Origin of the sequence: Wolbachia endosymbiont (group A) of Apoderus coryli (assembly GCF_947251615.1) — a bacterium.
In the GTDB taxonomy this organism is placed as follows: domain Bacteria; phylum Pseudomonadota; class Alphaproteobacteria; order Rickettsiales; family Anaplasmataceae; genus Wolbachia.
The window spans coordinates 173,014-634,386 of the sequence record NZ_OX366367.1 but is presented as its reverse complement, the minus strand read 5'-3'; the positions used below and the strand labels follow the sequence as shown (position 1 = coordinate 634,386).

Below are 461,373 nucleotides of genomic sequence, written 5' to 3'. Positions count from 1 at the left end.
TGCACCAGCAATCTGAGGATTAATGATAATACTAGAAACTAATCCTACCATATAACTAATCATTGCTATTGATTGAAAATAACCCATAGCACCACTCATTTGCAATATATGACCAGCAGATATATGAGCAATTTCATGTGCTAATATACCAAGCAGAACATAAGGTTTAGCCGAATATTGTAAAAGCCCTAAATGAATGAAAATACTATTATTGTTAATTACGAAAGCGTTAATCGAATTATCATTAATTATAAAAACCTTCATTCGGTCACTATCAACATCCGCAGCAGAAAATAAAGGTTGCGCTAGCTCTTTCACTATTGCTTCCACTTCACTATCTCTAATAATGTTAATAGAGTAAGCATTATTATAATATGCAAAAAAGAACAATAAAGTCAAAAACTTAGCAATTTTAAACATGAAAATTCTGTATTTGTACAACTTACAGGAATTTTATATTTTAACACTTAAATTATACAAATTTATAAACGCTAGTTTGATTTTTTGACGTAACTGATAAGTTTGTCGATGGTGGTTAACTTAATTTTATGATGTTCAGCAAATTCAAGCAGCTCAGGTAAGCGCATCATAGAGCCATCATCATTCACTAATTCACACCCTACAGCTGCATGATTAAAGCCAACTAACTTTGCTATTTCAACACTTGCTTCAGTATGACCATTGCGTGCTAAAACCCCACCATCATTTGCAATAATAGGAAAAACATGCCCAGGAGTAATAATATCATCTTTAGTACTCTTTTCATCAATAGCGGTAAGTATCGTATGCGTTCTATCATGAGCAGAAACACCTGTTGTAATGCCATAACGTGCATCAATTGACGTAGTAAATGCAGTATGAGGAGTAAGCTTTTCATCCACATTACTTCTTCTCATAAACTCAAGATTTAGTTTATTCATATGAAGCTTTGTCATAGCTAAAAACACAATGCCAGTACCGTACCTAACCATAAAAGCCATATGTTCTGGTTTTACTTTTTCAGCTAAGACAACCAAATCACCTTCATTCTCTCTATTTTCATCATCAACTAAAATGAATAATTTACCGGAACGAGCATCCTCTAATACATCTTCCACAGAAGAAATGCCGGGTAGACTCATTGAAGCATAAGTGGCCTGTACCATAATAATTTACTTAAATTCAATCTTAACTATTTTATACAATTTCTCTCCATTTGGCACTGTCACTTCCACATATTCACCGACTTTTTTGCCGATTAAGGCACTCCCGAGTGGTGAACTAGTAGATATTAACTGCTTTGAAACATCAGCTTCATATTCGCCTACAACCTTATAAACATATTCCACTTCACCGTTATTATCACTTAACATGCTTAATGTCACAGTTGCACCAAACATTACTGAATCACCAGACAAATTTTTTACTTCTATTACTTCCGCATGTGAGAGCTTACTTTCTATCTCCATTATACGGCCTTCAATAAAACCTAACCTTTCCCGTGCTGCATGATACTCTGCGTTTTCAGACAAATCACCTTGATCACGAGCATCAGAAATAGCCTGTATCACAGAAGGTTTTTCTTCCTTTAATTTTTCAAGTTCGGCTTGCATATTCTCAAAACCTTTACTCGTTATAGGAAATTTATTAATAATGGATGAAGCCATAATCACCACCTAAACGCAATTAAATTGAGTAACGAAATTACTCACAATGTTAAAAATATCACCTTTTATATCATCACTCATGTCATTTGACAACTTTTTTAAAACCCCAGGATGCACAGTATGAAAATAATTAATAAGATCATGTTCAAATTTATTAATGTAACTTATTTGTATTTTACTTAACTGATTATACAGGTTAGAAAAAATATACATCAGCACTACTTGCTCTTCTATTGACATAGGTAAATGTTGTTTTTGCTTTAATAACTCGACAAGATATTTACCCTTATTCAAGGATAATTGAACACTAGCATCAAGATCAGAACCAAATTTTGCGAAATCTTCCAATTCTCTATACTGAGCTAAGCTTAGCTTAATAGAACCAGCAACTTTCTTCACAGACTTTAGTTGTGCAGCAGAACCAACCCGTGAAACTGACAAACCTATATTTACTGCAGGTCGAAATCCTTTATAAAATAATTCAGACTCAAGAAAGATCTGCCCATCGGTAATTGAAATAACATTTGTTGGCACATATGCAGATACATCACCAGCTTGAGTTTCGACAATTGGCAAAGCAGTTAAAGACCCCTGCCCTTTTTTATCAGACATTTTAGCAGCTCTTTCAAGCAAGCGAGAATGTACATAGAATATATCTCCAGGGTAAGCTTCACGACCAGGAGGACGTCTGAGCAATAAAGACATCTGCCTATATGCCACAGCATGCTTAGATAAATCATCATATACAATCAAACAATGCATTCCATTGTCACGGAAAAATTCCCCAATAGTGCAACCAGCATAAGGTGCTAAAAATTGCATAGGCGCGCAGTCAGATGCACTAGCCACAACTACAGTTGTATACTCTAATGCTCCGCTTTCTTTCAGCTTATTTACCACTTTTGCTACTGTTGAAATTTTTTGTCCAATAGCAACATAAACACAGTAAACTTTTTGATTTTCGTTTACCTCATCGTTAATCTTTTTCTGATTGATAATAGTATCAAGCGCAATAGTAGTTTTACCAATTTGTCTATCACCAATAATTAATTCACGCTGCCCTCTACCTATTGGAATTAGCAAATCTATAATTTTAATTCCTGTTTGCAGTGGCTCATGCACAGACTTACGATCAATAATGCCTGGCGCTTTAGATTCTATATCCATTCTGTTTTTGGCTCTAATTTCCCCACCGTCGTCTATAGGATGGCCCAACGCATTTACAACTCTCCCTAACAATTCATGCCCTATAGGCACCTGCACAACATCACCACTACATTTTACAACGTCCCCTTCTTTCACATCACGGTCATTACCAAGTACAACTATTCCAGCCGTATCATGATCTAAATCAAGAACTATTCCTTCTACACCGCTTGCAAAAAATACCTTTTCACCGAATTTTGCTTTTTCCAGTCCATAAACCAATGCGATACCATCTGTTACTGAAATTACTTCACCTATATTTTCCCGCTTTATAGGATTATCAAACGTCTCAACCTTTTCTCTTATTATACTTGCTATCTCAGAGACATTCATACTGTTCTTCATACAAAATTCCTTACTTTTAATATTTCCATTTTACTTAATTCAACTAACCTATCCAAGCAACTTTTTAGCGAAGCATCGATCAAATTAAAACCATACCTAACTACGAAGCCACCTAGTATAGAAGGGTCAACCACATTGCTTACTTTTATTATTTTACCAAGAAAGCTCAAAGATTCAGTAATTATTTTTATATCAGATTCCTTTAAAGTTTCTGCTGACTTTATAGTAATCTCGAATTCATTTTCATTTTCTCTTGCAAGACTTAAGAATTTTTCTAATATAAGGATCAATAAACTAGAGCGTTTATTTGCAAATATAACCATAATAAATTTTACTAAATTCTCACTCAAGTGCTCATTTATAGAAAGCATCACTTCTTTTTTGTGTGCAAAAGAAATCATAGGATGAGATAGGTACACAAAAACATCACGTTGATCCTTAAAAAAAGCCAACAAAAATTCTACTTCTTTCCTTATAATACCTAACCTGCTTCCTGAGACATGAAACAGCACTCTAGCGTAAGATGAAACTAAATTATTGTATTGGGTCTTTTTCATATTAAATCCAGTAAATCTAAATTAATTCAGCTACAAATCTTTCATTCTTCAATCCAAGCATTTTTTATATAAACAGGTCTTCTCTTTAAGGAAAGAAAATATAAATCATATCTGACTGAATAATCTAAAAAACTAAGGTTTTTACTTAAGAAATACTTAGAAGAATTTATAATAGAATGACATTGAAGATGAGATATCGGTATTTCTTTTCCAAGTAAACTTGTTTTAACTTCTATAAAAATCAGCTCCTTTTTTTTAGATACAATTAAGTCAATTTCACCGAACTTACAACGGTAACGGCGTTTTATAACATTATACCATTTCAGTTTTAAATATACTAAAACTAATAACTCGCCAAAGTAACCTACAAAGTAGCGTAACCTACTTACCATAAGAAGAACAATTATGATAACAATTAACTTTGTGTAACTACTTTGCCTCCTTCTTTATTTTTACTATAAACCTTACCTCTTGCTGCAATATCCCTATCAACCAGTTCTATCACTGCCATTGAAGCGCAATCACCCTTTCGAGTGCTAAATTTTATTATTCTAGAATACCCACCTTTACGATCTTGATAACGGCTGGCTAAGACGTTTAATAACTTATCAACTGCTAACTTACTATTATGAAGGCGTGAAAGCAAAAGTCTTCTACCATGTAAAGTATTCTTATTCTTAGCAATTGTAATAAACTTTTCGACATATGGACGAAGTTCCTTAGCTTTTGGTAAAGTAGTTACAATCTGCTCATGGTTAATTAATGAGATAGATAGATTCTTTAACGTCGATAATCTATGTTCAGTGCAACGAGATAGTTTACGTTTTTTTATTCCATGTTTCATATATCACCTAATCTTCATCAGTATGTTGTTTAGCCAACTCATCTATATCCTTAGGCGGCCAATTTAGCACATTCATACCCAAAGACAAGCCAAAATTAGCCAAAACTGCCTTAATCTCATTCAAAGACTTTCTGCCAAAATTAGCAGTTCTTAACATTTCACCTTCTGTCTTTTGCACAAGATCACCTATATAAGTGATATTTTCGTTTTTCAGACAGTTATGAGATCTGACAGATAATTCCATTTCATCTACCTTACGCAATAAGACAGGGTCATAACCCAAATCTTTAGCACCACTAGACGAAGAAACCTGCGATTTTTTATAACTTACATCAGAACTAATAAAGGGCTGAAGTTGCTCCTGCAATATTCTTGCAGCAGAGTCAACAGCTTGACTCGGAGAGATTGTACCATCAGTTTCAATTGACAATATCAGCTTATCCTTATCAGTCACTTGGCCAACACGACTGTTCTCTACCCTGTACGAAACCCTGTTGACAGGGCTATACAAAGCATTAACTGGAATAAAGCCAATTAAATCCTGTTCACTCATAAGCTTCAAAAGTTCATTTTCTTTATACTTAATTACAGGAAGATAACCTTTTCCGCTAGCCACATATATGGTCATGTTAAGCTCTACATTTTGCCCCAGCGTACATATTAATAAATCTTTATTAACAATAGAGCATTGATCATCAGTTTCTATCATCCCAGCTAATACCTGGCAAGGCCCTTTAGCGTTTAAATTTAAGCATTTATTAGAAGCACCATTTAATTTACACCTCAACATGCCCATATTTAATACTATATCAGTTACGTCTTCTCTCACCCCTTGAACTGAAGTAAACTCATGAGTTACACCTTCAATTTTTATTCCATAAACAGCACTACCTTTAAGAGAAGATAACATTACACGTCTTAATGCATTACCTAATGTTAAAGCAAAACCACTTTCCAACGGTTCTAGCACTATATCACTTTTTTCACTGGAATCATCTGATATTACCTTAACTGAACTAGGTTTAATCAATTTATCTAAATTGCTACAGAGAGAAACATCATTATTATAATACATAAAACAACCTTTTCAAATATCCTATACTCTTCTTTTTTTTCTTAACCTGCACCCATTATGAGGAATTGCGGTTTTATCTGCAATTGAAGTCACAGTCAACCCACAGCTCTGAAGTGCTTTAACCGCAGCTTCGGTACCAAAGCCAGGACCACGAATTATTACAGAGACAACCTTCATACCAAATCTCTCCATTGCCTTCTTCGCAGCAGCCTCCGCAGCCTTACCTGCAGCATAAGGTGTGGATTTTCTCGAACCTGAAAAACCACATGCACCCACAGAAGTTTGACATAGCGTATTACCATGAACATCAGTTACATTTACAAAAGTATTATTAAAAGTTGCACGAATATGAACAACACCAGTAATAAACTCTTTTGTACTCTTACCAACCGTTTTGACTTTTTTCATTAAAACTCACAATAATAATAAATTTTATTTTTTCCCAGCAATAGGCAACCGAGATCTACCTTTACGAGTCTTAGCATTAGTATGAGTCCTTTGCCCTCTCACAGGTAAACCTTTTCTATGTCTCACTCCTCTATAGCATCCCATTTCCACTAAAGATTTTATGTTCATAGCCACTTCTTTTCTGAGCTCACCTTCTATAACATAATTTTGTCTAATGAAACTGCTGATCTTTTCTATATCTTCATCTCGTAATTCTGAAACACGTTTGCGCTTATCAACTTCGCAAGCGTGACAAATTACATTCGCAGTAGCAATACCTATACCATATATATAAGTTAATGCAAAAGGAACACATTTCCTCACTGGAATATTTATGCCTGCAATACGTGCCACTGGTACCTCGATACTTTATTAATAACAACTCTTAATTTATACCATAAAACAACTCAGAGTCAAACCAAATTACAAGAAATTTTACTTTCAATCTCTTGCGTTACCTCATCAACACTCAAATTAGCGTCAATTGTTAATAATTTGCCTTTATAATACTCGCGTAAACCTTTCATTTGAAGGTGATATTCACTTATTCTCTTATTAATTGCAGACATATCAGCATCATCAATTCTTTTCTCTAACTTCGTACTTTTACACTTAGCACAAGTAGTACTCTTAAAAGAAGATATACTATATATACTTTTACAGTCCAAACACGCAAGACGATTTTTTAATCTATCGATTGCAATATTATCGTCAAGCTGCAGCTCAATTACAATATCAACATCTGTACTATATTTCTCCTGCAAAATTTGAGTCAAGAAATGAGCTTGGTTTAAATTTCTCGGAAACCCGTCTAACAAGCAATTACCATCCATTGATGCAAGCTGGTCACGCAATAATCCACATATAATTTCATCTTGAATTAAATTACCAGATTCTACGGTACCCTTTATTTTTTCACCTAACTCACTACTGCTAGATATAATATTCCTTAATAAATCCCCTACTGAAATTAATTTTAAATTATATTTTGCTATTAACAAGCTTGACTGAGTACCTTTACCAGAACCTGGAGGACCAAAAATCGTAATGATCATCTTACTTTCCTCGTTTTAGACTCATATTTCTTTATCCAGCTGTCGTACCTATTCGAAAAAATATAAGATTGTATTTGCACAATAGTATCAGTAATAACGTTCACTATAATCAGCAAGCTCGTTCCACCAAAAATAAATGGTATATCATAATAATATCTCATAACTTCAGGTACGGTACATATAACTACCAAATACGCAGAGCCAATGAATGTCAACTTAAAAACTATATCTTGAAGGTAATCAGAAGTATGTTTCCCAGGCCTTCTACCAGGTATAAAACCACCATTTTTTTTAAGAAAATCTGCGTTTTCCTCTGGATTAAATATAAAATTGGTATAGAAAAAATTAAAAAATACTATCAGCACCAAATAGGCTACAATATATACTACTTTATTTGCCATAAAGTAATTCAAAATAAAATCGGAAAAAGCGTGCCCCTTATAGAAATTTGCAATTGAAATAGGTGTCAATAAAATTGCATTAGCAAAAATGGTTGGTACTACACCAGATAAATTAATCTTCAATGGAATATAAGTAAAATCGTCATTATGTAATCTTTTAAATTGCTTTTTAGGATGTTGAACAATAACCTTTCTATAAGAAGACTCTACAAAAATGACTAAGAGTAGCAGTAAAAAAAACAATATCAAAACAAAAAGGATAATAAATAACGATACGCTACCGTTTTTATTTAACGTTAACAAAGATGACAAAGCGCTGTGTAACTCTGATATTATGCCCGTGAAAATGATTAATGAGATACCATTGCCTATACCGCTAGCGCTGATTCGTTCACCAAGCCATATTAAAAGCATAGTTCCACCTAAAAGGCTAAAAACACCTATTGTACGAAACATAACACCAGGTTCGATTACAACCAATACCCCTTCCCTATTCATCCCTTCCAATCCAACCAAAATTGGAATTGATTGAAATACACAAATTACTATGGTCAGGTAGCGTATATAAGAATTCATCTTTCTACGGCCTGACTCTCCATCATTCTTAACTTCCTTCATTCCTTTAATCGCAGAAGAAAGCAACTGAATAATGATAGAAGCCATTATATATGGCATAACGTTCAATGCTAGAATTGTCATTCTAGCCAATGCACCACCAGAAAATAAATTAAATACTCCAAAAACGCCTGAGCCCTCTTTGGGAAATATATCATTAATTACATCAAGATTAATTCCAGGGATAGGCACATAAGTACCCAAGCGATAGCAAATTAAAGCTATTAGCGTAAAAAATATACGTTTTAATAAATCGCCTTTATATAACAACGTAGGATCCAAGCTATTAAATGCGGATTTATTGCCCATGATTTACGATAGTATTTCCACACTACCACCAACTGAAGCTACAGATTTTTTTGCAGCTTCTGACGCAAAATCAACATGAAACACAAATTTTTCGCTCAACTTACCTTTATTAAGAAGTTTAATTTTATTCTTAATAGACTTTATAAAACCTAATTTATACAGCCTCTCCTTATCTATAACAGAGTCTTTCACTATTTTTTTAGCTTCCATTAAGCGCTGTATATCGCCAACATTAATTATAGAGTATATGTTCCTACGTATAGGCTTAAAACCTCTTTTAGGCAAACGAGTATATATAGACTGTTGTCCACCCTCAAAACCATTTATGGAAACTCCACTTCTAGCCTTTTGCCCTTTATGCCCTCTACCGGATGTTTTACCTTTACCACAACCGATACCTCTACCCAGCAACTTAGGCTTCTTTTTCTTAGATAATTTAGTAAATATAGAGTTTAATTTTACAGCATTATTCATACTTTACCTGTTTCCAACTATCTCGCTAATCTTTTTGCCTCTTTTGCTTGCCACCTGACGAGGAGACAACATACTATCAAAAGCCTTAAACACCGCACATATAACGTTATGAGGATTATTTGATCTAGTAGATTTAGCTACCACATCCTTTATACCTAACACCTCAAAAACTGACCTAACCGCTCCACCAGCAATAATACCTGTTCCGGCTCTTGCGGTTCTTAAAACTATCTCACCAGAACAAAATTTAGCTTTAATATCATGATGCAAAGTTCTACCTTCACGCAAGTACACTCTAATCATCGATTTCTTTGCAGCATTTACAGCTTTGACTCTTGCTTCAGCAACTTCTGCGTGCTTACCTATTCCACATCCTACCCTACCCTTCTCATCGCCAACAACAACCAAAATTGAAAATGAAAATCTTCTACCACCTTTGGTAACCGTTGTTACTCTTCGTACCGAAACTAAAAGCTCTGATAAATCATTATTATTTTGTAAATTCTTTATAGCCATATTCAAACCCTTCTAAAATTCAAATCCAGAACTTCTTAAAGCCTCAGCAAATTGAGAAACTAATCCTGTATATTTATACGCTCCACGATCAAACACTAGCTCTTGTTCTAATTTCAGACCAGATAAGCGCTCAATCATTAAAGAAGAAACCTGTTTTATAGTTTCAGCGTTGACTTTCCCTTTACATACATCCTTAATTTTAGCATCCAAAGTAGAAGCTGAAGTGAGAGTTACTCCTTTTACATCATTAATTAACTGGACATAAAAATGCCTATTAGATTTAAATATGGATATACGCAAACGTTCAGCGCTCTTGTCAAGCTTCGCTCTATTACGCAACTTCCTTTTTTCAGCATTACTTAAAAAATTATATAACCTTCTCATCTTAATTACTTCTTTTTACTTACAACTTTACGCAACATAAATTTACCCTTTATTACAACACCCTTACCTTTATAAGGATCATATTTTCTAATTTTGCATATATCAGACGCCACCATATAGACCTTCTGCTTATCCATACCACTAACTACTAAGTGAGTTGGCTTTATACACTTAATCTCAACATCTTTAGGCACTTTATATTTAACATTATGGCTATAACCAAGATACAAAGTCAAATACTTACCATCACACTCTGCCTTATATCCAACACCGTTAATCTCAAGATTAACAGAAAAACCATCAATCATGCCGTTAATGATATTATTAATATTACTCCTATAAGTGCCCCACATAGGCTTTATTTCATCATAATCATCTTTATCTTGATCAACAGAAAGCAATAGCTGATTATCAACAATCCGGCACACAACATCACTGATTAAGCTAACTTCTTTTTCAGCCTTAGCGCTCTTTATTAACACACTACCATTATTATATTCAACTGAAACACCAGCAGGAATATTGATAGGAGCAGCACCTATACGAGACATGAATTTCTCCTATTATTTAAAACACACGACACAAAACTTCTCCACCAACCTTTAACTTATGTGCATTATAATCAGTCATCACTCCTTTGGGTGTCGATATAATAAAAATACCAAGACCATTATATGCTTTAGAAATGTCCTTATACTTAGAATAACGACGACAACCAGGCTTTGACACCCTAACTATGTCACTAATTACAGGTGACTTCTCATAATACTTCAATTTTACAATGAAAGAAGGTAAATTATCTACAACTTGCTTTTCATAATCAAGGATATACCCTTCATCTTTTAAAATCTTCAGTATAGAAGAATTCACTTTAGAAAACAACACTCTTGTTGTTCTATGCATTGCTAATTGAGCATTACGTATCCTTGTTAAAAAATCACCAATACTATCAGATAACGCCACAATATACTCCTTATATTATATTCACCAACTAGACTTTGTAACTCCTGGAACTTGCCCAAAAGAACATAAATCACGCAAAACAATTCTACATAAACCAAATTTTCTATATACTCCTCTTGGTCTCCCAGTTAAAGCACACCTATTTCTAATTTTGGTTTTAGAAGAATTTCTAGGCAATTTTTTAATTAATTTATTTTGAGCTGTAAACCTTTCTACAATAGACAAATTCTTATCATTTATTATAGATTTCAATTTTTCTCTTTTTTCTTTATATTGATCGCACAGCTTTATTCTGCGAAGATTTCTTTCTATCATAGATTTTTTTGCCATATATTTCTCCTCTCAATTAATCAAAAAAAGGAAATTTAAGAGCCAGTAATAATTCCTTTGCTTCCTTATCACTAACTGCACTTGTTATAATATTAATATCCATACCTCTAATTTTACTTATTTTATCATAGTCTATTTCTAAAAACGAGATATGTTCCTTTATACCAAAGGAAAAATTACCATTACCGTCAAATTGCTTCACACTAAATCCTCTAAAATCTTTTTCCCTTGGCAAAGCAATATATATCAATCTTTCTAAAAACTCATACATTTTATCTCTACGCAAAGTAACTTTGCAACCTACTGTAGCACCTTTTCTGATCTTGAAGCCAGAAATAGATTTTTTTGCAAAAGTTGATAAAGGCTTCTGCCCAGCAATCAAATATAGGCTATCAAGTGGTTCATTTATTGCTTTACTATCTGTAGCAGCATCTCCAACGCCCATATTGATACACACCTTGACAAGTTTAGGCACTTGCATTATATTGCCGTAATTAAACTTATCCTTTAAGGACTTTACTATGCTATCTTTATATAATTCTTTAAACATATCAACCTAATCTATCACTTCTCCAGAAATTTTTGCAAAACGCACTTTTCTACCGTCTATAACCTTAAACCCCACTCTAGTTGGAGTTTTATATTTAGGGTCCAATGTTGCAACGTTGGATATATCAATAGCTGACTCTTTATTTAATATACCACCACTACTACCAGCTTTTGGTTTAGTGTGTCTCTTATGTACATTTACCCCAGAAACAATTACCTTTCTTTTAGCATCACATGCCACAACTTTAATCACTTTACCAATTTTTCCCTTATCTCTACCAGTTAAAACTATAACGTCGTCACCACTTTTTATTTTAGCACTCATTATAAAACCTCAACAGCTAATGACATTATCTTCATAAAAGAACCAGATGATAACTTTTTTACCGGACCAAATACCCGAGTGCCAAGTGGTTCACCTTGATCGTTAATCAAAACTACAGCATTGCTAGAAAAACGAATTACAGAACCATCAGATTTTCTAATAGGGCTTTTCACCCTCACCACAACTGCTCTATATACTTTTCCCTTCTCAACCTTCCCTCTTGGAGTAATAGATTTAGTAGATACAATAACTGTGTCACCTATAGATGCAGACTTTCTACCACCCAATAAACCAATACAAAGCACTGCACGCGCACCAGAATTATCAGCTACTTCCAACAATGTATTTTTTTGAATCATATAAATATCCTATTCAATGTGAGCTATTAACAACAACCCATTTTTTAGTAATAGAAATAGGCTTGTGTTCTTGTATTAAAACCTTGTCCCCTTCTTTACAACTATTATTCTCATCATGTGCTGTATACTTCTTGTATTTTTTTATAACCTTTTTATACAGCTCATCCTTATACACTTGTAATACCGAAACCTTTACAGTTTTATCACATTTAGTCTTAATTACAGTACCACAAAAAACCTTCTTAGGCATTCTTTTCCTCTCCTTTTCTTTCATTTAATGCAGTTAGAATACGAGCTATGCTCTTTTTTATCAAACCAAAACGCGAAATATTGTTGCACTGGCCTAACTTTTTTTGAAAAACCAAATTAACAAACTCTTTTCTCAAATTTACAAGAATTTCATGCAATTCTTGTGAGGATTTTGACCTAATGTCAGCTATATCCATTGCAACTCCATTTAATTATGATTAGATACAAATTTACACTTCATAGGAAGCTTAGCGGTTGCCTTTTCAAGCGCCAATTTTGCTAAATGCATGGGAACATCACTGCTAATTTCAAACAACATTCTACCGGGCTTAGCTTTAAATACCCAAAATTCAACACTACCTTTCCCTTTACCCATACGCACATCTGCCGGCTTTTTACTAACAGGGGTATCAGGAAAAATTCTTATCCACACTTTACCAGAGCGTTTTAATGTTCTAGATATTACACGCCTTGCAGTTTCAATATGCTTAGACTGAACCCTACCAGCTTCCATAGCCTTTAGACCATAATCTCCAAAAGATAGCGTACTACCACCTTTCGTGTTACCCTTAATTCGTCCTTTAAATACTTTTTTATATTTACTTTTTTTGGGAACAAACATTTCAATATACCTAATTAGTTACCAATATAAACCCAGACCTTAACTCCTATGATGCCATATATAGTTTTTGCTTCACAAAAAGCATAATCTATATTAGCACGTAAAGTATGCAAAGGCAAACGACCTTCTTTATACCATTCAGTACGAGCTATCTCAGCTCCGCCAAGGCGCCCAGAACAACTTACTTTAATACCTCTAGCACCCATCCTCAAACAACTTTGAATAGCTTTTTTCATCGCTCTTCTAAATGAAACCCTTTTTTCTAACTGTTGTGCAATGCTGCTTGATATTAAAACTGCATCTATTTCAGACCTTTTAACCCCTACTACATTCACTTCTACATTATTTTTTACTTTTTCAGCTATTTTTTGCTTTATCTTCTCAATATCTGAGCCTTTCTTACCTATTATCACTCCAGGTCTAGAAGAATGTATTATTACAGACACCAAATCGATCGTACGCTCTATAATTACTTTAGAAACACCAGCATGCTTAAAAGATTCATTTATATAACTGCGAATAGATAAATCTTGATGCAACCCTTGTTTATAACCCTTCTCAGCATACCAAATAGATGACCAAGTATTAATTATTTTTAACCTAAATCCTTTAGGATTAACGTTTCCCATACTTTTGCACTTTCCTTATTAATTTTCTATTTTTATGAATCATATAATTTCCCCCAATTTTACAGTTATATTACTATAACGTTTACTAACTCTATTAGCTCTACCCATAGCTTTTGGACATACCCTACGCAAAGTAAGAGACTTACCTATTAAAATTTCTTTTATATATAAATTATCGATATCCAATCCATAATTATATTGAGCATTAGCAATCGCAGAATTTAATACCTTCCTTATAAGACCCGCAGCTTTCTTTTCACAAAATCTTAATTGCACAGTGGCAAAAGAAACTTTTTTATTACGTACTAAACCAGCAACCAAATTCAATTTACGAGGAGTTGATTTTAAAACCCTAGAACCAGCTTTAACTATTACATCTCTGTTTTTCATATCAATTACCTTCTTGTCGCCTTTTTATCACCACTATGCCCAGTAAATTTACGAGTGGGCGAAAATTCACCAAATTTATGACCTATCATATTCTGATCATTAACATTAACAGGAATGTAATCCTTACCATTATAAACAGCAAACTTTAAACCTAAACAATTAGGAAGAATTACAGAAGCCCTGGAATGAACTTTTATAGCCATGTTAACAAACCCCTTGTTTAAAGCATTATTCACCGACTTTAATATAGAAGGATGACAAAAAGGAGGCTTCCACGCAGATCTACTCATAAACTAACCTTTCAATTGTTTTATATACTTATCACTAGATTTATTTTTCCTCCGAGTTTTCTTTCCTTTTGTTGCAACACCCCAAGGAGTAACAGGATGACGACCACCAGAGGTTTTTCCTTCCCCACCTCCATGAGGATGGTCAACCGGATTCATCGCAACCCCACGCACAGTAGGTCTAATTCCAAGCCACCTACTTCTTCCAGCTTTACCCAGCTTTCTATTCTTATGGTCAGGGTTAGATACTACACCAATAGTAGCCTTGCAAGAAGATAAAATCAACCTAATTTGACCAGACCTGAGTCGTAATAAAACATATTGGCCATCACGACCAACGATTTGCGCATAACAACCAGCAGCTCTAGCAATCGCAGCACCATTACCTGGTTTCAGCTCAACATTATGAACGAAAGAACCAACAGGTATATACTTGAGTAGCAAACAATTCCCTGGTAAAATATCAGCATCATTTCCAGCTGTAACAACATCACCAGGCTTCATACCTTGAGGAGCTAATATATAAGACTTAATATCATCTTCCTTATATGATATTAACGCTAAAAACCCACTTCTATTTGGATCATACTCTATTTTTTCAACTATACCCTGACCACTTCTATTACGCTTAAAATCTATAACTCTATACTTCTTTTTGTGACCACCACCCCTATGACGAGTTGTAATTCTACCATAATTATTTCTTCCACCACTGGACTTTTTACCGGATGTAAGAGACTTTTCTGGCTCATCTTTTGATAAACCAACTTTACTTACTAACACAGTCCCACGAGAAGACGGAGTAACAGGATTAAAAAATTTCATACCCATATTAAACGCTCATTATATCTAATTTTTGACCATCTATCAAAGAAAAATAAACTTTCTTTTTCTGTTTTTCACAACCAATCACACCCCTGAAACGCCTATATTTAGGCTTAATTCTAACAACATTTATAGAAGAAATTTTAACATCAAATAGAGACTCTATTGCCAACTTTATTTGACGCTTATTTACATTTACAAAAACATACAAAGAATATTTATTAAACTTCTCCCTCAAAAAAGAGGCCTTTTCTGTAATTATAGGAGATTTTATTATATCATTATATTTGATCATAACAATCTACCTTCAAGATGCTTTAAAGTATCCTTTGTCAACATCACGCATTCGTGATTCAATATATCAAAGACATTTAACCCAATAGGTTTGATTAAGTCTACATAATGCAAGTTTCTAACAGCACGCAACAAATCATCTCCATAATCACCAACTATCAAAAAGGAAGAAAATTTAAAATTTTTAATACATTTACACATTTCAGACGTTTTCTTCACATCAATATTTAAATTATCCAGAATAATCACTTGATTATTTAAATACTTTAGAGATAAAGCAATTTTTAAACCAAATTTGCGTACCTTCTTATTAAGAGAATAACTATGACTCCTCACAACAGGGCCGAAAATAATCCCACCACCTCTAAATTGAGGAGATCGCAAGCTCCCTTGTCTTGCCCTACCGGTACGTTTTTGACCATAAGGTTTAGCTGTTGTACCAGAGACATCACTGATACCTTTTGTTTTATGAGTACCAGCTCTTCTCTTCGCTAATTGCCATCTCACTATATCATGCAAAATACTCAATTTTTGCTTAGCAGAAAATATCAAAGGATTGAGCTGAGCAGTACCTACATTATTATTAGATAGATTAACTAAATTACATTCCATAACTAACTCACCAAATTACTAGCATCATCATTTACATCTAACAGTAGACCTATCGGAAAAGGAACATCTTTATGTAAAGATTTTTTAACTGCATCTCTTACAAAAACATAGGAATTTTTAAACCCAGGAACATTATTACCCTTCACAGCAATTATACTATTTTCATGATCAATGGATAATATCTTCATATTTTGTGCAGTTATTCTGCTGTTACCTAAATGACCAGCCATTTTCTTTCCTTTAAATACTCTACCAGGATCCTGACATTGACCAGTAGAACCTTGTGATCTGTGAGCAATAGAAACACCATGAGATGCCCTAAGCCCACTGAAGTTATGCCGCTTCATCACACCAGCAAATCCTTTACCTATAGAATAACCCGTAATATCAAGATATTGACCAACCACAAAATGATTGATTCCCACTTTTTTACCACATTCTATTCCCGACAGGTCATTTAATCTACTTTCGTATAACTTACATTTATTATTTATACCCTTTTTCTTTAAATATTCCAACTGAGGTTTTGCTATATTTTTAAAATCTCCTGTGCCTAAAATGACTGAATTATAGCCACATTTATCTTGTCCTTTTATATCAATAATATAAGTTTCGCTGAGATGCAATAAAGTTACAGCCATGCGACTATTGTCAGAATACATAGCAGTATGACCAATATTCATCATTAGTAAACCAATTCTCCTCAGCGAATTTATTCTCTTCATTTCCTTCTCCTAAACCTTAACTTCCTTGACTTTTAAATCCACTTCTACGCCAGCAGAAAAAGATAAACCTGTAAGCATCTGCATCATAGTAGGAGTAAGATCATGTAAAACAATCAAACGCCTAGAAGTTCTTATTTCAAACTGTTCACGAGATTTTTTATCAACATGAGGAGATCTATTAACAATAAATTTAGAATCTTTTCTTGGCAACGCAATCGGACCAGATAATTTTGCACTGGACCGCTTTAATTCATCAACAAATTTTCGAACACACTCCTCCAATAAAGAACAATCGAAAGCCTTAATGTTAATATATATATCTTGCTTCATCTTAGTTACTACACTCACTCCAAAATCTCAGAAACAACACCAGAACCAACAGTTCTACCGCCTTCTCTTATCGCAAAACGCAATCCCTTATCCATTGCTATCGGTACTTGCAATTCTACTTCTACACTCACATTATCTCCTGGCATTACCATCTCCTTCCCATCTAGCAATTTTATGCTCCCAGTTACATCCGTTGTCCTTAAATAAAACTGTGGCTGGTAATTCGCAAAAAATGGTGTATGCCTTCCTCCTTCCTCTTTCTTTAATATATAAACCTCCGCCTTAAACTTTCTATGCGGCGTTATCGTCCCCGGTTTTGCTAATACTTGCCCTCTCTCCACTTCTTCTCTTTTTGTTCCTCTTAACAATATTCCTACATTGAGTCCTGCACTTCCCTTATCCAGCAACTTCTTAAACATTTCTACACCTGTGCATATCGTCTTTTGCGTCTCCTTCAGACCTATTATCTCTATCTCTTCTCCCGTCTTTATCTCTCCCTTCTCTATTCTTCCTGTTACCACCGTCCCTCGCCCCGATATCGAAAATACATCTTCGATTGGCAATAAAAATGGTAAATCCACAGGCCTTGGTGGAACCGCCACATATTCATCTAACTTTTCCATCAATTTGTCTATTGATTTCTTTCCATATTCGCCGCTGTCATCCTCCAGCGCCTTGAGTGCTGACCCAACTACCACAGGCACTTCATCCCCTGGAAATCCGTATTTACTCAGCAATTCCCTCACTTCCATTTCTACTAAATCTATCATATCAGCATCAGCAACATCAGCTTTATTTATATACACCACGATATATCCAACACCCACCTGCTTCGCCAGCAATATATGCTCTCTCGTTTGTGGCATTGGCCCATCAACTCCCGACACTACCAATATCGCTGCATCCATCTGTGCTGCACCTACTATCATATTCTTTACATAGTCAGCATGTCCAGGACAATCAACGTGTGCATAATGCCTTTTTTCCGTCTGATACTCAACATGCGCTGTTGCTATCGTTATCCCCCTCTTCCTTTCTTCTGGCGCTTTATCTATCTGATCGTACGCTACAAAATTTCCATAATGCTTTGTTATCGCCGCTGTTAACGTTGTCTTCCCATGATCCACATGTCCTATTGTTCCCACATTTACATGCGGCTTTCCAAATGCTTCCACTACTGCTGTCATAATTTAAACTTTTCTACCTAAAATACAAATACATCAATAAATAATATGTTGATTTTATAAAAATACAACAAAAAAAAGAGCGGATAGTGGGAATCGAACCCACGTCACTAGCTTGGAAGGCTAGAGCTCTACCATTGAGCTATACCCGCACAATGGAGGAGGTAGGATTCGAACCTACGTACGCAATGCGGACAGATTTACAGTCTGTTACCTTTAACCACTCGGTCACTCCTCCACAAAAATTTGTTAAGAGAACGCTATTTTAGTACCTTAACTCAAGCTTTTATTGTATTTAATACTAAACGCCTAAAATTAAAAAATCAAGCAATAAAACCTACCCTGATTAAAATCATGCAGATTTCATTTTATACAACACAATATTGTCAATAAAACGTCTAAACAAATAATGCGAATCATGCGTACCTGGCGCTTCTTCTGGATGATATTGCACAGAAAAGACTAGGTAATCCTTCATCATTATTCCCTCTACACTATTATCAAATAGAGAAATGTGAGTAATTTTAACATTACTTGGAAGAGAAGCTGAATCAACAACGAAACCATGATTTTGGCTAGTGATCTCAACTTTTCCACTACTTACATCATAAACTGGATGGTTACTCCCTCGGTGACCAATATCCATCTTGATGGTCTTTGCCCCCAAAGTAATCGCAAGTAATTGATGGCCCATGCATATGCCAAAAATTGGTATTTTAGATTTTATAATAATGTCTATTTCTGAAACTACACTTTCTCCTATTTCTTGCGGATCACCAGGACCATTTGAAAGCACTATACCATCTGGATTCATACTCAACACTTTTTGAGCAAAACCTGTGCTTGGTCTGATTAATTCAACTGTACAACCAAGTTCTATTAAGCGTGAAACTATACTGATTTTTACGCCAAAATCAACGATTACAACCCTATATTTTGCATTAAGGTCACTTTTAAAATTACTATGCAAGCTAACTTTATTGGTTATTTCCATCCCATTTACAGGTTTGTATTTCTTCAATTCATCCAACACATACGTCTCGCTTGACGGGCATATCATTCCATTTTGAGATCCATGTTCTCTCAAATGTCTCGTTAAAGCTCTAGTATCAACTCCTGATATCCCAATCACGTTATTTTTCTCTAACCAATCATTTAAACTGATATATGAAGAAGGGTGGGACATAGAAGAAAGTTCACGCATAACCACACCACTTGCAAAAATTTTCTTTCCTTCATTATCTTTATGGTTTATTCCAATGTTACCAATATGAGGAAAAGTGAACGTTATAATTTGATCAGCAAAAGAAGGATCAGTTATAGTATGCTGATAACCGGTCATACCAGTGGTAAAACAGACCTCACCTATGCACTTGCCTTTTTTACCTACTGATTTTCCCCAAAAGCACTTGCCATCTTGTAAAATTAAAACTGCGTCCTGCACTTCATTATCTATTTAACTGATTCAAAACAGTATACAAGAATTTTAAATAATACGTAACTCTTTCTAAAATTCCAAATTTAACCACGAGGCGGCGAAGAACAATATGAAAAAAATTTTTAACGCGCCCTTTCATAAAATATGTTGACTATCTCCGTATTTTATATTAGGTATACTCCGGCAGTTATGAAATGGAGGTTTATTATGTCAAATGAAATCCAACCTAAAAATAAGTTACTAATTGTAGGAGCTGGCTTACTATTCTTTGCAATGGTGTTCCCATCATTTTTTCTCTTAGCAAAAATAGCCATAGGATTAGCTATGATCGCAATTGCAACAATCGTGGTAAAAATTTTCTCAAAAACAATATCAAACGTTCTTGAAAAAGAAAAAGTAGATCAGAATCAGGCAGCACAACAAACAACACAAAGTAAAATTATAAACCTAGCTATTGGATTAACATTTATATTTGCAGGAGGATTATCAATGCTCATTATAGCAAAAACTGGCTTAATTGCAGCATGTGCAGCTATAACTGCTTTAGCTCTACACGAATATGTTAAAAATGAAGAAATAGGAAAAAAGATAAATGATAAATTCGATAAGGTAGCTGACGATACAATCAATTTTATTGTTAGCAGTGTTGAAAAACTTATTCCAACAAAGCCGCCAGGCATAACAGCCTAAACTGTCTCCGTTCAGCAGAGTGGTTTAAGAAACAATAGATAGAAGGTTTTGAAAAGGGGCTAGCTTCCTTTTTATGTCCATCTTGAGGAACTTCTTGTACAATTAATTTTCTTGCGAAATATTCTGTGATGAATCTAACATTATACCCCCTTTAATTTTTAGATAAAAATAACATATTTTAATATCAGTGTATTGTAAAGCTAAAATTTAGGTGTATTGAAAAATAATTAACCTAACTTATAACTTGCACCTTTATCAGCTTGTTAGGTAGAATTATTAAAGAACTAGTTGAACAGACGTTATCAACTCCATCCACAAGTTCTCCGTTTGTTACTCCAGTTGCAATGAACACTGATTCACCTCTTGCCATATCTTTTATGGTGTAGATTTTTTCTGGATCGTGAATGTTCAAATTTTTTGCTCTTTCTCTTAACTGATCCGTGTCAAGTACTAATCTTCCCTCCATCTGTCCGCCGATTGAGCTTAGCGCTGCAGCCGCAAGCACCCCTTCTGGTGCTCCTCCTATACCGATATACATATCGTGATTGCCATTTACTAGTGAAACTACGGCCGCAACATCACCATCATCTATTAGTTTAACTTTTGCTCCTAACTTCCTGATTTTCAATATTAATTCATCATGCCTTTCACGTTTAAGTACAGTTACCACGAGATCATTTACTTTGCATTTTTTTGCCTTGGCTAAATTGTCTAGATTCTTTTCAATGCTATTTTTTAGTGAGACTACACCCTCTGGAAGATTTTTTCCTACTGCTATCTTTTCCATATAAACATCAGGTGCATGTAAAAAATTACCTTTTTTCGTTGCAGCAAGAACGGACATTGCCCCCTGTTTGTAGTGAGCGCAAATTGTGGTACCCTCAAGTGGGTCAACAGCAATGTCGATTTCAGGACCATTTCCAGTGCCAACCTTCTCGCCAATATATAGCATCGGCGCTTCATCTCTCTCACCTTCACCAATTACGATAGTACCATTTATTTCCATTGAATTTAACACTGTTCGCATTGCATCAACTGCAACCTGATCAGCCTTTTTTTCATCCCCAAAGCCTGCTAGTTTATATGCAGCAAGCGCCGCAGCTTCGGTCACTTTAACTAATTTACAGGCTAAATCTTCCATCATTTGCTTCAAGAACTATAAATAAAGCATTCAATATATATCATGCTGCTTAAAACTGCAATATGTCTTGACTGATTTTGATGGAATTGGTATAATAAGTTATATTTATAGTAGTGGGATTGTAGTTATGTCATACAGTAAGGAAGGTATCAGGGAATTGTGTCTAGATGTAGATAGGATTTTGATAGATGGTGATAAGTACAACGATAAAGTTACCAGCATTGAAGATTTGCAAAATAGATTAAGAAGAAAAGCTAAATTTAAAGAAATTGATTTTCAAAGTAAGTGCGAAGGGGACAACTCGTTAGGAGATCTACTTCTAAAACATGCAACCGAAAATAACAACCCACGCGTTAAGGATTTTCTCCTCCAAAATGGGTATGAACCCCTTCAACAGGAGCAAATAACCGCAGCAATAAACAAGGAAGAAGAGGGGCAAAACACACCTGATGTGGAAGAGAATAGAGCAGACAGTAATGAAGTAGATTCTAGTAACTTCATAAACCTTGGTATGACTGCTGAAATGCGTTACGAACAGCTAATACAAGGAAAAGAAACAAGTCGGGCAATTTTTGACTCGTTTGCAAATGCTGTAAGAGAGTCCAATATTACTGGCGATCGTGGCGTATTTCTAGATGTTGTAAAATTGTTTACAGATTTAGATGCTGTAATCCATCTTACAGATACTGCTTCCAGAACTATATTGGGCATAGCTGCAATAACAAAACAAGCTGACGTTGTTAAGGTACTTTTGGGTAGTGGTAAGTTTAGTGAAGAAGAAAAATTTAACGCTCTGCGTTCTGCTATTGTTCAAGGTAATGTTCAAGAAGTTGAAGCATTTTTAGGTTATGTAAATGATGAAAGCAGACAAGCAGCTTTAGAGTTGGCTATGGATAATGCACAAGAAGAAATTACTCAGGTACTTTTAAACTTTATTACACCAGAAACACCCAATGCAGAAGAAAATATAGTACCAGCACCTCCTATAGTAACAGAAGCAAATGCTAACCAACCTGTGTCAAGTAGTGTTAATGGCCAATCAAATCATAATAACAAAAATAAAACGCCTGTAATACCAGAGACTAAGCAAACTGCCACACCAAATAATGATAATAAAGCTAACGGCTTTGTAGATGCTCAATTTTCTATGCCAAATGAAAAAGAAACTAAATATAAGGAAAATTTTCACAACTCATTAAAGAGAGATGTTGTTGGAGTTGTTGTTACAGGATTATTCATTGCTGCTGCTGTGATGGTTCCATCTGTGGCTGGTGCGGTGGTTTGCGGTATTGTAGCTGCTTTAGTTGCAATAGTTACCGGGTAGCATATAAAAAGTTCTACGTTACCAAGTTATAGAGAAATGGAAGAAAATAAAGTTGAACACGTGAGTTCACAAGTTGTAAAAATATAGGATGTCATGCCAGTGCGTGACACTGGCATCCAGAAATTTTATTGTAAGAAGCACACTGAACTGGTGAGCGTAAAAGTAGTTGTCTTATACTCAAACAAATGTCTTTGCGAGATTGCATGGAAAACTGGATCCCAGTGTCTGGGCACGTATCCGTTCAGGATAGCGGCAAGGTAGTATAACCATAGAGTAAAAGTGAGTTTACAACAAATGGGTGTCATCCCAGTGTCTGGGCACTGGGATGACACCTTTGTGTTTGAGGCAAAATCGGCTATAACACTTAACATACTGCCTTTGCAAACAAATGTTCGTACAGCTGTGTGTCACGCACTTTGCTTCAATATTTGCACATTAGCCACTCCCCTGAACAGATACCTGGGCACTGGGATGACATCCTCCCTTATGAAGATTGCTCTCAAATCACGATGTTCGTACAATTGTGATCTGGGCACTTGAATGACAGAGCTCCGCAAGGCGGTCCAATGTTTTTCGCTTACCTAACACACTTAGATTTTATGCTAAATTGTGCTGCTACTAACTTTGCAACCGGTACTCTATAGGGTGAGCATGAAACATAATCCACCCCTGATTCGATGAGAAACTCTATAGATTTTGGGTCTGCACCATGTTCTCCACATATACCCAGTTTTATTTCTTTTCGGGTTTTTTTGCCTCTTTCAATGGCTATCTTGATTAACTCCCCTACCCCTTCGATGTCCAGCACTTCAAACGGGTCGTTTTCGAATATGTTGCTTTCCTTATAAGAATCGAGGAAATTAACTGAATCATCTCTTGAAAGTCCCATGGTTGTTTGCGTTAAATCATTAGTGCCAAAACTAAAAAACTCTGCATGTTTTGCTAACTTATCAGCAATCAGTGCCGCTCGTGGCAGTTCTATCATAGTGCCGATTGAATAAGCCTTGTCTGATGTCATTCCAGCGCGTGACGCTGGAATCTGCATCTGGATCCCAGCTGAGATGACAGAGGATTCTTTCTTTGCTAGCTCGCATATCAGAACAAACTCTTTCTCACTCATGATAAAAGGAATCATGATTTCAGGCTCCACTTCTATCTTCTTTTCTTTCTTTAATTCACTTGCAGCACTAAGTATTGCCCTAATCTGCATGCTATATATTTCAGGATGAGAAATGGCAAGTCTACAACCTCGATGGCCAAGCATTGGGTTCTTTTCTGATAACTGTGCTATTTTATTTTTTACTGACTCAACTGACTTACTAAGTGATTTGGCGATTTTTTCTATAGTAGACTGATTATTGGGTAAAAATTCATGCAAAGGCGGATCAAGCAACCGTATAGTGACCTCCCTGCCCTCCATAATAGAAAATATTTCTTTGAAATCAGACTTTTGCATTCCTTCCAGTTTAATGAGCGCATCTGCCCTTTCATTTTCATCGTCAGCTATTATCAACTTTTGAATGAATTCGATTCTATCACTAGCGAAAAACATATGTTCTGTGCGACATAAGCCTATACCTTCTGCACCGAATTCTTTTGCAATTTTTGCATCTTTTGGAGTATCAGCGTTCGCTCTCACTTTGATCGTTTTGATTTCATCTATCCAGTTAATTATCGTTTTGAATTCTTGCGATAATTCAGGTAAAATTGTAGGGAGAATGCCAAGCATAACCTCCCCTGTTCCTCCGTTGATGGTAATTGGTTCACCTTTATTTACTTTTGTATCCCCTACAGAAAAGAAAATTCCATCTTTATCGATATAAAGTCCACTCACACTGCAAATGCATGGCTTACCCATTCCACGGGTTACAACAGCAGCATGCGAGGTCATCCCTCCCCGTGCTGTTACTATGCCACTTGCAGCATTCATTCCATTAATATCTTCAGGACTCGTTTCTGACCTTACTAAAATCACTTTTTTGCCCTGCTCTGCAGCTTTTTCAGCATCACTTGCACTAAACACTACATATCCAGAAGCAACCCCTGGAGAAGCCGGCAGTCCCTTCCCTATTACTTTTTGGTCACTCTTAACGTCAAGAACTGGATGCAATAAATTGTCAAAAGTTTTTGGATCAATTCTCAATATTCCTTCTTCTTTTGTAATCGTTCCTTCGTTTACCATATCAACTATTATGCGAATAGCAGCTTCAGCCGTGCGCTTGCCAGACCTAGTCTGCAAAATCCATAACTTACCGTCCTGTACAGTAAATTCGATATCCTGCATGTCTTTATAATGCCTTTCAAGTTTTTCACATACCACGCATAATTCTCGGTAGACACTTGGCAGCAACTTCTCCATGGTGTTTTTTTGCTCTCCGTCAATTGGCATAGGAGTATAAACACCAGAAACCACATCCTCACCCTGAGCATTAACCAAAAACTCACCAAAAAGCTTTTTTTCTCCAGTTGAAGGGTTTCGTGTAAATATCACACCAGTTGCAGAATTATCATTTAAATTACCAAAAACCATTGCTTGCACGTTGACTGCTGTTCCAAGGTTTTCAGAAATATTATGTATTCTTCTATAGGAAACAGCCCTATCATTTTTCCAAGAGGCAAATACTGCATTAACTGAGTTTAACAATTGCTCTTCAACGTTCTGCGGAAAATGTTTTCCTGTTTTTTCATGTACTATCCTTTTGAAATTGCTAACAATTCTCTTTAAAACATCAACATCAAGATCAGCTAAGCTTTTTGCTCCACTCTTTTGCTGTTCATTATCAACAACATCTTGAAATAGGTAATGGTCAAGCTGTAGTACAACATTGGAGTACATCATAATGAAACGGCAGTAGCTATCGTAAGCAAAACGTTCGCCACTTTTTTTTGCAAGCCCAACAACGGTTTCATCATTTAGACCAACATTTAAAATAGTATCAAGCATGCCCGGCATTGAGTTGACACTACCAGAGCGTATGGAAACTAATAAGGGGTTATTTAAATCCCCGAATTTACAACCGATGTCATTTTCGAGCATCGTCATGTAGTTTTTGATCTCGTTACGTAGGTCGTTAGACAATTCATTATCCTGACAGTAGGCCTGACAAACAGAGGTGGAAATTGTGAAACCAGGTGGAACAGGAATGCCAACATTGCACATTTCTGCTAAATTTGCTCCCTTCCCTCCCAGCAGATTTTTCATTTCTGCATTGCCTTCGCACTTGTTCTGGCTGAAGTAATGTATTAACTTTTCCCCCATCATTTTCTCCGGATTTTCACTGATAAACACATTGTACATATAGTTCCAATAAACCTGTGAGGACTTGAAACCTTAGGATAATAAATTTTACAAAATTTGGCAACAACGTTCCTTCTGGCAACATCAGTAAAGTTAACAAAAAAGATGACAAATTATTATCAATAAGAATATATAATATAAAGATACATTTAAAAATTTTTTTATGGCTCTTTATTTAAGAGATAGGGTCAATTTTTCTATGAGTAGCTACAATTTAAAGACCTTGCTTCATCAATGTAATGGAACAAAACCTTTTTAGTAAGTTCAAAACCTTCTAAAGTCTCTCCTTCGCATCTTGCTGTAATGCAGTTTTGCGTATTTGATACCCTAAGAAGCCACCAACCTTTATTATCGGTTACCTTAACACCATCAAGATCTGAAAATACAATATTTTGCTGCTCCAGTGTTTTCTTTATTGATTCAATTATTTGAAATTTTTTCTCATCTTTCACTATAATCTTTACTTCATGAGTGATATATAACTTCGGTAAATCCTCAATTACTTGAGATAGGCTTTGGTTTTTCTTAAGCAAAATGTCAACTGCTTTAACAGCAGAATATAGCCCATCATCAAAACCTAGCTCAGAAAAGAAGAAGTGCCCGCTTAATTCACCAGCAAACTTTGCCTCTTCCTCTACCATCTTCTTCTTAACTAGTGAGTGTCCAGTAGCGCAGGTAATAACTTGCCCTCCTAACTTACTAACAAAATCATGCACTTTCATACTCATTTTTACGTTGGCAATAACTTTGCTTTCTGGATATTCCTCCAACACTTCACGTGCAAAAATTATAAATAAATGGTCATTGGAAACAACGTTGCCTTTATTATCAATTAAGCGCACCCTATCGCTATCGCCATCTAGCGCAATGCCAAGATCACATCCATATTCCTTCACAATGTCAATTAATTGAGCGAGATTTTTTTCCTCTATGGGATCTGGATCATGCAGTGGAAATGCCCCATCTATAGAGTTATTGGTTACGATATGCGTATGACCAGGCAAGATCTTTTCAATATACCTTATAATTCCACTTGCTGGACTATTTCCACAATCCCAGGCTATTTTTAATTTCTGTGTAGCATTATTCTTCACTGCACCTTTTAATATGCGAATGTACTCACCATATATATTTATGTTAATTAAGCTTCCAATTCTTGTACTGTTTTTAATTGGACTGCTTATAATTTCCTTCATTTCTTGATCTGAGAAGACTTTTTTATTACTAAAAAATTTAAAGCCATTATATTCGCTGGGGTTATGAGAGGCAGTTATTATGATACCAAGATCCGCCTGCGTGATTTGTGTTGCAGCGTAGAGCATAGGTGAAGAGCATAGTCCAACGCGTATAACATTTGCACCGGATAAAGTTAAGCCCCTAATTAATTCTCTTTCTATACCTGGTGAATCTATTCTGCTGTCGTAGCCGACACAAACACTAGCTACGGTTTGGCCAAACTTTCTACCTATCTCGTACCCATCATTAATCTGCAAATCTTTGCCTACTATACCTCTAATATCGTATTTTCTTATAATGGTATTGTCCATACTGCACTGCTTAAGGAGTAACTACTATATAACATAATGGACAAGTGTTCAAATTTCTTCTTTATTTACCCACATAATTAGTTGATTTTTTAATTAAAATTGTTAGTATTATAGTATATTTTCTAAAAATGTAAAATTATGCCATGGGAGAACGAAAATGTATTTATAGCTGAGGGTCAAAGTTTAAATGTAGATGAACAGCAGAAAAAGGATATTTTAGATGTGATTGAATCTTGTAGCAGCTTTCAAGAGACTATAAAACAATTGGAGGAAAAAAATTTAATCTGGTATTTTATTGGCCCTTTACGCAAAGATGAGAACATTACAGGACAGATAAATTTAAAGTGGGAAAAGGAGTTCCAAAAATTTGAGCAATCAATAAATGAAACACATAGAGAATTTGAAGCATCTTTACCAAATCAAAATTTCTTAGTGTATTCAACAAAAGATAATGACTTCAAAATTAGATTTGAAAATGAAGAAAAACCAATAGAAATTAGCAATATTTTAAGGGCCAGCAGTGAAGGTAAGGTTTATAACATATCTTTGGGGGAAGGTAGTCAAATAACCGCAAGCAAGAAAAATGGCAATGAGAGGCACTATGATTTTACTGGTTCAAGCTCATGTGAAATGACCATTAATTGGCAGGCTAAGGATTCTGAAGGTAACAGCATAGACTGTAGCATGACCGTAAAATTGGATTCTGGTGGTATACAGAGTGTTATTGGTAAGCCAAAATTTGGTGATTTAAAGTTCACACCAGAGGAAACAAAAGATAAAATATTAAAATTAGTTGAGCAGAATAAAGAAGTTTTTATCAATGGAAAAACTCTGCATCAAGCTTTTACTAAGAGTGTGGACGATCAGCAAATACCTGAGAAAGAAACATTTACAAAAGATCCACATATATCACCACAGTCACCTACACCAAGCAGCAGTGGGTATTCCTCTCCTAGAACACCTTCTTCACGTAGAAGTTCTATATCCACTAGCAGTGAATTTAGTGATGAAGATGAAATATTTGAGGATGATATGTCTGGTGATGAAGAAGAGTATGAGCAAGAAGGATTAAAAGATAAAGTAGATGAAATTATAAACGAAATTGAGGAATTAAAGGAAGGAAAAGAAACATTTGCTCAATATTTTGCAGCGCAGGCAAAGCAGTTTGAGGATCTAAGATTAGAACGTGACTCCTTAAAATCCACACTTGCGGAATTTGAAGAGAGTTATAAAGAAAAGGAAGACATGTTACAAGAAGAGTTGAAGTCTGTTAAAGAGAGTCTAGAGCAACTACAGAACATATTACAGCAGGAAAAAGGTCAGGCAACTCAAACTGAAGTTGAATATGAAAGTAGAGGAACAAGCATGCAGCAGCAAGACCAAGGTATACAAGCTGTAAACAACAACTCAAGCAGAACAGCTAGTGGGTTAAGACAAGAAAACAAAAAATTGACTAGAGACAAACTAACTATATCTGAACAATTAAAACAAAAAATAAGAGAGATTGACGAGTTAAAGAAAAATTTAAAGCAATTACAAGAAGAAAATAAACAACTAAAACAAGAAGTTACTAAAAATGCAGGAGTTGATGCATCATCTTCAACAGACCAAAGAGAGGCTAAAGAAGCAGAAGCTATACCGCAAAACATTATGGATTGGCCTGTTCCAATTCCAGACGATAAACCGGAAGAGCAGAAAACTCCATTAGAGCCAATCAAGGTAAATACAGAATTATCAGATCCAAAATCAATCCCTGCTGAGGTTTCGGAAAAATCTCCTCCTCTTCCAAAAGGATGAGTTTTTGCTTCTATTGTTAACTATAGCTAAGACGTCATACCGCCGCAGCCACTAACGAGTAGCGGAATGACGGTTGTCAGCCAAGTGACCTTACCCAGAAAAAGTGGAGAGAAAGTTGAGAATGTTTTTTTATAAAAAGAATGATGAATCAAAAAGTTCAGGAATGCAATAGTTATAGCTCTTTTCATAGAAGTCCGGATGTGATAAGATAAGGATAGATGATGATAAGGAGGTTGAGTGCCAGCAGCATATAGTTATGACTTAAGGAAAAAAGCAATGGAAGCGCTAGACGAGGGAGAAAGCAGAGAAACAGTGGCAGCAAGATTTAAAATTGGACGAACTACTTTATGGGAGTGGCAGCAAAGAAGAAAAGAAACAGGAGACTTTCAATCAAAAAAACTTGGAAATGGAGGTTACAATCACAAAATTACCGACTGGGATGCCTTTGCTAAATTTGCTAGAGAAAACGGAGGAAAGACTCTGTCGGAAATGGCTAGACTTTGGGGCAACGTTAGTATCCAAACGATCCACCGAGCTCTCAGAAAAATTGGATTTACGCGCAAAAAAAGACATATGGATACAAGGAAAGGAACGAAGAAAAACGTGCTGAATTCTTAAAAATTATAGCAACAAAAGAACCAGAAAACTTAGTTTATATAGATGAGTCTGGCATTGATAACACAGAGGACTATCCATATCCAGAAAGGACAGCGGTTTTATGCCCTAAAATCTGGAAAGAAAACTCAACGAATCAGTATGGTTGCAACCTTAAGTAGAAGAAAGATAGTTAACCTTTGAAGGCCACTGTAATATGGATGTTTTTAATGGATGGTTTGAGCAATTTTTGACACCGATCTTGGAACCTGGACAGACTGTCACTCTTGACAATGCTACTTTTCATAAGTCTGGTAAGATTATCGAGCTTGCTAGAGGAGTTGGTGCAGAAATTCTGTATCTGCCGCCGTATTCTCCAGATTTCAACAAAATTGAGCATCATTGGTTTGCTATAAAAAACAGAGCTAGGAAAAACATTCCTCTATTCAAATCTTTTCGTCATGCTGTTGATTCTGCTTTCCTATGATACGTTCGGACTATTATGAGATATGCTATAAGAGGTTGTCCGGAAACTAGTAAACTTAGGCATATTCCCTCCGTAACATAACCCTACTCATAGCCAGATATATGAAACTTTCAGTAGATGTTGTAAGTAAATCGTACTCTTTTGATAGTCTTCTATTCCTATTGATCCAAGCAAAAGTCCTTTCTACCACCCACCTTCTCGGCTGTACTAAAAATCCAGGATCCCGTTGTGGCAATAGTTCTAGTGGTGTATCTTTATGCACCCAAAACCTACATGGAGGCCTTTTCACAATTTCAATATCTATGCCATATTCTTCCTCTATATGGGTTTTTAAATCTTTTCCTTGGTACCCCATATCAGCCCACATTTTTTTTACTTTAGTATATTTTGTTCTCATATTGTTTAATGCTATTTTAATACCATCTCTATCATTTTCATTAGCAGCTCCTACGTAACAACTTAGTATAAAACCCTGAGTATCTGTAATTATATGTCTTTTTCTCCCCTTTACCTTTTTCGCACCATCATAACCTTTGACCCCCCTTTTTCCGTGGTTTTTACCGACTGACTGTCCACTATGCATGCGCTCGGCTCTTCATTTCTTCCCATTTTTGACCTACTATATTTAGTGATATCATAGTTCATTTTCTCAAAAATCCTCTGTTTCTTCCATTGCCTAAACTGCTCATATACAGTCTTCCATAGCGGAAAATCATTTGGTAAATACCGCCATTGGCACCCTGTACGCAATACATAGAAAATTCCCTCTAACATTTTTCTTTTACTATATTTTGGCGGTCTTCCTCCTTTTTTGTATGATACTCTGAAGTACTTCTCTATTTGTGCCCATTCCCTTTCACTTAGATCTGTTGGATACTTTTTTCTCATCTTTACCCCATACTAAAATTTCAAATATCATAGCCTTTTACCTGTTTCCGGACAACCTCTAAGAGGTTGTCCGGAAACTAGTAAACTTAGGCATATTCCCTCCGTAACATAACCCTACTCATAGCCAGATATATGAAACTTTCAGTAGATGTTGTAAGTAAATCGTACTCTTTTGATAGTCTTCTATTCCTATTGATCCAAGCAAAAGTCCTTTCTACCACCCACCTTCTCGGCTGTACTAAAAATCCAGGATCCCGTTGTGGCAATAGTTCTAGTGGTGTATCTTTATGCACCCAAAACCTACATGGAGGCCTTTTCACAATTTCAATATCTATGCCATATTCTTCCTCTATATGGGTTTTTAAATCTTTTCCTTGGTACCCCATATCAGCCCACATTTTTTTTACTTTAGTATATTTTGTTCTCATATTGTTTAATGCTATTTTAATACCATCTCTATCATTTTCATTAGCAGCTCCTACGTAACAACTTAGTATAAAACCCTGAGTATCTGTAATTATATGTCTTTTTCTCCCCTTTACCTTTTTCGCACCATCATAACCTTTGACCCCCCTTTTTCCGTGGTTTTTACCGACTGACTGTCCACTATGCATGCGCTCGGCTCTTCATTTCTTCCCATTTTTGACCTACTATATTTAGTGATATCATAGTTCATTTTCTCAAAAATCCTCTGTTTCTTCCATTGCCTAAACTGCTCATATACAGTCTTCCATAGCGGAAAATCATTTGGTAAATACCGCCATTGGCACCCTGTACGCAATACATAGAAAATTCCCTCTAACATTTTTCTTTTACTATATTTTGGCGGTCTTCCTCCTTTTTTGTATGATACTCTGAAGTACTTCTCTATTTGTGCCCATTCCCTTTCACTTAGATCTGTTGGATACTTTTTTCTCATCTTTACCCCATACTAAAATTTCAAATATCATAGCCTTTTACCTGTTTCCGGACAACCTCTAACTTTAAAATCATAGAAAATACTGTCGTAAAAGGAAGTTTTCTTGTTCGTGTGAAACTCAACACAATGGATTCTCTGAAAAGCTTTCGAGTATATTATATTTTTAATTTGTAGAATAAGATTTTTTCCTTTCTGCATGTTTCGTCTAAAAAGGACACATTTTAAACTTTTTTATAGAAACAACAGCGTTTTTTTTCACTCTTTAGATAATTTAATGCGAAAAAATTTAGAGAGAAATTTTACACACTATCGCTTATATTTTTCCTTAAGTTGACGCCATTGCGTGAACGGTTACGTTTTAACAGAGTAGCTTCTCAATGAAGAGATTCTGAGGAAAAGTGTATGAATATCTGCTTTAACAATAAAACGGGTTTGGTGTCATTCCAGTACTCCTCTCTTATAATTCACGTATTTAAGAATGACTTCTGCTAAACCTTTACTAATTCCATGTACGTTTTGAATTTCAGCCAGAGAAGCTTTGCTTATATTTTTCACTGAACCAAAATAAGACATCAACGCTTTTTTTCTTTTGTTGCCAATGCCGGGTATTTTGCTTAATTGTGAAACTATAAACTGTTTATCGCGTTTTTTTCTATGTGAAGTTATCGCAAAGCGGTGGGCTTCATTACGCAGCGATTGTAAGTAAAGCATGACTTTGCTGTCATTTACCAGACTGAATTCTTCCCTGCCCAGCATATAAAATCTTTCATTCCCTGCGTTACGATCAGGACCTTTTGCCATACAAGCAAAAGGAACGTTTATATTCAATACTTCCAGTACATTCTGTACTATGGAAACATGTCCTGGTCCACCATCAATCAGTAAAAAATCAGGTATTATGCCTTTTATATTGCCGGAGAAACGTCTGGTTAGCACTTCCCTCATCATTTTATAGTCATCACCTGAAAATTTTTCCTTTATAGTAAATTTTCTGTACTCACTCTTTAAAAAACCCTCCTGCCCTGCAACAATCATCACACCAATTTGCTGGCTTCCAGAAATATGGCTATTATCATAAACCTCGATACGCTTTGGAATACTTGGTAACAAGAAAACTTTGCTAAGCTCCTCAAGCTTTTCTAGGTTATTTCTATAATCGATAAGCTTCTGCTCTAAGCTATGCTGAGAGTTATCATAAACAAATTTCAATAAATCACGCTCTTTTTTATTCTTTGCATGCAGAACTTTTACTGGCTTTTGAGCAACCTTATATAGTGCTTGTTCTATAATTTCCTTATCCACAATAGAATCTGGAACGTAAATTTGTATTGGAGGTATGTTAGCTGAATTATAAAAATTGACCAAAAAGGTGGATAAAATTTCATCATTTGAGTGATCACCACAGTTCTCGGCAAAGTAAGGAGTGCTGCCGTAGTTGTCTTTATTTCTGAACGATAACACACTAATACATGCTAGATCCTCTTCACGTACAATACTGAAGAAATCTGCATCTTTTTCAAAAGAAAAATCCGTGTGCTGTATTTGAATTTGCTCAAGAAACTTTACCCGATCTCTATATATAGCAGCAAGCTCATAGTTTTCTTCACTGCTGCACTTTCTCATTGTGAAAAGTAACTGTTCTTTCACTTCCTTATTTCTTCCAAGCAATGTATTTCGTGCCTGTTTTACTGATTGGCAGTAGTCGTCTTTTGTGATTTTGTTTATGCATGGTGCTGAGCAGCGCTTAATTTGATACTCAATACATGGTCTTTTTGTTGAGGAAAAGTATTGATCTGAACATACTCTCAAGAGAAAAGCTCTTTGCAATGATAATATAGTTTGCTTAACAGCAGCGGCAGATGTAAAGGGACCATAATAATGAAACTCATTCTTCTTAAATTTGCCTCTATATTTCGCTATTCTTGGATAATCGTGCTTGGAAATTGTTATATAAGGATAATATTTTCCATCCTTAAGCACAATATTATAAGGTGGCTTCAACGATTTTATTAACTGTGCTTCAAGAAGCAGTGCTTCGATTTCATTCTCAGTGATGAATATTTCAACCTTAATAACCTGTGAGAGCATAACTCTAATTCGTTCAGAAAGGTTTTCGAATTGAAGGTAGTCGGATAACCTCGACTTCAAGTTTTTTGCTTTACCAATGTATAAAATCTTATTCTTATCTCCAACCATCTTATACACGCCACAGGACTGTGGAGATGATTTGATTTGTTCTTTATATTGCCTGAGCATTTATCCATTGCTTAACCTGTATGAGGTTAAAATCTGCTACTAAATGAAAGACGGAAACTACATTTTCAAGCAAAGATAATCTGTTTCTTCTCAGCTTATCAGAATCACAGTTAATCTTTACACTGTCCATAAACTGATTGATAAACGGAGCAAAACCAGCAAGTTCATCAAGCGCTGCATTAAAGTGGTTATTTTTTATTGCTTGTTTTATGTTTTTACAAGCAGTTATAGCACAATTTGATAGCGCAATTTCTTCATTTTCAATCAAAAATCTCTTACCGTAAGATGCACTATAAGTAGTGCCATCACTTTTCCTTACTTTGCTCATCATGTTACTGACTCTTTTGTAAGTGCTTAGAATCTGTTCACCTTCTGGCGTACTAAGATAACGATCCAATATAACAGTTTGCTTTTCTGCTGTCAGCAGATCATTAATATCGATTTTATATAGTATTGAATCTACGACATCTTGCCTTATATCTCTATTTTTTAAAATAACCTTGAATCTTTCTAAGCAGAATCTAAATACTAGTTCTGAAATTTGTTTTCTATTTGGCTTATCAACTGACGTTGTATTTTTATTAAATAGAAGCCTTGAATATAAAGATACTGACTTGTCTATCATTAGCCTAATTGGAATATGCAAATTATTTTCAAGTATTGTCCTAATTATACCAATTGTCATTCTCCGCAAACCAAACTGATCATACGAACCAGAGATTTTCTCACCTGCTGCAATTAAACCAACTAAGCTATCCACTTTGTCTGCAATTGACACAGCAATTGCTGAAGGGGATTTAGGACATTCCTGCTCTGGCCCGATTGGCTTATAGTGTTCAGTTATAGCTTCCACTATTTCTTTATCTTCGTGAAAATAAGAAGCATAATATCCACCCATTACTCCTTGTAATTCTGGAAACTCTCTTACTATCGATGTTGCCAAATCAGCTTTTGCCAAATATGCAGCACGTTCAACTTTTATCAGCGAAGCATGTGGAATAAATATAGCTATATACTTTGACAGAGCCGTAATACGCTTTACCTTTTCCCCCACGCTGCCAAGTGAAGCATGAAATAATATCGAACCTAATTTTTTGACATAATAATCTAGATTTTCCTTTTTATCTTGAGATATTAAAAATTGGGCATCAGCAAGACGTGCTTCTAATATTCTTTCGTGCCCTTTAACAACTTCACCATTGTTGACGTTGACAACAGTGACAAAGTGTGAAATTCTCTTTCCATTACTTAAAGCAAGGTATTTTTGCTGCGTATTAATTATACTAAGAATTACTTCCTTCGGTAATCCAAATGACTTTTCTTGATTCACTTCACCAAACAGTACGATTGGCCACTCTATAAGCCCTGTCAATTCATTTAGTAAATAATCATTTTTCTCAAGTTGTAAATTCTGCTCTTTTGTGAATTTATTAATCTGATCTAGTATAAATTGCTTTCTTTTGTCCATTTGGAGAATTACACTGTTTTTTTCTAGCAATTCAAAATAGTCTTTAGGTGCTTTAACAGTTAACGCTGTACCACTTGAGAGAAATCGATGGCCATATGTTGTGTTAGATGCTGTGATCCCTGCAAAAGACACAGGTATTATTTCATCATTTAAAATGCATAAAATGTTTTTAATTGGCCTAACCCACCTTTCTTTTCCTTCGCCCCATCTCATACTTTTTGGCCAAGAGAAATTTTTTAATATTTCTCCTAGTTGATTTTTAAGAAACTCTTGAATGTTAAATGAGCAGCTTTCTCTTTTAATGAAGTAAAAATCCTCATTATTTACTTTTCGAACGAGCAAATCTTCTTCATTTTTCTGATATTTTCTTAAAAAACCTTCGATAGCACTTTTTGGTGCGTTAATGTTTGGTCCCTTAACTTCGTTATTGGAATCCTTTAGCTCCAAAGCATTTATGTTGTCGACAAATAGGGTAATGCGACGTGCCGTTACAAAAACCTCTATAGATGCAAATCTTAAATTGTTTTTATTAAAAGCACTGGTAATATAACTCTTAACTTGAACTGCAGCTGAATTCTGCATTCTCGGTGGTATTTCTTCTGAAAGGCACTCAAATAACAACTGCAACGACATACGCTATTTACTCATGTACAATTCGCAACATTTTTTTGTCAGCTCTCTAACTCTACCAATATGCGCTGTACGTTCATTTACACCAAGCACACCTCTTGCATCAAGCAGATTAAGTAGGTGACTAGTTTTAATACATTGGTCATAAGCTGCCATTGGTAGCTCCTTTTCAATAAGGAACTTACACAATTTTTCCGTATCTTCGAATTGCTGCTGTACCACTTTAGTATCATAATAATCTAACGCTAGATAAGAAAATTCATATTCTCTTTGTTTAAAAATATCTCCGTAAGTTACACCATTATCGTTCCAAATTATATCGTAAACATTATCTACACCTTGTATGCACATTGCTAAACGTTCCAACCCATATGCCACCTCACCAGGAATCATCTTGCAGTCAATCCCTCCAACTTGCTGTATATAAGTAAGCTGTGTTACTTCCATTCCATTGCATGTAACTTCCCATCCAAGTCCTGATGCACCAACACTTGGATTTTCCCAATCATCTTCAACAAACTTAATATCATATTTTTCTGTAGATATGCCAAGAGCTTTTAAGCTATCTAAATAGACGTCTTGTAAATTATTACCAGACGGTTTTATTATAACTTGGTATTGATGATGTTGATACAAGCGATTAGGGTTATCGCCATAGCGACCATCTGCTGGCCTAATTACTGGTTGTAGATATGCAATTTTTGTCGGTTTTGTATCAATTGCAGACATAATTGTTGCAGGATGTAATGTGCCAGCACCAACTTCAGATGTGTATGAGTGAAGTATAACACATCCTTCACTAGCCCAAAAATCTTGTAACTCTTTTATTATACTTTGTAAGTTCACACAAATTGCACACTTTTTATACTAAATATATAAATAAATAAGTACTATTCAATATTTATTTTTTTTGCAGCACTATGTAAATAATCACCTAAAACTGCTGAACTTTCCCTCACATACTGAATTATGCTTTTATTTAGGACAATTGCATCATGCATAGTTAAATCGCAGAATATAAATGCTGTTAAATACAGTAAGATCACCGCATAAAATGTGTGAAAAATCCCCTCAAATGTAATTGACATTGCATTATTATAGCTGAGCTGTATTGAACTTATTGGCCATGGTTTTATCACTTCTACGACATTAAAAAATACGTAAGGTATCATAAGAAAAAAGAAAAAGTGCATAAAATCATTAAACCAAAATGGGCATTGAAACATCTGCTTACATATACTCCCATAGAGTTTACTTACAGCATAATAAATTGACATTATTGCTGGCATTGAAAGTGCTACAGTCAGTACTTGCCCTGACGCTATTTGTATTACTATGTCTTCACCACTGTTTGCTGAAGGGTCCTGAGCATGAAAAATAAATATTCCAATTAATTGCATTACTAACATAACTATTGCCAATTTTGTAAAAATAGCAGCTACAACTATTCCTGAATTTGGCATTTTATATAGTAAATATTCGCCTCCATATGTAAAAATCAATATAACATCGACAATAAATAATATTAAAAAAGAAGACCAATAGTTCTGCCAACCTGGTAAATATCCTATTCCCAAAAAAGAGCTTACTGTTTTGGCAGGAAAAACCTTGCCCAGCATCTTTCCCAAAAATTCAAAAAAAATCCCCATGCCCTAAGTAACACTTGGTTTATATCATTTATAATACTGTATTGTAACGGACTTATCAATAACTTAAAACATGTATTGGAAAATTTTAAGTAATATGCAGCAACAGTAGAAGAACATGCGCCAAAAATCTAGTAATTTTATAGGGCTTGTGCACTTAAATTTTTTGCAATATCAAGTGCAGCGTAAGTGAATATTGCACTTGCACCCGCACGTTTGAAACCAATCAAAGACTCATAAATCACCTTGTCATAATCTAGCCAGCCATTATTTGCAGCAACTTTTATCATTGCGTACTCACCGCTTACTTGGTAAGCAAAAATCGGAAAATTAAACTTATCACTTGCTGTTTTGATAATATCTAAATATGGCATACCTGGTTTAATCATAATAAAATCTGCACCTTCATTTATATCCATTTCAATTTCGCACATTGCTTCGCGCGCATTTTTATAATCCATTTGATAACCACTTTTGTCTATAGAATGTGATAGCCCACATGAACCAACGACTTGCCTGAATGGAGCATAGAAGCTAGAGCAGTATTTCACCGCATAAGATAATATTAATACGTCTTGAAAGTTGTTATCATCTAATGATTTTCTGATTCTTCCTATTCTACCATCCATCATGTCAGAAGGAGCAACTATATCACATCCTGCCTTCGCTAAAGCAAGTGCTTGCTTACACAGTACTGATATAGTTTCATCGTTTTCTACATCCACCTGATTATCTTTTAAAATGCCGTCATGGCCATGAATAGTGTATGGATCCAGTGCAACATCTGCAATAACACCAATTTCCGGTACCTTTAATTTTACAGCACAAATTGCTTTGCAGATTAAATTGTCAGAATTATACGCTTCCTCAGCGTTTTCAGATTTTAGTTTACTACCAACTACAGGAAAAATTGCAACAGCATTAATTCCTAAATCTTTAGCTTCCTTAACTATGGACACTAATCCATCTATTGAATAACACTTTACGCCTGGTAAGCCAGAAATTGGTTCAGTTGTTTCTTCTCTGTTATGAACAAACAGAGGAAGAACCAGATCATTTACTGATAAACTATTTTCACTTGTTAAATTGCGAACCCATTTGCTCGAGCGCCTGCGCCTTAACCGTGTGTTTGGAAAATTAAACATTGGATCCAGGCAAATTCCCAGTAAAGAGCAACACCCCTGAAATGAGTATCACCCAAAGCACCGATATTGGTAAAAACACTTTCCAACCAAGGCGCATTAGCTGATCATATCGGTAACGAGGTATTGTTGCTCTAATCCAAATAAATATAAACAAAAGTATAACTATTTTCAAAATGAACCAAATTAAACCTGGAATTTTATAAAGCAAACCAAGTTCTAATGGAGGATACCACCCTCCTAGAAAGAATATCGTCATCATAGCACTTGCTAGAATCATATTTGCATATTCTCCAAGAAAAAAGAGGGCAAAAGGCATGGATGAATATTCAACGTTATATCCAGAGACAAGCTCTGCTTCAGCTTCTGGTAAATCAAATGGGTGACGATTAGTTTCTGCAAGCAAAGAAATAAAAAATATTATTCCTATAGGCATTAGTAGTAAATCAACCCAAAATGGCATATTATGTTTTGCCACTACCATTTCTCCAAGATTTAATGTTCCAGTGGTAATAACGACTGTAGCAACTATTAAGCCTATTGAAACTTCATATGAAATCATCTGAGCAGCCGACCGTATAGCGCCAAGAAATGCATAATTAGAATTGCTTGACCAGCCTGCAATAATTACGCCGTATACTCCCAGCGACGATATAGCTAGCACATAAAGCACTCCAACATTAATATTTGCTATAACCTTAGGAATAACTACTTGCTGGCCATTTTCTACAATTACTTCAGCACCAAACGGTATAACTGCCCAGGCAATTAATGCCAAAATAAAGGTAAGCATTGGAGCCATAATGAACAGTATAGTGCTCGCTCTAAATGGTATTATCGGCTCTTTAATTATCAATTTGATAGCATCTGCGAACGGCTGCAATAACCCAAATGGCCCGACTACACTTGGGCCGTGCCTTAGTTGAATTGCAGCAATAACCTTACGCTCAAAGTATACCAAGTATGCAACTGAAAGTAGTAGCGGTACTAAAACAAATAAAATATTAACTAGCGTGTTCATAAAAAGCCTTAGTACAATCCGCCATTATTTTTGAAGCGCGACTTATTGAATCCGTCATATAAAAATTACACTCCTTTAAAGTAAAAGGTGTATTACTTAAGCTTATTTCACCGCTGCTGATTGGAATCCATTTATTTTTTATCACTTGATCAGCATTTCTAAACTGTGGACCGATAGTATCTAATTTTTTTCTCACGTCAAATAAACTATCATATGGTAAGGAGAGATCCAAATATTGCGAGAGATTTTTAATAATTAACCAATCCTCCTTTGCTTCACCTGGAGGAAATACAGCTAAATTTGTTCTTTGCGCTCGACCTTCAGTGTTTACATAAGTTGCATATTTTTCTGTATATGCAGCACCAGGCAAGATAACATCTGCTACATGTGCACTTTTATCACCATGATGACCTTGATAAATTACAAATGTATTTTCTAATTTTGATGTATCAATTTCATCTGCACCAAGAAGATAAACCACTTCTATTTCACCACTTTCTGCATGTTCCAATATTTGATTAATATCCCTTTCGCCTTTTTTAGAAGCAAACCCAATATCTAGCCCACCAACTCTTGCTGCAGCTTTATGCAGCACATTAAAGCCATTCCAGTCGTCTCTGACCATGTTAAATTTTTCTGCAATTTTGCCAGCTAGAACTAGAACTGATTCAGAATCGTCTCTTATCAACGCATCTTGACCGATAATCAGCATAGGGTTTTGAGCAGCTACCAGCAGCTCACAGAACTTATGATTTCCATTTGCTATTTCACTCAAAATATCAGGATTATCGCCCAATTTCTCAACATGATATAAATATTCAATGTTAGGACCAACACTTGCAACAGGAAAGTTGCCCTGTAAATATCTCTTTCTCAATCTTACGTTAATGATCGGTGCTTCTATCCTTGGATTTGTATTTATAAGCAGACATAAATCTGCATTTTCTATACCTTCAATAGTGGTATTGAACACATATGACCCACGATTACTTGGTATAAGCTTTGCACCATCTTGCCTGCAGTCTATATTTCCCGAGCCGAGCTTCTGCATCACTTCTTTGAGTAGAAGCATAGACTCACAATCTGCTAAATCACCTGCAATTGCAGCTATTTTATTTGATTTTGTATTCTTTAATTTTTTTGCAGCAATAGTCAATGCTTCATTCCAATCAACTGGGGCTAATTTACCATCTTTTTTTACATAAGGTCGATCAAGACGCTGAACTTTTAGTCCATCATAGGCAAAGCGGGTTTTATCTGATATCCATTCTTCATTTACCTCTTCGCTCAGTCTTGGTAATATTCGCATAACTTCCAGGCCACGATAATCAACTCTAATGCTACTTCCCACAGCATCTAGCACATCTATAGTCTCACAATGTGATAGCTCCCATGGACGCGCTGTAAAGGAGTAAGGCTTTGAAGTTAAAGCCCCTACCGGGCAGAGATCTATGATATTTCCAGATAATTCAGAACTAATATGCCTTTTTATGTAAGTGCTAATCTCTACATTTTCTCCCCTTCCGATTCCTCCAAGTTCATTTGTACCTGCAACATCAGACAAAAATCTAACACACCGAGTGCAATGAATGCATCGATTCATCGCAGTCTCAATCAGTGGTCCGAAGTGTTTTTTTGGCACAGCCCTCTTATGCTCATCAAGTCTGCTGTTTCCTTTCCCATAAGCCATCGTGATATCTTGCAAATCGCATTCACCACCTTGATCGCAAATTGGGCAATCAAGCGGGTGGTTGATTAGCAAAAACTCAAGCACACCTTCACGTGCTTTTTTAACCTTAGGGGTATCAGTGTGAATAACCATCCCTTCTGCAACTGGCATTGCACAAGAGGCTACTGGTTTTGGAGGTCCACCCTCCACTTCAACCAAACACATTCTGCAGTTACCAGCAATTGCTAAACGCTCATGATAACAAAAACGTGGAATTTCAACGCCCACAATTTCACAAGCTTGAATTATAGTGAGCCCATGCTCTACTTCACATTCCTTAGAATTAATAGTAACTTTAACCACAACTATTGTACAGCTTCCCACTTTATAGGATTGCCGCTTACCTCATCTTCAACCAGATTGCCGTTGTCATATTGAGCAGACATATAATTCATGCGCGAGTCACGATCTATATATCTAACAGGTTTTACCGGTTTATCTTTATACATTTTTTGCTCGGCTTTCTTACGCTGAGTAGGGTTGTTTTTACTAGCTGTCTTTGCTTTCCCACCTACTGCCATATAAACTCCTAAAAACTTTTCATTCTATTTTAACACTTAAGTATATAGCGTCAATATTTAATAACTTTAAAATTTCAATAGATCTCTTATTATAATCATTGTTTAAATAAAAAGTTACTCCTTGATATCATTCCAGTGCTTGACCAGAAAAAAAGAAATATGTATCAGCTACTTTCATTTGCTGCGCCTCGAAAATAAATGTTCATGTAGCTAAGCCATAAATCCAGTATAAAGACCTTTAATCATTGGCTTCGTAGTACTTTTTAACCAACTTATTAAGTAACCTTACACCAAAACCTACTGCTCCTCTTGGACAAATGTCAGTACCTTTTTCGTGCCAAGCAGTGCCTGCGATATCTAAATGTGCCCAGCAAGTTTCATTCACAAAACGCTGTAAAAACTGTGCAGCCATTATGCTATCTCCACCAGAGCCTGCAGGAGCGATGTTTTGAACATCAGCAATCGGTGAATCAATAATTTTGTCATAAGTTTCATTCATAGGAAAACGCCATAACTTCTCATTTACTTCATTTCCTGCATCAATCAGACGGTTTGCTAATTCATCATTATTTGCAAAAAGACCAGCATATTCGTTATTTCCAAGTGCAACCACTATAGCACCAGTTAAAGTTGCAAGATCAATCATAAATTTTGGTGAGAATCTGTCTTGCGTATACCATAAAGCATCTGCAAGTATGAGCCTTCCTTCTGCATCGGTGTTCAACACTTCTATTGTCTGTCCAGACATTGAAGTTACTACATCACTCGGTCTTTGAGCATTACCACCCACTGCATTTTCTGCAAGTGCGACCACGCCGATTGCATTTACTTTTGCTTTTCGTCCTGCTAAAGCATGCATCACCCCAACCACAGTAGCAGAGCCTGCCATGTCATATTTCATTGACTCCATACCACGTGAAGGTTTGAGTGATACTCCACCAGTGTCAAACGTTATACCTTTACCAACAAAAGCTATTGGCTTTTGTTCTTTAGCAGCCCCATTCCATTTTATCACTACTAATTTTGGTTCTTTACTACTTCCTTGTGCGACTCCAAGCAAGGCTCCCATTTTTTTCTCTTCCATCTGCTTTTTATCAAGCACTTCGATTTCAAGGCCAAGCTTAGTAAGTTCTTTTTTTATATGATCAGCATAGGATTCTGGATATAGAATGTTAGGAGGCTCTGTTATAAAAGAGCGCGCAAGGAATATACTCTCACCTTCTTGCCTTAAGTGCTCAAATGATCTTTCAGCATTACTTAATTGCTCATCTTTTACTAATACGGTAATTTCCTCTACCTCTGTAATTTTCTCATCCTTTTTAGTTTTATACTTATCAAACTTAAAACTACGCAGAAACGCACCATATGCAACATTTGCTGCACTACCTTCGATTAAAATCGCTGCTTTCTTAATTTTTAATCTGCTTAGCTCACAATATATTTTACCACCAATATTTAATTCTTTATTTTCATTCCATTCATCCTTCTTACCAAGTCCAACAACTATGACATTTTTTTCTTCTGGCAAAGTAGTAGAGAAAAATTCACCAAAACTTCCATTGAAATCGCTAAATTGCTTTATATTATCTATGATCTGTTTTCTTTGCAAAACTCCGCCATCATTTACGGTTTCGTTGTCCTCAAATAAACCCGTTACTATTGTTTTAAAATCGGGCGAAATTTTAGAAATTGTTATTTTCATTGCTGGCATCTCCGTTGCAAATAATTGTAAACTGTACATAAAACATAGCAAAAACATCAGTAAGATATTTTTCATATACATCCTAAGTACAATAACACTTAAGTTTACTATGGACTACCTTACATGCAAGGGTTTTTATCTTTTATTAGAGAACTTATTATATCCGCCCAAGGTAATGTTAAACGTATAGGTTTTTATGACCTGATCACTGTAAGTAAATGGTGTTATGAGAAGGCTTGCAAGCCCATTACTAACAAAATCTCCAAGAACAGGATCAGCACAATTATCGCAATTATGGTCAGCAAAAAACATTTGCGTTGTGAATTCTGGAAAATCTGGATGTTGAACTAGAAAGTTGATATGTGGAGCTCTATCACCAATTTTGCCAGGTGCTATCGTAATAAAATTATAATAGCCAAGGTTATTCACTACAAACCTTCCTGATCCAGCAAAATTCGGATCATCCTCTATATTCTTATCGTAATGGTTCACGCCGCGTGAATTCGCGTGCCATATAGAAACTACAGCATTTTGTATTGGTAAACAGTTTATATCAGTAATTCTACCCACTATGTGTATTAATTCTCCCGTTGCACTATTTGGAGAACCAGGTTTCCTTCTTAAATTGTTTGAAGAGCTAAAATTTTTTGGCCTTGCATCAAGGTCATAAATCTCTGGAGTTTCAATGCAGTTAAGCAAAACAGGATCAGCTGCAAATAGCGGCAAACTGAATACCGTTTGTACTAAAAACGCTAATAAGATATTTTTCACATTCATTTCATTCACAATAGACTTCTTGCATAACCATATAACAAACTTTTATTGGGAATAGAAACGAAAAAATTACTTTACAAGCTTCGCCAGTCCCCTTATCATGAAACTGAAGCTATTTATTTATCTTCGCAATCTGTGCAGGTTAATGACAAAAAACTTAGGGTATTTGGCGTCTCATGTTTAATTTTTTGCACTATGTGCACCTTATGTCTTTATCAAATTTCTGGGTTTTTACCTACACAAGCTGAAATACGCTTATAAAGCATTTAAAACATCAAAAAACGCCAACTTAAAAAATGGATAGTGAATAACTAGCTACCCTAGGGTTTCTTTTGCCTTTTTTTCTGTTTAGTAAATTTCTTAACGTTTATAATTTAGATTAGTTGCGGTTTAAAAGCAGCTGAATCGCGGTTATTAAGCGTTTAGAATAAAAAAACGCCATACTTGAAAGTATAATGTAAGTAATTAGCCAACCACGGGGCTTCTTTTGCCTTTTTTTTCATTTGGTAAATTTCTTAATGTTTATAGCTAAACGACAACCGTCATTCCAGTACCTTCTCTTGTCATCCCAGTGCCCAGACACTGGGATCCAGTTCTTATTACCTGGTATAAAGTTAAGTTTTCTGGATTCCAGTGTCTGGGCACTGGAATGACACCGTCTTGGATGGAAGGGCTGGATGACAGGAGAAGGAGGCTACTTTCATGACATTATCATAAAGTAAAATGAGATCCCAGTGTCTGGACACTGGGATGACAAGAGGGGGGTATTGGGATGACAAAAAAAGGAGGCTACTGGGATGACGAGAAAGGAGCACTGGAATGACATCATAGGGGCTACTTTCATGACATCATTCTTTTTCCTGGATCCAAGTAGTCAGGGCACTGGGATGACATCATAGAGGCACTGAGATGAAACCGAAGGGGCTACTCGGATGACACCTTTTTTCTGCTTAGTTTAGGTTATGCAAGAAGTCTAGTGCATGAACTGGTCCTTTTCGGATTTTAGCGCTGTCTGCACGAACGTCTAGTTTAGGGGTAAGATAGGAGAAAAATTAGGGCCCGCAAATTAATCCAAACACATAAGTGTAGTGTTACCACCGAATGCTGTAGTGTTAACACTTACAACTTTTTCTGTAGAAAAACGCTGTAAATAATGAGGACCACCAGCTTTTGGCCCAGTGCCAGATAGTCCTCTACCACCAAATGGTTGTATCCCAACTGCTGCACCTATCTGGTTACGGTTGATGTAGACATTTCCAACTGATATTTTTTTACTTATAGTGTCAATTTGACTTTGTATCCGACTCTGCAAAGAAAACGTGAGCCCATATCCTGTATTGTTTATATCATTTATAACTTCATTCAAATTTGACTTATTAAAACGTATGATATGTAAAACAGGACCAAATACTTCTTGCTTTAATTGCGAAATTTTTTGTATCTCATAAATATATGGAGGAAAGAAATAACCATTATGAGAATTTGTATCCATGGGTACTTTAAATAACAGATTTGAATCTTTATCCTCTGACATTTTTTGCGTATGTTGAGTGAGCATATCGATAGATGCTTTATCAATTATTGGACCAATATCAGTACTAAGTTGTATTGGGTCACCAATCTTTAGTTCTTGCGCTGCACCACATATCATTCTTATCTGTTTTTCTGCTATATCTTCTTGAATAAATAGCACTCTAAGCGCAGAACAGCGTTGGCCAGCGCTGCGAAACGCAGAAAGCAAAACATCCGTAGTCACTTGCTCTAAGAGAGCAGAGCTATCAACAATCATAGCATTTAATCCGCCAGTTTCAGCAATAAATGGCACAATAGGACCATCCCTATTTGCAAGCATTTTATTGATTATTTGAGCGGTTTGCGTTGAGCCAGTAAAAGCTACTCCGGCAATTCTATTATCTGGAACTAATATTTTGCCTAAATATCCACCATCCCCAGGAATGAGGTGTAACACATTCTTTGGTATCCCAGCTTCATGTAGTATCTTAACAGCTTCGTAGGCAATAATCGGCGTTTGCTCTGCCGGTTTTGCCAGCACTGCATTACCTGCTGCAAGTGCAGCTGAGACCTGCCCGAGAAAAATAGCAAGTGGAAAATTCCATGGTGATATACACAGGAAAACTCCCCTGCCTTCAAAAAAGATGAAGTTATCTTCACCTGTTGGACCTGGCAATTTTTTCCAGTCGCTCAGTTCATTCTTTGCTATCATTGCATAATAACGCAGAAAGTCGACTGCTTCTCGTACTTCTGCTATTGCATCAGATAAAATTTTTCCTGCTTCCACAATCAGAATGTAAATTAACTCTTTCATTCTTTCTTCAAGTAAGTCAGCAGCTTTTTTCAAGTGTTTAGCACGTTCTTCCGCTGGAGTGCTCTGCCATGCAGAAAACGCATTATGGGCTACTTCAAGAGCATTTAAAGCTTGATCACTTGTTGCGTTCGACACTTCTCCTATTACATGCTCCAAATGTGCAGGATTCACCACTTCAGTAAATTTGGCATCATCAAAAAGTGACTGTCCGTCAATTATTGGTCCAACTTGCCATTTCTTTTCACTAAAACCCTTTATATCATCTGCAAATTGTGAGACTATCACAGAATCACTAATATCCATTCCTAAGGAATTTTTTCTTTCTTCTTTCAAAATATCTTGTGGCAATGGAATATTTGGATGAGGTTCATGCTCCAAGCTTTTAGCTTTTTCTGATGGATCCGAAACTAATTCTTCAATTTTAACGTTAGGATCATTTATTTGATTGACGAACGAACTATTAGCTCCATTTTCAAGAAGACGTCTAACAAGGTATGGTAATAAATCACTACGTTTACCAACTGGTGCATATATACGGCAACTGATGCTTGTTGCAAGTTCTGACATTGCATAATCATATAAGTCTTTTGCCATTCCATGTAAGCGTTGAAATTCAAATCCAGGGTGGTTTTTATCAGCAAGTTCCATGATAGAAGCAAAAGTATAGGCGTTATGAGTTCCAAAGCATGGGTAAAAGCTGTTTGGTTTACTCAAAAGTTTCTGTGCGCACGCGAGGTAAGATACGTCAGTATAGCTTTTTCTTGTAAATACTGAGTAATCATTTAATCCCAATTCTTGCGTACGCTTGATCTCTGAATCCCAATATGCACCTTTTACAAGCCTCACCATAATTTTGTGCTTTGATCGGATAGCAACATCTTCAACAAAGTCAAGAACAGATAAAGCGCGCTTTTGATATGCTTGTACAGCCAAGCCGAGCCCTTCCCACTCAGAGAGTGAGTCATCAAGACGCAATTGCTCGAATAAAACTAATGACATCTCAAGTCTTTCTGATTCTTCTGCATCTATGCATAATGAAATATTGTACTTTTTTGCTTCATGACAAAGCTCTAGCAGTTTAGCTCTCAACTCTTCAGCTATATTATCGAATTGGCTGAATTCATAACGTGGGTGTAAAGCAGAAAGTTTGATTGAAATTCCATGCGATTTAAAACAATCATTTATTTCAGTGGATTCACCTATAGCTTTTATTGAGTGCATGTATGAATCAAAATACTCTTCTGCATCTTCAGCTGTGTGAGCAGCTTCGCCAAGCATATCAAAAGAGCATAAGAACTTGCTATTATCATTTAGTTTTACATTTTCCAGTGCTTTCTCTATAGTCTCTCCAATAACAAAATGCTTACCAAGCATAGACATTGCTTGTTTTACTGTTTTGCGAATAATCGGCTCTCCTAAATTTTTAAGTAATTTAGAAATTGCGTAATAGAACTTCGAATCGCCTTCATTATCTCTCAATATACTACTTCCTATCATTAAACTCCATGTGGAAGCATTGACAAACAATGAGGAAGAATGTCCTAAATATTTACTCCATTCTTGATTGGCAATTTTATCTTTGATTAGCTCGTCTATTGTATAATCATCTGGTATTCTAAGTAGTGACTCAGCAAGACACATAAGCGCTATTCCTTCGTCATTGGAAAGCGAGTATTGCTGCATGAAAGAATCTATGACATCTAATTTGTTGCCTTTAATCTTTTCAATAACTTGTTTTGCTATATTATAAATTCTATTTTTTGAATCAGCCGAAAGCTCTGTTTTTTCTACAAGGCGGCGTACATAACTTTTCTCATCAGTACGATAAAACCCTTGTAAACGTTTTCTCAACTCGTTAGGTTCTTGTATAGGACTAATCATATATAATTATCTGCAAAACACTCTGTTACCATATGTAAGGTAAAATTATATCATAACTTTGCATAGAACAAATCATTATTTAAAAAGGGATCAGGGCTGGCTAGAAGAAGTCCATGCAATAACTTTAAAAGGATTGTGCAAGTATGTAGCTTAACACTCCGCCATGCATTAAGTATTTAATCTCAGTTGCGGTTTGTACACAGCATTTGAGTTGAATTGATTGCTTTGAATTATCCTTTCTTTTGATGATACATTCTAGATTTCCACCTGGCACTATTTCACCTTTTATGCTTATTACCTCACTACCATCAAATATCTTTCTGGTTATTCCATTTTGGAATATAAGTGGAAGAACACCCATGCCGACCAAGTTGGACCTATGTATACGCTCAAAGCTTTCTGCAATTACAACTTTAATCCCCAACAATAAAGTACCCTTTGCTGCCCAATCCCTACTTGAACCTGTGCCATACTCCTTTCCTGCCACAATGATGAGAGCTTCCTTGTAGCGCATTGCTGCATCAAAAATCGACATAGTTTCTTGAGAAGGAATATATTTTGTATAGCCGCCTTCGATGCTTACCATTTCATTTTTTATTCTAATGTTAGCAAAAGTCCCACGCATCATTACATTGTGGTTACCACGACGAGACCCATACGAATTAAAGTCCTGTGGCTCAATTCCAAGATTTTTTAAATATATACCTGCAGGACTACTTGAGGCAATATTTCCAGCAGGGGAAATGTGATCAGTGGTTATGCTATCGCCAAACATTGCCAATATTTGTGCACCTTTTATATCGATTTTATTATTTTTAGGTGATAAATTATCAAAATAAGGCGGATTTTGTATGTAAGTGCTGTTTGCATCCCAATTATAGATTTCACTTTTTTCACACTTTATCTTTCGCCAATGTTCATCACCAGAAAAAACATCCTTATACTTTTGTATGAACATCTCACGTGTTACCACACTTTTAACACAATCTTCGATTTCATTGTTTGTTGGCCATATATCTTTGAGATAGACATCATTTCCATTCTTATCTTTGCATATTGAATCTTTTGTCAAATCAATTTGCACAGTGCCTGCAAGTGCATATGCAACAATAAGTGGCGGAGATGCCAAGTAATTAGCTTTGACTAACGGATGAATTCTTCCTTCAAAGTTACGATTGCCAGATAAAACTGCAGCAACGGTTAAGTTTTTGTTTTTAATGCCATCTTCTATATCTTTATTAAGTGGACCAGAATTCCCAATGCAAGTTGTGCAACCATATCCAACTAAATTAAAGCCCAAAGCATTCAGATCTACCTGCAACCCTGACTTTTCTAAATATTCTGTTACAACTTGTGACCCTGGAGCAAGAGAAGTTTTAACCCAAGGCTTTGATTTTAATCCAAGTTTAATTGCATTACGAGCTACAAGACCTGCAGCAATCATCACACTTGGATTTGAGGTGTTAGTGCAGCTTGTTATTGCTGCACTAACTACACTTCCATCTTGGAGTTTATCGCTTTCCTTTGACTCATTAACTGAAAATGATTTAGAAAAAGACTCTGCCACTTGTGAAAGAAAAACCTTATCTTGTGGTCTTTTGGGACCAGCCATTACTGGCTTCACGCTTGATAAATCAAGCTCTAGTGTGTCAAAAAACGCTAACTCGTCACTGCTACGCCACAGTCCTTGCTCTTTCGCATAAGCCTCAACTAATTTAATCAGCTCTTTTGGCCTTCCGGTCAAGTTTAAATAATCTAGCGTTTTCTGATCAATTGGAAAAAATCCACAAGTTGCACCATACTCTGGGGCCATGTTTGCTATAGTGGCTCTATCTGCCAAAGATAAATAATCTAAACCATCACCATAAAACTCTACAAATTTACCAACAACACCTTTCGTTCTTAGGATATTGGTAACCGTCAGCACTAAATCAGTCGCAGTTACTCCTTCCGGCAGTCTGCCAATTAATTTAAATCCAACTACTTCTGGAATCACCATACTAATTGGTTGACCAAGCATCACAGACTCAGCTTCTATACCTCCAACACCCCAACCAAGGACTGATAACCCGTTAACCATTGTAGTATGGCTGTCAGTACCAACTAAAGTGTCAGGATACAAAACCCCATCCTTATTACATACAACTTGCGCTAAATATTCAAGATTCACTTGGTGGCAAATTCCAGTACCTGGCGGTACTACTCTAAAATTTGTGAAGGACGATTCCCCCCACTTTAAGAATTGATATCTCTCCAAATTTCTTTTTACTTCTAGCTCAACATTCTTACTGAATGCGGAAACACTCCCATAACTATCTACTTGAACAGAATGGTCAATCACAAGATCAACCGGTACAGATGGATTTATGTTGCTCGGGTTTCCTCCATTTTTCTTAACATAGTCCCGCATTGAAGCTAGATCAACAACAGCAGGAACCCCTGTAAAATCTTGCATCAACACCCTTGCTGGTTTGTAGCTAATCTCATGATTAGTGTGTTTATTGACGCAGTCTGCTAGTACTCTTATGTCATCTAGCTTTACGTTTACTCCATCTTCATTGCGCAATAAATTTTCAAGCAGAACCTTAAGTGAGCAAGGCAATTTAGTCACATCTATTCCTAAAAATTCACTAGCACTACTTAGGCTAAAATAGTTGTATGACTTCCCGTCAATGTTTAAAGTCGTTTTTGCGTTTAAAGAATTATTCATTCTGCATAACCATTTTTAAGTGAAAAATCAACTAATGATGTCATTCCAGTGCATGACACACAACTGTACGAACGTCCCGTGTTGCAGTAGAGTAAGCATAACTACCAATGTCATCCCAGTGCCCAGACACTGGGATCCAGAAAATTTGACTGCAAATAAGCACGCTATACAACACTTTTGATGAAATTGAACAACGAAACTGGATCCACAACTGTACGAACATTGTGATTTGAGAATAATCTCCGCCAGGAAGGGTGTCATCCCAGTGCTTTGGCACTGAGATCCAGAAAACTTAATTTTAAATAAGTACACCAGATAGCTGTATAATAAGAACTGGATTCCAGTGTCACGCACTGGAATGACATCATTTATTATGCAACATCGTGTCACATTGCAACGTTCGTACAGTTGTGAACTAGATCCCAGTGTCACGCACTGGGATGACAAGAATAATTTGCACCTGGATGACAAGGATGAAGTACATTTGGATGACAACTGGATATATAGATCACATTCAAAATCATTACGCATATTCTGCTTCATTTCAGATATTTCCTCCTTTGGTACCTCAGTAGCACAGCTATTTTCAGCTATATATTATACTATATTAGTTAAAATTGGAATTACTACCGTTACTTTTTTGTTGTTGACTTTGCTGCTCGTACATAGTTTCGAAATCTATAGGATCTAGCATCAGTGGGGGAAATCCACCACTACTTGTAACTCTTGCAATTATTTCTCTTGCAAAAGGGAAAAGAAAAGTAGGTCCGCCAATAAACAAAGCTTGTCTTACCTCTTCCTCACTCAACTCTTTTAAATTTTCTATTGAAAAAATGCCACAATATTTCGTCTCACAAATGAAAGCTACGCCATCTTTTATATCTGCATCTTTTATCGTTGCTCTGACTTCTATATGCAAAGTAACTTCATGGAAAGATTTTTCTTCATTTACTCCTTCTTTGTTTTCCATCCCTTCTAATTTTGCTGAATTGATATTAACCATTACATTAATATCTGGAGCTTTACTAGAAGAAAGGAATGGCGAATTCGGATTCTCAAATGATAGATCTTTAACATATTGACCGTGAATTCTCATTTTTTGTTGTGGCATTTCTTACGTCTCCTTTAATTAAGTTGAGATATTTAATACTTTCTTATATAATATATTCATTTACAAATGAATAGCAAACCTGATTATAAGTTGATATGAAAAACATATTTTCATTAATAATTAATAATGTTCGGATACTTTATATGCCAAGGAGTTGAGTTACTATGATAGAGCTTGTAATATATGCTTTATTAGCGGCGTTCATTTTTTCACGTTTGTATAATTCTTTAGGAAGGTCAGCCAATCTCAACCTAAAAAAGCTAACTAATGTATTGGATGTAAGTCGAAGTAAAGAAGATGTAGTAGAAAACATTGAGGATTACATTGATAGCAATGATAAAAATTCAATAAAAGTTACTTATGAACAAATATTAAAAAAAAACAAAGATTTTTCTATTTCCCACTTTATAGAAGGTTCAAGCATAGCTTTTGAATTAATAATAAAGTATTTCAATCAAGGAAATCTGTCCCAGTTAGAATCTCTCTTGGATAAAGATTTATATAACAACTTCGCAAAAAAGATTAAACATCGTAAAGAGATGCACGAGTCTATAATTGTTTCTATCGTTTCACAAAAGATTTTAGAAATAAAGCTAATAAAAAATGTAGTGTTTATTGCAGTATATTTCCTTTCAGAGCAAATTAACTTCGTTAAGAACAATGAAGGGGATATCATATCAGGTAGTACATCCACCATTAATAAAGTTGAGGATGTATGGCAATTCAAAAAAAATGTTAATTCATCAGACCCAAGCTGGTTGCTTGTTTCTATTCACTATAATAAAGATAAGTAACGATAAGAGAAATGACAAGTAAGATTAGTTTTATTTAGAGTTAACCATGGAAAGCAAGCTACGCGAAATAGTACTTGACACTGAAACGACAGGTCTTGACACTAAATCTGGTCATCGAATTATCGAAATAGGGTGTGTGGAATTAATTAACCGCATTCCAACAGGTAAAGTATTCCATCGGTACCTTAACCCAGAAAGAGATATACCTTATCACTCGTTTAAGATTCACGGTGTTAGTGAAGAATTTTTAGAAGATAAACCATTATTTTTAGATGTTGCACTTGAATTTCTTGACTTTATATCTAATGATATTTTGGTAATTCACAACGCTGAATTCGATGTTAAGTTCCTTAACATGGAGTTAAGCAAGCTGAATGCTGGGTTAATTTCCTCAGATAGAGTGCTAGATACATTACCTCTTGCGAGGAAAAAATTCGCAGGATCACCTGCTTCTTTGAATGCATTATGTAAGCGTTTTGATATATCGCTAGAGAATAGAGAATTGCACGGAGCACTAGTTGATGCTCAATTGCTTGCAAAGGTATATGTTGAACTTACAGGAGGGTTACAAACCTTTCTGTTTGATAATGAATGCAATCAGGACAGTAACTCTACATTCGTTCAGCATAAAGTGCGTAATCTAACTCCCAGAGAACATTCACCAAATAGTGAAGAAATTGATGAACATAAGAAACAGTTAGACAAAATTAACAATACACTTTGGAATAAATATATTGAATAGGTCAACTAATAAAGATACAATTTAATTTTACTGAGAGCACCCTAATGGTAAGGTTTATAAGATTGTTATCTAATATGCTAGTAGCATTAGCAGTTGTTTTTTTAGGTTATTGTTATTTCACCAAAAAAGGCATATTTGCCCCAGTAGCGATTCACAACGCAGAAGTTAAGATAGGCGGAGATTTTTCTTTAATTAATCAGGACGGACAGATCTTACGCAGTAGTGATTTTAAAGATAAATACATGATGATTTTCTTTGGGTTTTCCTCATGCAAAAGAATTTGCCCTATGAACCTTGGGATAATTTCAGAAACACTTGCAAAGTTAGATGAGAAAACTAACAACAAGCTAAAAACATTTTTTATTACAGTTGATCCTGAGCGCGATAGCACGGAAAGACTTAAAGAATTTCAGCAGCAATTTGACCATAGAATACAAATGTTAACTGGTGAAAGAGAAAAAATAGACGAAGTAGTTGCAAAATATAAAGTATATGCAAGCAAAGTAGACGGAGAAGAAGAAATCAACCATTCTTCGATAATATATCTTATTGGCCCTGGAGGAAAATATGTTACACACTTTGCAGCTGATTTAAATTCAGACGAAAGTCAATCTGATAAGATTTTGGCTGAGATAAAAAAATACGTAAACTGAATTATAGATTTTTCTGTTGCACAGTAAATTAATCGAGCACGCAACTGCATGAGCATTATAATTTTGAGAGCAATCTCCATGGGAAGACACACACAACTGTACGAACGTTGTAGTTTGGGCCACCAGTGGGCCAGTGCCCAGACACTGGGATCCAGCCTTTCCATAATCATTAAAACGTTGTGTTTTAACATAAAACAGCTATTTTTATGCTTGCCAACTTAATAAAATTCCTGGATCCCAGTGTCAAGCACTGGGATGACACCCTCCTGATGGGCCAAAATCACAATGTTCGTACAGTTGTGTGTCAAGCACTGGAATGACATCATCTGTTGTGCAATTTACCTTCAAAAATGAATGTTCGTACAGTTATGGAAGACACATTGGAATGACACTATTTGCTGTCTTCAAAAATAAACATTCGTAAAGGTATCTGTTCAGCAGAGTGGCAAAATAAGGTAGGCGAGAAAAGACAACTATAGGAACAAATGGGTGTCATGCCAGTGCGTGACACTGGCATCCAGTCCTTTTGCACAGTTTCATCAAAAACGTTGTAAAGGATTAACCGCTTTCGTGTTTACCAACTTAGTGCCCAATCTGGATCCCAGTGTCAAGCACTGGGATGACAAGAAAGGGAGCACTGGAATTTTTGTTTCAGCATTAGCCATGCGTCTGAACAGATACTCGTAAAGTTGTGCTTTTAATATGGATTATCAGTTTAAAAATGTTGCTAACTAGTATATCTGAATGTAACATCAATTAACGTGTATAAATGAAGCAATCTAATGGAAAATAGTTATAATGCCGATGCAATAAAAATCTTAAGGGGTCTTGATGCTGTAAGGAAACGTCCAGGTATGTACATTGGTGACACTGACGATGGATCTGGCTTGCACCACATGGTATATGAGGTTATTGACAACGCAATAGATGAATCTTTAGCTGGATATTGTGATAAAATTGAAGTTAGCATAAATAAAGATGGTTCAGTATCTGTAACTGATAATGGTCGTGGCATTCCAACTGACATTCATGAAGAAGAAGGAATATCAGCAGCAGAAGTAATAATGACTCAACTCCATGCTGGTGGTAAATTTGACAATAATACCTATAAAGTTTCTGGGGGATTACATGGTGTTGGAATCTCAGTTGTGAATGCATTATCAAGCTGGTTGGAATTAATTATTTGGCGCAATAAGAAAGAACACTTTATGCGTTTTGAAGATGGTGAGTCTATTGAACCTTTAAAGGTAGTCAACGAAAATACAAACAAAAGAGGAACTAAAGTCACGTTCATGCCATCAACAGAGACTTTTAATGGCATTAATTTCAGTTACTCAACGCTTGAAAGTCGTATAAGAGAATTAGCATTTTTAAATTCAAATATCGACATTACTTTACGTGATTTGCGCAATGAACCATATACAGAATCTCATTTCAATCAGAGCAATCAATCTAAAGACAATTTTGGTACAGCAAATTTTGTGCAGTATTTAGATAAGAATAAGACACATGTAACTAAAATTGCCAGTATGAAAGGAGATGCAGAAGATCTTGGCATCAGCTTGGAAATATCGATGGAATGGAATGATTCCTACTATGAACATATGTTATGCTTCACGAATAATATAAGGCAACGAGATGGTGGTACGCATTTGGCAGGGTTTAGGTCCGCCTTAACTAGGTGCATCAATACCTATGCAACTAATGAAGGGTTCTTAAAGAAAGCAAAAGTAAATTTAACTGGAGAGGACGTTAGAGAAGGTTTAACTTGTGTTTTATCTCTTAAGATGCCTGATCCTAAATTTTCTTCACAAACAAAAGACAAGCTAGTTAGTTCTGAAGCACGTGCAGTTGTAGAAAGTATAGTTTCTGATAAATTGAGCACAATCCTTGAAACTGATCCCAAATTGGCGGCAAGCATAGTAGAAAGAGCAATTAGGTCAGCAAAAGGAAGAGAAGCTGCTCGAAAGGCACGTGAACTAGTTAAGAATAAGAACAGTATTGATATTGCAACTCTGCCAGGAAAACTTGCTGATTGCCAGGAAAAAGCTCCCGAATTGTCAGAATTATTTATAGTAGAAGGTAATTCAGCAGGTGGTTCTGCAAAACAAGGTCGTAATCGAAAAACACAAGCTGTACTTGCTTTAAAAGGAAAAATCCTGAATGTGGAACGTGTAAGTTTAGATCGTATTTTTTCATCTGCAGAAATAGGCTCTTTAATTACTGCAATTGGTGCTGGAATAGGAAGTGAGCATTTTAATGTTGAGAAAGTTAGATATCATAAGATTATCATTATGACAGATGCAGACGTTGATGGATCACATATCAGGACTTTGATTCTAACCTTTTTCTTTCGACATATGCGTGAAGTAATTGATAAGGGATATTTATATATAGCACAGCCACCCCTCTATAAAGTTACAAAGAATGCTAAAGACACTTATATTAAAGATGACGAAACTTTTGAAGAGTATATAATAAACTCAGCAGTTAAAAGATTAACACTAAGTGGTACAACTACAGAATTTAACGACTTGCGCCTTATTTTGAATAAATGTGTTAGCATTTCTAATATTAGCAAAAATTATGATAGAGAAATACCACAAAATCTCTTAGAGTCATTGCTAATTTTAAGCAAAAAGAATGCTCTATCATCGGCTGATGAGATATTAAAGTATTTAAAATTAATGTACAGCGAATACACTTGGGAAGTAGAAATAAAAGATGAAGAAAAAGAAATTCACATCTCTAAATTATTTCAAGGATTGGCAGACAAATATATATTTGCACTTAGTATGCTTGAAGGCAAAGATATGCAAAACATATTAAGTTTGCTTGATGGTATAAGTAACTTATTTAATGGCGATTCATTTTTAAAATCACAAGAAACTGAAATAAGAATCACTTCTCCAAGTGCACTTGCAAAAATAATAATGGACTATGGTAAAAAGGGTTTAACTCTGCAGAGATTTAAAGGTCTTGGTGAAATGAATGCTGATCAGCTATGGGATACTACGTTAAATCCTGAGGCTAGAACTTTATTGAAGGTTGAAATAAAAGATTGTGAAGAAGCTGATTCCATATTTTCAATACTAATGGGTGATATAGTTGAACCACGCCGTGACTTTATTAATAGCAATGCACTCAACGTGCATGATGTTGATATTTAAACTTTTAGCAAAATGTACGAACGTTACGGGTTTAAGCAAAAACTGTGTCATTCAAGTAGCTGACACTGATTCCTTTATGACGGTGTCATTTCAGTGCCCCTTTTTGTCATCCGAGTAGCTCTTCGTTGTCATCCGAGTAGCCCCTTCTCCTGTCATCCCAGTGCTCCTTTTTTTGTCATCCCAGTGCTCCTTTCTTGTCATCCCAGTGCTCCTTTCTTGTCATCCCAGTGCCCAGACACTGGGATCCAGGAAAAAGAATGATGTCATGCAAGTAGCTGACACTGGTTCCTTTATGACGGTGTCATCCGAGTAGCCCCTTTTTTGTCATCCCAGTGCTCCTTTCTTGTCATCCCAGTGCCCAGACACTGGGATCCAGCTTCTTTTTTTCTAGATCCCAGTGTCACGCACTGGGATGACACCCTACTAGCGGAAGTTACTCTCAAATGTTTGTTCATGTTGCTATAAATATTAAGAAATTTACCAAATGAAAAAAAAGGCAAAAGAAGCCCCGTGGTTATTATCCGCTTTAAAATATTGGCGTTTTTTATGTTTTAAACGCTTGACAAGCAAGATTTAGCTGCTTTTAATTGCAACTAACTTACGCTGCAAATGTTTAAGAAATTTACTAAGCAGAAAAAAAGACAAAGAATCCCCGAGTTAGCTAGTCTTTTACTATCTCTGTCGAGTATTGGCATTTTTTGATGTCTTGTAACGCTTTATAAGCGCGTTCAGCTTATTTAGATAAAAATCTAGATGTAGATGAAGTTTTGTAAAGACATACAGTATCTATATACTGCAAAAAATTGAACATAAGACGCCGATACATTAAGTAATCCTTACCTTTTAATCTGCAGATTGGCGAAAGCAAATACAATAGCTTCAGTCTCATGATAAGGGGGCTGGCGGAGTTTGTCAAGTAAGTTTTTTCGTTTCTATGTTGTCAGCTACCTGAATATTGATCATACGGGTTCCATCTGTTATATATAATCTTTTTGAATACGAAGAAAACTGATGAATGAGTATGATATTACGGTTATAGGTAGCGGTCCTGGTGGTTATATAGCAGCAATTAGAGCGGCACAGCTTGGATTTAAAACTGCAATTGTGGAAAAAGAAAAAAATTTAGGCGGTATATGCTTAAATTGGGGATGTATACCAACAAAATCACTGCTTAGAGCATCTGAGGTTTATAGGCTAATAAAAAGATCAAAAGAGTTTGGTATAGAAGTAAAAGGAGCGAGTTTTGATATACAATCAATAGTGAAATATTCAAGAAGCGTTGTTGATAAATTATCAAGTGGCGTTGCATATTTGATGAAAAAAAATAACATCAAAGTTCATCAAGGCTTTGGTAAACTTGCAGGCAATAGTACTATAAAAGTTGTTAGCGATAAGGAAGAACAAGAAATTGTTTCCAAGCATATTATTTTAGCAACAGGCGTGAGGGCACGGAATCTGCCTGGAATAGAGGCAGATGGAGATTTAATATGGAATGCGCAGCATGCTATGATGCCGGGCAAATTACCAAAATCACTACTAATTATAGGGTCTGGCGCAATTGGAATAGAATTTGCAAGTTTTTATAGTACTTTGGGAGTTGATGTAACAATCATAGAGATAAAGAGCACTATTTTGCCGCTGGAGGATAAAGACATTTCAGATTTAGCACAAGAAATATTCACAAAACAGGGGATAAAAATATATACAAATAGTAGCGTAAAAGCTCTTACTAAAAGTAAAGACTCTGCTCAAGTGCAACTGAGTAATGGTGAAAGCAAAGAATTTGATAAGGTGATTGTTGCGGTTGGAATTCAAGCAAATATTGAAAATATAGGTTTAGAAAATACAAAAATTAAATTAAGCCCTTCTGGTTTTATTGAAATGAATGAATGGTATGAAACTAGTGAATCAAATGTGTATGCAATAGGTGATGTAGCTGGCCCACCATGTTTAGCACATAAAGCGAGCCATGAAGCTGTGATCTGCGTTGAAAAGATTGCTGGTAAAAGTGCTCATGCGTTAAAAAAAGAATGCATACCAAATTGCATTTATTCTCATCCACAAATAGCGAGCATCGGCCTTACTGAGGAACAGGCAATAAAAGGTGGGTATGATGTAAAAATAGGAAAATTTCACTCTAACTTTAATGGTAAGTCTATTGCACTCAGTGAAACTGAAGGGTTAGTGAAAACAATTATAGACAAAAAGACAGGCGAACTTCTGGGTAGCCACATGATAGGTGCAGAAGTAACGGAGTTAATTAGCAATTTTGCTCTTGCAAAGCAACTAGAAGGAACAGACTTCGACATAAAATCTACGATTTTTCCTCATCCAACCATTTCAGAGATGATACACGAATCAGTGCTTGCTGCAGATGATGAGTCGTTAAATAGTTGAACTAACGTTCCATCGTTTTAGAGTTGTCAATGTCTTGAGTAGTAGTTTGATTAGGCACTTTAGTTTCAATAGATTGATTACCACCAGCATCAGAATTCTGTAACTCTTCTTTCAATCCCTTAGCTGCTTCTTTAACTTTAAGCTTTGCCTTTGGATGAAGATCTTCTGGGCCTTTTCCTTTAGTATCCAAACCTTGTTGTAGATTAGTGCTTTTCATTTTATTATGCTGCTCGTGCTCAGGTAGGTCAACAACCGAATTGAAAAGAATTTTTATTATATTTTTTAGCAGTTCTAAAAAACCTCCGCTTCTGCCTTCTCTTTGTTCTTGAGGCTTATTTTTCACGTTAGATTCTTTTTTACTGTTACTACTTTTAGGCATTTTTAACTCAACTATCATAAAGCTTAATAAAATTCTACGTGCAAATTATTAAATAACAGTTAACAATCTAGGATTCATTATTTACAGATGGATATTATTTTAGCAACAGGTGGCACAGGCGGACACATTTTTCCAGCTATAACTTTAGCAAGAGCACTAAAGGCACAAGGATACAATTGCATATTATTCACTGATAAAAAAACAAATAAAAATACCGACATAGAAAACTACACCTTACCATTACGTAAACCGAGCGGCAACAAATTTAAGTTTTTCCTTTTATTAATGTATAGTTGTGTGCTAGCAATATATAAAATCAGAAAATTGAAGCCAAGATTAGTAATTGGGTTTGGTAGCTACGCTTCTTTTCCAACTCTTCTTGCAGCAAGAGTTCTTTCTATACCTATAATTTTACATGAACAAAACACAGTTTTAGGGAGAGTAAATAGATTCTTTTTCAAGAGTGCAAAATTAATTGCAACCAGCTTTCCGGAGACTAAATATGCAGAAGGCAATAAATGTATTTTTACAGGAAATTTTGTTGATATAAAAGCACAGAGCCATTCTAGCACTGAGAAAGTCCTAAACATATTGGTCATAGCAGGCAGCCAAGGTGCAAATTTTTTTGATGATGTGGTAAGCAGCGTAATTTGTAATTTGCCTATTAAAATGAAAAAGAAAATTAGAGTGATGCAGCAATGTACGAAGAAAAATGTAAACAAGGTCAAGAGTCTATACAAAAGTGAAAAGATCGATTGTGAATTAAGTGAATTTTTTGATGATATGGGAAATAGACTAGCCAATGCTCACTTGGTAATTAGCAGAGCAGGAGCAACTTCAATAGCAGAGATCACTCTTGCTAGGCGTTCCACTATATATATTCCTTACCCTTACTCAAAAGATAATCACCAATTTTATAACGCAAAATATATTGAAGATTCGGGAGCAGCTGTAATAGTTGAGCAGAATAGTGAAGCAAAAAAAAATCTAACAGAGTTACTATTTGATCTACTCAGTAATTCTCAAAAATTGCGTGATATGACCAGTAATACAAAAAAAACAGGGATAAAGAATGGGACTACTGAGTTTGTTAAAATAATTGTTCACAGGTTTAGTTGATGGCTGCTTGCTTTTTCTTCAAACACATCCCAAAGATCTTTTTCTAGCGATATATTATACAATTTATTGATATGAACTACTCCCGTGGGTGAAGTTGTGTTAATTTCGAGCAGGAAGTCATCTATAATATCAATACCAACAAATATTAGCCCTCTTTTCTTTAATTCAGGACCAATTTTGTTACATATTTCATTGTCCCTATCGTTCATTTGAGCGGGCTCAAAACTTGCTCCGAGCCGCACATTTGTCCTAATCTCTCCACTAATCTTTGGAACTCGTTTCATTACACCAATTGGTTGACCATAAAGTAGCAATATTCTTTTATCTTTATCTATGTTTTTACAAAATGATTGCGCAATTACAGGACATTCATATTTTGCTATCATGAGATCCACTACTACTTGAATACTATTCTCGTCTTGTATTCTTATCACATCGTTTCCTCCATAACTATACAATGGCTTCAGAATAATATCTTTATAGTTGCGGTAAAAATCTCTAATCATTGATATATTTTCAGTAATCAAAGTCGGCGGAATTAACTCTGGAAATAATGAAGTTATCAATTTTTCAGGACAATTTCTTATTTCTGTTGGATTGTTAATTACCAATGCGCTAGTTTTTTCTAAGATATATGTTGTTGTAATATAACGCATATCAAAGGGTGGATCCTGTCTGATAAATATGATGTCCATTTCATTCAAGTTGATAGCTACATCCTCTTTAGAGATAAAACTAAAATCATCAACACTGACTTTCTGAGCCAGAGCAATTGGATGGTTTAGCTTTAGTGCTAAATTGTTAGGAGCATAGACAAAAACTTCGTGCTTCCTCCTTTGTGCTTCCTTTATTAGCACGAATGTAGTGTCAGTTTCAAAATTTATATTTTCATCCATCTGAAAGGCAACTTTCATTTATGTTCTCTACCTATTGTCACAATTGTACAAATGTTATAATTTGAAGGCGATTTTTGCCTAATGGCGTAACTTACTGTACCTATATCGTACATAACTTACAACTTGTTTTACTCCCTTTACTTTTCTTGCAATTGCTATTACAGCTTTTAATTCCGCTTTATTTTGGGCTATACCTATCAAATAAACAACTCTATCAACCGTATTAACGCTATAATTAATTGACTTAATATTTCTTTTTCCCAGGAGTCTTGTTCTTATTTCCGCTGTTATCATGCCATCTACAGTGGTGTCTAGCATGGAAGCCATTTGAATTGGTATTACTCTTATTTCATTTATCACTTCTTTAATTTCTTTTTGCTGCCAAGCTATTTTTTCTGCTGTAAGTTGTTTTTCAGGAGTGTCAACACTTCCAATGAGCAATACTCTTCCTTCACTTACTTTAACCTTTATGGATGAAAATAGTCCATGCTTTAAGAGTCCCTTATTAATTCTGATGACCATAGTCGTATCATCAATGATATTTCCCAAGGATTTATCCTGCATTGTTATTGCTGTTGCTGTCGCTGTAGCCACCACACCACCTATTATAAGGGTTGTGCAACCACTTTGTGTAATCAAAAAAATTGCGAGTAAGAAGCTTGTTATTAATCTCATTATTGATTTTCAGGGTTTAGAGCTTTCATTAAGAAATGTTAATAAGCTTTTTTGATTGTGTAAACACCATAAATTAAGTAAGACTTTAAACCTTGAATATTTTTAATGGAATACCTATAATAGGGTACTGAAAATTTCTTGCGGATATGGCGGAATTGGTAGACGTGCCAGGTTTAGGTCCTGGTGAGCTTGCTCGTGGGGGTTCAAGTCCCTCTATCCGCACTTTAAAGTCATGTAACTTAGGTTTTAAGGGAAAATTTATAATCACTAAATACACTTTTATTTGTATAAAAACCTGTTCTTAAGGATTGTGTTTAACTTAAATTCTGGTAAAATGACTCTATTAAGATATGAATTAAAATATTAATAAATGAATTATGATGTCTAATAATATACCTCAAAATACAGTCGAAGTAAGTAGCGTATATACCTACAAAGAGCTTAGTATAGATAAACTAAAGCATGAGTATGAAATCACAGTTAGTAGTGATTATATAAAACAAAAGGTAGATTCCAGGTTGCAGGAGATAGCAGAAAATGCAAAATTACCTGGATTTAGGGCTGGAAAGATGCCCTATGACCTTGTTGTTGCAAATTATAAAAACGAAGCTTTGGAATATGTGATAAATAATACAATTGATTATTGCTCAAGTGATTTGATGAAAAAAATTGAAGTCAAGTCTCACATTTATCCTAAGGTTGATGTTATATCATTACCAGATCTGGGCAAAGAAAATGAGGAGGGCAATTTTGTATACAAGCTATCTTTTGAGTCGATGCCTGAAGTACCGGCGATAGATCTTGACAAAATAAACTTAAAGAAAATTGAGGCAAAGATTGAAGAGGAAGATATAAAAGAATTTATTGATTCTATCAAAACAAAATTCCCCAATTTTGCCTCTGTTGATGATGCTTCTTATCAAGCGAAAGATGGGGATAAATTGATAATTGATTTTGAAGGGCGGATTAGGAATAAGCTCTTTCAAGGTGGAAGTAGCAAAAATTTTGCCGTTAATTTAGGGTCTGGCACATTTATTAATGGTTTTGAAGATCAATTAACTGGTATGAAAAAGGGAGAAACAAAGGACTTTAAGTTGAAATTTCCTGAAAATTACCAAGCCATTTCCCTTGCAGGACAGGAAGCTGATTTTTCTGTGCGAGTTAATGAGATTCAAATTGCCAAAGATTTTGAAAATGATGATGAAATAGCTAAGAGTATTGGTTTTAAAGATTATTCTTTGCTAATAAATCATGCAAAAAAAATGATTGGTGATCAGTGTACCGAAATGAGAAATCTCTTAATTAAAAAGGAGCTGTTTGATTATTTGGATGCTAATTATAGTTTTGATTTACCCACAGACATAGTAAAACAGGAGCAACAAAGAATGGAAGGAGAACTGGGTGCTCAAAATGATTCTCGTAAAGAAGCTGAAAAACGTGTAAAGCTTGCTATGTTATTTATGAAATTTAGTGCAGAACATAAAATATCATTAACTCAAAATGATGTTTTGAATGTTATTGTAAATCAATATGTCAGTAAGGATGTACCGTTTGACAGAGTACTTAAGCATTTTGAATCAAATAAACAATTTCAAGAATTAGTTAGAGGGCAAGCGCTTGAGTATAAAGTGACAGATTATATAATAGAAAAAGTTAGTAAAGAAGAGCAGATTATTTCTGTGAAAGAATTAAAGGAATTGTTTGGTAATATTTAATAGGAAAAGGTATGACTCTTATACCAATTGTAGTTGAACAAACTAGTCGCGGTGAGCGCGCTTATGACATATATTCAAGACTAGTGAAAGAAAGAATAATTTTCGTAACAGGTCCTATTGAGGACAACATGGCTAGCGTAATAGTAGCACAGCTTTTATTTTTAGAATCGGAAAATCCCGATAAAGACATTTGTATGTACATCAACTCACCAGGTGGTGTTGTAACTGCTGGTTTGTCGATCTACGATACAATGCAGTATATAAACCCAGACGTTTCAACTTTATGTATAGGTCAAGCTGCATCTATGGGTTCTTTATTGCTTGCAGCTGGTACAAAAGGTAAGCGCTACTCTCTACCTCATTCAAGAATTATGATACATCAGCCATCTGGTGGTTATCATGGTCAAGCAACTGATATAGAAATACATGCTAATGAGATTTTGCGAGTTAAGAAAAAACTAAATCAAATTTATGAAAAACATACTGGAAATTCACTGAAGAAAATTGAAGGAATGATGGAAAGAGATAAGTTCATGGATCCTGAAGAAGCAAGGAAAATTGGCTTAATTGACAAGGTGATAGCTGAGCGTACAGATATTGAAATTGAAAATACTAAAGTTAAACAAAAGGTGGGTTAATGGATAACAATAATGATTTACACTACTGTTCTTTTTGCAACAAGGCGCAAGATGAAGTAGATAAATTGATTACTAACTCTTCGGATGGTTTAAAGGTGTTTATTTGTAATGAGTGCATAGAATTATCCCATAAAGCAATAAGTCAAAAGAAAGATAGATCTTTTAATTCAGATCGTATATCTGATATGAAGCTATTACTAAAGAAACCTGAGGATATAAAAAATTTTCTTAGCAAGCATGTTGTAGGTCAAGAACATGCGCAACATGTCTTATCTGTAGCTATGTATAACCATTGTCAATCCATGGCACAATTTCATGCTATAAGTGATATCGAAATCGAGAAGTCAAATATAATGCTTATTGGTCCCACTGGTTCTGGTAAGACTTTGCTGGCCAAAACACTTGCTAAAGTTTCAGATGTGCCATTTGCTATGGCTGATGCGACAACTTTAACTGAGGCAGGTTATGTGGGTGATGATGTAGAAAGCGTGTTGTCGCGTTTATTACAAGCTGCAAATTATGACGTTGCAAAAGCACAGCGTGGTATAGTGTTTATAGATGAAATAGACAAGATCACAAGAAAATCTGAAAGCACTTCAATAACCCGTGACGTTTCAGGTGAGGGGGTCCAGCAAGCTCTGCTTAAGATTATGGAGGGTACAGTTGCTTATGTTCCGCCACAAGGAGGGCGAAAACATCCACAACAAGAGTTTATACAAGTGGATACTAGTAACATACTGTTTATTTGTGGAGGAGCTTTTGAAGGCCTCGATAAAATTATTGAAGCGAGAAAAAAGGGAACATCAGTTGGCTTTGGAGCAGATATAAGTCAGTCTAAAGAGCAAAAGAAAAAAAATGCTTTACATGATGTTCAACCTGAAGATTTAATCAAATTCGGTTTAATACCCGAATTTGTAGGGCGGGTTCCAATAACTGCTGTTTTAGATGAGCTGGATCATGAAGATTTAATACATGTTTTGACAGAACCAAGAAATGCGCTAATAAAACAGTACAAAGCATTGCTTGCGTTTAGCAAAGTAAACCTTGAGTTTTCAGATGAAGCAATATCAGCTATTGCTAAAAAGGCTATAAGTTATAAAACAGGTGCAAGAATGTTACGTGCTATTTTAGAGTCACTTTTGCTTGACATTATGTATACATCTGGAAACGGAGGCTTTGAAGGTAGCACTATAGTAATCACTAAGAAAATGGTAGAGTTAGGAAAAGCAACGGTTAATCATAATAATAATGGCAATGTTATAACGGTTAATGATTAATTTGAGGCATATATTATGAACATTGAACGTGCTGTGAGCTCTGGTTTTGCTGCATTGTCAGTATTACCTTTAAGAGATGTAGTAATTTTTCCAAATATAATGGTGCCTTTATTCATAGGCAGAGAAAAATCTGTTAATGCACTAGAGTATGCAATAAGTAGTAGTAGTCACCAAAATGAGATTTTTCTTGTAGCACAGAAAGATGGCTCTGTTGATAATCCAGAGCCAGAAGATCTTTATGAAGTAGGTGTGTTAGCAAACATTATACAACCATTAATAAAATTGCCTGACAATGCAGTAAAAGTTATAATCCGGGGGATAAGAAGGGGAAGAGTTGTAGAATATATTAGCTCTCATACTTTATTACAAGCCAGGGTAGAGTTAGACAATCATTATAAAGAAGATGAAGACAATATTGACTTAGAAGCTTTAAGGCGATCTGTTATAGACGCGTTCGATAGCTGGTGTAAGCTAAACAAGAAAAATCAGCCTGAAGTTGCCATTAACCCCATTGATCAAATCAAAGAAGTTGATCAACTTGTAGACACGGTAGCTTCACATTTAAATATAAAAGTATCGGATAAACAAAGCATACTTGAGGCTTATGACCCAAAAGAGCGTTTAAAAAAAGCTTTTGTTTTTATTGAGAGAGAAATAAGTATTTTGAACGCACAAAACCGTTTATATAAGACAATTAAATCGCAAGTTGAAAGCACTCAGAAAGTTTACTACCTTAACGAACAATTGAAAGCTATACAGAAAGAATTAGGTGAATTTGAGAATGGTGATGAAGGGAATATACTCAATGAATTTGAAAAAAAGATAAATGAAACAAAGCTTTCTCAGGAAGCAAGAGAGAAAGCTATAACTGATTTGAAGAGATACAAGAAAATGAATCCCATTTCTCCTGAAGCTACAGTTATATCTAGTTACTTGCATTGGTTACTTGATTTGCCGTGGGGAAAGTACAAAGATGCAAAAATTAACTTAAATGCAGCTAAAAAAATCTTAGATGAAAATCATTATGGCATAGAGAAAGTAAAAGATAGAATAATAGAATTTTTAGCAGTATTAAAAAGAGTAAAAGAGATAAAAGGTCCTATACTTTGCTTAGTTGGACCGCCAGGTGTTGGTAAAACTTCTTTAGCTAAGTCTATGGCAAGAGCAGTAGGAAGAGATTTTGTTCGCATAGCTCTTGGTGGTGTGCGTGATGAGTCCGAGATACGAGGGCATAGGAAAACTTATATTGGCTCAATGCCTGGTAAAATCATTCAACACATGAAAAAAGCTAATTCATGCAACCCGCTTTTTCTGCTTGATGAAATAGATAAGATGGGTTCTGATTCGCGTGGCGATCCTGCATCTGCATTACTTGAGGTTTTAGATACTGAGCACAATAAACACTTTACGGATCATTACTTGGAAGTTGAGTTTGATCTTTCAAGTGTAATGTTTGTAGCTACGGCAAACAGCTTAAATTTGCCACATCCTTTGCGTGATAGGATGGAAATTATACAATTGTCCGGGTATACTGAAGATGAAAAAATCAGTATTGCTACACACCACCTTATTCCGAAGTTAAAGAAGGAGCATGGTTTGTATCAGAAGGAATGGGACATAACTAATGAGGCGTTATACGAGTTGATACGTTTATATACACGTGAAAGTGGTGTGCGGAGTATGGAAAGGGAGCTTGCAAAGCTCATGAGAAAGGCAGTTAAAGAAATATTGACTGATAAAAATAAGAAAATATCCGTAGGAGTTGACAATTTACAAGATTATTTAGGGGTACGTAAATATACCTTTGGTATTGCAGAAAATGAGAGTTTGGTGGGAATAGTAACTGGGCTTGCCTATACTGAAACAGGTGGTGATATTTTGATGATAGAATCAGTCCTAATTCCGGGCAAGGGAGAAATAAAATACACAGGAAAGCTTGGAGAGGTTATGCAAGAATCTATAAAAGCTGCGTATAGTTATATTCGATCAAATTGTTTATTTTTTGGTATAAAGCCCGAAAAATTCCAAAATAATGATATACATTTGCATGTACCTGAGGGTGCTGTACCAAAAGATGGCCCTTCTGCTGGCGGCGCAGTATGTACGTCTATTGTTTCTCTTATGACAAATATACCAGTTAACAAAAATGTTGCTATGACAGGCGAAGTGACATTGCGTGGTAGAGTTTTAGCTATCGGGGGCTTGAGAGAAAAATTGCTTGCAGCGCTCAGAGGATCAATCAAAACTGTGATTATACCAAGTGAAAATGAGAAAGATATGCAAGAGATTCCTGCAAGCATCAAAGAGGGGATCAACGTAGTTTTTGCTAAGAATATTGATGAAGTTATGAAAGTTGCTTTAATGCACCCTACTACTCCAATTGATGGTGATGATAATCAAAATAGTGTGCCTTCCTCTATAGAAAATAAAGATGATACTTTTCCTATGTCGGAAACATTGAAGCATTAGATTAAGAAGATATTATACAATCTCCATTTCTCTTTTATCCGGCAAAAATCCACCAACTTGCGCATTCCATAGGGTCTTATACATTCCGTTTTTATCAAGAAGTTCCTGATGCATGCCATCTTCCACAATCTTGCCTTGATCAAGAACCAAAATACGATCCATATGCAAAAGCGTAGATAGGCGGTGGGCTATTACTATTGTAGTTTTATCTTGCATTAACTCCCATAGAGATTCTTGAATATTACTTTCAGTCACAGAATCAAGTTGTGAAGTTGCTTCATCCAGAATTAATATAGGAGCATTTTTTAAAATAGCTCTTGCGATTGCAATACGCTGCCTCTGTCCTCCTGAAAGTTTTACACCTCTTTCTCCAACAAGTGACTCATAACCTTGGGGTAATTTTGAAATAAACTCATGAGCATGTGCTTTTTTTGCCGCTTCAATTACTTCATCATCGCTAGCATCTGTTTTTCCATAGCGAATATTCTCCATCAAAGTCCTATGAAAAAGCGATGGATCCTGCGGAATCATGCCAATATTTTTGTGTAAAGAATCCTGGGTTACATTGCGAATATCTTGCCCGTCAATTGAAATTTTTCCAGATTGTACGTCATAAAGCCTAAGAATCAGGTTTACAAATGTTGATTTACCAGCACCTGAATAACCAACGAGTCCTACTTTTTGACCAGATTCAATTGTTATGGATTTGTTTTCAAATATTGGTTCTGCATCTTTATAATGAAAATGAACTTTATCAAAACTCATTTTCCCCTTTTTAACGACCAGATCTGCTGCGTTTGGCTGATCTTGGATTTCAGGGATTGAAGTAATTGTTCTCAAAGCCTGAGTAATCTTTCCCCATGATTTAGAGAATTGTGAGAAGTCTTTGGCTATCATCCAAAGAAAATTAGCTATTGCTATATTAATAGTCATAACAAAAGCAAAATCTCCAGCAGTAATTAATTCTTGTTCTCTTCCTTTAACTAAGAAATATAAATTAAGCATTTGCATGATTACAAATGAGAAACCATAGAAAGTGAAAATCCATGTATATACCCACTGAAGTTTTTGCTCTGCTTTAACAGCTTCACTATGAGTGGATTGCAAAGATAATTTCTCCTGGTATTGGCTTGCAAATAACCTTACAGACATGATGTTTGAGAATATATCTACCATTTTACCAGTAATGCTTGAACCAAGCTCTGACCATACACCTGCAAGATGTGTTATCTTTTTTGCAAGAAACAAGGAAGACAAAACAAATAATGCCGACCAAGTTAACATCAACAAGGCAAAGTAAATATTCACTTGCCATAAAAAATAAATCCCAATACCAAGCGCTAATGAGCGGCTTATGAACCTATCAACCGTAATTTGTACAATATCCGGAATATAATTTGTCAAATCATTAACCTTGTTGGCAAGGCTGCCGGAGAAGTTATTTTGGTAATAGCTATTATCCTGATTTAATAACATGGCAAGGCTTGATTCGGCAATATTTTTACGAAGATTGGGCAATCATTTTTATTTCAACGAAGTAGTTGTATAACCTGGCAATACACTCAAGTAAAAGTAATATTAGTACATAGGATATGGCAGGATTTGCTATATCTTGAGAAGATTGTTTGTGGCTGATACGATCTATAATGACTTTTATTAAATATGGACTAAAGGAAACATCAATAGCCCAGACTAATGCTGCTAATAACACTATAATAATGGGAAATGGGAATGGACGTAGCGTTTTCAGGATGAAGGATATGACTTGCTTTGTTGTTATGTCATTCATATTTTTTACTTATTCTATCTCCCAGTTTAATTCAAGTAGATGATAACAATCATATTATAATAGTCCTTTTCATGGAAACCTTTTCTGGTAGATTGCTTTCTAGAAAAACATTGGTCAAGGTGCCAACTGTGGTTTATAATAATATAAATCATGTCACAGTTAATTTGTGCTTATCAGAGCTGGAATAGAAGTATGTTTTATTTTATAAATTTTTTGCCTATTTTACTGTTCCTATTTCTTTTTGTAGGGAGTGGTATATATTTTACTGTTCTTGGCGTGTCAAATGCTTTTTATCAGTTATCTCCACTGGTAGCCATTGCTCCTGCCATAGCTCTGGGCTGGGTTTTATACAAGGGCAATACTGAAGAAAAAATGTATGCCTTTCTAGATGGGGTAAGAGATCGTAATATTATCACTATGTGCATCATTTTTTTACTTGCAGGTGCATTCAGTGAAGTAACTAAAGCAATCGGTAGTGCTGATGCCACAGTTAATTTGGCTCTTTCATTTATACCAACACAATTTTTACTCATAGGATTATTTTTTGTAGCAGCTTTCATCTCCACTGCTATTGGTACATCGATGGGTACCATTGCAACAATTGCTCCTATTGCAGTTGAACTGACACAAGCTGGGATTTCTCCTTCCTTAGGAGTTGCAACTGTTGTAGGAGGAGCAATGTTTGGCGACAATTTATCTATTATCTCTGATACTACAATTGCATCTGTGATGTCTCAAAAGGCTGATATAAAGAAAAAATTAAAACTGAATGCAAAAGTGGCACTAATTGCTTCTATATTCACAATAATTATATTATTTTATAGCTCAAGCAATAGTGCTGCTATTTCAGTTAAGGAGTATTCTTTATTGCTTGTGGCTCCTTACATCATACTTATATTGCTTGCAAACTTTGGAATCAATGTATTTACGGCATTGGTTTTAAGCATAACTTTTGCTGGAATTATTGGATTTATAAATAACAACAATCATGGTTTATTGTTTTTAAGCCAAAACATCACCAAAGGGTTTATGAGTATGCATGAAATTATGCTACTGTCATTGATGGTTGGCGGACTTTCAGGACTAGTAGGTAAAAATTCTAAGGAGCTTGCAGATAAACTTTCATCTTGGGTTATGATACAACGTGGTGGACAAAAAACTGCGCAATTATTTATTGCAAAAATAGTCAGCATATTTGATATTTTACTTGCAAATAACACCATCGCTATAATTTTTAGTGGTGAAATTGCTAGAGATATTGCTAAGAAATATGAAATACCGCCTCACTATAGTGCAGCATGGCTAGGCATATTTTCTTGTGTATTTCAAGGATTAATACCGTATGGCGCTCAATTGCTTTTGGCTAGCACTATTGCTGGAGTTTCACCTTTGGCAGTCATGCCACACGTATACTATTGCTATGTTTTAGGTATTATTGCAGTGTTATATATTGTATTGAACAAAATTGAGAAAAAAGATTGTGCTTAACATACAAGACAACGCTCCGCTCTGTAGAAAATGGATGTTCTTGGCAGTATGTGCCCTTGCTTGCTCTGGGTTACTGTCAATAATTGTTATTTTTTTACGACTGCCTTTTATCTCCTCTCTCATTCCTTCTGCACAATATATTTTTGATAATGCGCTGGTGATACACGTAAACCTGTCAATTTTGGTGTGGATGTGCTCTATAATATCTCTACTTCTTATCATAAACCTACAAAATACCAATAGTTGGTTTAACTTTTCATGGGTTCTATCAACCCTTTCGATGCTGCTGATGTTTATATCCGCATTCGTTCCAAATACTGAAGTTATTAAAAGCAATTATATTCCCGTATTACAAAACAAATTATTCTTATTTGGTCTTGGTTTGTTTACCACCAGTATATTAGTAAATGCAATGCTAGCATACACATCAAAAAAAGAGGTTTCATTTCTCTCTGTTGGGCAAATTGGACTGGTTATTATACTTGTTTCATCATTTCTTTGCTTTGTTTTAGCGTATCAAAATATGCCTCCAGGTCTATATCACTCGGATAAGAATTTGTTTTACGAATATCTCTTTTGGGGAGGCGGACATTTGCTGCAATTTGCTTTTGCTCAAGCAATGTTTTTAGTGTATTTAATGATGCTGAGTTTCAGTGATGTTAGTTTAGCTTCAAACAGTAAAATTACTATTTTACCACTATTTATAAACACAATTTTGGCTATGGGTGCACTGTTTGTATATTTTGTTTATCCAGTTGATAGTGCCAAGTTAATACAGTTTTTTACTTGGCATATGAGGATTGCTGGAGCAGTTTTGCCGTGCTTTTTGATAATATTAGTGTGCTGCAACATCAGAACTTTTATTAATGATAAAAGCAACTATTTATTACATTCATTTTTGTTGTTCACTTATGGAGATGTGCTTGGAGTGCTGACTATTGAAGGAAATGTCACGATTCCCGCTCATTATCATGGTTCTGTAGTTGGGATCACTATAGCTTTTATGAATTTCATTTATTGGCTGTTACCTAAATTAAACTTTAAAGAGGTAAAAAACTCTATCGTAAAATTGCAGATTTATGCGTACAGTGTGGGACATTTTCTCCATATTACTGGACTTGTATGGCTTGGTGGATATGGTGCCTTAAGAAAAGTTGCAGATCTGCCAAGTATTTCATCAATGTTAGCACGCACGTGCTTCATTATAGGTGGCGCTATATCAGTTATTGGTGGAATGTTGTTCGTAATAATTGTGCTTTCACATCTGTTAAAAGGCAAAGCGCGTACCAACTGACCCATAGAAACGAAAAACTTACTTGACACCCTTTGCCAGCCCCCTTATCATGAAACTGAAGGTATTCAGTTATCTTCATCTGTGCAGATTAAACAGCAAGAAAACAACGTAGTTGGCGTCTTATTTTTAATTTTTTGCACTATGTGCACCTTATGTCTTCACAATATTTCTAGGTTTTTACCTATATAAGCTGAAACGCGCTTATAAGTCGTTTAAGACAGTATAGTACGCCAATTTGCAGGATTAGAGAGTGAACACTAATTACCACGGGGTTTCTTTGCCTTTTTTTCTGCTTAGTAAATTTCTTAAACATTTAAACAAAGGTGAGTTGCATTTAAAAGCAGCTAAATTGCAGTGTTTAAGACTTAAAAAACGCCAATACTGAAAATAGACAATGACTAGGGCTTCTTTTGCCTTTTTTTTCATTTGGTAAATTTCTTAATGTTTATAGCTAAAAGAGCCCAAGAGAGGTGTCATTCCAGTGCCCCTGTGATGTCATTCCAGTGCTTGACACTGGAATCCAGTTTTCCATATAATCTCATCGAAAACGTTGTAACCACTTTCTATGCTAGTTTTCTTGTTTACAAGCAAACTTTCCTGGATCCCAGTGTCTGGGCACTGGGATGACACCCATTCTTTTTCCTGGATTCCAAACTGGGATGACAGCTAGCCTGACAATCGTCATCCCGCTACTTGTTAGCGGGATCTAGAGATACCGTGACGGTATGACGGTTCGCGGCGGTATAGTAATTCGTCATCCCGCTGCTTATTAGCGGGATCTAGAGATACCGTGACGGTATGACGGTTCGTGGCGGTATAGTAATTCGTCATTCCGCTACCCGTTAGCGCCGCGGCGGTATAGCTATAGAATGACAAAAAAAGGGCACTGTGACGGACTTAAATCACAATTATCAGTTAATGCTAATCGCGGGTATCCGTTCAGCCAATGGCGTCAACTTAAGAGCTTTCATTAGCAAACTCTCCTAAAGACATGATGGCGTTTGGGCTTATCTACCTTGTTGCGGCTATATAATCGCCCTGGTCGGATCTTAACTTTAGCACGTATACTTGCTCTATCAAAAAGGGCTTGAAAGTTTTTTGGCGAACAATTTCCAACAAGCACTTGATAAAGTTTCTGTCTCATCACACCAAATAAAACTGAAAAATTTAAACGATACTCAGCAATTTGATCTGGGTTCCAAGGCCCTTGTGATATGAAGCGATAATATATTGCACATGACCAAGTTTGCCCAAAATTCTTGTAATACAGCCTCTAAATTTACCCCAGAAAAATTCTCTAACTCTGCTCCTACTTTGAGTCGTTTATAGCACTCCTCTATGTGCCACCTTAATACATAAGCTTTACTGATATCTTCCAAAGTAAATTTTTCTCGATCAAAAAGTGAAGTCCTCTGTTTCTCCGTTGGCTAATGTCAGCACTATAACTCTTACTTTCTGTCCTTTCATTTTATTTTTTAGCTTTTCATTTTCTAATATAAAATCGAAATCTAATTCGCCAGCGTTCCCATAGCTTGCTATAATTTCTTTTTTGCAAGCGAAAAATAAAATCTACTTCCAAATCATAATGCTGCTGAATGAATTTTACTGAAGGATAACCACGATCATAGATAAATAATAATTTCTTTTGATTTAATGAACGCATTTGAGTGATAACTTCGGGTAATTGCTCTTCCGCCAACGTTTGTTCGCCTATATTCCAAGCCGCAAGGCGAGCACTGCAAATCAGTGAAGTACATAAATCAACAAACAAATTGCCAATGGTGGCATTGTGCCTGTTGTTCCATTTGGTTTAAAACGGCCAAACTCGGATACAATTTCCTCAGAGCTGGGTAATCTCATACCAGAACCATCTGCTGCAATAAGTCTATAGCCTCTCCAGCTTAGGTTCATCTTGATAGGCTGTTTGGATGCTTAGCTCCAATAACTCTTTAAAACCTGTATGATAAATCTTATATCTTGCTTTAGAAAAAGCTTGCTTTGAGGGTGGAACTTTACAAGTTAGTGGATCCATAAGTTCACATTCTATTCCCAAACTTTTTTTAACTAACTTTAAAATCATAGAAAATACTGTCGTAAAAGGGAGTTTTCTTGTTCGCGTGAAACTGTTCTTTCCAACACAATGGATTCTCTGAAAAGCTTTCGAGTATATTATATTTTTAATTTGTAGAATAAAATTTTTTCCTTTTTGCATGTTTCACCTAAAAAGGACACATTTTAAACTTCTTTGTTGAAATAAAATAGAAACAAAAGTGCTGTTTCCTGCGGCTTCTGGATAATTTAATGGTAAAAAATTTAGAGAGAAATTTTACACACTATCGCTTATATTTTTCCTTAAGTTGACGCCATTGGCTGAACGGATACGTTCTGTCGTATAGCTCTAACTGTTTTTAGGGGATAGAAAGGCTATATGGTTGCTAATATATTTTATTGCAAAATAAGCATTCTACATTATTTGCCAGCAAACAAAACTGCTCAATAGTTAAGTTTTCTGGACGTTCGTTTCCACTCAATTTAGCGTTTTCAAGGACAGTTTCAGCGTGGTTCGTTATATTTTGCAAGCTATTTCTCAGCATCTTTCTTCTTTGAGAAAAAACGACACGTGTTAATCTTGTTAAGGTTTCCAAATTTACTGCAAACTTTGGGGTAGGCAAAGGATTTACTGTAATTACTGAAGAATGTATTTTTGGTCTTGGAAAAAACTCTTTAGGTTCAATATCAAATTCCTTTTTTATATCACATAGCAACTGGCTTAGCACTGATAAGGAACCATAATCTTTAGAATTGGGTCTTGCCGTAATGCGATCTGCTACCTCTTTTTGAAACATTAATGTCAAACTCGTAAAAAATTTTATATTATTTAACCACTTTAAAAATAACACTACCGAGATATTGTAAGGCAAGTTAGCAATAACTTTGACTGGGCGCTCTATCAGCTCTTCTTCTATAACATGCAGTGCATCCGCTTCTATAATTCTATACTTTCCTTGATGCTCATTTAGCAGTTGGTCATGGTGTTTTACTAAATCTCTATCTTTTTCTATAGAAAGTAGAGACTTTGGATTATGCACCAATATTTCTCTTGTTAATGCACCATATCCAGGACCAATTTCAATGACATTAAAATTTTCCAGACTATCAGCTAAAGCGACGATTTTTTTTGTTATCTCACTCGATAAAATAAAATTTTGCCCTAGACTCTTTTTTGGCTTCAGTAAAAATTTTCTCATATTATTTTCATTATACAGTATTTTAAAAATCAGTTGACTAAAATCCATTGATAATTGTATATTATTAATGTGTTTAACGCCGGCTTAGCTCAATTGGTAGAGCAACTGACTTGTAATCAGTAGGTTGTCAGTTCAAGTCCGACAGCCGGCACTCTCGCCCATATAAGTAAAGTTGATGTCCTTTTTAATAGTAGCAAATTGGAAAATGAATGGAATGCGTTCTTCATTTGTTGACTTTATAGGCAAACTTAACAACAAGAGCAACGAAATTACCTCTAAATTAGTAATTTGCCCTCCTTTTACATCATTTCCAAGCAGTATAGAGTTGAACAATAATATTAATATAGGAGCACAGAATTGCCATCATAAAAAGTTCGGTTCTTACACAGGTGAAATTAGCGCAGAAATGTTAAAAGAACTAGGGTGTACTTACGTAATACTTGGGCATTCTGAAAGGGCCAATGAAAAAGATAGTGAAATAAAACTTAAGTCAGAAATAGCAATAGAATCAGGCTTACACCCAATTATCTGTGTAGGTGAAAATTCAGAAGATTATAAGAATGAAAAAACAAAAGAAGTAATAGAATATCAATGCAAAAACCGTTTGCCAACACACGGTGAATATACCGTAGCATATGAGCCAATATGGGCAATAGGTACAGGATGTGTACCAAGCAATGACGCAATTGCTGAGGTGATAGAGGTAATAAAATTGTGTACTGGTAAAAAACACATTATATATGGTGGTTCAGTCAGCTCAGAAAATATAGAAAACTTGCTCAGTATCTCAAATTTATCAGGAGTTTTAATTGGCAGTGCAAGCTTAGATTTCAATCACTTTTATAAAATTATACAACAAGTTGAAAAAAAGTTTTCTCTTATTAATTCTAAAAGTAGATAAGAGGGAATTACTCACTATAGAAATAGGGCTATCACGGGCGTCTCAGTAGATTCCGCTAACGCGTACTCCCTAGTCATACTGTCACGGTATCCGCTAACACGTAGCGAGATGAAGGTTGTCATAGTGACACTGGTTTCCATACAAAAGTGGTGTCATCTAAGTAGCTGATACTGATTTCCATCCAAGACGGTGTCATCCCAGTGCCCTGACTACTTGGATCCAGAAGACTTAATTTCAACCAATTGGCTGCATAATAAAGTCTGGATTCCAGCGTCACGCGCTGGAATGACATCTTTCTTGGTGAACTCAAATCATAATGTTCGTACGGTTGTGGGCTTATAGCTAAAGTAATCTAGAAAATTAACGATATTTTATTCCCCGGTGAACGCTCTATTCTGTTTTCCAACTCTAGTTCTAAAAGAGCCATTAGAGCTATGTTGGTAGAAAGTCCGCTTGCTAATATAAGTTCATCTATATCAACAGGTACAGAGTTAATATGATCAACTATAACAGATTTTGCCTGCTGTAATTTTTCTTGTTTTTGGTTAACAGAATAGTGCTCAACATCAAATAGGTTTTTTTGCTGCGGAGGTAAACTAAACCTAATACTCTCTATTATGTCATCAGCGGATTCGATAAGCTTAGCACCGTTTTTAATTAAATAATTACTACCACTACAGCGTGAATCTAAAGGGAAACCAGAAACTGCAAACACCTCTCTCCCTTGATTTAAAGCAAAATCTGCTGTTATTAGAGAGCCAGAACGTTTCGATGCTTCAATCACTACAACACCCAGCGATAGACCAGATATAATTCGATTCCTCTGAGGAAAATATTGAGGCTTTGGTTTAGTAGCAAATGGAAGCTCAGTAATTACTAAACCACCATTCCCAGTGATTTTTTTGTATAGATCAAAATTCTCTTTTGGATACACCACATCAATTCCGCTTGCTGTAACAGCAATAGTGGGATGATTTTTGTATATTACACTGTTTGCTGCAGTATCGATTCCTTTTGCAAGTCCAGAAACAATAACAAAACCAGCTTCGCTTAAATCAAGTGCCAACTTATTGGCAAAATTTCTTCCATTCATTGAAGAGTTACGCCCACCGATTATTGCAATTATCTCACGGCTTAATAATGATATATCACCAAACGCAGTTATTACAGGAGGACAACTAGAGATATTTCTTAAAAGATCAGGGTAATCTGGGTCACATGCGGGTATAATTTTAGCTCCAATTCTTTCTGCATTATTGATTTCTTCTCGTGCATCTTGAATGCCATACACCCTATTATTAGCCACCCTATTGAGATATTTCAACACCTCATCTAGCGATCTATGTGTTCTTAGTATACTAAAAAACTTTATTGGTCCTATAGTTCTAGCCAAGCTTAACCATACTTCTAATTCTTTGTTGTTCAATTTATTTATCTTCATAAAAGGCTTGAATTTCTTATCAATTTAGTGTACCCAAGATAATGCAAATATACAGTATTTTATGACGCATTTTGTTACAGATAAATGCATAAAATGTAAATATACGGACTGTGTGGAAGTATGTCCCGTTGACTGCTTCTATGAAGGTAAAAACATGCTCGTGATTAACCCAGATGAATGTATTGATTGCGGAGTGTGCATACCTGAGTGTCCAGTAGATGCAATTGTAACTGATGATTCCATAAAAGATATTTTAGAACTAGATGAAGAGTTACTGAACAGTGAACAAAAAACTTTCAAGTTATTTTACGATATAAATGTAGAATACTCACAAAAATGGCCAAATATCACAGCTAAGAAGCAACCCCTCTATACCGCAGAAGAGTATAAGGAAAAAAAGGATAAAACAGCTTATTTTGACGAAAATTTAGAATAATACTGCTGAAGAGGAAGAAATTTCTTTTATATCTTATGCTGCTTGTCTTTGGTTATTGAAAATGGTTGCATTATTTAGGTTTTTAATAATATTTAATATTAGATTAATAATAATCTACTTGGAAACAACGAAAGATTATGTTAAATATAGAATTAACGAATTATTATATAACTTTTAGTAGGATGACAGTATTATAAAATTTAGAGGCATCAAAATGGAAGATCACGCTAAAGAGAGTATAAACCCAACAAAGCATAAAGTAGTGTTACCAAATTCAAAAACAATCAATATTGAAGGAACAAACTTCAAGTATGAAATACATTACGATCAATTAGATGATAAAGATCTTCTTAGAATTGAAAAATACGCTAATCATATTTTTCATGCCTACCAAGAGAGATATGGTTTAGATATGAACACAGATCATACTGTTAAAGGCTTTATATATAACAGCTTAACAGATTTGCGTAATGCACATCTAAGGTCTAACATAGCTCATGCAAGCGCATCTTTTCACCACTACCCTCATAAAAGTGGGTCTGTAGCTCATGATTTGACAGAAATGATTTATTTTACTCTAAGTTTGTATAATAAGGAAAAGCACGGTATTCCTCCCAACGAAAACCACTTTATAGGAAATGTAACAAAAGAATTGAAAGCCATTAAATTAGATGATAATCAAGGAGAGTCAAAAAAAGTGGAACCTTCAGGCCCAGAAGAGGAAGGAAAAATCAAGCTAGATGAGGAAAAAAGTAGCCAAGAAGAAATCAGTCCAAAAACAGTGTTGCCAGATTTGAATAACTCGGACAATAATCAAGAAGAGTCAACTACAGAGGAGAAATCTAAAACAATAATTAATCAGGAAAAACAAGAAGAGTCAAAGAAAGTGGAATCTTCAGGCTCAGAAGAAGAAGAAAAAATCAAGCTAGATGAGGAAAAAAGTAGCCAAGAAGAAATCAGTCCAAAAACAGTGTTGCCACATTCAAAAACAATCAATATTGAGGGAACAAACTTTAAGTATGAAATACATTACGACCAACTAGACGAGAAAGATCTCCTTACGATTGAAAAATACGCTAATTATATTTTTCATGCCTACCAAGAGAGATATGGTTTAGATATCAACACAGATCATACTTTTAAAGGCTTTACATATAACAACTTAGCAAATTTGTCTGACGATGATTATGATTCTATTACCGCGGATTATCACGAATACCATTATCACAGTGAGTCTATAGCTAATGATTTGACAACAATGATTTATGTTACTCTAAATTTGTATAATGAGAAAAATTACGGCACTTCTTCCCCAAGAGGCGAATTTATAAGAGATGTAGCAGAAGAATTAAAAAACATTGGATTAGACGATAATCAAGGAGAGTTAAATACAGAAGAGAGACCTAAAACAACAATTAATCAGGAGAAACAGGAAAAAGAATTAAAGGAATCTGATCAACAAGATGTTATAACAACTACTGATCACCCGCTAGATGATTATAATCATGATTATCACTTAATAGGCTAGCAAGTAGCGCTAGCAAAAATTAATCAGGAAAAAGGGTTAGAGAGAGCAAGATGTTATCTGATCACCCGCCAGATGAATTATAGTCGTGAGAACCTGTTTATAATCTTTTGAGGAGTAAAGGCTAGGTATACAGATTCCAAAATGAACGGTTCTCACAACCTTTAGTTTTTATTGCTGAAAATAATCATATTATCAAGTTTTTAACATTATTTAATACTAAGTTAATATTAATTCATTGATAAATTTTTAGCTATAGAAGCAGGTTTTTATTGAAGATAAAAGTATCTTCTATATGCTATATAGCAAAACATAGAATGCTCATGATTCCAACTATAGCAATTTTAAGTGGTGGATTTTCTTGTGAGAGAGAAGTGTCGCTTATGAGCGGAAAAGCAGTAAAGAAGGCGCTTGATAGCCTTTCATATAATGCAATAGAAATAGATGTTGACAGCAACATTGCTGAAAAGCTTAGAAAAATTAATTCGGGCCTTGCTTTTATCGCTCTGCATGGACCTTATGGTGAAGATGGCTGCATTCAAGGTTTATTGGAGATTTTAGGTATAAAATATACACACTCAGGAGTTATGGCTTCTGCTGTTGCTATGAATAAAGTGATGTCAAAGCATATATTTCGGTCCCTTAGTATCGACACTCCAAAAGGTTATGTAATTAGCCGAGAAGATCTACTAAAAAATAATATTAAAATCGATTATCCGTACGTCTTAAAGCCAATTAATGAAGGCTCTAGTATCGGAGTACACATAATTTTCTCGCATGAGGATCATTCAAAACTAAAAAACATGCTCCCAGCGCGTGACCAGGCAGTGTCTAGCTACTTGGATAACAAGAAAGGAGCTACTTGGATGACAAGAGACTTGATGATCGTAGAAGAATACATACCGGGCATAGAGTTACATACTGCTGTATTGCTGGATGAAGCAATTGGCACTATGGAAATACGACCAAAAAATAAATTCTATGATTATGAAGCAAAGTATACAGATGGATCTGCAGAACATATATTTCCTGCTGAAGTTCCTGACAATATATATAAAATGACCTTGGAACACGCATTGAAAGTTCATCAATTTTTAGGATGCAAAACTATTTCCCGCTCAGATTTCCGTTATAATCCCAAAAATAACACTTTAAAAATGCTTGAGATTAATACACATCCTGGCTTTACTGAGTTATCATTAGTGCCAGAAATTGCAAAATTGACAAAAGGAATCGATTTTAATGAATTAGTTAAAATTATTGTTGAAGCAGCACAAAAATGTTAGAGATTAAGTAAATGTTGAGCAATGTTACTAGAGGCCAAAGGAGTTTTTTGCGTAAGTGTGCCTTGGTTATTATCACAGCACTTTTTCTTACGCTAATACTCTACAGCTCACTTGATAAAATAATAAATCGATTTAATTACTACTTTACTTGGTATAATGACTGCCTATCCAGTTTATTACTCAGTAGTGGATTTTCAATCGACGAAGTAGTCGTGAGCGGCAATAAATTTACAAATAAAAAGGATATTCTAAGTTTGACAGATAGAATGCAACCTATCCTGTATATATCACTTTCAAAACTTGCCGGTAACATACAATCCGTAAGCAGATGGATAAAATACGTAAGAGTTCACAGAATTTTGCCCAATACTCTACACATTAATATAGATGAGCATAAACCGTTCGCTCTCTGGAAAGATAATAACAAAACTTCGGTAATTGATTTCGAAGGCAAAGTGATCATAGATGACTATCCAATAGATGATCTTGTTGTAATTACAGGACAAAACTCGTTATCAAACCTAGAATTTGTTAAAGATGTGTTAGAGAGTAAAGCTCAATTAAGTGACCACATTTCTTCTTTTGCTTATATAGGGAATAGAAGATGGAATATCATACTTGATAACGATTCCACAGTGAAACTGCCTGAAGATAACCCTTATAGTGCATGGGACTATTTAAACCACTTGCAAAATACAACTGATTTTACTTTCAGCAATTGGAGTATTATTGATATGCGTATTACTGATAAAATTTTTGTGAAGAGGTGATCTGCTGTCATCCAAGTAGCCCCTCTCCCTGTCATTCCAGTAGCCTCCTTCTCCTGTCATCCCAGTGCCCAGACTACTTGGATCCAGAAAAAAGAATGGTGTCATGAAAGTAGCTGACACTGGTTCCTTTATGACGGTGTCATTCCAGTGCTTGACACTGGAATGACAACTTAAGGTATCACCTATAATTACTAATCTAAAGCTGTAGCTAATTTTGCAAAAGCCCTATTGCAATTTAATTAATTGGCGTATAAGCTTTAAATAAAGCCTATGAAAAAAATGGAAGCTTGTTATTCGTTTGACGATATACTTCTTTTGCCAGCCTATTCTGATATATTACCTTACGATGCAGATACAAAAACTTATTTAACAAATAGTATAGAACTAAATATCCCTCTCATATCCTCTGCAATGGATACTGTTACTGAATCGGGCTTTGCAATAGCTATTGCCCAACATGGAGGGATAGGTTGCATACATAAGAATTTATCAATAGATGAACAAGTTTTAGAAGTGAGAAAGGTGAAAAAATATGAAAGTTGGATCGTATATAACCCAATTACGATTTCACCGGATAAAACAGTTGCGGAAGCAATTTCATTAATGAGAGAGCACAACTATTCTGGCATTCCTGTAGTCGATCAACGCAAGTTAGTTGGAATTTTAACTAACCGAGATGTGAGGTTTATTGAAGACCAGAACATGAATGTAAAAGTTTCCGAAGTGATGACAAAAGATAAGTTAGTGACAGTGCGGGAGCAGGGAGTAAATAGTGCCTCAGCAATGAAATTGTTGCATGAAAATAGAATAGAAAAGCTTTTGGTCGTAGATGAAAATTCTTGTTGTATAGGTTTAATTACGGTTAAAGACATTGAAAAATACAATAGATACCCAAATTCATGTAAAGACAGTAAAAGGCGGCTCAGAGTTGCCGCTGCAATTGGCACTGGTAAAAAAGATGGTATAGAAAGATGTGAAGCTTTGATCGGAGAAGAAGTTGATGTAGTAGTTGTGGATACTGCTCACGGTCATTCCGAAAACGTTATCAATACCATTAGGGAAATAAAAAAGATGTATCCTAATACGCAATTAATTGGCGGAAACATTGCAACAAAGGAGGCTGCTGAAGCGTTGATTGATGCGGGTGTTGATGCAGTGAAGGTTGGAATAGGACCAGGATCAATCTGTACAACCAGAATAGTTACAGGTGTTGGTGTGCCACAATTCTCTGCAATCAAGAATGTTGCAGAGGCGTGTAGAGCAAGAAACGTCAGACTAATTGCTGATGGTGGGGTAAAATACTCAGGAGATGTTGCAAAAGCTATTGCAGTTGGTGCTGACTCTGTGATGATTGGTTCGATTTTTGCTGGCACTGACGAAAGCCCAGGTGAGATTATCATGTATAAGGGCAGAGCATATAAAGGCTATCGAGGAATGGGATCTATTAGTGCAATGAAACGAGGTTCAGCTAGCCGTTATTTTCAAGATAAAGATTCAAAACTCAAATTAGTTCCACAAGGAGTGGAAGGAAGAGTTCCATTCAAAGGTCCGGCTTCAGGAGTAATCCATCAGTTGATTGGCGGATTGCAAGCTGCAATGGGATATACCGGTAACAGGAATATAGAAGAAATGAAGAAAAACTGCAAATTTGTGACTATTACTGCATCAGGATTAAGAGAGAGTCATGCTCATGATGTAGTCATTACACAAGAAGCTCCAAATTACGCTTATCAAACGTCCAATTTGTCAACCGATTCAGAGTAGTGACCGTTTATTATTTTGCACCCCAGTCTTTTTCAAATATTGCTAGCCCTTGGTCAGTAAGTGGGTGATTAATTAATTGTCTAAGTACTTTTGCTGGCACAGTAATTGAATCAGCACCAAGCCTTGCAGCTTCTATTACATGTGCTGGGCTTCTCACTGATGCAACAAGAACTTTAGTATCAAAACCGTAATTAGAATATATAGTACATATATCTTCTATTAGCGATAAGCCATCATAGCTTATATCATCAAGGCGACCAACAAAGGGAGAAATAAAACAAGCACCGGCCTTAGCGGCAAGCAGTGCTTGCCCAGGAGAAAAACATAATGTGATGTTAACAGGTATTTTATGCTCTGTCCACAATTTTTTACAAGAAATTAATCCTTCATATGTAAGGGGCAATTTTACCACAACATTATCAGCTATTTTAGCTAAGTTAAGACCTTCTTTGATCATCTCTTCATGCTTGTCAGCGACAACTTCAACACTAACAGGCCCTTTTATAATAGAGCATATTTCACGCACTAAATCCTCGTATTTATCTTTACGCCCGGACTTTGCTATTAAAGAAGGATTAGTTGTTATGCCGTCAATGAACTCCTTTAGTTCTTTAATTTCATTTAAATCAACGCTATCAAGAAAAATTTCCATATTAATATCCTATTAAAAAACTATCTTTACAAAACATTGTCATCTTTGAAGGCAAAAGTACAAAAATGGTGTTATCCCAGTGTCCGCTACAGAACTGCACGAACGTTCAGTAAGGCAAGGTGTCATTCCAGTGCGTGACACTGGAATCCAGCCTATTTCATCATAGAAATTGTTTTTGACATATGTTCCTAGAATCCCCTGCCAATTGCATGATTTGCAAATATTTTTATATCTGGATTCCAGTGTCACGCACTGGGATGACAAAGGTGAGCACTGGAATGACAGGGAAGAGAATACTGGATGACAGAAAAAAAAGCACTTGGATGACAAAAGTTGGGCTACTTGGATGACAAGAAAGTGATAACCGACTTTTTGCCTAAAACAACTAAGAAAGAAACTTCTCATCAAGATAACTTAAATATATACTAATTCTCTTATTTTTAAACGATTTCTCATCATGAATTGCACGATCAAAAACCTGAATTTGACTTGTTATAATGCTACAATTATTATTTGCAACTTCTAATACGCCACTATCAATTACAACCTTCTTTCCTGTTTGGTTACTCATTTTAACAGTAATCATACCAGGCAATAAATAAATTAAGTAAGGAGCATGGTGAGCTAAAATCATAAGCTCCCCTTCGAGCCCAGTTACTGAAAGAGAAACCACTCCACTGAATGAAATTTGATCGTCAGGAGAGAAAAATTGCACTTTAAAAGTATTCATAATCTTTAACTTTTATTTAGCTTCAGCTTGTATTAATTCAGCCTTTTTTATTGCTTCATCTACATTCCCCACCATATAAAAAGCAGCCTCTGGTAAGTGATCATATTTACCTTCAACAATCTCTTTAAAACTGGAAACAGTATCAGAAAGTGAAACAAATTTACCAGGCATACCAGTAAATATTTCTGCAACGTGAAAAGGTTGAGAAAGAAATTTCTGAATCTTACGAGCCCTATCAACAATAATTTTATCTTCATCAGATAGCTCATCCATACCAAGTATTGCGATAATATCTTGCAGTGATTTATAAGTTTGCAATATACGTTTCACCTCAGAAGCTACCTTATAATGTTCTTCACCAATGATTTCAGCAGATAAAGACTGAGAAGTTGAATCAAGTGGATCAACAGCAGGGTATATTCCCATTTCAGCTATTTGCCTTGACAACACTGTGGTGGCATCAAGATGAGAGAATGTAGTTGCTGGAGCTGGATCAGTTAAATCGTCCGCAGGAACATATATAGCTTGCACAGAAGTAATAGAGCCAGAAGTTGTTGAAGCTATTCTTTCTTGCATTGCACCCATATCAGTTGCAAGGGTTGGCTGATAACCAACAGCTGACGGTATTCTTCCAAGTAAAGCAGAAATTTCAGAACCAGCTTGTGTAAAACGGAAGATATTATCCACAAAAAACAGAACATCTTGGTTTTCACGGTCACGAAAATACTCTGCCATAGTAAGTGCTGTTAAAGCAACTCTAGCCCTTGCTCCAGGAGGCTCATTCATCTGACCATAAACCAAAACAGCTTGAGATTTTTCATGCTCATTTATATTTATTACATTTGAAGTGATCATCTCGTGATAAAGATCGTTACCTTCACGTGTTCTCTCCCCTACCCCGGCAAACACAGAAAATCCTTTATGAGCTTTTGCTATATTATTAATTAATTCCATTATCAGGACTGTTTTACCAACACCGGCTCCACCAAATAAGCCAATTTTTCCTCCTTTAAGATAAGGTGCAAGAAGATCTATAACTTTTATTCCCGTAACTAAAACTTCTTCCTGTATTCTCTGTTCAGTAAAACTTGGAGGTGCTCTGTGTATAGACTCTAAGTTATATTTTCCCTTCAGTGGACCACACTCATCTATAAGCTCTCCAACAACATTAAAAATCCTTCCTAAAGTTGAACGCCCAATTGGCACAGATATTGGTGCACCTGTATCAAAAAATTCATCCCCCCTTGACATGCCATCTGTGCTATCCATAGCAATACAACGAACTATATTGTCACCTATATGCTGCGAAACTTCTAAAACCAGCTCCTTATCCTTATATTTTAGTTTGCTTTTTAAAGCATTAAATATTTTAGGCAATTCACCTTCAAATTTTATATCAACAACTGCTTGAGTTACCTTAATCGCTCTACCTATATTCATCTCTTTACTTTTATCACCTAACACTATAATTCCATAAAAGAACTTCTAAAGAAAATAAATCTTATATTATTAATAGAAATTTTGCAACATTAAAACGCTTACTAGTTACGCTTCATTACAAACAATGCAAATGCATTTAATAGCCAAGTAATAATAAACAATACTAAGCTAAGCGCATAAGCAGCAAGAGTTTGTACACTATTGAAATCCTGATCTCCGGTAAGTAATGTAGCGATCTGCACGGTAATGGTAGTAACTGAATTAAGAGGGTTAAAAGTCAAATTTGCGTTGATTCCCACAGCCATTAGCACAATCATTGTTTCACCTATCACTCTTGAAATTGACAATAAAATTGCACTTAAAATTGTAGGCATTGCATAAGGTATTGTTATATGCCATATAGTTTCCGCTGGAGTTGCGCCAAGTGCCATGAAGCCATAACGCAAGCTTTTTGGAACAGATCTTATGGCATCTTCGAGTAAAGAAATAATAAAAGGAAGAATCATTATCCCAATCGATAAACCGGCAACTAAGGCACTTTCTGAGTGTATACTTAAACCAAAAAAATTTGCTACCTGCTTTATAAAGAAAGACAAAAACACAACCGCGAAATATCCATATACAACCGTAGGAATAGCAGACAAAACTTGCAAAGTTGTATTAACAATATAACGCACTTTCTCACTCGCATATTCACTAATATATATTGCAGAAAATAAACCAAGCGGAACGACAACTAACATTGCTATAATAGTTATAAGTAATGTACCCACTAAAAGCGGCGCTATACCAAAACATCCTACCTTCTCTTCATTGATAGTGACTACATTGTGGCCCCATTTCAAGCAAAACAAGAATTCTGAAATAGCTACTTTATTAAAAAAATTAATGGATTGAATAAAAATAGATAGCATTATAAATAAAGTGATAAAAAATGATATGGCCAAAGCCACAAATAACGAAAGTTTTATTATCTTATTTCTTTTATTTTTAAAGATAAAAGCAAGCATGAAAAAAAGTAACGCTATAGAAATAAAAGTTACAAAACAATTATTATAGAGTACTAACAACCAAGTTAGCATCCATACACAACTAAGATATAGATAAGATTTAACCTTATTTACCTCTTGAAACCTACTAAGACAAAATAAAAGGATTAGTAGGACAGGTATGACTATCACCGAATTCATTTTCCCATGCATCAAATTTTATTCTACAAAAATGTCATACAAGTTCACCATCATTTGACAATAAAGTAAAACAATTTAAAATAAATAATTATATTAATATAAAAACAATGAAGAGAACATTTCAACCAAAAAATTTGATAAGAAAGCGCAGACATGGATTTCGTTCACGTATGGCAACAAGAGCTGGAAGAAAAATCCTTAATAGGCGCCGTTCATTAGGGTGTAACAAATTATGCGCATAGTAAGTATAAAAAAAAAGATTTTTCCTTTGCTTTCAAAAATAAGTTAGCACTCAGCAGTCTTTTTTATCGTGGGCTTTATATATCACTGTATGCTATAAAAGAAAGAGAACCTGAAAAATACATTCATACTATTAGAGTAGGTCTGGCTATCAGTAAAAAAGCCGGAAAAGCAGCAAAAAGAAATAAAATAAAAAGGCAACTACGAATACTTGCTAAAATTAGCATTTTAAATATAAGCAATATAGGGCACTACTACATAATACTAACTCATAGAAACATTATGCAAGCAAGTTATAAAAACTTACAAAAAGATCTAACTATTTGCTTAAAAAAGATAAAATAAAAAAAAAATTCAATTAAGGTATTTACAACTATATTTTTTATGATAACATAAGTAAAATTTTTAAAATAAATTAATGGGTGTGGGTGTTTAATGGTAGAAAGTAGAAAAGAACAAGATAAAAATCTCAATATAAATACAAATAATGTTAAAGAAGATTTTTATGAATATAAAGAATCTAGTTATCGTACACAATGGGAATTAGCATTTGAGCAAAGTCAATACTTAGAGCAGAATAAGAATAAGCCTAGACCGCAATTATTAGATTTGAACATAGAAGCGACTTCTCGTAATAAAAGAATTATTAAAAGGCGGTAAAAAGAAATTTTTATAAACTTGGCGGCGACCTACTCTCCCTTTTCAAGTACCATCAGCGCTAAAAAGTTTCACTTCCGAGTTCGGGATGAGATCGGGTGGTTCATTTTTGCTATAGCCACCAAGTCAATAAAAATTTCTAACTTAACAATTTTAACTTAATATTTAACACTGCATACACACATATAGAAAGCAAATAAATCAATCAGGCTATTAGTACTAGTTAGCTTCACATGTTACCATGCTTCCACACCTAGCCTATCAACGTGGTAGTCTTCCACGGCCTTAATTGGGAAATCTTTTTGAAGAGGGTTTCTTGCTTATATGCTTTCAGCAATTATCCCATCTATACATAGCCACCCAGCGATGCTATTGGCATAACAGCTGGTACACCAGAGGTATATCCATCTCGGTCCTCTCGTACTAGAGTCAGACCTTCTCAAATTTCCTTCACCCACGGCAGATAGAAACCGAACTGTCTCACGACGTTCTAAACCCAACTCACGTATCACTTTAATCGGCGAACAGCCGAACCCTTGGGACCTTCTTCAGCCCCAGGATGTGATGAGTCGACATCGAGGTGCCAAACGGTGTCGTCGCTATGAACGCTCGAACACCATCAGCCTGTTATCCCCGGCGTACCTTTTATCCGTTGAGCGATGACCCTTCCATACAGAATCACCGGATCACTATGACCGACTTTCGTCTCTGCTTGGCTTGTCAGCCTCGCAGTCAGGCAAGCTTATGCCATTATACTATCAAGCTGATTTCCGACCAGCTCTAGCTTACCTTCGCACGCCTCCGTTACTTTTTAGGAGGCGACCGCCCCAGTCAAACTACCCACCATACAATGTCCTAGTTCCAGATAATGAAACATAGTTAGATATCAAAAGTGTAAAGGGTGGTATCTCAAGGTTGACTCCATTATAGCTAGCGCCATAACTTCAAAGTCTCCCACCTATCCTGCACATCACACTTTTAATAGCAATGTAAAGCTATAGTAAAGGTGCACGGGGTCTCTTCGTCTAACCGCGGGTACCCCGCATCTGCACGGGGAATTCAATTTCGCTGAAGTGATGTTGGAGACAGTGGAGAAATCGTTACGCCATTCGTGCGGGTCGGAACTTACCCGACAAGGAATTTCGCTACCTTAGGACCGTCAGTGTTACGGCCGCCGTTTACTGGGGCTTCAATTCGGAGCTTGCACCCTTCCTATTAACCTTCCAGCACCGGGCAGGCGTCAGACCCTATACTTCCACTTACGTGTTTGCAGAGTCCTGTGTTTTTAGTAAACAGTCGCTACTCCCTATTTTGTGCCACCTACTCATAGTTACCTAAAAGCAGGTTACCCTTCTTCCGAAGTTACAGGTATAATTTGCCGAGTTCCTTCAACATCATTCTTTCAACACCTTAGTATACTCTACTCATCCACCAGTGTCGGTTTGCGGTACGGCCTCATAAATATAAGTGCTATTTCCTGGAGCTTCTTTTAAGCATAGATCAATCCAATAAGATCTATACAAATACGAAACCCGTCACACTTAAGAGGTTTAGGAATATTAACCTAATTGCCATCGACTACTCCTTTACGGACTCGCCTTAGGAACCGACTAACCCTACGCAGATTAACTTAACGTAGGAACCCTTAGATTTTTGGTGAGAGTGTTTTTCACACTCTTTTACGCTACTTATGTCAGCATTCTCACTTCCGATATCTCCAGCAGTTTTCACAAACCACCTTCACAGACTTACGGAACGCTCCGCTACCGCGCCTATTGATCGAAATCAATAAGCACTCACATCTTCGGTATACAGCTTTAGCCCCGGTACATTTTCGGCGCAGAAAAACTTATTTAGACAAGTGAGCTGTTACGCTTTCTTTAAAGGATGGCTGCTTCCAAGCCAACCTCCTAGCTGTAATGGTTTTTCTACTTCCTTCCCCACTTAGCTGTAATTTTGGGACCTTAGATAGTGATCTGGGTTGTTTCCCTTTCCACCACGGACTTAGCACCCGTAGTGTGCCTGCTGTATAATTAATTGTTGGTATTCGGAGTTTAGTTAGATTTGGTAAGACGGTGAATCCCCCTAGTCTATCCAGTGCTCTACCCCCAACAACATACATACAACGCTCTACCTAAATAGATTTCGCGGAGAACCAGCTATTTCCAAGTTTGATTGGCCTTTCACCCCTAATCACAACTCATCCAATAATGTTGCAACATTAACTGGTTCGATCCTCCAGTGTGTTTTACCACACCTTCAATCTGGTCATGACTAGATCACTTGGTTTCGGGTCTAATCCATAAAACTAAAACGCCCTATTCAGACTTGCTTTCGCTACGCCTACACCTAACGGCTTAAGCTTGCTTCATAGATTAACTCGCTGACCCATTATGCAAAAGGTACGCTGTCACTCTAAATATCAATAAATTGATATAGAGCTCCAACTGTTTGTAAGCACTTGATTTCAGATTCTATTTCACTCCCCTCCCGGGGTTCTTTTCACCTTTCCCTCACGGTACTTGTTCACTATCGGTCGTTAAGGAGTATTTAGGCTTGGAGGATGGTCCCCCCATATTCAAACAGGATTTCACGTGCCCCGCTCTACTCAAGGATTTAAAAGACTTTCTACTTATACAGGACTATCACCTTCTATGGTTACTATTTCCAGAGTATTCTAATTCTTATTCTTAAATCACTAGCCTTTTCCGCTTTCGCTCGTCACTACTAACAGAATCTCGGTTGATTTCTTTTCCTTTGGCTACTTAGATATTTCAGTTCACCAAGTTTGCTTTACATACTTAGTATGTAATAACTAGCTTAGCTAGTTGGGTTTCCCCATTCGGAAATCTGCGGATCAAAATTTGTTGACAATTCCCCACAGCTTATCGCAGCCTGCCACGTCCTTCATCGCCTCTTAACGCCAAGGCATCCATCAAGTGCTCTTAATAATTTATTTATCCGACTATATGTAGAATATGCAGAGTTAAATATTATTAAAATTGAATTGAGATTAAATTAATCTCTACCATAAAACTTGTCAAACATCTAAAAACTAAATTAATCTTTTATATATTATAACCTAACAAATAATATGTCAACGCCTTTTTGCACAAAACATTTACTTATATTATCAACAACAATATACTAGCAATCCTAAACAGTACAATCTGAGAAATATGCGGTAAACTTATATATACAGTAAAAATTAATGAAAAAGATATTTTGTAAGATAAAATGTGTTAAAATCAATTGCCTAAAAATGATAATGAACATTCGGAGTATTTCTAATGTATGAAAAGTAATCTCTCTTTTATAAAAAACGTTGCTTTAAATTGTATGTCTAAGCTCATTGGCGTATTAAATATTAAGAAAGTAAAACACTTCATTGTGAACAAATATAATACTCTTCATAAAGAAATGACAGTGCTTCTTGAAAAATCTAAAAACCTGTTAAATACCAACATTGAAATCGGTTTATATCACTTTTATAAAGGCAGCATATCAGATGCAAAGTTACGATTTTGGTTAATTAGCATATTTTACCCCCATCTACCTATAGTCTGGTATAACATCGGAAGGTGTCATTTTGCGGTAGGAAATACTAACAAAGCTTATAATTATTTAACAAAGACACTAAAATTAGATAGTGACCACGAGGAGGCGTCTTACTATATAAAAAAAATGACAAACTCAGCGCCTATTACAGAATTGCCAAAAAACCTCATAAGACAATATTTTGATTATACAGGTGAATATTTTGTTGAGCATTGGTTGATTGCTAAACAGTATAAAGGGCATGAACTTGTACACATGATAATTACAAAAATCTTCAACAACTCCACTTCTGAGCTCAATATACTTGACCTTGGTTGTGGAACTGGAATATGTGGTCATTTCTTGAAAATAAATAGTATTGGAAACCACATAACAGGAATTGACATTTCAAGTAGAATGCTAAATATTGCAAGAGGATGCTTTATAAAAGGTAAGCCTGTTTACAATGAATTAATACATATGGAAATGAAAGAGTTTCTTAAACAAGAGAAAAACCAGCAGTATGATGTAATTATCTTTGCTGAAGTGCTACATTATCTACATGACTTTCAAGAAGAGTTGGAATTAGCAAAAAGATCTACGAGCAAAAAAGGAGTTATTGTATGTTTAATAAGAAGAAAGGAAGGTGAAGGTATTGACTTTGTAAACAAAGGAGACTATTTTCGTCATTCAGAAAGTTATGTTCAACATGTTGCAAAAGAAATAAATATGCAAATAAGTTATATGAGTTACTGTAAAATATATGGCAGTCAGGTTGACGGTATCTTGTTTGCATTACAGCATCAACAAGAAAATCCGAAAAACCTAACTTAAAAATCGCTCAAAGTGGCTTTTAAGTATCTATATATAATAAAAGAATAAAAGGAATTTTATGAATAACATTACTATTAATTACGCAAAGGATAGCAAATTAACCGATTTTGGAAAAGCAGTTCTATCAGACAGGTATTTAATAGAAAATGAAAGTTATCAAGACCTCTTCATACGTATTGCCAATTACTACTCTGATAATAAAGAACATGCGCAGCGTCTTTATGACTACATGAGCAACTTGTGGTTCATGCCTTCAACACCAATACTCAGCAATGGTGGCACTAAGAGAGGGTTACCTATCTCTTGCTTTCTTAATGAAACCGAAGACAGCTTGCAGGGAATAGTTGACTTATGGAATGAAAATGTTTGGCTTGCTGCACGTGGAGGAGGCATAGGTAGTTATTGGGGAAATTTACGTTCAATTGGTGAGAGTGTAAAAGGCAGTGGTAAAACATCAGGAATTGTTCCATTTATTGTAGTGCAAAATGCTCTAACGCTTGCAATTAGTCAGGGATCCTTAAGGCGAGGAAGTTCAGCAGTTTATCTTCCTGTATTCCATCCGGAGATAGAAGAGTTTCTGGATTTACGTAAGCCAACAGGCGGTGACCCAAATCGCAAAGCGTTAAATATACATCATGCTGTAATAGTAACAGATAAATTTATGCAGGCTGTTGAGAATGATCAAGAATGGAATTTAATAAGCCCTCACAACAATAAGGTTATTTCAACTGTAAAAGCGCGGGATATATGGATCAAAATACTAACAGCAAGAGTTGAAACTGGAGAACCTTACATTATTTTCCTTGATGCAACAAATAACAATAAGCCAGAATCTTACAAAAAGCTCAACTTAGACATCAAGATGTCAAATCTATGCAGTGAAATAACTTTAACCACAGGTTATGATCACCTGAATAAGTCACGCACTGCTGTGTGTTGTCTATCATCCGTAAATCTTGAGTACTACGAAGAATGGAAAGACAATAAACTCTTCATAGAAGATATAATGCGTTTCCTTGATAATGTATTGGAAGATTTTATAAATAAAGCACCGAATGAAATGCAGCGAGCAAAATATTCTGCAGCCAGAGAACGCAGTATTGGTCTTGGTGTGATGGGTTTTCATTCATTTTTACAAAGCAAAATGGTTCCTTTTGAATCAGTAACAGCACAACAATGGAATAAAAAAATATTTAAGTATTTACGCGAGCAAGCAGATATAGTTTCTAAAAAATTGGCAGAAGAAAAGGGGGCATGTCCTGATGCCAAAGAAGTTGATCTAATGGAAAGGTTTACACACAAGCTCGCTATTGCTCCTACTGCCTCGATCTCCATTATTGCAGGCAATACCTCTCCTGGAATAGAACCATATGCAGCAAACGTATTCATACAAAAGACACTTACAGGCTCATTTGTAGTGCGAAATAAATTCTTGCAAAAACTATTAGCAGAAAAAAATCAAGACAATGATAAAGTATGGTCTTCAATTTCAACAAATGAGGGTTCCGTTCAGCATTTAGATTTTCTTAGTGAGCATGAAAAATTGACATTTAAAACAGCGTACGAGCTTGACCAAAGATGGATTATAGAACATGCAAGTGATAGAACTTCGTATATTTGCCAATCTCAATCAGTAAATCTGTTCTTACCTGCCAACGTACATAAACGTTACTTGCACAAAATACACATGCTTGCTTGGAAAAAAGGATTGAAGAGCTTATATTACTGCAGATCACAATCAATGCAGAGAGCTGACAAGGTTTCGCATGACATATTCAAAAAAAGTGAAATATTGCAACAAAAAACAGATATTGACTACGATGAATGTTTGTCATGCCAATAGTGACCTTATTCAGAAAAAGTAGAGAGAAAGTTAGGAGAGTAGACCAGGAAAACTTCCTTCCTGGCCCCTCGCAGAACCCTACGTGAGGTAGAGTGGGCAGCCAGCGAGTTACTTGTTAAGTACTTTTCCAACAACCCCTCTCCGAACCACGCATGATCGTTTCCGTATCACGTGGCTCTCCAATAATCTAACGTTTTAAGGAGTCACCATCATATTTTCCATATTGGATTTTCTTATGGCATTCATGACAAACAACAAGAGTTTTCCTCTGTCGTTCAATCATTCTCTTTTTCCATTCCGGTAGTTCAGTATTACGTTTACCTAGCAAATCAGCAAGTTTACGTACGTGATGTACTTCAATCTGCTCTTGTGATTTACATAATTCACAAGTTTGTGCCAATAGTCTTTGCTCTATTTCACTACGCTTATTCCATATTGGTATAAGGTTATCACTTATGCTTACCCATTTATTCCATTTTAGCGACACAGCACCAAAGTGTGTAATTAATGGTATCTTTGATGGTAAACGATCTACTCTGATTTGGATGACTTTTCGTTTTTCACCTTCATCGTTTTCAATCGTCGCACCAAATTTTCTATAAATTTTCCTGCAAGTTGTTTTGTATTTAGATGCTAAAGTCTTTACTAATGATACTTCCATCACATATTTCAGATAACTTAGTGTGTGAAGGTTGTAGGCCATTTTATAGTATTGTACAATTCCTCGATATTCAGTTTGATACTGAGCAACAATACTGTAAGCTGTATCAATTGTACGTTGAGGTAAATGTATCGGTTTACCACAACGCATATATTCAGAACACTTTTTCTGCTTTATATGATGTGGTACACGTAACCCAATACTACCGTTAATACATCGTTGTGTCCGATGATCATGTTTGTCATCTGCATGCAAAACATGTATTTCATAACCCAAAAAATTGGCTTTGCTATCACACGCATGTGTAATAAACGTTTTATCTTCATTAAGCATAAGTTTGAGCTCCTCATTGAGAAACCCAGCAATCTCATTCTTAATTTGTTCAGCTTCATTCTTTGGTCCTGCAAACCCTACCAGAAAATCATCAGCATACCTAACATACCAAAGACGTCGATAATTTAGATCGCAAGAATCCTTAGATGGCATACCCTGCACTAATTGACGCAGTTGTTTTGCTTGATCCCAGTTCCCTTGTTTTCTCATCATCGATACTTGCATGGTTAACCTTAAATATTTTGGATTTGTCCTTCTTCGCTTACCTCGGTTATTTGCTGGTATTAGTATATGCTCCACATGTTTATCTAACCGATCGAGTAATATGTTACTCAGAATTGGACCAATAATAGAACCTTGTGGTACCCCACTATGACTCTTATTGTACTTCCAATTTTCCATATATCCTGCTTTTAGCAGTCGATTGATTAGCTGAATAAAACGGTTATCTTGGAAGCTTTCACTCAGTATTTTCAACAACATAGTATGATCAATTGAGTCATAACATGCACTGAGATCTCCCTCTATAAACCATTTTGTACCTCTGCCTTTTTGCATTACTGCTCTTAATGCAGTGTGGCATCCACGCTTTGGTCGAAATCCATGTGAACATTCACTAAATTTAGGCTCATAGTAGGCTTCCAATATTAATCGGATTACTTCTTGAAGTAACTTATTTGACCATGTTGGCAACCCTAACGGCCTGCGTTTACCACTCTTCTTTAAAATATAGATACGTTTTACTGGTGTCCACCGATATCGCTCATAGCGTAAATCCTCTATGATTTTATCGATTTTCTCCAAAGACATACCATCAACTGTTTCAGTTGTCACACCTTCTGTCATAGCACCTTTATTACGACAAAGTTTGCCATACGCTCGAAGGTAAAGATCACTCTGATAAAGTAGGCGATATACGTTTTTAACCGGCAAATTTCTTTGTCCACGTTCACGTATAATGTTAAGTATTGTTTCAGCTTTCCGCATCTTGCGTACCTCCCAATTTCAACATTCAATTATCTGTCACCCTTTGCCCTGTATGTGGCTTTCCCACACTCCCCGGTGATTCGTTACTTTCACGACTACTACGATGACTCCGTAACCATAGAACTCGCGTTCCTTAGGTCATCCCATGTTCCGTCACTAAGAACTGTTCTAGATCAACTTAGGTTTTCCATTCATCCTCTTAAATAAGTTCACTACTTATCGTTCTACAGCCAGAATGTCACACAAACGAAAGTTTAATCTGTGCTTACCGTAGACATGGGGTTTTAAATGCGATACCCATGGATGTGAAGTCCCACCCCTGAAGATTAGAATTCAAGCAGTTTAGCTTTAACCATATTGATCAGGTGTTGCAAGCCGTTATCTTACACATCTTCAGATAACTCTCGCTTTACATACATGCTCTTGTCCTCCTTCCCTTTCGGGTTAAAGTTAGTTGTTCACCTCGAGGCCATTTATTCTGAACCCCGCTTAGCTCCGCTAAGTATTTCTTAATGCGTACCACGGCGCACACTCGCATCTCATAAAGCTCCCACTAATCATTGCCCTAGTCCTATACTTAATTTCCAGTGTACAAAAAGATTTGGTCTACTCTTTGCGATTCTTTCTAGTAACTTAGCTGCTTTGGTTTTATGCCCACTCAGCTTCTTATACTTTGTCTGAAACCACTTCCTGAGTTTCCTATTAAACATTCTTATTATGTCCTCTAGCGCAGTTATGTGATACTTCCCGTAATAGTTAAACCAACCCCTTAGAATTGGATTACATATTCGTGATATATCTTCTATTTCCAAGTTTGTTCTTCTAGCAAATTTCCAGCCTCTAATTTCTTTTCTCATCTTTTTCAAACTTTCTTTACTTACAGTCGGAGTAAAACTTACAAATAAACTACCATCTTTTCTATTTCGTACAAGTCTTTTTCGAAATTCGTACCCAAGGAATGTGAATGATACATTCTCATGATTCTCCTTCCGCTTTCCATCTTGACAATAGATAATTTTGGTCTTTGTATGTTTTATTTCCAATTTACAAATCTTCAGTCTCTGTTCAAGTTGACTCAAAATTAGTTGTGCTTGGTTCTTGCTTACACAATGTATAACACCATCATCAGCATATCTTGCCCACTTTATACTTGGATATTCTCTCCTCATCCATACATCAAAACTATAGTGCATAAATAGGTTGCTTAAGATAGGACTCACTACACCTCCCTGCGGTACTCCGCTGAGACGCTTTATCTTTGTTCCATCTTCAAGCTGTATATCTGCATCTAGCCATCTTTGTATGTATAAGAGAACCCATTTGTTTGCAGTGTGTTTTCTGACTGCTTTCATCAGTAGATTGTGGTCTATGTTATCAAACATTCCCTTGATATCAAACTCTATTAACCAATTTTGGTCGAAGCATCGCTTCCTGGTTTGTCCTATGGCATCTAATGCCGATTTATTTGGCCTATAACCATATGAATCTTCATCAAATACCTTCTCAAGCTCTGGTTCTAAAACACTTCTTACAACTTCCTGTGCTATACGATCGGAGACAGTTGGTATTCCAAGTGTCCTTGTCCCTCCATCTGTCTTAGTTATATCACAAGCCTTCACTGCGGGTGGAAAATAACTACCAGATGATAGCCTATTCCATAGCTTGTAAAGGTTCTTGCTTAAGTCTTGATCAAACTTTTCAATTGTTAGATCATCAATACCTGCTCCTCCTCTGTTTTCTTTAACTCTTTTATAAGCCAAAAACACTAGAGATTTTGGTATGTCAAAAGGCTTTGTTCGTTCAATCACTTTCATCCTCCTACAAGTTGAATGATTTACTAAAGTCGACTAGCTTAACCCCTTCGCTCCATGGTCATTACAACCACTTCTTCACTACTACGAGTTAATCCGCCCCAGTGATTTGTATCGCTACTCTAAAACTTGAGGATTAGCCTCTTGCTTATCTCGCTTTGCATCAAATCGACTGGTTCCTGCAGTTCCTTATCAAAGCCCAGATCAGACTCACGCCACCTTTATGCCGAACACCGCCTACACAGTAGTCAGGTTCCCTGTACGCTTTTAAGAGGAGAACGACTCACTCCCCCTTTCGATGTTCACTTCCCTTTTCGACACGTTCATCAGTGGTTCACTCACGTTCGTCTTTCTGATCCACACCTTCCAGCTTATATGCTGATTTTTCCTTAACGCTTATGACCCTATCTCTTAAATAGAGCCACTTAAGGTGGCTGCTCCTGAAAACCGATTTCGAAGGACCTTCCTTCATCTTCAATAAAGCTTCTCACAAACATTACTTTGTTTGTTACTGCAGCACACCGTCATTAATAGAGTCTTTTGGCTGTCATTTGTTGTACCTTCCAGCATATTTACCAGATTTGAATCCTATAGAACACTATTGGCATACCATCAAAAGTCGCCTCAGACCTCTAATGCACCACTATACAGACTTGCAGCTTTTAGTTGGTAATACCATAATGGAAATTTATCATTCATTTTAGAAACTACTATAGTTAGCGGAATCTATGCCGAGATACCGCGGCGGTGTGACGTAGAGCTGTACTAGCTATAGAAAATTTCTATGGTCAAACCTTCAGTTAGAAAAAACAAAAAAGGATGTTACTCGTTGAGTAACATCCTTTTAGAGAAAGTAAGTAGTTTTATTTATTTCGTTTTCACACTTGCAGGATGATGAACGCTATTTTCACCTACTTTCGTAGAAGGCTGTCCCACCAGTTCATTCAGATAACCTGTCTTTTTTAAGTCAGCTTGGGTTTTTGCCTTGCCATCTTCGTTAGTAAACATTGTGTGTGTTGGAGAGGAAGTTGGTGAATTGAATCCACTATCAGAACCATTACGATTACTCAAAGAACTCTGTGTAGATTCAGTTTTAGCACTTGAACTAAATTCTTCTAAGTTTTTCTCCATTGCTGCCCTAATTCCATCATTTAAAGAGTTCAGAGAGGGAATTCCAGGCACCTTTGGTGGATCAACTGGAGTAAGCTTAGAAGAACTACCACCTAAGCTACTAGATGAACTGCTTCTTCTAAGAAGATTAGGCTTGACTGTTGCAAAGTCCTGAGAATCTGAATAAGAGACAGTAGCAGTACTTCCAGTTCCTATAGAATTTAGTGAATTGCTTCTTGGTAGCTTCGGTGGAGCAACAGATAACGTGCCTAATTCAGAAAGAACTTGATATTTAACGTCAGTAGTTTCTTTCGGTGCTTTTTTACCCCCAAGCCATGATGGCATTTTTTCTCTAAATGAAGAAGGTGCTTTTACTTCTTTATGCTCCGCAGGATTTAACAATTCCGCTTCGCTGCTAGCAGTACTTTCAGTTCTTACAGAGTCTAGTGAACTGCTTTTTGACAAGCTGTTTTCAATAGATTGCGTTGAACCTTTTCTGATACCATACTTTCCTGCTACTTCATTAAGGTTCTCTATAGAGTTAGAAAGTTTATGCTCTGCTCTGCACTCTTTAACAATCCTCTTGATTTCATCGTGATGGTCAGAGAAAATTTCATAGAGATTGTTATCATCTTGAGCCAACAAATTTTGCAACTTCTTAGCGTCTAATTTATTGACAAAATCTGCTTGCTGTTTCAACTGATTGATCAACTGGTCCTTTTGGAAACCTGATTGACCATCAACAGAATAAGCTTTCTCTAATATTTTTTCTCCCAGCTTAGAAAATATTTCCTTAGTTAAAGCAGAGCTATTCATGGCTTTGTCTTCAAGAACTTCCTTAATAAACATCTCCTTTACACTATTGAAATTCCTTGTTTTTTCTTCTGTTTTCAAAACAACAGTTTGACCTTCGTTACCTATTGAATATGGGATGGCATCTAAACTAGACATACTTCCACTTAAATTACTTAAACTGCGCCCCATTTTTCCTAACGCAGCACCAGTTCCCTCTTTTGTTGCTCGTCCCACAGAACTTATAGCTCCTTTTACTGAATAATAACCTTCTCTTGCTTTTTCTGCAGAATATTCTGCTGCCTTTCTAATTTTTCCTGCAGTATATTCCGCCCCATCAACTGTTTTTTCTGCTGACCATTTGAGCCCTTTGAATGTGTATTCAACTGCTTTATAAGCAAAAAATAGAGTTAGGGCAACTATTGCACCTGGTACAGCAAGTGGTAAGGCAACTGCCACAATTGGAAGTGCTGAAGCAAATATCGCACCTGCTACACTTACTGCTAATATTTTTTCCTTTGAAGACAAATCAGAAGAGAATCTATCAAACATGTTGCTCTCTTTATTCTCAAATAACTTACTAAAAGTTCCAGCAAATATACTTTGTTGCTTCCCCTTAGAAACTAAATTTGTTTGTTTATCAGGTAACATTTTAAACCTCACTATTAATTAAATATATTATATTGTACACCTTCGATTCTTAAGTTAGTGTTAATTTGGCTGCCAGTATTTATTTGTCTTTGAATAATTCTGCTTGACATGTTTTTCGGAAGCGTAGAAAATTAGGTTAAGGGCTCTTCGAGCTAGAGTATTTATGAGGTGCACAAAAAGGATACCCACCCTTTTAATTATTGCAGTTTTAATAATAATGGTTTTGTTATCTCATTATTGTTCTCACCTTCACGAAGACGTAGTGCACTTAAAGAGTGACAATAAAGAATTCAAAAAAAAGCCAGAAAATTCCATAGAATCGACCATATTACATAGAGAAAAGGAAGTGTATGATCATGTTTTCCATCCTGATAATTAATTTATAAATAAAATAGTTTTGCATTTTCTTATAAGATGAGTAATATTAGCGTATTAATTATAGAATCAATCATTATGTTTGATGAGAATAATCCTTGGAATCCGGGAAAGAAATCGATAGGGAACAAAACTCCTAATAATGAAGATATTTTAAGTAAAGCTGTATCTGATATAAGGTTCTTTCTTAATGGATTAACCAGAAACAGGGGCAAAAAACCTTATTTCATCATTTTCATTATTTTGCTGTTCTATGCTTGCACTGGCTTTTATATTGTTCACCCCAGTGAAGAAGGCATAGAACTTACCTTTGGTAAATACTCTAACACAGAGATGTCCGGTTTGCGCTATCACTCCCCCTATCCTATTGGTAAGGTTTTTAAAGTAAACGTTAAGGAAGTAAATCGTGAAGAAATTGGTGTAAGCGGTTCTTATGGACGAGATACAGACCGTGGTGAAGGTGTGATGCTAACTGGAGATGAAAATATAGTCAACGTTAACTTCGAAATTCAGTGGCGCGTTAGAGATGCTAAGGACTATTTATTCAAAGTGCGGGATCATCAACCTGGTTTAAGCGTTAAAAACGCTGCTGAAAGTGCTATGAGGGAGATAATAGGTAAGAATACAATTTCTTTTGCACTGGAAGGTCAAGGGAGAGCCGAAATTTCCAGAGATACTAGAATTCTATTGCAGCAGATTCTTGATGGATACCAAATGGGCATAGAGATTTTATCTGTTCAAATGAAAAAAATCGATCCACCAGAAAAAGTAATTAGCTCATTTAGAGATGTGCAAAGTGCTCGTGCAGATAAAGAGCGTACTATAAACGAAGCATATTCTTATAGTAATGATATCATACCTCGAGCAAAAGGTGAAGCGATAAAGATAAAATTAGATGCAGAGGCATATGAGAATGAAGTAATAAATGAAGCAAAAGGTAATGCAAATCGCTTTTTATCTCTTTATGAGGAATATAGACAGAATCCTTCTCTCGTTAAGAATCGTATTTATCTTGAAACTATGGAAAATATTTTCAGTAAGGTAGACAAAGTTGTTGTAACTGATGATCTGAAAGGTATGTTTTCTTATTTACCTCTTACAAATTTAGGGAAATAACCATGAGTAGTAATATTAAAATCATTTTTGTTTCTGTATTTGTTGTTTTATTGATTGTTTTATCTAATTCAATATTTGTTGTACAAGAAACAAAGCAAGCTATAGTTATACAACTGGGTAAAGTTGTAAGGGATGTTAGGGAAAGTGGCTTATATTTTAAGTTACCATTCATAAATAGTGTAGAGTTTCTTGATAAAAGAGTTTTAGATCTAAGTCCTGATAAAACCCCAAGGGAAGTGATAACAGCGGATCAAAAACGTATTATAGTAGATGCGTATGCAAAATATAAAATAACGAATCCTGTTACTTTTTACCAGGCTGTGAGGAATGAATCAGGGCTGGTTAGAAGATTATATCCGGTTATAGAAGCACACATAAGAGAAAATATAGGCAGATTTTCGTTGATTAGTTTGCTGAATGAAAAAAGGTCAGAAGTCATGCAGTTAATTCAGCACGGAGTTTACTCTGAAGCTGAAAAATTTGGCATAGAAATAATAGATGTAAGAATTAAGAGAGCAGATTTACCAGAAGAAAATAGTTCTGCAATATTTCGCCGTATGCAAACTGAAAGGGAAAAAGAAGCAAAAGAAATTAGAGCAGAAGGAGAGCAAGCGGGGCAGGAAATTAGATCAAAAGCTGATAAATTAAAAAGGGAAATTATCTCCAGTGCAGTAAAAGAATCATATGAAACAAGGGGCCGTGGTTATGCTGAAGCAACTAGAATTTATAATGAGGCATTTAAGATTGATGAAGAGTTCTTTAACTTTTATCGCTCCATGAGCGCTTACAGTAAATCATTTGCCGAAAATAATACTAAATTTGTACTTTCACCAAACAATACCTTTTTAGATATTTTAAATAAAGGATGGAAATAATTTATGAAAAGTAAGGCATTTATTTTATCTATATTTGCATATTTTCTAATTGCGTTTTCTTCGCATGCTAATATGTTTGATTGGAATGCAAAAAAGGTCGTTGATGCTAGCACTACTGCATGCAACTGTAATCAAGGACTTGCCGATTTAGTGGAAGAACTCATTCCTGCGGTTGTAAATATTTCAAGCGAACAAATCATCAAACAAGAAAATAACAGCAGAACTAGAGTTCCATCTATGCCAGGAAATAATTTTTTTGATGATTTTAGAGAGTTTTTTGAGCACTTTGATCAGTTTTTTATGGATAGGGGCCCTAGTGTTAACAGAGAGGTGGTGTTGCTTGGTTCTGGGTTTATTATAGATAAAGGTGGAACTATAGTAACCAATTATCACGTTATTAAAAATGCCAAAGATATCACAGTTACTATGAACGATAATACTTATTTCAAAGCAGAAGTTTTAGGCTATGATGCAAGAACTGATCTTGCTGTGCTTAAGATTAATTCTGATAAAGATCTTTCTTCTGTTGCATTTGGTGATTCTGATAAAGCAAGGGTTGGTGATACGGTTATGGCAATAGGTAACCCATTTGGTTTGGGTGGCTCTGTAAGCACAGGAATTATATCTGCAAGGTCCAGAGACATTAGTATCGGCACTATGAATGAATTTATTCAAACTGATGCTGCAATTAATAGAGGCAACTCTGGAGGGCCATTATTTGATTTAAATGGAAAAGTTATAGGCATTAACACCGCTATCTATTCCCCATCTGAGTCTGGCGGTAACGTGGGTATAGGCTTTGCTATACCATCTAATTTAGCTATGTCAATTATTGACACATTAAAAAGTGGCAAAAAAATAAAACATGGTTGGCTTGGTGTGCAAGTTCAGCCTATAACGAAAGAATTTGCTGAGTCTTTGGGTTTAAAAGATACAAAAGGTGCACTGGTTGCAAGTATAGTAAAGGATAGCCCTGCAGAAAAAGGTGGAATTAAGGTGGGTGACATATTATTAGAATTTGATGATAAAAAAATTGATAGAATGACACAATTGCCTCAAATGGTTTCAAGAACTGAACCTGGAAAAAAAGTACAAATTAAGTTACTTAGAAAGGGCAAAGAGGTCAATATTAAGGTTGTGATTGAAGAATCTGCAAATGATGGTCAAGGTAATAATCAAGAAGAAAATAAATCAACATCCGATTACATAACTGGTTTAACTGTTTCAAACCTGCCAAAAGAATCAAAAGAAAGTAATCCTACAAAAGGTGTGATAGTTACTAATGTAGATAGTAACAGTAATGCCACGCTGCGTGGTATTAAAAAAGGGGACATCATTATCCAATTAGATGGAACCGATATAGAAAATATTAATGATTTTCAAAAACAAGTTGATTCAGCAGTAAAGAAAAACGGTAAAGATTCAATAATGTTGCTTATTTACCGCAATGGAAATCAATTCTTTACTTCGATAAAGTTGAAGAAATAGTTGACTCATAGCTACCTGCAGGGTGTCGGTTTGCTGCCGTAATATTTACTTTCGACATTGAACTTGTACAGCCAGAAAAATCTTCATAAAATTTACTTTTTCTAAACTCTTCAACTTTCTCTTCGCTGTTTAGTGAGCCACATTCAGCAAAGTATGAATCTGTCTTTTGAATATATAAACTGATTAATTCAGGAAAAGTGTAACTAACTTTGTTGGAAGATTTTAAACACTTAATAGGCAAGCCATGAATGCCCTTGTTAGTCCTTTTAGGATCAATACATTCATTATTTTTTATTAACATTGTATGTTGCTTGAAAAATTTCTCATTCTCTTCAAAACCTTCGAAGACTTCTTTTTTTTGGTAATTTTTCTTTCTACCATTTTTTTCTATTCTTTCTATTTTTGTTGCAAGTTGCGCTGATTGTTTGATTGTCTTATCTCCTTCGCGATTAAAGTACATCGTATAAGGAGTAATTGAATTTATGATTTTATGTGTCTTCCAATGACAACCAAAAATCTTTAGTACTAATTTGATTATCGGAGCAAGAAGAATTTTTAATTTTGCTATAAAACCAAAGTAGTAAAGAGAGGCTTGTTTGAGTGAACTAGCAGCGTTGCTAACAACACACCTCAAATGTATATCATTATTTTTAAAATTTTTATGAACCTCTGCAGCTACATGTCCGCCAAAGCAATCCCCAAATAATATTATATTATCCGGCTTTATACCATTTTTTAACAAATCAGTGACAACTACAATGCCTGATTCAACTCTATCGTTACGAAACGTAAAAGAGTTTTTGCTCTTGCCCAAGCCAGGATAGTTAAAGAGATGTACAGTAATTCCTCGGTCTGTTGCCCATTGCCAATTTTGCAAATCCAACTCTTTGGATTTTACAATACGATTCCCTCCACCTACAAAATAGACTAGATGCTTTCCATTCCGTTGATCTACATCTTTACTAGGCATTATTATCTTTTGGATTTTCATCCCATTTTGAGTTCTTACAAACTCTTCCTTAGTTTGTATTTTAATTTCTCTTGTTTCTTTCACGTCTTAACTCTCACTACATCAATTTCATAATACATAAAATCTTTAAAAGAGTCAATCCTCATGAATAAAATCAACTTTCTAAAATTCATTGAACTGTGCTTTCAAACGGTGGTGCCGGGATGTGAGTATAATGATTATCAGTACATAAAAGTCATAGAAGACAGGCTGAAAGCAGCGAATGCTGGCGAAGTAAGGCGCATAATATTCAATATGCCTCCGCGTTCAATGAAGTCCATATGTGCTAGTGTTGCGTGGCCCGCGTGGATACTGGGAAATCAGCCGACTGCAAGAATAATAGTTGCAAGTTATTCTCAATTGCTCAGCGAAAAGCACTCGCTTGACACCAGGTGCATAATGCAATCTGATTGGTATAAAGAACTATTTCCAGAGGTAAAATTATCCAAAGACCAGAACACTAAATATAAATTCCAAACAGTGCAGAGAGGATTTAGAATCGCAACATCAGTTGGAGGGACGTTAACCGGTGAAGGTGGAGATTTCATCATCGTGGATGATCCGCTTAACCCTGCTCAAGCTTTGAGTGAAACGTTTAGAAAGCGTGCCACAAACTGGTTCGATCAGACTTTGGTAACGAGGCTCAACGATAGAAAAAAAGGAGTAATTGTGCTTGTTATGCACAGGCTGCACCTGGAAGACTTAACTGGGCACCTCTTATCCAAGCCAAAAAACATATGGCATCACATTTGTTTGCCAATGATTTCTGAAAAAGTGGAGATAATCGACTCAATTACGACACAAGAAAAAGGTTTATATTCAAGAGAAGAGAATGAGTTATTATATCCCCTCGAGGGAGGAAGAGAAGAAGTTGAGATGATAAAAGTTGAACTCGGGAGTTACGCTTTTGCTGCTCAATATCAACAAAACCCCCTGCCGCTTTCAAGTGGTATAATAAAACAAGAGTGGCTAAAGCGCTATAAAAATTTCCCTGATAATCTCTCACATGTAACTCAAAGCTGGGACACTGCAGTTTCAACAAACGATTCCAGCGACTTTAGTGTCTGCACCACCTGGGCAAAAATAGATAATAAATTCTATTTACTTGATGTATATCGAGCAAAGCTTGAGTACCCAAAGCTTAAAGAGCAAGTTCTGTCACTAGCTGCAAGATGGGCACCACATGCAATTTTGATTGAAGCAAAAACGAGTGGTCAGCAATTAACACAAGAGCTAAAGGCAAATAGCGATCTACCGATTATTGAAATTGTGCCACACAATGACAAACTCACTCAAAATTGTTCCGGTGATAGAGTCTGGCAGGGTTTTTTTGCCACAGCAAGCGGTATGGCTCAGCGATTTTGAGTACGAAATTTTAATGTTCCCAGAAACTCGCCATGACGATCAAGTGGATAGTACCGTACAATATCTGCAATGGATGAGAAAAACTAACACCAGTGCTTTCAGGGTCAGGGACTTTGGCCCCAACCCTAATAAAACGCTTAGATGGCTTAGAACGGTGGATTAGATCAAATTATAAGCTTAAATTACCTTCTTGAGGGCTATCTTTTTTGCAAGTGGGAAGAAGAGCACTCAACCATCGCATCATCCATGCTGCTCATTGGATTAGCGTTAACACTACTGAAGTTCGATAAGACCGAATTATTCGAGTTTTGCGAAAGTGAAAAAACACCACTATCTTCAGAACTTGTAGAAACGTTACGACTAATTTCTTGTTTATCACCAAAGAACTTAAAAAGTAAGCCTTTTTTTGCCTCCAAAGATAAATTTGGGTGTAGTTGCTTCCTCTCCTCAGGAGGAAGAACTGAGCACACTTGCTCTACTTTTCCAGGAGAAGAAAGAAGCAAACGCAGCTCCCTCTTATCAACATAAAGTAAGTATAGTAACTTCTTGTACCCAGGAGGAAAAAAGCCGAAGTCTAGCTTCTCCTTCATCTCAGGAGAAAGAACTTTGTATAGTTCATCCTTCTGGCTAGAGGTAAGAGGTTGCAAATTTAGTCCACTACTAGATTCTACCAATGCTCGTATTTTTGGTCTATTGGAAAATCCACCATCCTTTAATTCAGTAGCCCCTGGCTTGTTTTTGATACATGCTTCAGTAACAGGAGAAGTCACTCCTGAGGGTGGATTATTTGTTGCTCTTCTTTCTGAGGCAAATCGTTTAGACAAAAGTGGTTTTTCAGTTACATAATGTACAGGACCACTTCTACTTGAAGATATCGTATCACGCTCTACGCTACATCGCTTAAAAGGTGATAACTTTGCTAGTCTTTCTTTACAGAAAAAACCACCCCCATGTTTCTTCGGAGATTCATTCTTTTGTGGCTTCGCTTTAGAACACTCATCACTACTTTTTCGATCACTTTCATCAGTAACTTGCTGTTTTTCAGGTTTCATGCTACAAATGTTCTCCGTATCTTCTGGAGGATCTGCAAAAATCCATCAAACATACCTCTTGATTTGCCCACAGTAAAAATGGTTGACCTTTTCTTTCAGCATAAGACTTTAATTGAAGTATTCCAAGAAGCAGCACAAAGAGGAGTACTAGAGTTCATACCAAATACTTCAATGCAAATCTTACATACTGCACTTAATCTAATTGAACCTTCTAAAGAGAAGGAATTGCTAAAGTTGCAATTGATAGAGGGCTCACTTTACGTAAACAATATAGAGATTCTAAATAAGAAAGCTGTAGCATGTATGAGGGTTTTTCGCATATTATTTGAACAATTTTTGCATGATTGTAAAAAAGAATTACCTCCTGAAAAACACATGTTGCTTAGCATAACTGAAATAGAAAAGCGCCTAAATCTTGATCCAGAAGCAGATCCAGAACATCACATCAGAAAACCACTAAACACAATCCAAAGAACAATAAAAACCACCTTAGCCAAAAAGTTAGGACTAAACATCGAACGTAATGATGTGATTCAAACAGTTGGTTGGCCTGGATCATCGCGTAGAGATTATGGTTACCGTATTAACCCTTTTACTGTGGTAGTTCGTTAACTGTGTTGACGAGAAGTAAAAGTAGTATATTTTACCCTAAAGTCACATCTAGCTTTAAAATACAGTTTTTGTCTTATTTAAAAAAATATAAATTCTCAATTACGTAACTCACCAAAAACCTATCTCGTTTCTTTTGCTTTCTTCAATCTTTTCTACTCTGTTCGTTTGCCGGCTTTTGTGTTTGAAGCACATCTACACTCAATGCCCTTCTATAATATATATATACCGGATTTCTCACTACTTTTTCCGGGATTTTCTGAAAAAAAGTTAAAATAATTTGAATGTAGCTCAGAAATTAAAGAGCTTTAAGAACCCGCTAAACGGAACTTCTAGACACCTGAGTTGTTTCCATTTTGGAAAGAACTGTTTACTGGTATCCGTTCAGAGGTGTGGTTTAAGAAACAACAGCTAGCAGGTTTTGAAAAGGTTTTAATTCCTTTTGTTTCCAAGTTAGATACAACGAAATTATCCGCTCAAGAAATCTATTCCCTCGCTCTGACTGTGCAAAATATGAATTCTTACGATAGACAACATAATGCCGTATCTGTCGCTCAACATGGTTATTCGTTAATGGAATATTCCCTGGGTCATCCAAAAATGTCCACATCATTGGCTCGGATTTTATAATACCCTTTACCGTTCTTGAAGCTCCTTTTGCTTCAAGTATATAAGATATTTTTATCATGCAGTACTGTATGTATCTTCGTAATTCTTTAGCTTGCTTAGTGAACTTTGAAATACTAATTTCATTTTCTGACAAAGCGTTTTTTAATACAAACAATCCATTAGCTGCGTCTTTTAAACAATGGCCAAGTCTCATTACTTCACCATTCCAACTATGAGATAGCCTCTCGAAATTTCTCAATAAGTAAGCCCAACAAATTTGTCGTTTTTCATCACTGAAGTGGTTGTAAACTGCATATCTGTCGGTAATTACCAGGTTTTTGTAATCACAAAATGCACTATTCTTTAAAAATTTCATTCCTCTTGTATCTGCTAACTTCATAAGACTTGCTTTATTGTTGGCAAACATCCAGCACCATCCCAATTTGCCTTTGTTGTAGTGACTGGTTTCATCAATATGCAAAATTTCGCTTGCTTTTATTTCTTCCTCTATTTGTTCATAGGCTTCTTTACATTTTGACGAAACCCTTGCTTCACTATTGGACACACTACCAACACTTATACTCATGTTAAAGATGTCTTTCATAATATTCGCTATTTCTCGCTTTGAATTCTTATAAAACCCACTTAGTGCTGCAACTACTGACTTAACTCTAGAACCAAAGGTATCAGGTGTAACTCCTTCTGGTAATTTGCTACTCCTTCTTTTTCCGCATTTACGACAGCGCCCATGTTCTAATTGATACTCAACTACGTAAGGCTTAATTTTTGGTAAATCAACTTTTTGATAGACATATGGTTTTTCCGATATTGAGATTTCTTCACCACACTCGCATCTATTTGGTAACTCTACCTTCACCACCTCATCTGCTTCCATTTTAGCTCGGCAATTTCCCTTATGCCCAACTTGACCACCTATCTTCCTGCTGCCCTCTGACTTATCTTCTGGTATGTCTTTTTTTATTTTGTACAGCTCTTTTGAACTTGGTAAAGATGAATTCCTTGAGTTTAAGCCAAGTCTCTCTCTTAGTTCAGCATTCTCTATTTCTAAGATTTTATTTTTTTCTTCAAGCTTTGCTACTTTCTGCTCTAAGTTTTTACATAACTCTACAATACTGATCAACAATCGAAGCATCTAGCCTTACCTTACTATCAACATTTTGTGTTATTACTACTTTAATATATTATGTCAATTGTTTTTTATCCTTGCCACACCTCTGAACGGATACTTTTATTCGAGTTTTTAGGGGAGCTACACGCGTTAATTTTAAAAAGACGAACTTTTATATCTAAATTACAAATAGTGTTGTAAGGACCTCCTAAAGCGTTTTAAAGGGTAGGAGTATTTTGTTACCCTATCTATGATAGAAGTGATATAAGTTAGCTGTTGCAAAAATAACGTTTCAAAAAGTCTACTAACCATTTGTTCTTTAGGTTTGAAAAATTTTCTTTGCAACCAACAAAAAAACATGATAGACTAGTTTTAGGGTTTCTTATAGTAAATAAAAGTTTGAGGTAAAAAATAGTTTAGAAGTGCCTCGTAATCGAGTTTTAAGCTACCCTACATGAGTAACTTAGGTCTTGGTGGTATAATTGTAGCCTTGGGTCATAGAGTCTTTTTAAAACGCTATTATAAATTGTTTTGTCTTTCACTTTTAGGTCCTTCATCTTTTTTTTCAAGTTGTTCAAAATGCAATAGTAGGTTTTTCGTATTTTTGTCTCTGTGTTGTATTTCTATTAGTGACTACTTTTCCAAACTTCTTTCTTTTTGCTCAAAAGTTACTATGAACCATTACTATAGTTATTGTATTTTATATTAGTTTATTATTATATCATTTATTATTATTTATATATATATAATATATAAGATTCTCGGAAAGTGGAAATTAGCCACTGTAGTAGGTTTGAGTGTTACCAAATTAGCTAAATTTTTTGGAAATGGAAACGTAATATTTCTTATATTAGATGGCTAAAAATCAATGAATTTCAATAGTTTAAGTGTGAATATACTCTAATTTCCAAATCTTGATAAATTTTCCGGAAATCATGGAAATTTGGTTGTGTGGAATTCATTTTTTGTTCTTAAAACCTTACTTTCAGAGAGACAAAATGAACCCACAAAACTTTCATAAGTGAGCTTTAAGTATTTTTTAGAAGTTACCTATTTCAAACCTTCCTGCACCTAGCTTAAACTTACCTTCTCCTCTGGCAAAAGAACCAGTTTTGATATCAAGCCATTTATCCTCTTTTGAGTTTGTAGCCATACCTTTTACTATTTTTCTTTCGTTTAATAGTTCCTGTGCTAAACGTTCAAGTCTATGCCTACTAACACCATGAAATGCAGCTGGTAATCTATGCCGTTGTTGAAACACTCCTGGTCCACCTGTATGAGTAAACGGATGACCTTCTTCTGCTGACACTGCAATAGCTTGCATCAGTATCTTTTTTAAGTATTCATCAGATAATTTTCCAAGCTTAAATTCCTCAGATATATCCTCAAGCAAGCCAGTTGAGGAGCGTAAGTAAGTTCTTATATTCCTATCTGTTGCTCCATTAGACTTAACTATAGCTCCTTGGTATACTGCATTATTAACTTTACTAACCTTTAATGTATTAAACACAGTATTCTGATGCTCTTTTGAAGCAGGCCATAATGCAAAAGAACACCTCACACCATCAACAAGTGCAGTTGTACCTCTTATCGCATCTCTTGCCTGTTCCACAGTCGTAATCGGTTCACTGCACTTGGGTTTTCTCATATGATGTGCTACAATTACAGCTGCTCCTGTTTCATTTGCTAAGTTTGCAAGTAACCCCATTGCGTAATATCCCATTTCTGGGTCTGAGTTTATATTAGCATGGACAAATGATACTAGTGGATCAAATACTATTAGTTTTAGATCTTTTACTTTATCTAATTGTCTACAGATGTCTTCAAATTTATCTGAAGTTTCAGGACATTTACCACGCATGTTGCTTTTCACTATAGAAAAGGGCTCTCCCGTATTTGGAATAGGTATAATAAATAATCGATTTTGATATTCTGCTCTCTTGCTACCAGGATCAAGACGATCAAGACGACGGTGTATCTCACCTGCATCATCTTCTGCTGAAAAAATCACCACTGATCCATGCTCTGTAACAAGGGAACCAAAACCACATATCTGATCTGCATCACTTGCAACCTTAAGTGCCAAGTCAAGGAGTAGCATACCTTTACCTGTATCTCCCATAGCAGCTACTATTGAGGTAACACCTAAAGGAAATAACCCTTCAACAAGAAACCTTTGTATTGGTACTGAACCTAAATAACGACTCACACTCCAGTCTAAAATGTTAAGCGGCTGTTTTGTAGATCTTTCTAAACTTTTCATATTTGAAGTATTTGGAATGTCAGTAGATGGGGTATCAATAGTAAGTAAAGGAGTTGAAGCTAAAAATTCTTCAATGCTTATACCCTCCTTTACACAATCAGCGGCATCCCATTTCTCAGGCTTATCTTGAGGAATTTCAAGCACAGCAAGTGATGCAACTCCAAGATCTAACAGCTTTTTTGCAGCATTTTCAGCATATCGTTTGCCTGCTTCATCATTATCTGGCCATATAATAATGTGTTTACCTTTTAGCGGAGTCCAATCTGTTTTTTCAATAGGTGCATTTGCTCCAGACATTGCTGTTGTTGCAGTTATTCCTTTCTCTATCAGCGCTTCTGCACATTTTTCTCCTTCAACCAGAATAACTTTATCGGACTTTAAGATACCTGAAATATTATAGAGTGGCCTTATCTTCGGTGCACCAAAGTCAGATTTTTTAATATCAAAAGGAAGATATCGCTTTCCATTATTATCATCATAACGATAGACTCTAACAATAGCTTGGCCGTTTTCATCGTAATAATCCCAATATGCAGTTGGACTACTTGAATTCTTGAAATGACCAAGCCACTCAGCTATAGAAGCCATTACTTCAGGAAACTCTATTCTTGTACTTTTTCTATTTACTCCCGCCCAAAGGTCGATAATGTCACCACCTTCTCCTGTTGCAAAATCATGCCATAGGCCAGCTTCACTGCCACTTAATTCTACTACTAAACTCTTACCTTTATCACCTTGTATATTGCCTACATAAAACTTATCACCACGAAAAATCCCTCTTGGTAATAGGTATGAAAGACAAGATCTGATATTTAGTAAAAGTTGATCTTTTAGCTGTTCTTTCTCTTCTGATAATTTAGAATTTCCATTTTTTTTGAAAGCCACAGTATTAAAATCACAATAGATATCCATAAAATCTCCAATATATTTAAAGTTTAGAAATTTGGTTAAGCTGTGGCTATCCAGCGTCCGTTAACCATGTTTATGAATTTTGTTGGTATTGGTTTGCCGTTTTTAAGTTCGTACATCAATTGCAGAGTATTCCTTTCTGGCCTAAATATCATTACTCCAGATGTATATAAACTTCTTAAAACATTAGCACCACTCAATGCTTGAAATGGATTCTTTTTTAACGTGGTTGTTGACACTTTTTTGGTATAATGTGTAACTATTACTCCAGCCATAGGGTTAGTTATAGAGCGTAGTTCATCAATACCATTTTGCAAAAAAGAGATCATACTCCTATAATCAAAAAGAGAGTCTATCACTATAAGATCAACTGTTTTTACATCGAGATTTTCCGACATAATTTCTTTTATTTCTTCCACATTCAAGGTTAGTTTTATTTTTTGAGTGATGACTAAGTTTTCTGTCCCTGCATCAAGGGTTTTCTTGCTGGTTCTTAGCTTCTGTAAGCGCTCTCTTATGTAATCATATTCCATTTCATTCTGTAGATAGAATATCTTAAGTGGCCTTGCAGGCTTCATACCAAGAAATGATACTCCAGCAGCTAAATGTACTAACATGGAAAGTAGAAAATTACTTTTTCCTATTTTTGGAGCTCCACCTATAACCAAAAGACCGCCTGGAGTTAAAATTCTTGGGCCTATTATATCTTTTGGCATTGGTGATTTATCATTCAAGTAATGCCTTGCTGAAAACGATGTAATTTTATGTTCTGTTGTGTTTTCTTTAGTATTTAACCACTTCTTAGCGGAATTTATATCACCTTTAACTAAAGTCCAAAGATCAATAATATCACCACTAATTCCTTTAGTAAAATTACGCCAATTTCCAGCTTCTTTACCCACTATTTTAACCGTAATCATATCCCCGTCACAGTTGCCAACATAAGTCCTCTCTCGATAAAAATTACCGTTTGGAATTAGGTAAGGTACACACTCCTTAATATTATCAATCAATAATCCTTTTATTTCCTTTCTCTGCATAAAACCCCCATACATACTTTTCATACGTTTAGAGCTGAGATTAGCTAGCTCACAAACAGTTTCAAAAGACTCTGAATCAAACCATTTAATTGCTTCTTTCTTTAGCTCTAGATTTTTTCCTGCTGCATCTTTGATAGCTCTCTCAATTACAGCAATCCAGAGCTTCTCTTCGTCGTACTTCAAAATGGCAACCAATCAACTTCAGATCAACTATGTTTTTTTAAATTTTTTGAATTTAGTTTTATTACAACTCTTGTTTATAACTTTGTATTTTTATTCAATTAAAAAATGTATTTTTGGTAACAAAAACCCTAGTTTACTACAGAAAGAAATTTATATCAAACAACTACCACTGCTTAGACCGTATGGTTGATGAATATGTGCTTTAAATTTGTGTGGGCGCACATATTCATCAACCTATTTTCTATGCAGATTTTAAAAATTTACGTTGACTGCTTCTTTAAGTCTTGCATTAGCAATCACTATAATTTTACGCATTAGAGCTGTTATAGCTACCATCTTTTTTTTACCTCTACCAATGAGATCAGAATAAAAAGCACCAAGTACAGATTTAGACTTTGCAGCAGCCATAGCAGCAGTAAAAAGCTTTGCACGAACATTGCTTCTACCACCTGTTATCCTTCGGTAACCAATAGTTTTACCGCTTTCTTTTGGATGCGGGGCAACTCCAGCAAGACTTGCAACTTCTTTTTTGTTTAAGTAGCCAAGTTCTGGCATCAGGCATACAAAATCTTGAGATAACTTGATACCTATTCCCGGTACTGTTCTAAGTATTTTTTGGCGCTTTTGTAACTCTAGATTTTCATCAATGATTTTTTGTATTGCATTATTGATCTCATTTATCTGACCGTTAAAAAAGTCAATGGTTTTTTGGCAACTTTCTTTTATATGCTCGTTTTCAGGTGCTTTCAGTCTACATTTCTCTTGAACTCTCATTTGTGTAATGTCATCACGTCGTTGACAAAGTGCAACTAAGGCTGTTTGTTCTTTTGACATAGGCACAAATAGAGATAGAGTACTATAGCGTTCACATCCATATTGAGCAAGAGCTCTTGCATCTGATTGATCAGACTTTGCTAAAGTTCCATGAGATATGACAAAGCTTTTTACTTTGCGAGTATTAGCTCGATGTACAGCAACATTCTTATCAACAAGAAAATGTGCTAAGCCAAGCTCATATTTTCCAGTGTTTTCCAAAGTTACTAGAGAATTAGGTAGGATATCTGAAAATTTTTGAAACAACTGTTGCCAACCAGTAGCATCATTGTCAAACTTGATAGTGCTCTTTTGGTTGTGAGTTGCGGCAACATTTTTAAATTTTCCGATATCAATTCCAATGAAATTTTGATAAGATGTAATCATAATAAATAACCTCGATAGTTTAATTAATTTAAGATTGTAAACGGGTGCATACATATGTCCCATGCAACTATTCAAACGTATCGAGAGATGGGGCTAGTGTACCTTGATCTGAACGGTTGTAATACCAATGGCTCTTCGGTCGCACATGCCCGTGATAGCCCTATTCCTATAGTGAGTAGGGTTATCTTTCCCTCTTATCTCTTTTATATCACATTTTTAACTTACAATGGCTTTAACCTTCCTTCTGGGTGGTTATGCGATATTATTATTGACGTCGCTTTTCTTATTAATGCCTTTCTTGTTACTTCTCTTATGTAAAAAGGTACCTTATCCACTGTACCAGTGAACACTTCTTCCCCCTTTAAACGGCACTTTTGATCAAAATATATTATTTTCATCTTTTCCTCCTCTGAATAACCAATACTCACCCTTAAATATTTTACGATGGTTTCCAAGTTATCCATTACAGGTCCTTTCTTTAACTCTTCTCTTGGTACCCTCTTTGCAGCTTCCTTTAGGCATAAAATTACTGCTACTGTAGAGTCAGTTATCCCTTCTATAGTTTTCAAGTCATCTATTTCCTGACCTAAAATTCCTCCTATTCCAAAATTATCTATTAGCTTTCTAGCAATAATTCGAGCTTCTTCCCTGTCATGCACTGCACTTAGAAACGTTTCTATTACTTCACGATCAAGTAAAGCTTTACCGTTGCTTTCTAATGCTCTGAATTCTATTTCTTCTCTACGATCTTTACTACTTTTCTTATTATTCATAAAAATTACCCTTCACTAATAACAAAATGTTTTTATATATTTACTGCCATTTTTTAGCAGTCTTGGCATAAAGCCATAGCTTTTGAGTGAAGTCAAATCAATTTTTAAATCTTTTTTATTTATTTTTTTTATGAAATGGTAAAGATATTAATAGACACAATTTCTTTATTTTAAACTTGTTGAATTTCGTCCAAAGAGATGTCTACTGTTTTTAAAATAATATTGATAGAAATTCCTTCCTTAACTAAATTCTTTGCAATTTTCATCTTTTCTACTCTCTTCACTTTCTCTTTGCAAACTTGTATGCTTTCAAACAGAGAGTTTATTAGTACATGCCGTAGTTCTTGGCTTTTGATCTTTTTGTATTCTTCTATTAACTTTGATAGCTCTGCTTCACTATTCTCATTTTCTGTCGTTTCTGGAAGTAGATCTATAACACTAATTGATAGTACCTTTGCTATTTTATCTAACATTTCAAGCGAAACAGCAGCTCGTCCTTGTTCATATTCATATATTCTTTGATTTATTATGCCCACTTTACTTGCTAAATCTTCTTGAGTGTATCCTCTTCTCAACCTCCATTCTTTTATTCTTTGACCTACTTTATACGGAATAGAAATTTTTTTCTCATCATATTCATCAATAGATAAACTGGTCGTTTGAGAAATAACATGAGCAGAAACTCCTTCCTTAACCAAACCCTTTGCTACTTCTATTTTTACCGCCTTTCCACTTTCTTCCTCACTAATACGGATGAATTTAGTTAATAAATAAAACGTTTCACGTAATTCTTGACCCTTAATCTCTTTATGTCTTCTTACTAGATTTACTATCTCTTCTCCCTCATACCCTTTCTCATTTGATACTTCTTGTCCGCAAGCGAGATCTCTAGCAGTTGTTGATAATGCTTCTGCTAACTCATATAACTTCTTAATTGAAATTCTGCGTGTTCCTTTTTCATATTGCAGTATTACCTGATATGTTGTTCCGATTTTTTTTGCTAAATCTTTTTGAGTATACCCCTTTGCTAATCTACGATTTCTTACTTTTTGTGCTATCTGATGCCTTATTGAGATATTTGCCATAAATATTATACAGGTTAATACTACCAAATAAAGATATACAAAAGGGATACTTCTTTCTATGTTTGAATTTTAGTTGAATATTTCTTCACAATTGTGTATAATTATTAATGCTTTTTAGGTTAATTCGTCATGGCTCTTTCGAAGTTTCTCGATCCAAAATTAGATTTAACATTTAAGAAAATCTTCGGTACTGAAAAAAATAAGAATATCCTTATCCATTTTTTGAATGATATTTTAGGGTTTACTGAAATAAATACTATACAAGAAGTCGAATTCCTTAGCACCATTATGGACCCTGAAATTGCTTCTGATAAGCAGAGTATTGTTGATGTCCTGTGCAGGGATTCTACTGGGGCAAGGTACGTGATTGAGATGCAACTCGCTCGTGATAAAGGATTTGAAAAACGCGCTCAACTTTACGCTGCTAAGGCTTATTCAAGACAGGCTGATAAAGGCGGTAAGTATATTGATTTAAAGAAGGTTTTCTTTATTGCTATTTCTAATTGTAATTTATTTCCTGATAAGCTTGATTATATATCTAGCCATACCATAAGAGATGAAAAAACTAACGAGCATGACTTAAAAGATTTTCAATTTATCTTCATTGAGCTGCCAAAGTTTCCTAAAAGCAGGGAAGAGCAGCTAGAAAATGTAATAGACCGTTGGCTATTTTTCTTTAAATATGCAGAAGAAACAACTGATGAAGATTTGAGAAGAATAGCAGAAAAATCACCAATAATAAAATTAGCATATGATGAGTTAGATAAGTTTCATTGGAATGAGAAGGATCTCCTAGCTTATGAAGAAAGGGTAATGGATTTACAGAAAGAAGCTGCTATCTTGGAACAAAAACTCGATGATGCTAAACATGAAGGTAGACAAGAAGGCGTCCTAATCGGCCATGAAAAAGGTAAAATTGAAGGTAAAATTGAAGTTGCAAAAAACTCACTTAAGGCCGGTGTTTCTATAGATGTTATAGCTCAAATTACCGGTCTCTCTCATTCTGAAATCTTGCAACTCAAGGAAAAAACATAATATTCCTACTTATTAACTCGAACATTTATGAAAACCTTTCTTAAGTTAGACATATCCCTTAACTAAGAGTCTAATGAACTGTCTAAAACAGCTATGAAGATTGCACAAAGAATTATATAAATTACTATCATAACGTTACCCAAACTTCTATATCAAAGCTACGTGCTGTAAGTTCAATATGGAAAATACATTAATCACTTAGCATTTAATGTCTACTTCATCCATTTTAGCATTAAGACTATCAAACTTGCTACTGGTTGTTTCCCTAATTATTTTGGCTACCCTCACTTTAAATTTTCCACTACTTGGCATATTATAGCTCCACCTCTTATATTATAACCTACCTATTGAGATTAACTCCAAGCTTAGTTACTCCTATCTCAGAAAGACAAGTTGATACTTTTGAATGGCTGTGAACTGAAGCATTACTTAAATAACTTTGAGGCTCTAAACTCATTTGCTTTGCATCATCAACTTCTAATCTACCATCTCTGTTGTGTAATATCTGCTCTATTGATTGATTTAGCAGACCCTTATTAAATTTAGCTATAAACTTTTCAAATTTCTTCGGACTTAATTTACCAGCTTCTTCATCAGGACATGCTTTCTCTACATACAATTTTAAAATCCCTGAAATTTCATTAAATTTACCACTCATGACTTTTCTAGTGATCTCTTTCTGCATTCCCATATAATCAATATTTAATCGATGCGTTGACACACCACTTTTTAATCCAGCTTGCTCTACTACTTTCTCAAATCCCTTTGTAATACTGAGTGCATATCCCTGTGCTTCTAGTGGAGATATATACTGATCTGCTGTAGAAACATACTTTTGACCTGTAACCTTTCTAACAAGCACATCAAGTAACATTATCGTACCATTTACATCTATTGGTGCACTAATTTGTGAGATTGAACTTTGAGTGAATGTTTTCTCAGGTAAAGCAGCTCTAGAACCTAATAACCCACCTATAGAGCTCTTTACCCAACCAAATAAATCATTTATCCATGAAGATGGTCTTGTGTTACTACTTGCTGCTATCTCAGGTTGGTTACTTGAATCTATAGCAAGTGGTTTACGTGATAAGTGACCATGATGACGATTGTGATCCCCATGGTGATGACGACGTCTGCGTTGCACAGGTTTTCCTCTTTCTTCCTTAACTTTTTTCAAATATTCTACAACATCAGAATGTTTCATATAATTAGCAATATCTAATGGTGTTCTATCATCATTAGTTTTAGCTTCGATACTAGCACCTCTCTCGAGAAGAAGTTTGCATGTATCCAAATTATCTTTGTAAGCAGCATAGTGCAATGGTACCCAACCATCCTTGTTTTTAGCATTGATATTAGCACCTGTATCCAAAAGAAGTTCTACAGTGACTTTAGATTTATTACTGTTCTCAGCAGCTACATGTAAAGGTGTTTCATCATATGTATTTTTAGCCTCAACATCAGCGTTTCTCTCAAGAAGAAGTTTACATGCATCCAAATTATCCTTGTAAGCAGCATAGTGCAAAGGTGTCCAACCGTCCTTGTTTTTGGCTTCAATTCTAGCACCGTTATCTAGAAGGAGTCTAATTACTTCAGGGTTATTATTGTCCTTAACAGCTATGTGTAAAGGTGTTTCATCATTAATATCTTTAGCTTCAATATCTGCACCTTTATCCAGAAGAAACTTTAATATATCTGAATTATTCTTATAAACAGCGTAGCATAGAGGTGTCCAACCATATAGGTCTTTAGCTTCAATGTTAGCACCTTTATTAGCAAGAAACTCAAATATATTTAAGTTACCCTCATAAGCAAAATAGTGTAAAGATGTTTTACTATTTTCGTCTTTAGCCTCTAAGCTAGCACCATTTTCAATGAGACCTTTAACTTTATCAAGATCATTATTTTTTACAGCAATCAACAATTCTCTATCTAATTGGGCTTGCCTTAAAAATTTCACTATATCTGTGTAATCTTCTCGATTAGCTAAGTCCAAAGGTGTTTTACCACTTTTATCTTGAGCTTCTAAACTAGCTTCATTTCTGACAAGGTATTCCACTACTTCTGAATAACCACCCAAGGAAGCATAATGCAAAGGAGTTCTACCATTACTATCTTTAGTTTCTAGATTAGCCCCTTCTTTAATAAGATATTCCACCACATCTGCATGACCATTCCAAGAGGCGTAATGTAGAGGAGTCATATCAAACATATCTTTAGCCTCTAAATTAGCTCCGTTTTTGATAAAATATTCCACTACACCTACCTGGCCTTTCACGGAGGCATAATGTAAAGGAGTTTTTCCACTATTATCTTTAGCCTCTAAATTAATCCCATTTTCAGTACAATATTTCACAGCATCTACTTGACCACTTAAAGATGCATAATGTAGAAACATGATACCATTATTGTTTTTAGCTCCCAAGTCAGCTCCTTGTTTGACAAGATCCTTAACTTCATCAAGATCACCACTTTCTGCAGCAATTAACAATTTTTTGTCTAATTGTGCTTGCTTTAAAAAATTCACTATATATGTATAGCCTTTTTGCTTGGCTAAGTCTGCGGGTGTGCTGCCATCTTTGCTTCTATATTCGATGTTAGCACCTTTATCAACAAGAAACTCAGCTATATTTAGTTTACCTTCCTGAGCAGCCCAGTGTAAAGGGCTATAACCATGAATATCTTTATCTTCAACACTAACAGATCCTTTATCAAAAAGAAATTTAACCACATCTAATCTACCTTCTTGGGTAGCTATATATAAAGATGTTAATTCATGTTTGTTCTTAATATCAATATTATCTGCAATTTTTCTAACTAAATTTTCGACTTCATCAGTATTATCCTGTTTTATGGCATTAAACAGTTGCTCTTTTAATAGAATTTCTTTTGCTTTGTTGAAATCCGATATAATATCCCATAAATTGCAAGTAAAAGCTATACAGTCTGAATTTGAAACCATTGTCTCATTAAAAGCAAATATCATTTTTCTTGCAGGTTGATAAACATTCCAATTTTCCACTTTTGCAATCGTGTTGTTCTTATGCAACAGCAATAAGCTATCATCAACAGCTTCCATATCAAAATCAAATATAGATTTTCCTTTTAAGTCCACTAAGCCAATATAATTCTCATTAATGGGTTGATTATGATAAATCTGTAGCCCTTGCTCATCTGGTTGATAATACCTAAAAGGTTTAGTATTTACTTCCACATACTCAAGCTCTAAATTCGCATTACTTATTTTATAAAACTTATTATTCATTTGTAATACAATATTTTGATACTCCTGGCCACTAAAGTAATCAACTAAACCAATAGATAAAGACCATTTAATACCTTCACTACCCGATACTGTAACATTCTTTATTTCTAAGCTATTCTCTGTAAGATCAGAAACTTCCCTGTTATTACATTTGTTGAAGTAGGTTCTTTTACCTTTTTTTGTACTTATATTATCCACATCTACCACGTTCAACGCAGTAAGATCGATAATATCATCAGGTACGTTTTGATAAAGTGTTGCTTTATTTTTTACTTTTAGGTTAAGATCAAGTTCTATAGGAGACCTTAAGGTTTTTTGTTGTAATATTTGACTATATTGAGGTAATTTAATAACATATCGATCCTGCTCTTCTCTTCCTTCTACCATTATATCTTGGTAATAATTACATACTACCATATACTGATCATAATCATAACTTCCTCCGTTGGCATGGTACCTCAGATCAACTATGTTTTTTTAAATTTTTTGAATTTAGTTTTATTACAACTCTTGTTTATAACTTTGTATTTTTATTCAATTAAAAAATGTATTTTTGGTAACAAAAACCCTAGTTTACTACAGAAAGAAATTTATATCAAACAACTACCACTGCTTAGACCGTATGGTTGATGAATATGTGCTTTAAATTTGTGTGGGCGCACATATTCATCAACCTATTTTCTATGCAGATTTTAAAAATTTACGTTGACTGCTTCTTTAAGTCTTGCATTAGCAATCACTATAATTTTACGCATTAGAGCTGTTATAGCTACCATCTTTTTTTTACCTCTACCAATGAGATCAGAATAAAAAGCACCAAGTACAGATTTAGACTTTGCAGCAGCCATAGCAGCAGTAAAAAGCTTTGCACGAACATTGCTTCTACCACCTGTTATCCTTCGGTAACCAATAGTTTTACCGCTTTCTTTTGGATGCGGGGCAACTCCAGCAAGACTTGCAACTTCTTTTTTGTTTAAGTAGCCAAGTTCTGGCATCAGGCATACAAAATCTTGAGATAACTTGATACCTATTCCCGGTACTGTTCTAAGTATTTTTTGGCGCTTTTGTAACTCTAGATTTTCATCAATGATTTTTTGTATTGCATTATTGATCTCATTTATCTGACCGTTAAAAAAGTCAATGGTTTTTTGGCAACTTTCTTTTATATGCTCGTTTTCAGGTGCTTTCAGTCTACATTTCTCTTGAACTCTCATTTGTGTAATGTCATCACGTCGTTGACAAAGTGCAACTAAGGCTGTTTGTTCTTTTGACATAGGCACAAATAGAGATAGAGTACTATAGCGTTCACATCCATATTGAGCAAGAGCTCTTGCATCTGATTGATCAGACTTTGCTAAAGTTCCATGAGATATGACAAAGCTTTTTACTTTGCGAGTATTAGCTCGATGTACAGCAACATTCTTATCAACAAGAAAATGTGCTAAGCCAAGCTCATATTTTCCAGTGTTTTCCAAAGTTACTAGAGAATTAGGTAGGATATCTGAAAATTTTTGAAACAACTGTTGCCAACCAGTAGCATCATTGTCAAACTTGATAGTGCTCTTTTGGTTGTGAGTTGCGGCAACATTTTTAAATTTTCCGATATCAATTCCAATGAAATTTTGATAAGATGTAATCATAATAAATAACCTCGATAGTTTAATTAATTTAAGATTGTAAACGGGTGCATACATATGTCCCATGCAACTATTCAAACGTATCGAGAGATGGGGCTAGTGTACCTTGATCTGAACGGTTGTAATACCAATGGCTCTTCGGTCGCACATGCCCGTGATAGCCCTATTCCTATAGTGAGTAGGGTTATCTTTCCCTCTTATCTCTTTTATATCACATTTTTAACTTACAATGGTTCTAAACTCCCTCCTGGATGGTTATGAGCTAATATTATTGACGCTGCTTCCATTGATAACGCCTTTTTTACCACTTTCCTTTCAGATAAGTGTACTTCATCTATTGTACCAAAATACACTTCATCTCTTATCAGACGGTGCTGTTTATCCAAGTATATTATCAGGACAGCTTCTTTTGCTGAAAAGCCTATATTTACCCTTACATACTCTATCAGCTTTTCTTGGCTATCCATTACTGGGCCTCTCTTTAATCCTTCTCTGAGTGCTCTTTTATAAGCTTCTTTTACACATTCAATTGCTGCAGCTGCATGTTCGGTCATTCCTTCTATCATTTTCAGATCATCGATTTCTCGTCCCAAAATTTCTCCTATTCCTGGGCAGTTATCCATTAGAGTTTTAGTAACATCTTGTGCTTGCTTTCTGTCATGAACTGCTCCTAGAAGCACTGACACTATCTCACGATCAAATAGAGCACTTCCTCCTCCACTCTGTAATACTCTCTCTATTTCTTCTGTAAGTTTTTCACTATTATTCATAAAATATACTCCTCGTTAATAACAAATTGTTTTTAATTATTTACTGCTGTTTTTTATCAGCATTGGCATAAAGCCATAGCTTTTGAGTGAAGTCAAATCAATTTTTCAATCTTTTTTACTTATTTTTTTATCAAAAAGTAAAAATATTAATAGATATTGATTTTTTTATTTTAAATTTGTTGAATTTCGTCTAAAGAGATGCCTACTGTTTTTAAAATAATATTGATAGAAATTCCTTCCTTAACTAAATTCTTTGCAATTTTCATCTTTTCTACTTTCTTAACTTTCTTTTTGCAAATTTGTATGCTTTCAAACAGAGATTTTATTAGTACATCACGTAGTTCTTGGCTTTTAATCTTTTTGTATTCTTCTATTGACCTTGATAGTTCCACTTCACTATTCTCATTTTCTGTCGTTTCTGGAAGTAGATCTGTAACACTAATTGATAGTACCTTTGCTATTTCATCTAACATTTCAAGTGAAACAGCAGCTCGTCCTTGTTCATATTCATATATTCTTTGATTTATTATGCCCACTTTACTTGCTAAATCTTCTTGTGTGTATCCTCTTCTCAACCTCCATTCTTTTATTCTTCGACCTACTTTATACGGAATAGAAATTTTTTTTTCATCATTATCATATTCACCAATAGATAAATTAGTTGTTCGAGAGATAACATGAGTAGAAACTCCTTCCTTAACTAAACCCTTTGCTACTTCTATCTTTACCGCCTTTCCACTTTCTTCCTCACTAATACGGATGAATTTAGTTAATAAATAAAACGTTTCGCGTAATTCTTGATCCTTAATCTCTCTATGTCTTCTTACTAGATTTAATACCTCTTCTCCCTCGTACTTTTCCTCATTTGATACTTCTTGTCCGCAAGCTAAATCTCTAGCAGTTGTTGATAATGCTTCTGCTAATTCATATAACTTCTTAATTGAAATTCTACGTGTTCCTTTTTCATATTGCAATATTACCTGATATGTTGTTCCGATTTTTTTTGCTAAACCTTTTTGAGTATATCCTCGCTTTAATCTCCAGCTCCTTACTTTTTGCGCTATTTGGTACCTTATAGAAACAGTAGTATGCTTTGCCATACAGAAATAGATATTATATAGGTTAATACTACCAAATAAAGATATACAAAAGGGATGCTTCTTTCTATGTTTGAATTTTAGTTGAATATTTCTTCACAATTGTGTATAATTATTAATGCTTTCTAGGTTAATTCATCATGGCTTTTTCTAAATTTCTTGATGCACGCAACGATTATGCCTTCAAAAGAATATTTGGCACCGAGAAGAATAAAGATATCCTCATTCATTTCTTGAACGATATTTTAGGCTTTACTGGCTTAGCTGCTATTCACGATGTTGAATTCTTAGCTACCATTTTAGACCCTGAAATTGCCGCTAAAAAGCAAAGTATTGTCGATGTTCTTTGTAGAGACTCTCAAGGTTCAAGATATATTATAGAAATGCAGTTCACTAAGACCAAAGGCTTCGAAAAGCGTGCTCAATACTATGCTGCTAAAGCCTACTCAAGTCAAGCAGATCAAGGTGATAATTATCATAATCTTAAGGAAATTATCTTCATAGCTGTTGCTGATTGTATTATTTTTCCAGATAAGGCTGAGTACAAATCTAATCACGTCATTTTAGATCAAAATAGCTTTGAACATGACTTAAAGGATTTTTACTTCGTATTTATAGAACTACCAAAATTTACAAAGACAAAAGAAGACCAACTAGAAAATATAGTAGAAAAATGGTGTTACTTTTTTCGATATGCAGCAGAAACAAGGGAAGAGGATCTAGATAAGATAGTTGGTAGTGACGTAATAATAAAACGAGCTTATGAAGAGATGAATAAGTTTAATTGGTCAGAAGAAGAGTTACTAGCATATGAACAAATGAAAAAACGTATAATGGATGAGATTGCTGCTTTCGCTCAAAAATTTGATGAGGGCCTTAGGGTTGGAGAAGAAAGAGGCATCCAAATCGGCCATCAAAAAGGTAAAATTGAAGTTGCAAAAAACTCACTCAAGGCCGGTATCTCTATAGATGTTATAGCTCAAATTACCGGTCTTTCTCATTCTGAAATTTCACAACTCAAAGAAAAAACATAATACTCCTACTTATTCACTTTAACATTTATGAAAACCTTTTCTAAGTTAGACATATCCCCTAATTAAGAATCTAGTGAACTGTCTAAAACAGCTATAAAGATTACACATAGAATTATATAAATTACTATCATAACGTTACCCAAACTTCTATATCAAAGTTACGTGCTGTAAGTTCAATATGGAAAACACATTAACCACTTAGCATTTAATGTCTACTTCATCCATTTTAGTATTAGGACCATCAAACTTGGTCTGGTATCCCTAATTATTTTGGCTACCTTCACTTTAAATTTTCCACTACTTGGCATATTATAGCTCCATCTCTCATATTTTAATCTACCTACTGAGGTTATTCACAAGCTTAATTACTCCTATATCAGAAAGACAAGTTGATACTTCTGAATGGCTGTGAACTGAAGCATTACTTAAATAACTTTGAGGCTCTAAACTCATTTGCTTTACACCATCAACTTCTAATGTATCATCTCCATTGTGTAATACCTGCTCTATTGATTGATTTAGCAGACCCTTATTAAATTGAGCTATAAACTTTTCAAATTTTTTCGGACTTAATTTACCAGCTTCTTCATCAGGACATGCTTTCTCTACATACGATTTTAAAATCCCTGAAATCTCATCAAATTTACCACTCATGATTTTTCCTGTAACTTCTTTCTGTATTTCCATAAAATCAATATCCAATCGATGCGTTGATATTTCGCTATCCCTTGCAGCTTGCTCTATTACTTTCTCAAATCCCTTTGTAATATTCAATGCATAACCCTGTGCTTCTCGTGGAGATATAGATTGATCTGTTGTAGAAATATACTTTTTTTATCTACCTCTTTCCTATACTTCTAGAAGAAGCTGTATGCTTTTCTGTTTCTAAATTATCTAGACTACTAGAGGGACGAGAGCTAGATCTTGAAGGATGCATGTCACTACTTTTGTTTTTTACCTTCTGCCCTTTGGAAGTACATTTAGATATATCTGTAGCGCTAAACTCATCACTGACTGATTTACTAGTACGCAAACTAGTACGCGAAGATGATCGACTGAATCCAGATGTACTTCTACCCTGAGTTGAGGAAAAAGAACTTAATCTTTCTACTCTTCTACTACCATTGCCCAATCCTGCCGCTGCAGAAACATTTTGCTGTGAACTACCGGAACTTTGTTTTTGTTCTGTTCTACCGGATACGCTACTCGGTAATTTGGCTATTTTACCTCTCTCACTAATACTCTGCTCTGAGAAAGCAGAAAAACCACTCTCAAAGCCAGATGATGAACTCAAACTCGAACCATAACTACTCTTACCTTTATCTACTATTGGTACACTTTGAAAATTATTTGATACAGATTTTGAGAAAGGTTCTATTTGTTTTTCCCCAGGTTGTACAAACAATTCTTTTCCCTGTTTTTTTAATACCACATCAATATTATATTCAATGCCTGCAGCATAATGATGACTAGGGCCTAACTTATCAAGCATTTCCCTGAAAATGTCTAAAGCCTGCTTAGGTTCGTCTAGTACGTAAAACAGTACTGCCATATTATGACGAGCCATTATAGTATTGAAATTTTTATAACCTACAACACTATTTCTTCTGTCAAATACTTGTTCATAGATATCAAGAGCCTTATGGTACTCACCTTTTTCGCATAAATCTGCTGCAATATTAAAACAATCACCTAAAAGCTTACCATCGCTTGATTTATCATGCACAAACAAAGATAATCGACGGCTAGATTCAAACATTCTGCTATTCCTGCTACTTAACCCAGTACTAGTACCTGGATCAGCATTGAAGAATTCACTAGCGTCGACAAAAGGTTCTAGCTCGTTATCATCTTGAAAATTAATAGCCGTACTAGCAGCTCTTGGTCTAGATAATAGCGCTTGACTACTACTTGACGGTATAACAATTTCCTTTACCTTTGAAGATGGAGTTGAAGGATACTTAAAAACGTCAGACACACTTTCATCCAGACTCTGTAATTGTAATGTTTCAGCAGCCGAACGTCGTCTACTACTTGTTGACTTAGTAGCACTGATAGATGAGAGACTACTAGAACGTCTTCTTTGTACATCAATACCCATTTTACTTAGCTCTGCTATTAGTGACAACATTTCCGCTTGTGAAGAACCATCTAGTTGTTTCTCAACTTCTTCTTCTAAATTGTAATATAGTTGCTGTAGTGGTAAAAGATCTTTCTCATTAGGAGATGATATGTTGTTTAGTTGTTGCAGCACAAGTAACAGGTTTTGCGATTGTTGAATAGTTATTTTGCTATCTTTTAAGTTCCTACGTAGCTGTTCTAGCATAGATGGTAACTTTTGAGCATATAACTTATCACTACCCTTTGTTTTAAGTACAGAACCCACATATTTTAATGTTTGTAGTACATCACTTAATAGATTTTTAGAACATTCTTTGCCTTTTTCTATTGCTTTTTCTAACTTTTCCAATTGATTTTTGTCACAATTGTTTTGTAAAATACCCCTAGCCTTTTGTTCATCATATTGTACATAAGGATTACTCTTGTTAATGTATTCATAAGCAACAAAAATCGATACTTTTTCTTTGAGATAATTTTGTTTCAAACTCTTATCATCATGCATTACATTTATAAAATCTTCTAAATAACTCCAATAATTATTGGATCTAACAAACTCATACCCCTTTTTAAAAGGCAATATCCCTAAGAGAAGCATTGCTTCTGGATGTTTACAACTAGCAGCTTTACTAAGCAAACCGTGAACTTTTTGTTCCTTTTTAACTTCTCTTTGATCAAGTCTACCGTTGAACAGCGCAACCGCATACGAATATTGCGCATCAGAAAAAGATTTGCTAGATAATTGTCGAAACAGATACCCTGCAGTAACAAGATCTGTTTTATTTGATACCATATCTTTTGCCAACTCATATTCTACATGATCGATCATCGATTCTAATTCTTTCATTCCTTTCTCTTTTCCTACCATCTCCAGATAATCACTTGAATCAGTAAAATCCAAATTAGCTGCTCCAACACAAGCCAAGAGATTGTGCTCTGCAATCGGACCTATAAAAGGGGTATTTTTAGTACTCCGCAAGACATCAGCGAAATGCATTTTCCATGACTTTTGCGATGTATGTTGAATCACTTTGCAATAATTTCCTACATTGTATAATTCCATAATTCCAAGTATAAAACTATTCAAAGGGGAAAAAGACCTTCCTGACTTAACCATACATTCAACAGCTTCTTTGACCACTTCTTGCGGAGCACAGTTTACTCCCAACATGTTTGTAGTGATATTACCTTCCATAGCTTCCTTAAACTTTATTATCGCATATGCGTACATTCCACATTCAAATCCCTTAACTGCCGACTCACGAATCTTATTTTTAGCTCGACTCTCGTCTCCTTCTTTTAGCAGATCAAGTCCTGTAATGTAATCTTGCATGCCATCTAGATAAGGATCATCTTCGCGCGATTCATCCCTTGAATCATTTATACTAACTGATGAAATATCTAGTGAAGTACTTGATGAATTATTCAATGATGAGGGATCCATTTCTGTATTTTGACCTTCCACCGATAACATAGAAGAATCTATAAATTTATTATAATGAAACACCTTATTTAGAAACGCTTTTCTATATCTCTCACAATGAGCATCCTCTAAGTAACTAACTTTTGGTAACCGATCATCAGATGACTTTTTTCGCAATGACTCCCGCTGCTTAGAGCGGATCTTATTTAATATTCCCCCTTGTTGCGATTTCTCCATTCTAACCTCCATAGAACTATTTCTTACATTCAGGTAGTAAAACTCTCTACCCGTATTTATACTATAACAAGGATTTCCACCTTGTACACAATTATTTTGCATAACACCTTCATTATTTTTTTCTGCCACTCTTGAACCAGCTAGATTTGATGCAGAACAGCTCTTTTTTGATGCGGCAGAAGGTATAGATTTTCCTCCTTGACTTATAGGTACTGTACTGCTTTGTAGATCATGATCAGCAGATGATTGTCGACTTGATGAACTAACACTCTTCTCTGATCTATTGCTTACAGTCTCTTCAACGCTTTGTGAATTCCTAACTAATGCATCATCACTATTTCCTAGTATACTCTTTTCTAGTAAAAAATCTTTTTCCACACCAAAAAATTGTAGAACATCAATTACATCTTCATGAACTTCCTCACCCTTTAGCAATTCTTCCATGGGCTCTTTACAGATGGCAGCACAAACTGCTTTTAGCTTATCTAAATTCTCATTCACAACTTTTGCTAACACTTCTCTAAAGAACCAGTTATTACACAGATGAGTAGCTGAATTCAATGATTTTACTAATTCCAACACTATATCCTCTATAGATTCTCCACTCTTTATCTTTTCATCTAGTTGATTAAGTATTTTTTCTTTTTCGCTCTGCTCACCTTTTGTGACTTTTAATGTAAACGGCTCACCTTTTATCGCTTTATCTTGATGCTTAAAAAACAACGTTGATATTAAAGAACTTACTACAGTAGGTCTTAGCCTTACTTCTCCTTTTTCCTTTCCTAGTTCCTTTAGCTTTTTTATTAATTCTTCTTTGATAATGTAATTCTTGCTCATTATCTCTTTTCCTAGATAACTTAGTTGATATATGATATCTTCTTTATACATTCGATGCAAATCTATCTCTATTCCTTGATCCAATAAACGCCGTAAATCATCTTTGCAGCTTTCTTCATTTTCCACCCATGAATTTATTACATCTGCTACTGTTTCTTTTAGCATATCATAGGCTTCAACAAATTCTTGCTTCCCTTTAAACACTTCCCATCTCATTAAGCGAATACAGTGATAAATATCACCACTTAACATTACTGATACTACATCTTTGTAATCTAATTTGATTACTTGCTTTAAAAGCCCCCGTTCATCAAAGGCGTCTTTCATTTGCCTTTGATCAAGGTACTTTCTTCCATTACACAAAGTATGTGCTTTTCCATATATTTTTTTTGCAATACATAGCACTATTTCAGGAGAACATCGATTGTCAATTACATCTTGTAGTAAGTAAATTGGGTGTGAATAACCAGTAAAAGCTCCATTCCATTTGTATTGAATCTCCATCCTATTTTCTTCTTTTGTATTTTTCTCCTCTTGTTTACAAATCATTTCCAATAACTGCACATTACCCTTTCGAAAGGTAAGTTCTACAATTTCTCTTTTTTGCTCATTTTCTATTTTGCTGTTAATAAGCTCAAAGCTTAGAAATATATCTTTTATATCTATCTTAACCGCAGCCTTATCAGCAAGAGTATTAATTCCTTTTTTTATCTCACTGAATGCCTTAGATATTAAGGCCTTTTTTTCTTCATCTGTGAGATCCTTCTTTTCCTCAAGATCACGTATAATCTTTCTTGTTAATCCACTAAAAGCCATTTCATCACTACTACAATTCCCTTTTGCTTCTTTTTCAGAATAGACATTTATATCTTTCACAAAGTGATTATCAATACTATCACAACTACTTGGAATTCCTGATGTTGTAATTTGACTAGATAGTACTTCAACACCAAAAAACTTTAAAACACCTCTCACATCTTCATGAATTTCCTCACCCTTTAGCAATTCTTCCATGGGCTCTTTACAGATAGCAGCACAAACTGCCTTTAACTTATCTAAATTCTCATTCACAACTTTTGCTAACACTTTTCTAAAGAACCAGTTATTAGCTACATGATTGCCGAAGTGCAATAATTTAACCAATTCTAATACTATATCCTCTATAGACTCTCTATTACTTATCTTTTTATTTAATTTATCAAGAATTTTTCCTTTTAGACTCTCCTCTCTTTTTGTGAATTTTAATGTAAGCGGCTCGCCTTTCATCACTTTATCCTGATAGTTAAAAAATAATGTCGATATTAAAGCACCCACTACAATAGATCTTAACCTTACTTCTCCTTTTTCCTTTTCTAATTCTTTCATCTGTTGCACTAATTTTTCTTTTTTAGTATTACTTTTGGGTATTATTTTTTTCTCTAGATATTCTAGTTGATATGCCATATCTTCTCTGCACATTTTGTGCAAGTCTATCTCTATTCCTTGATCCAATAACCGTTGCAAATCATCTTTGCAAGATTGCTTATCCTCCATCCATGAATTTATTACATCTGCTACTGCTTCTTTTATCATATCATAGGCTTCAACAAATTCTTGCTTCCCTTTAAACACTTCCCATCTCATTAAGCGAATACAGTGATAAATATCACCACTTAACATTACTGATACTACATCTTTGTAACCCAATTTAACTACTGAATTTAAACACTCTTTCATAGCTAAATAATTGCATTTTTTGTGGTTAGCTTGGCTATCATGAAGGTACTGTTGTCCATTACAAAACACATGTGCTTTTCCATATATTTTTTTTGCAATACATAGCACTATTTCAGGAGAACATCGATTGTCAATTACATGTTGTAGTAAGTAAATTGGGTCTGAATAACCAGTAAAAGCTCCATTCCATTTGTATTGACAATCTATCTTATTTTCTCCTTTTGTATTTTCCTCCTCCTTTTTACAAGTCATTTCCAATAACTGCACATTACCCTTTTTACAGACAAACTCTACAAAATTCTTACGATCTGATTGCTCTATCAGAGGATTAGCCACTTTAAATATTTCAAATATCCTTTGTGCATCAAATCTTATGTATTTATTATTCTGCTCTTCATTTTCGTTCTCTGGATCATATTCTGTATTTTTAGCTAAACATACTTCGCATGCTAGCCTTATTAGTAATTCAGACTTATTTTCGTAAGCTAGCTCTGGATGTTCTTCCATCCACTTTTTCGCATTAATATCCAAACCTATTTTTTCTTTTAATAACTCATACCAATGTTTTCCTTCTGCAGTCACTTCATTTTTTGCAGAACTTGTAGCTAGTGGCTCACATCTATCAGTAGATTTACTTCCAGTTTCTTTAGCAGATGTCTTGGAAGATTTTTGCCTTTTTTTGACCGGCTTAGATGCTTCATCTCCCTTGGAAGAAGAGAAAGGTTTTGAAGTATTTGGCATAGTTACCCCTTATTATCTATGAATAAAAAACACTGTATTTAGCAGCCTACCATAAAAAACTAATAATTCAATATACATATCTTCAAACCCTGTCAATTAGCTTTGCAAACCCTCACTTTTTTGTGATTTTTGGAAAAAGTAAACAATAAAATCTTTTGTGAAGCTAATTAGCATAATGTTTTTGCTAAAAATATTTTTTAAAAAAGTGGTTGATTTATGGTTTTAATAATAATATTAATATAAGTCATGTAATGTTGTGTGAGGATAAAATGGATTTTAATCAATTCGTTAAAGATGATTCTTTAATAATAAAGGCTGAAGGTACTGTAGTGGACATAGAAAGATTGGTAAGCTTTTTACAAAATAATACAGACATTAAAAAGCTTTCTCTAGTCGATTTAGATATTGGTGATGAAGGTGTAAGAGCATTAGCTAATGGCAATCTTTTAAATCTTACTTCTCTTTATTTAGGTGGTAACAATATAGGTGACCAAGGTGCAGAAGCTTTAACTAAGCTTTCAAACCTTACCAAGCTTAATTTGAGGAATAACAATATTGGTGATGAAGGTGTAAGAGCATTAGCTAAGCTTTCAAACCTTACTGAACTTGATTTAGCTCGTAACAAAATTGGTGACCAAGGTGCAGAGGCCTTAGCTGAGCTTTCAAAGCTTACTGAACTTGATTTAGCTCGTAACAAAATTGGTGACCAAGGTGCAGAGGCCTTAGCTGAGCTTTCAAAGCTTACTGAACTTGATTTAGCTCATAACGAAATTTATAGCCAAGGTGCAGAGGCCTTAGCTAAGCTTTCAAACCTTACTTTTCTTAATTTATCTAATAACAAAATTCATGGCAACGGTGCAGAGGCCTTAGCTAATGGTAATTTTCCAAAGCTTGCTTCTCTCTATTTACAGGGTAATAATATAGATAACCAAGGTGCAAAGGCCTTAGCTAATGGCAATCTTTCAAACCTTACTTCTCTCTATTTATATGATAATGATGATATAGATGAACTAGGTAAAGAGGCCTTAGCTAATGGTAATCTTTCAAGTTTTATTTCTCCCTTTATAATAAAAAATAAAAAACCGGTAACTATGCCATGTAGAGATACTTTAAAGAGAAAGTCTTTCTCAGAGCTAGGAACAGCATCTTCTAATCAAGGAGAGAAGCAGCAAGGGGTTTCTGGTGCTCGATCTAATAAAAGCTTAATGCGCAAATTTCTTCCCTGTTGTAGGCCGTCAAGCCTGTCAAGTCCTGGTGGCATCAATGATGATCAGCAAGGTCCAAGTAGTGAGTTAGGTGAAGTACTGCCAATACATAGCCAGCCAAACTCTTTAAAATCTAATGATATTGAGATGGATAGGGTGTAACTCTCACCGGCTTTGTTGCGATAGCTAATTAAGAAGAACCAAGTAATAGCAGACTCGAATGTCAGTGAAGTTTATGGAAGCTAAAAATGCAAAAGTTATACTAACCATAATTATTTGGAAAGGCAAAAAGGAATCAAGATGCAAGCAAAGAACGCTCTTTTTAATCTGCTCTGTTGCCATTCATTAGTTTTTATTCGTACATAATATTTTTATGTGCTGGATGGTAGCTAGGGTTCTTTCAAAAGGTTTCTAGTAAGGAGTGATAGAGAAAATTTTGCATACTGCTAAGTGGTAAAAACCCACAAGAGTGCCGAAAATTATGCATTCAGAAATAATTACAATAATCCTTTTCATTATTTCGCTTGCTCAACTATTTTTCGCTTTATTGGGTAGATAACATATTTGTGGATAACAGGTTTATTCTGTTTTTATATGAAAGGAAAGTTTACGTAAACAGATGAACTTACTACAGAAACTCAAAAATTGTAAAATAGTGAAAATATTATGTTGAAATTAGCTTGACTCATGTTATATATTATATACGATATATTATTTATCTATACTAGGAGGGAAGTATGGTTGGGGTTAAAAAATCTGTGGAACATATCTTGCCAGTGGGTAATAAACAAACTAACGCACAAGAACTAAATTATGAATTAAATCCTGAGCAAGAGTATTTTTATAAATTAAATCTTGAGCAAGAGTATTTTGAAACAGATGAACTATTTGATGATGAATATGAGTTAATTAAATCAGAACATCTATCACAAGTTCTGTGTAATGATCCGTTAGAAACCTTAAGAAAGCGAGGATACTCAGAGAGTGAGATAGATGAAATATACAATCAGGGTGATTCTTGGTATACTCAAATGACTATGCCGACACTTAAAGATAATGTACCACCATCTTTAATGGATAGTAGAAGTTCACTACGTAAACAAGTTTGCGTTTGGTTTACGGAAGATCATGATCTTACAGAAAGTGGAAAGAAGTTAAACAAAGAGCTGCTAAATATTTTAAAGTATCTAGACTGGTATGATGAAAGTGTTCCCTTTGATTATGATAATGTTTATGAGCTTGAAGAATTTTTAAAAAATAATAAAAGCAATCCGGATCTAAAAGTTGTTCTTAACCTTAAAAGAGGGGAATCTTATGCAACAGTACTGCATGCGGTTTCAGGGGCTCATATACATGAAGTAGGTCGCAATCAGGAAGATCAAGCTGTAAGTTTACTCTTGGCAGCAGGAGCAGATCCCAACGCAAAAAACATCGCAGGAGAGACGCCTTTGCACTATGCTGCTGCTATTGGTAATAGTAAAGGTGTAATCTCACTACTTCGGGGAGCAAATATATGTGATAAACAAGGAAAAACTCCACAACAGGTTGCAATCGATAATGATCATTACAATGTGGCAGAGCTCCTTTTAACTAAAGAACAAGAGGAATTGGGACAAGAATTACACAACATTTGGTTCAATCATCTAGATTTTTTTGCCTTAAATAAATTAAAAGAGCTTGTAAAAAAGTTTTTAGATGAACATAAGAGTAACCCAGACCTAAAAGTGGTATTAAGTATTCTAGGAGCGTCATTTCTTAAATACGCTGATATTATTTGTTATAGTAATGCAGGTATCTCTGATGTTAATGAAGCTATTGGTGTAGAAATAAGAAACTTATTTTTGAAAGCAGGAGCATCATACGATGTTTCTCGTTCAACAGCAAAAGCAGAACATGATTTTGGTTTATTCCATAATTTAACGTTAAATCAACAGAGAAAATTAGATGAATATTTTAATATGGTATCTAAGGCTGAAGATATGGACAAACTAGCAAAAGTTATAGATAAGGCCATCAGATCTGGAGTGCAGCTAAATTTTAACAAAGACTGTTCTCCAGGAGACCCTATTGCATCTAATTGGTATAGTCTAGCAGATTGGACTCTAAAAAGAATTGGCGAGTTAAGTAAGTTGAAAAGAAATCCTGAAGTTGCTAGTGACATGGTGTGTAGCTTGGTATCAAGAGGAGCAATTTTCCGCAATAGAAATAGTATTGATGTAATTGACAAGCTGGAATTAGAATTTAAGCATCATAAAGATAATATCTTCGGTGCTTATACGGAGTACATCGATAATTCTCATAAATTTATTAAGGTTGCGAGAAGTGCCACCAATGGTAGGCTGAATGATTCAAGGGTGGATAATGCTGTTTTTTACTTAGAATATTCAGAGAACAGTACAATAAATGTTGCAATGATTACAGGTGTAGTAAGAGATCTAGAACTAAATCAGGAAGAGGTGGAATATCGTAGAAATATAATAAAGATCGGAAAAAGCGAGGTGGATATTATAACAGAAAATGGTATAAGGAATTACACTAACCTTGCAGATAATAGTGATATAGTGTTAACTTTCCCTACCAGTCAGGGAGAGTTAGAAGTTAGATTATATCCTGATAAGCAAAATGAAGGTCAAATAAGGGTAGAAGTAAATAATCAAGATCTGCTAGAGCAATTAAAAAATTGTGGAGAAAAATTAGGTAAGAATTGTTTACTTGGTGGATATTCGGTTTATGATGCTATTGAGCAGGGGTATTTTGAAAGGTATGGAAAACCTAATCAATCTCATAGTACATCTAAAACTTGGGCAGATAAAGTACAAGAATCAAGGAAAAGTCAGCGTGAGGAGATATTAAATTTATGAGCAAAAAATGAAGCGAAAGATATTGGCTTTGCTATTTCAAAAACATCTTGCTTTATTTTATTATTTTAGTAGTAGTATAATATTTTGGGAGGGTTTATGCATAATGCAATAGAACAAAATAACCTTAGTAAGGTTAAAGAGCTTGTTAGAAATGGAGCAAGTATTCACACTAGAGATGTAAGTGGCAGAAAGCCTATGCATTCAGCTGCCAAGTTTGGTCGTAATAATATTATAGAGTTTTTGTTAAGCAAAAAAGTAAGTATTGATGATGTTAACAGTAATGACAGTACACCATTACACTTTGCTGCTAGGTATGGTCAGTTAGATACTGTAAAGTTTCTTGTAGGCAAAGGAGCTAACATTAATTTTAAGGATGGAATTGGTGGCAAAAAACCCATACATAGTGCTATCATTGGAGGTCATAAAAATATTGTGGAGTTCTTATTAAGCAAGGGAGTGAGTGTTAATGATGCTGATGAAATTGGTAGAACCACATTACACTATGCTGCATCTGAGGATAAATTAGATATAGCAAAATTTCTAATTGATAAAGGGGCTAATATTTATGCTAATAATACTTATGGTCACGAGCCTATACATCTTGCTGCTTACGCAGGGCACGTAAATATTATAGATTTGTTCTTAAGTAAGGGAGTAAGCATTGAAAATACCAATAAAAATGGTTTAACCCCACTACACTATGCTGCTCGATTTGATCACTTAGATCTTACAAAGTTTCTAATTAATAAAGGAGCTAATATTCATGCTAAAACCATTAAGGGTCAAAAACCTATACATCTTGCTGCCCGCGGAGGATACAAAACTGCTAATACTGCTAATATTGTAAAGTGCTTCTTAAGCAGCGGAGTAAGTATTAATGATACTGATACAAATGGGTTAACTCCGCTACATTATGCTGCTAAACATGCTGAATTGGAGGCTGTAAAACTGCTAATAGATGAAGGGGCTGATATTCATGCTCAAACTGTTGATGGTCAAAAGCCTATACATCTTGCCGCTCGCGGAGGAGGACGAACAACCCCTAATGTTATAGAGCTATTCTTAAATAAGGGAGTAAGCATTAATGAAATTGATGCAAATGGTTTGACTCCGCTACACTATACTGCTGGTGTTGATGGGTATTTTAAAGAAATCACTGCAAGGTTTCTAATTAATAGAGGTGCCAATACTCAAGTTAAAGATAATAATGGCAAAACACCTTTAGATCTTGCTAGAGAAACTGGACGTATGGGAATTGCAAGTATGTTAAGTACTACAAAAGTGACGGATGTATCGTTACAACAGCACTCTGCATCAAGTAAATTTCTCAGTAGAGTTTGAGAAGGATAACGGGAGAAAAACTTTATCTATTAAAAGTAGAAAATTATCATAAGTTTTATATTAATTTTAAATTGATTAGTATTAAAAATTTAAGTAATCTAGCTATTTTCAACAACCAAAACCAGCATACGTGAGAGCTTTTCGTTTTGGGATGCGTTGGTCTACCAAACGATACATACGAACTTTTTTATATGATGATTTCATTATACGCTAAAACTAGCCATATTAGCACATTTCATCAATATCTATATACGAACTGTTTTGCCTAAGCTTATTGAAATAATTTAAATCTTCTATTTTTATAACCTTATTTTTACGCGGCTTGTTCTCACAAATATATGACCTTTTTTGAAGGAGTAAACAATTGAATTCTTTATAACACTAACTATAGTAGTTTCGAAAATGAATGATAAATTTTCATTACGAGATTACCCCCTAAAAGCTGCGAGTTTGTATGTTAGTGCACTATCATTTATTTTAGAAAACACTATAGCATGGTACTTTCACTAAAATATTTTTTAAAGAAGTTAGTTGACTTATAAATAATTCTCTACTAATACTGGCATGTGTTTTTTATTCTGCTGAAGTGGCTCCGCAGGTTACTGTATAAGCTTCAGCAGTTTTTGCACTCCTTTAAAGCATCATATTCCTATATATTAAATATCGCTAGTGCTTCTCAATTTTGTTGGTCTATAGTAAAACTGGCTAAAACTTGGAGTCATAAGCAACTTTTAACCTCTCTATATACTCCATTGTTACTCACCATAAAAACTTAACAAAAGCTTAACGACATAAGTAGTAAAAAGATTATGGTTATTGACTTAATGTTATATATTGCATATAATATAAATTATGTATGTTTAGAGGGGTAAGTATGGGTGATTTTACTGAGACGATGAAATCTATTATCAATCAACCAAAATCCAAACCAGAACTATATGATATTGAATATGAATCCATTATAGAACATCTATCATCTAAAGAGCATTTATTAAATGAACTGATGAATGATATGTGGTACTCAGGAGATTTACCATCAGTTAGAAACTATAATGAACCATCATCTTTGATAGATAGCAAACTTGGATTAAGTGAACAGATTTGTGTTTGGTTTGCTCTAGATCATGATCTTACACCAAGTCAAAAAAATTTAAACAAAAAGTTACTTAGTGCTCTAAAATGTTTAGCTTCTAACTGTGGTTCATTTGATAATACTGAGCCCCTTGAAGAATTTTTAGATGATAATAAAAACAATAAAGATTTAAAAGTAATTCTTAACCTAAGAAGAGGAGAATCTCAATCAACAGTATTGCATGCAATTGCAGGAGCAAATATTGGTGGATTTCGTCGCACAGGAAATCAGGCTATAGATTTACTCTTAGAAGCAGGCGCAGATCCTAACATACAAGATAATAAAAGGAAAACACCATTATACCTTGCTGCTGCCAAAGGTCATTACAATAATGCAAACTCTCTTCTCTTGAAAGGAGCTAACCCTAATATAACAAGTAGAAAGGGAAGAACTCCACAACAAATAGCAACTAATAAGCTCTGCTATAATATAGAAGAATTATTTTTAACTGATAAACAGAAAAAGATGAATAAGGAATTGTATGACTTACTTGTACTAGATTCAGACTGCACTAAAAATTTAAAGGACTTTTTAAGTAAGCATAAAAGAGATTCAGACCTAAAAGTAGTGCTAAATATTCGGCAAGGAATGGGTGAATCAAAAGTGTTTTCGTATGTTGACCGTTTTGCTTGGGATAATGAAGATCTTGCTCAAGAGTTAAGAAAAATATTTCTAGAAGCAGGAGCATTAGATTATGATAAAAATATTATTTATCGTCAGCAAAAGAAAGGACAGGTCAGTAAATTACTCGTTAATTTAACCTCAAATCAAAAGGAAAAGTTAAATGAGTTTTCTGATAAGGTGTTTCAGGCTCAAAATATGGCTGAACTTGAAAAGATTGTAAACGATGCTATAAAGTCTGGTGTACGATTAAACTATTTTCTTTCACAAGATTTCTTTTCAGGTAATGAGTACACTTTTACCGATTATGTGATGAAAAAAATCAGTGAATTAGAAAAAAATCCTAAAGTTGCTAGTAATATAATATGTCAATTAGTATCAAAAGGGGCAGTGTTTGGTAATACAGTTGATGCTAACACACTGACATCAGAATTTAAAGAGCATAAAACTAACCTAAAAAAAGCTTATAGAGATTATATTAGCAATTCTCATAAATTTATTGAAATCGCAAAAAGTGCAACCAATAGCGAGCTAAAAGATGCAAGAGTAGACAACTCCGTTTTTTACTTAGAATATTCTAAAGATAGTAAAATAGACATTATAAAGATAACAGATGGGGCAAGGGATTTAGGTCTAACAGATGGGGATGTAAAGTGTGGAAGAAATATAGTAAAGATCGGTAAAAGTGAAGTAGAAATTAAAACTGAAGATGGCATAAGGAATTATACAGATCTTACAGAAGGCAGCAGTATAGTATTAACTTTCTATACTAGTTTGGGAAATGTAGACGTTAGGCTGTATCCTGACATACAGAATAAAAGCAAAATTATAGTAGAAGTGAGTAATAGAGAAGAAATATTAGAAAAATTCAAAGATCGCGAAGAAGAGTTAGGCAATGATTGCGAGCTTGGTAACTACTGGGTCTACGATGCTATTAAACAGGGATATTTTGAAAGATCTGGTGGATTAATGCGTCCTGAAGTAATAAGCGAGTCTAACAACAAATGGGCAGAACGTGAAGAATTAAGAAGGGTTTCTAATTCGAGGGAAGAAATTGCTAGGTAGAAGGTATTAAATATTAACTAAGATAATTAGCAATCTAAGAAACGAATTATCTTAAGCTCTACACAAATCACTCGCTCTTTTTTACAATTAATTTGGTTTATAGAACTACTAGTAGTAATCAAAATAAGATTTTTTCTTATAGTCAAGTTATAGTAAAATGAAATGCGATAAAGTTGCATTATTCTTTCTACAGCTAAATTTTTGCCTTAGCGTATTTATTATACAGGTAGTACAAAGCCATCGTTACACTTATATATCGTCAATAATCTATTAACAATTCCTATAGTATAATTAATTTTGAAGGCTTTAGTAAGGGGGAAGTATGACAGAAGCAAATCCAATAGTTACATTAAAGGCTAAAATTAAAGAATTTGGTTTTAATAAATTAAGAGCTAAAGATAATAAAAGCGCAAATTCTGGTGAGCAAGCATATAAAGACATTAATAGAATGGATTTCATCATTAACGGAGAGAATATAGATAGGGATTTTGTTGACCGATTATATAAAAAACATATTAGCTTGGTTAAAAATAATAAAGATGGAGAAAAGAATTATCGTTCATTTGCAAAAGAGGTTTTTAAGGAGATGTTTCAACATTCTAGAGCAGAAGCTCCAAATGATCATATTCTAGAAGAGTTAGCTACTAATTGCAATCAAGCAGGATATGAACATATATATGGACCATTTATGATGGAACTTTACGAGAAACATAAATTATTTATGAATGTCAATAGTGGTGTTGAGAGAAAAGTGTACATTGACTGCAAAAATCCAAATTCTGTAAAAGTTGAGTGTAAAATCCCCAAAGCACCTGTAAAGCTTCTAGATTTTTCTGAGAAAAAAATATGTGATATATCATTTTCAATGGAATTTACACTTGAATCTCAGAATGGTAAAGAGGGTCTAATATATAGAGACGGTAAGTTATTACTTGATGTTCCTGAGGAGTTAAAAAACTATCAAGATGGCGATAAGAGTTTATTTGATATTATAAGAGAATATTTCGAAAAATTTTGCAAAATATTAGGATTTACGTTTGCAACAAAAATAGAGCACAACTTAGGAAATGAATTGAAAGTAGACAGTCATGGCTATCTGGAAAATGTGGAACCTCCTGTCCGGAGCAATAATCATGCTCATGGTTAAAAAAGTATGCTCTATAAGCTCAAATGAGAAGAAATTACCTAATTTAAAAGTTTTACTTGATGATTATGGATTTTCTCAACTGTGCAGGATTCAAAGAAGGCTGGATAATAGACCTACTCAAGTTTAGTATTCGGCTTTGTAGCATTATACAACGCAAAATCCATACACCACATACTGCCACTGCGAAATAAAACATAAAACGCAACACAGCTCACCAATAATAACGCACCAACAACACCAGCCGCAATTGGTTGATTTGATGATTTTTCGTATATACGGATTTCCTTCACTATAAAAACATGGTTCTATTTCAGCAGAAAAGGATTGTTATGTGAGTTTGACTCTTGCTCAATAATTTGCTCTGGTTTCATATGTAAATTGAAAATCTTTACTATTTATATTAATATACTCATATAATTTAATGTCAGTTTTTGTCACACTGGTTTACATCAAGACTATTTTTAACCTCTTCAACATCTGCTGGTGCATTAGAAGTCCTTCATATTTTGCAATAGTGGTTTCCTTATAAATCCTTAAGTTTTTTTTGCAACAGCTTTTCCTATTATTTTCGATGTTTTCATCTCCTCTTGTTAAACAATGCAATCAAGACCATAAAATTTCTCCAATTGCTCACTCCACAGCATCGGTATTTCTCTCAAATCAACTAATTTCAAATCTCTTGGCTGTCTCCCATTTACTATATCTTCTTTAATCTTCGGAGCTAAATAATTTAACCTTAAAATTTGTTGTACCCTTCTTGTACCTATATTAATTTTAACGCTCAGTTCCTTCACACTTGCATATTTTCCTGCCTCCAGTTGACGTTTCCACAGATGAGCCCTTACCACTGCTTTCAGTAGTGCATTGTTTGTTTTACCTTCTGGCTCAATTACTGTGCATTTCTTTCCTTTCTTTTTTATTGGTATAAATTCCACCTTATCCTCTAAACTCACCTCTATTCCATCTTCTTTTATCATTACTCCTTTTATTAACTTTTTCACTACTTCTTTCTGCTTTCCAAAATTTAAATTTTCCCATTTTTCTTCGGTCTTTTCTCTCCAATTTTCATATATCTGCTCCGCTTTTCTCATCACTTCTTTTTCTACTTCTCCTGCTACTATTGTTCGATTTACTGATTCACAATTCTTTCCCCTTAAGTGGTTATTACATACGTAGTATCGATATCTCTTATTCTCTTTTTTTGCATATGTCAGTGTCATATTTACACCACAGCTCTTGCACTTAATTATTCCCTTTAGCAGAGCTTCTTCATATTTTGCTTTTCTATATGGCTGATTCTTTATCAATTCTTGTGCTTTTTGCCATTTTTCCTCTTTTATTATTGCTTCATGCTTTCCCTCATACTCTTTCTCATAATGTCTTATCTTTCCCATATATATTGGATTTGTTACTATCCTCCTTACCGTGGCCTTTTTAAAGATATCTGATTTCGTACGGTACCCTTGGCTATTTAACTCTCTTGCCAACTCTGCCATTGACTTCAGCTCTATATACCTCTCAAATATATGTTTTACCAACTTTGCTTCTTTCTCATTTATTATTAATTCTTTATCTTTTACATCATACCCAAGCGGCAAAGTTCCACCCATCCATAGTCCTTGTTCTTTTGATGTTGCTATTTTATTTTTTACTCTCTCTACTATCATTTCTCTTTCTAGTTGTGCTGCTCCTGATAACACTGTTTGTACAAACTTTCCCATTGGCGTATTATTGTCAAATATCTGCGTTACTGCTACAAAATTTACTCTATGCCTTCTAAAAAATGACGTTACTTCGATGCTGTCTTTTGTTTCTCTCGAGAGCCTATCTAGCGTATATACTACCACACAATCTACTTCTCCTCCTTTAACATCTTCAAACAATTCCTTTATCGCTGGTCTTTCTAAATTTTTCCCTGAATAGCCGCCATCATCGTACCTTTTTGCCAATGCTACCCAGCCTTCTCTGCTCTTTATGTACTTTTCACATGCTACTCGCTGGGCATCAAGACTGTTAAACTTTTGTTCTAGCCCATCCTCATTTGATTTTCTTGTATATATCGCACACCTTACTTCTTTTAGCATTTTATTCTCTTCAATTTTCATTTTTATCACGCATACCGAATAATAAAGGTCCGTTGTAGCTCATTCCCATTATTTTCCCGGCTACTGCTGATAATGATGTGAAAAATTCTTCTCGGTAGATTAAACCCTTATCTGTTACCATTACTGTATGAGTCTCTTCCCCTCTCTCTAGTATTAATTCTGTCCCTTCTACTGGTAATTTGTCGCTACTTATTCTCTTTCCCCTTTCTAGCCGATCTGCCAGATACTCTAGTCTTTTTGTTCCCTTTCTTGACATTTCTCCATACGCTTTTTCCTGCATTCTATAAGCTAATCTCGGTATCAGATATTTCTTTGAGTATCTAGGCGCTTCTTCCACGAATACCTTTTTCCATATTTTCCTCAGCTCTACCAGCGATTTTTTCTCTAAATTCATTACTTTCTTTTCTGTTTCTTCCTCCATATCTTTAGCCTTTCATAAATAACTTTTCAATTCTGTCTGTTTCTTTTTTCAATACTTCAGTTACCTCTTTACTATTTTTCGCATAATCCATCGCTGTCATCCCAAATTTATCTGCTTGTTCTATTTCAGCCCCTGCTTTTACTAGCTCCTCCACTATTTCCACTTTCCCCACCATACATGCAAGGTGCAATGGAGTGCATTTATTTCTATATTCTTCAGCATTTACATTCCCTCCTGATTTTATCAATTCTCTAACTGTTTCTAGACGTTTCTCCGTTACCGCTAGGTGCAGTGCTGTATATCCTCTTGCATCTGCTGCATTCACATTCGCTCCTTTTTCAACTAATAACCTCACTGTTTTTGCGTCTATTGCATAATGCAGTTCCATTTTCGTCTCTTTAATATTTTTATATGAGTTCTCTAATAGCAATTTCTCTTTCTTACCAAGCTTTATCATAATCTACCTCACCTTTTCTTTAAATTTAAACCCCTCTTTTAAGCCTTCTTTCTCACCACCTCATCTATCATTTCGTTCACTTGGCTCATTATCTTGCTTGCTAAATTTTTACATTCTTTCTTTATTAGCGACTTGTCTCTCTTCCTTATTTCTCCTATCTCTATTATTTTTAACTCCGGTAAATAACTCCTATTCAACATGTCTGCTATTTCTCCCACTAGCCTCTCTATTCCATAGCATGTCAGTTCTCTACTTTTTGTTATTCCGCCTTGTTCTCTTAAAAATTTACTCGCCTTTTCACTCTCTTTGCTATCACATAGACGATACTTTTCACTTTCCCAGATATAGTACATTGGTGTTGCACCATACTTATTCAGTTGATTAACTTCAGCTCCGGCCTTTACTAGCTCTTTTATTATTTCAACTCCTGCTCCTCCTATTTTGCATGCAGAGTGCAATGGCGTACATCCACTGACATATTGAGTGGCATTTACTTCTGCTCCTTCCCTTAGCAGTACTTTTACATTTTCTAAACTTCTCGCAAATACTGCGCAGTGCAGTGGTGTATAACCCTTTTTATCTCTTGCATTTACCTCTGCTCCTTTTTTTATTAATAACCTCACTGTTTTGTAATCAGAGATTTCTACTGCATGGTGCAATACTGTTTCCCCTTTTTCATCTTTTTCATTAATATTCTTAAACGAGTTCTCTAATAATTCATAAAATAACTTATTAAAAGCTTCTCTCTTTTCCTCACTGAACTTCATACATACCTCACTATAAAAACATACGCCAATTTGGCTCTCTTTAGTGCAAGATCAATTTTTTTTTGTTTACTTGCTACTATTTAAGTTATGTGCGTTTTGGCATGAAAAAGCAAGTCTTTTTCTTTTTATTTCATACACTTTAACCTGTTATTAATATAATATATGAGGATTTAAACATAAGTGCTTAACTTATTATAGATATTACTTGGCTATTTTTCCAACTTCTGTGCAAATGTCGATGTTCGTGCCACGTTAGTACACCTGGGTAAAACACCAAAATGTAATTTTCCGGTTCATGTATTGAATCCTTTTGCTCTGAATTTAAATCGCTTTCAAAATGAACATAGTGCTTTGCTAAACCAAATCTTATAACTTTTTGGTTGGTAAAATTTTCTACCTTGTAATGATGAGTAACGCTAAACCTTTCTAAAATTGGCTTGTACTTTAAATTCCACAGTTGTTCAGATAGTTTGCTACTTCCTAGTAAAAATTTATCCCCTTCCTCTTCTACGCTCGTAACCGGAAAACATGCGTTTATTTCCCCTAAGTTCCAGCTATCTGATAATATAACTTGCGCTTTTGCAAACTTAATCTCAGGTAATAAGCTCTGTGGTAGCGGATATAACGTTTTTAAATTATTCCACTGATGACTTCTTTCATAAATACCGTTATAATTCTTTGTGTGAGGCTCGGTTTCTCCAAGTATTGCTACATCTAATCGATATATGTCATTACTAAATGCTTGCTCATAATGAACACGAAAAGTACTAAACTTAAAACTTGGATTTAAGATTTTTAGCTCAAATGTATTCTTCCGACCAAATGATAACACTGGTCCATCTTTTTCTATTTTTACCCCTGAATAGTCAGAAAGAAGATCTCCAAATAAACTCTCATCCAATATAAATCTCTGCGCATTATAATAATCGTTAAAAATCCTCATTAGCCTCGATCTTGCAGGTAATGATAGTTTTGCCAGCTCTACTACTGCATCTACGAAGAAGTCATTTGGTACCTCTCTTATCCCTACCTGCAACTCAAAAAAGTGTTTACCGGGTGGCTCTTCAATAATTGTAATATCTTCTATATTTGCCCATTTTAATGCTATTTTCAGTGACGCTGGTGTTCCTCTTAAACGCTGAAATTTTATTCCTTCTTTTATCGCTCTTCTTTTATCTTTTGCCCAGCGTAGAATTTCTTCTAACCCGTATTCTTCAACCAACCACGGCAATACTTCTTCTTTTAGGTTAAATTTAAACCCTCTGATACAACTTGGATCTACTTTGTAATCAATAGCCTCTACTAATGCTTGCTCTTGTTTTGTTGCATTTGGTGGCAGTAACATTAATTCAACTCAATCTTTAAATTTCTTAAGGCAGCACACTCATTTCCTGCTACAATAACATCCTCTCTTGGCTCGATTAATTCCACGTTTTCCACTCCTTCTACGAACAAATTCGCTATAATCCATGATCTTGTTACACTCCATCCCAGCCTTCTACTTGCTTCAAACTTCTTAATGAACTGTTCCTTAATTTCCTCCTTTAATATTACAGAACTTATGCTCATTCTGCTGTGAATATCTATTTCTATAATATTGCAACTTACCACTTCAATCGTATCTGTTAAAATCCTCACATCCTCCTTGTTTAGCTGATTTCTGACAATTTCTAGTAATTCTTCTTGGGGTATGCCAGTTGTGGATAATTGTGTTGATAAGATCGAAACTTATATCTTGTAAAAAGCATCTAGTGTTTTAAGCTTAAGCATTAGGTGGAGAAGGGAAGAACTCTGAATCGTAACTTAGATATAAAATCTGTTTACAAGATAAGAGCCCCCTTCTCAAAAGTTTAGGCTGGACGGTATCATAGAAAGACCTCAATGGTTCTAATTCTGTATTCATAAGGTAAGCCTTACTTTTCATTTTAAATAGTAACGTATGGAGTTATATATGATCAACAACTTTCTTGGTATAGATGTTTCAAAAGAACGCTTTGATGTTTTTCTTTCGTTTATAAGTAAAAAAGGAAAACGTGAAGCTAGGAAAAGGAAATTTAAAAATGATGATACTGGATTTCAAGGTCTGCTGGACTTTCTACAAAAACATAACGTAGAAGAAGTAAAAGCTTGCATGGAATCCACCGGTTGTTATAGTGAAGCTTTAGCTGAATTCCTTTACAAGGCTGGATATTTTGTTAGTGTTGTAAACCCAGCTCGCATAAATTTTTATGCAAAAAGTAAGCTCGCACGGCAAAAGAATGACCAGTCTGATGCAGAGATTATTGCTGATTATTGTCAAAGACAAGAACCTACTCGTTGGACACCACCTTCTCCTGAAATGAAAAAATTAAAACATCTTTATCGTTGCTCGGTTGCGTTAAAAGACGAGTTAACATTAGTAAATAACCACTTAGAAAAAAAAGAGAGACTGCCTGAAGAAGTTGCAAATGCTTGGGAAGACCTTGCAATGAATATAACTCAAAAAATAGAAACAATAAAAAACTCCGTACGTGAACTATTAAATCAACACAAAGAATTGTTGGAAAATTTTCAACTTCTATTGACTATTCCAGGCATAGGAGAAGAATCAGCAATAGCTATTTTAGCTGAAGTTTCTGACATAGAGGCTTTTAGAGATGCCAGGCAATTGGCGGCGTATGCAGGTGTTATACCACGAAATATGACGTCAGGTTCCTCTGTATATGCCAAGCCTAAGCTAAGTAAATCAGGTTCACGGACATTGCGTAAGGCTCTTTATTTTCCTGCTATAGTAGCTAAAAATCACAACTCTATTATTAAAACTTACTGCGAAAGATTAAAGGAAAAAGGCAAGCATAATATGGCCGTTGTGGGAGCTGCAATGCGTAAATTACTCCATATAGTTTTTGGTGTTTTAAGTTCAAGGAAGGCTTTTAATCCAGATCATATCAAGAACTATAGAGTTAGGAGGTTTACTGAAGCTTAAAAGGAAACGTTCAAAAATGCGAGTTCTAGATTAAAAGGTTAAAGTTTATGATACTACTGTACAGAATTTATCTATTGCTTTTTGATTACATTCAATCATCGTTTGTGCTTCTTTTTTTAAACACTTGATATTTTCGTATGTTGTATTGTCCATCTCCGTTGATGCTACTTTTAGCTGCGATTGAATTCTGATATAGCTATTGTTAATAATCTGGTCTAACTGATAATTTACACAATCTAGTCCAGAGGCAAACATTACGTTTATCAATGGCTTAATCCAGGATATTTTGCCAAATCTTTTCGATCTGAGGTATTTAATGGAATGAGACGATCTGCCAGTACCGATGGAAAGAAGTACTACATCATCGTTAGGAAATAGCTTTCTGCTGCTTGCATAGCTACATGCTGCTGGATTATTGGCAAAAACTCCTCCATCTATTAATACCATTTCCTTTTGGTTGACTTTTAAATATTTAGGTGCAAAGTAAGTAGGTGCTGCAGTTGCTGCTCTCAATACATCCCTTAATTTAATAAAATTTCTATCCTCTTTCCAGCTTTTGAAGAAAAATGGGCAGTTATTGTGAATATCGTAACTCGTAATCAACACATTACTTAAAGTGTTTTTAAGGATATCATCGCCAAAATATTTATGAAGTACATACTCAATATTTTTACTGGGGTATTGTGCACCGTTAATCCAAGAAAATATTGATCTTCTTAGAAATGAAGACTTAAAAATATAAGGTCCGTACTCCTGATAAAGATTAACCAAGTCATCAGCTGAATATTGTAGCTTTCCTTTGCTATCTTTTTTACATAGTCCTGCTACAATAGTAGCACCAGTTGAAGTACCCACCAATAAATCAAAAATTTGAGAAATAGGTTTACCCGTTTTTTGCTCTATTCTGGATAATATCATTGCTGGAATAATTCCTCTTATTCCACCACCATCAATTGAGAGAATATATTTTGTCATTTGTACTAAACTTTAGATGTTTTTGAGTATCTTTATTACCTGGTTACTCAAAATTGCTGCTTGTTTTATAAGAGATAGATTCGCTGAACGTATAACTGATGCACTGCCTCTCACTAAGAAGGCACAGTAAAAAATTGGTGTAACTGTGTATAAGGTATCAGCCTAAATTAAAACTTTTTGTTATTTTTTATTCTTTTTAGCTAAATAATTTGTTGACAATAAAAACGGTATCTTTTCTTTTTCATCATCAGTCAGAATATACCTTCTTGAGATCTCCTTAAGCTTTCCGAGAGTTTGTTTTTCTAACTCCTCATATGATACCACACCCTTTTGATAGGATTTACCATCATCAAAATTTTTCTTACCTTGTCTCTTTTGAGACGTAATACCCCGCTCATTTTCTCTTGAAATATTTTCAGTATTGTGCAAGGGTTCCTGCTCTATACTTTCTTCAATACCTTTTTCAGAGCTACTAGAAAATGCCACAGAACTCTGTTTGTTAATAGGACTTACTTCTGTTAAACTATTAGCGAAATATTTCCTTAAGATATTTAAATGATTTACATCTTTGTTTACCGCTTTCAAGCTCTCTTTTACTTTAGCAGGATCATCATTGCCATTTCTCACCGCATTCAAAATTGCTTTTGCATTTTCTAAAGCAAACACTCCGCAGTTCCAATGATCCTCTTGCTGTAGAATAGATAAATTGTAAATATTGCCTTCCGAATATTCTTCGTCTTTTAAAAATTTATCTAAGGGTACGCATATATTATCATTTCCATTTTGTTTAAGAGGAGCAATCTTTCCCACAAAAATGACATCATCATCGCTATTTTGTTCAACATTTTGACCGTTACGATCTGCGTTTCCTTGAGAGGCTTTATTCTCCGCATCACTATCAATCTTACCTCTACCAACAGCATTTACACGACACTCTTCAATCCCTACTCCAAAAGAATCTGCATAGAAAAAAACATCTTCCTGCTCATTAGTATGGATAGCAACCAATGTTACCCAGTGGTTACCATCTTTATTGACAATGTATATTAATGTTTTATCTTTATTCTTCTTGAACTTATCTAATTTGCTTGGTAGCCTACCACAACCTTCAACTCCAAAAATCACATTGTTATCTTCAGTCCACTTATATAAGTACTTTGCAATGTCATCAATAACAGTATTTTGCAAGCATATTCGCAAATTTCCCCCTTCGGTAGATTGAATAAATTCTTTAGAAGATTGATCAAGAGAACTTTTAGCTGAAACACTACTCCCCTTATAATGATTTTCCCTATTTTGCAAGGACTGCTGCTGTATAATACTAGCCTCTTGTAAGTTCATTATATTACGCAAAGGTACTGCAGATAGTTTCTTTCCTTTCAAAGGATCAAGAAACTCTACTCCTCCAGTATAAACAGCCATCAACGCATAATAAACTGCCCACCAACCACAGTCGCTTCCATTCATTTGCTGACCAGTTAGTTCGTTATTATCATTAAAAACTATTTCGTTCTCTTTACAAAAAGGGAGCAATTTTACAGTAATCTGATCTTCGACAAAGGTTGTACCCTTAGTCAAACCATCCTTTAATCTTTCAGGAATCTTTCTTTTGGCAAAAGAGTCAAAAAAGAAAACTTGATACTGATCATTACTTATTTCTTCACCCAATAAATTCCCATATTTTTTAGGCAGCAATACCCAGCTAATCCAGTGAAAACCTCCTTCTTTTTTATCAATACCTGTAGGATCATTAGCAAGAACTGTTTCAGTGTTAGCTATAAAAATAAAAGGCTTATCTAACTCAGTACCATAATGATCATTTATTTCAGAATTATCTACAACTCTTCGACAAATATGTTTCAGTGAATCTCTAATAGCCTCCTCTTCATTAAACCCGAAGTTAATAGGACTAATATAATAGGCAAGCTGATTATCATTATTTGCAATTACCTTGTTCATAAAATTGTTTATATGATCAATATCTGCCCATCCTCTAGAATTACCTGAATCATCACTACCGAATGTTACTTGGTTTAACCCATGGTAAATATCAATTGCAGTAAGATGAATTTTGCCTTGTAAAGAATCGCGATTAGATTGGTTCTGTGCTTGTGACTGCTGTTCTGCTCCTTCTTCGAGATCATAATTTTTGATATCTTCAATCAAAGAAGGACTTTCTTCATCTGCTATACCATAAACCTCTTCTCTAGAAACTAGTATAGCTCCTTCAATATCTTCTTCGAGGTTACTAAGAAGTGGTACAAAATGATTCTTGTAATTTACCATAGTAATAACATTAGTACCTTCGCCTTGTTCGCTTTCAATAACATTTGTATCACCTATAGGTTGTTCTTTAAGTCCTATCACTTTAATTTTTACTTTATATTTGTCACATATCATTCTTCCTTCAATATCTAGTCTTCCCCGTATAGGAATAGGACCATTTTCTGTAGCCACACTTTTAATATAGTCCAAGTATTTGTCAAAAGTCTCCTGCACATCTGGAACATCATTTCCCTTTTTATCCTTAATATTTTCAAGATGAGGAAAAGCAATATTCTTCTGTGGAACAAAATAGCCACCTTCATTTGCATCCTTTACAATTTTATCTTCGTATTTTCTAGCATCATTTGCACAATCTTTTCTTAATGATTTTACATTAAACCTTTCACTATTTTCGACTAGACCTTTATCTTTTAGCTCATTCAATCCTTGAGCAACTGAATCAAAAAAACAATCCCCTTCACCCACAGCAGCTCCGATCTTAAAGCCCTCAGGCAATTTCTTCCTTAATGCATCTAAAAGTTGATTGAGCTTTTCTTTTTTCTCTTTATCATCCTTTACATTTTTTATCTGACTAAAAATGGGAATAGAGTCTCTAGTAACAAAACTTGACGTTTCTAGAGTGCTCTCACTATCTGGATTCAAGCGTTCATTATATAATTTACTGGATTCTTTACTCTGTGCAAACATATCGATTCACTATGTTAAACTATCCGCATGGTAGTCGAAAAAATCAATAAAGTAAAGTTATCCTTTTATGACTAATACCATTATTTCAATAGTTATACACTTTGATACTTTCTATCATTAAATTAACAATATGGTCACTCTTGTTTAATTTAAAATAATAACCGTGAGAAGAAGTTTTCTTGGGATGGATTCGACTATTAAATCTAGTACACAAACTTTTCTTTATATCAATCTATTTTTTGGTTTGACACACTTTTTTGAACATTACCTTAGATTATGGTCATTTTACCTCACTTTTACTTGCTCTATCTTTCTTTATATAAACATTTCTCCTCCTTCGCAGCAAGTCTAATGCTGAAGGGAAAATTAGGCATTATATCGTTTATCGTAAAAACTCATATTTTGCACAATCACAGCGAGGAACTTGAACAGATAATTTCGTTATACTTAACATGGAAACAAAGTAACCTAAACCTTTTCACAATCTTCTATCTATCATTTCTTAAACCACTCTCCTGAACGGATACTCTGTTCTCATTGGTTGATTATTTACTGTCACATCACCTAAATGAGTTTCAGGTCTACTTTTTGCTTCCCACAATAACTGACTCTCTGACCGGCTAATGTCGGCAAGAGACACAGCGGCAAATATAGTATTAATTGTTCTTTTAACCAACTGTTCTAACACAGATTGCTTTGGCTCACGCATTTGCTCCGCTTTCTCAATTTCACGTTTTGAACCTTCAAAAGGAATTGTTTCAGTCGCTTGTACTATTTCTTCTACATTCCTGCTACCCTTCAAATGATCAAGATATTCTCTAGCTGTCAGACTTACTTCTTTTCTGTCTAGATGACCTTGGAATTTTTTGCTACTTAAATTCATATCAGCATTAATAAGTAAAGGTAAGCCGCCTTCCACACTAATTTTAGTACCAAGCTCATATAATTCTACTCTGGATACTTCTTGACCATTGACTTTTATAAAACCAAGCTCCTTATCTTGCTCTGCTAGAAGTTGACATTCTGTTTTGATTTCTTTTGCTAAAATTTGTTTATCTTCACTTGACAACAACCCATTAGCTCGCTCAATGTCAAAGTGTTCAACAAGGAACCCTTCTTTTTCTACTTTATAGCTAGCAGATTTCATTCCTTTTTCTACAGCATCTATAAGCTGATCAACACTTTTCAATCCAGAAACAAATGCTGTATTGCTATCAAAATAAGCATAATTATCACCTATTCTATAAACTGCAACAACGTGATCACTTGTTACTAAGTGAATAGCAAAATCACCTTTAACTTCAGTTATATAATGTGATAAATCACTAGGTGTTTTATAGTCCTTATTATGCATTAGGTTTGAAGGCAGGCTATTCGTAGAAGAATCTAACTGTTGTTCGAAAACATTAAATAATTTACTAAAAGCAAAAACCTCTCTTTCTTCCATTTTAGATACCTGCTTGCCCTGCACTATACGCTCGTAAATTTCAGCGGAAGTTTCTAAATTACTTAAAAATGACTTGTCACTCTGTAAAAATAAAGCTTGGGATAAGCCACGTGTAATCTCTACACATCTACCATCAATCTCAACCCCACGTGCTTTAAAAGAAGATAAATAAAGCCCTTGTTTCACTGGTTTAATAGATAACGCAAACTTTGATAAGTCTGAAAACACTTCTCGTTGCCTCTTGCTGTAGTGTACTGACTGTATTTGTTTTTTCCTTGTTCCTCGTCTCTGGGATAAATCTCTTGAGCTACCTGCTACTGTGTCTAAAATTTTATCATCTTGTCCGTTCTTACTTTGGTTAGTGATACCCTTCCGGGTTTTTCTCTTAATTTTAGAATCACCTTGTTGTAAACTACCCAAGTTTTGTTCTTGCTCCGTTCTACCGGATACGCTACTCGGGTTAAGAGGTTGTCCGGAAACAGGTAAAAGGCTATGATATTTGAAATTTTAGTATGGGGTAAAGATGAGAAAAAAGTATCCAACAGATCTAAGTGAAAGGGAATGGGCACAAATAGAGAAGTACTTCAGAGTATCATACAAAAAAGGAGGAAGACCGCCAAAATATAGTAAAAGAAAAATGTTAGAGGGAATTTTCTATGTATTGCGTACAGGGTGCCAATGGCGGTATTTACCAAATGATTTTCCGCTATGGAAGACTGTATATGAGCAGTTTAGGCAATGGAAGAAACAGAGGATTTTTGAGAAAATGAACTATGATATCACTAAATATAGTAGGTCAAAAATGGGAAGAAATGAAGAGCCGAGCGCATGCATAGTGGACAGTCAGTCGGTAAAAACCACGGAAAAAGGGGGGTCAAAGGTTATGATGGTGCGAAAAAGGTAAAGGGGAGAAAAAGACATATAATTACAGATACTCAGGGTTTTATACTAAGTTGTTACGTAGGAGCTGCTAATGAAAATGATAGAGATGGTATTAAAATAGCATTAAACAATATGAGAACAAAATATACTAAAGTAAAAAAAATGTGGGCTGATATGGGGTACCAAGGAAAAGATTTAAAAACCCATATAGAGGAAGAATATGGCATAGATATTGAAATTGTGAAAAGGCCTCCATGTAGGTTTTGGGTGCATAAAGATACACCACTAGAACTATTGCCACAACGGGATCCTGGATTTTTAGTACAGCCGAGAAGGTGGGTGGTAGAAAGGACTTTTGCTTGGATCAATAGGAATAGAAGACTATCAAAAGAGTACGATTTACTTACAACATCTACTGAAAGTTTCATATATCTGGCTATGAGTAGGGTTATGTTACGGAGGGAATATGCCTAAGTTTACTAGTTTCCGGACAACCTCTAAGACCTGGATTGGTTATTTTATCTTCTTCACTAATATTCTGCTCATCTAAGAAAGCAGAAGGAGCTTTTTTAACTTTTTCTACTTTTTTATATAGTGTATTAAGTATCGTATTCGGTGAGTTATTTTTGATAAGATTATTTAAATAATCTGTTTTGCTTCCTGCTTTATCAAAACAAAAACCATGCAATTTTTCAAAGGCAGGACAAATACTAAGTCCTACTCTATGTAACACCCTAGATAAATTTTTTGGCGTAAAAAGTTTTTTCTCGGCTAAGAAGTGATTTAAATAATTTTCTTTATTAAAACATAATCTATGAAAATTTCTTAAAATATAAGTGGCATTATTTCCTGCCATGGATAATATACTGGATAAATCACTCGGTCCAAAACTTGCCTGATAGAAATCATCTAAAGGCTGCGTTCTGTTTCCTGCCTCATCAAAACAAATATCATGAAAATCTTTTAAAGCAGAACAAATATTAGCTCCTGCTCCATGCAATATCTCGGATAAGTTTTCCGGCGTAAAACCTTCTTTTAAGAAATGACTCAAATACCCTTTTGCTTCTCCTATAAAACAAAAATCATGAAATTTTTCTAAACTATCCGCTGCCGCACTCAATATGCTGGATAAATCACCTGGCCTAAAACCTGCATTATAGAAATCATCTAAAAGTTCTGTTCTTTCTCCTTCGTCATCAAAACAAACACTATGCAATCTTTCTAAAATAGAGGAAGCACGTATTCCTGTTCCACATAATATAGAGGATAAGTTACTTGGCCTGAAACCTGCATTATAGAAATCATCTAAAAGTCCTGTTCTTTCTCCTTCGTCATCAAAACAAACATTATGCAAATTTTCAAAAGCATCTTTAGCTTTAGCTCCTGCTCCACCTAAAATGCCAGATAAATTAGGCATCATAAAACTTTTTTCCCCATCTTTTTCCTTAATAAAATGCTTTAAATGCTGTTCTTTATTTCCTTGTTCATCAAAAAAAGTATTATATAGTTCTTTAAAAGCTTTAGGAGCATTAGATCCTGCTCCATTCAAAATACTGGACATTTGAGCTAGACCTACTCCATTGTCTTTTAGAGTTTTTAAATATTGTGTTTTATTTTCTTGCTTATCAAACCAAAGATCATATAACTCTTTAAAAGTTTTAGGAGCATTAGATCCTGCTCCATGCAAAATACTGGACATATTAGCTAGATTCATCCCCTTTTTTTCTAGAGTTTTCAAATATTGTGTTCTATTTCCTTGCTTATCAAACCAAAGATTATATAACTCTTTAAAAGCTTTAGGAGCATTAGATCCTGCTCCACCTAAAACACTAGACATATTAGTTAAATTTATTTCTTCTTTTTCTAAAATTTTTAAATATTGTGTTTTGTTTCCTTGCTTATCAAACCAAAGATCATATAACTCTTTAAAAGCTTTAGGAGCTTTAGTTCCCGCTCCATGTAAAATACTGGACATACTAGACAGATTTATCCCCTCTTTTTCTAGAGTTTTTAAATATGGTGTTTTGTTTTCTTGCTTATCAAACCAAAGATCATATAACTCTTTAAAAGCTTTAGGAGCATTAGATCCTGCTCCACCTAAAATACTAGACATATTAGCTAGGTTTATTTTTTTTTCTTCTAGAATTTTTAAAAGTTGTGTTTTGTTTCCTTGCTTATCAAACCAAAGATCATATAACTCTTTAAAAGCTTTAGGAGCATTAGATCCTGCTCTACTTAAAATATTGGACATCTTAGCTAGATTTATTCCTTCTTTTTCTAGAGTGTTTAAAAGTTGTGTTTTGTTTCCTTGCTTATCAAACCAAAGATCATATAACTCTTTAAAAGCTTTAGGGGCATTAGATCCTACTCCATTCAAAATATTGGACACCCGAGCTAGATCTACTCCATTGTCTTTTAGAGTTTTCAAATATTGTGTTTTATTTCCTTGCTTATCAAACCAAAGATCATATAACTCTTTAAAAGCTTCAGAAGCTTTAGCTCCTGCTCCATTCAAAATACTGGACATATTAGACAGATTTATCCCCTCTTTTTCTAGAGTTTTTAAATATGGTGTTTTGTTTTCTTGCTTATCAAACCAAAGATCATATAACTCTTTAAAAGCTTTAGGAGCATTAGATCCTGCTCCATTCAAAATACTGGACATTCGAGCTAGACCTACTCCATTGTCTTTTAGAGTTTTTAAATATTGTGTTTTATTTCCTTCTGCATTAAACAAAAGATCATACAACTCTTTAAAAGCTTTAGGAGCATTAGATCCTGCTCTACCTAAAATACTGGACATATTAGACAGATTTATCCCCTCTTTTTCTAGAGTTTTTAAATATGGTGTTTTGTTTTCTTGCTTATCAAACCAAAGATCATATAACTCTTTAAAAGCTTTAGGAGCATTAGATCCTGCTCTACCTAAAATACTGGACATATTAGTCAGATTTATTCCTTTTCTTTTTAGAACTTCTAGATATTTTGTCCCTTCTCCTGTAATTAAAAAATCTAAAAACTGATTAAATGCAGGTGTTCCTTCTCTACCAACCACACTTTTAGCAAATTTTATTTCTTCATTAGACAAATCCTGTCTAGGTTCATCTTGTAAATCACTAGGAAATACCGAATCTTTATTACTAGTAACATTTACATCCATGCGCAGCCTCTTTGATACTGTACCATCTTTGTCTGTAACAGAACGCCCCAGTTTTCTACTCGTTTTACGATTTTCCTTACCTGAACTCCTCGAATGACTACCTTGTTCATGTGAGGAGTTTTCAGTATTTTGCAATGGTAACATAAAAACCTCTTATTATCGCTAATCGCATAGTAGCAATAAAAATCAGCAAAGCAAAGTTATTTTTTTATGACTAGTAGCACTACTTTTCAATAGATATATATTTTCATACTCTTTATCATTAAATTAATAATATAGTCACTTTTATTTAATTAAAAATAACAAGCGTGAGAGCTTTTCGTTTTGGGATGCGCAATCTTAGGAAGAGTCAATAATTCAATTCTTTATAACACTAGCTAGCATGGTATCTTCACTAAAATATTTTTTGAAAAAGTTAGTTGACTTATAAATAATTCTCTACTAATACTGGCATGTGTTTGTTTATTCTGCTGAAGTGGCTCCGCAGGTTACTGTATAAGCTTCAGCAGTTTTTGTACTCCTTTAAAGCATCATATTCCTATATATTAAATATAGCTGGTGTTCTCAATTTTGTTGATTTATAGTAAGATTGGCTAAAACTTCCAGTAATAAACAACTTTTAACCTAGTAGTAGTACTCACCATAAAAACTTAACAAAAATATGAAAAGATTATGTTGAAATTAGCTTGACTAATATTATATATTGTACATAATATATCTAGGCTAGTAGGAGGTGTGGTATGATTGTTAATGAATGTATTACTGGGCAAGATAAAAAAGCATATGAGCAAAAGCTAGGAGAAGATTTAAGCACTGACAAAATATTAGATGAAGAGTATCAATTGATAAAAAAACATCTTTTTTCATCGCTTAATTCTCGTCTTTTAATGGATAGTAAACTTTCGTTTGACGGTATAGTATGTACATGGGTTGCTAGTACACCTAATTTAACAGGAAGTCAAAAGGAGTTAAATAGAGAATTACTAAACATCGTTAAAGGTTTAGATCCATGTTATTATGATCAAAAAGAAGATAGACATTGTGAGTACTATATTGAAAAACTTAAAAATTTCCTACAAAGCAATAAGAATAATCAAGACCTCAAAACTGTTCTTAACCTTAAAAGAGGAGAATCTGGATTAACAGTATTGCACCTAGTATCTTCTGTAGGTAAGGTAACTCAAGGATATAATGAAACTGTAGATTTACTACTAGAGGCAGGTGCTAATCCTAACATACAGAATGATAAAGGAAGGACTCCCCTGCATTATACTGATGTTCTTGCTAGTGCAGCTTCTCTTTTAAAAGGAAAGGCCAATCCTAATATAAAAGATCACAGAGGAGAAACACCCTTACATTATGCCGCTAGTATTGGTCATGCTGACTATGTTAATTTACTTATAGAGAAAAAAGCTAATTCTAACATACAGGATAAAAAAGGAGCAACCCCACTGCAGATCGCAATTGATAATCATCACTACTATATTGAGGAATGCTTTCTCACCCATGACCAAAAGAGTTTTAGTGCAGAATTATACCGTATGCTTGATGAATGTTTTGGTGCATATGAGGATCATTCAGGTTACGCTGCTGACTTCATTAAAAATCTAAAAGAGTTTCTAGGTAAACACAAGAATAGCGAAGACCTGAAGGTAATTTTTAGTATTCGAGACATAGATGGTAGTTCAAAAATACTTAATTATGCTCGGTACATTGATAAGGAAGTAGTAGATTTATTTCTATCGGTAGGAGCAGGTATTTTTTGCAAAAAAGAAGATTCTCTCTTAGATTGTCGTGGATCTTTTTATAATGTGGGAGAAAAGTATTGTGTAAAATCAACTTTATGGAATACACCAAATCAGGTAAAGCTGAATAAATTTTTAAGTAAGATATCTGAAGTTCAAGATATGTATAAACTAGAAGAAGTCGTAAATAAAGCTATAAGCTCCGGAGTAAGGATTGCTCTTTCTAATCAGTCTTCTCAAGGTAAAAAAGCATACAATTTTGTAGATCATGTAATAGAAAAAATCAGTAAGCTAGAGAAAAATCCTAAAGTTGCCAGCAACATAATATGTAAGTTGGTATCAAGAGGAGCAGTGTTTAACAGTAAAATTGGTATTGGTATAATTGATGCACTGGAATCAGAATTTTATGATCATAAAGCTAATATGGTAAAAGCTCATGAAAATTATATTAGCAATGCTCATAAGTTTATTGAATTGGCAAAAAGTACCACAAATGGTGAGTTGTATGATGTAAGAATAGATAACTCTACTCTCTACTTAGAATATTCTGGAGACAGCATAATAGATGTTGCAAAGATTACAGATAGAGCAGGAAATTTAGGATTAACTCAGGGAAGCATAAAATATGAAAGAGATATAATAAGGATTGGTAAAAGTGAAGTAGAAATTCAAACCGAAGGTGGAATAAGGTATTACACAGATCTTACAGAAGGCAGCGATATAGTATTAACCTTCTATACTAGTTTGGGAAATGTAGATGTTAGACTGTATCCTGACGTACAGGATAAAAGCAAAATTATAGTAAAAGTGAGTAATAGAGAGGAAATATTAAAAAAATTCAAAGGTAGAAAAGAAGAATTAGGTAATGATTGTGCACTTGGTGAAGATTGGGTTTATGATGCTATTAAAAATGGGTACTTTGAAAGATCTGGTGGATTAATGCTTCCCGAAGTAATAAGAGAATCTGGCAAGAAATGGGCAGAACGTGAAGAGTTAAGAAGGGTTTCTAGGGAGGAAATTACTAGGTAGAAAGTATTAACTTTGCCTTAGCGTATTTATTATACAGGTAGTACAAAGCCATTGTTACACTCATATATCGTCAATAATCTATTAACAATTCCTATAGTATAATCAATTTTCAAGGCTTTAGTAAAGGGGGAGTATGACAAAAGCAAATCCAATAGTTACATTAAAGGCTCAAATTAAAGAATTTGGTTTTAGTAAATTAAAGGCTGGTAAGAGCAATAAATCAGCAAACTCTGGTGAAACAATGTATTTGGATGTTTCAAGAATGAATTTTGTTATTGATGGAAAAATTATAGATACAGTTTTAACCTCTGCATTAATGGAAGGAGCTAAATGTCGCAAAAGCAACCTTTTTAATAGTGATAATATATATAGTACTGAAACCGTAAGAAAAAAACAAAGAGAAATAGACACAGATCATGGTAGGGATTTTGTTAATTCAGTTCTAAAAGATCTTGAAAAAGAGCTTGCATATAATGCGTTAAGTGAATTATGGGAAAGTCATTGTAAAAATCTTGAAATTCCTGATTATCAGAAAACCAACTCATATAGGAAAGATTTCGAGAGATTTTACAATGCTGGAAGAGAGCACATGGATTTATTACTAAAAGTAGGAGATGACAATAAGAACTACCGCCCATTTGTAAAAGAAGTTTTTAAGGAAATGTTTAAATATGCTGAAGCAAAAGTTCCGAGTGACCCTATCTTAGAAGAGCTAGTTACTAATTGTAATCAAGCAGGATACTTAGCAGGTATATTTATTGAATATCACTCTGCACTGAGTAATTATCAATTAACACTTCTAGACCCTGATAAAGTAATAAATATTGATTACACTGGTCATAATAATATAAGAGTAAAGTCTGATATGGAAATACCTGTAACCAAATTTGATAATCCAGGAGAAAAAATATGCGATCTATCGACTTCACTTGAATTTGTACTTGAGTCTCAAGATGGTAAAGATGGTGTAACCTATAAAGATGGAAAATTATTACTTACTATTCCTAATGAACTAAAAAATTATAAAGAGGAAGGTAGAAACTTGTTTGATGTTATTAAAGAATATTTTCAAAAATTCTGCGAAAAATTAGGATTTAAATTCGAGATAAAAACACAAAAAATAGAGTATGATTTAGACGATTCGCTGAAAGTAAACAGTCATCTTAAAGGCCTAAGAACGCCTATTTCTAGCAACAACCATATCATTAGTCATTAAAAGTAAGTATATGCTGTTAGAACGAGTGAAAGTTCAGTTAAGCATTTTTCTAAAGTATGGCATTTCTCGTAATAGTCCGAATAGGATAAGATATGTGGGTAATGTTATATTTGACTTGTGTTATTTTTTTGCTCCTGGTTAATTTAACGTAAGTTAAAGGTACATTAAGTGGACAAGAAAAAGAAAGTATACCTATTTAAAGTTTCTCTTTTACCTCTAATCTAGAATTTAGGGTCTAAAAGCAAGGAGAAGCTCCTCCACAATATCCTGACTATGATAATGAGTAGTTTAACGATATACCTATTAAGTTGATGTATCGCCTTGAGGAAAATAGCAGTCGGTTTAGTGTTTGGTTAATAAATTAAAAGTATTTCTTGGGAAATTATTTTAATACCCATGTTTTTTAGTAATATTCTTTTGCGTTGGATTGGAAGGATTGTTCTACGTTTTCTAGCTTTGTACTCGGTTCTAGGGTACTATACAATGCAAAACTTATGCATGCCAATCCAGCAATTATTCCAACCACTCCTATAGTAGGCATTTCCATAATATGGAATACAACACCACTTACCAGTAGTACTACCCCGACGACACCAGCCAGGATAGCTCTCTGTTGAATCGTTTTTGTTGATGATTCTCTATCTGTAACTTTGCAAGATTTATCGTTAACACAAGGGTTAGAAGAAAGGATTCTGAAAGCATTCAGCTCTTTTACCAACGTTTTTCCTGAGTTAGTGAAATTCCCTTGAGTTTCTCTATTCTTCTCATACATCGATTGATAAATGCTAATATCTTCACCATTATTAATCTTCTTGCATGGCCAAATGCTAGTTTCTATGGTATCGGTAATTTCTTTTTGCTGTTCTACATAAAAATTTTCTTTATCCGAAACTTCTTCAATATCTTTTGAAACATTACAAGTCACCGATCCTTCGATAATAGTTTCTATTAACGAGTTTTTTCCTTCTTCGTCACTTTTCAATGATGTGATATCACTTGGTATGTCTAGAGTGGCAGTTGTTACATTTGGCTTTATCACTTTCTTATTACTCCAATCCTTAAGATCTTTTACCCTTACTACACCATCTTCAACAGCACTATATGTGTGTATTAGTTCTCCATGACTCCCTAAGTAGTGTGAGACTATTTTCTCATTATTAACCTCCTCAGAAAGATCATGTTTTTTAGCTTCTTCTAAAATATCTCTCGTGGCTCGCTCATTCTTGCAAAATTTAGCGTAATGTAATAGTGTGAACCTTTCAATTCTACCTCCATGTGTATCAGTTACTATTACTAGTAAGAACTTTCGTGTATTATAATCAGATTTACTAAATTCTTTACTAATACTTTTACCCTTTCCTATTTTTTTTAACAACTTAAAAAGCCTTTCTTCATCTTTGCCTGTTAACCTACCCTCTTCTCTTGCCAATTCATAGGTTATATTTGCTTTATTAGCTTCTTTTAATATTCTCATGTTATTTTTCTCTTTTACCTCTTGTATAGATAATTTGTATTAGCAAAGTATTAATTGTTAAGATAACAACTCATAAAACTTTTCCATCTGCTCACTCCACAGCATCGGTATTTCCCTCAAGTCAGATAACTTCAAACCCCTTGGCTGCCTCCCATTTATTATATCTTCTTTAATCTTTGGAGCTAAATAATTTAACCTTAAAATTTGCTGTATACGTCTTGTACCTATATTAATTTTGGCACTTAGCTCTTTCACACTTCCATACTTTCCCTCTTCTAGTTGCCGTTTCCAAGAATGGGATCTTACCACTGCTTTGAGTAACGCATTATTTGTTTTACCTTCTGGCTCTACTACTATGCATTTGTTTCCTTTCTTTTTTATTGGTATAAACTTTTCCTCTGATTCAGAATGCACCTCTATTCCATCTTCTCTTACCATTACTCCCTTTATTAACTTTTTCACTACTTCTTTCTGCTTTCCAAAACTTAAATTTTTCCATTCTTCCACTTTTTCTTCCAAATTTTCATATAGGAGTTCAGCTCTTCTTATTACTTCTTTTTCTACTTCTCCTGCTACTATAGTTCTGTTTATTGATTCACAACCTTTTCCCCTTAAATGATTATTGCACACGTAATATCGGTACCTTTTATTTTCTTTTTTCGCATACGTTAGTGTCATATTTACACCACAGCTCTTGCACTTTATTATTCCCTTTAGTAGTGCCTCCTCATATTTTGCCTTTCTATACGGCTGATTCTTTATCAATTCCTGCGCTTTTTGCCATTTTTCTTCTTCTATTATTGCTTCATGTTTTCCTTCATACTCTTTCTCATAATGCCGTATTTTTCCCATATATATTGGATTTGTTATTATTCTTCTCACCGTCGCTTTTTTAAAGATATCTGATTTTCCTTTCGTACGGTACCCTTCTCTGTTTAACTCCCTTGCCAACTCTGCCATCGACTTCAGCTCCAAATATCTTTCAAATATATGCCCTACTATTTTCGCTTCTTTCTCATTTATTATTAATTCTTTATCTTTTACATCATATCCCAGCGGCAAAGTTCCACCCATCCACAACCCTTGTTCTTTTGATGTTGCTATTTTATTTTTTACCCTTTCTACTATCATTTCTCTTTCTAGTTGCGCTGCTCCTGATAACACTGTTTGTACGAACTTTCCCATTGGCGTATTATTGTCAAATATCTGCGTTACTGCTACAAAATTTACTCTATGTCTTCTAAAAAATGATGTAACTTCTATACTATCTTTTGTTTCCCTTGATAATCTGTCTAGCGTATATACTACCACACAATCTACTTCTCCTGCCTTTACATCTTCAAATAATTCCTTTATTGCTGGTCTTTCTAAATTCTTTCCTGAGAAACCTCCATCATCGTACCTTTTGGCCAATATTACCCAACCCTCTCTGCTCTTTATGTACTTTTCACATGCTACTCGCTGCGCATCAAGGCTATTAAACTTCTGCTCTAGACCATCTTCATTTGACTTCCTAGTATATATCGCACATCTTACCTCTTTCAGCATTCTTTCTCCTTATCTCTCATTCCAAATAGAAGCGGCCCATTGTAGCTCATTCCCATTATTTTTCCGGCTACTGCTGATAATGATGTATAAAACTCTTCTTTGTAGATTAAACCCTTATCTGTTACCATTACTGCATGCGTTTCCTCACCTCTCTCTAGTATTAATTCTGTCCCTTCTACTGGTAATTTGTCACTACTTATTCTTTTTCCCTTCTCTAGCCGATCTGCTAAATAATCTAGTCTTTTTGACCCTTTTCTTGACATTTTTCCATATGCTTCCTCCTGTATTCTATATGCTAGTCTCGGTATCAGATATTTCTTTGAGTATCTAGGCGCCTCTTCCCCATATACCTTCTTCCATATTTTTCTCATTTCACCCAAAGGTTTTTTCTCTAAATTCATTACTTTCTTTTCTATTTCTTTCTCCATATCTTTAGCCTCTCATAGAAGGTTTCCCACTTTGCTGTTCAAATAACTTTTCAATTCTTTCTGTTTCTTTCTTCAATATTTCAGTTATCTCTTTGCTATTTTTCGCATAATCCATTGCTGTCATCCCACATTCATCCTCGTGTTCTATTTCTCCTCCAGCTTTTACCAGCTCCTCCACTATTTCTTTTTCACCTACCATGCACGCAAGGTGTAGAGGTATGCATTTATTTCCATATTCCTCAGCATTTACATTCCCTCCTGATTTTATTAATTCTCTCACGGTTTCTAGACGTTTCTCCGTTACCGCTAGATGCAGTGCTGTATATCCTCTTGCATCTGCTGCATTCACATTCGCTCCTTTTTCGACTAATAACTTCACTGTTTTTGCGTCTACCGCATAATGCAGAGCTGTTCTTCCATTCTCATCTCTTGCATAAATATTTTTAAACGAGTTCTCTAATAGTGACTCCTCTTTTCCTTTTTTACTCATAACCTACCTCACCTTTTTTTTGAATTTTAAGCCCTACTTTTCACCACCTCATCTATCATTTCACTTACTTGGCTTATTATTTTGCTTGCTAAATTTTCACATTCTTCCTTTATTAGTGATTTGTCTCTCTTCCTTATTTCTCCTATCTCTATTATTTTTAGCTCCGGTAAATAACTCCCATTCAACATGTCTGCTATTTCTCCCACTAGCCTCTCTATTTCATAGCATGTCAGTTCTCTACTTTTTGTTACTCCTCCTTTTTCTCTCAAAAATTTACTTGCCTTTTCACTCCCTTTGCTATCACATAGACGATACTTTTCACTTTCCCAGATGTAATACATTGGTGTTGCGCCATATTTATTCAGTTGATTAACCTCAGCTCCTGCTTTTACTAGCTCTTTTATTATTTCAACTCCTGCTCCTCCCATCTTGCACGCAGAGTGGAGTGGCGTACATCCAGTGACATATTGAGTGGCATTTACTTCTGCTCCAGACCTTAGCAGCACTTTTACATTTTCTAAGCTTTTTGCAAATACTGCACAGTGTAGTGGCGTATAACCATTTTTATCTCTTGCATTTACCTCTGCTCCTTTCTTTATTAAGAACCTCACTGTTTTGTAATCGGAGATTTCTACTGCTTGATGCAATATCGTCTCTCCTTCTTCATTTCTTTTATTAATATCTTTACTTGATACTTCTTTAAAAAACTTGCTAAAACTCATTTCATACCTCACAAAACTAGCTTTTCTAGCGTTAGATAAATTTCTTATATTTACCTGCTGCTATTCAAGTCATGTCCTTTTTGGCATGAGAAAGCAAGTCTTTTTCTTTTTATTTCATACACTTTTACCTATTATTAATATAATATATTAGTATCTAAATATAAGTACTTAACTTATTAGAGATATTATTCGACTATCTTTCCAACTTCTGTGCAAATGTCTATGTTCGTGCCACTTCAGTACTCCCGGGTAAAACACTAAAATGTAATTTTCTAATTCGTGTATCGAATCTTCTTTTCCTGAACTTCTATCATTTTCGCAACTAACGTGATATTCCGTTAAATTAGCTTTCGCAACCTCTTGATCAGTAAGATTCTTTGCTTCATATTCATAGCTGATATTAAATCTTTCCAAAATTGGTTTGTATTCCAAGTTCCATAGCTGATCAGAAAGTTTATCATTACCAAGGAAAAGTGTGCCTCCTATCTCTTCTTGATAACAAAGAGGAAAACAGCTATTTATTTCTCCTAAATTCCAACTGTCCGATAATACTATCTGTGCCTTAGCAAACTTTATTTCTGGTAATAAACTTTGTGGTAATAGATATAGTGCTTTTAAATTGTACCACTGATGACTCCTTTCATAGATGCCTTTGTAATCCTTTGTGTGAGGCTCTGTTTCTCCAAGTACTGCTACATCTAATCGATATATGTCATTACTAAATGCTTGCTCATAATGAATCCGAAAAGTGCTAAACTTAAAATTTGGATTTAAGCTTTTTAGCTCAAATGTATTCTTCCGACCAAATGACAGTACTGGTCCATCTTTTTCAACTTTTCTACCTGAATAGTCTGACAATAAGCTGCCGAATAAACTTTCATCTAAAATAAACCTATCAACGTTATAGTGATCATTGAAAATCCTCATTAGCCGCGATCTTGCTGGTAACGATAGTTTTGCAAGTTCTACTACTGCATCCACAAAAAAGTCATTTGGAACATCTTTTATTCCTATCTGTAATTCAAAAAAGTGCTTGCCAGGTGGCTCCTCAATAATTGTAATATCTTCTATATTTGCCCATTTTAGTGCTATTTTGAGTGATGCTGGAGTTCCTCTCAGTCTTTGAAATTTTACTCCTTCTACTACGGCTTTTCTTTTATCCTTTATCCAACGTAAAATTTCCCCCAATTCATATTCCTCAATCAACCACGGCAATGTTTCTTCTTTAAGACTAAACTTAAATCCTCTGATACAGCCTGGATCTACTTTATAATCTATCGCATCTACTAGCGCTTTTTCCTGTTTTGTTGCATTTGGTGGCAGTAACATTAATTCAACTCAATCTTTAAATTTCCCAAATTTGCACACTCGTTACCTAGCACCATAACATCCTCTCTTGGCTCGATTAATTCCACATTTTCTACACCCTCTACAAATAGATTTGCTATTATCCATGATCTTGTAACATTCCATCCCAGTCTTCTATTTGCTTCAAACTTCTTAATGAACTGCTTCTTGATTTCTTCCTCTGATATTACAGGACTTATGCTCATTCTGCTGTGAATATCTATTTCCGTAATATTGCAACCAATTACTGTTATCGTATCTGTTAAAACCCTTATATCATCTCTAGTAACCTGCTTTTTTACAATTTTAAGTAGCTCTTCTAACGCTATGCCAATTGTGGATAATTGTGTTGATAAGATTGAAATTTGTACTTTCCCTGGTATAGTTGATTCCACTAGTGCATCTTTTACTCTACTATCTGCTGACAGTGCATGATATTTATAATATTCCTTACTTCCTCCTGTTGACCAACCTGCTATCTTTGCTTTAATTCTTTTTCTAAATCGTTCATCATCTTCTTCTTTCTGCCTCTCTACTCCATAAAATTCAGCCAAATTATCAAGATCTTCTCCCCTTGCAAATTTCAGTAAATTACTCTTTACTGCTTCGTTCATCCTTTGTCTGAGCAAAAGTTCTCGCCAGGCTGCTACCTCCAGAATCTTTATCGCTGGATCGGATTCTACTAACGCTGAAAAGGTTTCATCTCTACACACTAACTCCTCCTTCATTCTGGAAAAGATTTCCTCAAAGTTCAGTGGCTCGATAATATTTGGCTGCTGCATCTTTATACCACAACCCCATCAAAGCGAATGTTTTTCCCACTTGGCACGTATAATCCTTCCAGGTCAAGCGTTACTTTTCCCTCTTTTACTTCTGTAATTTTTACTTTTTCTAATTTAAACCTTTTTTCCCATTTTTCCAAAGCTTCTGCTGTTGCTGCATATATCTCAAGTGTTAAATCTCTATTTATCGGTTTATCAACTAATTCAAGTAGCCTTGAACCATAACTTCTCCTCATTATTCTACTGTTTACTGGAGTGGTTAATATATCAATTATCGATTGTTTAAGATGGTCTAAACCTTCCAATTCCTTTCCACTAGTAGCACTCATACCGCGCATCTTTTTACCCTACAAATACATTTTTACTATTACCCATCATATGAAAACCACACGATACTAAATCTCCTGTTCTCGCTACACCAATACCATTCACAAATACTCTGTTTGAACCTTGTACTATCGTCTCTCCCAAAGTTGCAATATCACCTTTTCGACACACAGATCTTCCTTTCTCAAAAACATTGCTGCTTCCACTCATACAAACATGAGCTGGTATCCCACTGCAATAATCTCCTACACAAGCTACTGTTTTTCCCATGTATTTTAATTTAGGTCTATTCTACTTCCTTTCAGTTTTATTCCACTTTTTGTCATCTCTATGCTCGATTCCCCAGCCTTCAGTGTTATTTTATCTACTACTTCAATCTCTAAATGATGTTTATCTTTATCGTATGACAACTTTGTTCCATCTTGAAACTTCACACTATTTATTTCTTTTTTATTCTCTGGTGCAGGGTATTTTTCCTGGTATATCCCTCCTAACACTACTCCTAATGATAATTCACCAAGAGGAGAAAATACCATAACCTGCTCATCAATATCTGGAGGAGACCAATCTCTATCTTTTCCTGCTTTGCTTGTTATCCATGGTAAATAATCTGTTAAAAATTCTCCTATTTTCACTCTTACTTTTGCTTTTTCATAGTCTATTTCTTTAACTAGGCCTATACGAATGATATTCGCTACTTTTCTATTTAGCTCTGAAATTGCAAAACTATGGTCTAACATGCACTTCACCTATCTCAATAACATGTGGCATTATGCCAGTTGACCATACTGATTTACCCGCATGCACTTCATGAGTCCACTCCACTAACCACACTAAATACGCATCCAATTCTGGCCTAAATCCGTCAATTTCCGCAGAGATAAATTCTCCTGGTGAAACACTCTTCACGTTCCAAGTATTTTTATTTACTACTCTTGCTACTTCTGTAGCTAATGTTCTAACAACTACCGAGGAATCCTCGACTGTTCCATCAACTACAACCCTTGCTTCAAATCTTGCTTTTAGCGCTAATTCTTCTGTTCCAGGATCTTTTCCCGATTCTAAACTCACAAGCTCTACAAATACCGCTGGCGCTAATAATTCTTTTCTTATTGCTGGATAAATTTCACATGTCTGTATAGCCGGTATTTCTTCCTTTAACTTAGTACAAATTGCTTGATGTAAATCTTTCAAATTCATCCTTTATAGCTCAATTCACGTTCAAAAAATTTTGTAAATACTTCCTCAACCTCATAATTAACAAGATTTCCTATTATCCTTGAAGCCTCAGGTTCTAGTGGCAACTTAATTTCCTTTATTGGCAGGGCTGTTCTTCCTTCACGCTTAAAAATACCGCTATTTCCTTTTGGCATAACTGCTGCAAATCCTCCTATAAACTCATGCTTTCCTACTTTCGATCCTCTTCTTGTTTTTTGTATCTTGCCAATTGTCGATGCTCTAATGTCATAGAGATTTGCTCTAATCAACACGTCTAATCTGCTAGTTTTCGCCTTAAAAATTCTTAATCTCTTTCTTATCAAACTTAATTTTATCTGCTTTTCTTCACTGATTTCCTTAGCTGCTTGCGCTTTTAACCATAGTGCCGTTTTGTTTAATGCCTTTACCGTTGCTAATTCTACTTTTCTTCTTTTAGCATTTACATTTTCTATTACCTCAACTTCTATATGAACAGACATTTTACACCCCAGACGCTTTTATTTTCCACGTTATTCCAGACTTGTCTCTAAGTGGCGGTGAGTGTACTTTATATCTTCGATCACCTATAACAAAAACATCTCCTACTATTGGCCTTAACACATCAAACGCACTTACTTCTAACGCTAAAGTTTCTTCCACAAATTGTCCTTCACCAATCTCGTATAATTTATCTGGCTGTTGCTTTAATACTTGTACCATGTATGACTTATCCTTTGATTTATACAAAGCCACTTCTCCTAAATGGGCAAAACAATCTTTTAGTAATCTCTTAATATTCTCTTGCATTCTTTCATAAGTATGCTAATAAGGTATATACTAGTAGAGTCCTCTTGTGCCTCACCAACTTGTAGTTACTCTACCAGTATTGTTATGCTGCAACGACTTTTACTAATGTTCCTGGTCTGTGGCACACTGGCAGAGGATTTGACTGTGTATGTAAATCAGTTCCTCTATCAAACCTCCTTGGCTCTTGTTTTGCATATAGTGGCTGTCCAAGGGTATTTACTGTCTCATTAAAGTCTGCTGGTGCAAAATATGTTGTAAATGTACTTGCTGTTCCTACTGGAAAACAGTGCCCTGTATCTCTTTCTATAAATCTTCTCACGGTTCCTTCAGGATCAGTTGCTTGCCCTCTATATTCCTCAAATGTGATTCCACAGAACGTAAACCCTGACCTCATATCATTCCGAAGCGCTGCTCCTTCTTGCCATCTTTCATATGCTTCTTTTACTTTAGTATGAGAAGTAAGTGCATCAAAAAACTCAGGGCTTACTAAAGCATGAATCCCGGTCATATATTCACCACTTAAGTTGTCTTCAATATGCCGCAATACTTCCAGACACTTACGTTTTACATCTGTTGTTGCTGTTCCAAGGGCGAAATTTACTACTTTTGGTGTTATTTTAAATTCGTTGTACAGATTTAATAATTCTGACCCATCAGCATCTAAAATTATTCCTTTCAGCGCTCCCATACGCAAATGCTCCAACGTTATTGCATGTTTATTTCTCATTAGCTGCAAATGGTCAGTTATTACATCTGCCAGCGCTTTCAGTTCACTCTCTGATCCAAATGCCCTTATTCCTTGCACTTCTTCTGGTAACACCACATCATCATGAGGAATATGAGGAATGGTAAATGTCCTTACCTTTCTTTTACCACGTTTTCCTACTGTTGCTGGTGCCCCTGGTACTTGCGTTGGTAGTAGACTTAAAACTCCATTATGTTCTTCTATTGTAATATGTCTAAATCTTACTGACCTACTTGGAAACAAATTTAGATTTTCAACTCGTCCATAATTTATCGGCAATATATTCATCGCATTTGTTAGTGCCGTCATGCTAAATGCTGTATTTGTAAATGGATTTTGCATTCTTTTTCCCCCTTATTAATTTAAGTTACACTCCCTTGCGGACAATGATCCCTCGTCCTTCAAGTTGCTTTATTGCTGCAGCTTTCTGTTCTTCAGTGATATTTGCTGGCCACACAACTGCATGATCTGCTAGTATTGCACCACGAGTAATAATTACTGCTTTGGCATTTTCTGTCGCATTTACATCACTTACTATTGCACCTATTGCTGTTTGTGTGCCATCTGTTCCAGCAGGATTAAGTACTCTAATAAAACCATCTTCCGTCTTTTTGGCAACTACTGCACCAAGCTTAAGATTTTGACCTTTAGCTACTGTTATTTGGTCTCTTGAATATAGGTTGGACACTTCATATTTCAGAAGATCGCCTAAATTATTTCCTTCAGTTATACTTATCATGTCTTTTTCTCTCCTTTTTTTATTTTTTTTACCGCCGTGTTTATAACTGCTATACACTGCGGTTATTACCTTATAATTAGCCATTATGGCGCATTTTGGACACTTATTTACCGCAGAGCACTATATATGGCGGTTATAAAATTTAAATGCACCGACTTTTCGCTACCTGTGTCATCAAATCTTCCTGCGAATTCTGTGGTATTGCACTCAGTATCTCTGTCTTCTTCGTTCTCTCTGCAAGTAATTCCATTAAAACCTCCCTTGCTTGCTCAACACTTACGCCTTGCTCAATAAATTCTCCTATTTTCTCTGGCATTCGTGATAAGTTACATAAACGTATTAATTCAACAACTTCAGTACGATACTTAGTTAAATTATCAGTTTCTAGGTCAGTTGTAGTTTGTTTATTCATAGTATTTTCTCCTTTGTTAATAAATTCAAAAAATGTTGTAACTCCATCTGCAAGACCTATTTCTACTGCTTTCTCGCCAAAATATAGACCTGCTTCTGTTGATCGAATCTTTTCAATTGAAAGACCTCTGTTTCTTGCTATTAGCTGCACAAACATTTCATATAGTCGGTCTACTTCTTTTTGTAAGCTTTCCAGACTTTCAGACGTCATTGGCTCATGTGGATTTAAATCATTCTTTCTCTTGCCTGCAAAAATAGTTGTGTATTTTATTCCTTGCTTTTCATCAAAACCGCTTTGGTCAATGTGACTTGCAATAACACCTATACTTCCAACACCAGAGGTTCTACACACAAAAACCTTTTCAGCGCTTGAAGCTATAGCATATGCAGCAGAGTACGCATCATCATTTGCTATCGCTATTATCCTCTTTTTTCCTCTTACACCGTAGATAAAATCAGCTAGATCAAACACTCCATTTACTTCTCCACCTGGACTATCTATGTCAAGTAGAATCGTCTCTATGCTTTTATCTTCTAAAGCACTCTCTATCTCTTCATGAATATTTTCATACGAAGTCATATCTAAAATATGATCAAAAGCTTCTGTTTTTTTTGTCAAAACTCCATAAATACGTATTATTGCTATTCCTTTTGGGTTTATATGAAAATGCTTTAAGTTCTTAAAGATAGGTTGTTTGCTATTATATAATGATAATAGTTCAAAGCTTCTTCTCTCTACCATTACTGGTTTATTTATCCACATCACCTTCCTTCCCTTTTATGATTAATGTCAGAATCGAAACAAAGTCCAAAAGAATCAGCTCGCTTTTGATCTTCGGCAATCTCTTGATCAATTTCTTCAACATCGTAACCCAATTCTGAAACAACTTCTGAGCGACTCTTGAAGCCATTTCTTACTGCCATCTGTTGTGCTTGTTGATCTTTCAGTGGATCCACCCAATCAAATCCCTGTGGTATCCATTTTACTTCTTCTTTCGCTGCTTTTGCCACTTTTTCATCTATACGGAGTTCTCCACAAAGTACTGCTAACTCTAGCCATCTACTCCATACTGGTCTACAAAATTGGAATACCATAATGTTATGTTGCAGCATAGCGCATCGACGACGAAACTCTATCAGTCCTGCTCTGATTGATGAATAATTAACACCCGTTAAATCTCCTGTTAGTTGTTCGTATGTTATCCCTGTGCCTATTGCAATAGCTCTCAGCTGCTGTCTCATGAATGCTTCATAACTTCCTCCAACATCAGATCAACTATGTTTTTTTAAATTTTTTGAATTTAGTTTTATTACAACTCTTGTTTATAACTTTGTATTTTTATTCAATTAAAAAATGTATTTTTGGTAACAAAAACCCTAGTTTACTACAGAAAGAAATTTATATCAAACAACTACCACTGCTTAGACCGTATGGTTGATGAATATGTGCTTTAAATTTGTGTGGGCGCACATATTCATCAACCTATTTTCTATGCAGATTTTAAAAATTTACGTTGACTGCTTCTTTAAGTCTTGCATTAGCAATCACTATAATTTTACGCATTAGAGCTGTTATAGCTACCATCTTTTTTTTACCTCTACCAATGAGATCAGAATAAAAAGCACCAAGTACAGATTTAGACTTTGCAGCAGCCATAGCAGCAGTAAAAAGCTTTGCACGAACATTGCTTCTACCACCTGTTATCCTTCGGTAACCAATAGTTTTACCGCTTTCTTTTGGATGCGGGGCAACTCCAGCAAGACTTGCAACTTCTTTTTTGTTTAAGTAGCCAAGTTCTGGCATCAGGCATACAAAATCTTGAGATAACTTGATACCTATTCCCGGTACTGTTCTAAGTATTTTTTGGCGCTTTTGTAACTCTAGATTTTCATCAATGATTTTTTGTATTGCATTATTGATCTCATTTATCTGACCGTTAAAAAAGTCAATGGTTTTTTGGCAACTTTCTTTTATATGCTCGTTTTCAGGTGCTTTCAGTCTACATTTCTCTTGAACTCTCATTTGTGTAATGTCATCACGTCGTTGACAAAGTGCAACTAAGGCTGTTTGTTCTTTTGACATAGGCACAAATAGAGATAGAGTACTATAGCGTTCACATCCATATTGAGCAAGAGCTCTTGCATCTGATTGATCAGACTTTGCTAAAGTTCCATGAGATATGACAAAGCTTTTTACTTTGCGAGTATTAGCTCGATGTACAGCAACATTCTTATCAACAAGAAAATGTGCTAAGCCAAGCTCATATTTTCCAGTGTTTTCCAAAGTTACTAGAGAATTAGGTAGGATATCTGAAAATTTTTGAAACAACTGTTGCCAACCAGTAGCATCATTGTCAAACTTGATAGTGCTCTTTTGGTTGTGAGTTGCGGCAACATTTTTAAATTTTCCGATATCAATTCCAATGAAATTTTGATAAGATGTAATCATAATAAATAACCTCGATAGTTTAATTAATTTAAGATTGTAAACGGGTGCATACATATGTCCCATGCAACTATTCAAACGTATCGAGAGATGGGGCTAGTGTACCTTGATCTGAACGGTTGTAATACCAATGGCTCTTCGGTCGCACATGCCCGTGATAGCCCTATTCCTATAGTGAGTAGGGTTATCTTTCCCTCTTATCTCTTTTATATCACATTTTTAACTTACAATGGCTTTGTTACAAGCGGTCTTAGGGATCTAATATAGTTGACAAAATTACATAAAAATGTTAAAATACAGGAAGTTATAGGTATATAGTTAATATGGACTCTAAAGCTCGTATAAATCACATAGAGCAGCTAACTGGTTTACTTGTTAGTGTAGCACAATCTCAAGACAAGTCCGTTTTAAAGTTATTAACTGAATTAATGGAAGAAGAAATTGAAGATATGGAATTATCTAAGATTGCTGACGAACGCTATAAAGAAAAGAGGGTTAAACATCAAGATGCCTTCTGGGATTAAGCCTTACAATATAGACTATTCAGAATCTGTTATAAAGAAAGACATTCCGGCTCTTCCAGCAAAAGTAAAGTTAATGATTAAGAAGGCAATAATGGAGCGTCTAACAGTTGATCCAATTGGACTTGGAAAGCCATTAAAGCATAACTTAAGTGGACAACGTAGTCTACGGGTGAGTACCTATCGTATACTTTATTATATAGATGTACCAGAACATACAGTAGTTATTACTTCAATTGAACACAGAAAAGATTCTTATCAAAGCTAATCCTATTTATAGCACCATACAAAGAAATTAGTTATGTAAAAGCCGATATAGACTTTTATTTAATTAACTTTTTAAGGAGGAACATGCAAGCTATAACACTTAATAACCCAATAACAGTTGATGGTATTTCTGTCTCAGAACTTACTGTTAGACGTCCAAAAGTTAGAGACTATTTGGCAATAGAACGCCTTAATGGTAGTGATCTGAGTAAGGAAGTAACTTTGACTGCCAATTTGACATCAGTTGCAAAAGAAGCAATTGAAGAGTTAGATATTGCTGATTATGTGAAAGTTCAAGAGGTATTAAAGGATTTTTTTTCACCGATTATCCAAAAAACTTGAGATTAGAAATACTAGTGCTTGGCTCTATCATAGGTGGTGGAGTTGAGCACATTCTTGATATGGAGATTAGTGAGTTTATTTCATGGAGCAAATTAGCTAGGGAGTTCAAATGTCAGTATTATCGATAAAAATAGGTGCGGTACTTGATGACAGTTTTAATACTGTAATAAAGGGAAGCAGTAATCAACTTACCCGTCTTGGTGAGAATATAAGAAAGCTTGACTCATCTTTAAAATCAGTATCAAAGTTTAAGCAGTTGGGTCATGATGTTTTGACTAGCAGGAGGTCGTGGAAGGGCTTTGAAGATCAAGTAAAATCTTTAGCTAAACAAATGAAAGAGGTAGAGAAACCGAGCAAAACTTTAAAAGCTGAGTTTGATAAAGCTAAATTTTCTGCAACAAAAGCAAAAGAGGCATACTTAAGGAAGAGAGATGCTTTGCATTCATTCAATGAAGAAGTAAGAAAAAGTGGAAGAAATATTAAGTACTTAGTAAGTGACCAACATAAACTTGGCTCTTCTATTGAAGTATTAAAAGGTAAGTATGGTAAGCTTGGATCTGCAATACGTAGTCACCAAAGTTTTTTAGCAAGCAAAGCACATTTTAAGTCACAAATTATAGAGACTATTGGGCTAGGGCTAACGCTTGCAGCTCCAGTTAAAGTTGCAATTGACTTTGAAAGTGCTATGGCTGATGTTACAAAAGTGGTAGATTTTAAAAAAGGAACGGATGAAGCAACTAAATTTGCAAAGAAGTTAAAAGAGATGTCACGTACTATACCATTATCAGCCGCAGAACTGGCACAAATAGCTGCAAGTGGTGGTCAACTTGGTATCAAGAAAGAAGATCTTTTTATGTTTACAGAAACAGTGGCAAAAATGTCTACAGCATTTGATATGTCTGCAGAGCAAGCAGGTGATTCTATAGCTAAACTCTCTAACGTTTATGGAATTGATGTTAGTAAAATGGAATACGTTGGTAATGTAATCAATCACTTATCAGATAACACTGCTGCCAAAGCAAAAGATATGGTTGAAGCTCTAGCAATAGTTGGTGGTACTGCAAAACAATTTGGTCTTGACATCAAGGAAACAAGTAGTTTAGTAAATGCCTTCGTTAGTTTAGGTAAACAACCAGCAAAAGCTGCAACTGCTATAAATGCTCTACTTAGTAAACTTCAGACTGCTGAAGAACAAGGAGGGGATTTTAAAGCAGCATTAGAGCAAATGGGCATAACTGCAGAAGAAATAGTACAAAGAATAAGCGAAAACGGCGAAGAAGCATTACTCTACTTTTTTCAAGCTCTAAAGAAAATGGATAACCAGGAACGTTCTACAATCCTTATGAAACTTTTCGGTCAGGAATATCAAGATGATATTGCATTATTAGCTGGAAGTTTTAACAAATACGAAGATGCTATAAGGTTACTATCTGACACAGAAGAGTACAAGAGCTCGTTGCAGAAAGAATTTCAAAACCGTGTAGACACCACAGCCAGTAAATTACGACTTCTTCGCAACGCAATAGCTGAAGTTGGTATGAACCTGGGTTCAGTGATGCTGCCTACTTTAAAATCTATAGCTGAATTTTTACAAGAAAAAACTAGAAGCATAGCGTTATTTGCAGAAAAATATCCAACTTTAACCAAAGCAATCATGGGTACTGTAGCAGCCTTGATAAGTTTAAAAGTTGTAGCAGTGGGACTAGGATACGGATTTACATTGCTAGGAAGTACGATTTTTAGTCTGAAAGTAAACCTACTTGGAGTATTTTCATTTTTATCAGCTACAGTTTTTCCTGCAGTAGTAACAGGACTAAGAGCAGTAACACTCGCTATAATGAGTAACCCTATAGGACTTTTAATTACTGGACTTGTCACTGGCGCAGCACTTGTTATAACTAACTGGCAAAAGGTAAAAGACTTTTTCTCTAGCTTTTGGAAATCGATAATAAAACCCATAGAAGAAGCTTTTTCATGGATAGGTGAAAGTATATTTGGAAAAGTATTGGGAAATAGCCCACTGAAAGAGTTTGAAAAAAGAAAAACTGAAGTAAAAGCAGTGCACACTCCCCTAAAAAGTAATATTCTCAACAGTGGAAATCCTGTGCTAGGTAACAGTATAATTAAAGAATTTTCAAAGAGAAATAAAAATAGCTTCAGAGTCAAAAGCCTTATTGAGGAGACAGAGAGCGATAAGATATTTGCAAGGAGTAAGTTTGAAAATAAAGAACAAAATAAAACTCAGAACATCACTAATAATTACACTATCAGCATTAAAGCAGAACCTAACCAAGATGTTCGTAGTCTTGCAGATGAAGTAATAAAAAGGATAAGAGAAAAGTCACGTGATGTTTTATTTGATACGGTAGAGACATTTTATTGATGCTATCTCTTGGTCCGTATAAGTTTGCTCCCACAAGTTTAAAGTATAGCAGAGAAAATCGTTGGAGCACGATTGAGTGTATTGAAAATATGCCACTATTACAAAATATCGGTCAAGGTGTAGAAAATATAGATTTAGAAGGAATGATTTATCTGCATAATCTCAACGTGCTAAATCAATTAAAGAGTGTGAAAGAAACTGAAAAACCACATATTTTAGTAGATAGTTTAGGTAATATTTTAGGACAATTCGTAATTACTAGGTTAGAAGAAAAGCAGATGTATTTTTTACCTAATGGACTACCGAGAAAAATTGAATTTAGTTTGAGTTTAAAAAGCTATAGATGACTATATACTATGTGAGTAAAGAAAATGAGATGTTAGATCTGATTTGCTGGAAACATTACGGATTTACGGATGGAGTAGTGGAATTAGTACTAGCAGAGAACTTGGGTTTGGCAGAATACGGAAGCTTTTTGCCCGCAGGATTAAAGATAAAGCTTCCTACTATTAAGAAAATAGTACAAAAGTCAAAATTAAAGGTCTGGGAATAAATGCAGCCAGATTTTATAATAGATAAATGTGAATCAATTAAAGATAGAGTTATATCATTGCACCTTACAGATGAATCAGGAATAATAGATGATGTAGTTGAAGTGTGTGTTGATTACAGGGATGAAGGCATAGATATTCCGAATGAATTGAACATAGCACTAGGTTATAAGGAAATTGGAATCTTTCCAATGGGTATATATACAGTCAACGAAGTGACTATACAGGGTCCACCTAAGACTCTACTAATCAAAGCTCATGCAACAAATTTAAGAATATCTTTGAAGGCAAAAGTATCAAAAGAATGGCGCCAAATTACCATAGAAAACTTAGTAAAAGAAATAGCCCAAAAACGTGGATATGGATACAAAGTCGCTGAGGAATTTAAGAATGTATTGATACCCCATATTAATCAGGCAGATGAAAGTGATATAAGTCTGTTAACAAAGATCGCAACAGAGCGTGAAGCAATGGCAAAATTAGCTGGTGGGTATATATTGTTTATTTCAAAGAATATGGCAAAATCAGCCACAGGAAAAGCTTTAGGAACAACGACTATTAGACCTCAAGATACAATTAACTGGAAAGTGCATTTTACCGTACGTGATAAGTATAATTCAGTAGTGGCAAAATGGCATAGCTATGAAAAGGGTGAAACTATTAAAGAAACAGTTGGTAGCGGCGAGCCAAGTTATATTATGTTAGAAATGTACTCAAATGCAGAATCAGCACTAAGTGCAGCAAATGCTAAGTTAAAACAACTAAAGCGAAATAATGCAGTATTGGATATCACTATACCTGGTAATCCAGAGTTATTTGCAGAAGCTAAACTTAATCTTATAGCTTTTAATCAAGCGGTAGATGGTGAATGGATAGTTAACAGAGCGGAGCATACTTTAAATAGCTCAGGTTACCGTAACCGTTCACGGATTGTGAGAATGAATAAAGAACTAAGCAGTGACAGCTACTAGATTCTGTAGCTTTTGAAAGGTAACCGTTCACGGATTGTGAGAATGAATAAAGAACTAAGCAGTGACAGCTACTAGATTCTGTAGCTTTTGAAAGGGGTTCTGGCCATTTAGACGTGATGTCAAAAATATCGACAACATTCTTTCCACGAATCTTTCTCGTAACCGTTCACGGATTGTGAGAATGAATAAAGAACTAAGCAGTGACAGCTACTAGATTCTGTAGCTTTTGAAAGGGGTTCTGGCCATTTAGACGTGATGTCAAAAATATCGACAACATTCTTTCCACGAATCTTTCTCCACGTTCTGACCAGGTGAAAAAGCTGTTTTTACGATAAATTACGTACCGTCTAATTTGCCGTTCTGCAAGGTTATTAGTTGTTTCTATCACTTCAGGTTTTCTTAAAAACTTCCACATCATATCCTCAGACCGTAACATCTTAGCGGCCATTCTTGAAGCTTGAGTGCTATTTGCAACCCTCGTCATTTTACGTAAAAAATGTTTTACCCTTTTCCGAATTTTTCGCACCAGTCGATAAAATCTCAAATTATCTATCAAATTTTGTTTTTTTGCCTTATCTACTACAAACACCTTATTGCTGAGCGATTTTAGTGCTTGGCCAATTTTGCTCACTTCAACATTTTTACTATGGGCAAATCTCTCAAAATCTCTTGCCAGATGTGCCCAACATATCTGTCTATTTTCACGATTGAAGTAATTGTATACAGCGTATCTATCGCTCACAACTATACCATCATATTCTGGCAGTAAACTCTTCAACACCTTCTTACCACGAGACTCGCTTACCTTCAGAAGTGTCAACGCTTTGTTTGTTATTACCCAACTCCAGCCTCTCTTTCCTTGATTTCTGTGCCCTGTTTCGTCTATATGCAAATACTCGCTTCCTTGCAACTCTTCCTTCATTTTCTCATATTCAGATGCACACTTCTTCGATACCCTGCGTTCAGTATTTGAGACTAAACCAAGGCTTATATTGAGATTAAATATACTGCCCAAAATTTGCTGTACCTCTCTTTTTGAGTTAATAAAAAAGCCGCTAAGGCTGCTTATAACTGTTTTAGCATTGGGTCCTAGAAAATCTCTTGCAACACCTTTGGGTAAATGTGCTGTAATTCTTTTATTACATACTCTACAATGTCCTCTTTGCAACCTGTACTCAGTTACAATTGGCTTAATTTCTGGCAACTCTGCCTTCTGATGAATAATTTCATCTTCTAAAGTAATCTTACCTCCACACATACAAATCGTATCAATTGTGCATCTCATACCAACCCTCACAAATAACTAGACAAATAATTCACAGAGCAAATGGTTTTGATCGAACTTTCCGTAATATCTCGAATAAATTCAGATACAGCATTTTCGAGTAATTTAATAGAGTCATACATCTTGTTCTTTATTAGATTGTCCTTTAAATGTTGCCAAAATCTTTCCACAGGATTAAGCTCAGGCGAGTACGGCGGCAAATAAATTATGGTGATATTTTCAGGAGTTTTTAAACCTTTAGACCTATGCCAACTTGCGCAATCCATGATAAGAAAAGCTTCTCTAGTCCCCAAATCTTTCGACATCTGCTCCAAAAATATGTTCATGCAATCTGTATTTACATGTGGAGCAAGTAGGCTAACATCATCTCCATTCCTTGGATTTATAGCACTGTAAAGATAGAAATTTTCTCTTCCGATTTTTACTTTAACTTGTGTTCTTGAGCCCTTTTTAAACCATCCATGTCCAACTTTCGAGTGCGTTCCAAATCTCGATTCATCGAAAAAAAATACCTCTTTTTGCTGGTTCTTTTCCACAATTTCATTGAGATTTTTTTTTGAACTCCTCTTGTTTATAATGCGCTGGGCGAGGTGTGATATATGTAAATCCTAGCTTTTTCATAAGCCTTCTCGCTGTTGACTCACTTATTTTGATAGCTAACATTCCTTCAACTATACCTTGCAATTTTTTAGCAGTCAGATTTGCCCCATCTTCTTCTATTACCTCTCTTATTTTTTCTTTCTTCTCTTCATTCAGTTTTGGCTTAGGTCCTCGCCCTGGCTGTATTGCAAACCCAATAACACCTTTTTCTTTAAATCTTGCAATCCATTTCATTAATGTGGTTCTCGTAATTCTATATATTTTAGCAACTTTTGAGATACCATACTCCTTTGCTGATATTATTGCTTGTAACCTTCTTCCTATCTCTCCTCTTATTCCATATTTTTTTAATTCTAACTTGCATTGATTATATAGTTCTTCTCCTATTGCTTTACTTTTTCCTGCCATAAACTACATATTTATTCTTTCTAGCCTCAATTGTTTATAGTTTTTACTATTTGTCTATCTATTAGTGGAGATTGGTATCACTACCTTGTCTGCAGCCATTAATTCACGCTTATGCACCTTATGTCCTGGCTGACCTCCTGGTTTTTTATCACTTTTCTTTTTTGCTTTCTTACGATATATATCCCGTGATGGTGGCAGCGATGAATTTTGCGAATTTAAGCCCAATTTGTCTTCTAATTCAACTATTTTTGCTTTCAAGCTATCATTTTCTCTGATCAGTGCTTTTATTTCTTCCTTGAGATTAGCGTTTTCTGCTACAACCTTTTCTTGCAGCACTGTTGTCATTTACCCATTCCATATTTAGCTTCCTATCTCTTTACACTTTTATACTTACTTTGTAAACCACCTTATCTCCGTGAACGGTTACAAAAGTTAGGTGATCTTGCTAGTTGATTATCTATTGTTGCATCACCGAAATAAGTTTCAGGGTTATCATCTATTTCATCATTAGTTTCAAATGGAGCTTGCTTCCCTTCTTTTAACTCAGCATTATACATATGACTATTTATTTTATCACGAAGTAAATTTACAATCTCCTTTAGATCCGCATTTTCTTGGTCTTTAGCTAATTTTTTCTGAGCTAAATCTAGAAAAACCTTGCTATAATCATGTGTGGTAATAAAATTAACTTTCCTATCTGCCAAGTACCTTACCACATTTGGTACAGCATATTCAATAGCATAACACAGAAGATCCTTAACACTATCTTGGTTCTCAAGATCGACTATTTTTTCATTTTCTATCAAATATGTTACTACATCTAATGCATCACTTTTAACAGCTGATTCCAGAAGACCCTTAGTGTCATTTGAGTTATTAAGATCGATAACACCTTTATCTTTTACTAAGTATTCTACTACATTTGATGCATCATTCCTAAGAGCTGAATCCAGAAAAGTCTTAACATCATCTTGGTTATTGAGATCAACTACATTTACCAAACGTTCTACTATACTTGCCAAGTCATTCTCGATAGCTAAGATAAAAAGAGCCCTAGCATCACCTAAGTTCTTCTCAAGGTCGACCACTTCTATAAGATATCCTGCAACACTTCCACCCTGACTCTCAACAGCTAAATTCAAAAGAGCCTTAGCATCACCTGGGTTCTTCTTAAGATCGATCACTTTTTTCTCTTCTATCAAATATTTTACAACGTTTAAAGCAGGACTTTGAATAGCTAAATCCAGAAATAAATTAGTATCACTTGGGTTCTTCTCAAGACCAATCTCTTTTCTCTCTTCTATCAAATATTTCACTACAGCTATTGCATCGCTCTCAATAGCCACATGCAGAAGAGTGTTACCATCATCATACTTGGCACTAAAATCAACTTTCTTATCTATCAAGCACTTCACTATATCTAGTGAATCATTTTCAGCAGCTGAGCGCAGAAGAGCCATGCCATCGTTATTAAGATCGATCGCATTTTTGTCTTCTATCAAGTATTTTACTACACCCAGTGCATTATTTTTAGTAGCCAAGCTTAAAAGAGTCTTACCTTGCTCCTTAAGGTCAACCACATCTTTGTCTTCTATCAAATACTTTACTACATCCAGTGAATCATTTTCAGCAGCTAAGCGCAGAAGAGCCATGCCATCGTTATTAAGATCGATCGCATTTTTGTCTTCTATTAAGTACTGCACTACACTTGATATGTTATTCATAACAGAAAAGTATAAGAGAGTTTCACCATTGTAGTCTTTAGCATTAAAATCCACTCCTTTATCTATCAAGTATTTTACTACACCCAGTGTATTATTTTTAATAGCCAAGCTTAAAAGAGTCTTACCTTGCTCCTTAAAGTCAACCACATTTTTGTCTTCTATCAAATACTTTACTACATCCAGTGAATCATTTTCAGCAGCTAAGCGCAGAAGAGCCATGCCATCGTTATTAAGATCGATCGCATTTTTGTCTTCTATTAAGTACTGCACTACACTTGATATGTTATTCATAACAGAAAAGTATAAGAGAGTTTCACCATTGTAGTCTTTAGCATTAAAATCCACTCCTTTATCTATCAAGTATTTTACTACACCCAGTGCATTATTTTTAGTAGCCAAGCTTAAAAGAGTCTTACCTTGCTCCTTAAGGTCAACCACATTTTTGTCTTCTATCAAGTACTTGACCACATTTGATATATTATTCATAATAGAAAAGTATAAGAAAGTTTCACCATTGTGGTTTTTGGCATTAAAATCTACTCCTTTATCTATCAAGTACTTTACTACATCTAGCGCATTATTATAAGCAGCAACTTCCAGAAAAATCTTACCTTCATATAAGCTCTGAAGATTGATTATATGTTTCTCTTCCGTCAAATATTTTATTATACCTGGTGCATTCTTACAAGCAGCTAAGAAATTAAACTTCATAATATCATAAATTGAAACGTTAGAACTGTTTGCTGTTTTTTCTATTAAATATTTCATTACACTTAGTGCATTATTATAAGCAGCTAAGCTCAGAAGAGAAACATAATAGTATGAGTTATTAAGTTTGACAGCACCTTTATCTTCTATCAAGTATTTTACTACATCCAGTGCATTATTACAAGTAGCATTATGCAGAGGAAATATAACATAGTATGAGCTGTTAAAACTGATAACATTTTTATCTTCTACCAAGTATTTTATTACATCCAGTGCATTATTATAAGCAGCACTATTCAGAATAGTAAAATAGGTTGAATCTTCAAGATCGGCAGCATTTTTGTTTTCTATCAAGTATTTCACTACATCTAGTGCATTATTACAAGTAGCAGATATAAAAGGTGAAATGTGATTAATGTTTCTAATATTAAAATTGACTTCCTTTTCATCTATCAAGTATTTTACTATATCTAGTGCATTATGTGCAGCAACAAGGTGCAGAAAAGTATTACCAGTCTTCTTATCAACAATATTTGTAATTCCTTTCAATATGTCATCATCTACGTCGCGTAGTATCCTTTCTGCAGCCTGAGGTTGACCATGAGCTATAAGCAAGCTTAATAAACTGTTACGGTCTTCATTGCTAAATCTATTAAATTGGGTAAGAAATTCCTCACATTCACTTACATAGCAGCTCCAAATAGACGCAATGCTATTAGCTTGACTTGTGTCAGCAATATTAATTTTTAATTGTAGAACTTTCTTTAAAACTTCCTTTTCCCTACCTTCTCTTCTTAACTTTAACTTTATTGCTTCTTGAACCAACTTGCTAGTGCTTAACTGCCCACATTTTAAATTAATTAGAGAATATTTCTCAAGTAATTCAATACTACTCCATAATTCCTCTTTTTTATTTGATGCTAATTTAGGAAAAATTTCTTCTATAAAAACCCCGTCAGAATCAAGGTAAGCCATGATTTCAATTACTTCCAATGCTTCAATTCCTAAATCTCCTTGTTCCTTTATCTTTTTTAGTATAATGTTGCAGGCTGCAGCCACTATATCAACATCATGATTGTCTTTGTTATTGCTCTTTGAACGGCAACTTGTGCTAAAACCTCCATCCCTAGCTTCTCACCTAATTCTTTCTTGGAAATCATTTTTAGATACTGATTCTCATAATTTCTAAAAACATCGATGCTAGCCCTGACCAACACCTCTCTAAATTGAGATTTACTAACTTGAAAATTCATTGTATTCCTGGCAACCATTCCAGCACCTTGATTTTGAAAAACTTGAATACATCTATTTGCAAGGCTATCAATAATACCCGAACTTAACAATGCTATTGAACTAGCTGCGGCAGATGATGTACGAGATAACCCAGATGATGCTACTGACGTTGCTGCTTTTATTCCTCCTCCTACAAATCCTAGTGAAATTAATTTTGATAATATGCTCGACTGTTTTTCTTTCTTTTCAATTATTCTACTAGAGTAATCTTTTAGTTTTTCTTGAAATTTCTCAACAAATTTCTCAACAAAAATTTCAAGTAGGGTATGTATTTCTCCTTCACGCTTATAAACTGCAAGATTATTATCGCCTAAACTAAAGCTATTACTGCGACGTCGCTTTTTGCCTGTAGGATCATTTTCCTCTGTATCCAACTTCCGTTTTATAGGATATTTAGTTACCAGTTGACTTGCTTGCGCAAGTTCTATTTTTGTATTCATATTTGAAGAGAAAATTTCTAGGTTTTGAGAAGCATCAAGTCTTGGTTCATTTTCTCCAATGCCTCTCTTTATATCTTTTTCAATATTACTAAGAAGTGGTACAAAATGGCTCCTGTAATTCACTATATAAATGATATTATTACCTGTACCTACATCACCTTTAGTGACATGTAATCCACCTATCCCTTCATCTCTCAATTCTATACTCCTAATTTTTACGCTATACTTTTCACATATCATTTTTCCTTCAATCTCAGGTCTTCCCCATATAGCATCACCTTCTTTAGCTGTCTTTTTGATACTTCTTAAATACTTATCAAAAGTCTTTTTCTTGTCTGGAACTTTGTTCCCTTTTTCATCTTCAATATGACCAAGACTAGGAAAAGCAACATTCTCCTGTGGAACAAAGTAGTCTCCTGCATCCTTTATAATTTCATCTTTGTATTCGTTAGCATAATTTGCACAACCTTCTCTCAACAACTTTACATTAAAATCTTCATCATTTTGAATCAGCCTTCTTTTTTTTAGCTCACTCAATCCTTGAGCCACGGAATCAAAAAAGCAATCTCCTTTACCTACAGCAGCTCCTATTTTAAAGCCCTCAGGCAATTCCTTCCTTAGCATTTCTAAAAGTTGATTAAGCTTCTTTTTTTTCTCCTCATCCTTTGCATTTCTTATCTGACTAAAAATGGAAATAGGTTCTCTAGTAACACAGCTTTCCCGAGCAGCACCATCAGATGATGGACCTGTTACTTTACTTAATTCCAACATATCAAACCTACTATATTAAACCTATACTATATATAGCAACAAAAATTATTAAAGCAAGTTACTTGTATCTTCAAGGAGTAGGGCATTGTAGCTAAAATGTCTTGCAGGGAAGGTGAAGCCGATAAATTACTTATGCCAAAAAGGCTGACAAAAAGATTTTCCTCCCTTCCCATATAGAGTTAAAAGACAGAACAGTATCTTTGGAATTATATCCCGTATCACAAGGTTAGTCTAACTCTCAACTTTATTTATAGTTTTGGAGGCTGGTTTATGCAAGCAAATGTTATTTTAGGTGTAGACATTTCTAAAAAGAAACTAGATGCTTGTTTATTGATAGACAACAAAGAACGACATAAAGTTTTTCACAATAACAAGGAAGGTTTTGAAAAGCTTGTAGCTTGGTGTAATAATCACGGAGCAGTCCTTATTCATCTGTGCCTAGAAGCGACCGGTTGTTACAGTGAAGATATAGTTATTTTATGTATGATCTTGGACATAATGTAAGTGTGGTAAACCCTGCTCAAATCAAGGCTTTTGGCAAAAGTGAGCTATTGAGAAACAAAACAGATAAGTCAGATGCTGCCATGATTGCTAGGTTTTGTATTGCTAATAAACCTAATCTTTGGAAACCTGCGCCTACTGAAGTCAAGCGTTTAAGAGATCTCTATCGTTGTTTGCAAGCACTTAAAGACGACAAGTTACAACAGATGAATCGCTTGGAAAATAAAAATATGGATTCCCGTTGTAAGCAAGCCATACTTGAGGTAGTTGCTACAATAGAAACAGAAATTTCTGCTATAGAAAAAGAAATTTGTGAGCATGTTAATAACCATTCACACCTAAAAAATATGATAGAAAACATCAAGACTGTAAAAGGTATAGGATATCTTACTGCTGTTGCTATCGTTGCAGAAATGCCACCTGTTGATAATTTTGATAATGCTAGACAATTTACAGCCTTTGCTGGTCTAAATCCTGAACATTACCAATCAGGTTCATCTGTAAGTAAAAAAAGTAGAATATGTAAAATAGGGTCGGAACGTATTCGCAAAACTCTTTATATGCCAGCTATAGTAGTCAAGAATCGTAATTCTCACTTTCAAAAATTTTGCCAACGTTTAGCAAACAAAGGAAATGTCCAATGGTAATAATTGTCGCATTAATGAGAAAATTAATGCATGTAGTTTTTGGTGTTTTAAAAAACAATCAACCATTTAATGGTGATTTAGTGAAATAATCAGTTGACGTGAGAGACAGTATCTACTAATTTAATATTATATATCGCTAATAATTTAAATAATATATCCATTTCCAGCATTTAAAACCAAGGGCCGTGAGAACACTTTTCTTTGGGATGGCATGGTCTACCAAGCTTTCATTTATTAATAATTGAATAACTATAGCAAATTATTCAATAATAGACCACTGTATTTATCCACAACTTGCTGCTGCAGTATATCCATTGACTGCAACTTTATCGATGCTACTCTTTTCAAGTGAACTTGAAGGTTTATTACAATAATATACAATTGCAGCAGCAACCAGACAACAAGCTCCAACACCTGCTATTACTCCTGTTACCAGCAAACTAGCACTGAAAGCAAAATATGCAACTGATGCAGCAATTCCTGCAAGCACTCCAGCTATCGCTAATGTCCATGTAGCTGTGGTAGGCCACTTATTTTTTTGTACGCTTTGTGTTACAAGAATACTTCCATTGCTTGAATTATTAGGCTGCATGCCATTGGTTTGAGAACTATTCACTTGTCCAGAGCTTTCGTTAGCTACCGAAGACATTTCTTGTTGAACAGAAACAAGTTTTTGACTTCCACTTTTATCAGGTGGAGTTTCCAGCATAACAGGAGCTTTTTCTATATTTTTTACATTCATTGAAGTTACCGTTGCAGCAGGTGTAGCAGAAGCTTGTACATGTGTGTTATTTCCTTCAAATTCTGTCAACTGAGTAGAATTAAGTTCACTTTCTGCACTATTTTCAGGCACTGTAGTTTCAATTTTATTCTGCCCTGATATGTTCTGCAACTGCTCTAGATTTCTGACAGACTTCGGTTCTTCCTTTTCCTTAAGCTGTTGTTTAATGCTATCTATTTTTGATTGTTGCTTTTTGAACGATGCTGAACCTGTACTTTTCGCCCTTAACTGTTCAAGTAAAATTTCCTTTTCTTCCTTCAATTTTTCTATTTGGTCACTCAGCTTATTTTCATTATCGATAAACTCACTTTCAGCTTGTCTTAGTTTACGAGTTAAATTTTCAATATACTCCCTATCTTTGTTTTTTACTTCTGAATACTTTTCATTTAAACTCCGAAACTTTGCTTCTAATCTCTGCTCCTCTCTCACTACCTGCTCTAATTGCTGATCCTTCTGATTAACCTTATAAGTTAGATCTTGCACATTTGTTTGTACTTCTGAAAGCTCTATCCCTTTTACACTGAGCTCTCTTTTCATTTCTTCAACTCTGTTACTTAGGGTGTCTCTTTCCTGAGTTAAAGAATCGATTTGACTATTTAGATTTTTCTCTTGCTTAATAAGCTTAGCAATTTTTCTTTCATTCTCCTCTTTAAGCTTGCTAACTTCTTCATCCTTACTCTTTAACTGAGCTTCTAATTCCTTTGCTTCCTCTCTAGCTTTATTGAGTTTTTCCTCTTTTTCATCAAGCCCTTTGTCCTTTTCTTGAATTTCATTAGTTAAGATACCTTTGTCCTTTTCAAGCTCATCAAATCTCTTACCCTTCTCCAACAATTGAGCTTCTAGTTCTTCTTTACCTTTTTTAAGCTGAACAACCTGCTTTTGTACTTTTGAAAATTCTTCCTCTTTCGCACTGAGTTCATTTTTCTTTTCTTGAACCTGATTAGTTAGGCTATCTCTTTCTTTTTTAAGCTCATCAAATTCCTTATTCTTCCTTTTCATTTCTTCAACTCTGTTACTTAGGATGTCTCTTTCCTGAGTTAAAGAATCGATTTGACTATTTAGATTTTTCTCTTGCTTAATAAGCTTAGCAATTTTTCTTTCATTCTCCTCTTTAAGCTTGCTAACTTCTTCATCCTTACTCTTTAACTGAGCTTCTAATTCCTTTGCTTCCTCTCTAGCTTTATTGAGTTTTTCCTCTTTTTCATCAAGCCCTTTGTCCTTTTCTTGAATTTCATTAGTTAAGATACCTTTGTCCTTTTCAAGCTCATCAAATCTCTTACCCTTCTCCAACAATTGAGCTTCTAGTTCTTCTTTACCTTTTTTAAGCTGAACAACCTGCTTTTGTACTTTTGAAAATTCTTCCTCTTTCGCACTGAGTTCATTTTTCTTTTCTTGAACCTGATTAGTTAGGCTATCTCTTTCTTTTTTAAGCTCATCAAATTCCTTATTCTTCTCAAGCAACTGAGTTTCTATTTGTCTTTTTGTTCTCGTTAACAAAGTGTTTTGACTATTTAAACTGTTTCTTTCATTGGTTATTGAATTAACCTTATCATTCAACTCCTTAACTTTATTTTGTTCATCTAAAGGGGCTATCCGTTGCTCATTGAAACGACTAGCCAGATTTTTCACTTCTGCTTGTGCCTCTAAAAGCTCTTCCTCTTTTTTATTTTTATCTTGTTTAAGCTGCTCAATGTGCTGATTGCTTCTACTGACCTGATCATTAAGCCTACCAATTTCACTTTCCTTTCGTGCTAACTGCTCCTCTACACAAGCTTCTATTTGTTCTTTATATTGTGTGAACTGCTCAATTTGTTGACTATTTTGACCAGCCAAGCCTTCAATGTTAGCTACATAAAGGCTCTGTACCATATAGTTTTTGTTAAGTTCATCATTTTTATCTTTTTGAAGCTGAACAACTTGATTACTCAGGTCGGTTCTTTCCTCTTTAAGCCCATTAATTTTCTCATCCTTTCTTGCTAGCTCATTTTGCATCTTCGTGATCTGATCTTCCATGGTGTTTCTTTCTGCCTCAATTGAGAAAACTTTTTCATTAAGCTCATTAACTTGATCATTCTTTTCCTCCAACCCTTTCACTTTATTATTCAACTTATTATTCAACTCCATAGCAGCATTGGTACTTCCCTCCAATTCTCGCGCTAGCTGATCTTTTTCATCTGAAATCTCTTCCACTTCATTATTCAACTCCACAGCAACATTGGTACTTCCCTCCAATTCTCGCGCTAGCTGATCTTTTTCATCTGAAATCTCTTCCACTTTATTATTCAATTTCATAGCAGCATTGCTACTTCCCTCCAATTCTCGCGCTAGCTGATCTCGTTCATCTAAAATCTCTTTCTGAGCTCCCTCTATTTTTGTCTTACTTTCTTCCGGTTGAATGGCTTGGTTGTCAAAGCTATTTTGTTTCTTTTCAAGTAAGTTACTTGCTTTATCTAACTCAGCTCCTACTTGATGGACTTTAAGTTCATTTTGATCCCCTATTATTGAATTAGAACCTCCTGCACGAACTAACAAGGTTTTTACTCTTTTAGGAAATACAAGATTTTCTTCCACTTGAGTTCCAGACCTCTTTCTGTAAGGACGATTTCTTGCAGTAGCTTTTTTTTCAGCATTTGCATCGATTCTAGCAACACTAATTTCTGCTGGTTCAATATTTTCCTTACTTACTCTGTTTAAATCTAGATTACGTGTACCATTTCTTTCGGGTGGAAGATTTTTAACTCGAGTTTTAGTCTCCCTTGCATAAGGAGAACTTCTTGTAGCAGTTTTTTTTCCAACACTTGCACCGATTCTAGCAACACTAATTGCTGCTGATTTACTACTTTTCTTACCTGTTTTTTCTAGATTACATATATTACTCTCTTTGAGTAGAAGATTTTCAACATTTTGATGTGTTAAAGAATCTTCACAAACAGCCCCTGAATCAAATAGCATTATAAGTCCTCCTACATTGTCATATCGCTTAAGCTAACGAAACACTACTGTATATATAATTACTTGAATATTTTCATAAAGCAACATTTTTCTATAAAAGATTAATCATCAAAATTGCCTTAACTTTTTTGCGAAATCACTATTAATTTACTAGTAATTTTCAATAAAAACTTAATTGATACAACCATTTCCAGCAACAAAAAGCAGCTAGCGCGAGAACTGTTTGTTTTGGAATGGGTTGGTCTACCGCTTGATTCGTGCGAACTTTTTTATATGGTGATTTTATTATACGCTAAAATTAGCTATATTGGCTCACTTTCTCTAAATCTGCGTACGAACTGGCTTGCCTAACTTTGTTGCAAAAATTCCAGGCTCTTATTTTCATAACCCTGTTTTTGTGCAACTTATTCTCACAAATATACGTACTTTTTTAGATTTTTGGACAAGTAAATAATTAAATTGTTGTTGCTACTAGTTATTGCAATATTTTACCTAAAAAATGCTCATTCAAAAAATATTGCTTGTATCGTGGAAGGCGGAGAGATGGATGATAATGATAGCCTATTTGTCAAGGAATTAATGATTTGCTTGGCAAGATTATTGTTTGGCGCTATACTTAATTGGTTATTAGTAGGAGATAAGATATGGTTAATCAAACTGACTCTCTAGATTTAAGTTGTGTTAATTTGGGCACAGAAGAAAATCAAGAAATAACCAAAGATCGTCGCTATTCTGGAGATTAAGGCATCAAAGAAAAGGAAGAGTTTGAAGTTTTAGATGGCGAAAATCAAGAGATACAAGCTAATCTATGTGATACACTCCCTGAAGATCTGAGTCTAGAGAATGCAATACTTACAAACTTTCCTGATGGTTGTGATAGATCATTTACTGTAGAGTCGAAAGATGAAGATTCATATGACATTATTCCTAAAAATTTAACTTTAACTAAAATAATAAATATCTTAAATCAAGCTATAAGGGAAGATGATTGTGAAGAATTAGACAGGGTTGTACAAAATATTGAAAATTATGAAGGCAGGTCTATTATTCTGGATAATGTAAATTTAAAGAGTTTTTGTGAGCAACAACTTAACTTAGATTTACGAGGTAGAAGCGATCACCAGCATATATACTCAAATATACTATCACAGTATAATTTTGATCAGGAGAATTTCAAGTGTGATTATTTAGTAAAAGAATTGGTATTAATGGCAATTGCAGCTAATAATAAGCTGATAGAACAATATCAGGGCATACTTTTTGCTGAAGGAAATTTGAGTCTTTTACCTTTACTTGTTGGTGGTCAAAAATATATTGAAGCTTTTATAGGAAAATTCCATGGTACCGATTGGATTTATAGAGGATTAAAAGATCAAGCCATACAATTTATTGAACCTAATAAGATTGGCTTCTTCTCAGCTATAGCATTAAGAAAAGAACGAAATTTATTAGACACAGTTTTTGTTGAATTCATCTTAAAAGATCTTGAACAAGTATTAAAAACAAGTAATCCTGATCCTTTGTATGGTGTGCTTGAAACAGCATCTCTGATCGAAAATGAAGAATTTATCGTGATAGTGCTAGGTGCGTTTGAAGGATATATTAATAATCCGGATAAAAAAGATCTGTTAAAAAACAGTTTTGTTACTTTGTTAGAAACTGCGATAAGCCAAGAACACATATCTGTCGTTGAATACTTGTGTAAACGATACACTAATAGTGCAGATCGTGCCATTTATAATGTATATAAACAAGCATTTACAGATGATAAAGTTATTACAATACTAAGGCAACAGATCCTGAAAAACATAGGAACTCGTGGCAGAAAAGAAATTTATGATTTAATTCTGAAAACCGCATTGGATGCTGGCAATGTTACATTTATTGAGTACATATGCAAAGAATGTGCTGAAAGCGTCAATGATGTTATTAATTATCTTGATCATAAACTTAAAAATAACGAATTTGATGAAACATATGAATCGGTTCTAGTTGCATTGTCTAATATTGAAAACATAAACGTTATAGTCAATGTACTTTCTTACACTAAAAAAATCTATCAAAACGTATCACATAAGCAAGTAGTCAGGCAAGCCATACGGAATATACTGAGAAGTGCAACACACTACTCAACAGGCCAAGAAGATTACTCCTTAGTCAAGGAAGTATGTTACTTATACACAGAAGAGGGTGCAATTAACGTAATTTTTCAAGAGGAGTGTGGGATTTTTAAATCTAGCATAGAAAAGCGCATAGAAGACCTGGAAAAGGAAAATAAATTATTACAATCTGAAGCTTTACGTGAATATAATTACAGCTATTTGCCAGGTATTGTAAATGGATTAGCTCAGACTGCTTACATAGCATATGATGAATACACTAAAGATCCAAAAAACAATAAACGTCAAAAGAATATTGATCTAATATTCAGTTTAATGCAAATTAGAAATATTCTACAATTTTCCATTGATATGCAAGAATGTTCCTGTCATGAACGTCAAGATTTGTGGGATGAAATGTACCAAACTCCTGGAACTTTTATAATACGAAAAAGAAGTAATAACGTTGCAGATGAATTAGAAATTCCAGTTATAACAAAAGATGTTCTTGCACAAAAGGGAGAAAGTGATATACTAGATGGCATGGTGGTTTCAATAATGGGGCTTATAAGTGATAATTTTAAGGAGGATAGAATGCATAGTAGTGACCAAAATACAAGAAAAGAGTTGTCTGATGCTATCTTCAGTCTTGATTCTCAAGCAGTAAAATGTTTAGTAGAACGGATAAAGCAAGAGGACAATAATGCAGAACAAATCATTAATTGGGCTTTGAAGAAAGCTGGTGAGACACAAGTTGGGAAGAAAGATCAAGAGTCTAAAAATAAGATTAAAGAAATCAGAGAATTTCTTGCAGTAGAAAGTAAAAGTATTGGTGCTGCTGCAGGTAGCCAAGAAGTCCCTGTGGTAGAGCTTAAAGAAAGTGAATCAGATTCACCGAATTCTGAGGATGATGGTTATTCTAAGCTTGAAAGTGATAAGTCTGCTGGGGATTCTTCAGGTTCTAGTATTAATTATCCATTTGAAGAAATTAATGAAGTAGGAATATCTGTAATTGAAACAATAGGGTCTGTAGCTACTGCAATAGCGTCAAAAATGCCTTCAATGGCCACTGAAGAATCTAAATCCGAGCCTGATAACCTAAATGACGAGCAAGATGATCAGCAAAATTTAACAGTACCTACAGTATCAAGTTCTGTAAGTGAGGATGTTTCGACATCTAGAAGTGATGGAAAAGAGTCTGTAGTAATTACACAAGGCAGCCAAAATGATGGTGAACATGATAAAGTCATGCCTGAAGAGCACCAAGATGATGCTGCTATGCAAAACACGCAACCAAAAACTTTAGTTGTTGACAGCAAGCCTAGCAATACAGGTGTTGAGGGTGATGAGAAAAAACAAGCTCTTGTTCAGCCTACTGAACCTGTGTCAAAAAATGCTCAAGGCAACAGCAAACAACCTAGTTATCCAAACAAAAACAACCCTGCTCCACAAGATGCAAAAAGTAAGTTGCCTGTGATAGCTGCTTCTATGTTAGCAATAACCGGAGTTGCTACAGGAATAGCTATTGCAGTTTATTTAGAAATGTTAGCAGTGGGAATAGCAGTTGGAGCTTGTTGTCTGGTTGCCGCTACAATTGTATATTGCCATAGCAGGCCTTCAAGTTCCCTTGAAAATAGCAATGTTCAAGAAAAAATAGCGAGAGATGTTACTTAAATATTCAGTGATTCCATAATAATTCAGAGATTCTTCTAAATAGATTATCTTATTTCGTTTTTTAAAGTTTTTGCTTGGTGATCATGAATATTCTACCACTCTTTTGAATTTATATCTGGTTTAAAGAAAACTTAACAATTGGTTGTTCTATATCTTCCACTTTTTCTAGCTTTGTGCCGGGCTTTATGGCATTATACAGCGCAAAACCTATACACGCCAATCCAGCTATTCCCACAACTGCTACTACTACAGGCATTTTCATGATATACAATGCAATGCTGCTTACCAGTAACACTACACCAGCACTACCGACCACGATTGCCTGTCTTTGTTGTATTAGCAGTTTTTCTTTTTCATCTGCAGTATTTCCTTTGCCAAATTCACTATAAAAATATGGTTTGGAAGAAGAAAGGCTATCAGAGGCATTTAGACCTTGTGCAACAGTTTCTGTTGAAGCAGTGGTACTTTTTTCGTATATTAATTGATTGTCATCTTCATAATCTCCTATTAAAGGTACAAAGTCAACAGCACTTTTATGCTCTATAGTCGATGTATTCAGATTATCTTTACATTCTTCCTCATATACTAAGTCACGCATAAGTTTCTCTTTTGATTCTAAATCAATTGTAATTGCCTCTTTTTGCTGTTTTGCAATCGTTAATGGTTCTTTCTCTTTGCCTGCAGCATCGATGTCACAACATAGTTTGGGAAATAGGTTGTCAGAAGCGTTTAGCTCTTGCTCATCGAAAGAGTTCTCAGCTTCTTTGTTGCTTTCACACATGAGAGGATTTTCACTTTCTATTAAAATATTTCGAGCTTCTTCACTGCTTACAATCCTAGATTCATGTATTTCATAGTCTTTATTGACATCTTCACATCTAGTTTCAGCATTATCACTTACAGGCATATCATTTTTAACTTCTATATTTAGAATTTCTTCAAATTCCTTGAGGATCTTTGCACTTTCTTTGCAATTGTGTTTATTAGCATAGTCAAGTAGTGTATAGCTTATTTCTTGGTTTTCTGCTTTCTCCACTTTCACTTTCTGGTTGAGAATTTCTTCTAAAATACCATTCTTTTTAGAAGCTTCTAGAACTGTTCTAATAGCTTTACTATTTTCCATGCAGGATACCAGTGCCGTGTAAGTTATTGTTAGACCATTTGGCAATTTTTGGGTCAATTTCTCACTAAGAACATCCTGTAAAATTCCTTGATTTATTGCTTCTTGTAAAAGCTCCTCAAAAGCTTGATTATTTTTATAGAACATAGATTGGCACAGTAGCGTCAGAGTCCCTTCCTTTTCCTCATCCTTGTAAATTATTTTTTTTGTAAGAAGTTTCTGTATGTTGTAATTAGATTTATTAAATTTCTCACTAATATTTTCACCGTTTTCTATCTTCTTTAATAGCTTGAAAAGCTTTTTTTTATCTTCATTTGTAAAATTATCCTGATCACCTGCCAGCTTATAGGTTATATTTTTTTCGTTCTTGGTCTTTTTGAACTTTGGCATCATATTTCTTTCTCTACAACATTTAATTTTATAAATTAGTTACATTAATAACTTATTAATTGCTTAATTAAGGCACCAATTTGTAAAACTTATCCATCTGCTCACTCCATAGCATTGGTATTTCTCTCAAGTCAACCAACTTCAAATCTCTTGGCTGTCTCCCATTCACTATGTCTTCCTTAATCTTTGGTGCTAAATAATTTAACCTTAAAATTTGCTGTATACGTCTTGTACCTATATTAATTTTGGCACTCAGTTCTCCTACACTTGCATATTTCCCTTCTTCTAGTTGCCGTTTCCATAGGTGGGCTCTTACCACTCCTTTCAGTAGCGCATTGTTTGTTTTGCCTTCTGGTTCTATTACTGTGCATTTCTTTCCTTTCTTTTTTAACCACATTGGTATAAATTCCACCTTATCCTCTAAACACACTTCTATTTCATCTTCTTTTACCATCACTCCCTTTATTAACTTTTTCACTACTTCTTTCTGTCTTCTAAAACTTAAATTTTTCCATTTTTCTTCGGTCTTTTCTTTCCAATTTTCATATAGCTGCTCCGCTCTCTTCATTACTTCTTTTTCTACTTCTCCTGCTACTATTGTTCGGTTCACTGATCCACAATCCTTCCCCCTTAAATGGTTATTGCACACATAATATCGGTACCTTTTATTCTCCTTTTTTGAGTATGTCAGCGTCATATTTACACCGCAGTTCTTGCACTTAATTATTCCTCTAAGCAGCGCTTCCTCATATTTTGCTTTTCTATATGGCTGATTCCTTATTAATTCTTGTGCTTTTTGCCATTTTTCTTCCTCTATTATTGCTTCATGCTTTCCTTCATACTCTTTCTCATAATGTCTTATCTTTCCCACATATATTGGATTTGTTATTATTCTCCTCACCGTTGCCTTTTTAAAGATATCTGATTTTGTTCGGTATCCTTCTCTGTTTAACTCTCTTGCCAACTCTGCCATTGACTTCAGCTCCAAATATCTTTCAAATATATGCTTTACTGTTTTTGCTTCTTTCTCATTTATTATTAACTCTTTATCTTTTACATCATACCCAAATGGCAAAGTTCCTCCCATCCATAATCCTTGCTCTTTTGATGTTGCTATTTTATTTTTTACTCTCTCTACAATCATCTCTCTTTCTAGTTGTGCTGCTCCTGATAACACTGTTTGTACAAACTTTCCCATTGGCGTATTATTGTCAAATATCTGCGTTACTGCTACAAAATTTACTCGGTGCCTTCTAAAAAATGACGTTACTTCGATGCTGTCCTTTGTTTCCCTTGATAACCTGTCTAGCGTATATACTACCACACAGTCCACTTCTCCTGCCTTTACATCTTCAAACAACTCCCTTATTGCTGATCTTTCTAAATTTTTTCCTGAAAATCCGCCATCATCGTACCTTTTGGGCAATACTACCCACCCTTCTCTGCTCTTTATGTACTTTTCACATGCTACTCGCTGCGCATCAAGACTATTAAACTTTTGTTCTAGCCCATCCTCATTTGATTTTCTTGTATATATCGCACACCTTACCTCTTTTAGCATTCTCTCTCCTCAATTTCCACTTTTATCACGCATCCCGAATAATAAAGGTCCGTTGTAGCTCATTCCCATTATTTTTCCTGCCACTGCTGATAATGACGTGTAAAATTCTTCTCTGTAGATCAATCCTGTATCCACTACCATTATTGCATGCGTTTCTTCACCCCTTTCTAATATCAGCTCTGTTCCCACTGCTGGCAGTTTATCGCTACTTATTCTTTTTCCCTTCTCTAGCCAATCTGCTAGGTATTCCAGTCTTTTGGCACCTTTTCTTGACATTTCTCCATACGCTTTCTCCTGTATCCTATACGCCAATCTTGGTATCAGATATTTCTTTGAGTATCTAGGTGCCTCTTCCTCAAATACCTTCTTCCATATTTTCCTCAGCTCTTCCAACGCTTTTTTCTCTAAACATTTTACCTCTTTTTCTACTTTTTTTTCCATATAATCACCTTTTCAAACACAGCACTTCTGAATTTTTAAAAACGCTATAGCACTTTTTCATCCACAGTTTCTAGCTCCTCCTTTGCCACTATCACACCTGCTGCCGTGCTTTCCGATACAACCCTTACTCTTTCTATAAACTCTCTCTGCTTATTTGCCATTTTTACGTTCTCTAACACTTCTTTTATCTCTTTACTATTTCTCGCATAATCCATTGGCGTTTTGCCAGATTTATCCTTTTGCTCTACATTCCCTCCCGCTTTTACTAGCTCTTCTACTATTTTTATCTCTGCCACCATGCAGGCAAGATGCAACGGAGCAAATTTGCTACTTCGTTCCACTGCGTTTACATCGACTCCTGCCTTTATCAGCTCTTTTATATTTTCTAGACGTTGCCCCATCACTGCTAGGTGTAGTGGTCTATATTTCCCGGCATCTGCTGCATCTACATCTGCTCCCTTTTTGATTAATAATTTCACTTTTTTTGGATCTGGCATTCCCACCGCGTAATGTAGTATCGTCCTTCCTTTTGTGTCTTTTTTATTAATATCTTCTATTGAGTTATCTAATACTTCTTTCCACGCCTTATTAAACTCTTCTCTTTCTTTCTGACTAAATTTTACCATAACTTTCCTCAGCTATTAATGCAATATAAAGTGGCTCCAATTTGGCTCACTTTAGCGCTTAGCAAATCTTGTTTATTTACCAGCTACTTTTTCACTTAGGGCTGTTTTGGCATAAAAAGCAAGTTTTTTTTGCTAAATTTACACATTTTTTCCACATATTATATTAAGATATAAATCTATATGCTTAATCTGTTAAATCTACCTCCTCTAGTTGTAATTCATTTACGTTTCGTTTCTCCATTACCTCCTCTATTGCCTTGTTTGCTTCTCCATACATCACTTCTACATCTCTCATATTCACTCCCTTCTTTTCTAGATAACTTGTCACTTTCGGGTAAATTTTTGCATAGTTTAGTGGGCTACATCCAAATTTATCTACTGTATCAAGATCTCCTCCTGCATTTATCAGCTCTTCTATTGTTCCTATTCTTCTTGCTAAACAGGCTAAGTGTAGTGGTACTGCTTTATTGTTTGATTTTGCATTTACTGTAGCTCCTCCTTCTATCAGCACTTTCACATTTTTTCTTCTTCCTAAAAACGCTGCTAGGTGCAACGGTGTCTCGCCTCTATTGTTTCTATCGTTTGTACCTGCTCCTTTTTCTATTAATAACTTTATTACTTCTGGCTCTGACACCTGTGCTGCTCGGTGCAATATTGTGCAACCTGCTGCGTCTTTTTCATTTATTTGTTGAAACCTGTTTTCTGATAATGCTTTCAATAACCTATCAAAAACATTCCTTGCTTCTTTCCTTGACATAACATACCTCACTTTCCCTTTGAAATTTTCGCAACCAAACTCTTTTTTTTGAGCTCCCTCCTCACCACATCTTGCTTAAGTCTGCCTTCAACACTTCATCTATCATTTCGTTCACTTGGCTCATTATCTTGCTTGCTAAATTTTTACATTCTTCCTTTATTAGTGACTTATCTTTCTTCCTTATTTCTCCTATCTCTATTATTTTTAACTCAGGTAAATAGCTCCTATTCAACATGTCTGCTATTTCTCTCACTAGCATCTCTATTCCATAGCACGTCAGTTCTCTACTTTTTGTTATTCCTCCTTGTTCTCTTAAGAATTTACTTGCCTTTTCACTCTCTTTGCTATCACATAGACGATACTTTTCACTTTCCCATATGTAATACATTGGTGTTGCACCGTACTTATTCAGTTGATTAACTTCAGCTCCGGCCTTTACTAGCTCTTTTATTATTTCAATTCCTGCTCCTCCTATTTTGCATGCAGAGTGCAATGGCGTACATCCACTGACATATTGAGTGGCATTTACTTCTGCTCCTTCCCTTAGCAGTACTTTTACATTTTCTAAGCTTTTCGCAAATACTGCACAGTGTAGTGGTGTATAACCCTTTTTATCTCTTGCATTAACATTTGCTCCTTTATTTATTAATAACCTTACTGTTTTGTAATCAGAGATTTCTACTGCTTGGTGTAATATCGTCTCTCCTTCTTCATTTCTTTTATTAATATTTTTAAATCCGTTACTTGATACTTCTTTAAAAAACTTACTAAAAGATTCTCTCTTTTCTTCGTTGAACCCCATTGCATACCTCACAAAATTAGCTTTTCTAGCGCCAGACAAATTTCTTATGTTTACCTGCTGCTATTCAAGTCATGTCCGTTTTAGCATGAGAAAGCAAGTCTTTTTCTTTTTATTTCATACACTTTTACCTATTATTAACATAATATATGAGGATATAAATATAAGTACTTAACTTATTATAGATATTACTTGACTATTTTTCCAACTTCTGTTCAAATGTCGATGTTCGTGCCACGTTAGTACGCCTGGGTAAAATACCAAAATGTAACTTTCTAACTCGTGTATTGCGTCCTTTTGCTTTAAATCTAAATTGTTTTCAAAATGAACATAGTGTTCTGCCACACCAAATCTTATAACTTTCTGGTTGGTAAAATCTTCTACTTTGTAGTGGTGAGTAACGCTAAACCTTTCTAAAATTGGCTTGTATTTTAAATTCCACAGTTGTTCAGATAGTTTGCTACTTCCTAGTAAAAATTTACTTCCTTTTTCTTCCACACTACCAACTGGAAAACATGCGTTTATTTCCCCCAAGTTCCAGCTATCTGATAATACTATCTGCGCTTTCGCAAACTTAATCTCAGGTAATAAGCTCTGTGGTAGCGGATATAGCGCTTTGAAGTTATACCACACATGATTTCTTTCATAAATACCGTTATAATTCTTTGTGTGAGGCTCGGTTTCTCCAAGTATTGCTACATCTAGGCGATATATATCATTGCTTAAAGCTCGTTCATAATGATCGCGTAGATAGTTTTCTATAATCCTAATAACTGGACCACTAGACCTGAAAAAATTTACTCTCCCAAATGATAACACTGGTCCATCTTTTTCTATTTTTACCCCTGAATAATCAGAAAGAAGATCTCCAAATAAACTCTCATCCAATATAAATCTCTGCACATTATAATAATCGTTAAAAATCCTCATCAACCTCGATCTTACAGGCAGTGATAGTTTTGCCAGCTCTACTACTGCATCTACGAAGAAGTCATTTGGTACCTCTTTTATCCCTACTTGCAACTCAAAAAAGTGTTTACCGGGTGGTTCTTCGATGATTGTAATGTCTTCTATATTTGCCCACTTGAGTGCTATTTTAAGTGATTTAGGTGTTCCTCGCAGTCTTTGAAATTTTACTCCTTCTACTACTGCTTTTCTTCTATCTTTTACCCAGCGTAGTATTTCTTCTAAACCATATTCTTCTATTATCCACGGCAATGTTTCTTCTTCCAATCTAAATTTAAATCCTCTAATACAGCTTGGATCAACCTTATAATCTATCGCATCTACTAGCGCTTTTTCCTGTTTTGTTGCATTTGGTGGCAATAACATTAATTCAACTCAATCTTTAAATTTTTCAAATTTGCAGATTCATTTCCCAGAACCACAACATCCTCTCTTGGCTCGATCAATTCCACATTTTCTACACCATCTACAAATAGATTCGCTATTATCCATGATCTTGTTACACTCCACCCTAATCTTTTTGCTAATTCAAACTTCTTAATAAACTGCTTCTTGATTTCTTCCTCTGATATTACAGGACTCATGCTCATTCTGCTGTGAATATCTATTTCCGTAATATTGCAACCAATTACTGTTATCGTATCTGTTAAAACCCTTATATCATCTCTAGTAACCTGCTTTTTTACAATTTCTAGTAGTTCTTCTGACACTATGCCAGTTGTGGATAATTGTGTTGATAAGATTGAAATTTGTACTTTCCCTGGTATAGGTGATTCTACTAATGCATCTTTTACTCTACTATCTGCTGACAGTGCCTGATAACGATAATACTCTTTACTTCCTCCTGTACTCCAGCCTTTTATTTTTGCTTTTATTCTTTTTCTAAATCGTTCGTCCTCTTCTTCTTTTTCTCTCTCTACTCCATAAAATTCAGCTAAATTACCAAGATCTTCTCCCGTTGCAAATTTTAGTAAATTACTTTTTACAGCTTCATTTATTCTTTCTCTGAGTAACAACTCTCTCCATGCTGCCACCTCCAGAATCTTTATCGCTGGATCACTTTCAACTAATGCTGTAAAACTTGTGTCTCGATTTACTAACTCTTCTTTCATTCTCGAAAATATTTCCTCATAGCTTAGTTTTTCAATAATATTAGATGTTTGCATTTCTAAACAACTACTCCACTAATATTTATGAACTTGCCTTCTGAAAGATACATACCTTCAAGTACAAGAGTCATTTTTCCTTCTTTAGCTTCAGCAATCTTTACTTTTTCTAACTTAAATCTCTTCTCAAATTTCCCCAGTGCTTCTGCTGTTGCTGCATAGATCTTCAAAGTAAAATCTCTACTGATTGGTTTATCCACTAATTCAAATAATCTTGAGCCATAATCTCTCCTCATTATTCTACTGTTAATAGGAGTGGTCAGTATATCAATTATCGACTGCTTTAAGTGCTCTATTCCTTCTAACGTTTTTCCTGTTTTAGCATCCATACCCTTCATTTCTATTTTGCAAAGACGCTTTCACTGCCTTTTATTACTTTAAACCCACATGAAACTATATCTCCTACTCTTCCTACACCAAGACCATTTGCAAACACTGTTTTTGATCCTTCAGTTAATGCTCTTCCTTCACTAAAACTGTCTCCTTGTCTACACATTGACTTACCGTTTACAAAAACATTATTACTTCCGCTAATGCAGAAATGTGGTATAGCTTCTCCACAGTAGTCTCCTAACCTCACTATTCCTTTGTTCAATTTAAGTAGATCCTTTCTGCTTTCAGTTTTATTCCACTTTTTGTCATTTCTATGCTCGATTCCCCAGCTTTCAGTGTTATTTTATCTACTACTTCAATCTCTAAATGATGTTTTTCCTTATCATATAACAATCTTGTTCCATCTTGAAACTTCACACTATTTATTTCTTTTTTATTCTCTGGTGCAGGGTATTTTTCCTGATATATTCCTCCTAATACCACTCCTAATGATAGTTCACCAAGAGGAGAAAATATCATAACCTGTTCATCAATATCTGGCGGAGACCAATCTCTATCTTTTCCTGCTTTACTTGTTATCCACGGTAAATAATCTGTTAAAAATTCTCCTATTTTCACTCTTACTTTTGCTTTTTCATAATCTATTTCTTTTACAATTCCTATACGAATAACGTTTGCTAGCTTCCTATTCAGCTCTGAAATCGCAAAACTATGATCCAACATTTATATTTCCTACGTTTATTGTATGTGGTTTAATTTTCCCCTCTTCCCATACTGATTTACCTAAATGAAGCTGATGACTCCAATCAACCATCCACACTAAATATGCATCGAGCTCTGGCCTAAATCCGTCAATTTCCGCAGAGATAAATTCTCCTGGTGAAACATTTTCCACATTCCAAGTATTTTTATTTACTACTCTCGCAACCTCAGCAGCTAATGTTCTAACAACTACCGAGGAATCCTCTACTGTTCCATCAACTACAATCCTCGCCTCAAACCTGGCTTTCAATGCTAATTCATCAGTACCTGCATCTTTACCTGGTTCTAAACTTGTTAGTTCTACAAACACCGCTGGCGCTACTAATTCTTTCCTTATTGCTGGATAAATTTCACATGTCTGTATAGCCAGTATTTCTTCCTTCAGTGTGCTGCAAATTGCTTTATGTAAATCTTTCCAGAACTTTGTCATGCATATAATTTAACTCATGTAATGTATAAAATATTTTTCAAATACCTTTTCAACTTCATAATTAACAAGATTCCCTATTATCCTTGAAGCCTCAGGTTCGAGTGGCAACTTAACTTCCTTTATTGGCAATGCTGCCCTTCCTTCACGTTTAAACATACCGCTATTTCCTTTTGGCATAACTGCTGCAAATCCTCCTATAAACTCATGCTTTCCTACTTTCGATCCTCTTCTTGTTTTTTGTATTTTGCCAATTGTCGATGCTCTAATGTCGTAGAGATTTGCTCTAATTAACACTTCTAATCTGCTTATTTTTGCTTTAAAAATTCTTAATCTCTTTCTTATCAAACTTAATTTTATTCTCTTTTCCTCACTAATTTCCTTAGCTGCTTTTGATTTTAGCCATATTGCTGTTTTGTTTAATGCACTCACCGTCACTTTTTCCACTTTTTTCCTTTCAGCATCTATACTTTGTATAATACTACCGGTGTTAATACGCATTTATACTCCTGACGCTCGAATTTTCCATACCATTCCTGAATTATCTTGCAGCGGTGGAGAATATACTTTATATTTACGGTCACCTATAACAAAAATATCTCCTACAATTGGCTGCAGTACATCAAACGCACTTATTTCCAACACTAAAGTTTCTCCTACAAATTGCCCTTCACCAATCTCGTATAATTTATCTGGCTCTTGCTTTAACACCTGTACCATATATGACTTATCCTTTGATTTATATAAAGCCACTTCTCCTAAATGGGCAAAACAATCTTCTAATAATCGCTTAATATTCTCTTGCATATTTCTTTTTGATATACTAACCTTTACACGCTAAGAAAGCGCATACCGGTAGAGTCGTTCTGTGCCTCACCACCTTGTAGTTACTCTACCAGTATTGTTATGCTGCAACGATCTTGACCAAAACGGCCGGGCGGTGGCACATTGGTAGAGGATTTGACTGCGTATGTAAATCGGTCCCTCTATCAAATCTTCTTGGCTCTTGTTTTGCATAGAGTGGCTGTCCGAGAGTATTCACCGTCTCATTAAAGTCTGCTGGTGCAAAATATGTTGTAAACGTGCTTGCTGTTCCTAGTGGAAAACAGTGCCCTGTATCTTTCTCAATAAATCTTCTAACCGTTCCTTCAGGGTCAGTTGCTTGCCCTCTATATTCCTCAAACGTTATGCCACAAAATGTAAACCCTGACCTCATATCATTTCGAAGTGCTGCTCCTTCTTGCCATCTTTCATATGCTTCTTTTACTTTTGCATGAGAAGTTAGTGCATCAAAAAACTCAGGGCTTACCAAGGCATGAATTCCAGTCATATATTCACCACTTAGGTTATCTTCTATATGCCGCAATACTTCCAGACACTTACGTTTTACATCAGTTGTTGCTGTTCCAAGGGCAAAATTTACTACTTTTGGTGTTATTTCAAATTCGTTGTACAGATTTAATAATTCTGACCCATCAGCATCTAAAATTATTCCCTTCAGCGCTCCCATTCGCAAATGCTCTAATGTTATTGCATGTTTGTTTCTCATTAGCTGTAAATGGTCAGTTATTACGTCTGCTAGCGCTTTAAGTTCACTTTCTGATCCAAATGCCCTTATTCCCTGTACTTCCTCTGGTAACACTACATCATCATGCGGAATATGTGGAATCGTAAATGTTCTTACCTTTCTTTTTCCTCTTTTTCCTACTGTTGCTGGCGCCCCTGGTACTTGCGTTGGTAATAAACTTAATACTCCGTTGTGTTCTTCTATGGTAATATGTCTAAATCTTACTGACCTACTTGGAAACAAATTTAGATTTTCAACTCGTCCATAATTTATCGGCAATATATTTATCGCATTTGTTAGTGCCGTCATGCTAAATGCTGTATTTGTAAATGGATTTTGCATTTTTTCTCTCCTTTTTTTCCTATTAATTTTAGTTAAATTCCCTTGCGGACAATGATCCCTCGTGCTTCAAGTTGCTTTATTGCTGCAGCTTTCTGCTCTTCAGTGATATTTGCTGGCCACACAACCGCATGATCTGCTAGTATTGCACAACGAGTAATAATTACTGCTTTAGCATTTTCTGTCGCATTTACATCACTTACTACTGCACCTATCGCTGTTTGTGTACCATCTGTGGCAGTTGGATTTATTATCTTAACCATGCTATCTTTATCGAGAGCCACTACTGTACCAGGCTTTAGGTTCTGCCCTTTTGCTACTGTTATCTGATCTCTTGAATATAGACTTGATGCCTCATACTTTAATAAGTCACCCAGATTATTTTGTTCGCTTATACAACTCATAAATTTCTCTCCTTAACTGCTTACCGCCGCTTTTATCAATGCTATATACGGCGGTTATAAAAATACTTTAACTCCTACGACTTTTCGCTACCTGCATCATCAATTCTTCTCCTGAATTCTGTGGTATTGCACTCAGTATCTCTGTCTTCTTTGTTCTCTCTGCAAGTAATTCCATTAAAACTTCCCTAGCTTGCTCAACACTTACACTTTGCTCAATAAATTCTCCTATCTTTTCTGGCATCTTCGATAAATTACATAAACGTATTAATTCAAGAACTTCAGTACGATACTTGGTTAAATTATCAGTTTCTAGGTCATTTGTAGTTTGTTCATTCATAGTAATACTCCTGTTTTTATTAATAGATGAAAGAATTGTCATTCCGTCTGCAAGGCCTATTTCTACTGCTTTCTCCCCAAAATATAGCCCTGCCTCTGTTGATCGAATCTTTTCAATTGAAAGACCTCTGTTCCTTGCTATTAGCTGCAAAAACATTTCATATAGTCGGTCTACTTCTTTTTGTAAGCTTCCCAGACTTTCAGACGTCATTGGCTCATGTGGGTTTAAATCATTCTTTCGACTACCAGCAAAGATTGTGGTGTACTTAACACCTTGCTTTTCATCAAATCTACTTTGATCTATATGACTTGCTATTACTCCAATACTGCCAACACCAGAAGTTCTGCTCACAAATACCTTCTCAGCGCTTGAAGCTATAGCATATGCAGCAGAGTATGCATCATCATTTGCTATCGCTATTATCCTCTTTTTTGCTCTTGATTCATAAATAAAGTCAGCTAGGTCAAATATACCGTTTACCTCTCCTCCGGGGCTATCTATTTCCAGCATAATTGTCTCTATGCTACTATCTGCTAATGCTTGTTTGATTTGTTCTTCTATTTGCTCATATGATGTCATCCCGAGCATTTCATCAAACGCACCTGGTTTTTTAGTCAAGATTCCATGTATTGCTATAATTGCAGTTCTTTCTACGTTACTTTTGATGGAGTGCTTTATGTTTTTAAACGTGGGATGTTTTTGATTGTTTAATGACAATAGCTCAAAACTCCTTGGTTCAAGCATTAATGGTTTTCCTAAGAGCATCATAATCCTTTACAATCAGAGTCAAACATTAAGTTGAGACTATTTGCACGTTTTTGATCTTCTGCTATTTCTTGATCTATTTCTTCAACATCGTAACCCATTTCTGATACTACTTCCGATCGACTCTTAAATCCATTCCTTACTGCCATTTGCTGCGATTGCTGGTCTTTCAGTGGATCCACCCAATCAAATCCCTGTGGTATCCATTTTACTTCTTCTTTCGCTGCTTTTACTACTTTTTCATCTATACTCAGTTCTCCACAAAACACTGCTAATTCTAGCCATCTATTCCAAATAGGTCTACAAAACTGGAACACTATCACGTTATGCTGTAACATTGCGCACCTTCTGCGAAACTCTATCAACCCTGCCCGAATGGATGAATAATTAACGCTTGTTAAATCTCCTGTTAGCTGCTCATATGTTATTCCTGTACCTATTGCTATTGCCCTCAGTTGCTGTCTCATAAACGCTTCATAACTTCCTCCAACATCTGATGGCTCTGAAAATTTTATGTCCTCTCCTGGGTCTAAAAGCTGCATTGTTCCAGGTTCCAGGCCAGATAGTGCTACTCCTTGCTCACTTGCTTCACCTTCTCCCATGATATTTGCTTCTGGATCAAGTCTCGTAATAAATCCCGCAAACATTGCTGCAGTCTTTTTTCGTACTAATTCTGCATCATCATATTGATCAAGTTCATAGAGCTTTAGCAGTATACTCGAAAGCCATGGCTCTCCTCTAATTTGCCCAGGTCTTAGTGGTCTATAAATATGTAAAACATCATTTGCTGGTACTCTTACTGATTCTCCAAATGAGCCTTCGCCTGGATGTTCTCTAAATAAGTAATATGCTTCTCTTTGCCCAAGCTTGTTAAACTCAATCCCGTTTCTTATTACATTACCATTTGCTAAAGTTTGATTTGTTTTATTGTCTAAATGTTCAGACTCAAGTACTTGCAGTTGTAGTGGTACAGAAAATCTATCTTCCAGCTTTCTCGTTCTTAAACGTACAAAACATTCTCCTCCCTCTATCATACTTCTGCATACTAGAGCTTGTAATCCATAAAAATCACTTACTCCACTACTGTCTGCTTCATCTGTCCATCTTAGCCATAATTCTTGCACCTTCTTTCGAAATTCTCCATCTCTTGCTTTTGATTGTGGTTTTATTCCTGTTCCAATAGAGTTACTTACTATCGTATCAATTATATTTGCAGCGTAAGGATTTTTTCTCACCATATCACGTGATCTACTACGTAAAGTTTCAAGGCTTTGAGACAGCAAATTGTTTATACTTCCTAACTCTGGTTGAAAGTGAAAAAATCTTCTTCCTGAGCCTGCTGCATCCCAGGCTGAACTTTTGATTTTTGGCTTGTTGAATAATTGTTTGAAGGTTTTTAGTAGCATTTATAAAATTCCTTTACTCGTTGAAAAAATAATTTTCCTCTTTGGCTCCACTCCAGCAATCTTTAGCTCAGCTTTAATTCGTTGTCTTAAGTTTAGTAAATCATTTATATCTACTTCTGCATATCTTACCACATGATCACCATATGCAATTGATACTACTCGCTCTCCGTTTTGCAGCTTCTTTATCGCTTCTTCGACTTGAATTAAATAATCTTCGTTATACATTTATTACTTGCTGATCCATTTGCTTTTGACTATTTTCTTTGATTTTTTACTTTCCGGTTTTTCACTTAAACTATTCCATTTACTCTCTGGCCATCTGTCTATTCCCAGTGCTATCGATGCTGCTCTTGCATAAATTCGGCAATCTAGTACTTCATTTCTTTCTCTTACCTTTTGCCACTCTTGTTTGGTATATCCTTTTACTACTTTGCTGACTAATTGCTCTGCCGTTAGCTGCTTAAAATACTCAGGTGCATACTCGGGAAAATGACAATACCCTGGCGGTGTTTCTTCACCTTCTTTTAAAATATTAAGTAATTGAAAAAGCTCTGACTTTAATATCGATACTCCGACTGGCCAGAGCTTTATTCCTCTTTTCAGCTTTTGCCCTCCAACTGTTATATCTACTCTACTTGGGCTGCTCAGCGGCACTAGTGCTTTATTTACACCTTTCACTGCCATTACTCTTCCAGACCCTTGATGACTTCTCACCCAGTTGTAAACTTCCTGCGTTGCATACCCTGCATCAACCGCCATCATACTTATCATATATTCAAGCCCATTTTCACCAATAAAATGATGATTGAGGAGCTCCGAAAGCTTTTTCCATACTTCTCTACTTCCTGTATCTCCTTCAAATACTCGGTAGTCTATTGACCAACTTTCACGACTTTTTCCCCATGCTACAACTTCCACCTCTAGACGATCTTTTTGGACATCTACTCCTGCAGTAAGTACCACTTCTCTCCTTGGTACTGTGCCAATCTGAAAAAATTCTCTCCTGTTAAATAATTGCTTCCAATCAGGTACTTCTCCTTTATCTACCCAGGTTTCTCCAAGCGTTGTGTTGATCCAAACTTTCAGTAATTGTTCACTTTCCTTTGCATGCAGAAAATCCTCTACTGCTTGTTGCCAACTATACCACCCAACTGGGCTATAAAGACTTGAAAGGTGAAATCCTATTACTTTGCTATTGTGTACTTGATTTGTAGCTCTCCATTCTCCACGTTCAAGCATCTCTGTCTTTTGATGATTTTCTATCTTTTCACCACATTCTATACATATATAGTGTGCTGTACTTGGATTTTTATCTTCCCATTTTATTTGTGACCATTTTAGAACTTGATAGTAATTACAATATGGACAGGGAACAAAAAAATATCTCTTATCTGTTGCTTCAAATTCTTTCTCAATTCTGCTTATTCCATGAATCGTTGGTGTTGATACTAAAAAAATCTTTCGTCGTGCAAATGTATTAGTTCGGGCTATACTGAGCAATACTGGATCTCCTTCTCCTCCTGAATCTCCTGGGTAGGCATCTATTTCATCAAGAAAGAGATATTTTACTGGCATAGATCTCAGTCCTACACTACTATTCGCTCCAGTTATTACTACTATTCCACCTGGAAACTCCTTACTTTGTACAGTATTCCCTGAATCTCTTGACCTTGGGTCTTTTACTTTACTTTTTAAACATGGTGTACTCTCTATTAACGGTGCAAATCTTCCCTTCGACCAACGTTTTCCCATTTCAACTGTTGGCTGTACTACCAGCATTGGACCTGGTGTTTGATCGATGATATAGCCAATCCAATTGTTGCCAGCTTCTGTTCCCCCAATCTGCGCTCCTTTCATGAATACTACTTTTTCTGCAGGTGAAGATGGTGATAGTGAATCCATTATTTCTTTTAAATAAGGAGTTCTTTCTGTTCTCCATTTACCTGGCTCTGATGCTGCAGTTGGCGCTAAAACTCGATACTCATTCGCCCACTCTGATACTTTAAGCTGGGGATCTGGCCTTAAACCTTCAGAAAAAGATGTAGCGTATATCATTGTCTGCATCTACTCATAACTGGTTCTATCTCGACATCATTAACAATAGAACTACACTCATCCAATTCCATAAACATCTTTTTCTGAAATTCCTTTTCTATATATCTTTTGCTCATCTCACTTATCATTATTGCTATAACAAGCGCAAATACCCCTGTTATTGTTGCAAAAATGATTGCACTGCTTATTGTTGTTGTTATCAACCCTATATATACTGCTACTGCTATTGCGCTGACTGTAGTATAGATGCAGATAATATTATTATGTTTTTTCGTCCTTTTATCTGCTATTTCTCTCTGTGCTATATATTTATTATGAAGGGTTGGAAAATTAACAACGGTATCTCTGCAGAGCAAAGACCCATTTTTTTCAGTAAACAAAACTTTAAGTAACTCTAAATTGTTTGATTTAATTGCTAAATGTAAAACAGGTGTATAATTTGCTCCTTTTTTCAGCAATAACTTTACTACATGTAAATGCCCTTTTTCCGCAGCAAGGTAAACCGGTGATAAACCTTTATTATTTACAATATCAATATCGATTTCTTCTCTTAAAATTGCATCTACAATCTCAATTTCTCCTCTTTGTGCAGCTAAATGGAGTAGACTATTCTTTTCAGAACCGTATTTATTACTCATCAAAGCCTTCTTTATCTCAGGTTTAGCGTAATCAAATGGTGTTTTACCGCTATCGTCTTTTACCAGAGGGTCTATATCTTCTCGCGTTAGTAAAACTTCTATTGTTTTTAGTCTTTCAGCATAATGTAGTGGTGTTTTATTTTCGTAGTCTTGCAAATTGACTTGAGCATTAGGCTCCTTTATTAAGGATTTGAGGATATCAAGACATAAGTCTCTTTCATCGTAATTAGCATTACTTACAGCTATATGCACAGGTGACAATTTCATTGAGTTTTGTCCCATGCGTGCACTATTCACATCTGCTCCAAGCTTCAGCAGTAACTTTACTATCTCCAACTTTTTATTATTAACTGCATAGTGCATTGGTGTCTGATTTCGTGCATCAAAGACATCTATTTCAGCTTTTCCTTCTCTTATCAAAATCTTTACAACTTCTGCATGTCCTATGCCTGCTGCTAGATGTAATGGAGTATGGTGCAAAGCATTTCGTACATTAACGTCAATACCTTTTCTGATCAAATATCTCACTGCATTAATTTCACCTATCATTGCAGCTAAATGAAGTAAGCTATCTTGTTCTGACCCGTACTTGTTATTAATTAGTGCTTGTAATATTTCTGCTTTTTTCCCTTCTTTGGCGTAATCAAGAGATGTTTTACCTTCATTATCTTCCACAAAAGGATTAATGTTCTTCTTCGTGAGTAACAAATCTACCATGCTTAATTCATCAAACTCTATAGCGCAATGCAGTGGAGTTTTTCCGTTTAACCCTCTGACATTAACATCTAATCCAGGTTGATTGATTAAACACTTTATTAACTCTAAACTTAAGTTATCAGCCATTTTGTATTCAAAATCTTTTTATATTTTAAATTTAGCGTTAGATAATTCTTCAAGTGAGTTTGTAATCTCTTCAGTTAGCGTCTCGTGAATTTTTTCAGTGTCACTCAGTGATGCAAGCAGTGCTGAAACTCTATTTGGAACATTAAGCAAATTATTACGTACAACTCTTGCTACGTTAAATGCCTCACTTTTTACTTCCTCTACTGCTACAAGTTCTCCTATTTCAGCTTTTGCCTTTGCTTCTAGCAACCTTCCTCGCTCCATTTCATTTTTTATTCGCGTTTTTAGCAACATTGTAGAAAGGTTATTTGTATTTTCGTTTTCTGGATTTTTCCTCCTAAGTGGCTGACTTGGATCTCTTATTGCTGCCACCGCTTCATTTGCTTGTTCTCTATTGATCAAACCATCCTCCAACTCAACTATTCCTTTTTTTACTAAATAACAGACATATTGCTTTGATACTCCTATCTCTCTTGCCCATTCTGTTTGTGTGATTTTCACTTTTTTTTCTCCTCTCTCTTGTTTCTACGAATTTTCTTCTTGAATCTCTGAAAAGGTTTTGCCAGTATCAGCAATTTCCTACCTGTTTATACTTGCCGGCGTCTTAGAGATATTTTACTAATATAGAGCGAAGTACTCCGGTTTATAGCTGCTTTCTTTTTACATAGTGAAATTTGGCCATTTTCAACTAATACTATAAATTGCATCTTTGTAGTTATGAGATTCAACCACTACTTGCTCTAGCGTTAAACTGCTGCATTTGGCATCTTTACTATGGTTTTCTTCAAGCACTTTTGTCCTTGCTTCCTTTATTTCCTCAATGAACTTTCCATTAACTTTTTCTGGTTCAATTCTTTCCTCACAATATACAAGATTTGTGCAATTTGTTTTTCTGTAGTAATGTACTCCAAGGAATATCACTGATAGTGCAAGTATACTCGAGCCTATAAGTAGTGATAACCCTACGTTATTAATCAAAGCGTTCTGGTAAAACTTCTGTACACTATTAATACCACCTTCTACATACAGTAATAAAGGCAATACTATATTTGCAGCAACCAAACTGCTTAATAATGCTGTAAATAATGGCCTATCTTTGATTACTGATTCTACTTTATTTCTTCTACTAATGACTTTGTCGTCAATATTAATGAAGTTGTTCTTACCCTCCCAAGCGTTAAGTGTAAAATGCGAATGAGTACCATTGCCGTATTCCAGTTTGACTGATTTTATTACTTTATCTTTTGATTGATACTCTCGCACCTGATTCAAAGTTTCATTCGCATTCTTTCTCCCTATTTGACACTCTTCAGTATCTCTAAATTGCTTTATTCCACAAAATATCGGACTAATTGCAACCAATAATGCAACAGCTAGAATTGGTATAGTTACATAGATGACACTGTTTGCAAAAAATGCAATAAATTGTGCTTTATCCTGTAAATATACCAAAGCTGCAGAAACGCTAAGTGCAACAGCAGCTATACCGAAAATTATAAATTCCTTCTGCTGCACTGCATATTTTACTCTTGGCAAAATTCTATTTGTTTTCTTTTCTTTTTTAATTAACGGGGTTTCTTCATTATCACTTTTTTCTGATGAGCTAGTTGAAAGTGTAACTGGACTATCATGATTTAATGACATATTCTCCCATCCTTGATTGCCACAAGACTCACTCATTTCTGTTACTTGAGAATTTGATCTTGTCATCTCTGCACTTCTATTGTCTATTCCACTATCACTTCCTTCCAAACTCTTTTTTAAAAATTTTGTATTCAGATCTACAGGTTCACCAATTATATCTTCTGATCCTTTCTTAATTGATGTTTCTTCAGAATTTGACTTTTCCATCTCCGGACTTTGATCGTTTATTTCACCATCTAAACCTCTTTTCGAGAATTTTTTATTTTTGTCTATAGTTGCATACATAGGTTCTCCTATAGCTTCTTGCTCATCACATTTTTCTCCATTTAATTGGAAAGAAGAATGTGGTAGCTTTGGTGGTGCAATATCCTGAATAATACTCAACCGATGATTTTCTGCTGTTCTAGGTGAAGGTGGAGCTACATTTCTAATATTGTCCTTCTCCAACATTCCATTCCTAGGTAACGGCTTTGGTTTATCTCCTAATTCTTTATCCTCTTCCTCTTTTTGCATTTCTTTTGTATTGTCTATTTTGGGGTTGGAAGATGTGTTGGATGCTGCCTCAAGCTGATCAAGAGAATACGGACGGTTATATTCTATTCCATTTGCCTCACAAACTGCATTAAATTCGTCCTCTATGTCTTTACCATCATCAAATACTAAAGAAGAACAACTCACTGAAAAATCAGCACCTGCTTCGTCTATTTTTGCTGTAATACTGCTATCGCTACTATTGCTAATCACATTTAAAGAAGCTAGTTTGCATTCAGTGTTCAGGTCAGGTTCTTGCTTCGTACCTTTTTCAAACAATTCAATTCTCTCCTTAACAGATAGTGTAGAATTTGAAACATTATTTTCTACTTCTTCAGAAAACGATGCTTCATTATTTGTTTGCGACGTTACTACTCCAGCTAACGTCTTTTCTTGATTCATTGAGTACACCACATTTAATCCAAAGTTATTTGTTACGCTAAACTCATTAAAATACGGTATATACCAGTAAATTAATATTACAACTACCAAGGCTTACTAAATTTCTGTTTGCGTTATCTTTTCCACTTTTTTCTTACTGTTTTTCTTCTTGAATCTCTGAAAAAGTTTTACCAGCACCAGAAAGAATTGCTTCCCTACCTGTGTACACTTGCCAACGTTTTATGGTTACATCTACAAATTTTGAATCTAGCTCTATTGTCCTACAAATTCTTCCTGTTCTCTCACATGCAATCAGTGTACTTCCAGAACCGCTAAATGGATCAAGTACTATGTCTCCTGATCTGCTGCTGTTTACTATTGCTCTCTCCATTAGCTCTACTGGCTTCATTGTTGGGTGCAGTGAGTTATGTATTGGCTTATCATAAAACCACAGATCACTTTGATTTCTACCGCCATGCCACTCACGTTTATTGCCGCTTTTCCATCCATAAAGCATTGCTTCGTATTGTCTTTGATAATCTGATCTTCCTAGCGTAAAGTGATTCTTCGCCCAAATGATAAAAGTTGACCATTTTCCTCCCGCTTCCTCAAATGCTTTTTGCAACGTTGAAAACTCTGATGATGATGCACAGATGTAAATTGCACCTTTAGTATATGCTAAAATATGAGTACAAATATCATAGAGAAAAAGCTCATACTTTTCACCTTGATTATCGTTTAGTATCTTTTTATCCTCTCTTTCTTGACTGCTACCATAATCAACGTTATATGGAGGATCACAAACAGTAATGTCTGCCATTTTATCATCTAACAGCGCTTTATATGATTCAACTACAGAGCTATCACCACAATAGATTCGATGATCACCTAAAATCCATAGATCACCTGGTTTTGTTATTTCTACCTTTTTGTCATCACCAACCAAGTCAGAAAAATCTTCTTTTTCACTATCTAAATCATCAAGGAAATGTTGAACTTTTTCTAATTCAAATCCAGTCATTTTAAGATCAAACTGTAAATCTTCTAACTCTTGAATTTCTACTTTCAAAAGCTCATCATCCCACTTTGCCCAATTAGCTGATTGATTTGCCAGTAATCGAAAAGCTTTAGTTTGTGGTTCATTTAAATTATCACTTAAGACCACTGGTATACTTTCCATACCAAGTTTTCTTGCTGCTTTAAGTCTTAAATGACCATCAACCACAGTGCCATCACTTTTTGCAACTATTGGTATACGAAAGCCAAATTCTCGAATAGAAGCACACATTCTGTTGACCACATCGTCATTTTTACGTGGGTTACGCTCATATTCAACTAGGTTTCGAGTAGGATAGTAGTGGATTGCTAAATTCATATCTTAATAATTAAAAAGTTAATATTCAAAATATATCTGACGCTAGAGAAGGCCTGGGGTCAAACCCACCAAACCCGCCAGTATGGCTGAAAGGACCCACTTTTATGGATTTTTCAGCTTATTAATATCTTTACTAAAATCCATAACGTAGAACATTAATGCCAAAGCATCCCCCTCATTATCATCTCTAGGTAAAAAACCTTTTTCCTTTACAGCTTGAATAACTTCACTCTTACTTGCATTGCCTTTGCCTGTTATAAAGCGTTTTATAGTTTTAACATTAACACCTTGGTAGGGAATATTGTTCTCCTCACACCAAGCAGACAACACTGCAAGAAAACCACCATAACAATGCGCTGCATCAGTTCCTAGATGTCTTCTCACTTCCTCAAAATACACTGCAGAAATGTCTTTCAAAGAATTAAGCCAATTACGAAAGTTTAAGAAGCACATACCGCCTCCACTGAAACGACTACCATGAAAGCTTTTGCTCCCACTTTGAATCACTCCATCTGTAAGAATTGCCCAGCCTGTTTGTTTGCCGAGGTCGAGTGTTAGAATTGACATTTGCTGTTATTTAAAAAATTACAAGTAGCACTAAATATCGTTTGGTTTCTGCAAAACACACTAGCAATTCATAGGTTTTTGTAGGCCAACAACGAGAATTATGTGCTACTGCAGAAAGTTGTTTTCTTGTTATATATATTCACCAAAATTACGAAAACTGTTCAATTTTTTTTGCAAAAGATAAAAATCGTGTTAGACTTACTTGAAGATTTATTCCCCAATGATAGGGATACTATTTAATTAAGTTTTAAGGGGTGTTACGTACGTTCTTTAGTGGGGTGCTATTTGTTAAATCTATAAAATTGCATCCAGCTTTAAAACGAAGTTTTTACCTCATTCAAAAAAACACAAGCTCTCAAACTCACCAAATTTCCTTTCTACTCAATGTTTGTTTTCTAGTGTGAGGATTGACACCTAAAGCTTTTGTATTTGAAGCGCATTCACAAACTAGATCAATGCCCTTCTATATATAGAAGACCAGATTTCTTACCACTTTTTCTGGGATTAAAAAAAAGTTAAAATAATTTTAAGACAGCTAAGAAACTAAAGAGAGCCTAAACTTTAAGAACCAGCTAAACGGAACTCCTAGACACCTTACTATTTGAGCTGAGAAGAAATTACATGAGTTTTTGGTAAAAGCATACACAAAACTTAACTATCTATACCATCAATAACACTATAATAGCCTTCTAAAACGTTTTAAACCATAAAATTCAGAGATTTCTCATAGTGAGAACTTTAATCTTTAATCCTCTTTAAAAAGTTATCTGAAGAAACGACTTTCACACCTCTTGCTTTTTCAAATGCCTCTCTTGCTGTGCCTGCATTTTTACCACCTTCCTTTGCCGCTTCTAAATTTTTATTATAGCCCTGTGCATCTTTATCCTTTATCTCATCAATGGTAGCTTGTTTTCCTAGCATATTGAAAATTAGCTCAATCGGTGTCATATGATCTCTTAAAGGCTGTTTCTTCAAGCCTTTTATTTCCTTATGATGCTTTGTTTTTACTCCAAACGTTCCCTCAGAAATTACGTCTGTCAATATTGCGTATTCCCTACCTTCAATATACTTATTATTGTGGTCAGATATATTTCTGTTACCCCATTCTTTTGTTAGTTGATTTCTGACAGCTATCGATTCTATTCTCTTTTGTATCCATTCCTGAGGGTACCCCTTTGCAGCATAATCGGCATAGATTCGTTTGAGTGCAAGCTCAGGGTTTTCATATTCTTGTAGCCTTTCATACCCGACTTTTGCAAGCCAACGTTTAAATTGTTCAACTCTTTTGGAAGGAATAGACTGCAAAATACGAAACAACCCCTCAACATTTGTACAATTAACATTCTGTTTACCACCTTTTGTTTTAATTTCAAGGGGGGTGACAAATTGTCCCCATCCTTCAGAAAGCCCTATATCTCTTTTTTATCTTTTTTAGATAGTCAGATGGGTTCTTACTACCTGTCAGAAAAGCTATTACTTCTGTTATTACGTACCACCATTCTCCATCGTGTAATACTCTAGTAAAATTGCTATTATCAAAAGCAGTAGTTTCAATATCTCCCTCTTTTAAAGTTAAAGTATCAGTCATAAGCAACCTCTATAAGTTAAGAATAAACATAAAAACTAAAAAGACACTATTTTTAAGTCAGAAAAACCATTACTTACAATTTAATAATTTTCCAAAATCAATTATGTGTGAAAAGTAATCACTATCTATAACATCATCACTTACATCATTAACGTGGATAAGGACTGGACGACATGAAAAGCCTTTCGGACGATTTAGTGCATCTATTTTCTTTTGTACCTCTTGTATTATTGAATGACCAATTTTATCTTTTGAAAATTTGATTTCGCAAACGTAGAGAGTGTTAAACTTCGTTTGAATCATATAATCAATTTGACAACCTGCACTATTACGCGTTCTTTTCTGAAAAAATGGATTCTCGCTTATTATTCCATCAATTCCTAAGATATTATGTATACTCTTTCTATTGTTCAGCACCAAATTTTCAAATTGAAGCCCAATAATTGTATACCACTCTGGTAAGAACCCTATAGAGTAGGTGTCACGATTAATTTTCCCTAGATCTCTTTCGATATATTTTAGATAAAACCTTAAATAATTATCTTGAAGTCTATATCTCCTGAGTCGTGAATCAGTACCAGTTTTTATACTCCAAGTATGATCCTTTGCAATAAAACCAGCAAGCTCAAGCTCATATAGATACTCAGAAATGCGCCCATGTCTTATAATATTTAAAGCAGTACAAATTTCTTCTTGTTCTTTAGCTCCAGTAGAAAGAGCTCTGACTATTTGCTTATAAAAAGCCGTTTTTCGCATGAATAAATCTGAGAATATTTGATTAAATTCCTCAACTAAAAACCCACCTTTTGTAAAACAAAGCCTTTTAATATTTTCTTCAGCACTATGTTTAAAATTTACCTCCTCTAAATACTTTGGAATTCCTCCAGTTACTGCAAGCACCTTAAACTTTTCATATGCTGAAATATTTTTTGGCCAAAATTCGTTGCAATCAGAAAGTGATAATTCTCCGAGTGTTAAAGTTAACGATATTCTCCCTACGAAACCAGTACTACTAAGTATATTTTTCTCGATCCAGGATGAAGCTGATCCACAAACAACAAAAATTAGCTTGTTATTATTTTTTAGCTGCGTATCCCAAAAATTTTTTATTTTGCCTAAAAAGGTTGGATCTTTTGAGCCCATCCAAGAAATTTCATCAAACAGCAATAATGTTTTTCCTGATAGTAGACGTTCACCAACTGCCCATAGTAAATCGCTCCAGTCATCATACCTAGCAAAAGATGTATTAAATTGTCTAGCAACTTGTCTAGAAAATTCATTAAGTTGGTAGGACATTGTAGTATGCTTTTCTGGTGGCAAACCTATAAAGGAGTAATATTGTTCAAAATACTTACCAAACTCTTGAATTAAACGACTTTTTCCTATACGACGTCTTCCTTTGACTACTACAAAAGATGCAGTATTTTTGTCTGTAAGCTCCAGTAATTGCTTTAACTCAGTTTTCCTACCAATAAATAATGGAGACATAAAACAAAAAATATAAATCTTTGTCTCCATTATATGAGATAAAATTAGAGACGTAAATAAATAAATTTAGATCTTTGTCTCCATCTTGAACTATTGAGAGGGTTTTGTAGCTTCTGTTTCTTCTTTTATGGCAGCAACTTTTTTCCTTTAGCTTCATCTACAAATTATTTATAGAGATTACCTAAAGACTCAACTTAAGAATTTTAGATAAAAGTCGTTATATCTCAATAAGACCTCCAAAACCAGCTCTTGTTTCACCTAAATTACAAAAACTGTTCACTTTTTTGAAAAAATATTTTACAAGGAATAAAAAGCGTGATAAAGTAAAATGAGGGTTTTTTGTAACAAGTAAAACTTTAAAGCAAGGGATAACTTAGAAATGCCTTGTAATCAAGTTTTAAGCCACCCTACATGAGTAACTTAGATCTTGATTGTACAATTGTACCCTGAAGTCATAGAATCTTTTTGAAACGCTATTATTAGCAATTTCGTCTTTTGTAAGCATTTATCTTTCATATTTTTGTCTATTGAGATTTTGTAGTAAGCTAAAAGCTAAAGGTAGTATGTGTTAATTCATACTACTTAATATTATTATTTATAATAATAGGAGTTATTTTGAAAACTGAAAATCGGACAAAACCCTCTATATTTCTAGCTTTTTATCTCTTTTTTCAGTCTACGATTTCACAGTCTGACGGTTTCTTAAACTATTGAAAATCCAGTACTTTCTAATTAGTAACAAATTCTGACTTCGTAGACTGAACACATTCTGACAAAAACTGACCAAGACTGAAAACTGAAATATTTAAGTAATAAAGAATTTTAATGAAAAAGTTCTAGATATCTAAAATTTGATCATTATAAACCCAAATATTTGGATTTTCTTCTGGAACAACATCCTCACACTCCAATGATTTGTAATCAGTAGGTAAAATCTTTTCATAGACTATAACATTCTTGTTTAGTTGATTATCAAACTTTGTTACTCTTTTTTCCATACTTTCAACACAAAGTATTCCATATTTGGTTCTTGCAGCATTTTTACCTTCTCTGTTGAATTTTATATAACCTTTTGCAGCAAGCACATCGATACGGTTACGAATAGAATGCTGACTACCAAGACCTGCTTTACCTTCAAATATCTGACAGAATGAATTAATTGTATATACTTTTCCTTTTTCTCGTGCTTCTTCATAAATCAACTGCAAAATAACATCATGTCTACGAGAACGTTCTGCATCTAACTTTTGACCATAATCTTTATTTATAAGCCTCTGTGATTCATAATCAATCATATGCCAGCAGTTATTGATTTTATCTATATATTTTGATGGAATAGCATGACCATTACGTAATTCAAACATCAGTTGACGACTACTCTGCCGTTCATCTGGCTTAAACATTATCATTCCCGTAGTATAAAAGCTTCTTAATGAACCAGCACCACTGAAACTCTGAAAAGGATCTTCTTCTAATGATTTCTTTTGTATCTTTTTCGTGTGATGCACTAGAATAACTCCTGCATCTGGATTGACTAATGTCCTTAGCTTTTCAACTCTCTCTTGTAAGAAAAAGAGCATTGCATTATTGTCATTTTCACTACCATTATCACCAGCATCAAAAATATTACGCAGTGGATCAATAGCAATAACATCAACTGTGTTTGAACCAAATGACCTTTCTATTTCAGCAACAACCTCATCCATACTATCGTCGTTTAAAAGCATCTTTACTTGTGGCGTAATTACCAAATTATCTGCAGCAAGCTCTATGAGCTCATCGCTAAGTTTTAGTTGTTGTGTCCGTTCACGCATATTGACCTTACCCAGAAAAAGTAGACAGAAAGTTAAGACGTTTTTGAAGTAAAATAAAACGTTTTTTCAAAGAGGTGTGGTATGACAAAAAGAAAAGAATATACAGCAGAATTCAAAATTGAAGCTATAAGACTAGTAAAAGAAACAGGTCAGTCATCAGCAAAAATAGCAAGAGATTTGGGTATTAGCGGTGATTCATTAAGCAGATGGGTAAAAACATACAATGATAGAATGTCTGGAGTAGATGCGTTTCCAGGAAAAGGGAAAGTAGCTCATTGTGACAAAGAAAAGTTTGATTTAAAGAAAGAGCTGGCAAGAGTAACGAGGGAAAGAGACATTTTAAAAAAAGCCCTGGGATATTTTGCAAACCAAAAAGAGTAAAATATTCTTTTATAAAAGAACATGAAAACTGCTATAAAATACGGGAATTATGCAGATTTTTGAACGTATCTGCTTGTGGTTATTATAAATGGATTACTAAGGAAAAAAACAACAAAAAATCAATAAGAGAAGAGCTCATACAAGATATTCAGAAGGTATATCGAGCATCACAATGCAGATACGGAGCTCCTAAAATTCACGCTGAATTAAAGGCTTTAGGTAAAAATTATAACATCAAAACAGTGCAAAATGTTATGCAGAAAAATGGCATTCAAGCTAAGCTTAGACGAAAGTTTAAAAGTAAAAAACCACAAATAGACAATAGAGTCATAACTCCTAACATATTAAATCAGAATTTCATCGTTGATCAACCTAACAAGATATGGGTAACTGATATTACGTACATAAAAACTAATGAAGGATGGTTATATTTGGCAGCAATAATAGATTTATATTCACGCATGGTGATTGGCTGGTCAATGAGTAATGCAGTAAATAGGCAATTAGTTATAGATGCGTTATTCATGGCCATTGGTAGGCGCAAATCTGCTAAAAATCTACTATTTCATAGTGATCAAGGATCGCAATACACCTCTAAAAATTATCAATTTTTACTAAGTACAAAAAATATTACTTCTAGTATGAGTCACAAAGGTTGTTGTTATGATAATGCTGTTTCAGAGAGCTTTTTTAGTTCACTTAAGAGAGAGTTACTCATTGATACTTCACAACACTCTGCACAACAAGCTAAAACCGCAATATTTGAATATATAGAAATTTTTTATAATAAACAGCGTAGACATTCTACTATTAACTATTGCATTCCTGAGCTTTTTGATTCATCATTCTCATAGCAAAAACGTCTTAACTTTCTGTCTACTTTTTCTGGGTAAGGTCAAACATAAGTTTATTAATGTACGGCGTATTGGTCCACAATTCTGGATATCTATCAGTCCAGAACAAGAACTAGAGTTAAAAAAGCGTGTTGAGAACTCTTCTAAAATAGCAATTGCAAGATTAAAATCACAAAAACAAATTGAAGGAGGTGTATTATGAAGTCATTGTGCTTGTTCTCACAAATATACGACCTTTTTTGCAATCTTAGGAAGAGTCAATAATTCAATTCCTTATAACACTAATTAGTATGGTCTTTTCATTAAATTTATCCTCTCAAAAAGACTGTGCTTTATTCACCTGCTTTAATGGTATTATAATATTTTACACCTAAACCTACTCTATAAAAATTCACAATACGAATTAGTAAATAGATTATATTCAAATTGATTGTATTTATGATATATAGCGCATACAATATATTACTTGTTTATTTTAGTAGGGGGTATAGGTATGTTTAGTTTAAAGCAGGTAGTACAATATAATTTATTTGGTAGTAACGACCTTGAAGGCAATTCATCTTGTGAATTTGAAGATTTTCCTGAAGAGGTATTTGAGATTAGCAATGAAGAAAATCAAGCAATAGATAGTTTGAAAAGTAAAATAGAAAATCTACAACAAGAAAATTTTGATCTTAAAAAAAATGTAGAGTTACAAAAACACTATAAGAAAATAGTAGAAGAGTATTACGAAGAAGTAAGTGAACTTACCAGAGAAATGCAAACCCTAGAAGGGAAAATTAAAAGGCTTGAAGTTGAATTACAAAGAAGGACGAGAAATTTAACTGAAAATGATCAAGACATCGAACAGCTAAAACAGAAAGTAGAAATATTATTATTAGAAACTCAGAACAAAAGTGATATAATTAAGAACTTAAATAATCAATTAAAAGAGGCAAAGAATGAAATTCAGTTAACAGACAAAATAAATGAAGAGTTACAGCAAAAACTGGTTTTGACTGAAGATGAGTTAAATAGAGTAAGAAAAGAAAGTACAGTGCTGATAAACAGTATAGAGGATTTGAAAGGTGATTATGAAAATCAGATATTAGAAAAAGAGAAGGAGCTTAATGATGTAAGAGATCAATTTTGTATTTATTTATCAGAGTATAAAGAACTATTTGCAGAATTCAATAGACTGCAGAAGGAAAACGAAAGTTTAAAACAGAAAAATTTCTATATTAGTAATGAAGTGTCTCTTGCAGATGAAATAAACAAAGAAAACGTAAGAGAAGAAATAGCAAAGCTTCAGTTTGTACCTGAAGTGAAAATTAAACATATTATTGATAATAATGACCAAGAATCAACCTTACCAGATAGAGAAGCAGAAAATTATCGAACAAGTGAAGATAAAAACCTTGAAAATAATGATTTCGAGATTGGAGTATGGAATGAAGCTGACGATGAAAGTAGCGATGACCAGAAATCAACCTGGCTATATGGAAAAACAGAAAATTGTCGAACAAGTGAAGATGAAAACCTTGAAAATAATGATTTCCCAATTGAAGTATGGAACGAAACGGATAGTGAAAGTGACGATAACAACAATGTTAGCCCTTGCCCTGATTATGATGAAAGTTTTGGTAGGCGTTACAGTCAACTATTCTATGATGAAGCCATAATTCATAAAGAAAAAGATACTTTTGTTTTAATTCGTCAAAAAGATTCTTTTTCTTTAGCGAAAGTAAAACCGAATACAAGAGAAGAAGAAAAGTATGAAAGTATTTGGCAAAAAATAAATAAGATCCATGATTATCTGGACATTTTAGGTTACTCTGGTAGCGAAGAAGATTATGAGGAGTGCGAAAAAGAACTTGATAAAGTTATAAACGAAGCACTGAAACAAGGAATAATATTCACTTTTCCATATAAATCTGATATGTCCTTGATAGATCGTATAGCTGACACATTCCCAAAGCTATATTTATCTGCTGACACTACTCGAATTTATGAGTTTTTACACAAGAAAAAAATATTTCAGATAATATCAGAAGGTGCATCTTTAAACAGATTTAGCGATGAAGAGCATGGAGATGTAGTAAACGTAATTTGTTCAGATAAAGATACCTTAGGTCAGCGAAAAGCAAACCTTTCAAAGCTGAAGGAGTTAGCACTTGAAAGTATTATAAGTAAAAGTGAGCAAATTGATAAACATGACTTTGAACTAGAAATAGATAATGGATATTTTTGTATAGATTACCCACAAAATAGTACTATTGAAGTTGCAAAGATATTCAATAATCAAAAAGCTAAAGATTTAAATCTAAATATTGGTATAGTTCAAGTTGGAAAAAGTATAATTAGAGTTGAAAGCATAGAAGGAAGGAGAAATTATACAGACATCTCAGGAGATATCATTGAAATGTCTTTTACCACTGAAGTAGGAGAGATCAGTATTCATCTATGTCCTAATGAGAAAGATAGTAATAAAATAGAGGTGAGGCTTGTCGATGAAGTAAGATTTAACAAATTAGAGAATAAATCAAGTTTAGGGCTAAATTGTCTATTAGGGGGGAAAAGTGTTTTAACAGCTATAGAATATGGGTATTTTAAAAGAAATAGCAGCGTATTTGAAGAGTTAGATAAGGCTATTAAACAGTCAGATTATACAATAGAAAATCCATCTAGCTTTCTAGAGGGGGTTAATAAAAATCAACTACTCAAAGTAAATGCAAGAGCTTATGGTAGGGGATTATGATAGTTAATATATATTAAGATATAGAAACCAGGAGGGTTAAGATGCGTTTTAATTTAGAGCCGGGAGGTGCTTTTTGTGATGGTAAAAATAAGCTTGTAACTGTCAAAATAAATGGTGAAGAAAAGATTAATTTACCTTATACGTCATATATCTTTGATAAACATCACCATTTTATCATCTCTAATTTCAAGATGAACCCTACGAACAGTATACTAACTAATTTTTATCAACAAGAGCTATACTTAAAGCTAGAAAAAGTAGAAAGTGATTATAAGTTGGTTCTAGTTGATAATGAAGATCAATGTTATTATTATGTTTACTATAATGATACAAATATTGTCAAAATAGCTACTTTTAATTCTATACCTAGCAATTTCATAAAATATCAAGATCAGGATTATATTCTCTCTTATGATGGAGAGTGTTTAGTCAATTTTGTACCGCTAATAAATAGTAGGGTTCTAGTAGATCCAAAAGATATAATGAGTAATCAAGACATAGATTTTGTCTTAAAAGAGCTTGAAAAGCTGCCTGATAAGAGACTTAGAATAGGCGTTGGAAAGAATTTTTTAAGGGGACCAGAAGAAGTGCTATCAAGTACTTATAAAAGTGCTGAAATATATGGTATACGTGGTAATAAGATTGGGATATTGAATAATATTGCTACTAGCTTTAGTAATAAAAAATTAGAGCTATTCTCTGGAAATGTTTCTATCGATACCATAGATCAATTTGGTGCTAATCTTAGTCTTAAAAAGACTAATCCTCGTTTTAGAATAAAAAGATTGAATAATGACAATTATGTAGGATGCATGTTAAGTAAGTATGGTAAATGTGAGAGATTTTATGCTCTGACACCTGAGAGCTTTGAGCAAGGAGAATATGCTTATACAGATTATGATTATGAGGAGGAGGAGTTTGAGCAGCAGAGTCATCATTTATACCCTTATTACTACTATTTACATGGTTTAGAGGTTAGTATGAATCATAGAAAAATTGAAGAATTAGAGAAAAAAGTTAAAGATTTAGAAAAGAGAATTGGAAATCTACAGTTAAATATAAAGTCAGCAGTAGCAATGCCTGGACCTCCTGGGCTAAGAGGTTTGCCAGGTCAAAGAGGTGGACCAGGATCACGTGGTCTTGATGGGCTGCCAGGTATACCTGGAGAAAAGGGCCAAAAAGGCGAGTTTTATGCAGTTTCAGGACTAACAGGAAAGCCAGGTCCTAAAGGGAATCAAGGCCATCCAGGTCTAAAAGGAAATCCTGGAGAGAAAGGTGAGCATGGCTATTCAGGTTCAAAAGGAGATAGGGGAGTACCAGGACTAAGTATAATTGGCGAAAAAGGAGCTCCTGGAGAGATGGGATTAAGAGGTTTCAAAGGGGATGTAGGTCCAAGGTATCCGTTCAGAGGTGTGGTTTAAGAAACAACAGCTAGCAGGTTTTGAAAAGGTTTTAATTCCTTTTGTTTCCAAGTTAGATACAACGAAATTATCCGCTCAAGAAATCTATTCCCTCGCTCTGACTGTGCAAAATATGAATTCTTACGATAGACAACATAATGCCGTATCTGTCGCTCAACATGGTTATTCGTTAATGGAATATTCCCTGGGTCATCCAAAAATGTCCACATCATTGGCTCGGATTTTATAATACCCTTTACCGTTCTTGAAGCTCCTTTTGCTTCAAGTATATAAGATATTTTTATCATGCAGTACTGTATGTATCTTCGTAATTCTTTAGCTTGCTTAGTGAACTTTGAAATACTAATTTCATTTTCTGACAAAGCGTTTTTTAATACAAACAATCCATTAGCTGCGTCTTTTAAACAATGGCCAAGTCTCATTACTTCACCATTCCAACTATGAGATAGCCTCTCGAAATTTCTCAATAAGTAAGCCCAACAAATTTGTCGTTTTTCATCACTGAAGTGGTTGTAAACTGCATATCTGTCGGTAATTACCAGGTTTTTGTAATCACAAAATGCACTATTCTTTAAAAATTTCATTCCTCTTGTATCTGCTAACTTCATAAGACTTGCTTTATTGTTGGCAAACATCCAGCACCATCCCAATTTGCCTTTGTTGTAGTGACTGGTTTCATCAATATGCAAAATTTCGCTTGCTTTTATTTCTTCCTCTATTTGTTCATAGGCTTCTTTACATTTTGACGAAACCCTTGCTTCACTATTGGACACACTACCAACACTTATACTCATGTTAAAGATGTCTTTCATAATATTCGCTATTTCTCGCTTTGAATTCTTATAAAACCCACTTAGTGCTGCAACTACTGACTTAACTCTAGAACCAAAGGTATCAGGTGTAACTCCTTCTGGTAATTTGCTACTCCTTCTTTTTCCGCATTTACGACAGCGCCCATGTTCTAATTGATACTCAACTACGTAAGGCTTAATTTTTGGTAAATCAACTTTTTGATAGACATATGGTTTTTCCGATATTGAGATTTCTTCACCACACTCGCATCTATTTGGTAACTCTACCTTCACCACCTCATCTGCTTCCATTTTAGCTCGGCAATTTCCCTTATGCCCAACTTGACCACCTATCTTCCTGCTGCCCTCTGACTTATCTTCTGGTATGTCTTTTTTTATTTTGTACAGCTCTTTTGAACTTGGTAAAGATGAATTCCTTGAGTTTAAGCCAAGTCTCTCTCTTAGTTCAGCATTCTCTATTTCTAAGATTTTATTTTTTTCTTCAAGCTTTGCTACTTTCTGCTCTAAGTTTTTACATAACTCTACAATACTGATCAACAATCGAAGCATCTAGCCTTACCTTACTATCAACATTTTGTGTTATTACTACTTTAATATATTATGTCAATTGTTTTTTATCCTTGCCACACCTCTGAACGGATACAATTACAGGCCATTTATTTTTTCTGAGCGTTTTCTTTCAGAGGTTGTCCGGAAACAGGTAAAAGGCTATGATATTTGAAATTTTAGTATGGGGTAAAGATGAGAAAAAAGTATCCAACAGATCTAAGTGAAAGGGAATGGGCACAAATAGAGAAGTACTTCAGAGTATCATACAAAAAAGGAGGAAGACCGCCAAAATATAGTAAAAGAAAAATGTTAGAGGGAATTTTCTATGTATTGCGTACAGGGTGCCAATGGCGGTATTTACCAAATGATTTTCCGCTATGGAAGACTGTATATGAGCAGTTTAGGCAATGGAAGAAACAGAGGATTTTTGAGAAAATGAACTATGATATCACTAAATATAGTAGGTCAAAAATGGGAAGAAATGAAGAGCCGAGCGCATGCATAGTGGACAGTCAGTCGGTAAAAACCACGGAAAAAGGGGGGTCAAAGGTTATGATGGTGCGAAAAAGGTAAAGGGGAGAAAAAGACATATAATTACAGATACTCAGGGTTTTATACTAAGTTGTTACGTAGGAGCTGCTAATGAAAATGATAGAGATGGTATTAAAATAGCATTAAACAATATGAGAACAAAATATACTAAAGTAAAAAAAATGTGGGCTGATATGGGGTACCAAGGAAAAGATTTAAAAACCCATATAGAGGAAGAATATGGCATAGATATTGAAATTGTGAAAAGGCCTCCATGTAGGTTTTGGGTGCATAAAGATACACCACTAGAACTATTGCCACAACGGGATCCTGGATTTTTAGTACAGCCGAGAAGGTGGGTGGTAGAAAGGACTTTTGCTTGGATCAATAGGAATAGAAGACTATCAAAAGAGTACGATTTACTTACAACATCTACTGAAAGTTTCATATATCTGGCTATGAGTAGGGTTATGTTACGGAGGGAATATGCCTAAGTTTACTAGTTTCCGGACAACCTCTGAAGGAAAGCATGAAGCGATAATAGAAGAAGAAAAATGGCAAAAAGCGCAAGAGTTGATAAAGAATCAGCCTTATCAAGGCAAAAAATATGAAGAGGCACTACTAAAGGGGATAATCAAGTGCAAGAACTGTGACGTAAATATGACACTGACATACTCAAAAAAGGAAAATAAAAGGTACCGATATTATGTATGTAACAATCATCTAGGAGGGAAAAATTGTGAATCAGTAAATCGAACAGTAGTAGCAGGAGAAGTGGAAAAAGAAGTGATGAAAAGAGCAGAAGATTTATATGAAAAATGTGGAGAAGAAGAGTGGAGAAATCTAAGTTTTGGAAAGCAGAAAGAAGTAGTGAAAAAGTTAATAAAAACAGTATTGGTGAGAGAGGATGGAATAGAGGTGAGTTCAGAGGATAAGGTGGAATTTATACCAATAAAAAAGAAAGGAAATAAATGCACAGTAGTAGAGCCAGAAGCAAAAACAAACAATGCGTTACTGAAAGCAGTGGTAAGAGCTCATCTGTAGAAACGGCAATTGGAAGAGGGAAAATATGGCAGTGTGAAGGAGCTGAGTGCCAAAATTAATATAGGTACAAGACGCATACAACAAATTTTAAGATTAAATTATTTAGCTCCAAAAATTAAAGAAGATGTAGTAAATGGGAGGCAGCCAAGGGGTTTGAAGTTAGTTGATTTAAGAGAAATACCGATGCTGTGGAATGAGCAAATGGAGAAATTTTATGGATTAGGGATGTAATTACACCATTTATAAAAAGAACAAAAGGAGAGAAACTGAAAACACACCAAAACTATTGAAAGGTATTGCTGAGAAATAGGAAAGATAGCCAAATTGCTGCTACTGCAGTTGATATAGAGGAATCAAAGAATAAACTAATGCTGAAAAAGTTACAGAAATCGACACTTAATTATACAAAATATCAATATAAATAATGAAGATTTTAGCATATCAAATGCAATGGCAGTAGAAAATGTATCGAATAAACATCAAAAAAGGCAATACTCTAAACCCAGCACACAACTCCAGAAAGTATAGCTCTTTTCATAATAGTCCAGAAAGCTCATAGAAAAGCAGAATCAACAGCATGACGAAAAGATGTGAATAGAGGGATGTTTTTCCTAGCTCTGTTTTTTATAGCAAACCAATAATGCTCAATTTTGTTAAAATCAGGAGAATAAGGCGGTAGATATAAAATTTCTGCACCAACTCCTTTAGCAAGTTCAGTAATCTTGTTAGACTTATGAAAAGTAGCATTATCAAGGATAACAGTTTGTCCAGGTTTCAAAATCGGTGTCAAAAACTGCTCAAACCATTTATTATAGCTCTTAGCTATCTAAGAAACTCACCGCAAATTAATTATTATAAATATAGTTCAGTATTATGCTTAGTAGTAAATATATCAGAGAGCGAACTTTTAACAGCACTCCATGTACTCATATCAGGATCATTTTGTTTTTCTTCTATAACTTTGTTACAAAACTTCCCTATAGCATAACCTACTAATGCACCAATTGCTGCAGCTGCAAGACATACTGTAATAGCAAGAATAGGAGTTAAAGCAATGGATCCTGCAAGATAGGCTGTGCTTAAACCTAAAAATAAACCAATTGACGTGTAAATACCAGTACAATATTTTCTGTTGGTGCTAGACTTACTTTTTCTTTCTGCTTTATCTAGAGGCTGCTTCATTGCATCACTTACAGCATACTTCTTTGTACATTTATCAATATTTTCTGTGCTAATTTTATCTAAAAGCTCTACATGTTTGTTATCAAGGTCTTTAGTCTTTTCTCGAGTAAAGTTATTACTACCTTGTTCATCTAAATTTTCTTGTTCTGATTGCAAAGTACTTATATTCGTACCAATCCTAATCTTTAATGGGTGTTGGTAAAGATCAAATTCCTCTAATACATGTTTATCATTCTTGAATTTTAGCTGATCAGTTCCGCGATTGACAAATAACTCCAATATTGAACTTAACCTATCTCTTTGCTTTACGTTTATATGATAAGTAGGAATGCTTTCTTTATTTATGGTATTGCTATAAAAGTCAACAGAATCCTTATTTTTTTCTATGCTATCAATGAAAAGATCAAACGAAGTTAGACCATTCTTATTTTTTATATCAAATTGTGCGCCTTTACCTAAAAGTGATTCAGCAAAGTCATCGTATTTGAGTTTCCATTTACTATCTGAGTAATCGAAACTTTCATTAATATATCCCTTAAAGATATGATGCAAAGCTGTATTTCCATCTTCATCTTGGTAGTTAATGTCTACATCATTTCTTCCTAAAAGGAAGTTAAAAACCTTTTGAGCATCATGTTTAATAGCACTAATTAAAGCATCACCTGGAATCTCTGCTCCATTTTCAATCAAGAGATTTAAGATTAAATCTTGATTTTCTTGAATAGCAAGATCCACGGGAGTTAAACCTAAGTAAAATTCAAGAATATATTTATTAGAACCATCATGCTTCAAATTAACATCTGCGCCCTTATTTATTAAAGAACTACACTCTTGCAGTCTACCTAACTGAATAGTAGTAAATAGACTACCAGTCCTTATTGAACTGCTCCAAGCATCACAATATTCTTCAAATACATTCCAAAAGTTGTCATAATATTCCTGATTTTCTGAACCTGTATCGTTACTTGAATGTTGATTATCATCTCGATTTGAATGTTGCTGACTTTTTGAACTTGCATCTCTGCTTGAGTACTGACTATTATTATAACGCATTCTTTCTTCTTGATCAGATAATACTTTATATGCCTTGTCGATATTAACGAACTTTTCCGTTTTTTTTCTAATCTGAATTTCTTGCTCTTTCTCTAATTGTGATAAAGGTTCTTTATTTTTAATTTTTTTTGACAACTCAATGGATATTTGTCTTTCCTCAGGGGACAAACATTTATCAGGATGGTATTTTAATGCTAATTTTTTATATGCTTTTTTTATCTCATCTTGATCAGCGCTTTTACTTACTCCCAAGACTTCATAGTAGTTGATAGCCATAAACTTTCCCCACTTTATTTTAATTACCTACCAAATTATAATTTAATCTAGTCTTTTTTCAATATAAAAATTATTTAAATAAGGCAAAGATATTAAAAATTGCTGCCAACCTATACAAAAATCCCATTCTAACTTAGTATGAAATACTGCACTATTTAGCATCAATGAAAATTCACTTATTTACCTTTTTAAGATCACAAAAAAGTACATGCCTTTACGAGAGCAATTTGAATAAAAGCGGCGTTGTAAAAATAAAAGCATGAAATTGTTACAGCAAAATTGGGCAAAACAGTTCGTATGTAGATATGGATGAGGTGGGCTAATGTGGCTAGTTTTAGCGTATAGCAAAGTCAGAATATAAAAAAGTTCGTATGTATCGTGTGGTAGACCATCCCATCCCAAGAAAAACACTTCTCACGCTTTCTGGTTTTTGTTGCTGAAAGTGGTTGTATTATTTAATTCATTAGCGATATATAATATTAAATTAATAGCAATTCATTTAACAATAAGTATTAAGATAAACTTATAAAAAACAGAATTAAAAAGTGAACAAAAGACCTTATATTAAGCCTGTTAAGAGCCTTTTACTGAAAACTACTTTAGGTTAGAAAATTTTTCTAAAATAGTAATTGACAGGTTACAAAGGTGGAGTATGATGTTGAAATTGGTATGGGGTTTATAAATTATTATAGCTCTGTATGCTTTTTTTATGGAGGTAAGAATTATGGACTTAGATGACCTAACCAAGTTAGCCTTTTCTATTATTAAGGATGACGATCCTTATAAAGCATCTAAACAACTTCAAATAAAAAATTGGGGGCGGGGATATTTGGAGACTATCAATACCGGGAATCTTCCCTTTTTTCTTGATATATTATCAAATGAAGAATGTTGGGAAAAAACCGATACAATACATGGTATCAAACTCAATAGAAGAGTAGTGGCTAAAAAGATGATAGAACCAAAAAGTTGTAATGGTATAAGTAATCCACTAGAGGACTTTTATCTTTACCAAATCGCGTGTTGGTGTTGCTTAGAAGAGGATATAATTTCTCTATTTGAACATTTTAAACAGAAGCATAAAGTAAAAGATGGTGACCCAGACGCATTAAAAAAGCTAGCAAAAAGAATAAGTGGAAGTTGGTGTACAGATGCAATGATGCAATTTTGGTCACATTTCATTAGTGGATACATTTCAGAGCTAGATCTGAAAGGCCAGCATCCTTATGTCTTTGGTTTACACCGTGCAGCAATAAGTTCGAGGAGAAGACGTGTAGAAGCGGTAGAGTTCTTTTGGGATAAGGTTAATTCATTACCTGAAAGTGAGTTAAGTGCTCAGGAAAAGGATGAAGTTTTCATGAGAATTGCAGTGCATGCAGCAGGTGATAGTGGCTATCCTGATGTGTTTGAATTTTGTTTAAGTCAGATAAGTCATAATAAATATCCAGAGCTTTTGAAAAGAGATTTAAAGAAAAATACTGAATATGCCTCTTTATACAGAATGCTAGAAATATCTAATTTTGATCAATTTCAGAAGTTATTTGATTTTTTGAAGCCATGCAATGTTCCAGAAGATGATTACTATCTCTGGTTAAAATTAATGGTAAAGGAATGTCCAGAGTATTATTTAAGTACAGCTATGGGAATTTTTATACATGTATGGACAAGAGAGGGTTTTGATGATCATCGTACTTTGACATTGAATAAAGAAATGATGAATAACTCTGTTTTTCAAGGGAGATTTTTGGTGCCTTTGGTCGAAGGAGGTTTTATGAAGCCAGTATGGGGAATGCTAGATAAGGCTAATCCTAGACAAATCGAAGAGTTCATGTCTTCTGAAAAAGCAAATTATATACGTTCTGTATTAGAGCGAGGAGATCATGTTTCATTAAATAAGTTTTTAGCGTATGGTAAGTCTGCTGATAAAGAACTCGATCAAAAAAACATACCTGGTCCAAGTGGTGATTTAGCTGAGGTAGAGCTTAGTAAACAATCTTATGTGGGGTTAGGTGATCATTAAAAATATTATATGTCTAGAAGGAGGGTTATATGCCTAAAAGAAAACAAGGAGAAGTAGATAATCAAGGAGTGCAAGATTTTGAATTAATAGAGCTACTAATTCGAGAGTCAGTAAAAGCTGGCCCAAGTACTTCAGCCCCAAAAGGGAGTGATTTTGAATCTTTCCAAGCAAGGTTTCAATCTTATGTTGATCAGGTTCCATCGTATTTACATTCAGTAGGTAAAGAAGGATTTTTTCCTCATTTCTTTTTAGGAAGTTTTTCTACTTTGATAGACACAGAAATTGCAGCAAAGCTGAACATTGAGAAAATATATTTTAGTTTTGACAGTTCAAAGACTCTAAAAGTAGCTGTTATTAAAAAAGGAGAAATCAAAAGCCCAGAAGATGCTGCTGATAAAGTAAGGCTCTTTGTTATTGCAGAATCTGGTAGCACAAAGAAAAAGTTTAGCTACGGTGAGCTAGATAAAATATTAGGCAATACTAAAGTTGCCAGGAATGATGTTGTGAGGCTAGCTAGAGATCAAGGTAAGCTAGGTGTGAGATTGGTAGAAATTGCTAAAGAAAAAGATGCCAAAGGGAAAATGGCAGGAATATCTGTTAATGTAGAAAGTAATAAATTGGACAATGATGCTTCTACAACACATGAGTTTAAGGAAATAAAAAAGGGGTTATGGAGTAATCCAGAAAATGATATAGCAAAGCTGACTAATTCGAATGCAGGAAAAGTAAAGGAATCTGTTGAAGAAATTTTTAAAAAAGTCAGTAGAATTCACTCTGAATATGGGAATTCACTTACCTATGCTCAAGGGACAAGAGAAGCAGCACATCATGGATTTGTAGCAGGAGCTTTAGTGAATTTTCGCTATAGACATAATCTTAGGGTTTACTTAGAGCAATTTGCAGGAAGAGGTTACGCTGATATTGTTCTAGTGCCTCGTGGTAAGGAAAGATCATTGAATGCTGTCCCAATTATTATTGAATTAAAAGCAGGAACAGCTGCTGGTACAACACTAGGTAGTGCATTAGAGCAAGCAAAGGATTATGCAAAAGGTTTTCAGCCAAACACAATGCGTGTTTTAACCGTTTCAGATAATGTGTTATGTGTAGGGTTAAATTTGGATTCAACTGAAGGTGAAAAGTTTTCAATGCATATATCGCCTCGTGAAGACAGAGAAATTGCTCTACCTACAATGCAGGCACTTTTGAAAGAAGCTTCCGATTGGAATGGAAGAGAAGAGGCAATTACTGATATAACAGAAAAGATAAAACAGCCACTAGAACGTATTTATCACACATTTCCTGGTACGCCAGAGAAAGGGGGTAATTACTTTAGTAGATTTCTATTAGGGCAACTTCTTCTTGCTGATAAGTTTGTAGATATTGATTTAGAGAAATCCGTATTTTTATATAATGAGTACCCACTTGCTTCTTCTACAAGATCTGGTACACAATCAACTGAAAGGCCTGTGACAACATTTATGCTGACTAAAGGAAATCAAGGACAGGATAAAGAGGTGTTTATTTTTCATATTAGAGAAGGAGGAAAAGGAGAGTTTAGTGAGAAAAAGATACCTATTAATCTACCAAAAGTTGGTAAAATAACAGAAGTATGTATAAGTTTACAAGAGGAAAGAAAACCAGATTTTTTTGATATAAAAAAGATTGATAGATATAATTCTTTGAATGAGTATAAAGGGGGAAAAGAATCTTTTAATGGAGAATGGAAAAACATTCCTTATCCTGCCGAGTTAAAGGAAAAATTTGATGCAGTACTAGAGTCTCAGCTTGCTTCTTCACAAGATCGATCTCAATCAATAGGCAAGTATAAGGAGTTATTTGGAAAATTAGGTGAGGCAATGCTACCTTTTAAATTTCTAATAGAAAAAGAAGCGCATACTCAAGCTGTATTTCATGGAGCATTCAGCCACTATAGTGATATAAAGTTAGGAGAGTCACAAGAAAACAGAGCATTAGTATTAACAGAGTTTCAAACTGGAAGGGGAAAACGTATTGATATGGTCGTACATGGTATTAAGTTTGCAAATCAAGCTAGCAGTGCTAAAGAATATGATCCTGTGGGATTAGAACTTAAAGGGCCAAGAGAAGGTAAAACAGCTAATGCATTAAAGGATGAGGCAAATAGCCAAATAACTGATGAGTATAAGAAAGGTGTTACTTATAAAACGCTTACAGATGGGAATGAAGTGGCTTTTATGGGTGTTGTTTTTGATAAGAAAGCTAAAGATGCAAATTCACTTATTCTAGCAAGCAAAGATGAGTTTGCTTCTGTTAAGGTAGTTCATAGTTCTATCTTTAGTATTAGTCAGCAGCAATGTTCTAAAGGAAGGAGAACACGTAGTATAGGCATGGCCTGCATAGATTCACGTGATGAGGAAGGTATTACAAAGGAAGAAAAGGAAAAACGTGTCAAAGAGTTGTTTGATGCTGATAAGGTAGTGAAGAAAGCAAAGGATATTGAGTTTTATAATCAGCTTTTCAAGATTTCTCAACAGGTATCTAAAGGTGAAGCTATAGATCCAAATATTAAAAAGGCTCTTGTAACAAAAGTTAAAAACGTAGTTTTTTTAAATTCAATGGATACAGAGATTGAGGGTATTGTAGGAGAGAACAAGGAAAATATTGAAGCTTTAAAAACCTTTACACAGATTGATAAATATTTATCCGATAATTTAGACGTTGTTAGTAAGGTATTGGGTGAGAGTTCAAGTTATTTTTTACAGATATGCAAGATTGATCTGTTGAAGATTGTTTTACCTCTAATTAAAGATGAGAATTTTAAAAATCTTCTGATTAATAACCCAGAAAAATTGACAAAAGACGCAGAATTATTAAATGATATCTTTACAGAAATTAGTGAGAAAGTCTCTACGAAATATAGCCATTCACAGCAACTACAAGATGCTGATTTTGAAAATTTGAAGGATGAAATCGATCAAGAGATCTTTAGTAAACAACGTGAAAGAGTTAATCAAATTGCTACTTTAGATGTAAATAAGAGTAGTTTGCTAAATCATGTACTTGAATCTATGAAATTGAGTAAAGTACTACTATCAATGAATCAACAAGAGATTAATAAAAACTTACAAAAGATGGTGTGTTATAATACACTAATTGATCTTGGAATACTTGTTAGTGATCATAGGAATTATGTTCAGACAAATAATCTAGGTAATTTATATTCTCTAGCAGATAGAGTTTGCAGCAGCCAATTATTAAGCATAGCTCATGGTTTGCACAGCTTAAGAGACGAAATTGATATCAATTATAGTAAATTTAGTGATGCAGTAATGAAGAATTACTTCAGTGATGATAATATTATGGATTTCAATATTGAAATTGAGGCTTACGACAAGGAAATTGTTACTAAAGAAATTATAACTATAGGTCATGATCAAGTGTTTGATGAGATAGGTAATGCTGATAGGACTGATGTATATGTAAAAGTAAAAGATAACAATGGTAATGATAAAAAATTGATAATAGGTGATATTATAGAAATGAAGAATGCAGAAAGATATTTTGTAGATGATTATAGTGATGGTATTGAGATCTTAGTAAAAGTAGGCAGAAATAAAGATCACGTTATAACAGAAAAAATGGAAGGACAAGATATTGAATATTATTTAAACATTAATGGTTATAAAGTAAAACTTGATAATATAATTAAAGATTTTACTACAGATGTAGAGGGAGAGGCAATTCTTGATAAATTACATCAATTATCAAGTAATAAACAGTTATTAGAGAATAAAAAATACATTGAAGATATAGGTGATGTTCAAGGTATTGAAACTGATCAAGGTTACAATGATATTGTAGAGGAAATTAAACAGAACTTGTTAGCAAAAGGTGTTAGGGAAGATATTTTTGACAGATTTAAAAGTCATTTTGATGATCTTGGTGGAAAAGTTTTTGTAGATTACATTAGTAATGTAGAAAGCAGTCTTAATGAAAAAGGAATTACATTTGATCGTAATAAATTTGATTCAGCAAAAATCAAAGGGGCGAAAGGTGGAAAGTTTTTCTCCATGATGGCTATATATGACTTGCTCGATAGTATAGGTGATACAGCAACGCTTGGACGGTATGATAATGATGCTCTAAAGCAGGTGTTTGGTATCAACGGTATACTTGATGCTATGGATGATGTTAGAACCAGCGTAAGTATTTCTCCTAATAGTAAAGTAGGAGGATTGATTAACAAAATACCACAACCTGTACGCCAAGCTTTTGTTAAGATTATCAATAATCCTGTAGTTCAAAGTATTACATTTGCGACTATCGCTTATCAATTTGGATATAGTGTAGATGAAATAGTTCAAGGTAATCATCATCCATTAAATTATTATTGGACAGCTAGTAGTGGTGTAAAATTAACAAGCATGAGTATAAGGCCTGTAAGTGCAGGAGTTAGTTTCGCAGTAAAAAGTGTAAGTACTGCTACTAAGATTTTAAGAAGGTTATCTGCTGCAGGCAAAGTTTTAGGTAGGATGTCAGTATTTACTATGGTTCCTGATATTGTGTTTTCATTACATCAACTCTTGTACAGTAGAACAATGGAAGCGCAAGCAATAGCAGCACAAATTCCCATATCTAATATCGATCGTACTAAAATATTTTTTTCAAATTCTGAAAAAGTAATATACGAAGACTATATAAGGATAAAGAGTTATTTGAATACTGTGAAAAGCAATGCCATAAGTTACCTTAATTCTGATCCTAATATAGTTGCAGTTGTGCAGTATGTTACTAGTATTGAAGAAAAATATAGTGAGATCATTAAAACCATTGAGAAAAAACATGTATGTGTTGGGAAGGGACTCGGTTGTTCAGATCAGTGGACATGTGAGTTAGAAAAAAGATATGAGAGTATCTCTTTCAATAAGGTTAATATAACTTCTAATGTAAAGGATGATTTATCTTCATTAAATATATCTAGACCTCTTGACTTAGAATTTTATCAGCTGGATGACATAGGTGCTACAAGATTTAAGAGTATTAAAAAATATGAAGAGTTTCTTGCAAAACAAGAAAAGAAAAAAGTTTATTTGATTAGTAAAGAGGCAAAATATCTTCCCCATATAACTCAAGACGAGCACAATAGTGGGTTAAGAGTCGTAATGGCCCCATCAGGACATTTAATACCACAACATCAATGTAGTGGCATAATTAATGAAGAACGTATATTCCGGCCCTACGCTTTGGATAAGGTATATATGCCTTGCAATGCTGGCAAAACCTATAGAAATTGTCAAGAGAGCTTTACTCTCTCTGGTGAACCTTTTATTTTTACTAGTCCAACAAGAAAAGATCCTAGTAATACAAAAAAGCAAACCTTTCCTAAAGGATCAGTATTATATATTTCAGGACCAAAAACATTAACAGCAGCTGCAAATTACCCAGCAGTAATGTATATCCCAGATGGTAATGTAAATTATGTTGGTTCAAAAAATAAGGAAACTATCTTTGTTATTGGCAATTCTATATCTGGTACTCTCAAAGGCGGAACAAAAAAAGAAAATACTCTAGTAATGAATGCTAAAGCCAATAGTGTTATTGCTGATTTGCACAATGGAACCATATATTATGGTAATAGCAATAACAATGGAATAAGATTGGTTAACACATATAACTACGTATCTAATTCTGACAGCAAGCAAAATGTTACTACTCACTGTGAAACAAGATTTATTAATGTAAAAAATGCAGAAGTCCGGCAGAATTCATTTAACTGCACAGACAAAGATTATGAAGTTAGAGTAGTTAACAAAGAAAATGTGCATCACAGGGGATCAAAGCAAACAATATTTGTTGTTAATAAAAACAGTGATAATGCTAGGATAGTAAGTGATTTAGGTAGTACAGGAAAAATAAAAGGAAATATTGACGTAATAAGGGTTCAAGTTGCTAATATCACACAGTGGGGAATAAGTGAAGATATAGAAAAGGTCGGCTATAGCTTAGATCTTTTAGCTAATGATACACAAAGTATTGTTTCAAGTACTAAAATCGATGATTTTAAAAATCTAATAATTCAAGTAAACTGTAGTGGAGTAACAGAATCTGTTGCAATACAAGACAAGTCTTTGTTTGATACAGTGGAGGATATTAGGTATCAAAAGTTGAAAAATTCAGGTAATGATATTAGTGGAGAAGTCATACAAAATAGTGAAAAAAAGTTAAAAGCATTTATACAAGCAAGTATTCTAGATCAAGAATTACTTGATACTTATCAAATTGCAAAAGATATTGCTAGTAAGAATAATTTCGACATACCAATATCTCAAATAGAAGTCACTAAAAACCATGTGGGAATACCTAGTGAAAAAGTGATAATTGCAGGCATGTACTCAGGTCAGGTAATTGTTGATTTTAGCCCCAGTGGTTCTAATATAGCAAACAGTTATCAGGAATATCGTGGAAACGGAGGAGAGCTTAATTATAATAACTATATTATGGCGTGTAGCCATCCTCAGGATGTGACAGTGGAAGGAGGAAATTTTCAACATAAGTATATCATCAAGCTACCAGAATATGATCATGAATTAAGCAGGGAAATTTCATCATCGCCGATAAGGCTCAATCTAAAAATAAAAAACAAAGTAATACCTTATCAAAGTATACCTTACGATATTATCGATTTTGCTGAGTTGAATGTAACAGATATTGATAGTATAGGTATAGAAGAAGGTGAAAGGAGTTATATAAATGAATGTTATAACCAATCAATCTCTGACCTTACAGAGGACAGTTTAGAAATACAAGATATTACAATATTTGATATTAAGGGTACTAAATGGTCTTTATCCATTGGTTTAGTTGATTATTTTCAAAATCCAGAGAATCAACAAATTGTATTACAAATGAATAATGAGCTTTATAAAATTGATAGTACAAACTTAAGGCTTGAGCATGTAGAAATGAACCCGGACTCTTTCAGATACTATCAACCAGAGGAACAAGGGTTACAGATTTATCATAATCAACCTATCGATAAGAATGATATTGGTTTGGTTGATTTTAGAGATAAGTCTATATTGGATTTTGATACCGAGATTACTGATGATAGTTTAGTGTTATCACATAAGAATCATACCTTAGCGAAAGTAGAAAATTGGAATACCTATCAACCAGCAAGGGAAATGATATTTGCTTTTAATGATGCAATAGTTTCTAACTCAAAGTGTATAGCTTCTATTTGTAACTCAGAAGATATTATAGTGGAATTTAATAAAGAGAAAGAGCAAAAAAAATTGGATAAAGAATTGTCATATGCAGTACAAGATGGTGATTTTAATAAAGTTCAAGGTCTTGTAAATCGAGGTGCTAACGTTAATGCTAAAGATAAAGATGGTAAAACCCCTCTACATTATGCTTCACAGTCTTTTCATCATTTAGATATTGTGAAGTATCTTATAAGTAAAGGTGCTGATATTGATGTTAAAGATAACAGTGGTAGCACTCCTGAAGATGAGGAGCATTATACTAATTCTAATACAATGAGGCAAGTTTTTATGCAAGCACACTTAGATAAAGAATTGTTACTTACTGTAAAAAATGAAAAGGATCTCAAGACAATTAATGATCTTATTGCTAAAGATATTGACGACAGAACGCATGGCGGGTTTTATTATACCTGGAGTGGTAACTTAGGCACAGTAGAGTTTCTTGTTAGTAAAGATGTGAGTGTTAATGCGACTGATAAATATGGCTGCACATTACTACACTGGTCTGCATTGAAAGGTCATTCAGATATTGCTAAGTTTTTAGTTGATAAGGGAGCTAATATGAATGCTAAGGATGTACTTGGCAGGACTCCTATGCACTTTGCTGTTATGAATAATCACAAGGATATTCAAGATGTATATGGTAGAGGTCTTACATACACTACTGCTGAGAGCAATGATGAAGAGATTGTACAACTTTTTCTTATGAAAGGAGCAAGTATTAATGAGGTTGATAAAAATGGTGAGACACCACTACACTTAGCTTCTTGGGGTGGTCATTTCGATATATTGCAGGATCTTATAAATAATGGGGCTAATATTGGTGCTAAAGATAGTAGTGGCAAAACATCGCTAGATATTGCTAGAGATAAGGGACATAATAATCTTGTACAGTACTTACAACAAACACAATTAACCCTAGATAAACAGTTATTAATCGCAATAGGAAATAGTGATCTTAATAAAGTTAGAGGTCTTGTTGCTCAGGGTGCTAACATTGATACCAATGACAAAAACGGTAATACACTACTGTATTCAGCTGCTGAAATCGGTGATTTAAACCTAGTTAAACTTCTTCTTGATAACGGTGCTAATATTGAAGCTAAAAACGGAGAATATCAAGCAACTCCATTGCATGGAGCGGTTGAAAACTACAGGATAGATGTAGTCAAATTACTTCTTAATCGTGGTGCAAATGTTAACGCTGAAGACAAAGACAATTGGACACCTTTACATTATGCTGCTGATACCAACAGCCTTGATATAGTAAAAGTTCTTGTCGATGCTCATGCTAATCTTGATGCTAGGAGTGATTACGGCAAGGCACCGCTAGATATTGCTAAAGATAAAGGGCATAGTAGTATTGTGAACTATTTAAAAGAAAGACTCGAGGAAGAAAGATCTGCACGACGTGAACGCCGTCATTTGCCAAGTGAATCCCTAAATTCAGTAGCAAGTAGTGGCACAAGATCATCTTCATGGATAAATGGTTTGTGTGGTTGGGCAAAAGAAAAAGGTGGTAAATTGGCATCAGATTTAGTAAATGGGTTATACAGAGGTACAGCTAAAGAATTAAAAGATTCTAAACTTACAGATATTCAAATGGACTCAAGCAATCAATGGAAATCAAAACAGCCTCGCTATGATCAAGCACAAGAGATGGAATTTCAATATATGTCAAAGTATGATGCTCGTAAAAGTAATGATAAGAATGCCAGTGCCTACAGCAAAAAACGTGGCAATGACAGGCAAACAAAACAACAATATGGAAGCAAAATGGGCAATGAGCAAAGTGTTAATCAATCGAGAGTTGCAGGTAATGAAAAACAGCAGAAGTTAGGAGTTTTACATAATGGACCAAAACCTACTTTATCTCACCATAGCAATAAAAATCATAGTTACTTTGATGGTCAACCTAAAAAAATTAGTGAAAGAAAGGAACACATAGTAAATTATAAACGGTGTGATGACAGCTCCTATAAACATAGTAACCAACACAAACCAACGATTAGTGCAAACAATAAATGGTCTGAAAGGATTAGTAATGAAAGAATAGATAGTAGAAAAATGATAGGTGGTGCAAATCAAAAACAACAAGGTTTTCATCAAAACCAGCAAAGTTCTCATAGTTCTAAACATGCGCATTTAACAAGAGCTACGGCGCAAGTTGATGTACCAAGTACATTGTTTGCATTGAACATGTTGGCCATGAAAGCGACAAATCAGAAATTTAACAATACGCCATTACCTAAGAAAATTCAAAAGGGAATGCTGCATGCTGAAAAAGTTAGAGCTGAGGCTTTAGGAAGAAAAGTTGGAGAAAGAATTGAAGGTACTTTATGGTTTACCAAATAAGTAAAAAAGGATGTCACTCTTTTAACTCTTCAATTTTATCAGAAGGGAGATCAGTAGCAAGTTTGAGGGTTATAGATAGATAAAGTAGAAATTAGAGGTACAAGACTGAGATTAGGAAATAAGTGGTAATGTACTCTCTATGTTAACTTACAGTATGTATTTTTGATATGGAAGGCTGAATAGGAGGGTTTCGTTATGATAGTAATCTATGTAATTCTATGTGTAATCTTTATAGCTATTTTAGATAGTTCACTAGACTCTTGATTAAGGGTATGTCTAACTTAGGAAAGATTTTCATAAATGTTGAAAAGTGAAGTGAATAGGCTGGAATATTTATGCTTTTTCCCTGAGTTGTAAAATTTCAGAATGAGAGAGGCCGGTAATTTGAGCTATAACATCAATAGAGACACCGGCCTTGAGTGAGTTTTTGGCTGCTTCGATTTTTTCTTCTTGTCTACCTTCTTGTCTACCTTCTAGTCTACCTTTTTGAGTGGCATCATCGAGTTTTTGAGCAAGGACAGCCTGTTCATCACGAATACGCTTGATCTCTTGTTCATAGGCTATAAATTCTTTTTCTGACCAGTTGAACCTATTTAGTTCTTCATATGCTCTTTTAATTATTAGATCACTTCCTATTATTCTTTCTAGCTCTTCTTCACTAGTTTCGTCTGCATATCTAAAGAAGTAGACCCATTTTTCAACTATACTCGAAAGCTGATCTTCTTTGGTTTTTGGAAACTTAGGCAACTCAATAAATATAAAGTAAAAATCTTTTAGATCATGCTCATTAGTATTTTCATCACGAATAGTATGCTTTGATTTGTACTCAGACTTATCAGGAAACAGTATACAATCTGCTATAGCAATAAAGATAATTTCCTTAAGGTCATGATATTGATCACCCTTACTAGCTTGTCTTGAGTAAGCTTTAGCTGCGTAATATTGGGCACGTTTTTCAAAGCCTTTCGTTTTAGCAACCTGCATTTCGACTATCACTTGTAACCCATTTTCATCTCTACAAAGAACATCGACAATGCTTTGTTTTTTAGAAGCAATATCAGGGTCTTGAATAGTACTTAAGAACTCTATATCCTTTATTGCACTTTTGCCAGTGAAGCCAAGAATATCATTGAGGAAGTGAATAAGAATGTCCTTATTTTTTTCAGTGCCGAAAATGCGCTTGAACGATATATCATTCTTAGGATCGAGAAACTTGGAAAGAGCCATAGGAAATCCACTTAAAAAGCATTAATAATTATACACAATTCTGAAGAAATATTCAACTTTTTTATGCTGAGGTCTATTAAAGTGGTAAATTTAGCTAAATTTCAAGAGTTGGCAAAAAACTACCTTCATAGATGGCCCTAGAATGCTACTACGCACCTTAGATGTCTTTTGTAGGTCTTTTTATAAGCTGCGCTATAAAGTACCTTAAAAGCCCGGCAAATGAATTCATGGATTTAGGAGCTTATAAAGAGCTTTAAAAACACTTGTTTTTGGTGTGAGAGGTTAACCTCCTAATAAAAACACGAGCCCAAAAGCTCAATTACGATTTACCTAACATCGTGAGGACAGGTTCATTAACCTCCCACACCTTTACATGATAAAGATCTTGAAGCTTAATGTCAACATTTCAGTAGCAAATTATAAGTTAAAAATATGATATAAAAGAAACAAGAGAGAAGGTAACCCTACTCACTATAGGAATAGAGTTATAAGGGCGTGTGCGACCGATAGCAAATTGGGTTTACAACCGTATAAATCAAGGTACGCTAGCCCTATCTCTCGATACGTTTGAATAGTTGCATGGGACATATGTATGCACCCGTTTACAATCTTAAATTAATAAAACTATCGAGGTTATAATGGTTAGATCATATCAAAATTTTATTGGTATTGACATCGGAAAATTCAAGAATGTTGTTGCAGTTCACAAGCAGAAGAATGCTGTTGAATTTGACAATAATACTTCTGGTTGGCAACAATTGTGTCAAAAGTTCTCAGATATCTTACCTAATTCTTTAGTGACTTTAGAAAATACAGGAAAATATGAGCTTGGTTTGTCACATTTTCTTATTGACAAGAATATCACCGTACATCGAGCTAATACCCGTAAAGTAAAAAGTTTTATTTTATCTCACGGAACTTTAGCAAAATCCGATAAATCAGATGCAAGAGCTCTTGCTCAATATGGATTTGAACGCCATAGAACTCTCTCTCTATTTGTACCTACTTCTGAAAAACAATCAACCTTGGTTGCACTTTGTCAACGTCGTGATGACATCACGCAAATGAGAACTCAGGAAAAATGTAGACTGGAAGCACCTGAAAACGACCATATAAGAGCCTGTTCATAATCTTTTTAGAAGCAAAGCAGTGAAAGCCAGAACGACCATTTGTAGGCTGGTATTGAGTTTTCGCTCACAATTTTTCCACAATCTTCTACATTTTTCTAACCAAGCAAAAGATCTCTCAACAACCCATCTTTTCGGCAATACAGCAAAGGTGTGTAATTCGCTCCGCTTTACTACTTCAACAGTTGCACCAATAATATCTTTTATCTGAGTTGCAAAATTCTCTCCTGTATAGCCTGCATCAACCAGTATATTTTTTACTCCAGAGAGGTTTTCTTTTGCATTATCGACCATCTTCACAGCACTGCTGCGATCAGTTGTTCCTGCAGTTGTTACATAAATTGCATGTGGTAAACCTTGAGTATCAACTGCTATATGGAGTTTTATTCCTGAAATCTTTTTACCTGCATCATAGCCTTTTTCTTCAGCAGTATCTGTATTTTTAACACTTTGAGCATCAATTATGCAGAAGCTAGTTTTTTCTTTCCGACCATTGTTTTGTCGGACCACGCCAATTATTTTTTTTAATACACGCTCCAAAATACTTTCTTTATTTCCGTTTGGTTTTTCACTCCACTTTTTAAAATAGTCATAACAATTGCGCCATTTTGGAAACTCTTTTGGCAGCATTCGCCATTGACAGCCACTTTTTAGCACATAAAGCACACCGCAAAATAACTCATATAAATCCAGCCTTCTTGGCTTTGTTTTCTTTCGCACGCTTTCTAAAATTAGTCTAATCTTTTCGAATTTTTCACAACTTATGTCACTTGGATATGTATTCCTCATAGTTTACCTCATATCAACTATACCTCATCTTACCATATTCAGAGATCGCGTACAGGCTCTAAGAGAAAGTTGTCAAAAAACTATTGAATTTTTTAATGGCCAAATAGATGAACTAAATAATACTATACAAAGAATCATTGATGAAAGTCATGAGTTACAAGAACATCAAAAAATCCTTAAAACAGTTCCTGGAATAGGTAAAAAGTTATCACAAGATTTTCTGTGTTTAATACCGGAGCTTGGTTACTTAAACAGAAGGGAAGTAGCAAGTCTTGCTGGAGTTGCACCTCATCCTAGGGAAAGTGGTAAAGCTGTTGGTTATCGAAGGATTATAGGTGGTAGAAGTAATGTCCGTAAAAAGCTTTTTACAGCTGCCATGTCTGCTGCAAGGTCCAAATCTGTACTTGGTGCCTTTTATTCTAAGCTTGTTGAAAGTGGTAAGAAGAAAATGGTAGCTATAACAGCTCTAATGCGGAAAATCATAGTAATTGCTAATGCAAGACTTAAAGAAGCAATTAATTTGCATACTCTCACAACGGTGACTGAAATTGGCTAATGAATATGTGCGTCTACACAGACTTAAAGCACATATTCATTAGCTAAACAGAAATTATTATGGCAGCTGTTTGATATAAAATTTTATTTCTATGACACACGGGTTTTTATTGTCCACATGATTGAACAAAGTTACAGAATTACACAAATAAAAAATTTTTTAAAAAACATAGTTGATGGAAGAGGCTATACGCAAGAAGAATTAGCAAAAAAGCTTAATATAGGACCCTCACAGATACATCACTACGAGCAAGACGATTTTAAGTGAAAGGTTATGGGAAATAGCAAGAAGTGGATGTTGAAGATTTGATAAAGGAATATAAAGAAAATGATTGCAAAGATGGTGAAGCAGAAAATGAATTATTAAGTTGGGCAATAGAAAAATTGATAATCAAGAATCACTAGATGAACTGAATATATGGGTAGAATTTTTATTGCAAAGAAAGCAAATTTACAAAGAGAAAAGTAGAGAAAATGAAAGTTGCAAATAATTTACTCAAGTTAGGTTTTTCTATTGATGTTATTTCTAAAATAGTAACAACTTCTTTTAAATAAAAAATTAATTTTCAATTAGATAAAATAAGCATCTGTTAGTATCTTAATTTTTTGATGAAAAAATAAGTAAAAAAGATTGAGAAATTGATTTGACTTCACTCAAAAGTTATGGCTCTATGCCAATGCTGATAAAAAAACAGCAGTAAATATTTAAAAAAAGTTTGTTGTTAGTGAAGGGTAAATTATATGAATAAAAGTAAAGAGGAAATAGAGTTCAGAATATTAGAAAGCAAAGGCAAAGCATTACTTGATCGTGAAATAATGGAAACGTTTTTAAGTGCAGTACATGAAAGGCCACAGGCTCAAGAAATTGCTAAAAATCTGGTGAATACTTATATGGGAGTAGGAAGGATTTTAGGTCGAGAAATGGATGACCTGAAAGTTATAGAAGGAGTGACTGATTCTGCAGTAGCAATGATTATGTGTGTTAAGGAAACACTAGAAAGGGTACTGAAAGAAAAGCTTAAGAGTGAGCCAATAATGGACTTACAAGGGCTAGTAGAATATTTGAACGTAAGTATAGGTCATGCAGAGAGGGAATGTGTAAAAATATTGTATTTGAATAAAAGGCGCCAATTAATCGGAGAAGAATCGTATATTGGTGAAATGGAAAAAGCACCAGTATACATAAAGGAAATTACAAGAAAAGCATTAATAAAAAATGCAACATTAGTAATAATGTCACATAACCATCCTGGAGGGAGTTTAGAACCATCAGAAGAAGATCAAGAAGTAACGAAGAGCTTAGCGGCAGCATGTAGTACTGTAAGCGTTAGATTATTTGATCACATTATCATCACAAGTACGGGCTATTTTAGCTTTCGAGAAAACGGATTGTTATAGCAGAAAGTATTTGCAAATCTACTCACTATAATTTATAATGAGTAGTAGAGTGTATAACAACTATACACTTAGAAAGTATTTTTAATAGCGGAGGCTAATATGGGTAATAAAATAATTGTACCTTTTGATGACAAAAAAGGAAGCATCTACGAATTAAACGTTGATCTTGATAGATTATCAAAAGGTGAGATGTTAAATGCTATTGTAGGAATTGGTCGTACTAGCCAGCAGCCTACCTTTGTAAGCAAAATTAATAAGGCTAAAAAGTCTCAAGAAATAGCACCTTTCCCTGGTAGAGAAGTTCGCGAAAACAAAATCAACTATGGGAAAGGACTTGACTACATATATGGCACAAAACCTTTAAATGATCAAGCAGAAGATTTAAATCCATTTACTTCAGCTTTGCAAAAAATAAAGCCAAGTATAAGCGAAAGCGAAAAGTTGAGCTGGTTTAAGAGTGCTGTGGTAAGAGCAAAAAGTCCAAATGAACTGCACAAGGCTGTAGACCAAGTACTAACTTCTGGAGCAAGGCTAAATGCATGTAATGATGGCGAATGGAGTTTTGCAGAATATGTAGTATTAGGTACACATTTTCACAAATTAGAAAAAAGTGATCGTAAAAAGCTAATACGAAAATTAATGCTAAGCGGTGCAGAGTTTCATGATACTCTACTACAGAATAAACTGATAGGTGAAATCTATGATGAGCTACAACCAGAAGTTCAACCACAGATAGATAAGCAACTAGAAGAACTAGAGAAAGCTGGCGAAAGTGCTGTTCAGGAAGGATCCTTAATAGATTTCGAGATAGACAATACAACATCATATATAGAATTTTCTGATGATAGCAAGGTAGAGGTAGCCAAAATACTGAGAGAGTTAGGAAGTAATATTTTAAAAATTGGCAATGATGCAGTTGAAGTTAAAAGTGAGAAGGGAGGTATAAGAAACTATACTGATATGTCAGATGGAAGATCCATTATATTGGAATTTCCTACAAGCGTTGGTAAGCTAAATATTATATTGTACCATGATGTAGAAAAATATGATCAAGTACAAGTCAGAGTAGAAAACAAGGAAATGTGGGCTGAATTACAAAAAATAGGAGAAGAAGTAGGAAAAAATTGCCTTTTCGGGGGAGTAAAACTTAAAGAAGCAGTAGAGAGAGGTAGTTTCACTAGATGTGGCATATGGAGTGAAAAGCATGCTATAAAAGAGATTAGCAATGATGAAGTATTGTCTTCATGGGTAAATAGGGTATGTGGAGGTAGTAAAGAAACCTTTAGGGAACTTTAATGTGTCTACAGTCAACTTTAAGGTTCCAGAGTTTTTTTCTTACCGTTATATCTGGAGCCTTAACAAAATTGAGCTATAGTAGAAAATATTATATGTATGGTTCTTTTAGTGGAAAAAAGTCTAGACTGTGAAGTAGGGGAAAAAGTAAAAAATTGGAGGTTAGAGCGAGGTTATACTCAGAAGGATTTAGCGGAGAAAATTGGTGTAAAGTACTGGGTAATACTGCAATATGAGAAAGGGAACCGTAGAATTTCAATCGAAAGGTTGTATGCTATAGCTGAGGCACTATCAATCAGTATTACCGATCTTATTCCTGTATCAAAAAGCTGTCTTGAAGATGAGGAAGAAGAAATATTAAATCTAGTAAGAGAATATAAAAAGATTAATGATCAGGAGTTACGTAGAATGTTTTGTTTATTAACCCAATTTGTCCAAGTTAGTGAAAAAAGTAGTAGGAAAGCAGAGAAAATAAAGATTGCAAAAGGTTTGGTCAAAGCAGGAATTTCTGTTGACGTTGTTTCGAAAACAATTGGCCTCTTTGCTGATGAATGTGTTGAAGAAAAAACGGGTTCTATCTATTACCAAATAGGAAAAAAGATAAGAGAATGGAGGCTAGTGAGAGAGTATACTCAAAAGGATTTGGCTGAGAAAATGGATACAACACGTGATGAAATAAGCAACTATGAGCAAGGACGTGTAGCTACTCCACTGAGAAAATTATATGAAATAGCGGGGGTGTTATCAATTAACATCATTGACCTACTTGAACTAACAGGAGATAAGATAGAAAATGAGCTACCTGATTTGATTAAAGAATACAAAGAAATTGAGAGCCAAGAACTACGGCATGCACTAATAAAGTCTTTGTTTGAAGGGATACGTATTTGTGAGGAGAAAGTGAGAGAGATAGAAAGGATTAAAGTTGCAAAGGATCTAGTAAAAGGGGGAATTTCTATTGATATTATTTTGCAAGCGGTAGGTTTACCTGTTGATATAGTTTTGGATTGGTAGCTCGTAAAAAAATTATAGTAATAGAGTTCTTTTCTTAAATGGAGGTGTATGTGTTTGTTTCTGCAAGCAATGTTAGTCCTATAAGCTACAAAATAGGGCAAAAAATAGAAAATAGTAGGTTAATGCAAGGGTATAATCAAGTAGAACTAGCAAGTAAAATAGGTTTAACATATCAAGAGGTGAACAGCTATGAGAGTGGCTATAGCGCTATTCCAATTGAAGTATTATATACGATAGCAAAAGAACTATCGGTTAGTGCTATAGATCTGCTACCTGAACTAGTAGTAGTAAGAGAGTATAAAGATGAAGACGAAGAAATACTCTATCTAACAAAAATATACGAGAATCAAAAGTTAGGCAAAATAGTACCTTCATTAGTCAGGTTTGTTCATATTAGCGAAAAAATTAATCAAGAGGAGGCAAGGTTGGAAATAGCAAAAAATCTAGTGAAAGAAGGAGTTTCTACTGATGTTATTTCCCAGGCAACGGGTTTATCTATTTACGAGTATGATAATACAGAGAAAGAAGTCTGCACTAATTCTATATACTACAGAATAGGGCAAAGAATAAGAGAATGGAGGCTAATAAGAAGATATACTCAAAAAGATTTGGCGAATAAAGTTGGTGTAACACTCAAGGAAATACACGAATATGAAAAAGGATATACTGCCATATCATTTGATAAATTATATGAAATAGCAGGGGAATTATCAGTGAATATTAAAGTTCTGCTACCTAAAACAAGGGAAAGCAAAGAGGAAAATAAGCTATTGAGTTTAATGGATGAGTACAGAGAACAAGAATCATTAGTCAAATCTCTATCTGAAGATATGAAAAGTGGCAAGGAAAAAGTTAAAAAAACAGAAAAAATCAAGGTTGCAAAAAATCTAGCAGAGGCAGGTGTTGCAATTGATATTATTGTGCGAGCAAGTGGCCTAACTGCTGATGAGTGTGAAAATTGAATTGTGTTAAAGACGGTACTGAGAAATATTATATTAAGATATGAGTAAAAATAGTTACGTATTTAATACATCTATTCTGAAAATTTGTTTAGCTGACTCAACTGAAGCATTTTCGTAAAGTTTTGCTGCTAATTTGCTTGTTTGATAACTTTCTTTAACGTCTTCACAGCTAACACTGAAAACACATATTGCTAATGCTAGCAGAGAAGCTAGTTGGCACAGCCGTCAGTACTCCCGATTACTTTTCCTGATAATGTGATAGTATTCGCAAGTATTATCATATATCATAAAAAAATCAGTTAGCATTTCTGTTTATTAAAATTATACAATAAAGCTGCATTTTATATAATACTTCTCAAATCATTTCTACTAAATATTTATGAATATGGTTAAACAGTAGATAGAGGAAACCTTGTCTAGTATTGATCTTTTTTATAGTAAAGTTATCTCATAAAATATTAAATTGGGAGTTTTATGGATCACAGACTAAGAGCTTATTTGCTTGGAGTTACCTGGTTTATACTCAGTTTACTTAGTAGTGTAGTTAATGATACTATATCAAAGTGTCTCGGTTTACACCTTCAAAGTTTTGAGATAATCTTTTTCCGTTTTTTATTTAGCACTATTACTCTTATACCTTTTATATTTTACTATGGAATAGGAGTTTGTAAAACAAGTCGAATATCTATTCAAATAACTAGAGGTGCATTGTTGTTTTGTGGAATGACCTTATGGACCTATGGGTTGACTATTTGCCCAATAGTAACTGCAACAATTATAGGTTTCTCAATACCATTATTTGTTATGCTTCTTGCAATTCCTTTTCTGGAAGAAAATATAATTTGGCAAAGATGGGTAGTAGCTGTCATTGGTTTTATTGGTATTGCTATTACTACTAAAGCTTATAGTGAGGATTTTAATCCTAAAATTCTTATTTTTATTGTATCCGCATTAATCTTCGCTATACTAGATGTACTTAATAAGAAGCTTGTAATGAAGGAGACAATAATAAGTATATTATTTTACTCAGCTCTAACAACAACAATTTTTTCCACTCCATCTTTGTTATTTTATTGGCATATGCCTTCCTTGTCAGAATTAATATTACTGCTGATTTTAGGAATAAGTTCAAACCTAATTCTGTTCTTCATGTTAAAAGCTTTTGCTCTTACTGATGCTACTGCACTTGCACCGTATAGATACATAGAGCTAATAATTTCTGCAATAGTAGCATACGTTATATTTAATGAATTACCTGATAAAAGTGCTTTATATGGTACTTTGATATTAATACCATCAACCTTGTTCATAGCTTATTCGGAAGGTAAGGCAATTAAGAAAAATAATGTAACAACAAAAGTGTATGACTCAAATTGTTAATGATGTTTATTTTAGATGCTAAGCTACATTTTTAAGGATTAGGAGTAGTATCTGGTACAATGTAAGCGTCTGACATAAATACTAAGAATTTTTGAAATCAGGAAAAATTCCATTATATGAACCTGGATTAGCAGACATTGACCTTTTAGCTAACAGTATGGCCATAATCTTGAATTTCTGCTGGATTTTCCAGTTCAGCTTCTTTAGATTTTGCTGCTAATGTGCGTTAACTTCTTTAATGTTTTTAAAATTGATGCTGATGGTTAGTACTGGCTAAATTGAACACTGGTGTGGCAACTGTTAGTAAAAATGCTAATCTCTTGCTCCCTATATTGGATTTAATTTTTTTATTTTTCTTTTCAGTTTTTTGAAGCCATTTTTGAAGTAGTATTTTTGGCTTAGCTTCTTAAAACATTTTTTTGGAGAAGAGATATCCATTGCTACAGAATTTTTTTGGCATTTCTACGTATCAAGATATAAGATCATAGAATTTGTCTATCACTTTCTGGTTATCCTCTATCATTTTACTTGCCTCTTGCTGAAGAAACTTGATATTTTTGAGTGTAATATTGTCCATCTCAGTCGATGCTACTTTCAATTGCGATTGTATTCTTATATATTTATCGTCTATTACTTGTTCTAGTTGATAATCAACGCAATCCAATCCAGAGGCAAACATCACATTCAGTAGTGGCTTGACCCACCCTATTTTACCAAATTTCCTTGAGTTAGCATACTTTATACTTCTATCTGTTCTGCCAGTACCTACCGATAGCAGTATAATCTCATCATTTGGAAATAACCTCTTAGCACTTGCATATGCACAAGCCGCTGGATTATTAGCAAACACTCCGCCATCCACTAATACTCTGTCTATCTGGTCAATTTTTAGATGTTTTGGTATGAAATAAGTAGGTGCAGCCGTTGCAGCTCTGAGTGCATCTTTCAGCTTAATATTACCTTCTTTCCAGCTTTTGAAGAAAAATGGGCAGTTATTGTGAATATCGTAACTCGTAATCAACACATTACTTAAAGTGTTTTTAAGGATATCATCGCCAAAATATTTATCCAGTACAAATTCAATATTTTTATGTGGGTATTGTGCGCAATTAAGCCAAGAAAATATTGATCTTCTCAAAAATGAAGATTTAAAAATATATGACCCGTATTTTTGGTAAAGCTCGACTAAATCATTGGCTGAATATTGAGGATTTCCTTGTTTATCTTTTTTACATAATCCTGCTATAACAATTCCACCGGTTGAGGTTCCTGCCATTAAGTGAAAGATTTCAGCTATCGGTTTCCTTGTCCTTTGCTCTATTTCTGCTAGAATAATGGCTGGTATTATTCCTCTAATACCACCTCCATCAACGGACAAAATGTATTTAATCATTGTAAGTTTAGGTAAAGGTATTAAGATTTAATTTTTCCGCTTAAAACCTGCAATTTAAACTCATCTAATTCTTCAGAAAGATTTTTTACCCTCTCCTCAAGTACTAACACTTTTTCCATTAAACCATATTCAATAAGTTTATCGTGAAATTGTACCCTTGAGTCTAGCTTGGATAACCACCATATGAATGCTACTGTTTGTATTAATAACGTGATAATTACTGTAATTGGGATTTTTTGATTTTTCATAATTTGTGTTATTGAAAATTTGTACTGCGTGTTGTGAGAAAATAACTATAATTTTATTGCTCTGACTTATATTGCTTTTCCGCCTGATCAAGCAGGTCTATAATTTCTCTGTAAGGTTTATCTCTATAATAAAATGATCTTTTAAATGCTCTAGCTCTTGGAGTTTGTTCTTTCCAACCTCTAATATAAGGGTTGGCTCCTCTCTTCAACAAAAGTTTTACAACTTCTAATTGACCACCGTCAGCAGCACCAAGTAGTGCTAAGCTAATATTTATATCTACTCCTTCATCTAATAGAAATGTAACAATTTCTAAGCATCCTTTCTCTGAAACATAATATAATGCCTTTTCACTAATACTTGAATCACTTCTACTTTTTTTTACTAATGATTTCACAGTTTCTAAGTCACAGTTCTTAGCTGCTACTTCTAACATTTTCTGATACTCCTCAGCAGCCTTGGGTTTTTGATAGTAATACGTAATAACAACACATACTATGACCACTATAAACCACAATGTAGCTTGTTTCTTGCTCATGTTCGGCATTTTTTTTGCATTAAATCAACAATGTACTTATTTTCTCTTAAACATAATTACTCAAAGAAGCTGATAATGTAGTACGATATCCTGAGCTATTTAAAATATGTTCTGCTCTATCAATTACCCATTCACCATCTATATCCTGATTGAACCCTACAAGATTAAGTTTTGCCTCTGCACATAACTCTGGATTACCTGGTATTGTCATCTCTAGATTCTCATTGTTACGCTGTAGTTGTTTAAATCTGGCATTTGCAGAGCTTAAAGCTGATTCTGCATTTGAGTAAACTGTTTGTATAGCGTAACTTGGTTCACCGCTACCTACTCTTTCCGATATAGTCTCTCCCTTTTCATAGTTATGCCATTTCGCTACTACTGAATTGTATTTATCACGTACAGTAAAATGCACTTTCCAATTAATTGTATCTTGAGGTCTAATAGTTGTCGTTCCTAAAGCTTTTCCCGTTGCTGACTTTGCTGCACCTTTTGGAATAAACAATATATACCCTCCTGCCAGTTTTGCCATGGCTTCGCGCTCTATAGCTATTCTAGTCAACAAACTTATATCGCTCTCTTCAGTTTGGTCAATATGTAGTATTAATATGTCTTTAAATTCCTCAGCAACTTTGTATCCATATCCATGTTTATTTGCTATTTCCTTGACTAAATTACCTAACGTAATCTGGTGCCATTCTCTGGATACTTTTTCCTTTAGCGATATCATCAAATTTGTTGCATGAGCTTTGATTATTAAGGTTTTTGGTGGACTTTGTACTGTAATTTCATTGACTCTATATATACCTATGGGTAGTACCTCTGTTTCTCTATATCCCAAAGCAATCTTTAGCTCTTTTGGAACTTTTATGTTATCATCCCTGTAATCGACACATATTTCAGCTATATCTTCTATAGTCCCTGATTCATCAGTAACATGCATTGACACCAAGCGGTCTTTTGCTAATTCATACCCTTCAATGATAAACTCTGGTTGCATCTTACCCCCAAATCTTCAAGGTTGATTTCTGTAGAGGTTTCTCAATTATAGGCAGCTTAATTTTCAGTCCTGCCGGTAAAAAACTTCCATATTCCGCAAGTCCAGGGTTTTCTTCTAATACTATTTCTACTGCTCCTGAAGTAAATCCATAGTGCTTCCAGCAAATATAGTCTAACATATCATTTTCTTTTGCTAAGTAATATATAGTCATGAATAACGCTTCAAACTTAAACTGAATTCAACTTTTTTTGGCAATCCACAAGAGAAAAATGATGTTTGCTTTTCTTCAAAGCGAGTAATTACAAATTGCCCCAAAACATTTCCCATGCTATCAACTAAAGTGTGAGGTTTTTCTGCCTCTTTTATATTCTTTAATTGATCTAATCCATTATGAAGATAAATTACTCCTTCTAAATCTATATTTTCTGCTCCCTGGCCAATATTCTGTAGTAATTGCTTACCAATACACTCAACCACACTCCAACGCTTCTCTTTGCTATATTTCAAACTTATCGGAGTAAATTTATATGGACCAAGGGATAGCATCAGTAAATGGGATCTACCGTATCGAACATAACATCACGTGATTTTTCTCTTATTCTTTTTATTACTTCATCTGCAAGATTACGAATATCTTGATTTGGCTCTGCTTTAATGCTGATAGTGTAATTATTAGTGATGTTCTGAGTTTGATTCATAGTTTTCTGTTCTTTGTTTTCAAATTTACTCGTTGCAAAATCTGCAAATATCCTATCATTTTCTGTGGATTTTTTTTCCTCAATAAGGCTTTTGATTCTGAAGCTATTCTGATTTCTATTGGAAAATTTTTTAATTATACTGTTATCTAGCAAAGGATTTCCACTGTTGAGAATATTACTCTTTAAGGGAGTATGGACTGCTTTTACTTCAGTAACAATACTTTTCCTTTTTTCAAACTCTTTCAGTGGACTATTCTCAGAGATTTTTCCAAATACACTGCTAATAGTATTTCCTGTCCATGAAAAAGCTTCTTCTATGGGTTTTATTATCGATTTTATATACTGCCAAAAGTTAGAGAAAAAGTCTTTTACCTTTTGCCAGTTAGTTATAACAAGAGCTGCACCAGTAACAAGACCTGCTATCAAAAATCCAATCGGGTTACTCATTACAGCAAGTGTTATTGCTCTTAGTCCTGTGATTACTGCTGGTAGAGCTGATGACAGTAGAGGAAAAGCTTTCATTGCTAAGCTCAGAGTTGCAGCTTTTAAAAAACTTAGTCCAGTAATTACTGCTGGAATAGCATACGTTGATAATGATATTAATGCTGGCTTCAGTATTCCATGCAAAAAAACCGAGAAAGCAAGCATTCCACCTCTAACTAAATTCCATGCATAACCACCGCTTACTACTAGAACTTTAAGACCTATTAGTGCTGCTATGGTACTCATTATTCCTGTAGTAATAACTGGAAATTTTTCTGCAAATCGAGCTATGGGGTTAGTTATCTCTCTTAAAAGACTACTTACCGATTTTAAAGGAGGTAGCATTACTGAGCCCAAATTCATTCCTACTTCTGCTATTGCATTTCTCAGTAATCGTAAATTATTTGCTGTGGTTGCTGCACGATTGTTAAATTCTTTTTGCATGGATTTTTCAAATTCTTTTTCGTCAGCTACATGAGTTATAGCCTCTTTAAAATTTTTTAGGCTTCCAACTAGTAACGCAACGTCATCCTGATATTCTTGACCAAAGAGGTTGAGAAGAATTTGAGAACGTTCCTGTTTATCTACTTTCTCCAGAGTTTCAAAAAAATAAAGTAGTGCGCCTTGACTATTTTCACCAATCCTTTGTACCATTTCTTCTGCAGCTATTCCCATGCCTTCTAATGCTGTTTTGAACTCTTTGCTCTGTCCCTCAGCAGTCTGGAGTTTACTAAGTAGAGCGTTTATTGCAGTTGCTGCTTTTGCTGGTTGTTTACCTAAGCTAATAAAGGCATTTACTAAACTACTTGTTTCCTTAATACCAAAGCCAAACTGGTTTGCAGTACCACCAACTATTGCTAGAGCTTCAACCATATCTTTTGCTTTAGCAGCAGTCTTGTCTGATAAGTGATTTATAATGTCACCCACCCACTCCATCCTGTCTACATCTATTCCATAGATATTGGCAAGTTTAGCTATGGAATCACCTGCCTGCTCTGCAGACATATCAAATGCTGTGGACATTTTAGCCACTGTTGTCGTAAACTTAATCAGATCATCTTTTTTTACACCAAGTTGTCCACCACTTGCAGCAATTTGAGCTAACCCTGCAGCCGACAGTGGTATCGTACGGGATAGTTCCTTTAATGTCTGACCAAATTCTGCGGCTCCTTGATTGTGAGCTGCCTCATCCTCAGCAAATTGCACTACTTTCTTAACATCAGCCATAGCACTTTCAAAATCAATTGCAACTTTAATTGGTGCTGCAAACGAAAGACCTAGTCCAATAGTCTCTATAATTTGTGACTTAAAATGTGATTTGCTTGCTAAAAAACTTTGGTGACTACGTATTGCAGATCCAAGCTTACCATACTTACCTTTTAGTACTTCAATAGATGAACCAAGTTTATATTGATCACTTACTAATGACTTAATATTCCTTCCACTTTTTCTGATTTCTTCATTTAGTGAGTACAAAGTATCTCTCTTTTTCAAGTAAGCTTCTTTTGCTTTTATTGCGGAGGTTTTGGCCTTGTCAAATTCTGCTTTTAAGGTTTTGCTCGGTTTCTCTATTGCCTTCATTTGTTTAGCTAAAGATTTTACTTGATCTTCAAAGCCTTTCCATGACCTCTTGCTAGTCAAAACATCATGACCTAACTGCTTAAACTTTGATACTGATTTTAAAGATGAGTCAAGCTTTCTTATATTCTCACCAAGATGAGTAAGTTGACTGCTACTTCCTTTTATTACAGCACTGAAACTGCCATCTAGGACTGCTCCAATTTTTATAGATAACGTTGACATTGTACCTTCCTCGCTGCTTCATGCCATAGGATAAATTCATTCATTTCCATTTCAAGTATTTGTTCAACCCCGCCTCCTACAACAGAACTGAACATTAATACTTCTAACCTCAAGTTTTTTGGATAATCGGTGAAAAAAAATCCTTTAATACCTCTTGTACTTTTACATAATCAGCAATATCTAACTCTTCAATTGCTTCTTTTGCAACTGATGTTAGATTGGCAGTCAAAGTTACTTCCTTACTCAGATCACTACCATTAATTCTCTCAATAGCTAGATAATCTCTAACTTTTGGACGTCTAATGGTAAGCTCTGATACAGAAATACCATCAACTGGTATTGGATTATCAAGTTTTACTGTTGTCATACTTTCTCCTAAAAAATAAAATTCTAAAATCTTTTTAAAACTAAACCTAAACACCTAAAACCGTTTGCAGCAAGGCCATCTGATCAACACCATTTATCTTTCTAATCATATTTTCAGCATCGATTTCTATTAATTCATTACCACCTATCGTAAGTTTGTAGTAATGAGCAGCTACAGTACACTTCAGCGTTGCTTTTTCAGCAGGTTTCCAGCTACCAAAATCAAATTCTTTGAATATTCCCCTTAAATTGATTATTACTGCTTCAATATCATTACTTCCACTTCCTTGCATTCCACCACGAAGTGTCAAAGCTACTGAATTTCCATTTATCAACCCAAATAGCCGAAAGAGCTCTGTATCGTATTCAGAAAAAGTGAAATCTGCTTCAAGCTTTTCCATGCCCATGTCAATATTTATTGGAATATCCATACCACCAGCACGGTACTCTTCTGTTTTTATGGTAAGCTTTGGTAGCGTTATCTCATCAATTTTTCCTGCATAACCCCGACCATCTACGAATACGTTAAAATTCTTTAAAATCTTCGGTAACATTTTTTCCTCTTTCTCCCCTTTTTATAATATTGTACCACTCACAAGATGTGACCTGAAAGTAATCTGTTCTGCTGGATATGGTGGTGTAAACTCAAAGTCAAAATACACTTTTCCATTTGCAATATTTGCTGGTGTGTTTAATTCTGGAGTTGCATAACATTTTCCGCTGATAATTGCTCCTTGCGCTTTTAAATTGGCCAAATAAGAATTCACCCCCTCAATCACATCATCTATGTAAGTTTTGGTGATATTGCGATCAACTGCCCATAAATGAGCTCGAAGTAGACTATCGTTGATTAAATCTGCAGTCCTTCTCACTGACAGAAAAGCCCATTTTGAGTCATTTGAACATGTTCTATTTCCCCAAAGCCTATAGCCATTTTGATGAATTATCGTTGTTACTTCATTTTCATTTAAATGGTTTGCTCTACAATTTGTATTACCGAGCGTAAAATCAATAGGCCTGCTTGTTCCAACAATACCGTTTATTTCTTTATTTGAAGGTGAGTGCCAGAAGCCTTGTTCGCTGTCTATTTTGGCTATTAAACCTGCTACAAATGGGCTTGCCGGTTTTTCTTCCCCTTCAAATACCTTCACCCATGGATCAACTACGTAAACTCTTGAGCTGCCTACACTTTTTCTCCATTTTATTGCTTCTTCATCATTGGTATTTGGTCCATCTGCTACTATTATAGCTCTTAATTTTTCTGCTATAGGAATTAATGCTGCAACCACTGGATTTTTGCCATCTTCTGGTAGTTGGTGAGTAAACTGAGGTGCAATTAATATTCTTGGAGCAATATGAACTATGCTTTCACTACTGAGGAATGCCTCTATCCCTTGATATTCTCCAGTCTCTTTATCAACTCCGCCAATTATACTTTGAATAGTTTCACTTTCTTTGAGCTTTGAATCACTTTCTTTAACTCGAATAACTACTACTGTTGCACCAATCTGGGAAAATATTCCATTTACTACAGAAGGTAGTGTTCCACTCTTTCCAAGCTTTGCTGCTTCCTTTAAGCTTCCTGAAATTAACACTGGTTTATTTAGCGGAAATTTTTTCTCATCAGCTTCAGGTGCAGTACCAATTACACCTATCACTGATGATTTAGCTGTACGTACTGTCTTTGCTCCTGAGGTTACCTCAATAACATTTACTCCGTGTTGTAAGTTAAACATATGATATAAATAAATAAGAGAGAAAGATAACCCTACTCACTATAGGAATAGGGCTATTATGGGCATGTGCTACCGTCTCCGTGTTGGTGTTTTACAACCGTTTTTATCAAGGTACACCAGCCCTATCTCTCGATACGTTTGAATAGTTGCATGGGACATATGTATGCACCCGTTTACAACCTTAAATTAATTAAACTATCGGAGATTATTATGGTTACATCTTATCAAAATTTTATTGGCATTGATATCGGAAAATTTAAAAATGTTGCTGCAGTGCACAACCAAAAGAACACTATCAAGTTTGATAATAATTCTGCTGGTTGGCAACAATTGTTTCAAGAATTTTCAAATATTCTACCTAATGCTTTTGTAACTTTGGAAAATACAGGAAAATATGAGCTTGGCTTAGCACATTTTCTTGTTGGTAAGAATGTTGCTATACATCGAGCTAATACTCGTAAAGTAAAAAGTTTTACCTTATCTCATGGAACTTTAGCAAAGTCTGATCAATCAGATGCAAGAACCCTTGCCCAATATGGATTTGAACGCTATAGTACTCTATCTCTATTTGTGCCTATGTCAAAGGAGCAAACAACCTTAGTCGCACTTTGCCAACGTCGTGATGACATTACGCGAATGAGAGTTCAAGAGAAATGTAGATTAGCAGCACCTGAAAATGACTATATAAAAGAAAGTTGCCAAAAGGCTATTGACTTTTTTAACAGTCAGATAGATGAACTCAACGATTCTATACAAAAAATTATTGATGGAAATCCAGAGTTACAAAAGCGCCAAAAAATCATAAGAACAGTACCAGGAATAGGTATAAAATTATCTCAAGACTTTGTGTGTCTGATGCCAGAGCTTGGCCATTTAAACAAAAAAGAGGTTGCAAGTCTCGCTGGAGTTGCACCGCATCCAAAAGAAAGTGGAAAAACTATTGGCTACAGAAGAATAACGGGTGGTAGAAGTAATGTCCGTAGAAAGCTTTTTACGGCTGCAATGGCTGCTGCAAAGTCCAAATCTGCACTTGGTGCCTTTTATTCTAAGCTTGTTGAAAGTGGCAAGAAGAAGATGGTAGCTATAACAGCTCTAATGCGTAAAATTATAGTTATTGCCAATGCCAGGCTTAAAGAAGCAATTAATTTGCATATTTAAAATTTACACAGCAGTAACTGAAATGGGTCAATGAATATTGTGAATAAGTACGCTCACACAGACTTAAAGTACTTATTCACAATATTCATTGAGGCAGTAGCTGTTTGACATAAAATTCTATTTCTACGACAAACGGGTTTTTATTGCCCACATGATTGAACAAAGTTATAGAATTACACAAATAAAAAATTTTAAAAAAAACATAGTTGATAAAAATTCTTCTGTCATTTTTTTCCTTGCACGCTGATTTTTGAAAAGAATTTAAGTTTCTAGGTTTTGCATTTTTTGTTTACAATCATCTAGCAAAGTTTGCAGTTCTTCTTCACTTTTAGCTTCTTCAATTTTCCTCTTTGCCATGTCTTCCAACTCCTCGCATTTCACTATCGCTTTTACTGCTTTTTTCACTTTTTCCTCGATTATCCTTGCCATTTCGATAATTGTAATACCACGAACTTTTGCTAAAGGCTCTATAATTTCTTTATCCTTTTCATTCATAGATTCTGGTACTGCTAAAATATTCTCTGCGGCTTTCGCTTGTATCGCATACGATTTAGACTTCTGGTGAGAATGCCCTGCATATTGGTTAATATGGCTATCATAATAAAAACGCATACTATCAAATGTACAAAGCTTCGCATTATCCAGTAACTCCTTTTGTATATCTTCTTTAGTACGCTGAGCAATTTCTCCTCCTTCTGTTAAACAATAACTTTTTTGCCAATCAAAATCTTTTGGCGCTTCATACCAATTTTTACCTTTTGGCTTGCTTTCAAGTATTGTTGTTTCTACTTGTTTATCATTTTCAAATCTAATGTAGATAGACATTGTTTGTTACCTCCAAATCTCATGCGTGTTAGATAATCCTGGACATTGCCAAGCCCTTAGCGTTCTCTCTACATCTATCTCAAGCCCCGTGGTTAGAAAATTGCTACGTATGTTATATATTCCCCACTGAATAAATTGACCATAGTTGTATACATAATTTGATGCAAGCATACCTTGACTGACTTGTGTTCTGGAACATAGGTAAGATGATGTGTAAAGTAATGTTGCAACTGTTTTTCCTGCTGGAATTTCCACATTACCAGATCCAGCTAACTTGCTATCAGAACTCGTGTATTGGTAAACATTTTTCCATATTATTCTTGAAATACTTGATTTATTAGAATTGGTATTATCTGGTGTTCCCACAAATAGTCCTGCACCCCCATACTCCGTACTAGAATATGATGATCCAACAAATTCTATTGTTTTATTTATGTTCACATTCGTTGTATTTTTTATAAATACTACTCCAAGTGCAGCATATGGGTAATAGTATATCTCATCATAACTACCCGAAAAACTTTTTGTGCATAACTCTCCGTAAATAAATGTTCCTTTACTTCCCTCTATAAAACTTAGTTGTCTTGGCCGATAAAAACTAACGTAATCTGTATTGTACGTATGGCTACCTGCTAGTAGTTGTAACATATAGTCAGTTTTTGTTATATCACTACTCCACTTTCCAAGCTCTGTCGTAAAAGTTCCGTGGCCAAAATAATTATTTTTTCTGCCAAGTACACCAAATAAGAAAGGTAATGACCCTGGTTCAACCATGTTGCGCTTTCTTATTTCATTTATAAGAGACACTTTTAACTGTTCATCCCGAGTTTTTACCTCATTTATCAGGGATGTTTTTAATTGGTTATCACGAGTTTCTATTTCCCCAATAATTGATGAGCCAGATGGTACATTATTAACAGCACGAAAATCTTCTACTAAACCTTTAAGACCATCTTTATGACTATTACTAATGCTATTTATTGCTGCAATATTGGCATTCTTTCTCGTATCAAGTAGTGATATATGCGAATCTGATGATGCTTTTAAAGTATTTAAGGAATTATCCCTAAGCTTGTTGATTTCATTAACAGACTCTGTTTTTACTGCAGTTATTGCTGATATTGAGTTTGTTTTATTGCTGTTTATATCATTTAGGTGTTTTTTTGCACTATCAAGAAGTTCTTTTAGCTTACCATCAGTCATCTGTACAATTTCAGAAACCGCACTTTTGTCGACTATTGATTCCAATGCCTTAGCAAGATATGCAAGCTGATCTGGTGTACTGTTTTCTGCTAAATCCTTAAGCCTCTTTTGTAGTACATCAATTATCTCTTTTACCTCAGTCATCTGCACAATGTCAGCAATAGCTTTTTTATCTGCTATCAATTCCAGGGATTTTGCAAGATATGCCAGTTGATCAGGTGTGCTGTTTGCTGCTAAATCCTTTATCCTTTGATGTAACGCTTCTATTGCTTCTTTCATTCCCAAAAATTCAAAAAAGTTTCAAATCTAAATCGTTTAAAATTATTTTTTAGTTGATTATGCTCATCTTCTCTTTCGGTAATATCTTCATCTATTTTTTCTATAGCTCTTCGAATACGTACTACATCTTCCACTGCAATGTTTTCTGGATGTGGTAGTGTATATCCTCGTTTGCTTTGGTCATTTGGCATTGATTTAAGTAATAATAACTCGCAAATTTTTCACTTTTGGACGATAAACAACCGTTCCACTTAAAACTAATTTTATCCTTGTCTCATTGCCATTAAAGTTTGTCAGCACATGAGTTCTCTCTACCCAATTTTCTCCAATTGGTTTTCCTGATGTTAAATTTACTAATTGCCAATCCACATTTTTTTGCACATATGCTTTAACATCTGCAGTGCCAGGTATCAGCGCATCATATGTTATGGTAATCTTAGTGTTAGCTCCTGCTGTAATGCTTCTTGTAACATAATCTCCAGACTCTGAAAGATTACCCATAACTAACTGTAACCCAGGATAAAGAACTGGACTTTTTTCTCGCCCTCCTTTTAGGCTTGCTTTTACCGTTAATTCCCCATTTATTCTTTCACGCAGTGCGAGCGGCAAATTATCAGACAAAAAGTTTTCTTTTCCTTCTTCATCTGTTAAGATAAATTCTACATTGGTATCAAATGCTACTTTTTCGACGTTCGTCAAAACAATTAAATCTGATACGTTATTTGCAGTAACTTTGCCCAGATCAATAACGTGAGAACTTTCGCTAAATTTTGCTGCTAATAGCCGAAACGTTAAATCTAAATTCTGATGCGGTGTCCAGGTACTTGCATTGCTCGATGATAATAATACTCCTACTTGATATGGCTGACTTGTTACCCAACGACTATTTACTGCATCATATTTGCCAAGTTCTGCTATTTTTACTGCAGTACCAGGATCATCAGTAAGCAGTACTATTGCATACTCCTCTCCTGCATGGCAAAACACTGGCGACCATTCTATACGTGTTGCTGTGCCATCTACTTTTATATCTTTCGGCTCAATATAGCTTTCAGCAATAACAGTCTGCGATGGCATTCCCACTGCTGTTTCTCTAATCTGCACAACAACACGTTTTTTGCCTTTATTTATAAACCATAACTCTAGACCTCCTATGTGCCTACTCTCATTTAAAGTAAATGTTTGCGCTAAAGGATCAATTCTTCTTGCTGCGATAACTCTTCTTCTCTCTTCTATGGTAATAGTTTTTTTACCAGTGTACGTTGCTTCTCCATAGCTTCCTTTATCACCATAAAACTGTACTAATTTAGTACCTGCTGGAATATTTGCTGGGATTTTTATTTTTCCACTTATTTGTCCTTGATTGTTAACTATTAACATATTTTTATGCTATAGGTTGAATAATTATTCCGTCAAATTTTATCTCTTTAAGCTTCTCACTTGGCTCAAAACCTTCAATTTCAAAATTCTGTACTGCTTCTCTCATAAATTCAGTTTCGTATGAAGTACTTGACAGCAGCTCTGTCGTTTCTTTAACATTAAATACTCTTGTTACTGGACTTTTCCAATTCGTGGTAACCTCTGTCCAGTGGTCAATGTTTTTATTTAGAGTAATTTGTGCCGGGACTGGATCAAAAGCTTGATACGGATTAATCTTTTCTCCTTTAGTCTGTAAAAGCTGCTCCAGTACCGGTTCAAGTTTATAAGGCAAAAGATATCTTTCCCCACCTTTTTCAATATCTGCAACTTCTACATCTATTGGCAGAACTAGCTCTCTATTTACTATTGCTGCAGACTGCGAAATTCCTTGATCACGCATATCATCGTCAAAAAACGAATCAACAAATACTCCTTTTTTGGTAGTAGGTTCTCTTGAATTTGCATCACTGCGTAAACGTTCCTGTGCAACAAGAGCATAAAGATCATTTATTCCTTTTTTCATTGCTTCAAGCTCATTCATCGGTACAGCATGAATAGCATTATTCACTATTTTTACCCCTTCGCCTTTTTTCCACGTCTGATGAATGTAGCAGAGCAAAAGTTGTCCACTAGGCGCTCTAGGCATTGATGGTCGCCAAGGGTGAGAAATTCCTTTTATTCTTCTTACCACTCCTTTGCTATCGATAGTAATTAAATCAAAGCGGGGCATTTTCCAGGTGTAATCAATCAAAACCAGACTGTTATCAACTGCTCCTTTTATTTTACACCCCTCTTCACTTATATCTTCAGGACTTACATGAGTGCGACAGCGATAGGTTATTTGATAACTACTTCCAGGAGCTGGTTCTTTACCTGGTAATGACCAATCAACGTTTCCTGCGTTTAATTTGTAATCTATACTATTTTCATAAATAACATTGCCTTGTTTAACTTGAATAATCTCAAGTACTGCAGAGTCAGGTATCGGATCAATAGCTCCAGAGTATGAACCATGAGTAACAGTAATGGTTTTTTGAACAGTTATATCTACTTTTTTAATTTCACTTATTGGAAAATCATTAACCTTCAGTTCCATTACTCTGTGGCTATTTGGCTGAAAAGTATGTGGTTCTGATTCAACTGATTTTATATCCGGATCTTCATCAAAAGAAACACGAATACTGTGAGGAAGTTCAATCTCATAGCCATCAACATGAGCTTTGCCCTCATTAATCACAAATATTTTTTTTCCTCCTTCTCCCTCTTCCTTTTGCAGGAACATTACTTCAAGACCATTTACGACGTAGGAACCATTGGCTTCTTTGTCATAACGAGCAAGCGCAGTAGTTACTATATTTGCTTGTGGTGGCGGTGAATGTTCTATTAATACTCCATTTTCAATGTTATAAATTGGATAAAATTCTCCATTTACAGAAAAAGGGGAAGAAACACCTTCAGATTGATAACCCCAAATGGTAGAAACTTTAAGTCTTGCTGCTCCTACTTCCTGATAATTTCTTGTACCAATTGCAGGATCACGAAGATTTTCATCCTCAAGCTCTGTAATAGTAGATTCTAGATAATAAACACCTATACGAACTGTGGTACTCAGTGGAATAATAAATTCTTCTTTTTCGACTTTTCTAACTGCTCCACGAAGATAGATTTTTCCTCCCTCAAGTGTAACTTTACCAGTTTCTCTATCTATAATACAATTACTGCCTGTTATAACATCACCATCACGAAATATTGCATCACCTATGCCTTTAAGCTTAGAGAGAGCATATTCTTGGGTTTCGTTTAATTCTGCAGATTGTAGACCTCTTCCTGCCAGGAACAAACTTTTTTCGTACTCTTTGTCAGGATTAAAACGGTTATAATAGCTACTCAGTGTCATAGTTAAAAAGTCACTACAAATGAAAAAGTTTCCCGAGTTGCAGATGTTCTGATAAGTGGTACGGTGTGTTCTAAAACTAACAAAATTCCAGGATTTTCCACGTCTTTTGGTTCAAAATATCTCTGTCCTATAGGTAATCCTTCTTTTATTTTAGCACCAACCATAACCCCGAGCTCCCTTATCACTTGATTTGCTGCGTCCGTGAAATCGAAAGTAAATTTAAGGTACAAGTTATTAGTTGGTACATTTGAGGGCCTAAACCTTCCAGAAGGAGTTATAAGTTCACCGTTTTCATCACCTTTGCAGAAGAGAACTTCATCTGCAGTACGTCTGCCAAGTTCATTCAAGAGCTTTATAGAATTTATAGGTTCAGGTGGTGTGCTTTCACTATACTCTACAGTAACTTTATCACTTACTGGAATAGAGCTATTTTCCGTACGTTTTATTACACCAGTACTGCTATCAACTGTATAGTCTATACTTGGCTGATAAATTATTTGTCCTGTAAAAACCCTTACATCTTTAATAGTGTGGTGATCTAGAGCTATTTCACCCTCAACAAAAACTTTTTCGACCTGATGGCTACTTTCCCAATTGGCATCACCACTACCCCAAGCAAGATGTATAACTTGCTCTTTTATGCTGGCTGCTATTGCTGCTCTTCCTGACTGTGTAAGAATTGACACCTGTGATGAGTTTGAAAGGCTTATATAATATATATTCAGGATTTGGAAAATTTTTGTCCAAAAAAAATGAATTTTTGCCTAATTTTTTGTTGCAGTATTATTTAAAAATCGAACTGTATTATTCTCGAAAAAAAACAATAGAATATCAATAGGTTAAAAATTGCATCTGTATTATTTATTTTTGCTCCTGTCCTATAAAGTGCACCTATAAGTTCTCATCCTTAAAGCATTAATTGTTTTAGGGAAAAGTTATGAAACTAAAAACTGCCATAGTTGTTCAAAATATACGGTATCAAGCTAAGAGATTAAAACTTTTTGAATGCTTTGCTCATGAAACTCATGAAGATCTTGAGCAAGAACTTTTCTGTGAAATTTGGACTTATCTTGATAGATATGATGAAAGTAAAGGTAGCTTTAACACTTTTGTAGCAAGATTAACTGAACGTCGTGCCAATAACTTATTGGAGAAACAACTATGTATGAAGCGCAATATTAATAACTATGTCAATATTGAGAAAACAGAAGCTTTTGAAGATGAAGTAGCGAAACGTACTGATGTAGATTACATGATTTCAACGCTACCAAGAAAGATGCAAAAGATATGCGAACAACTCAAGTACTTTAACTTATATGAAGTTGCTAAGATGAACAACATATCAAGAACTACTTTAAATACTATGATAAGAAAAATACGTATAAAACTCTCTTCCATCTACTACAAGGGAAAAAAGAAAAATTGAACATAAATTCTACCTTTCCTGAATATATAACATATACCATTGAGGTGAATAAATGACTTTTAAAATTTTAAACAATAATGAAAGATTGAAAACAACTACAGGAATAAAAGTAGTAATTTTTGGTCCTTACGGTATTGGTAAAACCAGCCTCTTAAAGACTATAAGTGAACCAACACTATGTCTTGACTTTGAAGCAGGTCTGCTTGCTGTTCAAGATTGGCAGGGAGATTCAATTAGTGTTCGTACTTGGAATCAAGCTCGGGATATTGCCTGCCTAATTGGTGGTCCGAACCCTGCACTAAAATCTGATCAAGCGTATAGCCAAAGACACTATGAGCACGTATCAAGTAAATACAATGAAGAGTTTTCTAAATATCGATGTATTTTTATTGATAGCATCACTGTAGCATCACGTCTTTGTCTCTTATGGGCAAAAATGCAACCGGAAGCTTTTTCTGAGAGAAGTGGAAAGCAAGACATGAGAGCTGCTTACGGAATACTTGCGCAAGAGATGATGGCATGGCTCAATCAATTTCAACACATCGGAGATAAAGACATCATCATAGTTGGCACACTAGGTCAATATCTCGATGACTGTAATCGTTCAACATGGCTACCTCAATGTGAAGGGGCTAAAACTGCTAGTGAAATTCCAGGTATTGTTGATGAAGTAATTAGTATGGTTGGAATCAAGAAAGATGATGGTACAGAGAAACGTTTATTTGTCTGTCAAACTATTAACTCTTGGGGATATCCAGCTAAAGATCGCAGTGGTTGCCTTAACATGGTTGAAGAGCCGCATCTGGGTAAATTACTTGCGAAAATTAAAGCCAAAACCTTGGCTTCTGTTGCCTAATTTTAAAAGGAGTAATATGGAACAAAGCTTTTTCAATATCGGTCAAAAAATCCCTTTTTACAGCGTAAAGGAGTATTTAAGTGATCAAACGCCAATACCAGAGGATATAATCTCACCAAGAATTTTAACAAAAAGAGGTCTATTGGTACTGGGTGGCCCACCTAAAATCGGCAAAAGTGACTTTTTGATCTCTTGGCTTGTCCACATGGCTGGAGGTATTTCTTTTCTTGGTATGACGCCAAGTAGACCTTTGAAGATCTTATACATGCAAACTGAAATTGAATATGAATATATGAAAGAACGTTTGCAACAACTTGATCAAGAACTTTTAAATGTAGCTGCTGAAAACTTAATCATTACACCAAAAGTTCAACTATCATTTAACAGTGAAGAAATAAGTGAAATAAAAAATTCTTTAAACGAAAAAGGCTTTAAACCTGAAGTTTTAGCTATTGATCCTCTTCGTAACATCTTTAGTAGTGAATATGGCAATGAAAATGATAATAGCGCTATGCTATTTTTCTTGCAAAAAACACTTGAAAGACTGAGAAATGTTATCAATCCAGATTCAGGCATAATACTCACTCACCATACAAAAAAACTCTCTAAAAAAATGCTAGAAGAAGATCCATTTCAAGGCTTAAGCGGTGCTGGTTCTTTGAGGGGATTTTATAGTACTGGTATGGTGATGTTTGCTCATGATGAGGAAAGCACTGTCCGTCAAATAGTATTTGAGCTTCGTAATGGTGAACGTGTAGCAAATAAGCTTGTTGATAAGATAGATGGTCGTTGGAAGCTTGCAGACCAATGGAGTAACTGATTTTTACTTAATTTATAGGAGACAATATGTTATCAGATTTTTTAACTGATTTTAATACTGCAAAAATACAGAGTAGTTTGATACCCAAAGGTACAATAGTTAAGGTAAAAATGGCAATAAAGCCTGGAGGTTATGAGAATTGGTTCACGAAAAGCTACACTACTGGCAGCATCTATTTAAACGCTGAATTTACTATCACTGAAGGTCCATATGCAAAACGCAAGATTTTTCAGATTATAGGTGTCAAAAGTGGCAAAGCAGAAGGTGAAGAAGACATCTGGGGAGAATCTGGACGTTCTATGCTTAGAAGCATTTTGGAGTCAGCACGAAATATTCATGCACATGACACTTCAGAGAAAGCAGTTACTGCTAGAAAAATCAACTCTATAGCTGATTTTAACGGGTTAGAGTTTACTGCAAAAGTTGGTATTGAAGCCGACAGTAGATACGGGAACAGGAACAGAATTGCTACAGTTGTTACTCCAGAACGGCAGTCTGATCCTCAGAAAGGGGACTGGATACCCTTCTAGCAAGCAAAAGAATTATTTTTTATATTAGAGGACTCTTATGAATAAATTTCAAAAAACACTATTAATTAATAATCTTAAAGAATGTCTATCTTATTTATTGTCTGACAATCATGAAACAGCAGATGATCTTTCTAAGCGAGATGTAGCTAAACTTTTGACTTCAGTTATAAATGATATAAATCTTGCTAAAGATTTACTAAATAAGACCACTAAACAGCGTTGGAGAAGAGAGTATGATACTATTTTGCAGTTAATTGATAAGAAGTCACATGGAGGAGTTCCTTATGCTAAGAACTCGTTTAGTTACCTTTTTGAATATAAATTTGGCCTTAAGGGTTGTCATTCTATTCGCAAACATATTAACACTTTAGCTGCTGCTGGTTATATTAAATTTTATGAGAAAGAAATACCAGAAAGTAAAAGGCGAATCAAAGTTATGAAAGTAGTTGCAAATTTAAAAACGGCAAATCCATACCAACAAAATTCATAAAACGGACGCTGAGCTTAGTCAAACTTCAAATTAATTAAATTATAAACATATTGGAGATTGTATGGATACATATTGTGATTTTAATACAGCAGCTCCACTAAAGAATGGAAATTATAAGCCATTAGAGGAGAAAGAACAGTTAAAAGATCAACTTCTACTAAATATCAGGTCTTGTCTTTCATACCTATTACCAAGAGGAATTTTTCGTGGTGATAAGTTTTATGTAGGCAATGTACAAGGTGATAAAGGAAAGAGTCTAGTAGTAGAATTAAGTGGCAGTGAAGCTGGCCTATGGCATGATTTTGCAACAGGAGAAGGTGGTGACATTATCGACCTTTGGGCAGAAGTGCATAGAAAAAGTACTAGAACAGAGTTTACTGAAGTAATGGACTCTATAGCTGAATGGCTTGGTCATTTTAAAAAGATCAAAACTGACAAAACTGCAGGTAATCCAACTGCATATTGGGATTATTACGATGAAAACGGCCAAGCTATTGTTAGGGTCTATCGTTATGATGATAATAATGGAAAGCGATATCTTCCTTTTGATATAAAAAAATCTGACTTTGGTGCACCGAAGATAAGGCCACTCTATAATATTCCAGGTATTTTGAAATCCGATAAAGTTATTTTTGTTGAAGGGGAAAAATGTGCAGAAGCGCTGATAGAGAAAGGAATAACTGCAACAACAGCAATGTCTGGAGCAAATGCACCTATTGAGAAGACAGATTGGACTCCACTTAAAGGTAAACACATTATTATATGGCCAGATAATGATGAACCAGGTAAACGATATGCTGAAAATGCTGCAAAAAAGCTTTTAGAGATCGGAGTTGCATCACTTGTTAAGCTTAAGATACCACAAGATAGGCCGAAAGGTTGGGATGCTGCTGATTGTGTAAAGGAGGGTATAAGCATTGAAGAATTTTTAGCTTCAACTCCTTTACTTACTATTGATACCCCATCTACTGACATTCCAAATACTTCAAATATGAAAAGTTTAGAAAGATCTACAAAACAGCCGCTTAACATTTTAGACTGGAGTGTGAGTCGTTATTTAGGTTCAGTACCAATACAAAGGTTTCTTGTTGAAGGTTTATTTCCTTTAGGTGTTACCTCAATAGTAGCTGCTATGGGAGATACAGGTAAAGGTATGCTACTCCTTGACTTGGCACTTAAGGTTGCAAGTGATGCAGATCAGATATGTGGTTTTGGTTCCCTTGTTACAGAGCATGGATCAGTAGTGATTTTTTCAGCAGAAGATGATGCAGGTGAGATACACCGTCGTCTTGATCGTCTTGATCCTGGTAGCAAGAGAGCAGAATATCAAAATCGATTATTTATTATACCTATTCCAAATACGGGAGAGCCCTTTTCTATAGTGAAAAGCAACATGCGTGGTAAATGTCCTGAAACTTCAGATAAATTTGAAGACATCTGTAGACAATTAGATAAAGTAAAAGATCTAAAACTAATAGTATTTGATCCACTAGTATCATTTGTCCATGCTAATATAAACTCAGACCCAGAAATGGGATATTACGCAATGGGGTTACTTGCAAACTTAGCAAATGAAACAGGAGCAGCTGTAATTGTAGCACATCATATGAGAAAACCCAAGTGCAGTGAACCGATTACGACTGTGGAACAGGCAAGAGATGCGATAAGAGGTACAACTGCACTTGTTGATGGAGTTAGGTGTTCTTTTGCATTATGGCCTGCTTCAAAAGAGCATCAGAATACTGTGTTTAATACATTAAAGGTTAGTAAAGTTAATAATGCAGTATACCAAGGAGCTATAGTTAAGTCTAATGGTGCAACAGATAGGAATATAAGAACTTACTTACGCTCCTCAACTGGCTTGCTTGAGGATATATCTGAGGAATTTAAGCTTGGAAAATTATCTGATGAATACTTAAAAAAGATACTGATGCAAGCTATTGCAGTGTCAGCAGAAGAAGGTCATCCGTTTACTCATACAGGTGGACCAGGAGTGTTTCAACAACGGCATAGATTACCAGCTGCATTTCATAGTGTTAGTAGGCATAGACTTGAACGTTTAGCACAGGAACTATTAAACGAAAGAAAAATAGTAAAAGGTATGGCTACAAACTCAAAAGAGGATAAATGGCTTGATATCAAAACTGGTTCTTTTGCCAGAGGAGAAGGTAAGTTTAAGCTAGGTGCAGGAAGGTTTGAAATAGGTAACTTCTAAAAAATACTTAAAGCTCACTTATGAAAGTTTTGTGGGTTCATTTTGTCTCTCTGAAAGTAAGGTTTTAAGAACAAAAAATGAATTCCACACGACCAAATTTCCATGATTTCCGGAAAATTTATCAAGATTTGGAAATTAGAGTATATTCACACTTAAACTATTGAAATTCGTTGATTTTTAGCCATCTAATATAAGAAATATTACGTTTCCATTTCCAAAAAATTTAGCTAATTTGGTAACACTCAAACCCTCTACAGTAGCTGATTTCCACTTTCCGAGAATCTTATATATTATATATATATAAATAATAATAAATGATATAATAATAAACTAATATAAAATACAATAACTATAGTAATGGTTCATAATAACTTTTGAGCAAAAAGAAAGAAGTTTGGAAAAGTAGTCACTAATAGAAATACAACACAGAGACAAAAATACGAAAAACCTACTATTGCATTTTGAACAACTTGAAAAAAAAGATGAAGGACCTAAAAGTGAAAGACAAAACAATTTATAATAGCGTTTTAAAAAGACTCTATGACCCAAGGCTACAATTTACCACCAAGACCTAAGTTACTCATGTAGGGTAGCTTAAAACTCGATTACGAGGCACTTCTAAATTATTTTTTACCCCAAACTTTTATTTACTACAAGAAACCCTAAAACTAGTCTATCATGTTTTTTTGTTGGTTGCAAAGAAAATTTTTCAAACTTAAAGAACAAATGGTTAGTAGACTTTTTGAAACGTTATTTTTGCAACAGCCAACTTATGTCACTTCTATCATAGAGAGGGTAACAAAATACTCCTACCTTTTAAAACGCTTTAGGAGGTCCTTACAACACTATTTGTAATTTAGATATAAAAGTTCGTCTTTTTTTAATTAACGCGTGTAGCTCCCCTAAAAACTCGAATAAAAGGCATCTTTAGTAACCCAACTATTGCAAAATAAACTTACTAGTAAGTTTAACACATTTTTTACACTTTGCAAAGAAAATTCTTCAAAAAAGATTGAACGACTTGTGGTGAGTATAAGGGTTTAATGGAGACTATATGAGAATACAACAACTTTTATTGCAAACCTCTGAGCAATTGATTGCAAAACTCTCAGTAATGAAATCAGCAAATTGTAGATGAAGCTCAAGGAAAAAAGTTACTGCCATAGAAGAAGAAACAGAAGCTACAGAACTCTTAACCCGCTTAATAGTTCAAAATGGAGACAAAGATCTAAATTTATTTATTTACGTCTCCAATTTTATCGCGTATAATGGAGACAAAGATTTATGTTTTCACTATTTATTGGCAGATAGGGCTTTCTAAAGGGTGGGGACAATTTTTCACCCCCCTTGAAATTAAAATAAAAGCAAGATGTCAAACATAGATAGCTCAACTACAAGCTGGTTTTTGTTGTAGTTATTTTCTCACTTTCTTTACTTGCTTTAATTAATTCATCAAAGTCAGATTCATGTAATTTATCTTGTATAACTCTATACTTTTCGTATTCTCCTTCAGCTAGAGCTTTTGCAACTTCAGCACTAACTTTACCAGCATCTTTAAGCACTTCATAATCATTGAACAATAGAAATGCATCCAACTTTTCAACCCAATTCTGCATTTTCATTAGCCGATGCTTTCTTGCTTGAAGTTCCGCATAATCTAGATACATCGAAACAATATGATTTAGTTCACTCAACTCTTTTTCAGTCAAATAGTTTTTTGCAGTACTCACATCACTCTTATGAATTTTGTTGCCAGAACCATCTTTCCATGTAGTTAGCCCCATATGTGGCTTTTCGTGATCAACTCGAGAACATATCAACTCTGCTGCAGTTAAACCATAAATTGCCCAATATAATTTATTTTGTACTTTTGCGTAAAATTGTCTTGTTATATCCGAATGTGGATCATAATCTGCAGAGCATTCAGCATAAATATCTGTAATCTTCTGGTAAAATCTACGTTCGGATGCTCGTATTTCCCTGATTTTTTCAAGTAATTCATTGAAGTAATCTTTGCCAAACTTTGGGCCGTTTTTTAGCCGTTCACTATTCAATACAAATCCTTTGATGATAAAATCCCTCAAAACTTTTGTAGCCCATACTCTGAAAGATGTAGCCTTTTTAGAATTAACTCGATAACCAACAGCTATGATTGTATCTACATTATAAAATTGCGTCGGGTAATTTTTACCATCTGCAGCAGTTACCTCAAAAGTGGAAACAACTTCTTTTTCTTGTAATTCACCAGATTCAAATATGTTCTTTATATGCTTACTAATAGCCGGCAGTTGCACATCAAATAATTCAGCCATCCTTTTTTGCGTAAGCCAAAGATTTTCATCTCTGCATAAAACTTCAATTTCTATATTTCCACCTGGGGTAGTATAAAATACAATCTTATTCTCATCCATTATCTATCTCCTATAACTTACAAACAAACCATTAATGAAGTTTAAGGAATTTAACCAATTAATTGTCTTTACTGCAACCAAATTCTTTAAAACGTCTTTAGAGGGCTATTATAACTTATTAATGAGCTAGATAGAGGGGGATATATGTTTTATCAAAAATCCATTTGACCTCTTCTCAGCTCCAATAAACAGTTATTTCCAAAATGGAAACAACTCAAATAGTAAGATGTCTAGGAGTTCCGTTTAGCGGATTCTTAAAGCTCTTTAATTTCTGAGCTACATTCAAATTATTTTAACTTTTTTTCAGAAAATCCCGGAAAAAGTAGCAAGAAATCCGGTATATATATTATAGAAGGGCATTGAGTGTAGATGTGCTTCAAACACAAAAGTCGGCAAACGAACAGAGTAGAAAAGATTGAAGAAAGCAAAAGAAACGAGATAGGTTTTTGGTGAGTTGCGTAATTGAGAATTTATATTTTCAAATTTCTTTAAATAAGACAAAAACTGTATTTTAAAGCTAGATGTGACTTTAGGGTAAAATATACTACTTTTACTTCTCGTCAACACAGTTAACGAACTACCACAGTAAAAGGGTTAATACGGTAGCCATAATCTTTACGTGATGATCCAGGCCAACCAACTGTTTGAATCACATCATTACGTTCGATGTTTAATCCTAACTTTTTAGCTAAAGTGGTTTTTATTGTTCTTTGGATTGTGTTTATTGGTTTTCTAATGTAATGTTCTGGGTCTGCTTCTGGATCAAGATTTAGGCGCTTTTCTATTTCAGTTATGCTAAGCAACATGTGTTTTTCAGGGGGTAATTCTTTTTTACAATCATTCAAAAATTGTTCAAATAATATGCGAAAAACTTTCATACATGTTACAGCTTTCTTATTTAGAATCTCTATATTGTTTACGTAAAGTGAGCCCTCTATCAATTGCAACTTTAGTAATTCTTTCTCTTTAGAAGGTTCAATTAGATTAAGTGCAGTATGTAAGATTTGCATTGAAGTATTTGGTATGAACTCTAGTACTCCTCTTTGTGCTGCTTCTTGGAATACTTCAATTAAAGTCTTATGCTGAAAGAAAAGGTCAACCATTTTTACTATGGGCAAATCAAGAGGTATGTTTGATGGATTTTTTCTCAGTATTATTAATACAGTTGGATTAGCTTTAAGCTTATCTATCGTTAAGAATGTTGGATTGGTGCAAAAATCAAGTATGATTAAACTTACAATCTTACCTTGTCCACCAACATGATAAACTCCACTTTCCACTTTTTGCCACATAAAATTTGTATCACTTAGCTGACCTTCAAACCAATTCATAAATTTCTCTGGGTTAAAATATACAGATAAGCGGTGAAATCTTTGCTTCTTGTAGGTATTAGGTAAAATATCACGGTTACAATTTTCACAAATTATATTATCGCATGCTTCGTTAAAGTCCTCATCAATGAAAATCTCATTGTTACAGTATGGATCAACTATATTTGGCCAATCTAATTTATCTTGTCTACGAGAGCAGATAATGTAAGACCTCTCTTGCATCTGAATTAATTCAAGATCTGACAAATACCTTGCTGCTTTGATGTAATTTTGATTTGGATTAACCCAAGAGCTGCTAGAATTAAGAAGATCAGAGATTTGCTCTTGGCAAGATTGTAAGACCATAAAATTGTTTTATGTATGCTTTAAAATCCTCTCTTTCCCTTTTATTCAGAGGATGTTCAGAGTAGTAAATTGCTATATACTCATCACTTCGCTTGAAAAATAAGCCTATCTTTTTGCCTTGAAATATTACTTTAATCGACTCTATAAGTGGCACTATGTTTCCTACAAATGGCTTTAAAACATGCAATTCCGGTGCAATAGGATCATATGGAGCGACAGTCAAAGTGATATTAGTATAGCTGTAATTGAAACGATTTGACTGAAACTTTAACTCAAAAACACGAATATTTGAATCAGATTCATTAATACAAGTTTCTATAAATTTATGCACCTGTTCCGCGAAATTTTTATCCTGCACATCTACAAAAATACATTCGCAGCCAAAGTAACAACTTGCAATGCTATTTGCTATTTCTATAGCTTGATCAATATTTCTAGCACCAAGATCTACCTGAGTGCCATTTAGTAGAAAATCCAAAATCATCCACTCTGCCTTATGGCCATGAATAACTTTGTTTGAATTTAACAACAAATCTATATCGCTAGCTTTGCGTATTAACACATATAAACGATTCTGATGATAGAAGAAACCTTGTAGTTGATTCTCGAAACTGTCATTTCTCTTAATGTTATCTTCTTTCAGTATTTGTTGTATGATTTCCTCTGAGATAAAGTCTTTAAATGGAGTACTTGGTCGTCTTGGTATTTTTTGTAAGGCAAAAGACATGAAACTCTTTCTTTGTATTTTTTCAAAGTGATAGACAGACTTTAAAAGATTGTAATCTGCATGAAACAGTAGAAACAGCAAAGACTTCTTATCATATTTATTATTATTTTTTACAAGGTAGGATTTCATGAGTTCCGTAGTTAATGCAGATCTTGCAATTTCACTGACAGTAACTTCTAGTTTTGCACGGTCAAAACAGGTAATCAAGTAGTAAGTAACGAGAGAATCGGAATAATTAGCAATCACTTTACGTTTGTATTGTACAGATGTATTATCGTAACTTTCATCATCAAAGAGTTGAGCATTTAATTTATCTTTAAAGGAGTTTTGAAAAATAATATTTAATTGCTTACCAGAAAGTGAATCTATCCAAGACTGACGTATTTTTGTATTGTGAAAACGATCAAGCAAATGGTTAACAGGGACTTCTAAATCATCTTCCCAAAATTTACGATTTGGATAAATGTTCATAAGAAACTAACCACACCATGATAACATAATAGACTATTTAAATAGTTAAGATAGAAATCTGAAAGTCTTGACCAATAATTATGCAAGGGCTGTTTACTGATTTTTAACCAAGTTTTTTCTAAAAAGTTTGCTTAAGAAGAAGATTTTTTGGACAAAAATTTTTCAAATCCTGAATATATATTATATAGCACTCTAGCGAAACAAATTCTGAATATAAATGTCAATCCTAACACTGGACCTTGGCAAGCAAACGGGCTGGGCAATTCTGACAGATGGAATAATTGAAAGTGGAAGCAAAGGCTTTCATGGTAGTCGTTTCAGTGGAGGTGGCATGTGTTTCTTAAACTTTCGTAATTGGCTCAATTCTTTGAAAGACATTTCTGCAGTGTATTTTGAGGAGGTGAGAAGACATCTAGGAGCTGATGCAGCGAATTGCTATGGCGGTTTTCTCGCAGTTCTGTCTGCTTGGTGTGAAGAGAACAATATTCCCTACCAAGGTGTTAATGTTAAAACTATAAAACGCTTTATAACAGGCAAAGGCAATGCAAGTAAGAGTGAAGTTATTGAAGCGATACGTGAAAAAAGTTTTTCACCTCGAGATGATAATGAAGCGGATGCTTTAGCATTAATGTTCTACGCTATGAATTTCAGTAAAGATTTTAATGTATTAAAAATACCATAAAAAGTGGGTCCTTTCGGCTAGAATGGCGGGTTTGGTTGGTCCGACCCCAGGCCTTCTTTAGCGTCAGAGATATTTTGAATATTAACTTTTTAATTATTAAGGATTTAAATTATATGAATTTAGCAATCCACTACTATCCTACTCAAAATCTGGTCGAATATGAGCGTAATCCACGCAAAAATGATGACGTAGTAAACAGAATGTGCGCTTCTATTCGAGAATTCGGCTTTCGTATACCAATAGTTGCAAAAAGCGATGGTACTGTGGTTGATGGTCATTTAAGACTTAAAGCAGCAAGAAAACTTGGTATAGAAAGTATTCCTGTGGTTTTAAGTGATAATTTAAATGAACCACAAACTAAAGCTTTTCGGTTACTTGCCAATCAATCAGCTAATTGGGCAAAGTGGGATGATGATCTTTTAAAGGTAGAAATTCAAGAGTTAGAAGATTTGCAGTTTGATCTTAAAATGACTGGATTTGAATTGGAAAAAGTTCAAAACTTTCTTGATGATTTAGATGGTGAAAAAGAAGATCTTTCTGACTTAGTTGTTGATGACAAAAAGGTAGAAATAACAAAACCAGGTGATCTTTGGATTTTAGGTGATCATCGAATCTATTGTGGTGATAGCTCTGTAGTTGAATCATATAAAGCGCTGTTAGATGATAAAATGGCAGACATTACTGTTTGTGATCCTCCATATAACGTTGATTATGGTAATAGCCAAGACAAAAAGATATTAAATGATAATCAAGGTGAAAAGTACGAACTTTTTCTCTATGACATCTGTTCCCATATTTTAGCATATACGAAAGGTGCAATTTACATCTGCATATCATCATCAGAGTTTTCAACGTTGCAAAAAGCATTTGAGGAAGCAGGAGGAAAATGGTCAACATTTATCATTTGGGCAAAGAATCACTTTACGCTAGGCAGATCAGATTATCAAAGACAATACGAAGCAATGCTCTATGGATGGAAAAGCGGCAATAAACGTGAGTGGCATGGAGGTAGAAATCAAAGTGATCTATGGTTTTATGATAAGCCAACACATAACTCACTGCACCCAACAATGAAGCCAGTAGAGCTAATGGAGAAAGCAATAGTTAATAGCAGCAGACCTGGGGATACTGTACTTGATCCATTTAGCGGTTCTGGCAGCACACTGATTGCATGTGAGAGAACAGGAAGAATTTGCAGAACAATAGAGCTAGATTCAAAATTTGTAGATGTAACCATAAAACGTTGGCAAGTGTACACAGGCCGGGAAGCAATTCTTTCTGGTACTGGCAAAACTTTTGCAGAAATTCAAGAAGAAAAACAGCAATAAAGGGGCAAAAAAAGTGGAAAAGATCACACAAACGGAATGGGCAAGAGAGATAGGAGTATCAAAGCAATATGTCTGTTATTTAGTAAGGAAAGGAATAGTTGAGTTGGAGGATGGTTTGATCAATAGAGAACAAGCAAATGAAGCAGTAGCGGCAATAAGAGATCCAAGTCAGCCACTGAGAAGAAAAAGCAATTCAGAGACAAGTAACCTTTCCACAATGTTGCTAAAAACTCGAATAAAAAATGAAATGGAACGAGGTAAACTTCTTGAGGCGAAAGCTAAGGCTGAGATTGGTGAACTTGTAGCAGTAGAGGAAGTAAAGCGCGATGCATTTAACGTAGCAAGAGTTGTCCGTAATAATTTGCTTAATATTCCAAATAGAGTTTCAGCACTGCTTGCATCACTGAGTGACACTGAAAAGATTCATATGGCGCTCACTGAAGAGATTACAAACTCATTACAAGAATTATCTAATATTAAGTTTTAAATAATGTCTGCTAACTTAAGTTTAGAATTAATAAAGTGTCTTATTAATCAACAAGGAGTGGATGTAAATGTTAGAGGATTAAATGGGAAAACCCCACTACATTATGCAGTAGAAATTAATGAGCTTAGTATGGTTGCTCTCTTACTAAATAGGAAAAATATTAATCCACTGATCACTGATGATAATGGTAAAAGTGCGCTGGATTGTGCAAGAGAAGAAATATTACAAGCACTAATCAATCACAAATACGGATCAGAGGAAGATAGTTTGCTTCACTTAGCTGCGATGTTGAATGAAGCAAATGCTGTAAGGTTTTTACTCAACAAAGGAGTTAATGTTAATGAGCAGAATGCTTTACTACATACACCGTTACATTTAGCGGCAGGAGCTGGGCATGAAGGGATAGTAGAAATTTTAATTAGAGAAGGAAATGCGGATAAAGATGTTCTTGACGTGAGAAATCATGCAGCAATGCATTATGCAGTAAACAACAAGAAGCTAGAAGTAGTAAAATTACTTTCAAATCTTGGTGCAAATGTTAACATAGCTGGTAGCGGTAGAAATGCAATGAAATTATCTTCTTTGCATGTAGCTATAAGTAGTAGTAATTATGACGAAAAAGACTTATGTTTAGATATTGTAAGATGCTTAATAAATGCTCCTAATGCTGGGGTCAACTTACAAGATTACGAAAATAGAACACCACTACATTACGCTGAAAGACTTAAAACAGTAGAAGTATTACTAACCCGAGAGGATATAGATCCTTTGATTAAAGACGATAATGGCAAAACACCATTTTGTTATGCAAGAGAAGGGAATAAACAAGATATAGTGGAAGTTTTAGTGAGTAGTAAATATGGAGAAGATAAAAACAGTTTACTTCATTTAGCAGCAAAAAAAGGATATGAGGAGTTCTTAGAAGCGATTTTGAAAGAGGGAGTTGAAGTAGATATTTTAAACAATAAAGGAGAATCAGCGATATATCTTGCTGCAATAAATAGGCATTTTAATATAGTAAAATTACTGCTAAAGAAAAGAGCAGATGCTACAGATGTTTTTCAGTACGCAATAACAACAAATAACGTAAAACTGATAAAGTTATTAAGCAAAGAAAAAGATATAGTTTTATTTGGAAAAAATGACAACTTTCCAACGTTTCATTTATTGAGTAATAAATATTTTGAAGAAAGGAAAATAGCAGACAAAAAAATAAAGAAATATATCAATATCATCTGTGTTTCTATAACAATATGCGCAATAGCGATAGTAGGAATTTACCCTAACATTATAGCTGCAGTAATGGTGGGAATAGTTGCGCTCATAGCTGCAATAATGATGAGTAATTTGACTCAAAAGTACTTAGAAGAAGCGTTTGAAAAGAAAATGTTTACTGAACTCGAAAGTGAGAAAACAAGTGAGAGCGTAAGTCCTAATTTAAGTGATGTGGAAATATCATCTAGTGATGGTGAAGAGCTAGCAATATGATATACGCCACATCTTTTTCTGAAGGTTTAAAACCAGATCCAGAGCTTAAAGTATCAGAGTGGGCGAATGAGTATCGAGTTTTAGCAGCAACTGCAGCATCAGAACCAGGTAAATGGAGAACGGAAAGAACTCCTTATTTAAAAGAAATCATGGATTCACTTTCTCCGTCCTCACCAGCAGAAAAAGTAGTATTCATGAAAGGAGCGCAGATTGGAGGAACAGAAGCTGGTAACAATTGGATTGGCTATATTATCGATCAAATACCAGGTCCAATGTTAGTAGTACAGCCAACAGTTGAAATGGGAAAGCGTTGGTCAAAGGGAAGATTTGCGCCGTTAATAGAGAGTACGCCATGTTTAAAGAGTAAAGTAAAAGACCCAAGATCAAGAGATTCAGGGAATACTGTGCAAAGTAAGGAATTTCCAGGTGGAATAGTAGTAATAACTGGAGCAAATAGCAGTGTAGGCCTCCGATCTATGCCAGTAAAGTATCTCTTTCTTGATGAGATAGATGCCTATCCAGGAGATTCAGGAGGAGAAGGAGATCCAGTACTGCTCAGTATTGCTCGAACTAATACATTTGCACGGCGAAAGATTTTTTTAGTGTCAACGCCAACGGTTCATGGAATAAGCAGAATTGAGAAAGAATTTGAAGCAACAGATAAGAGATATTTTTTTGTACCATGTCCGCATTGTAATTATTACCAAATATTAAAATGGTCACAAATAAAGTGGGAAGATAAAAATCCAAATACAGCACACTATATATGTATAGAATGTGGTGAAAAGATAGAAAATCATCAAAAGACAGAGATGCTTGAACGTGGAGAATGGAGAGCTACTAATCCAATGAAAGGTGAGAAAAAAGGATTTCATCTTTCAAGTCTTTATAGTCCAGTTGGCTGGTATAGTTGGCAACAAGCAGTAGAAGATTTTCTCCATGCAAAAGAAAGTGAACAATTACTGAAGGTTTGGATAAATACTACGCTTGGAGAAACCTGGGTAGATAAAGGAGAAGTACCAGACTGGAAGCAATTATTTAACAGGAGAGAATTTTTTCAGATTGGCACAGTACCAAAAGGCGAAGTGGTACTCACAGCAGGTGTTGATGTACAAAAAGATCGTTTAGAAGTAGAAGTCGTAGCATGGGGAAAAAGTCGTGAAAGTTGGTCAATAGACTACCGAGTATTTGAAGGTGATACTGGAGGTAGGGAAGTATGGGGAAAACTCTCTGAGCTCTTAAATCATCATTTTATCGGTGAAAATGGGCTTGAATATATGATAAGTATGATGGCGGTTGATGCAGGCTATGCAACACAGGAAGTATACAACTGGGTAAGAGGTCATCAAGGATCTGGAAGAGTAATGGCAGTCAAAGGTGTAAATAAAGCCCTAGTGCCACTTAGCAGCCCAAGTAGAGTAGATATAACAGTTGGTGGTCAAAAGCTAAAGAGAGGAATAAAGCTATGGCCAGTAGGAGTATCGATATTAAAGTCAGAGCTTTTTCAATTACTTAATATTTTAAAAGAAGAAGAGGGAAAAGCTCTACCTGGATACTGTCATTTTCCTGAGTATGCACCTGAATATTTTAAGCAGCTAACGGCAGAGCAATTAGTCAGCAAGGTAGTAAAAGGATACACCAAACAAGAGTGGCAAAAGGTAAGAGAAAGAAATGAAGTACTAGATTGCCGAATTTACGCAAGAGCAGCATCAATAGCACTGGGAATAGACAGATGGCCAGAGAGTAAATGGAATAGTTTAAGTGAAAAACCGGAAAATAAAAAATCAAAGAAAATAGTCAAAAGCAAATGGATCAGCAAGCAATAAATGTATAACGAAGATTATTTAATTCAAGTCGAAGAAGCGATAAAGAAACTGCAAAATGGAGAGAGAGTAGTATCAATTGCATATGGTGACCATGTTGTAAGATATGCTGAAGTAGATATAAATGATTTACTAAGCTTAAGACAACGAATTAAAGCTGAGCTAAAGATTGCTGGAAAGAGGAAAATTGTTTTTGCTACTAATAAGGGAATTATATGAGAGAATATCAAAATTTTCTGAAACAATTAAAGTATGTAATAGTCAATAGTGGTGTATTAGAAAAAGAAGGTAAATGTAAGAAAATAGCTGATTTATCAAATAAAGTATATGCGAATGCAGTAGTAGACCTATCACATTGGAATGCAGATGTAAATTTTAAGCTAGTCAAAGAAGATGGAATACTGGGTGTAGTACATAAGGCAACTCAAGGATTAAAATTTGTAGATCTAAAGTACGCAGAGAGAAGAAAAATTGCTGAAGAAGAAGGACTTCTGTATGGCGCATACCATTTTGGAGTAGGAGAAAACGGAAAAGACAAGCTGAGCATTTTTTAGAGACAGTAAGCGATAGTTCTAAAGTTCCACTTGCTCTAGATATAGAAGAAAACAAAAATGGAGAAAACATAACACCAAAACAGGCGGAAGATTTTGTGACTAGAGTTCAAGAAAGAACTAATCGCTTACCATTGATTTGCGGAGGAGCTTATTTTCTAAAAGATTTTGCTACACCAATTTTAACTAAGTGTCCACTGTGGAAAATAAGATGGTCTAAACTACCAAAAGGATGGAATAAGTGGGTTTTGTGGCAATACACTAATGGTCAAATGGGACCTAAACCGCATTCAGTAAGAGGAATAGGACCATGTGATAGAAGTAAATTTAATGGAACAATAGAAGAATTAAAGAATTTTTGGTTATCAGGATGTTAAAGACCTTAAAACAACTATTTAGTAAGCCAAAAATCAAAAGTTCTGCATGGGATGCGTCAGGCTCAGGAAGAAGAGTGATGTATTGGCAAGGAGAAACAGGAAGCATAAATAATTTACTTTCTCAGAGCCTTGGGCACTTACGTAGCCGCTCTCGGGATATGGTAAGAAAAAATCCATATGCAGCCAATATCATTGATACAATAGTAAGCAACTCTATTGGAATAGGAATAAAACCACAATCAAAAGCAAGAGATGCGGAATTTCGAAAGAAAGTGCAAGAGTTATGGCTAAAATGGACAGATGAAGCAGATAGCTGTGGAATAAGTGATTTTTATGGATTACAAGCTCTAGTATGCAGAAGTATGATAGAGGGAGGAGAATGTTTTGTACGTTTAAGAACGAGAAAGCTAGAGGGATGTGTACCATTACAACTGCAAGTACTAGAATCAGAGCATTTGGACAATAAGAGCAATCAAACACTAGCCAATGGTAATGTAATAAGAAATGGGATTGAGTTCAATAGACTTGGACAAAGAGAAGCATATTACCTATTTAAAGAACACCCTGGTGAAAGTACCTTTGGAGAGTCAGTAAGAGTGCCAGCAAACGATGTTTTACATATCTATAAACCACTGAGACCTGGGCAAATTAGAGGAGAGCCATGGCTTTCGAGTATACTGCTAAAGCTCTATGAACTTGATCAATATGATGATGCAGAATTAGTGAGAAAAAAGACAGCAGCGATGTTTGCAGGGTTTATTACAAGACTTGATCCTGAGGCAAATATCATGGGAGAAGGTGAAAGTAATGAGCAAGGAGTAGCACTATCTGGCCTGGAACCTGGAACAATGCAGCTTTTAGACCCAGGAGAAGACATAAAATTTTCAGAACCGTCAGATGTTGGGGGAAGTTATGAAGCGTTTATGAGACAGCAACTCAGGGCAATAGCGATTGGTACAGGGATAACATATGAGCAGCTAACAGGAGATTTAACGGGAGTTAATTATTCATCCATTCGAGCAGGGCTGATAGAGTTTCGCAGAAGGTGCGCAATGTTACAGCATAACGTGATAGTGTTCCAATTTTGCAGACCTATTTGGAATAGATGGCTAGAACTTGCCACTTTATCTGGAGAGCTTTCTACAACAGATAATCAAATATTTAAAGAAGTAAAATGGATACCACAGGGATTTGATTGGGTGGATCCACTAAAAGATCAGCAAGCACAGCAAATGGCAGTAAGGAATGGATTTAAGAGTCGATCGGAAGTAGTATCAGAAATGGGTTACGATGTAGAAGAAATTGATCAAGAAATAGCAGAAGATAATAAACGCGCCAATAGTCTCAATTTAATATTTGATTCTGATGTCGGGGGAAACAATGTTTCTAAGTAAACCATTAATGCTTGAACCAAAAAGTTTTGAACTACTATCGCTTTACAATCAAAAACATCCCACGTTTAAAAACATAAAGCACTCTATAAAAAGTAACGTAGAAAGAACTGCAATTATACCAATTCATGGAATTCTGACTAAAAAACCAGGAGCTTTTGACGTCTTTCTGGGAATGACATCATATGAGCAAATAGAAGAGCAAATTACACAAGCATTAGCAGATAGTAGCATAGAGACAATTATACTGGAAATAGACAGCCCAGGAGGAGAGGTAAACGGTATATTTGACCTGGCTGATTTTATTTATGAATCAAGAGCAAAAAAGAGAGTTGTGGCATTAGCAAATGATGATGCGTACTCTGCTGCATATGCTATAGCCTCTAGCGCTGAGAAGATTTTTCTCACCCGCACTTCTGGTGTTGGCAGTATTGGAGTAATAGCAAGTCATATAGATCAAAGTAGATTTGATGAAAAGCAAGGTATTAAGTACACCACAATCTTTGCTGGTAGTCGAAAGAATGATTTAAACCCACATGAGCCTATTAACTCTGAAGGTTTAAAAAGTTTGAGAGAGGAAATAGATCGTTTATATGAGATGTTCGTCCAGCTAATAGCACGGAATCGAAATCTTTCTATAGAAGCAATCAAATCAACGGAAGCAGGTCTATATTTTGGCGAGAAAGCAGTAGAAATAGGTCTTGCAGATGGAATTACAATTCTTACGGAATTTAAATCTATTAATAAAAACAGGAGTACTACTATGAATGAACAAACTACAAATAACGTAAAAGAAGAAACTGATAATTTAACTAAGTATCGTACTGAAGTTCTTGAATTAATACGTTTATGTAATTTATCGAAGATGCCAGAAAAGATAGGAGAATTTATTGAGCATGGGGTAAGTATTGAGCAAGCCAGGGAAGTTTTAATGGAATTACTTGCAGAGAGAACGAAGAAGACAGAGATACTGAGTGCAATACCACAGAATTCAGGAGAAGAGTTGATGATACAGGTAGCGAAAAGTCGGTGTGTTTAAATTTTATAACCGCCATATATAGTGCTCTGCTAAGTGTCCAAAATGCGCCATAATGGCTAATTATAAGGTAATAACCGCGGTGTATAGCAATTGTAAACGCGGCGGTAAAAAAATAAAAAAAGGAGAGAAAAAGGTATGACAAGTATAACTGAACAAAATAACCTTGGTGACCTATTAAAGTATGAAGCATCAAGTCTATATTCAAGAGACCAAATAACAGTAGCTAAAGGTCAAAATATTAAACTTGGTGCAGTAGTTGCCAAAAAGACGGACGATGGTTTTATTAGAGTACTTAATCCCATTGGAACAGATGGCACACAAACAGCAATAGGTGTAATAACAAGTGATGTAAACGCAACGGAAAACACCAAAGCAGTAATCATTACTCGTATAGCAATGCTAGCAGATCATGCAGTTGTATGGCCAGCAAATATCACTGAAGAGCAGAAAACTGCAGCAATAAAGCAACTTGAAGGACGAGGGATCATCATCCGCAAAGGGGTCTAGTAAATAATAAAAAACATAAAGGGGAAAAAATGCAAAATCCATTTACAAATACAGCATTTAGCATGACGGCACTAACAAATGCGATGAATATATTGCCGATAAATTATGGACGTGTTGAAAATTTAAATTTGTTTCCAAGTAGGTCAGTAAGATTTAGACATATTACCATAGAAGAACACAACGGAGTATTAAGTTTACTACCAACGCAAGTTCCAGGAGCACCAGCAACAGTGGGAAAACGTGGCAAAAGAAAAGTAAGAACGTTTACAATTCCACATATTCCTCACGATGATGTAGTGTTACCAGAGGAAGTACAAGGAATAAGAGCATTTGGATCAGAAAGTGAACTGAAAGCGCTGGCAGATGTAATAACTGATCATTTGCAGCTAATGAGAAACAAACATGCAATAACATTAGAGCATTTGCGAATGGGAGCGCTCAAAGGAATAATTTTAGATGCTGATGGGTCAGAATTATTAAATCTGTACAACGAATTTGAAATAACACCAAAAGTAGTAAATTTTGCACTGGGAACAGCAACAACAGATGTAAAACGTAAGTGTCTGGAAGTATTGCGGCATATTGAAGACAACTTAAGTGGTGAATATATGACCGGGATCCATGCCTTGGTAAGTCCTGAGTTTTTTGATGCACTCACTTCGCATAGTAAAGTAAAAGAAGCATATGAAAGATGGCAAGAAGGTGCAGTGCTAAGGAATGATATGAGGTCAGGATTTACATTTTGCGGAATCACATTTGAGGAATATAGAGGGCAAGCAACAGATCCTGAAGGAACCGTGAGAAGATTTATAGAAAGAGATACAGGGCACTGTTTTCCAGTAGGAACAGCAAGTACATTTACAACATATTTTGCACCAGCAGACTTTAATGAGACAGTAAACACTCTTGGACAGCCACTCTATGCAAAACAAGAGCCAAGAAGATTTGATAGAGGGACCGATTTACATACACAGTCAAATCCTCTGCCAATGTGCCATCGTCCGGCAGTTTTGGTAAAAATTAGTTCTAGTTGATGAATATAGTGAGATTATTAGAAGATTGTTTTGAGCATTTAGGAGTGGAAGCCACATACTGTAATAAAAATAAGGAGAGTATTCGTAAAATAAAAGTGCTAATTAAACGTCCTGACACTACGTACTCTCTAGGTACAGATGGAGCATTAACTCAGCAAATTGCTTCTATAGAAATACGTGATCAGGACGTTACTTCCTTTAGCATAGGTGATTATATCAAGATTGAAAAAAGGTTCTACAAGATTTTTGAACCACCGTTAAAAGATTCTTCAAGTAAAATATGGAAAATTGAGGCAATAGAAAGTGTTTGATATAAAAACTAGTAACAATATTAATGAAATAATCTCCAATATTGATAGAAAAGAGCAGAAAATAAAACTGGCAGCTATAAAAGCGCTGAACAAAACAGCAATATGGCTAAAATCAAAAGCAGCTAAGGAAATCAGTGAGGAAAAGAAGATAAAATTAAGTTTGATAAGAAAGAGATTAAGAATTTTTAAGGCGAAAACTAGCAGATTAGAAGTGTTAATTAGAGCAAATCTCTATGACATTAGAGCATCGGCAATTGGCAAAATACAAAAAACAAGAAGAGGATCGAAAGTAGGAAAGCACCAATTTATAGGAGGATTTGCAGCAGTTATGCCAAAAGGAAATAGCGGTATGTTTAAACGTGAAGGAAGGGCAGCATTGCCAATACAAGAAGTAAAGCTACCACTGGAACCAGAAGGCTCAAGAATAATAAAAGACCTTGTTAATTATGAGAGTGAGAGAGAGTTTGAGAAATACTTTAAGCATGAGCTAAACTATATTTTAAAGGTATGACAAAGTTCTGGATAGATTTACATCAAGCAATTTGTACTACACTGAAGAAAGAAATCCTAACTATACAAACATGCGAAGTATACCCGACGATAAGAAAAGAACTGTTAGCACCAGCGGTATTAGTAGAACTTAGTAGTCTTGAAAAAGGAAGTGATCCAGGAACAGGTGAACTAGCTCTGAGGGTAAGATTTGAGGCAAGAATAGTAGTTGATAGTACTATAGAAAATGCCCCTATTATTGTCAGAACATTAGCTGCTGAGGTTGCAAGAGTAGTGAACAAGAATACCTGGGAAAAGAATGTATCTCCGGCTGAATTTCTTTCTGCAGAGCCTGATGGATTTAGACCCGAATTAGATGCATATTTGGTGTGGATGGTTGATTGGAGTCATCAGCTTCATTTAGGTAAATCAGTATGGGAAGAGGGGAAAATTAAACCACATACAATAAACGTAGGAAATATAAATGTTGGATCATAGTTTTGCGATTTCAGAGCTAAGTAGAAAATTAGCGAATATCATTCGTATAGGAGTTGTAAAAGAAGTAGATTATGAAAAAGCAAAAGTAAGAGTGAAAATAGGCGAATTTTTAACAGATTATTTACCATGGATAACGAGTAAAGCAGGAAAAGATAGAGATTGGTGTCCTCCAGATATCGATGAACAAGTAGTTATACTTTCCCCGCTGGGAGAATTATCTTTAGGAGTAGTACTTCTTGGAATATATCAACAAAAGTACTCTGCTCCAGAAAATAAAAAAGAGGTGAGTAGCTTAACATTTCAAGATGGAACAAAGTTGTCATACGATAAAGATAAACATCATTTAGAGATTGAAGTAGTAGACAAAATAACACTGAAAGCTGGGGAATCGAGCATAGAGATGACGAAGAGCGAAATAAAACTGAAAGCAGATAGAATAAACCTTAATTAAATGAATAAATCGGTTGTACGAGTAGGAGATTATTGTGTAGAAGTAACACCGCATTTTTGCATTAGTGGGAGTAACAATGTTTTTGTAAATGGTAAGCCAATGTGCAGACAAGGAGACAATTTTAGTGAAGGAAGAGCATTAACTGAAGGATCAAAAACAGTGTTTGCAAATGGGTTTGGAGCGGGAAGAGTAGGAGATATAGTTTCATGTGGGTTTAAAGTAATAAAAGGCAGTGAAAACGTGTTTGCAGGCTAAAAATGAAAGGGATGGACTCCAAAACAGGAAAAGAATTAGAAGGAATAGAACATCTGAAACAATCAATAATTGATATACTGACCACTCCTATTAACAGTAGAATAATGAGGAGAGATTATGGGTCAAGACTATTTGAATTAGTAGATAAGCCAATAAATAGAGATTTAACTTTGGAAATCTATTCAGCAGTAGCAGAAGCTCTACAAAGGTGGGAGGAAAGATTTAAGCTAGAAAAAGTAAAAATGACAGAGGTGAAAGAAGGAAAAGTAACGCTTGACCTAGAAGGATTATACTTACCAAGCGGGAAAAACATTCATTTTGATGAAATTGTAGTTTAAAGATGCAGCAGCTAAATATTGTAGAAAAGCTAAGTTATGAAGAAATCTTTTCGAGAATGAAAGAAGAGTTAGTCCGTAGAGATGAAACCTTTTCAGGATTAGTAGAATCGGATCCAGCAATGAAAGTTCTGGAGGTAGCAGCATGGCGAGAACTTTTACTCAGACAAAGGATAAACGAAGCTGTAAAGGGTAATTTACTTAAATTTGCAACGGGAGAAGATCTTGATAACTTAGCTGAATTTTATGGAGTAGAGAGAGAAAAAGAAGAAGAGGACGAACGATTTAGAGAAAGAATAAAAGCAAAAATAAAAGGCTGGAGTACAGGAGGAAGTAAAGAGTATTATCGTTATCATGCACTGTCAGCAGATAGTAGAGTAAAAGATGCATTAGTAGAATCACCTATACCAGGAAAAGTACAAATTTCAATTTTATCAACACAATTATCCACAACTGGCATAGTGTCAGAAGAACTACTTGAAATTGTAAAAAAGCAGGTTACTAGAGATGATATAAGAGTTTTAACCGATACAGTAACAGTAATTGGCTGCAATATTATGGAAATAGATATTCACAGCAAAATGAGCATAAGTTCTGTAATATCAAAGGAGGAAATCAAGAAGCAGTTCATTAAGAAGTTTGAAGCAAATAGAAGGCTGGGATGGAATGTTACAAGATCTTGGATAATAGCAAATTTGTTTGTAGAAGGTGTAGAAAACGTAGAATTAATAGAGCCAAAAGAGGATGTTGTGGTGCTAGGTAACGAGTGTGCAAATTTGCGAAATTTAAAGATTGAGTAATGCTATTACCCCCAAACGCAACAAAGCAAGAGCAAGCATTGGTTGATGCAACAGATTATAAGGTTGATCCGAGCTGTATCAGAGGATTTAAGTTTAGTCTTAAAGAAGAAACATTGCCGTGGATAATAGAAGAATATGGTTTAGAAGAAACACTGCGCTGGGTAAAAGATAGAAGAAAAGCCATAGTAGAAGGAGTAAAATTTCAAAGACTGAGAGGAACACCTGCATCACTTAAAATAGCGCTCAAATGGGCAAATATAGAAGATATTACAATTATTGAGGAGCCACCTGGTAAACATTTTTTCGAGTTGCAAATAGGAATAAGAGATGTTCCAAATAACTTTTTTGTAGATGCAGTAGTAGAACTTGCAAAACTATCACTACCAGCAAGATCGCGGCTAATGAGGATTTTCAATGATTATTACAACGTTGACAGGTTTATATTAGATAAAAGTATATTCGGCAGCTTATTATCAGATTATTCAGGTAGAAAAGTTGAAAAGGATGGACCAGTACTGTCATTTGGTAGAAAGAATACATTTGAGCTAAAGATCTTAAATCCAAGTTTTAAGTTTAGTACTTTTCGTGTTCATTATGAGCAGGCATTTAGTAATGACATATATCGGTTAGATGTGGCAGTACTTGGAGAAACAGAGCCTCACATAAAGGATTACCAAGGCATTTATGAAAGAAGTCATCAGTGGTATAACTTAAAAGCACTATATCCATTACTACAGAGCTTATTGCCAGAAATTAAGTTTGCGAAAGCGCAGATAGTATTATCGGATAGTTGGAATTTAGGAGAAATAAACACATGTTTTCCAGTTGGTAGTATAGAGGAAAGAGGGAATAAATTTGTATTGGGAAGCGATAAACTTTCAGGGCAACATTGGAGTTTAAAACACAAGCCAATTTTAGAAAGATTCAGCATTATCCATCGTTACAAAGTAGAAAATTATACAGATCAGAAGGTCAGAAAATATGTTTTAGCAGAACACAACGTTTACTATAAAAATGACTCAGATTCAGAGCAAAAAGACTCAATACACGAATTAGAAAAGCACATTTTAGTATTTTACCCGGGAGTACTGAAGTGGCACGAACATCGACATTTGCACAGAAGTTGGAAAAATAGTCAAGCAATATGTTTAATAAGTTAAATACTTATATTTAGATTCTCATATATTATATTAATAACAGGTAAAAGTGTATGAAATAAAAAGAAAAAGACTTGCTTTCTTATGCTAAAACAGACATGACTTGAATAGCAGCAGGTAAATATAAGAAATTTGTCTGGCGCTAGAAAAGCTAATTTTGTGAGGTAAGTATGAAGTTCAGTGAGGAAAAGAGAGAAGCTTTTAATAAGTCATTTTATGAATTATTAGAGAACTCGTTTAAGAATATTAATGAAAAAGATGAAAAAGGGGAAACAGTATTGCACCATGCAGTGGAAATCTCCGATTGCAAAACAGTAAAGTTATTAATAACAAAAGGAGCGGACATCAATGCAAGAGATAAAAAGGGTTATACACCACTGCACTGTGCAGTATTCGCAAAAAGTTTAGAAAATGTAAAAGTGCTGCTAAGGGAAGGAGCAGAAGTAAATGCTACTCAATATGTTACTGGATGTACGCCACTGCACTCTGCGTGCAAAATAGGAGGAGCAGGAGTTGAAATAATAAAAGAGCTAGTAAAAGCAGGAGCTGAGGTTAATCAACTGAATAAATATGGTGCAACACCAATGTACTATATCTGGGAAAGTGAAAAGTATCGTCTATGTGATAGCAAAGAAAGTGAAAAGGCAAGTAAATTTTTGAGAGAAAAAGGAGGAATAACAAAAAGTAGAGAACTGACGTGCTATGGAATAGAGGGGCTAGTGGGAGAAATAGCAGACATGTTGAATGGGAGCTACATGCCGGAGCTAAAAATAATAGAGATAGGAGAAATAAGGAAGAGAGACAAATCGCTAATAAAGGAAGAATGTAAAAATTTAGCAAGCAAAATAATGAGCCAAGTGAACGAAATGATAGATGAGGTAGAAAATGTAGTAGGAAGAAAGGCTTAAAAAGGGGACTTGATTTTAAAGAAAAGGTGAGGTGGATTATGTTAAAGATTGGCAAATTTAATAAATCAGCAAAAGAATTATTAGAGAACTCATTTAAAAGTATTTATGCAAGAGACGAAAAGGAAAGAATAGCTCTGCATTATGCAGTAGAAGCAAAAACAGTGAGTTTATTAGTTGAAAAAGGAGCGAATGTAAATGCAGCAGATGTAGAAGGATACACAGCACTGCATCTAGCGGTAACGGAGAAACGTCTAGAAACCGTGAAAGAGTTGATAAAGTCAGGAGCAAATGTAAATGCGGAAGAATATGGCAATAAATGCACTCCATTGCACCTTGCATGTATGGTAGGAGAAAAAGAAATAGTGGAGGAGCTAGTGAAAGCTGGAGGAGAAATAGAGCAAGCGGATAAATTTGGAATGACAGCGATGGATTATGCGAAAACCAGTAAAGAAGTAACTGAAGTATTGAAGAAAGAAATAGACAGAATTGAAAAGCTATTTATGAAGGGCTAAAAATATGGAGAAAGAAATAGAAAAGAAAGTAATGAATTTAGAGAGAAAACCTTTGAATGAGCTGAGAAAAATGTGGAAGAAGGTATTTGGAAAAGAAGCGCCTAGATACTCAAAGAAATATCTGATACCAAGATTAGCTTATAGAATGCAGGAGGAAGCGTATGGAGAAATGTCAAGAAAGGGGACAAAAAGACTAGAGTATCTGGCAGATCGGCTAGAGAAGGGAAAAAGAATAAGTAGTGACAAATTGCCAGTAGCAGGAACAGAGTTGATATTGGAGAGAGGTGAAGAGACGCATGCGGTAATGGTAACAGATAAGGGTTTAATCTACAGAGAAGAATTTTTCACATCATTATCAGCAGTAGCCGGAAAAATAATGGGAATGAGCTACAACGGGCCTTTATTATTTGGGATGCGTGATAAAAATGGGAGCTGAGGAGGAGAAAATGCTAAAAGAAGTAAGATGTGCGATATATACGAGAAAATCAAATGAAGACGGACTAGAACAAAAGTTTAACAGTCTTGATGCCCAGCGAGTAGCATGTGAAAAGTACATAAAGAGCAGAGAAGGCTGGGTAATATTGGCCAAAAGGTACGATGATGGAGGATATTCAGGAAAAAATTTAGAAAGACCAGCGATAAAGGAATTATTTGCAGATGTTAAAGGAGGAGAAGTAGATTGTGTAGTAGTATATACATTAGACAGACTATCAAGGGAAACAAAAGACAGCATAGAAGTTACATCATTTTTTAGAAGGCATAGAGTAAATTTTGTAGCAGTAACACAGATATTTGACAATAATACGCCAATGGGGAAGTTTGTACAAACAGTGTTATCAGGAGCAGCACAATTAGAAAGAGAGATGATCGTAGAAAGGGTAAAAAATAAAATAGCAACATCAAAAGAGCAAGGGTTATGGATGGGTGGAACTGTGCCATTTGGGTATGATGTAAAAGATAAAGAATTAATAATAAATGAGAAAGAAGCAAAGACAGTGAAGCATATATTTGAAAGATATTTGGAGCTGAAGTCAATGGCAGAGTTGGCGAGAGAGTTGAACAGAGAAGGATATCGAACAAAATCAGATATTTTTAAAAAAGCAACAGTGAGAAGGATAGTAACAAACCCAATATATATGGGAAAGATAAGACATTATGAGAAAGAGTATGAGGGAAAGCACGATGCGATAATAGAAAAAGAAAAATGGCAAAAAGCACAAGAATTGATAAAGAATCAACCATATCGAGGAGTAAAATATGAGGAAGCGCTGCTAAAGGGGATGATAAGGTGCAGATGCTGCAAAGTAAACATGACGCTGACATACTCAAAAAAAGAAAATAAAAGGTATCGATATTATATATGCAATAACCATTTAAGAGGAAAAGGTTGCAAGTCGATGAACCGAACAGTAGTAGCGGGAGAAGTGGAAAAAGAAGTAATGAAGAGAGCTGAACGCCTATATGAAAATTTGGAAGAAAAAGCAGAAGAGTGGAAAAATTTAAGTTTTGGAAAACAGAAAGAAGTGGTGAAAAAATTAGTAAAGGGAGTAATGGTGAAAGAAGATGGAATAGAGGTAAGTTCAGAGGATAAGGTAGAATTTATACCAATGGGGTTAAAAAAGAAAGGAAACAAATGCACAGTAGTAGAGCCAGAAGGGAAAACAAATAATGCGCTACTGAAAGCAGTGGTAAGAGCTCATTTGTGGAAACGTCAGCTAGAGGAAGGAGAATATGCAAATATAAAAGAGCTGAGTAAGAAAATAAACATAGGTACAAGACGTATACAGCAAATTTTAAGGTTAAATTATCTAGCTCCGAAAATTAAAGAAGACATAGTAAATGGAAGACAGCCAAGGGGTTTGAAGTTAGCTGACTTGGGGGAAATACCGATGCTGTGGAGTGAGCAATTAAAGAAGTTTTACGGCTTAGAATCTTAATTTACAAAAGCAATAGGCAATGGAAAAGACTATGTGCCAGAAAACCAATACTTTAAAACAAAGAATGGAGGTAAGCTAGTGTTACAGGAACTGACACTTAATTATGTAATAAAAACAGTGATAATCTTAAACATACCTGCTCATTTTTTGAAATATACCCTAACACCATACCCCTCAATCTATAAATACATTATGTACAGTAATTAGCATGAATAAAAGCAAATGCAAGTATAATTTTTCTAACTTTGATATTTTTTAGAGAGTTGTGTTCTCCTACTGTAGCTTCATATGACTTTGAGCCTGCCATCATATACATTTTACCAGTACAATCTACTATATACTTAATTTGATATGTAAATTCTCAATAACCCTCATCTTCCAGGAAGATCATCTGAGAGAACTTGTATCTTATTATTCTATCTCCTTCATATCTTTTTCCTTAACTTGACGCGTATGGTTTATTTAACTCCCATGTTATTCACTATGTTTGAATAGTGGGCATCAATTTTTCCATCAAATCTCTTTTTCTCTTCCATCTTAATTCGTTTCAACCAACTCTGTCTTACTTCTCCATTAGATTGACTCGTCGATTGAGAAGGCATATCCTCTGTCTTCTCATTGTCTGATGGCTGTTCTAGTGTCGTTTTTTCTAAATATCCTGATGGCTGTTCTAGTATCCTTTTTTCTAAATATCTTGGAAGATTTCTACTTCTTTTATGATACGTTAGACCTTCACTTACACCATTTTCTTTAATTTCTTTCATGAACTGGGCAAACGTATCACGAGTTATACCAAACTGATTATAAGATTTTGTTACATCGACATTTAGTACATCCCTATGAGCTGAAAGCTCTCTCTTATTAGAAAGCTTTTTAGGTACATAATATTGTTCTCCTTCTTTTTTGGTAAAAGTTATATAAGGTATTTCTTCAGAATTAGTAACACATCTTTCAGTCATCGATTGTAGTATCAAATTTTCTGCTGTATCCTTGGATATTACACTTGTACGAATGGTTTGCCCGTGTGCATCGAACAAATACCTTTTGAATAAATGAATTGCATGCATAAGGTGCACAGCAGCATTAAAAGGCATTTCGAGCTGACGATCATTATACTGTGAGAATCCCTCAGATAATTTCTTAAGAAGCTCTATTGAGTTTTGTAAGAACTGAATATCTTTTTTACGTTCTCTTAATCTTGACTGTGACATAAAATCTTCTGCTCTTTCAGGATTATCAATACCTATAAATAACATCTTTTTTGCTTCCTTCTCCTTTATTTCTTTTGTAATCTGTTCTACTATCTCATCCGCACTTCTCTCCTTTCCTTTTTTCTGATTCTCTTCTATTATCTTTTTAGTACGCTGTATAATTTTCTCTTGTTTCTTCTTACCATATATCTTTATATCGTCGCCAACATATAATCTTTGATTTGGTCTCGCTTCTGCTCTATATATAGTCACCTTATCTGTTTTAGGCATCACTAAGTTCTTTTCACTTAATCTTGATTCTGGACTAGAAGATCTATTTCTGTTGGTATTTCCTTTCATATGGACCTCACTAAATTAACATAACTATTCCAGTATATAGATATAGATATCAATTTTTCATTAACACCAATTTCGTATAAATTATTGCACGCACTAAAATCTATTTACCATCTCTGAAAATTTGCTAAGAGCCTGTTTAAAATCTTTTCAAGAGTAGAGAAGTGAAAGCAAGAACGACAATATGTAGGCTGGTGTTGATTTTTCCACAATCGTCTACACTTCTCCAACCAAGCAAAAGATCTCTCAACAACCCATCTTTTCAGCAATACAGCAAAGGTGTGTAATTCGCTGCGCTTTATCACCTCAACAGTTGCACCAATGATTGCTTTCATCTGTAGACCTGCTGCAAAACAAAAATGGAGTATTTTTTAAGGGTTAAAAATTGACCAGGATAATATGCTTCTTTTCTGTAATATACTTTAAAATCAGATTTTTTTTGAAAATAGACTACCATAAGAACAGCAACTTTCCTTTTGCAGCAGGTCTAGTTTTACCATAGATCAACAAAATTGAGAAGCACCAGCTGTATTTAATATTACTATTATAGGAATATGATGGATTATGCTTTAAAGGAGTGCAAAAACTGCTGAAGCTTATACAGTAACCTGCGGAACCACTTCAGCAGAATAAACAAATATATGCCAGTATCAGTAGAGAATTATTTATAAGTCAACTAACTTTTTAAAAAAATATTTTAGTAAAAGTACCATGCTAGTTAGTGTTATAAGGAATTGAATTATTTACCCCTTTAAAAAAGGTCATACATTTGCGAGAACAAGCTGCACAAAATAGGGTTGTGAAAATAAAAGTGTGAAATTTTTGCAACAAAGCTAAGTAAATTAGTTCGTACGTAGATTTAGTGAAAATGAGCCAATGTGGCTAGTTTTAGTGTATAGTAAAGTTACTATACAAGAAAGTTCGAACGTATCACATGGTAGACCACGCGATTCCAAGAAAAAATCTTCTCACGCTAGCTGATTTTTGTTGCTGGAAATGGTTGCATCATTTAAATTTATTAATGTTATACACTACCAAATTAATAGTTGCTCATTTAAGAACCTCCTTCAACTTTACCCAACTCGACACATATACTTTTTGAAACATTGCTGCAAGTAGAAAAAAACAGGTTACCCACCTTAACTTCTTTAAATTTGCTCACAATCTTTACTTGATGCATAAGGTTTTTGTTACACTCCTTTCATCTACCGATTACCTCTACTTACCGCCTTTACCTTTGCTAAGGTCAGAAACACGACTAGCTTCAGGACCTTCTAAACTCGACTGTGGCAGGTCACCAAAATTACTGGAATCACTAACACCAAGCGATATAGGTGCTTCTACTAATCCATACCCTCCTCCTACTCTGTGATATCCTAATTCTAGATAAGTACGTAGTAATGGATCAATTTGTTCTCTATTTTGAATGTATGCTTGCAATTGCACATCTTGAAATCCCGGATCATTCCTGAATAATTGTGAAATGCCCACTCTTATGTTCTGAAAGTAATTTCTATCTCTGTTTGGGTGGCCTCTTCCAAGAAAATCGCGTATTATATTTATGATATTCTGCACTTGCCCAACAGGATTTTCGTTTAGAACTCGATTAATATCACTAGCATTTTCTAATGCCCATAAACCACAATTCCAACCATCTGTTTGCTGACTAACAGAAACATTATTAATCCTGATATTATTTCCTAAGTTATTTTGAATGATATCAGTAATACCACCTGGAACAGCAGTAGCAGTTGAATCAGCATAGTACCCAACATAGTTCCCATTTTGACGTTCAATCACTAGTGTAACCCAATGAGTATTATTTAAAGTAATGATTAAAGTTAAACGCTGTTGTTCTTCATTTTCCCTAAATTGATTTAATACTCTAACAATGTGCTCGTTACCGTCATTCCTTGCCAAATTAGCTACTTCAAAAGTGTGATTACCTTCAGTACGAAGCTGATATCGCAATCTTCCAGCGTGAGCTATATCAATTTGTTGAAGCCAGTAATCATAATGTCCATTTCTCGTCGCAAATTCTAGTGTAAGTAGATCATTTACTTCTATCCCTTGATTTCTAAGAATATCTCTTATTTGTCTTCTTATCTCTTGTGCTGTAGGAATGGAATTATCACCTCCCCTTATTCTTGACCTTAGTATTTCTAGGAGTTGTTGTATACTACCTTCGAAGGTAATAATACTAACACATCGATTATCACCTAGATCAAACGGTAAAATCCGGTTCCGTCCGGGATTTTCTCGAATATAATTTATTAAATTTTCACGAGTCTGATCTGATAATAGACCCTCTGGTGGATTTTCATCAATAACACTTTCAGGTCCCACTAATACTCCTGGTCTTGAGTCACGACCACCACGATCAAGTCTATGTACATACTCTTCTCTTCCTATTCCTTCTGGAATAGATATAAGACCTTCTACTCTCCCTGCACCTGCATTAAATATAAGAGGAAATAAAACCACCTCATTTCCAGAAGTAATAAGCAAATATCCTCTTTGCTTGTTCATAAGTTCTTTTATTCGATCTTTTGCGTTATTCTCCTTTTGTGCTACTTCTTCTGCATTATTAGCAAATCCTAATACATATACAATCGGATGAGTATCTGGAGCATTCTCCGTAGATTGTCTTAATAATAAAAGGTCTAATCTCTGTTCTGTAATTCTTGTGAGTATTGCCCTTTCTCCTTCTTCTTCCTGACCCCTTTTCAAACTATATGTTTGACCAACTTTATACATAGCAAGCACTTTATAAGGATTATCACTAGCATAAAATGTACCATGTAGTATAGAACGAAACTTATCCTCACTATTAACATTTATTGCGTCCCGAAGTGGCATCAATATTCCAGAGATCTCTTGAAACAGCTCTCCATGCTGACCTACATCTTGCCAGCCATCATCCATAACTCTTTCTGAAATACCATGTACATTTTCAGCATTAGGTACTTGTACAAGATCACCATCAAGAAAATTATTTGCATTATTATTTTGGTAATCGTGATATAAACCAAGGTCATTTGGTTGATCAATATCTAGCTCAAATTGGTCATTAAGTGTGCATGAAACTTCCCATACATGAACATTATTTCCATTAATATTAAGATTTTCTAAATTGATTGCTCCTTGTTGTTGTGCATCGTGAGCTCTAATATGAAGTATAACTATATCAGAACCTTCAGCATGAAAGACCATAGTTAAACATCTTAAACCCTCATCACCATGTCTAAATATGTATTTTGTTATAGGTGCTTCGTCTTCTTCTTCTAGTTCTAAAGGGTGCCTATCAAAAGCACTACTTCCAAAAGTAAAACCAGTTATACAATCAAATACTCTGTTATAATTATCTGCATTTCTTGGTATTTCACCAGGAAGATGTTGAAGCAAGAAATCTCTAATATTCTCTCCAACCTCTTCATCTTCTATATACTCAAACAATCTTTGTACTAAAGGAAATCTATCCTGTTGAAGCCCTACTGTATCAACACTAAAAGGATCTAGATTTAAATTAAAATTTAATCCAACACAGACAGTATTTCTTGATTCAGTATGGATAGGTATAAATGAAAAAACATGCAATCTTTCAGCGTGACTTCTGGCGCGGTTTAATGCGATATTGGACGGTGCCCTTGTAGCAAGATTAACAACAATAGGAATATTTTCTCTTTCTGCTTGGTGACGTACAAGAAATGCAACATGTGAGTTTCTAGGAGATAAATCAAGATCGATGCCTATTGTGTAGCGATGACTAAAATTTGCTAAAAACCCTAGTAAAAACCCGTGACCCTCAAATTTTTGATCGCGATTTTCAATATTATTTTCTAGTACTTGTCTATAATTATTATAGATGCGAGTTATATATGGCAAGATTTCCCTGTGTATTCTATCTCTTACATTTTGTCTTTGGTTACTTGTTAGCACTTCTATAAAATCACCAATCCTCTGCTGACCTGGTTCTACTCGTGTAAAATTGACTGACCTACCAAGTTGTCTAAGCTGATTTTGATCGAGTTGTATTCCATTTAGAGGTTGTCCGGAAACTAGTAAACTTAGGCATATTCCCTCCGTAACATAACCCTACTCATAGCCAGATATATGAAACTTTCAGTAGATGTTGTAAGTAAATCGTACTCTTTTGATAGTCTTCTATTCCTATTGATCCAAGCAAAAGTCCTTTCTACCACCCACCTTCTCGGCTGTACTAAAAATCCAGGATCCCGTTGTGGCAATAGTTCTAGTGGTGTATCTTTATGCACCCAAAACCTACATGGAGGCCTTTTCACAATTTCAATATCTATGCCATATTCTTCCTCTATATGGGTTTTTAAATCTTTTCCTTGGTACCCCATATCAGCCCACATTTTTTTTACTTTAGTATATTTTGTTCTCATATTGTTTAATGCTATTTTAATACCATCTCTATCATTTTCATTAGCAGCTCCTACGTAACAACTTAGTATAAAACCCTGAGTATCTGTAATTATATGTCTTTTTCTCCCCTTTACCTTTTTCGCACCATCATAACCTTTGACCCCCCTTTTTCCGTGGTTTTTACCGACTGACTGTCCACTATGCATGCGCTCGGCTCTTCATTTCTTCCCATTTTTGACCTACTATATTTAGTGATATCATAGTTCATTTTCTCAAAAATCCTCTGTTTCTTCCATTGCCTAAACTGCTCATATACAGTCTTCCATAGCGGAAAATCATTTGGTAAATACCGCCATTGGCACCCTGTACGCAATACATAGAAAATTCCCTCTAACATTTTTCTTTTACTATATTTTGGCGGTCTTCCTCCTTTTTTGTATGATACTCTGAAGTACTTCTCTATTTGTGCCCATTCCCTTTCACTTAGATCTGTTGGATACTTTTTTCTCATCTTTACCCCATACTAAAATTTCAAATATCATAGCCTTTTACCTGTTTCCGGACAACCTCTTATAGCACTTCTCATAATAGTCCAAAAAAGGTAAGATATGGATTTATAGTAGTGATGGTAAGCATGCCAGCAGCATATAGTTATGACTTAAGGAAAAAGGTAATGGAAGCATTGGATGAAGGAGAGAGTGGAGAAACTGTTGCCAAGAGATTTAAGATTGGAAAAACAACTTTATATGAGTGGAAGAAAAGACGTGAGAAAACGGGAGATTTTCAGTCAAAAAAGCCTGGAAGCGTGGGCTATAACCATAAAATTACCGACTGGAATGCATTTACCGAATTTGCAAATGAGCAAGGTGGTAAAACTCAGTCAGAGATGGCTAAGCTTTGGGGCAATATTAGTAGACAAACGATTCATCGAGCACTTAAAAATATAGGATTCACAAGAAAAAAAAGACCTACGGGTATAAAGAAAGAAATGAGGAAAAGCGAGCTCAATTTGCAAGGGTTATAGCGACAAAAGAACCTAAAAACTTAGTGTATATAGATGAGTCTGGCATTGATAACACTGAAGACTACCCCTATGGGTATTGCCAGAAAGGACAGCGGTTTTATGCCCTAAAATCTGGAAAGAAAACTCAACGAATCAGTATGGTTGCAGCCTTAAGTAGAAGAAAGATAGTTGCTCCATTAACCTTTGAAGGCCACTGTAATATGGATGTTTTTAATGGATGGTTTGAGCAATTTTTGACACCAATCTTGGAACCTGGACAAACTGTCATTCTTGACAATGCTACTTTTCATAAGTCTGATAAGATTATCGAGCTTGCTAAAGGAGTTGGTGCAGAAATTTTGTATCTGCCTCCATATTCTCCAGATTTCAACAAAATTGAGCATTATTGGTTTGCTATAAAAAACAGAGCCAGGAAAAACATTCCTCTATTCGAATCCTTTCGTCGTGCTGTTGATTCTGCCTTCCTATGACCTGTTCGGACTATTATGAGAAATGCTATATTTCCTGAATTGTTAATCTGTGATCTCCTAAGAGTTGTCTAATAAGACTAATCTCAGATGCTGAATACTTGGCAAATTTATCTCTACCTCTAAAATCCTTTTCACGAATCGCCTCGAATACTATTGCAATTGCCTCTCCCTGACTCTTGCCCTTTCCATGCATGCATACTTTATATTGCTCAAAATTTAGGTCTTCTGCCCTTAAATTCGGATTTTGCCGTCTAATCTCTTGCACTAGAGCATTTCTCTCCCTTGTACTGAACCTTAACCCATCACTATTAGGACGATCAGAAATACTGTAACATCTGATAACTTGCTGTCCGTCACGATTATGAGTTAAAATAACAACTTTCAGATTTCCTGTATTTCTATTTCTACCACGTGTATCAATACTATGATTATCAAAACGAAAATACATTCTCTCATTTGCATTTAAGATATTAGCATCATGTGCAGTAGCAAACATACTAAAAAAGAATACAGGAAGGAAACGACCTGCACTTACATGATACAAGAAAGATGGACATTGATCTAAAAAAGATTCAAATCCTTGTCTGAATCCTTCAAGATCTCCATCCACCAAACTCCTAATAAGTCCATCACCATTACTCATACAAAATACCCCTTATTTACTACGACCAGAAACACCAAGAGTTCATAAGTGGATTACTTGTTACCACTAAGCGTAAAGACGCTTTTTTTCTTATAAGAAGAAACACCACTTACACTAGGAGTTCCAAGCTCAGACTGCGGACCATCATCAACTGGCAAAGTTGTTTCCTTACTACCATGAGCTTTAGATCGTGACCGTAAATTATTCCAAGGACCATCACCTACAGGACCAAGAGGTAGAGTTGTTTTCTCTAACTCAGAGAATAACTCTTCTGCAAACAGACCGTAATCTACATTTACTCTTTTACCTTCTCTACCACATAATCTAAGGTTTTCTATCATGACTTCTTTAAAAAGTTCAAACTTTTCAGGAAAGCAATCTTTGGCAAATGACATCATATCTAATATTTCTTTTTTCTCTATTTCTTTTTCTTTATCAGTCTTATAAATGTCTTCTCGTCTCCAATTGACTATTAACTCTGCAAATACACCACTTGTAGGAACTGTATAATTAGAAGTATTAACAGCAGCTTTTCTGTATTGATACAAGCTACCACATTCCCAAAATTCCATAATAAGAGATCTAGCTTGAACATTTGATTCAGAGGTTGTCCGGAAACAGGTAAAAGGCTATGATATTTGAAATTTTAGTATGGGGTAAAGATGAGAAAAAAGTATCCAACAGATCTAAGTGAAAGGGAATGGGCACAAATAGAGAAGTACTTCAGAGTATCATACAAAAAAGGAGGAAGACCGCCAAAATATAGTAAAAGAAAAATGTTAGAGGGAATTTTCTATGTATTGCGTACAGGGTGCCAATGGCGGTATTTACCAAATGATTTTCCGCTATGGAAGACTGTATATGAGCAGTTTAGGCAATGGAAGAAACAGAGGATTTTTGAGAAAATGAACTATGATATCACTAAATATAGTAGGTCAAAAATGGGAAGAAATGAAGAGCCGAGCGCATGCATAGTGGACAGTCAGTCGGTAAAAACCACGGAAAAAGGGGGGTCAAAGGTTATGATGGTGCGAAAAAGGTAAAGGGGAGAAAAAGACATATAATTACAGATACTCAGGGTTTTATACTAAGTTGTTACGTAGGAGCTGCTAATGAAAATGATAGAGATGGTATTAAAATAGCATTAAACAATATGAGAACAAAATATACTAAAGTAAAAAAAATGTGGGCTGATATGGGGTACCAAGGAAAAGATTTAAAAACCCATATAGAGGAAGAATATGGCATAGATATTGAAATTGTGAAAAGGCCTCCATGTAGGTTTTGGGTGCATAAAGATACACCACTAGAACTATTGCCACAACGGGATCCTGGATTTTTAGTACAGCCGAGAAGGTGGGTGGTAGAAAGGACTTTTGCTTGGATCAATAGGAATAGAAGACTATCAAAAGAGTACGATTTACTTACAACATCTACTGAAAGTTTCATATATCTGGCTATGAGTAGGGTTATGTTACGGAGGGAATATGCCTAAGTTTACTAGTTTCCGGACAACCTCTCAGGATTTTTCAACATCACATCTGAAAGAGAGGAAAGAAAAAGCTCATAGTCTCGCTGTGAGAATATTTTGTCCGAACAGTCTCCTCCTGCTGAAACGCCTTTATAACACCAGCACTGTACCAAATCATGAACCGTATCAAGAAAACATGACTCTATTAATTCAGCAAGAAGAGCATATACTCCCTTATCTTTCTGCAATAATTTCTGTAAAAGAGTATCTTTATCGACTATCTTATTTACACAAAAATCTAAAATAGGAGCATCTTTCTCAACAGATTGAACGCGGGACAGAGCAATAATAGCTTCTGTAAGTTTCTTTTCCTTATCTTCTTCTTTTAAATGATTATAAAAATACTCTACTCCTTCGCTCCACTTAAGTTTTACAGCACTGTCAAAACCTTCTGACGCGTTACTTGGTTGCTTTAATCCCCCAGATTCTCTATCGATCCAGAAATCAAACACAGGACCTTTCCTCTTTATGCTATCTAGTAACGAGTTTCGTACGTATTTGCCAATTTCAGTTTCAGTTTTACCATCAAATGCACCAGGAGGAAAATTGTTCCTATAAGATTCAAATCTTTTTTGAAAGAGTGGATGAATTTTATCTACTACACAGTAACTACAAGCCATCTCATATTTGCGAAGTGGATTATCTATTCCACCTATTTTCTCTTCAGTAAACCTTTGACCTAAAGCAGCATTATCCAACCTTACACCTGACCAGCAACCTTCATCTTGGAATACATTGTGCAAAAACTTCAACTTATCACCCTTAAAGTATTTTATGTGCTCCATAAAGTTATCTTGAAGGACTCCCACCCACCTCTTGATAGCTGACTTCCTCCCGGCAGCAACTGTTGGATCTGGATGTTTAATAGCTTCCTGTAATTTTTTGGACATCGTAGCCCGAAGCTCTTTCTGTGTTGGCATTAACCCCTCCTATTAAGGATTTATATAAAAAAGGCATTGTACAGACATTAGAATGGATTGCAATATTAAAATTACTAGAATAGAGGGTTTAATAAAAAAACGTTATGGCTAAAACTTCTTTTCTTGAATTTTCTCAATATAATCAACAGAAAACCCTGTTATTTCAGCAATAACATCAATAGAAACACCCGCCTTGAGTGAATTTTTAGCCACAGCTATTTTAGCCTGTTTTTCGCCCTCTTCCCTGCTTTTTTCATGTCCGATTTGGATGGCTTCTTTATTTATGAGCTATATTAGCTGTGGTATTGTGTAGCAGATTATCCAACCTGGTGCTTCTCTACCTTTTTCCCACTTAGCAAACCTCATCTTTTCTTTTAGGTAATATTCTCTATAGGCTTCTATTGGATTACTACATTTATATCGATCAGGTAACGCTTGTGTAAAAATTTGTATATCAGCTGATTGAAAAATTAGCAAATCCTTATTATTATCACACCAATCTATAACTTCTTCGGATTTATGCGTTCTTTTGTATCGCAAGCTATACTCTATGCACAATTCTTTTCCATGCTTTATCAACCAATTAAAGTTTCCTTTTGAGTGTCTAGCCCATAGAGAACAAGGGTGGTTTTTGTGAGTAAGTTTATATGGAACTTCTATATTCTGGTCTGTGATGCTGACTAAAGGATTTGGCACTTTTAATGCTGTTGAAAAAACATTACTCAATAATTGAGCAGTTTCTAATGGCATTTTTACTATATGCTTATCACATAACATTTGCGCCGCAATTGCTGGGTTTTCATCTAGTACAAAGATGTTCATCACACCCAAAGATAGAATTAGCTTAAGTCTTTGACTTCGTTAACTGTAAGACCAGTAGTTTGAGCTATAATATCAATAGAAACACCTGCTTTTAGTAGATTCTTTGCGACCTCAATTTTCTCTGCTTTTCTGCCTTTTTCATGTCCGATTAGGATGCCTTTTTCTTTGCCTATGAGGATGCCTTCATGAAGTTTTTCTTCAAGGGTAGATAAATAATCATCGGTACGTTTCTTAGCTTGATCATATGCAAAACGTTCTTCTTTACTCCAATTATATTGATTTAACTCATCATAAGCCCTACCAATAATTACATCACTACCTATTATTTTTTTTAGATCCTCTTCGCTCGTTTCATCTGCGTGCTTAAAAAAATAGATCCATTTTTCAACAATATTTTCTAATTGATCTTCTTTTGTCTTATTAAACTTTGGTAGCTCTACGAAAGTGAAACTAAAGTCTTTGAGATCATGTTCAAAGGTCATCTTATCAAAAGTAACGTGATCAGACTTATAAGCCAGCTTATTAGGAAATAGGATAAAATCAGCAATAGCAATAAAGATAACCCCTTTAAGATCATGATACTGGTCACCTACATCAGCTTGACTTGAATAAGCTTTGGCAGCGTAGTATTGGGCACGTTTTTCAAAGCCCCTTGTTTTAGCGACTTGCATCTCAATGATGGTTTTGACCCCTGTAGAATCAACACAGAGAACATCAACAATACTTTGCTTTTGAGAGGCAATAACAGGGTCTTGAATGGGACTGAGAAAGGAGACATCTTTAATCTGGTTGTCATCAGTAAGATCTAATATATCATTAAGAAAGTGAATAAGAATGTCTTTGTTCTTTTCAGTACCAAATATTCTCTTAAATGCATAATCATTTCGCACATTGAGAAATTTTGAAAGAGCCATGAGAAATTAACCTAAAAAGCATTAATAATTATACACAATTCTGAAGAAATATTCAACTTCTTTATTTTTAGTTTATTTTTTAAGTTTTGAATGTGTTGATGAAAAAAATGTCTCCCATAGATGGCCCTAGAATGCTACTACGCACCTTAGACGTCCTATTTAGATCTTTTTATACCCCCCTCATAAAGCGCCTAAAAACCCCGGCAAATGGATATCATGAATTTAGAGCTGTGGAGACATCAAAGATACGCTTTTTGGTGTATAAAAATACGAATCTACAACGACATCGTTTAAAGAAATTAGCAGCTATTAATATCTTCTACCTTTTCATAAAAAAATAAATAAAAAAAATTGAAAAATTGATTTGACTTCACCCGGAACCTATGGCTTTATGCCAATACTGCTAAGAAAATAACAGTAAACATTTAAAAATAATTTATTATTAGTGAAGGGTATATTATATGAACAATAAGAATAAAAGTAAAGATGAAAATAAACGTAAAAAAGAAATAGAGTTCAGAATATTGGCAAGCAAAGGAAATGCTTTACTAGATCATGAAATAATTGAAACGTTTCTAAGTGCAGTGCATGATAGGGCTCAGGCTCGAGCTATTGCTAAAAATCTAGTAACCACTTGTACAGGAATAGGAAGGATTTTAGGTCGCGAAATGGATGAGCTGAAAAGCATAGAAGGTGTAACAGACTCTACGATTTCAATGATTTTTTGTGTTAAGGAAACTTTAACTAGGGTATTAAAGGAAGAGCTAAAAAAAGTGCCGATACTAGATAACCTAGGCAAGCTTATAGAATATTTAAGGGTGAGTATTGGCTATTCAGATAAGGAGAATATTACAATAATATATTTGAATCAAGGGTGCCATTTGATAGGGGAAGAAGTATTTTCTGGTACAGTGGACCAGGCGCCTGTCTATACAAGGGAAATAATAAAAAAAGCATTATTAAAAAATTCAACATCAATCGTAATTTCACACAACCACCCATGCGGAAGTGCAAAACCATCTGAAGCTGATAAAACTATGACCAAGAATTTAGCTTTAGCTTGTCATAGCGTGGGTATCAAGTTTCTCGATCATATTATCATTACAGGCAGCGATTATTTTAGCTTTCGACAAAACGGATTGTTGTAGAGTTTTGGGCATCTGCTGTAAGCCTCTTTTTTATGTACATTTTTCTCGCAGTTGAACTGCAATGCCTGTGAATGGCTAACGAAAAGAAAATTGCTACTTGTTGATTTGAGGCTTTCAGTGATGAAGAAGGTATAGGAAATAATAGCGTTTATTTTTCTCTCATGATTAGTTTATTAAATTCCTCCTCAGTTAAAATTTTAATACCAAGTTCCACAGCTTTTTTATATTTCGACCCAGGTTTTTCGCCAACAACCAAGAAGTCCGTTTTATTTGATACACTTGAACTCACAATCGTGCCTAAAGATTCTGCTTCTGCTTGCGCTGTTTTCCTGTCCATTGTCAAGAGGGTCCCAGTAAAAACCACTATTTTTCCGCTAAGAGGGGAATTACTAACATTAGCACTTACAGGCTCAATCTTTAGTTGAGAAGCGAGATTCTTTACCATTTCAACATTATCCTTTTCAGAGAAGAAAGATATTAATGAATCTATAATCTTTTCTCCTACACCTATTATGCTCATTAATTCTTCTTCATCAGCAGAATACCAATTTTCATATGAGCCATAATGTTTTGCTAGTAATTTTGCTACATGTGGTCCGACGTATCGAATCCCTAGAGAACATATAAATTTATCCAAACTCACAACTCTTCTGCTGTTGATGGAATTGAGCAAATTAGATATTGATTTTTCATCCCATCCCTTCAGCTCACTTAAGTTGAAATTTTTGAGTTTTTCTTCGAGAGCAAAAATGTCAGATATTTTCCTTATCAAACCAAGGTCATAAAAGAACTCTATTTGCTTATCACCAAAGCCGGTAATGTCCAACTGAGAAACAAAATATTTCAGCTTTTCTATTTGCTGTGCTGGGCAAACGTTTTCACCTGAACACCTAACTGCAGCTTCATCTTCAAATTTATCTATTGCACTTCCGCATTCTGGGCAAATATTAGGAAATACAAACCTTGGTGCTTTTCGAGAACGAGCATTTTTGTCTACTTCTAAAATTTGAGGAATCACATCTCCTGCCCTTTTGATTGTTACAATATCTCCTACTCTTATGTCCTTGTGCTTAATTTCATCTTTATTATACAGATTTGCTCTAGTAATGATCACCCCACCTACATTTATCGGAGCTAATTTAGCAACAGGATTCAATTTGCCCGTTTTGCCTACTTGTATTAATATTTCAACTATCTTAGTTTTTGCATGAGCTGCTGGAAACTTGTGTGCTATTGCCCATTTTGGAGCCTTGTTGGTATTCCCAAGACGACTTTGTGATGTTAAATTATTTACCTTCAAGACAATTCCGTCAATATCATACCCTAAACTATAACGGTCATTATAGATTCTGTTATAAAACCCCAGCATTTCGTCCACATTTTTTGCTAAGCATTGATGTTCATTTACACAGAATCCAAGTTCCTTCAACTTGTTTAATACTTCAAATTGAGTTTTTTCTGCTCCACCAATTAAAGAATAGGCAAAGTACCTGAGTGGTCTGCTAGTAGTAACCTCTGGATTTAGTTGTCTTAGTGAACCAGATGCTAAATTGCGCGGATTTGAAAATTGATCATCCTTATTTAATTTTAAAAAATCATCATTTCTTATGTATACTTCCCCTCTCACCTCCAATCTACCCTTTATACCAGGTAAAGCTTGAGGAAAATCCTTTATGGTTTTTGTGTTATCAGTGACATCTTCGCCTAAATTACCATCACCGCGCGTTGCAGCTTTAACGAGTAAGCCATTTTCATAAATTGCAGTGAAACTTAAGCCATCAATTTTCAGCTCGCACATTATCTCCAGCTCATCTGTATTTAGGAGTTCTCTGGACTTAGCAATAAATTCTTCAATGTCTTCTTGGCTGTAAACTTTGATTAACGAGAGCATGGGCACAATATGTTCTACCTTGGAAAACCTATCATCAGGTGCAGCACCTACAATTTGCACATCTGCTTTTTTCACCAGCTCATCGTATTCTGCATCGGTTATTTCTGATATATTTTCCCGATAGTACAACTCATTGTAGCGTTTTATTTCTTCTTGTAATGCATTTTCACTCATAATAATTTACCTCAACCACTGTTTCAGTATACAGCGTCAATGGTAAATCAATTATTAACTTATGCACTCACTTTCGTGTTATTTTGCAAATAAAATTCCCGCTTTGCTAGTGTTTTTTATTAAAGATATAACATTTAAATAAAAATAGAAAAGTATTTAACTTTGCCGCTTGGCTAGCTAAAAAACGTTTTATCTTTAATAAAATTTTATAAAAGGGTATATATATTTGTACTGCAATTGAATAAAAACATGAGTACCGAAAAGAAGATAGATACTGATTCTTTATGTTACTACATAACTCAAAAGGTTAAAAATGTTAGATTTGAGCTAAACTCCACTCAAGCAGAGTTCGCAGAAAAAACTGATGTAGCAAAGTCACTAATAGGAAAGTATGAGCGAGGAATACACAGTATTCTACCTGATACTCTCGAGAAGATAGCAAACAAATCATCGCGTGATATTGAATATTTCTTTCCCGAGCCAATTAATTGTATTAACAGTGAGGACAAGAAGTCATTTGATTTAGTGCAAACCCTAAAAAGAATTAAGGACTGGAAGGTTCGTGATGCGGTGTGTGTACTAACTAGATTTTTGTCAGAAGGAATTCAAATTAGTAAGGTTACAGAAGAGATAAGATCTATAAGCTACCAAATGGTGCAAAAGGCAAAAGATTGGCGGTTTGCAAGAGGGCGTACACAGATGGAAGTAGCGGATAAAAGTGGAATGCCCCATGGACAAGTAGTCAGGTATGAGAAAGGGGAGGTATCGTTCAAAATAGTACCCAAAATGGCAGATGGATTATCATTGCATTATGGAGTTCTACTGCCTACATCAAAAGCAGAGAGGTATTGTGAAGATGAGGATGGTGAAGGAGAAAAGAAGATATTGAGTATAATGAGGGAATACCAAAAAATTGATAATCAAAAGTTAAAAGATTTATGGTATTCGTTTTTGTCTGAGGTTGTAAAGATTAGTGAAGAGAAGGATAGCTAGCTTGAAACTTTATTCAATATTTTTATAGACAAGGTATACCTTTATAAGCATTATATGTAGCATTTTTAACAAAAACTTTATATATATGCCTTAAATTTAAGGAAACTTTTTTCTGTAAATAGAGAGGGGGTAAAGATGAGGAAGCTATGGAAAATAATAAAGGCTATAAAGGGTGTCTTCATAGGCAGATTCAGCGATACGTTATTTTGTGAACCTGAATTATACCAAGCTGTTTCAAACTGTGATGTGGATAAAGTAAAGTCATTGATAGAAAACGGTATTGATCTCAACGAACGCAGCAGTAATGGCAATACACCTTTGCACAAAGCTATCATGTTGGAAAATATACCTGTTGTGAGATTATTACTATCCAACTGTGCAAAACTTTTTATAAAGAATAAAAAAGGCGAAACAGCATACGACATATCTCAAAACAAACCCTTGGTTCAGGACCTATTTGCAAGTGATAAAGAAATTAGACGACAGGTTGGGGTACAGGGGCTGACATATGAAAAGCGTTCTATTCTAAATCCCCATAACCGTTAGACTGTTGCATCAAGTTGCCGTTTTTTCGCAGTTTCCTACAAACGGAGCTACCGCCCTCTTCCCTTATACTTACCTTGAGTTGAAGCTTGAGCTTTCACAAATAGCTGCCAGTATCCCTTCTCATCGCCTTCTTCCGTTATCAATTGTGCCAAACGCTGCATCAATTCATTATTGAGTATAGCCATCTTTGTCCATTTACCTATCGGTTTTGCAACACCAACTATTTTTAGATTTTCTTTATAAACTTGAAGGTTATGTTCAAATTTCTCTTCACTCTCTTTTAGTGACACCTTTCTGATAAGACTTTTATACGCTCGTTTCCTAAAAAAGGAAAGTATTTTAATAGCAATGATTAGTATTATGCCACATATAGAAATCTGCTCGTAAGACATTGTTGCACTCCAACTATTCTAAGGTTATTCCATGAAGCAGAAACAATGCTACAATTTTTTTGTTTCGATTTGCTACAGCGATTTCCAGTGCTGTGTAACCTTCATTAGAGTTATAAGAACATTCCAGATGAGCGTTTGCCTTTTTGTCTAGTAATAACTCAACAATTTCTTTATTGCCTTTCATAACAGCAAGGTGCAGAGAAGTACAACCATCTTTCCCTATTGCATTAACATTTGCCCCGTTTTGCAGCAAAATCTCCACAAAATCTTTACAATTGGATGAAACTGCAAGGTGCAAAGGTGTATGTCCATCTTTATTTTCGATGTTGATATAAGATCCTCCTTTTGCTAGTAATCCCAATATTACACCATCAGAGCATTGAGCTGCGATATGTAGCGGTGATTTACCTAGATGATTTTGGCAATTGATGTCTGCACCAGATTGTAATAACTTTTGCATAACGTCCATACATCCATACTTTACTGAATAATGCAAAGGAGTGTCGCCATCGATATTCTGAGCATTAACATTTTTGCTTATTGCTATAATAACCTCTGCTATTGCTGTGGATCCATATTGAGAGGCAACGTGTAGTACTGTATTACCTTTTCTATCTGCAGCATCAACATTAGCATCGTATCTAACGAAGGATAGAAATAAGTTGTAAAGATTGTGTTTTGCAGAGAAAAGTAAGATTTTAGTACCAAGTCTAGTATTAATAATAGTTTTGATAGTCTCGAAAACGATCAATGAAAGGAGACTAGGATGTCTGAAGTGATAAATTTTCTTTGCAGTCTCTTTTAACATCTTTTCTATTGGTTTGGTAGAAGTCATAGCCCTATTCCTCTTGATTGAGTTTCATTTCTATGACTCCCCCATAAGAACCGTGCTTGCAGCTTTCCTGCACACGGCTCCACAATAGTAGCGTTCACGATATACTCCTATGTATATAAAGAAAAACATATTTTTGGCTTTGGTAGTGGATTGACTTGTGTATAGTGTATAAATTGTTCCCAATTCATGCTCTTTTTCTGACTACGCCGGTTTATCCACTTAAACGTTAGCTTCTTTACTGACCAAAAGAATTGATTTAGCCATCGATAATTTCCGCTAATCCCGAAGTAGTTATAGTGTCCTATTAGTTTAGCTTTGAGTACTTGCCACCAGTCTTTGAGACAAATGTAGTTACGGACCATTTTCAGCCATTCTTTGATTCCTTTAAGCTTCCTAGCTTGGCTTAATTTTGAGGTTTTATGCCCCATAATCAGTCTGCCATGTCGACTTCTTGCTCTATAATGCGTGAATCCTAGAAAGTTGAAACTTTCCGTCTTTCGTTTTTCTTTTACTGACTGTTGCCATTCCTTCTTTCCAAACTTTACTATCCTTGTCTTATTTTCAGATATTTCCAATCCAAATTTTCTTAACCGTTGTTTTAGCAACTCTAGAAGTTCCCTCGCATCTTCCTCATTTTCGCAGCAAATCAAAAGGTCATCTGCATACCTAATCAGCTCCATATATCCCCTAGATCTTGGTTTACATTTCTTTTCAAACCATAGATCTAGCACATAGTGTAAATATATATTTGCCAATACCGGGCTTGCTACTCCCCCTTGAGGTGCTCCTTGTTCGGTTGCTTTATAATGTCCAGCTTCAACTATTCCTGCCTTGAGAAATCGTTTTACTAACCACAACAAGTTTGGGTCAGTTATCCTCTCTCTCAAACATCTCATTAGCCATTTATGCTGAATATTATCATAGAACTTCTTGATATCAACTTCTACAATATGGTTAATTGGTTTGTACATAACTGCTTTATTTAGTGCATTTACCGCTTGGTGACAACTTCTGCCAGGTCGAAAACCATATGAGCTGTCTAGAAAATTTGCCTCATAAATATTTTCTAATATCTTCTTTAGCATTATCTGTACCAACTTATCTTCTGTTGACGGTATTCCGAGTCCGCGTTTTTCCTCCCTTCCAGCCTTGGGTATGTATACCCTTTTCACTGGCTGCGGTTGGTACTGCTTTCTCTTCATACTATCTACTAGCGTTTTAAGTTTCTCTTCTAGGTTTTCTCCATATACCTCCACTGTCACCTGGTCTATACCGCAAGCTCTGTTACGTTTTAGTTCCCTATAACACTCAGCAAGATTTTCTGCATTGATCAGATGTATTAGCGATGTAAATTTTAACCGCTTATCTTGCTTTGCTCTTACCGCTATCTGGTTTAGTTTTCCTTGCATATTCCTCCAATCTCTGTTGTATTGGTATTACAATCCCTATACCAGTTACTATATTGCTGACCGCTTCCCCTTGTATGTGGCTTTCCCACACTCTGAGTACTATCAATCAGTCCGACTTCCTTTGTATCTTCCATTAGTCCTTGCCTTTGCTGGCTTGTTCCAACGTACCTTAGCAGGAATACAAAGGATCTCCCAAGTTCATTTGGAATCCATTTCAATACATGACGCGGCCTCCGATCCCGATAGAGTGAGTGATAACTTGCCTTATCGTTACCCTTCATGCTGTCTTCCATTATATGAAAAATGTCGACCTCTATGACATCAGGCATTTCGGGACTCAATACCTTCACTTTCGTTGCACCCTGTATTGTCCATTCCATTAGCTTTACTACGCTCGTTACCTTACGCAGCATAATAGTCTGTTCTAGGCTGTTGGCTAAACTTTGCCTAGGTTGGACTTTCACCAACTGTATTCTAAACGCTTTTCTTGGCGCACTCATAACAACCTCACAAAAAATGTGTTTGTATATAAGTATGCAGCGACAAACATTTTTAAATTATTAACTTGCGCACTCACTTTTGTGTTATTTTACGAACAAAATTTCCGCTTTGCTAGTGTTTTTTATTAAATATATAATATTTAAATGAAAATAGAGAGATATTTAAGCAAATATATTAATATAGAAATCTATTCTTTGGAAACTTGCTTGGATTCTTCTTTTATTGATTCGACTGATATATCTTGAATTTCTTCTTCCGGCTTGTTTGGTTCAGCTAGAGTTGACTCTTCTTTAGATTCTGCTGCTAATTTGCGTTAATTTCTTTAGTGTGTTTTGACCGCGATACTGAAATTCCTATAGTCCTTACTCAAGATTAAAATCTCATTCGATTTTTTAGAGTTACCCATTCCATACGTCCATTTGGGTGTAATGATACGATGCTCTGTATACATGTCCCGTATTTCCTCACAATCATTATACGATAAAACCCATCCATCGCGAGTCGACAAAAGTTTGGCAAGTCCTTCATGGTCAAAATCTGTACCTCTTCTTCCGTATAGTTTTTGATCAATTAAATAAGGAGGATCACAATATAAGAAATCATTTGCGTGTTTAGGAATACTTTTTTTAAAGTCAGCTAAATCCACAGTAAGATTTTTAATTGAGAACTTTGCTAATCTTTCTATTGAACTTGGTGTAAAACGTGGGTGGCCTGGAGACATACCGCCCGACAATGTTGTACCGCTGAAAGATGAGCGATTTAATGCAAAAAATGCTGCAGCAATTTCAATTCTATCTTGCAAGGTGAAAAATGTTTTTTGTAAGTATGGTAGATGTCATATTTTGGTATTTCCTAACTACCTCTGCAAGGTAAGAAGCATCTTCTAAAAGCACCTGCCAAAATCTTACTAATGGTTCAAAGGCGTCATAGCCATAAACTTTTGTTCCTCTGCTGGCTAACGCTAACTCTATTACCTATAAAAGGAGAGCACAGCGTCTTTTGGAATATATTTATTAATAATTTGAGAAACGGCGCGACTCTTACCTCCAGGGTAGCGAAGAGGAGACTTTACAAGCAAAATTTATTTCCTTTTCTTGGGTGGTTTGTCTGCTGTAACAAATGCGGTAATAAATAGCTAAGTCTATTCTCTGGAAATTTGCTTAGATTCTTCTTTTATTGATTCGAACGATACATCTTGAATTTCTTCTTCCGGCTTGTTTGGTTCGGCTAGAGTTGACTCTTCTTTAGATTCTGCTGCTAATTTGCGTTGTTTGATAAACTTCTTTAATGTTTTGACTGCAATAAAATTAATACTGAAAACACATGCCGAAGTTATTGCTAGTGCTGGCAAGGGAGCTAAACTGAATGTTGGTAAAATTGCCACAATTGTAGCAGATGTCAGTAAAAATGCTAACTTCTTGCTCCCGATTATCTTATTTTTCTTAGCTTTTATGGGGTTTAGGCTCTTCAGCTTCCCTTTTAGCTTTTTGAAGCCTTTTTTGAACACGTTACCTCTTTTCAGCTCTTTTTCTACGGGTTTTGCTTTCTTCGTTTTTAAGCTTTTTATTTTTTCTTTTATTTCTTTAAATCCCTTCTTATCTTTTTTGACATTTTCTACTTTAGAGGTCTTCTCCATCAACTTCAGAGGTTGCTCATGTGGCGGTTTTGGCTTAGCTTCTTGATCCTTAGCTTTATGTTTTTTCGGCAAAACTAGATTCTTTAAGCCCTTCTTTGCTTTTTTATATAAGTTCTTTATCTTGCTTGGCATTTCAAAAATTTATCTATTACTTTCTGGTTGTCCTCTATCATCGCATTTGCTTCTTGCTGAAGACATTTAATATTTTTAGGTGTTACATTATCCATCTCAGCCGACGCTATTGTCAGTTGTGATTGTATCCTGATGTATCTGTCGTCCATTACATTACCTAGTAGGGTCGAGAACTGGCGCGCCTCTTTAGGGTTTGGCGACTGATCCATTATTTTCATCCTGGGCCTCAATCCAAAATTCCCGTGTTTACGTTTCCAGCTCCCGCCTCATCAAACGCAGCATGCGGTTTTCCCGCACTACGCTTTCCTAGTAGATTCTTTACCAAAGTTTATAGCATATTGTGCTGGTAAGGCTTTCGGGACGTAATATCTTATTCTATAGTCCGAATATAGACCAAGAGTCTCGTATATCCATTTGCTACTCCACCTTTTCCAGCCAAATCCTTTTGCTTTTCTGGCTTGCATCAGATTGCGTCTTGCTTTCTTCTCTACCCATTGTTTTATGTATTTAAAGCTTCGACCTGAGTTTCCTATCCTAAAGTAGTTTGTCCACCCTCTCAATATTGGATTAATGATTTGGATCACCTTTCCTATTGGTTGTGATTTATAGCTACGGAATACTTCCTTCAGTTTTTGAAGTAAGCTTGTCCGTGTTTTCATCTTTGGTGTTATTTGTACCCTCCACTTTCCTTGTTTTGTAATTTTCTCTCGAAAATCAAATCCTAGAAAACTGAATGTCTCTTTTTCTTTTAGATTGACTACCTTTGTCTTTTCTTTATTTACTTCTACTTCTAGTTTTGCTAATTCTTCTTGTAACCTTTTGTGCACTGATTTCTCAAGCCATTCCCATTTCTGGTGTCCATCTATCAGTATCACTAGATCATCTGCCCACCTGGCGTATTCTATATGTTGGTATTTCCCCTCTTTAGTCACCTCTTTAGCCTTTTCTAGCATTTTATCTACCTCATTCAGGTATATATTGCTTAGTAACGGCGAGATCGGCGACCCTTGTGCTATTCCTCGTTTTCCTCCTACTTTAAGGATTAGCTTGATTAAGTGCATGATTCCTTTATCATTTATCCTTCTGGCAATTTTCTCCATAAGAATATGATGTCGCACGTTATCAAAGTAGGATTTCAGATCTACGTCAATACATTTTGTGTTGCCTTTGATTGCTGCTTTCTCTACTCTGTTTATTGCTTCATGCGCTTTTTTCTTAGGTCTGTACCCATATGATCCGTCCTGAAAGTCAGATTCAAATATTGGTTCAATTATTAGCTTTAGTGCACTTTGCACTATTCTATCCCGGATGCAGGGTATGTTCAACGTTCTGAGTTTTCCCCCAACTTTTGGTATTTCCTTTCTCCGGTTCCTATTTGGGCTATAGGTTTTGGTTGTTAGTTCGTGTCTTATTTGCTGAAGATACTTTTCTAAGCTTTCTGCCTCTATTGATTTGAATGTCACCCCATCAATTCCTGGTGCCCCATTACTTTTCTTTGTTAGCTTATATGCTTCTTCTAGTGTCTCCATCTTACAGACGTGAACATAGATTCCCCAGAATCGCCATTCCGGTTCTGCCTTCGCTTTGGTATATATCTTTCTTCTCAGGTCTTGTAATTTTGTTGGCATTTTTATCATTTTTACCTTTACCTTCCTTTTGTTAAAAGAATTCCTACTAGTAGGGTGCCTTTGCTCCGTGAGAGTTACCTCATTTCTTCGCTACTACGCACCCATCCGCCACCCTCTCATCTTCGGTTCATTTCCTGTTTTCCAGTTATAGAACTTACCGCTCCAAGGTATTTCTCCCTGGGATGAGTAGGGCTTCTCCAGTTGCTTCATATGTCCTCATTACCATGCCATCACTATCACCACGCTAAAGTAGATATGCCGTATCATTCGGGTTTTCAGCTATCCCTATTGCCTTCACCCTACCAACGTGGGCTCAGCCTTTAGGACTTGTAATTTTCGAGGCCACCTATGTGTTCGCTTTCGCTACGGCCTGGTAATTCGCCATTATCCTACGATAACGTTGTCGGTAGGCTTCAACACTTTGGTCTCCCTACATGCTGCTACCCAAGCTACGGGACTCCGACTTTTATCCCGGTAGGTTTAACTCCTACTGAACATACTCACCTTCTCTGGACACACGTTGATAATTCACTACATCAAGGCTCGACGCAAACATCACATTTAATAGAGGCTTTATCCAGGCTATTTTTCCTAATTTCCTGTACTTGATTCGATTAGATAGCCGACCTGTGCCAATTGATACCAGCATTATTTCTTCATTAGGGAAAAGTTTTTTACTATTTGCATATGCACAAGCCGCTGGGTTATTGGCAAATACCCCTCCATCGACTAATACTCTTTTTTCTTGGCTAACTTCTAAATACTTAGGTGCAAAGTATGTTGGTGCTGCTGTTGTGGCTCTGAGTGCATCTTTCAACTTGATAAAATTTTTATCTTTCTTCCAGCTCTTAAAGAAAAATGGGCAGTTATTGTGAATATCATAACTTATATCTTGTAAAAAGCATCTAGTGTTTTAAGCTTAAGCATTAGGTGGAGAAGGGAAGAACTCTGAATCGTAACTTAGATATAAAATCTGTTTACAAGATAAGAGCCCCCTTCTCAAAAGTTTAGGCTGGACGGTATCATAGAAAGACCTCAATGGTTCTAATTCTGTATTCATAAGGTAAGCCTTACTTTTCATTTTAAATAGTAACGTATGGAGTTATATATGATCAACAACTTTCTTGGTATAGATGTTTCAAAAGAACGCTTTGATGTTTTTCTTTCGTTTATAAGTAAAAAAGGAAAACGTGAAGCTAGGAAAAGGAAATTTAAAAATGATGATACTGGATTTCAAGGTCTGCTGGACTTTCTACAAAAACATAACGTAGAAGAAGTAAAAGCTTGCATGGAATCCACCGGTTGTTATAGTGAAGCTTTAGCTGAATTCCTTTACAAGGCTGGATATTTTGTTAGTGTTGTAAACCCAGCTCGCATAAATTTTTATGCAAAAAGTAAGCTCGCACGGCAAAAGAATGACCAGTCTGATGCAGAGATTATTGCTGATTATTGTCAAAGACAAGAACCTACTCGTTGGACACCACCTTCTCCTGAAATGAAAAAATTAAAACATCTTTATCGTTGCTCGGTTGCGTTAAAAGACGAGTTAACATTAGTAAATAACCACTTAGAAAAAAAAGAGAGACTGCCTGAAGAAGTTGCAAATGCTTGGGAAGACCTTGCAATGAATATAACTCAAAAAATAGAAACAATAAAAAACTCCGTACGTGAACTATTAAATCAACACAAAGAATTGTTGGAAAATTTTCAACTTCTATTGACTATTCCAGGCATAGGAGAAGAATCAGCAATAGCTATTTTAGCTGAAGTTTCTGACATAGAGGCTTTTAGAGATGCCAGGCAATTGGCGGCGTATGCAGGTGTTATACCACGAAATATGACGTCAGGTTCCTCTGTATATGCCAAGCCTAAGCTAAGTAAATCAGGTTCACGGACATTGCGTAAGGCTCTTTATTTTCCTGCTATAGTAGCTAAAAATCACAACTCTATTATTAAAACTTACTGCGAAAGATTAAAGGAAAAAGGCAAGCATAATATGGCCGTTGTGGGAGCTGCAATGCGTAAATTACTCCATATAGTTTTTGGTGTTTTAAGTTCAAGGAAGGCTTTTAATCCAGATCATATCAAGAACTATAGAGTTAGGAGGTTTACTGAAGCTTAAAAGGAAACGTTCAAAAATGCGAGTTCTAGATTAAAAGGTTAAAGTTTATGATACTACTGTACAGAATTTATCTATTGCTTTTTGATTACATTCAATCATCGTTTGTGCTTCTTTTTTTAAACACTTGATATTTTCGTATGTTGTATTGTCCATCTCCGTTGATGCTACTTTTAGCTGCGATTGAATTCTGATATAGCTATTGTTAATAATCTGGTCTAACTGATAATTTACACAATCTAGTCCAGAGGCAAACATTACGTTTATCAATGGCTTAATCCAGGATATTTTGCCAAATCTTTTCGATCTGAGGTATTTAATGGAATGAGACGATCTGCCAGTACCGATGGAAAGAAGTACTACATCATCGTTAGGAAATAGCTTTCTGCTGCTTGCATAGCTACATGCTGCTGGATTATTGGCAAAAACTCCTCCATCTATTAATACCATTTCCTTTTGGTTGACTTTTAAATATTTAGGTGCAAAGTAAGTAGGTGCTGCAGTTGCTGCTCTCAATACATCCCTTAATTTAATAAAATTTCTATCCTCTTTCCAGCTTTTGAAGAAAAATGGGCAGTTATTGTGAATATCGTAACTCGTAATCAACACATTACTTAAAGTGTTTTTAAGGATATCATCGCCAAAATATTTATGAAGTACATACTCAATATTTTTACTGGGGTATTGTGCACCGTTAATCCAAGAAAATATTGATCTTCTTAGAAATGAAGACTTAAAAATATAAGGTCCGTACTCCTGATAAAGATTAACCAAGTCATCAGCTGAATATTGTAGCTTTCCTTTGCTATCTTTTTTACATAGTCCTGCTACAATAGTAGCACCAGTTGAAGTACCCACCAATAAATCAAAAATTTGAGAAATAGGTTTACCCGTTTTTTGCTCTATTCTGGATAATATCATTGCTGGAATAATTCCTCTTATTCCACCACCATCAATTGAGAGAATATATTTTGTCATTTGTACTAAACTTTAGATGTTTTTGAGTATCTTTATTACCTGGTTACTCAAAATTGCTGCTTGTTTTATAAGAGATAGATTCGCTGAACGTATAACTGATGCACTGCCTCTCACTAAGAAGGCACAGTAAAAAATTGGTGTAACTGTGTATAAGGTATCAGCCTAAATTAAAACTTTTTGTTATTTTTTATTCTTTTTAGCTAAATAATTTGTTGACAATAAAAACGGTATCTTGTAATTAGTACCTTACTTAAAGTGTTTTTTAGAATATCTTCACCAAAATACTTGTCCAATATCGACTCGATGTTTTCATATGGGTATTGTGCGCAGTTAAACCAAGATAATATTGATCGCCTAAAAAATGAAGACTTGAAAATACATGCCCCATACTCTTGGTAAAGCTCAACTAAATCATTTGCAGAGTATTGAGGTTTGCCTTGATCATCTTTCTTGCATAACCCAGCCACAACAATGCCACCGGTTGAAGTACCTGCCATTAGGTCAAAGATTTGGGAAATAGGTTTTCTTGCTCTCTTTTCTATTTCTGCTAGTATTATGGCTGGTATTATGCCTCTTATGCCTCCGCCGTCAACGGACAAGATATATTTAGTCATTGTGAAATTTAGTCGTTATTTGTGTTTGTGAATGGCTTCAAGTTCATTGACTTCTTCAGTGAGGTTTTTCACTCTCTCTTCAAGTCGATAGACTATTTCTGTTAGTCCTTGGTTTTGTTCTACAAATTTATCATGCATGTGAACCCGTAAATCTAGCTTAGCGAGCCACCATATCGCTGCTACGGTCTGTATTACCATAGTGATAATTACTGCTAATGGGATTTTCTGGTTTGGCATAATGATTTGAAATGTTAATTTGTGTTATTGAGAATTTGTACTGCGTGTTGTACGTACGATTTATTGCTCTGACTTATATTGTTTTTCTGCCTCAGCAAGTAGATCTACAATCTCTCTGTAAGGCTTATTACTTTCATGATAAGATGACCTAATTGCTATAGTTTTTGCAGTTCTCCCTTTCCAGTCTCCAACATGAGGGTTAGCTCCTCTCTCCAACAAAAGTTTTACAACCTCTAATTGACCACCGTCAGCAGCATCAAGCAGTGCTAAACTCATAGTGTTTATGTCTACTCCTTCATCTAACAGAAATTTGACAATTTCTAAGCATCCTTTCTCTGCCGCATAATATAATGCCTTTTTACTAATACTTGAATCATCTCTACTTTTTTTTACTAATGATTTCACAGTTTCTAAGTCACAGTTCTTAGCTGCTACTTCCAACATTTTCTGATACTCCTCAGCAGCCTTGGATTTTTGATAGTAATACGTAATAACAATACATACTATTGCCACTATAAACCACAGTGTAGCTTGTTTCTTGAACATTTTGCTCATATTTAGCATTTTTTTCACATTAAATCAGCAATTTATTTACTTTCTCTTAACATAAATCTCACTTACTCAAAGATGCCGATAATGCAGTACGATATCCCGAACTATTTAAAGTATGTTCTGCTCTATCAATTACCCATTCACCATCTATATCTTGATTGAACCCTACAAGGTTAAGTTTTGCCTCTGCAAATAACTCTGGATTACCTGGTATTGTCATTTCTAAAGTTTCATTGTTACGCTGTAGTTGTTTAAATTTGGCATTTGCTGCACTTAATGCTGATTCTGCATTCGGATAAATTGTTTGTATAGGGTAACTTGGTTCACCGCTACCTACTGTTTCTGATATTGGTTCTCCCTTCTCATAGCTATACCATTTTGCTATCACTGAATTATATTTATCACGTACAGTAAAATGCACTTTCCAATTGATTGTATTTTGAGGTCTAATAGTCGTTGTTCCTAAAGCTTTTCCTGTTGCTGATTTTGCTGCGCCTTTTGGAATAAACAATACATATCCTCCTGCTAATTTTGCCATTGCTTCTCGCTCTATGGCTATTCTAGTTAACAAATTTATATCACTTTCTTCAGTCTGATCAATGTGTGGCATCAATATATCTTTAAATTCTTCAGCAACTTTGTACCCATATCCATGCTTATTTGCTATTTCTTTGACTAAATCACCAAGTGTAATCTGGTCCCATGCCCTAGATACTTTTTCCTTTAGCGATATCATCAAGTTTGTTGCATGAGCTTTGATTGTTAGGGTTTTTGGTGGACTTTGTACTGTAATTTCATTGACTGTATATACACCTATGGGTAGTACTCCTGTTTCTCTATATCCCAAAGCAATCTTTAGCTCTTTTGGAACTTTTATGTTATCATCCCTGTAATCAACACATATTTCAACTACATCCTCTATAGTCCCTGATTCATCAGTAACATGCATTGACACCAAGTGATCTTTTGCTAATTCATACCCTTCAATGATAAACTCTGGTTGCATTTTATTCCCAAACCTTTAAAGTTGACTTTTGTAGAGGCTTTTCTATTACAGGCAATTTAATTTTTAGTCCTGCCGGTAAAAAACTTCCATGTTCTGCAAGTCCAGGGTTTTCCTCTAATACTATTTCTACTGCTCCTGAAGTAAATCCGTAGTGTTTCCAACAAATATAGTCCAACATGTCATTCTCTTTTGTCGAGTAATATATAGTCATAAGTAATGCCTTAAACTTAAATTAAATTCAACTTTTTTCGGCAACCCACAAGGAAAAAACGACGTTTGCTTTTCTTCAAAGCGAGTGATTACAAATTGTCCTAAAACATTTCCCATGCTATCAACTAAAGTGTGAGGTATTTGGTTTTCTTCTGTTTCTTTCATGTTCTTTAATTGATCTAACCCATTATGAAGATAGATTATCCCTTCTAAATCTACATTTTCTGCCCCTTGGCCAATATTCTGTAGTAATTGCTTACCAATACACTCAACTACACTCCAGCGTTTCTCTTTGCTATACTTTAAACTCGTTGGAGAAAATTTATATGGACCGAAGGATAACATTAGTAAATGGAGTCTACGGTATCAAACATAACATCTCGTGATTTTTCTCTTATTCTTTTTATTACTTCATCTGCAAGACTACGAACATCTTGATTTGGCTCTGCTTTAATGCTGATAGTGTAATTATTAGTGATGTTCTGAGTTTTATTCATAGTTTTTTGTTCTTTATTTTCAAACTTACTCCTTGCAAAGTCTGCAAATATCTTATCATTATCGCTCTCTGTGGACTTTTTCTCCTCAATAAGGCTTTTGACTTTTATATTATTCTTTCTTCTCTCAGATATTTCTTTAATTATACTGTTATTCAACAAAGGATTCCCATTGCTGAAAGTGCTGCTCCTCAGGGGAGTATGGACTGCTTTTATTTCAGTAACAATACTTTTTCTTTTTTCAAATTCCTTCAATGGACTATTTTCAGCAACTTTTCCAAATATACTACCGACAGTATTTCCCAGCCATGAAAACATCTCTCCAATGGGTTTTATTATCGATTTTATATACTCCCAGATGCTAGAAAAAAAGTTCTTTACCTTTTGCCAGTTAGATATAACAAGTATCGCACCAGATGCAAGTAAGGCAATAATAGCCCCTATAGGGTTGCTCACAATTGCTGCTGTCAAAAATCTCACTCCTGCTGCTACTGCAGGTAGAGCTGATGATAGTAGAGGAAAAGCTTTCGTTGCTAAGCTCAAAGTTGTAGCTTTTAAAACACTCAGCCCAGTAATTACCGCTGGAATAGCATATGACGATAATGATATCAGTGCTGGCTTAACTACCCCATGCAAAATAACCGAAAAAGTTAACATTCCACCTCTAATCAGATTCCATGCATAACCACCACTTACTGCTAGAACTTTAAGACCTATTAGTGCTGCTATGACACTCATTATTCCTGTAGTAATAACTGGAAACTTTTCTGCAAACCAAGCTATGGGGTTAGTTATCTCTCTTAAAAGACTACTTACCCACTTTAAAGGAGGTAGCATTACTGAGCCCAAGTTCATTCCTACTTCCGCTATCGCATTTCTCAGTAGTCTCAAATTATTTGCTGTAGTTGCTGCACGATTGTTAAACTCTTCTTGCATGGACTTTTCAAATTTTTTCTCGTCAGCTAACTGATTTATGGCATCTTTATAATTCTTTAAGCTTCCAACTAGTAATGCAATATCATCCTGATATTCTTGACCAAAGAGATTGAGAAGAATTTGCGAACGTTCCTGTTTATCTACTTTCTCCAGAGTTTCAAAAAAATAAAGTAGTGCGTCTTGGCCATTTTCGCTAATCCTTTGTGTCATCTCTTCTGCAGTGATTCCCATGTCTTCCAATGCTGCTTTGAACTCTTTGCTCTGTCCCTCAGCGGTCTGGAGTTTACTAAGTAGAGCGTTTATTGCAGTAGCAGCTTTTGCTGGTTGTTTTCCTAAACTAATGAAGGCATTTACTAAACTACTTGTTTCCTTAATATCAAGACCAAACTGTTTTGCACTACCACCAACTATAGCTAATGCTTTAACCATATCTCCTGCTTTAGCAGCACTATTATCTGAAAGGTGATTTATAATATTACCTACCCTTTCCATGCCTGCTACTTCAATTCCATAAACATTAGCAAGTTTAGCTATGGAATCACCTGCTTCTTCTGCAGACATATCGAATGCTGTAGACATTTTAGCTACTGTTTCTGTGAATGAAAGCAGTTTCTCTTTTTTAATACCAAGTTGTCCACCACTTGCAGCTATTTGTGCTAATTCTGCAGCTGATAGTGGTATTGTACGGGATAATTCCTTTAATTTCTGGCCAAATTCTGCGGCTCCTTGGTTATGAGCTGCATCATCCTCAGCAAATTTCACTACCTTCTTAACATCAGCCATAGCACTTTCAAAGTCAATTGCAACTTTAATTGGAGCTGCAAGCGTTAATGCAAGCCCAGCCGTCTCCAACATTTGTGATCTAAAGTACGCTTTTCTCCCCAAAAACATGTCCCGTTTTTTGATGGCAGTATTCAACTTACTGTATTGACCTCTCAGCCTGTCTGCAGAAGCACCAAGTTTATGTTGATCCCTTATCAAGGACTGAACGTTCTTTCCACTTTTTCTTACTTCTTCACTGAATGCATGTAGAGTATTTCTCTTTTGTAAGTATGCTGCTTTTTCCTTCTTTACTTCTGCCCTAGCTTTATCAAACTCAGCCTTTAAAGTTTTGTCTTTCTTATGTTGTGAATAAGCTTTTTTTGCCTCTGCCGCTAACTTCCTAGCTTTGTCAAGAGCAACCTTTGAAGTTTCGTCTTTTTTCTGTAAATAAGCTTCTTTCGCCTTTACTACTGACGCCTTTGCTTTATCAAAAGCAGCCTTTAAAGGTGCTCCCGACAAGAACTCTAATTTCTTTTCCAATTTGTTCAAAGATACCTTAGCAGCTAGAGCTCCATGTCTTAATTCCTTGAATTTAGATCCCGATTTCATCGATGCATCAAGTTGCTCTATTGTACTCCCAAGACGGGAAAGTTGAGCATTACTTCCTGCCATTACGCTATTAAAGCTACCATCTAGTATGGCACCTATTTTTACTGATAATGTTGACATTTAAATTCCCCCGCAGCTTTGGCCCATAAAATAAATTCGTTTATTTCCATCTCAAGTACCTGCTCAATTCCGCCACCTACGACAGAACAGAGCATTAACACATTTAGCCTTAAGTCCTTTGTGTAACCGATGGAAAAAAATCCTTCAACGCTTCCTGTATTTTCATGTAGTCTGCAAAATATAATTCCCAAATTGTTTCCTTTGTTACAGATGCTAGGTTTGCTATTAATCCAACTTCTTTTTCAAAATCACTACTACCGGCACGTTCCATTGTTAGGCAGTCTCTTACTTTGACTGGTCTAAAAGTTAATTCTGAAACCTCAATTCCTTCTACTGTTATTGGGTTATCAAGTTTTACTGTTTTCATATTTTTTTCTCCTATAAATAAATTAAATCCCTAAAATCGTTTGTAACAAAGCCATTTGATCAACACCGTTAATTCTGCGAATCATATTCTCAGCATCGATTTCTATCAGTTCATTGCCACCTATAGTAAGTTTATAATAATGGGCAGCTACGGTACATTTTAGTGTTGCTTTCTCAGCCGGTTTCCAGCTACCAAAATCAAATTCTCTGAATATTCCTCTGAGATTGATAATTACTCCTTCGATATCATTACTTCCACTGCCTTGTAATCCGCCCCTTAGCGTCAAAGAAACCGAATTACCATCTATGAGGCCAAAAAGCCTAAATAGCTCTGTATCGTATTCAGAAAAAGTGAAATCTGCTTCCAGCTTTTCCATGCCCATATCAATATTTATTGGAATATCCATACCACCTGCACGATATTCTTCTGTTTTTATGGTAAGTTTTGGCAAGGTTACTTCATCTATTTTTCCTGCGTAACCTCTACCATCAACAAATACGTTAAAATTCTTTAAGATTTTTGGCAGCATTTTTTCTCCTGTTTTAATGTTGCTAGATTTTGTCTAGAAGGCAGGTTGCCTTTTAAAGTATTTGGTTGTTCACTAAATGAGATCTAAAAGTAACGTGTTCGGCTGGATAAGATGTATTAAATTCAAAGTCAAAATACACTTTCCCATTTGCAATATTTGCCGGTGTATTGAGCTCTGGTGTTTCATAACATCTTCCACTGGTAATTGCCCCCTGTGCTTTTAAATGGTGCGCCGTGGTACGCATTAAGAAATACTTAGCGGAGCTAAGCGGGGTTCAGAATAAATGGCCTCGAGGTGAACAACTAACTTTAACCCGAAAGGGAAGGAGGACAAGAGCATGTATGTAAAGCGAGAGTTATCTGAAGATGTGTAAGATAACGGCTTGCAACACCTGATCAATATGGTTAAAGCTAAACTGCTTGAATTCTAATCTTCAGGGGTGGGACTTCACATCCATGGGTATCGCATTTAAAACCCCATGTCTACGGTAAGCACAGATTAAACTTTCGTTTGTGTGACATTCTGGCTGTAGAACGATAAGTAGTGAACTTATTTAAGAGGATGAATGGAAAACCTAAGTTGATCTAGAACAGTTCTTAGTGACGGAACATGGGATGACCTAAGGAACGCGAGTTCTATGGTTACGGAGTCATCGTAGTAGTCGTGAAAGTAACGAATCACCGGGGAGTGTGGGAAAGCCACATACAGGGCAAAGGGTGACAGATAATTGAATGTTGAAATTGGGAGGTACGCAAGATGCGGAAAGCTGAAACAATACTTAACATTATACGTGAACGTGGACAAAGAAATTTGCCGGTTAAAAACGTATATCGCCTACTTTATCAGAGTGATCTTTACCTTCGAGCGTATGGCAAACTTTGTCGTAATAAAGGTGCTATGACAGAAGGTGTGACAACTGAAACAGTTGATGGTATGTCTTTGGAGAAAATCGATAAAATCATAGAGGATTTACGCTATGAGCGATATCGGTGGACACCAGTAAAACGTATCTATATTTTAAAGAAGAGTGGTAAACGCAGGCCGTTAGGGTTGCCAACATGGTCAAATAAGTTACTTCAAGAAGTAATCCGATTAATATTGGAAGCCTACTATGAGCCTAAATTTAGTGAATGTTCACATGGATTTCGACCAAAGCGTGGATGCCACACTGCATTAAGAGCAGTAATGCAAAAAGGCAGAGGTACAAAATGGTTTATAGAGGGAGATCTCAGTGCATGTTATGACTCAATTGATCATACTATGTTGTTGAAAATACTGAGTGAAAGCTTCCAAGATAACCGTTTTATTCAGCTAATCAATCGACTGCTAAAAGCAGGATATATGGAAAATTGGAAGTACAATAAGAGTCATAGTGGGGTACCACAAGGTTCTATTATTGGTCCAATTCTGAGTAACATATTACTCGATCGGTTAGATAAACATGTGGAGCATATACTAATACCAGCAAATAACCGAGGTAAGCGAAGAAGGACAAATCCAAAATATTTAAGGTTAACCATGCAAGTATCGATGATGAGAAAACAAGGGAACTGGGATCAAGCAAAACAACTGCGTCAATTAGTGCAGGGTATGCCATCTAAGGATTCTTGCGATCTAAATTATCGACGTCTTTGGTATGTTAGGTATGCTGATGATTTTCTGGTAGGGTTTGCAGGACCAAAGAATGAAGCTGAACAAATTAAGAATGAGATTGCTGGGTTTCTCAATGAGGAGCTCAAACTTATGCTTAATGAAGATAAAACGTTTATTACACATGCGTGTGATAGCAAAGCCAATTTTTTGGGTTATGAAATACATGTTTTGCATGCAGATGACAAACATGATCATCGGACACAACGATGTATTAACGGTAGTATTGGGTTACGTGTACCACATCATATAAAGCAGAAAAAGTGTTCTGAATATATGCGTTGTGGTAAACCGATACATTTACCTCAACGTACAATTGATACAGCTTACAGTATTGTTGCTCAGTATCAAACTGAATATCGAGGAATTGTACAATACTATAAAATGGCCTACAACCTTCACACACTAAGTTATCTGAAATATGTGATGGAAGTATCATTAGTAAAGACTTTAGCATCTAAATACAAAACAACTTGCAGGAAAATTTATAGAAAATTTGGTGCGACGATTGAAAACGATGAAGGTGAAAAACGAAAAGTCATCCAAATCAGAGTAGATCGTTTACCATCAAAGATACCATTAATTACACACTTTGGTGCTGTGTCGCTAAAATGGAATAAATGGGTAAGCATAAGTGATAACCTTATACCAATATGGAATAAGCGTAGTGAAATAGAGCAAAGACTATTGGCACAAACTTGTGAATTATGTAAATCACAAGAGCAGATTGAAGTACATCACGTACGTAAACTTGCTGATTTGCTAGGTAAACGTAATACTGAACTACCGGAATGGAAAAAGAGAATGATTGAACGACAGAGGAAAACTCTTGTTGTTTGTCATGAATGCCATAAGAAAATCCAATATGGAAAATATGATGGTGACTCCTTAAAACGTTAGATTATTGGAGAGCCACGTGATACGGAAACGATCATGCGTGGTTCGGAGAGGGGTTGTTGGAAAAGTACTTAACAAGTAACTCGCTGGCTGCCCACTCTACGGCCAGATAAGAATTCACCCCCTCAATCACATCATCTATATAAGTTTTGGTAATATTTCGATCAACTGCCCATAGATGAGCTCGCAGTAGACTATCATTGATTAGATCTGCAGTACGCCTAACCGGCAGAAAAGCCCACCTTTCATCGTTTGAACATGTTCTATTTCCCCATAGTCTGTAGCCATTTTGATGAATTATCGTTGTTACTTCATTTTCATTTAAGTGGTTTGCTCTACAACTTGTATCACCTAAGGTAAAATCAATAGCCCTACTTGTCCCAACAATACCATTTATCTCTTTATTTGAAGGTGATTGCCAAAAGCCTTGTTCACTATCTACTTTGGCTATTAAACCGGCTACAAATGGGCTAGACGGCAAAGTTTCTTCTTTTCCATCAATAACCCAAGGATCAACTACGTAAACTCTTGCACTACCTACACTTTTTCTCCACTTTATTGCTTCTTCATCATTGGTATTTGGACCATCTGCTACTATTATCGCCCTTAGCTTTTCTGCTATAGGAATTAAAGCGCTGACCACTGGGTTTCCAGCATCTTCAGGCAATTGATGAGTAAACTGAGGTGCAATTAGTATTCTTGGGGCAACATGGACTATACTTTCACTGCTTAAGAATGCTTGAATGCCTTGATATTCCCCAGTTTCTTCATCAACTCCTCCAATGATATTTCTCAATATTTCTTCTTCTTGATCAGCATTTTCAACTCGAATAACTACTACTGTTGCACCAACCTGGGAAAATATTCCATTCACTGCAGAAGGCAGAGTTCCTCTTTTTCCAAGTTTTGCTGCCTCTTTTAAGCTTCCTACTATTAATACTGGACTATTGAGTGGAAACTTTTGCCCGTCAGCTTCCGGAGCAGTACCAATTACACCTATCACTGATGATTTAGCTGTGCGTACTGTCCTTGCTCCAGAGGTAATCTCAATAACATTTACCCCATGCAAAAACTGTTCTGTCATTTTTCTCCTTGTAATGTTGAATTTCGGAAAGTGGATAGAGAAAAGATACCGTCTTGTTAGTCAACAAAAAAGTCATAAAAATTCTCCAAATTGCATAATAAAATCAAAAAATACTTCCAACTGTGTAGCAGTATACAGATTATAGTTAGTGGATATGTTGATAAGTAAATTAGTTACATATAAAACAGCAGAAATTTACTTATCAACATATCCACTAACCAACAACATTCAATAAATTTGTGTAAGATGCCATTTTACATAAGATGAATTAGAAGCATTTTTTGATTTTAAAGTACTAAACCTTCAGTTAACCTTTTAGCCCTATAGTTCTTGATATGATCTGGATCAAAGGCCTTTTTTGAACTTAAAACACCAAAAACTATATGAAGTAACTTACGCATTGCAGCACCAACTATGGCCATAGCATGCTTGCCTTTCTCTTTTAATCTTTCGCAAGAAGCCATAATGATAGGATTATGCTTTTTAGCTGCTATAGCAGGAAAGTACATTGCCTTACGTAATGTTCGTGAACCGGTTTTACTTAATCTGGGCTTGGCATGTACGGATGAGCCTGATGTTATATTTTGTGGTATAGTTCCAGCATATGCTGCCAATTGCCTAGCATTTATAAAGGCTTTTATACCAGGAATTTCAGCTAAAATAGCTATTGCTGTTTCCTCTCCTATTCCTGGAATAGTTAATAGGAGTTGAAAATCTTCCAACAATTCTTTGTGTTGTTTTAATAGTTCGCGTATGGAGTTTTTTATTGTTTCTATTTTTTGCTCTATGTTCATTGCAAGGTCTTCCCAAGCATTTGCAACTTCTTTAGGCAGTCTCTCTCTCTTTCTTTTCTAAATGATTATTTGCTAATGTTAACTCATCCTTTAACGCATTTGAGCAACGATAAAGATGTTTTAATTTTTTCTTTTCAGGAGAAGGTGGTGTCCAACGAGAAGGTTCCTGTCTTTGACAATAATCTGCAATAATCTCTGCATCAGTCTGGTCATTCTTTTGTCGTGTAAGCTTACTTTTTGCATAAAATCTTATGCAAGCTGGGTTTACAACACTAACGAAATATCCAGCGTTGTGGAGGAACTCAGCCAAAGCTTCGCTATAACAACCAGTGGATTCCATGCAAGCTTTTACTTCTTCTACGTTATGTTTTTGTAGAAAGTTCAGTAGACCTTGAAACCCAGTATCATCATTTTTAAATTTCCTTTTCCTAGTTTCACGCTTTCCTTTTTTACTTATGAATGAGAGAGAAACATCAAAGCGTTCTTTTGAAACATCTATACCTAAAAAGTTGTTGATCATATATAACTCCATATACTACTATTAAAAATGAAAAGTAAGGCTTACCTTGTGAATACAGAATTAGAACCATTTAGGCCTTTCTACGATACCGTCCAGCCTCTACTTTTGAGAAGGGAACTCTTTTCTTTTCTACAGATTTTATATCTAAGGAATCTTCCAGAGTTCTTCCCTTCTCCACCTAATGCTTAAGCTTAAAAACACTAGATGCTTTTTTCAAGATACAAGAAATTATTAGTCAGTCAAACACCTCATCTGAAATAAAAGAAGGAGCTGAGTCTATTGTAAGTAGCTTAAAGGATAGGGTAAAAGCTGTAGCAAAAGAGAGATTAAAAGACGGTATGCTAAATGATCGTTATGCTTCAGTTAAAGAAATTGCTGATAAAGTTTATAACTTCGATAATACATTGTTTGGTAATGTAATTAAAGAAGTTGTGAACGATGTATATGGAAGAGTAGATACAGAAAAAATATTGAGCATGATGCGCAGCAGCCACAGTAGTATTGTGCAGGATATTCAAGGTTATGTAGCTGTATTTGATAAGATGAAAGCAAATGGTGATTTGAGTTTAAATGATAATACAGTTAGCCCAATATTAAAGTTAACTTCTCTTGTTAAAGAAACAATGGAGATGCCTAATTATCGTAATGTGAATTCACAGTATAGATCTGAGCTTGAAGATTTGAAACGCCAGTTACCAGACATAAAAAGCTTAGCAAAAGAGAAGTTAAAGGATGGTATGTTGTATGATCGTTATGCTTCAGTTAAAGAAATTGCTGATAAGATTTATAATTTTGATGCTGAATTGTTTGGTAATGCCATTAAAGAAGCTGTGAACGATGTGTATGGGAGGGTAGATACAGAAAAGATCTTAAGCCTTATACGTAGCCATGGTTATATTGCGCAGTCTATACCAGGTTATGTAGCTGTGTTTGATAAGATGAAAAGTAGAAGTGATTTAAATAACAAAGCAGTATTTAAGTTAGCTTACTATATTAGAGGTTGTCCGGAAACTAGTAAACTTAGGCATATTCCCTCCGTAACATAACCCTACTCATAGCCAGATATATGAAACTTTCAGTAGATGTTGTAAGTAAATCGTACTCTTTTGATAGTCTTCTATTCCTATTGATCCAAGCAAAAGTCCTTTCTACCACCCACCTTCTCGGCTGTACTAAAAATCCAGGATCCCGTTGTGGCAATAGTTCTAGTGGTGTATCTTTATGCACCCAAAACCTACATGGAGGCCTTTTCACAATTTCAATATCTATGCCATATTCTTCCTCTATATGGGTTTTTAAATCTTTTCCTTGGTACCCCATATCAGCCCACATTTTTTTTACTTTAGTATATTTTGTTCTCATATTGTTTAATGCTATTTTAATACCATCTCTATCATTTTCATTAGCAGCTCCTACGTAACAACTTAGTATAAAACCCTGAGTATCTGTAATTATATGTCTTTTTCTCCCCTTTACCTTTTTCGCACCATCATAACCTTTGACCCCCCTTTTTCCGTGGTTTTTACCGACTGACTGTCCACTATGCATGCGCTCGGCTCTTCATTTCTTCCCATTTTTGACCTACTATATTTAGTGATATCATAGTTCATTTTCTCAAAAATCCTCTGTTTCTTCCATTGCCTAAACTGCTCATATACAGTCTTCCATAGCGGAAAATCATTTGGTAAATACCGCCATTGGCACCCTGTACGCAATACATAGAAAATTCCCTCTAACATTTTTCTTTTACTATATTTTGGCGGTCTTCCTCCTTTTTTGTATGATACTCTGAAGTACTTCTCTATTTGTGCCCATTCCCTTTCACTTAGATCTGTTGGATACTTTTTTCTCATCTTTACCCCATACTAAAATTTCAAATATCATAGCCTTTTACCTGTTTCCGGACAACCTCTTAAAGAAACAATGGAAATGCCTCATTACCCTGATGTCCACTCAGAGAAAAGATCTAACCTTGAGAGCGTAAAATCGAGGCTACCAAAGTCAGTGAAGAATTTGGTATTTGCATCACAGGTATGTATTAAAAATGTTGAGTATGGAAGGTATTTATATTCGCCTAATGATTATAGTGGTTTTCAATTTGGCGATAATAGGAGGTATGTGTTGACCTGGAAAGCAGAAGAAAGGGCAACGGGAGGTGAGTGGAAGGTTGAGCTTAAAGATGATAATGTTTATCTAAAGAATGTTCGGTATGGAAGGTACTTATATTCGCCTAATGATTATAGTAGTTTTCAATTTGGCGATAATAGGAGGTATGTGTTGACCTGGAAAGCAGAAGAAAGGGCAACGGGAGGTGAGTGGAAGGTTGAGCTTAAAGATGATAATGTTTATCTAAAGAATGTTCGGTATGGAAGGTACTTATATTCGCCTAATGATTATAGTAGTTTTCAATTTGGCGATAATAGGAGGTATGTGTTGACCTGGAAAGCAGAAGAAAGGGTAACGGGATGTGAGTGGAAGATCGAAGATTGTAGTAATGGACGTAGAAGACGTGATGTAATGGATAATACCACAGCCTATGAAAAAGGAGATATGGAAGAAAATGCGCAGCCATCTTCTCATATCAGTGATATTGTTTTAGAAAAAGTAAAAACAACAGACAAGAATATATCTTTTATTGGGAGGTAAGTTAATTAGCCCTATTTACAAGGTAGGGCTTTTCTTTTTTTATTCATGGAGTTTTTATGCCTAATCTTTATCAGCTAAATTTCTCACGACAAGCCTTTCCCTTTGATAAAAATATAGAACTTTACCGCAGTGGGAATAGTAGTAATGCTACCTTGCAGTTTTATGCTTTTTATAACGGCAAGCTATACAAGTATCGATATGATAATAGGTCTGAATTCTTGCAGAGAGAGTGGAATTCAACACTGATTACAGATGAAGTATCCGAAAGCCGAGTTTTACACTTTCCAGAGACATTAGAAAGTATGTTAATACTAAAAACTCCACAAGGTATTAATTTTTATCAATACAAGAATAGGAATTTTGATCTTCTGGCTAAAAGTGATGACTTCGATGAAAATGAGTTTAATGATGTCTATGATTGGAATAAGCACGGTAACATTATAAAATCTGGTCATTTTTACCATGATCAAAGCGTAGTTGGGATCTTAACTAAACATCAAGAATATGGAATAAAGTTTTATGCAGTAATGAAAGATGAGCTTCTTGCCGGTGAATATCCCATCTGGCCACTTGATACTAACTTGAGTATTCTTGGGAATTATCCTCAAGCAGATTTTTTCTTATCTGATCTTCAAAGGAAAGGTCAGGAGAACATTATTGTGCGTAATAGGGAAGGATTGAACATATATGAATTTAATCAACGTAATGGTCTTGAACATTTAATGCAGGTACCAAATGGTGCAAAGCTTGAAAATTCTGAAGAAAAATTATTTTTTCCTGACTTAACTGGCCAATTTTATAAAGATATTGTAGCACTAAATTCTAGTGGATTATTTATCTACCAATATAGTAATAGGCAAAATAATTACCGATTTATCAATTATAATCCGCTATTTTCCAAGATAAAAGGATGGAATACAGAGCATATAAATTCAGTCCAATTTGAAGATATAGACTTGGATGGTAGACAGGATATGCTTTTTACTGGACCAAGGGGAATAGATATACTCACATTTGATAATTATACAAACCAGTGGAGGTCTTTACTGGATAACTCTCAACTTACTATTTCTGAACGTCATAGTGATATAATAAGGGCTATATATGCTAATCCATCAGTTGGAGAGCCCCCTATTGTTTTCACTCAGCACAAAAACCAAATACACTGGGCAAATATTGCTGAAATTGAAGAATCGATAGAGGAAGAAGTTGGGATTCAGGCAGCTAATGAAACATCATCTCAATCAATACCACCAATAGTACCACAATTACTTCAATTACAATCTGAGGAAGAAAAGCCTACTCTTTTACTTAGGGATCAATTAGATTTTTCTTCTATTATCGATGCAGTTGATAAGAATACAGGAAAGCCGAGATTTAAGTTACCATTAATTGATTTATCGAATCTCTCATCTGATATTAAGCTAGACTTCTTTTATGATGGCAATAATAAAGTATCAGGAGATCTAGGACTTGGTTGGTCCATACCACAAAATTTTGTAATGATGAGTCATCAATCAAGTATTTTTCCTGAAGATGAAAAGTATTATGTTATTTTGCAAGATTTGCCCCAGCAGCTAATATTTGACTCTAGTAACTCAACTGATACTGTTTACTGCTTTAAGTTATCGACTGATCAACCTGATTTACGAATTCATTATCATAAAAATGAAGAAAGATGGGAGATAAATAGTTCGGGTATTAAGCAAATTTACGGACGCACTGGTAGTACTCGATCAGACTCTATCAATTGGGAGCTAGCATGGGAAAATTGGCGTGGTGTAGGTAGTAGCTCTACAGGACAAAAAAAACTAGCTACTACTTGGTATTTGGCTGAAGTAAGAGATAAAAATGATAACGTAGTTCGTTATACGTATGACATAGTTAATATTTCGGTGCCGAATGGTGAGAGCTTTACTCAAGAAATTTACTTAAAAACCGTTGGTGACAATCAAGGAAATGAGGTCATTTTCAACTATTCTGATAAAGAAGAAAGTGAATATAATTTACTCCCTTTAATAGATAAGGACGGTAATCTAAATACGGAGAAGGTGCAGACACGTTATCTTAGTGGTTATAAGGTTAGTACTCCAGGCTATCAGCAAGATGTTGATTTCGTTTACAGGGTAGAGGATGAGGAGCATCTTTTAACTGAAATAAGACAACGAGGAGATATTACTAACCAATCAATTCTACAGTTTACTTATAAAGAGTTTTCGGCATCACATATGCTAGAAAAAGTAACTTTACCAACAGGTGCAAGTGTTGAGTTTAGTTATCGGTTAATAGGGACAGCGTCTTACATTACTGAAGAATTAGGACGAAGATACGATGTGCAGAAAAGCCATAGGATAGATTATGGTAATAATGATGTATTGATTAGTTATATAGATGAGCAAGGACAAGTAGTATTAAGAATGTTTAATCAGGAGATGACAGAGGAGTTATATTCATCTGTATCAAGTTCCGTTTTATCAAGGTTTCCTCTACTAGGTCGTGGTTTAGTAAAGGCACACGAAATTATGCATGCAGAGGATTTTTTTGCTGTGATTCTATATTATAATACTGATAAAGAGCTATGTTTATTTCGTAAAGAAGAAGATAAATGGCTACCAACTCCAACATATTATAGCTTTAATGAAGATACAATGATCAGATTTGGTGCAGATTTTACAGTTGTAGCAAATACTAACTCTTCTGTAGAGATAATTGATTGGAATAAAGCATCTAAACAATGGACAAAAAAACCTTTTTTCAATAGAGACAATACATCTCTACTCCTTGCAGCGTCTGGTAGAATGTTTTTAATTTATGATGATCAGGGCTTATTAATAGGGTACCGAAATCATGATAATGAATGGCAATCTAAAGTAATCAAAGAAATACCTGGAGTAGCTAGTGACATACAGAATACTTTAGATAAGTTTGAACTAAATGGTGGTACACGTAAGCAGATACTTGATTATCTTAGAAACAATGCGCTACAACTAAATAACAACCTGCTATTTTTAAACACTTGGAGAGCAGATGGAACACAACTTCAATCAATGTTAAATTTATTTGTATTGGGAGGTAATTATACCGTTGTTCAGGAGCAGCAACATATAATTAATCAAGACAATATTAATTCGTTTTTGCATAAAATTGAAGACACAAATAAAAATCAATTTAAGCTTGCTTACAAAGCTATAGGAAATAAGTTCAAGTTTATTGTGAAAGATTTTAGTGGCCCAGTTTATAATGCCATGGAAGAAGGGAAGAACAAAGCATTAAACGAAATAGAGAGATTAAGGGAGGAGGTGCCAATCAAAGCTGAAGAGCTGAAAAATAAAGCTTTTTCCAATATAGATGAGAAAGGTAATAAACTTTTATCTGAAGCAAAGTCGGATCAGGAAAGAGATCATATTCGGCAAGAGATTCAAAAGGAAAAAGGTAAGATTATAAAACAACTAGAAGAAGAAAATCATAAGGCTTATAAACAGTTAAAAGAAAGAGAAAGTGAAATTTATCAACAAACAGAGGGAAACAAAGCTCAATTTCGCGAGAATATATTCAATTCATGGGCAAAAAAACTTTTTTTACTTGATGTTACAAAATATAGTGCAACTTTGAATTCACAGGTTGCAGTGTGTGGAAATAAGAAATTTACTTTCACAGGTGATAGATGGAAGGAAGGAACAATATCAGAAACAGAATTGAGACAAGAAAATTTGTCTATTCCATTAGGTAATAAGCTTGTTCTTGACAAAGAAAATTCACGATCTTCATTAAAGTTGTATAGTCAAGGGAGTAATGGAGAGAAGCAAGGAAGTAGCTTGCTAGACTTAGGAGTAAAACAATTAAACCAAACTTTTGTACGAAATATGTATCCTGCTTATTTAGCTTATCAAGAAAAAGATAAACAAGTAGGTGTAGTTGAATTTTCAAGTGACGGTACAATTGGTAAAACATATAGATTGCCTCAAGAGGAAAAGTTAAGTTCATGGAGTAGTTATCAAACATTAGTAACACACATTAATAATCTTGATTCAGGAGAAAGGAACACTTTAGTCTTTCGTCAACAGCTTGGTATAAGGCGCTTATTGCCCAATCCTGTAGTTACAAAGACTACAGTGACACTTGAAAATGGTAGTAAACGTATTACAGGCTATGAATATGACATTTTCTCAGCAAAAGCACTGGGTAATTCTGTATATTATGAAAAAATCTCCATAATTCCAGGTAATAACAAAACTTCTTTTGGCTGGATTGAAGAAGTGAAGGATTTCGATAACTATTCTAATGCAGAGAAAAAGGTATTTAATGCACAAAAAGTATTAATAAGGACCTTAAAGCTTAAAGAGGAACAGGCTAGTACCAACGATACAATAGTAGATAAAGAAAACTTATACTTGAAAACTACTTTATTAGATAAGACAGGAAAATTAGAGGTAGCACAATTTTTTCCTTATGAGATAGCAGATGAGGAGGTTAGCCATTATGGATTTGAGAATTATGAGATAAATAAAATTGGAAAAAATGTTACTTTACCTGAAAAAAGATGGTTATTTAATGAAACTGATGTAGTAAAGCAAGGATTTTCATTTACTGGACAAAGTTATTTAAATTTATCAAGAAGTACTTTAGAGGGTACATTCCAGCCTAATAACCAAAATCAAGAATATGTTGCATCATGCTGGATGAGGCCGCAAAGTAGAGTGTTTGGTCTTGGTACTGTTACTCCTTATCTCAAAGCAGTTGTTTATGCTGAAAATGGTAATGAAATATTTAGGCTATTAAGCGAGGTTAAATTTCAATCTGGTGATTGGTTCTATTTAGAAGTAGTTATAGATCTATTACATGCGAAACAGATTTATAAAGGCTTACAAAAAAGTTCAAACTCAACCTTGACAGAGCAACCTGACATTAATCTTAAAACATCTATTATTGTGAGTCCTGGAACAAATACCACAATTGATGTAGATCATGTACGTTTTTCACCGTTGAACAGTAATTCTAAAGTTAACGTATATGACACTAAAACTAAACAGGTTAGAGAAGTTATACAAGCTAATGGATTAGTCGAAAAATATGTTTATGACGAATACCAAAAGGAAATAGCAAGTATAAATGAGTATGGCCAACTTGAGAAGTTGAGCTCTTATACTAAAGCTTCAAGTATTGGAAGAGTAGTGCAATTAAAGAGTAGCATACAGATTCAACCAGAAACAGGATTTTATGAAGATTTTTCTCCTTACTCGTTTAAGGAACGTTGGAAAATAGATAATGCGGATGTTTGGAAAATTTCTTTAGGTCAACTGCAACATTTCACTAATCACTTACATAGCTTGCAGCTAAATCCGTATGATATTAACTCTGCTTCTCACGGAATGAGGATGTGTTTTTCACTGCAGTCAGAAAGCTCCATCATAAAGTTTAATGATGATCTGAAACTGATGCGTACAGGCAACAGAGCTAACATTATATTTCCAGGAAAAAGGCTATCTGTACCACTCAATGGTGAAATTCTAGTAGCTGTTGAGCATGGTCGTTTATTGGTCTGGGTAGATGGTGGTTTATATTTTGATGGTTCGTCAAACGGTTCTTTATTTAATTTAGGTGTTAGTGGTAAAGTAAGAATAAGCGATGTAATGGTCTTCAGCGAGCCAAGTATTCAGGTAACTTATTTTAATGCACTGGATGAAAAATTACAAGAAGTTGTATTAAAAGGTGAAAATACAGCAATAGTGACAGAGTATCTATATGATGAGCTAGGTAGACAAACCATTACTACGCAATCAGCACGTATAGAAAGATCTAGTAGCCAATCTGTACTAGCTTATTACCCTAATTTTGTTACTAATAGTAACCCTTATTCGGCAAATTCAGTATGGAAAATTGGCAAGTTACAGGGCGATGTAAGTAGAATTATTGGAGAGCATAGTTATAGCCAAACTCAGTATGACAATAATCCTCTGGATGAAAGATGTGCGGTAGGGCTGCCTGGTAGGGAATTTTCTGTTTCAGGTCCTTATGCAAAGCGCTTTGCTTCTTCGTCTAAAAATCTATTTATCAACAATCTTTTTCCTACTAGTCAAAACTATAGTTATCAAGTGGAATATAAACCTGGAAGGGTAGAAGATATTTCTGTCTTTGATAATAAGAACAATAGAGTGGCTCAGTACACCCATGTTCCAGGTAGTAGAGATTTACTAAGTACTTATGAGTATGATGAAAATGATAAGCTAGTGAAGAGCTTGCCACCTCTCTATCACGAAAAAGTACGTACTTTTCATAAACTTAATTCACAGCTCCAATCTTTATCTACAGAAGAAAAAGCATTACAAGATTTCTTAGGAGCACATACAAGTTATGATGGAAAAGGAAATGCAATTATAAAAACAACACCTGATTCTGGAAAAGTGGAGCATTTATATGATAATAACGGATTGCTGAAATTTGCTGTGCATTATTCTCAGCTTAACGGTGAAGAAGTTGAAAACGTTATATATTTTGATTATGATCAATTAGGCAGATTGATCAGTACAGGCAAATTAACTTCTCCGCTTCCTAAAAAAGAAGATTTACTGACTTTGGCAATATCTAGCAATAACACAGAGAAATATCAACAATTTTACCATAGCGATTCCGAACGTGAACCTATATTGCGTGGAAAGGTAAAGAGAACCATTACTTTTAACAACAAAGAACCTTTAATTGAGGAATCAATATTAAATATAGATAAAGAAACCTTAAGTAAACGTATTCTTATTCCAATGAAAGATAATGATGAACCTTTGCTAATTGCAATAAATAAAAGGTATGCGGCAGGAAAGCTAAGGGAAATAGAGTATCCTATCGATGTTCAAGGCAATCCTTTTAAGCTTACTTATAGTTATAATAAATTGGGTAAGATTATAGGAATTGGTGTATCAGGAAAACACAATCTTTTTGTAAATTTTGTTCATAATTCTGCTGGACAAGTTATTAGTGAGCAGCATTTACCAGAATCGGCGAGGAATTTTACTCGTCAGTATAGCTATAATGCTCCAGGATTTCTGACTAAATTGGAAGATAAATTCTTAACAGAGAAAGTTTATTATACTGATGGAAGTTACGGTGGGCACGGATATGGTGATGGGACTGTTACACGTACTGAATTTAAGGCAACTTGGCATGAACACTGTGATAACAGGAAACTTGGGTTAAATGAACAATCGTTTGTAAGTGAAAATATCACACCTGAAGAGTCAGAACTTTGTTTTCATAAGCTAAAGGAAGCAGGTTATTTAAATGAGCATAACCACCAAAATAAAGCTTACTATCCTGCTTTGGAACCAAAATTACCAATTCTTTGTAGTTACGGAATCACTGGACGTCAAATTGCAAAGACTTTAGGAGAAAAAGGTTTTCCTACTGAATATGGGCATAGTTATGACTATGGTAATTACCAAGAACTAACTAAGGCAAAATATTTTGTAGGGAATGAAGCACCTTTACCATTGCAGCCTGATACGTTTGCTAAAGAAATTCAAGGAATAAATAGTACAGTTTCACATGATATATGGCAAACATTGAGAAGTGCTGGATACTTGAGAGAAGATAATGCGAAAGCTGATATATCTCTATCTCATGCTAAGCGAGGAAAATCCTTTATTCGTCCAACATTGTTTAGTGACCTGAGAAGCGTTAATGCTAATTATGGAGGCTATAAATTACCTCTGGAAAGATTGTTAGCTACTGCTTTTTCTCAAAAGAAAAACCTATCATTGCTAAAATCAAATTTGCAGGATGCTTTCATAAAGTGGAATAGAGGAGTTGGAAGTAATGAACTGAAGCAGACTGCAAGTAAAATTATAGAAATGCTGGAAAGAAAGCAGTATCTAGATAATCCTCTGAGTGAAGAGTTTAGCAATTTATTAGGGAAATATGAGTCATTTATTCCTGATATAGTAAAGTTATTATCAGAACACTTTGCTAGACAACTTGGTGAAGCAGAATTTGACGTTGAATCGTATGATATAGATGCAAATGGCAACCATAAGCATTACTATACTGGATTTGATCGTTATGAGCTAAGCTATAGTAACAATACTAACCAAGTAAACAGTGTTAAATTTAAATCCTACTCTTCATCCAAGACGGAGCAAAAGTTTGCTATAAAGCATGACAGCCGAGGAAATATAATTCAAGCGTTACATCAAGGCATCGAGCAGATTGATTATGATTCAGTATCAAATCGTGCAACCAAGATACGATTAACTGATGGTAAAGCATTGATCTTTTATTACGATGCTCAAGGTGAACGTATATTGAAAAGAGTTACTAATAGTAAAGGACAAACAACGAAAGAAATACATTATATACGAGACGAATTCGGTCGTGCTTTAGTAGAAAGGCAAATTACATATATTTCTCAAGATTTACCACCTGATATACTTATCACTGCCTACATCTATGGTCCAAGAGGGTTGCTTGGATTTATACGTAGAGATGAATTTTACAGCGTAATAACTGATCATGAAGGTTCAATAAGGTTAGTAGTAAAAGGTGATGAAGTGGTAGCAGCCTATGACTACTTGCCATATGGTAATTTAATGTGTGAATACGGAGGCAATCCGGAAGCTCATATTGCATATCGCTATACTGGTCAAGAGTTGGATGAAGAAACAGGTTTATACAACTACCATGCACGTTTTTATGATCCAAGCATTGGCCGCTTTTACCAAATTGATCCTAAAGGACAGTATTTTAGTCCATATAAGTATGCTGGTAATTCGCCAATATCAATGATAGATCCAGATGGAGAGCTCGCTTGGTTTATACTTGTACCACTTATGATAGGATTAGGTACGGGAGGGGCGTACTTAGGTGGATCTGCAGCAAATAAGAATTGGAATCCTGGTAAATGGGAGTGGGATAGTGGAAAGACTTGGCTAGGCATAGTAGGTGGTGGGATTGGTGGAGCATTATTGCCTGTAGGTTTTGGCGCATCTGTAAGTGCTTTTACTACTATAGGTTTGTCAAGTTCAGCAGCTATTGGCGCAACTACTGGTTTAGGAATAGGAGGAGTTTATTTAAGCACAGCTGCAACTAATAATAATTGGGATCCAAGTAAATGGGATTTCAGCTCACCAGAAACATGGAATGCAGCATTTCAAGGATTTGCGATAGGTTCTAGTGCAGTTGGTGGAGTTAATACAGTAAAGACGGTTTATTCAGGTTTATCTACTAAATTAGGCAAAGGCCTTTTTATAGCAGGTAGCATAGGTACTGGTGGAGGACTATTTGCCCTCAATGGATTTGCTGCTGGTTGGGATTTTTCGAAGCCAGGGGTTTACTTTGGCTTTGTAGATGCAATTACAGGTGCTCCTGATTTGCCTATGTTTTTACGGGGAGCCAGTAGGTTTCTAAGTAAAAATGGACGTAATGTTGTAAGCAGCTTTGACAGTCTTAAGTCATTTAGTAATCAAAGAGTAGGTGGAATAGTATTTTCTCACCTGGATCTAGCTTTACACAAGCACCCTTTCCGTAAAACTATTATGTTTTTAGAAAGCTTATCCAGTCATCAATTCTTGAAAAGTGTAGGAAAAATTGCCGGAGGAGTGGCAGGGGCAGGTTCTTCAGCTTATTTGATGGGTAGTGCAATCAGCGAAAATGGATGGGATTTTACTTCTGCATATACTTACCATGCTATAATTAATGGAATGCTTACAGGGGGGCAGCTTGCTTCTTCCGGTAGAGCTTATTATAAAAGTAGGAAAGTTAAAGGATCTATCGGAAAGAACCAGGAGGAAATGAAGCAACCGATGATAGAAGCTAATAAATTACAATCCAAAATAGATTGGAATGGTAAAGTTATTGGATTTTGTGTGAGTAAAAGTATACGAAAGAAAAGAGGAGCAGCTCAGAGTACCATCCTTTTGTGCCCCCCTACTTCTCCTATCCCTAGTATTGAGAGCCAAGAAAAGTTTAAAAACAATGCAATTACTTGGCTTGGTGAAAACTCGGTTAGTACTTTAGGGATAGATTTTTATAGATTTAGGACAAAAGTTGATTTGAGAAATGGGAATGTGTACCCCTTTAGTTTGACTAAAGTTGGTAGAGACAAAGTTGGTAGAGACAAATATGTTTTATCTCCTAATCCGCAGGATGTTAACGGTGTCGAGGGGTATTGGTTATCGACTAACGATAAAATTACTATCGATCCTCATAATGGTCCTCGTTTTATTTTTACAGGTGAGCTTCAAGGATGCTCAATTCATATAAAATACGACGAAACTACGAATAAAATGGAGATTTTCCATCGTAATAGAAAACACCTCGATCAGATTTATTTTGATGCCACAGGAAGACCTATAGATGGTGATGGCATACCTATTCGTGAGCTAGACGGTGTTGAACGACTGTTAGATAAGAATGGCAACCCTATAGAAGCAATACCCAGCGGTTCACTCTCTCTAAATGATGGGCTGTTGGGTAGAGATGGCCAACCTATTACTACGATTAATGGCATAAACATAGAAGAATTATTGAATAAAAATTTAGCCAAGGGAACTGATGAATTAAAACAGTTTTTAGATTACGATTTGAAAGGCGGTACAACTATAGGTTGGGAAGAATATGCTGTGGGATTACCTGAGAATTATGATGCTATTAGTGCCGCTAATCCTGGTCCTCGCATTAATACAACGCCTTTTTTATACCGACAAGATAACGGTAAGTGGGTTTTTATATCCCAGCAAATTAAATATTCTGGTTCAGGCAAACATCCAATAGAACTAGGACCAGGACAAGTGTTTAATTTTGAACTAACAGGGAAGACTTTTACAAAGGAAATCGAGGGCATTCCTTTACCTCCTCGAGGAAGAAAAAAACGATCAGTGCAATCTAGTACTCCTCTACATCTTGCTGCTTCTTCTGGTAAATTGGATGTAGTTAAATACCTTGTAGATAAAGGTGCTGATGTTAAGGTAAAGGACAATTATGGCGAGACTTCTTTACACAGTTCTTCTGGTAAATTGGATGTAGTTAAATACCTTGTAGATAAAGGTGCTGATGTTAATGCTAAAGACAATAATGGCAAAACCCCTTTGGCCTTAGTAGGTTCATGGAAAACAGAGTTAATCCAATACCTTGAGTCAAAAGGAGCACGTCGTTCTCGTCGTAGTATTCAATTTCAAAGCTTATCAGAAAAGACTGAAATTTTGCATCATGATGACAATGAGTTTTTTTATGCCCAAAATGATGCCAATACAGACCTGGAAGAGCAGCAAGTTACAAGTAGAGCAAATAAGACGTCTTCATGGATAAATGATTTATTTGGTTGGGTAAAAAGCTCTGTGAGCGGGTTATTAGGTTCTAAGCCTGCATTACCTAAGAAAACATCAAATACTACAAATTCAATCTCACAAGTTGATGCAAAAATGGATGTAAATGGTACGATAATGTTACTTGATGTGCTGGTTAGAAAGGTCACGGGTCAAAAGTATATTTCTACAGTAGATCAGTCTATATCTCCACTAGAGGCACAGGGCTATGCATTAAGTATCATAGAGAGATTTGAGAAAGTATTGAATGAAACGGCCATTAAATCAGGTATATCAGTAACAAATCTAAACTTTGATCCTGTAGAAGTACAATCAGCTATAGCTGGACAAATAATAAGTGAAAATTTTTCTAAAATACCAAAAATTCTATATTCATTTGCAAAAGAAGCGTGTCCAGAATTTAAACAAATTGACAAGTTTCTAGATCATTTAAAGAGTAACTTAGAAGAAGTTTTAGCTAAGCAAGAAGCTATGATACTACAGCAGAAAGTAGAAAAGCCTTTTAAAGTTTTAGGTCAGGAAGTTTCAAGGAAAGGACAGTTATCTAAAAAGCCGGATACATTCTTAAATGGAACATCAGTGGTTCAAGGAATAAGCAGAGCGATAAATTGAGGGGACTATGTGGTCTTTTCTGTCTGTAACTGTTTTATCTCGTCAAGAGAAAGGTCCGTAGTTTGTGATATAATGTTAATAGAAATGCCAGCATTAAGTAGGTTTTTAGCCACAGCTAGGGAGTGTTAAATAAACCATACGCGTCAAGTTAAGGAAAAGTGTAAGTAAAGTTGATAGAGTGAAGGAAAATAATAAGGTATAAATTCTCTTGGATATATGAATGAGAGAACTTACAATGGACAGAATAGCTTGCTTATCAAAAGACCTCAATGAATTCTTTAATGAAAAAGCAGACGAAATATCAATTGCAGTAGGTTTTATAAAAAGAAAGAGAAAACTTAATGGCTCATCATTCATAAAAGCTATGGTTTTTGGTAACATAGGAGTTGATGATTGCAGCATAGAAACAATGTGCCAATTGCTAAATGAAGACTCGATAGAAATTACAAAACAGGGTTTAGATTTTAGGTTTAGTGAAGAAGCAGTTGAGTTCATGAAAAAAATGTATAACGAAGCTTTGTGTTTATTTAAAAAAAGTCTACAGATTGATTGCAAAATTTTACAGCAATTTGGAAGCGTTAAATTATTGGATAGCAGCTACATTAGCCTGCCCAGTAGCATGGAAGATATGTACAAAGGATATGGCAGTAGCTATAGAGATTGTGAGAATAATACCAAATCAGGAATAAAGCTACAGTTAGTCTTTGATTACCTGAATCAAGCGCTAGATAAGTTAAATTTTATGGAAGGAATAAGGTCGGATCAAGGTTATAGGGATTATCTGAACGGTTTATCAGCCAATGATTTGCTAATATTTGACTTGGGCTACTTTGTGCCTAGTTCTTTTAAACAGATTGATGAAGCAGGTGCATATTTTGTTAGTCGTTATAAGTCTGATACCAATATATATGATATAGAAACAAATCAAAAAATAGAGCTATTGGAGTATTTGGAAGGTCAATTATCTTCAGAAAAAGAAGTATTATTAGGAAAGGAAGTAAAAATTAAGGTAAGAATTATATGTCAAAAGCTAACTGAAGAACAGTCTATGGCTAGAAGAAGAAAGGCTAATAAATTAGCAAAGTCACATGGATATACATCTTCTCAAAAGAATCAAAAGTTATTAGATTGGTCAATATTTATAACTAATGTTCCAGAGAGTAAAATTAATGCTGAACAAATATTGACGGTTTATAGAGTAAGATGGCAAATCGAATTACTATTTAAACTATATAAAAGTCATATCAATCTTGATAAACTAAAAGGAAAGACAAATCCATTTAGAGTATTGTGCGAGCTATACGCAAAATTATGTGCTATTCTCGTATTTCACGGAATGATTGGCTGTGTAAAACTAAAAAAGAACACGGAGCTCAGTTTAACAAAGGCATTTATTGAATTGAAAAGGCGGGTTAGAGAGCTCTTTTTGATATTAAACAATATTGTCAATAATTTAAAAATTTTTCTAAAAAAGCTTACTATAATCTGGTCAAAGTTTTCTTTGAAAGACAGATATAGGAAGACCAGGGTATCTACTTTAAGCTCTCTACATTCCTTAACTTGACGCGTATGGTTGGTATTCCAAGTGTCCTTGTCCCTCCATCTGCCTTAGTTATATCACAAGCCTTTACTGCAGGTGGAAAATAACTACCAGACGATAGCCTGTTCCATAGCTTGTAAAGGTTCTTGCTTAAGTCTTGATCAAACTTTTCAATTGTTAGATCATCAATACCTGCTCCTCCTCTGTTTTCTTTAACTCTTTTATAAGCCAAAAACACTAGAGATTTTGGTATGTTAAAAGGCTTTGTTCTTTCAATCATTTTCATCCTCCTTCAAGTTGAATGATTTACTAAAGTCAACTAGTTCAACCCCTTTGCTCCATGGTCATTACAACCACTTCTTCGCTACTACGAGTTGATCCGCCCCAGTGATTTGCATCGCTACTCTAAAACTTGAGGATTAGCCTCTTGCTTGTCTCGCTTTGCATCAAATCGACTGGTTCCTGCAGTTCCTTATTAAAGCCCAGATCAGACTCACGCCACCTTTATACCGAACACCGCCTACACAGTAATCAGGTTCCCTGTACGCTTTTAAGAGGAGAATGACTCACTCCTCCTTTCGATGTTCACTTCCAATTTCGACACGTTCATCAGTGGTTCACTCACGTTCGTCTTTCTGATCCATACCTTCCAGCTTATATGCTGATTTTTCCTTAACGCTCATGACCCTATCTCTTAAATAGAGCCACTTAAGGTGGTTTGAAACCTGCTCCTGAAAACCGATCTCGAAGGACCTTCCTTCATCTTCAATAAAGCTTCTCACAAACATTATTCTGCTTGTTGCTGCAGCACACCATCATTTTTTGGATCGAGAAACTTCGAAAGAGCCATGAGAAAGTAAGATAAAAAGCATTAATGATTATACACAATTGTGAAGAAATATTCAACTAAAATGCAAACATAGAAGTTTTTGTATATCTTTATTTGGTAGTATTAACCTGTATAATATTTATGGCAAATATCTCAATAAGGTATCAGATAGCAGAAAAATTAAGAAGTTGTAGGTTAGCAAAGGGATATACTCAAAAGGATTTAGCAGAGAAAATCGGTGTAACATATCAAATAGTACTACAATATGAAAAAGGAACACGTAAAATTTCGATTGAGAAGTTATACGCTATGGCAGAGATATTATCAATTAATATTACGGATCTTATTCCTGTATCAAAAAGCTGTCTTGAAGATGAGGGAGAGGAAATATTAGATCTGATAAGAGAATATAAAAAGATTAATAATCAAGAGTTGCGTAGAATGTTTTGTTTACTAACTAAATTTGCTCAAGTTAGTGAAAAAAGTAGTAAAAAAGCAGAGAAAGTAAAAATTGCAAAGGGTCTAGTTAAAGCGGGAGTTTCTGTTGATATTATTTCACAAACAATTGGCCTTTCTGCTGATGAATGTGTTGAAGAAAAAGTTGGCTCTATCTACTGCCAAATAGGAAAAAAGATAAAAGAATGGAGGGCAGTACGGGAATATACTCAGAAGGATTTAGCAGAGAAAATGGTTACAACACGTGACGAAATAAGTAACTATGAGCAAGGAAGGATTGCTGTTCCACTGGGAAGATTATATGAGATAGCAAAGGCGTTATCGATTAATATCGTGGATCTACTTGAACCAGCAGAAGATGCAGATGAAAGAGTAGGAAATGAATTACCGAATTTAATTGAAGAATACAAAAAGATTGAAAATCAAGAACTACGTAATGCACTAATAAAATCTATGTTTGAAAGCATACAAATTTGTGAAGAGAAAATTAGAGAAGTAGAAAGAATCAAAATTGCAAAAGACTTAGTAAAAGGAGGAATTTCTATTGATATTATTTTGCAAGCGGTAGGCCTCTCTTTAGACGAAATTCAACAAGTTTAAAATAAAGAAATCAGCGTATATTAATATCTTTACCTCTTGATGAAAAAATAAGTAAAGAAGATTGAGAAATTTATTTGACTTCACTCGAAAGCTATGGCTCTATGCCAATGCTGATAAAGCAGTAAATATTTAAAAAAAGTTTGTTGTTAGTGAAAGGTAAATTATATGAATAAAAGTAAAGAAGAAATCGAATTCAGAATATTAGAAAGCAAAGGCAAAGCACTACTTGATCGTGAAATAATGGAAACATTTCTAAGTGCAGTACATGAAAGGCCGCAAGCTCAAGAAATTGCTAAAAATCTGGTGAACACTTATACGGGAGTAGGAAGGATTTTAGGTAGAGAAATGGATGACCTGAAAGTTATAGAAGGAGTGACTGATTCTGCAGTAGCAATGATTATGTGTGTTAAGGAAACACTAGAAAGGGTACTGAAAGAAAAGCTTAAGAGTGAGCCAATAATGGACTTACAAGGGCTAGTAGAGTACTTAAACGTAAGTATAGGCCACTCAGAAAGGGAATGTGTAAAAATACTGTACTTGAATAAAAGGCGCCAATTAATCGGAGAAGAATCCTATATTGGTGAAATGGAAAAAGCACCAGTATACATAAAGGAGATTATAAAAAAAGCATTAATAAAGAATGCAACATTAGTAATAATGTCACATAACCATCCTGGAGGAAGCTTAGAGCCTTCAGAAGAAGATCAAGCAGTAACAAAGAGCTTAGCAGCAGCGTGTAGTACTGTAAGCGTTAGATTATTTGATCACATTATCATCACAAGTGGTGGCTATTTTAGCTTTAGAGAAAACGGATTGTTATAGCAGAAAGTATTTGCAAATCTACTCACTATAATTTATAATGAGTAATAGAGTGTATAACAACTATACACTTAGAAAAATAGCGGAGGCTAATATGAATAATAAAATAATTGTACCTTTTAGTGATAAAGGGGGAGGTGTTTACGAGTTAAACGTTGATCTTGATAAATTGTCAAAAGGTGAGATGTTAAATGCTATTGTAGGAATTGGTCATGCTAACCAGCAGTCCACTTTTGTAAGCAAAATTGATAAGGCTAAAAAACCTGGAGAAGTGCCCTTCCCTAATAGAGACGTTCAAATCAACTACGGAAAGGGACTTGATTATATATATGGTACAAAACCTGTAAGTGATCAAGAAGATAAAAATCCATTTGCCTCAGCTTTGCAAAAAATAAAGCCAAATACAGAGAAGCTGAGCTGGTTTAAGAGTTCTATAGTAGAGGCAAAAAACGTAAATGAATTGCACAAAGTTATAGACAAAGTACTAGCTTCTGGAGCAAGGCTAAATGCATGTAATGATGGAGAATGGAGCTTCGCGGAATATGTGATACTGGGCACACATTTTCATAAATTTGATAAGGCTGATCGTAAAAAGCTAATACGTAAATTAATGCTAAGTGGTGCAGAGTTTCATGATACTCTACTGCAGAATAAACTGATAGGTGAAATCTATAATGAGCTACAGCCAGAAGTTCAGCCACAGATAGATAAGCAACTAGAAGAGCTAGAGGAAGCTGGCGAAAATGCTGTGCAAGAAGGAGAATTAATAGATGTTGAGATAGATAATACAACATCGTATATAGAATTTTCTGGGAATAGTAAGGTAGAGGTAGCCAAAATACTGGAAGCAAACAGAAAGTTAGGAAGTAATATCTTAAAAATTGGTAATGATGCAGTTGAAGTTAAAAGTGAGAAGGGAGGTATAAGAAACTATACCGATATTTCAGATGGCAGCTCTATCATGTTAGAATTTCCTACAAGCATTGGTAAGCTAAATATTATATTGTACCACGATGTAAAAAAATATGATCAAGTACAAGTCAGAGTAGAAAACAAGGAAATGTGGGCTGAACTACAACAAAGAGGGGAAGAATTTGGAAAAAATTGCCTTTTTGCTGGAGTAAAACTTAAAGAAGCAGTAGAAAAGGGAAGTTTTATGAGATGTGGCATATGGAATAGCAAGCAGCTTATGAAGGAGGTTGATAGCCCAGGTGAAAAGCTGTCTTCATGGGTAGATAAAGTACGTGAAAAAAGTAAAGAAACTTGTAGGAAGCTTTAATTATGGCTAACTTTGAGGTTCCAGAGTTTACTGGAGCCTTAACAAAATTGAGCTATAGTAGAAAATATTATATGTAAGGTTCTTTGCGTGGAAAAAAGTCTAGACTATGAAGTAGGGAAAAAAGTAAAAAATTGGAGGTTAGAGCGAGGGTATACTCAGAAGGATTTAGCGAGGAAAATTGGTGTAAAGTACTGGGTGATACTGCAATATGAGAAAGGGAATCGTAGAGTTCCAATTGAAAGGTTATATGCTATAGCTGAGGCACTATCAATCAGTATTACCGATCTTATTCCTATATCAAAAAGCTGTCTTGAAGATGAGGGAGAGGAAATATTAGATCTAGTAAGAGAATATAAAAAGATTAATGATCAGGAGTTGCGTAGGATGTTTTGTTTGCTAACCAAATTTGTCCAAGTTAGTGAGAAAAGTAGTAGAAAATCGGAAAAAATAAAAATTGCAAAGGATCTGGTTAAAGCAGGAATTTCTATTGATATTGTTTCACAAGCAATTGGCCTCTCTGCTGATGAATGTGTTGAAGAAAAAGTTGGTTCTATATACTACCAAATAGGAAAAAAGATAAAAGAATGGAGACTAGTGCGGGAATATACTCAAAAAGATTTAGCAGAGAAAATGAATACAACCCGTCACGAAATAAGCAACTATGAGCAAGGAAGGACTTCTGTTCCACTTGATAAATTATATGGAATAGCAAAGGTGTTATCAATTAACATCATGGACCTACTTGAACTAACAGGAGATGAGATAGAAAATGAGCTACCTGATTTGATTAAAGAATACAAAGAAATTGAGAGCCAAGAACTACGTCATGCATTAAGAGAGTCTCTGTTTGAAGGTATAAGGATTTGTGAAGAAAAAGTGAGAAAAGCGGAAAGGATCAAAGTTGCAAAGGATCTAGTAAAAGGGGGAATTTCTATTGATATTATTTTGCAAGCGGTAGGTTTATCTATTGATATGGTTTTAGATGGATAGCTCGTGAAAAAATTATAGCAATAAAGTTTTTTTCTTAAATGGAGGTATATGTGTTTGTTTCTGCAAGCAATGTTAGTTATGGAATAGGACAAAAAATAGAAAATTGTAGGTTAATGCGAGGTCATACTCAAATAGGATTAGCAAGTCAAATAGGTTTAACATACCAAGAAGTAAACAGCTATGAGAATGGCTATAGCGCTATTCCAATTGAAGTACTATATGTAATAGCAAGAGTGCTGTCAGTTAATGTTGTAGATCTATTACCTAAATCAATAACAGTAAGAGAGTATGAAGATGAAGACGAGGAAATACTCTATCTAGCAAAAATATATGAGAATCAAAAGTCAGGTAAAATAGTACCTTCATTAGTCAGGTTTGTCCATATTAGTGAAAAAATTAATCAAGAAGAAGCAAGGTTGGAAATAGCAAAAAATCTAGTGAAAGAAGGAGTTTCTACTGATATTATTTCCCAGGCAACGGGCTTATCTATTTACGAGTATGATAATACAGAGAAAGAAATCTGCACTGATTCTATATATTACAGAATAGGGCAAAGAATAAGAGAATGGAGATTGATAAAAAGGTATACTCAAAAAGATTTAGCAAACAAAGTTGGTTTAACACTCAAGGAAATACACGAATATGAAAAAGGGTATACTGCCATATCATTAGATAAATTATATGAAATAGCAGGAGAATTATCAGTGAATATTAAAGTTCTGCTACCTAAAACAAGAGAAAGCAAAAAGCTATTGAGTTTAATGGATGAGTACAGAGAAGATGAGACTCAAGAATCACTAGTCAAATCTCTATCTGAAAGTATGAAAAATGGAAAGGAAAAAGTTAAAAAAGCAGAGAAAATCAGGGTTGCGAAAAATCTAGCAAAGGCAGGTGTTGCAATTGATATTATTGTGCGAGCAAGTGACCTAACTGCTGATGAGTGTGAAAATTGAATTGTGTTAAAGACGGTACTGAGAAACAGTATATTAAGATATAAGTAAAGATGGTTACGTATTTAATACATCTATTCTGAAAATTTGTTTAGCTGACTCAACTGAAGCATTTTCATAAAGTTTTGCTGCTAATTTGCTTGTTTGATAACTTTCTTTAACGTCTTCACAGCTAACACTGAAAACACATATTGCTAATGCTAGCAGAGGAGCAGTTGGTAAAATCGCCACAGCCGTCAGTACTCCCGATTACTTTTCCTGATAATGTGATAGTATCCGCAAGTATTATCATATATTACAAAAAAATCAGTTAGCATTTCTGTTTATTAAAATTATACAATAAAGCTGCATTTTATATAATACTTCTCAAATTATTTCTACTAAATATTTATGAATATGGTTAAACAGTAGATAGAGGAAACCTTGTATCTTGAAAAAAGCATCTAGTGTTTTTAAGCTTAAGCATTAGGTGGAGAAGGGAAGAACTCTGGAAGATTCCTTAGATATAAAATCTGTAGAAAAGAAAAGAGTTCCCTTCTCAAAAGTAGAGGCTGGACGGTATCGTAGAAAGGCCTAAATGGTTCTAATTCTGTATTCACAAGGTAAGCCTTACTTTTCATTTTTAATAGTAGTATATGGAGTTATATATGATCAACAACTTTTTAGGTATAGATGTTTCAAAAGAACGCTTTGATGTTTCTCTCTCATTCATAAGTAAAAAAGGAAAGCGTGAAACTAGGAAAAGGAAATTTAAAAATGATGATACTGGGTTTCAAGGTCTACTGAACTTTCTACAAAAACATAACGTAGAAGAAGTAAAAGCTTGCATGGAATCCACTGGTTGTTATAGCGAAGCTTTGGCTGAGTTCCTCCACAACGCTGGATATTTCGTTAGTGTTGTAAACCCAGCTTGCATAAGATTTTATGCAAAAAGTAAGCTTACACGACAAAAGAATGACCAGACTGATGCAGAGATTATTGCAGATTATTGTCAAAGACAGGAACCTTCTCGTTGGACACCACCTTCTCCTGAAAAGAAAAAATTAAAACATCTTTATCGTTGCTCAAATGCGTTAAAGGATGAGTTAACATTAGCAAATAATCATTTAGAAAAGAAAGAGAGAGAGACTGCCTAAAGAAGTTGCAAATGCTTGGGAAGACCTTGCAATGAACATAGAGCAAAAAATAGAAACAATAAAAAACTCCATACGCGAACTATTAAAACAACACAAAGAATTGTTGGAAGATTTTCAACTCCTATTAACTATTCCAGGAATAGGAGAGGAAACAGCAATAGCTATTTTAGCTGAAATTCCTGGTATAAAAGCCTTTATAAATGCTAGGCAATTGGCAGCATATGCTGGAACTATACCACAAAATATAACATCAGGCTCATCCGTACATGCCAAGCCCAGATTAAGTAAAACCGGTTCACGAACATTACGTAAGGCAATGTACTTTCCTGCTATAGCAGCTAAAAAGCATAATCCTATCATTATGGCTTCTTGCGAAAGATTAAAAGAGAAAGGCAAGCATGCTATGGCCATAGTTGGTGCTGCAATGCGTAAGTTACTTCATATAGTTTTTGGTGTTTTAAGTTCAAAAAAGGCCTTTGATCCAGATCATATCAAGAACTATAGGGCTAAAAGGTTAACTGAAGGTTTAGTACTTTAAAATCAAAAAATGCTTCTAATTCATCTTATGTAAAATGGCATCTTACACAAATTTATTGAATGTTGTTGGTTAGTGGATATGTTGATAAGTAAATTTCTGCTGTTTTATATGTAACTAATTTACTTATCAACATATCCACTAACTATAATCTGTATACTGCTACACAGTTGGAAGTATTTTTTGATTTTATTATGCAATTTGGAGAATTTTTATGACTTTTTTGTTGACTAACAAGACGGTATCTTTTCTCAAACTTTCAATTAACTTGATCATTTTGAATGGATCTTTGTGTCCATTACTTTCCATTTCATAATTTAAAGCTTTATAAACTAAAAAACTTCTTCCTATATTCTTAACGCTGTCTCCAAATTTCAGTACTAAATCAAATCTACCTATTTGATCATTATAAACTTCTTTTATTATAAAATTAATCTTGCTATCATCATTAATCTCTTGGAGCTTTTCTTCAGCAGCTTTGAAGTTATGGCTCTTAATTGCCTCAACACATTCGGCCGGTAATCCTTTTTGTTTTTGTATCGTTTCTTGCTCTGCAGCTTTCTTCTTCATATCATCAAGCTCCTTTCTGAATACATTTACTACATTAATTAAACTCTCTACAAGACTTTCTAAATTTGCAATTTTTTGTTCAGTCTCTCTACCTTGATCATCCAAAAGCCTTTTTAACGTTTCTACAGTAGTTTCTAAACTAGCAAGACGATTCCTATCTTCACTACCAATTTGTGAAGATTGCTTTAATTGTTCTATATCTTCCTTCATCTTTCTCATTTCATTCTCAAGTTTAGCAACCTTACTACTAGGATTAGGACGTGTAAAAGTCCCAGATGAACTAAGGTTATTAGTAGTATTACTATTGGTAGAACGCTTAGAACGTCGTACATCCACTTTAACACTTTTGTCCAACTCTGTCTGAGTCAAAGCTATTATTAGCTTATTAATCTCGTTTTTTACTTCTTCTATTTCATCATTGAATTCCTTTGTAAAAAAGCTATGGCTAGATTTTTCTGTATTGACTGTCACATTTTCTTCTACCTTACCTTCAGGTATCTCTGCAAACCCGCTACTAGGACTTATCATAACTTTTCCTGCTACTTCATCCGTATCTGTTATATTGTTGTTAAATGGTGATAATGTAGAATTTGCTAAAATTGCCTCTACCTTATCTGCTTTTTCTTCCAATCTTAGTTCTGACACATTCTTCAATGTAGTAGCTTCATTAAGAGCGTTGTATATAGAGATATTACTCTTTAAATCTTCTTTAACTTCAGATAGGTTGAAAAGCTTGTTTTCAAAAGGCAAAGTGGAATTCTCTACGGCAGAAGAATTATTTAACTGTATACTAACAGCATTAGCAAATGCTACCTGACCAACTAAGAATAGCGTAACTGCTTGTGCAGGATTGCAAAAAAGTAATTTACTAATATTTCTTAACTTAGAATTGGTAACTCCATTCTTCCTCACAACGCTGCTTACAATGCTTTCACCTAAAGCGGAAGGTTCGACAGGAGTTTCTTTACTACTTGCACTATCTAATAAAGACTGATAATAAGCAACTTCTTTTCGCCCTAGATTAGTATCATTTTTTATACACTCCCTTAGTAGCAAAGGTTGAGCTCTTAATTCTTCCCTAAACTCATTCCTTACATTAGCTAATAGTTGCAGGTGCTTACCAGGATTATTTGAATCATACACAAAATCTTCTAATTCTTTTAGCCCATCTTCATAAACAAGAGGAGATAGACTGTGTTTACCGATTAAACCTTGCAATTTTATGATATCTGCTTCAAATGTTTTTTTTGATATACCAGATTCTAATTGTTCTTTTATATCTTCTATCCTTGCTCTAAATATACCTTCCCAGACACTCTGATCAAAATAATTAACTTGATCAAACGTTTTAGCAAAATAATCACGTGGCAGATCATTGATTAAATTCCAAAACCAACCTGAGATAGCTTGATCAACTGAAGATAAAGTCTTATCTACAAGACCTATACCCCACTGTTTCCATCCACTTGAATTTGATTCTTTACCTACAAACATACTACCCTCCAATTTTAAATAGAGCTATTTCTTACCTAGCACCCTAAGATATTTAATATACTAATATTAGTAATAGGTTGTTTTTAACATAAATATTTTAAAATACAATAATTTTTTTATTGAGAAAAAACTTTGCTAATAGTGTCGAAAAAAATCTTTTATTGACTTGCTTTACTTTTAAATTTATCCCGATTTTTCTTTGATGTTTTTAAACAAATCTGTATTAATTTAGCAAAACATATTATTAAGATCTCAGGTAAGATAACCGTTTTCAGCACTCAAAACCAAGGGCGGTGAGAAGTGTTTTTCTTGGGATGGAATGGTCTAGAGTTAAGATCTTGGATGTTTTGGAGCATCTTTAGTGAATAAGCATTTCCTCCATTTTCAAGTTTTCGGATCGAGGTTTAGAGAGTTTTTTACTATTTGTATTGCTCTGCCTCTGTTGCTCTGATAGTTTCTCCTTCTGAATATAATATGTTGAAAATATTATGCCAGAGAGTATAATAAAATCTATATCAAATACTTTACAAGAAAAAGTGGTGGTAGAGGCAAAAGTAAACACTAATAAGAACCAATTTAAGGAAAGCGCATGCTAGAGTTTGAAAAAGCAGCAAGAATATTATTGAAAGGTTAAATGGCGTATGATATAATATATATAGTGTAAAGATGTAAATAATTTTATTGACATCTTTACATTAATAGTTCTTAAATGTTTAGTGCTGTAAAATTAAATTATTAAGTTTTATGAAGGGAGTAAAAATGGTAGAAAGCTTTCTAGGTAAGAACAAAGGCAGTAATTTTATTGAGGGGACAAAAATAATAGAAAATTTTTCAGGTAATAACGGAAACGGTAGCTCAATCTTCCAAGGAAAAATCAGGGAGCAAGATTTCTCTGCGGAGCAGAAGTTAAATGAACTAAAAGCAGCCATAGAGAAGCTTGACAGACAAGATTTGCTCAGAAGGCTCGAGTGTGAGCGTCAGGCCTCTAGTTGTATCGATGAAATATCATCTCAAGCAGAGCTACATATCGGAGAAGAAGGTGATGAGGGTTACTTCAATTGTGAAAAACCACTGGGAGATTTCTGGAGTTTCTTTGAACCTCTCTTCAACCTTTTTGAAGTAAATGTAGATGATCCGAAAATCTACCAAATGCTCAAGGAGAAGAAAGAAAAAAATTGGCTTCTTTCGATAATTAAATTTATGCGTGACAAGCTTAAGGAGTTAATCAAGAAGATTTTTGCACGCGATTTAAGTTTCGATCAGAGATTGGACAAAGAGATAAAAGAATTGGAAGAAAAATTATTCGGTGGTGGTTTATCTAAAGAAGAGGAAATAGCAATACTAGAGCGTCTTGAGGCCCTGAGGGGACTTAAACTCAGGTTACAGCTGGCCGTTGTCGGATGGATTGTTACAATGTTTGCAGAGATGTTTGGAGTTGAGTTGGCATCTGCGGTAGCGGCATCTACAGAAAAAGAAGATAAAAAAGCAGAAAAAACATCATTAGAAGCAACTAAAGAAGTTCATAAAGACGTAGAAACAAAGGTAGATGAAAGAGAAAAACCTAAAGTGCCAGTTTCCCTTTTTGAAGTTTCACCCGGATTTGTAAGACCGGTTGTTCTGAGCAAACCAGAACTTGATCTTTTACCAAAACCTATAATGCCTCCTATATTTAAAGAGGTTAATGAGAATCGTGAGATAAAAGAAACAAAAGTGAAAGTGGAAGGAGAGAAAAAAGTGAAGCCTGAACCGAAGAAAGAGGTGTGTCCACCGAAACCTGCGGAGAAGAAGCCCGTGGTGAGTGGGATAAAAATTTATTCTAAAGGTGTAAAAGAGAATATTAATTCCGAAAAATGGCGTTCAAATACTAATGTTAATGAAAGGGGAACCACGCCGCCCACTAATGGACAAGGAAACAAGTTTAATGATGAGAAGAAAAATGAATCTGCTAGTTGCGCAGAAAGCCGTCTAAATAATAGTGTTAACAAGGAAGGAACCAAATCTACTAATACAGATGACCTTGACGCTAAGCTTGCAAAAAAAGTTGCTGAAAGGAACGCTCGAAGATCGGCAGCTAATATTAAGCACGATTATCCAATTGATACTTGGCAAGCTCCATCAGGAACTAATAATAATGGAAAGTCTAGTGCTAGTTCTGCAAGTGATGCTAAAGAAAATCCTAAGTCAAAATTTACTGATGTATTGAATGAATGTGCAGCAAGAGGAAATGGTAATACACCATCGAGATAGTGAGTGTTAGCTACTTAGATGACAAAGAAGACTGGATCCCAGTGTCCCTTTCTTGTCATTCCAGTGCGTGACACTGGAATCCAGAATGTACATTAGGTTTGATAAGTGTAGGGTTTTATGTTAAAAGAGAGCGTTTTTGATGGAAAAAAGACTAGATCCCAGTGTCCCTTTCTTGTCATTCCAGTGCGTGACACTGGAATCCAGGGGCATATAGACAGATGTCGACAGTTCGTCATTCCGCTACGTGTTAGCGGAATCTAGAAAACTGAATTTTATGAAAAAGAGTGAATAAAATTTTTTGAAAAAAAATACAAAAAAGTGCTTGCACTTAATTTTATTTTTAGTATATTAATTACATAATATTTTTACTGGAGAGTAATATGCATGGTAATAACGATAAAGAAAGTAGGGGTAATAGGGTGATTCCAAGTGACAGGTTTGAAAGAGTTGGTCCTGATAAGCATGAGAGAGAAGCACGGCAACGTGAACGTGAAAGTAGCAAGCCTAGCTCGCAATTGGGTAGTAGCAGCACTACTGGTGCTGACAGTAATAAAAGTAAAAGTAAGTAATGTTGTTTCATCACAATTTTAGTAGGGGTAGTTATGGGTAATTCTACAAAAGAGCTGGTTAATGCGTTTAACTTAAATAATTATTTTTCTGATGAGATCAATGCTAATTTTACTGTAGAAGGTAAAAAGATTGTTGGTTTATTTGCTAGCGGTACTAATATAGGAGAATATCTGCGAAGAATAGGAGAGGAGATAGTAGAGCGGCACTATCTTAGTGGAACTAAAGTAGCAGGTGCATTCTATAATTTGAACTGTTTTCCATTTGTTCTAGGTGCTAATCCTGATAAAGAGTATTTAGGTAATGGCATAGTAAAAGTAAAGCTTGCAGATTCTACGGATCCTGCAGTAATTCATAACTTGAAGATTAATTTTGCTAATGAGTTTGAGAGGGCTGTGATATCCAAAGTGGTTGCACGTCTACAAAAAGCAGGGATAACTAAGAAAGAAGCATATGAATGGATAAAAGGAACTGTTGGAACAGGAGCAATAGGTAAGCCTTATTTGTACTGTATAGCTTTTAGCGATGAATACCTAGATGATTCAGAGACTTTTGAAATGGTTAAAGAGATGTATATTCAAGAATTTAACTCAAGATTAAAAGAATGCCATGTTAAGAGTTCAGACTTTTATGAATATAAAGATGATATGTTATATATTAAAGATGTGAGTGATAAGGTAGTCAAGAGTGTAACAGAATATGTTAAAAAAGAAATAGCGTTTTATTTTAGAACTCCAGGCAAGGAGGATTCTAAAGTCGAAAATTTTAAAGATGTTCTTAGCAGTCTAATGTCTAAACGGGTGAGAAAATTCATTAACACTTATGATTATGATATTTTTACAGACGAAAAGAAGATACAAAACGGTGATAGTTTTGTTCTTATACCTTTAATAGAAATGGATGATGGTCAGTTTGAAACTTTAAGTTCTAGGAATGCATCAAAAATTAATGGAATATTTAATGGTTTTCATTGTATAAGTGATATTAGAGGCAAAACTGCAAATCCACAATTTGCTAATTGTAAAGAGCCAGTTTATGCTTTCTCTAATAAAGGAATTGCTCAGTTACTTCCTAAAATTATGGAGTCTCCAATTGCATATAATGAAAGAAACGGACGTTTTGAATTTGCAGTTGATCTTGAGAATTTTAAGAGACGTGGCTCGAGTCGATCCTCCTCAACAGTAACTTCTCCATTCAATTCTCCTACGCATGCAGAACCACCAAGAACACCGCCCAACCAAAGGAAAGCAGACACAGATAGTGGTTATGATAGTAATTCGCCTCCGAAACCTAAGGATTCTGGTTCTTCAAGTGGTGGTCCAAGTTCTGGCTTAACTCAATTATCATCACCGACACAGGAGTTTCCCACGCGGAGTCCCGATGGAGCATTAGAGGATTCTCCCAGGCAAGGATCAGAAAAGTTCCCTGTGTTGCTTCCGGTAAATCAGTTGGATGTTCCTGGAACGAGTAGAGAGTTCCTGCCACGGTCACATCTGAGTTCTTCTGTGACTAATCCACATTCATCGAAATGTGTAGGTGCTGTTCAAAATGTGCAAGCAGGGACTAGTGCTTGGTCTCAGCCAATAGGCTTTTGGTCATCACCGGCTCCAAGTTTATGGTCATTTTCACAGAGTGGACCTTCATCATGGAGAGGTGCTAGTGAACGGAGAACTAGTGATAAACCTCTTACCGAGGAAGAAGAAAAGTTGTCTAAAGCATTGCTTTATTCGTTTAACTTAAATAATTATGCTTTGGATCCTCCTCATACTAACTTTATTGTAAAAAATGGGAAGATTGCTAGTTTAATTGATGATAGTGTTAATGTAAAAGAATATTTACAGGAAGTAATAGATAAAACGAAAGAAGAGTATCGTGTCAATAAGAAAGAAGCCTATGATCTCAATGAGTTTCCATTTAAATTTCTTTCTAATTGTGAGAAAAACCAAGAAACAACAGTTGTTGCTAATATAAGTCGTGGTGCCTTACTTAACTTAAAAAAACTTTTTATTTGGGAGTATGCGGGAAAATTAGAAATAAAAGATATCAACATTGACATCGTCAAAAAGGATGTGGAATCTAAAAAGGACAAATGGGTAAATTCCCAGGTACGAGAACATGGGTTATCCCCTAAAGAAGCAATTGAAACCTGTTATCCCGATGAAAGCGTATTAGAATATATTTCAATTACAAAAGACGAAGGTGGATACTGGATTGACCGTGGTTATGATGGTTCGGAAGTAAAGTCGTTTAGGGAAGAGCGATGGCCTGCTAAAGGTACATCAGTAGCTAAAAAGGGGAAGCTCGAAGATAATAAAGATAGCGGTATCTCTTCAGGAGAGGCAACTGATGCTGAAAACGTAAGCTCTAAAGCTGAGGGGAAAACAAGTGGTTATGAGTCTATGGATTATGAGAATACTGGAGGAAAATCGCCAAAACGTACTCTAGAATTAAGTGTGGAAAATTTGAGAATATCCACAGGCCTGGATGCTACTAAGATCGAACAGCCGTGCTCTCCCGCAAAAAAATCTAGAAGCCAATAGGTCTAATCCACTGCTCTGAGCCACCCAAGTGTTTTATTAGGATTGTGGCCAAAATCCCTGACCCTGAAAACACTGGTGTTAATTTTTCTCATCCATTGTAAATATTGTACCGTACTGTCCACTTGATCATCGTGGCGAGCTTCTGGGAACATTAAAATCTCATACTCAAAATCATTGAGCCATACCGCTTGCTGTGGCAGAAAAACCCTGCCAGACTCTATCACCGGAACAATTTGATAAAATCGAGTGAGTTTGTCATTGTGTGGCACTATTTCAATAATCGGTAGATCGCTATTTGCCTTTAGCTCTTGTGTTAATTGTTGCTTTTTATACCATCTGCTCTAATTTAACACGTATGAACATTCATGATTAATTTTTTAAAATCTTATCCTGAAAAATACATTAACTTAACCTGGTGGAGCCATTGCTGTTTTCTTTTGCTGCAAACAAGCTTGCGTGAGATCAGTAGATGGAACATCCTTAGTAGTCTCGATTGACTCTGTAGACACACTACCATTTTTCTTAAAACCTTTATCTTCTATAGCTTTCAGAACGTTTTCTCCTCCCAAAAGACAATTTTCTCCTAAACTTTTCTTCTTAGCTTTTAACTCGTCAAACCTTGTTCTGCTCTCCTCACAAATCTTTACCTCTATTTTATTACTATCTTCCTTACTAGGACTTAGATAAATACTAATCTCTCCTACCTCAGTGGTAAAAGACATTTCAATGCTACCTTTTAAGATATCTGTATAATTTCTTTTTCCATCTTTTGTGCCTTTAACTCTCACTATACTTTCCCCAATTTGAAGTATGCCGACTTTTAATTTTAACTCTTTAGCTTTTTCATTGTTTAAGATTTTTACAGGTTCAATAATACTATCTTGTGAATATTTCATATAAAAATATTGATTATCTATCTCCACTGTCTCTAGCTCCTCCTTTTGAGCTTGCCTATCTCTGTTTACGATACCTTCATATGCTATACTTATTAGCTTGCTTTCAATTTCTTTATATTTTTTATTGCGAGCATTCATATAAGAATAGTTATAATTTTGTGCTAGCTCAGTACCGGTGAAGAAAGATTCTTTTGCTTTCCCACCTTTTAACAATAAATCATCCATGATGCTTTCCATGATGTCTGAAGCTTCATCTTTATCTTTACCTTTATCTTCTTGTTCGGGAATATCATTAACCCTTCCTCTATACTCTCTGGTTTCATCGCGTGGTTTCACACGACTAATAAGAACATCTTCTATTTCTTTAAATATTAAATTTGTTACAGTTTCTTTATCACCTTTTTCACTGCCATTTTTATTATCATTACTACAACTTGAATTTAACCTTATTCCTTTCTCCAAGTACTCATTTACTATTTTCTTAATACTTTTTAGAATACTTTCTTCAGGTTCTTGTTTGTTTTTTGTTATATCTATTATCTCCTTATAAAAACCTTTAATTAGCCCCTCTTCACTTGTAGTTAATGGTATTTCTAACTTCATCAAAAGTGAGTCTTCTAGAAAAAGATCATCACTTGAACTACAGCTCGAATCCTCGTCTTCTGAGTCACAATCACTCAATTTAACAGACTTTACCTGACTATCATCACCAGAGTTATTTGAACAATCATTACTTTCATCTACCGAACCATCAGGTGTTGTCGGATTACCTTCATTTTCACGAGAATTATCTGAATAATAGTCCGAATCCTCTTCTGTGTTACAATTACTCAATTCAGCAGGCTTTGCCTGACTATCATCACCAGAGCTATTTGAACAATCGTTTCTTTCACCTACCGAACTATCAGGTGTTGCCGGATTCCCTTTATTTTCATGAGAATTATCTGAACTATGGCTCGAATCCTCAATAGCTTGACGGCACTCATCTTCAGTAGCATATTCAGATGGAGTCTTTCCACTTTGATCTTGCACATTTGGATTAGCACCCGCTCCTAAAAGAAGTTCTCTAGCTTGAAGGCAGTTATTTTTAGCAGCATAATCTAACGGAGTCTTTCCACTTTGATCTCGCACATTTGGATTAGCTTTTATTACTTCTAAAAGAAACCTTATACCGCCAGTATCGTTACATTCAGCAACGTAATGTAACAGAGTTTTTCCATCTTCTTGGTTTTGTACATTTGGATTAGCTCCTGCTTCTAGAAGAAGAATTATATGTTGAATATTATTTAATATATCTCCATTGCTTTCTAACGCATTTAAAATGTTAAGTAATGGTTCATTTGAGTAATGTGACAGAGTTTTTCCATATTGGTTTTGTGTATTTCGATCAGCTCCTGCTTGTAGAAGAAGACTTATATGTTTAGCATAATAATATAATAGACCTCTATCGCTTTCTAACTGATCTAAAATATCACGTAATTTTTCATCTAAGTAACATGACAGAGTTTTTCCATCTGGGCTCCGTATATTTGGATCAGCTCCTGCTTGTAGAAGAGACATTATACGTTGAATATCATTGGGATTATCTAATAGACCTCTATTGCTTTCTAACTGATCTAAAATGTCACCTAATTTTTCATCTTGGTTCTGTATATTTGGATCAGCTTCTGCTCCTGAAAGAGACGTTATATTTTGAATATTACTATCGTTTTCTGGCTGACCTAAAATGTTAAGTGAACTTTCATTTAATTCCTTGCTTGATACCCCACCACTCATATTTTATAACCATTACTCACTAATTCTTCAGTGATTACCGTAATATATGGGTAAGTCAATAAAAAAATACACCTTTCCTTCTTCAGTTCTAAGAAATTGTCAAAAATCTCAAAAAGATGAGTTAAAAAGGGTTCTGCTTCCAACTTTTTTGCTGTAAATTTTTGCAAAATTTTAAAACTCACATCTACTCTATTATAGTATTCTTGGCAACTAATTTTATGTCAATATTAAAAATCTTACTATTACCCACAAATAAAGACATGGTATTGTATTTACTCAAATAATTTTATTAACTTGAAAGATTATTAGATTAAAATTATTAAATTAAGAGTTATAATTTTAGCAACTAAAAGCTGTAAGTTATACCATATAAACAGTTATTTCAAGCAAAAGTTATGCCATTAAGAGCTATGCAACAAACGTTCATATTTGTGGGTAATAGTAAGGGGGAAGTTATAGAATGACACTCAATCGCGAGGACTATGACTTCTACCAACCAGACTTTTCGTATAGCTTCTAGGTTCAAGCTTTCAATTTGCCTTTGAGCGCAGAAACTCCCTAGAAATCACGCTTTTGAACTCTATATTATTTTTTGTAACATTGTCGTAGGCGTTAGATCTTGCAATGCAGTTAACCTTTCTAACGCCCTTGCAAACTCTTCTTCTGATAACTCACCACTGCCTAATTTCTCCTGCAATTCTTTTATCTCTTTGTCCAACCTCTGATCGAAACTTAAATCGCGTGCAAAAATCTTCTTGATTAACTCCTTAAGCTTGTCACGCAAAAACTTAATTATCGAAAGAAGCCAATTTTTTTCTTTCTTCTCCTTGAGCATTTGGTAGATTTTCGGATCATCTACATTTACTTCAAAGAGGTTGAAGAGAGATTCAAAGAAACTCCAGAAATCTCCGAGTACTCTTTCTCTTTCACCATTGAAGTAATCTTCATTATCTTCTTCGATATGTAGCTCTGCTTGAGATGATATTTCATCGATACAACTAGAGGCCTGACGCTCACACTCGAGCCTTCTGAGCAAATCTTGTCTGGCAAGCTCCTCTACGGCTGCTTTTAGTTCATTTAACTTCTGCTCCGCAGAGAAATCTTGCTCCCTGATTTTTCCTTGGAAGATTGAGCTACCGTTTTTATTATTATCTGAAAAATTTTTCATTGTTTTTGTCCCCTCAATAAAATTACTGCCTTTGTTCTTACCTAGAAAGCTTTCTACCATTTTTACTCCCTTCATAAAACTTAATAATTTAATTTTACAGCACTAAACATTTAAGAACTATTAATGTAAAGATGTCAATAAGATTATTTACATCTTTACACTATATATATTATATCATACGCCATTTAACCTTTCAATAATATTCTTGCTGCTTTTTCAAGCTCTAGCATGCGCTTTCCTTAAATTGGTTCTTATTAGTGTTCACTTTTGCCTCTACCACCACTTTTTCTTGTAAAGTATTTGATATAGATTTTATTATACTCTCTGGCATAATATTTTCAACATATTATATTCAGAGTGTATTGAACGAGCCTGAAAGGCTGATAAACGAGTATCAACAAAGACTGTCAGAAAGCAAAGATAAAGCTACATTAGATATATCTTAGCCACTTAAGTAGGCTGACCCTGAAAGCACTGGTGTTAATTTTTTACCCATTGTAAATACTGTACTATCCACTGTGGCGAGTTTCTGGGAACATTAAAACTCATACTTAAAGCCATACCGCTTGGTGCGGCAAAACAACCCTGCCAAATCGGAACAATTTTGAGTGAGCTTATTATTGTGTGGCACTATTTCAATAATCACTGTCTGCCTTTAACACTTGTGTTAATTTGCTGCGAACAAGCTTGCGTAAGATCAGTAAATGGAACATCCTTAGTAATCTCGATTGACTCTGTAGGTACATTACCATTTTTCTTAAAACCTTTATCTTCTATAGCTTCCAGAACACTTTTTTCTCCCAAAAGACAGTTTTCTCCTAAACTTTTCTTCTCAGCTTTTAACTTGTTAAGCCTTGCTTCGCTCTCATCATCAATTTCTACTTCTATTTTATTACCACCTTCCTTACCAGGACTTAGATAAATATTAATCTCTCCTACCTCAGTGGTAAAAGACATTTTAATGCTACCTTTTAAGACATCTGTGTAATTTCTTTTTCCATCTTTTGTACCTTCAACTCTCACTATACTTTCCCCAATTTGAAGTATGCCGACTTTTAAATTTAAAGCTTTATCTTTTAAAGCTTCAGCTTTGTTAAAAATTTTTACAGGTTCAATAATACTATCTTGTGGATATTTCATATAAAAATATTGATTATCTATTCCTGCTTTAAAGTCATACTCATGAGTTTGCTTACTTTTGTTTACAATACCTTCACATGCTATACTCTTTAGCTCTTCTTTCCTATCCTTATATTGCTTATTGAGATCATCTAAATAATCAAAGTCATAATGTTTATTTGTAAGCTCGGTATCACCGAAGAGAAATTCTTGTCCCATTCCACCTTTTAACAACAAATTACTTGTGATCCTTTTTATGATGATGTCTGAAGCTTTATATTCGTCAGCTTTACATTCGTCAGCTTTACATTCATCAGCTTTACATTCGTCAGCTTTACATTCGTCAGCTTTATATTCGCCGCCATCACTTTCATCGGTATAATCATGTGTATTAAGCATTGCAGTTGAAGAACGTGGATTCACACGAAGCTGAGCAATAACTTCTTCCATTTCTTTAAATATTAAATTTGTTACAGTTTCTTTATCACCTTTTTCATTACCATTACTCCAACTTGAATTTAACCTTATTCCTTCCTTCAAGTACTCATCTACTATTTTCTCAATACTTTCTAGAATATTTTCTTCAGATTCTTGTTTATTTTGTGCTGTCATACCTCTTATCTTCTCACAAAACTTATCAATTAGCTCCTGTTCATCTGTAGTTAATGGTATTTCTAGCTTCGCTAACAGTGAGTCTTCTAGAAAAAGATAATCACTTGAACTACAGCTCGAATCCTCGTCTTCTGGGTCACAATCACTCGGTTCAGTAGAAATTATCTGATTATCGTCACCGGAGCTATTTGAACAATCATCTACCGAACCATCAGGTGTTGTTGAATTCCCTTCATTTTCACGAGAATCATCTGAATAATAGTCCGAATCCTCTTCTGTGTTACAATCACTCAATTTAACAGACTCTATCTGACTATCATCACCAGAGCTATTTGAACAATCGTTTCTTTCACCTACCGAACTATCAGGTGTTGCCGGATTCCCTTCATTTTCATAAGAATCATCTAAATCATAACCCAAATCCTTCAAAGCTTGACGGCACTCATGTTCAGTAACATATTCAAATGGAGTCTTTTCACTTCGATCTTGCACATTTGAATCAGCTCCTGCTTTTAAAAGAAATCCTATACCGTTAGTATCGTTACGTTCAGCAACGTAATGTAACAGAGTTTTTCCATTTTGGTTCTGTATATTTGGATCAGCTCCTGCTTCTAGAAGAAACATTATATGTTGAATATTATTGGGAGGATCTAATAGATTGCTATTGCTTGCTAACTGACCTAAAATGTTACGTAATTTTTCATTTAATTCCTTGTTTGGTACCCCACCATGCATATTCTATAACCATTACTCACTAATTCTTCAGTGATTACTGTAATATATAGATAAGTCAATAAAAAAATACACCTTTCCTTCTTCAGTTCTAAAATATTGTCAAAAGGCTCAAAAAGATGAGTTAAAATAAAAAGAAGAATAGTGGAAGTTTAGTTGTTTACACTTTCATGCTATGCCCATAACATCATATATTACTTAACCTTGCAATAATTTTTTTATTCTTGCTGCTTCTTCAAACTCTAAATTTTCAGCATGCTCTATCATTTGCTTTCTCAAATCATCCTTATTAGTATTTACTTTTGGTTCTGCTATTGCCCTCTCCTGTAAGGTGTTTGATATAGGTTTTATTATAGTCTTTGGGACAATATTGTGCAATATATTATGTTCTTCTTGTTTTTTTCTTCTTCTTTCGGTCTCTCTTAATGCACGATCTAAAGAACCAGTGATTTTATCTGCATATAAAATTACTCTACCTTCAGCATTACGTGCAGCACGACCGATCGTTTGAATTAATGAAGTTGCCGATCGCAAAAATCCTTCTTTATCAGCATCCAAAATTGCAACTAACCCACACTCTGGAATATCAAGACCTTCCCTAAGCAAGTTAACACCTACTAGAACATCGATTTCTTTAGATCTTAATTTACATATAATTTCTATTCTCTCCAGCGCACCAATATCCGAATGCAAATAACTCACTCTCATATTCAATTCACTCATATATTCAGCTAAATTTTCAGCCATTTTTTTCGTCAATGTAGTGATTAAAACACAAAATCCCTTCCCTATTGTCACTTGTGCCTCATGAATTACATCATCAATTTGACTCTCTATTGGTTTCACAATGCAGATTGGGTCTGTAAGCCCTGTTGGACGGATAACTTGCTCTATAAATACATTATTGGTCTTTGCCAACTCATACTTTCCGGGAGTGGCTGAAATGTAAACAGTCTGCGGCCTAACTTCCTCCCATTCTTCAAATTTTAATGGACGATTATCAAAAGCGGAAGGGAGCCTGAAGCCATAGTCAATCAATTTCTTTTTACGCGCCTCATTACCACTGTACATCGCACCAACCTGAGGAACGGTGACATGACTCTCATCAACAAATAAAATTACGTCTTTGGGTAAATATTCAAACAAAGTAGGCGGTGGATCCCCAGCTTCCATTCCATAGAGATAACGCGAATAATTTTCAATACCTTTACATATTCCTGTTGTTCTCATCATTTCGATATCAAAATTAGTGCGTTGCTCGAGGCGCTTTGCTTCAATAATCTTGTTTTGCGAGTAGTAATAATCCAAGCGTTCATGCAGCTCTTTTTTGATTAGCTGAGCTGCCTGCAACAAGGTCTCACGTGATGTAATGTGATAGCTATTTGGAAAAATGGTGATTTTATCTATGCGTTTGATAACATTGCCGGTCATAGCATCAATTTCAAAAATTTCTTCTACTTCATCGCCAAATAACGATAAACGCCAAGCTTTACTTTCATAATGGGAAGGAAATATATCAACAATATCGCCGCGCACTCTAAAATATCCTCTCTCAAACCTGGCATCAGAGCGCTTGTATTGGAGATCAGTTAAGTTGCTCAGGAAATCATTAATACGAATTTCATTTCCAACACTAAGCGTTATGGTCATGCTGAGGTAGCTTTCAGGCGAGCCAAGACCGTATATACAGGAAACACTGGCAACTACGATCGTATCCCTGCGCTCCAAAAGGGAGCAAACGGCAGAATAACGCAGCATGTCAATTCTTTCGTTGATTGCGGAGTCTTTTTCGATATAAGTATCAGTTTGTGGCAAATAGGCTTCGGGCTGGTAGTAATCATAATAAGAAATGAAGTATCCAACAGCATTATTGGGAAACAATCCTTTCATTTCCTCATAAAGCTGTGCTGCTAAAGTTTTATTGTGTGCCATAATTAATGCAGGCCTATTTGTTCTTGCAATAACATTTGCCATAGTAAAAGTTTTCCCAGAACCAGTAACTCCAAGCAAAACCTGATCTCTTTTATTGCTATTTAGCCCTGCAATTAAGCCATCGATTGCTTGTGGTTGATCTCCATCTGGTTGAAAATGTGTAGTGATTTGAAATTCCATGAGTTCTACCTACTATGTTTTCATAATGTGTTTATTATTGTATAATACACTTGCTAGTGTAAATAAGGTATGAAAGTGAATGTAAATAGATGTAAGAAATTCTATTTTTTCCTTTTATAGAGTTTGCTCCAAACTTTATTGTTAGTTAATACAAAAAACACTGTTAAAATTATAAAATACGCCACTACTTTTAATCCAAGTTTATGCCTGCGCTCTAATTCTGGCTCTCCTGCCCATTGTAAAAAATTTACCACGTCATATGCCATATTTTCAACTGTGGCTTGTCTTGCACCATCATATTCCACCATTCCTTCAGAAAGTGGTGGCGCCATAGCTAATCTGCCTGTTGGAAAATACGAATTAAAATATAAATCATTTTCATCGTGTTCGCCGTTTTGATAGCCTGTTAACAGTGAATAGACATAATTTGCACCATCATGCCTTGCTTTAATAATTAACGATAAGTCTGGTGGAACAGCACCATTATTGCTTGCTGCAGCTGCTTCTTTTGAATCAAAAGGCGCAATAAAATAGTCTGAAGGTACTCCAGGTCTGTCAAACATTTCACCCATATCATTTGGGCCATCTTTAACTTGGTAAGAAGCCGCAATCTGTTTTACATCTTCTTCAGAAAAACCGATGTCTTGCAAATTACGAAATGCTACTCTATTCATTGAATGACAAGCAGCACAGACTTCCTTATATACCTTGTAGCCACGTTGAATTGATTCTCTATCGAAAGACCCAGTAATTCCATCACATTTCCAGTCCATTTTTTTATTTGGTGATGGTTTAAAATCTTCTGCATACACAAAATTAGTAAGGAATAATGCACAAAACACAGCCAATATATTTTTAACCAGCATTATTTCATCTCCGGCACAGAATCACTTAAGGTTTTTGGTGGTTCTTCTGGCTTTTCATATTTACTAAGCAGTGGTAAAATTATTACAAAGTATGCAAAATAATAAAGAGTGGATAGCCTACTCATAGTGATGTAAGGCTCTTTCACCTCTTGTCCTCCAAGCCAGGCAAGAAGTGCAAAATTTATTGCAAAAACCCAAAAAAATTTCTTGAATACCGGGCGGTAAGCACCACTTTTAACTTTTGATCTATCAAGCCAAGGTAACAGAAACCAAACTAAAATAGATGCAAACATAGTAAGCACACCAGTAAGTTTATCTGGAATTGAACGTAGCATTGCATAAAAAGGTAAAAAATACCACTCTGGCACTATATGTACCGGAGTTACCATAGAGTCAGCTTCTATATAATTGTCTGGATGCCCAAGATAATTGGGAGCATAAAAAACAAATGCAAACAAAGCTACAAAAAACAGACCAAAAGTTATGCAATCCTTGACTATATAATAAGGATAGAGAGGAATGGTATCCTTATCTGATTTTACCTCCACTCCACTTGGGTTACCAGAGCCAAACCTATGCAGAGCTATCACATGAAGCATAGCTAAAGCAATAATAACAAAAGGCAGAAGATAATGCAGAGCGAAAAAACGGTTAAGCGTTGGGTTATCCACTGAAAAACCACCCCATAACCATATAACTATTTTATTGCCAATTAAAGGTATAGCAGAAAATAAGTTGGTTATAACTGTTGCACCCCAGAAACTCATTTGCCCCCAAGGCAATACATATCCCATAAAGGCAGTTGCCATCATTGCAAAAAATATAAATATACCAACAAACCACACCATCTCCCGTGGCTTCTTGTAAGATCCGTAATATAACCCACGCATTATATGAACATAGACTACCATAAAGAAGAGCGATGCCCCGACAGCATGAGTGTAGCGTATCAGCCATCCATAGTTCACGTCACGCATTATACGCTCCACGCTATTAAACGCATAATCAACATGCGGAGTGTAGTGCATAGCAAGAAATATACCTGTTATTATTTGTAAAATTAGCGCTATACCAGCCAAAGAGCCAAAATTCCAAGCATAATTTAAGTTTTTTGGCACTTGGTAAGAAGCAGTGTGTCTTAGAAAAGAAAATATAGGCAGTCTATATTCTATCCACCCTAATATGCCTTTTTCTTCTTTTATTGTTTCTTTTTTGTTATCTTCCTGCATAACTTAAAGTTTTTTGAATATTGCTATCTTTAACTCATTTTATTGTAGCAGCTTATCCTCTACGCACAATAAAAAGTTTAAAGTAATACTAATTACTACTTCTTTAGCAACCTATCACGTGCTGCGTTTAATTTTTGCGCAAAATATTCCGAGCCTCCTTTATCTGGATGAACTAACTTCATTAAATTTTGATATGCTTTATTGATTTCATTTTGACTGGCCTCAGGATTCAGCCCCAGTATCTTTAATGCTTCATCTTTGGACATGTTATCACCGGTGTAATTTTCAGTACAACTTCTACTGCTATTAAATTCGTTCAAAAACTTACTCAATATAGAGTTCATTATGAAACTTACGTTATTTTTTTTTGTCAGGAAGAGAAAAAATACAAAAACACTAGGCAGAATAAATGTAATCACTATGAATATCAGAAAAAGGAAAAAGATGAATGACATGTATATTTTTTTATCATTTTATGATTAAATAGTAACAATTATAATCGTCATGGTAAATAACATGTTCATTCAGATTGAAGAAACACCTAATCCAAACACACTGAAATTTCTTCCTGGATTTGCAATTCTAAACGAAGGAGAAACGGCTGATTTTTCAAATGCAGATGAAATAAAAAACTCCAAGTTAGCAGCAAATCTTTTTCAAATAGAACATGTGGTAAGAGTGTTTTTTGGCCATGATTTTATTTCAGTGACAAAATCTGGTGGGATTAATTGGGATATATTAAAAGTAGAAATTTTAACTACAATTATGGATCACTTTACTTCAGGTGGAAAAGCACTAGATAAAGAAGGAGTGAATGATAATAATATACTAGATGAAGAATTTTTTGATAAAAATGATATAGAAATTGTAAATAGAATAAAAGAATTGATGGAAAGTTACATCAAACCTGCAGTTGCTCAAGATGGTGGCGATATCAAATTTCGTGGCTATAAAGATGGAATAGTTTATGTTGAGTTACAAGGAGCTTGCTCTGGATGCCCAAGTGCTGCAATTACTTTAAAGCAAGGAGTGCAGAATATGCTGAGCTACCACATACCAGAGGTTGCAGGTATAGAGACCACACTATGACTAATCAAACGGTTAGAGGAACAAAAGATCTCCTGTTTGATGAATGGTACAAGTTTAAATACATAGAGCAAACAGCAAACAGAATCTCAAGTTTATACGGCTTTTTGCCCGCCCAAACTCCAATATTTGAGTACACGGAGGTTTTTACAAAAACCTTAGGTGATAGCTCAGATATCATCACTAAAGAGATGTACACCTTTAATGATAAAGGAGGAAAGAGCATAACTTTACGTCCTGAGTTCACTGCAGCGATTGTCAGGCTACTCATTGAAAAAAAACTGCAAACACCGATAAAATTATTCTCAACAGGACCTGCATTTCGCTATGAAAGACCGCAAAAGGGAAGACAAAGGCAATTTCATCAGATAAATTTTGAGATTTTTGGCATAGAAGATCCAAAAGCTGATATTGAATTGATATCACTCGCTCAGCACTTACTAACTAAATTTGGCATCAATAAAAATGTAAAGCTGGAAATCAACTCTTTAGGTGATGGTGAAACAATAACTAAGTATAGAGAAGCTTTGATCTTATACTTTACAAAGTACCAAAATGATCTATCAGAAGATAGCAAAAATAGGTTGATCAAAAATCCACTCAGAATACTAGATTCTAAGGATGAGAAAGATAGATTAATAATCTCTGGTGCACCTAAAATCAGCAATTATTATACGAAAGAGTCCTCAGATTTCTTTGAACAAATACTAAATGGATTAACAATTCTTGATATACCTTATACCGTAAACAATAAACTAGTTCGAGGTTTGGATTATTATTGCCACACAGTGTTTGAGTTTGTTACAGAGGATTTAGGCGCACAAGGGGCAGTTTTTGCCGGTGGAAGATACGATAATTTAGTATCTTCAGTGGGTGGAAAACACACTCCAGCGATAGGATTTGCAGGAGGTATTGAACGTATAATGGAGTTAATCAATTATTCTCCGAAAGAAGAGCGACCTATTTACCTAATTCCAATCGGTAGAGAGGCTGAAGAATATGCCCTAACACTTGCGAATGAATTGCGCAGAAATGGTTTATATGTAATCTATGAATATAGCGGAACGCTCAGAACCCGAATGAAAAAAGCAAATCAAGCAAATGCTAAAGCTGCCTTAATTTTTGGTGATGAAGAATTGAGTAGTAAAACTTTAAAGATTAAAAACATGGATACAGGTGAAGAAAAAATAATTGCTCGGTATCCGTTCAGCAGAGTGGCAAAATAGGTAGACAAGGTGATCTAAAAAGATAATCATAGAGTAAATGTGAGTTACAATAAATGGTGTCATCCCAGTGCCCAGACACTGGGATCCAGGTTACTATATATGAAAAATTATTATGTTTATATACTTGCAAGTGAACGAAATGGAACCCTGTATATAGGTATAACATCAAATTTAATCAAACGAATTTGGGAGCATAAAAGCAAAGCCATTTCCGGTTTCACGTCAAAGTACAATGTTAGTAAATTAGTCTACTTTGAGGAGTTTCAAGACATAAATTTAGCAATTAGTAAAGAAAAGCTTCTAAAAAGCTGGCAGAGAAAATGGAAAATAAACTTAATTGAAAAAACAAATCATGAATGGAAAGATTTATATGATGAAATCGTATCTGGATTCCAGTGTCAAGCACTGGAATGACACCATTTGTTGTGCAAATTACCTTTGCAAACAAATGTTCGTACAGCTGTGTGTCACGCACTTTGCTTGTATCCGTTCAGGATAGCGGCAAGGTAGTATAACCATAGAGTAAAAGTGAGTTTACAACAAATGGGTGTCATCCCAGTGCTTGACACTGGGATCCAGCTTTTGATCGAAAATGTTGTATAGTGCGTTTGTTTACAATCAATTTTTCTGGATCCCAGTGTCTGGGCACTGGGATGACACCTTTGTGTTTGAGGCAAAATCGGCTATAACACTTAACATACTGCCTTTGCAAACAAATGTTCGTACAGCTGTGTGTCACGCACTTTGCTTCAATATTTGCACATTAGCCACTCCCCTGAACAGATACATTGCTCGCGATAACACAATAGAAAACATCTAATTAGGAGCAATGCAAATGTTTTTCTCAGTCAGCTATAGAAGAAAATTCGTCTGCACAAGAATTTTTCATAGCATTCAATGTATCATAATCTGTAAAATCTAATTTTACTGGTGTGATAGTAATAAATCCTTCTTTTATTTTATTTACACTACCACTGCCTGAGTGCTCTCGAGACCAATTTAAGCTAAAAGAGCCATTCGAATTTTCAGTAAAAGTTAAATCCCCATCAATGTTATATTCACCTTGTTCAGCAAATTCTACTCCTTTTACTTTTTCCGTAGCAGGAAAATTTACACTCATCACTATGTTTTTAGGCCAACCAACCTTAACTAGCTTGGCAATAACCTTTGGTGCAAAAACCTTTGTATTGTGCCAGTCTATTTTATCATGATAAACTTGGCTCAGCGCAATAGAAGGTATAGACCTTGCAGCACCTTCCATTACAGCACCAATTGTTCCTGAATAACAAATATCGTCCCCGACATTTGATCCAATATTTACTCCGGACAATATTAAGTCTGGTTTTTTATTCATAACTTTATTTAGCGCAATAATGACACAATCTGCAGGAGTACCAGACACACTAAATTCCCTTTCACTATGTTGTTTTATTCCAATAGATTGTTTCACTGGATAATCAAGAGATCTTGCAGCCCCGCTTCTATCAGTATCTGGTGCCACTATCCATATTTCTGATGCAAAATTTCGTGCAATCTCTTTGAGTAATTTTATTCCTTCACTTCCAAAGCCATCATCGTTTGTTATCAATATTATCATGTACAATACTCAGCTATACAGTTCCAAATTATGTAAATCACTGGCTGTAAATAAACTCATGAGGCTTTAAGTTTCTTTGCATAACTATGAACTGTAACAAAGAACCTGCTGTTAATCAATAGATTTCTTGCACAGGCCATAACTGTCATTACAATAGAAACGAAAAAACTTGCTTGACACCCTTTGCCAGCCCTCTTATCATGAAACTGAAGCTATTGTATTTGCTTTCGCCAATCTGCAGATTAAAAGGTAAGGATTACTTAATGTATCGGCGTCTTATGTTCAATTTTTTGCAGTATATAGATACTGTATGTCTTTACAAAACTTCATCTACATCTAGATTTTTATCTAAATAAGCTGAACGCGCTTATAAAGCGTTACAAGACATCAAAAAATGCCAATACTCGACAGAGATAGTAAAAGACTAGCTAACTCGGGGATTCTTTGTCTTTTTTTCTGCTTAGTAAATTTCTTAAACATTTGCAGCGTAGGTTAGTTGCAATTAAAAGCAGCTGAATCTCGCTTGTCAAGCGTTTAAAACATAAAAAACGCCAATATTTTAAAGCGGATAATAACCACGGGGCTTCTTTTGCCTTTTTTTTCATTTGGTAAATTTCTTAACGTTTGTAGCTAACATGAAGCTAAGTACGAACTTTGTTAAACACAACAAATGGTGTCATCCCAGTGCTCCTTTTTTTGTCATCCCAGTGTCTGGGCACTGGGATGACACCGTCTTGGATGGAAATCAGTGTCGGAGCACTGGGATGACACCCTGACAATCGTCATCCCGCTGCTTGTTAGCGGGATCTCTTGTTAGCGGCTGAGATACCGCGAATGAATCGCGGTATGACATGTTGCTTGGGTCAGCTATAGTATTTCTTAAAATTAATAATAAATTTCTTGGCTAGCAAGAAGCTGTAAATTTTTTTGCGAGACCTAAGCCGCTTTTGATATAGCTAAAGGTTTACTGACAATCGTCTCATTCCACTACCTGCTGACTTACTTTCTGCTTAGCATATCCATCAAATCAGATTCTTTGAGTTTACTATGGTCAACTTTACTGAACTTATTCACTATAGAGCTCATTTGATTATACTGCTTAATTAGAAGATTAACGTCAGTTACACTTGTTCCGGACCCCTTAGAAATTCTAAGTCTTCTTTTGCCATTTAAAATATCTGGATTTTGCCTTTCCTTTTCAGTCATTGAGTTTATGATGGCTATATATTTTTTCACTTTATTGTCATCTGGCACACCGCTGCTTAGCTTTTTTGTGAATGAACTAGGAATGAATTTCATTATGTTGCTAATACCATCCATTTTATTGAGAGTTTTTAACATTCCCACTAGGTCATTTAGGTCGAATTTACCCTTTTTTACTTTCTTTTGTAACTTATCAATTTCTTCCTGACCAACAATCTCAGCAGCTTTTTCAACCAATGATACAACATCACCCATGCTAAGTATCCTTTTTGCAATTCTATCGGGATAAAAATCATCGAGGTCACTTAATTTTTCACCACAAGCAATAAATTTAATTGGACAATCGGTGATCATTTTCATAGAAAGAGCAGCACCACCACGTGCATCACCATCAACGCGGGTGAGAATAATGCCGGTTACACCTATTACCTCATTGAATGATTTGGCAATGTTGACCGCATCCTGGCCTATCATTGCGTCGGCTACTAAAATAACTTCTGCAGGTGAAGCTATTTCCTTTACGGCTTTCAACTCATTCATCATATTATTGTCAATATGAAGCCTGCCTGCGGTGTCTAGTATTAATACATCATAATTATCGTTCTTTGCTGCTGCCAGTGCCCTTTTTGTAATTGCAATAGGCCCCTCATTTATTACTGTAGGTAAAGTTTGTACGTCTATCTGTTTACCCAGCACCTCAAGTTGTTTTTGGGCAGCCGGCCTATAAATGTCTAAAGAGGCAAGCATCACTTTTTTCTTTTGCTTTTTTAGCTTGAAAGCAAGCTTTCCTGAGGTAGTTGTTTTACCTGCACCTTGTAAGCCCACCATCATAATCACAGCAGGGGGTTTAACTGCTAGATTTAAGTCACTTTTCTCTGATCCGAGAACTGCAACTAAATTATCCTGCACAATTTTAATTATCATTTGTGCTGGAGAAACACTTTTTATGACTTTTTCCCCAATCACTTTATCTTTAATGTCGTTGATGAATTTTTTTGCAACTTCAAGTGAAACGTCAGCTTCAATTAAGGCTATGCGTATTTCACGCATGGCAAGATTAAAATCATCTTCAGAAATGATCGACTTTCCTCTTAGTTTACTAAATACAGAATTTAAACTTTCAGTTAACGATTTAAACATAATAGCGTTAGTAGAATACTCATTAAAAAGAGAGAAGAAGCTGAAACAAAACTCACTGAGTTATAACCCAGCACTTCTTTAAGTTTAGTAATATTATTAAAGTATAAACTAGTAAGTGAATTAGTCAAGTTTTGCACTACGCTGGCAAATATTTCTCTAGTTTTAGAGACTAACTGATTGAACAGCAAGATAATATAGGATATGAAAGCTCTAAAAATCCAATCAACATCCATTTTAAAATTTACTCTCGGGTAAAATAACTTGCGTAAAGGAATAAACAATAAAGTGGTACATAGTAACAAATTAAATTGCGACAAAATATTTTTTGTGTTGTACACAAAATCGAAAATCGAAGGTTTATTGTAAATAGGTAAGTAAGGATTGCCAGCGATTACGCATATAAATGCTAAAATGATCATAGTCATTTTGCCCCCCCTCTCTGCTAACGGTTTTGACTTACTTTTTGCAATAAATAAGTAATAAAGAAACTTTAGCCCCACGCTTAAATGAAGCAGCAAATTTAGAACCTTATATAAATTTTTATACCCTTTTAAGGCAACAGTGTTCATTTCAATTTCAGCTGTGATATATGATTTACTGATAAATCCAGCGGTTCCAGGAAATGCAGCCATTGTAAGTATTGCGATTATAGCACACATGCCTTCCACTGACATCAGTTCACCTACTCCATTAAAACTAATTGTTTTTGTTCGTGAAATAATCGAATTGCTGACCACAAACAATAATGATTGATAAACAAGAGAGAAGATTATATGCAGTATCAAAATTGGTATTGCCTTTTCCGAAGGGCTAAGTAAACCTCCTGCAATAATCAGCAAGCCCATTTGTCCTACAACGTTATAGCATAAAAATCTACGAATATTTTGCTCAAGAGAAGCAAATATAATGCTGTAAATTGCAGTGATGGCGCCTACAAGCGCTAATATTTCAGTACAATCTTGCCATAGGTTATAAGTGTGTAAAAGCATCACTAAAAAAGAGACTTTAGTGGTAAATAAAGAGAGATATGTAGTGCCATGTAGCGATGCAGCAGGATATGCATCAACAACCCAAAACGAAAAAGGAAAACAAGCGCAGTTTATCAATAAACCCAAAATTATCAGGTTAGTGCTTTGAAGTGCCAATCCTGCTATTAATATAACTCCAACGAAAAAGTGTACACAGGCGTACCTTATTGCAGGTCCACTATCTCTACAGCCAGCTGCGATAGTAAAAAATGCACTGACGGTCATTAATTCACAGAATATTATAACCAATATCATATGTTCAGATAAAACTGCATAAAGTGAACTAATAGTGTAAGCAGCAAAAGATAGCATCTCTGAAAAAGTCAAATTTTGTGCTGGTAGAACAGCTAAAAATGCAACTGATAAAAAAGATATTAGTATGATACGAAAAGATAAATCAAAATCTAGAATTGGGAGAGACCAATTTACTGCAATGCTCAAATTTTCAGGTAATTTTAGGACTATAACTATTAATATAGTCAGTAGGAGTAACAGTGACGATTTACAAAGTTGCACAATAATTTAAACCAATATGGTTTATGCTATCTCAATATATGAATAAAATCAATTTGCATATTAACCACTAATTAAACTAATTATCATATAATTATATCAGAGTTTAGAGGGTTATAGAGAAACCGGTCAGATTAGGTTTTTAATCTAATCTGACCGATAGCTTTAATAGTGAGGTAAGCTTTAATATAGCATTCTTAATTCATAATGCTACACTCGTGCATAATTTATTTTTAATTTGTGCACGAGCGTTAGTAAATTATTTACTTTTTGAAATAAAATTTGGCATCACTTTAATATCCAGACTTAGTAAACCTCAGTAGGGCATCCAGTTGGGCCCATAAGAATTATTTGCTCGCCTTCTCTTAAGTGTCTGCATAAACCAGTGGAACCGCCGATTTCCAGCACAATAGTGGAAATAATTCCTTTTTTTTTGTCTACTTCAGTGCCAGTTACAGCTATACCTTCCATAGCGAGGTTAGTTTTTTTGCTATTGGTTTCAAAATTTTGCAACCTAAAGAATTGTCCAGGTTTAAAATTCTTTGCCGCAAGTGGTGCTTTGATCACTATTTCCACAACTTTGTCTGTTAAATATTGAACTTTTATAACCTTTGCAGTGAATTGCTCTTTGATTTTATTGAAAAATTCTTTGTTAGCCAGATCTTCAACGCTTGACCACGCATTTTTTTTCTGGATCTCAGTGTCAGCTACTTGGATGACATCTTTTTTGGTAAAAGTTACTCTTACATTACAACATTCATACAATTGTGCATATGACTCCGAGATTCTAGCTGGAGTGACAGAAACGAAGCTATTAACTCTATTCAAAAGCTGGGAAATAATAGGGTAGCCGTTCTTAGCACTTGCCATAGCTTTCACGACGCTGCCGCTATACGAAGGATGAAGATCACCAAAAAAGCTAATTGTTTTATTGCCTTGCTTATACACTAATATTCTATCTTTATTTTGCATTTTAGGAGAAAATATTGGATCTATTTCTTTTCCTGATGAATTCAAATGAGTAAAATACCCATTACTTAATTTAAAATGCTTTTTATCTTCTGTTGCAATAACCGTATTTGGCTCAGTACCTGCTGCTATAAAAATAGAACGTGCTTTCATGCATTTGATTTCGCCGGATTTTGTGTCTATCAGTTTTATTGATTCAGCATGGTTATATTTATCCGTCACAACTTCAACTGGCTCTAAGTTTTCAATAAAGTAAATCCCTTCTGATAATGCGTTTTGCACCTCTTCGCTATTTAATCGATAACTTGGCGAGTCTTTCAGCTCTTTTCTATATACAACTTTCACTCCCCCAAGACTCTGCATTAACTCTAATATTTTTATTTCTCTACTCTCTTTTTTTGCTAACTCTTGCTCTGCTTGGATCAACTTTGCGTGCGATATAAATTCATTCGCAATTTCATGTTCTTCTTCTGTCCAATCTTTTTCAACATAGTCTTTTCCATATTTACCAACCAATACCTCGTAACGAAGAAGAAATTTTTCTACTTGAATTGGATAATACGCTAAAGCTTCAGTGGCAGTGTCAATCGCAGTAAGCCCCGCACCTATGACAACTATCGGCATACGAACTTGCAGATTTGCTATAGAATCAAATTTAAGAGCGCCAGTCAGTTGTAACAACATAAGAAAGTCAGATGCCATGCGCACCCCACGAGCTAGCATATTCTTTATTTTTATCATTCGAGGCTTACCTGAGCCAAGCGCCAAGGCGATGTGATCAAAACCTAGATTGAAGCTATCTTTCACGGTAATTGTGCCACCAAAACGAATGCCGCCATAAATTGCAAAATTTTCACGTCTTTCTAGTAATAACCTGATAATTTTTAAGTAATTTTTATCCCACCGAGAAGTAATGCCATATTCTGCCACCCCACCAAACCCACCTGCCGTGCGTTCACTCAATTTTTCGTGTTTGAAATCTTTAATTAGCTGGAAATTATCGATCAAAGGTTCAATCTTTAGTCCATCAATGGCGATAACGTTATGCCCATCATTCAACAAATGATGAGCTAAATTAAAACCAGCAGGACCAAGGCCTACAACTAGAACGTTTTTTCCGGTGTTTTCTCTTGGCAATGAACGCTGAAAATTTAAAGGATTCCAACGGCTGAGCAGAGAATATATTTCAAATCCGTACGGTAAACTAAGCACATCATCCAAAATCCTTGTTTCAATCATTGGCACATTCACGGGTTCTTGTTTCTGATATATGCACGAGTTCATGCAGTCATTGCATATTCTGTGCCCAGTAGCCGCACATAATGGGTTATCTATCATCACAATTGCAAGGCTTGCTATGCTGTAGCCTTCGCTTTTCACCAGATTCATTTCTGATATTTTCTGTTCTAGTGGGCAGCCATGCAGCTCAACTTTTAGTGGGGATTGTTTAAAAGTATTGTCGTTATTAATTAGCCCCTTTGAGCAGCTGTCCTTATTTTGCTTATGACAGAATATGCAGTAGTGAGCGTTATCTAATGCTTTATTTAAACTCACCTTTTTGCTTGTTAGATCAAAACCATATCGTCTTTTTACTTCATTTGAATACAGCACTTCAACTTTGTCTACTTCTTTTTTAGAAAATGGTATGAGATTTTCATGGTCAATTTTCCTATGGATACTAAAGAGTATACTCCGTTTATTTTTTACTCTCCACACTGCATATTGTGCCGCAAGTTCTATTTCTTCTTTGTGATTTTCTTTATCTTGAAACCAATGCATCACCTGCTCAGCAAAATTTTTTTCTGTTGTTGGCAAAGTGAGAAAATGACTTAGTCTGTTAGTAATATCTATATTCGCCACATTAGTGTATTTCTTCAATGCGTAGCGTTGGACAAATAACCTTTTACATTTATATATTACAGCAAAGTCATTGTGTTTTTTCTTTAGCTCTTCTATTTCTTTTTCAATGTTGAAAAGTTTTGCAATAAACTCGTCAAATAAATATGAGAGGTCTATTATTAACTGGCTATCACCAATCTGATTTTTCCTTGCTTCAATTAATGAACAAAACAAGCTTTCATCACATGATTTAATATAATTCAAAAATGTCTCATCCAATTTTATTAATCCACTGCGAGTATATAGACTAGAAAATGAGATATTAAGCTGCATTATACAGTATGCACACTGTCTTTTGTATATTACGTATTTTGTAGCATAGCTAAAATCGTTGCCTCTGCAACCTTTTCTTCACCAACATACGCAATACACTCAAATTTACATGCACTTAAACGTGCGTTTTTAACATTAGCTTGAAGAATCAGTGTGTCCCCTGGAGTGACTGGCTTTCTGAATTTTGCATTTTCAATAGACATAAAGTAAATAGCTTTGTTTTCTATTGTACCTTGACTTTCTTTACCAAGAACACATATAGCAGATGCTTGAGCTAGAGATTCAATTATCAAGACTCCGGGCATTATTGGATGACCAGGGAAATGGCCAATAAAAAATGGCTCATTGAAAGTCACATTTTTGATTGCTTTTATACTTTTACCAGGATCACACTCTATAACCCTATCTACTAAGAGAAACGGATAAGAATGTGGTAGTATTTTTATAATATCACTGATATTAAATTGCATAAGCCTACTCAATGCCTTTTAAAGCAAATTCAGGTATTTCCTTGTTTATATTGTTTAATACCATATCCGATAAATCAACTTCATCCATAGAGTATAAAACTTGGTTCTTTTTTGAAATAAATAGCACCAAATCTATGTTGTTTTTTTCTGCCGTTTTTTTAGCAACTTCTTTTATCTTGTTAAAAACACTCTCTACTGCATCTCTATAACTTTCTTCTAAATACAACATTTTTTCAGCGTAAGCATCTCTAGCATTTACAGTATGCTTATTAAACTGTTCTGTCTTTTCCTTTTTTGCTTCTTCTGACAAAAGTTCAAATTCTTCTTTTGATGGCTTAAGTTTTTCTAACTCACTTTCAAATTCTTGTTGTAATCTAGAATTCTGCTCCTTTATTTGTTGTTGTATGTTTTGCAGAGCAAGAGATTCATTGATGACTTTGTCACTATCAATAATTGCAGCTTTTGTGTTCTGAGGCCGATATTCTATAAACTTATACCCCACAAATAAGGAAATAATTAAGGCAATAACTGATATAAATAACTGTATATATTTCATTCAAATCCCCGCTTCAATAGAAAATTTAACATTTGGTGATGGTATTATATCATAAGATTCCTTTACTAAAGGAAACCCAAAATCTAATCTAAGTCTACCAAAAGGAGAAGGCATTGAAAAGCCAAAACCTGGTGACACTCTTATAAGCTTACTATCATTATATGGATCTTTATATTTCCCATTTTTATCATCTAAGCCGAAAAGTGCTGCATAGTCAACAAATAATGAGCCTTTGATACCAGCATAGTCATATAGTTTTGGTAGTGGAAAATCTACTTGCTGTGTTAAATTAAAATAAGTTTTGCCTCCTAGTGAGCTTTTATTTTTGTTTTCTGTTCTTGGTCCAATACCGGAAAGGTCAAATCCTCTAATTTCATTACCACCTTTAAAAAAGTGCTGGCCAATGTTTAGATCTTCATCGGTATAAGAAAAAATATGACCTGCTGCCATCTTAAAGCGTAGTATTATGCTATCGTCAATTTTACTTAATATAGGATGCGTGTAAAAAGACAAGAACTCAGATTTTAGGAAGTTTACATTCCCTCCCAATCCTGAAATATCCTGACTTAAGCGCAGTAAATACCCTTCTTTTGGAGTATAGAGGTTATCCAGTTTATTATACGCTAATGTGTATCCTACTGATGAAATCTGATGTTCACCTTCTTGCCCCTTTATTATATCAGAGATGTCATTGTCTTTTCCATCCTTATTATCCATATGTATACGGTTATACTTGTAAGAGTAGCGAATGGAATTAGTTAAGTTTTCTATAACTTTGTATGATAATTTTGTTGAAAATCCCATGTCACAACTGTCGAAGCTAGTGTGTGGTTTATCTTGTTTTTCATAAAATACGCCCACACCTAGTGATGTATCAGAATCGTTAAAATTATTTTCAACAACCTCTACATTAGTAGAAAGTGAATATTGATTTTTCTCAAGAGCAAAAGAGAGCTCTTTACCACTACCAAATAAATTACGATCTGTGAAATCAGTTTTTACAAATGCTCCACCAGGAAAGGACATACCTCCTGCTAAAGATAATGAAGCAGTTCTTTTTTCTTTAACATTTAAGTCAAGATTTACTGCATTGTCATTAACTGCGTAACTATTTACTTTTACTGTTTCAAAAAAATCACTACTCATTAGTTTTTTACGTGATTTTTGAATCTCAGATATATTGTACGCATCACCTTCTGCTATACTTAGCTTACTTCTGATCACCTTATCTAAAGTGCGATCGTTACCATCAATTGTAATTTGATTTATATAAATCTTTTTACCCGGCAGCACTCTGTAGGTCACATCTACAACATTGTCACGTTGTACATACTCTGGATTAACTTTTGCAAATATATATCCTTTCTCATTTAAATACTTGTTTATTTTTTCTACTGTATTATTAATTTTAACTCTATTAAATATCTTATCGTTTTCCTCTGTTATAAAGTCCAATATTTCTTCTTTTAGGCTTAAATCCTGAATTTCAGTTTCAATATTAACCTCATTATTTCCAAACAAATATTGCTGTCCTTCGTCAATCAAAAAAGTCAACTCTATCTGATTGTTATTATCAACCTCAACAATCGGTTGAATATTATTTTGAATATATCCTTTAGATGAATAAAAACGATCGAGCAATTCTGTGTTAATCAATAAATATTGTGGTGAATAACGAGTTCCGCCCTTAAAAATGGCTCTAAATAACTTACTAAATATGTCATTACTATGCACTTTAATAGCTTGCTCTAGCTCGGTTTCAGAAAAGTTTTTGTTACCTATAAATCTTATATCCTTAATTTTAGAGGTTTTACCTTCTTTTATTTTGAAAATTAGATTGACCCTATTACCATCGAGCTTCTCCAACTCATATTCAATTTTAACGCCGACTTTGCCATTATTTCTATAAGTAGTAACTAAATTCATTAAATCGCTTTGCAATTTTGTTTCAGTGAAAATAGTTAGCGATTTTGACTGAATCACATTATTTAGTAACTCTTTGCTATTAAATAACTTATTACCCTTTAATATTATCTTGTTAATTAGTGGATTCTCTTGAATTTTTACTACTAAATTTTTTTCATCATCAACATAAGCGTTAACACTAGCAAACAACTTTGTTTTATATAGATCTTTTATAATTGAGTCTATATCATCGTCGTTTATATAATCGCCAGGTTTTAGTTTTATATAAAAACCTATTGTCTGGTTGCTTACCCTCTCATTACCAATACATTTGACATCTTTCACCTGCACTTTTTCCTTATTTTCTAAAGCAACAAGTAGAGCGGGAAAAATTACTATTAATAATATGTAAAGTAGCTTTTTCATGTTTATTTTAAAAAAGACTCCTAATATCATTCGAAATTGCAATTGCCATAAGCAAAAACAATACGGAAGCACCAAAAGTAGCTGCATATTTTTGATATTTCAAACTTAAATCCCTGCGTATAACTGCTTCTATAATATAGTGAAATAAATGCCCACCATCCAATAGTGGAATTGGCAGCAAGTTAATTGCAGCTAAATTAGCTGAAATAATTGCCATGAAATACACAACCATAATGACCCCCTTTTTAGCTGATTGCCCTGAATACTTTGCGATTTTTATTGGCCCACCTATTTCATTGATACTCCTTTTACCAACAATAATTTGAAAGAGAGCTTTGATCGTTAAGCACATAGTGTGGTAAGTTTCACTTACTGATAAGCTCACAGCCCCAAGAAAAGACGACTGCTTTAATGTATTGACTGAAGTAATCCCTATCATTTCTCTTTCTACTTTGTTACCAAAATCGTCCTTACCCTCTATTATTAACGGAGTGAGGCTAGTTCTGTGCTCTGCATTATTTCTAGTATACTCAATTTCCATTTTTGTCTTAGGGTTTGACATTATCACACGTGAAATATCTTCAAAGTATTTTATTTTATGCTCATTGATTTGTGTAATAGTGTCACCTGGCAACAAACCAGCTTGCTTGGCTGCACTGCCTTCGACTACATTTCCGATAATCGGTGGAGTGTGATAATAGCCTTTAATGCTGAAAAACATTGTAAAAGCGATAACAGCGAGTACCATGTTTGCAAATGGTCCTGCAAAAACCACTGCTGCCTTTTGATGACGCGGCTTTGTATGGAATGAATATAATCTTTCTTCGTTAGTCAATTTTTGCTGATCAGCTGGAACGCTTGCTGCATTAGTATCCCCTAGCATTTTAACGTAGCCACCCAGTGGAACAGCACTTAATTTCCATCTAGTTCCAGACTTATCGTTAAAACCAAAAATTTCAGGACCAAAGCCTATAGAAAAAGATTCAACTTTAACTTTGCATGCTTTAGCAACAATATAATGCCCATATTCATGCACAAACACTATAACAGAAATGATTAAGGCAAATGACAAAAAACAATATATTCCATCGCCAAACTGATGAATGAAATTCGAAATTAACTCCACCTGTATATTTAGATCTTAACAAAATGTTAAGTATATTAAAACGCGCCTCGCTTGACAAGTATTTAGTTTAACTTTTAAATTAAAAAAAGTTTAATTGTAATGACAGATACCTCACTACTCAGAAGAAAATTAATGTATAGAAGCTGGCATAGGGGTTGCAAAGAAACCGATATACTTTTAGGGCATTTCGCATTGAAATATCTTGATAAATTTTCCTTAAGCGAACTAATCGAATACGAAAAAATAGTTGATCTTGATGATTACGAATTATATTGTTACATAACTCGTAAGACAAACCTCCCTCCTGGCTTAAATAGTCAGATAGTCAATTTAATTGCTTGCTTTATTGAAGCTAATCCTTTATGCACTCAAGATTAGTGATAATCTTATTTACCTTATCTAGTACCTCAGTATATTCTATTCTTTTCTCGTTTCTATACTTTTCGCGCTCTTGATTTGCTTCATCCAACCGCTTTGTTAATTCTAAAATTTTATCCTCAAGAATTAGTGCTGCAAGTAAGAAATTTAATGCATCCGAACCCTTACCTCCAGTTTTTTGAGATACAGAACCAACTAGCTTGTCAAAACTATTAGCAAGGCGTAATAAATGGCTCTTCTTCCCACTTTCGCAAGATATTTTATATGTGTTATTACGTATAACTATTTCTACTACTTGCATATGGTGCTAAAAATTTCTATCGTACAGTATAAACTCAAACCCCTACTTTCATCTTATTTATGGTATAAATTTTTATTCATTTATCAAATCAGATAATTTTTTACTGCTACGAAAATATGTTTTAAAGTATTGATTCTTTGTAAACTTCTGTAACATTAAATGGCTTGTTTCTTTCAAGTTATAACTTCTAACTGAAAAAGAACCAAATCCCCTAATTTCAACTCTATTATGATGTTTCAATGTGTTTGAAAGTATTCCAAAAAATCTATCAACTATAGCTGCTATAACAATCTTATCTAAAAAAGGATGTCTTTTTGCTACCCTCGCTATTATATCAGACTTTGTTGCCATTTATATGAAGCCAAAATAAGTAAACCTTATCACTTAGCAGATAATACTATGTTATATTCTTCAACACCCAATACTTCAACTTCTATTTTTTCTGATATAGAGAACTTTTTATTTTCCGGTAAATGTTCTTGATCTATTAGAAGGGTTACATCGTTCTCAACTTCAACGACTAGTCCATTATCTTCTCTCTTACCTACAATAACCTGTATTTTATCGCCTACCTTAACTTTCTTTATCAGTTCTTCAAGAGGATCATACTCTATTTGTTTTATTCCAAGATAAATTCTTGCCCGATTCACGTTAGCCCTTATCACTTTTGCTTCTATTTTATCACCTACATTATACTTCTTTATCTCATCTGAGCTATTTTTAGACCAACTTAAATCTTTCACATATATTGTCCCTTCTACGTTCTCATCTATTTCAGAACCATTGAAAGCAACAGATATATATGAGCCGGTATTATTCTTAATCTCACCAGAAACAATAGAACCAGGAGGATACTTATTGACAAATACTTGCCAAGGATTATCTATACACCTTTTCATGCTTAAACTCATCCTATTCTTAGCAATGTCAATACTGAGAATTTTTACATATACTTCTTGTCCCCTTGTTACGAGACTACTAACTGGTAAATTGCTCTTAACCCAAGTTATTTCCGATGAGTGCACTAAACCTTCAATCCCAGGTCTAAGCTCAACAAACAATCCATAATCTTCTATACTTGTTACATGACCCTTATGCACACTATCAACCGGATATTTTGACTCTGCATCTTGCCAAGGGCTATCTTCTAGCTGCTTTACACCTAAGGAAACTTTCGCATTTTCCTTATCTATTTTTATAATTTTAACTTTTATAGCCTGGCCATAAGCAAAAACTGCAGATGGATGACTTACTCTACTCCAAGAGATATCTGTAATATGTAGCAACCCATCTATAACTCCCACTGCATCTGATTCATGAATACCAACAAATACACCGTAATGAGTGATGCTTTTTATTTTTCCTTCTATTATATCGCCTTCATTTAAAGATTCTAAAAATTTAATTTTTTCACCAGCGTGCAATTTTTCTAACACCAGCTTTCTTGATACTACAATATTACCTTGCTTCTTATCCATTTTAAGCACGATGAACTTTTGTTCAGTTTCAATAAGGTGCTTCGCATCTTTTACTTGCTTCAAATCCACATGACTCAGCGGTAAAAAAGCGCTTATTCCGTCACCAAGATCAACAATAAAACCACATTTAATTGAGCGTTTAATAACTCCGTTTACTTCAGCTCTTGTAACTGTATCTTCTTCCAACTTATTCCATTTTTCGTCCCTAATTGCTTTTTCACGGCTAAGAACAACATTACCATGATAATCTTCAATTCTTTCCACATAAACTCTAATTTTCGAGCCAATAATGACCTCATCATTACAACCGAGTTCCTTGATCAGAATTCTCCCGTCAGACTTTAAACCAATATCAACCACAACGTCGTTAGGGTTTATTCTTGTAATTACACCTTCTACCACATCTCCTTCTTTAATTTTGTTAACAAAAGAATCTTCAAACAAGGCATTATCTTGATCCTCAAATTGGCCTTGACATATCTCTTCTATAAACTTGTTTGATGATAGCTTTCTGATAGTAACCGGTAGATTTACAACTGGATTATTATTATTCATACCTTTAATTTAAACTTTATTAGAACTCATATATTATATAATATTAATAATTATTGACAAGTAATTTTTCATTAATTCATTTCGAGAATTGTTTAAGCTATGTAAAATATAGTGAGAAAATTATATATGTATCAAGAATATGCTATTTAAGAATAGCAAGTGGATTAGATCGTTCTCCAGAAGGTCCAGGCTAAAACCGGATGTTGATGAAATATTGGAAAGATATTCTATTCAAAACAGCAAGGAATCTATAGAGAAGATTGTAAATTCACAAAAAAGAATATGGGTAGAAATAGGCTTTGGCAACGGTGAAAATATGCTTCACCAGATGCTCAATGAACCTGATCTATTGTTTATAGGATGTGAGCCCTACTTAAAGGGGGTTTCTCGCTTGCTAACAAACATAGAAATACAAAACATAAAAAACATTTTAATATGGACAGAAGATGCAAGAGAATTGATTGCAAATTTTCCGGACAACAGTGTTGAAAGACTCTTTATTCTCTTTCCAGATCCATGGCCAAAAAGAAGTCACAATAAAAGACGATTAATTAATACGGAATTTTTAAATTTATTAGCAAAAAAAATACTTATAACAGGGGAAATATTCATTGCAACCGATCATCAGGACTATGCAGAGTGGATAGCATCACATATAAAGCAGTGTAACTCTTTAATCTATAGGGAAGACGATTTCACAAGTTATACTCTTACAAAATACCACAGAAGAGCGCTCAAAGATCAGCGTAAAGTGAGGTTCTTTAAAGTAAGTGTTATTAATAATTTGCAGACTATGGATCAATAGAGTTTTTGCATATCTCTTTTACGTTAACTATAGATTAAAAATAATAAAAAAAGAGGGAGAAATAGAGTAAATTCCTTTAACTACTTCTCCTTATGAAGGAATAGACTTCTTGCATAACCCAAACTAAGTAGAAAAAAGGTACAAGGATGATGTCATTCCAGTGCTTGACACTGGAATCCAGGAAAGTTTGCTTATGAGCAAGCAAACTGATTTGGTGAGTATAAAAGTATAGCTTCTACGTCATGCCGCCACGGTATCTCAGCCGCTAACAAGCAGCGGGATGACAGCAGTCCTACGTCATACCGCCGCGGCGCTAACACGTAGCGGGATGACGGTTGTCAGGGTGTCATCCCAGTGCCTTGACACATAGCTGTACAAACGTTTTCGGCTTGACTCACCAGTGGGTGTCATTCCAGTGCTTGACACTGGAATCCAGGAAAGTTTGCTTGCTCACAAGCAAACTAGCATAGAAAGTGGTTACAACGTTTTCGATGAGATTATATGGAAAACTGGATCCCAGTGTCAAGCACTGGGATGACACCCTTCACTACCCTTCACGGGCTCTTTTAGCTACAAGTATTAAGAAATTTACCAAACGAAAAAAAAGGCAAAAGAAGCCCCGATTAATATCTATTTTAGAACATTGGCGTTTTTTAAGTCTTAAACACTGCAATTTAGCTGCTTTTAAATGCAACTCACCTTAGTTTGAATGTTTAAGAAATTTACTAAGCAGAAAAAAAGGCAAAAGATATCCCGTATTAGCTAGTTGTCACTCTCTAATCCTGCAAATTGGCGTGCTATACTGTCTTAAACGCTTTATAAGCGCGTTTCAGCTTATATAGGTAAAAACCCAGAAATGTTGTGAAGACGTAGGGTGCGCATAGTGCAAAAAATTAAAAATAAGACGCCAATTACGTAATACTGTTGTCGTTTAATCTGCACAGATTGAAGATAAATGAATACCTTCAGTATCATGATAAGGGGGCTGGCGAAGCTTGTCAAGGAAGTTTTTCGTTTCTATTCCCAATAAAAGTTCGTTACATGGTTATGCAAGAAGTTTAATAGCAAATTTTTAAGTTTCTCTTTAACTCTTTAACCAGCGGGCTCCCATGAGGAGAGGAGAATAAAGGTCTTTTTTCATAGATATCTTAACACTTTTTTCTTTTTCTGTAGTTGGCGGACGAGTAAGAAAGTGAACCTTTGGTGCACCACTAATTATTGCCATTGGTGTTTGCTCTGCCCCTTCTCCCATAACTAAAACAGCAGATGTTGCCAGTGCATCAAGAAGATTGACTTGTGTTACTTGCAGTGGTTGATTATAAAGATCTGGCTTGCCTATATAGGAATAAAGTGGTTCAAATCCACACCAACCAAGAGCAACGCCCGTAACCCCACGACGCATAGGTGTTACATTACTATCTGTAATCAAAATACCAAGATGTTTTATGCAGTGTTTTGTCTTGAGATAGTTCCATATCGACAGAGCTGTTTTCTGAACATCTTTTGGATATAGAATATACACCTCATTACCATTTGATTCATCAATACCAGCAGATGGAATTAAGATATTATCTTTAATCGTTAAACAGATACTATGAGCCACATCAACAATTGCATCAGCTTCTCTTTTGATTAGCTCTTCTTTAGAACAAGCAGTTTTGCAAACCACCTGTTTTTGACAAACAGAAATGATTTTTGATGTGATAGCAAGAACAACTTCCTCTCTTAGCAGCTCTGAAACATAGCGATCAAGAACCTGCTCTAATACTTCTCCACATTCAATGCGGTGGGTATAAATTGCTTTAACATACATACTATTACATCAAAAAGTTTCTCATAAAAGCCCTCTTACCTGTTGTTTTAGTTGGCATAATTTATAGTTAAGAGACTTAATGAGCTTCACAATTTTTTCTTCCATCTTTATCACGTGTTAATCTACATATAGTATAATCTTTTGTTTTGGTGAGAATAGTTTTATTCCATCCACTAAGAAGTGTTAAGTTGAAATATGTATCACCCTTATAAGTTTTGTAAATTTCAGTCATAATAAACTCTGAGATTAGATTATATTCTAAAAAAAGGTGCGCTATTTGTGCTCCACCAATCATGAAGACTTTAGAACTACTTTGGATTGACAAAAACTCTTGCATAGAAGAAACAATAGTGCATTTTATGCCTTTATTAAAACAAGGACTTAATTTGTTACGAGAAAAAACAATAGGCTTTAATATGTTTTGGGGTATTATCTCAAACGTTTTTCTTCCCATAACAATAACTTGTTTGTCAGTTACCTGACGAAAATGATCTAACTCACTTGGATAATGCCAGGGCAATCCATTATTTATTCCAATTACCCCCTTGGGATCAACAGCCATAATTCCGATAACTATCATCCCTGTAAAGCAGCTTGAGCTACAAAAAATCGCATGTGATCACGCACATTATGCACTCGAAGGAAATCAACCTTGTTGTGCAATGCAGATGATAAAGCAATTGTTTCTAAATCTCGGTTAAAGACAGGTTCTGTAGAAAAAGAAGAAATAAATGACTTTCTAGAATGACCAACCAGAACTTTGCAGCCAAAACTTTGCAATGCTTCTATATTGCGTAAAATCTGGATATTCTGGTACATAGATTTTCCAAAACCAATACCAGGGTCAATAATTATTGAATTTTTATCAAAACTTAGGGCAAATAACCTGCTAATGCTCTTCTCTGCCCAATTATTTATGGTATCAATTGGATCAGTGTCACTTGGGATAATGTTGTCTCTATGTGGTGGTATGGAGAGTGAGTGCATAATAACGATGCCACATCCACTGCTAGCGATTGCTTTTAAGGTATTATCATCTAGATCTCCCTTCTGATCGTTTACCCAGGCAATGTTGTAGTGCTCCAAAACGTTCAAAATAACATCTGGCCAGAAACTATCGATGCTGACTTTAATATCACCAGCTTCCATATAATGACTAAGATTATCAAGCACTGGTTTTAAGCGTGCATATTCTGCTTTTGGAGTTTGTATTGAGGAGCCAGGTCTTGTTGATTGAGCACCAAGTTCAACTATGCTTGCACCATCTGATAACAGCCGCAGTGCCTGCTTGGTTGCTTGATCTGCATCATAATAAAGACCACCATCTGAAAATGAATCAGGAGTAATATTGACAATACCTACAAGCTCTGGTGAAAGCGTAAAACTCCTTAAAAAGCAATCCTTAATGTTATGGTTAGTAGTACCAAACGTTTTGTTAACTACTGCCATGGGGCTCAGCATTGCCATCAAGTGAAGCAAAAATGGTCTGTTTATCAATTCTGGGTGAGGAATCTTAAGGTAGGATGTATCAAGTGTCAGGTCATCCCATAACAAAATATCCAAATCAATAACGCGAGGTGCCCATTTTTCATAGACCTGCAGACGGCCAATGTCACATTCAATTTGTTTAAGGCCCTTTAACAGCTCTTCAGGAGAAGAAGAACAACTTCCATACACAACCATATTTAGAAATGGCTTATTCCACTGAGGTGGAGCATCATTTGGTAAAATAGCCTTAGTCTCCAGAATAATTGAAGATTTTAAATTTTTAAAATAGCGCTCCTTTAGTAACTGAGCAGCCTTTTGTAAATGGGAAAAGCGATTCCCCATATTTGAGCCAATAGAGATGTAAATCATTAGTCAGCTTCCTGTTCTTGTAATGTATTACAATAAGTAAAGAGAACACCTCCATGCACATCGGGAACGGGTGGTGCAACTTTGTGAGTAGTCACTCTCATGGAAGAAATAGTATGTTTTTTTTGCACCAAAAGATTATTAATGGCTCTGTATATATCATGGGTTAAGTGCTCGATTAAATTGAATTGCTTGCTCTGAACAAGAGATTGAATATTTTGTACTATCTCTAGATAGCAGACAGTATCTTCAAGCCGGTCAGTCATAAGCCCTAAAGGAGGAGATTTAAAAATAAAATCAACATCAATACTAACTAATTGGGAATGAGACTTCTCTTCTGCACTATAGCCTAAATGAACCCAAAGCCGTAAATCAGATATAAGAAGATTACATGTAGACATTGCATTCCAACACCACTAAGTTTTAATTCTTAAGCTACTTACAACTACTAACACACGCTAGCATTCATCATTCCATCAAGAAAACCCCACAAGAGTTTTGCTCCCTTTTGAGCACCCTGCATAACTTTATCTTGCTCTTTTTCATCTAGATCTTCAATAAGATTTGCACACTCCTCAGAATGCCATTCATCAGCATGCATATGAACCGTAAAAAATTGAAGAGAACGCTCATCACTTATTGAATAGTGTTTTTTTAAACCTTCAATTTTAGACTTAGAAACCTCTGGAGTTTGACGTTCGTAAGCGTACAAGGCTCCAAGACCTGCCGCAAAACCTGATCTTACAATGTCAAAGTAACCGTCAACTAATTCTTGCGTCTCCTTAATCTGTGCATCTTCAAGAAGTTCAGATCGTGCTACTCCTAGTCCTTCAGCAAAACGCTGCCATAACTCTGGATGATTTTCATCACCTTGTTCTTCTTCTATCAAATTACCAAGCAAAACCTGTCGCATTTTTAGATCTGGGCACAAAAAATGTATACCACTGATATAACGAGGAAACGCAGCAACGTGGTGATAATATTCTTTAGCATAGGTCTGTAAAGCTTGCAAGCTTAAGCTTCCTGTATTCCATGATTGGTAGAATGGATGATTTAGTAAGTGCAACTCATCTAACTTATTATTCAAAGATTTAGTAAATTCCATTATTTCCTCTATTATATCAACATATAGTTCATATATTATAGTTTTCTCATTGTTACGATCATGCTAAGATCAATACAACGGTGGGATTGGTAGGACTCGAACCTACGACCAATTCGTTATGAGCGAACTGCTCTAACCGACTGAGCTACAATCCCTTTTATCAATATTTATAATACACACAAAAGCAAATTTGTCTATTAGCTTATTTCACTATCAACCCAACTTAGCAAATCATTTGTTGCACCAATTTTGCGTGCAATTTCCTTACCATCTTGAAATATGATTAAAGTGGGTATAGATTGCACTCCATACTTACTTGGCACTTCAGTTTCTCCATCTATATCGAATTTGCAGATCTTGATCTTGCCTTTTCTATCCTTAGCCAATTGTTCGATACGTGGCATTAGACTTTTGCATGGCCCGCACCATTCTGCCCAAAAATCTACCAGCACGAACCCTTTATAGTCAATGACTTCAGATTTGAAATTTTGATCATTTACCGATGTAATATCATCACTCATAAAATACCTAAATTTTTGTAAAATATAGCGCATCAATTAGCAACTAATCAACTAAATTCTTACCGCAGAGCCTGAAAAATTGCCCTAAAGTGTTTTGCACAAACAAAAAACTTCTCACAAATGATTACATCTGGTGGTTAAAGATATCCACGTTTTCCCACCCCATTAAATCCAACTCAATACGAGTAGGAAGAAATTCAAAACACTTTTGGGCCAATTCTTTTCTATTTTCACGTTCCAGCATTAAGTCTAGCTTTTCCTTTATCTTATGAAGATACAAAACATCAGATGCAGCATAACTTTTTTGTTTGTCTGTCAAATTTTCATTTCCCCAATCAGAAGATTGCTGCTGCTTATTTAGTTTGGTATCAAGCAGCTCTAAGCATAACTCTTTTAAGCTATGATTATCTGTGTAAGTGCGAACTAACCGTGAAGCTATTTTTGTGCAATAGCACGGAAGTGCCCAAGTTTCCAAGTAACAACGTATTATGCTTACATCAAATCGCGCGAAGTGAAATATTTTAGTTATATTTTTATCCTCTAATATTTTTCTCAAATTTGGCGCTGTATAATCGTTCTTGAGTTGAACTAAGTGAGCGTTGCCATCATTAAAAGAGAGCTGCACAAGGCATAATCTATCTCTGCTATGAAGTAGCCCCATTGCCTCGGTATCAACAGCTATAGACCTTACATCATCTGGTATTGAACTAGCTGGCAAGTCGTCTTTATATAAAAATATTCCCATAAAATTAATACATTTTTTGGCACAATTGAAAACCTATGATAATCAAAAATGAGCCTTAAGTATACGAAAAGATCATAGAAGGAACCACACAAATTTATGGGCTCTCACATTTTTCGTGTACACGGGGTTTACAAATCGCTGTATATGCCTATAATTAAGTAAATTTAGGTTAATTTAATTGCGGGAGTAGCTCAGTTGGTAGAGCGCAACCTTGCCAAGGTTGAGGTCGAGGGTTCGAACCCCTTCTCCCGCTCTTTACTTTTAAAATCATTTCGTCAAAGATTCCTTGACAAACTCCGCCAGCGCCCTTATCATGGTACTGAAGGTATTCAGTTATCTTCATCTGTGCAGATTAAACAGCAAAAAAAACAACGTACTTGGCGTCTTATTTTTAATTTTTCGCACTATGTGCACCTTATGTCTTTATAAAACTTTTAGGTTTCTACCTATACAAGCCGAAACGCGCTTATAAAGCGTTTAAGACAGTATAGTACGCCAATTTGAAGGATTAGAGAGTGAACACTAATTACCACGGGATTTCTTTGCCTTTTTTTCTGCTTAGTAAATTTCTTAAACATTTAAGCTAAGGTGAGTTGCATTTAAAAGCAGCTAAATTGCAGTGTTTAAGACTTAAAAAACGCCAATACTGAAAATAGATAGTAATCGGGGCTTCTTTTGCCTTTTTTTTCGTTTGGTAAATTTCTTAATGTTTATAGCTAAACGACAACCGTCATTCCCCTACGTGTTAGCGGCTGAGATACCGCGAATGAATCCACAACTGTACGAACATTGTGATTTGAGAACAATCTCCGCCAGGAAGGGTGTCATCCCAGTGCCCAGACACTGGGATCCAGGAAACTTAATTGCAAGTAATGCATTGGGTTTGGTGAGTATGGGTTTTGCGTTATAGAATGAAGCACTTTTGATGAATTTGTAAAGAAAACTAGATTCCAGTGTCAAGCACTGGAATGACACCGAAGGAGCTACTGGGATGACAGGGGAAGTTGACAATCATCATCCCGCTGCTTGTTAGCGCCGCGGCGGTATGACGGTTCATGGTGGCATGACGATAAGCTCATCATCCCGCTACTTGTTAGCTGATGAGATACCGCGGCGGTATGACGGTTCGCGGCGGCATGACGATAAGCCTGTCATCCCGCTGCTTGTTAGCGGGATCTAAAGATACCGCGAATGAATCCACAACTGTACGAACATTGTGATTTGAGAACAATCTCCGCCAGGAAGGGTGTCATCCCAGTGCCCAGACACTGGGATCCAGGAAACTTAATTGCAAGTAATGCATTGGGTTTGGTGAGTATGGGTTTTGCGTTATAGAATGAAGCACTTTTGATGAATTTGTAAAGAAAACTAGATTCCAGTGTCAAGCACTGGAATGACACCGAAGGAGCTACTGGGATGACAGGGGAAGTTGACAATCATCATCCCGCTGCTTGTTAGCGCCGCGGCGGTATGACGGTCTGCGGTGGCATGACGATAACTTCGTCATCCCGCTGCTTGTTAGCGGGATCTAGAGATACCGTGACGGGATGACGTAGAGCTCGCATTAGCTATACTTTTATGCTCACCAACTTAGCTGGATCCAAGTATTCAAGCTACTCCGATGACAAAAGGTGATACTGGAGTAATAGAAGGTAATAGAGTGACAGGGAGTAGTGCAAAAAGTTTCGTTATCCCCATTGAATCGGCTTTAAAATCGATGTTCAAAGTTGAAATTTCCCTAGAAGATGCGGGGAAAATCAGAAAAGGTCAGGAAATTGTATTAAATAACTTGCGTAATTTAAAGAATTATGATACTTGTTATACGATAGTGGGTAGTGTACCTATTGCAATCTGCAGTTTTATTTATGGTTGTGTGAAACCTATTCGTGTTTTTAATATTTAAAATGAGGTTTAGATGTCGATAACATCCGAAAAGAAAAAGAGTTTGATAAATATATATGCAATTAAAGAAGATGATACAGGTTCATCTTTTGTACAATGTGCAATTTTGACCGAGAGGATCAGTAATTTAACTGAGCATTTTAAAGTGCACAAGCATGACCATCACTCTAAGCGTGGTTTACTTATATTGATAGGTAGAAGACGCAAGCACTTAAATTATATAAAGCGTAAATTTGGTAATGAAGCCTATCAGGAATTAATAGAGAAGTTAGGCATTAGAAAATAATCGAGGAATTTAGTATGTTTAAAATTATAAAAAAATCTATAGAGTGGGGTGGTCGTGCCTTATCTTTAGAAACAGGAAAAATAGCACGCCAAGCTCATGGTTCAGTAGTTGTAAATTACGGTGATACTTCTGTTTTAGTAACCGTTGTAAGTAAGAAGAAGGAAGAAAATGTTGATTTCCTACCTTTAAATGTACAGTTTATCGCAAAAAGCTATGCCATGGGTAAGATCCCTGGTGGCTTTTTTAAAAGAGAAGGCAAGCCATCTGATAGAGAAACTTTAATCTCAAGAGTAATAGATAGAAGTATAAGACCACTATTTCCAGAAGGATTTAATGATGAAGTTAGTGTGGTGTGCAATCTATTAACTTATGATACAGTCAATCCTCCTGAAGTGCCAGCATTGATTGGTACTGTTGCAGCTCTTGCAATTTCTGGTGTTCCTTTTTACTTTACTATAGCTGGAGTGATGGTTGGTTGTGATGAAAATAATAACTATATACTCAACCCTTCTGTTCAAGAGATGAAAGCAAGCAGCTTGGATCTATTTTTGTCTGGTGATGAAAATTCAATTTTAATGGTTGAATCAGAAGTGAAAGAGCTCTCTGAAGAAAATGTTTTTAATGCAATAAAATTTGGCCATGAACACCTTAAGCCTGTCATTGAGCTCATAAAAGAGTTTGCTGATACAGTTGGCAATAAACCTGAAAGCTTTGCTCCTGTTGATATATCAGATATAACACAAGAGCTTGAAAAACACGGTAAAGATTTTGAGAAAGCATATTCACAAACAGTAAAACAAGAGCGAGTTCAAGCTCTAGAAGCGATCAGAGATAATATATTGAATGCTCTTAAGGAAGCTGGAAAAGACGAAAAGTTAATTACGTATGCAGTAAAAAACTTTGAAAGATCTTTAGTACGTGAAATAATTAGAAAGAAAGGTGTAAGGATAGACGGTCGTAAGCATGATGAAATACGTCAGATAGAAATTGAAGTTGATGTTCTATCCAAGACTCACGGTTCTGCGTTGTTTACCAGAGGTAACACTCAGGCGCTGGTTGTTACTGCTCTTGGCACTACGCAAGATGAGCAAATCGTGGATGATATTGAAGGGGATAGACGTGAGCACTTTATGTTACATTATAATTTTCCTCCTTTTTCTGTTGGAGAAATTTCTACTGGACGTCCACCTGGAAGAAGAGAAATTGGTCACGGTAAACTTGCTTGGAAAGCAATTCATCCTGTTTTACCCGATAAATCTGAATTTCCTTATACAATAAGAGTAGTGTCCGAAATTTTGGAGTCTGATGGTTCTTCTTCTATGGCAACAGTTTGTGGGACTTCTCTTGCTTTAATGGATACGGGTGTGCCAATAAAGGCCCCTGTTGCTGGAGTTGCTATGGGCCTTATTAAAGATAAAGACGAGTATGTGATACTTTCCGATATATTGGGTGATGAAGATTATCTTGGTGATATGGACTTTAAAGTAGCAGGAACTAGTGAAGGGGTTACGGCACTACAAATGGATATGAAAATTTCTGGTATAAGCTTTGAAATTGTTGAAAAATCTTTAGAACAGGCAAAAGCTGGAAGATTACATATTTTAGAAAAAATGAATGCAGTGATTTCAGAACACAGTGATGATGTCAAAGACCATGCACCAAGAATGTTATCATTTTACATAGATAAAGATAAAATTTCTGCAGCTATTGGTGCTAAAGGAAAAAATATACGCAGTGTGTGTGAAAGAAGTAATGCAAAAATTGAAATAGGAGATGATGGTAAAGTTTCTGTTTTTGCCACGAGTGGCACTGAAGCTGAAATTGCAAAGAGTATGATGATTGATTCAATAACAGAACTAGAACAAGGTTCTATAGTTGATGTCAAGGTTGTAAGAATAGAGAAGTCTATTGTAGAGCTTGAATTTCTTAATGGCAGAAAAGGAAAAATGCACATAAGTGAAGTAGCTAATGAACACATAGATTCTATAGAGAGCATACTTAAACAAGATGATACTTTCAAAGCACTAGTAATTGACTTCGAAAAAGGTGGATGTCCAAAGTTGTCAAGACGTCGGGTTGATCAAGAGACGGGAGAGTTTTTTGAAGGTGAGCTTTACAACGAGGAAAGGAAAGATGGTCCAAATGACAGGGATAATTATTACAATAATTCATTTAATAGAAAACCTGGAGGAAGTCACCATAAGAGGCCTCCTCGTCCTCGTTCTGGTTTCAGCAACAGAAACAGGCCGAAATTTGGTAATAATGATTCATCATCAGGTTTTTATTAAGAGTAAACTTCTTGCGTTACCTCTCGTCATCCAAGTAGCTTGACTACTTGGACCAGAGACTTTTTCAAATTGGTAGATAATAGAAATGGGTATCTGTTCAGGGGAGTGGCTAATGTGCAAATATTGAGTATCTGTTCAGGGAAGTGGCTAATGTGCAAATATTGAAGCAAAAATTCCAGTGCTCCCTTTCTTGTCATCCCAGTGCTTGACACTGGGATCCAGATTGGGCACTAAGTTGGTAAACATGAAAGCCTTTACAACGTTTTTGATGGAACTGCGCGAAAAGACTGGATGCCAGTGTCACGCACTGGCATGACACCCATTTGTTCCTATAGTTGTCTTTTCTCGTCTACCTTATTCTGCCACTCTGCTGAACGGATACAATATTGAAGCAAAGTGCGTGACACACAGCTGTACGAACATTTGTTTGCAAAGGTAATTTACACAACAAATGGTGTCATTCCAGTGCTTGACACTGGAATCCAGATACGATTTCATCATATAAATCTTTCCATTCTTGATTTGTTTTTTCAATTAAGTTTATTTTCCATTTTCTCTGCCAGCTTTTTAGAAGCTTTTCTTTACTAATTGCTAAATTTATGTCTTGAAACTCCTCAAAGTAGACTAATTTACTAACATTGTACTTTGACGTGAAACCGGAAATGGCTTTGCTTTTATGCTCCCAAATTCGTTTGATTAAATTTGATGTTATACCTATATACAGGGTTCCATTTCGTTCACTTGCAAGTATATAAACATAATAATTTTTCATATATAGTAACCTGGATCCCAGTGTCTGGGCACTGGGATGACACCATTTATTGTAACTCACATTTACTCTATGATTATCTTTTTAGATCACCTTGTCTACCTATTTTGCCACTCTGCTGAACGGATACAGAAATGGTTTGTGTTAACTAGCTAAAGATCTTAGGTTTGCCAACATTCCGCTACGTGTTAGCGCCGCGGCGGTATGACGTAGCTAGCTATATAGGGTCACAACGATGGATTTTTAAGATCGTTTACGGCCTTCTTAATATCTTCAGCCTTGAATATCGCCGATCCCGCAACTAAAATATCTGCACCTGCTTTTATTATATCAGCTGCGTTAGAAAAGTTAATTCCACCATCTACTGAAATTTGTGTTTTAAGATTATGCTCCTGTATCATTTTTTTTATAGTAGATATCTTGTTCAACTGTGAATGAATAAATTCCTGCCCTCCAAAGCCAGGGTTGACTGTCATAATCAGTACAATATCTAGCTCATGTATTATGTATTCAAGCACACTTGGGGAAGTTGAAGGAACAATTGAAACTCCAACTTGAATCGGTTTTTTTGCATCGTTTACATTTTTGTATGACTTTATCTTTCTTATCAACCTCTCAAGATGTATCTCTGCTTCTGCATGTACAGTGATAATATCAGCACCAGCATTTATAAAGCTTTCAATGTGGTTACCAGGAGATTTGACCATTAAATGCACATCAAAAGGAAGATTGCTATATTTACGTATTGCAGAGACAACGCTAGGACCAATTGTAATATTTGGAACGAAATTCCCATCCATAACGTCTATGTGTATGTAATCTACACCTAAATCGCTAATTTTCCTTACTTCTTCTCCTAATTTTGCAAAGTCTGCTGAAAGTATAGAAGGTGCAATTTTAATACTCATGAGCTGCCTTTTTTGCTAAAAAATAACTTATTTTTAAAACTCTGTCACCCTAAGCACCATCTGAATAACTAGAGGAACTGGATACCGATATCGGTATGCCTATTTAACTAGATCTTAAATTAGATAAAAAAAGGTAGTCTTGATAAAACTTATTTACAGCAAGTTTTTTTACATTTGGACTTTCTGTTTGTTCTTTTTTGTACCCTAATTTATAGCCTATTGAATCCTTATATGAACTGATCGTTTTGTATGCTTTGTTCATCTCTCTAGGAAAGATGCCATTAGCAATTACAACGCATAACCCTGTAGCTGTTGCAAAAGCTAGAGTGGTAAATGCTAGATTTTGTAAAAAATTCCTTCCACTAACTTTTTTTTCCTGTATATTAGCAAAGTGCGGTTTGTTTGACACTTCTTCTAGATATTCATGCCATATGTGATTGCAGTTCGTACACTTCACTTTTCTTCCGGATGCACCAATTTGCTCGGGGGATACTAAGTAAGTTTTAGTACAACTATTACATTGTATTTTCATAACACTTACATATAAAGTAGTAACAAGCTCAAATGATACAGAGCTACAAATTTAATATCAATATATATATAACAAATGGAAGGTTTGCAACTAAAAAAAACACAGAGTGAGATAGAAGATATTTGGAAAAATAGAGAAAAATTTAATGACTGTAATCTAAAGAAAACAGCAAGAATAGCAATTAAAGAGGTAATTGAGCTCCTTGATAGTGGCAAAATTAGAGTAGCAGAAAAGCTATCAAGTGGAGAATGGGTAGTACATAAGTGGATAAAGCAGGCAATATTATTACATTTTCTCACCGAAGAAAATAAAATAATAGATAATACTAATTGCTGGTTTGACAAGATCGGTAACAAGTTTAGTGAATGGAATGAGGAGAAATTTCGCCGGTTAAAAATTAGAGCAGTTCCTGGGTGTTTTGTTCGCCGATCTGCTTATATAGGTACAAATGTTGTTCTAATGCCAAGTTTTATCAACGTTGGTGCATATGTTGATTCAGGAACAATGATAGATACCTGGTCAACAATTGGTAGCTGTGCACAAATAGGGAAAAACTGTCATATTTCCGGTGGAGTGGGAATAGGTGGAGTTCTTGAGCCTATTCAAGCTTCACCTGTCATTATAGAAGATAATTGCTTTATTGGAGCACGTAGCGAAGTGGCCGAGGGTGTGGTAGTGAGAGAAGGATCAGTCCTTGGCATGGGTGTGTTTATTGGGGCATCAACAAAAATTATTGATAGAGAAACTGGCAAGGTATTTTATGGCAAAGTGCCGCCTTATTCTGTAGTGATACCAGGGTCTATTCCATCTAAAAATAATATTTCAACCTATTGTGCAGTCATAGTAAAAAAAGTGGATGAAAAGACGAGATCGAAAGTCTCTATAAATGAAATATTGAGGGATTAAACTATCTCACTGCTTGTCGTCACTTTTTTTATCATTATTACTAACCACAGTAATGGCATACGCGCATAGCTCTGAGAAAGAGACTCCATTTTCTTGAGATAATTTATATAATTTTTGTAGACTTTCTTTTACTTTATTAGGGATATTCCCTCCACGTTCTTTTACAAGCCAGGAATCTTGATGATGAATTGGATGAGCATCACTTTTTGGATTTCCTATATATATTGCAAAAGGTGAACTTTGCCCTTTGAAGTCACATTGTACAGTAAATTTTTTTATAGATTCAGCCATCTAAAGACCTCTACTTTTCTTTTTGGTCGATTTTATAGCAGGTGGAAGAGGTGGTTTCTTTATAAAATCTTGTCTATTGACAACACTTTCTTTACCTTCCAAAGCTCGGCGAACATCAGCTCTGCTTAATTGCGACTCTTTTGCTACCTTCATTCCATGCTTTGCCATAATATTAGCATATGCTAGTACTTTTTTTACCAATTCTAGATCACCATTTAGCATTTGAACTAGCACTTGAAATACCTCTGCTAAAGTTAACCCGTCAGCATTTATAACCTTGTTTTCTATAAAATTGACAGCTTCTTCAAATTTGTATTCAATACTATCATCTTGAGGTATAAGGGCAACATAATCGGTGTTTTTGTCGTCCATAACTGAAGCACTATTACTCACAAACTTAAGTTTATACTATATATATAAATACTCTACTATTTTATATTATGGCACACTATAGTTAAACATTTATTAATAACATGCTCACTTATATACACGAATTAATTGACAAAAGTCAAGGATCAATATCCATCAGTGATTTCATGAATGCCGTTTTGTACCATGAAAAATACGGCTATTATATGAGTAAATTACCACTTGGTAAGGATGGTGATTTTACTACCGCACCTGAGATCAGCCAATTATTTGGTGAAGTAATTGCAGTTTGGATAATGCATACATGGGAAAAATTAGGAAAGCCATCAAAATTTTCTCTAGTTGAACTTGGGCCAGGCAAAGGAACACTCATTCACGATATAATAAGAGTCACTAAAAAATACAGCAGCTTTTTTAATTCAATGTCTATCTACTTAGTTGAAATAAGCCCTACTTTACGGAAGATACAAAAGGAAAAATTAAAAGGCTTAGATGTTAATTGGCACAAAAATATTGACAACCTACCAGAACAACCAACCATTTTTTTAGCAAATGAGTTCTTTGACGCTCTTCCGATAGATCAGTTTGTATATCGTAATGAGGGGTGGTATGAAAATAGGGTGACAAAACAAGATGATGGCAGTCTCTTGGTGTCATGCCAGTGCGTAGTGCCCCTTCCTCGTCATCCCAGCGTCCCCTCTTTGTCATCCCAGTGCGTGACACTGGGATCCAGCAAAATTGATTGTAAACAAGCGCACTATACAACATTTTCGATCAAGAAACTGGACTCCAGTGTCAGTTACTTTCATGACACCATCTGCAAGTCGTGCAGTTGTATACCAAGCGCTAGAATGACAAGTGGAAAACTTTTTGATGGAGCAGTGGTGGAAATATGTTCAACTGGGGTTGAAATATTAAAAAAACTTAAGAAGAAGATATATAATCATAAAGGAGCTGCTTTGATTATAGATTACGGTTATGTATACCCCGCGTATAAGAGCACTTTGCAATCGATAAAACAACATAAGTATGCTAATTTTCTTGAGAATGTTGGTAATAGTGATATTACCGCACTTGTAAATTTTCAAGCATTAAAAGATTCATTAAAACACGTAGATTGCGAGATTTTAACTCAAAGGGAATTTTTATATCTTTTTGGCATAAAAGAAAGAACCCAGGCTTTAATGAAAAGCGCAAGTGATGAACAAAGGAATAGGATCTTTAGTGAATTCCTAAGGTTGACTGAAAATATGGGCACTCTTTTTAAAGCAATGCTATTGATAGCATAGCTAAAGTAATTTATGTTATTGGGTAAGTTAAAAATATGATATAAATGAGATAAGAGGGAGCTACTCACTATAGGAATAGAGTTGCACGCGCGACCGAGGGTTTTATACCATTCTAGAAGTAATATACGGAAAAGGGGGGATTCGAACCCCCGACATATTTTCATATGTGCACGCTTTCCAAGCGTGTGCTTTAGACCACTCAGCCACCTTTCCATGTATTCATAATATTGAAAATTGTACTGCTAAACAATATAAAAACCTGGTATATAGGGTTCACCACGAAAATTTACAGTATTGTTAAACTTGCTTCTGCAAGTTGGAAATGTTTTATCGCAACCTGCGAGTATTGAATATTTATCCCCAGCAGAAATTTGGTATGGAGGCGAAGTAAACAACGTAACTACTTTATTTTTATATTCTTTTACTATACCTTCAAACGCTGTTGAGCCAAAGAATTTCACTACTCCGTGCTTATAATATTCATCACTCTCAGTTAAATTCGTGTCTTCAAATCTTCTTTCATCTATTACTTTAGTGATTGTACTTATTTTACTAAATTTTTTAGTATCGGCTTTACACTTATCATCGCAAAATTGTGCTCTGCATGCAGGAGAGTATAATTCTGCTATACTTCTCTCAAGCTTTGCTGAGAGCCCTCTAATTTCAACAATAAATCTTCCACTACTTAATGTCACTTTACCAAAAGTTCCTGAATGTAGATTCATTGTCCCCTGGGTCAAGTCTTTATAATTCACAAGAAATATTTCAATATTTGCAAAGTCGTACTTTCCTGATAAAACATCTTCTTCTTTAATATCAACACTATTTAATATCCCTTCAATTTCTAGATTATCAGTTTTTAAATCGCTGTTTAATATTATACTACTGGCTGTAAATCCACTTGAAGATTTATAGAGTATATTATCAATATTTAAATCTTCATCATAGTCAGTGAATCCCATTACTTCTCCACCTGCGAGCTTTAATTTCCAGCACGTAGCAGTGGTAAGTAATTCTCCAGCTAAATGATTTTTTAGTGTGGTTTGCATAGGGGCTTCCTATAAATAATGGTAGAGAAAAATAAGTAATAGCCACAATAATTGCTTTGTCTATAACTGTTTCTTCAAATCCCTATAAAAATTCTCATGTGGAGCAAGGGCAAAACTCATTATTTTGTTCATTATAAAGATAAGCCAATAAAGTAAGTTGATTAAAAATGGAAAACTTATACACACGAACATTTGCAAGGTCGCCTGACTTTAGCTCTCCAATATGTGGATTGCCTTGGACTTGCTTGATAGCTTCTTCAAGTTTAGGTAGTTGATTGTTATGCAGCTTTTTCATTGACCGCTTAAAAGTATTGGTAAGAAGAATTTTCAAAGCTTTATAGGCTTATACTCTTCAATATTTCCTAATTTAGCATCCTCAATACCTGATAGAATCTCTTTAATGATGTTATAGCTTAGCTCAGGGTTATCTTCAACAACTTGACCAACTTTAGCCCAATGCTCGATTTGTTGTGGTACGGAACGATTTTGTAACATGGAATGAGACTGTACTATTTTCTCAAATTCTCCATCAAGATTTACTGTTATACCCATGATATTGTTACTTCTACTTTAAGCTATTATACCATACATTGAAAATTTTTTCAATATAAATAATTTTCATCTGGAAATACACACCACATTCAAGCTGTGGTGTGTACTGGCTGGTTAGAAAGAAAATTTCACACCAGTAAGAAGGAGAATTCCTTGGTTAGAAGGTACAGCATCATTAGGCTTACCTTTCAGCTTAATATCATTACCTTTCTCATTAGTCATAAAATAATGGAGAGCTGCGTAAGGAACAAATTTGCTCTTACTACATGCAGGAGACAGATCATATTGAACGCCAAGTGCGCCATCGTGAAGCATATCTTTGTCATTCATTCTGCTGCCAAAGTACGTCAAACTTGTGTAGATATTCTCATGTTGATAACCAGCCCCTGCAGTCCAATACATGGTATTGTTATTGAATTGAGCTAAGCCTGCAATTCTTTTATACTCCTCATTGTTTTGACCTTGAGAATCCTTTGCAGGAATTTTTTCATAGTCATCATTACCTTTTATTTTAATATCCTTTGGTTGAGCAGATTTGCCCAAGTATGCAAAAGAAGCAGCAAATTTTACGCCTTGGTCTTCATTAATCTTATAATCAGCGCTTACACCCAAATTAACGCCCATCAGGTCATTGTACTCCACATATTCATTATAAACATGCTTATCTTTATTTGATTGTTTTGGCCAACCATATTCACCAACTGCAGAAGTTTTAACTTTCACCTTGTATTTATCAAAGTCATATTCATATGATGCACCAGCACTTACTATGTGCTCATAGTCTGGACCGACATGTTTTATCTCTTCCTTATGTTTTATTTTATCATTACCTGTACTATCCTTGAAAGGAACTGTTTCTTTTACAGTAAACAAGCTACTATCATAGCGAGGTGAATAGCTAACACCAAACCTTGCGCCCATATAATTTGGTGAGTAGTAAGCAACTCTAAATGGCAGTGTAGTCATAACGCCTTTGTTATATTTCCCTGCCATGCGGAAAGAGAATTTTTCACTTTCACTCGAAAAACTTTCAGTGTAAAGACGCGGTGTTACATAAAATGGAAAGCTCGCAGCGCTTCCTTCTAAGTTCACTTTTCTGAACCAGTCACTATCTGCAGCTCCGTCAACAGTTGCAATTCTTGTTGCATCAAGTCTCATTAGAGCCTCAGGACCAAATTGGTAACCAAGCTTCACGTCACCATATTTTGAGTTAACAAACACATGCGCACTTCTGCCTTTTGCAGCATAAACACCCTGTGAAGCTCCCTTACCTTCGGTCACTGGAACATGAAACTGCACGTCAGCACCATAGAGAAGACCTAAATCTTCATTCTTATTTTCTGCTCTGAGGTGCAATATCGCATCAGCAATCATACCCATATTATCGCTATAGTCACCGATATTTCCTATTCCCTCAGGGAACACTGGATTTGCTCCTTTTACCTTATCCGTAGCATCCTCATAATAATTTATAGATTTGCCAGGCATAACGTCGTAGCGTTTATAATCTGTGCTACTTGGCCCTGCTTTGCCATAGCCTTGAGCATCAACAACACCGCCAAAAGTTATTCTTAAATTACTTTGCCCTTGGTTGGTATCGATAACATCAACTCCACCAACTGAAACAACAGGACTTGCCTTACCTTTTTTCTCTGTATTTTGATTAACAACTTTTACATCCTTCTTTACATCTTTAGCTTCAACTTTAGCATTCTTAGTTTTAGAACGCTTAGTTTTTGAAACTTTACCTTTTTCTATATTAGAATTCTTAGCGCTTAGAACTTTCGCTTTTGAATCCTCTATAAGCTTTGCTTTTTTCTCATTTGCTAGCCTGATCTCCTCTTTTTTCTTCTGCTCGGCTGCTAATCTCATCTCCTCCTTTTTCTTAAGCTCTTCAGCTTTTTTTCTTGGATCAGCATTACATATTCTGTCCATCTTTTCTTTCAGTTTTTTATTTGATGTTTTCATAACTTCTGTTTTTCCAGAAGTTTTTGTGCTCTCTTGCTTTTTTATTTCCTTCATACTCTCATCAGGAAAGTCAGCTGCAAAGCCGCTGAAAGAATATAAAGTTAATAGAGAAGCTAGAGCAGTTCTAGTATAAATAGATTTTTTCATGAAGTGCCCCCAAAAAATTTCGAAATCATATCTTAAATGTAAATAGTATAAAAATGTTGAAAATTCAACTTAAAGCAACCTTATAACGAAAATAAAAGTAAAATGCAATACCTTAAAAGCAACTTTCTTAATACGCTCAACGTGTATATTAACCAAAATTTAGTACAGAGGTTCGCTTGTTAGTGCATTATAACTCTATATTTATTCTATGGAAGTAAAATTTTTTTATTCTAGCAATAGAAAGATTATAGAAAATACTATTGACAATAATATCAATCTACATTATAGTTAAATAAATTGTTTAGCTGATAGTAGATTAAGGTAGTTATGGATTTTAGTTTTTTACGCAATTGGTTTAGCACCACAGGTACTAGTGCAAGTAGTATAGATTCACAATTAGGTGATGTTGAACAATCAAGCTCCATCTTAGCAGATAACGGCAAATATAAGGTGGATGATGAGTTTGAGATCATTGAAGATTATGAATTTATAAATCCTGCTGACCCAAATGAACCACATTCTTTACCTTCTTCTTACCAAATAGATGAAAGTATTGCAGAAATTGCAGGATTTAATAAAGAGAAATTATTGGAAATGAGTAATTTCTGTAAAATAAGCTATGGCAATGACGACAATAAGCTAAGTGAAAAAAGATGTCACAACTTAGCTGAAGGAGTATACAAAACTGAATTTAAAGTTGTAGAAGATTTTGAAATTATTCCATCCACTGAAAAAATGTATAAAACTAGAGCTGAACTTATTAGTGAAGGTTATGAAATTATTCCATTTGGTAATGGATTCGAAAAAGATGCTGGTCATGTTTTTATAAAAGATAAAGAAATAACAATAGCTTACCATGGTACTCGTTTGAAAAATCCATTAGAATATGGCTTATCGGGCTTAAACGATGGAATCACTGATCTCAATTTGTTTTTTACTCCCTCAGAACTTTTACCTGAAGGTGGAAGAATGCATCGTGGCTTTAATAATTCGTTTCAAGATTCATGGCCTAATCTTTATGGCATTTTGAAATCTCATGCTGAAAAACAAAAATCAGAAATAAAAGATTTTAGAATTAATCTCACAGGTCATAGCATGGGAGGAGCTATTGCTAAGATAGCTGCTTTATGCCTCAACAAAAAAGAAGGCGCTGAAGATGTTCATGTTGCAACTTTTGCTGATCCAAGGGTTTTTGACCTTACTGCTAGTGAAATTTATAATGACGCTCTTCAGGAAAAAACCATAAGGGTCACTCACCACAGGCAAGATCCAGTGCCAGCAGTATTACCTGGTTCGTTTGGTTATGCTCACGTAGGTGCACAATTAAGAGTACCAACACCAGAAGGATATTCTGGTATAGATTATTTTCATGGAATAGATGGTTATCATGAAGCTATTAAGATGATGGATGAAAGTGATTTCAAGTCAAATAATAACGTATCTCTCTTTTACTATCCTGCTAGAGCATTAAGTCGAATTAGCTGTGTGCTTGGAGGTAATGCTCAACATTATTTTGCCAATTTCCAAAATTATATTTTTGGCGAATCAAATTTTTTTGAGAAAGTAAAAAAGGAATATCAAGATAATAAATTAAAAAGTTCTTCTCAGGTTGAACAAGTAGAAGTTGAGCAGATAGCACATGAAAGTTTCCCAGCAATAGGTGGATAGCTACTATTATGGAGCAATTGTTAGATTGCTCCATAATATCTGTTCATTTAAATTCAATACAAAACTTTCCACCACAAGTTATTTGCCACTCTTCTGTATCCGTTCAGCAGAGTGGCAAAATAGGTAGACAAGGTGATCTAAAAAGATAATCATAGAGTAAATGTGAGTTACAATAAATGGTGTCATCCCAGTGCCCAGACACTGGGATCCAGGTTACTATATATGAAAAATTATTATGTTTATATACTTGCAAGTGAACGAAATGGAACCCTGTATATAGGTATAACATCAAATTTAATCAAACGAATTTGGGAGCATAAAAGCAAAGCCATTTCCGGTTTCACGTCAAAGTACAATGTTAGTAAATTAGTCTACTTTGAGGAGTTTCAAGACATAAATTTAGCAATTAGTAAAGAAAAGCTTCTAAAAAGCTGGCAGAGAAAATGGAAAATAAACTTAATTGAAAAAACAAATCATGAATGGAAAGATTTATATGATGAAATCGTATCTGGATTCCAGTGTCAAGCACTGGAATGACACCATTTGTTGTGCAAATTACCTTTGCAAACAAATGTTCGTACAGCTGTGTGTCACGCACTTTGCTTCAATATTTGCACATTAGCCACTCCTCTGAACAGATACACTCTTCTTTAAATTTTTTTAGATGTTCTTTTTTTTCGCACTCTAAAAGCAGCTCTTCCACACTTTTGTTGTAGCTTTCAGTAGTAATCCTTCCCTGATGATGCATGAACCTTAAGTAAATTAAATAAGTGTTAATTACATCTGTTTCACAATAATCTCGAATCTCTTGTATCTTGCCGCTATCGTATAAGCCCATAACTTGTGACCCATCAACTCCAATCTTGCCAGGAAGATTAAATGCTGCACAAACTTCGTTCATTTTTACTCTCGCAGAGGCTCCAAAATCAGAGAGGGTTTCAAGTAAGTCACAATGCCAATCACTGCTATATCTCTGATTGTAACTATTCCACTTATCGCCAGCTTTATGAAAATATTCTGCTTGAATGCCATGGATCATAGCACGATACTTCAGCACTGGTATATCAAAAGTGCGACCGTTGAACGAAACTAGTCTTGGCTTTTTTTCTGATATGTAGTTAAAAAATCCTTTCACTAGCTCCTTTTCACTGGAATTTAGTGTGCCTCCAGATCTTATTTCTTGCAGTGTGAACACCTCATAACCGCTCTGGTGGCTTATATTGCAAAGTAAAAAACTAATAACTACAATTTGGTGGAAGGGCTGACGCAAAAAAGAGTTTTGCCCGTTTGTTATTTCAAGATGATATTTTGTTAATGCATCCCTCTTCTCTTCTACACTACTATCATCACTAATATTGAGTAAATTCTTACAGGAGTTTACATCTGGTATAGTTTCAATATCAAATACCAATAAAGAATTAAGCATTGCCTATATACTCCTCAGGACGGTCGATCCAAGGTCGCACTTTTACGAACAAAAAGAGGTGTACCTTGCACTCAAATAATTTTTCTAGTTCAGCACACGCTTCGATATTAATTTTTTTAATATTACTGCCATCTTTCCCTAGCACTATTTTTTTATGACTATCTTTCAACACAAATATGATCTGCTTGATGACTAAACTCTTATCTTTTTTTTCCTCAAATTGTTCAGTTATAACAGCTGTAGAGTATGGCAATTCTTCACGCAAGTTCAAGAATAATTTTTCTCTCGTAATTTCTGCTGATAAAAAATTTGTCGAGGAATCGGTTATTTGATCTTCTTCATAAAACCAAGGGCTCACCGGTGCAACTTCAGATAAGTAATTCACCAAATCAGAAAGTCCATCATTCTTTAATGCGGATATTGTAAAAACCTTTTCAAATTTATAAAGCAAATTCAGATGCTCATGCGCCATCTTTAATTCAGGCCTTTTTACCAAATCAGTTTTATTGATAACCAAAATGCATCTGCCTTTTGTGCGCTGCAGTCGTGCAAATATAGTCTTAATTCTTTCTATATTTTTCAAATAATTGCTTACATCAACAAGCAACAAAGTGATGTCATCACCCTTGATTGCTGACCATGCAGACTTGACTAAAGCTTTTTCAAGTTTTGTTTCTGCTGAGAAAATTCCTGGGGAGTCAGTAAAGACAATTTGTGTGTTGTTGCATGTTGCAATACCCCTTATTTGCGTCCTTGTTGTTTGCACTTTAGGGGTGACAATTGCAATCTTCTTGCCTATGATGCTGTTAATTAATGTAGACTTCCCAGCATTTGGTAAGCCAGCTATGGTTACAAATAAGCACTTTTGTTCTTTCACAAAGGAAATTATAAAGAAAACTGGATGCGAGCGTCAAGCTACTTGGATGACATCATTCTCCTGTCATCCAAGTAGCTGACACTGGTTCACTCTATAATGGTATCACAGCAGTCCTACGTCATACCGTCACGGTATCTCTAGATCCCGCTAACAAGTAGCGGGATGACGGTTGTCGTTTAGCCACAAATATTTAAGAAATTTACCAAACGAAAAAAAAGGCAAAAGAAACCCTAGTCATTGTCTATTTTCAGTATTGGCGTTTTTTAAGTCTTAAACACTGCAATTTAGCTGCTTTTAATTGCAACTCACCTTAGCTTAAATGTTTAAGAAATTTACTAAGCAGAAAAAAAGGCAAAAGAAATCCCGTGTTAGCTAGTTGTCACTCTCTAATCCTGCAAATTGGCGTACTATACTGTCTTAAACGACTTATAAGCGCGTTTCAGCTTGTGTAGGTAAAAACCTAGAAATACTGTGAAGACATAAGGTGCACATAGTGCAAAAAATTAAAAATAAGACGCCAACTACGTTGTTTTCTTGCTGTTTAATCTGCACAGATGAAGATAACTGAATACCTTCAGTTTCATGATACGGGGGCTGGCGAAGGGTGTCAAGCAAGTTTTATGACTTAGATTCTAACGTTACGCGCTGCCATGTAGTATACAAATTTCCTTCGAATTACAACGTACGTGCACTCTATATGCACTTGATTGACAAATGCTCTCTTATCAAAATCTCAAGAATCTGCACTATATTTAGTGCTGCACCTTTGCGCAGGTTATCAGCCACTATCCACATATTTAATCCGTGCTCAACAGTATTGTCTCGTCTAATACGCGATACATATACAGCATTCTCCTGTACAACATCAATTTGAGTTATGTATTCACTGTCTTCACGCCTGTTGTATACTAAAACTCCACTATCTTCGGCTTCACTTAGCACTTCACGAGCTTGTTCTTCAGTGATATGTTGATCAAATTCCACATTTACTGCCATAGCGTGGCCGATAAAGACGGGTACCCTTACACAAGTTGCAGTAACTTTTATATCTTCCTCTAAAATTTTTTTTGTCTCCTCTTGCATTTTCCATTCCTCTTCTGTAGAACCATTCTCCATGAATTCTCCTACATGGGGAATGCAATTAAACGCTATTTGCTTAGGGAATATCTCAGGCTTTTTAGTCTCATTCATGAAGATTTTTTTTGTCTGATTATAAAGTTCATCCATTGCTGCTTTACCTGCACCAGAAGTTGATTGATAAGTTGAAGCAACGATTCTCTTTATTTTTGCTTTCTGGTGTAATAGATGTAGTACTAGCAACATCTGTATTGTAGTACAGTTTGGGTTGGATATTATGTTGTGGTTTTTATATTCCATAATTTTTTCTTTATTAATCTCTGGAATAATGAGCGGCACACCTTCTTTCATTCTAAAATGGGAAGTGTTATCTATTACGATGCACCCAGCCTTAATTGCAGTCGGTACGTGTTTCTCAGAAACATGAGATCCGGCACAGAAAATGGCTACATTAGTTCCAATGAAGTCATAATCCTCAAGGCATAAAACTGTTAACTCTTTGTCACCAAAACTCACCTTCTTCCCTTCTGATTTTTTCGACGCAAGTGCAATAACAGAATCTATCGCCTCATCTTGAAACTCAGCAAGCGTGCTTAACACCTCACGCCCTACTCTTCCGGTTGCTCCAATAACAGCAATTTTGTATCTCATATAGATAAACCTCTAACTTTAAAGTTATATTATATTTTTACTGACAAAATTTACAATTGTTTTAATATTTTCACCTTGCAATTAATTGTAATTTAGCTATTATTATGCAATATTAGTAATATTACATAATAAAATGAAAGATGAGTAAAGAATACGATGAAACTAAGGTTAAACCTGCAATGTCTACACCTCAAGAGCCTGAAAGAACCAATGGATTAAAGGCTCAAAATGTTCTTTCGAAAAAAAGAAAGCCTGCAATAAATTTTGATGATAAAAAGTATGGTGTAAAAAACCTTAAAATAGACCAACAGTTCCTAAATAAAAGACAAGAACCTTCAAAGCTAAGAGATTTCTTAAGATCAATACCAATAATAGGGAGATTTTTAGCAAGGATTTTCACACCTGAAAAAATAGAAATCATCAGTAACCCTATATATGACAACATGGAAGCATATGAAAAATCGCAAGCAGGTCACTCCAGTAAGATAAAAGATGAGACTAGTATAGATGATGAACACGCAAAAGAAGTAGATAGTAAACTTGAGAAGGGTAATGTCGAACAAGTGGACAATAAGAAAAGTCGTTATTAAATAAAAGGCCTTAAACTCTATTTTATTGTGCAGGAGCTCTGCGATACCAAAATAAATAAAGAGGTACGCCACTTGCGGTGAATAAGCTTGCGATCAGCAAAGTATTCACAGAAGTTTCAAATATTACCCAGCAGCAAAAGGTTGTTGCTATACTGCCAATTAAAAATTTGTAACAACTCTTTTCTTGCACAATAACTTTGAGAAAAGCAAGGCTGCATGCAAGGTAAACAAATAAAAATGAAACTACAGAAAAGTCGATAATTGATGTGATCTGTTTAGCAAAATTGTTGCTTGAAGTGAGAATTAGTAGAACTGAAGTGCCAACAGAGCTGATTATTATGCCCCAGAAAGGAGAACCGTGCTTATTTCTTTTAGCAAAGAACTGTGGCATTAGTTTATCTTCTGCAAGGCCAAGAGCCACTTGTCCACTAGCTAGTACCCAAGCATTTAAACTGCCAACACAAACAATAAAAGCAACAATAGAAATGATCAAATGCCAATTACCTGGAAACATAATTTTTATTGCGTCAACATACGGCGCTTTTGAATTAACTAGATCATTGCCGTTTATCAATCCCATGATTGCAAGGCTATTAATGAAATATATAACTGCAACAGAGATTGTGCCAAGCACTATGGCTCTTGGTATAGTCTTGGCTGGATCGTTGACTGATCCTGCAGGTGCTGTTGCTGATTCAAGTCCAATAAAACACCATAGAGTGAGTAGTGTAGAGCGAGCAAGGACTTGAGACATCGTGAGGCTTGATATTTCCTCACTTATGATAAAATTATTCCTATCAAAGAAAAACAACGCTGTTACCGGTATAGCAAGCAGTGCGGTAATTTTGACAGTCATCAATAAAAGCTCAACACATCCAGCAGCAGTGACACCTCTTAAATTTATTAGTGTAATGATCGTAAATAATAGTATTTCTAAAAATAAGCGTATATTTTGAATATCTCCATGAAAAAGCGAAGTAAGATAGCCAATACTTGCAACGATTACTGCTGTCGTGCTAACCCATGAAATCACCCAATATGTCCAACCAACAAAGAAAGCTGCAGCAGGACCAAAAGCATGTTTTACATAAACGTGAGGGCCACCCGTTTCTGGGAATTTTGCACATAGCATAGCAAAAACCAAAGCAAGAGATATAGCACCAAGCCCTGATATTACCCAGCTTATGAGGCTATACATGCCATATGGAGCAAGGCTGATTGGAAGCATAAAAATTCCAGAGCCAATTTGGCTGCTAATCACTAAGGCAAAAATAGCCCAAAAACCTATTTTGTTTGACACAATAACTTTTATCTGAATAGATTAACAATATAACTGAAGCTCAGAAATTTCAATTGATCTTTATAAAAACTTGCATTTTTCTCAATTTATTCCTAAAATAGATTATATTAACAGATTATTAAGAGGTGGTTATGAATCCGAGGTTAAAAAGATTTTTGGTTGTTTGTGGGTATGTTTTATTAATTGGTGCTGCTATTGGAACATTATTTCATCATGATTCTCTGCTTAAGATCTTTATTAATGCGCTTTATGCATTCCTTCTTGCCAAAACTTCAAGTGAGGTATTAGCTGCTTTTGGAACACTTGCAATTTCTCTTGCTGCCTGTGTTGCATGCTATGGCATACATAGGCTCTGTTCTATCTTTACAGAAAAAATTACAAGCAACTATCAGTCTTTCAAAAATAAAAACAGTGATGATAGTATTTTTTCTGAAGTATATAACGACCCAACAATAGGGTTGAAAGATAAGATTCTATTTTTCTCTATATATTTAATATATTACATTCAATTACCATTTTTGTACTGTGCATCGAAAATATCTGCCCTTAATGGGTGGCTGCTACTGAGTACTAGAAGAGAAATACCAAGTAATCACATATTTCTTGTGCTTATAAATGCTGTATTATTAATTCCAGTAGCACTTCTTGAATTGATAAAGTATCCATTAGTGAGGCTTTTCTCACCTTTGGGTTTGAATGTAAAGCAGCTAAGCTTTTTGTTTAATGTAAGTGATGTGGGCACTGGCAGTCAAAGTGTTCACACGAGTAGTTTTGAACATAGTATTTTCCAATGCGCTCAAGAGTTAAAACAGAAATTTGGAGCTCAACCAAATGTACTCAATAAAGAGTTTGAAGACTACATAAATAATTCAGATGAGCTTACAACTGAGCAAAAAGAGCAATTAAAACTTTATCTTAACTTTAATGGTTCCAATGGAGCAGCTTATAGAGAATCAAAAACTAGCCTTACTCTCACACAAGCTGCAAATCTAGTTTTGACTGCAGCTAAGGATCAAAAGTTAGATACAGATTTTCTAAAGTGCATGTTACTGATGCGTTTAAAAGAAGGAAATGGTGCATGTCATCTTGGAATGTTTAATCGTATTATTTATTCACTTAGTTGTCTTGAAGCTAAAAATAACTTTACAGTTGAGGTAAACGCTCAAGTGTACGAGAGAATGCCAAGCATTACAGAAAAATTCCTTAGAAGCTGTAACAATAAAAAAATTACAATTTTAAAGGACAATTTTGATAATTTTTATTCTGATGGTGATATGGATCCTCAAATAAAAAGCAACATCAGTAAACTGATAGAAGAAGCAAAACAATCTGTCTTTAATGAATTATATGTGGATTATTACAATAGGTATGGGCAAGATGTTGGAAGAGGCCCTATAAAGCATAAATTAAAAGAGTTAATTACAAGCGATGATGTAAAAGAAGCAATAAGCGCTGTTATAGATGGTATAGAAATTCCTCCAGTACCACCTACTTATCTTGAAAGAATAAAAGTATTTTTTGGAGGTCATGCAAGGTCTCCTGCTGCTTAGTGGTTTGATTCGTGCTATATAGCTAAAGTGGCTTAGATTTACCTACAATTTGAAAAACAACAAATTCGTCATTCCGCTATTAGTTAGCGGAATCTATACCGCGAATGAATCCATAGCTGTACGAACATTGTGATTTGAGAGCAATTTCCACAAGGGAGGATGTCATTCCAGTGCTTGGCACTGGAATCCAGCCTTTATTATGCAGCCACTTGGTTGAAATTAAGTCTTCTGGATCCCAGTGTCTAGGCACTGGGATGACACCATTTGCTGTGCAATTTACCTTCAAAAATGAATGTTCGTACAGCTATGGAATGAATCGTGGTATGACGCGTTAGCTATAGCTTTGTCTTCCCTTTTCTGAATGGCTTGCAAGCTGCTATCTCTACAAAAACTATATTTTTCTTCAGAAGAGAGCTATATTGTAACTATGGACAAAATAATCATAAAAAAATTTGGTGGGACTTCGCTAACTGATTTAAACCGAGTTGCAAATTTGATAAAAAACGATATTGAGAAAGGTTGTAATGTAATCGTTGTTGTATCTGCTGTTGCAGGATTTACTGACCAAATGGCTTTTCAGGCTAGAAAAATCTCAAATTTAAGTTGCAGACAAGAGTTATCAGAGTATGACGTTATGCTTTCAGCAGGAGAACAAATCTCTTGCGGTCTATTAGCTATCACTCTCCAATCGATCGGAGTTAATGCTAAATCGTGGCTTGCCTGGCAGTTACCAATTGTAACTGATGATTTTTATTCTGAGTCTAAAATAAAAACAATAAAGATTGACCGTGTGAAAAGATCTTTTGCTGAGGGTTATACTGCTGCGATCATCGCTGGTTTTCAAGGTATAAATGATGATAGAATCACTACTTTTGGAAGAGGAGGCTCTGATATATCAGCAGTTGCCTTCGCGATAGCCTTTGGTGTTAGAGCTTGCGAAATTTTTACTGATATTGATGGAATATATACAGCAGACCCGAAAATTGTTCCAATGGCACGCAAGCTTAAATTTATCTCTTACGATGAAATGTTGGAAATGTCGTCATCTGGTGCTAAAATACTGCATAATCGTTCAGTACAACTTGCAATGAAACATAACATTAAAGTGCAAGTGCTATCCACTTTTAAGGAAGTAGAAGGCACCGCAGTACTACACAAAAGGGATGTACTAGAGAGATACTTAATTACTGGAATAACTTATAGCACTAATGAAGCTCTTGTAACTCTCACTAACCTTGCAAATAACTTGCGTACTTTAAGAGATATAGTAGGGGCAAACGTTAAAATCGATATGATACATGGGTCAAGTTTTGTTATCTCCAAATTTGATATTGATTTAATGGAAAAGTTACTGAATAAGAATGAAAATTATGCTATAAATGGTAATGTAGCTAAAATTTCAATAATTGGTATTGGTGTTATGTCTAACACTGAAGTGATGCACCGCACACTCAAGGTTTTAAGCGAAAAAAAGATAGAAATACTTGCTATCACAACATCTGAAATCAAAATCAGTATAATTGTTCAAAAAGAATGCGCTGTAGCTTTAGTCAAAGATTTACATACTGAGTATGAGCTTGATATGCAGCACTAGGATAGGCTTGACGTCCACAACTGGTATCCGTTCAGCCAATGGCGTCAACTTAAGAGTCCTCATTAGCAAACCCTCCTATGGATCTTCTGAAAAGTTTTTGAGTATATTGTATTTTTAATTTGTAAAATAAGATTTTTTCCTTTCTGCATGTCTCCTTATAGAAAGGACACATTTTAAACTTTTTTATAGAAACAACAGCGTTTTTTTTCACTCTTTGGATAATTTTATGATAAAAAATTTAGAGAGAAATTTTACACACTATCGCTTATATTTTTCCTTAAGTTGACGCCATTGAGTGTACGGACATTGTGATTTGAGTCCACCAGGGAAGGGTGTCATCTGAGTAGCTGACACTGGTTCTTTTTTTCTGGATTCCAGCGTCACGCGCTGGAATGACACCAAAAAGCGAGTTTTTTCAATAAGTTGCTCAATTGTCACTGATTCATTTTCTCTAAAGTCACCTACCATAGTTCTTCTTAATTTTATAACATGTCCAAAACAATTTAATACAATTCCAAGATCACGAGCAATTGATCTCACATATACACCACTACCGCACATCATAGAAAAATTTGCACTATTATTTATGGTGTCCACAGATATCAATTTCAGTTCATGTATTTTGACTTGTCGGGGCTTTATATTCACCTTTTGCCCACTTCTTGCCAATTTATACGCCCTTGCTCCTTTGATTTTTATTGCTGAAAATTGAGGAGGAGTCTGCTTGATCTCACCAATAAAATTTTTAATTGCACAATTTATTTGATTATATTGAGGTTCTATAGTGCTAGTTCTAATAATATCACCACCCAAATCGTCCGTTGTTCTTTGTTCACCCCATTTTATTGTGAAATCGTATGCTTTTAAGTCGCAAGATAAATACGGTATAGTTTTTGTTGCCTCGCCAAGAGCAATTGGCAGCACACCTGAAGCTAAAGGATCAAGTGTTCCCAGATGACCAGCTTTTTTTATCCCAAAAATCCCTTTGACTTGGGCTACAGCCTGTGCAGAGCTAATTCCTATTGGTTTATTAAGATTCAGCCAACCATGTTTCATAGTTAATTATATACAATTGGTAACAGTTTAGCTTGAAATATATACTTTATGTAAAAAATGGCTTGACCAACATGCATTATTAACACATACTCAATCCTTTTATTAACCTTACTTTAAGAGGACTATTATGACTATAAAAAACATATTGAAGTGGGAAAATACTGCACATATAACAAAAATGAGTATTGAAGGTTTAGTTGCAGTTGCATCTTTAGCGGGAGCAATAACAGCAATATTAATTGCTACTAAAGTAATTGCTGGACCTGCATCTTTAGCACTTGTTGCTAGCCCTGCTGGAATTGCAGTTCTATTTATTGCCGCTGTATATTTTGCTGCACAAGCTTATTCTTCATATCAGCAAATGAATGCAATGGAAGGCGCTAAGGGTAAAGATGGTGCTCCAGGTAAAGATGGTGCTCCAGGTACAACATTTTCTGACGACGATTTGCAAGAAAAAATTAAGACTTGCTTAAAAGATCCTGAAGTTGTTAAAGTGTTGAAAGAAGCTCTTGAGAAGCAAGTTTAACATAATCAGAGGTAGATTTTCTACCTCTTTCTTTTTCCTTTCATTTGAATATGTAAAGGTTAAGGCAATCTATCCCACACCTCAACTATATCCTCACTAAACTCTATTATTTCTGTTTTTTTGAACTGATAACAGTTGTTAATAGATTGAATTCCTAAATCTCCTATAAAGGGAGTGGCATCGTTACCTAAAATTTTACCACTGCGGCAGATTATCAGCCTGTCAATTAAATCGTGCTTCAATAACTCTGTAATTAACACTCCTCCGCCTTCAACTAATAATCTTGTTATACCAATTTCTGAAACAAGTTTTGATGCCATGTCTTTTAGGCAGACTTTATCGATAATATCAGGCTCCGATGTCATTCCAGCGCGTGACGCTGGAATCCAGTTTTCATTATGCAATTGCTTGAAGTTTTCTGGATCCCAGTGTCTGGGCACTGGGATGACAGGAGAAGGTGTTGGAATGACAGGAGAGTGTGTTGGGGTGACATCTGGAATGACAGGAGGTTTGTGGTTTGAATTGACTATCAAATAATTAATGTTTTTTATTTTTCTCTCTACTTCCTTATTTGTGATTACCCAAGTTATTACTTTGTCTGCAGTCTTTGCAATATTATGCTCTTCCTGCAATTTTTCCTGGCTATCTATAATTAGCCTTATTGGCGATCTACTTCCGAGTTCTGGTAATCTGCAAGTTAAGAGTGGATTATCGTTAATAAGAGTATTGCTGCCAATCATAATCGCATCATATTTTGTTCTAAGCTTCTGTACCCAATTTCTCGTATCTTCACTTGTTATCCATTTGCTATCGCCTGTAAATGTTGCAATTTTCCCGTCAAGAGTTGTTGCGATTTTACAGGCTATAAATGGCCTGTGTAGTTTTTTAGTGGTGAAAAAGCCGACATTCAGTTCTTCTGCCTCTTTTTGCATAATACCTTGCTCAATCTCAATTCCTGCTTCTTTTAGAGCTTTAATGCCTCCACCTAAAACTCTACTATCTGGGTCAATAGTTGCAATTACTACCCTTTTTATTCCAGCTCTTATAATTCCTGCGGTGCAAGGTTCTGTAACTCCAAAGTGGCAACATGGCTCGAGCGTGATATACATAGTTGCATCTTGAGTTGAACCTTTCGCGTTTTGCAAAGCGACTACCTCCGCATGCGGACGCCCACCGATCCCTGTATACCCCTCACTAATAATTGTACCATCCTTTACAATAACACACCCGACAGCAGGATTTGGTGCAACATTTCCAAGATTTTTTTCTGCAAGTCTTAATGCAATTGACATGAAATGATCATCAGTCATTAGAAAGAAGTCATTTCGTATGAGGTATCAAAAATTCTTCTGTGCTCGTGTATGGCAAATCTATCTGTCATACCCGAGATATAGTCACATATTATTACTGAACGCTGAGATTCATAAGCGAGTTTGCTCCACTCTGTGGGAAGTAATCCTGGGTTTTCATAAAAACATTGAAAAAGTTCCTGTATTATGCGTTTTGCTTTGTTCATCGTTCTACTCAGTTTATAGCTTCTGTATATTTTCTCCATGTTGAATCTTTTCATTTCTTTTGTAGCATTCGCAACTTCTGGTGAAAATGTGACTAGCATTTTATTTAGACTTCTTACGTCTTCTACGCTTTTTATTTTGTGATCTTCAATATTTCTTTCAGTCTGAGAAACAACATCGCTTATCATAGTTCCTATAGTTCCACTCAGTGATTCATGTATGAGTTTGCTCTGAGGCAATTCTGAATATCCGCTCCTTACGTCTTTAAACATTTTTCCAATTAAAGGGACATTCAGCAAATCTTCGATGGTTACTAAATTTGCCCTGAGTGCATCATCAAGATCGTGAACACTGTAAGCAATATCATCGGCAATTGAGGCAACTTGCGCTTCAATGCTTGAAAATTCCTCAAGTTTTAGATCATATTTTTCATTATATTCTAATAACAGCTGATTATTTGTAGAAGACTCCGCGTTTTGACCAAGCAAGGGACCGTTATGTTTTGCAACCCCTTCAACCACCTCCCAACTTAGATTCATACCATCAAAATCAGCATGTTTTTGTTCAAGATAAGTTAAAATTCTTATAGCTTGAACATTATGATCAAACTCATACTTCTCATTATTAACTTGAACTAGAGCATCCTCACCTGTGTGACCAAATGGGGGATGACCAAGGTCATGTGCAAGCGCTATGCATTCAGTGATGTCCTCATCTAAGCTGAGCCTGCGTGCGATGGATCTTGCAATTTGTGCAACTTCAAGGCTATGAGTCAGCCGAGTGCGATAGTAATCGTGCTCGTAATTGATAAAAACTTGTGTTTTGTATCCCAATTTCCTAAACGCATTAGAGTGAACAATGCGATCCCTATCACGCTGAAAGCAGCTGCGATTTTCATCTTCTGGCTCTTTGAAGTATCTCCCTTTTGTTTTGCTTGGAAAACATGCATAACTTAATAGAAAATTATTGTTTGACATGTAAAATTTCTACTATAATAAGTTATCAATAATAAACGGTGGTTACTATGTCAACAAATTACAACATCAACTTAACTGATAATGCACTAAAAAAAATCCACTCTCTTGCAGAGGAGGAAGGGGATAAGAGTTCCGTTTTGCGGGTTGCAGTTTCAGGTGGTGGATGTTCTGGTTTCAAATACAATTTTCTTATGGATCAAATGAATAAAAATCTATCTTTGGATGATGAAGATGATGATTACGATGATGAATTTGATGACGAAGACGAAGATGATGATTATGAAGAAAGCGAGGACTATAGAAGCCACTCCAGTTTCAGCAAAAAAGGTAAAGATATAGTAATTAATGATGAAAATGGCAATCCTGTATTAATGGTTGATAATTGTTCAGCAAAATTTTTAAATAACTCAGTTATAGATTATACTGAGAATCTCAGTGGTTCTGGTTTTCAAATAAAGAATACCCTTGCTAAGTCTCAATGTGGTTGTGGTAACAGTTTTTCGGTTTCCAAAACTTAGATGCCTTCTGGGTCTTTTAAACATGGGTGGTAATGTAGCACTAGAACTAACTTCTGTAGATAAAAGCTTCAAGGACAATTCTGCTGTTGTAAAGGATATCAACTTAAGTGTCACAAGAGGGCAAGTAGTAGCGCTGATTGGCGATTCAGGTGCAGGGAAAACAACTATATTGCAAATCGCAGGCTTGTTGGATAAGCCAACTTCAGGTATAGTTACGATAGATGGAATAAATTGCACACAAGCCAGTAATAAGCATAAAACCCATGTAAGAAGAAATTTTCTTAGTTTTGTTTATCAATTTCACTATTTGTTACAAGAGTTATCGGTGTTGGAAAATATTATGCTTCCTCAACTCATTGCAGGAAAAAGCAAAGCTGAAGCAAAAAAAAATTCGCAAGCAACATTGGAAAAATTTGGTCTGGAAAACAAAGCAAGTAGTATGATATCTGAAGTTTCAGGTGGGGAAAGGCAGAGAGTTGCAATTGCAAGAAGCATTGTAAATTCTCCAAAGCTTTTACTTGCAGATGAGCCAACAGGAAATTTAGATCCAACAAATTCTTTTAACGTGTTTTTACTGCTACATTCATACGTAAAGGAAAATAACAGCTCTATGCTTATAGTAACGCACAATCATCTCCTTGCAGAAAAGGCAGACTGCATTTTCCAATTGAGAGATCGATCATTAGTGAAGTTGTGAATAGGAAAAATAGCACAATTTAAAACTACCTATGCCTTATACTTATCTAACCAATGATCATTAACAGAGTACAACTCGCATGAAATGCTTTCATTGCTTTTTATACACGGACTTTTTAACTTACGCTGTTTACTTAGGGAACACCCCGATAACATAAACACAGCTAAAACAAAAAATAATAGCTTTTTAAACATAACAAAACCTTTTCATTTATATTACTACACTCATTTCTCTTGTTTGTAAAGATTAGGCATATTCTTTTACCCTTACCTCTTTTTTGACCTTTTGAGAAGAAATAGTTGCACTATTCAAGCGCAGTTTTATATAATCGTCTACGATTTGAGTCACTTCCTCTTCTTTATCCCTTAGAAAGTGATTAGTCTCATCTATTATATGGTATTTCATGTGATCACTTTTTACTGAATTTATCAACCTTTTTGCTAATTCTGTTACATCGCTTTCTTCTGAGATTGTATCATTACTGCTTTGTATTATAAGCCCAGAAACTGGACAGGGAGAAAGAAAAGAAAAATCGTACTTAGTTACCGGAAGAGAAAGAGCAATAAAACCCACTATCTCAGGGCGGCGCATTGTTAGCTGCATAGCCACCCATGCTCCAAAAGAAAAACCAGCGATCCAAATTGGAACGTTGCTAGAATTATGTTCCTGAAGCCAATCAATAGCTACTGCAGCGTCAGTTAACTCTCCTATACCCTTATCAAAAGTTCCAGTAGATTTTCCCACACCCCGAAAGTTAATTTTCAATGCAGAAAAATTGTTATCGATAAAAGACGTATATGTACTATGTACAATTTTACTATCCATATTACCACCATATTGAGGATGATGATGTAAAACCAGCACAACCGGCGCGTTGGCATCTTTGCTTTGGTGGTATTCACCTTCTATCTTTTTTGTTGCATTATTCAAAAAAACTTCAACCATGGTAACCCCTAATAAGAACCTGCTTGACAGGTATTGATGACGTGAGTTATTAATTATGTATTAATTTCGCTGTTTTTGCAATAAATTTTTTATCGTATTAAAGCTAACGTACATAGTTATGGTTATAGTTGATGGTAAACTTATTTAAGTGACAGATGAGTCCATTCTCTTTAGAAAATAGTGGTTGCGTATATGCTGATTACAATGCAACTGCTCCAATTAGTGAAAATGTAAAAAAAAGTATATTTGAGGTCTTGTTAAAACAAACGCTCAATCCATCATCACTACATAAAAGAGGACAAGAAGCGAGGAAGATTCTTCAGGAGGCAAGAGATAACGTACGTGGTGCTATTGGCGTCTCAAGTGATAAAGAAATAGTTTTTACGTCTGGTGCAACTGAAGCGAATAACCTTGTTATGAGAGGAATAGCAGGCTACCTGCATGTAATTTCAGCTATAGAGCATCCTTCAATTCTTAATTCTGCATGTAATCCATATATAATACCCGTTGATCAGGAGGGCATTGTTGACTTTTTAGAGCTAAAAAAAATTCTAAGCGAACTTAAAGGAAACAAAGCAATAGTTTCAGTTATGATGGCAAATAACGAAACCGGAGTTATTCAACCTATTGAGGAAATAGCTGAAATAGCACACAAATTTGGAGCAATTTGCCACACTGACACTGCTCAAAGTGTTGGGAAAATTAAAGTTAATATGGAAGATTTAGGAGTGGATTTACTCACTTTATCCGCCCATAAATTTGGCGGTGTAGCAGGCAGTGGAGTTTTAATATTCAATAAAGAACTTGCGATAGAACCTATTATAATAGGTGGTGGACAAGAGAAGGGATTTCGTGGTGGTACGGAAAATATTGTTGCAATTGCAGGCCTTTCTGCTGCACTGCAAAATATTCCAGATCTTCTATCAAAAATGGATGAAGTAAAGGAGCTACGTGATCAATTAGAGTGTGAATTATTAAATCTTGCCAGTGACATAAGAATCTTCGGTAAAAACTCTAAGAGGCTGCCAAACACAAGTTTTATTTATATGCCAGGAGTAAAGAGTGATGTGCAGCTCATGCATTTTGACTTGAATCATATTGCAGTTAGTAATGGTTCTGCATGTTCTTCTGGAAAAGTTGAGCCTTCCCATGTTTTGCTTGCAATGGGGGCAACAAAAGAGCAAGCAGAGTGTTCAATCAGAATCAGCATAGGTCCAGAAACTAAACCACAAGACATAAAAAAAATAGTGGATTGTTGGTATAATATCTACAAGAAGAACTCCTTGGAATATATGGCAAGTAGCTCATAGAAACGGATTAAATGCAAAACCTACTTGACAAACTCCGCCAGCCCCCTTATTATGAAACTGAAGGTATTCAGTTATCTTCATCTGTGCAGATTAAACAGCAAAAAAACAACGTACTTGGCGTCTTATTTTTAATTTTTCGCACTATGTGCACCTTATGTCTTCACAATATTTCTGGGTTTTTACCCATATAAGCTGAAACGCGCTTATAAGTCGTTTAAGACAGTATAGTACGCCAATTTGAAGGATTAGAGAGTGAACACTAATTACCACGGGGTTTCTTTTGCCTTTTTTTCTGCTTAGTAAATTTCTTAAACATTTAAACAAAGGTGAGTTGCATTTAAAAGCAGCTAAATTGCAGTGTTTAAGACTTAAAAAACGCCAATACTGAAAATAGACAATGACTAGGGCTTCTTTTGCCTTTTTTTTCGTTTGGTAAATTTCTTAATGTTTGTAGCTAACATGAACAAACATTTGAGAGTAACTTCCGCTAGTAGGGTGTCATCCCAGTGCTTGACACTGGAATCCAGCTTTTTCATAATCATCAAAACGTTGTACTTTAACATAAAACGGCTACTTTTATGCTTACCAACTTAATAAAATTCCTGGATCCCAGTGTCTGGGCACTGGGATGACAAGAGAAGGTACTGGATGACACCCGGCTTTGTTGCATAGCAACCGAAAAAATCTGGTGGCTACTGACAAAATTCATTATAAATAACCATTTAACTGTTGAAGAAAAAATATGCCACAGAAAATGAAAGTCAGTAACCAAAACGAATATAACAAATTCCTTGAAAAAAGGGGAAATATTTTTCGTTACATCGATGAAGCTATCGAAAATTGGTATGAAAATAGTCCAAAAATGCAGGGCGGCAACTATATTTACAGTGATAAAGTCGTAATTTTGGTGCATATAATTGTCAATCTTTTTAGAATTGGTTTAAGACAAACAGTCGGGTTTATAAAAGGATATTTGCAACAAATAGGAAGAGATTTGGCAGTTATCAGCTATTCACAAGCATCAAAAGAAACTTGATATTAAGATCAATGATTGCAGAGTTGATAAAAATAACATGGAAGATATCGAAATTGCTATAGACAGTACAGGAATTAGTATATACAACAACACACAGCAAAGAAAATAGCAAAGATAGAGAGTACCGCGGCTATAAACAAGTAAGAAAATTGCACATAATGTTGAGCAAACAAGTCATAGCTACAAAATACAGTAATGGCGTTTACTCTGATCACTATGGAGCATTGGGGAAATTTGATGTTAAATATGCTATAAAAGCACTATATGCAGATAGGGCATATGATAGAAAAAAGCTCTATAAGCTGTGTAATCAATATGGCATAAAAACGAAAATTCCTCCGAAAAACAACGCAGCAGAGCATCCAAAATTGGATTATATGCTTGATAGAAATGCCGCTATTCAGTTAATGAAATTACATGGTGAGAATGGTATAAAAAGATGGAAAGAAGAAGTAAATTACGGAAAAAGATCGTATATTGAAGGATTTTTCTCAAGGTTGAAGCGAATATTTGGGTTTAGTTTTAAGAATAAATCTGAGACAAATAGAGAGAAGGAACTACTTATTAAATGCTACTTAATGAACAAATTTACTGCAATTGGTATGCCTAAATTTGAAATAGTCGCATAAAATTATTTACTCTGGAAAAAACTTACGTTGCTATGCAACAAAGCCATCCCAGTGTCGGCTACTTTCATGACACCACTTACTACGCAAATTACCTGCAAATTGCAATGTTCGTACAGCTGTGTGTCAAGCACTGACCACTTTTGCTTCAATATTTGCGATGCCCCTGAACAGATACACTCGGATTTTTTATATAACTATATTTACTATCTTATTTGGTACAGCATATACAGTGCGAACTTTGCTTTGATCGATCTTACTGGACACAGAGTCTATCGCTATTTTCTTCAATTCTTCTTGAGGTAAGTTAATTGCCACCTTTATTGTTGTACGTAATTTTCCATTGATTTGCACTGCTATAGTTACCGTATCGTCAACTAATAATGATTCATCAGCTTTTGGCCAAGGTTGACCTCCTATTTCTTGCCATAGGCTTTCAGCTAGATGTGGTATGAATGGTTCGATTACTCTGATTAGTATGCATATACCTTCATCAATAAGAGATTTTCCAGCTTCTACGTCTATTTCAGCTATTAAATTCGTCATTTCGCGAAATTTTGCCACTACACAGTTTAATCTGCAGTTTTCCAAGTCATCTGTAAGTCCGTGTAAGAGTTTATGAATTTTTTTTCTGTACTCTAGAAGTCCACCCGTAACACTTTCATTATCATAGTGTATATTTACAGGTCTCAGCTGCATTACCATACGCCACAATTTGTTTATATAGCGAGAACAGCCTTCCACGCCATCATCGGACCATTCCATATCTTTTTCTGGAGGAGTGTCGGATAACACAAACAAGCGAGCAGTATCAGCACCATACTTTCCTATGATAAAGTTTGGGTCAATTGTGTTCTTTTTCGATTTGCTCATTTTCTCGACTTTTCCAACTTGAACCTTAGCTCCTTGTGCAATCAACTCTTTTGCTTCTTCGGGAAACAGCCATTTGCCATTCTCGTCTTTGTAAGTTATATGGCAGACCATTCCTTGAGTGATTAAAGTAGAGAAAGGCTCTTTAATAGCAAAATAGCCACATTTGGTTAAAGCACGGCAGAAAAATCTTGAATAAAGCAAATGCAAAATTGCATGTTCTATTCCACCTATATAATAATCAACAGGCATAAAACGATTACATGCATCTTTGTCTATTGATTTATCTTCACTACAGAATGCAGCAAAATACCAGGAAGACTCAAAAAAGGTGTCGAATGTATCAGTTTCACGCTCTGCTTGCTTTCCGCATTTTGGGCAGTCAACAAATTTCCAAGTTGGGTGTTTATCAAGCGGATTACCACCACTTGCAAATTCCACATCTGTTGGTAGAACTACAGGAAGGTCTTTTTCTGGTACTGGAACAGTACCACAGTCTTTGCAATATATGATAGGTATAGGGCATCCCCAATAACGCTGTCTTGAAACTCCCCAATCGTGCAAACGATAGTTTGTTGTTTTCTCACCTATCCCTTTTTCTTTGAGCTTTTTAATGATTACTTCCTTTGCTCTACTTACCGTTAATCCGTTTAAGAATTCAGAATTGAACATTACCCCATCGCCAGTATACGCCTCCTTTGTCATCCCAGTGCTTCGACACTGGGATCCATTGTAAGAATTCTGGATTCCAGCGTCACGCGCTGGAATGACACCTAAGTGGGCTGAAGAAATAACGGGAATAATCGGCAAATTGTACCTCTGCGCAAATTCAAAATCACGCTGATCGTGTGCAGGGCAACCAAAAATCGCGCCTTCTCCATATTCCATCAACACAAAATTCGCTATGTAAAGTGGCAATTCCTTATCAAGAAATGGATGTTTTACGTTTAATCCGGTGTAAACTCCAATTTTTTCATCAATTGTCATTCCAGCGCGTGACGCTGGAATCTCATCTTTTTCCTGGATCCCAGTGTCACGCACTGGGATGACAGCAAGCCTGATATCCTGCACAATAGGGTGCTCTGCTGCCACTGCACAAAAAGAAGCCCCAAACAAAGTATGAGGATAAGTCGTAAAAACTTTTAATTTCTTATTCAGGCCAACGATTTCAAACTCTATAGTTGCTCCTTCAGATTTTCCTATCCAACGCTCCTGCATTGTTTTGACTTTTTCTGGCCAATTTTTCAAACTTTGCAGGCACTTGAGTAAATCTTCAGCGAAATCAGTAATCTTTAAAAACCATTGGGACAACTTACGTTTTTCAACAACTGCACCTGATCGCCATCCTTTTCCATCAACCACCTGTTCATTTGCAAGCACTGTTTGGTCCACTGGATCCCAGTTAACCCATGACTCTTTTCGATAGGCAAGCCCATGCTTTAAAAAATCCAGGAAAAATTTTTGTTCGTGTTTGTAATAATCAGGCTCACATGTGGAGAGTTCACGCTCCCAATTATAAGAAAGACCTATAGATTTCAACTGTGTACGCATATTATCTATATTCTCTTTTGTCCATGTTTCAGGGCTAATATTGTTGTCCCTTGCTGCATTTTCAGCTGGTAATCCAAACGCATCCCAGCCAATTGGATGCAAAACCTCAAATCCATTAGCTCTCTTGTAACGTGCTATCACATCCCCTATTGCATAGTTACGTAAGTGTCCCATATGAATTTTACCAGATGGATATGGAAACATTTCCAACACGTAACACTTTTTTTGTTTACTATTCTTGCTTACAGAAAAATCCCATTTATCTTGATAAAATTTTTCAACACTTTTAAAATCATATTTCATATAAATCCAAATTCAATTACAGTTCACATGCATCAAAGGATCAACCGCTTGGCCATTATGCCGTATTGTGAAACACATCTGTGGATCTTTATCTTGTGTGCTTGATTTACCTGCAGATCCAATTACTTGACCTTGCTTTACTTTATCGCCAATTTCAACATGTATGTTTTTTAAATAGGAGTACACAGTCATGTAATTATCTTTGTGTTCCACTATAATTAAATTCCCATACCATCTCAGCCCTTTGCCTACATATACCACTTTGCCGGGTGCAGAGGCAACTACGTTCGTTCCATTTTGAGCAGCAATTTTTATGCCATCCTTACACATTTCATCAGAAGAGGTAGCTGAAATAACTGTACCTTTAACTGGCATTACAAATTTACAATTTACCCCATTAATTTCCACGTTTTGTGCATTATTGTTATCTTTGTATATCCTGTTTATGATGGCTTTTCTACTTTCTTTTTGCACTGAAGGCTCCCTAGTTAAATGGTACTCTCTTGTATATTCCAGCTCTCTTTTTCCGTAAAATCCTTCGCCTTTAAGCAGCACAGGTGCAGGTTTTTGCAGGCCACAGCCTATTAATATTGCTAATAACATAAGAAATGAGGCTATATGCCACATTTTAGATATATCAACTCTCACAAAACTCCAAAATTTTAGCGAGACGTAGTGTTTCACGCCTGTTCGTTACTTTCCTCGTTATTTATTTTACTAGTTAAATAGTCCCTCAAATCGGTAAGTTCTTGCAACAAATTCTTTGGATCACGATTGACTTTTATATCATTACCAAATTCCTTTTGCACTCCTTTTATTGTATATCCTTTATCATATAGCATGTACTTTACTTTCTTTATGGCCTCTATACACTTACGATCATATAGCCTTCTTCCTTTACGCTTTGTAGGCTTAATTTGATGAAATTGACCTTCCCAGAATCTCAGAACATGCTGTTCCAAATGTAGCTCTTCAGCTACTTCCCTAATCGTATAAAATAATTTTTCCTTATTCATTAATTATTTATTGATTTTTTTATAGTTTTTGAAGGCCTAAAAGAAACTGAGTTTCTTGCTTGAATCATCACTTTCTCTGATGTATTTGGTATATTTCCTGGTCTTTCCTTCTTTTTTTTGACCAAGAATGTTCCAAATGACGATATTTTCACTATTCCATCCTTTGCCAAGCTCGTCTTCATTTCGTCCAATATATCGTCTATTATCGAAGCAGAGTCTTCCTTTGATAATCCTATTTCTTGGTTTATATTTTCAGCTATCATTGCCTTAGTTACTGTTGTGTCTTTTGTTGTAACGTGATCCATAATTGAGTAAGTATTGCAATATGTAAACACAATATAGCAACTGACTTAAGGTTCAGCTACTTTATTTTTTAGGGTATGTCTCTTTTGTAGCATAATTTAAAATACTGGCAGTTGCCAACGTTACGAATATTGCAAAAAGCGCCATTTGATAATCTGTAAAAAGTGCTAACATTGACACTATAACTCCACTGCCAATAAACATAAATCCATTGATAATGGATGATGATGTGCTAATGTATTTTCGTTTCACAATCTCGCTGCCGACAGTAAAATTAAGCATATGTCCTCCCGCAAAAAACCCGAACATTAACATACAAAAGTACACAACGTGGACTGTTAAATGGCTGCATAGTAAAATAATAATTGAGACGCCTTGCAATAAAGCAAAAGCAGAAATTACATGTTTCCTATTTTTAAATAAGTTTGAGATTCGATCTGCAATTGGAGCACCAACTGCAAGACCAAGCCATAGTATTGCGGTTGCTATACCTGACTCCATTGCATTGAGTTCTGAGTTGCTCAGTAACCTTGGAGCCCACAAGGTATTAAGTGCTAAAAATGTTCCAAAAGTAATAGCACCCACCACTGAAGTTATCCAGATATCTCTTAATTTTAGCACCGTTAGTACAGAGCACATTACTGTTCTTATAGAGCTTTTTATTGTGCACTTTTCTGAGCTGCTTTCTGGAAGTGTGTTTGGATAAAAAAGCGTAAGTACAAATATCAACACACCAAACAGTATTATGCATACAATCAGATTCTTCCAATCTGCACCTTCAGCAAGCAAGCTAGAGAACAATATTTGAATTATCAGTGCAGAAAGACTTGAAATCGTTTGCACTAGTGAAAACATCAATCCAAATTGGGCAACAGGAAAACATATGCTACTTGTATGAGCAGCACCAATAAAACCAAATGATGCTCCAGTTGCAATAAACACTTGAGATAAAATTAAATGGGAAAAATTGTTACCGTTAACAAGGACAAGAAACCCGAGGATTATAGTTGATGATGAGAAAGAATAAATTTTTTTACTGGAAAAAACATTAAACATTGCCCCACTAAAAAATTGTAAGATGGCAAAAGTCCAAGTATATGCTGAATTAGCCAGTGCAACTTGCGTGATTGTGAGCCCAAGTTCTTTTTCAAGATGCACACTTATAAAGGTGTAGATTATCTGCATGTTGCTGAATATAACAACCAAGTTACTAATCAGCCAAATGAACCAAGCCTTAGTTCTACTTTCCATAAGATTTATTTTTATAAGTAATTTTCTAATAATTTAACACTAAACCTTTTTCGAAGCTATAGGTCCTGATGATAGACATAAGTGTTGAAAGCAAGAACCCTTGATTTCCTTTAGCTTTACTGTATACTTAAAGGGTTTTATTCTAGAGGTTAGTAGTATGCCACCACAAGATATGTTTCAGCTTGGAAAATTCAATAATATGCTTGCAAAAGTAAGTGATAGTATTGACTCCGGTCAGGGCGACCCAACTAAATTTATTGATGAAGTAAAGCATAGGTTGCAGTTGCAAGAAGAACTTAAGGCAGTATATGAAGAATGGGAAAGAAGCGGATTTGATATAAATTTTAGGTTCAGGCTAACTGATTGTAGTCCAATTAGAGAAACAACGCTACTGCACATTGCCATTCTATGCAGAAAAAATAACGTTTGTGTACCAATAGTTCGATGCTTGTTGGATAAGGGGGCTAATCCCAATGATATTCTTGAATTTACTAGTTTTCGGACAACCTCTAAAATCATTCTAAACTGATACAGTTAAATAGCTTTATTAATGTTCACTTTTAGTTCCTTGCAAATTTATAAATTTGTTAAGTGGAATTTTTATATTGAGTAATTGTATTTATAATACATTATTTTGTATAATTAATTTTTTAAATTATTATATTAACTCTAATGTTTTTGGTTTAATGAAAGATAATATTATTTATCACTCTCACTTAGGCGTATATGGTTTAATTTTAAAACCTAAAAGTATAGTTTTGGTGAAAAAAAGTCGAGGTCCTTATAAAGGGTTGTTTGATTTACCAGGTAGAAATTGCTGAAACGCTTGAAGAGGCGCTTGTAAGAGAAATTAGAGAAGAAACAGGTTGTTTAGTGAAACAATACGACCAAATCCGAACAGTTACTAGCCTATATCATTATAATGAAGACAATGTAAATAAATGTCTAAAACATATAGCAGTTTTATACAAAATTGAAATCATAGGAGAAATAAAGCGAGAATCTGATGGAAAAGATTCTGATGGTTGTATATGGCAAAATATAGATACTATAAACTATAAAAAAATTTCTCCGATGGTTCATATAGCAAGTAAATTCATAAAATGAAGACTATTATTTTTATTACAGGTGTATCCACGGTTGAAAAATCAAGTTTAGCTCATATATTAGGTTCAAAGCTTTTTGTGCCTAGAAACTTTGCGATTCCACTAACTGCTTGTAGAGAAAAAAGAATAGATGATGATCCTAAATATTTAATAAATTTGACTACTGAGGAATTTCAAAAATCTCAATTTTTTATTAATTGTGAGATGTCTATCTTCATACAGCTTTCCTCTTCATACCTCAACTAATGAAATTGGAAGCATCAACTCCCTTTTGCAAGCAAGCAGCAATGACAGTGTTCATCATTAGAAATGCAATGGTCATTGGGCCAACGCCCCCGGGTACTGGAGTAATAGCTTTGGCTTTCCCTTTTATTCCCTCAAAGTCAACATCACCTACAAGCTCTCCTACGTTAACGCTATTTATGCCAACATCGATCACTATTGCACCTTTCTTTATCCAGTCTGCTTGAACAAAATTTGGCTTTCCGACTGCTGCAACTACTATATCCGCTTTAGAGCAATATTCAGCTAAATCCTTGCTTTGTGAATGCAAGATGGTAACAGTGCAGTTTTCTTGCAATAGCAGGTGAAACATTGGTTTACCCACGATATTTGACCTACCAATTACCACTGCGTTTTTACCGGAAAGGTTCTCTTCAATTGATTTAATTAAATGCAAAGAACCTTTAGGAGTGCAAGGTATAAGGCAGTTTTTTTCACCTTTAACTAATTTGCCAACGTTTTCATCATGGAAGCCATCTACATCTTTTTCAATACTTACTGCGTTAATTACTCTGCTTGCACTAATATGATTTGGTAAAGGCAACTGTACTAAAATGCCATGCACAGATGGATCTTCATTTAATTCATTAATTTTTCCAATTAACTCATCTTCTGATGTCTCACAAGATAAAAGAATTGTTTCAGAACTTATGCCTATTGATTCTGCTTTTTTCTGTTTGTTGCGAACATAAACCTGACTTGCTGGATTGCTACCAACGAGAATTACTTTCAGGCAAGGAAAAATATTATGCTCCCTCTTTAGAACATTAATCTTTTGTGATAGCCTCTCACATAGGTCGTTCGCTATTTTTTTACCATCAATAATAATTGTCACTTCCTTGCCACTCCTTAAAGTCGGGTAATTTGATATCAAATAAATCCAATACTTTGCCAACAGAATGATTAATAATATCATCCAACGATTTCGGTTTAATATAAAAAGCAGGCACTGGTGGAGCAATAATTGCTCCCATCTCCGTTAATTTTAACATATTTTGTAAATGCCCAAGATGTAGTGGTGACTCTCGCACCATAAGAACTAACTTTCTTCTTTCTTTTAGCGTTACATCTGCAGCTCTTGTCAATAGATTGGAAGTAACACCTGATGCGATTTCAGACATTGTCTTCATAGAGCATGGTGCTACAATCATCCCTGAGGTTTTAAATGAGCCGCTTGCTATTTTTTCTCCTATTTTTTCTTCAGAATAGTAAAAATCTGCAAGTGATGTAATATCTTCAAGTTTTTCTGTAATTTCATGAGCTAAAGTTATTTTCCCAGCACGACTTATCACTAAATGAGTTTCATAATCAACGTCTTTCAACGCTTCTAGAATTCGTACACCGTAAATAGAACCAGATGCTCCACTTATTCCAATTACAATTCTGCTATTCACTTAACTCTTCTTCATAGCTCATTCCCAATGCACGTTTATAGGTATCAAGCAATATTTCCTGTTCCTCTCTGTCATCATCATCCATTTTCCTCAGCCTAACAATTTGTTTCATCACTTTTGTATCCCAACCTTCATCTGCGGCTTTTGCATATACATCACGAATGTGATCTTGCACATCCCTCTTTTCTTGTTCAAGTTTTTCGATTCTCTCTATGTAACCCTTCAACTCTTCAGCCGTTATTTTTACTGTATCTTCCATGAAACTCCACTAATTAATTGCTGCTACTAATATTACCAGTTTTTACTTGCACTTCAACAACAGTAATAATATTTTTATCTTTTTTTAAAATCTTAAAGCTAAAACCATACATGGAAAACTCCTCGCCTTCGTCAGGAATGCGCTCTATTTCATTCACAATCATACCTGCCAGAGTTGTAGCTTCTTCATCAGGGAGATTCCAGTGTAACTGCCTGTTAATGTCCCTAATAGTAGATTTTCCTTCTATGTGATACATATTATCAGACATTTTCTTTATAAAATTCTCCGTAATCAAATCATGTTCATCCGAAATTTCTCCAACTATTTCTTCCAGTATATCCTCAAGAGTTACAATTCCCTGCAGTGCTCCATACTCATCAATAACAAATGCAAGGTGTTTCCTGTTCTTACGGAAGTTGTGAAGTTGCACGCTGAGCGGTGTACTTTCTGGTATGAACCAAGGCTTTGACATAACTTGGGTAATGTCAACTTCTTCCGCTTTATTATTCTTTTCACGCAAGGCATTTATTAGACCTTTCACGTGAATTACACCTACAATTTTTTCTGATTCTTCTTGCCACAAAGGAATTCTACTGTGACTGCTGGTTAAAATCTTCCTTATCAGCTCTTCTTTATTTTGATTTATATCAAGAGAGAACAAATTTTTCCTGTGAGTCATGATTTGTGATATCTCTGTTTCAGCTAAATCAAGTATGCTGCTTAGCATATCTAAATCCTGTTGTAACATAGTTCCTTCACTGCGGTGAAGAGTAATCATATTACGCATTGCATCCGCTGCAGATATCACTTCCTTATCTTTATGCAGCCCACATAATTTCAGGATGAGGTTAACAATAAATTGAATACCTAGCGTCAATGGAGAAAAAATCTTTACAAAAAACAATACAAAATAAGCAGAAAATGATGCAAATTTTTCAGGATTTTGAATAGCATAAGTTTTTGGTAGAACTTCGCAGAACAATAAAATACAAAATGTCATTATAATTGTTGATAGGAGAATGCCCTCATTTCCAAAAAGATTGATAAATATTGCTGTAAATAAAGCAGAGCAAGTAATATTAATAATTGTATTGCCGAGCAATACCGTTCCTATTGTCAATTCTTTCTTATTTAATAAGCGGTCTATTACCCTGGCTCTTTTGTTACCGTCTAGCTTTAGCTTATTAACTCGAGAACGGCTAATTGAGGTTAAGCCTATTTCTGCTCCTGAGAACAAAAACGATAAAATTAACAAAATAAAAATTGCTGATGATACTAAGACCAATAACCAATCCATTAAAGTACGATGTTATTGTGATAAAAAACAAAGTTAATTTTACATGTTATGAAAGGCATTTGCAAGCTTGAATTTATATTACCGAATTTTATATATCTTTGATCTTAAAAAACAAATCATAAAGCATATTACAAGCTGCGTTCACATGCTCATCCTCAATGATAAGTGGTGGGGTTATCCTTACTACTTTGTTGTTTAAAACCCTAGTTATTATTAAACCTTTATCAAGAGATCGACTAATAATTTTATCGGCTACAGGAGTTGCTAGTTCTATTCCCATTAGTAACCCTTCTCCACGAATTTCTGAAATCATCTCAGGAAATTCTTTAGCTAAAGGCAACAGCTTTTCTTTTAAATATTTACTAATTCTCTTAACATGGTCAAAAAAGCCTTCTTTTAGCATTATATCGAGTACCGCATTACCAACAGTCATGGCAAGTGGATTGCCACCATAGGTTGATCCATGAGTTCCTGGAGTGATTGCTTCTGCTATGTAATCTTTTACTAAACATGCAGCTAGAGGAAAACCGTTACCCATAGCTTTTGCACAGGTTAGCATATCAGGTTCAATGCCGACATTTTGATAATAAAATAAAGAACCGATGCGTCCATATCCGCATTGCACTTCATCAAAGCACAAAATTATCCCTTGAGCTTTTGTTATTTCCCTTACTTTTTGAAGATATTTTACGTCTAGTGGATATACTCCACCTTCGCTTTGTATGGGCTCTAGAAACACAGAAGCTGTTTCATCACTGATTTTTTCCTCTAACGCTTTAATATCATTTCTTGGTACTTTATCAAAACCAGAAAGGAGCGGAGCAAAACCTTCGCGTGATTTTTCATTGCCTCCAGCAGAAATTGCAGCAATACTGCGGCCATGAAACCCTCCTTCAATTGTAATAATACGATTACGTTTTGCTTGCCCTTTTGAATAAAAGTAACGACGAATAAACTTAATTGCAGCTTCTGTTGCTTCAAGCCCACTTGAGCAGAAAAAAACTTTATCTGCAAAAGTAAGGGTTGTTAAACGCTCGGCAAGCCTTTCTTGCTCGGGAATAGTGAAAATGTTAGAGCAGTGCCATAATGAGCTCAATTGCTCTTTCAGCTTATCTGTAATGTATGGATGACAATGCCCTAAAGAAGTTGTAGAAATACCTGCAGCAAAATCTAAATATTTTTTACCACCTCTATCAAAAAGATATACCCCTTCTCCCCTGACTATAGGAGTGTCAAGTCTATTATACGCATTAACAACATGATCCATTTTATAAGTATTGTGGTATTATCTATACTATACCTGAAATGAATCCATTAACACAAAGCTTTTCCTTTAACCTCTTATGCTACTTCAACTAAAGATTTAGCCAATGCAAACCTTTTTTGTCATTCTATAGCTAAAGTGACTTAGTTTTACCAACGATTCGCCACTTATTAGCGAAATCCAGAGATATCGAAAATAAGCACAGTATGGCGTCTGTGTCATCCTGTAAAGGTCATCCTTCTTGGCGAAAATTACTCTTAAATATTACAACGTTCGTACAATTGTGTATTAAGAGAGAGCTTATTGTTCAAGAAGTTCTAGGCTCTGCGGACAAAAAATAAGGGAGGGAAGAAAAAAAGTGGTAGTTTAACCTAATAGATATAAAAATGGAGAAACTACCGAATGGAATATTATAAAAAAGAAAGGAATTGGAAACAAGTTTTAGAGTTTATAAAAGGCGTAAAAGGAATGCATAGTAAAGACGAAAAACGTCTAAGAATAGCACTTTTGCATGATATTGGGCTCATAGAACACAAAACTGTCCGGTTACCACTCAGCACAGAAGACTTGCCTTCTATTGAAATGCTAAGGCAAGTGAATGCTTGGGTGGGAGGAATTGATTAGTGACTAGGACAAAAACTACGCTTATTAACACCATCAACGTTCTCTGGAGTTTCTATTTTCAAATTACGTATTTCTTCTAGATCGGATTTTACCTTTTCTAATAACGTTTTTTTTGTGTTTTTTTCTAAAAGGCTATGATAATCCTTTAAGAGCTTGTCCGGAAACTGGTAAACTCAAGCATATTCCCTCCTTAACATAACCCTACTCATAGCCAGGTATATGAAATTTTCAGTGGATGTTGTAAATATTCCTTTGATAGCCTTCTATTCCTCAAGCAAAAGTCCTTTCTACAACCCATCTTCTTGACTGTACTTTAAACCCCTGTTCCCTCATTGGTAGTAGTTCAGGTGGTGTGTCTTTGTGTACCCAAAACCTACATGGAGGCCTTTTAACAATTTTAATGTCTATTCCGTACTCTTTTTCTATGTACTCCTTTAAATTTCTTCCTTGATACCCCATATCAGACCACATTTTCTTAACGTTAGTATATTTTTTCCTTATATTATCCAATGCTACCATCTCTGTCATTTTCACTAGCAGCACCCACATAACAGCCTAATATAAAACCCTGAGATTATGTACCTTTTTCTACCTTTTACTTTTTTACCCCCATCATAACCTTTGACCCCCCTTTTTCTGTCGTTTTTACAGATTACTATGCAAGCACTTGGCTCCTCGTTTCTTCCCATTTTTGACCTACTATATTTAGTGATATCGTAGTTCATTTTTTCGAAAATTCCTTGCTTTTTCCACCTCCTAAATTGTTCATATACTTTCTTCCATGGCGTGCGGTAAATAGCGCCATTGACATCCTGTACGTAGTACATAAAAATTGCCGATAATACTTCTCTTTTGCTATGTTTTAGCGGCCTTCCTCCTTTCTTGTATGATACTCTAAAGTGTTTCTCTATTAGCGACCACTCTCTTTCACTAAGATCTGTAGGATACTTTTTTCTCATTTCTAACCCCATTTTTAAAACTCATATACTATACTTTTTTTCGTTTGCGGATAAGCTCTAACTATTGCATTCCTGAACTTTTTGATTCATCATTTTCATGACAAAATCGTCTTAACTTTCTCTCCACTTCTTCTGGGTAAGGTCACTAACTCTTTAGTAAGAGACGGTAGACTGTTTACTGAGGAATATAGTCCTAAGACTGCTTCTATATAGTAATAGCGTAGCTGTGAATAAGTACACCCACACAAATTTTAAGTACTTATTCACAGCTACATCAATTTTTCTATTGACTTTTAACACAACTGCTCCACCTAATGCTTAAGCTTAAAAACACTAGATGCTTTTTTCAAGATACAAGATCCTTTTTCATAGCTATACTACGTTATACCAATTCCAGCGTCTGGGTACTGGTTTCTTGGTACTTATTCCGCAATAATTTTTTTTTCTTTTAATAAGCTTTGCAATTCACCTTTTTCGTACATCTCGCGGGTTATGTCGCAGCCACCGATAAACTCTCCCTTTATATATAATTGTGGAATTGTTGGCCAATCAGAAAACTTTTTTATAGATTCACGTATTTCATCATTCTCCAATACGTTAATACACTTAAACTTCACGTTCAATTTTTTTAGGATTGACACGACGAGTCCAGAGAATCCGCATTGAGGAAAATCAGAAGTGCCTTTCATATACAATACCACATCATTTTCTGCTATATTTTTTTTTATTTGTTCAAAATTGTTCATAAATTCACCTTATTTTTAAGTATTAGTTTCTAGCTGCAAGGCATGTATAGACTGACCTTCTAGTGCTTTATATACCATTTTATGCTGTTCTATTTTTGTCTTTCCGAGAAAGCGCTTGGAGGTTATTTTTAAATAATAATGATCATTATCTCCAGCAAGATCATGAATCTTTATATCAGCGTCGGGGAACGATTGTTTGACGATTCTTTCTAGTTCATGAATTGCAATAACCATTGATTTACTTTAAATTACAATACTTTTATTATAAATCTAAAACGATTGAGCACAATTGAATTATTGATTGTATAGTTACTAATATCGTGAAGACAGTAAATTCAGCATGTTAAGAGCACTAGCAAGGCGAGATTTTAATTGATTTTCATATTTGCTCCAATCTTGTATTGCCTTTCTTGCAACACCTGAGTAAACTGCAGCTTTTGCAACAGCAGGAGATACTATAGAAATTAATCTTGGGTCAAATGGAGTAGGTATTATATATTCACGTCCATAGCTCATTTTACGACCGCCATAGGCTGCAGATATCTCACCTGGTACTGGCTCACGGGCAAGCTTTGCTATTGCATCTGCAGCTGCAATTTTCATTTCATCATTTATTGTTGTTGCATATACATCAAGCGCCCCTCTAAATATATAAGGAAAACCCATTACGTTGTTGACTTGGTTGTTGTAATCTGACCTACCAGTTGCGATTATTGCATCTGGCCTCACAGATTTTGCAAACTCAGGCCTTACTTCTGGATCGGGGTTAGCGAGAGCGAAAATAATCGGGTCTTTGCCCATACTCTTTAACATCTCTTCATTTAACACATCTTTTGCAGATAGTCCGATGAATACATCAGCGCCTTTTATTGTATCAAGTAGAGAACGTTCGGAAGTATCAATTGCATACTTTTCCTTCCACTCATTCATGTCCTCGTTTCTACCTTTGTATATTACTCCTTGCTTATCACACAGCACTATATTTTTAGCGCCCATGGACTTTAGTATTTCTAAACATGCAATACCGGCTGCTCCAGCTCCATTCATGATGATCTTAACATCCTCTAATTTCTTTCCGGCAATATCAAGAGCATTTTCTATACCAGCTGCAACAACCACCGCAGTTCCATGCTGATCATCATGGAATACTGGAATGTCCATCAATTCACTCAGACGTTTCTCTATTATGAAACAATCGGGAGATCTTATATCTTCTAAATTTATTCCTCCCCAACTTGGTCCAAGATACCTTACTGCATTGATGAAATCTTCTATATTTTCTGTATCAACTTCTATATCAACTGCATCAATATCAGCAAAACGCTTAAATAAAACAGCTTTGCCTTCCATGACAGGTTTTGCAGCAAGAGGACCGATATTACCAAGTCCAAGCACTGCAGTGCCATTTGAAATGACAGCAACACAGTTGCTTTTTGCAGTATAATCATAAACTGCTTCAGGATTTTTAACTATTTCAAAGCACGGAGCTGCAACGCCAGGAGAATAAGCAAGTGACAAATCATACTGGGTAGATAAAGGTTTTGTTGGCATGATTGAAATTTTACCAGGGTTACCACCTCTACTGTGATACTTAAGTGCTTCTTGTTTTGTGGTACTATCTAAATCATCGTTCATCATTACATCCTTATATTTTAAGCTTGTATTTTTTAAGTATATGGAGTTTTTATGAATGTTCAATTGTAAACTATTAGCTTGTGAACTCTGTTGTACTTCTGTATAAGTTTACCTATTACGTAAGATGATATTACATGCTTAAGAAAAACGTGCCTAATTTGCTTACAATTTCTCGTGCACTTGCAATACCAGCAATAATATTAAGTTTTTATATAGAAAATAAATATGCAGGCCTGATAACAATATCAATCTTTGTGTTTGCGTGCATTACGGATTTTTTTGATGGTTACCTGGCGCGTGCGTGGAAAGTACAATCAAAGTTTGGCAAGCTATTTGATCCAATTGCTGATAAATTAATAGTGGTTTCAACGATAATTATGCTAATTTATAAGCAAAAGATAAATGATTTTACAATAGTACCGTCGATTATCATCATCTGTCGGGAGATATTAGTCTCGGGTTTACGGGAGTTTCTGATAGCTACAAATGTTAGTCTACCTGTAAGCAAAGCTGGAAAAATTAAAACATTTCTACAGATGGTTGCTGTAGTAGCGCTAATAATGAACGATTATTATATGATTCAATATACAGGTGTGATTTGTTTATGGGTTGCAGCTATTATAACTGTGTGGTCAGGCTATAATTATATCCTAGCCGGCATCAAATAGATTGATTAAATCTCCTAGGAAATAGTTAATAGACAAGAGTAGTTAATATCTTAGTGATATTGACTCAGAAAGCAAAAAGGTGTATAATTGTATTAACTTACAACTAATTAGGTTAATATTATGAAAACACCTAGTGGCAAATTTTCTTCTACCAAAAAGGTTCCAGGAAAGAATAAGAAAAAAAGAGATTTTGAACCATTAGAAGAGTTTTTTTGGGATTTTTGGCCAACAGTTGATAAAGAAGTCAAAAGAGAAAGGCTAGAACAAGAGCTATTAACACTAAAAAAAAGAGAGCTATATAGACAATGTGCATCATTGGTAACAATGGTTCCATTTGCATTATTTATGGCTATTGAACTGGAAAAAATATGTAGCGATCAGGTATTACTTGGCGTGATAAGTGGCACGCTAAGCCACACTATATTACCTTTCATGGTCCTATCTCTTATTTGTACACTATATTTAATTTACAATAATAGGAAAATAGCACAAAAAGAACGAGAGTTGAAAAATATTGAAAATGAAGAGGAAGTAAAGGAAAAAGAGCACAATATTTCTGATATAGGTCAGTGTTTGATCTATATTGAGGCTATAACAACTGCACTGGTCATTGTAGGTATGATAATGGGTGAAACATCTTCACTTGAAGCAGCAGAGGATGCAATTTTATTTCTTGCCAATGCAATTGCTTTTCTTGTAACTATTGTTTCTTATATTGATAAGCATGAAAAAAATAAGAAAAAGGAAACAGAAAAGTCTGATCTTGATGAGAAATCTAGCAAGAAAACTAGCAATATGTCTGTAGCCGGATTGGCGCTTGCTGGTTCTTCTATATTTTTAATAAGAAGGATAATGTTAATGGCATTAGCATCGTCCTTAAATCCTGCTGTTGGACCTACTTTAGGCTTGATAGGTATTGCAATTTTTATGGCTGTACAGGTCTTAACTATACATTCCTACAGCAAGACGCTGAAAGATCCAAAAGTGGAAGGACGAGGTGAATCAAGAAATGCAGGTAGTTCTGACCGTAGTTATAAAGAAGAAGGGCCGGCTATTGCCTAAGAAATTTATTTATTTAAGTAATATTTAGGTCTATACTTTATTTTGATCGAAAAAAATCTTATGTATAAGACTTTAATCACGTGCTTTATTTTCCTAATTTGCTCCTTTACACAATCGTATGCGAATGATCTTGAAAAAACTGAAACTGAACTATATGAAGAAGCAGTTGAACTTTTTGACCAGAAAAAATATAAACAAGCTATTAGGGCATTTCATAAGATAGAGGATTTGTATCCTTTGTCTTATTGGGCAATGAAAGCGAAATTATTATCTGGGGTTTCTCACTATAATATGGGTAACTATAGCAGTGCTGCAAGTGATATGGATGATTATATATATGTTTATTCAAATGGTGAAGATTTACCATATGTATACTACTTAAGAGTATTATCTTATTACATGCAAATTAATAAAGTGCAACTTGGACAGCAAACTGCATATAAAACTTTAGAGCTGGCTACAGAGTACATTAATCTCTTTCCAGGCAGCGAATATGTAGACGAGATAAAGGAAAAAGCAAAGCTAATCACAGAGCATATATCAACAAAAGAGTATTTTATCGGTAAATTTTATCTGAGGCGTGGTGAATATTTGGCAGCAATTAAGCGTTTCCAGAATATGGCAAGCTATAAGGATTCTAAATATTTTTCTAAGTCTATTAACCATTTAATAGCAGCCCATTCAGCTATTGGCCTTGACTTAGAAGCTAAGCAGTATGAAAGTATGTTATTAGCAGAAAACCTGCAAGATGCCAAGCCGGAGGCTTGAAAATTTGCTTTAGTTTTTTCTATGCTTTGATATATAATTAGGTTTTTAACTATTTGAATATGGCTGGTCATTCACAATTTTCAAATATCAAACACCGAAAAGGTGCTCAGGATGCAAAGCGCTCTCAAAAATTTACGAAGCTGATTAGAGAAATAACAGTTGCTGCAAAGCAAGGGCTACCCGATCACGAACTCAACCCGCGCCTTCGCTCTGCTATATTTGCTGCACGCAAGGAAAATCTACCAAAAGATAAAATAGAAACAGCAATAAAAAATGCAACTGGTAACGTTGCTGGAGAAAATTATGAGGAAATCCAATATGAAGGTCATGGGCCTTCTGGCACTGCACTCATTGTCCATGCCTTGACTAATAACCGCAACCGCACTGCTTCTGAGGTGCGTTATATTTTTTCTCGCAAAGGTGGAAATTTAGGAGAAACAGGAAGCGTTAGTTATCTTTTTGATCATGTAGGTTTAATTGTCTATAAAGCAGAGGGTGTGAATTTTGACGATTTATTCAGTCATGGAATCGAATTAGAAGTATTGAATGTTGAAGAAAATGACAAAGAAGGGTTACACGTTATAACTTGTGAAATAAAAGATTTTGGTAAAGTACGCGATGCCTTTTATGCAAAATTCGGAGAACCAGAACTTGCTCGTCTTTCATGGCAGCCAAAAGATCTGATTGAAATTAGCGATAAAGAGTTGATTGATAAATTATCTGCATTGGTTGAAGAGCTAGAAGATAATGATGATGTACAGTATGTGGAAGGTAATTTTACTTTTGTTGATAAGCTATGAGGCTGGTAATATTTGTATTGCTTTGTATTTTACCAGCATATGCTACTGAAACATCAACAGATCTTGCAGTGCTGTTCCAGTGTGTAGGGTGTCATCCCAGTGCCCAGACACTGGGATCCAGAAAAATTCAAGCACACTATGCAGCATTGTCAGTCAAAGAGCTGGATTCCAGTGTCAAGCACTGGAATGACACCACCCGCAAATTGCAATGTTCGTACAGTTGTGTGCCTAGACACTGGGATCCAGAAAATTCAATTACAAATGGACACAC

Annotated in this window: 410 protein-coding genes, 7 tRNA genes, 2 rRNA genes and 38 pseudogenes (2 of these 457 cut by a window edge); 166 read left to right on the top strand and 291 right to left on the bottom strand. The window is 35.1% G+C overall.

Translation table 11 applies throughout. The features are described 5' to 3' along the window. The 36 genes from OPR43_RS03290 to carA all read right to left on the bottom strand — a co-directional run. On the bottom strand, positions 1-420 hold the beginning of the coding sequence (locus OPR43_RS03290; RefSeq protein WP_265035473.1) for a M48 family metalloprotease. 861 nt of this gene lie to the left of the window's left edge; 420 of the gene's 1,281 nt are visible here — the first part of the coding sequence; the start codon lies at positions 418-420; its stop codon lies off the left edge, out of view. A gap of 71 nt (positions 421-491) precedes the next feature. Further along, positions 492-1,145, bottom strand: a complete 654-nt coding sequence (gene ribB / locus OPR43_RS03285; protein ID WP_265035471.1) for a 3,4-dihydroxy-2-butanone-4-phosphate synthase — start codon at positions 1,143-1,145, stop codon at positions 492-494. 6 nt (positions 1,146-1,151) lie between these two features. Continuing rightward, complete coding sequence (greA, locus tag OPR43_RS03280) at positions 1,152-1,646, bottom strand: transcription elongation factor GreA (RefSeq protein ID WP_265025652.1); 495 nt, start codon at positions 1,644-1,646, stop codon at positions 1,152-1,154. A 9-nt stretch (positions 1,647-1,655) separates the two neighbouring features. Then, on the bottom strand, positions 1,656-3,197 hold the full coding sequence (gene atpA, locus OPR43_RS03275; protein ID WP_265035469.1) for a F0F1 ATP synthase subunit alpha: 1,542 nt from the start codon (positions 3,195-3,197) through the stop codon (positions 1,656-1,658). After that, complete coding sequence (atpH, locus tag OPR43_RS03270; protein ID WP_265025655.1) at positions 3,194-3,754, bottom strand: ATP synthase F1 subunit delta; 561 nt, start codon at positions 3,752-3,754, stop codon at positions 3,194-3,196. Before atpH ends, atpA begins: the two co-directional genes overlap by 4 nt. Before the next feature lie 41 nt (positions 3,755-3,795). Then, on the bottom strand, positions 3,796-4,146 hold the full coding sequence (locus OPR43_RS03265; RefSeq protein WP_265035468.1) for a YraN family protein: 351 nt from the start codon (positions 4,144-4,146) through the stop codon (positions 3,796-3,798). Between the two features lie 23 nt (positions 4,147-4,169). Continuing rightward, positions 4,170-4,598, bottom strand: a complete 429-nt coding sequence (rplQ, locus tag OPR43_RS03260) for a 50S ribosomal protein L17 (RefSeq protein ID WP_007550873.1) — start codon at positions 4,596-4,598, stop codon at positions 4,170-4,172. 7 nt (positions 4,599-4,605) lie between these two features. Then, positions 4,606-5,673 (bottom strand): DNA-directed RNA polymerase subunit alpha, encoded by a 1,068-nt coding sequence (locus OPR43_RS03255; RefSeq protein WP_265035466.1) that lies wholly within the window; start codon positions 5,671-5,673, stop codon positions 4,606-4,608. Positions 5,674-5,694: 21 nt separating this feature from the next. Then, positions 5,695-6,081: a 30S ribosomal protein S11 gene (gene rpsK / locus OPR43_RS03250; protein ID WP_265025658.1), complete on the bottom strand. Its 387-nt coding sequence runs from the start codon at positions 6,079-6,081 to the stop codon at positions 5,695-5,697. 24 nt (positions 6,082-6,105) lie between these two features. Next, entirely contained in the window at positions 6,106-6,474 is a 369-nt protein-coding gene (gene rpsM, locus OPR43_RS03245; RefSeq protein WP_007550179.1) for a 30S ribosomal protein S13, read from the bottom strand. Between the two features lie 59 nt (positions 6,475-6,533). Beyond that, positions 6,534-7,175 carry an adenylate kinase family protein gene (locus OPR43_RS03240; protein WP_265025659.1) on the bottom strand — a complete coding sequence of 214 codons (642 nt, stop codon included), beginning with the start codon at positions 7,173-7,175 and terminating at the stop codon, positions 6,534-6,536. Continuing rightward, positions 7,172-8,500 carry a preprotein translocase subunit SecY gene (gene secY / locus OPR43_RS03235; RefSeq protein ID WP_265035465.1) on the bottom strand — a complete coding sequence of 443 codons (1,329 nt, stop codon included), beginning with the start codon at positions 8,498-8,500 and terminating at the stop codon, positions 7,172-7,174. The genes OPR43_RS03240 and secY overlap by 4 nt, the downstream gene beginning before the upstream one ends. A gap of 3 nt (positions 8,501-8,503) precedes the next feature. After that, on the bottom strand, positions 8,504-8,974 hold the full coding sequence (rplO, locus tag OPR43_RS03230; protein ID WP_265025661.1) for a 50S ribosomal protein L15: 471 nt from the start codon (positions 8,972-8,974) through the stop codon (positions 8,504-8,506). 3 nt (positions 8,975-8,977) lie between these two features. Continuing rightward, positions 8,978-9,490: a 30S ribosomal protein S5 gene (gene rpsE / locus OPR43_RS03225; protein WP_265035464.1), complete on the bottom strand. Its 513-nt coding sequence runs from the start codon at positions 9,488-9,490 to the stop codon at positions 8,978-8,980. Positions 9,491-9,502: 12 nt separating this feature from the next. Continuing rightward, positions 9,503-9,874 carry a 50S ribosomal protein L18 gene (gene rplR / locus OPR43_RS03220; protein WP_265035463.1) on the bottom strand — a complete coding sequence of 124 codons (372 nt, stop codon included), beginning with the start codon at positions 9,872-9,874 and terminating at the stop codon, positions 9,503-9,505. 5 nt (positions 9,875-9,879) lie between these two features. Then, a complete protein-coding gene (rplF, locus tag OPR43_RS03215; protein WP_265025664.1) occupies positions 9,880-10,425 on the bottom strand; it encodes a 50S ribosomal protein L6 in 546 nt (181 codons plus the stop codon). Between the two features lie 16 nt (positions 10,426-10,441). Further along, positions 10,442-10,837: a 30S ribosomal protein S8 gene (gene rpsH / locus OPR43_RS03210; protein WP_265025665.1), complete on the bottom strand. Its 396-nt coding sequence runs from the start codon at positions 10,835-10,837 to the stop codon at positions 10,442-10,444. Positions 10,838-10,858: 21 nt separating this feature from the next. Further along, positions 10,859-11,167, bottom strand: a complete 309-nt coding sequence (gene rpsN / locus OPR43_RS03205; RefSeq protein ID WP_265025667.1) for a 30S ribosomal protein S14 — start codon at positions 11,165-11,167, stop codon at positions 10,859-10,861. Positions 11,168-11,183: 16 nt separating this feature from the next. Beyond that, entirely contained in the window at positions 11,184-11,717 is a 534-nt protein-coding gene (gene rplE / locus OPR43_RS03200; RefSeq protein WP_010962750.1) for a 50S ribosomal protein L5, read from the bottom strand. Between the two features lie 6 nt (positions 11,718-11,723). Next, positions 11,724-12,041, bottom strand: a complete 318-nt coding sequence (gene rplX / locus OPR43_RS03195) for a 50S ribosomal protein L24 (RefSeq protein ID WP_406832841.1) — start codon at positions 12,039-12,041, stop codon at positions 11,724-11,726. Then, a complete protein-coding gene (rplN, locus tag OPR43_RS03190) occupies positions 12,041-12,400 on the bottom strand; it encodes a 50S ribosomal protein L14 (RefSeq protein ID WP_006279348.1) in 360 nt (119 codons plus the stop codon). Before rplN ends, rplX begins: the two co-directional genes overlap by 1 nt. A 13-nt stretch (positions 12,401-12,413) precedes the next feature. Next, on the bottom strand, positions 12,414-12,650 hold the full coding sequence (gene rpsQ, locus OPR43_RS03185; RefSeq protein ID WP_265035462.1) for a 30S ribosomal protein S17: 237 nt from the start codon (positions 12,648-12,650) through the stop codon (positions 12,414-12,416). After that, the gene (rpmC, locus tag OPR43_RS03180) at positions 12,643-12,846 is read right to left on the bottom strand and encodes a 50S ribosomal protein L29 (RefSeq protein WP_264329102.1); all 204 of its coding nucleotides are present in this window, start codon (positions 12,844-12,846) and stop codon (positions 12,643-12,645) included. Before rpmC ends, rpsQ begins: the two co-directional genes overlap by 8 nt. A gap of 11 nt (positions 12,847-12,857) precedes the next feature. Continuing rightward, positions 12,858-13,271 carry a 50S ribosomal protein L16 gene (rplP, locus tag OPR43_RS03175; RefSeq protein ID WP_265035460.1) on the bottom strand — a complete coding sequence of 138 codons (414 nt, stop codon included), beginning with the start codon at positions 13,269-13,271 and terminating at the stop codon, positions 12,858-12,860. Positions 13,272-13,285: 14 nt separating this feature from the next. After that, positions 13,286-13,900: a 30S ribosomal protein S3 gene (gene rpsC, locus OPR43_RS03170; RefSeq protein ID WP_265025672.1), complete on the bottom strand. Its 615-nt coding sequence runs from the start codon at positions 13,898-13,900 to the stop codon at positions 13,286-13,288. 39 nt (positions 13,901-13,939) lie between these two features. After that, complete coding sequence (gene rplV / locus OPR43_RS03165; protein ID WP_164224758.1) at positions 13,940-14,290, bottom strand: 50S ribosomal protein L22; 351 nt, start codon at positions 14,288-14,290, stop codon at positions 13,940-13,942. A 5-nt stretch (positions 14,291-14,295) separates the two neighbouring features. Continuing rightward, complete coding sequence (gene rpsS / locus OPR43_RS03160; RefSeq protein WP_006279181.1) at positions 14,296-14,580, bottom strand: 30S ribosomal protein S19; 285 nt, start codon at positions 14,578-14,580, stop codon at positions 14,296-14,298. Between the two features lie 3 nt (positions 14,581-14,583). Further along, the gene (gene rplB / locus OPR43_RS03155) at positions 14,584-15,408 is read right to left on the bottom strand and encodes a 50S ribosomal protein L2 (protein WP_265035458.1); all 825 of its coding nucleotides are present in this window, start codon (positions 15,406-15,408) and stop codon (positions 14,584-14,586) included. Between the two features lies 1 nt (position 15,409). Beyond that, the gene (locus OPR43_RS03150; protein ID WP_265025675.1) at positions 15,410-15,697 is read right to left on the bottom strand and encodes a 50S ribosomal protein L23; all 288 of its coding nucleotides are present in this window, start codon (positions 15,695-15,697) and stop codon (positions 15,410-15,412) included. Further along, on the bottom strand, positions 15,694-16,308 hold the full coding sequence (gene rplD, locus OPR43_RS03145; RefSeq protein ID WP_265035456.1) for a 50S ribosomal protein L4: 615 nt from the start codon (positions 16,306-16,308) through the stop codon (positions 15,694-15,696). The genes OPR43_RS03150 and rplD overlap by 4 nt, the downstream gene beginning before the upstream one ends. Positions 16,309-16,310: 2 nt before the next feature. Further along, entirely contained in the window at positions 16,311-17,033 is a 723-nt protein-coding gene (rplC, locus tag OPR43_RS03140) for a 50S ribosomal protein L3 (protein ID WP_265035454.1), read from the bottom strand. Positions 17,034-17,042: 9 nt separating this feature from the next. After that, positions 17,043-17,363: a 30S ribosomal protein S10 gene (gene rpsJ / locus OPR43_RS03135; RefSeq protein ID WP_065094535.1), complete on the bottom strand. Its 321-nt coding sequence runs from the start codon at positions 17,361-17,363 to the stop codon at positions 17,043-17,045. Positions 17,364-17,377: 14 nt separating this feature from the next. After that, positions 17,378-18,550 (bottom strand): elongation factor Tu, encoded by a 1,173-nt coding sequence (tuf, locus tag OPR43_RS03130; RefSeq protein ID WP_265025679.1) that lies wholly within the window; start codon positions 18,548-18,550, stop codon positions 17,378-17,380. Positions 18,551-18,628: 78 nt separating this feature from the next. Next, positions 18,629-18,699: transfer RNA gene (locus tag OPR43_RS03125), tRNA-Gly, on the bottom strand. A 4-nt stretch (positions 18,700-18,703) separates the two neighbouring features. Beyond that, a tRNA-Tyr gene (locus OPR43_RS03120) sits at positions 18,704-18,785 on the bottom strand. Positions 18,786-18,899: 114 nt separating this feature from the next. Then, positions 18,900-19,991: a glutamine-hydrolyzing carbamoyl-phosphate synthase small subunit gene (carA, locus tag OPR43_RS03115; RefSeq protein WP_265035452.1), complete on the bottom strand. Its 1,092-nt coding sequence runs from the start codon at positions 19,989-19,991 to the stop codon at positions 18,900-18,902. Between the two features lie 201 nt (positions 19,992-20,192). Here carA and OPR43_RS03110 point away from each other — a divergent pair, with 201 nt between their 5' ends. After that, positions 20,193-20,675, top strand: coding sequence for a hypothetical protein (locus OPR43_RS03110; protein ID WP_265035450.1), 483 nt, complete (start codon positions 20,193-20,195; stop codon positions 20,673-20,675). A 232-nt stretch (positions 20,676-20,907) separates the two neighbouring features. On the opposite strand, the gene glpX is transcribed toward OPR43_RS03110, so the two are convergent. Continuing rightward, positions 20,908-21,816: a class II fructose-bisphosphatase gene (glpX, locus tag OPR43_RS03105; RefSeq protein WP_265035644.1), complete on the bottom strand. Its 909-nt coding sequence runs from the start codon at positions 21,814-21,816 to the stop codon at positions 20,908-20,910. A gap of 127 nt (positions 21,817-21,943) precedes the next feature. Between glpX and OPR43_RS03100 the strand changes: the two genes are divergently transcribed. Further along, positions 21,944-23,140 carry an ankyrin repeat domain-containing protein gene (locus OPR43_RS03100; protein WP_265035448.1) on the top strand — a complete coding sequence of 399 codons (1,197 nt, stop codon included), beginning with the start codon at positions 21,944-21,946 and terminating at the stop codon, positions 23,138-23,140. A gap of 125 nt (positions 23,141-23,265) precedes the next feature. On the opposite strand, the gene OPR43_RS03095 is transcribed toward OPR43_RS03100, so the two are convergent. The 4 genes from OPR43_RS03095 to OPR43_RS03080 all read right to left on the bottom strand — a co-directional run bounded on the left by OPR43_RS03095 (position 23,266) and on the right by OPR43_RS03080 (position 27,985). Then, positions 23,266-23,511 (bottom strand): hypothetical protein, encoded by a 246-nt coding sequence (locus OPR43_RS03095; protein WP_265035446.1) that lies wholly within the window; start codon positions 23,509-23,511, stop codon positions 23,266-23,268. 36 nt (positions 23,512-23,547) lie between these two features. Further along, positions 23,548-23,697: a hypothetical protein gene (locus OPR43_RS03090; protein WP_265035444.1), complete on the bottom strand. Its 150-nt coding sequence runs from the start codon at positions 23,695-23,697 to the stop codon at positions 23,548-23,550. A 20-nt stretch (positions 23,698-23,717) separates the two neighbouring features. After that, positions 23,718-26,399 carry a pyruvate, phosphate dikinase gene (gene ppdK, locus OPR43_RS03085; protein WP_265035642.1) on the bottom strand — a complete coding sequence of 894 codons (2,682 nt, stop codon included), beginning with the start codon at positions 26,397-26,399 and terminating at the stop codon, positions 23,718-23,720. A gap of 236 nt (positions 26,400-26,635) precedes the next feature. Then, positions 26,636-27,985 carry a phosphomannomutase/phosphoglucomutase gene (locus OPR43_RS03080; RefSeq protein ID WP_265035442.1) on the bottom strand — a complete coding sequence of 450 codons (1,350 nt, stop codon included), beginning with the start codon at positions 27,983-27,985 and terminating at the stop codon, positions 26,636-26,638. 138 nt (positions 27,986-28,123) lie between these two features. On the opposite strand from OPR43_RS03080, the gene OPR43_RS03075 reads away from it, so the two are divergent. Both OPR43_RS03075 and OPR43_RS03070 read left to right on the top strand, forming a co-directional pair. After that, the gene (locus OPR43_RS03075) at positions 28,124-29,782 is read left to right on the top strand and encodes a coiled-coil domain-containing protein (protein WP_265035439.1); all 1,659 of its coding nucleotides are present in this window, start codon (positions 28,124-28,126) and stop codon (positions 29,780-29,782) included. Between the two features lie 237 nt (positions 29,783-30,019). After that, positions 30,020-30,863: pseudogene (locus tag OPR43_RS03070) on the top strand (IS630 family transposase). Between the two features lie 55 nt (positions 30,864-30,918). On the opposite strand, the gene OPR43_RS03065 reads toward OPR43_RS03070, so the two are convergent. The 13 genes and pseudogenes from OPR43_RS03065 to OPR43_RS03005 form a co-directional block, all read right to left on the bottom strand. Further along, a protein-coding gene (locus OPR43_RS03065; protein ID WP_265029708.1) for an IS5 family transposase occupies positions 30,919-31,751 on the bottom strand; the annotation gives its coding sequence in 2 pieces (ribosomal slippage) (positions 30,919-31,385 and positions 31,385-31,751; 834 coding nt in all). A gap of 86 nt (positions 31,752-31,837) precedes the next feature. Then, positions 31,838-32,670, bottom strand: a protein-coding gene (locus tag OPR43_RS03060; RefSeq protein WP_265029708.1) for an IS5 family transposase whose coding sequence is annotated in 2 segments (ribosomal slippage) — positions 31,838-32,304 and positions 32,304-32,670 — 834 coding nt in all. Because the reading frame shifts where the segments join, the coding sequence is not laid out codon by codon here. Positions 32,671-32,729: 59 nt separating this feature from the next. Next, positions 32,730-32,868: pseudogene (locus OPR43_RS03055) on the bottom strand (IS4-like element ISWosp8 family transposase); the annotation flags it as partial. Between the two features lie 240 nt (positions 32,869-33,108). Further along, positions 33,109-34,926, bottom strand: coding sequence for an excinuclease ABC subunit UvrC (uvrC, locus tag OPR43_RS03050; protein WP_265035438.1), 1,818 nt, complete (start codon positions 34,924-34,926; stop codon positions 33,109-33,111). Beyond that, positions 34,910-37,027, bottom strand: a complete 2,118-nt coding sequence (gene glyS / locus OPR43_RS03045; RefSeq protein ID WP_265035437.1) for a glycine--tRNA ligase subunit beta — start codon at positions 37,025-37,027, stop codon at positions 34,910-34,912. Before glyS ends, uvrC begins: the two co-directional genes overlap by 17 nt. A 3-nt stretch (positions 37,028-37,030) precedes the next feature. Further along, complete coding sequence (locus OPR43_RS03040; protein WP_265035436.1) at positions 37,031-37,870, bottom strand: glycine--tRNA ligase subunit alpha; 840 nt, start codon at positions 37,868-37,870, stop codon at positions 37,031-37,033. Positions 37,871-37,914: 44 nt separating this feature from the next. Further along, positions 37,915-38,673 carry a phosphatidylglycerophosphatase gene (locus OPR43_RS03035; protein ID WP_265035435.1) on the bottom strand — a complete coding sequence of 253 codons (759 nt, stop codon included), beginning with the start codon at positions 38,671-38,673 and terminating at the stop codon, positions 37,915-37,917. A gap of 137 nt (positions 38,674-38,810) precedes the next feature. Then, positions 38,811-39,815 carry a porphobilinogen synthase gene (hemB, locus tag OPR43_RS03030; protein WP_265035432.1) on the bottom strand — a complete coding sequence of 335 codons (1,005 nt, stop codon included), beginning with the start codon at positions 39,813-39,815 and terminating at the stop codon, positions 38,811-38,813. Further along, positions 39,808-40,833: an NADH-quinone oxidoreductase subunit NuoH gene (gene nuoH, locus OPR43_RS03025; RefSeq protein WP_265025691.1), complete on the bottom strand. Its 1,026-nt coding sequence runs from the start codon at positions 40,831-40,833 to the stop codon at positions 39,808-39,810. Before nuoH ends, hemB begins: the two co-directional genes overlap by 8 nt. Then, positions 40,817-42,865 carry an NADH-quinone oxidoreductase subunit NuoG gene (gene nuoG / locus OPR43_RS03020; protein ID WP_265025692.1) on the bottom strand — a complete coding sequence of 683 codons (2,049 nt, stop codon included), beginning with the start codon at positions 42,863-42,865 and terminating at the stop codon, positions 40,817-40,819. The genes nuoH and nuoG overlap by 17 nt, the downstream gene beginning before the upstream one ends. A 2-nt stretch (positions 42,866-42,867) precedes the next feature. Next, positions 42,868-43,083 carry a hypothetical protein gene (locus OPR43_RS03015; RefSeq protein ID WP_265025693.1) on the bottom strand — a complete coding sequence of 72 codons (216 nt, stop codon included), beginning with the start codon at positions 43,081-43,083 and terminating at the stop codon, positions 42,868-42,870. A 238-nt stretch (positions 43,084-43,321) separates the two neighbouring features. Next, on the bottom strand, positions 43,322-44,824 hold the full coding sequence (locus OPR43_RS03010) for a leucyl aminopeptidase (RefSeq protein ID WP_265035429.1): 1,503 nt from the start codon (positions 44,822-44,824) through the stop codon (positions 43,322-43,324). 96 nt (positions 44,825-44,920) lie between these two features. Further along, positions 44,921-45,562 carry a protocatechuate 3,4-dioxygenase gene (locus tag OPR43_RS03005; RefSeq protein WP_265035640.1) on the bottom strand — a complete coding sequence of 214 codons (642 nt, stop codon included), beginning with the start codon at positions 45,560-45,562 and terminating at the stop codon, positions 44,921-44,923. Between the two features lie 515 nt (positions 45,563-46,077). Here OPR43_RS03005 and OPR43_RS03000 point away from each other — a divergent pair. After that, positions 46,078-46,212 carry a hypothetical protein gene (locus OPR43_RS03000; RefSeq protein ID WP_265035428.1) on the top strand — a complete coding sequence of 45 codons (135 nt, stop codon included), beginning with the start codon at positions 46,078-46,080 and terminating at the stop codon, positions 46,210-46,212. On the opposite strand, the gene OPR43_RS02995 is transcribed toward OPR43_RS03000, so the two are convergent. The 3 genes from OPR43_RS02995 to acnA all read right to left on the bottom strand — a co-directional run bounded on the left by OPR43_RS02995 (position 46,174) and on the right by acnA (position 52,476). Next, entirely contained in the window at positions 46,174-46,374 is a 201-nt protein-coding gene (locus OPR43_RS02995) for a hypothetical protein (RefSeq protein WP_265035427.1), read from the bottom strand. The two genes, OPR43_RS03000 and OPR43_RS02995, sit on opposite strands and share 39 nt — an antisense overlap. 251 nt (positions 46,375-46,625) lie before the next feature. Next, positions 46,626-49,766 carry a bifunctional proline dehydrogenase/L-glutamate gamma-semialdehyde dehydrogenase PutA gene (gene putA, locus OPR43_RS02990; RefSeq protein ID WP_265035426.1) on the bottom strand — a complete coding sequence of 1,047 codons (3,141 nt, stop codon included), beginning with the start codon at positions 49,764-49,766 and terminating at the stop codon, positions 46,626-46,628. Between the two features lie 124 nt (positions 49,767-49,890). Further along, positions 49,891-52,476 carry an aconitate hydratase AcnA gene (acnA, locus tag OPR43_RS02985; protein ID WP_265035425.1) on the bottom strand — a complete coding sequence of 862 codons (2,586 nt, stop codon included), beginning with the start codon at positions 52,474-52,476 and terminating at the stop codon, positions 49,891-49,893. Between the two features lie 280 nt (positions 52,477-52,756). Here acnA and OPR43_RS08490 point away from each other — a divergent pair. After that, a pseudogene (locus OPR43_RS08490) lies at positions 52,757-52,885 on the top strand (WPE palindromic element domain-containing protein); the annotation flags it as partial. Positions 52,886-53,083: 198 nt separating this feature from the next. Here the strand turns inward: OPR43_RS08490 and secB are convergent. Continuing rightward, on the bottom strand, positions 53,084-53,587 hold the full coding sequence (gene secB, locus OPR43_RS02975) for a protein-export chaperone SecB (protein WP_265035423.1): 504 nt from the start codon (positions 53,585-53,587) through the stop codon (positions 53,084-53,086). Between the two features lie 164 nt (positions 53,588-53,751). On the opposite strand from secB, the gene OPR43_RS02970 reads away from it, so the two are divergent. Genes OPR43_RS02970 through OPR43_RS02955 form a run of 4 tightly spaced genes read left to right on the top strand, consistent with a single transcriptional unit; the run spans position 53,752 to position 55,998 of the window. After that, entirely contained in the window at positions 53,752-54,381 is a 630-nt protein-coding gene (locus OPR43_RS02970) for a Tim44/TimA family putative adaptor protein (RefSeq protein ID WP_265035421.1), read from the top strand. A 46-nt stretch (positions 54,382-54,427) separates the two neighbouring features. After that, positions 54,428-55,123 (top strand): DNA polymerase III subunit epsilon, encoded by a 696-nt coding sequence (dnaQ, locus tag OPR43_RS02965; RefSeq protein ID WP_265035420.1) that lies wholly within the window; start codon positions 54,428-54,430, stop codon positions 55,121-55,123. A 44-nt stretch (positions 55,124-55,167) separates the two neighbouring features. Beyond that, positions 55,168-55,776 carry an SCO family protein gene (locus tag OPR43_RS02960; protein ID WP_320157473.1) on the top strand — a complete coding sequence of 203 codons (609 nt, stop codon included), beginning with the start codon at positions 55,168-55,170 and terminating at the stop codon, positions 55,774-55,776. Positions 55,777-55,824: 48 nt separating this feature from the next. Beyond that, complete coding sequence (locus OPR43_RS02955; protein ID WP_265035416.1) at positions 55,825-55,998, top strand: hypothetical protein; 174 nt, start codon at positions 55,825-55,827, stop codon at positions 55,996-55,998. 169 nt (positions 55,999-56,167) lie between these two features. Here the strand turns inward: OPR43_RS02955 and OPR43_RS02950 are convergent, their stop codons facing one another. Next, positions 56,168-56,308: a hypothetical protein gene (locus tag OPR43_RS02950; RefSeq protein WP_265035414.1), complete on the bottom strand. Its 141-nt coding sequence runs from the start codon at positions 56,306-56,308 to the stop codon at positions 56,168-56,170. A gap of 7 nt (positions 56,309-56,315) precedes the next feature. Then, positions 56,316-56,441, bottom strand: coding sequence for a hypothetical protein (locus OPR43_RS02945; RefSeq protein WP_265021581.1), 126 nt, complete (start codon positions 56,439-56,441; stop codon positions 56,316-56,318). 117 nt (positions 56,442-56,558) lie between these two features. Between OPR43_RS02945 and gyrB the strand changes: the two genes are divergently transcribed. From gyrB to OPR43_RS02930, 3 genes are read left to right on the top strand one after another with little or no spacing between them, the layout of a single operon-like run. Beyond that, positions 56,559-58,946: a DNA topoisomerase (ATP-hydrolyzing) subunit B gene (gene gyrB, locus OPR43_RS02940; protein WP_265035413.1), complete on the top strand. Its 2,388-nt coding sequence runs from the start codon at positions 56,559-56,561 to the stop codon at positions 58,944-58,946. Then, entirely contained in the window at positions 58,930-59,064 is a 135-nt protein-coding gene (locus tag OPR43_RS02935; RefSeq protein ID WP_265035411.1) for a hypothetical protein, read from the top strand. The genes gyrB and OPR43_RS02935 overlap by 17 nt, the downstream gene beginning before the upstream one ends. Before the next feature lie 42 nt (positions 59,065-59,106). Further along, positions 59,107-59,259 (top strand): hypothetical protein, encoded by a 153-nt coding sequence (locus OPR43_RS02930; RefSeq protein ID WP_265035409.1) that lies wholly within the window; start codon positions 59,107-59,109, stop codon positions 59,257-59,259. Here the strand turns inward: OPR43_RS02930 and OPR43_RS02925 are convergent. Continuing rightward, positions 59,237-59,401, bottom strand: a complete 165-nt coding sequence (locus OPR43_RS02925) for a hypothetical protein (protein WP_265035407.1) — start codon at positions 59,399-59,401, stop codon at positions 59,237-59,239. The genes OPR43_RS02930 and OPR43_RS02925 overlap by 23 nt on opposite strands. Before the next feature lie 556 nt (positions 59,402-59,957). Between OPR43_RS02925 and lpdA the strand changes: the two genes are divergently transcribed. Continuing rightward, on the top strand, positions 59,958-61,343 hold the full coding sequence (lpdA, locus tag OPR43_RS02920) for a dihydrolipoyl dehydrogenase (RefSeq protein WP_265035406.1): 1,386 nt from the start codon (positions 59,958-59,960) through the stop codon (positions 61,341-61,343). Between the two features lies 1 nt (position 61,344). Here the strand turns inward: lpdA and OPR43_RS02915 are convergent, their stop codons facing one another. After that, complete coding sequence (locus tag OPR43_RS02915) at positions 61,345-61,740, bottom strand: hypothetical protein (protein ID WP_265025707.1); 396 nt, start codon at positions 61,738-61,740, stop codon at positions 61,345-61,347. A gap of 69 nt (positions 61,741-61,809) precedes the next feature. Here OPR43_RS02915 and murG point away from each other — a divergent pair, with 69 nt between their 5' ends. After that, positions 61,810-62,841 (top strand): undecaprenyldiphospho-muramoylpentapeptide beta-N-acetylglucosaminyltransferase, encoded by a 1,032-nt coding sequence (gene murG / locus OPR43_RS02910; protein ID WP_265035404.1) that lies wholly within the window; start codon positions 61,810-61,812, stop codon positions 62,839-62,841. On the opposite strand, the gene gshB is transcribed toward murG, so the two are convergent. Together gshB and OPR43_RS02900 are read right to left on the bottom strand one after the other, a co-directional pair. Then, complete coding sequence (gshB, locus tag OPR43_RS02905; RefSeq protein ID WP_265035402.1) at positions 62,826-63,755, bottom strand: glutathione synthase; 930 nt, start codon at positions 63,753-63,755, stop codon at positions 62,826-62,828. The two genes, murG and gshB, sit on opposite strands and share 16 nt — an antisense overlap. A gap of 60 nt (positions 63,756-63,815) precedes the next feature. Then, complete coding sequence (locus OPR43_RS02900) at positions 63,816-64,412, bottom strand: BON domain-containing protein (RefSeq protein ID WP_265035401.1); 597 nt, start codon at positions 64,410-64,412, stop codon at positions 63,816-63,818. Between the two features lie 140 nt (positions 64,413-64,552). Here OPR43_RS02900 and OPR43_RS02895 point away from each other — a divergent pair. From OPR43_RS02895 to lon, 5 genes are all read left to right on the top strand, one after another. Continuing rightward, positions 64,553-64,634 (top strand) — tRNA-Leu (locus tag OPR43_RS02895). 158 nt (positions 64,635-64,792) lie between these two features. Continuing rightward, positions 64,793-66,127 carry a trigger factor gene (gene tig, locus OPR43_RS02890; RefSeq protein ID WP_265026637.1) on the top strand — a complete coding sequence of 445 codons (1,335 nt, stop codon included), beginning with the start codon at positions 64,793-64,795 and terminating at the stop codon, positions 66,125-66,127. 11 nt (positions 66,128-66,138) lie between these two features. Then, the gene (gene clpP, locus OPR43_RS02885; protein WP_265035400.1) at positions 66,139-66,765 is read left to right on the top strand and encodes an ATP-dependent Clp endopeptidase proteolytic subunit ClpP; all 627 of its coding nucleotides are present in this window, start codon (positions 66,139-66,141) and stop codon (positions 66,763-66,765) included. Beyond that, a complete protein-coding gene (gene clpX / locus OPR43_RS02880; protein ID WP_265035398.1) occupies positions 66,765-68,042 on the top strand; it encodes an ATP-dependent Clp protease ATP-binding subunit ClpX in 1,278 nt (425 codons plus the stop codon). Before clpP ends, clpX begins: the two co-directional genes overlap by 1 nt. Before the next feature lie 15 nt (positions 68,043-68,057). Then, positions 68,058-70,511 (top strand): endopeptidase La, encoded by a 2,454-nt coding sequence (gene lon, locus OPR43_RS02875; protein ID WP_265035395.1) that lies wholly within the window; start codon positions 68,058-68,060, stop codon positions 70,509-70,511. 12 nt (positions 70,512-70,523) lie between these two features. Here the strand turns inward: lon and OPR43_RS02870 are convergent, their stop codons facing one another. Together OPR43_RS02870 and OPR43_RS02865 are read right to left on the bottom strand one after the other, a co-directional pair. Further along, on the bottom strand, positions 70,524-72,029 hold the full coding sequence (locus OPR43_RS02870; RefSeq protein ID WP_265035394.1) for an ABC transporter ATP-binding protein: 1,506 nt from the start codon (positions 72,027-72,029) through the stop codon (positions 70,524-70,526). Next, positions 72,013-72,222 (bottom strand): hypothetical protein, encoded by a 210-nt coding sequence (locus OPR43_RS02865; RefSeq protein WP_265035392.1) that lies wholly within the window; start codon positions 72,220-72,222, stop codon positions 72,013-72,015. Before OPR43_RS02865 ends, OPR43_RS02870 begins: the two co-directional genes overlap by 17 nt. 228 nt (positions 72,223-72,450) lie before the next feature. Between OPR43_RS02865 and OPR43_RS02860 the strand changes: the two genes are divergently transcribed. Continuing rightward, positions 72,451-73,788: a Na+/H+ antiporter NhaC family protein gene (locus OPR43_RS02860; RefSeq protein WP_265035390.1), complete on the top strand. Its 1,338-nt coding sequence runs from the start codon at positions 72,451-72,453 to the stop codon at positions 73,786-73,788. A 34-nt stretch (positions 73,789-73,822) separates the two neighbouring features. After that, positions 73,823-75,082, top strand: coding sequence for a cbb3-type cytochrome c oxidase subunit I (locus OPR43_RS02855; RefSeq protein WP_265035638.1), 1,260 nt, complete (start codon positions 73,823-73,825; stop codon positions 75,080-75,082). Positions 75,083-75,577: 495 nt separating this feature from the next. On the opposite strand, the gene OPR43_RS02850 is transcribed toward OPR43_RS02855, so the two are convergent. The 4 genes and pseudogenes from OPR43_RS02850 to rsmA all read right to left on the bottom strand — a co-directional run bounded on the left by OPR43_RS02850 (position 75,578) and on the right by rsmA (position 78,330). Further along, on the bottom strand, positions 75,578-75,712 hold the full coding sequence (locus tag OPR43_RS02850; RefSeq protein ID WP_265035739.1) for a hypothetical protein: 135 nt from the start codon (positions 75,710-75,712) through the stop codon (positions 75,578-75,580). Positions 75,713-75,778: 66 nt separating this feature from the next. Beyond that, positions 75,779-75,913: a hypothetical protein gene (locus tag OPR43_RS02845; protein ID WP_265035388.1), complete on the bottom strand. Its 135-nt coding sequence runs from the start codon at positions 75,911-75,913 to the stop codon at positions 75,779-75,781. A gap of 139 nt (positions 75,914-76,052) precedes the next feature. Next, positions 76,053-77,294 (bottom strand): annotated as a pseudogene (locus OPR43_RS02840) (IS4 family transposase). Between the two features lie 223 nt (positions 77,295-77,517). Continuing rightward, positions 77,518-78,330 (bottom strand): 16S rRNA (adenine(1518)-N(6)/adenine(1519)-N(6))-dimethyltransferase RsmA, encoded by an 813-nt coding sequence (gene rsmA, locus OPR43_RS02835; RefSeq protein ID WP_265025718.1) that lies wholly within the window; start codon positions 78,328-78,330, stop codon positions 77,518-77,520. A 78-nt stretch (positions 78,331-78,408) separates the two neighbouring features. Between rsmA and OPR43_RS02830 the strand changes: the two genes are divergently transcribed. Both OPR43_RS02830 and OPR43_RS02825 read left to right on the top strand, forming a co-directional pair. Further along, positions 78,409-78,481: transfer RNA gene (locus tag OPR43_RS02830), tRNA-Thr, on the top strand. 24 nt (positions 78,482-78,505) lie between these two features. Beyond that, positions 78,506-79,231 (top strand): triosephosphate isomerase, encoded by a 726-nt coding sequence (locus OPR43_RS02825; protein WP_264723698.1) that lies wholly within the window; start codon positions 78,506-78,508, stop codon positions 79,229-79,231. A gap of 118 nt (positions 79,232-79,349) precedes the next feature. Here OPR43_RS02825 and OPR43_RS08375 read toward each other — a convergent pair whose 3' ends face one another. Both OPR43_RS08375 and dprA read right to left on the bottom strand, forming a co-directional pair. Then, a complete protein-coding gene (locus OPR43_RS08375) occupies positions 79,350-79,541 on the bottom strand; it encodes a hypothetical protein (RefSeq protein ID WP_265035387.1) in 192 nt (63 codons plus the stop codon). Between the two features lie 42 nt (positions 79,542-79,583). After that, the gene (gene dprA, locus OPR43_RS02815; protein WP_265035386.1) at positions 79,584-80,672 is read right to left on the bottom strand and encodes a DNA-processing protein DprA; all 1,089 of its coding nucleotides are present in this window, start codon (positions 80,670-80,672) and stop codon (positions 79,584-79,586) included. A 61-nt stretch (positions 80,673-80,733) separates the two neighbouring features. Here dprA and OPR43_RS02810 point away from each other — a divergent pair, with 61 nt between their 5' ends. From OPR43_RS02810 to guaB, 5 genes and pseudogenes are all read left to right on the top strand, one after another. Continuing rightward, complete coding sequence (locus tag OPR43_RS02810; RefSeq protein WP_182366623.1) at positions 80,734-81,108, top strand: ferredoxin family protein; 375 nt, start codon at positions 80,734-80,736, stop codon at positions 81,106-81,108. Positions 81,109-81,322: 214 nt separating this feature from the next. Beyond that, complete coding sequence (locus tag OPR43_RS02805; RefSeq protein ID WP_265035384.1) at positions 81,323-82,636, top strand: hypothetical protein; 1,314 nt, start codon at positions 81,323-81,325, stop codon at positions 82,634-82,636. A 314-nt stretch (positions 82,637-82,950) separates the two neighbouring features. Beyond that, positions 82,951-83,926, top strand: a pseudogene (locus OPR43_RS02800) (D-alanine--D-alanine ligase). Positions 83,927-83,930: 4 nt separating this feature from the next. Then, complete coding sequence (locus tag OPR43_RS02795) at positions 83,931-84,689, top strand: cell division protein FtsQ/DivIB (RefSeq protein WP_265035382.1); 759 nt, start codon at positions 83,931-83,933, stop codon at positions 84,687-84,689. 270 nt (positions 84,690-84,959) lie between these two features. Next, the gene (gene guaB, locus OPR43_RS02790; RefSeq protein WP_265025727.1) at positions 84,960-86,453 is read left to right on the top strand and encodes an IMP dehydrogenase; all 1,494 of its coding nucleotides are present in this window, start codon (positions 84,960-84,962) and stop codon (positions 86,451-86,453) included. Between the two features lie 10 nt (positions 86,454-86,463). Here guaB and fsa read toward each other — a convergent pair whose 3' ends face one another. The 5 genes from fsa to pstC form a co-directional block, all read right to left on the bottom strand. Then, entirely contained in the window at positions 86,464-87,105 is a 642-nt protein-coding gene (gene fsa, locus OPR43_RS02785; RefSeq protein WP_265025728.1) for a fructose-6-phosphate aldolase, read from the bottom strand. A 39-nt stretch (positions 87,106-87,144) separates the two neighbouring features. After that, positions 87,145-87,510: a hypothetical protein gene (locus tag OPR43_RS02780; RefSeq protein ID WP_265035380.1), complete on the bottom strand. Its 366-nt coding sequence runs from the start codon at positions 87,508-87,510 to the stop codon at positions 87,145-87,147. Next, positions 87,491-87,835, bottom strand: a complete 345-nt coding sequence (locus OPR43_RS02775; RefSeq protein ID WP_265035378.1) for a F0F1 ATP synthase subunit epsilon — start codon at positions 87,833-87,835, stop codon at positions 87,491-87,493. The genes OPR43_RS02780 and OPR43_RS02775 overlap by 20 nt, the downstream gene beginning before the upstream one ends. A 12-nt stretch (positions 87,836-87,847) precedes the next feature. Beyond that, positions 87,848-89,275, bottom strand: coding sequence for a F0F1 ATP synthase subunit beta (atpD, locus tag OPR43_RS02770; protein ID WP_265026639.1), 1,428 nt, complete (start codon positions 89,273-89,275; stop codon positions 87,848-87,850). Positions 89,276-89,376: 101 nt separating this feature from the next. Continuing rightward, positions 89,377-90,465, bottom strand: a complete 1,089-nt coding sequence (gene pstC / locus OPR43_RS02765; protein ID WP_265035377.1) for a phosphate ABC transporter permease subunit PstC — start codon at positions 90,463-90,465, stop codon at positions 89,377-89,379. Positions 90,466-90,572: 107 nt separating this feature from the next. On the opposite strand from pstC, the gene rpmH reads away from it, so the two are divergent. The 3 genes and pseudogenes from rpmH (at position 90,573) to OPR43_RS02750 (ending at position 91,365) form a co-directional block, all read left to right on the top strand. Next, positions 90,573-90,707, top strand: a complete 135-nt coding sequence (rpmH, locus tag OPR43_RS02760; protein WP_006279898.1) for a 50S ribosomal protein L34 — start codon at positions 90,573-90,575, stop codon at positions 90,705-90,707. A gap of 67 nt (positions 90,708-90,774) precedes the next feature. Further along, positions 90,775-91,050 (top strand): annotated as a pseudogene (gene rnpA, locus OPR43_RS02755) (ribonuclease P protein component); the annotation flags it as partial. 90 nt (positions 91,051-91,140) lie between these two features. Continuing rightward, positions 91,141-91,365, top strand: coding sequence for a hypothetical protein (locus OPR43_RS02750; protein WP_064125319.1), 225 nt, complete (start codon positions 91,141-91,143; stop codon positions 91,363-91,365). A 16-nt stretch (positions 91,366-91,381) separates the two neighbouring features. Here the strand turns inward: OPR43_RS02750 and rrf are convergent. Together rrf and OPR43_RS02740 are read right to left on the bottom strand one after the other, a co-directional pair. Next, positions 91,382-91,488, bottom strand: a 5S ribosomal RNA gene (gene rrf / locus OPR43_RS02745). Positions 91,489-91,554: 66 nt separating this feature from the next. Then, positions 91,555-94,321 (bottom strand): 23S ribosomal RNA (locus OPR43_RS02740). 335 nt (positions 94,322-94,656) lie between these two features. On the opposite strand from OPR43_RS02740, the gene OPR43_RS02735 reads away from it, so the two are divergent. Beyond that, complete coding sequence (locus OPR43_RS02735) at positions 94,657-95,733, top strand: methyltransferase domain-containing protein (protein WP_265035376.1); 1,077 nt, start codon at positions 94,657-94,659, stop codon at positions 95,731-95,733. Between the two features lie 58 nt (positions 95,734-95,791). Next, positions 95,792-97,576, top strand: a complete 1,785-nt coding sequence (locus OPR43_RS02730; protein ID WP_265035375.1) for a ribonucleoside-diphosphate reductase subunit alpha — start codon at positions 95,792-95,794, stop codon at positions 97,574-97,576. A gap of 187 nt (positions 97,577-97,763) precedes the next feature. Here the strand turns inward: OPR43_RS02730 and OPR43_RS02725 are convergent, their stop codons facing one another. The 3 genes from OPR43_RS02725 to OPR43_RS02715 all read right to left on the bottom strand — a co-directional run bounded on the left by OPR43_RS02725 (position 97,764) and on the right by OPR43_RS02715 (position 101,840). After that, positions 97,764-99,557 carry a reverse transcriptase/maturase family protein gene (locus OPR43_RS02725; RefSeq protein ID WP_265034303.1) on the bottom strand — a complete coding sequence of 598 codons (1,794 nt, stop codon included), beginning with the start codon at positions 99,555-99,557 and terminating at the stop codon, positions 97,764-97,766. A gap of 557 nt (positions 99,558-100,114) precedes the next feature. Then, positions 100,115-101,371 carry a group II intron reverse transcriptase/maturase gene (gene ltrA / locus OPR43_RS02720; protein ID WP_265034304.1) on the bottom strand — a complete coding sequence of 419 codons (1,257 nt, stop codon included), beginning with the start codon at positions 101,369-101,371 and terminating at the stop codon, positions 100,115-100,117. Between the two features lie 331 nt (positions 101,372-101,702). Beyond that, a complete protein-coding gene (locus tag OPR43_RS02715) occupies positions 101,703-101,840 on the bottom strand; it encodes a hypothetical protein (protein WP_265034535.1) in 138 nt (45 codons plus the stop codon). A gap of 55 nt (positions 101,841-101,895) precedes the next feature. Here OPR43_RS02715 and OPR43_RS02710 point away from each other — a divergent pair. Continuing rightward, a pseudogene (locus tag OPR43_RS02710) lies at positions 101,896-102,072 on the top strand (transposase); the annotation flags it as partial. 163 nt (positions 102,073-102,235) lie between these two features. Here the strand turns inward: OPR43_RS02710 and OPR43_RS02705 are convergent. After that, positions 102,236-103,921: an actin-bundling T4SS effector WalE1 family protein gene (locus OPR43_RS02705; RefSeq protein ID WP_265035374.1), complete on the bottom strand. Its 1,686-nt coding sequence runs from the start codon at positions 103,919-103,921 to the stop codon at positions 102,236-102,238. A 163-nt stretch (positions 103,922-104,084) separates the two neighbouring features. Here OPR43_RS02705 and OPR43_RS02700 point away from each other — a divergent pair, with 163 nt between their 5' ends. The 4 genes from OPR43_RS02700 (at position 104,085) to OPR43_RS02685 (ending at position 107,775) form a co-directional block, all read left to right on the top strand. Beyond that, a complete protein-coding gene (locus OPR43_RS02700; protein ID WP_265035373.1) occupies positions 104,085-104,300 on the top strand; it encodes a hypothetical protein in 216 nt (71 codons plus the stop codon). Between the two features lie 74 nt (positions 104,301-104,374). Next, complete coding sequence (gene hflK, locus OPR43_RS02695) at positions 104,375-105,412, top strand: FtsH protease activity modulator HflK (protein ID WP_265035636.1); 1,038 nt, start codon at positions 104,375-104,377, stop codon at positions 105,410-105,412. A gap of 2 nt (positions 105,413-105,414) precedes the next feature. Next, positions 105,415-106,287 carry a protease modulator HflC gene (gene hflC, locus OPR43_RS02690; protein ID WP_265025752.1) on the top strand — a complete coding sequence of 291 codons (873 nt, stop codon included), beginning with the start codon at positions 105,415-105,417 and terminating at the stop codon, positions 106,285-106,287. 3 nt (positions 106,288-106,290) lie between these two features. Beyond that, positions 106,291-107,775 (top strand): DegQ family serine endoprotease, encoded by a 1,485-nt coding sequence (locus tag OPR43_RS02685; RefSeq protein ID WP_265025754.1) that lies wholly within the window; start codon positions 106,291-106,293, stop codon positions 107,773-107,775. Here the strand turns inward: OPR43_RS02685 and OPR43_RS02680 are convergent. Next, complete coding sequence (locus OPR43_RS02680) at positions 107,750-108,829, bottom strand: alpha/beta hydrolase (protein ID WP_265035372.1); 1,080 nt, start codon at positions 108,827-108,829, stop codon at positions 107,750-107,752. The two genes, OPR43_RS02685 and OPR43_RS02680, sit on opposite strands and share 26 nt — an antisense overlap. 60 nt (positions 108,830-108,889) lie before the next feature. Here OPR43_RS02680 and terL (OPR43_RS02675) point away from each other — a divergent pair. Further along, positions 108,890-110,312: pseudogene (terL, locus tag OPR43_RS02675) on the top strand (phage terminase large subunit). A gap of 34 nt (positions 110,313-110,346) precedes the next feature. Here terL (OPR43_RS02675) and OPR43_RS02670 read toward each other — a convergent pair. After that, positions 110,347-111,201, bottom strand: a complete 855-nt coding sequence (locus tag OPR43_RS02670) for a hypothetical protein (protein WP_265035371.1) — start codon at positions 111,199-111,201, stop codon at positions 110,347-110,349. 78 nt (positions 111,202-111,279) lie between these two features. Here OPR43_RS02670 and OPR43_RS02665 point away from each other — a divergent pair, with 78 nt between their 5' ends. Next, complete coding sequence (locus OPR43_RS02665) at positions 111,280-111,813, top strand: hypothetical protein (protein ID WP_265035370.1); 534 nt, start codon at positions 111,280-111,282, stop codon at positions 111,811-111,813. 394 nt (positions 111,814-112,207) lie between these two features. On the opposite strand, the gene tnpC (OPR43_RS02660) is transcribed toward OPR43_RS02665, so the two are convergent. The 6 genes from tnpC (OPR43_RS02660) to wmk (OPR43_RS02635) all read right to left on the bottom strand — a co-directional run bounded on the left by tnpC (OPR43_RS02660) (position 112,208) and on the right by wmk (OPR43_RS02635) (position 121,001). Further along, positions 112,208-113,560, bottom strand: coding sequence for an IS66 family transposase (tnpC, locus tag OPR43_RS02660; RefSeq protein WP_265035629.1), 1,353 nt, complete (start codon positions 113,558-113,560; stop codon positions 112,208-112,210). Between the two features lie 1,027 nt (positions 113,561-114,587). Further along, the gene (locus OPR43_RS02655; protein ID WP_265035368.1) at positions 114,588-116,723 is read right to left on the bottom strand and encodes an AAA family ATPase; all 2,136 of its coding nucleotides are present in this window, start codon (positions 116,721-116,723) and stop codon (positions 114,588-114,590) included. A gap of 35 nt (positions 116,724-116,758) precedes the next feature. Continuing rightward, positions 116,759-117,943, bottom strand: coding sequence for a helicase RepA family protein (locus OPR43_RS02650; protein WP_265035367.1), 1,185 nt, complete (start codon positions 117,941-117,943; stop codon positions 116,759-116,761). A 252-nt stretch (positions 117,944-118,195) separates the two neighbouring features. Further along, positions 118,196-119,143: an IS110 family RNA-guided transposase gene (locus tag OPR43_RS02645; RefSeq protein WP_265029711.1), complete on the bottom strand. Its 948-nt coding sequence runs from the start codon at positions 119,141-119,143 to the stop codon at positions 118,196-118,198. Between the two features lie 221 nt (positions 119,144-119,364). Further along, entirely contained in the window at positions 119,365-119,916 is a 552-nt protein-coding gene (locus OPR43_RS02640; protein WP_265035365.1) for a JAB domain-containing protein, read from the bottom strand. Between the two features lie 170 nt (positions 119,917-120,086). Next, positions 120,087-121,001: a WO male-killing family protein Wmk gene (gene wmk, locus OPR43_RS02635; protein WP_265035363.1), complete on the bottom strand. Its 915-nt coding sequence runs from the start codon at positions 120,999-121,001 to the stop codon at positions 120,087-120,089. Positions 121,002-121,130: 129 nt separating this feature from the next. On the opposite strand from wmk (OPR43_RS02635), the gene OPR43_RS02630 reads away from it, so the two are divergent. Further along, a complete protein-coding gene (locus tag OPR43_RS02630) occupies positions 121,131-122,036 on the top strand; it encodes an Rpn family recombination-promoting nuclease/putative transposase (RefSeq protein ID WP_265035362.1) in 906 nt (301 codons plus the stop codon). A gap of 340 nt (positions 122,037-122,376) precedes the next feature. Here the strand turns inward: OPR43_RS02630 and OPR43_RS02625 are convergent, their stop codons facing one another. From OPR43_RS02625 to wmk (OPR43_RS02610), 4 genes are all read right to left on the bottom strand, one after another. Then, positions 122,377-125,718: an ankyrin repeat domain-containing protein gene (locus OPR43_RS02625; RefSeq protein ID WP_265035361.1), complete on the bottom strand. Its 3,342-nt coding sequence runs from the start codon at positions 125,716-125,718 to the stop codon at positions 122,377-122,379. A 275-nt stretch (positions 125,719-125,993) separates the two neighbouring features. Further along, a complete protein-coding gene (locus OPR43_RS02620; RefSeq protein ID WP_265029711.1) occupies positions 125,994-126,941 on the bottom strand; it encodes an IS110 family RNA-guided transposase in 948 nt (315 codons plus the stop codon). Between the two features lie 221 nt (positions 126,942-127,162). Beyond that, positions 127,163-127,708, bottom strand: a complete 546-nt coding sequence (locus OPR43_RS02615; protein ID WP_265035360.1) for a JAB domain-containing protein — start codon at positions 127,706-127,708, stop codon at positions 127,163-127,165. Positions 127,709-127,878: 170 nt separating this feature from the next. Further along, a complete protein-coding gene (gene wmk, locus OPR43_RS02610) occupies positions 127,879-128,808 on the bottom strand; it encodes a WO male-killing family protein Wmk (protein ID WP_265035358.1) in 930 nt (309 codons plus the stop codon). A gap of 137 nt (positions 128,809-128,945) precedes the next feature. On the opposite strand from wmk (OPR43_RS02610), the gene OPR43_RS02605 reads away from it, so the two are divergent. Beyond that, positions 128,946-129,839 (top strand): Rpn family recombination-promoting nuclease/putative transposase, encoded by an 894-nt coding sequence (locus tag OPR43_RS02605; RefSeq protein WP_265035357.1) that lies wholly within the window; start codon positions 128,946-128,948, stop codon positions 129,837-129,839. A gap of 336 nt (positions 129,840-130,175) precedes the next feature. On the opposite strand, the gene OPR43_RS02600 is transcribed toward OPR43_RS02605, so the two are convergent. Beyond that, positions 130,176-130,613 (bottom strand): latrotoxin-related protein, encoded by a 438-nt coding sequence (locus OPR43_RS02600; protein ID WP_265035356.1) that lies wholly within the window; start codon positions 130,611-130,613, stop codon positions 130,176-130,178. Between the two features lie 64 nt (positions 130,614-130,677). Then, positions 130,678-136,911 (bottom strand): tetratricopeptide repeat protein, encoded by a 6,234-nt coding sequence (locus OPR43_RS02595; protein ID WP_265035355.1) that lies wholly within the window; start codon positions 136,909-136,911, stop codon positions 130,678-130,680. A gap of 269 nt (positions 136,912-137,180) precedes the next feature. Between OPR43_RS02595 and OPR43_RS02590 the strand changes: the two genes are divergently transcribed. The 7 genes from OPR43_RS02590 (at position 137,181) to OPR43_RS02560 (ending at position 146,410) form a co-directional block, all read left to right on the top strand. Further along, the gene (locus OPR43_RS02590; RefSeq protein ID WP_265035354.1) at positions 137,181-138,278 is read left to right on the top strand and encodes a leucine-rich repeat domain-containing protein; all 1,098 of its coding nucleotides are present in this window, start codon (positions 137,181-137,183) and stop codon (positions 138,276-138,278) included. 58 nt (positions 138,279-138,336) lie between these two features. After that, positions 138,337-138,465, top strand: a complete 129-nt coding sequence (locus tag OPR43_RS02585) for a hypothetical protein (protein WP_265035353.1) — start codon at positions 138,337-138,339, stop codon at positions 138,463-138,465. Between the two features lie 388 nt (positions 138,466-138,853). Beyond that, a complete protein-coding gene (locus OPR43_RS02580; protein ID WP_265035352.1) occupies positions 138,854-140,977 on the top strand; it encodes an ankyrin repeat domain-containing protein in 2,124 nt (707 codons plus the stop codon). A gap of 96 nt (positions 140,978-141,073) precedes the next feature. Continuing rightward, positions 141,074-142,318: an ankyrin repeat domain-containing protein gene (locus tag OPR43_RS02575; RefSeq protein ID WP_265035351.1), complete on the top strand. Its 1,245-nt coding sequence runs from the start codon at positions 141,074-141,076 to the stop codon at positions 142,316-142,318. An 874-nt stretch (positions 142,319-143,192) separates the two neighbouring features. Continuing rightward, complete coding sequence (locus OPR43_RS02570) at positions 143,193-145,136, top strand: ankyrin repeat domain-containing protein (protein WP_265035350.1); 1,944 nt, start codon at positions 143,193-143,195, stop codon at positions 145,134-145,136. 322 nt (positions 145,137-145,458) lie between these two features. Then, on the top strand, positions 145,459-146,283 hold the full coding sequence (locus OPR43_RS02565; protein WP_264711326.1) for a hypothetical protein: 825 nt from the start codon (positions 145,459-145,461) through the stop codon (positions 146,281-146,283). Then, the gene (locus OPR43_RS02560; RefSeq protein WP_265035349.1) at positions 146,270-146,410 is read left to right on the top strand and encodes a hypothetical protein; all 141 of its coding nucleotides are present in this window, start codon (positions 146,270-146,272) and stop codon (positions 146,408-146,410) included. The genes OPR43_RS02565 and OPR43_RS02560 overlap by 14 nt, the downstream gene beginning before the upstream one ends. A gap of 463 nt (positions 146,411-146,873) precedes the next feature. Here the strand turns inward: OPR43_RS02560 and OPR43_RS02555 are convergent, their stop codons facing one another. The 6 genes and pseudogenes from OPR43_RS02555 to OPR43_RS02530 all read right to left on the bottom strand — a co-directional run. Next, positions 146,874-148,367 carry a recombinase family protein gene (locus OPR43_RS02555; protein ID WP_265035634.1) on the bottom strand — a complete coding sequence of 498 codons (1,494 nt, stop codon included), beginning with the start codon at positions 148,365-148,367 and terminating at the stop codon, positions 146,874-146,876. Between the two features lie 10 nt (positions 148,368-148,377). Next, positions 148,378-148,809, bottom strand: coding sequence for a DUF2924 domain-containing protein (locus tag OPR43_RS02550; protein WP_265035348.1), 432 nt, complete (start codon positions 148,807-148,809; stop codon positions 148,378-148,380). 4 nt (positions 148,810-148,813) lie between these two features. Next, positions 148,814-149,266, bottom strand: a complete 453-nt coding sequence (locus OPR43_RS02545) for an ankyrin repeat domain-containing protein (RefSeq protein WP_265035347.1) — start codon at positions 149,264-149,266, stop codon at positions 148,814-148,816. A gap of 38 nt (positions 149,267-149,304) precedes the next feature. Beyond that, positions 149,305-150,033 (bottom strand): ankyrin repeat domain-containing protein, encoded by a 729-nt coding sequence (locus OPR43_RS02540; protein WP_265035346.1) that lies wholly within the window; start codon positions 150,031-150,033, stop codon positions 149,305-149,307. 184 nt (positions 150,034-150,217) lie between these two features. Further along, positions 150,218-151,378, bottom strand: a complete 1,161-nt coding sequence (locus OPR43_RS02535; protein ID WP_265035344.1) for a phage tail protein — start codon at positions 151,376-151,378, stop codon at positions 150,218-150,220. After that, positions 151,378-151,761, bottom strand: a pseudogene (locus tag OPR43_RS02530) (baseplate assembly protein); the annotation flags it as partial. The gene OPR43_RS02535 and the pseudogene OPR43_RS02530, both read right to left, overlap by 1 nt. Positions 151,762-151,984: 223 nt before the next feature. Here OPR43_RS02530 and OPR43_RS02525 point away from each other — a divergent pair. Next, positions 151,985-152,998, top strand: a complete 1,014-nt coding sequence (locus tag OPR43_RS02525) for an IS110 family RNA-guided transposase (protein ID WP_264735395.1) — start codon at positions 151,985-151,987, stop codon at positions 152,996-152,998. A 45-nt stretch (positions 152,999-153,043) separates the two neighbouring features. Here the strand turns inward: OPR43_RS02525 and OPR43_RS02520 are convergent, their stop codons facing one another. Together OPR43_RS02520 and OPR43_RS02515 are read right to left on the bottom strand one after the other, a co-directional pair. Next, a complete protein-coding gene (locus OPR43_RS02520; RefSeq protein WP_264735396.1) occupies positions 153,044-153,973 on the bottom strand; it encodes a patatin-like phospholipase family protein in 930 nt (309 codons plus the stop codon). Positions 153,974-154,153: 180 nt separating this feature from the next. Next, complete coding sequence (locus tag OPR43_RS02515) at positions 154,154-156,946, bottom strand: OTU domain-containing protein (protein ID WP_265035343.1); 2,793 nt, start codon at positions 156,944-156,946, stop codon at positions 154,154-154,156. 353 nt (positions 156,947-157,299) lie between these two features. Here OPR43_RS02515 and OPR43_RS02510 point away from each other — a divergent pair. Then, positions 157,300-157,452: pseudogene (locus OPR43_RS02510) on the top strand (IS66 family transposase); the annotation flags it as partial. On the opposite strand, the gene OPR43_RS02505 reads toward OPR43_RS02510, so the two are convergent. Continuing rightward, positions 157,449-158,813, bottom strand: a complete 1,365-nt coding sequence (locus tag OPR43_RS02505) for a hypothetical protein (RefSeq protein WP_265035340.1) — start codon at positions 158,811-158,813, stop codon at positions 157,449-157,451. The pseudogene OPR43_RS02510 and the gene OPR43_RS02505 overlap by 4 nt on opposite strands. Before the next feature lie 103 nt (positions 158,814-158,916). Between OPR43_RS02505 and OPR43_RS02500 the strand changes: the two genes are divergently transcribed. After that, a protein-coding gene (locus OPR43_RS02500; protein WP_265029708.1) for an IS5 family transposase occupies positions 158,917-159,749 on the top strand; the annotation gives its coding sequence in 2 pieces (ribosomal slippage) (positions 158,917-159,283 and positions 159,283-159,749; 834 coding nt in all). Here the strand turns inward: OPR43_RS02500 and OPR43_RS02495 are convergent. After that, on the bottom strand, positions 159,724-162,579 hold the full coding sequence (locus tag OPR43_RS02495; protein ID WP_265035339.1) for a hypothetical protein: 2,856 nt from the start codon (positions 162,577-162,579) through the stop codon (positions 159,724-159,726). The genes OPR43_RS02500 and OPR43_RS02495 overlap by 26 nt on opposite strands. 596 nt (positions 162,580-163,175) lie before the next feature. Here OPR43_RS02495 and OPR43_RS02490 point away from each other — a divergent pair. Next, positions 163,176-165,209, top strand: coding sequence for an ankyrin repeat domain-containing protein (locus OPR43_RS02490; RefSeq protein WP_265035337.1), 2,034 nt, complete (start codon positions 163,176-163,178; stop codon positions 165,207-165,209). Positions 165,210-165,342: 133 nt separating this feature from the next. Continuing rightward, positions 165,343-166,425: a hypothetical protein gene (locus OPR43_RS02485; protein WP_265035334.1), complete on the top strand. Its 1,083-nt coding sequence runs from the start codon at positions 165,343-165,345 to the stop codon at positions 166,423-166,425. A 403-nt stretch (positions 166,426-166,828) separates the two neighbouring features. On the opposite strand, the gene OPR43_RS02480 is transcribed toward OPR43_RS02485, so the two are convergent. From OPR43_RS02480 to OPR43_RS02395, 18 genes and pseudogenes are all read right to left on the bottom strand, one after another. Further along, complete coding sequence (locus tag OPR43_RS02480; protein WP_265035332.1) at positions 166,829-167,899, bottom strand: hypothetical protein; 1,071 nt, start codon at positions 167,897-167,899, stop codon at positions 166,829-166,831. A 57-nt stretch (positions 167,900-167,956) separates the two neighbouring features. Then, positions 167,957-169,447: a recombinase family protein gene (locus tag OPR43_RS02475; protein WP_265035330.1), complete on the bottom strand. Its 1,491-nt coding sequence runs from the start codon at positions 169,445-169,447 to the stop codon at positions 167,957-167,959. Further along, positions 169,441-169,875 (bottom strand): DUF2924 domain-containing protein, encoded by a 435-nt coding sequence (locus OPR43_RS02470; RefSeq protein WP_265035329.1) that lies wholly within the window; start codon positions 169,873-169,875, stop codon positions 169,441-169,443. Before OPR43_RS02470 ends, OPR43_RS02475 begins: the two co-directional genes overlap by 7 nt. Positions 169,876-169,879: 4 nt before the next feature. Continuing rightward, positions 169,880-170,365 (bottom strand): ankyrin repeat domain-containing protein, encoded by a 486-nt coding sequence (locus tag OPR43_RS02465; RefSeq protein WP_265018079.1) that lies wholly within the window; start codon positions 170,363-170,365, stop codon positions 169,880-169,882. 26 nt (positions 170,366-170,391) lie between these two features. Continuing rightward, the gene (locus OPR43_RS02460; RefSeq protein WP_265035328.1) at positions 170,392-171,087 is read right to left on the bottom strand and encodes an ankyrin repeat domain-containing protein; all 696 of its coding nucleotides are present in this window, start codon (positions 171,085-171,087) and stop codon (positions 170,392-170,394) included. A 168-nt stretch (positions 171,088-171,255) separates the two neighbouring features. After that, on the bottom strand, positions 171,256-172,416 hold the full coding sequence (locus OPR43_RS02455) for a phage tail protein (protein WP_265035326.1): 1,161 nt from the start codon (positions 172,414-172,416) through the stop codon (positions 171,256-171,258). Then, positions 172,416-173,216, bottom strand: coding sequence for a baseplate assembly protein (locus OPR43_RS02450; protein ID WP_265035324.1), 801 nt, complete (start codon positions 173,214-173,216; stop codon positions 172,416-172,418). The genes OPR43_RS02455 and OPR43_RS02450 overlap by 1 nt, the downstream gene beginning before the upstream one ends. A gap of 2 nt (positions 173,217-173,218) precedes the next feature. Continuing rightward, the gene (locus OPR43_RS02445; protein WP_264731790.1) at positions 173,219-173,554 is read right to left on the bottom strand and encodes a GPW/gp25 family protein; all 336 of its coding nucleotides are present in this window, start codon (positions 173,552-173,554) and stop codon (positions 173,219-173,221) included. A gap of 4 nt (positions 173,555-173,558) precedes the next feature. Continuing rightward, a complete protein-coding gene (locus OPR43_RS02440) occupies positions 173,559-173,813 on the bottom strand; it encodes a PAAR domain-containing protein (protein WP_114517809.1) in 255 nt (84 codons plus the stop codon). 5 nt (positions 173,814-173,818) lie between these two features. After that, positions 173,819-174,283: a phage baseplate assembly protein V gene (locus OPR43_RS02435; RefSeq protein ID WP_264731788.1), complete on the bottom strand. Its 465-nt coding sequence runs from the start codon at positions 174,281-174,283 to the stop codon at positions 173,819-173,821. After that, on the bottom strand, positions 174,270-174,743 hold the full coding sequence (locus tag OPR43_RS02430) for a hypothetical protein (protein WP_265035321.1): 474 nt from the start codon (positions 174,741-174,743) through the stop codon (positions 174,270-174,272). The genes OPR43_RS02435 and OPR43_RS02430 overlap by 14 nt, the downstream gene beginning before the upstream one ends. After that, positions 174,740-175,240: a phage tail protein gene (locus tag OPR43_RS02425; RefSeq protein ID WP_265035319.1), complete on the bottom strand. Its 501-nt coding sequence runs from the start codon at positions 175,238-175,240 to the stop codon at positions 174,740-174,742. Before OPR43_RS02425 ends, OPR43_RS02430 begins: the two co-directional genes overlap by 4 nt. 1 nt (position 175,241) lies before the next feature. Then, complete coding sequence (locus OPR43_RS02420) at positions 175,242-175,547, bottom strand: head-tail joining protein (protein ID WP_214303342.1); 306 nt, start codon at positions 175,545-175,547, stop codon at positions 175,242-175,244. An 82-nt stretch (positions 175,548-175,629) separates the two neighbouring features. Further along, positions 175,630-176,634, bottom strand: a complete 1,005-nt coding sequence (locus OPR43_RS02415; protein WP_214303341.1) for a major capsid protein — start codon at positions 176,632-176,634, stop codon at positions 175,630-175,632. 25 nt (positions 176,635-176,659) lie between these two features. Then, positions 176,660-177,031, bottom strand: coding sequence for a head decoration protein (locus OPR43_RS02410; protein ID WP_265035633.1), 372 nt, complete (start codon positions 177,029-177,031; stop codon positions 176,660-176,662). A 142-nt stretch (positions 177,032-177,173) separates the two neighbouring features. Continuing rightward, a complete protein-coding gene (locus OPR43_RS02405; RefSeq protein WP_214303340.1) occupies positions 177,174-178,205 on the bottom strand; it encodes a S49 family peptidase in 1,032 nt (343 codons plus the stop codon). Beyond that, positions 178,205-178,714: pseudogene (locus tag OPR43_RS02400) on the bottom strand (phage portal protein); the annotation flags it as partial. The pseudogene OPR43_RS02400 and the gene OPR43_RS02405, both read right to left, overlap by 1 nt. A gap of 229 nt (positions 178,715-178,943) precedes the next feature. After that, complete coding sequence (locus OPR43_RS02395; RefSeq protein WP_265029711.1) at positions 178,944-179,891, bottom strand: IS110 family RNA-guided transposase; 948 nt, start codon at positions 179,889-179,891, stop codon at positions 178,944-178,946. A gap of 320 nt (positions 179,892-180,211) precedes the next feature. Between OPR43_RS02395 and OPR43_RS02390 the strand changes: the two genes are divergently transcribed. The 7 genes from OPR43_RS02390 (at position 180,212) to OPR43_RS02360 (ending at position 184,923) form a co-directional block, all read left to right on the top strand. Next, a complete protein-coding gene (locus tag OPR43_RS02390; RefSeq protein ID WP_265035316.1) occupies positions 180,212-180,412 on the top strand; it encodes a hypothetical protein in 201 nt (66 codons plus the stop codon). Further along, positions 180,396-180,677, top strand: coding sequence for a type II toxin-antitoxin system RelE family toxin (locus OPR43_RS02385; RefSeq protein WP_010082215.1), 282 nt, complete (start codon positions 180,396-180,398; stop codon positions 180,675-180,677). The genes OPR43_RS02390 and OPR43_RS02385 overlap by 17 nt, the downstream gene beginning before the upstream one ends. An 83-nt stretch (positions 180,678-180,760) precedes the next feature. Then, complete coding sequence (locus OPR43_RS02380) at positions 180,761-181,018, top strand: phage tail assembly protein (RefSeq protein WP_007303022.1); 258 nt, start codon at positions 180,761-180,763, stop codon at positions 181,016-181,018. 109 nt (positions 181,019-181,127) lie between these two features. After that, on the top strand, positions 181,128-183,401 hold the full coding sequence (locus OPR43_RS02375) for a phage tail tape measure protein (protein WP_265035314.1): 2,274 nt from the start codon (positions 181,128-181,130) through the stop codon (positions 183,399-183,401). After that, positions 183,401-183,748, top strand: a complete 348-nt coding sequence (locus OPR43_RS02370) for a phage tail protein (protein ID WP_022626303.1) — start codon at positions 183,401-183,403, stop codon at positions 183,746-183,748. Before OPR43_RS02375 ends, OPR43_RS02370 begins: the two co-directional genes overlap by 1 nt. Continuing rightward, positions 183,745-183,954: a tail protein X gene (locus OPR43_RS02365; protein WP_010081876.1), complete on the top strand. Its 210-nt coding sequence runs from the start codon at positions 183,745-183,747 to the stop codon at positions 183,952-183,954. Before OPR43_RS02370 ends, OPR43_RS02365 begins: the two co-directional genes overlap by 4 nt. Continuing rightward, positions 183,955-184,923, top strand: a complete 969-nt coding sequence (locus OPR43_RS02360) for a contractile injection system protein, VgrG/Pvc8 family (RefSeq protein ID WP_265035312.1) — start codon at positions 183,955-183,957, stop codon at positions 184,921-184,923. 193 nt (positions 184,924-185,116) lie between these two features. Here the strand turns inward: OPR43_RS02360 and tnpC (OPR43_RS02355) are convergent, their stop codons facing one another. From tnpC (OPR43_RS02355) to OPR43_RS02335, 5 genes are all read right to left on the bottom strand, one after another. Beyond that, positions 185,117-186,208, bottom strand: a complete 1,092-nt coding sequence (gene tnpC / locus OPR43_RS02355) for an IS66 family transposase (protein ID WP_265035310.1) — start codon at positions 186,206-186,208, stop codon at positions 185,117-185,119. Between the two features lie 8 nt (positions 186,209-186,216). Next, positions 186,217-187,216 (bottom strand): IS630 family transposase gene (locus OPR43_RS02350; RefSeq protein ID WP_265035308.1). Its coding sequence is split into 2 segments (ribosomal slippage): positions 186,217-186,765 and positions 186,767-187,216, totalling 999 coding nucleotides; the frame shifts between segments, so codons are not numbered across the junction. A 54-nt stretch (positions 187,217-187,270) separates the two neighbouring features. Next, on the bottom strand, positions 187,271-187,561 hold the full coding sequence (locus OPR43_RS02345; protein WP_265035305.1) for a DUF6444 domain-containing protein: 291 nt from the start codon (positions 187,559-187,561) through the stop codon (positions 187,271-187,273). Positions 187,562-187,623: 62 nt separating this feature from the next. After that, a complete protein-coding gene (locus OPR43_RS02340; RefSeq protein ID WP_265035303.1) occupies positions 187,624-190,707 on the bottom strand; it encodes an ankyrin repeat domain-containing protein in 3,084 nt (1,027 codons plus the stop codon). Then, a complete protein-coding gene (locus OPR43_RS02335; RefSeq protein ID WP_265035301.1) occupies positions 190,707-192,152 on the bottom strand; it encodes an OTU domain-containing protein in 1,446 nt (481 codons plus the stop codon). The genes OPR43_RS02340 and OPR43_RS02335 overlap by 1 nt, the downstream gene beginning before the upstream one ends. 270 nt (positions 192,153-192,422) lie before the next feature. Between OPR43_RS02335 and OPR43_RS02325 the strand changes: the two are divergent. Then, a pseudogene (locus OPR43_RS02325) lies at positions 192,423-193,389 on the top strand (IS110 family transposase). Between the two features lie 194 nt (positions 193,390-193,583). Here OPR43_RS02325 and OPR43_RS02320 read toward each other — a convergent pair. After that, positions 193,584-197,033: a TomO hydrophobic C-terminal domain-containing protein gene (locus tag OPR43_RS02320; RefSeq protein ID WP_265035295.1), complete on the bottom strand. Its 3,450-nt coding sequence runs from the start codon at positions 197,031-197,033 to the stop codon at positions 193,584-193,586. Between the two features lie 459 nt (positions 197,034-197,492). Here OPR43_RS02320 and OPR43_RS02315 point away from each other — a divergent pair, with 459 nt between their 5' ends. Beyond that, positions 197,493-197,702: a hypothetical protein gene (locus tag OPR43_RS02315; RefSeq protein ID WP_209473065.1), complete on the top strand. Its 210-nt coding sequence runs from the start codon at positions 197,493-197,495 to the stop codon at positions 197,700-197,702. 77 nt (positions 197,703-197,779) lie between these two features. Next, a complete protein-coding gene (locus tag OPR43_RS02310) occupies positions 197,780-200,806 on the top strand; it encodes a host RNA manipulator TomO (RefSeq protein ID WP_458694438.1) in 3,027 nt (1,008 codons plus the stop codon). Between the two features lie 109 nt (positions 200,807-200,915). Here the strand turns inward: OPR43_RS02310 and OPR43_RS02305 are convergent, their stop codons facing one another. From OPR43_RS02305 to OPR43_RS02165, 29 genes are all read right to left on the bottom strand, one after another. Next, the gene (locus tag OPR43_RS02305; RefSeq protein ID WP_265035292.1) at positions 200,916-202,319 is read right to left on the bottom strand and encodes a WD_0033/WD_0034 family tandem repeat-containing protein; all 1,404 of its coding nucleotides are present in this window, start codon (positions 202,317-202,319) and stop codon (positions 200,916-200,918) included. Positions 202,320-202,383: 64 nt separating this feature from the next. After that, entirely contained in the window at positions 202,384-203,877 is a 1,494-nt protein-coding gene (locus OPR43_RS02300) for a recombinase family protein (protein WP_265035290.1), read from the bottom strand. 9 nt (positions 203,878-203,886) lie between these two features. After that, positions 203,887-204,318 carry a DUF2924 domain-containing protein gene (locus OPR43_RS02295; protein ID WP_265035288.1) on the bottom strand — a complete coding sequence of 144 codons (432 nt, stop codon included), beginning with the start codon at positions 204,316-204,318 and terminating at the stop codon, positions 203,887-203,889. A 44-nt stretch (positions 204,319-204,362) separates the two neighbouring features. Then, positions 204,363-204,944 (bottom strand): ankyrin repeat domain-containing protein, encoded by a 582-nt coding sequence (locus tag OPR43_RS02290; RefSeq protein WP_320157055.1) that lies wholly within the window; start codon positions 204,942-204,944, stop codon positions 204,363-204,365. Positions 204,945-205,128: 184 nt separating this feature from the next. Then, positions 205,129-205,701, bottom strand: a complete 573-nt coding sequence (locus OPR43_RS02285; protein WP_264377815.1) for an ankyrin repeat domain-containing protein — start codon at positions 205,699-205,701, stop codon at positions 205,129-205,131. Between the two features lie 61 nt (positions 205,702-205,762). After that, a complete protein-coding gene (locus tag OPR43_RS02280; protein WP_265029654.1) occupies positions 205,763-206,503 on the bottom strand; it encodes an ankyrin repeat domain-containing protein in 741 nt (246 codons plus the stop codon). Between the two features lie 168 nt (positions 206,504-206,671). Next, positions 206,672-207,832: a phage tail protein gene (locus OPR43_RS02275; RefSeq protein WP_265035286.1), complete on the bottom strand. Its 1,161-nt coding sequence runs from the start codon at positions 207,830-207,832 to the stop codon at positions 206,672-206,674. Further along, positions 207,832-208,632: a baseplate assembly protein gene (locus OPR43_RS02270; RefSeq protein WP_108784551.1), complete on the bottom strand. Its 801-nt coding sequence runs from the start codon at positions 208,630-208,632 to the stop codon at positions 207,832-207,834. The genes OPR43_RS02275 and OPR43_RS02270 overlap by 1 nt, the downstream gene beginning before the upstream one ends. Before the next feature lie 2 nt (positions 208,633-208,634). Next, positions 208,635-208,970 carry a GPW/gp25 family protein gene (locus OPR43_RS02265; protein ID WP_015588269.1) on the bottom strand — a complete coding sequence of 112 codons (336 nt, stop codon included), beginning with the start codon at positions 208,968-208,970 and terminating at the stop codon, positions 208,635-208,637. 2 nt (positions 208,971-208,972) lie between these two features. Further along, positions 208,973-209,227 (bottom strand): PAAR domain-containing protein, encoded by a 255-nt coding sequence (locus OPR43_RS02260; RefSeq protein WP_015588268.1) that lies wholly within the window; start codon positions 209,225-209,227, stop codon positions 208,973-208,975. After that, positions 209,224-209,688, bottom strand: coding sequence for a phage baseplate assembly protein V (locus OPR43_RS02255; RefSeq protein WP_265035284.1), 465 nt, complete (start codon positions 209,686-209,688; stop codon positions 209,224-209,226). The genes OPR43_RS02260 and OPR43_RS02255 overlap by 4 nt, the downstream gene beginning before the upstream one ends. Next, positions 209,675-210,157, bottom strand: a complete 483-nt coding sequence (locus tag OPR43_RS02250; RefSeq protein ID WP_015588266.1) for a hypothetical protein — start codon at positions 210,155-210,157, stop codon at positions 209,675-209,677. Before OPR43_RS02250 ends, OPR43_RS02255 begins: the two co-directional genes overlap by 14 nt. Before the next feature lie 9 nt (positions 210,158-210,166). After that, positions 210,167-210,655: a phage tail protein gene (locus OPR43_RS02245; protein ID WP_265035282.1), complete on the bottom strand. Its 489-nt coding sequence runs from the start codon at positions 210,653-210,655 to the stop codon at positions 210,167-210,169. Further along, the gene (locus OPR43_RS02240; protein WP_015588264.1) at positions 210,656-210,961 is read right to left on the bottom strand and encodes a head-tail joining protein; all 306 of its coding nucleotides are present in this window, start codon (positions 210,959-210,961) and stop codon (positions 210,656-210,658) included. Positions 210,962-211,058: 97 nt separating this feature from the next. Further along, positions 211,059-212,063 (bottom strand): major capsid protein, encoded by a 1,005-nt coding sequence (locus OPR43_RS02235; protein WP_019236398.1) that lies wholly within the window; start codon positions 212,061-212,063, stop codon positions 211,059-211,061. A 32-nt stretch (positions 212,064-212,095) separates the two neighbouring features. Further along, on the bottom strand, positions 212,096-212,464 hold the full coding sequence (locus OPR43_RS02230) for a head decoration protein (RefSeq protein ID WP_265035280.1): 369 nt from the start codon (positions 212,462-212,464) through the stop codon (positions 212,096-212,098). A gap of 67 nt (positions 212,465-212,531) precedes the next feature. Then, positions 212,532-213,566, bottom strand: a complete 1,035-nt coding sequence (locus OPR43_RS02225) for a S49 family peptidase (protein WP_019236400.1) — start codon at positions 213,564-213,566, stop codon at positions 212,532-212,534. Beyond that, on the bottom strand, positions 213,566-214,972 hold the full coding sequence (locus OPR43_RS02220) for a phage portal protein (protein WP_141456763.1): 1,407 nt from the start codon (positions 214,970-214,972) through the stop codon (positions 213,566-213,568). Before OPR43_RS02220 ends, OPR43_RS02225 begins: the two co-directional genes overlap by 1 nt. After that, entirely contained in the window at positions 214,973-215,197 is a 225-nt protein-coding gene (locus tag OPR43_RS02215; protein WP_019236402.1) for a gpW family head-tail joining protein, read from the bottom strand. A 3-nt stretch (positions 215,198-215,200) separates the two neighbouring features. Further along, on the bottom strand, positions 215,201-217,027 hold the full coding sequence (locus tag OPR43_RS02210; protein WP_015588998.1) for a phage terminase large subunit family protein: 1,827 nt from the start codon (positions 217,025-217,027) through the stop codon (positions 215,201-215,203). Continuing rightward, a complete protein-coding gene (locus tag OPR43_RS02205; protein WP_015588999.1) occupies positions 217,024-218,508 on the bottom strand; it encodes an ankyrin repeat domain-containing protein in 1,485 nt (494 codons plus the stop codon). Before OPR43_RS02205 ends, OPR43_RS02210 begins: the two co-directional genes overlap by 4 nt. Before the next feature lie 18 nt (positions 218,509-218,526). Further along, on the bottom strand, positions 218,527-219,009 hold the full coding sequence (locus OPR43_RS02200; protein WP_015589000.1) for a hypothetical protein: 483 nt from the start codon (positions 219,007-219,009) through the stop codon (positions 218,527-218,529). A 183-nt stretch (positions 219,010-219,192) separates the two neighbouring features. Continuing rightward, entirely contained in the window at positions 219,193-221,085 is a 1,893-nt protein-coding gene (locus tag OPR43_RS02195; protein WP_265035279.1) for a hypothetical protein, read from the bottom strand. A 133-nt stretch (positions 221,086-221,218) separates the two neighbouring features. Beyond that, positions 221,219-222,439, bottom strand: coding sequence for a DNA modification methylase (locus OPR43_RS02190; protein ID WP_253303060.1), 1,221 nt, complete (start codon positions 222,437-222,439; stop codon positions 221,219-221,221). Positions 222,440-222,541: 102 nt separating this feature from the next. Next, positions 222,542-223,006, bottom strand: a complete 465-nt coding sequence (locus tag OPR43_RS02185; protein ID WP_265035277.1) for a crossover junction endodeoxyribonuclease RuvC — start codon at positions 223,004-223,006, stop codon at positions 222,542-222,544. A 738-nt stretch (positions 223,007-223,744) separates the two neighbouring features. Beyond that, a complete protein-coding gene (locus tag OPR43_RS02180) occupies positions 223,745-224,323 on the bottom strand; it encodes a hypothetical protein (protein ID WP_265035275.1) in 579 nt (192 codons plus the stop codon). 82 nt (positions 224,324-224,405) lie between these two features. Next, positions 224,406-224,594, bottom strand: coding sequence for a BRO-N domain-containing protein (locus tag OPR43_RS02175; RefSeq protein ID WP_265035273.1), 189 nt, complete (start codon positions 224,592-224,594; stop codon positions 224,406-224,408). Positions 224,595-224,663: 69 nt separating this feature from the next. Next, on the bottom strand, positions 224,664-226,082 hold the full coding sequence (locus tag OPR43_RS02170) for an AAA family ATPase (protein ID WP_265035270.1): 1,419 nt from the start codon (positions 226,080-226,082) through the stop codon (positions 224,664-224,666). 836 nt (positions 226,083-226,918) lie between these two features. Continuing rightward, a complete protein-coding gene (locus tag OPR43_RS02165; protein ID WP_265035259.1) occupies positions 226,919-227,896 on the bottom strand; it encodes a helicase RepA family protein in 978 nt (325 codons plus the stop codon). Positions 227,897-227,977: 81 nt separating this feature from the next. Between OPR43_RS02165 and OPR43_RS02155 the strand changes: the two are divergent. From OPR43_RS02155 to OPR43_RS02145, 3 genes and pseudogenes are all read left to right on the top strand, one after another. Next, a pseudogene (locus tag OPR43_RS02155) lies at positions 227,978-229,131 on the top strand (IS3 family transposase). A gap of 493 nt (positions 229,132-229,624) precedes the next feature. Then, a complete protein-coding gene (locus OPR43_RS02150; protein WP_265035258.1) occupies positions 229,625-231,868 on the top strand; it encodes a coiled-coil domain-containing protein in 2,244 nt (747 codons plus the stop codon). Positions 231,869-231,909: 41 nt separating this feature from the next. Beyond that, the gene (locus OPR43_RS02145) at positions 231,910-233,289 is read left to right on the top strand and encodes a collagen-like triple helix repeat-containing protein (protein ID WP_265035256.1); all 1,380 of its coding nucleotides are present in this window, start codon (positions 231,910-231,912) and stop codon (positions 233,287-233,289) included. On the opposite strand, the gene tnpC (OPR43_RS02140) is transcribed toward OPR43_RS02145, so the two are convergent. After that, positions 233,286-234,638 carry an IS66 family transposase gene (gene tnpC, locus OPR43_RS02140; RefSeq protein WP_265035629.1) on the bottom strand — a complete coding sequence of 451 codons (1,353 nt, stop codon included), beginning with the start codon at positions 234,636-234,638 and terminating at the stop codon, positions 233,286-233,288. The two genes, OPR43_RS02145 and tnpC (OPR43_RS02140), sit on opposite strands and share 4 nt — an antisense overlap. Before the next feature lie 204 nt (positions 234,639-234,842). Here tnpC (OPR43_RS02140) and OPR43_RS02135 point away from each other — a divergent pair. Continuing rightward, a protein-coding gene (locus tag OPR43_RS02135) for an IS5 family transposase (protein WP_265029708.1) occupies positions 234,843-235,675 on the top strand; the annotation gives its coding sequence in 2 pieces (ribosomal slippage) (positions 234,843-235,209 and positions 235,209-235,675; 834 coding nt in all). A gap of 22 nt (positions 235,676-235,697) precedes the next feature. Next, positions 235,698-236,456, top strand: a pseudogene (locus OPR43_RS02130) (recombinase zinc ribbon domain-containing protein); the annotation flags it as partial. 322 nt (positions 236,457-236,778) lie between these two features. Here the strand turns inward: OPR43_RS02130 and OPR43_RS02125 are convergent. Both OPR43_RS02125 and OPR43_RS08485 read right to left on the bottom strand, forming a co-directional pair. Continuing rightward, positions 236,779-237,039 (bottom strand): annotated as a pseudogene (locus OPR43_RS02125) (transposase); the annotation flags it as partial. A 1,591-nt stretch (positions 237,040-238,630) separates the two neighbouring features. After that, positions 238,631-238,736 (bottom strand): annotated as a pseudogene (locus OPR43_RS08485) (DnaJ domain-containing protein); the annotation flags it as partial. A gap of 724 nt (positions 238,737-239,460) precedes the next feature. Between OPR43_RS08485 and OPR43_RS02115 the strand changes: the two are divergent. After that, a complete protein-coding gene (locus OPR43_RS02115; protein WP_265035254.1) occupies positions 239,461-240,756 on the top strand; it encodes a hypothetical protein in 1,296 nt (431 codons plus the stop codon). A 29-nt stretch (positions 240,757-240,785) separates the two neighbouring features. Beyond that, positions 240,786-250,358 carry an ankyrin repeat domain-containing protein gene (locus OPR43_RS02110; RefSeq protein ID WP_265035252.1) on the top strand — a complete coding sequence of 3,191 codons (9,573 nt, stop codon included), beginning with the start codon at positions 240,786-240,788 and terminating at the stop codon, positions 250,356-250,358. A gap of 333 nt (positions 250,359-250,691) precedes the next feature. Here the strand turns inward: OPR43_RS02110 and OPR43_RS02105 are convergent, their stop codons facing one another. Then, entirely contained in the window at positions 250,692-251,585 is an 894-nt protein-coding gene (locus tag OPR43_RS02105; RefSeq protein WP_265035251.1) for an Rpn family recombination-promoting nuclease/putative transposase, read from the bottom strand. A gap of 638 nt (positions 251,586-252,223) precedes the next feature. Here OPR43_RS02105 and OPR43_RS02100 point away from each other — a divergent pair. Continuing rightward, positions 252,224-252,703, top strand: a pseudogene (locus OPR43_RS02100) (IS110 family transposase); the annotation flags it as partial. 6 nt (positions 252,704-252,709) lie between these two features. On the opposite strand, the gene OPR43_RS02095 reads toward OPR43_RS02100, so the two are convergent. Further along, a complete protein-coding gene (locus OPR43_RS02095; RefSeq protein ID WP_265035249.1) occupies positions 252,710-253,501 on the bottom strand; it encodes an IS5 family transposase in 792 nt (263 codons plus the stop codon). 58 nt (positions 253,502-253,559) lie between these two features. Between OPR43_RS02095 and OPR43_RS02090 the strand changes: the two are divergent. The 7 genes and pseudogenes from OPR43_RS02090 to OPR43_RS02060 form a co-directional block, all read left to right on the top strand. Further along, positions 253,560-254,057: pseudogene (locus OPR43_RS02090) on the top strand (transposase); the annotation flags it as partial. A 117-nt stretch (positions 254,058-254,174) separates the two neighbouring features. Beyond that, the gene (locus OPR43_RS02085) at positions 254,175-254,324 is read left to right on the top strand and encodes a helix-turn-helix domain-containing protein (protein WP_265035247.1); all 150 of its coding nucleotides are present in this window, start codon (positions 254,175-254,177) and stop codon (positions 254,322-254,324) included. Between the two features lie 473 nt (positions 254,325-254,797). Continuing rightward, the gene (locus OPR43_RS02080; protein WP_265035245.1) at positions 254,798-255,454 is read left to right on the top strand and encodes a JAB domain-containing protein; all 657 of its coding nucleotides are present in this window, start codon (positions 254,798-254,800) and stop codon (positions 255,452-255,454) included. A gap of 99 nt (positions 255,455-255,553) precedes the next feature. Continuing rightward, entirely contained in the window at positions 255,554-256,750 is a 1,197-nt protein-coding gene (locus OPR43_RS02075; protein ID WP_265035244.1) for a hypothetical protein, read from the top strand. Between the two features lie 96 nt (positions 256,751-256,846). Continuing rightward, positions 256,847-257,761 carry a WO male-killing family protein Wmk gene (wmk, locus tag OPR43_RS02070; protein ID WP_265035243.1) on the top strand — a complete coding sequence of 305 codons (915 nt, stop codon included), beginning with the start codon at positions 256,847-256,849 and terminating at the stop codon, positions 257,759-257,761. 50 nt (positions 257,762-257,811) lie between these two features. Then, on the top strand, positions 257,812-258,723 hold the full coding sequence (gene wmk, locus OPR43_RS02065; RefSeq protein ID WP_265035242.1) for a WO male-killing family protein Wmk: 912 nt from the start codon (positions 257,812-257,814) through the stop codon (positions 258,721-258,723). Positions 258,724-259,197: 474 nt separating this feature from the next. After that, positions 259,198-260,103 carry a DMT family transporter gene (locus OPR43_RS02060; protein WP_265035241.1) on the top strand — a complete coding sequence of 302 codons (906 nt, stop codon included), beginning with the start codon at positions 259,198-259,200 and terminating at the stop codon, positions 260,101-260,103. A 469-nt stretch (positions 260,104-260,572) separates the two neighbouring features. Here OPR43_RS02060 and OPR43_RS02055 read toward each other — a convergent pair whose 3' ends face one another. The 10 genes from OPR43_RS02055 to OPR43_RS02010 form a co-directional block, all read right to left on the bottom strand. Beyond that, positions 260,573-261,496: a patatin-like phospholipase family protein gene (locus OPR43_RS02055; protein ID WP_265035240.1), complete on the bottom strand. Its 924-nt coding sequence runs from the start codon at positions 261,494-261,496 to the stop codon at positions 260,573-260,575. 20 nt (positions 261,497-261,516) lie between these two features. Then, positions 261,517-261,744 (bottom strand): hypothetical protein, encoded by a 228-nt coding sequence (locus OPR43_RS02050; RefSeq protein WP_253303110.1) that lies wholly within the window; start codon positions 261,742-261,744, stop codon positions 261,517-261,519. 53 nt (positions 261,745-261,797) lie between these two features. Next, the gene (locus OPR43_RS02045) at positions 261,798-262,289 is read right to left on the bottom strand and encodes an ankyrin repeat domain-containing protein (protein WP_253303111.1); all 492 of its coding nucleotides are present in this window, start codon (positions 262,287-262,289) and stop codon (positions 261,798-261,800) included. A gap of 37 nt (positions 262,290-262,326) precedes the next feature. Then, a complete protein-coding gene (locus OPR43_RS02040) occupies positions 262,327-263,277 on the bottom strand; it encodes a phage late control D family protein (protein ID WP_253303112.1) in 951 nt (316 codons plus the stop codon). 1 nt (position 263,278) lies between these two features. Beyond that, on the bottom strand, positions 263,279-263,488 hold the full coding sequence (locus tag OPR43_RS02035; protein WP_063631168.1) for a tail protein X: 210 nt from the start codon (positions 263,486-263,488) through the stop codon (positions 263,279-263,281). Then, entirely contained in the window at positions 263,485-263,823 is a 339-nt protein-coding gene (locus OPR43_RS02030; protein ID WP_265035237.1) for a phage tail protein, read from the bottom strand. Before OPR43_RS02030 ends, OPR43_RS02035 begins: the two co-directional genes overlap by 4 nt. After that, on the bottom strand, positions 263,823-266,261 hold the full coding sequence (locus tag OPR43_RS02025) for a phage tail tape measure protein (protein ID WP_265035235.1): 2,439 nt from the start codon (positions 266,259-266,261) through the stop codon (positions 263,823-263,825). The genes OPR43_RS02030 and OPR43_RS02025 overlap by 1 nt, the downstream gene beginning before the upstream one ends. Positions 266,262-266,370: 109 nt before the next feature. Continuing rightward, a complete protein-coding gene (locus OPR43_RS02020; protein WP_265029710.1) occupies positions 266,371-266,628 on the bottom strand; it encodes a phage tail assembly protein in 258 nt (85 codons plus the stop codon). Positions 266,629-266,674: 46 nt separating this feature from the next. Then, the gene (locus OPR43_RS02015) at positions 266,675-267,181 is read right to left on the bottom strand and encodes a phage major tail tube protein (RefSeq protein ID WP_265035234.1); all 507 of its coding nucleotides are present in this window, start codon (positions 267,179-267,181) and stop codon (positions 266,675-266,677) included. 21 nt (positions 267,182-267,202) lie between these two features. Continuing rightward, a complete protein-coding gene (locus OPR43_RS02010) occupies positions 267,203-268,363 on the bottom strand; it encodes a phage tail sheath subtilisin-like domain-containing protein (protein ID WP_265035233.1) in 1,161 nt (386 codons plus the stop codon). A gap of 210 nt (positions 268,364-268,573) precedes the next feature. Here OPR43_RS02010 and OPR43_RS02005 point away from each other — a divergent pair, with 210 nt between their 5' ends. Further along, positions 268,574-269,521 carry an IS110 family RNA-guided transposase gene (locus tag OPR43_RS02005; protein ID WP_063631169.1) on the top strand — a complete coding sequence of 316 codons (948 nt, stop codon included), beginning with the start codon at positions 268,574-268,576 and terminating at the stop codon, positions 269,519-269,521. Positions 269,522-269,782: 261 nt separating this feature from the next. On the opposite strand, the gene OPR43_RS02000 is transcribed toward OPR43_RS02005, so the two are convergent. From OPR43_RS02000 to OPR43_RS01975, 6 genes are read right to left on the bottom strand one after another with little or no spacing between them, the layout of a single operon-like run. Beyond that, the gene (locus OPR43_RS02000) at positions 269,783-270,346 is read right to left on the bottom strand and encodes a coiled-coil domain-containing protein 180 (protein ID WP_265035230.1); all 564 of its coding nucleotides are present in this window, start codon (positions 270,344-270,346) and stop codon (positions 269,783-269,785) included. 6 nt (positions 270,347-270,352) lie between these two features. After that, complete coding sequence (locus OPR43_RS01995; protein ID WP_265035229.1) at positions 270,353-271,828, bottom strand: hypothetical protein; 1,476 nt, start codon at positions 271,826-271,828, stop codon at positions 270,353-270,355. Continuing rightward, positions 271,825-272,019, bottom strand: a complete 195-nt coding sequence (locus tag OPR43_RS01990; RefSeq protein ID WP_264954000.1) for a hypothetical protein — start codon at positions 272,017-272,019, stop codon at positions 271,825-271,827. Before OPR43_RS01990 ends, OPR43_RS01995 begins: the two co-directional genes overlap by 4 nt. 4 nt (positions 272,020-272,023) lie before the next feature. After that, complete coding sequence (locus tag OPR43_RS01985; RefSeq protein ID WP_265035227.1) at positions 272,024-273,208, bottom strand: hypothetical protein; 1,185 nt, start codon at positions 273,206-273,208, stop codon at positions 272,024-272,026. Between the two features lie 4 nt (positions 273,209-273,212). Next, positions 273,213-275,144: a DUF4815 domain-containing protein gene (locus OPR43_RS01980; RefSeq protein WP_265035225.1), complete on the bottom strand. Its 1,932-nt coding sequence runs from the start codon at positions 275,142-275,144 to the stop codon at positions 273,213-273,215. Positions 275,145-275,146: 2 nt separating this feature from the next. Continuing rightward, positions 275,147-275,830: a hypothetical protein gene (locus OPR43_RS01975; protein WP_265035223.1), complete on the bottom strand. Its 684-nt coding sequence runs from the start codon at positions 275,828-275,830 to the stop codon at positions 275,147-275,149. Between the two features lie 251 nt (positions 275,831-276,081). Here OPR43_RS01975 and OPR43_RS01970 point away from each other — a divergent pair, with 251 nt between their 5' ends. From OPR43_RS01970 to OPR43_RS01945, 6 genes are all read left to right on the top strand, one after another. Next, positions 276,082-276,570, top strand: coding sequence for a sigma-70 family RNA polymerase sigma factor (locus tag OPR43_RS01970; RefSeq protein ID WP_265027974.1), 489 nt, complete (start codon positions 276,082-276,084; stop codon positions 276,568-276,570). A gap of 52 nt (positions 276,571-276,622) precedes the next feature. Beyond that, on the top strand, positions 276,623-277,426 hold the full coding sequence (locus OPR43_RS01965) for an ATP-binding protein (protein ID WP_265035221.1): 804 nt from the start codon (positions 276,623-276,625) through the stop codon (positions 277,424-277,426). 16 nt (positions 277,427-277,442) lie between these two features. Next, positions 277,443-278,246 carry an AAA family ATPase gene (locus tag OPR43_RS01960; protein ID WP_265035219.1) on the top strand — a complete coding sequence of 268 codons (804 nt, stop codon included), beginning with the start codon at positions 277,443-277,445 and terminating at the stop codon, positions 278,244-278,246. Positions 278,247-278,272: 26 nt separating this feature from the next. Further along, entirely contained in the window at positions 278,273-278,776 is a 504-nt protein-coding gene (locus tag OPR43_RS01955) for a hypothetical protein (protein WP_265027977.1), read from the top strand. 37 nt (positions 278,777-278,813) lie between these two features. After that, positions 278,814-279,266 (top strand): hypothetical protein, encoded by a 453-nt coding sequence (locus tag OPR43_RS01950; protein WP_265027978.1) that lies wholly within the window; start codon positions 278,814-278,816, stop codon positions 279,264-279,266. Between the two features lie 61 nt (positions 279,267-279,327). Next, entirely contained in the window at positions 279,328-281,481 is a 2,154-nt protein-coding gene (locus OPR43_RS01945; protein ID WP_265035218.1) for an AAA family ATPase, read from the top strand. Between the two features lie 1,391 nt (positions 281,482-282,872). Here the strand turns inward: OPR43_RS01945 and OPR43_RS01940 are convergent. The 3 genes from OPR43_RS01940 to OPR43_RS01930 all read right to left on the bottom strand — a co-directional run bounded on the left by OPR43_RS01940 (position 282,873) and on the right by OPR43_RS01930 (position 286,766). Next, complete coding sequence (locus OPR43_RS01940; RefSeq protein ID WP_265035217.1) at positions 282,873-283,892, bottom strand: virulence RhuM family protein; 1,020 nt, start codon at positions 283,890-283,892, stop codon at positions 282,873-282,875. Between the two features lie 569 nt (positions 283,893-284,461). Continuing rightward, positions 284,462-285,469 (bottom strand): hypothetical protein, encoded by a 1,008-nt coding sequence (locus tag OPR43_RS01935; protein WP_265035215.1) that lies wholly within the window; start codon positions 285,467-285,469, stop codon positions 284,462-284,464. Positions 285,470-285,533: 64 nt separating this feature from the next. After that, positions 285,534-286,766, bottom strand: coding sequence for a hypothetical protein (locus tag OPR43_RS01930; RefSeq protein WP_264376971.1), 1,233 nt, complete (start codon positions 286,764-286,766; stop codon positions 285,534-285,536). Positions 286,767-286,983: 217 nt separating this feature from the next. Here OPR43_RS01930 and OPR43_RS01925 point away from each other — a divergent pair, with 217 nt between their 5' ends. The 23 genes and pseudogenes from OPR43_RS01925 to OPR43_RS01815 all read left to right on the top strand — a co-directional run bounded on the left by OPR43_RS01925 (position 286,984) and on the right by OPR43_RS01815 (position 305,126). Continuing rightward, complete coding sequence (locus OPR43_RS01925; protein ID WP_265035213.1) at positions 286,984-287,448, top strand: crossover junction endodeoxyribonuclease RuvC; 465 nt, start codon at positions 286,984-286,986, stop codon at positions 287,446-287,448. Between the two features lie 113 nt (positions 287,449-287,561). Continuing rightward, the gene (locus OPR43_RS01920) at positions 287,562-288,776 is read left to right on the top strand and encodes a DNA modification methylase (RefSeq protein ID WP_265035211.1); all 1,215 of its coding nucleotides are present in this window, start codon (positions 287,562-287,564) and stop codon (positions 288,774-288,776) included. A 13-nt stretch (positions 288,777-288,789) separates the two neighbouring features. Then, positions 288,790-289,263: a hypothetical protein gene (locus OPR43_RS01915; RefSeq protein WP_265035209.1), complete on the top strand. Its 474-nt coding sequence runs from the start codon at positions 288,790-288,792 to the stop codon at positions 289,261-289,263. A 3-nt stretch (positions 289,264-289,266) separates the two neighbouring features. After that, complete coding sequence (locus OPR43_RS01910) at positions 289,267-290,751, top strand: ankyrin repeat domain-containing protein (protein WP_265035207.1); 1,485 nt, start codon at positions 289,267-289,269, stop codon at positions 290,749-290,751. Then, positions 290,748-292,577: a phage terminase large subunit family protein gene (locus OPR43_RS01905; RefSeq protein ID WP_265035205.1), complete on the top strand. Its 1,830-nt coding sequence runs from the start codon at positions 290,748-290,750 to the stop codon at positions 292,575-292,577. Before OPR43_RS01910 ends, OPR43_RS01905 begins: the two co-directional genes overlap by 4 nt. Next, positions 292,578-292,793, top strand: coding sequence for a gpW family protein (locus OPR43_RS01900; protein ID WP_265035204.1), 216 nt, complete (start codon positions 292,578-292,580; stop codon positions 292,791-292,793). Beyond that, positions 292,790-293,502 (top strand): annotated as a pseudogene (locus OPR43_RS01895) (glycoside hydrolase family 25 protein). The gene OPR43_RS01900 and the pseudogene OPR43_RS01895 overlap by 4 nt, the downstream one beginning before the upstream one ends. After that, positions 293,496-294,896 (top strand): phage portal protein, encoded by a 1,401-nt coding sequence (locus OPR43_RS01890; protein WP_265035202.1) that lies wholly within the window; start codon positions 293,496-293,498, stop codon positions 294,894-294,896. The pseudogene OPR43_RS01895 and the gene OPR43_RS01890 overlap by 7 nt, the downstream one beginning before the upstream one ends. Continuing rightward, positions 294,883-295,932, top strand: coding sequence for a S49 family peptidase (locus OPR43_RS01885; RefSeq protein ID WP_265035200.1), 1,050 nt, complete (start codon positions 294,883-294,885; stop codon positions 295,930-295,932). Before OPR43_RS01890 ends, OPR43_RS01885 begins: the two co-directional genes overlap by 14 nt. Positions 295,933-296,067: 135 nt before the next feature. Further along, positions 296,068-296,439 carry a head decoration protein gene (locus OPR43_RS01880; RefSeq protein WP_265035198.1) on the top strand — a complete coding sequence of 124 codons (372 nt, stop codon included), beginning with the start codon at positions 296,068-296,070 and terminating at the stop codon, positions 296,437-296,439. A gap of 29 nt (positions 296,440-296,468) precedes the next feature. After that, positions 296,469-297,473, top strand: a complete 1,005-nt coding sequence (locus OPR43_RS01875) for a major capsid protein (protein WP_265035197.1) — start codon at positions 296,469-296,471, stop codon at positions 297,471-297,473. Further along, on the top strand, positions 297,473-297,784 hold the full coding sequence (locus OPR43_RS01870) for a head-tail joining protein (protein WP_265035195.1): 312 nt from the start codon (positions 297,473-297,475) through the stop codon (positions 297,782-297,784). Before OPR43_RS01875 ends, OPR43_RS01870 begins: the two co-directional genes overlap by 1 nt. Then, complete coding sequence (locus tag OPR43_RS01865; RefSeq protein ID WP_265035194.1) at positions 297,777-298,295, top strand: phage tail protein; 519 nt, start codon at positions 297,777-297,779, stop codon at positions 298,293-298,295. Before OPR43_RS01870 ends, OPR43_RS01865 begins: the two co-directional genes overlap by 8 nt. Beyond that, positions 298,292-298,771 carry a hypothetical protein gene (locus tag OPR43_RS01860; RefSeq protein WP_265035193.1) on the top strand — a complete coding sequence of 160 codons (480 nt, stop codon included), beginning with the start codon at positions 298,292-298,294 and terminating at the stop codon, positions 298,769-298,771. Before OPR43_RS01865 ends, OPR43_RS01860 begins: the two co-directional genes overlap by 4 nt. Beyond that, on the top strand, positions 298,758-299,222 hold the full coding sequence (locus tag OPR43_RS01855) for a phage baseplate assembly protein V (protein ID WP_265035192.1): 465 nt from the start codon (positions 298,758-298,760) through the stop codon (positions 299,220-299,222). The genes OPR43_RS01860 and OPR43_RS01855 overlap by 14 nt, the downstream gene beginning before the upstream one ends. Beyond that, the gene (locus OPR43_RS01850; RefSeq protein ID WP_265035191.1) at positions 299,223-299,477 is read left to right on the top strand and encodes a PAAR domain-containing protein; all 255 of its coding nucleotides are present in this window, start codon (positions 299,223-299,225) and stop codon (positions 299,475-299,477) included. 2 nt (positions 299,478-299,479) lie between these two features. Next, entirely contained in the window at positions 299,480-299,815 is a 336-nt protein-coding gene (locus OPR43_RS01845) for a GPW/gp25 family protein (protein ID WP_065095147.1), read from the top strand. Positions 299,816-299,817: 2 nt separating this feature from the next. Beyond that, on the top strand, positions 299,818-300,612 hold the full coding sequence (locus tag OPR43_RS01840; RefSeq protein WP_265035189.1) for a baseplate assembly protein: 795 nt from the start codon (positions 299,818-299,820) through the stop codon (positions 300,610-300,612). Then, positions 300,612-301,772, top strand: coding sequence for a phage tail protein (locus OPR43_RS01835; protein WP_265035187.1), 1,161 nt, complete (start codon positions 300,612-300,614; stop codon positions 301,770-301,772). The genes OPR43_RS01840 and OPR43_RS01835 overlap by 1 nt, the downstream gene beginning before the upstream one ends. A gap of 167 nt (positions 301,773-301,939) precedes the next feature. Then, positions 301,940-302,677, top strand: a complete 738-nt coding sequence (locus OPR43_RS01830; protein WP_265035186.1) for an ankyrin repeat domain-containing protein — start codon at positions 301,940-301,942, stop codon at positions 302,675-302,677. 38 nt (positions 302,678-302,715) lie between these two features. Beyond that, the gene (locus OPR43_RS01825; protein ID WP_265035184.1) at positions 302,716-303,189 is read left to right on the top strand and encodes an ankyrin repeat domain-containing protein; all 474 of its coding nucleotides are present in this window, start codon (positions 302,716-302,718) and stop codon (positions 303,187-303,189) included. Positions 303,190-303,193: 4 nt separating this feature from the next. After that, positions 303,194-303,625 carry a DUF2924 domain-containing protein gene (locus OPR43_RS01820; RefSeq protein ID WP_265035183.1) on the top strand — a complete coding sequence of 144 codons (432 nt, stop codon included), beginning with the start codon at positions 303,194-303,196 and terminating at the stop codon, positions 303,623-303,625. A 10-nt stretch (positions 303,626-303,635) separates the two neighbouring features. Further along, positions 303,636-305,126: a recombinase family protein gene (locus tag OPR43_RS01815; protein WP_265035181.1), complete on the top strand. Its 1,491-nt coding sequence runs from the start codon at positions 303,636-303,638 to the stop codon at positions 305,124-305,126. A gap of 458 nt (positions 305,127-305,584) precedes the next feature. On the opposite strand, the gene OPR43_RS01810 is transcribed toward OPR43_RS01815, so the two are convergent. The 4 genes and pseudogenes from OPR43_RS01810 to OPR43_RS01795 all read right to left on the bottom strand — a co-directional run bounded on the left by OPR43_RS01810 (position 305,585) and on the right by OPR43_RS01795 (position 311,573). After that, the gene (locus OPR43_RS01810; protein ID WP_265035179.1) at positions 305,585-306,676 is read right to left on the bottom strand and encodes a hypothetical protein; all 1,092 of its coding nucleotides are present in this window, start codon (positions 306,674-306,676) and stop codon (positions 305,585-305,587) included. A 136-nt stretch (positions 306,677-306,812) separates the two neighbouring features. Then, positions 306,813-307,026: pseudogene (locus OPR43_RS01805) on the bottom strand (transposase); the annotation flags it as partial. An 865-nt stretch (positions 307,027-307,891) separates the two neighbouring features. Further along, the gene (locus tag OPR43_RS01800) at positions 307,892-310,612 is read right to left on the bottom strand and encodes a cytoplasmic incompatibility factor CifB (RefSeq protein ID WP_320157472.1); all 2,721 of its coding nucleotides are present in this window, start codon (positions 310,610-310,612) and stop codon (positions 307,892-307,894) included. A 128-nt stretch (positions 310,613-310,740) separates the two neighbouring features. Continuing rightward, a protein-coding gene (locus OPR43_RS01795) for an IS5 family transposase (RefSeq protein ID WP_265029708.1) occupies positions 310,741-311,573 on the bottom strand; the annotation gives its coding sequence in 2 pieces (ribosomal slippage) (positions 310,741-311,207 and positions 311,207-311,573; 834 coding nt in all). Positions 311,574-311,696: 123 nt separating this feature from the next. Between OPR43_RS01795 and OPR43_RS01790 the strand changes: the two genes are divergently transcribed. Further along, positions 311,697-312,556 (top strand): IS630 family transposase gene (locus tag OPR43_RS01790; RefSeq protein ID WP_265023390.1). Its coding sequence is split into 2 segments (ribosomal slippage): positions 311,697-312,018 and positions 312,018-312,556, totalling 861 coding nucleotides; the frame shifts between segments, so codons are not numbered across the junction. Positions 312,557-312,617: 61 nt separating this feature from the next. Here OPR43_RS01790 and OPR43_RS01785 read toward each other — a convergent pair. Both OPR43_RS01785 and OPR43_RS01780 read right to left on the bottom strand, forming a co-directional pair. Further along, a pseudogene (locus OPR43_RS01785) lies at positions 312,618-313,166 on the bottom strand (cytoplasmic incompatibility factor CifB); the annotation flags it as partial. 86 nt (positions 313,167-313,252) lie between these two features. Next, positions 313,253-313,747, bottom strand: a complete 495-nt coding sequence (locus tag OPR43_RS01780; RefSeq protein WP_320157471.1) for a hypothetical protein — start codon at positions 313,745-313,747, stop codon at positions 313,253-313,255. A 114-nt stretch (positions 313,748-313,861) separates the two neighbouring features. Between OPR43_RS01780 and OPR43_RS01775 the strand changes: the two genes are divergently transcribed. Beyond that, positions 313,862-314,694, top strand: a protein-coding gene (locus OPR43_RS01775; RefSeq protein WP_265029708.1) for an IS5 family transposase whose coding sequence is annotated in 2 segments (ribosomal slippage) — positions 313,862-314,228 and positions 314,228-314,694 — 834 coding nt in all. Because the reading frame shifts where the segments join, the coding sequence is not laid out codon by codon here. 23 nt (positions 314,695-314,717) lie between these two features. Here the strand turns inward: OPR43_RS01775 and OPR43_RS01770 are convergent. From OPR43_RS01770 to OPR43_RS01760, 4 genes and pseudogenes are all read right to left on the bottom strand, one after another. Beyond that, positions 314,718-315,650: pseudogene (locus OPR43_RS01770) on the bottom strand (cytoplasmic incompatibility factor CifA); the annotation flags it as partial. Positions 315,651-315,758: 108 nt separating this feature from the next. Then, positions 315,759-315,929, bottom strand: a pseudogene (locus tag OPR43_RS08480) (pyrimidine dimer DNA glycosylase/endonuclease V); the annotation flags it as partial. Between the two features lie 9 nt (positions 315,930-315,938). Then, positions 315,939-316,472 (bottom strand): pyrimidine dimer DNA glycosylase/endonuclease V, encoded by a 534-nt coding sequence (locus OPR43_RS01765; RefSeq protein WP_265035178.1) that lies wholly within the window; start codon positions 316,470-316,472, stop codon positions 315,939-315,941. Between the two features lie 17 nt (positions 316,473-316,489). Continuing rightward, entirely contained in the window at positions 316,490-317,386 is an 897-nt protein-coding gene (locus OPR43_RS01760) for an Rpn family recombination-promoting nuclease/putative transposase (protein ID WP_265035176.1), read from the bottom strand. Positions 317,387-317,847: 461 nt separating this feature from the next. On the opposite strand from OPR43_RS01760, the gene OPR43_RS01755 reads away from it, so the two are divergent. Next, positions 317,848-318,534 carry a JAB domain-containing protein gene (locus tag OPR43_RS01755; protein WP_265035174.1) on the top strand — a complete coding sequence of 229 codons (687 nt, stop codon included), beginning with the start codon at positions 317,848-317,850 and terminating at the stop codon, positions 318,532-318,534. A gap of 148 nt (positions 318,535-318,682) precedes the next feature. On the opposite strand, the gene ligA is transcribed toward OPR43_RS01755, so the two are convergent. Beyond that, complete coding sequence (gene ligA / locus OPR43_RS01750) at positions 318,683-320,599, bottom strand: NAD-dependent DNA ligase LigA (RefSeq protein WP_265035173.1); 1,917 nt, start codon at positions 320,597-320,599, stop codon at positions 318,683-318,685. A 249-nt stretch (positions 320,600-320,848) separates the two neighbouring features. Here ligA and OPR43_RS01745 point away from each other — a divergent pair, with 249 nt between their 5' ends. Continuing rightward, entirely contained in the window at positions 320,849-321,592 is a 744-nt protein-coding gene (locus OPR43_RS01745; protein WP_265035171.1) for a helix-turn-helix domain-containing protein, read from the top strand. Between the two features lie 135 nt (positions 321,593-321,727). After that, entirely contained in the window at positions 321,728-322,138 is a 411-nt protein-coding gene (locus OPR43_RS01740; RefSeq protein ID WP_265035169.1) for an ankyrin repeat domain-containing protein, read from the top strand. Between the two features lie 47 nt (positions 322,139-322,185). On the opposite strand, the gene OPR43_RS01735 is transcribed toward OPR43_RS01740, so the two are convergent. From OPR43_RS01735 to OPR43_RS01695, 9 genes and pseudogenes are all read right to left on the bottom strand, one after another. Next, positions 322,186-322,530, bottom strand: coding sequence for a hypothetical protein (locus OPR43_RS01735; RefSeq protein WP_265035167.1), 345 nt, complete (start codon positions 322,528-322,530; stop codon positions 322,186-322,188). A gap of 13 nt (positions 322,531-322,543) precedes the next feature. After that, positions 322,544-323,365 carry an ankyrin repeat domain-containing protein gene (locus tag OPR43_RS01730; protein ID WP_265035165.1) on the bottom strand — a complete coding sequence of 274 codons (822 nt, stop codon included), beginning with the start codon at positions 323,363-323,365 and terminating at the stop codon, positions 322,544-322,546. 107 nt (positions 323,366-323,472) lie between these two features. Further along, positions 323,473-324,774 (bottom strand): group II intron reverse transcriptase/maturase, encoded by a 1,302-nt coding sequence (gene ltrA / locus OPR43_RS01725; protein ID WP_265034740.1) that lies wholly within the window; start codon positions 324,772-324,774, stop codon positions 323,473-323,475. Continuing rightward, complete coding sequence (locus OPR43_RS01720; protein WP_265034739.1) at positions 324,759-325,274, bottom strand: hypothetical protein; 516 nt, start codon at positions 325,272-325,274, stop codon at positions 324,759-324,761. The genes ltrA (OPR43_RS01725) and OPR43_RS01720 overlap by 16 nt, the downstream gene beginning before the upstream one ends. 323 nt (positions 325,275-325,597) lie before the next feature. Beyond that, positions 325,598-326,077, bottom strand: a complete 480-nt coding sequence (locus tag OPR43_RS01715) for a DNA adenine methylase (RefSeq protein WP_265035163.1) — start codon at positions 326,075-326,077, stop codon at positions 325,598-325,600. Positions 326,078-326,416: 339 nt separating this feature from the next. Next, complete coding sequence (locus tag OPR43_RS01710; protein WP_265035161.1) at positions 326,417-327,043, bottom strand: hypothetical protein; 627 nt, start codon at positions 327,041-327,043, stop codon at positions 326,417-326,419. Next, a pseudogene (locus OPR43_RS01705) lies at positions 327,028-327,189 on the bottom strand (patatin-like phospholipase family protein); the annotation flags it as partial. The pseudogene OPR43_RS01705 and the gene OPR43_RS01710, both read right to left, overlap by 16 nt. A gap of 150 nt (positions 327,190-327,339) precedes the next feature. Beyond that, positions 327,340-328,680 carry a group II intron reverse transcriptase/maturase gene (ltrA, locus tag OPR43_RS01700; protein ID WP_265035157.1) on the bottom strand — a complete coding sequence of 447 codons (1,341 nt, stop codon included), beginning with the start codon at positions 328,678-328,680 and terminating at the stop codon, positions 327,340-327,342. 511 nt (positions 328,681-329,191) lie between these two features. Then, a pseudogene (locus OPR43_RS01695) lies at positions 329,192-329,557 on the bottom strand (patatin-like phospholipase family protein); the annotation flags it as partial. Positions 329,558-329,779: 222 nt separating this feature from the next. Between OPR43_RS01695 and OPR43_RS01690 the strand changes: the two are divergent. Beyond that, positions 329,780-330,793: an IS110 family RNA-guided transposase gene (locus OPR43_RS01690; protein ID WP_264735395.1), complete on the top strand. Its 1,014-nt coding sequence runs from the start codon at positions 329,780-329,782 to the stop codon at positions 330,791-330,793. A 45-nt stretch (positions 330,794-330,838) separates the two neighbouring features. On the opposite strand, the gene OPR43_RS01685 is transcribed toward OPR43_RS01690, so the two are convergent. The 11 genes and pseudogenes from OPR43_RS01685 to OPR43_RS01635 form a co-directional block, all read right to left on the bottom strand. Then, positions 330,839-331,768 (bottom strand): patatin-like phospholipase family protein, encoded by a 930-nt coding sequence (locus tag OPR43_RS01685; protein WP_264735396.1) that lies wholly within the window; start codon positions 331,766-331,768, stop codon positions 330,839-330,841. A gap of 227 nt (positions 331,769-331,995) precedes the next feature. After that, positions 331,996-332,382 (bottom strand): annotated as a pseudogene (locus OPR43_RS01680) (patatin-like phospholipase family protein); the annotation flags it as partial. A gap of 15 nt (positions 332,383-332,397) precedes the next feature. Continuing rightward, positions 332,398-332,619: a hypothetical protein gene (locus OPR43_RS01675; protein ID WP_265035155.1), complete on the bottom strand. Its 222-nt coding sequence runs from the start codon at positions 332,617-332,619 to the stop codon at positions 332,398-332,400. 60 nt (positions 332,620-332,679) lie between these two features. Then, the gene (locus OPR43_RS01670; RefSeq protein WP_265035154.1) at positions 332,680-333,165 is read right to left on the bottom strand and encodes an ankyrin repeat domain-containing protein; all 486 of its coding nucleotides are present in this window, start codon (positions 333,163-333,165) and stop codon (positions 332,680-332,682) included. Positions 333,166-333,232: 67 nt separating this feature from the next. Beyond that, positions 333,233-334,177 (bottom strand): phage late control D family protein, encoded by a 945-nt coding sequence (locus OPR43_RS01665; protein ID WP_265035153.1) that lies wholly within the window; start codon positions 334,175-334,177, stop codon positions 333,233-333,235. A gap of 1 nt (position 334,178) precedes the next feature. Continuing rightward, the gene (locus tag OPR43_RS01660; protein WP_265035152.1) at positions 334,179-334,388 is read right to left on the bottom strand and encodes a tail protein X; all 210 of its coding nucleotides are present in this window, start codon (positions 334,386-334,388) and stop codon (positions 334,179-334,181) included. Beyond that, entirely contained in the window at positions 334,385-334,732 is a 348-nt protein-coding gene (locus OPR43_RS01655; RefSeq protein WP_265035150.1) for a phage tail protein, read from the bottom strand. The genes OPR43_RS01660 and OPR43_RS01655 overlap by 4 nt, the downstream gene beginning before the upstream one ends. After that, positions 334,732-337,308 carry a phage tail tape measure protein gene (locus OPR43_RS01650; RefSeq protein WP_265035148.1) on the bottom strand — a complete coding sequence of 859 codons (2,577 nt, stop codon included), beginning with the start codon at positions 337,306-337,308 and terminating at the stop codon, positions 334,732-334,734. The genes OPR43_RS01655 and OPR43_RS01650 overlap by 1 nt, the downstream gene beginning before the upstream one ends. A gap of 109 nt (positions 337,309-337,417) precedes the next feature. Beyond that, positions 337,418-337,675, bottom strand: a complete 258-nt coding sequence (locus tag OPR43_RS01645; RefSeq protein ID WP_265035147.1) for a phage tail assembly protein — start codon at positions 337,673-337,675, stop codon at positions 337,418-337,420. 22 nt (positions 337,676-337,697) lie between these two features. Beyond that, the gene (locus OPR43_RS01640) at positions 337,698-338,204 is read right to left on the bottom strand and encodes a phage major tail tube protein (protein WP_265035145.1); all 507 of its coding nucleotides are present in this window, start codon (positions 338,202-338,204) and stop codon (positions 337,698-337,700) included. A 52-nt stretch (positions 338,205-338,256) separates the two neighbouring features. Then, a pseudogene (locus tag OPR43_RS01635) lies at positions 338,257-338,430 on the bottom strand (phage tail protein); the annotation flags it as partial. A 530-nt stretch (positions 338,431-338,960) separates the two neighbouring features. Between OPR43_RS01635 and OPR43_RS01630 the strand changes: the two are divergent. After that, positions 338,961-340,754 carry a reverse transcriptase/maturase family protein gene (locus OPR43_RS01630; RefSeq protein WP_265034303.1) on the top strand — a complete coding sequence of 598 codons (1,794 nt, stop codon included), beginning with the start codon at positions 338,961-338,963 and terminating at the stop codon, positions 340,752-340,754. Positions 340,755-340,785: 31 nt separating this feature from the next. Here the strand turns inward: OPR43_RS01630 and OPR43_RS01625 are convergent, their stop codons facing one another. Together OPR43_RS01625 and OPR43_RS01620 are read right to left on the bottom strand one after the other, a co-directional pair. Next, complete coding sequence (locus OPR43_RS01625; protein ID WP_265035144.1) at positions 340,786-341,835, bottom strand: phage tail sheath subtilisin-like domain-containing protein; 1,050 nt, start codon at positions 341,833-341,835, stop codon at positions 340,786-340,788. Between the two features lie 287 nt (positions 341,836-342,122). Further along, positions 342,123-343,149 (bottom strand): annotated as a pseudogene (locus OPR43_RS01620) (IS110-like element ISWen2 family transposase). Between the two features lie 338 nt (positions 343,150-343,487). Between OPR43_RS01620 and OPR43_RS01615 the strand changes: the two are divergent. Continuing rightward, a complete protein-coding gene (locus OPR43_RS01615; protein ID WP_265035142.1) occupies positions 343,488-344,195 on the top strand; it encodes a hypothetical protein in 708 nt (235 codons plus the stop codon). Here the strand turns inward: OPR43_RS01615 and OPR43_RS01610 are convergent. Next, a protein-coding gene (locus tag OPR43_RS01610) for an IS5 family transposase (protein ID WP_265029708.1) occupies positions 344,170-345,002 on the bottom strand; the annotation gives its coding sequence in 2 pieces (ribosomal slippage) (positions 344,170-344,636 and positions 344,636-345,002; 834 coding nt in all). The genes OPR43_RS01615 and OPR43_RS01610 overlap by 26 nt on opposite strands. A 76-nt stretch (positions 345,003-345,078) precedes the next feature. Between OPR43_RS01610 and OPR43_RS01605 the strand changes: the two genes are divergently transcribed. Both OPR43_RS01605 and OPR43_RS01600 read left to right on the top strand, forming a co-directional pair. Next, on the top strand, positions 345,079-345,795 hold the full coding sequence (locus tag OPR43_RS01605; protein WP_265035141.1) for an RICIN domain-containing protein: 717 nt from the start codon (positions 345,079-345,081) through the stop codon (positions 345,793-345,795). Positions 345,796-346,322: 527 nt separating this feature from the next. Beyond that, entirely contained in the window at positions 346,323-357,716 is an 11,394-nt protein-coding gene (locus OPR43_RS01600) for an RHS repeat-associated core domain-containing protein (RefSeq protein WP_406832882.1), read from the top strand. A 5-nt stretch (positions 357,717-357,721) separates the two neighbouring features. On the opposite strand, the pseudogene OPR43_RS01595 reads toward OPR43_RS01600, so the two are convergent. Then, a pseudogene (locus tag OPR43_RS01595) lies at positions 357,722-357,835 on the bottom strand (Rpn family recombination-promoting nuclease/putative transposase); the annotation flags it as partial. A 116-nt stretch (positions 357,836-357,951) separates the two neighbouring features. Here OPR43_RS01595 and OPR43_RS01590 point away from each other — a divergent pair. Next, positions 357,952-359,280: an IS4-like element ISWosp9 family transposase gene (locus OPR43_RS01590; protein ID WP_041573564.1), complete on the top strand. Its 1,329-nt coding sequence runs from the start codon at positions 357,952-357,954 to the stop codon at positions 359,278-359,280. Here the strand turns inward: OPR43_RS01590 and OPR43_RS01585 are convergent. Together OPR43_RS01585 and OPR43_RS01580 are read right to left on the bottom strand one after the other, a co-directional pair. Further along, positions 359,249-359,536 (bottom strand): RNA-dependent RNA polymerase family protein, encoded by a 288-nt coding sequence (locus tag OPR43_RS01585; RefSeq protein ID WP_320157469.1) that lies wholly within the window; start codon positions 359,534-359,536, stop codon positions 359,249-359,251. The two genes, OPR43_RS01590 and OPR43_RS01585, sit on opposite strands and share 32 nt — an antisense overlap. A 337-nt stretch (positions 359,537-359,873) precedes the next feature. Beyond that, positions 359,874-360,044, bottom strand: a complete 171-nt coding sequence (locus OPR43_RS01580) for a hypothetical protein (protein WP_265035139.1) — start codon at positions 360,042-360,044, stop codon at positions 359,874-359,876. Between the two features lie 182 nt (positions 360,045-360,226). On the opposite strand from OPR43_RS01580, the gene wmk (OPR43_RS01575) reads away from it, so the two are divergent. From wmk (OPR43_RS01575) to wmk (OPR43_RS01555), 5 genes are all read left to right on the top strand, one after another. After that, on the top strand, positions 360,227-361,141 hold the full coding sequence (gene wmk, locus OPR43_RS01575; RefSeq protein ID WP_265035137.1) for a WO male-killing family protein Wmk: 915 nt from the start codon (positions 360,227-360,229) through the stop codon (positions 361,139-361,141). A 165-nt stretch (positions 361,142-361,306) separates the two neighbouring features. Then, a complete protein-coding gene (locus tag OPR43_RS01570) occupies positions 361,307-361,963 on the top strand; it encodes a JAB domain-containing protein (RefSeq protein WP_265035136.1) in 657 nt (218 codons plus the stop codon). A 91-nt stretch (positions 361,964-362,054) separates the two neighbouring features. Then, on the top strand, positions 362,055-363,239 hold the full coding sequence (locus OPR43_RS01565; protein ID WP_265035135.1) for a hypothetical protein: 1,185 nt from the start codon (positions 362,055-362,057) through the stop codon (positions 363,237-363,239). 87 nt (positions 363,240-363,326) lie between these two features. Then, positions 363,327-364,229 (top strand): WO male-killing family protein Wmk, encoded by a 903-nt coding sequence (gene wmk / locus OPR43_RS01560; protein WP_265029663.1) that lies wholly within the window; start codon positions 363,327-363,329, stop codon positions 364,227-364,229. Positions 364,230-364,267: 38 nt separating this feature from the next. Then, positions 364,268-365,182 carry a WO male-killing family protein Wmk gene (wmk, locus tag OPR43_RS01555; RefSeq protein ID WP_406832764.1) on the top strand — a complete coding sequence of 305 codons (915 nt, stop codon included), beginning with the start codon at positions 364,268-364,270 and terminating at the stop codon, positions 365,180-365,182. A 54-nt stretch (positions 365,183-365,236) separates the two neighbouring features. Here wmk (OPR43_RS01555) and OPR43_RS01550 read toward each other — a convergent pair whose 3' ends face one another. Beyond that, a complete protein-coding gene (locus OPR43_RS01550) occupies positions 365,237-365,410 on the bottom strand; it encodes a hypothetical protein (protein WP_265029665.1) in 174 nt (57 codons plus the stop codon). A gap of 416 nt (positions 365,411-365,826) precedes the next feature. Between OPR43_RS01550 and OPR43_RS01545 the strand changes: the two are divergent. Continuing rightward, positions 365,827-366,853 (top strand): annotated as a pseudogene (locus OPR43_RS01545) (IS110-like element ISWen2 family transposase). A gap of 189 nt (positions 366,854-367,042) precedes the next feature. Here OPR43_RS01545 and OPR43_RS01540 read toward each other — a convergent pair. Beyond that, positions 367,043-368,914 (bottom strand): hypothetical protein, encoded by a 1,872-nt coding sequence (locus OPR43_RS01540; protein WP_265035134.1) that lies wholly within the window; start codon positions 368,912-368,914, stop codon positions 367,043-367,045. Positions 368,915-369,673: 759 nt separating this feature from the next. On the opposite strand from OPR43_RS01540, the gene OPR43_RS01535 reads away from it, so the two are divergent. Then, positions 369,674-371,161 (top strand): hypothetical protein, encoded by a 1,488-nt coding sequence (locus OPR43_RS01535; protein WP_265035133.1) that lies wholly within the window; start codon positions 369,674-369,676, stop codon positions 371,159-371,161. A 92-nt stretch (positions 371,162-371,253) separates the two neighbouring features. On the opposite strand, the gene OPR43_RS01530 is transcribed toward OPR43_RS01535, so the two are convergent. Then, entirely contained in the window at positions 371,254-371,397 is a 144-nt protein-coding gene (locus tag OPR43_RS01530) for a hypothetical protein (protein WP_265035132.1), read from the bottom strand. A 144-nt stretch (positions 371,398-371,541) separates the two neighbouring features. Between OPR43_RS01530 and OPR43_RS01525 the strand changes: the two genes are divergently transcribed. Together OPR43_RS01525 and OPR43_RS01520 are read left to right on the top strand one after the other, a co-directional pair. Next, positions 371,542-371,730: a hypothetical protein gene (locus tag OPR43_RS01525; RefSeq protein ID WP_265035131.1), complete on the top strand. Its 189-nt coding sequence runs from the start codon at positions 371,542-371,544 to the stop codon at positions 371,728-371,730. A gap of 33 nt (positions 371,731-371,763) precedes the next feature. After that, positions 371,764-374,268: a hypothetical protein gene (locus tag OPR43_RS01520; protein ID WP_265035129.1), complete on the top strand. Its 2,505-nt coding sequence runs from the start codon at positions 371,764-371,766 to the stop codon at positions 374,266-374,268. A 2-nt stretch (positions 374,269-374,270) separates the two neighbouring features. Here OPR43_RS01520 and terL (OPR43_RS01515) read toward each other — a convergent pair. The 9 genes and pseudogenes from terL (OPR43_RS01515) to OPR43_RS01475 form a co-directional block, all read right to left on the bottom strand. Then, positions 374,271-374,591: pseudogene (gene terL / locus OPR43_RS01515) on the bottom strand (phage terminase large subunit); the annotation flags it as partial. A gap of 84 nt (positions 374,592-374,675) precedes the next feature. Beyond that, positions 374,676-376,940, bottom strand: a complete 2,265-nt coding sequence (locus tag OPR43_RS01510; protein ID WP_265035126.1) for an ankyrin repeat domain-containing protein — start codon at positions 376,938-376,940, stop codon at positions 374,676-374,678. Then, a complete protein-coding gene (locus OPR43_RS01505) occupies positions 376,937-377,122 on the bottom strand; it encodes a hypothetical protein (protein WP_265035124.1) in 186 nt (61 codons plus the stop codon). Before OPR43_RS01505 ends, OPR43_RS01510 begins: the two co-directional genes overlap by 4 nt. A 431-nt stretch (positions 377,123-377,553) precedes the next feature. Beyond that, positions 377,554-378,168: pseudogene (locus OPR43_RS01500) on the bottom strand (hypothetical protein); the annotation flags it as partial. A 582-nt stretch (positions 378,169-378,750) separates the two neighbouring features. After that, positions 378,751-380,574: an ankyrin repeat domain-containing protein gene (locus OPR43_RS01495; RefSeq protein WP_265035123.1), complete on the bottom strand. Its 1,824-nt coding sequence runs from the start codon at positions 380,572-380,574 to the stop codon at positions 378,751-378,753. A gap of 195 nt (positions 380,575-380,769) precedes the next feature. Continuing rightward, positions 380,770-382,683, bottom strand: coding sequence for an excinuclease ABC subunit UvrB (gene uvrB / locus OPR43_RS01490; RefSeq protein WP_265035122.1), 1,914 nt, complete (start codon positions 382,681-382,683; stop codon positions 380,770-380,772). A gap of 101 nt (positions 382,684-382,784) precedes the next feature. Continuing rightward, complete coding sequence (locus OPR43_RS01485) at positions 382,785-383,549, bottom strand: cytochrome c1 (protein ID WP_265035121.1); 765 nt, start codon at positions 383,547-383,549, stop codon at positions 382,785-382,787. Next, positions 383,549-384,778, bottom strand: coding sequence for a cytochrome b (locus OPR43_RS01480; RefSeq protein ID WP_265035119.1), 1,230 nt, complete (start codon positions 384,776-384,778; stop codon positions 383,549-383,551). The genes OPR43_RS01485 and OPR43_RS01480 overlap by 1 nt, the downstream gene beginning before the upstream one ends. A 95-nt stretch (positions 384,779-384,873) precedes the next feature. Then, the gene (locus tag OPR43_RS01475) at positions 384,874-385,122 is read right to left on the bottom strand and encodes a J domain-containing protein (protein ID WP_265035117.1); all 249 of its coding nucleotides are present in this window, start codon (positions 385,120-385,122) and stop codon (positions 384,874-384,876) included. A gap of 172 nt (positions 385,123-385,294) precedes the next feature. Between OPR43_RS01475 and OPR43_RS01470 the strand changes: the two genes are divergently transcribed. The 3 genes from OPR43_RS01470 (at position 385,295) to OPR43_RS01460 (ending at position 387,504) form a co-directional block, all read left to right on the top strand. Next, positions 385,295-385,867, top strand: coding sequence for a NifU family protein (locus OPR43_RS01470; protein ID WP_265035116.1), 573 nt, complete (start codon positions 385,295-385,297; stop codon positions 385,865-385,867). Continuing rightward, the gene (gene hisS, locus OPR43_RS01465) at positions 385,864-387,090 is read left to right on the top strand and encodes a histidine--tRNA ligase (protein WP_265035114.1); all 1,227 of its coding nucleotides are present in this window, start codon (positions 385,864-385,866) and stop codon (positions 387,088-387,090) included. The genes OPR43_RS01470 and hisS overlap by 4 nt, the downstream gene beginning before the upstream one ends. Before the next feature lie 99 nt (positions 387,091-387,189). After that, positions 387,190-387,504: a GIY-YIG nuclease family protein gene (locus tag OPR43_RS01460; protein ID WP_265035625.1), complete on the top strand. Its 315-nt coding sequence runs from the start codon at positions 387,190-387,192 to the stop codon at positions 387,502-387,504. Positions 387,505-387,640: 136 nt separating this feature from the next. On the opposite strand, the gene OPR43_RS01455 is transcribed toward OPR43_RS01460, so the two are convergent. The 10 genes from OPR43_RS01455 to rseP form a co-directional block, all read right to left on the bottom strand. Beyond that, positions 387,641-387,829, bottom strand: a complete 189-nt coding sequence (locus OPR43_RS01455; protein ID WP_265035113.1) for a WPE palindromic element domain-containing protein — start codon at positions 387,827-387,829, stop codon at positions 387,641-387,643. 105 nt (positions 387,830-387,934) lie between these two features. Further along, entirely contained in the window at positions 387,935-388,687 is a 753-nt protein-coding gene (gene surE, locus OPR43_RS01450) for a 5'/3'-nucleotidase SurE (RefSeq protein ID WP_265025776.1), read from the bottom strand. 641 nt (positions 388,688-389,328) lie between these two features. Further along, on the bottom strand, positions 389,329-389,466 hold the full coding sequence (locus OPR43_RS01445; RefSeq protein WP_265035112.1) for a hypothetical protein: 138 nt from the start codon (positions 389,464-389,466) through the stop codon (positions 389,329-389,331). Between the two features lie 220 nt (positions 389,467-389,686). After that, a complete protein-coding gene (gene ffh, locus OPR43_RS01440; protein WP_265025778.1) occupies positions 389,687-391,030 on the bottom strand; it encodes a signal recognition particle protein in 1,344 nt (447 codons plus the stop codon). Then, entirely contained in the window at positions 391,015-392,574 is a 1,560-nt protein-coding gene (locus OPR43_RS01435; RefSeq protein ID WP_265035111.1) for a proton-conducting transporter transmembrane domain-containing protein, read from the bottom strand. Before OPR43_RS01435 ends, ffh begins: the two co-directional genes overlap by 16 nt. 303 nt (positions 392,575-392,877) lie before the next feature. Then, positions 392,878-395,712: an FAD-dependent oxidoreductase gene (locus OPR43_RS01430; RefSeq protein ID WP_265035110.1), complete on the bottom strand. Its 2,835-nt coding sequence runs from the start codon at positions 395,710-395,712 to the stop codon at positions 392,878-392,880. A gap of 29 nt (positions 395,713-395,741) precedes the next feature. Beyond that, on the bottom strand, positions 395,742-396,182 hold the full coding sequence (gene fabZ, locus OPR43_RS01425; RefSeq protein WP_064125117.1) for a 3-hydroxyacyl-ACP dehydratase FabZ: 441 nt from the start codon (positions 396,180-396,182) through the stop codon (positions 395,742-395,744). A 4-nt stretch (positions 396,183-396,186) separates the two neighbouring features. Continuing rightward, entirely contained in the window at positions 396,187-396,738 is a 552-nt protein-coding gene (locus OPR43_RS01420; protein WP_265035106.1) for an OmpH family outer membrane protein, read from the bottom strand. Continuing rightward, positions 396,739-399,069 (bottom strand): outer membrane protein assembly factor BamA, encoded by a 2,331-nt coding sequence (bamA, locus tag OPR43_RS01415; RefSeq protein WP_265035104.1) that lies wholly within the window; start codon positions 399,067-399,069, stop codon positions 396,739-396,741. A gap of 7 nt (positions 399,070-399,076) precedes the next feature. Then, on the bottom strand, positions 399,077-400,195 hold the full coding sequence (gene rseP, locus OPR43_RS01410) for an RIP metalloprotease RseP (RefSeq protein WP_265035102.1): 1,119 nt from the start codon (positions 400,193-400,195) through the stop codon (positions 399,077-399,079). 99 nt (positions 400,196-400,294) lie between these two features. Between rseP and OPR43_RS01405 the strand changes: the two genes are divergently transcribed. Then, positions 400,295-400,573, top strand: a complete 279-nt coding sequence (locus OPR43_RS01405) for an FAD assembly factor SdhE (protein WP_182158663.1) — start codon at positions 400,295-400,297, stop codon at positions 400,571-400,573. Here the strand turns inward: OPR43_RS01405 and OPR43_RS01400 are convergent. From OPR43_RS01400 to OPR43_RS01390, 3 genes are all read right to left on the bottom strand, one after another. Continuing rightward, positions 400,548-400,874 (bottom strand): cell division protein ZapA, encoded by a 327-nt coding sequence (locus OPR43_RS01400; RefSeq protein ID WP_250295111.1) that lies wholly within the window; start codon positions 400,872-400,874, stop codon positions 400,548-400,550. The two genes, OPR43_RS01405 and OPR43_RS01400, sit on opposite strands and share 26 nt — an antisense overlap. A gap of 72 nt (positions 400,875-400,946) precedes the next feature. Further along, the gene (locus OPR43_RS01395) at positions 400,947-401,225 is read right to left on the bottom strand and encodes an HU family DNA-binding protein (protein ID WP_265025786.1); all 279 of its coding nucleotides are present in this window, start codon (positions 401,223-401,225) and stop codon (positions 400,947-400,949) included. Between the two features lie 29 nt (positions 401,226-401,254). Further along, positions 401,255-402,907, bottom strand: a complete 1,653-nt coding sequence (locus OPR43_RS01390; RefSeq protein WP_265035100.1) for a 30S ribosomal protein S1 — start codon at positions 402,905-402,907, stop codon at positions 401,255-401,257. 139 nt (positions 402,908-403,046) lie between these two features. Here OPR43_RS01390 and trmB point away from each other — a divergent pair, with 139 nt between their 5' ends. Beyond that, a complete protein-coding gene (gene trmB, locus OPR43_RS01385) occupies positions 403,047-403,712 on the top strand; it encodes a tRNA (guanosine(46)-N7)-methyltransferase TrmB (RefSeq protein ID WP_265035098.1) in 666 nt (221 codons plus the stop codon). A 400-nt stretch (positions 403,713-404,112) separates the two neighbouring features. Continuing rightward, the gene (locus tag OPR43_RS01380; protein WP_265035745.1) at positions 404,113-404,250 is read left to right on the top strand and encodes a hypothetical protein; all 138 of its coding nucleotides are present in this window, start codon (positions 404,113-404,115) and stop codon (positions 404,248-404,250) included. Between the two features lie 546 nt (positions 404,251-404,796). On the opposite strand, the gene OPR43_RS01375 is transcribed toward OPR43_RS01380, so the two are convergent. The 8 genes from OPR43_RS01375 to OPR43_RS01340 form a co-directional block, all read right to left on the bottom strand. After that, complete coding sequence (locus OPR43_RS01375; protein WP_265035096.1) at positions 404,797-405,525, bottom strand: putative folate metabolism gamma-glutamate ligase; 729 nt, start codon at positions 405,523-405,525, stop codon at positions 404,797-404,799. Positions 405,526-405,601: 76 nt separating this feature from the next. Further along, positions 405,602-406,105: a dihydrofolate reductase gene (locus tag OPR43_RS01370; RefSeq protein ID WP_265035095.1), complete on the bottom strand. Its 504-nt coding sequence runs from the start codon at positions 406,103-406,105 to the stop codon at positions 405,602-405,604. After that, entirely contained in the window at positions 406,102-407,382 is a 1,281-nt protein-coding gene (gene folP / locus OPR43_RS01365; protein ID WP_265035093.1) for a dihydropteroate synthase, read from the bottom strand. The genes OPR43_RS01370 and folP overlap by 4 nt, the downstream gene beginning before the upstream one ends. Continuing rightward, a complete protein-coding gene (locus OPR43_RS01360) occupies positions 407,382-407,780 on the bottom strand; it encodes a dihydroneopterin aldolase (RefSeq protein ID WP_265035091.1) in 399 nt (132 codons plus the stop codon). Before OPR43_RS01360 ends, folP begins: the two co-directional genes overlap by 1 nt. A gap of 47 nt (positions 407,781-407,827) precedes the next feature. Beyond that, on the bottom strand, positions 407,828-408,484 hold the full coding sequence (locus OPR43_RS01355) for a CADD family putative folate metabolism protein (RefSeq protein ID WP_265035090.1): 657 nt from the start codon (positions 408,482-408,484) through the stop codon (positions 407,828-407,830). An 81-nt stretch (positions 408,485-408,565) separates the two neighbouring features. After that, positions 408,566-408,639: transfer RNA gene (locus tag OPR43_RS01350), tRNA-Ile, on the bottom strand. A gap of 42 nt (positions 408,640-408,681) precedes the next feature. Next, positions 408,682-409,005 carry a thioredoxin gene (gene trxA / locus OPR43_RS01345; protein ID WP_265025796.1) on the bottom strand — a complete coding sequence of 108 codons (324 nt, stop codon included), beginning with the start codon at positions 409,003-409,005 and terminating at the stop codon, positions 408,682-408,684. Between the two features lie 124 nt (positions 409,006-409,129). Continuing rightward, entirely contained in the window at positions 409,130-409,750 is a 621-nt protein-coding gene (locus tag OPR43_RS01340) for a ribonuclease D (protein WP_265035088.1), read from the bottom strand. A 180-nt stretch (positions 409,751-409,930) separates the two neighbouring features. Between OPR43_RS01340 and OPR43_RS01335 the strand changes: the two genes are divergently transcribed. Then, positions 409,931-410,003: transfer RNA gene (locus tag OPR43_RS01335), tRNA-Gly, on the top strand. Between the two features lie 485 nt (positions 410,004-410,488). Here OPR43_RS01335 and OPR43_RS01330 read toward each other — a convergent pair. Together OPR43_RS01330 and OPR43_RS08370 are read right to left on the bottom strand one after the other, a co-directional pair. Beyond that, positions 410,489-410,761: a hypothetical protein gene (locus OPR43_RS01330; protein ID WP_265025798.1), complete on the bottom strand. Its 273-nt coding sequence runs from the start codon at positions 410,759-410,761 to the stop codon at positions 410,489-410,491. Between the two features lie 155 nt (positions 410,762-410,916). Beyond that, positions 410,917-411,186, bottom strand: coding sequence for a hypothetical protein (locus OPR43_RS08370; protein WP_410540918.1), 270 nt, complete (start codon positions 411,184-411,186; stop codon positions 410,917-410,919). A gap of 185 nt (positions 411,187-411,371) precedes the next feature. Here OPR43_RS08370 and OPR43_RS01320 point away from each other — a divergent pair, with 185 nt between their 5' ends. The 4 genes from OPR43_RS01320 to OPR43_RS01305 all read left to right on the top strand — a co-directional run bounded on the left by OPR43_RS01320 (position 411,372) and on the right by OPR43_RS01305 (position 414,542). After that, a complete protein-coding gene (locus OPR43_RS01320; protein ID WP_265035084.1) occupies positions 411,372-411,653 on the top strand; it encodes a hypothetical protein in 282 nt (93 codons plus the stop codon). 12 nt (positions 411,654-411,665) lie between these two features. Continuing rightward, positions 411,666-411,938: a 30S ribosomal protein S15 gene (gene rpsO / locus OPR43_RS01315; RefSeq protein WP_006279944.1), complete on the top strand. Its 273-nt coding sequence runs from the start codon at positions 411,666-411,668 to the stop codon at positions 411,936-411,938. A 14-nt stretch (positions 411,939-411,952) separates the two neighbouring features. After that, entirely contained in the window at positions 411,953-414,226 is a 2,274-nt protein-coding gene (gene pnp, locus OPR43_RS01310; protein WP_265035083.1) for a polyribonucleotide nucleotidyltransferase, read from the top strand. 178 nt (positions 414,227-414,404) lie between these two features. Further along, positions 414,405-414,542, top strand: a complete 138-nt coding sequence (locus tag OPR43_RS01305; RefSeq protein ID WP_265035081.1) for a hypothetical protein — start codon at positions 414,405-414,407, stop codon at positions 414,540-414,542. A gap of 141 nt (positions 414,543-414,683) precedes the next feature. Here the strand turns inward: OPR43_RS01305 and OPR43_RS01300 are convergent, their stop codons facing one another. From OPR43_RS01300 to OPR43_RS01285, 4 genes and pseudogenes are all read right to left on the bottom strand, one after another. Next, positions 414,684-414,998: a GIY-YIG nuclease family protein gene (locus OPR43_RS01300; protein ID WP_265035627.1), complete on the bottom strand. Its 315-nt coding sequence runs from the start codon at positions 414,996-414,998 to the stop codon at positions 414,684-414,686. Between the two features lie 224 nt (positions 414,999-415,222). Continuing rightward, positions 415,223-415,903, bottom strand: a complete 681-nt coding sequence (rpe, locus tag OPR43_RS01295; RefSeq protein ID WP_265025803.1) for a ribulose-phosphate 3-epimerase — start codon at positions 415,901-415,903, stop codon at positions 415,223-415,225. A gap of 103 nt (positions 415,904-416,006) precedes the next feature. Beyond that, entirely contained in the window at positions 416,007-416,312 is a 306-nt protein-coding gene (locus OPR43_RS01290) for a hypothetical protein (RefSeq protein WP_265035743.1), read from the bottom strand. Between the two features lie 66 nt (positions 416,313-416,378). Further along, positions 416,379-416,435 (bottom strand): annotated as a pseudogene (locus OPR43_RS01285) (zinc-ribbon domain-containing protein); the annotation flags it as partial. Positions 416,436-416,510: 75 nt separating this feature from the next. On the opposite strand from OPR43_RS01285, the gene dapD reads away from it, so the two are divergent. Beyond that, positions 416,511-417,341 (top strand): 2,3,4,5-tetrahydropyridine-2,6-dicarboxylate N-succinyltransferase, encoded by an 831-nt coding sequence (dapD, locus tag OPR43_RS01280; RefSeq protein ID WP_265035079.1) that lies wholly within the window; start codon positions 416,511-416,513, stop codon positions 417,339-417,341. Between the two features lie 6 nt (positions 417,342-417,347). On the opposite strand, the gene OPR43_RS01275 is transcribed toward dapD, so the two are convergent. Both OPR43_RS01275 and OPR43_RS01270 read right to left on the bottom strand, forming a co-directional pair. Then, complete coding sequence (locus OPR43_RS01275) at positions 417,348-417,632, bottom strand: DUF2610 domain-containing protein (protein ID WP_007549418.1); 285 nt, start codon at positions 417,630-417,632, stop codon at positions 417,348-417,350. Continuing rightward, complete coding sequence (locus tag OPR43_RS01270) at positions 417,633-418,004, bottom strand: hypothetical protein (protein WP_370273656.1); 372 nt, start codon at positions 418,002-418,004, stop codon at positions 417,633-417,635. Positions 418,005-418,105: 101 nt separating this feature from the next. Between OPR43_RS01270 and OPR43_RS01265 the strand changes: the two genes are divergently transcribed. After that, positions 418,106-419,290, top strand: coding sequence for a class I SAM-dependent methyltransferase (locus tag OPR43_RS01265; RefSeq protein WP_265035078.1), 1,185 nt, complete (start codon positions 418,106-418,108; stop codon positions 419,288-419,290). Positions 419,291-419,416: 126 nt separating this feature from the next. Here the strand turns inward: OPR43_RS01265 and OPR43_RS01260 are convergent. The 5 genes from OPR43_RS01260 to OPR43_RS01240 form a co-directional block, all read right to left on the bottom strand. Further along, positions 419,417-419,503: transfer RNA gene (locus OPR43_RS01260), tRNA-Ser, on the bottom strand. A gap of 29 nt (positions 419,504-419,532) precedes the next feature. Continuing rightward, on the bottom strand, positions 419,533-420,339 hold the full coding sequence (locus OPR43_RS01255; protein WP_265035077.1) for a DUF2163 domain-containing protein: 807 nt from the start codon (positions 420,337-420,339) through the stop codon (positions 419,533-419,535). A gap of 94 nt (positions 420,340-420,433) precedes the next feature. After that, complete coding sequence (locus OPR43_RS01250) at positions 420,434-420,634, bottom strand: type II toxin-antitoxin system RelE/ParE family toxin (protein ID WP_265035076.1); 201 nt, start codon at positions 420,632-420,634, stop codon at positions 420,434-420,436. Positions 420,635-420,666: 32 nt separating this feature from the next. Next, positions 420,667-420,891, bottom strand: a complete 225-nt coding sequence (locus OPR43_RS01245) for a ParD-like family protein (protein ID WP_265035075.1) — start codon at positions 420,889-420,891, stop codon at positions 420,667-420,669. Between the two features lie 114 nt (positions 420,892-421,005). Beyond that, a complete protein-coding gene (locus tag OPR43_RS01240) occupies positions 421,006-423,006 on the bottom strand; it encodes a WD0745 family porin (protein WP_265035074.1) in 2,001 nt (666 codons plus the stop codon). A 327-nt stretch (positions 423,007-423,333) separates the two neighbouring features. Here OPR43_RS01240 and OPR43_RS01235 point away from each other — a divergent pair, with 327 nt between their 5' ends. From OPR43_RS01235 to OPR43_RS01225, 3 genes are all read left to right on the top strand, one after another. After that, positions 423,334-424,674 (top strand): lipase family protein, encoded by a 1,341-nt coding sequence (locus OPR43_RS01235; protein ID WP_265035073.1) that lies wholly within the window; start codon positions 423,334-423,336, stop codon positions 424,672-424,674. Positions 424,675-424,682: 8 nt separating this feature from the next. Further along, a complete protein-coding gene (locus OPR43_RS01230) occupies positions 424,683-424,823 on the top strand; it encodes a hypothetical protein (RefSeq protein WP_265035072.1) in 141 nt (46 codons plus the stop codon). Between the two features lie 73 nt (positions 424,824-424,896). Then, the gene (locus OPR43_RS01225) at positions 424,897-425,211 is read left to right on the top strand and encodes a GIY-YIG nuclease family protein (protein WP_265035625.1); all 315 of its coding nucleotides are present in this window, start codon (positions 424,897-424,899) and stop codon (positions 425,209-425,211) included. Between the two features lie 67 nt (positions 425,212-425,278). On the opposite strand, the gene OPR43_RS01220 is transcribed toward OPR43_RS01225, so the two are convergent. Next, on the bottom strand, positions 425,279-426,100 hold the full coding sequence (locus OPR43_RS01220; RefSeq protein WP_265035071.1) for a 3'-5' exonuclease: 822 nt from the start codon (positions 426,098-426,100) through the stop codon (positions 425,279-425,281). After that, positions 426,093-426,947: a GTPase Era gene (gene era / locus OPR43_RS01215; protein WP_265035623.1), complete on the bottom strand. Its 855-nt coding sequence runs from the start codon at positions 426,945-426,947 to the stop codon at positions 426,093-426,095. The genes OPR43_RS01220 and era overlap by 8 nt, the downstream gene beginning before the upstream one ends. Between era and OPR43_RS01210 the strand changes: the two genes are divergently transcribed. Then, complete coding sequence (locus OPR43_RS01210) at positions 426,874-427,056, top strand: hypothetical protein (protein WP_265035741.1); 183 nt, start codon at positions 426,874-426,876, stop codon at positions 427,054-427,056. The genes era and OPR43_RS01210 overlap by 74 nt on opposite strands. 614 nt (positions 427,057-427,670) lie before the next feature. Here the strand turns inward: OPR43_RS01210 and OPR43_RS01205 are convergent. Beyond that, positions 427,671-428,705, bottom strand: a complete 1,035-nt coding sequence (locus OPR43_RS01205; RefSeq protein ID WP_265035070.1) for an aspartate-semialdehyde dehydrogenase — start codon at positions 428,703-428,705, stop codon at positions 427,671-427,673. A gap of 140 nt (positions 428,706-428,845) precedes the next feature. On the opposite strand from OPR43_RS01205, the gene OPR43_RS01200 reads away from it, so the two are divergent. Beyond that, complete coding sequence (locus OPR43_RS01200) at positions 428,846-429,295, top strand: hypothetical protein (RefSeq protein WP_265025816.1); 450 nt, start codon at positions 428,846-428,848, stop codon at positions 429,293-429,295. A 22-nt stretch (positions 429,296-429,317) separates the two neighbouring features. Here the strand turns inward: OPR43_RS01200 and OPR43_RS01195 are convergent, their stop codons facing one another. Next, on the bottom strand, positions 429,318-430,595 hold the full coding sequence (locus tag OPR43_RS01195; RefSeq protein WP_265035069.1) for an APC family permease: 1,278 nt from the start codon (positions 430,593-430,595) through the stop codon (positions 429,318-429,320). A 131-nt stretch (positions 430,596-430,726) separates the two neighbouring features. On the opposite strand from OPR43_RS01195, the gene OPR43_RS01190 reads away from it, so the two are divergent. Beyond that, positions 430,727-432,145: a hypothetical protein gene (locus tag OPR43_RS01190; protein WP_265035067.1), complete on the top strand. Its 1,419-nt coding sequence runs from the start codon at positions 430,727-430,729 to the stop codon at positions 432,143-432,145. Between the two features lie 115 nt (positions 432,146-432,260). On the opposite strand, the pseudogene OPR43_RS08475 reads toward OPR43_RS01190, so the two are convergent. Then, positions 432,261-432,437, bottom strand: a pseudogene (locus OPR43_RS08475) (WPE palindromic element domain-containing protein); the annotation flags it as partial. A 135-nt stretch (positions 432,438-432,572) separates the two neighbouring features. Here OPR43_RS08475 and OPR43_RS01180 point away from each other — a divergent pair. Beyond that, positions 432,573-433,739, top strand: coding sequence for an aspartate kinase (locus tag OPR43_RS01180; protein WP_265035066.1), 1,167 nt, complete (start codon positions 432,573-432,575; stop codon positions 433,737-433,739). A 369-nt stretch (positions 433,740-434,108) separates the two neighbouring features. Here OPR43_RS01180 and truB read toward each other — a convergent pair. After that, positions 434,109-434,795: pseudogene (gene truB, locus OPR43_RS01175) on the bottom strand (tRNA pseudouridine(55) synthase TruB); the annotation flags it as partial. A 127-nt stretch (positions 434,796-434,922) separates the two neighbouring features. Here truB and OPR43_RS01170 point away from each other — a divergent pair. After that, positions 434,923-435,321 (top strand): hypothetical protein, encoded by a 399-nt coding sequence (locus OPR43_RS01170; RefSeq protein WP_265035063.1) that lies wholly within the window; start codon positions 434,923-434,925, stop codon positions 435,319-435,321. Positions 435,322-435,380: 59 nt separating this feature from the next. Here OPR43_RS01170 and ribD read toward each other — a convergent pair whose 3' ends face one another. Both ribD and OPR43_RS01160 read right to left on the bottom strand, forming a co-directional pair. Next, on the bottom strand, positions 435,381-436,631 hold the full coding sequence (gene ribD / locus OPR43_RS01165; RefSeq protein WP_265035062.1) for a bifunctional diaminohydroxyphosphoribosylaminopyrimidine deaminase/5-amino-6-(5-phosphoribosylamino)uracil reductase RibD: 1,251 nt from the start codon (positions 436,629-436,631) through the stop codon (positions 435,381-435,383). Beyond that, positions 436,631-437,812: a deoxyguanosinetriphosphate triphosphohydrolase gene (locus tag OPR43_RS01160; protein ID WP_265035061.1), complete on the bottom strand. Its 1,182-nt coding sequence runs from the start codon at positions 437,810-437,812 to the stop codon at positions 436,631-436,633. The genes ribD and OPR43_RS01160 overlap by 1 nt, the downstream gene beginning before the upstream one ends. A gap of 47 nt (positions 437,813-437,859) precedes the next feature. Between OPR43_RS01160 and OPR43_RS01155 the strand changes: the two genes are divergently transcribed. Continuing rightward, a complete protein-coding gene (locus OPR43_RS01155) occupies positions 437,860-438,330 on the top strand; it encodes a HesB/IscA family protein (protein ID WP_265035060.1) in 471 nt (156 codons plus the stop codon). Between the two features lie 22 nt (positions 438,331-438,352). Then, positions 438,353-439,027, top strand: coding sequence for an ABC transporter ATP-binding protein (locus OPR43_RS01150; protein ID WP_265035059.1), 675 nt, complete (start codon positions 438,353-438,355; stop codon positions 439,025-439,027). 246 nt (positions 439,028-439,273) lie between these two features. Here the strand turns inward: OPR43_RS01150 and OPR43_RS01140 are convergent, their stop codons facing one another. Further along, entirely contained in the window at positions 439,274-439,972 is a 699-nt protein-coding gene (locus tag OPR43_RS01140) for an alpha/beta hydrolase (RefSeq protein WP_265035058.1), read from the bottom strand. A gap of 155 nt (positions 439,973-440,127) precedes the next feature. Here OPR43_RS01140 and OPR43_RS01135 point away from each other — a divergent pair, with 155 nt between their 5' ends. From OPR43_RS01135 to OPR43_RS08465, 4 genes and pseudogenes are all read left to right on the top strand, one after another. Continuing rightward, complete coding sequence (locus tag OPR43_RS01135; RefSeq protein ID WP_265025828.1) at positions 440,128-441,282, top strand: cysteine desulfurase family protein; 1,155 nt, start codon at positions 440,128-440,130, stop codon at positions 441,280-441,282. A gap of 444 nt (positions 441,283-441,726) precedes the next feature. Next, a complete protein-coding gene (locus OPR43_RS01130) occupies positions 441,727-441,876 on the top strand; it encodes a hypothetical protein (RefSeq protein WP_265035057.1) in 150 nt (49 codons plus the stop codon). Positions 441,877-442,024: 148 nt separating this feature from the next. After that, positions 442,025-442,947, top strand: a pseudogene (locus OPR43_RS08470) (IS5 family transposase). Between the two features lie 45 nt (positions 442,948-442,992). Beyond that, a pseudogene (locus OPR43_RS08465) lies at positions 442,993-443,064 on the top strand (WPE palindromic element domain-containing protein); the annotation flags it as partial. Between the two features lie 69 nt (positions 443,065-443,133). Here OPR43_RS08465 and leuS read toward each other — a convergent pair. The 5 genes from leuS to OPR43_RS01090 form a co-directional block, all read right to left on the bottom strand. Then, positions 443,134-445,668 (bottom strand): leucine--tRNA ligase, encoded by a 2,535-nt coding sequence (gene leuS, locus OPR43_RS01110; protein ID WP_265035049.1) that lies wholly within the window; start codon positions 445,666-445,668, stop codon positions 443,134-443,136. Positions 445,669-445,680: 12 nt separating this feature from the next. Further along, the gene (locus tag OPR43_RS01105) at positions 445,681-446,295 is read right to left on the bottom strand and encodes a murein hydrolase activator EnvC family protein (protein WP_265026646.1); all 615 of its coding nucleotides are present in this window, start codon (positions 446,293-446,295) and stop codon (positions 445,681-445,683) included. 53 nt (positions 446,296-446,348) lie between these two features. Further along, positions 446,349-446,684 carry a MerR family transcriptional regulator gene (locus OPR43_RS01100; RefSeq protein ID WP_265035048.1) on the bottom strand — a complete coding sequence of 112 codons (336 nt, stop codon included), beginning with the start codon at positions 446,682-446,684 and terminating at the stop codon, positions 446,349-446,351. Continuing rightward, positions 446,684-446,989, bottom strand: coding sequence for an integration host factor subunit alpha (locus OPR43_RS01095; RefSeq protein WP_265025836.1), 306 nt, complete (start codon positions 446,987-446,989; stop codon positions 446,684-446,686). Before OPR43_RS01095 ends, OPR43_RS01100 begins: the two co-directional genes overlap by 1 nt. Positions 446,990-447,050: 61 nt before the next feature. Then, on the bottom strand, positions 447,051-448,238 hold the full coding sequence (locus OPR43_RS01090; RefSeq protein WP_265035045.1) for an MFS transporter: 1,188 nt from the start codon (positions 448,236-448,238) through the stop codon (positions 447,051-447,053). A 157-nt stretch (positions 448,239-448,395) separates the two neighbouring features. Here OPR43_RS01090 and OPR43_RS01085 point away from each other — a divergent pair, with 157 nt between their 5' ends. From OPR43_RS01085 to OPR43_RS01075, 3 genes are all read left to right on the top strand, one after another. Continuing rightward, positions 448,396-448,767, top strand: coding sequence for an ankyrin repeat domain-containing protein (locus OPR43_RS01085; protein WP_265025838.1), 372 nt, complete (start codon positions 448,396-448,398; stop codon positions 448,765-448,767). Between the two features lie 266 nt (positions 448,768-449,033). Then, a complete protein-coding gene (locus OPR43_RS01080; RefSeq protein ID WP_265025840.1) occupies positions 449,034-449,345 on the top strand; it encodes an NUDIX domain-containing protein in 312 nt (103 codons plus the stop codon). Further along, complete coding sequence (locus OPR43_RS01075) at positions 449,342-449,590, top strand: hypothetical protein (RefSeq protein WP_265035044.1); 249 nt, start codon at positions 449,342-449,344, stop codon at positions 449,588-449,590. The genes OPR43_RS01080 and OPR43_RS01075 overlap by 4 nt, the downstream gene beginning before the upstream one ends. Here OPR43_RS01075 and folD read toward each other — a convergent pair. The 5 genes from folD to OPR43_RS01050 all read right to left on the bottom strand — a co-directional run bounded on the left by folD (position 449,583) and on the right by OPR43_RS01050 (position 453,843). Continuing rightward, the gene (gene folD, locus OPR43_RS01070) at positions 449,583-450,461 is read right to left on the bottom strand and encodes a bifunctional methylenetetrahydrofolate dehydrogenase/methenyltetrahydrofolate cyclohydrolase FolD (protein WP_265035043.1); all 879 of its coding nucleotides are present in this window, start codon (positions 450,459-450,461) and stop codon (positions 449,583-449,585) included. The two genes, OPR43_RS01075 and folD, sit on opposite strands and share 8 nt — an antisense overlap. Next, complete coding sequence (locus tag OPR43_RS01065; protein ID WP_265035041.1) at positions 450,445-451,020, bottom strand: UbiX family flavin prenyltransferase; 576 nt, start codon at positions 451,018-451,020, stop codon at positions 450,445-450,447. The genes folD and OPR43_RS01065 overlap by 17 nt, the downstream gene beginning before the upstream one ends. Next, positions 451,013-451,279 carry a DUF2312 domain-containing protein gene (locus tag OPR43_RS01060; protein WP_182319348.1) on the bottom strand — a complete coding sequence of 89 codons (267 nt, stop codon included), beginning with the start codon at positions 451,277-451,279 and terminating at the stop codon, positions 451,013-451,015. Before OPR43_RS01060 ends, OPR43_RS01065 begins: the two co-directional genes overlap by 8 nt. 13 nt (positions 451,280-451,292) lie before the next feature. Continuing rightward, positions 451,293-452,576, bottom strand: a complete 1,284-nt coding sequence (locus OPR43_RS01055; protein ID WP_265035039.1) for an HlyC/CorC family transporter — start codon at positions 452,574-452,576, stop codon at positions 451,293-451,295. 88 nt (positions 452,577-452,664) lie between these two features. After that, on the bottom strand, positions 452,665-453,843 hold the full coding sequence (locus OPR43_RS01050) for an aspartate aminotransferase family protein (RefSeq protein ID WP_265035038.1): 1,179 nt from the start codon (positions 453,841-453,843) through the stop codon (positions 452,665-452,667). A 498-nt stretch (positions 453,844-454,341) separates the two neighbouring features. On the opposite strand from OPR43_RS01050, the pseudogene OPR43_RS01045 reads away from it, so the two are divergent. Beyond that, a pseudogene (locus tag OPR43_RS01045) lies at positions 454,342-454,464 on the top strand (4-hydroxy-tetrahydrodipicolinate synthase); the annotation flags it as partial. A 270-nt stretch (positions 454,465-454,734) separates the two neighbouring features. Here OPR43_RS01045 and OPR43_RS01040 read toward each other — a convergent pair. The 5 genes from OPR43_RS01040 to OPR43_RS01020 all read right to left on the bottom strand — a co-directional run bounded on the left by OPR43_RS01040 (position 454,735) and on the right by OPR43_RS01020 (position 457,804). After that, positions 454,735-454,992, bottom strand: coding sequence for a hypothetical protein (locus OPR43_RS01040; protein ID WP_265034512.1), 258 nt, complete (start codon positions 454,990-454,992; stop codon positions 454,735-454,737). A gap of 5 nt (positions 454,993-454,997) precedes the next feature. Next, positions 454,998-455,423, bottom strand: a complete 426-nt coding sequence (locus tag OPR43_RS01035; RefSeq protein ID WP_265034511.1) for a transposase — start codon at positions 455,421-455,423, stop codon at positions 454,998-455,000. A gap of 422 nt (positions 455,424-455,845) precedes the next feature. Then, complete coding sequence (grxD, locus tag OPR43_RS01030) at positions 455,846-456,169, bottom strand: Grx4 family monothiol glutaredoxin (RefSeq protein WP_265035036.1); 324 nt, start codon at positions 456,167-456,169, stop codon at positions 455,846-455,848. A gap of 15 nt (positions 456,170-456,184) precedes the next feature. Continuing rightward, complete coding sequence (locus tag OPR43_RS01025) at positions 456,185-456,403, bottom strand: BolA/IbaG family iron-sulfur metabolism protein (protein WP_265035034.1); 219 nt, start codon at positions 456,401-456,403, stop codon at positions 456,185-456,187. Positions 456,404-456,481: 78 nt separating this feature from the next. Next, a complete protein-coding gene (locus OPR43_RS01020; RefSeq protein ID WP_265035619.1) occupies positions 456,482-457,804 on the bottom strand; it encodes a malic enzyme-like NAD(P)-binding protein in 1,323 nt (440 codons plus the stop codon). A 134-nt stretch (positions 457,805-457,938) separates the two neighbouring features. Between OPR43_RS01020 and pgsA the strand changes: the two genes are divergently transcribed. From pgsA to OPR43_RS00990, 5 genes are all read left to right on the top strand, one after another. Beyond that, complete coding sequence (gene pgsA / locus OPR43_RS01015) at positions 457,939-458,472, top strand: CDP-diacylglycerol--glycerol-3-phosphate 3-phosphatidyltransferase (protein ID WP_265035032.1); 534 nt, start codon at positions 457,939-457,941, stop codon at positions 458,470-458,472. A 120-nt stretch (positions 458,473-458,592) separates the two neighbouring features. Continuing rightward, positions 458,593-459,534 carry a hypothetical protein gene (locus tag OPR43_RS01010; RefSeq protein ID WP_265035030.1) on the top strand — a complete coding sequence of 314 codons (942 nt, stop codon included), beginning with the start codon at positions 458,593-458,595 and terminating at the stop codon, positions 459,532-459,534. A gap of 60 nt (positions 459,535-459,594) precedes the next feature. After that, complete coding sequence (locus OPR43_RS01005) at positions 459,595-460,302, top strand: outer membrane protein assembly factor BamD (RefSeq protein ID WP_265035027.1); 708 nt, start codon at positions 459,595-459,597, stop codon at positions 460,300-460,302. A 59-nt stretch (positions 460,303-460,361) separates the two neighbouring features. After that, positions 460,362-461,102, top strand: a complete 741-nt coding sequence (locus OPR43_RS01000) for a YebC/PmpR family DNA-binding transcriptional regulator (RefSeq protein ID WP_265035618.1) — start codon at positions 460,362-460,364, stop codon at positions 461,100-461,102. After that, positions 461,099-461,373, top strand: the start of a protein-coding gene (locus OPR43_RS00990) for a peptidoglycan DD-metalloendopeptidase family protein (protein WP_410540916.1). The gene runs 889 nt beyond the window's last position; only the first 275 of its 1,164 coding nucleotides appear in the window; the start codon lies at positions 461,099-461,101; its stop codon lies beyond the right edge, outside the window. The genes OPR43_RS01000 and OPR43_RS00990 overlap by 4 nt, the downstream gene beginning before the upstream one ends.

Bases quoted from the DNA above. Each gene is read 5' to 3' on its own strand.
- ribB (WP_265035471.1), bottom strand. From the start codon at position 1,145: ATGGTACAGGCCACTTATGCTTCAATGAGTCTACCCGGCATTTCTTCT.
- greA (WP_265025652.1), bottom strand. From the start codon at position 1,646: ATGGCTTCATCCATTATTAATAAATTTCCTATAACGAGTAAAGGTTTT.
- atpA (WP_265035469.1), bottom strand. From the start codon at position 3,197: ATGAAGAACAGTATGAATGTCTCTGAGATAGCAAGTATAATAAGAGAA.
- atpH (WP_265025655.1), bottom strand. From the start codon at position 3,754: ATGAAAAAGACCCAATACAATAATTTAGTTTCATCTTACGCTAGAGTG.
- OPR43_RS03265 (WP_265035468.1), bottom strand. From the start codon at position 4,146: ATGGTAAGTAGGTTACGCTACTTTGTAGGTTACTTTGGCGAGTTATTA.
- rplQ (WP_007550873.1), bottom strand. From the start codon at position 4,598: ATGAAACATGGAATAAAAAAACGTAAACTATCTCGTTGCACTGAACAT.
- OPR43_RS03255 (WP_265035466.1), bottom strand. From the start codon at position 5,673: ATGTATTATAATAATGATGTTTCTCTCTGTAGCAATTTAGATAAATTG.
- rpsK (WP_265025658.1), bottom strand. From the start codon at position 6,081: ATGAAAAAAGTCAAAACGGTTGGTAAGAGTACAAAAGAGTTTATTACT.
- OPR43_RS03240 (WP_265025659.1), bottom strand. From the start codon at position 7,175: ATGATCATTACGATTTTTGGTCCTCCAGGTTCTGGTAAAGGTACTCAG.
- secY (WP_265035465.1), bottom strand. From the start codon at position 8,500: ATGGGCAATAAATCCGCATTTAATAGCTTGGATCCTACGTTGTTATAT.
- rplO (WP_265025661.1), bottom strand. From the start codon at position 8,974: ATGAATAATGCTGTAAAATTAAACTCTATATTTACTAAATTATCTAAG.
- rpsE (WP_265035464.1), bottom strand. From the start codon at position 9,490: ATGGCTATAAAGAATTTACAAAATAATAATGATTTATCAGAGCTTTTA.
- rplR (WP_265035463.1), bottom strand. From the start codon at position 9,874: ATGAGAAGGTTATATAATTTTTTAAGTAATGCTGAAAAAAGGAAGTTG.
- rplF (WP_265025664.1), bottom strand. From the start codon at position 10,425: ATGTCTCGTATAGGTGCTGCTCCTATCAATATTCCTGCTGGTGTTTCA.
- rpsN (WP_265025667.1), bottom strand. From the start codon at position 11,167: ATGGCAAAAAAATCTATGATAGAAAGAAATCTTCGCAGAATAAAGCTG.
- rplE (WP_010962750.1), bottom strand. From the start codon at position 11,717: ATGTTTAAAGAATTATATAAAGATAGCATAGTAAAGTCCTTAAAGGAT.
- rplX (WP_406832841.1), bottom strand. From the start codon at position 12,041: ATGAGTGCTAAAATAAAAAGTGGTGACGACGTTATAGTTTTAACTGGT.
- rplN (WP_006279348.1), bottom strand. From the start codon at position 12,400: ATGATTCAAAAAAATACATTGTTGGAAGTAGCTGATAATTCTGGTGCG.
- rpsQ (WP_265035462.1), bottom strand. From the start codon at position 12,650: ATGCCTAAGAAGGTTTTTTGTGGTACTGTAATTAAGACTAAATGTGAT.
- rpmC (WP_264329102.1), bottom strand. From the start codon at position 12,846: ATGGATATAGCTGACATTAGGTCAAAATCCTCACAAGAATTGCATGAA.
- rplP (WP_265035460.1), bottom strand. From the start codon at position 13,271: ATGTTTGTTCCCAAAAAAAGTAAATATAAAAAAGTATTTAAAGGACGA.
- rpsC (WP_265025672.1), bottom strand. From the start codon at position 13,900: ATGGGAAACGTTAATCCTAAAGGATTTAGGTTAAAAATAATTAATACT.
- rplV (WP_164224758.1), bottom strand. From the start codon at position 14,290: ATGAAAAACAGAGATGTAATAGTTAAAGCTGGTTCTAGGGTTTTAAAA.
- rpsS (WP_006279181.1), bottom strand. From the start codon at position 14,580: ATGAGTAGATCTGCGTGGAAGCCTCCTTTTTGTCATCCTTCTATATTA.
- rplB (WP_265035458.1), bottom strand. From the start codon at position 15,408: ATGGGTATGAAATTTTTTAATCCTGTTACTCCGTCTTCTCGTGGGACT.
- OPR43_RS03150 (WP_265025675.1), bottom strand. From the start codon at position 15,697: ATGATCAAATATAATGATATAATAAAATCTCCTATAATTACAGAAAAG.
- rplD (WP_265035456.1), bottom strand. From the start codon at position 16,308: ATGGAATGTAATTTAGTTAATCTATCTAATAATAATGTAGGTACTGCT.
- rplC (WP_265035454.1), bottom strand. From the start codon at position 17,033: ATGAAGAGAATAAATTCGCTGAGGAGAATTGGTTTACTAATGATGAAT.
- rpsJ (WP_065094535.1), bottom strand. From the start codon at position 17,363: ATGAAGCAAGATATATATATTAACATTAAGGCTTTCGATTGTTCTTTA.
- tuf (WP_265025679.1), bottom strand. From the start codon at position 18,550: ATGACAGCAGTAGTGGAAGCATTTGGAAAGCCGCATGTAAATGTGGGA.
- OPR43_RS03110 (WP_265035450.1), top strand. From the start codon at position 20,193: ATGTCAAATGAAATCCAACCTAAAAATAAGTTACTAATTGTAGGAGCT.
- glpX (WP_265035644.1), bottom strand. From the start codon at position 21,816: ATGGAAGATTTAGCCTGTAAATTAGTTAAAGTGACCGAAGCTGCGGCG.
- OPR43_RS03100 (WP_265035448.1), top strand. From the start codon at position 21,944: ATGTCATACAGTAAGGAAGGTATCAGGGAATTGTGTCTAGATGTAGAT.
- OPR43_RS03095 (WP_265035446.1), bottom strand. From the start codon at position 23,511: ATGTTAAGTGTTATAGCCGATTTTGCCTCAAACACAAAGGTGTCATCC.
- ppdK (WP_265035642.1), bottom strand. From the start codon at position 26,399: ATGGGGGAAAAGTTAATACATTACTTCAGCCAGAACAAGTGCGAAGGC.
- OPR43_RS03080 (WP_265035442.1), bottom strand. From the start codon at position 27,985: ATGGACAATACCATTATAAGAAAATACGATATTAGAGGTATAGTAGGC.
- OPR43_RS03075 (WP_265035439.1), top strand. From the start codon at position 28,124: ATGCCATGGGAGAACGAAAATGTATTTATAGCTGAGGGTCAAAGTTTA.
- uvrC (WP_265035438.1), bottom strand. From the start codon at position 34,926: ATGCTCAGGCAATATAAAGAACAAATCAAATCATCTCCACAGTCCTGT.
- glyS (WP_265035437.1), bottom strand. From the start codon at position 37,027: ATGTCGTTGCAGTTGTTATTTGAGTGCCTTTCAGAAGAAATACCACCG.
- OPR43_RS03035 (WP_265035435.1), bottom strand. From the start codon at position 38,673: ATGGGGATTTTTTTTGAATTTTTGGGAAAGATGCTGGGCAAGGTTTTT.
- hemB (WP_265035432.1), bottom strand. From the start codon at position 39,815: ATGTTTAATTTTCCAAACACACGGTTAAGGCGCAGGCGCTCGAGCAAA.
- nuoH (WP_265025691.1), bottom strand. From the start codon at position 40,833: ATGAACACGCTAGTTAATATTTTATTTGTTTTAGTACCGCTACTACTT.
- OPR43_RS03015 (WP_265025693.1), bottom strand. From the start codon at position 43,083: ATGGCAGTAGGTGGGAAAGCAAAGACAGCTAGTAAAAACAACCCTACT.
- OPR43_RS03010 (WP_265035429.1), bottom strand. From the start codon at position 44,824: ATGTACAGTTTACAATTATTTGCAACGGAGATGCCAGCAATGAAAATA.
- OPR43_RS03005 (WP_265035640.1), bottom strand. From the start codon at position 45,562: ATGAATGTGAAAAATATCTTATTAGCGTTTTTAGTACAAACGGTATTC.
- OPR43_RS03000 (WP_265035428.1), top strand. From the start codon at position 46,078: ATGTTTATAGCTAAACGACAACCGTCATTCCAGTACCTTCTCTTGTCA.
- putA (WP_265035426.1), bottom strand. From the start codon at position 49,766: ATGATTAGTCCTATACAAGAACCTAACGAGTTGAGAAAACGTTTACAA.
- acnA (WP_265035425.1), bottom strand. From the start codon at position 52,476: ATGAATAATTCTTTAAACGCAAAAACGACTTTAAACATTGACGGGAAG.
- secB (WP_265035423.1), bottom strand. From the start codon at position 53,587: ATGCCACAACAAAAAATGAGAATTCACGGTCAATATGTTAAAGATCTA.
- OPR43_RS02970 (WP_265035421.1), top strand. From the start codon at position 53,752: ATGATAGAGCTTGTAATATATGCTTTATTAGCGGCGTTCATTTTTTCA.
- dnaQ (WP_265035420.1), top strand. From the start codon at position 54,428: ATGGAAAGCAAGCTACGCGAAATAGTACTTGACACTGAAACGACAGGT.
- OPR43_RS02960 (WP_320157473.1), top strand. From the start codon at position 55,168: ATGGTAAGGTTTATAAGATTGTTATCTAATATGCTAGTAGCATTAGCA.
- OPR43_RS02955 (WP_265035416.1), top strand. From the start codon at position 55,825: ATGAGCATTATAATTTTGAGAGCAATCTCCATGGGAAGACACACACAA.
- OPR43_RS02945 (WP_265021581.1), bottom strand. From the start codon at position 56,441: ATGGCTAATGCTGAAACAAAAATTCCAGTGCTCCCTTTCTTGTCATCC.
- gyrB (WP_265035413.1), top strand. From the start codon at position 56,559: ATGGAAAATAGTTATAATGCCGATGCAATAAAAATCTTAAGGGGTCTT.
- OPR43_RS02935 (WP_265035411.1), top strand. From the start codon at position 58,930: ATGATGTTGATATTTAAACTTTTAGCAAAATGTACGAACGTTACGGGT.
- OPR43_RS02925 (WP_265035407.1), bottom strand. From the start codon at position 59,401: ATGAACAAACATTTGAGAGTAACTTCCGCTAGTAGGGTGTCATCCCAG.
- lpdA (WP_265035406.1), top strand. From the start codon at position 59,958: ATGAATGAGTATGATATTACGGTTATAGGTAGCGGTCCTGGTGGTTAT.
- OPR43_RS02915 (WP_265025707.1), bottom strand. From the start codon at position 61,740: ATGATAGTTGAGTTAAAAATGCCTAAAAGTAGTAACAGTAAAAAAGAA.
- murG (WP_265035404.1), top strand. From the start codon at position 61,810: ATGGATATTATTTTAGCAACAGGTGGCACAGGCGGACACATTTTTCCA.
- gshB (WP_265035402.1), bottom strand. From the start codon at position 63,755: ATGAAAGTTGCCTTTCAGATGGATGAAAATATAAATTTTGAAACTGAC.
- OPR43_RS02900 (WP_265035401.1), bottom strand. From the start codon at position 64,412: ATGAGATTAATAACAAGCTTCTTACTCGCAATTTTTTTGATTACACAA.
- tig (WP_265026637.1), top strand. From the start codon at position 64,793: ATGTCTAATAATATACCTCAAAATACAGTCGAAGTAAGTAGCGTATAT.
- clpP (WP_265035400.1), top strand. From the start codon at position 66,139: ATGACTCTTATACCAATTGTAGTTGAACAAACTAGTCGCGGTGAGCGC.
- clpX (WP_265035398.1), top strand. From the start codon at position 66,765: ATGGATAACAATAATGATTTACACTACTGTTCTTTTTGCAACAAGGCG.
- lon (WP_265035395.1), top strand. From the start codon at position 68,058: ATGAACATTGAACGTGCTGTGAGCTCTGGTTTTGCTGCATTGTCAGTA.
- OPR43_RS02860 (WP_265035390.1), top strand. From the start codon at position 72,451: ATGTCACAGTTAATTTGTGCTTATCAGAGCTGGAATAGAAGTATGTTT.
- OPR43_RS02855 (WP_265035638.1), top strand. From the start codon at position 73,823: ATGTTCTTGGCAGTATGTGCCCTTGCTTGCTCTGGGTTACTGTCAATA.
- OPR43_RS02845 (WP_265035388.1), bottom strand. From the start codon at position 75,913: ATGACGAATTACTATACCGCCACGAACCGTCATACCGTCACGGTATCT.
- rsmA (WP_265025718.1), bottom strand. From the start codon at position 78,330: ATGAGAAAATTTTTACTGAAGCCAAAAAAGAGTCTAGGGCAAAATTTT.
- OPR43_RS02825 (WP_264723698.1), top strand. From the start codon at position 78,506: ATGTCCTTTTTAATAGTAGCAAATTGGAAAATGAATGGAATGCGTTCT.
- dprA (WP_265035386.1), bottom strand. From the start codon at position 80,672: ATGAAGATAAATAAATTGAACAACAAAGAATTAGAAGTATGGTTAAGC.
- OPR43_RS02810 (WP_182366623.1), top strand. From the start codon at position 80,734: ATGACGCATTTTGTTACAGATAAATGCATAAAATGTAAATATACGGAC.
- OPR43_RS02805 (WP_265035384.1), top strand. From the start codon at position 81,323: ATGGAAGATCACGCTAAAGAGAGTATAAACCCAACAAAGCATAAAGTA.
- OPR43_RS02795 (WP_265035382.1), top strand. From the start codon at position 83,931: ATGTTGAGCAATGTTACTAGAGGCCAAAGGAGTTTTTTGCGTAAGTGT.
- guaB (WP_265025727.1), top strand. From the start codon at position 84,960: ATGAAAAAAATGGAAGCTTGTTATTCGTTTGACGATATACTTCTTTTG.
- fsa (WP_265025728.1), bottom strand. From the start codon at position 87,105: ATGGAAATTTTTCTTGATAGCGTTGATTTAAATGAAATTAAAGAACTA.
- OPR43_RS02780 (WP_265035380.1), bottom strand. From the start codon at position 87,510: ATGAGAAGTTTCTTTCTTAGTTGTTTTAGGCAAAAAGTCGGTTATCAC.
- OPR43_RS02775 (WP_265035378.1), bottom strand. From the start codon at position 87,835: ATGAATACTTTTAAAGTGCAATTTTTCTCTCCTGACGATCAAATTTCA.
- atpD (WP_265026639.1), bottom strand. From the start codon at position 89,275: ATGAATATAGGTAGAGCGATTAAGGTAACTCAAGCAGTTGTTGATATA.
- pstC (WP_265035377.1), bottom strand. From the start codon at position 90,465: ATGAATTCGGTGATAGTCATACCTGTCCTACTAATCCTTTTATTTTGT.
- rpmH (WP_006279898.1), top strand. From the start codon at position 90,573: ATGAAGAGAACATTTCAACCAAAAAATTTGATAAGAAAGCGCAGACAT.
- OPR43_RS02750 (WP_064125319.1), top strand. From the start codon at position 91,141: ATGGTAGAAAGTAGAAAAGAACAAGATAAAAATCTCAATATAAATACA.
- OPR43_RS02735 (WP_265035376.1), top strand. From the start codon at position 94,657: ATGAAAAGTAATCTCTCTTTTATAAAAAACGTTGCTTTAAATTGTATG.
- OPR43_RS02730 (WP_265035375.1), top strand. From the start codon at position 95,792: ATGAATAACATTACTATTAATTACGCAAAGGATAGCAAATTAACCGAT.
- OPR43_RS02725 (WP_265034303.1), bottom strand. From the start codon at position 99,557: ATGCGGAAAGCTGAAACAATACTTAACATTATACGTGAACGTGGACAA.
- ltrA (WP_265034304.1), bottom strand. From the start codon at position 101,371: ATGAAAGTGATTGAACGAACAAAGCCTTTTGACATACCAAAATCTCTA.
- OPR43_RS02715 (WP_265034535.1), bottom strand. From the start codon at position 101,840: ATGAAGGAAGGTCCTTCGAAATCGGTTTTCAGGAGCAGCCACCTTAAG.
- OPR43_RS02705 (WP_265035374.1), bottom strand. From the start codon at position 103,921: ATGTTACCTGATAAACAAACAAATTTAGTTTCTAAGGGGAAGCAACAA.
- OPR43_RS02700 (WP_265035373.1), top strand. From the start codon at position 104,085: ATGAGGTGCACAAAAAGGATACCCACCCTTTTAATTATTGCAGTTTTA.
- hflK (WP_265035636.1), top strand. From the start codon at position 104,375: ATGTTTGATGAGAATAATCCTTGGAATCCGGGAAAGAAATCGATAGGG.
- hflC (WP_265025752.1), top strand. From the start codon at position 105,415: ATGAGTAGTAATATTAAAATCATTTTTGTTTCTGTATTTGTTGTTTTA.
- OPR43_RS02685 (WP_265025754.1), top strand. From the start codon at position 106,291: ATGAAAAGTAAGGCATTTATTTTATCTATATTTGCATATTTTCTAATT.
- OPR43_RS02670 (WP_265035371.1), bottom strand. From the start codon at position 111,201: ATGAAACCTGAAAAACAGCAAGTTACTGATGAAAGTGATCGAAAAAGT.
- OPR43_RS02665 (WP_265035370.1), top strand. From the start codon at position 111,280: ATGGTTGACCTTTTCTTTCAGCATAAGACTTTAATTGAAGTATTCCAA.
- OPR43_RS02655 (WP_265035368.1), bottom strand. From the start codon at position 116,723: ATGGATATCTATTGTGATTTTAATACTGTGGCTTTCAAAAAAAATGGA.
- OPR43_RS02645 (WP_265029711.1), bottom strand. From the start codon at position 119,143: ATGATTACATCTTATCAAAATTTCATTGGAATTGATATCGGAAAATTT.
- OPR43_RS02640 (WP_265035365.1), bottom strand. From the start codon at position 119,916: ATGAATAATAAGAAAAGTAGTAAAGATCGTAGAGAAGAAATAGAATTC.
- wmk (WP_265035363.1), bottom strand. From the start codon at position 121,001: ATGGCAAATATCTCAATAAGGCATCAGATAGCACAAAAAGTAAGAAAT.
- OPR43_RS02630 (WP_265035362.1), top strand. From the start codon at position 121,131: ATGGCTCTTTCGAAGTTTCTCGATCCAAAATTAGATTTAACATTTAAG.
- OPR43_RS02625 (WP_265035361.1), bottom strand. From the start codon at position 125,718: ATGGTAGTATGTAATTATTACCAAGATATAATGGTAGAAGGAAGAGAA.
- OPR43_RS02620 (WP_265029711.1), bottom strand. From the start codon at position 126,941: ATGATTACATCTTATCAAAATTTCATTGGAATTGATATCGGAAAATTT.
- OPR43_RS02615 (WP_265035360.1), bottom strand. From the start codon at position 127,708: ATGAATAATAGTGAAAAACTTACAGAAGAAATAGAGAGAGTATTACAG.
- wmk (WP_265035358.1), bottom strand. From the start codon at position 128,808: ATGGCAAAGCATACTACTGTTTCTATAAGGTACCAAATAGCGCAAAAA.
- OPR43_RS02605 (WP_265035357.1), top strand. From the start codon at position 128,946: ATGGCTTTTTCTAAATTTCTTGATGCACGCAACGATTATGCCTTCAAA.
- OPR43_RS02595 (WP_265035355.1), bottom strand. From the start codon at position 136,911: ATGCCAAATACTTCAAAACCTTTCTCTTCTTCCAAGGGAGATGAAGCA.
- OPR43_RS02590 (WP_265035354.1), top strand. From the start codon at position 137,181: ATGGATTTTAATCAATTCGTTAAAGATGATTCTTTAATAATAAAGGCT.
- OPR43_RS02585 (WP_265035353.1), top strand. From the start codon at position 138,337: ATGTCAGTGAAGTTTATGGAAGCTAAAAATGCAAAAGTTATACTAACC.
- OPR43_RS02580 (WP_265035352.1), top strand. From the start codon at position 138,854: ATGGTTGGGGTTAAAAAATCTGTGGAACATATCTTGCCAGTGGGTAAT.
- OPR43_RS02575 (WP_265035351.1), top strand. From the start codon at position 141,074: ATGCATAATGCAATAGAACAAAATAACCTTAGTAAGGTTAAAGAGCTT.
- OPR43_RS02570 (WP_265035350.1), top strand. From the start codon at position 143,193: ATGGGTGATTTTACTGAGACGATGAAATCTATTATCAATCAACCAAAA.
- OPR43_RS02565 (WP_264711326.1), top strand. From the start codon at position 145,459: ATGACAGAAGCAAATCCAATAGTTACATTAAAGGCTAAAATTAAAGAA.
- OPR43_RS02560 (WP_265035349.1), top strand. From the start codon at position 146,270: ATGCTCATGGTTAAAAAAGTATGCTCTATAAGCTCAAATGAGAAGAAA.
- OPR43_RS02555 (WP_265035634.1), bottom strand. From the start codon at position 148,367: ATGCTAAAAGAAGTAAGGTGTGCGATATATACAAGAAAATCAAATGAG.
- OPR43_RS02550 (WP_265035348.1), bottom strand. From the start codon at position 148,809: ATGGAGGAAGAAACAGAAAAGAAAGTAATGAATTTAGAGAAAAAATCG.
- OPR43_RS02545 (WP_265035347.1), bottom strand. From the start codon at position 149,266: ATGATAAAGCTTGGTAAGAAAGAGAAATTGCTATTAGAGAACTCATAT.
- OPR43_RS02540 (WP_265035346.1), bottom strand. From the start codon at position 150,033: ATGAAGTTCAGTGAGGAAAAGAGAGAAGCTTTTAATAAGTTATTTTAT.
- OPR43_RS02535 (WP_265035344.1), bottom strand. From the start codon at position 151,378: ATGTTACTGCCACCAAATGCAACAAAACAAGAGCAAGCATTAGTAGAG.
- OPR43_RS02525 (WP_264735395.1), top strand. From the start codon at position 151,985: ATGATCAACAACTTTCTTGGTATAGATGTTTCAAAAGAACGCTTTGAT.
- OPR43_RS02520 (WP_264735396.1), bottom strand. From the start codon at position 153,973: ATGACAAAATATATTCTCTCAATTGATGGTGGTGGAATAAGAGGAATT.
- OPR43_RS02515 (WP_265035343.1), bottom strand. From the start codon at position 156,946: ATGTTTGCACAGAGTAAAGAATCCAGTAAATTATATAATGAACGCTTG.
- OPR43_RS02495 (WP_265035339.1), bottom strand. From the start codon at position 162,579: ATGTTACCATTGCAAAATACTGAAAACTCCTCACATGAACAAGGTAGT.
- OPR43_RS02490 (WP_265035337.1), top strand. From the start codon at position 163,176: ATGATTGTTAATGAATGTATTACTGGGCAAGATAAAAAAGCATATGAG.
- OPR43_RS02485 (WP_265035334.1), top strand. From the start codon at position 165,343: ATGACAAAAGCAAATCCAATAGTTACATTAAAGGCTCAAATTAAAGAA.
- OPR43_RS02480 (WP_265035332.1), bottom strand. From the start codon at position 167,899: ATGAGAATATTAAAAGAAGCTAATAAAGCAAATATAACCTATGAATTG.
- OPR43_RS02475 (WP_265035330.1), bottom strand. From the start codon at position 169,447: ATGCTGAAAGAGGTAAGATGTGCGATATATACTAGGAAGTCAAATGAA.
- OPR43_RS02470 (WP_265035329.1), bottom strand. From the start codon at position 169,875: ATGGAGAAAGAAATAGAAAAGAAAGTAATGAATTTAGAGAAAAAACCT.
- OPR43_RS02465 (WP_265018079.1), bottom strand. From the start codon at position 170,365: ATGAGTAAAAAAGGAAAAGAGGAGTCACTATTAGAGAACTCGTTTAAA.
- OPR43_RS02460 (WP_265035328.1), bottom strand. From the start codon at position 171,087: ATGAGTTTTAGCAAGTTTTTTAAAGAAGTATCAAGTAAAGATATTAAT.
- OPR43_RS02455 (WP_265035326.1), bottom strand. From the start codon at position 172,416: ATGTTACTGCCACCAAATGCAACAAAACAGGAAAAAGCGCTAGTAGAT.
- OPR43_RS02450 (WP_265035324.1), bottom strand. From the start codon at position 173,216: ATGCAGCAGCCAAATATTATCGAGCCACTGAACTTTGAGGAAATCTTT.
- OPR43_RS02445 (WP_264731790.1), bottom strand. From the start codon at position 173,554: ATGCGCGGTATGAGTGCTACTAGTGGAAAGGAATTGGAAGGTTTAGAC.
- OPR43_RS02440 (WP_114517809.1), bottom strand. From the start codon at position 173,813: ATGGGAAAAACAGTAGCTTGTGTAGGAGATTATTGCAGTGGGATACCA.
- OPR43_RS02435 (WP_264731788.1), bottom strand. From the start codon at position 174,283: ATGTTAGACCATAGTTTTGCAATTTCAGAGCTAAATAGAAAAGTAGCG.
- OPR43_RS02430 (WP_265035321.1), bottom strand. From the start codon at position 174,743: ATGAATTTGAAAGATTTACATCAAGCAATTTGTACTAAGTTAAAGGAA.
- OPR43_RS02425 (WP_265035319.1), bottom strand. From the start codon at position 175,240: ATGTCTGTTCATATAGAAGTTGAGGTAATAGAAAATGTAAATGCTAAA.
- OPR43_RS02420 (WP_214303342.1), bottom strand. From the start codon at position 175,547: ATGCAAGAGAATATTAAGAGATTACTAAAAGATTGTTTTGCCCATTTA.
- OPR43_RS02415 (WP_214303341.1), bottom strand. From the start codon at position 176,634: ATGCAAAATCCATTTACAAATACAGCATTTAGCATGACGGCACTAACA.
- OPR43_RS02410 (WP_265035633.1), bottom strand. From the start codon at position 177,031: ATGATAAGTATAACTGAAGGAAATAATTTAGGCGATCTTCTGAAATAT.
- OPR43_RS02405 (WP_214303340.1), bottom strand. From the start codon at position 178,205: ATGTGGATAAATAAACCAGTAATGGTAGAGAGAAGAAGCTTTGAACTA.
- OPR43_RS02395 (WP_265029711.1), bottom strand. From the start codon at position 179,891: ATGATTACATCTTATCAAAATTTCATTGGAATTGATATCGGAAAATTT.
- OPR43_RS02390 (WP_265035316.1), top strand. From the start codon at position 180,212: ATGGACTCTAAAGCTCGTATAAATCACATAGAGCAGCTAACTGGTTTA.
- OPR43_RS02385 (WP_010082215.1), top strand. From the start codon at position 180,396: ATGCCTTCTGGGATTAAGCCTTACAATATAGACTATTCAGAATCTGTT.
- OPR43_RS02380 (WP_007303022.1), top strand. From the start codon at position 180,761: ATGCAAGCTATAACACTTAATAACCCAATAACAGTTGATGGTATTTCT.
- OPR43_RS02375 (WP_265035314.1), top strand. From the start codon at position 181,128: ATGTCAGTATTATCGATAAAAATAGGTGCGGTACTTGATGACAGTTTT.
- OPR43_RS02370 (WP_022626303.1), top strand. From the start codon at position 183,401: ATGCTATCTCTTGGTCCGTATAAGTTTGCTCCCACAAGTTTAAAGTAT.
- OPR43_RS02365 (WP_010081876.1), top strand. From the start codon at position 183,745: ATGACTATATACTATGTGAGTAAAGAAAATGAGATGTTAGATCTGATT.
- OPR43_RS02360 (WP_265035312.1), top strand. From the start codon at position 183,955: ATGCAGCCAGATTTTATAATAGATAAATGTGAATCAATTAAAGATAGA.
- tnpC (WP_265035310.1), bottom strand. From the start codon at position 186,208: ATGAGATGCACAATTGATACGATTTGTATGTGTGGAGGTAAGATTACT.
- OPR43_RS02345 (WP_265035305.1), bottom strand. From the start codon at position 187,561: ATGACAACAGTGCTGCAAGAAAAGGTTGTAGCAGAAAACGCTAATCTC.
- OPR43_RS02335 (WP_265035301.1), bottom strand. From the start codon at position 192,152: ATGTTGGAATTAAGTAAAGTAACAGGTCCATCATCTGATGGTGCTGCT.
- OPR43_RS02320 (WP_265035295.1), bottom strand. From the start codon at position 197,033: ATGCTATTTGATTCAGGGGCTGTTTGTGAAGATTCTTTAACACATCAA.
- OPR43_RS02305 (WP_265035292.1), bottom strand. From the start codon at position 202,319: ATGATGCCAAAGTTCAAAAAGACCAAGAACGAAAAAAATATAACCTAT.
- OPR43_RS02300 (WP_265035290.1), bottom strand. From the start codon at position 203,877: ATGCTAAAAGAGGTAAGGTGTGCGATATATACAAGAAAATCAAATGAG.
- OPR43_RS02295 (WP_265035288.1), bottom strand. From the start codon at position 204,318: ATGGAAAAAAAAGTAGAAAAAGAGGTAAAATGTTTAGAGAAAAAAGCG.
- OPR43_RS02290 (WP_320157055.1), bottom strand. From the start codon at position 204,944: ATGGTAAAATTTAGTCAGAAAGAAAGAGAAGAGTTTAATAAGGCGTGG.
- OPR43_RS02285 (WP_264377815.1), bottom strand. From the start codon at position 205,701: ATGTCAAGGAAAGAAGCAAGGAATGTTTTTGATAGGTTATTGAAAGCA.
- OPR43_RS02280 (WP_265029654.1), bottom strand. From the start codon at position 206,503: ATGGGGTTCAACGAAGAAAAGAGAGAATCTTTTAGTAAGTTTTTTAAA.
- OPR43_RS02275 (WP_265035286.1), bottom strand. From the start codon at position 207,832: ATGTTATTGCCACCAAATGCAACAAAACAGGAAAAAGCGCTAGTAGAT.
- OPR43_RS02270 (WP_108784551.1), bottom strand. From the start codon at position 208,632: ATGCAAACATCTAATATTATTGAAAAACTAAGCTATGAGGAAATATTT.
- OPR43_RS02265 (WP_015588269.1), bottom strand. From the start codon at position 208,970: ATGAAGGGTATGGATGCTAAAACAGGAAAAACGTTAGAAGGAATAGAG.
- OPR43_RS02255 (WP_265035284.1), bottom strand. From the start codon at position 209,688: ATGTTGGATCATAGTTTTGCGATTTCAGAGCTGAATAGGAAGCTAGCA.
- OPR43_RS02250 (WP_015588266.1), bottom strand. From the start codon at position 210,157: ATGACAAAGTTCTGGAAAGATTTACATAAAGCAATTTGCAGCACACTG.
- OPR43_RS02245 (WP_265035282.1), bottom strand. From the start codon at position 210,655: ATGCGTATTAACACCGGTAGTATTATACAAAGTATAGATGCTGAAAGG.
- OPR43_RS02240 (WP_015588264.1), bottom strand. From the start codon at position 210,961: ATGCAAGAGAATATTAAGCGATTATTAGAAGATTGTTTTGCCCATTTA.
- OPR43_RS02235 (WP_019236398.1), bottom strand. From the start codon at position 212,063: ATGCAAAATCCATTTACAAATACAGCATTTAGCATGACGGCACTAACA.
- OPR43_RS02230 (WP_265035280.1), bottom strand. From the start codon at position 212,464: ATGAGTTGTATAAGCGAACAAAATAATCTGGGTGACTTATTAAAGTAT.
- OPR43_RS02225 (WP_019236400.1), bottom strand. From the start codon at position 213,566: ATGCTCTTAGGAAAACCATTAATGCTTGAACCAAGGAGTTTTGAGCTA.
- OPR43_RS02220 (WP_141456763.1), bottom strand. From the start codon at position 214,972: ATGCTACTAAAAACCTTCAAACAATTATTCAACAAGCCAAAAATCAAA.
- OPR43_RS02215 (WP_019236402.1), bottom strand. From the start codon at position 215,197: ATGTATAACGAAGATTATTTAATTCAAGTCGAAGAAGCGATAAAGAAG.
- OPR43_RS02210 (WP_015588998.1), bottom strand. From the start codon at position 217,027: ATGATATACGCTACATCTTTTTCTGAAGGTTTAAGGCCAGATCCCCAG.
- OPR43_RS02205 (WP_015588999.1), bottom strand. From the start codon at position 218,508: ATGGCTGATAACTTAAGTTTAGAGTTAATAAAGTGTTTAATCAATCAA.
- OPR43_RS02195 (WP_265035279.1), bottom strand. From the start codon at position 221,085: ATGAATCAAGAAAAGACGTTAGCTGGAGTAGTAACGTCGCAAACAAAT.
- OPR43_RS02190 (WP_253303060.1), bottom strand. From the start codon at position 222,439: ATGAATTTAGCAATCCACTACTATCCTACTCGAAACCTAGTTGAATAT.
- OPR43_RS02185 (WP_265035277.1), bottom strand. From the start codon at position 223,006: ATGTCAATTCTAACACTCGACCTCGGCAAACAAACAGGCTGGGCAATT.
- OPR43_RS02175 (WP_265035273.1), bottom strand. From the start codon at position 224,594: ATGACTGATACTTTAACTTTAAAAGAGGGAGATATTGAAACTACTGCT.
- OPR43_RS02170 (WP_265035270.1), bottom strand. From the start codon at position 226,082: ATGTCTCCATTATTTATTGGTAGGAAAACTGAGTTAAAGCAATTACTG.
- OPR43_RS02165 (WP_265035259.1), bottom strand. From the start codon at position 227,896: ATGCGTGAACGGACACAACAACTAAAACTTAGCGATGAGCTCATAGAG.
- OPR43_RS02150 (WP_265035258.1), top strand. From the start codon at position 229,625: ATGTTTAGTTTAAAGCAGGTAGTACAATATAATTTATTTGGTAGTAAC.
- OPR43_RS02145 (WP_265035256.1), top strand. From the start codon at position 231,910: ATGCGTTTTAATTTAGAGCCGGGAGGTGCTTTTTGTGATGGTAAAAAT.
- OPR43_RS02115 (WP_265035254.1), top strand. From the start codon at position 239,461: ATGGACTTAGATGACCTAACCAAGTTAGCCTTTTCTATTATTAAGGAT.
- OPR43_RS02110 (WP_265035252.1), top strand. From the start codon at position 240,786: ATGCCTAAAAGAAAACAAGGAGAAGTAGATAATCAAGGAGTGCAAGAT.
- OPR43_RS02105 (WP_265035251.1), bottom strand. From the start codon at position 251,585: ATGGCTCTTTCCAAGTTTCTCGATCCTAAGAATGATATATCGTTCAAG.
- OPR43_RS02095 (WP_265035249.1), bottom strand. From the start codon at position 253,501: ATGAGGAATACATATCCAAGTGACATAAGTTGTGAAAAATTCGAAAAG.
- OPR43_RS02085 (WP_265035247.1), top strand. From the start codon at position 254,175: ATGATTGAACAAAGTTACAGAATTACACAAATAAAAAATTTTTTAAAA.
- OPR43_RS02080 (WP_265035245.1), top strand. From the start codon at position 254,798: ATGAATAAAAGTAAAGAGGAAATAGAGTTCAGAATATTAGAAAGCAAA.
- OPR43_RS02075 (WP_265035244.1), top strand. From the start codon at position 255,554: ATGGGTAATAAAATAATTGTACCTTTTGATGACAAAAAAGGAAGCATC.
- wmk (WP_265035243.1), top strand. From the start codon at position 256,847: ATGGTTCTTTTAGTGGAAAAAAGTCTAGACTGTGAAGTAGGGGAAAAA.
- OPR43_RS02060 (WP_265035241.1), top strand. From the start codon at position 259,198: ATGGATCACAGACTAAGAGCTTATTTGCTTGGAGTTACCTGGTTTATA.
- OPR43_RS02055 (WP_265035240.1), bottom strand. From the start codon at position 261,496: ATGATTAAATACATTTTGTCCGTTGATGGAGGTGGTATTAGAGGAATA.
- OPR43_RS02050 (WP_253303110.1), bottom strand. From the start codon at position 261,744: ATGAAAAATCAAAAAATCCCAATTACAGTAATTATCACGTTATTAATA.
- OPR43_RS02045 (WP_253303111.1), bottom strand. From the start codon at position 262,289: ATGCCGAACATGAGCAAGAAACAAGCTACATTGTGGTTTATAGTGGTC.
- OPR43_RS02040 (WP_253303112.1), bottom strand. From the start codon at position 263,277: ATGCAACCAGAGTTTATCATTGAAGGGTATGAATTAGCAAAAGACCGC.
- OPR43_RS02035 (WP_063631168.1), bottom strand. From the start codon at position 263,488: ATGACTATATATTACTTAGCAAAAGAAAATGATATGTTAGACTATATT.
- OPR43_RS02030 (WP_265035237.1), bottom strand. From the start codon at position 263,823: ATGCTATCCCTTGGTCCATATAAATTTACTCCGATAAGTTTGAAATAT.
- OPR43_RS02025 (WP_265035235.1), bottom strand. From the start codon at position 266,261: ATGTCAACGTTATCTATAAAAATTGGAGCAGTCCTAGATGGCAGTTTC.
- OPR43_RS02020 (WP_265029710.1), bottom strand. From the start codon at position 266,628: ATGACAACAGTAAAACTTGATAATCCAATACCAGTTGATGGTATTTCT.
- OPR43_RS02015 (WP_265035234.1), bottom strand. From the start codon at position 267,181: ATGTTACCGAAGATTTTAAAGAATTTTAACGTATTCGTAGATGGTCGG.
- OPR43_RS02010 (WP_265035233.1), bottom strand. From the start codon at position 268,363: ATGTTTAACTTACAACACGGAGTAAATGTTATTGAGGTAACCTCAGGA.
- OPR43_RS02005 (WP_063631169.1), top strand. From the start codon at position 268,574: ATGGTTACATCTTATCAAAATTTTATTGGCATTGATATCGGAAAATTT.
- OPR43_RS02000 (WP_265035230.1), bottom strand. From the start codon at position 270,346: ATGTCTATCTACATTAGATTTGAAAATGATAAACAAGTAGAAACAACA.
- OPR43_RS01995 (WP_265035229.1), bottom strand. From the start codon at position 271,828: ATGAAAGAAGCAATAGAAGCGTTACATCAAAGGATAAAGGATTTAGCA.
- OPR43_RS01990 (WP_264954000.1), bottom strand. From the start codon at position 272,019: ATGCCAAATGACCAAAGCAAACGAGGATATACACTACCACATCCAGAA.
- OPR43_RS01985 (WP_265035227.1), bottom strand. From the start codon at position 273,208: ATGTTAATAGTTAACAATCAAGGACAAATAAGTGGAAAAATAAAAATC.
- OPR43_RS01980 (WP_265035225.1), bottom strand. From the start codon at position 275,144: ATGACACTGAGTAGCTATTATAACCGTTTTAATCCTGACAAAGAGTAC.
- OPR43_RS01970 (WP_265027974.1), top strand. From the start codon at position 276,082: ATGAAACTAAAAACTGCCATAGTTGTTCAAAATATACGGTATCAAGCT.
- OPR43_RS01965 (WP_265035221.1), top strand. From the start codon at position 276,623: ATGACTTTTAAAATTTTAAACAATAATGAAAGATTGAAAACAACTACA.
- OPR43_RS01960 (WP_265035219.1), top strand. From the start codon at position 277,443: ATGGAACAAAGCTTTTTCAATATCGGTCAAAAAATCCCTTTTTACAGC.
- OPR43_RS01955 (WP_265027977.1), top strand. From the start codon at position 278,273: ATGTTATCAGATTTTTTAACTGATTTTAATACTGCAAAAATACAGAGT.
- OPR43_RS01950 (WP_265027978.1), top strand. From the start codon at position 278,814: ATGAATAAATTTCAAAAAACACTATTAATTAATAATCTTAAAGAATGT.
- OPR43_RS01945 (WP_265035218.1), top strand. From the start codon at position 279,328: ATGGATACATATTGTGATTTTAATACAGCAGCTCCACTAAAGAATGGA.
- OPR43_RS01940 (WP_265035217.1), bottom strand. From the start codon at position 283,892: ATGGATGAGAATAAGATTGTATTTTATACTACCCCAGGTGGAAATATA.
- OPR43_RS01930 (WP_264376971.1), bottom strand. From the start codon at position 286,766: ATGAACATTTATCCAAATCGTAAATTTTGGGAAGATGATTTAGAAGTC.
- OPR43_RS01925 (WP_265035213.1), top strand. From the start codon at position 286,984: ATGTCAATCCTAACACTGGACCTTGGCAAGCAAACGGGCTGGGCAATT.
- OPR43_RS01920 (WP_265035211.1), top strand. From the start codon at position 287,562: ATGAATTTAGCAATCCACTACTATCCTACTCAAAATCTGGTCGAATAT.
- OPR43_RS01910 (WP_265035207.1), top strand. From the start codon at position 289,267: ATGTCTGCTAACTTAAGTTTAGAATTAATAAAGTGTCTTATTAATCAA.
- OPR43_RS01905 (WP_265035205.1), top strand. From the start codon at position 290,748: ATGATATACGCCACATCTTTTTCTGAAGGTTTAAAACCAGATCCAGAG.
- OPR43_RS01900 (WP_265035204.1), top strand. From the start codon at position 292,578: ATGTATAACGAAGATTATTTAATTCAAGTCGAAGAAGCGATAAAGAAA.
- OPR43_RS01890 (WP_265035202.1), top strand. From the start codon at position 293,496: ATGTTAAAGACCTTAAAACAACTATTTAGTAAGCCAAAAATCAAAAGT.
- OPR43_RS01885 (WP_265035200.1), top strand. From the start codon at position 294,883: ATGTTTCTAAGTAAACCATTAATGCTTGAACCAAAAAGTTTTGAACTA.
- OPR43_RS01880 (WP_265035198.1), top strand. From the start codon at position 296,068: ATGACAAGTATAACTGAACAAAATAACCTTGGTGACCTATTAAAGTAT.
- OPR43_RS01875 (WP_265035197.1), top strand. From the start codon at position 296,469: ATGCAAAATCCATTTACAAATACAGCATTTAGCATGACGGCACTAACA.
- OPR43_RS01870 (WP_265035195.1), top strand. From the start codon at position 297,473: ATGAATATAGTGAGATTATTAGAAGATTGTTTTGAGCATTTAGGAGTG.
- OPR43_RS01860 (WP_265035193.1), top strand. From the start codon at position 298,292: ATGACAAAGTTCTGGATAGATTTACATCAAGCAATTTGTACTACACTG.
- OPR43_RS01855 (WP_265035192.1), top strand. From the start codon at position 298,758: ATGTTGGATCATAGTTTTGCGATTTCAGAGCTAAGTAGAAAATTAGCG.
- OPR43_RS01850 (WP_265035191.1), top strand. From the start codon at position 299,223: ATGAATAAATCGGTTGTACGAGTAGGAGATTATTGTGTAGAAGTAACA.
- OPR43_RS01845 (WP_065095147.1), top strand. From the start codon at position 299,480: ATGAAAGGGATGGACTCCAAAACAGGAAAAGAATTAGAAGGAATAGAA.
- OPR43_RS01840 (WP_265035189.1), top strand. From the start codon at position 299,818: ATGCAGCAGCTAAATATTGTAGAAAAGCTAAGTTATGAAGAAATCTTT.
- OPR43_RS01835 (WP_265035187.1), top strand. From the start codon at position 300,612: ATGCTATTACCCCCAAACGCAACAAAGCAAGAGCAAGCATTGGTTGAT.
- OPR43_RS01830 (WP_265035186.1), top strand. From the start codon at position 301,940: ATGAAGTTCAGTGAGGAAAAGAGAGAAGCTTTTAATAAGTCATTTTAT.
- OPR43_RS01825 (WP_265035184.1), top strand. From the start codon at position 302,716: ATGTTAAAGATTGGCAAATTTAATAAATCAGCAAAAGAATTATTAGAG.
- OPR43_RS01820 (WP_265035183.1), top strand. From the start codon at position 303,194: ATGGAGAAAGAAATAGAAAAGAAAGTAATGAATTTAGAGAGAAAACCT.
- OPR43_RS01815 (WP_265035181.1), top strand. From the start codon at position 303,636: ATGCTAAAAGAAGTAAGATGTGCGATATATACGAGAAAATCAAATGAA.
- OPR43_RS01810 (WP_265035179.1), bottom strand. From the start codon at position 306,676: ATGAAAGGAAATACCAACAGAAATAGATCTTCTAGTCCAGAATCAAGA.
- OPR43_RS01765 (WP_265035178.1), bottom strand. From the start codon at position 316,472: ATGAACATCTTTGTACTAGATGAAAACCCAGCAATTGCGGCGCAAATG.
- OPR43_RS01760 (WP_265035176.1), bottom strand. From the start codon at position 317,386: ATGGCTCTTTCAAAATTTCTCAATGTGCGAAATGATTATGCATTTAAG.
- OPR43_RS01755 (WP_265035174.1), top strand. From the start codon at position 317,848: ATGAACAATAAGAATAAAAGTAAAGATGAAAATAAACGTAAAAAAGAA.
- ligA (WP_265035173.1), bottom strand. From the start codon at position 320,599: ATGAGTGAAAATGCATTACAAGAAGAAATAAAACGCTACAATGAGTTG.
- OPR43_RS01745 (WP_265035171.1), top strand. From the start codon at position 320,849: ATGAGTACCGAAAAGAAGATAGATACTGATTCTTTATGTTACTACATA.
- OPR43_RS01740 (WP_265035169.1), top strand. From the start codon at position 321,728: ATGAGGAAGCTATGGAAAATAATAAAGGCTATAAAGGGTGTCTTCATA.
- OPR43_RS01735 (WP_265035167.1), bottom strand. From the start codon at position 322,530: ATGTCTTACGAGCAGATTTCTATATGTGGCATAATACTAATCATTGCT.
- OPR43_RS01730 (WP_265035165.1), bottom strand. From the start codon at position 323,365: ATGACTTCTACCAAACCAATAGAAAAGATGTTAAAAGAGACTGCAAAG.
- ltrA (WP_265034740.1), bottom strand. From the start codon at position 324,774: ATGCAAGGAAAACTAAACCAGATAGCGGTAAGAGCAAAGCAAGATAAG.
- OPR43_RS01720 (WP_265034739.1), bottom strand. From the start codon at position 325,274: ATGAGTGCGCCAAGAAAAGCGTTTAGAATACAGTTGGTGAAAGTCCAA.
- OPR43_RS01710 (WP_265035161.1), bottom strand. From the start codon at position 327,043: ATGCCAAGCAAGATAAAGAACTTATATAAAAAAGCAAAGAAGGGCTTA.
- ltrA (WP_265035157.1), bottom strand. From the start codon at position 328,680: ATGATAAAAATGCCAACAAAATTACAAGACCTGAGAAGAAAGATATAT.
- OPR43_RS01690 (WP_264735395.1), top strand. From the start codon at position 329,780: ATGATCAACAACTTTCTTGGTATAGATGTTTCAAAAGAACGCTTTGAT.
- OPR43_RS01685 (WP_264735396.1), bottom strand. From the start codon at position 331,768: ATGACAAAATATATTCTCTCAATTGATGGTGGTGGAATAAGAGGAATT.
- OPR43_RS01675 (WP_265035155.1), bottom strand. From the start codon at position 332,619: ATGCCAAACCAGAAAATCCCATTAGCAGTAATTATCACTATGGTAATA.
- OPR43_RS01670 (WP_265035154.1), bottom strand. From the start codon at position 333,165: ATGTTCAAGAAACAAGCTACACTGTGGTTTATAGTGGCAATAGTATGT.
- OPR43_RS01665 (WP_265035153.1), bottom strand. From the start codon at position 334,177: ATGCAACCAGAGTTTATCATTGAAGGGTATGAATTAGCAAAAGATCAC.
- OPR43_RS01660 (WP_265035152.1), bottom strand. From the start codon at position 334,388: ATGACTATATATTACTCGACAAAAGAGAATGACATGTTGGACTATATT.
- OPR43_RS01655 (WP_265035150.1), bottom strand. From the start codon at position 334,732: ATGTTATCCTTCGGTCCATATAAATTTTCTCCAACGAGTTTAAAGTAT.
- OPR43_RS01650 (WP_265035148.1), bottom strand. From the start codon at position 337,308: ATGTCAACATTATCAGTAAAAATAGGTGCCATACTAGATGGTAGCTTT.
- OPR43_RS01645 (WP_265035147.1), bottom strand. From the start codon at position 337,675: ATGAAAACAGTAAAACTTGATAACCCAATAACAGTAGAAGGAATTGAG.
- OPR43_RS01640 (WP_265035145.1), bottom strand. From the start codon at position 338,204: ATGCTGCCAAAAATCTTAAAGAATTTTAACGTATTTGTTGATGGTAGA.
- OPR43_RS01630 (WP_265034303.1), top strand. From the start codon at position 338,961: ATGCGGAAAGCTGAAACAATACTTAACATTATACGTGAACGTGGACAA.
- OPR43_RS01625 (WP_265035144.1), bottom strand. From the start codon at position 341,835: ATGACAGAACAGTTTTTGCATGGGGTAAATGTTATTGAGATTACCTCT.
- OPR43_RS01615 (WP_265035142.1), top strand. From the start codon at position 343,488: ATGCTAAATGATCGTTATGCTTCAGTTAAAGAAATTGCTGATAAAGTT.
- OPR43_RS01605 (WP_265035141.1), top strand. From the start codon at position 345,079: ATGCCTCATTACCCTGATGTCCACTCAGAGAAAAGATCTAACCTTGAG.
- OPR43_RS01600 (WP_406832882.1), top strand. From the start codon at position 346,323: ATGAAAGATGAGCTTCTTGCCGGTGAATATCCCATCTGGCCACTTGAT.
- OPR43_RS01590 (WP_041573564.1), top strand. From the start codon at position 357,952: ATGGACAGAATAGCTTGCTTATCAAAAGACCTCAATGAATTCTTTAAT.
- OPR43_RS01585 (WP_320157469.1), bottom strand. From the start codon at position 359,536: ATGATTGAAAGAACAAAGCCTTTTAACATACCAAAATCTCTAGTGTTT.
- OPR43_RS01580 (WP_265035139.1), bottom strand. From the start codon at position 360,044: ATGTTTGTGAGAAGCTTTATTGAAGATGAAGGAAGGTCCTTCGAGATC.
- wmk (WP_265035137.1), top strand. From the start codon at position 360,227: ATGGCAAATATCTCAATAAGGTATCAGATAGCAGAAAAATTAAGAAGT.
- OPR43_RS01570 (WP_265035136.1), top strand. From the start codon at position 361,307: ATGAATAAAAGTAAAGAAGAAATCGAATTCAGAATATTAGAAAGCAAA.
- OPR43_RS01565 (WP_265035135.1), top strand. From the start codon at position 362,055: ATGAATAATAAAATAATTGTACCTTTTAGTGATAAAGGGGGAGGTGTT.
- wmk (WP_406832764.1), top strand. From the start codon at position 364,268: ATGGAGGTATATGTGTTTGTTTCTGCAAGCAATGTTAGTTATGGAATA.
- OPR43_RS01540 (WP_265035134.1), bottom strand. From the start codon at position 368,914: ATGTTTGTAGGTAAAGAATCAAATTCAAGTGGATGGAAACAGTGGGGT.
- OPR43_RS01535 (WP_265035133.1), top strand. From the start codon at position 369,674: ATGGTAGAAAGCTTTCTAGGTAAGAACAAAGGCAGTAATTTTATTGAG.
- OPR43_RS01530 (WP_265035132.1), bottom strand. From the start codon at position 371,397: ATGACGAACTGTCGACATCTGTCTATATGCCCCTGGATTCCAGTGTCA.
- OPR43_RS01525 (WP_265035131.1), top strand. From the start codon at position 371,542: ATGCATGGTAATAACGATAAAGAAAGTAGGGGTAATAGGGTGATTCCA.
- OPR43_RS01520 (WP_265035129.1), top strand. From the start codon at position 371,764: ATGGGTAATTCTACAAAAGAGCTGGTTAATGCGTTTAACTTAAATAAT.
- OPR43_RS01510 (WP_265035126.1), bottom strand. From the start codon at position 376,940: ATGAGTGGTGGGGTATCAAGCAAGGAATTAAATGAAAGTTCACTTAAC.
- OPR43_RS01495 (WP_265035123.1), bottom strand. From the start codon at position 380,574: ATGCATGGTGGGGTACCAAACAAGGAATTAAATGAAAAATTACGTAAC.
- uvrB (WP_265035122.1), bottom strand. From the start codon at position 382,683: ATGGAATTTCAAATCACTACACATTTTCAACCAGATGGAGATCAACCA.
- OPR43_RS01485 (WP_265035121.1), bottom strand. From the start codon at position 383,549: ATGCTGGTTAAAAATATATTGGCTGTGTTTTGTGCATTATTCCTTACT.
- OPR43_RS01480 (WP_265035119.1), bottom strand. From the start codon at position 384,778: ATGCAGGAAGATAACAAAAAAGAAACAATAAAAGAAGAAAAAGGCATA.
- OPR43_RS01475 (WP_265035117.1), bottom strand. From the start codon at position 385,122: ATGAACTCTATATTGAGTAAGTTTTTGAACGAATTTAATAGCAGTAGA.
- OPR43_RS01470 (WP_265035116.1), top strand. From the start codon at position 385,295: ATGTTCATTCAGATTGAAGAAACACCTAATCCAAACACACTGAAATTT.
- hisS (WP_265035114.1), top strand. From the start codon at position 385,864: ATGACTAATCAAACGGTTAGAGGAACAAAAGATCTCCTGTTTGATGAA.
- OPR43_RS01460 (WP_265035625.1), top strand. From the start codon at position 387,190: ATGAAAAATTATTATGTTTATATACTTGCAAGTGAACGAAATGGAACC.
- surE (WP_265025776.1), bottom strand. From the start codon at position 388,687: ATGATAATATTGATAACAAACGATGATGGCTTTGGAAGTGAAGGAATA.
- ffh (WP_265025778.1), bottom strand. From the start codon at position 391,030: ATGTTTAAATCGTTAACTGAAAGTTTAAATTCTGTATTTAGTAAACTA.
- OPR43_RS01430 (WP_265035110.1), bottom strand. From the start codon at position 395,712: ATGCAGCTTAATATCTCATTTTCTAGTCTATATACTCGCAGTGGATTA.
- fabZ (WP_064125117.1), bottom strand. From the start codon at position 396,182: ATGCAATTTAATATCAGTGATATTATAAAAATACTACCACATTCTTAT.
- OPR43_RS01420 (WP_265035106.1), bottom strand. From the start codon at position 396,738: ATGAAATATATACAGTTATTTATATCAGTTATTGCCTTAATTATTTCC.
- bamA (WP_265035104.1), bottom strand. From the start codon at position 399,069: ATGAAAAAGCTACTTTACATATTATTAATAGTAATTTTTCCCGCTCTA.
- OPR43_RS01405 (WP_182158663.1), top strand. From the start codon at position 400,295: ATGACAGATACCTCACTACTCAGAAGAAAATTAATGTATAGAAGCTGG.
- OPR43_RS01400 (WP_250295111.1), bottom strand. From the start codon at position 400,874: ATGCAAGTAGTAGAAATAGTTATACGTAATAACACATATAAAATATCT.
- OPR43_RS01395 (WP_265025786.1), bottom strand. From the start codon at position 401,225: ATGGCAACAAAGTCTGATATAATAGCGAGGGTAGCAAAAAGACATCCT.
- OPR43_RS01390 (WP_265035100.1), bottom strand. From the start codon at position 402,907: ATGAATAATAATAATCCAGTTGTAAATCTACCGGTTACTATCAGAAAG.
- trmB (WP_265035098.1), top strand. From the start codon at position 403,047: ATGCTATTTAAGAATAGCAAGTGGATTAGATCGTTCTCCAGAAGGTCC.
- OPR43_RS01375 (WP_265035096.1), bottom strand. From the start codon at position 405,525: ATGTATGTTAAAGCAATTTATACCCACCGCATTGAATGTGGAGAAGTA.
- OPR43_RS01370 (WP_265035095.1), bottom strand. From the start codon at position 406,105: ATGATAGTTATCGGAATTATGGCTGTTGATCCCAAGGGGGTAATTGGA.
- folP (WP_265035093.1), bottom strand. From the start codon at position 407,382: ATGATTTACATCTCTATTGGCTCAAATATGGGGAATCGCTTTTCCCAT.
- OPR43_RS01360 (WP_265035091.1), bottom strand. From the start codon at position 407,780: ATGTCTACATGTAATCTTCTTATATCTGATTTACGGCTTTGGGTTCAT.
- OPR43_RS01355 (WP_265035090.1), bottom strand. From the start codon at position 408,484: ATGGAATTTACTAAATCTTTGAATAATAAGTTAGATGAGTTGCACTTA.
- trxA (WP_265025796.1), bottom strand. From the start codon at position 409,005: ATGAGTGATGATATTACATCGGTAAATGATCAAAATTTCAAATCTGAA.
- OPR43_RS01340 (WP_265035088.1), bottom strand. From the start codon at position 409,750: ATGGGAATATTTTTATATAAAGACGACTTGCCAGCTAGTTCAATACCA.
- OPR43_RS01320 (WP_265035084.1), top strand. From the start codon at position 411,372: ATGACAAAAGGTGATACTGGAGTAATAGAAGGTAATAGAGTGACAGGG.
- rpsO (WP_006279944.1), top strand. From the start codon at position 411,666: ATGTCGATAACATCCGAAAAGAAAAAGAGTTTGATAAATATATATGCA.
- pnp (WP_265035083.1), top strand. From the start codon at position 411,953: ATGTTTAAAATTATAAAAAAATCTATAGAGTGGGGTGGTCGTGCCTTA.
- OPR43_RS01300 (WP_265035627.1), bottom strand. From the start codon at position 414,998: ATGAAAAATTATTATGTTTATATACTTGCAAGTGAACGAAATGGAACC.
- rpe (WP_265025803.1), bottom strand. From the start codon at position 415,903: ATGAGTATTAAAATTGCACCTTCTATACTTTCAGCAGACTTTGCAAAA.
- dapD (WP_265035079.1), top strand. From the start codon at position 416,511: ATGGAAGGTTTGCAACTAAAAAAAACACAGAGTGAGATAGAAGATATT.
- OPR43_RS01275 (WP_007549418.1), bottom strand. From the start codon at position 417,632: ATGGCTGAATCTATAAAAAAATTTACTGTACAATGTGACTTCAAAGGG.
- OPR43_RS01270 (WP_370273656.1), bottom strand. From the start codon at position 418,004: ATGGACGACAAAAACACCGATTATGTTGCCCTTATACCTCAAGATGAT.
- OPR43_RS01265 (WP_265035078.1), top strand. From the start codon at position 418,106: ATGCTCACTTATATACACGAATTAATTGACAAAAGTCAAGGATCAATA.
- OPR43_RS01255 (WP_265035077.1), bottom strand. From the start codon at position 420,339: ATGCAAACCACACTAAAAAATCATTTAGCTGGAGAATTACTTACCACT.
- OPR43_RS01250 (WP_265035076.1), bottom strand. From the start codon at position 420,634: ATGAAAAAGCTGCATAACAATCAACTACCTAAACTTGAAGAAGCTATC.
- OPR43_RS01245 (WP_265035075.1), bottom strand. From the start codon at position 420,891: ATGGGTATAACAGTAAATCTTGATGGAGAATTTGAGAAAATAGTACAG.
- OPR43_RS01240 (WP_265035074.1), bottom strand. From the start codon at position 423,006: ATGAAAAAATCTATTTATACTAGAACTGCTCTAGCTTCTCTATTAACT.
- OPR43_RS01235 (WP_265035073.1), top strand. From the start codon at position 423,334: ATGGATTTTAGTTTTTTACGCAATTGGTTTAGCACCACAGGTACTAGT.
- OPR43_RS01230 (WP_265035072.1), top strand. From the start codon at position 424,683: ATGGAGCAATTGTTAGATTGCTCCATAATATCTGTTCATTTAAATTCA.
- OPR43_RS01225 (WP_265035625.1), top strand. From the start codon at position 424,897: ATGAAAAATTATTATGTTTATATACTTGCAAGTGAACGAAATGGAACC.
- OPR43_RS01220 (WP_265035071.1), bottom strand. From the start codon at position 426,100: ATGCTTAATTCTTTATTGGTATTTGATATTGAAACTATACCAGATGTA.
- OPR43_RS01205 (WP_265035070.1), bottom strand. From the start codon at position 428,705: ATGAGATACAAAATTGCTGTTATTGGAGCAACCGGAAGAGTAGGGCGT.
- OPR43_RS01200 (WP_265025816.1), top strand. From the start codon at position 428,846: ATGAGTAAAGAATACGATGAAACTAAGGTTAAACCTGCAATGTCTACA.
- OPR43_RS01190 (WP_265035067.1), top strand. From the start codon at position 430,727: ATGAATCCGAGGTTAAAAAGATTTTTGGTTGTTTGTGGGTATGTTTTA.
- OPR43_RS01180 (WP_265035066.1), top strand. From the start codon at position 432,573: ATGGACAAAATAATCATAAAAAAATTTGGTGGGACTTCGCTAACTGAT.
- OPR43_RS01170 (WP_265035063.1), top strand. From the start codon at position 434,923: ATGACTATAAAAAACATATTGAAGTGGGAAAATACTGCACATATAACA.
- ribD (WP_265035062.1), bottom strand. From the start codon at position 436,631: ATGACTGATGATCATTTCATGTCAATTGCATTAAGACTTGCAGAAAAA.
- OPR43_RS01160 (WP_265035061.1), bottom strand. From the start codon at position 437,812: ATGTCAAACAATAATTTTCTATTAAGTTATGCATGTTTTCCAAGCAAA.
- OPR43_RS01155 (WP_265035060.1), top strand. From the start codon at position 437,860: ATGTCAACAAATTACAACATCAACTTAACTGATAATGCACTAAAAAAA.
- OPR43_RS01150 (WP_265035059.1), top strand. From the start codon at position 438,353: ATGGGTGGTAATGTAGCACTAGAACTAACTTCTGTAGATAAAAGCTTC.
- OPR43_RS01140 (WP_265035058.1), bottom strand. From the start codon at position 439,972: ATGGTTGAAGTTTTTTTGAATAATGCAACAAAAAAGATAGAAGGTGAA.
- OPR43_RS01135 (WP_265025828.1), top strand. From the start codon at position 440,128: ATGAGTCCATTCTCTTTAGAAAATAGTGGTTGCGTATATGCTGATTAC.
- OPR43_RS01130 (WP_265035057.1), top strand. From the start codon at position 441,727: ATGTTTGTAGCTAACATGAACAAACATTTGAGAGTAACTTCCGCTAGT.
- leuS (WP_265035049.1), bottom strand. From the start codon at position 445,668: ATGAAATATGATTTTAAAAGTGTTGAAAAATTTTATCAAGATAAATGG.
- OPR43_RS01105 (WP_265026646.1), bottom strand. From the start codon at position 446,295: ATGTGGCATATAGCCTCATTTCTTATGTTATTAGCAATATTAATAGGC.
- OPR43_RS01100 (WP_265035048.1), bottom strand. From the start codon at position 446,684: ATGAATAAGGAAAAATTATTTTATACGATTAGGGAAGTAGCTGAAGAG.
- OPR43_RS01095 (WP_265025836.1), bottom strand. From the start codon at position 446,989: ATGGATCACGTTACAACAAAAGACACAACAGTAACTAAGGCAATGATA.
- OPR43_RS01090 (WP_265035045.1), bottom strand. From the start codon at position 448,238: ATGGAAAGTAGAACTAAGGCTTGGTTCATTTGGCTGATTAGTAACTTG.
- OPR43_RS01085 (WP_265025838.1), top strand. From the start codon at position 448,396: ATGCCACCACAAGATATGTTTCAGCTTGGAAAATTCAATAATATGCTT.
- OPR43_RS01075 (WP_265035044.1), top strand. From the start codon at position 449,342: ATGAAGACTATTATTTTTATTACAGGTGTATCCACGGTTGAAAAATCA.
- OPR43_RS01060 (WP_182319348.1), bottom strand. From the start codon at position 451,279: ATGGAAGATACAGTAAAAATAACGGCTGAAGAGTTGAAGGGTTACATA.
- OPR43_RS01055 (WP_265035039.1), bottom strand. From the start codon at position 452,576: ATGGATTGGTTATTGGTCTTAGTATCATCAGCAATTTTTATTTTGTTA.
- OPR43_RS01050 (WP_265035038.1), bottom strand. From the start codon at position 453,843: ATGGATCATGTTGTTAATGCGTATAATAGACTTGACACTCCTATAGTC.
- OPR43_RS01040 (WP_265034512.1), bottom strand. From the start codon at position 454,992: ATGACAGAGATGGTAGCATTGGATAATATAAGGAAAAAATATACTAAC.
- OPR43_RS01035 (WP_265034511.1), bottom strand. From the start codon at position 455,423: ATGAGAAAAAAGTATCCTACAGATCTTAGTGAAAGAGAGTGGTCGCTA.
- grxD (WP_265035036.1), bottom strand. From the start codon at position 456,169: ATGAACAATTTTGAACAAATAAAAAAAAATATAGCAGAAAATGATGTG.
- OPR43_RS01025 (WP_265035034.1), bottom strand. From the start codon at position 456,403: ATGGTTATTGCAATTCATGAACTAGAAAGAATCGTCAAACAATCGTTC.
- OPR43_RS01020 (WP_265035619.1), bottom strand. From the start codon at position 457,804: ATGAACGATGATTTAGATAGTACCACAAAACAAGAAGCACTTAAGTAT.
- pgsA (WP_265035032.1), top strand. From the start codon at position 457,939: ATGCTTAAGAAAAACGTGCCTAATTTGCTTACAATTTCTCGTGCACTT.
- OPR43_RS01010 (WP_265035030.1), top strand. From the start codon at position 458,593: ATGAAAACACCTAGTGGCAAATTTTCTTCTACCAAAAAGGTTCCAGGA.
- OPR43_RS01005 (WP_265035027.1), top strand. From the start codon at position 459,595: ATGTATAAGACTTTAATCACGTGCTTTATTTTCCTAATTTGCTCCTTT.
- OPR43_RS01000 (WP_265035618.1), top strand. From the start codon at position 460,362: ATGGCTGGTCATTCACAATTTTCAAATATCAAACACCGAAAAGGTGCT.